This is a genomic window from Thalassospira profundimaris WP0211, from assembly GCF_000300275.1.
GTDB classification, from domain to species: Bacteria; Pseudomonadota; Alphaproteobacteria; order Rhodospirillales; family Thalassospiraceae; genus Thalassospira; species Thalassospira profundimaris.
Window position 1 is genome coordinate 230687 of record NZ_AMRN01000001.1, and the last position, 461373, is coordinate 692059.

Annotated in this window: 426 protein-coding genes, 5 tRNA genes and 2 riboswitches (1 of these 433 running past the window's edge); of the genes, 211 read left to right on the plus strand and 220 right to left on the minus strand. The window is 55.2% G+C overall.

The features are described 5' to 3' along the window. Positions 1-281: 281 nt before the first annotated feature. From TH2_RS00940 to TH2_RS00970, 7 genes are all read right to left on the minus strand, one after another. Complete coding sequence (locus TH2_RS00940) at positions 282-989, minus strand: LysE family translocator (RefSeq protein ID WP_008888510.1); 708 nt, start codon at positions 987-989, stop codon at positions 282-284. A 143-nt stretch (positions 990-1132) separates the two neighbouring features. Further along, the gene (locus TH2_RS00945; protein ID WP_157193750.1) at positions 1133-1738 is read right to left on the minus strand and encodes a hypothetical protein; all 606 of its coding nucleotides are present in this window, start codon (positions 1736-1738) and stop codon (positions 1133-1135) included. Between the two features lie 170 nt (positions 1739-1908). Beyond that, on the minus strand, positions 1909-3543 hold the full coding sequence (locus TH2_RS00950) for an ABC transporter ATP-binding protein (RefSeq protein WP_008888512.1): 1635 nt from the start codon (positions 3541-3543) through the stop codon (positions 1909-1911). Between the two features lie 11 nt (positions 3544-3554). Further along, positions 3555-4586, minus strand: a complete 1032-nt coding sequence (locus TH2_RS00955) for an ABC transporter permease (protein ID WP_008888513.1) — start codon at positions 4584-4586, stop codon at positions 3555-3557. 2 nt (positions 4587-4588) lie between these two features. After that, positions 4589-5707: a microcin C ABC transporter permease YejB gene (locus TH2_RS00960; protein ID WP_008888514.1), complete on the minus strand. Its 1119-nt coding sequence runs from the start codon at positions 5705-5707 to the stop codon at positions 4589-4591. A 3-nt stretch (positions 5708-5710) separates the two neighbouring features. Next, on the minus strand, positions 5711-7606 hold the full coding sequence (locus tag TH2_RS00965; protein ID WP_008888515.1) for an extracellular solute-binding protein: 1896 nt from the start codon (positions 7604-7606) through the stop codon (positions 5711-5713). Between the two features lie 510 nt (positions 7607-8116). After that, a complete protein-coding gene (locus TH2_RS00970; RefSeq protein ID WP_008888516.1) occupies positions 8117-9037 on the minus strand; it encodes a LysR substrate-binding domain-containing protein in 921 nt (306 codons plus the stop codon). A gap of 168 nt (positions 9038-9205) precedes the next feature. Between TH2_RS00970 and TH2_RS00975 the strand changes: the two genes are divergently transcribed. Next, positions 9206-9415, plus strand: a complete 210-nt coding sequence (locus TH2_RS00975; protein ID WP_008888517.1) for a DUF1127 domain-containing protein — start codon at positions 9206-9208, stop codon at positions 9413-9415. Positions 9416-9919: 504 nt separating this feature from the next. On the opposite strand, the gene TH2_RS00980 is transcribed toward TH2_RS00975, so the two are convergent. The 3 genes from TH2_RS00980 to TH2_RS00990 all read right to left on the minus strand — a co-directional run bounded on the left by TH2_RS00980 (position 9920) and on the right by TH2_RS00990 (position 12718). Next, entirely contained in the window at positions 9920-11197 is a 1278-nt protein-coding gene (locus TH2_RS00980) for a class I SAM-dependent methyltransferase (RefSeq protein WP_008888518.1), read from the minus strand. Between the two features lie 76 nt (positions 11198-11273). Continuing rightward, positions 11274-12275 carry an NADPH:quinone oxidoreductase family protein gene (locus tag TH2_RS00985; protein WP_008888519.1) on the minus strand — a complete coding sequence of 334 codons (1002 nt, stop codon included), beginning with the start codon at positions 12273-12275 and terminating at the stop codon, positions 11274-11276. A 137-nt stretch (positions 12276-12412) separates the two neighbouring features. Beyond that, positions 12413-12718, minus strand: a complete 306-nt coding sequence (locus tag TH2_RS00990) for a hypothetical protein (protein ID WP_008888520.1) — start codon at positions 12716-12718, stop codon at positions 12413-12415. Positions 12719-13067: 349 nt separating this feature from the next. Between TH2_RS00990 and TH2_RS00995 the strand changes: the two genes are divergently transcribed. Both TH2_RS00995 and TH2_RS01000 read left to right on the plus strand, forming a co-directional pair. Further along, positions 13068-13157, plus strand: a tRNA-Ser gene (locus TH2_RS00995). A gap of 149 nt (positions 13158-13306) precedes the next feature. Beyond that, complete coding sequence (locus TH2_RS01000; RefSeq protein ID WP_167549059.1) at positions 13307-13492, plus strand: hypothetical protein; 186 nt, start codon at positions 13307-13309, stop codon at positions 13490-13492. 1 nt (position 13493) lies between these two features. Here the strand turns inward: TH2_RS01000 and TH2_RS01005 are convergent, their stop codons facing one another. Next, on the minus strand, positions 13494-14000 hold the full coding sequence (locus tag TH2_RS01005; RefSeq protein WP_008888522.1) for a MarR family winged helix-turn-helix transcriptional regulator: 507 nt from the start codon (positions 13998-14000) through the stop codon (positions 13494-13496). 82 nt (positions 14001-14082) lie between these two features. On the opposite strand from TH2_RS01005, the gene TH2_RS01010 reads away from it, so the two are divergent. Next, a complete protein-coding gene (locus TH2_RS01010) occupies positions 14083-14994 on the plus strand; it encodes an EamA family transporter (RefSeq protein ID WP_008888523.1) in 912 nt (303 codons plus the stop codon). A gap of 36 nt (positions 14995-15030) precedes the next feature. Further along, positions 15031-15693, plus strand: coding sequence for an NAD(P)-dependent oxidoreductase (locus TH2_RS01015; RefSeq protein WP_008888524.1), 663 nt, complete (start codon positions 15031-15033; stop codon positions 15691-15693). 78 nt (positions 15694-15771) lie between these two features. Here the strand turns inward: TH2_RS01015 and TH2_RS01020 are convergent, their stop codons facing one another. From TH2_RS01020 to TH2_RS01050, 7 genes are all read right to left on the minus strand, one after another. Next, complete coding sequence (locus TH2_RS01020; protein WP_008888525.1) at positions 15772-16545, minus strand: pyrroline-5-carboxylate reductase; 774 nt, start codon at positions 16543-16545, stop codon at positions 15772-15774. Next, positions 16542-17138, minus strand: a complete 597-nt coding sequence (gene thpR, locus TH2_RS01025) for an RNA 2',3'-cyclic phosphodiesterase (protein WP_008888526.1) — start codon at positions 17136-17138, stop codon at positions 16542-16544. Before thpR ends, TH2_RS01020 begins: the two co-directional genes overlap by 4 nt. Positions 17139-17165: 27 nt before the next feature. After that, the gene (locus TH2_RS01030) at positions 17166-18032 is read right to left on the minus strand and encodes a pirin family protein (RefSeq protein WP_008888527.1); all 867 of its coding nucleotides are present in this window, start codon (positions 18030-18032) and stop codon (positions 17166-17168) included. A 103-nt stretch (positions 18033-18135) separates the two neighbouring features. Then, entirely contained in the window at positions 18136-19176 is a 1041-nt protein-coding gene (locus TH2_RS01035) for an NADP(H)-dependent aldo-keto reductase (protein WP_008888528.1), read from the minus strand. Between the two features lie 139 nt (positions 19177-19315). Continuing rightward, positions 19316-20434 (minus strand): FIST signal transduction protein, encoded by a 1119-nt coding sequence (locus TH2_RS01040; RefSeq protein ID WP_008888529.1) that lies wholly within the window; start codon positions 20432-20434, stop codon positions 19316-19318. A gap of 176 nt (positions 20435-20610) precedes the next feature. After that, on the minus strand, positions 20611-21315 hold the full coding sequence (locus TH2_RS01045) for a J domain-containing protein (protein ID WP_008888530.1): 705 nt from the start codon (positions 21313-21315) through the stop codon (positions 20611-20613). Positions 21316-22194: 879 nt separating this feature from the next. Next, positions 22195-22920 (minus strand): arylesterase, encoded by a 726-nt coding sequence (locus TH2_RS01050; RefSeq protein WP_008888531.1) that lies wholly within the window; start codon positions 22918-22920, stop codon positions 22195-22197. A 168-nt stretch (positions 22921-23088) separates the two neighbouring features. Here TH2_RS01050 and TH2_RS01055 point away from each other — a divergent pair, with 168 nt between their 5' ends. Both TH2_RS01055 and TH2_RS01060 read left to right on the plus strand, forming a co-directional pair. Beyond that, positions 23089-23835: an ABC transporter ATP-binding protein gene (locus TH2_RS01055; RefSeq protein WP_008888532.1), complete on the plus strand. Its 747-nt coding sequence runs from the start codon at positions 23089-23091 to the stop codon at positions 23833-23835. Beyond that, positions 23832-26390, plus strand: coding sequence for an ABC transporter permease (locus TH2_RS01060; RefSeq protein ID WP_008888533.1), 2559 nt, complete (start codon positions 23832-23834; stop codon positions 26388-26390). Before TH2_RS01055 ends, TH2_RS01060 begins: the two co-directional genes overlap by 4 nt. Positions 26391-26496: 106 nt before the next feature. Here the strand turns inward: TH2_RS01060 and TH2_RS01065 are convergent, their stop codons facing one another. Together TH2_RS01065 and TH2_RS01070 are read right to left on the minus strand one after the other, a co-directional pair. Beyond that, a complete protein-coding gene (locus TH2_RS01065; RefSeq protein WP_008888534.1) occupies positions 26497-28113 on the minus strand; it encodes an acyl-CoA synthetase in 1617 nt (538 codons plus the stop codon). A 119-nt stretch (positions 28114-28232) separates the two neighbouring features. Then, positions 28233-29690: a hypothetical protein gene (locus TH2_RS01070; protein WP_008888535.1), complete on the minus strand. Its 1458-nt coding sequence runs from the start codon at positions 29688-29690 to the stop codon at positions 28233-28235. Positions 29691-30012: 322 nt separating this feature from the next. Between TH2_RS01070 and TH2_RS01075 the strand changes: the two genes are divergently transcribed. After that, positions 30013-30732, plus strand: a complete 720-nt coding sequence (locus TH2_RS01075) for a Bax inhibitor-1/YccA family protein (RefSeq protein WP_008888536.1) — start codon at positions 30013-30015, stop codon at positions 30730-30732. A gap of 84 nt (positions 30733-30816) precedes the next feature. Here the strand turns inward: TH2_RS01075 and TH2_RS01080 are convergent, their stop codons facing one another. The 6 genes from TH2_RS01080 to TH2_RS01105 form a co-directional block, all read right to left on the minus strand. Next, a complete protein-coding gene (locus tag TH2_RS01080; protein ID WP_008888537.1) occupies positions 30817-32415 on the minus strand; it encodes a hypothetical protein in 1599 nt (532 codons plus the stop codon). A gap of 191 nt (positions 32416-32606) precedes the next feature. Further along, complete coding sequence (htpX, locus tag TH2_RS01085) at positions 32607-33608, minus strand: zinc metalloprotease HtpX (protein WP_008888538.1); 1002 nt, start codon at positions 33606-33608, stop codon at positions 32607-32609. A 210-nt stretch (positions 33609-33818) separates the two neighbouring features. Continuing rightward, entirely contained in the window at positions 33819-36998 is a 3180-nt protein-coding gene (locus TH2_RS01090; protein ID WP_008888539.1) for an efflux RND transporter permease subunit, read from the minus strand. 38 nt (positions 36999-37036) lie between these two features. Continuing rightward, positions 37037-38212 (minus strand): efflux RND transporter periplasmic adaptor subunit, encoded by a 1176-nt coding sequence (locus tag TH2_RS01095; protein WP_238538638.1) that lies wholly within the window; start codon positions 38210-38212, stop codon positions 37037-37039. A gap of 135 nt (positions 38213-38347) precedes the next feature. Then, the gene (locus TH2_RS01100; protein ID WP_008888541.1) at positions 38348-38986 is read right to left on the minus strand and encodes a TetR/AcrR family transcriptional regulator; all 639 of its coding nucleotides are present in this window, start codon (positions 38984-38986) and stop codon (positions 38348-38350) included. Between the two features lie 296 nt (positions 38987-39282). Then, a complete protein-coding gene (locus TH2_RS01105; RefSeq protein ID WP_040822218.1) occupies positions 39283-44118 on the minus strand; it encodes an NAD-glutamate dehydrogenase in 4836 nt (1611 codons plus the stop codon). 369 nt (positions 44119-44487) lie between these two features. Here TH2_RS01105 and fabI point away from each other — a divergent pair, with 369 nt between their 5' ends. Beyond that, the gene (fabI, locus tag TH2_RS01110) at positions 44488-45246 is read left to right on the plus strand and encodes an enoyl-ACP reductase FabI (protein WP_008888543.1); all 759 of its coding nucleotides are present in this window, start codon (positions 44488-44490) and stop codon (positions 45244-45246) included. Between the two features lie 21 nt (positions 45247-45267). Here fabI and TH2_RS01115 read toward each other — a convergent pair whose 3' ends face one another. The 3 genes from TH2_RS01115 to TH2_RS01125 all read right to left on the minus strand — a co-directional run bounded on the left by TH2_RS01115 (position 45268) and on the right by TH2_RS01125 (position 46206). Next, positions 45268-45909, minus strand: a complete 642-nt coding sequence (locus TH2_RS01115) for a DUF488 domain-containing protein (RefSeq protein WP_157193754.1) — start codon at positions 45907-45909, stop codon at positions 45268-45270. Positions 45910-46019: 110 nt separating this feature from the next. Next, positions 46020-46094 (minus strand) — tRNA-Gly (locus TH2_RS01120). Positions 46095-46131: 37 nt separating this feature from the next. Next, positions 46132-46206: transfer RNA gene (locus TH2_RS01125), tRNA-Gly, on the minus strand. A 218-nt stretch (positions 46207-46424) separates the two neighbouring features. Between TH2_RS01125 and TH2_RS01130 the strand changes: the two genes are divergently transcribed. The 5 genes from TH2_RS01130 (at position 46425) to TH2_RS01150 (ending at position 49336) form a co-directional block, all read left to right on the plus strand. Beyond that, on the plus strand, positions 46425-46943 hold the full coding sequence (locus tag TH2_RS01130; protein ID WP_008888545.1) for a prolyl-tRNA synthetase associated domain-containing protein: 519 nt from the start codon (positions 46425-46427) through the stop codon (positions 46941-46943). A gap of 134 nt (positions 46944-47077) precedes the next feature. Continuing rightward, positions 47078-48004 (plus strand): thioredoxin, encoded by a 927-nt coding sequence (trxA, locus tag TH2_RS01135; protein WP_008888546.1) that lies wholly within the window; start codon positions 47078-47080, stop codon positions 48002-48004. Next, positions 48001-48693, plus strand: a complete 693-nt coding sequence (locus TH2_RS01140; RefSeq protein ID WP_008888547.1) for an LON peptidase substrate-binding domain-containing protein — start codon at positions 48001-48003, stop codon at positions 48691-48693. The genes trxA (TH2_RS01135) and TH2_RS01140 overlap by 4 nt, the downstream gene beginning before the upstream one ends. 47 nt (positions 48694-48740) lie before the next feature. Further along, on the plus strand, positions 48741-48929 hold the full coding sequence (locus TH2_RS01145; RefSeq protein ID WP_008888548.1) for a Trm112 family protein: 189 nt from the start codon (positions 48741-48743) through the stop codon (positions 48927-48929). A gap of 20 nt (positions 48930-48949) precedes the next feature. Then, positions 48950-49336 (plus strand): gamma-butyrobetaine hydroxylase family protein, encoded by a 387-nt coding sequence (locus tag TH2_RS01150; RefSeq protein ID WP_008888549.1) that lies wholly within the window; start codon positions 48950-48952, stop codon positions 49334-49336. Between the two features lie 111 nt (positions 49337-49447). On the opposite strand, the gene TH2_RS01155 is transcribed toward TH2_RS01150, so the two are convergent. Together TH2_RS01155 and ubiH are read right to left on the minus strand one after the other, a co-directional pair. Continuing rightward, complete coding sequence (locus tag TH2_RS01155; protein WP_008888550.1) at positions 49448-50104, minus strand: OmpW/AlkL family protein; 657 nt, start codon at positions 50102-50104, stop codon at positions 49448-49450. A 198-nt stretch (positions 50105-50302) separates the two neighbouring features. Next, positions 50303-51526, minus strand: coding sequence for a 2-octaprenyl-6-methoxyphenyl hydroxylase (gene ubiH, locus TH2_RS01160; protein ID WP_008888551.1), 1224 nt, complete (start codon positions 51524-51526; stop codon positions 50303-50305). A 574-nt stretch (positions 51527-52100) separates the two neighbouring features. Between ubiH and glnK the strand changes: the two genes are divergently transcribed. The 5 genes from glnK to TH2_RS01185 all read left to right on the plus strand — a co-directional run bounded on the left by glnK (position 52101) and on the right by TH2_RS01185 (position 59250). Continuing rightward, positions 52101-52439, plus strand: a complete 339-nt coding sequence (glnK, locus tag TH2_RS01165; RefSeq protein ID WP_008888552.1) for a P-II family nitrogen regulator — start codon at positions 52101-52103, stop codon at positions 52437-52439. Between the two features lie 23 nt (positions 52440-52462). Further along, positions 52463-53791: an ammonium transporter gene (amt, locus tag TH2_RS01170; RefSeq protein ID WP_008888553.1), complete on the plus strand. Its 1329-nt coding sequence runs from the start codon at positions 52463-52465 to the stop codon at positions 53789-53791. Positions 53792-54122: 331 nt separating this feature from the next. Beyond that, positions 54123-55361 carry an ammonium transporter gene (locus TH2_RS01175; RefSeq protein WP_008888554.1) on the plus strand — a complete coding sequence of 413 codons (1239 nt, stop codon included), beginning with the start codon at positions 54123-54125 and terminating at the stop codon, positions 55359-55361. A 200-nt stretch (positions 55362-55561) separates the two neighbouring features. Then, complete coding sequence (locus TH2_RS01180; RefSeq protein WP_008888555.1) at positions 55562-56752, plus strand: aminotransferase class I/II-fold pyridoxal phosphate-dependent enzyme; 1191 nt, start codon at positions 55562-55564, stop codon at positions 56750-56752. Between the two features lie 53 nt (positions 56753-56805). Next, on the plus strand, positions 56806-59250 hold the full coding sequence (locus TH2_RS01185; protein WP_008888556.1) for a DNA translocase FtsK: 2445 nt from the start codon (positions 56806-56808) through the stop codon (positions 59248-59250). A gap of 80 nt (positions 59251-59330) precedes the next feature. Here the strand turns inward: TH2_RS01185 and trxA (TH2_RS01190) are convergent, their stop codons facing one another. From trxA (TH2_RS01190) to tsaE, 6 genes are all read right to left on the minus strand, one after another. Next, positions 59331-59651 carry a thioredoxin TrxA gene (gene trxA / locus TH2_RS01190; protein WP_008888557.1) on the minus strand — a complete coding sequence of 107 codons (321 nt, stop codon included), beginning with the start codon at positions 59649-59651 and terminating at the stop codon, positions 59331-59333. Between the two features lie 162 nt (positions 59652-59813). Beyond that, positions 59814-63278, minus strand: a complete 3465-nt coding sequence (gene addA / locus TH2_RS01195) for a double-strand break repair helicase AddA (protein WP_008888558.1) — start codon at positions 63276-63278, stop codon at positions 59814-59816. Then, the gene (gene addB, locus TH2_RS01200) at positions 63275-66436 is read right to left on the minus strand and encodes a double-strand break repair protein AddB (RefSeq protein WP_008888559.1); all 3162 of its coding nucleotides are present in this window, start codon (positions 66434-66436) and stop codon (positions 63275-63277) included. Before addB ends, addA begins: the two co-directional genes overlap by 4 nt. Continuing rightward, positions 66436-67197, minus strand: coding sequence for a nucleotidyltransferase family protein (locus TH2_RS01205; protein ID WP_008888560.1), 762 nt, complete (start codon positions 67195-67197; stop codon positions 66436-66438). Before TH2_RS01205 ends, addB begins: the two co-directional genes overlap by 1 nt. Then, positions 67194-68318 (minus strand): aminoglycoside phosphotransferase family protein, encoded by a 1125-nt coding sequence (locus TH2_RS01210; RefSeq protein ID WP_008888561.1) that lies wholly within the window; start codon positions 68316-68318, stop codon positions 67194-67196. Before TH2_RS01210 ends, TH2_RS01205 begins: the two co-directional genes overlap by 4 nt. Further along, entirely contained in the window at positions 68315-68791 is a 477-nt protein-coding gene (gene tsaE, locus TH2_RS01215; RefSeq protein WP_008888562.1) for a tRNA (adenosine(37)-N6)-threonylcarbamoyltransferase complex ATPase subunit type 1 TsaE, read from the minus strand. The genes TH2_RS01210 and tsaE overlap by 4 nt, the downstream gene beginning before the upstream one ends. Before the next feature lie 241 nt (positions 68792-69032). Between tsaE and TH2_RS01220 the strand changes: the two genes are divergently transcribed. The 3 genes from TH2_RS01220 to TH2_RS01230 all read left to right on the plus strand — a co-directional run bounded on the left by TH2_RS01220 (position 69033) and on the right by TH2_RS01230 (position 70937). Further along, positions 69033-70055: an NAD(P)/FAD-dependent oxidoreductase gene (locus tag TH2_RS01220; RefSeq protein WP_008888563.1), complete on the plus strand. Its 1023-nt coding sequence runs from the start codon at positions 69033-69035 to the stop codon at positions 70053-70055. A 36-nt stretch (positions 70056-70091) separates the two neighbouring features. Then, positions 70092-70490 (plus strand): GFA family protein, encoded by a 399-nt coding sequence (locus tag TH2_RS01225; RefSeq protein WP_008888564.1) that lies wholly within the window; start codon positions 70092-70094, stop codon positions 70488-70490. A 174-nt stretch (positions 70491-70664) separates the two neighbouring features. After that, positions 70665-70937 (plus strand): hypothetical protein, encoded by a 273-nt coding sequence (locus TH2_RS01230; protein ID WP_008888565.1) that lies wholly within the window; start codon positions 70665-70667, stop codon positions 70935-70937. A gap of 76 nt (positions 70938-71013) precedes the next feature. Here TH2_RS01230 and TH2_RS01235 read toward each other — a convergent pair whose 3' ends face one another. From TH2_RS01235 to TH2_RS01250, 4 genes are all read right to left on the minus strand, one after another. Beyond that, positions 71014-71478, minus strand: coding sequence for a heme-degrading domain-containing protein (locus tag TH2_RS01235; protein WP_008888566.1), 465 nt, complete (start codon positions 71476-71478; stop codon positions 71014-71016). Between the two features lie 22 nt (positions 71479-71500). Then, positions 71501-73372, minus strand: coding sequence for a P-loop NTPase fold protein (locus TH2_RS01240; RefSeq protein WP_008888567.1), 1872 nt, complete (start codon positions 73370-73372; stop codon positions 71501-71503). A 118-nt stretch (positions 73373-73490) separates the two neighbouring features. Further along, entirely contained in the window at positions 73491-75296 is a 1806-nt protein-coding gene (lepA, locus tag TH2_RS01245; RefSeq protein WP_008888568.1) for a translation elongation factor 4, read from the minus strand. After that, positions 75293-75508 (minus strand): hypothetical protein, encoded by a 216-nt coding sequence (locus TH2_RS01250; protein WP_008888569.1) that lies wholly within the window; start codon positions 75506-75508, stop codon positions 75293-75295. The genes lepA and TH2_RS01250 overlap by 4 nt, the downstream gene beginning before the upstream one ends. A 322-nt stretch (positions 75509-75830) precedes the next feature. Here TH2_RS01250 and TH2_RS01255 point away from each other — a divergent pair, with 322 nt between their 5' ends. After that, positions 75831-77906 (plus strand): sensor histidine kinase, encoded by a 2076-nt coding sequence (locus TH2_RS01255; RefSeq protein ID WP_008888570.1) that lies wholly within the window; start codon positions 75831-75833, stop codon positions 77904-77906. Positions 77907-78006: 100 nt separating this feature from the next. Beyond that, entirely contained in the window at positions 78007-78480 is a 474-nt protein-coding gene (locus TH2_RS01260; RefSeq protein WP_008888571.1) for a hypothetical protein, read from the plus strand. 79 nt (positions 78481-78559) lie between these two features. On the opposite strand, the gene pheT is transcribed toward TH2_RS01260, so the two are convergent. The 4 genes from pheT to rpmI all read right to left on the minus strand — a co-directional run bounded on the left by pheT (position 78560) and on the right by rpmI (position 82729). Beyond that, positions 78560-80968 (minus strand): phenylalanine--tRNA ligase subunit beta, encoded by a 2409-nt coding sequence (pheT, locus tag TH2_RS01265; RefSeq protein ID WP_008888572.1) that lies wholly within the window; start codon positions 80966-80968, stop codon positions 78560-78562. 4 nt (positions 80969-80972) lie between these two features. After that, positions 80973-82043: a phenylalanine--tRNA ligase subunit alpha gene (pheS, locus tag TH2_RS01270; RefSeq protein ID WP_008888573.1), complete on the minus strand. Its 1071-nt coding sequence runs from the start codon at positions 82041-82043 to the stop codon at positions 80973-80975. 114 nt (positions 82044-82157) lie between these two features. Then, positions 82158-82514, minus strand: coding sequence for a 50S ribosomal protein L20 (rplT, locus tag TH2_RS01275; RefSeq protein ID WP_008888574.1), 357 nt, complete (start codon positions 82512-82514; stop codon positions 82158-82160). A gap of 17 nt (positions 82515-82531) precedes the next feature. Further along, positions 82532-82729 carry a 50S ribosomal protein L35 gene (rpmI, locus tag TH2_RS01280; RefSeq protein ID WP_008888575.1) on the minus strand — a complete coding sequence of 66 codons (198 nt, stop codon included), beginning with the start codon at positions 82727-82729 and terminating at the stop codon, positions 82532-82534. Positions 82730-82982: 253 nt separating this feature from the next. Between rpmI and TH2_RS01290 the strand changes: the two genes are divergently transcribed. After that, entirely contained in the window at positions 82983-83933 is a 951-nt protein-coding gene (locus tag TH2_RS01290) for an AEC family transporter (RefSeq protein WP_008888576.1), read from the plus strand. Between the two features lie 64 nt (positions 83934-83997). Here TH2_RS01290 and TH2_RS01295 read toward each other — a convergent pair whose 3' ends face one another. The 4 genes from TH2_RS01295 to TH2_RS01310 form a co-directional block, all read right to left on the minus strand. After that, the gene (locus tag TH2_RS01295; protein ID WP_008888577.1) at positions 83998-84402 is read right to left on the minus strand and encodes a response regulator; all 405 of its coding nucleotides are present in this window, start codon (positions 84400-84402) and stop codon (positions 83998-84000) included. 51 nt (positions 84403-84453) lie between these two features. Continuing rightward, entirely contained in the window at positions 84454-84969 is a 516-nt protein-coding gene (gene infC / locus TH2_RS01300) for a translation initiation factor IF-3 (protein ID WP_008888578.1), read from the minus strand. A 222-nt stretch (positions 84970-85191) separates the two neighbouring features. Continuing rightward, positions 85192-86226, minus strand: coding sequence for a glycosyltransferase family 9 protein (locus TH2_RS01305; RefSeq protein WP_008888579.1), 1035 nt, complete (start codon positions 86224-86226; stop codon positions 85192-85194). After that, positions 86223-87455 carry a glycosyltransferase family 4 protein gene (locus tag TH2_RS01310; protein WP_157193756.1) on the minus strand — a complete coding sequence of 411 codons (1233 nt, stop codon included), beginning with the start codon at positions 87453-87455 and terminating at the stop codon, positions 86223-86225. The genes TH2_RS01305 and TH2_RS01310 overlap by 4 nt, the downstream gene beginning before the upstream one ends. A 39-nt stretch (positions 87456-87494) precedes the next feature. On the opposite strand from TH2_RS01310, the gene TH2_RS01315 reads away from it, so the two are divergent. Beyond that, positions 87495-88304: an alpha/beta hydrolase gene (locus tag TH2_RS01315; RefSeq protein ID WP_008888581.1), complete on the plus strand. Its 810-nt coding sequence runs from the start codon at positions 87495-87497 to the stop codon at positions 88302-88304. A 38-nt stretch (positions 88305-88342) separates the two neighbouring features. Here the strand turns inward: TH2_RS01315 and TH2_RS01320 are convergent, their stop codons facing one another. From TH2_RS01320 to tsaD, 5 genes are all read right to left on the minus strand, one after another. Next, positions 88343-88678, minus strand: coding sequence for a Rieske (2Fe-2S) protein (locus TH2_RS01320; protein WP_008888582.1), 336 nt, complete (start codon positions 88676-88678; stop codon positions 88343-88345). Beyond that, positions 88675-89088, minus strand: coding sequence for an EVE domain-containing protein (locus tag TH2_RS01325; RefSeq protein WP_008888583.1), 414 nt, complete (start codon positions 89086-89088; stop codon positions 88675-88677). Before TH2_RS01325 ends, TH2_RS01320 begins: the two co-directional genes overlap by 4 nt. Before the next feature lie 3 nt (positions 89089-89091). Then, positions 89092-89370 carry a YciI family protein gene (locus tag TH2_RS01330; RefSeq protein ID WP_008888584.1) on the minus strand — a complete coding sequence of 93 codons (279 nt, stop codon included), beginning with the start codon at positions 89368-89370 and terminating at the stop codon, positions 89092-89094. 102 nt (positions 89371-89472) lie between these two features. Then, complete coding sequence (locus TH2_RS01335; RefSeq protein WP_008888585.1) at positions 89473-90477, minus strand: NAD(P)H-dependent glycerol-3-phosphate dehydrogenase; 1005 nt, start codon at positions 90475-90477, stop codon at positions 89473-89475. Positions 90478-90545: 68 nt separating this feature from the next. Next, positions 90546-91604 carry a tRNA (adenosine(37)-N6)-threonylcarbamoyltransferase complex transferase subunit TsaD gene (tsaD, locus tag TH2_RS01340; RefSeq protein WP_008888586.1) on the minus strand — a complete coding sequence of 353 codons (1059 nt, stop codon included), beginning with the start codon at positions 91602-91604 and terminating at the stop codon, positions 90546-90548. Between the two features lie 289 nt (positions 91605-91893). On the opposite strand from tsaD, the gene hemC reads away from it, so the two are divergent. The 4 genes from hemC to TH2_RS01360 are packed head-to-tail and all read left to right on the plus strand — an operon-like array spanning position 91894 to position 96573. Then, a complete protein-coding gene (hemC, locus tag TH2_RS01345) occupies positions 91894-92838 on the plus strand; it encodes a hydroxymethylbilane synthase (RefSeq protein WP_008888587.1) in 945 nt (314 codons plus the stop codon). Positions 92839-92875: 37 nt separating this feature from the next. Then, a complete protein-coding gene (locus TH2_RS01350; RefSeq protein ID WP_008888588.1) occupies positions 92876-93595 on the plus strand; it encodes a uroporphyrinogen-III synthase in 720 nt (239 codons plus the stop codon). 57 nt (positions 93596-93652) lie between these two features. Then, the gene (locus TH2_RS01355; RefSeq protein ID WP_008888589.1) at positions 93653-95167 is read left to right on the plus strand and encodes a COG4223 family protein; all 1515 of its coding nucleotides are present in this window, start codon (positions 93653-93655) and stop codon (positions 95165-95167) included. After that, positions 95164-96573, plus strand: a complete 1410-nt coding sequence (locus tag TH2_RS01360; RefSeq protein ID WP_008888590.1) for a heme biosynthesis protein HemY — start codon at positions 95164-95166, stop codon at positions 96571-96573. Before TH2_RS01355 ends, TH2_RS01360 begins: the two co-directional genes overlap by 4 nt. Before the next feature lie 76 nt (positions 96574-96649). On the opposite strand, the gene purH is transcribed toward TH2_RS01360, so the two are convergent. The 4 genes from purH to TH2_RS01380 form a co-directional block, all read right to left on the minus strand. Next, positions 96650-98227 (minus strand): bifunctional phosphoribosylaminoimidazolecarboxamide formyltransferase/IMP cyclohydrolase, encoded by a 1578-nt coding sequence (gene purH / locus TH2_RS01365; RefSeq protein ID WP_008888591.1) that lies wholly within the window; start codon positions 98225-98227, stop codon positions 96650-96652. Positions 98228-98569: 342 nt separating this feature from the next. Next, a complete protein-coding gene (gene hglS, locus TH2_RS01370; protein WP_008888592.1) occupies positions 98570-99976 on the minus strand; it encodes a 2-oxoadipate dioxygenase/decarboxylase HglS in 1407 nt (468 codons plus the stop codon). A gap of 222 nt (positions 99977-100198) precedes the next feature. After that, complete coding sequence (locus TH2_RS01375) at positions 100199-102148, minus strand: polysaccharide biosynthesis protein (protein WP_008888594.1); 1950 nt, start codon at positions 102146-102148, stop codon at positions 100199-100201. A gap of 124 nt (positions 102149-102272) precedes the next feature. Then, positions 102273-103286, minus strand: a complete 1014-nt coding sequence (locus TH2_RS01380; protein WP_008888595.1) for an MraY family glycosyltransferase — start codon at positions 103284-103286, stop codon at positions 102273-102275. A gap of 222 nt (positions 103287-103508) precedes the next feature. On the opposite strand from TH2_RS01380, the gene TH2_RS01385 reads away from it, so the two are divergent. Together TH2_RS01385 and rpe are read left to right on the plus strand one after the other, a co-directional pair. Further along, positions 103509-104855 carry an RsmB/NOP family class I SAM-dependent RNA methyltransferase gene (locus tag TH2_RS01385; RefSeq protein WP_008888596.1) on the plus strand — a complete coding sequence of 449 codons (1347 nt, stop codon included), beginning with the start codon at positions 103509-103511 and terminating at the stop codon, positions 104853-104855. Positions 104856-104987: 132 nt separating this feature from the next. Further along, entirely contained in the window at positions 104988-105653 is a 666-nt protein-coding gene (rpe, locus tag TH2_RS01390) for a ribulose-phosphate 3-epimerase (protein ID WP_008888597.1), read from the plus strand. A gap of 83 nt (positions 105654-105736) precedes the next feature. On the opposite strand, the gene TH2_RS01395 is transcribed toward rpe, so the two are convergent. Beyond that, on the minus strand, positions 105737-106000 hold the full coding sequence (locus tag TH2_RS01395) for a DUF1674 domain-containing protein (protein ID WP_008888598.1): 264 nt from the start codon (positions 105998-106000) through the stop codon (positions 105737-105739). A 246-nt stretch (positions 106001-106246) separates the two neighbouring features. Here TH2_RS01395 and TH2_RS01400 point away from each other — a divergent pair, with 246 nt between their 5' ends. The 5 genes from TH2_RS01400 (at position 106247) to TH2_RS01420 (ending at position 111743) form a co-directional block, all read left to right on the plus strand. After that, the gene (locus tag TH2_RS01400; protein ID WP_008888599.1) at positions 106247-108610 is read left to right on the plus strand and encodes a Tex family protein; all 2364 of its coding nucleotides are present in this window, start codon (positions 106247-106249) and stop codon (positions 108608-108610) included. A gap of 116 nt (positions 108611-108726) precedes the next feature. Continuing rightward, positions 108727-108832, plus strand: a riboswitch (TPP riboswitch). A 70-nt stretch (positions 108833-108902) separates the two neighbouring features. After that, positions 108903-109712: a hydroxyethylthiazole kinase gene (thiM, locus tag TH2_RS01405; protein ID WP_008888600.1), complete on the plus strand. Its 810-nt coding sequence runs from the start codon at positions 108903-108905 to the stop codon at positions 109710-109712. Further along, positions 109709-110356, plus strand: coding sequence for a thiamine phosphate synthase (gene thiE / locus TH2_RS01410; RefSeq protein WP_008888601.1), 648 nt, complete (start codon positions 109709-109711; stop codon positions 110354-110356). The genes thiM and thiE overlap by 4 nt, the downstream gene beginning before the upstream one ends. Positions 110357-110535: 179 nt before the next feature. Next, on the plus strand, positions 110536-110841 hold the full coding sequence (locus TH2_RS01415; RefSeq protein WP_008888602.1) for a hypothetical protein: 306 nt from the start codon (positions 110536-110538) through the stop codon (positions 110839-110841). 296 nt (positions 110842-111137) lie between these two features. Next, positions 111138-111743 (plus strand): superoxide dismutase, encoded by a 606-nt coding sequence (locus TH2_RS01420; RefSeq protein ID WP_008888603.1) that lies wholly within the window; start codon positions 111138-111140, stop codon positions 111741-111743. Positions 111744-111876: 133 nt separating this feature from the next. Here TH2_RS01420 and amaB read toward each other — a convergent pair whose 3' ends face one another. From amaB to TH2_RS01435, 3 genes are all read right to left on the minus strand, one after another. Next, entirely contained in the window at positions 111877-113376 is a 1500-nt protein-coding gene (gene amaB / locus TH2_RS01425; protein WP_008888604.1) for an L-piperidine-6-carboxylate dehydrogenase, read from the minus strand. 318 nt (positions 113377-113694) lie between these two features. After that, the gene (locus TH2_RS01430) at positions 113695-115020 is read right to left on the minus strand and encodes an aspartate aminotransferase family protein (RefSeq protein ID WP_008888605.1); all 1326 of its coding nucleotides are present in this window, start codon (positions 115018-115020) and stop codon (positions 113695-113697) included. A 31-nt stretch (positions 115021-115051) separates the two neighbouring features. Further along, positions 115052-116239, minus strand: coding sequence for an NAD(P)/FAD-dependent oxidoreductase (locus TH2_RS01435; protein WP_008888606.1), 1188 nt, complete (start codon positions 116237-116239; stop codon positions 115052-115054). 279 nt (positions 116240-116518) lie between these two features. Between TH2_RS01435 and gcvA the strand changes: the two genes are divergently transcribed. Next, positions 116519-117451, plus strand: coding sequence for a transcriptional regulator GcvA (gene gcvA / locus TH2_RS01440; RefSeq protein WP_008888607.1), 933 nt, complete (start codon positions 116519-116521; stop codon positions 117449-117451). Positions 117452-117463: 12 nt separating this feature from the next. Here the strand turns inward: gcvA and TH2_RS01445 are convergent, their stop codons facing one another. From TH2_RS01445 to TH2_RS01475, 8 genes are all read right to left on the minus strand, one after another. Beyond that, positions 117464-118285 carry a heme ABC transporter ATP-binding protein gene (locus TH2_RS01445; protein WP_008888608.1) on the minus strand — a complete coding sequence of 274 codons (822 nt, stop codon included), beginning with the start codon at positions 118283-118285 and terminating at the stop codon, positions 117464-117466. Further along, on the minus strand, positions 118282-119331 hold the full coding sequence (locus TH2_RS01450; RefSeq protein ID WP_008888609.1) for a FecCD family ABC transporter permease: 1050 nt from the start codon (positions 119329-119331) through the stop codon (positions 118282-118284). Before TH2_RS01450 ends, TH2_RS01445 begins: the two co-directional genes overlap by 4 nt. A gap of 32 nt (positions 119332-119363) precedes the next feature. Then, positions 119364-120221, minus strand: a complete 858-nt coding sequence (locus tag TH2_RS01455; RefSeq protein WP_008888610.1) for a heme/hemin ABC transporter substrate-binding protein — start codon at positions 120219-120221, stop codon at positions 119364-119366. Positions 120222-120228: 7 nt separating this feature from the next. Then, positions 120229-121302 (minus strand): hemin-degrading factor, encoded by a 1074-nt coding sequence (locus tag TH2_RS01460; RefSeq protein ID WP_008888611.1) that lies wholly within the window; start codon positions 121300-121302, stop codon positions 120229-120231. A 60-nt stretch (positions 121303-121362) separates the two neighbouring features. Then, positions 121363-123423: a TonB-dependent hemoglobin/transferrin/lactoferrin family receptor gene (locus TH2_RS01465; RefSeq protein WP_008888612.1), complete on the minus strand. Its 2061-nt coding sequence runs from the start codon at positions 123421-123423 to the stop codon at positions 121363-121365. 118 nt (positions 123424-123541) lie between these two features. Next, positions 123542-123709 carry a hemin uptake protein HemP gene (gene hemP, locus TH2_RS21855; protein WP_008888613.1) on the minus strand — a complete coding sequence of 56 codons (168 nt, stop codon included), beginning with the start codon at positions 123707-123709 and terminating at the stop codon, positions 123542-123544. Between the two features lie 195 nt (positions 123710-123904). After that, on the minus strand, positions 123905-125161 hold the full coding sequence (locus tag TH2_RS01470; protein ID WP_008888614.1) for a CynX/NimT family MFS transporter: 1257 nt from the start codon (positions 125159-125161) through the stop codon (positions 123905-123907). A gap of 75 nt (positions 125162-125236) precedes the next feature. After that, a complete protein-coding gene (locus TH2_RS01475) occupies positions 125237-125869 on the minus strand; it encodes a LysE family translocator (RefSeq protein ID WP_008888615.1) in 633 nt (210 codons plus the stop codon). A gap of 159 nt (positions 125870-126028) precedes the next feature. Between TH2_RS01475 and iadA the strand changes: the two genes are divergently transcribed. The 14 genes from iadA to TH2_RS01545 all read left to right on the plus strand — a co-directional run bounded on the left by iadA (position 126029) and on the right by TH2_RS01545 (position 140802). Then, positions 126029-127198 carry a beta-aspartyl-peptidase gene (gene iadA, locus TH2_RS01480; protein WP_008888616.1) on the plus strand — a complete coding sequence of 390 codons (1170 nt, stop codon included), beginning with the start codon at positions 126029-126031 and terminating at the stop codon, positions 127196-127198. Between the two features lie 202 nt (positions 127199-127400). Continuing rightward, on the plus strand, positions 127401-127634 hold the full coding sequence (locus TH2_RS01485; RefSeq protein ID WP_008888617.1) for a hypothetical protein: 234 nt from the start codon (positions 127401-127403) through the stop codon (positions 127632-127634). Beyond that, positions 127631-128218 carry an RT0821/Lpp0805 family surface protein gene (locus TH2_RS01490; protein WP_008888618.1) on the plus strand — a complete coding sequence of 196 codons (588 nt, stop codon included), beginning with the start codon at positions 127631-127633 and terminating at the stop codon, positions 128216-128218. Before TH2_RS01485 ends, TH2_RS01490 begins: the two co-directional genes overlap by 4 nt. Before the next feature lie 236 nt (positions 128219-128454). After that, positions 128455-128751 (plus strand): SCP2 sterol-binding domain-containing protein, encoded by a 297-nt coding sequence (locus tag TH2_RS01495; protein WP_008888619.1) that lies wholly within the window; start codon positions 128455-128457, stop codon positions 128749-128751. Positions 128752-128784: 33 nt separating this feature from the next. After that, on the plus strand, positions 128785-129453 hold the full coding sequence (locus tag TH2_RS01500) for a DUF6134 family protein (protein ID WP_008888620.1): 669 nt from the start codon (positions 128785-128787) through the stop codon (positions 129451-129453). 24 nt (positions 129454-129477) lie between these two features. Beyond that, on the plus strand, positions 129478-130818 hold the full coding sequence (locus tag TH2_RS01505; protein ID WP_238538639.1) for an OmpP1/FadL family transporter: 1341 nt from the start codon (positions 129478-129480) through the stop codon (positions 130816-130818). Positions 130819-130914: 96 nt separating this feature from the next. Beyond that, a complete protein-coding gene (locus TH2_RS01510; RefSeq protein ID WP_008888622.1) occupies positions 130915-132606 on the plus strand; it encodes a long-chain-fatty-acid--CoA ligase in 1692 nt (563 codons plus the stop codon). A 104-nt stretch (positions 132607-132710) separates the two neighbouring features. After that, a complete protein-coding gene (locus tag TH2_RS01515; protein ID WP_008888623.1) occupies positions 132711-133115 on the plus strand; it encodes a MerR family transcriptional regulator in 405 nt (134 codons plus the stop codon). 45 nt (positions 133116-133160) lie between these two features. Continuing rightward, the gene (locus TH2_RS01520; RefSeq protein ID WP_008888624.1) at positions 133161-134297 is read left to right on the plus strand and encodes a thiolase family protein; all 1137 of its coding nucleotides are present in this window, start codon (positions 133161-133163) and stop codon (positions 134295-134297) included. Continuing rightward, a complete protein-coding gene (locus TH2_RS01525; protein WP_008888625.1) occupies positions 134297-136621 on the plus strand; it encodes a 3-hydroxyacyl-CoA dehydrogenase/enoyl-CoA hydratase family protein in 2325 nt (774 codons plus the stop codon). The genes TH2_RS01520 and TH2_RS01525 overlap by 1 nt, the downstream gene beginning before the upstream one ends. Positions 136622-136643: 22 nt before the next feature. Further along, complete coding sequence (locus TH2_RS01530) at positions 136644-138428, plus strand: acyl-CoA dehydrogenase C-terminal domain-containing protein (RefSeq protein WP_008888626.1); 1785 nt, start codon at positions 136644-136646, stop codon at positions 138426-138428. A gap of 55 nt (positions 138429-138483) precedes the next feature. Then, positions 138484-139014: an acyl-CoA thioesterase gene (locus tag TH2_RS01535; protein WP_008888627.1), complete on the plus strand. Its 531-nt coding sequence runs from the start codon at positions 138484-138486 to the stop codon at positions 139012-139014. A gap of 65 nt (positions 139015-139079) precedes the next feature. Beyond that, positions 139080-139886: an enoyl-CoA hydratase/isomerase family protein gene (locus TH2_RS01540; protein WP_008888628.1), complete on the plus strand. Its 807-nt coding sequence runs from the start codon at positions 139080-139082 to the stop codon at positions 139884-139886. A 22-nt stretch (positions 139887-139908) separates the two neighbouring features. After that, complete coding sequence (locus TH2_RS01545) at positions 139909-140802, plus strand: SDR family oxidoreductase (protein ID WP_008888629.1); 894 nt, start codon at positions 139909-139911, stop codon at positions 140800-140802. Positions 140803-141055: 253 nt separating this feature from the next. Here TH2_RS01545 and TH2_RS01550 read toward each other — a convergent pair whose 3' ends face one another. From TH2_RS01550 to TH2_RS01565, 4 genes are all read right to left on the minus strand, one after another. Further along, positions 141056-141535 carry a hypothetical protein gene (locus TH2_RS01550; protein ID WP_008888630.1) on the minus strand — a complete coding sequence of 160 codons (480 nt, stop codon included), beginning with the start codon at positions 141533-141535 and terminating at the stop codon, positions 141056-141058. Positions 141536-141672: 137 nt separating this feature from the next. Next, a complete protein-coding gene (gene mdoH / locus TH2_RS01555) occupies positions 141673-143790 on the minus strand; it encodes a glucans biosynthesis glucosyltransferase MdoH (protein ID WP_008888631.1) in 2118 nt (705 codons plus the stop codon). Positions 143791-143845: 55 nt separating this feature from the next. Continuing rightward, positions 143846-145336 carry an OpgD/OpgG family glucan biosynthesis protein gene (locus TH2_RS01560; protein WP_238538640.1) on the minus strand — a complete coding sequence of 497 codons (1491 nt, stop codon included), beginning with the start codon at positions 145334-145336 and terminating at the stop codon, positions 143846-143848. A 506-nt stretch (positions 145337-145842) separates the two neighbouring features. Continuing rightward, on the minus strand, positions 145843-146736 hold the full coding sequence (locus tag TH2_RS01565) for a cupin domain-containing protein (protein WP_008888633.1): 894 nt from the start codon (positions 146734-146736) through the stop codon (positions 145843-145845). 119 nt (positions 146737-146855) lie between these two features. On the opposite strand from TH2_RS01565, the gene TH2_RS01570 reads away from it, so the two are divergent. Then, positions 146856-147395, plus strand: coding sequence for a YHS domain-containing (seleno)protein (locus tag TH2_RS01570; RefSeq protein ID WP_008888634.1), 540 nt, complete (start codon positions 146856-146858; stop codon positions 147393-147395). Between the two features lie 120 nt (positions 147396-147515). On the opposite strand, the gene TH2_RS01575 is transcribed toward TH2_RS01570, so the two are convergent. From TH2_RS01575 to TH2_RS01590, 4 genes are read right to left on the minus strand one after another with little or no spacing between them, the layout of a single operon-like run. After that, complete coding sequence (locus TH2_RS01575) at positions 147516-149114, minus strand: gamma-glutamyltransferase family protein (protein WP_008888635.1); 1599 nt, start codon at positions 149112-149114, stop codon at positions 147516-147518. Positions 149115-149130: 16 nt separating this feature from the next. After that, complete coding sequence (locus tag TH2_RS01580; RefSeq protein WP_008888636.1) at positions 149131-150657, minus strand: tripartite tricarboxylate transporter permease; 1527 nt, start codon at positions 150655-150657, stop codon at positions 149131-149133. 13 nt (positions 150658-150670) lie between these two features. Then, positions 150671-151222, minus strand: coding sequence for a tripartite tricarboxylate transporter TctB family protein (locus tag TH2_RS01585; RefSeq protein WP_008888637.1), 552 nt, complete (start codon positions 151220-151222; stop codon positions 150671-150673). Then, a complete protein-coding gene (locus TH2_RS01590) occupies positions 151219-152163 on the minus strand; it encodes a Bug family tripartite tricarboxylate transporter substrate binding protein (protein WP_008888638.1) in 945 nt (314 codons plus the stop codon). Before TH2_RS01590 ends, TH2_RS01585 begins: the two co-directional genes overlap by 4 nt. 211 nt (positions 152164-152374) lie before the next feature. Here TH2_RS01590 and TH2_RS01595 point away from each other — a divergent pair, with 211 nt between their 5' ends. Both TH2_RS01595 and TH2_RS01600 read left to right on the plus strand, forming a co-directional pair. Continuing rightward, a complete protein-coding gene (locus TH2_RS01595; protein ID WP_008888639.1) occupies positions 152375-153208 on the plus strand; it encodes a sulfite exporter TauE/SafE family protein in 834 nt (277 codons plus the stop codon). Positions 153209-153360: 152 nt separating this feature from the next. After that, positions 153361-154032, plus strand: coding sequence for a FadR/GntR family transcriptional regulator (locus TH2_RS01600; RefSeq protein WP_008888640.1), 672 nt, complete (start codon positions 153361-153363; stop codon positions 154030-154032). A 22-nt stretch (positions 154033-154054) separates the two neighbouring features. On the opposite strand, the gene TH2_RS01605 is transcribed toward TH2_RS01600, so the two are convergent. From TH2_RS01605 to TH2_RS01625, 5 genes are all read right to left on the minus strand, one after another. Next, a complete protein-coding gene (locus tag TH2_RS01605) occupies positions 154055-154813 on the minus strand; it encodes an aspartate/glutamate racemase family protein (protein WP_008888641.1) in 759 nt (252 codons plus the stop codon). Beyond that, positions 154810-155646, minus strand: a complete 837-nt coding sequence (locus tag TH2_RS01610) for an ABC transporter permease (protein ID WP_008888642.1) — start codon at positions 155644-155646, stop codon at positions 154810-154812. The genes TH2_RS01605 and TH2_RS01610 overlap by 4 nt, the downstream gene beginning before the upstream one ends. A 2-nt stretch (positions 155647-155648) precedes the next feature. Then, positions 155649-156506 (minus strand): ABC transporter permease, encoded by an 858-nt coding sequence (locus tag TH2_RS01615; RefSeq protein ID WP_008888643.1) that lies wholly within the window; start codon positions 156504-156506, stop codon positions 155649-155651. A 147-nt stretch (positions 156507-156653) separates the two neighbouring features. Continuing rightward, positions 156654-157970: an ABC transporter substrate-binding protein gene (locus tag TH2_RS01620; RefSeq protein ID WP_008888644.1), complete on the minus strand. Its 1317-nt coding sequence runs from the start codon at positions 157968-157970 to the stop codon at positions 156654-156656. A gap of 36 nt (positions 157971-158006) precedes the next feature. Continuing rightward, on the minus strand, positions 158007-159092 hold the full coding sequence (locus TH2_RS01625) for an ABC transporter ATP-binding protein (RefSeq protein ID WP_008888645.1): 1086 nt from the start codon (positions 159090-159092) through the stop codon (positions 158007-158009). A gap of 307 nt (positions 159093-159399) precedes the next feature. Between TH2_RS01625 and TH2_RS01630 the strand changes: the two genes are divergently transcribed. Beyond that, positions 159400-160149, plus strand: coding sequence for a GntR family transcriptional regulator (locus tag TH2_RS01630; protein ID WP_008888646.1), 750 nt, complete (start codon positions 159400-159402; stop codon positions 160147-160149). Between the two features lie 54 nt (positions 160150-160203). Here the strand turns inward: TH2_RS01630 and TH2_RS01635 are convergent, their stop codons facing one another. After that, positions 160204-160653: a PaaI family thioesterase gene (locus tag TH2_RS01635; RefSeq protein ID WP_008888647.1), complete on the minus strand. Its 450-nt coding sequence runs from the start codon at positions 160651-160653 to the stop codon at positions 160204-160206. 300 nt (positions 160654-160953) lie between these two features. On the opposite strand from TH2_RS01635, the gene TH2_RS21165 reads away from it, so the two are divergent. Then, the gene (locus tag TH2_RS21165; RefSeq protein ID WP_156518938.1) at positions 160954-161130 is read left to right on the plus strand and encodes a hypothetical protein; all 177 of its coding nucleotides are present in this window, start codon (positions 160954-160956) and stop codon (positions 161128-161130) included. Positions 161131-161233: 103 nt separating this feature from the next. Then, positions 161234-162166 (plus strand): LysR family transcriptional regulator, encoded by a 933-nt coding sequence (locus tag TH2_RS01640; protein WP_008888648.1) that lies wholly within the window; start codon positions 161234-161236, stop codon positions 162164-162166. Positions 162167-162175: 9 nt separating this feature from the next. Here TH2_RS01640 and TH2_RS01645 read toward each other — a convergent pair whose 3' ends face one another. Then, positions 162176-162976 (minus strand): CbiX/SirB N-terminal domain-containing protein, encoded by an 801-nt coding sequence (locus TH2_RS01645; protein WP_008888649.1) that lies wholly within the window; start codon positions 162974-162976, stop codon positions 162176-162178. Between the two features lie 105 nt (positions 162977-163081). After that, on the minus strand, positions 163082-163993 hold the full coding sequence (locus TH2_RS01650) for a LysR family transcriptional regulator (protein WP_008888650.1): 912 nt from the start codon (positions 163991-163993) through the stop codon (positions 163082-163084). Positions 163994-164134: 141 nt separating this feature from the next. Here TH2_RS01650 and TH2_RS01655 point away from each other — a divergent pair, with 141 nt between their 5' ends. From TH2_RS01655 to TH2_RS01670, 4 genes are all read left to right on the plus strand, one after another. After that, a complete protein-coding gene (locus tag TH2_RS01655; RefSeq protein WP_008888651.1) occupies positions 164135-164836 on the plus strand; it encodes a pirin family protein in 702 nt (233 codons plus the stop codon). Between the two features lie 39 nt (positions 164837-164875). Further along, the gene (locus TH2_RS01660) at positions 164876-165343 is read left to right on the plus strand and encodes a DoxX family protein (RefSeq protein ID WP_008888652.1); all 468 of its coding nucleotides are present in this window, start codon (positions 164876-164878) and stop codon (positions 165341-165343) included. A 158-nt stretch (positions 165344-165501) separates the two neighbouring features. Beyond that, positions 165502-165975 carry a response regulator gene (locus TH2_RS01665; RefSeq protein WP_008888653.1) on the plus strand — a complete coding sequence of 158 codons (474 nt, stop codon included), beginning with the start codon at positions 165502-165504 and terminating at the stop codon, positions 165973-165975. 15 nt (positions 165976-165990) lie between these two features. After that, on the plus strand, positions 165991-167226 hold the full coding sequence (locus TH2_RS01670; RefSeq protein WP_051007561.1) for a response regulator: 1236 nt from the start codon (positions 165991-165993) through the stop codon (positions 167224-167226). A gap of 31 nt (positions 167227-167257) precedes the next feature. Here the strand turns inward: TH2_RS01670 and TH2_RS01675 are convergent, their stop codons facing one another. From TH2_RS01675 to TH2_RS01685, 3 genes are all read right to left on the minus strand, one after another. After that, positions 167258-168778 (minus strand): sensor histidine kinase, encoded by a 1521-nt coding sequence (locus TH2_RS01675; protein ID WP_157193758.1) that lies wholly within the window; start codon positions 168776-168778, stop codon positions 167258-167260. Beyond that, complete coding sequence (locus TH2_RS01680; RefSeq protein WP_157193760.1) at positions 168765-169244, minus strand: putative pterin-binding protein; 480 nt, start codon at positions 169242-169244, stop codon at positions 168765-168767. The genes TH2_RS01675 and TH2_RS01680 overlap by 14 nt, the downstream gene beginning before the upstream one ends. Positions 169245-169333: 89 nt before the next feature. Continuing rightward, positions 169334-170518, minus strand: a complete 1185-nt coding sequence (locus TH2_RS01685) for an EAL domain-containing response regulator (protein ID WP_008888657.1) — start codon at positions 170516-170518, stop codon at positions 169334-169336. Between the two features lie 152 nt (positions 170519-170670). Between TH2_RS01685 and TH2_RS01690 the strand changes: the two genes are divergently transcribed. The 5 genes from TH2_RS01690 (at position 170671) to TH2_RS01710 (ending at position 176140) form a co-directional block, all read left to right on the plus strand. Beyond that, positions 170671-171639, plus strand: coding sequence for a DNA-binding response regulator (locus TH2_RS01690; protein WP_008888658.1), 969 nt, complete (start codon positions 170671-170673; stop codon positions 171637-171639). A gap of 133 nt (positions 171640-171772) precedes the next feature. Next, the gene (locus TH2_RS01695; RefSeq protein ID WP_081579246.1) at positions 171773-172489 is read left to right on the plus strand and encodes a sugar transferase; all 717 of its coding nucleotides are present in this window, start codon (positions 171773-171775) and stop codon (positions 172487-172489) included. Then, positions 172489-173691 (plus strand): outer membrane beta-barrel protein, encoded by a 1203-nt coding sequence (locus TH2_RS01700; protein ID WP_008888660.1) that lies wholly within the window; start codon positions 172489-172491, stop codon positions 173689-173691. Before TH2_RS01695 ends, TH2_RS01700 begins: the two co-directional genes overlap by 1 nt. Then, positions 173692-174246: a polysaccharide biosynthesis/export family protein gene (locus tag TH2_RS01705; protein ID WP_008888661.1), complete on the plus strand. Its 555-nt coding sequence runs from the start codon at positions 173692-173694 to the stop codon at positions 174244-174246. Positions 174247-174472: 226 nt separating this feature from the next. Further along, entirely contained in the window at positions 174473-176140 is a 1668-nt protein-coding gene (locus tag TH2_RS01710; protein WP_008888662.1) for a thiamine pyrophosphate-binding protein, read from the plus strand. Between the two features lie 36 nt (positions 176141-176176). Here the strand turns inward: TH2_RS01710 and TH2_RS01715 are convergent, their stop codons facing one another. The 5 genes from TH2_RS01715 to TH2_RS01735 all read right to left on the minus strand — a co-directional run bounded on the left by TH2_RS01715 (position 176177) and on the right by TH2_RS01735 (position 180615). Next, positions 176177-176824, minus strand: a complete 648-nt coding sequence (locus TH2_RS01715) for a 5'-methylthioadenosine/S-adenosylhomocysteine nucleosidase (protein WP_008888663.1) — start codon at positions 176822-176824, stop codon at positions 176177-176179. A 105-nt stretch (positions 176825-176929) separates the two neighbouring features. Beyond that, positions 176930-177406 (minus strand): hypothetical protein, encoded by a 477-nt coding sequence (locus tag TH2_RS01720; protein WP_157193762.1) that lies wholly within the window; start codon positions 177404-177406, stop codon positions 176930-176932. A 114-nt stretch (positions 177407-177520) separates the two neighbouring features. Continuing rightward, a tRNA-Arg gene (locus tag TH2_RS01725) sits at positions 177521-177597 on the minus strand. 150 nt (positions 177598-177747) lie between these two features. After that, entirely contained in the window at positions 177748-179484 is a 1737-nt protein-coding gene (locus tag TH2_RS01730) for an adenylate/guanylate cyclase domain-containing protein (protein WP_008888665.1), read from the minus strand. 147 nt (positions 179485-179631) lie between these two features. Further along, positions 179632-180615 (minus strand): alpha/beta hydrolase, encoded by a 984-nt coding sequence (locus tag TH2_RS01735; protein ID WP_238538642.1) that lies wholly within the window; start codon positions 180613-180615, stop codon positions 179632-179634. Between the two features lie 270 nt (positions 180616-180885). Between TH2_RS01735 and TH2_RS01740 the strand changes: the two genes are divergently transcribed. Beyond that, positions 180886-181173, plus strand: a complete 288-nt coding sequence (locus tag TH2_RS01740; protein WP_008888667.1) for a sll1863 family stress response protein — start codon at positions 180886-180888, stop codon at positions 181171-181173. Positions 181174-181255: 82 nt separating this feature from the next. Here TH2_RS01740 and TH2_RS01745 read toward each other — a convergent pair whose 3' ends face one another. After that, positions 181256-182224, minus strand: coding sequence for an ABC transporter ATP-binding protein (locus tag TH2_RS01745; RefSeq protein WP_008888668.1), 969 nt, complete (start codon positions 182222-182224; stop codon positions 181256-181258). Between the two features lie 195 nt (positions 182225-182419). Here TH2_RS01745 and TH2_RS01750 point away from each other — a divergent pair, with 195 nt between their 5' ends. From TH2_RS01750 to TH2_RS01770, 5 genes are all read left to right on the plus strand, one after another. Then, positions 182420-182599: a zinc-finger domain-containing protein gene (locus TH2_RS01750; protein ID WP_040822460.1), complete on the plus strand. Its 180-nt coding sequence runs from the start codon at positions 182420-182422 to the stop codon at positions 182597-182599. A 137-nt stretch (positions 182600-182736) separates the two neighbouring features. Beyond that, positions 182737-183954 (plus strand): tryptophan synthase subunit beta, encoded by a 1218-nt coding sequence (trpB, locus tag TH2_RS01755; RefSeq protein ID WP_008888670.1) that lies wholly within the window; start codon positions 182737-182739, stop codon positions 183952-183954. After that, complete coding sequence (gene trpA / locus TH2_RS01760; protein WP_008888671.1) at positions 183951-184799, plus strand: tryptophan synthase subunit alpha; 849 nt, start codon at positions 183951-183953, stop codon at positions 184797-184799. The genes trpB and trpA overlap by 4 nt, the downstream gene beginning before the upstream one ends. A gap of 55 nt (positions 184800-184854) precedes the next feature. Continuing rightward, on the plus strand, positions 184855-185781 hold the full coding sequence (accD, locus tag TH2_RS01765; protein WP_008888672.1) for an acetyl-CoA carboxylase, carboxyltransferase subunit beta: 927 nt from the start codon (positions 184855-184857) through the stop codon (positions 185779-185781). A 1-nt stretch (position 185782) separates the two neighbouring features. Then, entirely contained in the window at positions 185783-187075 is a 1293-nt protein-coding gene (locus TH2_RS01770) for a bifunctional folylpolyglutamate synthase/dihydrofolate synthase (RefSeq protein WP_008888673.1), read from the plus strand. Positions 187076-187096: 21 nt separating this feature from the next. Here TH2_RS01770 and TH2_RS01775 read toward each other — a convergent pair whose 3' ends face one another. Next, positions 187097-187858, minus strand: a complete 762-nt coding sequence (locus tag TH2_RS01775) for a hypothetical protein (RefSeq protein ID WP_008888674.1) — start codon at positions 187856-187858, stop codon at positions 187097-187099. A 39-nt stretch (positions 187859-187897) separates the two neighbouring features. Continuing rightward, entirely contained in the window at positions 187898-188161 is a 264-nt protein-coding gene (locus tag TH2_RS01780; RefSeq protein ID WP_008888675.1) for a hypothetical protein, read from the minus strand. Here TH2_RS01780 and polA point away from each other — a divergent pair. Beyond that, a complete protein-coding gene (gene polA, locus TH2_RS01785) occupies positions 188160-190991 on the plus strand; it encodes a DNA polymerase I (RefSeq protein WP_008888676.1) in 2832 nt (943 codons plus the stop codon). The two genes, TH2_RS01780 and polA, sit on opposite strands and share 2 nt — an antisense overlap. 90 nt (positions 190992-191081) lie before the next feature. Here polA and dapB read toward each other — a convergent pair whose 3' ends face one another. Both dapB and TH2_RS01795 read right to left on the minus strand, forming a co-directional pair. Then, positions 191082-191882, minus strand: a complete 801-nt coding sequence (dapB, locus tag TH2_RS01790) for a 4-hydroxy-tetrahydrodipicolinate reductase (protein ID WP_008888677.1) — start codon at positions 191880-191882, stop codon at positions 191082-191084. 114 nt (positions 191883-191996) lie between these two features. Further along, a complete protein-coding gene (locus tag TH2_RS01795) occupies positions 191997-192869 on the minus strand; it encodes an aldo/keto reductase family oxidoreductase (protein ID WP_008888678.1) in 873 nt (290 codons plus the stop codon). 107 nt (positions 192870-192976) lie between these two features. On the opposite strand from TH2_RS01795, the gene TH2_RS01800 reads away from it, so the two are divergent. After that, positions 192977-193885: a LysR family transcriptional regulator gene (locus TH2_RS01800; RefSeq protein ID WP_008888679.1), complete on the plus strand. Its 909-nt coding sequence runs from the start codon at positions 192977-192979 to the stop codon at positions 193883-193885. 82 nt (positions 193886-193967) lie between these two features. On the opposite strand, the gene dnaJ is transcribed toward TH2_RS01800, so the two are convergent. From dnaJ to TH2_RS01815, 3 genes are all read right to left on the minus strand, one after another. Beyond that, a complete protein-coding gene (gene dnaJ / locus TH2_RS01805; protein ID WP_008888680.1) occupies positions 193968-195101 on the minus strand; it encodes a molecular chaperone DnaJ in 1134 nt (377 codons plus the stop codon). Between the two features lie 104 nt (positions 195102-195205). Then, positions 195206-197122 carry a molecular chaperone DnaK gene (gene dnaK, locus TH2_RS01810; protein WP_008888681.1) on the minus strand — a complete coding sequence of 639 codons (1917 nt, stop codon included), beginning with the start codon at positions 197120-197122 and terminating at the stop codon, positions 195206-195208. Between the two features lie 336 nt (positions 197123-197458). Then, on the minus strand, positions 197459-197959 hold the full coding sequence (locus TH2_RS01815; RefSeq protein WP_008888682.1) for a DUF2244 domain-containing protein: 501 nt from the start codon (positions 197957-197959) through the stop codon (positions 197459-197461). Between the two features lie 191 nt (positions 197960-198150). On the opposite strand from TH2_RS01815, the gene nth reads away from it, so the two are divergent. Next, positions 198151-198792 (plus strand): endonuclease III, encoded by a 642-nt coding sequence (nth, locus tag TH2_RS01820; protein ID WP_008888683.1) that lies wholly within the window; start codon positions 198151-198153, stop codon positions 198790-198792. Positions 198793-198833: 41 nt separating this feature from the next. On the opposite strand, the gene TH2_RS01825 is transcribed toward nth, so the two are convergent. After that, positions 198834-200141 carry a penicillin-binding protein activator gene (locus tag TH2_RS01825; RefSeq protein WP_008888684.1) on the minus strand — a complete coding sequence of 436 codons (1308 nt, stop codon included), beginning with the start codon at positions 200139-200141 and terminating at the stop codon, positions 198834-198836. Between the two features lie 68 nt (positions 200142-200209). On the opposite strand from TH2_RS01825, the gene rsmI reads away from it, so the two are divergent. Then, a complete protein-coding gene (gene rsmI, locus TH2_RS01830) occupies positions 200210-201268 on the plus strand; it encodes a 16S rRNA (cytidine(1402)-2'-O)-methyltransferase (RefSeq protein ID WP_008888685.1) in 1059 nt (352 codons plus the stop codon). Positions 201269-201270: 2 nt separating this feature from the next. Further along, the gene (locus TH2_RS01835; RefSeq protein ID WP_008888686.1) at positions 201271-201654 is read left to right on the plus strand and encodes a YraN family protein; all 384 of its coding nucleotides are present in this window, start codon (positions 201271-201273) and stop codon (positions 201652-201654) included. Between the two features lie 26 nt (positions 201655-201680). Here TH2_RS01835 and TH2_RS01840 read toward each other — a convergent pair whose 3' ends face one another. Beyond that, entirely contained in the window at positions 201681-202088 is a 408-nt protein-coding gene (locus TH2_RS01840; RefSeq protein ID WP_008888687.1) for a DUF2000 family protein, read from the minus strand. A 32-nt stretch (positions 202089-202120) separates the two neighbouring features. Here TH2_RS01840 and TH2_RS01845 point away from each other — a divergent pair, with 32 nt between their 5' ends. From TH2_RS01845 to TH2_RS01870, 6 genes are all read left to right on the plus strand, one after another. Then, on the plus strand, positions 202121-202984 hold the full coding sequence (locus tag TH2_RS01845; RefSeq protein ID WP_008888688.1) for an AraC family transcriptional regulator: 864 nt from the start codon (positions 202121-202123) through the stop codon (positions 202982-202984). Between the two features lie 148 nt (positions 202985-203132). Continuing rightward, positions 203133-203765 (plus strand): BON domain-containing protein, encoded by a 633-nt coding sequence (locus TH2_RS01850; RefSeq protein WP_143588679.1) that lies wholly within the window; start codon positions 203133-203135, stop codon positions 203763-203765. Positions 203766-203858: 93 nt separating this feature from the next. Further along, positions 203859-204824, plus strand: a complete 966-nt coding sequence (locus TH2_RS01855; RefSeq protein WP_008888690.1) for a SirB1 family protein — start codon at positions 203859-203861, stop codon at positions 204822-204824. Positions 204825-205503: 679 nt separating this feature from the next. Further along, positions 205504-206493, plus strand: coding sequence for an adenosine kinase (locus TH2_RS01860; protein WP_008888691.1), 990 nt, complete (start codon positions 205504-205506; stop codon positions 206491-206493). A 434-nt stretch (positions 206494-206927) separates the two neighbouring features. Continuing rightward, positions 206928-208739: a translational GTPase TypA gene (typA, locus tag TH2_RS01865; protein WP_008888692.1), complete on the plus strand. Its 1812-nt coding sequence runs from the start codon at positions 206928-206930 to the stop codon at positions 208737-208739. 153 nt (positions 208740-208892) lie between these two features. Continuing rightward, entirely contained in the window at positions 208893-210458 is a 1566-nt protein-coding gene (locus TH2_RS01870; protein ID WP_008888693.1) for an AmpG family muropeptide MFS transporter, read from the plus strand. A gap of 130 nt (positions 210459-210588) precedes the next feature. Here TH2_RS01870 and ptsN read toward each other — a convergent pair whose 3' ends face one another. From ptsN to TH2_RS01920, 10 genes are all read right to left on the minus strand, one after another. Then, a complete protein-coding gene (gene ptsN / locus TH2_RS01875; RefSeq protein ID WP_008888694.1) occupies positions 210589-211053 on the minus strand; it encodes a PTS IIA-like nitrogen regulatory protein PtsN in 465 nt (154 codons plus the stop codon). 38 nt (positions 211054-211091) lie between these two features. Next, entirely contained in the window at positions 211092-211688 is a 597-nt protein-coding gene (hpf, locus tag TH2_RS01880) for a ribosome hibernation-promoting factor, HPF/YfiA family (RefSeq protein WP_008888695.1), read from the minus strand. A gap of 150 nt (positions 211689-211838) precedes the next feature. After that, positions 211839-213419, minus strand: coding sequence for an RNA polymerase factor sigma-54 (rpoN, locus tag TH2_RS01885; RefSeq protein ID WP_008888696.1), 1581 nt, complete (start codon positions 213417-213419; stop codon positions 211839-211841). A 64-nt stretch (positions 213420-213483) separates the two neighbouring features. After that, entirely contained in the window at positions 213484-214317 is an 834-nt protein-coding gene (lptB, locus tag TH2_RS01890) for an LPS export ABC transporter ATP-binding protein (RefSeq protein ID WP_008888697.1), read from the minus strand. A 14-nt stretch (positions 214318-214331) separates the two neighbouring features. Beyond that, positions 214332-215225, minus strand: coding sequence for an LptA/OstA family protein (locus TH2_RS01895; RefSeq protein WP_008888698.1), 894 nt, complete (start codon positions 215223-215225; stop codon positions 214332-214334). A 10-nt stretch (positions 215226-215235) separates the two neighbouring features. Next, positions 215236-215991 carry an LPS export ABC transporter periplasmic protein LptC gene (gene lptC / locus TH2_RS01900; protein ID WP_008888699.1) on the minus strand — a complete coding sequence of 252 codons (756 nt, stop codon included), beginning with the start codon at positions 215989-215991 and terminating at the stop codon, positions 215236-215238. A 3-nt stretch (positions 215992-215994) separates the two neighbouring features. Further along, entirely contained in the window at positions 215995-217014 is a 1020-nt protein-coding gene (locus TH2_RS01905; RefSeq protein ID WP_081579248.1) for a KpsF/GutQ family sugar-phosphate isomerase, read from the minus strand. A gap of 161 nt (positions 217015-217175) precedes the next feature. Further along, positions 217176-217790 carry a ribonuclease D gene (locus tag TH2_RS01910; RefSeq protein WP_008888701.1) on the minus strand — a complete coding sequence of 205 codons (615 nt, stop codon included), beginning with the start codon at positions 217788-217790 and terminating at the stop codon, positions 217176-217178. Positions 217791-217892: 102 nt separating this feature from the next. Next, complete coding sequence (locus tag TH2_RS01915) at positions 217893-219137, minus strand: O-antigen ligase family protein (protein ID WP_008888702.1); 1245 nt, start codon at positions 219135-219137, stop codon at positions 217893-217895. A 2-nt stretch (positions 219138-219139) separates the two neighbouring features. Beyond that, positions 219140-220072, minus strand: a complete 933-nt coding sequence (locus TH2_RS01920) for a glycosyltransferase family 2 protein (RefSeq protein ID WP_008888703.1) — start codon at positions 220070-220072, stop codon at positions 219140-219142. Between the two features lie 266 nt (positions 220073-220338). Here TH2_RS01920 and TH2_RS01930 point away from each other — a divergent pair, with 266 nt between their 5' ends. Beyond that, a complete protein-coding gene (locus TH2_RS01930) occupies positions 220339-221784 on the plus strand; it encodes a tyrosine-type recombinase/integrase (RefSeq protein WP_008888704.1) in 1446 nt (481 codons plus the stop codon). A 782-nt stretch (positions 221785-222566) separates the two neighbouring features. Here TH2_RS01930 and TH2_RS01940 read toward each other — a convergent pair. The 5 genes from TH2_RS01940 to rph form a co-directional block, all read right to left on the minus strand. After that, entirely contained in the window at positions 222567-225899 is a 3333-nt protein-coding gene (locus TH2_RS01940; protein ID WP_081579249.1) for a DEAD/DEAH box helicase family protein, read from the minus strand. A gap of 317 nt (positions 225900-226216) precedes the next feature. After that, a tRNA-Leu gene (locus TH2_RS01945) sits at positions 226217-226303 on the minus strand. Positions 226304-226470: 167 nt separating this feature from the next. Next, on the minus strand, positions 226471-227664 hold the full coding sequence (hemW, locus tag TH2_RS01950) for a radical SAM family heme chaperone HemW (protein ID WP_008888707.1): 1194 nt from the start codon (positions 227662-227664) through the stop codon (positions 226471-226473). Between the two features lie 108 nt (positions 227665-227772). Then, positions 227773-228372, minus strand: coding sequence for an RdgB/HAM1 family non-canonical purine NTP pyrophosphatase (gene rdgB, locus TH2_RS01955; RefSeq protein ID WP_008888708.1), 600 nt, complete (start codon positions 228370-228372; stop codon positions 227773-227775). A 78-nt stretch (positions 228373-228450) separates the two neighbouring features. Next, the gene (gene rph / locus TH2_RS01960; protein WP_008888709.1) at positions 228451-229167 is read right to left on the minus strand and encodes a ribonuclease PH; all 717 of its coding nucleotides are present in this window, start codon (positions 229165-229167) and stop codon (positions 228451-228453) included. 305 nt (positions 229168-229472) lie between these two features. Here rph and hrcA point away from each other — a divergent pair, with 305 nt between their 5' ends. From hrcA to cobB, 3 genes are all read left to right on the plus strand, one after another. Next, positions 229473-230531: a heat-inducible transcriptional repressor HrcA gene (gene hrcA / locus TH2_RS01965; protein ID WP_008888710.1), complete on the plus strand. Its 1059-nt coding sequence runs from the start codon at positions 229473-229475 to the stop codon at positions 230529-230531. A gap of 51 nt (positions 230532-230582) precedes the next feature. Next, on the plus strand, positions 230583-231224 hold the full coding sequence (gene grpE, locus TH2_RS01970; protein WP_008888711.1) for a nucleotide exchange factor GrpE: 642 nt from the start codon (positions 230583-230585) through the stop codon (positions 231222-231224). Between the two features lie 132 nt (positions 231225-231356). Beyond that, positions 231357-232103 carry a Sir2 family NAD+-dependent deacetylase gene (gene cobB, locus TH2_RS01975; RefSeq protein WP_008888712.1) on the plus strand — a complete coding sequence of 249 codons (747 nt, stop codon included), beginning with the start codon at positions 231357-231359 and terminating at the stop codon, positions 232101-232103. A gap of 8 nt (positions 232104-232111) precedes the next feature. Here the strand turns inward: cobB and TH2_RS01980 are convergent, their stop codons facing one another. Further along, the gene (locus TH2_RS01980; protein ID WP_008888713.1) at positions 232112-232792 is read right to left on the minus strand and encodes an ArsR/SmtB family transcription factor; all 681 of its coding nucleotides are present in this window, start codon (positions 232790-232792) and stop codon (positions 232112-232114) included. A gap of 90 nt (positions 232793-232882) precedes the next feature. On the opposite strand from TH2_RS01980, the gene TH2_RS01985 reads away from it, so the two are divergent. After that, on the plus strand, positions 232883-233212 hold the full coding sequence (locus TH2_RS01985) for an NIPSNAP family protein (RefSeq protein WP_008888714.1): 330 nt from the start codon (positions 232883-232885) through the stop codon (positions 233210-233212). Continuing rightward, the gene (locus tag TH2_RS01990; RefSeq protein ID WP_008888715.1) at positions 233209-233556 is read left to right on the plus strand and encodes an antibiotic biosynthesis monooxygenase family protein; all 348 of its coding nucleotides are present in this window, start codon (positions 233209-233211) and stop codon (positions 233554-233556) included. The genes TH2_RS01985 and TH2_RS01990 overlap by 4 nt, the downstream gene beginning before the upstream one ends. A 23-nt stretch (positions 233557-233579) precedes the next feature. Here TH2_RS01990 and TH2_RS01995 read toward each other — a convergent pair whose 3' ends face one another. Then, the gene (locus TH2_RS01995) at positions 233580-234542 is read right to left on the minus strand and encodes a DMT family transporter (protein ID WP_008888716.1); all 963 of its coding nucleotides are present in this window, start codon (positions 234540-234542) and stop codon (positions 233580-233582) included. Between the two features lie 247 nt (positions 234543-234789). On the opposite strand from TH2_RS01995, the gene TH2_RS02000 reads away from it, so the two are divergent. The 8 genes from TH2_RS02000 to TH2_RS02035 all read left to right on the plus strand — a co-directional run bounded on the left by TH2_RS02000 (position 234790) and on the right by TH2_RS02035 (position 241970). Beyond that, the gene (locus TH2_RS02000; RefSeq protein WP_008888717.1) at positions 234790-235728 is read left to right on the plus strand and encodes a LysR family transcriptional regulator; all 939 of its coding nucleotides are present in this window, start codon (positions 234790-234792) and stop codon (positions 235726-235728) included. Between the two features lie 102 nt (positions 235729-235830). Further along, positions 235831-236685: a glycosyltransferase family 2 protein gene (locus TH2_RS02005; protein ID WP_238538643.1), complete on the plus strand. Its 855-nt coding sequence runs from the start codon at positions 235831-235833 to the stop codon at positions 236683-236685. Between the two features lie 174 nt (positions 236686-236859). Further along, on the plus strand, positions 236860-237384 hold the full coding sequence (gene ppa, locus TH2_RS02010; RefSeq protein WP_008888719.1) for an inorganic diphosphatase: 525 nt from the start codon (positions 236860-236862) through the stop codon (positions 237382-237384). Between the two features lie 162 nt (positions 237385-237546). After that, positions 237547-238101 (plus strand): O-acetyl-ADP-ribose deacetylase, encoded by a 555-nt coding sequence (locus TH2_RS02015; protein WP_051007562.1) that lies wholly within the window; start codon positions 237547-237549, stop codon positions 238099-238101. A gap of 27 nt (positions 238102-238128) precedes the next feature. Next, the gene (locus TH2_RS02020; protein WP_008888721.1) at positions 238129-238671 is read left to right on the plus strand and encodes a L,D-transpeptidase family protein; all 543 of its coding nucleotides are present in this window, start codon (positions 238129-238131) and stop codon (positions 238669-238671) included. A 69-nt stretch (positions 238672-238740) separates the two neighbouring features. After that, positions 238741-239715 (plus strand): DUF2333 family protein, encoded by a 975-nt coding sequence (locus TH2_RS02025; protein WP_008888722.1) that lies wholly within the window; start codon positions 238741-238743, stop codon positions 239713-239715. Positions 239716-240142: 427 nt separating this feature from the next. Beyond that, complete coding sequence (locus tag TH2_RS02030) at positions 240143-240712, plus strand: NifU family protein (protein ID WP_008888723.1); 570 nt, start codon at positions 240143-240145, stop codon at positions 240710-240712. Between the two features lie 268 nt (positions 240713-240980). Next, positions 240981-241970: a glucosaminidase domain-containing protein gene (locus TH2_RS02035; RefSeq protein ID WP_008888724.1), complete on the plus strand. Its 990-nt coding sequence runs from the start codon at positions 240981-240983 to the stop codon at positions 241968-241970. Between the two features lie 80 nt (positions 241971-242050). On the opposite strand, the gene TH2_RS02040 is transcribed toward TH2_RS02035, so the two are convergent. Next, positions 242051-242509 (minus strand): hypothetical protein, encoded by a 459-nt coding sequence (locus TH2_RS02040; RefSeq protein WP_008888725.1) that lies wholly within the window; start codon positions 242507-242509, stop codon positions 242051-242053. Positions 242510-242792: 283 nt separating this feature from the next. Between TH2_RS02040 and TH2_RS02045 the strand changes: the two genes are divergently transcribed. Continuing rightward, on the plus strand, positions 242793-243995 hold the full coding sequence (locus tag TH2_RS02045; RefSeq protein WP_008888726.1) for an APC family permease: 1203 nt from the start codon (positions 242793-242795) through the stop codon (positions 243993-243995). 97 nt (positions 243996-244092) lie between these two features. Here TH2_RS02045 and TH2_RS02050 read toward each other — a convergent pair whose 3' ends face one another. Further along, positions 244093-246360 (minus strand): NADP-dependent malic enzyme, encoded by a 2268-nt coding sequence (locus TH2_RS02050; protein ID WP_008888727.1) that lies wholly within the window; start codon positions 246358-246360, stop codon positions 244093-244095. 537 nt (positions 246361-246897) lie between these two features. Here TH2_RS02050 and TH2_RS02055 point away from each other — a divergent pair. After that, positions 246898-247359: a hypothetical protein gene (locus TH2_RS02055; protein WP_008888729.1), complete on the plus strand. Its 462-nt coding sequence runs from the start codon at positions 246898-246900 to the stop codon at positions 247357-247359. A 38-nt stretch (positions 247360-247397) separates the two neighbouring features. Here the strand turns inward: TH2_RS02055 and TH2_RS02060 are convergent, their stop codons facing one another. Next, positions 247398-247898: a hypothetical protein gene (locus TH2_RS02060; RefSeq protein WP_008888730.1), complete on the minus strand. Its 501-nt coding sequence runs from the start codon at positions 247896-247898 to the stop codon at positions 247398-247400. Between the two features lie 173 nt (positions 247899-248071). On the opposite strand from TH2_RS02060, the gene mutS reads away from it, so the two are divergent. From mutS to trpS, 4 genes are all read left to right on the plus strand, one after another. After that, positions 248072-250795: a DNA mismatch repair protein MutS gene (gene mutS, locus TH2_RS02065; protein WP_008888731.1), complete on the plus strand. Its 2724-nt coding sequence runs from the start codon at positions 248072-248074 to the stop codon at positions 250793-250795. Between the two features lie 178 nt (positions 250796-250973). Continuing rightward, complete coding sequence (locus tag TH2_RS02070; RefSeq protein WP_008888732.1) at positions 250974-253715, plus strand: [protein-PII] uridylyltransferase; 2742 nt, start codon at positions 250974-250976, stop codon at positions 253713-253715. A 540-nt stretch (positions 253716-254255) separates the two neighbouring features. Next, entirely contained in the window at positions 254256-255806 is a 1551-nt protein-coding gene (murJ, locus tag TH2_RS02075) for a murein biosynthesis integral membrane protein MurJ (protein ID WP_008888733.1), read from the plus strand. A gap of 162 nt (positions 255807-255968) precedes the next feature. Further along, positions 255969-256970 (plus strand): tryptophan--tRNA ligase, encoded by a 1002-nt coding sequence (gene trpS / locus TH2_RS02080; protein ID WP_008888734.1) that lies wholly within the window; start codon positions 255969-255971, stop codon positions 256968-256970. An 88-nt stretch (positions 256971-257058) separates the two neighbouring features. On the opposite strand, the gene TH2_RS20450 is transcribed toward trpS, so the two are convergent. Both TH2_RS20450 and ribA read right to left on the minus strand, forming a co-directional pair. Then, positions 257059-258552: a hypothetical protein gene (locus tag TH2_RS20450; protein WP_008888735.1), complete on the minus strand. Its 1494-nt coding sequence runs from the start codon at positions 258550-258552 to the stop codon at positions 257059-257061. 170 nt (positions 258553-258722) lie between these two features. After that, positions 258723-259880: a GTP cyclohydrolase II gene (gene ribA, locus TH2_RS02090; RefSeq protein ID WP_008888736.1), complete on the minus strand. Its 1158-nt coding sequence runs from the start codon at positions 259878-259880 to the stop codon at positions 258723-258725. A 670-nt stretch (positions 259881-260550) separates the two neighbouring features. Between ribA and TH2_RS02095 the strand changes: the two genes are divergently transcribed. Continuing rightward, the gene (locus tag TH2_RS02095; RefSeq protein ID WP_008888737.1) at positions 260551-261240 is read left to right on the plus strand and encodes a response regulator transcription factor; all 690 of its coding nucleotides are present in this window, start codon (positions 260551-260553) and stop codon (positions 261238-261240) included. A gap of 231 nt (positions 261241-261471) precedes the next feature. Here TH2_RS02095 and TH2_RS02100 read toward each other — a convergent pair whose 3' ends face one another. Continuing rightward, positions 261472-262167: a YggS family pyridoxal phosphate-dependent enzyme gene (locus TH2_RS02100; RefSeq protein ID WP_008888738.1), complete on the minus strand. Its 696-nt coding sequence runs from the start codon at positions 262165-262167 to the stop codon at positions 261472-261474. A 69-nt stretch (positions 262168-262236) separates the two neighbouring features. Here TH2_RS02100 and TH2_RS02105 point away from each other — a divergent pair, with 69 nt between their 5' ends. Beyond that, complete coding sequence (locus TH2_RS02105) at positions 262237-262887, plus strand: thiamine phosphate synthase (protein ID WP_008888739.1); 651 nt, start codon at positions 262237-262239, stop codon at positions 262885-262887. 18 nt (positions 262888-262905) lie between these two features. Next, a complete protein-coding gene (locus TH2_RS02110) occupies positions 262906-264135 on the plus strand; it encodes a glycosyltransferase family 9 protein (RefSeq protein WP_008888740.1) in 1230 nt (409 codons plus the stop codon). 112 nt (positions 264136-264247) lie between these two features. Here the strand turns inward: TH2_RS02110 and TH2_RS02115 are convergent, their stop codons facing one another. Further along, positions 264248-265318: a porin gene (locus TH2_RS02115; protein ID WP_040822488.1), complete on the minus strand. Its 1071-nt coding sequence runs from the start codon at positions 265316-265318 to the stop codon at positions 264248-264250. Between the two features lie 499 nt (positions 265319-265817). Next, positions 265818-266894 carry a porin gene (locus TH2_RS02120; RefSeq protein WP_008888742.1) on the minus strand — a complete coding sequence of 359 codons (1077 nt, stop codon included), beginning with the start codon at positions 266892-266894 and terminating at the stop codon, positions 265818-265820. Between the two features lie 245 nt (positions 266895-267139). On the opposite strand from TH2_RS02120, the gene TH2_RS02125 reads away from it, so the two are divergent. From TH2_RS02125 to holA, 4 genes are read left to right on the plus strand one after another with little or no spacing between them, the layout of a single operon-like run. Continuing rightward, entirely contained in the window at positions 267140-267709 is a 570-nt protein-coding gene (locus tag TH2_RS02125) for a DUF3576 domain-containing protein (protein ID WP_051007563.1), read from the plus strand. A gap of 5 nt (positions 267710-267714) precedes the next feature. Beyond that, positions 267715-268377: a hypothetical protein gene (locus tag TH2_RS21170; protein WP_157193768.1), complete on the plus strand. Its 663-nt coding sequence runs from the start codon at positions 267715-267717 to the stop codon at positions 268375-268377. After that, positions 268374-268880 carry an LPS assembly lipoprotein LptE gene (locus tag TH2_RS02135; protein WP_008888745.1) on the plus strand — a complete coding sequence of 169 codons (507 nt, stop codon included), beginning with the start codon at positions 268374-268376 and terminating at the stop codon, positions 268878-268880. Before TH2_RS21170 ends, TH2_RS02135 begins: the two co-directional genes overlap by 4 nt. Before the next feature lie 60 nt (positions 268881-268940). Then, on the plus strand, positions 268941-269972 hold the full coding sequence (holA, locus tag TH2_RS02140; protein ID WP_008888746.1) for a DNA polymerase III subunit delta: 1032 nt from the start codon (positions 268941-268943) through the stop codon (positions 269970-269972). Positions 269973-270232: 260 nt separating this feature from the next. Here holA and TH2_RS02145 read toward each other — a convergent pair whose 3' ends face one another. The 7 genes from TH2_RS02145 to TH2_RS02180 all read right to left on the minus strand — a co-directional run bounded on the left by TH2_RS02145 (position 270233) and on the right by TH2_RS02180 (position 277776). Further along, positions 270233-271459, minus strand: a complete 1227-nt coding sequence (locus TH2_RS02145; RefSeq protein WP_008888747.1) for a ParB/RepB/Spo0J family partition protein — start codon at positions 271457-271459, stop codon at positions 270233-270235. Beyond that, entirely contained in the window at positions 271456-272283 is an 828-nt protein-coding gene (locus tag TH2_RS02150) for a ParA family protein (RefSeq protein WP_008888748.1), read from the minus strand. The genes TH2_RS02145 and TH2_RS02150 overlap by 4 nt, the downstream gene beginning before the upstream one ends. Continuing rightward, a complete protein-coding gene (rsmG, locus tag TH2_RS02155) occupies positions 272280-273104 on the minus strand; it encodes a 16S rRNA (guanine(527)-N(7))-methyltransferase RsmG (RefSeq protein WP_238538657.1) in 825 nt (274 codons plus the stop codon). Before rsmG ends, TH2_RS02150 begins: the two co-directional genes overlap by 4 nt. A 241-nt stretch (positions 273105-273345) precedes the next feature. Next, complete coding sequence (mnmG, locus tag TH2_RS02160; protein WP_008888750.1) at positions 273346-275247, minus strand: tRNA uridine-5-carboxymethylaminomethyl(34) synthesis enzyme MnmG; 1902 nt, start codon at positions 275245-275247, stop codon at positions 273346-273348. Between the two features lie 144 nt (positions 275248-275391). Further along, positions 275392-276765, minus strand: coding sequence for a tRNA uridine-5-carboxymethylaminomethyl(34) synthesis GTPase MnmE (mnmE, locus tag TH2_RS02165; protein ID WP_008888751.1), 1374 nt, complete (start codon positions 276763-276765; stop codon positions 275392-275394). A 412-nt stretch (positions 276766-277177) separates the two neighbouring features. Continuing rightward, entirely contained in the window at positions 277178-277501 is a 324-nt protein-coding gene (locus TH2_RS02175; protein ID WP_008888753.1) for a (2Fe-2S) ferredoxin domain-containing protein, read from the minus strand. Positions 277502-277515: 14 nt separating this feature from the next. Next, complete coding sequence (locus TH2_RS02180; protein WP_008888754.1) at positions 277516-277776, minus strand: DUF6489 family protein; 261 nt, start codon at positions 277774-277776, stop codon at positions 277516-277518. Positions 277777-278127: 351 nt separating this feature from the next. Here TH2_RS02180 and TH2_RS02185 point away from each other — a divergent pair, with 351 nt between their 5' ends. Beyond that, positions 278128-280167: a thioredoxin domain-containing protein gene (locus TH2_RS02185; RefSeq protein ID WP_008888755.1), complete on the plus strand. Its 2040-nt coding sequence runs from the start codon at positions 278128-278130 to the stop codon at positions 280165-280167. Between the two features lie 4 nt (positions 280168-280171). Beyond that, positions 280172-280660, plus strand: coding sequence for a methylated-DNA--[protein]-cysteine S-methyltransferase (locus TH2_RS02190; RefSeq protein ID WP_008888756.1), 489 nt, complete (start codon positions 280172-280174; stop codon positions 280658-280660). Positions 280661-280689: 29 nt separating this feature from the next. On the opposite strand, the gene TH2_RS02195 is transcribed toward TH2_RS02190, so the two are convergent. Beyond that, on the minus strand, positions 280690-281076 hold the full coding sequence (locus TH2_RS02195) for a VOC family protein (protein WP_008888757.1): 387 nt from the start codon (positions 281074-281076) through the stop codon (positions 280690-280692). 220 nt (positions 281077-281296) lie between these two features. Between TH2_RS02195 and TH2_RS02200 the strand changes: the two genes are divergently transcribed. Continuing rightward, positions 281297-282271 carry a quinone oxidoreductase family protein gene (locus tag TH2_RS02200; RefSeq protein ID WP_008888758.1) on the plus strand — a complete coding sequence of 325 codons (975 nt, stop codon included), beginning with the start codon at positions 281297-281299 and terminating at the stop codon, positions 282269-282271. A gap of 52 nt (positions 282272-282323) precedes the next feature. Here TH2_RS02200 and TH2_RS02205 read toward each other — a convergent pair whose 3' ends face one another. Then, on the minus strand, positions 282324-282938 hold the full coding sequence (locus TH2_RS02205; protein WP_008888759.1) for an HD domain-containing protein: 615 nt from the start codon (positions 282936-282938) through the stop codon (positions 282324-282326). Positions 282939-283039: 101 nt separating this feature from the next. On the opposite strand from TH2_RS02205, the gene TH2_RS02210 reads away from it, so the two are divergent. Continuing rightward, on the plus strand, positions 283040-283345 hold the full coding sequence (locus TH2_RS02210; protein WP_008888760.1) for a hypothetical protein: 306 nt from the start codon (positions 283040-283042) through the stop codon (positions 283343-283345). A gap of 104 nt (positions 283346-283449) precedes the next feature. Here TH2_RS02210 and rho read toward each other — a convergent pair whose 3' ends face one another. The 10 genes from rho to TH2_RS02260 all read right to left on the minus strand — a co-directional run bounded on the left by rho (position 283450) and on the right by TH2_RS02260 (position 293248). Next, complete coding sequence (rho, locus tag TH2_RS02215; RefSeq protein WP_008888761.1) at positions 283450-284715, minus strand: transcription termination factor Rho; 1266 nt, start codon at positions 284713-284715, stop codon at positions 283450-283452. A 353-nt stretch (positions 284716-285068) separates the two neighbouring features. Further along, on the minus strand, positions 285069-287126 hold the full coding sequence (locus TH2_RS02220; protein WP_008888762.1) for a methyl-accepting chemotaxis protein: 2058 nt from the start codon (positions 287124-287126) through the stop codon (positions 285069-285071). 238 nt (positions 287127-287364) lie between these two features. Next, positions 287365-287730 carry a helix-turn-helix domain-containing protein gene (locus tag TH2_RS02225; RefSeq protein ID WP_008888763.1) on the minus strand — a complete coding sequence of 122 codons (366 nt, stop codon included), beginning with the start codon at positions 287728-287730 and terminating at the stop codon, positions 287365-287367. After that, the gene (locus TH2_RS02230) at positions 287727-288374 is read right to left on the minus strand and encodes a Smr/MutS family protein (RefSeq protein WP_008888764.1); all 648 of its coding nucleotides are present in this window, start codon (positions 288372-288374) and stop codon (positions 287727-287729) included. Before TH2_RS02230 ends, TH2_RS02225 begins: the two co-directional genes overlap by 4 nt. Before the next feature lie 228 nt (positions 288375-288602). Further along, a complete protein-coding gene (locus tag TH2_RS02235) occupies positions 288603-289469 on the minus strand; it encodes a substrate-binding periplasmic protein (RefSeq protein ID WP_157193770.1) in 867 nt (288 codons plus the stop codon). 76 nt (positions 289470-289545) lie between these two features. After that, positions 289546-290259: a DNA polymerase III subunit epsilon gene (dnaQ, locus tag TH2_RS02240; protein ID WP_008888766.1), complete on the minus strand. Its 714-nt coding sequence runs from the start codon at positions 290257-290259 to the stop codon at positions 289546-289548. A gap of 18 nt (positions 290260-290277) precedes the next feature. After that, the gene (gene coaE / locus TH2_RS02245) at positions 290278-290862 is read right to left on the minus strand and encodes a dephospho-CoA kinase (RefSeq protein WP_008888767.1); all 585 of its coding nucleotides are present in this window, start codon (positions 290860-290862) and stop codon (positions 290278-290280) included. Between the two features lie 21 nt (positions 290863-290883). After that, a complete protein-coding gene (locus TH2_RS02250; protein ID WP_008888768.1) occupies positions 290884-291750 on the minus strand; it encodes a shikimate dehydrogenase in 867 nt (288 codons plus the stop codon). 45 nt (positions 291751-291795) lie between these two features. After that, complete coding sequence (locus TH2_RS02255) at positions 291796-292401, minus strand: Maf family protein (protein ID WP_008888769.1); 606 nt, start codon at positions 292399-292401, stop codon at positions 291796-291798. Positions 292402-292423: 22 nt separating this feature from the next. Then, entirely contained in the window at positions 292424-293248 is an 825-nt protein-coding gene (locus TH2_RS02260; RefSeq protein ID WP_008888770.1) for a pyruvate, water dikinase regulatory protein, read from the minus strand. A gap of 689 nt (positions 293249-293937) precedes the next feature. Between TH2_RS02260 and hemE the strand changes: the two genes are divergently transcribed. The 3 genes from hemE (at position 293938) to hemJ (ending at position 296873) form a co-directional block, all read left to right on the plus strand. Next, complete coding sequence (gene hemE / locus TH2_RS02265) at positions 293938-294978, plus strand: uroporphyrinogen decarboxylase (protein ID WP_008888771.1); 1041 nt, start codon at positions 293938-293940, stop codon at positions 294976-294978. A gap of 199 nt (positions 294979-295177) precedes the next feature. Beyond that, positions 295178-296293 carry a ferrochelatase gene (hemH, locus tag TH2_RS02270; RefSeq protein WP_008888772.1) on the plus strand — a complete coding sequence of 372 codons (1116 nt, stop codon included), beginning with the start codon at positions 295178-295180 and terminating at the stop codon, positions 296291-296293. Between the two features lie 151 nt (positions 296294-296444). Further along, on the plus strand, positions 296445-296873 hold the full coding sequence (gene hemJ, locus TH2_RS02275; RefSeq protein WP_008888773.1) for a protoporphyrinogen oxidase HemJ: 429 nt from the start codon (positions 296445-296447) through the stop codon (positions 296871-296873). 124 nt (positions 296874-296997) lie between these two features. Here hemJ and secB read toward each other — a convergent pair whose 3' ends face one another. After that, positions 296998-297495, minus strand: coding sequence for a protein-export chaperone SecB (gene secB, locus TH2_RS02280; RefSeq protein ID WP_008888774.1), 498 nt, complete (start codon positions 297493-297495; stop codon positions 296998-297000). Between the two features lie 300 nt (positions 297496-297795). Further along, positions 297796-298416 (minus strand): FxsA family protein, encoded by a 621-nt coding sequence (locus tag TH2_RS02285; RefSeq protein ID WP_008888775.1) that lies wholly within the window; start codon positions 298414-298416, stop codon positions 297796-297798. Between the two features lie 380 nt (positions 298417-298796). On the opposite strand from TH2_RS02285, the gene TH2_RS02290 reads away from it, so the two are divergent. From TH2_RS02290 to TH2_RS02300, 3 genes are all read left to right on the plus strand, one after another. Beyond that, complete coding sequence (locus TH2_RS02290; protein ID WP_008888776.1) at positions 298797-299492, plus strand: Tim44/TimA family putative adaptor protein; 696 nt, start codon at positions 298797-298799, stop codon at positions 299490-299492. Between the two features lie 186 nt (positions 299493-299678). Next, positions 299679-300959 carry a murein transglycosylase A gene (gene mltA / locus TH2_RS02295; RefSeq protein WP_008888777.1) on the plus strand — a complete coding sequence of 427 codons (1281 nt, stop codon included), beginning with the start codon at positions 299679-299681 and terminating at the stop codon, positions 300957-300959. Beyond that, complete coding sequence (locus TH2_RS02300; protein ID WP_008888778.1) at positions 300956-301321, plus strand: Dabb family protein; 366 nt, start codon at positions 300956-300958, stop codon at positions 301319-301321. The genes mltA and TH2_RS02300 overlap by 4 nt, the downstream gene beginning before the upstream one ends. Before the next feature lie 184 nt (positions 301322-301505). Here TH2_RS02300 and rlmN read toward each other — a convergent pair whose 3' ends face one another. The 6 genes from rlmN to TH2_RS02330 form a co-directional block, all read right to left on the minus strand. Continuing rightward, the gene (gene rlmN, locus TH2_RS02305; RefSeq protein WP_008888779.1) at positions 301506-302762 is read right to left on the minus strand and encodes a dual-specificity RNA methyltransferase RlmN; all 1257 of its coding nucleotides are present in this window, start codon (positions 302760-302762) and stop codon (positions 301506-301508) included. A gap of 259 nt (positions 302763-303021) precedes the next feature. Then, the gene (locus TH2_RS02310) at positions 303022-303585 is read right to left on the minus strand and encodes an invasion associated locus B family protein (RefSeq protein WP_008888780.1); all 564 of its coding nucleotides are present in this window, start codon (positions 303583-303585) and stop codon (positions 303022-303024) included. A 279-nt stretch (positions 303586-303864) separates the two neighbouring features. After that, complete coding sequence (locus tag TH2_RS02315) at positions 303865-304383, minus strand: hypothetical protein (protein WP_008888781.1); 519 nt, start codon at positions 304381-304383, stop codon at positions 303865-303867. Positions 304384-304396: 13 nt separating this feature from the next. Further along, positions 304397-304897 (minus strand): bactofilin family protein, encoded by a 501-nt coding sequence (locus tag TH2_RS02320; RefSeq protein ID WP_231959646.1) that lies wholly within the window; start codon positions 304895-304897, stop codon positions 304397-304399. Positions 304898-305181: 284 nt separating this feature from the next. Beyond that, a complete protein-coding gene (locus TH2_RS02325) occupies positions 305182-305859 on the minus strand; it encodes an EI24 domain-containing protein (protein WP_008888783.1) in 678 nt (225 codons plus the stop codon). A 512-nt stretch (positions 305860-306371) separates the two neighbouring features. Continuing rightward, complete coding sequence (locus tag TH2_RS02330; RefSeq protein ID WP_008888784.1) at positions 306372-307070, minus strand: LolA family protein; 699 nt, start codon at positions 307068-307070, stop codon at positions 306372-306374. A gap of 242 nt (positions 307071-307312) precedes the next feature. Here TH2_RS02330 and gshB point away from each other — a divergent pair, with 242 nt between their 5' ends. Then, complete coding sequence (gshB, locus tag TH2_RS02335; protein ID WP_008888785.1) at positions 307313-308257, plus strand: glutathione synthase; 945 nt, start codon at positions 307313-307315, stop codon at positions 308255-308257. A gap of 104 nt (positions 308258-308361) precedes the next feature. On the opposite strand, the gene TH2_RS02340 is transcribed toward gshB, so the two are convergent. Next, positions 308362-308661 (minus strand): cupin domain-containing protein, encoded by a 300-nt coding sequence (locus TH2_RS02340; RefSeq protein ID WP_008888786.1) that lies wholly within the window; start codon positions 308659-308661, stop codon positions 308362-308364. 199 nt (positions 308662-308860) lie between these two features. On the opposite strand from TH2_RS02340, the gene TH2_RS02345 reads away from it, so the two are divergent. Further along, positions 308861-310318, plus strand: coding sequence for an alkaline phosphatase D family protein (locus TH2_RS02345; protein WP_008888787.1), 1458 nt, complete (start codon positions 308861-308863; stop codon positions 310316-310318). A 50-nt stretch (positions 310319-310368) separates the two neighbouring features. Then, complete coding sequence (locus TH2_RS02350; protein ID WP_157193774.1) at positions 310369-310998, plus strand: glutathione S-transferase N-terminal domain-containing protein; 630 nt, start codon at positions 310369-310371, stop codon at positions 310996-310998. Between the two features lie 161 nt (positions 310999-311159). On the opposite strand, the gene TH2_RS02355 is transcribed toward TH2_RS02350, so the two are convergent. Beyond that, the gene (locus tag TH2_RS02355; protein WP_008888789.1) at positions 311160-311726 is read right to left on the minus strand and encodes a carboxymuconolactone decarboxylase family protein; all 567 of its coding nucleotides are present in this window, start codon (positions 311724-311726) and stop codon (positions 311160-311162) included. A 117-nt stretch (positions 311727-311843) separates the two neighbouring features. On the opposite strand from TH2_RS02355, the gene TH2_RS02360 reads away from it, so the two are divergent. The 3 genes from TH2_RS02360 to TH2_RS02370 all read left to right on the plus strand — a co-directional run bounded on the left by TH2_RS02360 (position 311844) and on the right by TH2_RS02370 (position 313363). After that, positions 311844-312443, plus strand: a complete 600-nt coding sequence (locus tag TH2_RS02360; protein WP_008888790.1) for a TetR/AcrR family transcriptional regulator — start codon at positions 311844-311846, stop codon at positions 312441-312443. A 91-nt stretch (positions 312444-312534) separates the two neighbouring features. Next, on the plus strand, positions 312535-312771 hold the full coding sequence (locus TH2_RS02365) for a hypothetical protein (protein ID WP_008888791.1): 237 nt from the start codon (positions 312535-312537) through the stop codon (positions 312769-312771). A 109-nt stretch (positions 312772-312880) separates the two neighbouring features. Further along, the gene (locus TH2_RS02370) at positions 312881-313363 is read left to right on the plus strand and encodes a GNAT family N-acetyltransferase (RefSeq protein ID WP_040822505.1); all 483 of its coding nucleotides are present in this window, start codon (positions 312881-312883) and stop codon (positions 313361-313363) included. Between the two features lie 27 nt (positions 313364-313390). Here TH2_RS02370 and TH2_RS02375 read toward each other — a convergent pair whose 3' ends face one another. Further along, positions 313391-313870 (minus strand): MarR family winged helix-turn-helix transcriptional regulator, encoded by a 480-nt coding sequence (locus TH2_RS02375; protein WP_008888793.1) that lies wholly within the window; start codon positions 313868-313870, stop codon positions 313391-313393. Positions 313871-313989: 119 nt separating this feature from the next. Between TH2_RS02375 and TH2_RS02380 the strand changes: the two genes are divergently transcribed. The 3 genes from TH2_RS02380 to TH2_RS02390 are packed head-to-tail and all read left to right on the plus strand — an operon-like array spanning position 313990 to position 315406. Further along, a complete protein-coding gene (locus TH2_RS02380) occupies positions 313990-314463 on the plus strand; it encodes a VOC family protein (protein WP_008888794.1) in 474 nt (157 codons plus the stop codon). A 59-nt stretch (positions 314464-314522) separates the two neighbouring features. Next, positions 314523-314960, plus strand: a complete 438-nt coding sequence (locus TH2_RS02385) for a YybH family protein (protein ID WP_008888795.1) — start codon at positions 314523-314525, stop codon at positions 314958-314960. Between the two features lie 38 nt (positions 314961-314998). After that, complete coding sequence (locus TH2_RS02390) at positions 314999-315406, plus strand: VOC family protein (protein WP_008888796.1); 408 nt, start codon at positions 314999-315001, stop codon at positions 315404-315406. Between the two features lie 197 nt (positions 315407-315603). On the opposite strand, the gene TH2_RS02395 is transcribed toward TH2_RS02390, so the two are convergent. Then, the gene (locus TH2_RS02395) at positions 315604-316359 is read right to left on the minus strand and encodes an SDR family NAD(P)-dependent oxidoreductase (protein WP_008888797.1); all 756 of its coding nucleotides are present in this window, start codon (positions 316357-316359) and stop codon (positions 315604-315606) included. A gap of 169 nt (positions 316360-316528) precedes the next feature. Here TH2_RS02395 and TH2_RS02400 point away from each other — a divergent pair, with 169 nt between their 5' ends. Next, positions 316529-317443, plus strand: a complete 915-nt coding sequence (locus TH2_RS02400) for an AraC family transcriptional regulator (RefSeq protein ID WP_238538644.1) — start codon at positions 316529-316531, stop codon at positions 317441-317443. 218 nt (positions 317444-317661) lie between these two features. Then, positions 317662-319173: a YifB family Mg chelatase-like AAA ATPase gene (locus tag TH2_RS02405; RefSeq protein ID WP_008888799.1), complete on the plus strand. Its 1512-nt coding sequence runs from the start codon at positions 317662-317664 to the stop codon at positions 319171-319173. Positions 319174-319202: 29 nt separating this feature from the next. On the opposite strand, the gene TH2_RS02410 is transcribed toward TH2_RS02405, so the two are convergent. Further along, complete coding sequence (locus TH2_RS02410) at positions 319203-320108, minus strand: LysR family transcriptional regulator (protein WP_008888800.1); 906 nt, start codon at positions 320106-320108, stop codon at positions 319203-319205. Positions 320109-320229: 121 nt separating this feature from the next. Here TH2_RS02410 and TH2_RS02415 point away from each other — a divergent pair, with 121 nt between their 5' ends. Then, the gene (locus tag TH2_RS02415) at positions 320230-321006 is read left to right on the plus strand and encodes an SDR family NAD(P)-dependent oxidoreductase (protein ID WP_008888801.1); all 777 of its coding nucleotides are present in this window, start codon (positions 320230-320232) and stop codon (positions 321004-321006) included. Positions 321007-321018: 12 nt separating this feature from the next. Continuing rightward, positions 321019-322005 (plus strand): aldo/keto reductase, encoded by a 987-nt coding sequence (locus TH2_RS02420; RefSeq protein WP_008888802.1) that lies wholly within the window; start codon positions 321019-321021, stop codon positions 322003-322005. A 77-nt stretch (positions 322006-322082) separates the two neighbouring features. Here TH2_RS02420 and TH2_RS02425 read toward each other — a convergent pair whose 3' ends face one another. The 5 genes from TH2_RS02425 to TH2_RS02445 form a co-directional block, all read right to left on the minus strand. Next, entirely contained in the window at positions 322083-322682 is a 600-nt protein-coding gene (locus tag TH2_RS02425; RefSeq protein WP_008888803.1) for a class I SAM-dependent methyltransferase, read from the minus strand. Between the two features lie 157 nt (positions 322683-322839). Next, entirely contained in the window at positions 322840-323136 is a 297-nt protein-coding gene (locus tag TH2_RS02430; RefSeq protein WP_008888804.1) for a hypothetical protein, read from the minus strand. A 68-nt stretch (positions 323137-323204) separates the two neighbouring features. Continuing rightward, positions 323205-323498: a hypothetical protein gene (locus tag TH2_RS02435; protein ID WP_008888805.1), complete on the minus strand. Its 294-nt coding sequence runs from the start codon at positions 323496-323498 to the stop codon at positions 323205-323207. A gap of 109 nt (positions 323499-323607) precedes the next feature. Continuing rightward, positions 323608-324123: a GNAT family N-acetyltransferase gene (locus tag TH2_RS02440; RefSeq protein WP_008888806.1), complete on the minus strand. Its 516-nt coding sequence runs from the start codon at positions 324121-324123 to the stop codon at positions 323608-323610. Between the two features lie 198 nt (positions 324124-324321). Then, a complete protein-coding gene (locus TH2_RS02445; protein WP_008888807.1) occupies positions 324322-325062 on the minus strand; it encodes an SDR family oxidoreductase in 741 nt (246 codons plus the stop codon). A 126-nt stretch (positions 325063-325188) separates the two neighbouring features. Between TH2_RS02445 and TH2_RS02450 the strand changes: the two genes are divergently transcribed. Further along, complete coding sequence (locus TH2_RS02450; RefSeq protein ID WP_008888808.1) at positions 325189-326106, plus strand: LysR family transcriptional regulator; 918 nt, start codon at positions 325189-325191, stop codon at positions 326104-326106. Here the strand turns inward: TH2_RS02450 and TH2_RS02455 are convergent. The 3 genes from TH2_RS02455 to TH2_RS02465 all read right to left on the minus strand — a co-directional run bounded on the left by TH2_RS02455 (position 326092) and on the right by TH2_RS02465 (position 328282). After that, positions 326092-326595: an SRPBCC domain-containing protein gene (locus tag TH2_RS02455; RefSeq protein WP_008888809.1), complete on the minus strand. Its 504-nt coding sequence runs from the start codon at positions 326593-326595 to the stop codon at positions 326092-326094. The two genes, TH2_RS02450 and TH2_RS02455, sit on opposite strands and share 15 nt — an antisense overlap. A 150-nt stretch (positions 326596-326745) precedes the next feature. After that, positions 326746-327693 (minus strand): 2-hydroxyacid dehydrogenase, encoded by a 948-nt coding sequence (locus TH2_RS02460; protein ID WP_008888810.1) that lies wholly within the window; start codon positions 327691-327693, stop codon positions 326746-326748. 169 nt (positions 327694-327862) lie between these two features. After that, positions 327863-328282 (minus strand): VOC family protein, encoded by a 420-nt coding sequence (locus TH2_RS02465; protein WP_008888811.1) that lies wholly within the window; start codon positions 328280-328282, stop codon positions 327863-327865. A gap of 109 nt (positions 328283-328391) precedes the next feature. Here TH2_RS02465 and TH2_RS02470 point away from each other — a divergent pair, with 109 nt between their 5' ends. Continuing rightward, positions 328392-329339, plus strand: coding sequence for a LysR substrate-binding domain-containing protein (locus TH2_RS02470; RefSeq protein ID WP_008888812.1), 948 nt, complete (start codon positions 328392-328394; stop codon positions 329337-329339). A gap of 48 nt (positions 329340-329387) precedes the next feature. Here TH2_RS02470 and TH2_RS02475 read toward each other — a convergent pair whose 3' ends face one another. The 14 genes from TH2_RS02475 to ade all read right to left on the minus strand — a co-directional run bounded on the left by TH2_RS02475 (position 329388) and on the right by ade (position 339940). Further along, a complete protein-coding gene (locus TH2_RS02475) occupies positions 329388-329879 on the minus strand; it encodes a DUF6314 family protein (RefSeq protein ID WP_274517094.1) in 492 nt (163 codons plus the stop codon). A gap of 31 nt (positions 329880-329910) precedes the next feature. Continuing rightward, positions 329911-330351: a hypothetical protein gene (locus TH2_RS02480; RefSeq protein ID WP_008888814.1), complete on the minus strand. Its 441-nt coding sequence runs from the start codon at positions 330349-330351 to the stop codon at positions 329911-329913. 7 nt (positions 330352-330358) lie between these two features. Beyond that, a complete protein-coding gene (locus TH2_RS21175; RefSeq protein ID WP_008888815.1) occupies positions 330359-330940 on the minus strand; it encodes a hypothetical protein in 582 nt (193 codons plus the stop codon). 10 nt (positions 330941-330950) lie between these two features. Beyond that, positions 330951-331685: a TIGR04255 family protein gene (locus TH2_RS02490; protein WP_008888816.1), complete on the minus strand. Its 735-nt coding sequence runs from the start codon at positions 331683-331685 to the stop codon at positions 330951-330953. 127 nt (positions 331686-331812) lie between these two features. Then, the gene (locus TH2_RS02495; protein WP_008888817.1) at positions 331813-332187 is read right to left on the minus strand and encodes a histidine triad nucleotide-binding protein; all 375 of its coding nucleotides are present in this window, start codon (positions 332185-332187) and stop codon (positions 331813-331815) included. 279 nt (positions 332188-332466) lie between these two features. Next, positions 332467-332805, minus strand: coding sequence for a phosphoribosyl-ATP diphosphatase (locus tag TH2_RS02500; protein WP_008888818.1), 339 nt, complete (start codon positions 332803-332805; stop codon positions 332467-332469). A gap of 4 nt (positions 332806-332809) precedes the next feature. After that, the gene (gene hisF, locus TH2_RS02505) at positions 332810-333571 is read right to left on the minus strand and encodes an imidazole glycerol phosphate synthase subunit HisF (protein WP_008888819.1); all 762 of its coding nucleotides are present in this window, start codon (positions 333569-333571) and stop codon (positions 332810-332812) included. A 22-nt stretch (positions 333572-333593) separates the two neighbouring features. Further along, positions 333594-334322: a 1-(5-phosphoribosyl)-5-[(5-phosphoribosylamino)methylideneamino]imidazole-4-carboxamide isomerase gene (gene hisA / locus TH2_RS02510; protein WP_008888820.1), complete on the minus strand. Its 729-nt coding sequence runs from the start codon at positions 334320-334322 to the stop codon at positions 333594-333596. Then, positions 334319-334873 (minus strand): GNAT family N-acetyltransferase, encoded by a 555-nt coding sequence (locus TH2_RS02515; RefSeq protein ID WP_040822270.1) that lies wholly within the window; start codon positions 334871-334873, stop codon positions 334319-334321. Before TH2_RS02515 ends, hisA begins: the two co-directional genes overlap by 4 nt. After that, the gene (gene hisH / locus TH2_RS02520; protein ID WP_008888822.1) at positions 334870-335520 is read right to left on the minus strand and encodes an imidazole glycerol phosphate synthase subunit HisH; all 651 of its coding nucleotides are present in this window, start codon (positions 335518-335520) and stop codon (positions 334870-334872) included. Before hisH ends, TH2_RS02515 begins: the two co-directional genes overlap by 4 nt. Next, entirely contained in the window at positions 335517-335960 is a 444-nt protein-coding gene (locus TH2_RS02525; protein ID WP_008888823.1) for a DUF2628 domain-containing protein, read from the minus strand. The genes hisH and TH2_RS02525 overlap by 4 nt, the downstream gene beginning before the upstream one ends. A gap of 82 nt (positions 335961-336042) precedes the next feature. Beyond that, on the minus strand, positions 336043-336642 hold the full coding sequence (hisB, locus tag TH2_RS02530; protein WP_008888824.1) for an imidazoleglycerol-phosphate dehydratase HisB: 600 nt from the start codon (positions 336640-336642) through the stop codon (positions 336043-336045). A 190-nt stretch (positions 336643-336832) separates the two neighbouring features. Beyond that, a complete protein-coding gene (locus tag TH2_RS20455) occupies positions 336833-338110 on the minus strand; it encodes a J domain-containing protein (RefSeq protein ID WP_008888825.1) in 1278 nt (425 codons plus the stop codon). A gap of 102 nt (positions 338111-338212) precedes the next feature. Then, positions 338213-339940, minus strand: coding sequence for an adenine deaminase (ade, locus tag TH2_RS02540; protein WP_008888826.1), 1728 nt, complete (start codon positions 339938-339940; stop codon positions 338213-338215). Between the two features lie 230 nt (positions 339941-340170). Between ade and hslV the strand changes: the two genes are divergently transcribed. Together hslV and hslU are read left to right on the plus strand one after the other, a co-directional pair. Next, entirely contained in the window at positions 340171-340731 is a 561-nt protein-coding gene (gene hslV, locus TH2_RS02545) for an ATP-dependent protease subunit HslV (RefSeq protein WP_008888827.1), read from the plus strand. A gap of 59 nt (positions 340732-340790) precedes the next feature. After that, positions 340791-342101, plus strand: a complete 1311-nt coding sequence (gene hslU, locus TH2_RS02550; protein WP_008888828.1) for an ATP-dependent protease ATPase subunit HslU — start codon at positions 340791-340793, stop codon at positions 342099-342101. Positions 342102-342183: 82 nt separating this feature from the next. Here hslU and TH2_RS02555 read toward each other — a convergent pair whose 3' ends face one another. Beyond that, a complete protein-coding gene (locus TH2_RS02555) occupies positions 342184-343593 on the minus strand; it encodes an ATP-binding protein (protein ID WP_008888829.1) in 1410 nt (469 codons plus the stop codon). Positions 343594-343877: 284 nt separating this feature from the next. After that, positions 343878-344459, minus strand: coding sequence for a malonic semialdehyde reductase (locus TH2_RS02560; RefSeq protein WP_008888830.1), 582 nt, complete (start codon positions 344457-344459; stop codon positions 343878-343880). Positions 344460-344712: 253 nt separating this feature from the next. Between TH2_RS02560 and TH2_RS02565 the strand changes: the two genes are divergently transcribed. The 7 genes from TH2_RS02565 (at position 344713) to TH2_RS02595 (ending at position 351089) form a co-directional block, all read left to right on the plus strand. Next, a complete protein-coding gene (locus tag TH2_RS02565; RefSeq protein ID WP_008888831.1) occupies positions 344713-345966 on the plus strand; it encodes a polysaccharide deacetylase family protein in 1254 nt (417 codons plus the stop codon). A 203-nt stretch (positions 345967-346169) separates the two neighbouring features. Continuing rightward, positions 346170-347396: a bifunctional phosphopantothenoylcysteine decarboxylase/phosphopantothenate--cysteine ligase CoaBC gene (gene coaBC, locus TH2_RS02570; RefSeq protein ID WP_008888832.1), complete on the plus strand. Its 1227-nt coding sequence runs from the start codon at positions 346170-346172 to the stop codon at positions 347394-347396. 74 nt (positions 347397-347470) lie between these two features. After that, positions 347471-347935 carry a dUTP diphosphatase gene (gene dut, locus TH2_RS02575; RefSeq protein ID WP_008888833.1) on the plus strand — a complete coding sequence of 155 codons (465 nt, stop codon included), beginning with the start codon at positions 347471-347473 and terminating at the stop codon, positions 347933-347935. Positions 347936-348028: 93 nt separating this feature from the next. After that, positions 348029-348484 carry an RrF2 family transcriptional regulator gene (locus TH2_RS02580; RefSeq protein ID WP_008888834.1) on the plus strand — a complete coding sequence of 152 codons (456 nt, stop codon included), beginning with the start codon at positions 348029-348031 and terminating at the stop codon, positions 348482-348484. A 203-nt stretch (positions 348485-348687) separates the two neighbouring features. Continuing rightward, positions 348688-349638: a cysteine synthase A gene (gene cysK / locus TH2_RS02585; RefSeq protein ID WP_040822518.1), complete on the plus strand. Its 951-nt coding sequence runs from the start codon at positions 348688-348690 to the stop codon at positions 349636-349638. Positions 349639-349864: 226 nt separating this feature from the next. Further along, a complete protein-coding gene (locus TH2_RS02590; protein WP_008888836.1) occupies positions 349865-350668 on the plus strand; it encodes a HesA/MoeB/ThiF family protein in 804 nt (267 codons plus the stop codon). Beyond that, entirely contained in the window at positions 350658-351089 is a 432-nt protein-coding gene (locus TH2_RS02595) for a DsrE family protein (RefSeq protein ID WP_008888837.1), read from the plus strand. The genes TH2_RS02590 and TH2_RS02595 overlap by 11 nt, the downstream gene beginning before the upstream one ends. Before the next feature lie 21 nt (positions 351090-351110). On the opposite strand, the gene TH2_RS02600 is transcribed toward TH2_RS02595, so the two are convergent. After that, complete coding sequence (locus tag TH2_RS02600) at positions 351111-351800, minus strand: LysE family translocator (protein WP_008888838.1); 690 nt, start codon at positions 351798-351800, stop codon at positions 351111-351113. 100 nt (positions 351801-351900) lie between these two features. Between TH2_RS02600 and TH2_RS02605 the strand changes: the two genes are divergently transcribed. Both TH2_RS02605 and TH2_RS02610 read left to right on the plus strand, forming a co-directional pair. Continuing rightward, on the plus strand, positions 351901-352815 hold the full coding sequence (locus tag TH2_RS02605) for a LysR substrate-binding domain-containing protein (protein WP_040822523.1): 915 nt from the start codon (positions 351901-351903) through the stop codon (positions 352813-352815). A 76-nt stretch (positions 352816-352891) separates the two neighbouring features. After that, positions 352892-353437 carry an MgtC/SapB family protein gene (locus TH2_RS02610; RefSeq protein ID WP_008888840.1) on the plus strand — a complete coding sequence of 182 codons (546 nt, stop codon included), beginning with the start codon at positions 352892-352894 and terminating at the stop codon, positions 353435-353437. 47 nt (positions 353438-353484) lie between these two features. Here the strand turns inward: TH2_RS02610 and TH2_RS02615 are convergent, their stop codons facing one another. Next, positions 353485-354525, minus strand: coding sequence for a LacI family DNA-binding transcriptional regulator (locus TH2_RS02615; protein ID WP_008888841.1), 1041 nt, complete (start codon positions 354523-354525; stop codon positions 353485-353487). A gap of 50 nt (positions 354526-354575) precedes the next feature. Then, positions 354576-355907: a GH1 family beta-glucosidase gene (locus tag TH2_RS02620; protein ID WP_008888842.1), complete on the minus strand. Its 1332-nt coding sequence runs from the start codon at positions 355905-355907 to the stop codon at positions 354576-354578. A gap of 240 nt (positions 355908-356147) precedes the next feature. Between TH2_RS02620 and TH2_RS02625 the strand changes: the two genes are divergently transcribed. From TH2_RS02625 to TH2_RS02640, 4 genes are all read left to right on the plus strand, one after another. Continuing rightward, on the plus strand, positions 356148-357392 hold the full coding sequence (locus tag TH2_RS02625) for an ABC transporter substrate-binding protein (RefSeq protein ID WP_008888843.1): 1245 nt from the start codon (positions 356148-356150) through the stop codon (positions 357390-357392). 89 nt (positions 357393-357481) lie between these two features. Further along, on the plus strand, positions 357482-358432 hold the full coding sequence (locus TH2_RS02630; protein WP_008888844.1) for a carbohydrate ABC transporter permease: 951 nt from the start codon (positions 357482-357484) through the stop codon (positions 358430-358432). A 59-nt stretch (positions 358433-358491) separates the two neighbouring features. Next, positions 358492-359289 carry a carbohydrate ABC transporter permease gene (locus TH2_RS02635; RefSeq protein ID WP_238538645.1) on the plus strand — a complete coding sequence of 266 codons (798 nt, stop codon included), beginning with the start codon at positions 358492-358494 and terminating at the stop codon, positions 359287-359289. Between the two features lie 5 nt (positions 359290-359294). Beyond that, positions 359295-360374 (plus strand): ABC transporter ATP-binding protein, encoded by a 1080-nt coding sequence (locus TH2_RS02640; RefSeq protein WP_008888846.1) that lies wholly within the window; start codon positions 359295-359297, stop codon positions 360372-360374. Between the two features lie 63 nt (positions 360375-360437). Here TH2_RS02640 and ddpX read toward each other — a convergent pair whose 3' ends face one another. Further along, the gene (ddpX, locus tag TH2_RS02645) at positions 360438-360998 is read right to left on the minus strand and encodes a D-alanyl-D-alanine dipeptidase (protein ID WP_008888847.1); all 561 of its coding nucleotides are present in this window, start codon (positions 360996-360998) and stop codon (positions 360438-360440) included. Positions 360999-361044: 46 nt separating this feature from the next. Here ddpX and tsaB point away from each other — a divergent pair, with 46 nt between their 5' ends. Both tsaB and rimI read left to right on the plus strand, forming a co-directional pair. Then, complete coding sequence (gene tsaB, locus TH2_RS02650) at positions 361045-361818, plus strand: tRNA (adenosine(37)-N6)-threonylcarbamoyltransferase complex dimerization subunit type 1 TsaB (protein ID WP_238538646.1); 774 nt, start codon at positions 361045-361047, stop codon at positions 361816-361818. After that, the gene (gene rimI, locus TH2_RS02655) at positions 361815-362333 is read left to right on the plus strand and encodes a ribosomal protein S18-alanine N-acetyltransferase (protein WP_008888849.1); all 519 of its coding nucleotides are present in this window, start codon (positions 361815-361817) and stop codon (positions 362331-362333) included. Before tsaB ends, rimI begins: the two co-directional genes overlap by 4 nt. A 166-nt stretch (positions 362334-362499) precedes the next feature. On the opposite strand, the gene TH2_RS02660 is transcribed toward rimI, so the two are convergent. Beyond that, on the minus strand, positions 362500-362748 hold the full coding sequence (locus TH2_RS02660; protein ID WP_008888850.1) for a sulfurtransferase TusA family protein: 249 nt from the start codon (positions 362746-362748) through the stop codon (positions 362500-362502). A gap of 253 nt (positions 362749-363001) precedes the next feature. Here TH2_RS02660 and TH2_RS02665 point away from each other — a divergent pair, with 253 nt between their 5' ends. The 30 genes from TH2_RS02665 (at position 363002) to TH2_RS02810 (ending at position 396321) form a co-directional block, all read left to right on the plus strand. Next, the gene (locus tag TH2_RS02665) at positions 363002-363424 is read left to right on the plus strand and encodes a Fur family transcriptional regulator (protein WP_008888851.1); all 423 of its coding nucleotides are present in this window, start codon (positions 363002-363004) and stop codon (positions 363422-363424) included. Positions 363425-363586: 162 nt separating this feature from the next. Continuing rightward, a complete protein-coding gene (gene olsB, locus TH2_RS02670) occupies positions 363587-364381 on the plus strand; it encodes a l-ornithine N(alpha)-acyltransferase (protein WP_040822534.1) in 795 nt (264 codons plus the stop codon). Next, positions 364378-365283, plus strand: coding sequence for a lysophospholipid acyltransferase family protein (locus TH2_RS02675; RefSeq protein WP_008888853.1), 906 nt, complete (start codon positions 364378-364380; stop codon positions 365281-365283). The genes olsB and TH2_RS02675 overlap by 4 nt, the downstream gene beginning before the upstream one ends. A 169-nt stretch (positions 365284-365452) precedes the next feature. Further along, on the plus strand, positions 365453-366844 hold the full coding sequence (gene miaB / locus TH2_RS02680; protein ID WP_008888854.1) for a tRNA (N6-isopentenyl adenosine(37)-C2)-methylthiotransferase MiaB: 1392 nt from the start codon (positions 365453-365455) through the stop codon (positions 366842-366844). Further along, entirely contained in the window at positions 366841-367944 is a 1104-nt protein-coding gene (locus tag TH2_RS02685) for a PhoH family protein (RefSeq protein WP_008888855.1), read from the plus strand. Before miaB ends, TH2_RS02685 begins: the two co-directional genes overlap by 4 nt. Further along, positions 367928-368518, plus strand: a complete 591-nt coding sequence (gene ybeY, locus TH2_RS02690) for an rRNA maturation RNase YbeY (RefSeq protein ID WP_008888856.1) — start codon at positions 367928-367930, stop codon at positions 368516-368518. The genes TH2_RS02685 and ybeY overlap by 17 nt, the downstream gene beginning before the upstream one ends. Before the next feature lie 87 nt (positions 368519-368605). Continuing rightward, positions 368606-369547: a hemolysin family protein gene (locus TH2_RS02695; protein ID WP_008888857.1), complete on the plus strand. Its 942-nt coding sequence runs from the start codon at positions 368606-368608 to the stop codon at positions 369545-369547. After that, positions 369540-371117 (plus strand): apolipoprotein N-acyltransferase, encoded by a 1578-nt coding sequence (gene lnt, locus TH2_RS02700; RefSeq protein ID WP_008888858.1) that lies wholly within the window; start codon positions 369540-369542, stop codon positions 371115-371117. Before TH2_RS02695 ends, lnt begins: the two co-directional genes overlap by 8 nt. A 111-nt stretch (positions 371118-371228) precedes the next feature. Continuing rightward, positions 371229-371699 (plus strand): helix-turn-helix domain-containing protein, encoded by a 471-nt coding sequence (locus TH2_RS02705; protein WP_008888859.1) that lies wholly within the window; start codon positions 371229-371231, stop codon positions 371697-371699. 305 nt (positions 371700-372004) lie between these two features. After that, positions 372005-373177, plus strand: a complete 1173-nt coding sequence (gene metK / locus TH2_RS02710; RefSeq protein WP_008888860.1) for a methionine adenosyltransferase — start codon at positions 372005-372007, stop codon at positions 373175-373177. Between the two features lie 144 nt (positions 373178-373321). Next, entirely contained in the window at positions 373322-374041 is a 720-nt protein-coding gene (gene trmB / locus TH2_RS02715; RefSeq protein WP_008888861.1) for a tRNA (guanine(46)-N(7))-methyltransferase TrmB, read from the plus strand. A gap of 178 nt (positions 374042-374219) precedes the next feature. After that, the gene (locus TH2_RS02720; RefSeq protein WP_081579252.1) at positions 374220-374783 is read left to right on the plus strand and encodes an RNA polymerase sigma factor; all 564 of its coding nucleotides are present in this window, start codon (positions 374220-374222) and stop codon (positions 374781-374783) included. Positions 374784-374922: 139 nt separating this feature from the next. After that, complete coding sequence (locus tag TH2_RS02725) at positions 374923-375831, plus strand: FecR family protein (RefSeq protein ID WP_008888863.1); 909 nt, start codon at positions 374923-374925, stop codon at positions 375829-375831. A gap of 174 nt (positions 375832-376005) precedes the next feature. Further along, positions 376006-378774, plus strand: coding sequence for a TonB-dependent receptor (locus TH2_RS02730; RefSeq protein ID WP_081579253.1), 2769 nt, complete (start codon positions 376006-376008; stop codon positions 378772-378774). A 179-nt stretch (positions 378775-378953) separates the two neighbouring features. Then, positions 378954-379691: a calcium-binding protein gene (locus TH2_RS02735; protein WP_008888865.1), complete on the plus strand. Its 738-nt coding sequence runs from the start codon at positions 378954-378956 to the stop codon at positions 379689-379691. A 166-nt stretch (positions 379692-379857) separates the two neighbouring features. After that, positions 379858-381540 carry a type I secretion system permease/ATPase gene (locus TH2_RS02740; protein ID WP_008888866.1) on the plus strand — a complete coding sequence of 561 codons (1683 nt, stop codon included), beginning with the start codon at positions 379858-379860 and terminating at the stop codon, positions 381538-381540. After that, positions 381537-382886 (plus strand): HlyD family type I secretion periplasmic adaptor subunit, encoded by a 1350-nt coding sequence (locus tag TH2_RS02745; protein WP_008888867.1) that lies wholly within the window; start codon positions 381537-381539, stop codon positions 382884-382886. The genes TH2_RS02740 and TH2_RS02745 overlap by 4 nt, the downstream gene beginning before the upstream one ends. Before the next feature lie 86 nt (positions 382887-382972). Next, entirely contained in the window at positions 382973-383581 is a 609-nt protein-coding gene (locus TH2_RS02750; RefSeq protein WP_008888868.1) for a biliverdin-producing heme oxygenase, read from the plus strand. Between the two features lie 176 nt (positions 383582-383757). Next, positions 383758-384258: a ribosome maturation factor RimP gene (gene rimP / locus TH2_RS02755; protein WP_008888869.1), complete on the plus strand. Its 501-nt coding sequence runs from the start codon at positions 383758-383760 to the stop codon at positions 384256-384258. Between the two features lie 9 nt (positions 384259-384267). Then, positions 384268-385824: a transcription termination factor NusA gene (gene nusA, locus TH2_RS02760; protein WP_040822275.1), complete on the plus strand. Its 1557-nt coding sequence runs from the start codon at positions 384268-384270 to the stop codon at positions 385822-385824. Positions 385825-385842: 18 nt separating this feature from the next. After that, positions 385843-386433 carry an RNA-binding protein gene (locus tag TH2_RS02765; protein WP_008888871.1) on the plus strand — a complete coding sequence of 197 codons (591 nt, stop codon included), beginning with the start codon at positions 385843-385845 and terminating at the stop codon, positions 386431-386433. A gap of 80 nt (positions 386434-386513) precedes the next feature. Next, positions 386514-389180, plus strand: coding sequence for a translation initiation factor IF-2 (infB, locus tag TH2_RS02770; RefSeq protein ID WP_008888872.1), 2667 nt, complete (start codon positions 386514-386516; stop codon positions 389178-389180). A 17-nt stretch (positions 389181-389197) separates the two neighbouring features. Continuing rightward, a complete protein-coding gene (gene rbfA / locus TH2_RS02775; RefSeq protein WP_008888873.1) occupies positions 389198-389617 on the plus strand; it encodes a 30S ribosome-binding factor RbfA in 420 nt (139 codons plus the stop codon). Beyond that, positions 389617-390543 (plus strand): tRNA pseudouridine(55) synthase TruB, encoded by a 927-nt coding sequence (gene truB, locus TH2_RS02780; RefSeq protein WP_008888874.1) that lies wholly within the window; start codon positions 389617-389619, stop codon positions 390541-390543. Before rbfA ends, truB begins: the two co-directional genes overlap by 1 nt. A 17-nt stretch (positions 390544-390560) precedes the next feature. Further along, the gene (gene rpsO / locus TH2_RS02785; RefSeq protein WP_008888875.1) at positions 390561-390830 is read left to right on the plus strand and encodes a 30S ribosomal protein S15; all 270 of its coding nucleotides are present in this window, start codon (positions 390561-390563) and stop codon (positions 390828-390830) included. A gap of 210 nt (positions 390831-391040) precedes the next feature. After that, positions 391041-393164, plus strand: coding sequence for a polyribonucleotide nucleotidyltransferase (gene pnp / locus TH2_RS02790; protein ID WP_008888876.1), 2124 nt, complete (start codon positions 391041-391043; stop codon positions 393162-393164). Between the two features lie 99 nt (positions 393165-393263). Continuing rightward, the gene (locus TH2_RS02795) at positions 393264-394658 is read left to right on the plus strand and encodes an NAD(P)H-dependent flavin oxidoreductase (protein WP_008888877.1); all 1395 of its coding nucleotides are present in this window, start codon (positions 393264-393266) and stop codon (positions 394656-394658) included. A 189-nt stretch (positions 394659-394847) separates the two neighbouring features. After that, positions 394848-395288 (plus strand): iron response transcriptional regulator IrrA, encoded by a 441-nt coding sequence (gene irrA, locus TH2_RS02800; RefSeq protein WP_008888878.1) that lies wholly within the window; start codon positions 394848-394850, stop codon positions 395286-395288. A 218-nt stretch (positions 395289-395506) separates the two neighbouring features. After that, on the plus strand, positions 395507-395941 hold the full coding sequence (locus TH2_RS02805) for a rubrerythrin family protein (RefSeq protein ID WP_008888879.1): 435 nt from the start codon (positions 395507-395509) through the stop codon (positions 395939-395941). Between the two features lie 95 nt (positions 395942-396036). Next, positions 396037-396321 (plus strand): YciI family protein, encoded by a 285-nt coding sequence (locus tag TH2_RS02810; RefSeq protein WP_008888880.1) that lies wholly within the window; start codon positions 396037-396039, stop codon positions 396319-396321. 44 nt (positions 396322-396365) lie between these two features. On the opposite strand, the gene eutC is transcribed toward TH2_RS02810, so the two are convergent. The 5 genes from eutC to TH2_RS02835 form a co-directional block, all read right to left on the minus strand. Further along, entirely contained in the window at positions 396366-397139 is a 774-nt protein-coding gene (gene eutC / locus TH2_RS02815) for an ethanolamine ammonia-lyase subunit EutC (protein ID WP_008888881.1), read from the minus strand. Next, a complete protein-coding gene (locus TH2_RS02820; protein WP_008888882.1) occupies positions 397140-398531 on the minus strand; it encodes an ethanolamine ammonia-lyase subunit EutB in 1392 nt (463 codons plus the stop codon). A gap of 168 nt (positions 398532-398699) precedes the next feature. Further along, the gene (locus TH2_RS02825) at positions 398700-399524 is read right to left on the minus strand and encodes an ABC transporter ATP-binding protein (protein ID WP_008888883.1); all 825 of its coding nucleotides are present in this window, start codon (positions 399522-399524) and stop codon (positions 398700-398702) included. Beyond that, positions 399518-400579 carry a FecCD family ABC transporter permease gene (locus TH2_RS02830; protein ID WP_008888884.1) on the minus strand — a complete coding sequence of 354 codons (1062 nt, stop codon included), beginning with the start codon at positions 400577-400579 and terminating at the stop codon, positions 399518-399520. Before TH2_RS02830 ends, TH2_RS02825 begins: the two co-directional genes overlap by 7 nt. After that, positions 400579-401709, minus strand: a complete 1131-nt coding sequence (locus TH2_RS02835) for an ABC transporter substrate-binding protein (protein WP_008888885.1) — start codon at positions 401707-401709, stop codon at positions 400579-400581. The genes TH2_RS02830 and TH2_RS02835 overlap by 1 nt, the downstream gene beginning before the upstream one ends. 178 nt (positions 401710-401887) lie before the next feature. On the opposite strand from TH2_RS02835, the gene TH2_RS02840 reads away from it, so the two are divergent. After that, a complete protein-coding gene (locus TH2_RS02840; RefSeq protein ID WP_008888886.1) occupies positions 401888-402682 on the plus strand; it encodes a class I SAM-dependent methyltransferase in 795 nt (264 codons plus the stop codon). A gap of 5 nt (positions 402683-402687) precedes the next feature. Here TH2_RS02840 and TH2_RS02845 read toward each other — a convergent pair whose 3' ends face one another. From TH2_RS02845 to TH2_RS02855, 3 genes are all read right to left on the minus strand, one after another. Continuing rightward, a complete protein-coding gene (locus TH2_RS02845) occupies positions 402688-403164 on the minus strand; it encodes an OsmC family protein (protein ID WP_008888887.1) in 477 nt (158 codons plus the stop codon). Positions 403165-403182: 18 nt separating this feature from the next. Beyond that, positions 403183-403791, minus strand: coding sequence for a GntR family transcriptional regulator (locus TH2_RS02850; RefSeq protein ID WP_202948986.1), 609 nt, complete (start codon positions 403789-403791; stop codon positions 403183-403185). A 65-nt stretch (positions 403792-403856) separates the two neighbouring features. Beyond that, a complete protein-coding gene (locus TH2_RS02855) occupies positions 403857-406208 on the minus strand; it encodes an alpha/beta fold hydrolase (protein ID WP_008888889.1) in 2352 nt (783 codons plus the stop codon). A gap of 403 nt (positions 406209-406611) precedes the next feature. Between TH2_RS02855 and TH2_RS02860 the strand changes: the two genes are divergently transcribed. Next, positions 406612-407826: an MFS transporter gene (locus tag TH2_RS02860; RefSeq protein ID WP_238538658.1), complete on the plus strand. Its 1215-nt coding sequence runs from the start codon at positions 406612-406614 to the stop codon at positions 407824-407826. 60 nt (positions 407827-407886) lie between these two features. Further along, positions 407887-408456 carry a CHAP domain-containing protein gene (locus tag TH2_RS02865; protein ID WP_008888891.1) on the plus strand — a complete coding sequence of 190 codons (570 nt, stop codon included), beginning with the start codon at positions 407887-407889 and terminating at the stop codon, positions 408454-408456. Positions 408457-409017: 561 nt separating this feature from the next. On the opposite strand, the gene TH2_RS02870 is transcribed toward TH2_RS02865, so the two are convergent. Continuing rightward, positions 409018-409671 (minus strand): GntR family transcriptional regulator, encoded by a 654-nt coding sequence (locus tag TH2_RS02870; protein ID WP_008888892.1) that lies wholly within the window; start codon positions 409669-409671, stop codon positions 409018-409020. A gap of 128 nt (positions 409672-409799) precedes the next feature. Here TH2_RS02870 and TH2_RS02875 point away from each other — a divergent pair, with 128 nt between their 5' ends. Continuing rightward, positions 409800-412286 carry a plasma-membrane proton-efflux P-type ATPase gene (locus TH2_RS02875; protein WP_157193782.1) on the plus strand — a complete coding sequence of 829 codons (2487 nt, stop codon included), beginning with the start codon at positions 409800-409802 and terminating at the stop codon, positions 412284-412286. Between the two features lie 72 nt (positions 412287-412358). Here the strand turns inward: TH2_RS02875 and TH2_RS02880 are convergent, their stop codons facing one another. From TH2_RS02880 to TH2_RS02930, 10 genes are all read right to left on the minus strand, one after another. Further along, on the minus strand, positions 412359-413108 hold the full coding sequence (locus TH2_RS02880; RefSeq protein ID WP_008888894.1) for a proteasome-type protease: 750 nt from the start codon (positions 413106-413108) through the stop codon (positions 412359-412361). Between the two features lie 15 nt (positions 413109-413123). Then, on the minus strand, positions 413124-413942 hold the full coding sequence (locus TH2_RS02885) for a transglutaminase family protein (protein ID WP_008888895.1): 819 nt from the start codon (positions 413940-413942) through the stop codon (positions 413124-413126). Position 413943: 1 nt separating this feature from the next. Continuing rightward, positions 413944-414891, minus strand: coding sequence for an alpha-E domain-containing protein (locus tag TH2_RS02890; protein WP_008888896.1), 948 nt, complete (start codon positions 414889-414891; stop codon positions 413944-413946). 17 nt (positions 414892-414908) lie between these two features. Beyond that, positions 414909-416312: a circularly permuted type 2 ATP-grasp protein gene (locus TH2_RS02895; RefSeq protein WP_008888897.1), complete on the minus strand. Its 1404-nt coding sequence runs from the start codon at positions 416310-416312 to the stop codon at positions 414909-414911. A gap of 174 nt (positions 416313-416486) precedes the next feature. Further along, positions 416487-417248, minus strand: a complete 762-nt coding sequence (gene cobM, locus TH2_RS02905; protein WP_008888898.1) for a precorrin-4 C(11)-methyltransferase — start codon at positions 417246-417248, stop codon at positions 416487-416489. Further along, positions 417248-419197: a precorrin-3B C(17)-methyltransferase gene (gene cobJ / locus TH2_RS02910; RefSeq protein WP_238538648.1), complete on the minus strand. Its 1950-nt coding sequence runs from the start codon at positions 419195-419197 to the stop codon at positions 417248-417250. Before cobJ ends, cobM begins: the two co-directional genes overlap by 1 nt. After that, positions 419194-419931, minus strand: coding sequence for a precorrin-2 C(20)-methyltransferase (gene cobI, locus TH2_RS02915; protein ID WP_008888900.1), 738 nt, complete (start codon positions 419929-419931; stop codon positions 419194-419196). The genes cobJ and cobI overlap by 4 nt, the downstream gene beginning before the upstream one ends. Beyond that, complete coding sequence (locus TH2_RS02920) at positions 419928-421181, minus strand: bifunctional cobalt-precorrin-7 (C(5))-methyltransferase/cobalt-precorrin-6B (C(15))-methyltransferase (RefSeq protein ID WP_008888901.1); 1254 nt, start codon at positions 421179-421181, stop codon at positions 419928-419930. The genes cobI and TH2_RS02920 overlap by 4 nt, the downstream gene beginning before the upstream one ends. Beyond that, positions 421178-421861 (minus strand): precorrin-8X methylmutase, encoded by a 684-nt coding sequence (locus tag TH2_RS02925; RefSeq protein ID WP_008888902.1) that lies wholly within the window; start codon positions 421859-421861, stop codon positions 421178-421180. The genes TH2_RS02920 and TH2_RS02925 overlap by 4 nt, the downstream gene beginning before the upstream one ends. Before the next feature lie 33 nt (positions 421862-421894). After that, positions 421895-422914 carry a sirohydrochlorin chelatase gene (locus tag TH2_RS02930; protein ID WP_008888903.1) on the minus strand — a complete coding sequence of 340 codons (1020 nt, stop codon included), beginning with the start codon at positions 422912-422914 and terminating at the stop codon, positions 421895-421897. Between the two features lie 404 nt (positions 422915-423318). Between TH2_RS02930 and cbiB the strand changes: the two genes are divergently transcribed. Together cbiB and TH2_RS02940 are read left to right on the plus strand one after the other, a co-directional pair. Then, positions 423319-424362 carry an adenosylcobinamide-phosphate synthase CbiB gene (cbiB, locus tag TH2_RS02935; RefSeq protein WP_008888904.1) on the plus strand — a complete coding sequence of 348 codons (1044 nt, stop codon included), beginning with the start codon at positions 423319-423321 and terminating at the stop codon, positions 424360-424362. Beyond that, the gene (locus TH2_RS02940; RefSeq protein WP_008888905.1) at positions 424359-424985 is read left to right on the plus strand and encodes a nucleotidyltransferase family protein; all 627 of its coding nucleotides are present in this window, start codon (positions 424359-424361) and stop codon (positions 424983-424985) included. Before cbiB ends, TH2_RS02940 begins: the two co-directional genes overlap by 4 nt. Positions 424986-424994: 9 nt before the next feature. Here the strand turns inward: TH2_RS02940 and rfaE1 are convergent, their stop codons facing one another. The 3 genes from rfaE1 to TH2_RS02955 are packed head-to-tail and all read right to left on the minus strand — an operon-like array spanning position 424995 to position 428094. After that, a complete protein-coding gene (gene rfaE1 / locus TH2_RS02945) occupies positions 424995-426467 on the minus strand; it encodes a D-glycero-beta-D-manno-heptose-7-phosphate kinase (protein WP_008888906.1) in 1473 nt (490 codons plus the stop codon). Positions 426468-426521: 54 nt separating this feature from the next. Further along, positions 426522-427106, minus strand: a complete 585-nt coding sequence (locus tag TH2_RS02950) for a D-sedoheptulose 7-phosphate isomerase (protein ID WP_008888907.1) — start codon at positions 427104-427106, stop codon at positions 426522-426524. Positions 427107-427137: 31 nt separating this feature from the next. After that, positions 427138-428094 (minus strand): UDP-glucuronic acid decarboxylase family protein, encoded by a 957-nt coding sequence (locus TH2_RS02955; protein WP_008888908.1) that lies wholly within the window; start codon positions 428092-428094, stop codon positions 427138-427140. A gap of 233 nt (positions 428095-428327) precedes the next feature. On the opposite strand from TH2_RS02955, the gene TH2_RS02960 reads away from it, so the two are divergent. Next, positions 428328-429557: an EAL domain-containing protein gene (locus tag TH2_RS02960; RefSeq protein WP_008888909.1), complete on the plus strand. Its 1230-nt coding sequence runs from the start codon at positions 428328-428330 to the stop codon at positions 429555-429557. 48 nt (positions 429558-429605) lie between these two features. Here the strand turns inward: TH2_RS02960 and cobT are convergent, their stop codons facing one another. After that, positions 429606-430640: a nicotinate-nucleotide--dimethylbenzimidazole phosphoribosyltransferase gene (gene cobT / locus TH2_RS02965; protein ID WP_008888910.1), complete on the minus strand. Its 1035-nt coding sequence runs from the start codon at positions 430638-430640 to the stop codon at positions 429606-429608. A gap of 209 nt (positions 430641-430849) precedes the next feature. On the opposite strand from cobT, the gene cobS reads away from it, so the two are divergent. Beyond that, a complete protein-coding gene (gene cobS, locus TH2_RS02970; RefSeq protein ID WP_238538649.1) occupies positions 430850-431662 on the plus strand; it encodes an adenosylcobinamide-GDP ribazoletransferase in 813 nt (270 codons plus the stop codon). A gap of 31 nt (positions 431663-431693) precedes the next feature. Then, entirely contained in the window at positions 431694-432305 is a 612-nt protein-coding gene (locus tag TH2_RS02975) for a histidine phosphatase family protein (RefSeq protein ID WP_040822284.1), read from the plus strand. Positions 432306-432325: 20 nt separating this feature from the next. Here the strand turns inward: TH2_RS02975 and TH2_RS02980 are convergent, their stop codons facing one another. Then, positions 432326-432964: a hypothetical protein gene (locus TH2_RS02980; RefSeq protein ID WP_008888913.1), complete on the minus strand. Its 639-nt coding sequence runs from the start codon at positions 432962-432964 to the stop codon at positions 432326-432328. Positions 432965-433515: 551 nt separating this feature from the next. After that, positions 433516-433706: riboswitch (cobalamin riboswitch) on the plus strand. A gap of 58 nt (positions 433707-433764) precedes the next feature. On the opposite strand from TH2_RS02980, the gene cobU reads away from it, so the two are divergent. From cobU to TH2_RS03025, 9 genes are all read left to right on the plus strand, one after another. Further along, complete coding sequence (gene cobU, locus TH2_RS02985) at positions 433765-434304, plus strand: bifunctional adenosylcobinamide kinase/adenosylcobinamide-phosphate guanylyltransferase (RefSeq protein WP_008888914.1); 540 nt, start codon at positions 433765-433767, stop codon at positions 434302-434304. 34 nt (positions 434305-434338) lie between these two features. After that, positions 434339-435379: a cobalamin biosynthesis protein CobW gene (gene cobW, locus TH2_RS02990; RefSeq protein WP_008888915.1), complete on the plus strand. Its 1041-nt coding sequence runs from the start codon at positions 434339-434341 to the stop codon at positions 435377-435379. A gap of 98 nt (positions 435380-435477) precedes the next feature. Next, positions 435478-439242 carry a cobaltochelatase subunit CobN gene (cobN, locus tag TH2_RS02995; protein WP_008888916.1) on the plus strand — a complete coding sequence of 1255 codons (3765 nt, stop codon included), beginning with the start codon at positions 435478-435480 and terminating at the stop codon, positions 439240-439242. Between the two features lie 186 nt (positions 439243-439428). Then, the gene (locus TH2_RS03000) at positions 439429-440130 is read left to right on the plus strand and encodes a hypothetical protein (protein ID WP_008888917.1); all 702 of its coding nucleotides are present in this window, start codon (positions 439429-439431) and stop codon (positions 440128-440130) included. 124 nt (positions 440131-440254) lie between these two features. Continuing rightward, the gene (locus TH2_RS03005) at positions 440255-441076 is read left to right on the plus strand and encodes an endo alpha-1,4 polygalactosaminidase (RefSeq protein ID WP_238538650.1); all 822 of its coding nucleotides are present in this window, start codon (positions 440255-440257) and stop codon (positions 441074-441076) included. A 53-nt stretch (positions 441077-441129) separates the two neighbouring features. After that, positions 441130-441756 (plus strand): cob(I)yrinic acid a,c-diamide adenosyltransferase, encoded by a 627-nt coding sequence (gene cobO / locus TH2_RS03010; protein WP_008888919.1) that lies wholly within the window; start codon positions 441130-441132, stop codon positions 441754-441756. 50 nt (positions 441757-441806) lie between these two features. Beyond that, complete coding sequence (locus TH2_RS03015; RefSeq protein WP_008888920.1) at positions 441807-443327, plus strand: cobyric acid synthase; 1521 nt, start codon at positions 441807-441809, stop codon at positions 443325-443327. A 219-nt stretch (positions 443328-443546) separates the two neighbouring features. Next, positions 443547-444221: a glutathione S-transferase family protein gene (locus TH2_RS03020; protein WP_040822555.1), complete on the plus strand. Its 675-nt coding sequence runs from the start codon at positions 443547-443549 to the stop codon at positions 444219-444221. Next, positions 444218-445030 (plus strand): class I SAM-dependent methyltransferase, encoded by an 813-nt coding sequence (locus TH2_RS03025; RefSeq protein WP_008888922.1) that lies wholly within the window; start codon positions 444218-444220, stop codon positions 445028-445030. The genes TH2_RS03020 and TH2_RS03025 overlap by 4 nt, the downstream gene beginning before the upstream one ends. Before the next feature lie 46 nt (positions 445031-445076). Here TH2_RS03025 and TH2_RS03030 read toward each other — a convergent pair whose 3' ends face one another. Beyond that, positions 445077-446105 (minus strand): substrate-binding domain-containing protein, encoded by a 1029-nt coding sequence (locus tag TH2_RS03030; RefSeq protein ID WP_040822558.1) that lies wholly within the window; start codon positions 446103-446105, stop codon positions 445077-445079. 105 nt (positions 446106-446210) lie between these two features. Further along, the gene (locus TH2_RS03035; RefSeq protein WP_008888924.1) at positions 446211-447029 is read right to left on the minus strand and encodes a tetratricopeptide repeat protein; all 819 of its coding nucleotides are present in this window, start codon (positions 447027-447029) and stop codon (positions 446211-446213) included. Between the two features lie 268 nt (positions 447030-447297). On the opposite strand from TH2_RS03035, the gene TH2_RS03045 reads away from it, so the two are divergent. Then, positions 447298-448203: an SDR family oxidoreductase gene (locus tag TH2_RS03045; RefSeq protein ID WP_008888926.1), complete on the plus strand. Its 906-nt coding sequence runs from the start codon at positions 447298-447300 to the stop codon at positions 448201-448203. Positions 448204-448426: 223 nt separating this feature from the next. Beyond that, positions 448427-449434 (plus strand): complex I NDUFA9 subunit family protein, encoded by a 1008-nt coding sequence (locus TH2_RS03050; protein ID WP_008888927.1) that lies wholly within the window; start codon positions 448427-448429, stop codon positions 449432-449434. A 106-nt stretch (positions 449435-449540) separates the two neighbouring features. On the opposite strand, the gene TH2_RS03055 is transcribed toward TH2_RS03050, so the two are convergent. Next, on the minus strand, positions 449541-450326 hold the full coding sequence (locus tag TH2_RS03055; RefSeq protein ID WP_008888928.1) for a cobalt-precorrin-6A reductase: 786 nt from the start codon (positions 450324-450326) through the stop codon (positions 449541-449543). Between the two features lie 83 nt (positions 450327-450409). Continuing rightward, complete coding sequence (locus TH2_RS03060) at positions 450410-451528, minus strand: cobalt-precorrin-5B (C(1))-methyltransferase (RefSeq protein WP_008888929.1); 1119 nt, start codon at positions 451526-451528, stop codon at positions 450410-450412. Between the two features lie 226 nt (positions 451529-451754). Here TH2_RS03060 and cobA point away from each other — a divergent pair, with 226 nt between their 5' ends. The 8 genes from cobA (at position 451755) to TH2_RS03100 (ending at position 460923) form a co-directional block, all read left to right on the plus strand. After that, positions 451755-452618 (plus strand): uroporphyrinogen-III C-methyltransferase, encoded by an 864-nt coding sequence (gene cobA / locus TH2_RS03065; protein WP_008888930.1) that lies wholly within the window; start codon positions 451755-451757, stop codon positions 452616-452618. Between the two features lie 103 nt (positions 452619-452721). Next, positions 452722-453498 carry a sulfite exporter TauE/SafE family protein gene (locus tag TH2_RS03070; RefSeq protein WP_008888931.1) on the plus strand — a complete coding sequence of 259 codons (777 nt, stop codon included), beginning with the start codon at positions 452722-452724 and terminating at the stop codon, positions 453496-453498. A 143-nt stretch (positions 453499-453641) separates the two neighbouring features. After that, positions 453642-454256 (plus strand): SCO family protein, encoded by a 615-nt coding sequence (locus TH2_RS03075; RefSeq protein WP_008888932.1) that lies wholly within the window; start codon positions 453642-453644, stop codon positions 454254-454256. Positions 454257-454317: 61 nt separating this feature from the next. Next, positions 454318-455661 carry a cobyrinic acid a,c-diamide synthase CobB gene (locus TH2_RS03080; RefSeq protein ID WP_008888933.1) on the plus strand — a complete coding sequence of 448 codons (1344 nt, stop codon included), beginning with the start codon at positions 454318-454320 and terminating at the stop codon, positions 455659-455661. An 88-nt stretch (positions 455662-455749) separates the two neighbouring features. Next, positions 455750-456214, plus strand: a complete 465-nt coding sequence (locus TH2_RS03085; protein WP_008888934.1) for a YcgN family cysteine cluster protein — start codon at positions 455750-455752, stop codon at positions 456212-456214. Between the two features lie 109 nt (positions 456215-456323). Then, positions 456324-457802 carry a methyl-accepting chemotaxis protein gene (locus TH2_RS03090; RefSeq protein WP_008888935.1) on the plus strand — a complete coding sequence of 493 codons (1479 nt, stop codon included), beginning with the start codon at positions 456324-456326 and terminating at the stop codon, positions 457800-457802. 663 nt (positions 457803-458465) lie between these two features. Continuing rightward, entirely contained in the window at positions 458466-459956 is a 1491-nt protein-coding gene (locus tag TH2_RS03095; protein ID WP_008888936.1) for a methyl-accepting chemotaxis protein, read from the plus strand. A 214-nt stretch (positions 459957-460170) separates the two neighbouring features. Further along, positions 460171-460923 carry an MBL fold metallo-hydrolase gene (locus TH2_RS03100; protein ID WP_008888937.1) on the plus strand — a complete coding sequence of 251 codons (753 nt, stop codon included), beginning with the start codon at positions 460171-460173 and terminating at the stop codon, positions 460921-460923. Positions 460924-461010: 87 nt separating this feature from the next. On the opposite strand, the gene TH2_RS03105 is transcribed toward TH2_RS03100, so the two are convergent. Both TH2_RS03105 and TH2_RS03110 read right to left on the minus strand, forming a co-directional pair. After that, entirely contained in the window at positions 461011-461277 is a 267-nt protein-coding gene (locus TH2_RS03105) for a DUF1150 family protein (RefSeq protein ID WP_008888938.1), read from the minus strand. Between the two features lie 16 nt (positions 461278-461293). Next, on the minus strand, positions 461294-461373 hold the 3' end of the coding sequence (locus TH2_RS03110; protein WP_040822570.1) for an Hsp20 family protein. 418 nt of this gene lie beyond the right edge of the window; the window shows 80 of its 498 coding nt (coding positions 419-498); the start codon falls outside the window, past its right edge; it ends in the stop codon at positions 461294-461296.

A 461373-nucleotide genomic window follows, 5' to 3' on the forward strand; every position in this document is an offset into this window, starting at 1 on the left:
CGGCCCCAGAAACAACCAAGAACAAATCGACAAGCGCCTGACGCCAGTCCGTAATTGACGCCCAAAGCCGGTTTCCAAGGCCACGTTTCGCAAAATCGGCCAATTAGGGCAGCAAAACTTCCCCATTTTAAATGCAGCAAATCTGATATGGCAAAAATTCGCTATATACAGACCAGTTGGTTTGTATCTGCGCCAATTGGCATGTTATGCGATTTCGATTTTCCAAAATGATATCAATGGTTTATCTGAAATTCTAATACAAAAGACCGGGCAAAACGACGTTATGGTGCCGTTGGCTGGTTTATCGCCTGTGCCGGGAGCGGATGCGTGTCCGCCATGGTTTCGGGCACCTCAATCAGCGCCAAAAGCCCCGCAGCAACGATCAAAACGCCACCTGACAGCCGTGCAATGACGTTATTGCCCCCGCGGCGCACCAGCCACGGCATCAGTTTTGCAGCCCCCATCGCGTAAATCATTACGAAACTGTAATCAAGTGTTACGAAGGTTACGCCCAGAATCAGCAATTGCGGCGCGAGCGGTTGGGATGGGTCGATAAATTGCGGAAACAGCGCCCCGAAAAAGGCAATCGCCTTGGGATTTCCAGCCGCGACCAGAAAGCCTTCACGGAAAAGGCGTAGTCCGTTTGCCGGCTCAAACCCCACCTGATTATTCGTTTCGATACCGGTCTTGATATTGATTTCCCTGGGTTTGCGAAGGAATGACATCAGCCCGATGACGAGCAGAAAGCCAACGCCGCACCATTTGACGATGGCAAAGGCGGTTGCCGATGTCGCCAGGACAGCGCCCAAACCAAGGGCCGCAATCAGCATCTGGATCATGTTGGCGGTGACATCCCCCAAGGCCGTCATCAAGGTCGGGCGCGCGCCATAACGCAGCGCATGCGACATGCCGATCAGGATGCTGGGACCGGGCGACATCACGACGAGGAAGACAAGCAGGGTGAAACTGAGCCAGATTTCAAACGACATGGTGGGGCAACTTTAGTGGCAACTCTGGTGACGTTGGCCCCGGATATCACAGCAGCAAGGATCGACAAGTGCCCGTTTGACAATGGCCCATGCGCAGGCTGCGACGCATGAGCATCGATACGCTTATCAGGGTAGGATTTTGGTTATTTGCGCGGCTTGGCGTCACCCGGCCAGAAATCATAAAACATGCGGATCTGAACCGAGCGCAGGGTATCGGGTGGCAGGACGCCCTGACCGGTGCGCAGAAGCTTGTTTTGCAGGGCCGCGAAATAGCGGTTTGAGACCGGCTGGAACGGGCTGAAGGGTGGTTCCTTGGCAATTTCCTCGCCATTTTCTTCGGCCAGTTTGGCGGCTTCGGCCTCGGCGGCGAGTTCTTCCTCCGTCTTGGGGGGTGGTGGCGGCAGAAGGCCGGGGGCTGTATATTTAAAGCCGCGCTTGCCCGGTTCGCGGTTTTCAAAGCGTTGCTCGGTATCGCGATACATCAGGCGTTGCAGATCGACCAGAAAGGCGTTGATGACCTTGGGCAGGCGTTGTTCGATAACGTCCACAGCCTGCCTGTTGGTGGCTTCCAGCCAGATGTTGAAAACGATCTGACGAATGGTGCCGCTGTTGCGCAAGACAATCGTCAGCGACACCGGATCAGGCACAACAACCGTATCGGGTATTTCAGGAACGGCTGGTTCTTTGGGTTCTTCGGTGTTGGTTTTGTCCGCAGAGGCGGTGCTGGCAAGGGCCGCGGGGGTCGCCATTGAAAATACAGCAAAGCACAGAGCCATGATCAGCACATGGCCGCAAAGACGATGTCCGGTTCGATTTTTGATCGCACGTGACAACATATTCAACCTTAAACCTGCCTTTATAGTCCTGTTATTATTGCCTTTTCATATGTTGTACCCGATCTTGACCCGGAATGCTGCCCCTAGTTTCTGACAAATTCCTTACCGGCTGCTTTGAGATCAAGGGCCGCGGCCAGCAGCGCCTTGGTGTAGGGCTGTTGCGGGTTATCAAACACATCGGCAGCAGCCCCGCTTTCGACCAGTTTTCCGTTCTTCATGACCATGACACGGTGCGACAATGCACGTACAACGCGCAGGTCGTGACTGATGAACAAGTATGCCATCTTATGGCGTGCCTGCAAATCACGCAGCAGTTCGACGATCTGGGCCTGTACCGACATATCAAGGGCCGATGTCGGTTCATCAAGTACGATAAAGCGGGGTTTTAAGACCAATGCGCGGGCAATCGAAATGCGTTGACGCTGCCCGCCGGAAAATTCATGCGGATAACGATCCATGGCATTTTGCGGCAGGTCGACTTCGTCAAGCGCCTCGGCAATGCGGGCTTCGCGTTCGGCCTGGGTCAGGTCGGGCGCGTGGATTTCAAGGCCTTCGCCAACGATCTGGGCGATGGACATACGCGGGCTGAGCGAGCCGAACGGATCCTGAAACACCACCTGCATATCACGGCGGAGCTTGCGCAAATCAGCACCGGAAAAATCGCGAATGTCCTGACCGGCAAAGCGGATGTCGCCGGTTGATTTCAGAAGCCTGAGGATCGCCATGGCGAGCGTGGTTTTACCCGATCCGCTTTCACCGACGATGCCAAGGGTTTCGCCCTGCTTAAGGGTCAGCGAAATCTGATCAACCGCGTGCAAATAATGATCGGGCCGCCCAAGGATGCCCTTGCGGCCAATCGGGAACTGCACATGGATGTTGCTGGTTTCAAGCAGCTCGGTGGCGTTTTCCGGTAATGCGGGGGCTTCGCCACTGGGAACGGCCGACAGCAGCTTTTTGGTGTAATCGTGTTTGGGATCGTCGAACAGCGCGCGCGCCTGCCCGGCCTCGACGATTTCGCCGTCCTTCATGACGCAGACGGTCTGCGCCATTTTCTGAACGATTTGCAGATCATGGGTGATCAAGAGCAGCGCCATGCCAAGCTTGCTTTGCAGATCCTTGAGCAGCTCAAGAATTTGCGCCTGAATGGTCACATCAAGGGCCGTGGTCGGTTCGTCGGCAATCAGCAGTTCCGGTTCGTTGGCAAGCGCCATGGCGATCATCACGCGCTGGCGCTGGCCGCCGGAAAGTTCATGCGGCAGGGCTTTCAGCCGTGACGCCGGATCGGGAATACCGACAAGTTCAAGCAATTCAAGGATGCGGGCACGCGCCTTGGCACCGCGCAGGCCTTTATGGAGGAACAACACCTCACCCACCTGCTTTTCGATATTGTGCAGCGGGTTAAGGGATGTCATCGGTTCCTGAAAAATCATGGAAATCCGGTTGCCGCGGATCTTGCGAAGGGTGCGTTCCTTGGCCCCGACCATTTCCTGCCCGTCAAAGATGATCGATCCTGACGGGTGGCTGGCGCGCGGATAAGGCAGCAATTGCAAAATCGAAAGTGCCGTGACCGATTTGCCAGAGCCACTTTCCCCGACAAGTGCCATGGTTTCACCGCGATCCAAGGTAAAGGACACATCCTTTACCGCCGTGGCATCGGCGAATTTGACCGAGAGGTCGCGAATGGCAAGGAGCGGCTGATGGGCGGATTGCGCTGTCATTGTCCTACTCCTTAGAACGTTTTACGCGGATCAAAGGCATCACGCACTGCTTCGCCGATAAAGATCAGAAGGCTGAGCATGGTTGCGATGGCAAAGAAGGCGGTAAAGCCAAGCCATGGCGCCTGAAGATTGTTCTTGCCCTGTGACAGCAGCTCGCCCAGGGACGGGGAGCCCGGCGGCATGCCAAGCGACAGGAAGTCGAGGGATGTGAGTGCGACAATCGAGCCATTCAACACGAACGGCAGGAAGGTGATGGTTGCGACCATCGCATTGGGCAGAACATGGCGATACATGATCCGGGTGTCGGTCATGCCAAGTGCACGCGCAGCCCGGACATATTCGAAATTACGCGCACGCAGGAATTCGGCACGGACGAGCCCCGTCAAACTCATCCAGCTAAACAACACGAGGATAAACAGCAACGTCCAGAAACCCGGCGCAAACAGGCTGGCCAGAATGATCAGGATGAAAAGCTGTGGCAGGCCTGACCAGATTTCAATCACGCGCTGGAAGCCAAGATCGACCCAGCCGCCGAAATAGCCCTGCACCGCGCCAGCCGCAATGCCGATCACGGAACTGACGGCGGTCAGTGCCAGACCAAACAGGATGGAAATCCGGAAGCCGTAGATCAGACGTGCGAGAACATCGCGGCCCAGTTCATCCGTGCCCAGCAAATGGCGCATTGAGGGCGGGGCTGGTTGCGGTTCACGCATTTCAAAATCGATGGTGTCATAGGAAAACGGGATCAAAGGCCAGATGGCAAAGCCGTTTTCGGCGATCTTGCCCTGAATATAGGGATCATAGAAATCGGTCTCGACATCGAAATCGCCGCCATAGGCCGTTTCGGGATGGTCGGAGATGATCGGCACGTACCAGTCATCGCCATATTTGACGAAGATCGGTCTGTCATTGGCGACCAGTTCGGCCACGAGGCAAATGACAAACAGAATGGTAAAGATCACAAGCGACCAATAGCCGCGCTTGTTGGATTTGAAGTTTGACAGGCGGCGACGGTTGAGCGGTGAGAGAACAGCATTGAACATGATCAATTCCCCCGCCCTTCGAAGTCGATCCGTGGATCCACCAGATGATAGCTGAGGTCACTGATCAGGTTCATGATCAGGCCAAACAGCGTGAAGAAATAAAGGGTTGCAAACATCACCGGATAATCACGCGTCATCACCGCGTTAAAACCAAGCAGCCCCAGACCATCAAGCGAGAAGATCACCTCGATCAGGACCGAGCCGGTAAACAGCATGCCAACCAGTGCACTGGGGAACCCGGCAATGATCAGAAGCATGGCGTTGCGGAAAACGTGACCATAGAGCACGCGCTTTTCCGTCAGGCCCTTGGCACGGGCGGTCACGACATATTGCTTGTTAATCTCATCCAAAAACGAGTTCTTGGTCAGCATGGTGAGCGTGGCAAAACCCGAAATCGTGAGCGCAATGATCGGCAGGGTCAGATGCCAGAAATAATCAACGATCTTGCCCCATAGGGACAGTTGTTCCCAGTTTGACGATGTCAGCCCGCGTAACGGGAACCAGTCAAGATAGGCCCCACCGGCAAACACCACGATCAGCATGACGGCAAACAGGAAGCCCGGAATGGCAAAGCCGACAATGATCGCGGCTGATGACCAGATATCGAAGTTCGAGCCATCGCGCACCGCCTTGGTAATGCCAAGCGGGATCGAGATGATGTAAATGATCAGCGTTGACCAGATCCCCAGCGAGATCGAAACCGGCATCTTGTCGATCACAAGATCGACCACATCGCGGTCCTGAAAATAGCTTTGGCCGAAATCGAAGGTCAGATAGTTCTTCATCATCATCCAGAAGCGTTCATGGGCCGGTTTATCAAAACCGAACTGTACTTCGAGCTGTCTGATGACTTCGGGATCAAGCCCCTGCGCGCCGCGATAGTTGGACGTCGATGAGAAGTTGTTACCCGATGCAGAGGATGAAGCAGTGCTGCCGCCGCCGCTATCGCCGCCCTGATTTGTGATGCGGGCGGTTGATGAAACAGCCGTTCCCTGAAGTTGGGCAATCACCTGTTCGACCGGGCCGCCGGGGGCGAACTGAATGATCGCAAAGTTCAACAGCATGATGCCAAACAGCGTGACCGGGATCAGAAGCAAACGCCGAATGATATAGTTCAGCATGGCCTAGAATCCCCCCATCTGCAGTTTGGCGGCCTTTTCCGGGTCAATCCACCAACGCATTATCGACATTCCCTTAAGCGGCACCGTGTCCGGGCGACCAAAGATGTTCCACCAGACCATGCGGTCCCCACCCAGATACCATTGCGGAATGACGTAATTCCCCCACAGAAGTACGCGATCCAGTGCGCGGGTCGCAGCCACCAGTTCTTCCCAGCTGTCGGCAGATGCAACATTTTCGATCATCGCATCGACCACCGGATCCTTGATGCCGGCAAAGTTGCGAGAACCGGGTTGATCAGCGGCCTCGGAGCTCCAGAACACGCGCTGTTCGTTGCCCGGTGTCAGGGATTGCGTCCACCAATGGGTGGTAACTTCGAAATCGAAGGCCTGAATACGATTGACCCACTGGCCGGTATCAATCAGGCGAATATCCATCTCCACGCCAAGCTGTTTGAGGCGCGATTTGACCACCAGCGCGATCTTTTCAAGCCCCGGCTGGCGAATGATCAGCTCGAACCGGAAGGGCTGCCCGGTTTCCTTGTTGACCAGAACCTTGTCGCGTACTTCCCAGCCCGCTTCGTTCAGAAGCGTCATGGATTCACGCAGGGCCTCGCGGCGCCCGTTCGGGGCATCAAAGTTTGGCAGCTTATAGGGTTCGGTGAACAACCTTGCGGGCAATTGATCGCGATAGGGTTCAAGCAGTGCCAGTTCAGCACCGGTCGGAATACCGGTCGCCGCCAGTTCAGAGTTGGCAAAGAAACTGTCGGTGCGGTGATAGGCCCCATAGAACATTGCACGATTAAGCCACTGGAAATCGAGCCCGTATTGCAGCGCGCGGCGCACGCGCTTGTCGGCAAACAGCGGATTGCGCGCGTTCAGGACATAGGCCTGCATGCCTGTTGGCAAATGATCAGGCATGAATTCCTTTTGGATGTCACCACGCTGAACCGCAGGCGTGTCATAGGCTGTGTTCCAGTCACGCGATGAATGCTCAGACCGGAGCATATATTCACCCGCCAGAAATGCCTGACGCTGCACTTCCATATCAAGATAGGTGTCATAGCGGATGGTATTGAAATTGTTCTGCCCGCGATTGACCGGGAGGTCGGCTGCCCAGTAATCCTTGACCCGTTCATAGGTGATGCGTCGGCCAGCTTCGATGCTGGCAACCTTATAGGCCCCGCTGCCGACCGGGATTTCAAAGGTGGTTTTGGCGAAGTCCTTACCTTCCCAGAACTTTTTCGGCATGATCGAAATGCCCGCCACGGTCATCGGTGTTTCGCGATTGTTGCCCGGCTTGAAAGTGAATTTGACGGTCAGTTCGTCAATCACCTCGGCCCCTTCGATCTGGGAAAAATACTGGCGGTAGACGGGACTTCCCTTTTCGACCAGCACTTCATAGGAAAACACCACGTCTTCGGCGGTGATGTCGCTGCCGTCCTGGAAACGCGCACGCGGATCAAGATGGAAGATGGCATAGGACCGGTCGTCCGGCACCTCGATCGAATGGGCAATCAGGCCATACATGGCGTAGGGCTCGTCCGCGCTTGAAACCATCAGGCTGTCATAGATCAGACCAAGGCCCGCAGCCGGATTGCCCTTGAGCGTAAAGGGGTTAAGCGTATCAAAGGCAACGATGGAGGACTGCACCAGCGTGCCGCCCTTCGGCGCATCGGGGTTCACATAATCAAAATGGTGGAAATCCGGACCGTATTTCAGATCGCCATACAGCGAAATACCGTGTGAGCGGGTGGTCAGCGGTGCCAGATCGGTCTCGTCAACAGCCACTGTCGGTGCCGGGTTCATCACCGGCTTGTCAGCACCTTGCGCAATTGCGTTATGTAAAGGCAGTGCGACCGAAAGCAGGGTCAGTGCACTGGCAAAAAGGATGGATGTCATGGCGCCCCCGCGCCGCTTCCTGCCCGGCATTGTCATGCTGGCTGCATACGAAATCATGTGATTGTCGTCTTTCCCTGATGCAAGCTGATCACTGTTCTATTATGTGGACTTAGGGTCAGGCCCTACTAATTTGGTTTGAATGGTCGATCATATTTGTGCGGATACGCGAAGCAAAACCGCAGGAAGATAAATATCTTTCAAGGTTTTGCGACAAAGTGCCCCATGCAAATATGATCGATCCAGAGGACAGAGTTTATATTTGCAAACTCCGACGTCAAACCCCTTGTGCGGGATTCCAACCCGCCCAGCGGGCTTTTCCTTGGATTTCACAAATATAAACTCTGCCATTCCAATCAAATTAGTAGGGCCTGACCCTATTCCACGCGGCGCAATCAACGGTCACTTCGCGATGCCCCCTGCCCACGTTGTCTGTGAATGATGCCACACTAGAACCACCTGATAGTCACCGTTAAATCGTTCAATTTCAAGGCACCATCACGTGAGTTTGGTTTATCGCGCATCTTTTTGCGTCAGTTTTCGCCGCGCGGTTTCAAGCTTGATCTCTGACATCAACCAGTCACGGAACGCCTTGACCTTGCGCCGTTCCAGACGCCCGCGCGGATAACACAGCGAATAGGCATATGGACTGTCGACCGGCAGATCAAACGGCACGGTCAGGCGATTGGTCACAACATATTCCCCGATCATAGCCGGATCGGACACCACAACACCAAAGCCACTTGCCGCGGCCTCCATGGCCATATCAAGGGTGGCAAAAACCGGCCCCTTGGTGCCGTCCACCCCCTTGATACCGGTTCCTTCAAGCCAGATGCGCCAGTCTTCGCGCTGGGCAGAGCAGTGCAGAAGCGTCACACCCGCCAGGTCTTCGGGGGTTTTGAGTTGCTTGGCCAGATCGGGATGACAAACCGGCAACAGCCGTTCACCGGTCAGAAATTCGTGCACCAGCTGTTCGTTGCCATGATCGGCAAAGCGGATGGCGATATCGACCTCGTTGAAGTCAACCGATGCCAGATCATCGTTATAGGTGCCCAACTGGACCTGAAAATCGGGATATTCCATCTGAAACCGCCCGAGCCGCGGCACGATCCAGCGCATGGAAAATGTCAGCGGTGCCGAAACAGACAGGTGGGTGTCATCGGCACGGTCTTCGACCTTGGCAACCGCGTCTTCGATGGCATCAAAGGCCGGGGTGAGGGCTTCAAGAAGGTTGCGACCGGCGCGGGTCAACCGCAGGCTTCTGTGGTGGCGCTCAAACAGCTGGCGACCCAGAACTTCTTCAAGATGCTGCACTTGCCGACTGACCGCCCCTTGGGTCACGTTAAGCTCATGTGACGCTTTGGTGAAACTTTCGAGACGACCGGCCACTTCGAAGGCACGGAGCGCATTTAGCGGCAATGGGCGGCGTTTCATGACAGTGACTTTGCATGATGAAAACTCATGCAATGATGACAAAAGGTGGTTTGAGCGCAAGTATTTTTTCGGGTAACTCTGGGTTTAACGAGATTAGTACAGACGCATCGTGGATGCGCGGGCCGCTGAATCGCTGAGAGCAGGCCTGATTTAAAGAGGATTAGAATCATGGTTGCTATCACCAAAGAAGCAGGCGCATTTGTCGCCACCCGCCGTAACCACACTGCCACCAGCCTTCTGGACTTGGCGCGCACTTGGCTTAAACGCCACGACCTGCGCCAGAAGCTGGCCGACATGGACGCACACATGCTGCGCGATATCGGCTGGACCGTCTATGACGCAAAACGCGAAGCCGCCAAGCCGTTCTGGAAAGCTTAACCCGCGCAACAGCGCACCAACTGAGTATTCTGTCATGCAGAACAACGTATCGCCGCTTCACAGCGCAATTACCTTCCCGCTTCAGGTTCTGATTGAAGCCCTGATGGACGCGTGGAAAGGCATCAGCCTTAAATAAGGCTCTAGGGTCAGAACCAGTTAATTTGGTTCGAATGGTTAACCTGATTTGTGCGGATACGCGGAGCAAAGCCGCAGGAAGATTTATATCTTTCAAGACTTTGCGACAAAGTTGCCCGTGCAAATCAGGTTAATCCGCAGGACAGCCTTTATCTTTGCAAACTCCCGCGTCAAAACCCTTGGCCGGGATACCAGCCCGCCCGGCGGGATTTTCCTTGGATTTCGCAAAGATAAAGGCTGCCATTCCAATCAAATTAACTGGTTCTGACCCTACTAATCCCTGAGCGCAATTCCAGCTCCCCCCGCTGGAAAGTGCGTATTTAAATGTCGGTCGCACCCCCTGTGACCGACATTTTTTTTTGCTTTGGGCTATTTCTTTTCCGGGTGGCGCAGATACATCAGGTTTGCGGCATTGAGTACCGAATACATCACGGCAAACTGGGCATTGAATTCGAACTTTTCCGGTTTGGGATCAAACAGTTCGTAGATTTCACCGATCGAGCGTTTGCCATCAATCCGCGACAGGATCGCAGGCGATGCCGAGGGCATGGTGCGGGTCACTGAAAGGCCGGTAAAGGTGATCTTGATATTGCCGGTCTTGGCGACGGATCGGGCGAGTGCCGCGCCATCAACACGGGTGAAGGTCGGGATCAGTTCCGGCGACGGGACCGGTGGTTTGACCTTGTTCTTGGCCTTGACGACATAAAAGGTGTGCTTGGTGATGTTGCCCGCCATCAGTTCGGCCAGGGCCGCGCGTTCGCGAAATGGTACGTGCATTGCCTTATCAAGTACATCATGGCGTGAACAATAGGTGGTCGGGTCGTAGCGCATCGGTTCGATAAAGTTTTGCAGACGCAGACCAGCCGCCTCGACAAAATCAAACACCTCGTCGACGCGATAGGCACGGTCCTGTTGGTGCAACAACAGGTCATAGAACCCGGCATCACCGCCATGGATGTGATCACCGACAAACGGGTTGCGCTTGAGCCAGTTGGTCCCGGGCAATGAATTAAACAGCGCCTTGCCGAAATTCAGGCGCTTGGCCCCGCCGGCCTCGGCATTAAGGCGTTCCATCATTTCCTGCATGTGATAGACGCCCTGACGACCCAACTCGCCATAGACCATCAGGCCCATCCCGCCATTGGGTTTCAGCGCATCGGCAAGCGCCCTGAGCCCGGCATCGGGATCGGGCAGGTGATGAAGCACCCCGCAACAATCAATATAGTCAAACGGGCCATATTCAGATGCCAGATCGACAAAGGATCCGGTCACAAACGTGACGTTCTTTTCCAGACTGCGGCGCTTGATACGGGCTTCGGCAATTGCGCGCGAGCTTTCGGACAGATCGATATAGACGATCTCGGCCTTGGCCTTGCGGTCACGGGCCTGCTGGGCCAGCATGACCAGCGCATCGCCGGTGCCACCACCCGCGACAAGGATTTTGATTTTGCCACTTTTGGTCTGTGCCGATGGATCGCGCCCGCCAAAGACAAAATGCACGACCTCGTCCCAGTTGCCCGGTGATCCGGTGATCAGGCGCTTGTCCTCATCCTCGGGATTGCGGGCCGGATAGGGATAGGTTTCATACTGATCACGGGTCTTTGCAGAAGACTGGACGTGATCGGGCCTGTTTTTGTCGTCGGGCATTCGGCGATTTCCGGCAGAGAAGTGGTTGGGACGGGCTCATCCTATACCAGCAAAGTGCGTATTGAAATCCGCCTATTTACCTGTTTGGGCGGCAATCAATCACCAGCTTGCCGGTCGCCGTGCGTTCGCGAATGGCCGTCAGGGCATCCATCGCATCTTCGAGGCGATAAACCGCCGAGATCATCGGCCGGATCGCTCCGGATTTCAGGCGTTCCAGCAGCTCCGCCATGCCCGCTTGCGCGATATCGGGATTTTGTTCGAGATAGGCGCCGAAATAAAAACCGATTGCGGTGACATTCTTGACCAGCAGGATATTGGCCGGGATTTGCGGCACGGTGCCGCTGGCAAAGCCAATCAGAAGCATCCGCGCACCGGGCGCAACGCAGCGCAGGCTTTGATCAAAGACATCACCGCCAACCGGATCATAAACAACATCGACGCCTTTGGGCTGGCCAAGGCTTGCCGTGATTTCGCGCACCCGGTCGCGGATGTTTTCCGATTTATAATCAATGACATGGTCCGCACCATGGTTGCGCGCGATCTGGCATTTGTCCGCCCCACCGGCCGTGGCAATGACGGTTGCGCCCAGAAGCTTGGCACATTCGACGGCGGTCAAACCGACGCCACCAGCCGCCCCATGCACCAGAACGATCTCGCCCGGTTTGATATCGGCGCGATACTTCAATGCAAACCAGCTTGTGCCATAGGCGATCTGAAAGGCTGCTGCGCTGTTGAAATCAACACCGTTCGGAAGCGGCATCACAAGACTACCGTCGGCCACGACCTGTTCGGCGTAACCGCCCCAATCGGGCATGGCCATGACGGCATCACCGGGTTTGACATGGCTGACATCATCGCCAACCGCGCGCACCGTGCCGCTAACTTCAAAGCCGGGGGAAAAGGGACCTTCGGGACGTTTTTGATATTTGCCTTGCAGGATCAGGGTATCGGCGAAATTGACCCCGCAGGCGGCAACATCAATCAGGACCTGACCGGGTTGCAGGATCGACGACGCCTGATCAGGGACATCCACCCATTGCGGTACTTCGCCAAATGCGCTGCAAATCCACGCCTTCATCCCGGTTTTCCTGCCTATTGTTGTCCTGACTATCGGCAGTGTGCCGACTGCACCGCGTGCAGACAAGGCGACAAAGGACTAAACCGGACGAAAACCGGCAACAACCCGGTAGATACGGAAATCTGGCGAATGGAAGATCAGAAAATGCGCTGACGCTTGCGCTTGCGGGTCAGCAGAAGAAGGATGGCGGATGGCACAAACAAGACAACCAGGGCCGGTGCCAGCAGGATCGGCACAAAGATGGTGTCCCATGCCCAAACGGAAATGTAGCGCTGGATCACGGATTGCAACAGGTTCAGGCTGCCGGTATCAAGGCGATACCAGAGCTCGCCGGCGGCGACCAGACGAAAACTTCCTGTTTGAAGCGCGGTAATGGAGTCATCGACCAGCACAGCAATGCTGGCAAAAAGCAGTAACCATCCCAACGCCCGGAAAAACCACATTATCCGCTCCAAGCGACCTGTCAGGGTCGGTATATTAGAAAAACAACAACAAGCCTAATGGTTTGCAGATAAAGGGTAAAGGGATGCATTTGTATAACAAAACATTACCCATGAGTTGCAAACACCTGACACCAAACCTTACGGATCAGACATCAACAAGAAGTAAAGATGCCGACAACGCCCCGTTTACCAAGGGTTTGCGGCGATTAAATGTCAGAAACACAGGCCATTTTACAGACCAATCCGTGGGATTTACGCAAAGTGAAAAAAGAGGCTGATTGGGCCTTGTCAAGCGCGGGCGTCTCGGCTAATGTCCGCCCGCTTTCGCGATAAATCAAAGATCGCATGTGGAGAGGTGGCCGAGTGGTTTAAGGCGCACGCCTGGAAAGCGTGTTGGGGTGTAAGCCCCTCAGGGGTTCGAATCCCCTCCTCTCTGCCACTGACACAAAAAGCATTTTTCCAAGACATACAGGCAAGATCAACCGGCACATATCCATGTGTCAGGTTCTGATTTGTCGCGTGTTTTGCACGGCTCCTGACAACAGGCTGTCAGGGCGTATTGATCATAATGTGCTTTTGCAAGGAAGCATGATGATCAAATACCTTTATCCAGACGGCAGCCACTGTTATCGCGCCCTGCATACAGCACACGCAATCTTTCGCAATGCGGATGGCAAGCTGATCGCCCGCGCCGAAAAGGCGGACGGATCGGGCATGTATGAGTTTGAAATCGCAGGCTTTGAGCTTTTAAGCCCAGGGATCGTTTATGACTGACCTAGCTGTTTTCTGAATTCTCGGCAGAATTCATTGCCGCCAGCCATTTGCGTAGCAGACCATCAAGCTGTTCGAGTTCCTTTGCACTTAGTGCTTCGAGCATCTGATGCTGGTTGGCGACATGCTCGGTAACGGCAGCGTCGATCAGCTCAAACCCCTTGTCCGTCAGGGCAATGACAAAACCGCGCCCGTCTTCCGGGTTGCGCTGGCGGGTGATCAGCCCGGCCTTTTCGAGCCGGTCAAGACGGTTGGTCATGGTGCCCGATGTCACCATGGTCCAGTCAATGAGCTCTGATGGGCTGAGCGCATAGGGCGGGCCGGACCGGCGCAGTGTCGCCAGAACGTCAAAACTTGCCAGCGACAGATCGTATTTTTTGAAAACACGTTCATGTGCGGCACTCAATTGGCTGCGCAGTCGTCCTATCCGGCCAATGACGCCCATTTGGGTGACATCAAGGTCGGGTCTTTCACGGCGCCACTGCGCAAGAATGCGATCAACTTTATCCATGGTTCGGATTCTTTTCAGAATTTTATCTTGACGTCAAGATTTCTGAATATATCTTGATGTCAAGATAAATGGAGATACCACCATGAGCCGAACAACCGATTTATGCCTGACTGCTCTTGCCCCGATCATTTGGGGCAGCAGCTATATCGTCACCACGGAAATGCTGCCTGATGGCTTTCCACTGACCGTCGCCCTTCTGCGTGCTTTGCCGGCCGGCTTGATCCTTTTGCTTGTTGTGCGGCAACTGCCGACTGCTGGCTGGCGCGCCCGCGTGTTTATTCTGGGCGCGCTGAACTTTGCCGTTTTCTGGTCAATGCTGTTTGTTGCGGCCTATCGCCTGCCGGGCGGCGTGGCAGCGACACTTGGCGCGATCCAGCCGTTGCTGGTGCTGTTTTTGGCGCGCTTCGCGCTGGGATCCGAGATCACCATCCTGGGTGTTATCGCCGCCATTTCCGGCTTGATCGGGGTGGCGATGCTCGTACTTGGCCCGACCAGCAGCCTTGATCCGATTGGCATTGCCGCCGCCCTTTTCGGTGCCGCATCCATGGCGGCTGGCACCGTCATGACCCGCAAATGGCAACCACCGGTATCACCGTTGACCTTTACCGCCTGGCAATTAACCGCAGGCGGGATCCTTATGATCCCGGTAGCCCTGATCCTTGAGCCCGGCTTCCCGGTCCCGACGGCAACCAATCTTGCCGGTCTGGTGTGGCTCGGTCTGATCGGGGCGGCCCTGACCTATTACCTGTGGTTCCGGGGCATTGCGCGGCTTGGCCCGACGACGGTGACAAGCTTTGGCTTTTTGAGCCCGACCAGCGCGGTTTTGCTGGGCTGGATCATTCTGGGCGAGGCCCTGAGCCCGCTTCAGATCGCAGGCGTGATTGTTGTACTGGCCAGCATCTGGCTGGGTCAGCGGGCGGCCCGTCCTGCGCCTGCACCATTGGCGGAACCAGCACCAGCCGCGATCAACGAACCCGCCCCGCGCACCACATAAAAGCAAAACGCCCCACAGATATAAAGGAAACGTCCAATGAAGATTGTCTTGTTTGGTGCCACCGGTGATGTCGGTACTGCCACCCTGCACGAAGCCCTAAAACGCGGCCATAGCGTCACCGCGATTGCGCGCAATATCCACAAACTGGCCGATGTGCCTGATAGCGTCGCGCGCGAAAGCGTTGATGTGCTGGCCAAGCCGGACCGCGTTGCCGAGCTGATGGCAAGCCATGATGTGGCGATCAGCGCACTTCGCCCGATCAGCGGATCAGAGAGTTTGCTGGTTGAGATGACCCGGGTGTTGCTGGATGCGGCGCGTAAAACCAAAGCCCCGATTTACCTGACCGGTGGGGCTGCGACCCTGAAACTGGCTGATGAAAGTGGTCATACGGTTCTGAGCGCGCCCGATTTCCTGCCCGATGCTGTGCGCCCGATAGCCGAGGCCTGTGCACAGCAGGATGCGCTGTTTGATCAGTATGACGATGTGCAATGGACCTGCCTGCGCCCGCCGGCGATGCTGATTGAGGGGCCGTTGACCGGGCACTATGCGCGCGGCACCGATACGCTGATCCCCGATCACGACGGGGTTGCCCGGATTTCCTATGCCGATTTCGGCTATGCCATGGTTGATCTGATCGAAACCGGCAATGGCGGGCAGCAACGCCTGACGGTGGGGTATCAGAACAAGGCGGCGGCCTGAACCCGCCGTACGCATTATATAAGGAACAGCAAAACGGGCGGCCTTGTTGGTCGCCCGTTTTGCGTTGCCCAATGGGGATTACGCAGATGCCTTGATCCGGGCAAAGACTTCATCAAGGGCGGTATGAAGCGCATCTGTGCCCTTTTCGCGGATGAAGGTTTGCGCGACCTGTTCGTTCAGGCCACCGGCAGTGACGTGGCCCTCATAAAGATCAGCAAAGCTTTGATCGGGGGATTTGTTAGTGTTCCCGGCAAGGCCGGAAAACAGGGCGGCAAGGTAGCGCCTGGCATCGGCATAGTCGGAGCCCTGGTTGACCATCCACTGGGCGGCACTTTCAAGCACGGTAAAATAGGTCGCCATCAGGGCACTTCCCGTCGCGTAGCCATCAAAGGCATCGATGGTTTCAGCCGCCACCGCCCCGCCGAGTTTTTCAAACAGGGCCATGACATCGGGTGAGCCGGGATAGACCGCCGTGACACAGGCATGATGTTCGACTGGTGGTAATGGAATGGCGCGATCACATTGCGCGTTGGTGCCAAGCCATACTTTGAGATCAGAAATCGGGATGGTGGCGATCAGGCTGACAATCTGTTTGTCATCCGGCACGCGAAGGGCGGACAGCACATCACCGGCAATTTGCGGCAGAACCGCAAGAAAGATCATATCGGACTGATCAATGATCGCCTGATTGTCGTCTTCGACCCGGACCCGGTCAAAGTCGGCGGCGAGCTTTGTCGAGATATGTTCGCTTCGGCGCGAAACGATGATTTCATCTACGCGACAGTCAGATTTCAAAAGACCACGAATGACCGCATCGCTGATCGCACCGGTTCCGATAAAGCCAAGTTTCATTGAAAATCCTCTGTGACAAAGGCGTCAGTCAGGTCCGGCTCCTTGATCGGGCCGTCCTTGCCATCATAGGCGGCGATCACGCGAAATTCGGGACCGTCCGCCGTTGCGTGGCTTTCATACAAACAGAAACGATCGACGGTGAACACCCGTGATGACAGATCGCCATGATCGACAATCGCCTGTTCGATGGACGCACGCGCCGCATCGCGGTTACGCCCCAGTGTGATATGCGGGGTGAATTTGCGCATATCCATATCGGGGCATTCATCAAGCGCAAGAAGCGCGTTTTCCACCCGATTGGCGAGAGTACGCAAAGCTGGTTGATCCTTTACCCCGGCCCAGAAAATGCGGACCTTGCGGTTGGATGCAAACATATCAAGGCCCGATACCTGCAGATCAAAGGGCTCAAACGCCACTTGTGACAGGGCCTGATCGATTTCGCTGGCAAGACCGGGATCGACATTGCCGATGAATTTCAGCGTGATGTGCATGTTTTCCGGGGTTTGGGCATCAAGCCCCTTGATCGCACGCCCCAGCGGATAAAGGTCGGTCGCAATATCGTGGGGAATTTCCACACCAACAAACAAACGCATGTCTTCAATCCAATTCTGATGCGGTAATTAGCCGGTCGAACGATCAGGCAGCGGCAAAGCATCGTCTTCGCCATCAATTTGCGGGAACTTGCCCGCCGCCCAATCGGATTTGGCGGCTTCGATCCGTTCCCTGGTGCTGGCGACAAAGTTCCACCAGATATAGCGCCGGCCAACCGGCAGGCCGCCCAGCAACATCACCCGGCAACCGGTTTTGGCAACGATATCGGGGATTTCTTCGGGTGCGACATAGATAAAGCTTTCGGGCTTATAGCTTTCGCCGTCAATCAGAAGCGTGCCCGATACGACGTAAATCGCCCCTTCCTGATTTTCACCAGGCAGAAGAAGCTGCGCGCCTTCGTCCATTTCGACATCAAGGTAATAAAGCTTGGATTTGACTGGGACCGGGGCGGTTTTGCCAAAGGCCTCACCGGCGATCAGGCGCATGTGATGCCCGGCATCCTCGATCACCGGCAGGTCATTCTTGGCCACATGATAAAAGGCGGGATCTGATTCCTCTGCCTCATCAGGCAGCGCGACCCAAAGCTGCAAGCCATCAAGTTCATGAACGGAATTGCGGACCGCATCGGTTTCGCGTTCGGAATGGGTAATGCCGTGCCCGGCACTCATCCAATTGAGATCGCCCGGTGTGATTTCAAGATCACTGCCCAGACTGTCGCGATGGAGGATCGCGCCCTTGAACAGATAGGTCACGGTCGCGAGACACGTATGGGGATGCGGCGGAACGTCAATGCCCTGACCGGGTTGGAATTCGACCGGCCCCATATGATCGAAAAACACGAACGGACCAACAGAGCGCACATCGCGATGGGGTAAAACGCGACGCACGGAGATACCCCCCAGATCGGATTCCTTGCCAAAGATCAGCTTAACCATATGTCGCCTCCGTTCTGGTGGTGGGAAAAGCGGCGGGATAAACCGCCGCCTTTCAAAAGTCGCTGGTCAAATTCTGAGAGCAAAATCTGACCATCCTGTGACCTTACGGGCAGGGATAGGTGTAGATCTGATGGATGTTTTCGATTTCTTCGAGAACAGCGTCCGACAGGGTGATGTTGGCCGAGCCGATATTGGATTTCAGCTGTTCCATGCTGGTCGCGCCAATGATGTTGGACGTCAGGAACGGGCGCGAATTGACATAGGCCAGCGCCATCTGAGCCGGATCAAGACCGTTATCCTTGGCAAGCTTCACATAGGCTTCGGTTGCCTTAACGCCATTTTCGGTCAGATAGCGGCCAAAATATTGCGGCCAGACTGAGGAACGCGCACCTTCGGGACGCGCACCGCCCAAATATTTGCCCGACAGCGCCCCGCCGCCCAGCGGCGAATAAGCCAGAAGACCGGCATCTTCGCGGATCGAACATTCTGCCAGACCAACTTCATATTGCCGGGTCAGAAGGCTATAGGGGTTCTGAACCGAGACAACGCGCGGCCAGCCATTCTTTTCGGCCAGTTCAAGGAACTTCATCAGGCCCCACGGGCTTTCATTCGAAAGGCCGATATGACGGACCTTGCCGGCCTTGACCAGCTCATCGAGGGCTTCGAGGCTTTCCTCAATCGGGGTGAATTCCTCGTCCGGCTCGTGGGTATAGCCGAGCTTGGAGAAGAAGTTGGAATTCCGATCCGGCCAATGGAGCTGATAAAGATCGACATAATCGGTTTTCAGACGACCAAGTGAAGCGTCAATCGCCTCAAAGATCTGCCCGCGGGTCAGACGCGGCCCGCCACGCACATACGGGAAACGATCAGCCGGACCGACGATCTTGCTGGCGATCACCAGATCATCGCGTTTTCCGCGCTTTTCAAGCCAGTTGCCGATGATGGTTTCGGTCGCGGTAAAGGTCTCTTCCATCGCCGGGACCGGATACATTTCGGCAGTGTCGATGAAATTGACTTCGTTGGCAGTAGCGTAATCAAGCTGTTCGAAAGCTTCTTCCTGGGTGTTCTGCTGGCCCCAGGTCATGGTACCAAGGCAGATGACGCTGACATCAATGTCTGTACGCCCCAGTCGACGATATTCCATATGAAATTCCCCTGTCTTATGCCGCCCGCACTATTGGATCGGGGCGGCACATGATTTTGCAATGGTATGAATATATCCGCTTGGCCACGCGATGAAACCGTTTGCAGGCAAATTTCTTATGATTTGAAAATTTGCGGCCTTAGATAAACAGGGTCAAAACCCCGGTATAGCCATAGAACCGGTCATTGCAGATTTCGCCATTGCCGTAAAAACCGGTCAGTGGCAAATCACCCAATTCATCACGGATGATCATCATTTCGCGGCTTTCGGTGCCAAACAGATGCGGGCCACGGGCGACACAGCTGCAATAAAGCGCCCCGCGCGGTTTGCCCGGCAGACGTTTTTGCAAATCGCTTAGCATGCGACGCAAATCCTGTTCGGCGGCTGCCCCGTCACGGCGGACAAAACGGATGGCGTCCCCCGCCTGCACATCGCCACTGATCGCGATCATGTTGTTATGGGGATCAATCCCCATCAGATTGCGCACGACAAAATCACCAGTATCCGACCCCGGCACCATCAGGGCCGCGTGATAGCGCCCGGATGCCATGGATTGTTCGCCGCCATCTGCTTCGAGTTCTTGCTTAAGCACATCAAGGGCCGGGCGATCATCAAGGGTGGAGATGATGCCTTCGCGTCCCTCGGTCACGCGGTGAACCGGGCCGATTGGCGTGCAGGCCTGACTGATGCCGACCTGAACACTGGTTTTGCCATCAAACAAAACGCCCGACAGGCCACCATTAACCACCCGGTCGGCAATCTGCGGCGCGCCGCGTTCCCCCGATGCGATGCCGCCAACCAGATAGGTTGAGCCCAATCGCGCCAGTTCGGCCAGCTGACTAAGACTTTCGGGGGCAGCGGGATCGCCATGCACCAGGCCAAAGATCGGCTGCAAGCGGTCAATCGCGCTTTGCAGATCGCGCGCATCCAGATCGGCCTCGGTCTTGAGCGGCTCAAAAATATGGAATTCATCACGGGCAAAGGGGGCCACCATGACAGAGGCCGCCGGAACACCGAAATAGGCCCGGCCCGATCCGCAGACGCCAACGCCGGAGGTTCCGATCCAGTGTTCAATCGACAGGCGGGAACGCAGGAAAGTCAGGATACTGCCAAGATCATCGGCCAGCGGTTCGGAGACATACAAAAAGGCCAGAGCCTGTTTGGGCAGTGGTTCTTTTTCGAGAAGTTCTGCAAGCTCGGATGCGACCGAAGCCCAGTTTTCGCCGCTGGCATGTGCCGCCCGAAATTCCGCCGTCATGCTGTCTCCCGTTGCTGACTGGTCAGGGTGCCCGGGTCTTGTGCCCGGTCGATAACCAGAAATCTGATGCTTACATCTAAGCCCAGTTAAATCTAAGCCCAGTTACATCTAAGCATTGGCCCACCCCTTCGACAAGGGCTTGGGCGGCGGTTCGTGATCCGGATCGATACAACCGATCAGGAAACGTGCTTGCGCAGGATCTCCATCGCAGCATTGAGCTGCGTCATGCGCTGGTGGGAGCCATAATTGCTGTCGGGGTGGTGGATGGCGGCAAGAACGCGGTATTTGGCGCGGATGGCGCGTAAATCAGGCCGCGCACTTGGTGCAAAGCCCATGACATGCAGGGCCTCGTTAAAGGTGGTGACGCCGCGATCGAGCGGATCAAAGGCAAGGTTATCAACAATCTGTCGCAGACGTTCGAGTTCTTCACGCGATTGCAGAAGTTCAACAGGTGGCTCTGCCTGACGTTTTTTAAGCGCGCGGGCTTCTTCAAGGGCGGCACGTTCGGCGGCGAGAACATCGGATTTCTCAACCCGCATATTGACATCACCCGCATCGAAATCGATCGCCATCTGAAGCGCCTTGCGCACAGTGATCACCGAAAACCCGGGTGGCAGGCGCAGTTGCAGCCGGGGTTTGCGCCGCCAGGGGCGCCCCTCGGCCGGGCCGGACTTCAAGACAATGGTTTCGCGATCGCCCTTGGGCGGGTCGCCGGGGTCCTGATAATCCTCAATCGCCTTTTCGGGCACAATCAACATCACCGAGCGCGCCAGATCGGCGGCATTCACCCCGCGCCGTTCTGCCAGTTGCAGCACAGCGTCACGAAAGATCGAAGAACAGGGAATGGTGTAGGACTGTTTGACGGTGGAAGAAGACGACACTGAACAATCCCTTTAAGGCATTGAAGTATTTAACTTAAACCCGAAATCTCCGGACACCGAAAGCGCAGATCAAACGCGCCTTTCCGCCCGATGGCATGAAGTGTATCGACGGATTTAGCCCCCTGCAACTGCATTTGCAGTCAAAATTGAATCGCTTCCGATTCATTCACAGGCCTATCGGCGACTCGTTGGGAATCCATGGAGTCCCCAGAACAATTCCAACACATTGATATCACGAGATATTTGTTTGAAGGCGTGCATTTCAGGCACTTAGGACACCTGTCTGGTTTCCCAAGAGTTATCCACAGGCTATAAGTGTCACCTGATTTCGGGGAATTTGATTAAGTTATTGATATTGTGTGATTTACGACATAGCGCACTTGCGATGCCCCACTCCTTCAGGAAAGGCAAAAAAGGATCAGAAACCCGATAATTGGATAACAGCCTTGGAAGAGGTGTTTTGAAAAACAACATACGCAGTAGCAGAAACGCTGTTCGAAACAGAACCGAAAGTAAATGAGGTGTTAATTTTACACCAAACCGCGTGTTTTGGTCCTCAAATGAGGGTTTTCAGGCGAAATTCTCGGTGTTCGCAAGACACTCGAAACCAACTTAACTTATTGATATTTATGATATTTCCGTCTTATAGCCGCGTTGACTTCGCCTTCTGAAGACCCGGCAGCTTAATCATTTCGGGTTGTTGACGTTTTCTATCTACATACGTAGTTTTTTACGGTTCACAAGCGTCGAAATTGCGCCAATCTGTGTCTTTGTGAAATTTTATAACCTGTCGGGACGCGCACAAGCCCTTGGAAAACCGACGGTTTTGCGCCCCAGATCATGAAGCGTCCGGCATATGTTCAGGCAGGTGCTTCGCGCTTAGCTGGCGTCAGTGGTTTGCAGCAGGTCGACGACATCTGGCAGGATGCGCTTGACGATCACGTCCACGCCGTCGGCATTAGGATGCATCCCGTCATCCTGATTAAGCTCCGGCTCGGCAGCAACGCCTTCAAGGAAAAACGGATAAAAATCAACCTGATAGCGGCTGGCGAGATCGGGATAGATGCTGTTGAATTCATCGCCGTAGGCCGTCCCCATATTGGGCGGGGCCATCATACCGGCCAGCAGAACATCGACATCCATGCCGCGCAGCTTTTCAAGGATTTCTGCCAGGTTTTCTCGGGTCTGGGATGGCTCCATCCCGCGAAGCGCATCATTGGCACCAAGTTCGAGCAACACCGCATCGGGTTTTTCAACCAGCGCCCAGTCGAGACGCGCCAGTCCCGCCGCCGTGGTATCGCCCGAGACGGAACTATTGATCACCCGGACATCGTGGCCTGCTTCCTTAAGGGCCGCTTCAAGCTTGGGCGCGAAACCGTTTTCATGATCAAGGCCATAGCCCGCCATCAGGCTATCACCAAATAAAACAAGGGTTTTTGGCGTTTGGTCGCTATCCTGTGCCTTGGTTTCATAGGCAAACCCGGTCATCCCAAGGGTTGCAAGGGCAAGCGTGGCAAGGGCCAAACCGGCGGATTTGCGAAAGCGCGATACCAACTTATGCGTGAACTTGATTACAGTGCGACCTTGCCCAAACGCCAAATTCATTACAAATCTCACCTTTACATGCTGCGAACTTGCCGGAGCGGTTTCCGACCGTTTACCCTTAAAGAAGTTATTCAGATCAAAAGAAGTCTGAACCAGAAACGTCCTGATCCGTAAGCTTATGTAGCCTGCTTTGTTGATCTTGCAACGGACAACCCGATAGGACCCGAAATGAGTGTGACCGAAACCACCACGATACCGGAACAAAATGTCGCCGCGTCTGGTGAAGCGCCAAAACAGACAATTGATGTGCAAAACCTGAAGCTGCGGCTGCAAGGTCCGGCCGGGATTGTCGAGATCCTCAAGGGGGTTGATCTTGCGATTGGTGCGGGCGAGCGCGTCTCGCTGGTCGGTCCGTCGGGATCCGGCAAGACATCGCTTTTGATGGTGATCGCCGGGCTGGAACAAGCCCAGGAAGGTGTGGTGAAGGTCTGCGGCAAGGACCTTCGCGCCCTTGATGAAGATGGCCTGGCGCTTTATCGCCGCCATCATGTCGGCATCGTGTTTCAGGACTTCCACCTGATCCCGACCATGAGCGCGTTGGAGAACGTTGCGCTTCCGATGGAATTCGCCGGACGTGCGGATGCCTTTGAAAAGGCACGCGAAGAATTGGAACTTGTCGGGCTGGGTCATCGCACCGATCACTATCCCGGCCAGCTATCAGGCGGGGAGCAGCAGCGCGTTGCGCTTGCACGTGCACTTGCGACCGATCCGGAGCTTTTGCTGGCCGATGAGCCGACCGGCAACCTTGATGGCACGACCGGTGAAACGATTATCGAATTGCTGTTTGATCTGACCAAACGGCGTGGCTCGACCCTGCTTTTGATCACCCATGATCCAGCTCTTGCCAAGCGGTGCGACCGCACGGTGATGCTGCGCGACGGCGAAATCGTTTCGCATCTGGAATCGCAGTCATGAGCACATCTGTTTCCCCCTCTGACGGTGCGGACCGCTTGTGGTCCATTGCCTGGCGGGTCTGCCGGCGCGAGTTGCGCGGCGGGCTGTCGGGCTTTCGTATTTTTCTGGCGTGTCTGGCGCTTGGCGTCGGGTCGATTGCAGCTGTCGGAAACGTTTCGGAATCCGTTCTTTCGGCACTTGAGCGTGACGGGCGGAAGCTTTTGGGTGGCGATGTTGAACTGCGCCTGACCCATCAGGAAGCAACCGGCGATCAGATCGAATGGCTAACCGCGAACACTGAACGCGTGGCCGAATTGGCGACCATGCGCACAACGGCCTACGGCCCGGACCAGCGCCGTCTGGTGGAGCTTAAGGCGGTTGATGAGGCCTATCCGCTGTTTGGCGAGATGGAGCTTGCCGATGGGGTTCCCTTTGACGGGATCCTTGATCAGAAGGATGGCGTCTGGGGGGCTGTGACCGAGGCTGGCTTGCTTGAACGGCTTCGCATCAATGTCGGGGACACGGTTGCCCTTGGCGATATTGATGTTCAGATCCGTGGTGTGATCAAGACCGAGCCCGACAAGGCGGTTGGCTTTTTCAACTTTGGCCCGCGCCTGATGGTGTCGATGGACGGGTTGATGGACACCGGGCTGGTGCAGCCGGGCAGTCTGATCCGCTATTACTACGCATTGGATATCAATGACAATGAAACCCCGACCGCCTTTCGCGAACGACTTGAAGAGCAGTTTGAAGATGCGGGCTGGCGTATTCGGGATACGGCCAATGCCAACCCTGGCCTGAAGAGGTTTATCGAGCGCCTGACCCTGTTCCTGACGCTTGTTGGTCTTTCGGCGCTTCTGGTTGGTGGCATCGGGGTTGCCAATGCGGTGCGTAGCCATATCGAAAGCAAAACATCCGTCATCGCCACGCTTAAATCCATCGGGGCGTCGCATGGTCTGGTACTTCGGATTTACTTCCTGCAGATCCTTGTTCTGGCCCTGATCGGGATTGCCATCGGGCTTTTGATCGGTGCGGTGACACCGGCACTGATTGCACCGGTTCTCGCCGGGCGGTTGCCGATTGATGTGACGCTGGGTCCGGCATTGCCGTCCTTGATCATTGCAACAAGCTTTGGCGTTTTGACCACCCTGGTCTTTGCCCTGCCGTCCTTGTTGCGCGCACGCGAAATCCCGGCGGCACGATTGTTCCGTGCCAGTGCTGGCCTGTTTAGTGGCAGTCCGGTGCGCAAGCGTGACCTGCCCTATATCGGGGTGCCGCTGGTGCTGTTGCTGATCCTCACAGTGTTGACCGCGACCGACAAGGCAATCGCGCTTGGCTTTATTGGCGGGTCGGCGGCAGCTGTGGTGATTTTCACCTTTGCAGGACAAGGTATCGTATCCCTTTCGAAACGGTTGATTACGGGCCGCAGTGCCTTTTCCAGACTGGCGCTTGCCAACCTGCATCGTCCGGGCGCCAGCACGGTGCCGGTTGCGTTGTCGCTTGGATTGGGATTGACGTTGCTGGTGACGATTTCCGGGATCGAGGGCAACCTTGATAACGAGATCAACGAGAACCTGCCGGACTCTGCCCCGGCCTTCTTCTTCCTTGATATTCGCCCCGATCAGATCGAGCAGTTCCGAGGCCAGCTTCTGGCACAGGATAATGTTTCGGATATCGAACAAACACCGATGCTGCGGGGGCGGGTAACGGCGGTTGATGGTGTTAATTCCAACGATGTCGGACCGGGTGATGATCGCTGGTTCCTGCGTGGGGACCGTGGCCTTACCTTTGCCGCCACCCCGCCGCCCGAAACCAAACTGGTCCGCGGCGAATGGTGGCCGGCTGACTACAACGATGCGTCCAAGCCACTGGTGTCGATCAGCGCGGATATCGGCAATGCGTTTGATCTGGAGCCGGGCGATACATTGACCGTCAATGTGCTGGGCCGCGATATCACGGCCGAGATCGCCAACTGGCGCGAGATCGAATGGCAAAGCCTGCGTATGAACTTCGCGATGGTGTTTTCACCGGGCCTGATCGACAAGGCGCCCTATAGCCTGATCGCCACCGCCCATATGCCACGCGAAATGGAAGAACCGGTTGATCGCATGATCGGCATGGATTTCCCGAATGTCTCGGCCATCCGGGTGCGTGAAGCACTTGAAGCGGCCAATGCCATTCTGGCCGGGATCGGAACGGCGCTTAACGCGACCAGCATGATCGCAATTGTCGCCGGTGTACTTGTGCTTGGCGGGGCGGTTGCGGCCGGTCGGCGCAAGCGCATTTATGACGCCGTGGTGCTCAAGACCCTTGGCGCGACACGGGCCAACATCCTTTATGCCTATGCGCTGGAATACGGGATCCTTGGCCTTGCCACCGGGGTGATTGCGGCCGTGGTCGGATCGGTTGCGGCCTGGTCGGTGCTGGTGCTGATCATGGAAGCCAACTGGGTGCTTTTGCCAATGACCATTCTGGGTCCGATTGCCATTGGTCTGTTTGCCACGCTGGCGGCTGGCTTCGTCGGCACCTGGCAGGCATTGCGCAGCCCGGCAGCACCGTTGTTGCGCAACGAGTAAGCCACAACTGCCAAAACGTGAAACAGACAAGGCCGGATCCAGATGGACCCGGCCTTGTTTTTTGCGAAAACCGTTTCGAAAACGATCTGAATTGACTGATTGAGGATCAGGCGATGTCGCGCAGTGCCCGCCTGACGACCTTGCCGGTGGTTGTCATCGGCAATTGATCAAGGAAAGCAATCTCGCGCGGGTATTCGTGTGCGGCCAGACGGGTTTTCACGAAATCCTTGATTTCACTTTCAAGCGCCGGGCTTTGAGCAAAGCCATCGGCCAGCACGACAAAGGCCTTTACGATCTGGCCGCGCTGTTCATCGGGTTTGCCAATCACACCAGCCATGCTCACAGCCGGATGGCCAATCAGGCAATCCTCGATCTCGCCCGGACCGATGCGATATCCGGCCGAGCTGATCAGATCATCGTCACGCCCGACAAAGCGGATATAGCCATCAGCATCGACACAGCCCATATCGCCGGTCAAAAGCCATTCACCGACAAACTTGTCACGAGTGGCTTCGGGATTGCGCCAGTATTCCAGGAACATCACCGGATCGGGCGCACGCACAGCAATGCGGCCCATTTCACCGGGTTCAAGAACCTTGCCGCTCAGATCAATCACCGCGACATCATGGCCGGGCACCGGACGGCCCATCACACCGGGTTTGGGTTCCATGATCGACTGACAGGAACTGACCACCATGTTGCATTCGGTCTGGCCATAGAATTCGTTGATGGTGAGGCCGAACACACGACGCCCCCAATCAAGAAGTTCCGCACCCAATGTTTCGCCACCACTTGCAATAGAGCGGATCTTAAAATTGAATCTTTGCGCCATATCATCGCCAGCTGCGCGCATCATCTTGAGCGCAGTTGGCGGCAGGAAGGTATTGCGCACGCCATATTCGGCCATCAGACGAAAGGCATCCTCGGGCGTGAATTTTTCAAACCGGTGGGCGACGACAGGTACGCCGTGATGCCAAGCAGGCAATAGCACATCCAAAAGCCCGCCAATCCACGCCCAATCGGCCGGGGTCCACATGACATCACCGTCTTCGGGGAAGAAGTCATGTGACATTTCAACACCGGGCAAATGGCCAAGCAACACCCGGTGCGCATGCAGCGCCCCTTTTGGCTGACCGGTGGTGCCGGATGTGTAAATGATCAGGGCCGGTTCATCGGCACGGGTATTGACCGGTTCGAATTCATCACTTGCTTCTGATGACAGGGCCTTGAAATCAAAACATTGATCGGGCGCGCCATCGATCACATAGACATATTCAAGGGCCGGCAGAAGATCGCGGATTTCGGCAATCTTGGCAGCGCCTTCGCGGTCTGTCACCAAGGCCTTGGCCGCACAGTTGCCCAGCCGGTATTCCAGCGCATCCACCCCAAACAACGTAAAGAGCGGCACAGCAATGCCGCCCATCTTGTAGGTCGCAACGTGGGCAATCGCCGTTTCCGGGCTTTGTGGCAACAGAATTCCAACCCGGTCACCGCGCCTGATGCCATGACGGCGCATGACATTGGCAAAGCGGTTCGACAGGCGTTTGATCTGTGCAAATGTGTAGTCGCGGCGCGACCCATCACGCCTGCGATGCATCAATGCCAGACGATCCGGGTCATCCGCCCATTTGTCACAAACATCGACACCGATATTAAAGTGGGTTGGCACGTTCCAGGCAAAGCGTGAACGTACCGCCGCATAGTCTGAACGACTGCCCAGCATGTTTCCTCCCTGAATTCGCCGCTGTTCTTTGTTTTTGGGTGCGGCAAATGTTGCGGAGCATGCTAGTGGCAATCGGGCGAAATTGGAAGGTCTGTCTGCGCGGCACTGATGATCGGTATTTAGCTGCCCGGATCAAGCAGGAAGGTGAAGTTGGCGTTCTGTCCGACATCGGTCGTTGCACGGGCATGGCAGCCAAGGCAGGTAGCATCGGACTGATCCTGCATGAAGCTTTCAAGCGTGCTGTTGGTCAAAAAGCGTGGCACTTCGCCAATACCGAACGGTTCACCACCGGGATTGCCAATCCATTGCGTTCCGAGCAGCATATAATTTGCAAGGACGCTGCCATTCAACTTGGTCTGCCAGACAAAGTTGCTTTCAGCCGTACCGGAAAATAGCCGCCAGCAACGTACAATATCGGGCGGGGTCGGATGATCCCCGGACGCAAGGCGGGCATAGGGCGGGTTGTCTGACCATTTCAAAATCCCGGATATCGGTTGATTGGCCGGGCTGCCGACTGGCAGTTGTCCGCCGTAAAAGGCGAATTCGCCTTCGACCGCTTCGGGCACGAGACAGCCGTTTTCAAACGGTTGCTTGGTGATGATGCTGTTGGGGCGCCGTGCATTGGCGGCCAAGGGCACATTGTCGATATGTTCGAAACTCGACCAGATCCAGCGATCCCCATTGCCACTGGCGACCCGCTGAACAAGATGCATGCCAACCAACCCGACCGTGACATCAAGACACTTCGCCCGGCCATCAATTGTCTGATCGCCCGCAAGCGATATTCGCGCCGGGCGGGTGAAATAACGGCCCCGATTTGTCGCATCCGCAGTTGGCAGAATACGCCAGGAAAACTTCAGAAGCTGCGCCCCCATCATACCGGGGGCAGAGGCTGGAATGGCCGGGTCAGACGCGTTTGACGCATCATTGGTAACCGCATTGGTGGACGCGAGTTTTACCTTCGTTGCGACATCGACCTGCAGATGGCCGGTGGGGAAATCGATGTTTTTTCCGGAGGTGGCAAAGGCGGCACGCCCGGCTGGCGTTTGCAGGTTGTTTGCGATGATATAATCAGCAGCGACCGGATTAATGCGGGTTTCGAAAAGAACGAAATTGCCCGCCTGATCAATCAGGACATCACCGGTAGATTGCAGATAACTTGCCAGCAGCAAATGCCCGGCGGGAAGATCATCAGCACAGGCCGGATTCGGATAGGTCACCTCGGAAAACAGGTCCCGCCTGGTCGGGAAGCTTTCCCATAAGGCTGCCTGATCGGGATGATCGAGCGGCGCCATCAGCGATGTGAATGCCTGCCAGGAGAACCGGTCAAAGGGGCGCTGGGCGTGATAGGCAAGGAAACGATAGACAAAGCTGGCGTCAAATTCCGGCACATCAACCGGCGCAATAGCACACGGCCCCGTGCCACTGCCATCGGCACAGAATTCTGCATTGTCATAGGTGTCGGTAAAAACCGGAATATCGCCATCACCGGCCGCACGTTTCAGACTGGCATTTTGCGCATGGCCGACCGTCGCGGCAGTCATGATACACACAATAACCAGGACCAGTTTTGCCATGGCATGCGCCAACACCCTGAAAGGGGCCAATGTGGGCATATAGAGTACGATGGAACGTGACATGATCCAGGGCCTGTGCAGGTTTCGCGACGGTTTTGTTCGTCCCGTAAGGGCACCATCATAGACCGGTTTACAGAACCTGTCGCCAATATGCGATTTCACGATAGCGTCACATCCGGGGTGAACAAGTTCACATCTGACGGCGGCCCGGAGTTGCACAATCTGTCAAAACGTTGCTTTTCCCGGAAATCCTGCCATATTTTGATCATCGCAGAATTGTATACCTATGTTCTGCTCACAATTGGATCAAAGAGGGATTTCAATGGCTTTTGAAACGCGTCAACGCGGCTATGACGTCTCGGTTGGCCGGTCGGCGGCCGAGATCGATGAAGGTCTCCGCGCCTATATGCTGCGTGTCTATAACTACATGGCATCCGCACTTGCCCTGACCGGTATCGTGGCAATGGCTGTGTCGACCAGCCCGACCCTGATGCAGGCTATTTTCGGCACCGGACTGCACTGGATTGTCATGCTGGCCCCGATCGGGCTTGTGTTCTTCCTGAGCGCGCGCATCCACAAGATGAGCTTTGGTGCCGCACAGGCGACATTCTGGATCTACGCCGCAATGATGGGTCTGTCCCTTGCGTCGATCTTCCTGGTTTACACCGGTGAGTCGATCGCGCGCACGTTCTTCATCACCGCGGGTACCTTTGGTGCGATGAGCCTGTTTGGCTATACCACCAAGAAAGACCTTTCGGGCTGGGGCAGCTTCCTGTTCATGGGCCTGATCGGTATCATCATCGCAATGGTGGTGAACATCTTCCTTGCCAGCACGATGCTGCAGTTCGTCATTTCGGCGGCTGGTGTTCTGATCTTCACGGGCCTTACCGCCTATGACACCCAGCGCATCAAGGAAGAATATCACGAGCATGACGATGCAACGACCGCAGGCAAAAAAGCCCTGTTCGGCGCGCTGCGTCTGTACCTTGATTTCGTGAACCTGTTCATCATGCTGCTGCACTTCTTTGGCAATCGCGAATAGAAGTTGCCCGGCAGTCGCAGTCAAAACCCCCGCAGCATCCGCTGCGGGGGTTTCTTTTTGTCTTGTCTGTGCTCAGGATGGGCTTCAGGACGCGTTTGCCGTGTCTTTGCCAAGGCCACCGGTTGCGTCCATAAGCGTCTTGCGATGTCCAAGCTGCGACAGAAAGTTTTCCGAGCGGGTAAAGCCACCCGAAGCTGCACGCGCAGCCCCCTTTGCACCGGCTTCGTTAAATGCCTCGTAGGCCTGTGAATAGCTCATCCGGGCGTGGGTGAGCATTTCGATATCCTTGTGCAGATTGCCGTTGGTCAGATAGACGGTGGCAAGCGCGAACATGATCCGCCCCCAGATATAGGGATGATCGCGCCGCGTGCAGACCTTAAGGGCTGCCTGAAAAACCGGGACAACCTGCGTATCGGGAATGGTCACATCACGAATGGTGGCAGATGATACAATCGCATCCGCCAGACCATAGGCAATCAACGCATAAAGCGGTCCGTGAACACGTGGATTGATCATGCCGAGCGCCCGGCGGTAATGGGCAGCACCCTTATCGACGATCTTGGCATCTTCCTTATCCTTACCGGTCAGGACCATGGCCTCGCCAAGTTTGCAGATCGAAAGGGCACGATCCACCGGCGAGCCCATCGAAAGTTCGATCCTGCGTTCCAGCATCCGCCAGATCGCAATCGACAACTCGCCAGAGCGCGCCTTGAGGTTTGCAATCAATGACCAGTTCACAAGCGATCCATAAAGGGCGAGTGCCGCCGTGGTGCGTGGATCCACCTTGGAAAAATCCGTAACGCGATCAAGCAATTCCGAAAGCTGACTGCTCGGCGCGGCCGGATCATTTTCCGCCAGAGCTTCGCCCTTGAGCCCGGTTGGCGCGGTGGTTTTCCCGGTGGCGGCCACCGGTTTTTCGGCAATATCTGCCACCATCTGGCGGATATAGGGTTCCATGACACGAAGCGCACTTGCGCAATAGGAACGATCACCGGTTTCCGACAGGACAAACGCCCCGAACCCATAGGACAGCGCCGCACCGGCACCAGCGTGCGAAAAAACTTCTCCGCCCAGAACGCGGTCTTGAAGGTCTTCCATGATCGCCGCCAGACGCGCAATCTGAAGGGCGCGCTGTTCACCGCCCCGGGATGTCAGGACAAGCTGCGCGTTCAACAGCACCCGCAATGCCTCGGCAACGTCGGAATGGGTCGGCTGACGGAAGATATAGGTCTGGGGCAGCATCAGGTCATAAAGCGACGATGTCAGGGCATCGCTGACCAGATAGAGGTTCAGATACCCGGTGCTGGCATCCTGACGCCCCCAGAAGACCGTATCGGCATCCTTGCGGTGCGCCATATTGAGAACGCTTAGTTGCGCTTCGCGTATGGCCTGAAACGGATCGGCGGCATCGGGATTTGGTGTAAAGAACTGATCAATCCGAATCCCTTCGCTTTCGGGGACGGATGAAACAGCGGCTGTCACGATATCTGAAATATCATCAACGGAACTTGCACCGATATGGGCGTTGGTATCGGCAGGCGTGAAGCGGGCGATGGCATATCGGCACAGGACATCATCTGTCGCCAGAATATCTCTGGGAGCACCCCCCGTATCATCGACAGTATCGGCACCTGTGATCAAGGATTTGAACACAAGGCCAACCATTGACCAGAAACCAGCCATTCTTGTCCTTATCTGTTCCCTGCTTCTCGGAGCCTGAACAGCAGGGATCTCAAGACTTTAGTAGGGGCATTTTCGTCCTACAAATCAGGTTGGTCAATGGCGTGGGTTGTCATTTCACTCATACCGAAGAATAGGGTACACGATCCCAAAAAGGGTGAAATGACATCCAACAAAACAGTGTTTTACCGGGTTCAGGACTCCCAGGGCCGTTTGCGCTGTCGCGATGCGTTGGGCGTGGAAGAAGCGGGTTTTGATGAATTTCGACCCCACGGGCCACGCGGCGGGGCCGCCTTGGCAACACCTGCACCCTGCCCTGCCGGACGGCCCGATGCATTGCTTGCAGACGTGCCTGACATTTCCTTCAGGCGCGCGATGCGGTTGGCCATGTTGGGATGGGTTGAAAACAGGTTATCAACACCTTTGCCCGACAGCGGGTTGGCAATGTACATGTGGGCCATTGCCGGGTTGCGTTCGGCATCCATGTTCGGGATGGCGTGAACACCCTTATCGAGTTTGTTCAAGGCACTGGCCAGCCACATCGGATGGCCACAGATTTCAGCCCCGATCTTGTCGGCCTCATATTCACGGGTGCGCGATATTGCCATTTGCACGATCATCGCCCCCAAGGGTGCGAGAATGGCAATCAGGATCATACCGATCCCGCCCAGCGGATTGTTGTTGTCGCGGTTGCCGCCAAACATGCCGGCAAACATCGCGAAGTTGGCCAATGCGGAAATCGCCCCGGCAATGGTCGCGGTGATCGTCATGGTCAGGGTGTCGCGGTTTTTGACATGGGCCAGTTCATGGGCCATGACGCCAGCGGTTTCGTTGCGATCAAGCAGTTTCAGCAACCCTGTGGTCGCCGCCACCGCCGCGTTTTCCGGGTTACGGCCCGTGGCAAAGGCGTTTGGTTGCGGGTTTTCAATCACATAGACCTTGGGCATGGGCAGATCGGCATTGCGCGCAAGGTCACGCACCATCGCCACCAGTTCGGGTGCTGTTTTGTCATCGACCTGCCGGGCACTGCGCATACGCAGCAGCATCGCGTCCGAATTCCAATAGGCGAACACATTCATGGCGGCTGCAAACAGCAGCGCGATAATCATGCCCTGTTGGCCGCCAATCATCATGCCAACCGCGCCAAACAGCGCCGTCAATCCGGCCAGCAACAAACCTGTACGCACATAGTTCATGGTCGAAAACCCTTATCGACAAACATTCCGACCGAAAGATAAGGCGAAGTCCGGCCAAGGCAAGGGCCATCGAACCAGACTGAGATATGGCTCACATCAGAAAAACCAAAACGGGGCCGACTTGCATCGGCCCCGTTCGGGAATTTAAAACAGCCGGACCGGCGGGGTCGGGGGAAAAAGACGGTCCGGCTGTTTATGCAACGATATCGGTCACTCCGCAGGCTGGTGTGTCTCAGCCTCATCAAGTGAACGAACATCGTTACGCCGGCCAATCATGCGTACAAGAACATAAAAGACCGGGGTCAGGATCAGGCCAAATATCGTCACGCCCAGCATGCCCGAGAACACGGCAATACCAATCGCGTGGCGCATCTCGGCACCGGCACCACTGGACAGAACCAGCGGGACGACACCCATGATGAAGGCCAGAGAAGTCATCAGGATCGGGCGCAGACGAAGGCGGCTGGCCTCGATTGCGGCCTGAACGGTGCTGCGACCCTGATGTTCAAGTTCGCGGGCGAACTCGACAATCAGGATGGCGTTCTTTGATGCCAGTCCGGCCAGCACAAACAGGCTGATCTGGGTGAAGATGTTATTGTCACCCCCGAACAGATAGACACCAAAGATGGCAGACAGGATGCTCATCGGGACGATCAGGATCACCGCCAATGGCATGGTCAGGCTTTCATATTGCGCCGCCAGCACCAGGAACACGAGCAGGATACAGATCGGGAAGACAAAGATCGCAGTATTGCCGGCCAGGATCTGCTGATAGGTCAGCTCCGTCCATTCATAAGACATGCCCGGCGGCAGGGTTTCATCAAGGATCTTGGTGATCGCCGCCTGTGCATCGCCACTGGAATATCCAGGTGCCGCGTTGCCATTCAGATCGGCAGAACGGAACGCGTTATAGCGCATTGCCGTGTCCGGCCCGAATGTTTCGGAGACTGACAGCACAGAACCAAGCGGCACCATATCGCCGTCTGCGTTGCGCGTTTGCAGGCGCAGGATGTCATCGGGGCTTGAACGATATGGCTTGTCGGCCTGTGCAATCACCTGATAGGTGCGGCCAAAGGCGTTGAAGTCATTAACATACATAGACCCCAGATAGACCTGCATGGTCCGGAAGATCTCGTCAACCGGGATGCCAAGCTGCTGGACCTTGGTACGGTCAAGCGTTGCCTGAAGCTGCGGCACGTTGATGTTGTAGCTTGAAAACACACCGGTCAGTTCCGGTGCAGCCCATGCCTTGGCAAGGACCTGTTTCATCGCATCATCAAGCGCACGATAGCCCTGATCGGAACGATCCTGTACTTGCAGCTTGAAGCCACCGACTGTGCCAAGCCCCTGCACCGGCGGTGCCGGGAAGATGGCGACAAAGGCCTCGTCAATCGCGGCGAATTTCTGCTGGAGCTTGCCGGCAATGGCAAGACCCGACAGATCATCGCTTTTGCGTTCGGCAAAATCCGTCAGAGTGACAAAGACGATGCCGGCACTTGAGCTGTTCACAAACCCATTGATCGAAAGCCCCGGGAAGGCCACAGCACTTTCAACACCGGGTTCGCGAAGCGCGATGTCAGACATTTCACGAATGACGTCTTCGGTCCGGTCCAGTGTGGCGCCCTGCGGCAGTTGGGCGAAGCTGACAAGATACTGCTTGTCCTGAAGCGGTACGAAGCCTGTCGGCAGGATCTGGAAACCCTGATAGGTCGGGGCCAGAAGACCGACATAAAGCACCATCATGATGGCCTTCACGCCCAGCAGGCGTTTCACACCACCGGCGTAAAGATCGGTGCTACGGTTAAAGAACCGGTTGAAGGCACGGAAGAACCAGCCAAAGACAAAGTCCATAACGCGTGTCAGCCAATCTTTTGGCGCGTCGTGACTGCGCAGAAGCACAGCCGACAAGGCCGGGCTCAGTGTCAGTGAGTTGACGGTGGAAATGATCGTGGCAATGGCGATGGTCAGGGCAAATTGCTGATAGAACTGGCCGGTCAGGCCGGAAATAAAGGCAATCGGCACAAACACACCGGTGATGACAAGCGAGGTCGCAATGATCGGCCCGGTCACTTCGCGCATGGCAGCAACCGTTGCATCGCGCGGTGAAAGACCACGTTCGATGTTTCGTTCAACGTTTTCGACGACGACAATCGCATCATCGACCACGATTCCGATGGCCAGGATCAAGCCAAACAGCGACAGGACGTTGATCGAAAAGCCCATCAAAAGCATCAGCGCAAAGGTACCGATGATCGATACCGGCACGGCCAACAACGGAATGATCGAGGCACGCCATGTCTGCAAGAACACTGTTACCACGACAACCACGAGGGCGACCGCCTCAAGCAATGTCATAATGACCGACTTGATCGAACCACGGACAAACACCGTCGGGTCATAGACAATCGAGTAGTCCAGATCGTCGGGGAAGCTTTGTTTGAGTTCTTCCATGGTGGCGCGGACGTTGCTTGAAATATCAAGCGCGTTCGAGCCCGGCGATGCAAAGATCGGGATCGCCACCGCCGGCTTGTTATCAAGCAGGGAACGCAGCGCATATTGCTGGGCTTCCATTTCGATGCGCGCAACATCGCCCAAACGCGTAATCGTGCCATCAGTTTCACGTTTGATGATGATGTTTTCGAACTCTTCCGGGCTTTCCAGGCGGCCGCTGATATTGATCGGCAACTGGAACTGCACGCCAGTGTCATAGGGTGCACCACCGATAATGCCGGCTGCCACCTGAACGTTCTGGCTTTGGATGGCTGAAACCACCTCGCCCGCGGTCAGGTTACGTTCGGCAACCTTGTCCGGATTGAGCCAGACACGCATGGCATAGTCGCCCGAACCAAACAGCCCGACCTGCCCGACACCGGTGATACGCGCCAGACGGTCACGCACATTCAGCGTCGCGTAGTTCCGCAGATACAGCATGTCATAGCGTTCATTGGGCGAACGCAAATGCACAACCATGGTCAGATCAGGCGAACGTTTGGACACCGTCACGCCAAGCTGGCGCACGATATCAGGCAGGCGCGGCTCGGCCTGCGAAACACGGTTCTGGACCTTTTGCTGGGCCAGATCCGGGTCGGTGCCAATTTCAAACGTCACCGTCAGGGACAGATTGCCGTCGGTGGTGGCCAGTGAGTTGATATAAAGCATCCCCTCAACCCCGTTGATCTGTTCTTCAAGCGGGGAGGCAACGGTTTCGGAAATCTCGGCCGGGTTTGCACCGGGGAATTTGGCTTCGACCACAACGGTTGGCGGCACGACTTCCGGATATTCGGAAATCGGCAAACGCCACATGGCAATCAGGCCCGCCAACAAGATCAGGACGGACAGGACGCCAGCAAAGATCGGGCGATCCACAAAAAAGCGGGAAAGATTCTGCATGTTTTTCAGCCTTGCTTTAAAGCGCAGTCACACATCGATTACGATGCGGAGGCCTGCAGAATTTCCGGCGCGACAGGCATACCCGGCCGAACCTTCATGATGCCATTGACGATCACCAGATCACCTTCGTTCAAACCCGACGTCACAATGCGCATGCCATTAATTTCCGAACCCAGCGTTACCTGACGATAGGCAACCGTATTGTCGGGTTCGACAACATAGACAAACTTGCGGTCCTGATCGGTGCTGACAGCTTCTGGCGAGACCATGATGACGTTGCTTTTGGCCAATGTGCCGACCTCAAGGCTGGCAAAGGTGCCGGGCAGAAGACTGCCATCAAGGTTATCAAACAGCGCACGGGTCCGGATGGTGCCGGTCCGCGGATCAATGCGGTTGTCAAAGCTGTGCACGTGACCAGACACATGACGACCATTCGACAACGTCATATTGACCGGAATGGTTTGGGCAGCAGCATCGACTTTGCCGCTGTCGCCAAGACTTGCAAAGAAGGTCTGCTCATCCAGGTCGAAGTCGGCATAGATTTTACCGGTGGAAACAATCGTGGTCAGGATCGGGGCATTGGGACCGGCATTGACCTGGTTGCCGACCGTCAGCTCAACCCGGCTGACACGGCCATTGATCGGTGCTTTGACATAGGCGTGATCAAGCTGGATTTCCGCCAGTTCAAGCTTGGCCTTGGCGCGGCTTACGTCACTTTGGGCAACCTGATGGGCGCTGAGACGTTCGTCATAAACGCGCTTGGAAACCGTGCCGTTGGAAACGAGTTTTTCGGCGCGTTCCTTTTCCTTTTTCGCAAGCGACAGGTTCTGCTGGGCGGCGGCCAGTTCGGCGCGGGCTTCGTCGACCGCGGCCTGATAACTGCGCGGGTCAATCACGGCAAGGATATCGCCCTCGTTGACCAACTCACCGTCTTCAAAAAGGATTTCGACAATCGCACCACTGACCTGCGGGCGCAGTTGCACTTCTTCAACCGCACTCAGACGGCCGGAAAAGTTGCTCCAGAGGCGGACAGATTGCGTTTTGACACCCGATACGGTGACCGGGGTTGCCGGAGGGGCTGCTTGTTCGGTTTGAACCGCGACCTCATCAGCGGCGGATCCGGTGATATGCAGACCATATCCACCGGCGGCAGCAACCAGCGCCAAGGCGGCAGCTGGCAGCAAAATTTTGCGTTTTGATCGAGACTGCATCATTCCATCTTCCAAATAGGTTACGCCGCGCACAGGCAGCACGTTTGGAAGAAAAATGGATACCGATCGGTATGTTTGCAAGTGAATTTAGAGAAAAAAGTGAACTATTTTCTCTAGACAACGAAATTTTCAGGGGATTTAGGCGGCTGTTTCCGCGTCTACATCCCTGTATTTGCATTGTAAATTAAGGATTCGGCAGATGCCGTTGCGAATGTCAGACCGAACGGTATCAAGATCGTTGAAAACCTGGCCATAGGTCAGCAAACCGTGAACATACTGGAAAATCAATCGCGCCAAAGTTGTGGCGTCGCCATCTTCACCCAGCATGCCCTCGCCTTTAAGGCCGCGCACCATGGACGCCAGATATTTGATCTGCTCTTCGGCAAGTTCGCGTGAACAGGCCTGGATCGGCTCATCTTCCGGCCCGACCTGACCACCGGCGGTAAAAATCGGGCAGACACAGACTTCGTTTTCCCCGGGGACGGCATAGCGTTCCTGCTTGTTGCAAATGAGCTCGATATAGCTGTTAAGCTGCTCGAGCGGCGGGACGTCCGGGGAAAAGATGGCGCGAAGCTCGTCCTTGCCCTTTTCCCAATGATGGCGGGCGGCTGCGGCAAACAGCTCCGCCTTGCTGTCAAAGTGATGATAGAACGCACCCTTTGTTACCCCGGCATGCTTGCATACATCACTGACGCCAACGTCGTGGTAACTGCGTGTTGCCAATAGCTCCATCGCCGTTTCAAGCAGCTTGATCCGGGTTTCTGTGGCGTTCCTCATAACATTAACCTGTTTTGTTTATATGTCTCAGATATACATACCGGTTGGTATTTTTCAAGGAATACACCGGCAACATTTTGATCCCATCATATAATAATGGCAGCAGAATGACAGGATTTCCCATTAATTTCCGTGATCTAGCGCAAATCACGCTGCATCGCCTTTTTTGCCAATCGGCGGTATGTTTTCTCAACGACGCGCTATGAGCACAGGCCATTGATTGAGAATAAAAGAAGGGCGCCTGTAACGGGCGCCCTTCCAGTTTTTAAAAACAAAGTCTTCCGACCTCTCAGACGTCAGGCCCCGATCAGGGCGCGGATCTGACGGTTGGCCACCGTGATCATGGCAAGATCGATCTGACCGGCTGAACGCAGTTCGTTGATCAAATCATCACAACGTGCACAGCCACGCTGACGATCTTGCACCCAGATATCGACAAGGTCGGAGCCGGACGAGCCTTTTTTGCCCGCAGCCAGAACCGAACGGGTCAGTTCGCGCTGATGCCCGAACAGATCGTCGATCACGGCCGCCCGTGCCAGTTTCTGCCAATGGGTATCGGCTTCGATCGACTCGGCAGCAGAGCGCATCAGGCCCAACTGGAAACGTGCGCCGACTGCAAAGTAGGTGGCCGACACTTCGATCACATCGCGACCGGTTGCCTCGGCGATACGAACCACGTCACAGATCGCCACCAACTGGGTCGCAGACGCCACACGCCAGGCGAGGTCGTCGGGGACACCTTGGGCGACCAGCGATTTGGCCTTTTGTTCCAGCGCCTTGCGTGCAGCAGCATCCTCGGGGACGATTTCATCAAAGCTTTCAATCACCTTGGAAACCGCCGGGCGGAACATCTCGATCTTTGCGCCGACATTAAGCTCCTCGCAATTGCGCAGGAACCACTGGGTGACATCGTTCACCATGCGATTGATTTCGCGGAACATGCTGGTCTGAAGTTTCGCCAGCACGACGTTATCAAGCGCCTCGATGCCTTCCCACATTTCGCGCAGCCCAAAGACAGACCGCGTGATCAGATAACCGCGCGACACATCAACTGCCGTCATGCCGGTGGCTTCCATCATGTCGTGGACGAACGTACCGCCGACCCGATTGACCAGACTGTTGGTCGCCACGGTCGCAATGATTTCGCGTCTCAGACGATGGTTTGAAATCGCGTTTGCGTATTTCTTGCGAAGCGGTGTCGGGAAATAGCGCACCAGTTCCTCGACCAGAACCGGATCATCGGGCAAGTCGGATTCAAGGATTTCGTCATAAAGCCACAGCTTTGCATAAGGCATCAGAACCGAGACTTCCGGGCGGGTCAGACCTTCATGCGCGTTGGCGCGACGGCTGAGTTCCTCGTCATCGGGAAGGTATTCAATCTCGCGGTTCAGGCGCCCTTCGCGTTCGAGCATGCGGATCAAACGGACCTGTGCATCAAGAATATCGGCCTTTTCGGCGTCGGCATTCGAGATGGCCTGGCTTTGCAGATAGTTATCGCGCAGCACCAGTTCGCCGACTTCGTCGGTCATGTCGACAAGCAGCTTGTTGCGTTGCTTTTCGGTCATGTCGCCGGCCGCAACCACCTCGCCCACGAGGATCTTGATATTAACCTCGTGGTCCGAGCAGTTGACACCCGCCGCATTATCGATCGCATCGGTGTTAAGGCGACCACCGGCGTGGGCGTATTCGATACGGCCCCGCTGGGTCGCACCAAGGTTTGCCCCCTCGCCAATAACCTTTGCGTGGACTTCGCGACCATTGATGCGGATGGCATCGTTGGCACGATCACCAGCATCGGCATTGGTTTCAAGACTGGACTTGATATAGGTCCCGATCCCGCCAAACCACAAAAGTTCGACATCGGATTTCAGGATGGCCTTCATCATATCAGCCGGGGTGACCTTGCCACTATCTAGTCCGAGGACTTTGCGGACCTCGGGTGACGGATCAAGGGTCTTGGCCTTGCGATCAAAGATGTCGCCACCCTTGGACAGGACCTTTTTGTCATAGTCGGTCCAGCTTGAGCGCGGCATGTCAAACAGGCGTTTGCGCTCAGCAAAGCTTTTGGCCGGGTCCGGGTCAGGATCGACAAAAATGTGCATGTGGTTAAACGCCGCAACGAGCTTGATCTGCTCTGACAGCAGCATGCCATTGCCAAACACGTCACCCGACATATCGCCGACACCGGCCACGGTAAACGGCGTGGTCTGGATATTCTTGCCCATTTCGCGGAAGTGGCGTTTGACCGACTCCCACGCACCACGGGCGGTAATGCCCATTTTCTTGTGGTCATAGCCCTGTGAGCCGCCCGATGCGAATGCATCGTCAAGCCAGAAGCCATAATCACGGGCGACGCCATTGGCGATGTCCGAGAAGGTCGCCGTGCCCTTGTCAGCCGCAACAACCAGATAGGGATCATCGTCATCGAGACGCACAACGCGTTTTGGCGGCACGATTTCACCGGCAACGATATTGTCGGTAATGTCGAGCATCCCGCTCATCAGCGTTTTGTAGCAGGCAATGCCTTCCTCAAGGAACGCTTCACGCGTGCCATCGACCGGTGGACGTTTGACGACAAAACCGCCCTTGGAGCCGACCGGGACGATGACCGCATTCTTGACCATCTGGGCTTTGACCAGACCGAGGATTTCGGTACGGAAATCTTCCTGACGGTCTGACCAGCGAATGCCGCCGCGGGCCACCGGACCACCGCGCAGATGGACGGCCTCAACCCGCGGGGAATAGACAAAGATTTCGCGCCACGGACGCGGCAGTGGCAAATCTTCGATCACGGCCGAATTGAACTTGACCGACAGATAGGATTTCGGATTTCCGTCCGCATCGTGCTGGAAGAAGTTGGTCCGAAGGGTCGACTGCACCAAGTTCAGGAAGGCGCGCAAGATGCGGTCTTCATCCGGATTCATCACGTCTTCGAGGCGGCTGATGATGTCAGCCTCAATCGCTGCGACCTCGTCACCCTTGGCCGGATCGCGATCCGGATCAAAGCGCGCAATAAACAGCGACACCAGAGCGGATGCCAGCGCCGGATTGTTGGCGAGCGTCTTGGCCATATAAGCCTGCGAGAAAGCCGATCCGGTCTGGCGGGTATAGCGGGCATAGGCCCTTAGGATCACCACTTCACGCCAATTCAGATTGCCCAGCAGCACAAGGCGGTTAAACGCATCGTTTTCAACTTCACCATGCCAGATGCGGACAAACAGTTCCTGGAACTTGTTGCGCACATCATGGAGGCTGAATTCGCCGTCGACCTCGACCCCGAAATCATGAATGCGAACATCAATCCCGACGTCACGCGGACTGACCGTGAAGGGATTTTCGGTAATGACCTTAAGCCCCATGTTCTCCAACATAGGCAGGACATCCGAAAGCGGCACCGGCGCACCGGGATTATAGATCTTGAAGCGCAGTTCGTTTTCGGCAGCCTCGATCGGGCGATAAAGATTTACCCGCAGGTCATTAGCATTAATGACCTCCTCGATGCGTTCAATATCAAGCTCGGCACTTTCGACCGTGAAGCGTTCACGATATTCCGTCGAGAAGCTTTCACCATAGCGTCGATGCAGTGCCAGACCGCGTTCCTCACCCAGTTCACGCACAAGGACCTGACGCAGGGTATCGGACCAGTCACGGGCCACCTCGACCAGCTGGCGTTCGATATCGGCCACACTGTATTCGGGAAGCTCGCCCGGGTTGGTTTTGACCAAAAGGTGCAAACGCGCAAGCGGGCTATCGCCGATCAGGGTGTAGTGCGCCGTAACCTTGCCATCGAAGGCGTTTTCAATCACGGTCTGGAACTTCAGGCGCAGCTTGGTGGTAAAGCGATCGCGCGGGCAGAACAGCTGACAGGAGACAAACCGTTCAAACGCATCGCGGCGCACGAACAACGCAATGCGTTGACGTTCCTGCAAATGCAGGATGCCCATGCATGTATGATAAAGATCGTCTAGATCGACCTGGAACAGCTCGTCACGCGGATAGGTTTCCAGAATGTTGACCAGTGCCTTGCCATCGTGACTTGCTGGCGGGAAACCGGCACGTTTGACGGTTTCGGCAAGCTTCATACGCAGAAGCGGGATCAGACGCGGGGACAGGTTATAGGCGACCGAAGTAAACAGGCCGACGAACAGGTGCTGACCAACGACCTTGCCCTTGGCATCGAACTGTTTGACGACAATCGTATCAAGATGCACTGGACGGTGAACCGTCGACTGCTTGTTGGCCTTGGTCACCATCAGCAGGTTCGGCTTGGCGACGAAATCCTGTACCTCGGCTGAAAGGTTGCCAATCTGGCGCAACTCATCAAAGACGTGGGTTCCTTCGCGCGACAGAATGCCGAGCTGATTTTTGACCTCGACATCGACCGGGCCCTTTTTGCCAGCATTTTTAAAGCTGTATTCCCGATATCCTAGGAAGGTGAAGTGGTCGTTGTGCAGCCATCCAAGGAAGTCCTGCACCTCGCGCCGGTCCTCGTCTGGCGCGCCTGCCTTGACATCGCCAATCTCATCAAGAACTTCGGTGACCTTTTTAAGCATCGGCTGCCAGTCGCGCACAGCAAGTGCGACATCGGTCAGGCTGTTTTCAAGTGCGTCATGGACCTTGGCCAGAACGTCCTTGTCGGTCTGCTCGTCGATTTCGACATGCATGACCGATTCTCGCGGATCATTGGTTTCTTCAACGCTGGCAACACGTTGCAATTCACCCTTGTCATCACGGGCAATGCGCATGATCGGGTGGATGACAAGATGAACGGTCAGATCAAGCTCATGCAGGGCGGCTGTCACCGAGTCCACCAGGAACGGCATATCGGTATTGTTGATTTCGATCACTGTGTGATCCGACGTCCAGCCATGTTCTTCGAGATCGGGGTTATAGACCCGGATTTTGGCCGTATCGGCCGAGGGGCGCTTTTGCGCGAATTTGTAAAGTGTAAGTGCCGCGCCATAAAGCGAGTCGACCGAGCGACCCGCCATGTCGTCAGGCGGAACATCCTTATAAAAAAGGCGAACGAATGCTTCTGCACCCTTCGCCGTTTCACCAGACATTCGTTGATGGATCTTTTCGACAACCTTGTCGATGACTTCCCGCTTTGGGTCGCCGTTTCGGGCTTTCATGACCAATTTCCCTTTTTCCCGGCTCTGTTTACCAGAACCGAAACACCGATCTTTGCGACCGGTGTCACACACCACTGATTTGTCTCGTTATTTGGGAAGGAAAGCAGGAATTTCCACCATAGACCCACCTGGAAATCCCCTGTGTCCCTTCACGCTTACACATAACGGATCATCTGCCTAAAAACTATGCTTCTGCACAAAAAAAATTCATTTAACCAATAAGCTAGCCTTTGGTTGCCATATCGTCGGTGGACATGAACTGTCACAGAATTTTGCACTTTTTTGCGGCGCAAAACCCGCTACACTTTGAAATACGCCCCGATTTGAGAATTTCTTCGCACTCGCACATGATCCGAAAGGAACCACGGCATGCTTGAAGGCAAAAAAGGGCTAATCGTCGGAATTGCCAATGAAATGTCCATCGCCTGGGGCTGTGCGCGTGTTTTCAAGCGCGAAGGTGCCGACATCGCGGTGACCTATTTGAACGACAAGGCAAAACGCTTTGTCGAACCACTGGCCAACCAAATCAATGCCCCGATCTTCGCCCCACTTGATGTCCGCAATGAGGCACAGGCAGACGCGCTGTTTGCCGAGATCGAACAAAAGTGGGGAAAACTTGATTTCGTGCTGCATTCGATCGCCTTTGCCCCGGCAGATGACTTGCACGGTCGGGTAACCGATTGTTCACGCGACGGGTTTCTGGCGGCGATGGATATATCGTGCCATTCGTTCGCCCGGCTTGCCAAACGGGCAGAGCCATTGATGAGCGATGGCGGTGCACTTTTGACCGTGACCTATATGGGATCGGAGCGCGTGATTGATCACTACGGGGTCATGGGGCCGGTTAAGGCAGCCCTTGAAAGCACGACTCGCTATATGGCGGCCGAACTGGGCCCGAAAGGCATTCGCTGCCATGCAATTTCACCCGGGCCGCTTTTAACCCGCGCAGCATCCGGGATTGCCGAATTTCAACATCTGATGGACCAGGCTACTGATCGCGCGCCGTCCCGTCGTCTGGTAACAATTGATGAAATTGGTGAATTGGCCGCGTTTTTAGCCAGTGATCGGGCAAAATCATTGACCGGTGATGTGGTGCATATTGATGGTGGCTATAACATCATGGGCTGAGCCACGGGTTAGCATCGCTGGCTAGCGTCGCTTGATCGCATCCTCGGCCTTGGGGGCGACGCGCTTGATTTGGCGCGCCAATGCCAGTTTGGCTTCGGCATCCGGGTCGGGTGCGGCGGCGGCAAAAAGATCGGGGACATCCCCGCCGTTGATTGCGATCATGCGGGCATCGGTTTCCGCCTGACTTTCGACCCGACCATCGACCAGATGGCAAAGATCAAACCCGGCATCTTTCAGGGCTGGCGCAATCAGAAGCGTGCGATGACAGTCCAGCGGGTCCTTTTCGGCACACATCAGGCAGATGCGATATTTTTCCGCCCCTGAAACCAGCCGTTCTATCCCCGATTTGAAATCAGGCCGATCTGCCATCAGGCCATAATCAAGCTGCCCATCAGGGTAAAGTTCCGGAACTTGCGGCTTTCCGCCCATCACATCGCCCATGAACACATAGGCAATACCGTTTTCCCGCAGGAACGGCCCGAAGCTGTCAGAGTCGAATGCTGTCCAATAACTTGATCGTTTGAAGGTCCGAATATCTGCCACCGCCGTGATGCGGTGGGCCTTGAAAAGCGCAAGCAGGCTTTCACGGTCATGGCCTGCATAGCCGACTGTGTAGATCAGGCGCCCTGATGACGTGGATTTAGTATTATTCGGATCAGACATCACAGAAGCACACGACAATTCGCATTTGCTTGCAAGCGCGAAACAGTCGACAGCCTTGGCCCAAATGCAAAAAGACCGCCCCGAAGGACGGCCTTTTATGACTTTCATCATGGAGCGGGCGAAGAGATTCGAACTCTCGACCCTAACCTTGGCAAGGTTATGCTCTACCCCTGAGCTACGCCCGCATCATCATGAAAGCGATGATATATGAAACCGGTCTGATGGAGCGGGCGAAGAGATTCGAACTCTCGACCCTAACCTTGGCAAGGTTATGCTCTACCCCTGAGCTACGCCCGCGTTCATCAGATTGTTTCTGCCCCTGTGGAGCGGCGCGGATAATAGCCCAACAAAGAGCGATTGCAACCCTTTTTTCTTTGAAATCGCGACATCAGGAATTTTGGCGGTTTTCCTTGACTTTAAGCGCCCCAATTGTCGAAATCCGACCCGATTTATGCAAATTTGCGTCCGGTTTTGAACTTGGTTATCTTTTGGCGCACAGCCACAAGGGAAAGAGCATGAGTGATCCATCAACCCCGCTTTTCGATCATCTGGCCAAATTGGGTATCGAAACGAAAACACATGAACACGAACCGTTGTTTACGGTTGAGGATTCGCAGGCACTGCGTGGGGACCTGCCGGGGCTTCATTCCAAGAACCTGTTTGTCAAAGACAAGAAGGGCGCATTGTGGCTGGTGGTTGCCGAGGAAGAGACCGAAATCCGCATGAACCACCTGCACAAGCGGCTGGGATGCGCGCGCCTGTCGTTTGGCAAGCCGCAGCTTCTGATCGAAACGCTTGGCATAAAACCGGGGTCCGTCACCCCCTTTGCATTGCTCAATGATCGGGACCGCAAGGTCAACTTGGCCCTTGATGCCAAGCTTGCCAACGGGGATCTGTTGAACTTTCACCCCTTGCGAAATGACCGCACCACGACAATTTCCTCGGCAGACCTGTTAACCTTCATCGGCTCACTTGGCTATGAGGCGATGATCATTGATTTTGATGCCGAACCCGCCGCGGCTGATGATAAATGAACCACGGACATCTGAGGTAAGCCCTTAAATCTTCTTATATTCAAGTATAAGTGACACGCAATATCACATAGCTGCCTCTTGTCGTCCGGGCATGGCGGTATCATCTAGAATTCAGAATTAGCGAGTGAACAATAATGTCGATCATTCTTGATGCGAATGCGCCGGATGGCGCCACCACCCAAAATCGGGATTCTGACCTGATCAAGGACAGCAGTGTCGAAACCTTTGTCCAGGACGTTATCGAACCGTCGATGGAAGTGCCGGTGGTTGTCGATTTCTGGGCACCATGGTGCGGACCGTGCAAAAGCCTGACACCGGTGATCGAAAAAGTCACCCGTGAGGCTGGCGGGCGCGTGAAACTGGTCAAGGTCAATATCGACGAGAACCAGGAACTGGCGATGCAGCTTCGCATCCAGTCGGTGCCGACCGTGTACGCATTCAAGGGCGGCCGCCCGGTTGATGGTTTTCAGGGTGCGCAGCCCGAAAGCGAAGTGCGCGCATTCTATGAAAAACTCGCTGGTGGTCCGATTGAAAGCCCGATCGAGGGACTGCTTGAACAGGCGAGTGCCGCACTTGCCGAGGAAAACTTTGAAGCAGCCCATGGTCTTTATGTCAGCGTGCTTGAACGCGAACAAGACAACGAAACCGCAATAGGCGGCATGATCCGTTGCATGGTGGGCATGGGTGAAGTTGAAGAAGCCCGCCACTTCGTTGACAACATGGCCGATGTTGATCGCCTGAAGGCACCGATTGCAGCCGCGATCAGCGCGCTTGAACTGGCCGAGACCGGGGTTTCGGGTGAAGACCTTGAAGCCGCGCGTGCCAAGGCAGAAGCCAACCCGAACGACCCGCAGGCTCTTTATGATTACGGCATGGCCTGTTTTGCCAAGAACAAGCGTGAAGAAGCGGTCAACGCCATGATCACAATCATTCGCACCAACCGCGAATGGAACGAGGACGCAGGACGCACCCAGCTCCTGAAGTTTTTTGAAGCCTGGGGTCCGATGGACCCTGCCAGCGTCGCCGGACGCCGTGCATTATCAACGGTATTGTTCTCATGAGCATATGCGGCCCCTTTGATCCTGAACTTTCGGACCTTCCGGAAACTATGCCGGTATTCCCGCTAAGCGGTGCCCTTTTGCTGCCGCGCGGGCATTTGCCGCTCAATATCTTTGAGCCGCGCTACATGAATATGATCACGGATGCGCTTGGACAAGACCGGATGATCGGGATGATTCAACCCCGACCGGATCAGCGTAACGCTTATTTCATGGACCCGGATCGCCCGGAGATCTTTTCGACAGGATGTGCGGGCCGCATTACCGCCTTTAGCGAAACCGACGATGGACGGTTTCTGATCACGCTCACGGGTGTCTGCCGATTTAACGTGATCGAGGAATTGCCCGAAAATTCCGGCGGATATCGCCGGGTGCGTGGCGATTTCGCGCCGTGGAAAAAGGATCTGACCACACCCAAGGAAGACGATACGCCGATCAATCGTGATCGCCTGCGCATGGCGCTTGACGCCTATTTCGCGCAACATTCGCTACAATCATGCTGGGACACACTGGCTGACAGCGATGATGAAATGCTGATCACCACCATTTCCATGGGCTGTCGCCTCAGTCCACTTGAAAAACAGGCTTTGCTCGAATGCACAACGCTGTATGATCGCGGCGATATGCTAACGTCGTTGCTTGAAATGGCGGTCCATGCCGATCCCAAGCACGCACACAGCAATGCCAACTGAACATACTTGCCGCCGCACACGGCAAATCCAACCCGAAGGCTGAATTGATGACCGCGACCCATAGCCCGGTAGACCCGAAACTTCTTGAGATCCTTGTCTGTCCGGTGACCAAACAGGCGTTGGAATATGATCGTGAAAATAACGAACTGATCAGCCCAAAGGCCGGTCTTGCCTATCCGATCCGCGACGGCATTCCGATCATGCTGCCCGACGAAGCCCGTGCCATAGAAGACTAAGGCAAAGGTTGCCTTCCACCATGCCCAGCGACGGTTTTACGCCTGCTTTCACCCCGGCTGAAATCAACTATCTGCGTGATGACCGCATTCTGGAAATCATCTGGGATGACGGTGTTCAAACACGCCTTGGCGCCGAGTTGCTTCGGGTGGAAAGCCCGTCTGCCGAAGTTCAAGGCCATCATCCGTCAGAAAAGAAGATCATCGCCGGCCGCAGGCATGTCGGCATCATCGATATTGTGCCGGTCGGGAATTATGCCGTGCGTATTACCTTCGACGATTTGCACGATAGCGGCCTGTTTAGCTGGCAATATCTGCGCGAACTGCACGAAAATCAGGACAAGCTCTGGAACGACTATCTCGCCGCACTCAAAGCACGCGGCCTGTCACGCGACCCTGCCAAACGCTGACGCCCCCCCCTTTTCTTTCCAGAAATCCCAAAACAAAAACGGCCCTGCCAAAGACAGGACCGCTTTTCGTGTCTTGCTGTCCGGGGAGGTTATCCTCGGACGCACGCTTTGTTAGAAGCGATAGCCAATACCGAGACCGAAGACCCACGGGTCAAGATGGGCTTTGGAGGTGTTCGCACCGTTATTGATGCTGACATCGGTATCAAGGAAAATCTTTTTGACGTCGAGGTTGACAGACCACGGACCAGAAATCGCATAGTCAAAACCAGCTTGGAAAGCGTAGCCAAAGCCGTCGTCATATTTGACAGAGTTGAACTGGCCCGGCTTGGAGTCATAGAAGAAGGTGTAGTTGATACCTGCACCAACATACGGGCTCCAGCGGCTTTCCGGCATGAAGTGATACTGCAGGGTCAGGGTCGGCGGCAGAAGGCGCACAGAACCAGCATCAAGGCTCGGGTTCGACCAATCCAGATCATGCTGCGTGGTTGCTGCGATCAGTTCGAGCGCGATGTTGTCAGTCAGGAAGTAGGAAAAATCGACTTCCGGAACAACGTCGTTGCTAAGTTGGCCTTCGCCAGAACCAATCGTGTCATCATAGGTATCTTCGTCCGGCACCATAGCAATGGCACGTGCACGAATTACGATGTCGCCAGCCTGTTTGGTTTTGAATTCGGCGGTCTGTGCGGAAGCCGGATTGGCAGCAACAAATGAAGCGGCCATCATGCCACCCAACAATGCGGCACCAAGGAGTTTGGATTTGAATGACATTATCTGTCCCCTGTTAGTTTGATCAACTCGAGGGGGACATTGCGCTTTTCTGTTTGCTGACTTGTTGACACAAATCAACAATCACTCACAAAAAACGACATGTTTTTGAATGGTTTTAAATGACCTTTGATCACCTATAGCGATTTTTCGACCGAAATCCCTAGCGAAAGTTCCCGGTTGTGGCAAAAGGCGATCCGGTTACAGCGGCTTTCCCTGCATCAGTTTTGGCAACGTGCCGGCATAGCCCATCGCATGCGACATGAAGGTCTTTTTTAGGGGCGGGATTTTCTCGACAATCGCCAATCCGATATCACGCGCCCAACGGATCGGCGCGATATCATTGGAGAACAGGCGCGTGGTGATATCGGTTACCGCCAGCATCACCGTGTTATCGAAACGACGCCATTGTTCATATTCTGCCAGCACATCGGCACTGCCGATATCACGACCGAGACGACGGGCATTGACCAGAATTTCTGCCAGAACCGCTACATCGCGGATCCCCATATTCAGCCCCTGACCGGCAATCGGATGCATGCCGTGCGCCGCATCACCAATCAGCGCCAAGCGATCCTGGGTGTAGTGATAGGCGTGCTGTAGCCCAAGCGGATAGCAGAAGCGCGGCCCGATAACTTCAAGATCACCAAGATAGCCGTCAAACCGGCGATGCAGTTCATCAAGGAAGGTCTGATCATCAAGATTGACCAGATAATTGGCCTGATCCGTGCCCTCGGTCCAGACAATCGAGCAACGGTTATCGGTCATCGGCAGGATTGCAAATGGGCCTGCCGGCAGGAAATGCTCGACCGCCAGCCCATTGTGGGGCTGCTGGTGCTTGACGGTGCAAACCACCGCACTTTGCTTATAGCTCCAGTTATAGGTCTTGATGCCTGCCCATTCGCGCAACATTGATTTGCGCCCTTCCGCCCCGATGGCAAGTGGTGCGCGCACGACTTGCCCGCCAGCCAGCGTAATGGTCATGGCACCCTGATCACGTGCAATCGTTTCGACCTTGGCCGGTGCAATCATTTTGACCAGATCGTTTTTTTCGATGGCACGATAAAGCGCACTGCGCGTGACAAGGTTTTCGACGATATAGCCAAGCGGCTCGTTACCGACATCATGATGGTCGTAATGCAGGAAAAGCGGGCTTTGACCGTCGGCAATGCGGATATCAAGGATCGGCTCCGCACCATCGGCCATGTTTTCCCAGGCACCGATCACCTCCAAAACCGATTTGGAGGCGGCGGCAATCGCACAGGTACGGCCATCGTAATTGGCCGTCAGGATGGTTTTGGGGTCTGCATAATCAATCACCACCGACTTGATGCCGCCATGGGCCAGCGCCAAGGCCATAGAAGCACCGTTCAAGCCGCCCCCAAGAATAATGACATCGGTTTGAAGTGGCTGCTGATCATGCATATCGCAATTTCCTGTGTCGTTTGGCCTTGGCCAGTGATGCCGGTTTACAGTGCAGCTTGGCATCCTGCGTTGACCTGACGCAATAGGGCGTCGTGAAAGCGTTGTTTGCACATCTTTACCCTGCCAGATACGCAGCCACAACCCGCACCGATCATCGACGCGCAGTTATCACACCTTTGCCAGCGCAACATCGGGCCAAAACCATCTTTGACAACCGTGAATGCGCCATCGCCACCTGCCAAGGCATATCACCCCTTGGTTGCGACAAGGCCCGCGGAACAGGAATGCGATTTGCCACAGAGCCTTGAGCTGTAAGCGCTTTTCAATTACGCGACAGGTTGATTAAAAAATATGCATATTTTTTGAACAGCCACAGATTTTGTGCAGATTTTAATCCGGTCATCACAGAACGAAGTCATAATTCCATCGGATCAATTCATCATTTTATACAACAAAAACAGCAATTTAAGATTTTTATTCTGAATCTGGCACGATTCTTGGTTTGGAGACTGCGACTGCGAAATCGTGATTACCACGTTGGTACTCAACGGATATGCCGGGAGGTCGCATTATTATGAAACTTGTTACTGCTGTCATTAAGCCGTTCAAACTGGACGAAGTCCGTGAAGCGCTTAGCGCACTGGGCGTCCAGGGTTTGACGGTCACCGAAGTTAAAGGTTTTGGTCGCCAGAAAGGTCAGACCGAAATTTATCGTGGTGCTGAATACATGGTCAGCTTCCTGCCGAAGGTGAAGCTGGAAGTCGCCATCACGGATAATCTGGTTGATCAGGTTGTCGAAGCCATCACCAAAACTGCTCAAACCGGGAAAATCGGGGACGGTAAGATTTTCGTTCTTGATGTGAATCAGGCGGTTCGTATCCGTACTGGTGAAACCGGCGACGACGCCCTGTAAGTCCAGAGACAAGGGGAGACATTATGACTATTTCCATGAAGAAAACCGGCCTTGCTGCGGCTGCAGCTACCGCCCTTCTGGCAATCGCTTCTCCGGCTTTTGCTCAGGACGCAGGCGTTCCGGCTGAAACCCAGTTCATTCTCAACAGCTTTAGCTTCCTGTTCAGTGGCGCAATCGTCATGTTCATGGCGGCTGGCTTTGCTATGCTTGAGAGCGGCCTGGTTCGTACCAAAAACGTTACCACCATCCTGCTGAAGAACATTTCGCTCTTCGCAATCGCAGGCATCATGTACTACCTCATCGGTTACAACCTGATGTACATGGATGTATCTGGCTGGATCGGCTCGCTGAGCCTGTGGAGCGCAGATGACTCCGCTGCCCTTGGTGGCGACTTCTCTGGCGGTTATTCCGCAACGTCCGACTGGTTCTTCCAGATGGTCTTCGTTGCCACCGCAGCTTCGATCGTATCGGGTACTGTTGCCGAGCGTATCAAACTGTGGCCGTTCCTGATCTTCGTCGTTGTTCTGACTGGCGTTCTGTATCCGATCACCGGTGCATGGACCTGGGGCGGCGGCTGGCTGTCGGAAATGGGCTTCTCTGACTTTGCCGGTTCCACCATTGTTCACTCGGTCGGTGGCTGGGCTGCTCTGACCGGTGCGATCATCCTTGGTGCACGTAAAGGCAAGTACGGCGAAGACGGTTCCGTTCACCCGATGCCGGGTTCGAACCTTCCGCTTGCAACGCTTGGTACCTTCGTCCTGTGGCTTGGCTGGTTCGGCTTCAACGGCGGTTCCCAGCTTGCTATGGGTACCGGTGCTGACGTCATCGCCATTGCCAACATCTATGGCAACACCACCATGGCTGCTGCCGGCGGTGTGGTTGCAGCAATCATCCTGACCCAGATCCTTTACAAAAAGGTCGACCTCACCATGGCACTTAACGGTGCACTGGCTGGTCTGGTCTCGATCACGGCTGCTCCGGACACCCCGACCATTGGCTCGGCGATCATCATCGGTGCCATCGGTGGTATCCTGGTTGTTGTTGCGGTTCCGCTGCTCGACAAACTGAAAATCGACGACGTTGTCGGTGCTGTTTCGGTTCACCTTGTTGCTGGTATCTGGGGCACCCTTGCTGTTCCGTTCACCAATGACGGTGCATCCTTCGGTACGCAGATCACCGGTATCGTTGCAATGGGTGCCTTCACCATCGTTGCTTCGTCGATCGTATGGCTGGCTCTGAAGTTCACTGTTGGTATCCGCCTCTCCGAGGAAGAAGAAGCCAACGGTTCGGACGCGACCGAGCTTGGTCTGGAAGCCTATCCGGAATTCGGTAAGGGTTCCCAGCGCTTCTAAGCAAGACTTTCTGACAGGTGCCGTGTTCGCACGGCACCTGATCGATCAGATCAAAAGCCCGTCCGGGGAAACCCGGGCGGGCTTTTTTTGTTCCATGCTGCCTTTTTGGGCAGCGTTTTGATCACTTGGAAGGCAAAGACGTTTTTTGTCCCTAAAACCGAATGCCTCACCCCGACAGTCAAATACCGAGCAACAGCCTTGGCCTTTTAGGCTTTGCTGCTTGGTTTTGCGGCATTGGCACGAAAATTGATCTTGGCTGCCCCGAACCAGAGTCCGGCTGCCCCGACAAGACCGGACCGAGAGGAAACGCTATTTGAAAAGGGGACGCCTTATGGGGGCCTTCCAGACTGCCTCGGACGTATTTTTCGTCCTGATGGGCGCTATTATGGTGCTCGCAATGCATGCCGGTTTTGCCTTTCTTGAAGTCGGCACGGTTCGCAAAAAGAACCAGGTTAACGCACTGGTTAAGATCATTGTTGATTTCGCTGTTTCGACCATTGCCTATTTCTTCGTCGGCTACAGCGTCGCTTATGGTGTTGATTTCTTTGCCAATGCTGGCGTTCTGAGCGGTCAGATCAGCCCCGAAAACAGCCCAGCCTTTGCTGATAGCGGCTATGATCTGGTCAAATTCTTCTTCCTTTTGACGTTTGCAGCAGCGATCCCGGCCATTATTTCTGGCGGTATTGCAGAACGCGCGCGTTTCTATCCGCAGTTATTCGCCACCGCCATTCTGGTGGGGGTTTGCTATCCCCTGTTTGAAGGCATGGCCTGGAACAACAACTTTGGTTTCCAGGACATGATCGAAGCCACTTTTGGCGCACCGTTCCATGATTTTGCCGGTTCCATCGTCGTTCATGCCGTTGGCGGATGGATCGCCCTTGGCGCTGTGATCAATCTCGGCGTTCGTCGCGGGCGATACACCAAAACCGGCGGCCTCGTCGGTATTCCGCCGTCAAACATTCCCTTCCTGGCTTTGGGGTCCTGGGTTCTTTGTGTTGGCTGGTTTGGCTTTAACGTCATGTCCGCACAATCAATAAGCGGCATCACCGGACTGGTTGCGGTTAACTCGCTGATGGCGATGGTCGGCGGCATTCTGACGGCATTGATTGCCGGTCGAAATGATCCCGGGTTTGTCCATAACGGCGCACTTGCCGGACTTGTTGCCGTTTGCGCCGGGTCAGATGTCATGCATCCGTTGGGTGCACTTGTGACCGGCGGTCTTGCCGGTGCGCTGTTTGTCTGGGGCTTCAATCAGTGTCAGGCAAAATGGAAAATTGACGATGTTCTCGGCGTTTGGCCGCTGCACGGCATGTGCGGCCTTCTGGGCGGAATTGCCTGTGGCATCTTTGGCCTTGAGGCCCTTGGCGGCATGGGCGGTGTTTCGTTCAGCGCACAGCTGGCAGGATCGCTGATTGGTGTCGTTTTTGCGACCGTGGTCGGCTTTGTTGTCTATGGCGCCCTAAAAGCCACCATTGGCATCCGTCTGTCCGAAGAAGCCGAGTTTGATGGTGCGGATATCTCGATCCACAACATCGGCGCATATCCCGAGGATGATCTCCGCGCGAGCTAGGCTGCGCGACCCGCCACAGAGTTAATACTCTTTAAAGCCCGGAAAGCGCGTCTTTCCGGGCTTTTTGCGTTGGCTTACCCGTGCTCTTAAATGTTTCTTTGCACTTTTGGCATAGGGGTAAAGTCAGGGGATTTTACCCATCTTCCGAATAACGGGACCGCGAACGGCGGACCACAGATCATGCTGGATTGACGACGACCATGTTTAACGCGCGCCTGGATCAATTGCCTGCCTATCCGTTTCCGCGATTGGCAACCCTGCTTGACGGGATCGAACCCGGTCAGCCGCCGCTTGTAATGTCGATCGGCGAGCCACAGCATGAACCGCCCGCCATGATCACCGAGGCAATGGTCAAACATGCCAGCCTTTGGCACAAATACCCGCCAGGTGCCGGCACGCCGGAGCTGCGCGACGCCATCAAAAACTGGCTTGATCGCCGCTATAACCTGCCCAAAGGCATGATCGACCGTGATGATCACGTCCTGCCGGTCGCAGGCACGCGCGAGGCACTTTATCTGATTGCCACCACCGTCATTCCACAGGATCAACCGGGTCCCAAACCAAAGGTCTTGCTGCCCAACCCGTTCTATCAGGTCTATTGCGGGGCGGCGGTGCTGAATGATGCCGAAATGGTGCCGCTGGCGGCGGGGCCGGAAAACGGGTTCCTGCCCGACCTTGATCAGATTGATGCCAAGGATCTTGATGCCTGCGCGCTGTTCTTCCTGTGCTCGCCCGCCAATCCGCAAGGGGCGATTGCATCGCGTGCGTACCTCGAACAGATCATTTCACTGGCCCGTAAGCATGACTTCGTGCTGGCGATGGATGAATGCTATGCCGATATCTATGACAGCACCGCACCGACCGGCGCGCTTGAAATCTGTGCGGCACAGGGTGGAAACATGGACAACATCCTTGTCTTCCACAGTCTTTCGAAACGGTCCAGCGCGCCGGGCCTGCGTTCAGGCTTCGTTGCCGGTGATGCAAAGATCGTCAAACGCTTTACCGCACTGCGCAGCTATTGCTCGGCCACCATTCCGATGCCAGTCATGGCCGCATCCACCGCTCTTTGGAACGATGATGCCCATGCGGAGGCCAACCGGGATATCTATCGCGCCAAAATCGACATCGCCGAGGAAGTCTTTGGCAACCGGTTTGGATTTTATCGCCCGCCCGGCGGATTTTTCCTGTGGCTTGATGTCGGCGATGATGAAGCCGCCACCCGGAAAATCTGGAAAGAATCCGGGGTCAAGGTCATTCCAGGCAGTTACCTGTCATTGACCGATGCAAATGGCAACAATCCGGGCAAACGGTTCATCCGCATTGCCCTTGTGCATGATCTTGAAACCACGCGGGAAGGACTGACCCGCATCGCGAAGGCATTGGAAAGCTAAACCGATACTTCGCCCGACCAGAACAGCAGGACTTAACCAGAACGGATACCCAGATGAGCAGCCAGTCAAACACTCTTGGAACCGCTTTCATGCCCGGCAGTCTCGTGACACTGCTCAAGCGCAGTGGCTTGCGGTTTTGCGGCCTTGGGCTGGTATTGCTGGCCATAGCCCTGTTCATCATGCTGATTGGTTTTCATCCGGGTGACCCATCGTTTAACCACGCAACCGACCGCACGACGGTTTTTAATCCGTTGGGGATCGTCGGGGCTTATGGCGCGGATTTGATGCTGCGTACCCTTGGTCTGGCATCCGCACTGATTACCGTTTTGCTTGTCGCATGGGGCCTGCGCCTGATTGCAGTCAAACCGTTCCGCTGGATGTGGGCACGTTTCCTTGTTTTACCGCTGGCACTGCTTCTTGTCGCGGTTTCGGCAGCCGCCATTCAGCCGGGTATGCATTGGCCGCTGACGGTTGGTCTGGGTGGCTTCGCCGGTGACTTGCTGCTGGGCAAGCTTCAGGCCGGTTTTGCGATGATTGGGGTTCCCGGCGCACGGGCCCTGATCGCATTGGCATCCATGATGCTTGGTCTGGCGCTGATGATCTTTTGCATGGCCTATTCCCTGTCTGAATGGGGACGGCTGGGCACGGCCCTGTCGTTCGCCGGTGGCAAGGTGGTTGCAGGCATTCGTGCCATTATCCCGACCGGGAGTAACGATGAGCCACTTGCCAAGCGTGCCCCGGGTTCGCGTCAGGAACCGTCGATGGACAAAGGGAAGTCCAAGCTTGGCACGGCCATTTCAACCCGTAAGTCCGAACCGGATGTCGACCCGGACGATTATGACGGGTTTGACGACGATGACGATCACGAACCGCCGGTTCATATTGTCGCGGCCCCGGCGGCCAAGCTGCAACCAAGCCAGAAGGCCGCAGCGCAGCGTCAGGCATCGTTTGATCTGGGCTCGGATGAGTATCGTTTCCCGCCGCTTGATCTGCTTGGTGAACCTGATCCGGCCGATGCCAACCAGATCGATCAGGAAGCCTTGGCACAGAATGCCCGTTTGCTTGAAACCGTGCTTCAGGACTTTGGTGTTAAGGGAGAGATCGTGCAGGTTCGGCCCGGCCCGGTCGTCACCCTTTATGAGCTCGAGCCCGCCGCAGGTGTCAAATCATCGCGCGTGATCGGTCTGGCCGATGACATCGCGCGTTCCATGAGTGCGATTGCCGCCCGTGTTGCCGTGGTGCCCGGACGCAACGTCATCGGGATCGAACTGCCAAACTCGCGCCGCGAAACCGTCCATCTGCATGAAATTCTGGCATCGAGTGATTTTGAAAAGAACACCGGCAAGCTCAATATGAGCCTTGGCAAGGATATCGGCGGCACGCCGGTCATTGCCGATCTGTCGAAAATGCCGCACTTGCTGATTGCCGGTACCACCGGTTCGGGTAAATCGGTTGGTGTGAACGCGATGATCTTGTCATTGCTCTATCGCCTAAAGCCTGAAGAATGCCGCTTCATCATGATTGATCCCAAGATGCTGGAACTGTCGATCTATGACGGCATTCCGCATCTTCTGACACCGGTCGTGACCGACCCGCACAAGGCGGTGGTTGCCCTGAAATGGGCCGTGCGCGAGATGGAAGACCGTTATCGCGCCATGAGCCAGGTCGGCGTGCGTAACATTGCGGGCTATAACAAACGCATTAAGGAAGCCGCCGCCAAGGGCGAACAGCTTACCCGACGTGTTCAGACCGGCTTTGATCCGGAAACCGGCAAACCGATCTTTGAAGATCAGGAACTGCCGATGGAGCCGCTGCCATTTATCGTCATCATCGTCGACGAAATGGCCGATTTGATGCTGGTTGCTGGCAAGGATGTGGAAGCCTCGATCCAGCGACTGGCACAGATGGCCCGTGCGGCTGGTCTGCACCTGATCATGGCGACCCAGCGTCCGTCAGTCGACGTGATTACGGGTACGATCAAGGCCAACTTTCCGACGCGTATTTCCTATTCCGTGACCTCGAAAATCGACTCGCGCACCATTCTGGGTGAAATGGGCGCCGAGCAACTTCTGGGTCAGGGGGATATGCTTTACATGGGTCAGGGTGGCCGGTTGCAGCGTGTCCACGGCCCGTTTGTTTCAGACGAAGAAGTCGAAAGCATCGTCAAGCATCTGCGCGATCAGGGCGACCCGGCCTATCTCGAAACCGTTACCGAAGAACCCGAAGAAGACCCGGTTGCAGCCTATATGGCCGGTGGTAATGCCGGGGCTGGTGGCGGCGGATCAGATGATGATCTTTACAATCAGGCAGTTGGTATTGTGCTTCGCGAGAAGAAGGCATCGACCAGCTTCATCCAGCGCAAGCTTTCAATCGGCTACAACCGCGCAGCCCGCATTATCGAGCAGATGGAAGAAAACGGCGTCGTTTCCGCCGCCAACCATGTCGGCAAACGTGAAGTGCTGATGGAAAATATGGACGGTACGCCCTACGAGTACTAGGGCAGTGTGCCGTAAACCGGGCAAAGAAAAAGGCGGGCTGAAATTCAGCCCGCCTTTTTAATTCAATGATCCGATGAAGATCAGATCGACTGGTTGATCCAGTCGACAAGAGCGCTTTTCGGAAGTGCGCCGACTTTCATCGCAGCGACTTCACCACCCTTGAAGATCATCAGGGTCGGGATGCCACGAACACCGTATTTCGCCGGGGTGTTCGGGTTTTCATCGATATTCACCTTGGCGATCTTGAGCTTGCCGCCCAGTTCACCGGCGATTTCATCGAGATATGGGGCAATCTGTTTGCACGGACCGCACCACTCAGCCCAGAAATCGACCAAAACCGGGTCGTTGGAACCCAGAACGTCGGTATCGAACGAACCGTCGGAAACTTTAATCGTGGTCATACTTTCAGATCCTAGTTGTTACGAGGCAAGGCGGGCGAACCCGCAAACCTCGATCCGCTTTATGAGGCCAAGGTAGGCAGCACTGACGCAAACGTCAAGCGCATTGGGCGATCCACGCGAAAGCGATCTTCGTCAAAGCAGGCGTTCTGCAGAGTCGGTTCCCTAACCAAATGTCAGAATGTGATCGGGCAACTCTACCATCCACGGCCCATTGGTCCAGAGAATGAAACACCTGACCTTTTTGCCCGGATACATTTGCGCCAAGGCCGCGCGATAGATCGACATCTGGCGACGATAGGCACGCGGCGTGTCTTCGACATCGCGGGGCGGCGGACGATTGGTTTTGTAATCGACAATCATCACTTCATCGTCACGCACAACAAGCCGGTCAATCTGGGCCGAAACCACATCCCCGCCGACAATGCCGACAAGCGGCACCTCTGCCCGGGATCCGGGCGCAAAGACCGGGGCAAAGGCCGGATTATCGAAAATACCCAGCGTTTCGTTGGCGATTTCGGCCTGCAGGTCGGGATCAAGCGTATGAATCGGTTGGGCGAGGAAACGTTCCGCAGCTTTGCGACGGGCCTGCTCCGGCAGGTCTGGCAACAGTTCCAAAAGCTTATGGATCAGAAGACCACGCTTGAAGCTTTGCCCCTGATCGCCACCCAGCGGCGATTGAACAGCCGGTTCGTCTTCGAGCGGTCGACTGGGCGCCAGTGGCTTGGGCGGGAAGGATTCTTCTGGCGCAACGGCCCGAATTAACTGGCGTTTTACAGATTGTTTTGAATCCGAAATATCATCAGAACGGTCTGGTTTGGGCGCCTGACTTTGATCGGTTTCCCAGACCCAGCCTTCTCCCTCCCATCCCGATCCGGAATAAGTCGAAAGGTCGATTTGGGCCGGTTTAGCGTACCCTTCCATCGCTTGGCTACACAGATTGTACCAGCAATGCTCTGGCGCCTTGCGCCGCCCCTGCCAGCCACAGATGTAAAGCCGGTCTTCGGCCCGTGTCAGGGCGACATACAGCAGGCGATTATATTCCTGATCGCGTTTAAGTGCGATGTCATCGCGCAGGCGCGCAACAAGATCGGTTTCAAGCGCCACACGCGGCAACCAGAACATCAGGTTGCGGTCTTCCTGCCAGAACAGGTTGGGGGCCTGTGTCGGCACCTGCATGGTATCGGGCAGGAACACAATGGGGGCTTGAAGCCCCTTGGCACCATGCACGGTCATGATGCGGACTTCATCGCGCCCGCTTTGTTCAAGGTCACGCTTGATTTCGGCGTCACCTGCCATCAGCCAGTGCAGGAAGCCCTGAAGGGTTGGCGCATGATCAGCCTCATAGCCCATGGCGAGGTTAAGGAATTCGTCAATCGGGTCGTTGGCCTCGATCCCCAGACGACCCACCAGGCGGGCTCGGACACCACGCGCTTCCTCACCGCGACCGCCAAGCAATTCGGCATAAAGTTCAAACGGTCGTTCGTAATCAACCCGGCCCAGCCACTTGAACAGGAAGGCATAGGCGCGCGCAAACGGTGATCCGTCTTCGACCACAGCCGCCTTTTCACGCAACGCATGCCACAGGGTTCTGGAGCGGTTATGGGCAATTTCAAACAACTGATCATCATCAAGGCCGATCAGTGGGCTTTTAAGCACCTCGGCCAGTGTCAGGTCATCTTCGGGCATCAACAGGAACCGCCCGAAAGCCACCAGATCCATCACCGCAAGCTGATCGGTGATCTGCATGCGGTCGACCCCGGCGACGGGAACATTCCGTTCCTTAAGTGCCTTGACGACCTCATCGACAAAGGCGGTACGCCGCCGCACAAGGATCATGAAATCACCTGCACGCACCGGACGGCCACGCGATGTCAGGATTTCCTTTTCATCAATCGCATGGCGGATGCGCCCGGCAATGACGCGGGCAAGGCGGATTTCCGGATCTTCAAGGCGGACAATGCGGGTCGGCGGTGTCCATGGGTCTTCGGGTGCGCGCTCTTCGGGTTCAACCGCTGGCCACAGTTCAATCCGCCCGGCCTGCCCGACCCGAAACGGGCTGTGAAGCACATCAGCGCCATCATCACCGACGCCCTGCCGTGCCACCGGACCGGCAAAGACACGATCCACGGTGCCCAGAACGGCATCGGTGGATCGGAACGAGATGTTCATCGGTACTTCGCGCCAATCAGCAGCAATTTCACGCGCCCGTTCGCGGAAGTAGCGGCGCATTTCAGCAAACTTTTCCGGATCTGCGCGTTGGAAGCTATAGATCGATTGTTTGGCATCACCGACGGCAAAGATGGTGCGGGGCTTATCGGCATGGCGCCCGGCGTCGATAAAGAATTCCTCGGCCAGAATACGCACCACTTCCCACTGTTCGGGGTTGGTATCCTGCGCCTCGTCAATCAGAACGTGATCAAGGCCTTCGTCCAGTTTGAACAACACCCATCCGGCAATCCCGGCCTGGCGTTGCAAAAGCTGCAAACTGGTCAGGATCAGGTCATCATAATCAAGGCGGGCATGCAGGGCCTTTTTGGTGGCATAGCGATCAAGCATCGCATTGCCGATGGTAATCAGGGCCGAAGTCGCACCGGCCATGGCAGCGGCCTTACGTTGGCGATCGACCTCGACCAGACGCGCGCATTCCTGTTCAAGCGCATCGGCCCCCATCGGATGATTTTCAGCCGCCACCTTGGTGATCAGTTTGGCGCGCGGTTCACCCGCCGTGGTGAAGAAGACGCTGCGATACTCATTAAACACCGCAAGGCGGTCTTCGACAGTTGTCTTTTCAAGGAATTGCGCCAATGCCGGCACGCGTGCGGTATCGGTTTTGGTTCCGGCCTCAAGTGCTGCCAGCCCCCGCATCAAGCCATCGCGGTCAAAGGCATCATCGGAAAGGGCCTTGGTCAGGATGGTTTCATCATCCAACCCAACCGGCACCCCAAGCGCCTTATAAACCGCATCACGCATGCGATTGGCCCCGCCCAGATTGGCCAGCATGCGTTTCAGCCGACCACGTTCCCGGGCCAGTTCGCTCATGACCTCGCCAAAGGCTCCTTCACGGACTTGTCCGGTGACGACCGACAGGGCATGGGCCAGATCATCATCGCGACCGGTGCGAGCGAATGCCAGGACCTCTTCCTGCACATCGGCCATGGTTTCGGCGGCTGTGCGATCGTCCATGATTTCAAAATGCGGCGCCAGACCGGCTTCCAGTGGAAACCGTCTCAAAAGCGACTGACAGAAGGCATGAATGGTCTGGATCTTCATACCGCCCGGCGCATCCAGCACACGGGCAAAAAGCTGACGCGCGCGGATGGTTTCATCGGCACTCGGTGCTGCACCGGCAAGATTGGCAAGATCGGCCTGAAGGTCACGATCCTCCATGGTTGCCCAAAGACCCAATCGTTCATTCACACGGTTGGCCATCTCGGCCGCCGCGGCCTTGGTGAAGGTCAGACAAAGGATACGATGTGGCTCGGTGCCCGAAAGCATCAGGCGCAAGACGCGATCTGACAGGACCTTGGTCTTGCCCGCCCCGGCTGAGGCCGACACCCAGACCGATGCCGTCGGATCAGACGCATTGCGTTGCAGGACGTTGGGATCAGTTCCGCGCATTTCGGTCATGATTGATCCCCTTCGCCAACATCCTGTTTTTCTTCGATGTTAGCGCTATCATCCACATCCTCGCTGCCCATCCATTCACGCAAACGGGCGAGATGGACATAGTCGGAATATTTCGGCGCGTGATCGGGATGCGGAACACTGAGATAGGGCGTATCGGGATCGGCAAAGGCCGCCGCCAGGCCATTCACACCATCCACCGCCGCGTGGGCAAGCTCTGCTGGCGTGGTTTTCATGCGGCCTGTGTTGATTTCAACGATCTCGCCTGCCGGGTCCCCGCCCGAGAGTTTCCAGAACGCCATGCTGGCGGGTGGTCCCGCCGGTACATCGCCAAAACCGCCCTTTTCGGCAATCGCAGCCTCGAGCGGTAATTGCGGGGCAAACCCGTTGGCAACGTCGCCCTGACTGGGTGGTGCGCCGGTTTTATAATCAATGATCGCAATCCCGCCATCGCGCAGCTGATCAATGCGGTCAGCACGGGCATAGACCTGAAAACCGCTGCTGGTATCAAGGGTTCCGGATTGTTCGGTATAGGATTTACGCACGGCATCGCGCCGGGCGGCTTCGGTCTGGATGAACCATTTGGCGATGCGCTCGAACCGCGGCCACCAGAAGGCCCAAAGACCGGGGCGTGCCGCAAGCGGTTTGAACACTTCGCGACCAATGATCAGCAATTCATGTTCACCATCCGGTGGCAAATATTCGGGATGGCGGGCGATGAACTGATCAAGGGCGTCGTGAATCAGGTTGCCGTAATCGGCGGCACCGGGATCTTCGTCGATACCATCGAGCTTGCGCAGGCCAAGGATGTGACGGGCATAGATAGCGTAAGGATCACGCATCCACGTTTCGATCTGGGTAACCGACAGGCGATCCGGGCGGGCGGATACGGGTGGCTTGGGTGCGGGGCGACCGATTTTAACCCGCATGTCCGGCGCGGGTTCATCAATCAGATCGGCCAATGCACGCCATTCCGCAGCATCAGGCTTCTCCATCGAAACGCCCGATTTACGCAGAATGTTTTCAATCCGCAACAACCAGCGTGACGGCACGGTCGGCGTGCCTTCGATACGCAGCGCACGGGTCATCACCACATCGGGCGAACAAAACAGTTGCTGGAAATCATGGGCCGATTGCCCAACCCGGTGTTCGGGGGCGGGCAAACCGAAATTACGCCGCATCGGGCGGCTCATCCACGGATCGGCACCGGCTTCGGGCGGCCAGACGCCTTCATTAAGCCCGCCCAAGATGGTCAGGTCGGCCTGCTGCATCTGGGCTTCGACCGTGCCCCAGATAAACAGGCGCGGATGTTTGCCATAGCGCGGACGCACCGCGCGATCCGCCATCAGGGCATCAAGAAACGCGCTATACCGATTGCCCGGCATCGGCGCGAAATCCGTCAGCGCATTAAGCAATTCATGAACGAAATCCGCCAATGCCTCGCCCGCTTCGCCGCGCCACAGGCGATCAGCGCCGGTTTGGGTGTCGCTGGCCGCCAGTGCCTCAGCCGCCGTAACATGACTGCGCAGAAGATGCACTGGCGCGTGCGTTTTATCTCCGGTCAGATCATCAATCGGATCAAGGCAGGCTTTGATCCGTTCCACCAAATCACTAAGGCGCGCATGATCATCGCGGATGCGCTCAATCCGGCCAATGGCGCTGTCTGACCCGGATGTGCTGAGGCGGGTAACCGTATCCTCGCACCAGCCATCAAGAGCCGTTTGCAACCCATCCAGCCCCGGACCCGGTCGCGCACCGCGCAGGACTTCCTTTTCAAGCAAACGGGTCAGAACCCGGAAATTCTCCGGTGACAGACCCGCCGCCGACAGCGGATGTTTCAGAAGTTCCAGCAATGGAACAGGGGCAAATTCCTCCTGCACGGCACGCACCACAAGGCGCAGATAGATTGCCGGTGCCGTGTCATGCAGCGGGATACCGGCCGAGTCATCAATTTCGACCTCCCACCGGCGCAGTTCGGTGGCGACACGCCGGGCAAGGCCACGATCCGGGGTGACCAGCGCGCAGGTCTTTTCAGGATGCTCCAAAGCCTCGCGCATCATAAGGGCAATCGTGGTTGCCTCTTCACGCGCACCCGAACAATCGACGCGCAGTACCCCGTCCATTACATCCGGCGTAAATCCGGTGATGTGACGCCAGTGATGGGTGGTCTTGGCCGGTCGCAATGCCTCGCGGGCCAGACGGCGGCGCTCAATCGTGGCATCGCTTTCGGGCTCAATGGCCGGCCAAGGCAGGACACTGTCAGCATGGCGACCAATATGGCCCAATGTCTTGCCCAAAAGGTGTTGCGGATGGGCGGCATCATCGGCAATCGCCGCCCAGTCTTCGTGACCAAGTCCCGTCATCAGACCGGGCAGGACCACCCGACCCTGCGGCATTCTAAGCACCGCCGCCATCAAATCGCGAAGCGCTGGAAACGGCCCGGTTGAGCCGACAATAAGAACCGGCGTTTCGGGCGGGTTTTCTTCCCAGAGATCAATCTGTGCGGCAATCAGGGCATTGCGCCGCATGGCCCGGTCACTGACATCCTGAGAAGCCAGAATGCCCGGCCAGTGGATGGTCAGGATTTGGAGGAATTCAAGGGTGAGCTGCCAGTGTTCGGCAAATTCTTCGGGCACCAGCCCCTTAAGATCGTCAAAGGCGCAGTTTTCCGTTTGCACCTGATCGAGAAAGCGTGCGAGTTCGCCGGCAAGACGGGCGGCCTGATCGGCGGTTGGCTTTTCACCGCGATGATCGGGGCGCCCCATGATCAGCTGGGTGAGCAGCAATTTACGTTGCAGATCGGGGATGGCGGGCGGCAGATCAAGGGCCGCCTGTTCACCACCCGCACCATAAATCGCCAATTCATCCTCATCCGCCTCGCCCAGCGGACGAATGGTCGGAAGCAACGTAACCGCACCTTGCGACTGCCGCAAAAATGCATCACGCATCACCTTGGCAGATCTGCGGTTGGGCACCATCAGGACATAGTCCGGCAGACGATCTGGCTGATCGGCGGTTTCCGCCATCAGTTGTTTGGCGATCAGATCGGCAAAGGCAACGCCGGGCGGAATGAAAAACAGGTTTGAGGGCGGCGTTACCTCCCCCGCGAAGGAAGCTTCGTCATAGTCGGGCGCGTCCATGTAATCAAACAGGTCGGCCATCAAACTCCCCCGGATGCGGCTTTCTTGGCGCGCTCAATTTCAAGCGCCTTGGCGATGACAGATTCGGACTCCTTGAGCGCCTCTGGCGTGCCGATATGGAAATATCCGCCATCATGTACCAGACCATAACACCGACCAGCGGCAAGCGCCTTGTCATAAACGACATTCAGCGACCAGGCGCCATCGGGCGTGTCTTCAAACAGGTGCGGTGCCAAAATTTGCACCCCGGTAAAGAAATAGGGCGCCTCGGGCGCTTCACCGCGTCGCTTCAAACGCCCATCCACTTGCCAGAAGAAATCCCCTGCCCCATCATAACCATAGCCGTTTGAGACTGGATAAAGAGCCAGAAGCGCGTCCATATGATCGGGGTCAAAAGCATTGATCAGGCGATCAAACAGCGGCTCCGCGCCCTCGGTCCAGAAAACATCGGCATTGGCAATCAGGACCGCATCCTCATTGAGTTTCGAAAGGGCATTTTTCACCCCGCCGCCGGTTTCAAGCAAGTCTTCCTCCGGCGAGGTGATGATGGTGGGTGCAGTTCTGGTGGCGACATGATCAATGATCTGTTGCCCGAGATAATGCGAATTGACCACCGCCTGCGTGACACCGGCGTTTGCCAGTTTATCAAGCACATGATCAAGCATCGGTTGGCCCGCGACCGATATCAGCGGTTTTGGCGTGGTATCGGTGATCGGGCGCATGCGTTTGCCAAGGCCAGCCGCCAGAACCATGGCCTGTGCCTTTGCGTTTGGTGCGCTCATGATTGTGCCTCTTTGCCTGACAGGTTCTGGGTTTTGGCGATTGCCGGTGCGCTGCGCGCATCGGCCGGGATATGGGCGTCCACCCATTCCTGAAGGGCAGGCAAGTTATCAGCCGCCCCGCGCAGGATCATGTCCCAGCAGCGCGGAATAAAGTCGAAATAACGGGTCTTTCCGGCCTTGATCGCAAGCCAGCCAAACCGGCCCAAGATACGGAAATTGCGTACCATCGAGGTTGCAATATAGGCCGTTTCGAAATCAGAACAATCAATGTCAGGGAACGCAGCGAGATAGAATTCCTTCATTCGTGCTTCAAGGTCCGGGCCGATATCATGGCGCACATCGCGCAGTAGCGACGCCAGATCATAGGGCCGTGGTGCGATTGCCGCGTCCTGAAAATCAATGATGCCGCAATCATCGCCACCATCGCCATTTTCGACCAGCATCAGGTTATCGACATGATAATCGCGGTGAATGATCACCTCACCGACCTGCCAACACAGTGGCAGCACGGTTTCAAGAAGCTGATCAAAAGCGGTGCTTGCCGCATCACGCTTGGCTGCGTCCGGGATGATCAACGGTAAGTAGTCGGCCTTGAAGCTTGCCAGCATCCGGCGCAGGTTTTCCGGGCCATAGCGCACCAACCCGCAATCGTTCATCCCGCCCCCGTCGCAGAAGCGATGCAAGGTGATCAGCTGTTCGATGGCACGCAGATAAAGGGCATCCTGCGTTGTGCCATCAAGCATCGCACTGCCCATGAGCGCCTCGGTAAAGGTGATGTCACCAAAATCCTCGATCAGGACCAAGCCGCGCTTTTCATCTGCATGATAGATTTCCGGTACCCGCCAGCCGGCCTGTTGGAACAGGTTTGTGGTATGCAATACCGGTGAAACAGAGGCCGGGCGTTCTGGGGTGTCATGAATGCCGTGCGGATCGACATGGATCGCGGTCGGCGGAAAATCCATCAGAAGGGCGGTGTCATGGCGCCGTTCAAGGCGGAAATATTTCCGCGCCGAGGCATCATCAACCAACGGCATGACCTGCGCGGTCTGCCAGCCACAGGTGACCAGAAAATCCTGGCGTTCGGCGTTGCGGCGTTCCTGATCGGGGCTTGCGCGGTTCATGACGGATCCACCACCAGATCATTGATGCGTACATCCCAGTCATCACCATGCGGCTCAAGCTTGAACACACGGCCATCAGGGGTTGGTCCGGGTTCGATATGAATATCAAGACGATTTTCCGGAGTCAGATATTCCAACCGATCCGGCCATTCGATCAGGCTGACAGCATCGGAAAAGGCATCCTCGATATCAAGTTCGTGGACTTCTTCGGGATCAGACAAGCGGTACAGGTCAAAATGCCAGACTGGCACGCGATCAAGCTCATAGATTTGAACCAGCGTGAAGGTCGGACTGGGGACTTCTTCGTTCGGATTATCGGCAACCGCCCGAATGAAGGCACGGCAAAACGCACTTTTGCCCATGCCGAGTGTCCCATGCATCAAAATCACGTCCCCTGCCCTGGCAACAGCGGCAAGTTTGGCGGCAAGGGCTTCGGTCCCGTTTTGATCGCTGACAGTGACTGTCTTGCTCATGATGTCCGTCTTTTGAATGGCTCTTGCCTTCTGTTTTAGGGGGTTGATGCGGCACTTCGCAATGATTTTGCGAAGCCGATTGAGGCGTGTGGTTCAAATCACGGCGCAAACCCGGAAAAAGGCCGGTTTACATTGCGATATCGTGTTCCAGATGCTATCTCGCTGCATAAGAAATCCCGCACACCGCCGGGCTTGGGGGCAGCCCCCTACCCAAATTTGATTTTATTTGGATGGAAGAAGTATGTCAGACGCATCGCATAGCACAGATATTGCCATTATTGGCGCAGGCCCGGTCGGGCTTTTTGCGGTTTTCGAAGCCGGTATGCTGGGGCTTAAATCCCATGTGATCGACGCGCTTGATATGGTCGGCGGCCAGTGCAGCGCATTGTATCCGGAAAAGCCGATTTTCGACATTCCGGCCCACCCGCAGATTGCCGGTCAGGACCTTATTCACGAACTGGCCAAACAGGCCGATCCGTTCGAGCCGACCTATCATCTGGGTCAGCAGGTCACCAAGCTTGAAAAACGCGATGATGGCCGTTTCACGCTGGTCACCACCAAGGGCACAGTCATTGATGCCGGTGCGGTTGTGATTGCGGCGGGTTGTGGTGCCTTTGGCCCGAACAAACCACCGATGGACGGCCTAGAAGAGTATGAAGGATCGGGTGGCGTTCAGTATTACGTCAAACGTCGTGCCGACTTTGCTGGCAAGAACGTCGTGATTGCCGGTGGCGGTGACTCGGCTGTCGACTGGGCCCTCTCGCTGCATGATATTGCCGCCAAGGTGATGGTGGTTCATCGCCGCCCGAAATTCCGCGCGGCCCCGGACAGCAGTGCAAAACTGCAGGCACTGGCAGAGGCGGGCAAGATCGAGATGGTCATCCCCTATCAGCTTAAGGGGCTTAAGGGTGAAAACGGCATTCTGTCACACGTGGTTGTCGCGACGCTAAAAGGCGAGGAGCGCGAGCTTGAAGCCGATCACCTTCTGCCGTTCTTTGGCCTTGCCATGGAACTCGGTCCGATTGCCGATTGGGGCCTTAATCTTGAGAAGAACCATATCGGCGTAAAACAGGCGACGATGGAAACATCCGTCCCGGGCATCTTTGCCATTGGCGATATCGCGACCTATGAGCACAAGCTGAAACTGATCCTGTCGGGCTTTGCCGAAGGTGCGAGTGCGATCCACGCCGCACGCGCCTATATGTTCCCGGACAAGGAATTCCATTTCGAATATTCGACCACGACGGGTGTTCCGAACGAATAACCCGACATTTGGTCAAAGTTTTCAAGGAAGCGCACCATGACCACAAAACATCCCGAACATCCTGGGGGTTGTCTTTGTGGCGCGGTGCGCTTTGTTGCATCCGGGGAACCGATTGGCAGCAATCACTGCCATTGCGGCATGTGCCGCAAGGATAGCGGTTCGGGTGTTTCGACCTTTGTCGCGTTCCCGACCAATGCCGTCACATGGGATGGCAAGCCGCGCGAATATGAAAGTTCGCCCGGAAAATATCGCGGATTTTGCCCAAAATGCGGATCAAGCATCACCTGGCGCAAGGGCGATGATGACAGCTTCATCGATTTCCGATTGGGCACCTTTGATGACCCAAGCCGGTTCAAGACCAAAAAGCATCTTTGGATGCGCACGGCACTGCCGAGCTTTGCCGGAATTGACCCGGAGATCGAGCATTTCGATTAAGCGCGACGATTCCTGGGCCATTTAAAGTACTGAAGCTTGTTCCTGCCAAACTGGTGACATCATCACAGGTACCGGACAAAAGAAACTTGTCTCTGGCCCTCGGGGCTCAATCATGACAGGCTACAAAATTCTACCAAGAGTAGAATTCGCACATATCACCATTAGGGGAACGAAATGAGCGACCAGAATCAGGGCGACCAACCGAACAGCCGCCGAAAAATGAATATGCGCAAACTGATGCTGTTTGGTTCAGGTACGCTTCTGCTTGGCACCTTACTGATGATGGTGACATTCCAAACCACCTTTCAGATGATGATGCATGGACGTTCTGCAGGCAGCTTCATCATTGTCATTGGTACAGCGGTTGCGATCGGCCTTTTGGTCGCTGGTTCGACCATCATATCGAAATGGGTGTCCCGCAAGGTTGAGGCTATTCTCGAGGAGTAAGCTTGGCCTCTTGCGCGGCTTCGCCGTTCGACGTCAAGTATCTCTCAAATATAGCGTCTAGAGGCTCGGCTGTGTCTTAGAGCTTCACCGACACGCCAAGGTGCTCGGCCAAAACGCTCACGATCATGCCGTGATCTTCGTGCGATGCGAGGCCGGATACTGTAATCGCGCCAATCACGCCCACACCGGCAACACGGATCGGGAAGCTGCCGCCGTGATCGGCATAGTCGGCAAAATCGATCCCATGATCGGCAAGGGTTTTGCCCTTGGCTTTTAGTTCCGCCCCAAAGCGCATTGAGCTTTGATGTTCACGTAGCACCAGATTGCTTTTGCGACGCGCCCAAGCATCGTTGGCCGGCTTGGCACCGGCAAGGGATACGTGAAACAGGGTGCGGTCCGGAGTCCGAATATTGATGGCAACCGGGGCGTTTTTGGCCTGCGCGACGCCAACCAGTTTGGAGCCGATTGACCAGGCGGTGTCTTCATCAAAGTGGTCAAACACCAGAACGTCTTCCTGGGTGGCAAGCTGTTTTGAATTCATAATTCTTCTTTTGACCTTCAGTTCAGGTTTCGTCGTGAAGTGCAAGGAATGATAAACCGAGGCATTTAGATATAGTCGCAAAAAGGGAGATAATCTGACGCTTCAGCATATTCTGATGAGGAGGTTTTGCAGCATCTGCAATTAGCAAAAGCTCGTCCAAGAAACACAGTAGCCATTCCCTCTCGTCATGCAGGCTACAAGTGTCATGCCCTTGCGCATTCTGGTATCGCTTGGACAAACTTGCGAGGAGTCTCCTGTCAGCTTTTTCATTCTCAACAATTGAATGCGCAAAAACCTTCGGATCAATGAACTGCAAGAATGCTATGTTCCCGTATTTTTTGTTAGCGAAATCGCATTCGTGCAAAACTTCATATTTGTCTTCGTTTCTGAGAAGTTCATCAACGTAGGATTGTGCAAACTCACTCATACGTTGCCGCAGCGCATCAGAGTTAGCTGATCTAACAAGAGTATAGATGGCTTTGAACGAATCGCTTTCTGCGCGTCTGAACCCCAAACCCGCGAAACCGGTACCACCCCCGATTCCGAAGGTCTCATCGCAGTACTGAAACTCTCCATCTTCCAATAGTTTGCGCACGTGATTTTCAAAGAACTTTACTACGCTCTGATAGGGACTTGTAACATTCCCTCCCATCTCTTCGATCTCAATGATGGACCCTGCAGCTAACAACAATGGTCCTGGGAACCTGATGTCCTTATTGATGAAACTACTTAGGGTTTCTTGCACTAGTTCTTCGTACTCTTTCCTGTCTAAGTTATAGAAGCTCCATAGCCTACGCCATATAGGCACGGCCTTTTTCTCAACGACACTAGGGTGGACCAAAAGATGACTATTTAATTTCTCATAATCAAATTGCCCTCTTACAAGTATATCTGCAATTATTGCATACGGTAATATTGGATTTCTAAAATCAAAATTTTCATGTTTATCAAATAATTTTTCTATCCCAGTCTTCTCCTTACCCTCACCATTTTGCTCCATAAACCGATAGGAGTGAAAGTAAAACCCGCGATCCATTTCGAGTATATCTTCTTTAGTTATATTATTTGCCCTGTACTCCAAACCAACTGCGATCATATAGAGTAGAATTTCTCTTAATGCGTTTTTGGAGCGAAGAACCTTTTTATCAAGCAACGATGTAACTCGCTCAAAATCCATCAAGATTGAGCGTAAACTTCTAAAATTCAATATCTCCGATTTTTGCAGACAACTCGAAATACCATCGCAGTTATCTAAATAGAAATCCGTCATCTCATTCCTTGGAATAGATTCAATTATTGAGACAACCAAATTGCTAATGTCAGGTTCAAACTGGATCGTTTTACCTACAACTTTTTCTTTTATTTCAAGGTAATTAGATGATTTTTTCGACAGCTTTTTTTCTTCCGCCAGCAAAATAACCTTGAGCTTCTCGTGTTCAATGTAATGATTGATGTAGCCCATCATTTCTTCCGCCGATAACTCACACCGTTCAAGGTCATCAAATACAAGAATTTGATTTTTGGTACGCGACAACAACTCTTTGGATATTTTACTTAAACCACCTCCAAACAGAGAAACCCCGGAGTAACCCTGCAGAACACTTGAGCCTGCAGCTCCTATCAATCTGGCCGCAGTAGAACTCAATAAAGGGTTCAGTTGAGCGAAGAACTGATCGCTAATTGCGGAAACGTTTGAAACACCATTCAGACTTGCATAAAGATATGACTGTCCCTCTAGGGGATCGTTTTTACGTGCTGCGCTATCTCGTCCATCAAGATAACTCTTGATGAAATGGGTTTTGCCGGAACCCCACTCCCCCATAATCAACACAGCGGACCTCTCATCAGATGACAAATAATGATCCAAATAGCTGCTGAGATGATTATTAGACACTGTTGTCTCCTGAGAACTCGACAAACCCAAGCTCCAACCCTACTACACACACGATCAAATAAAAAAGGCTGCATCCCGATCAGGAATACAGCCTTTGTTTCGAAATCGTAATTTCGGCTTACTTGTCGTCGCCCATCTTGAGCGCGTTGATAAAGGCCGATTGCGGAATTTCGACCTTGCCGAACTGACGCATCTTTTTCTTACCGGCCTTCTGTTTTTCAAGAAGCTTACGTTTACGCGAAACGTCACCGCCGTAACATTTTGCCGTCACGTCTTTGCGCAGGGCTGATACGGTTTCACGGGCAATCACCTTGCCACCAATGGCGGCCTGAATGGCGATGCGGAACATCTGGCGCGGGATCAGGTCCTTGAGACGCTTACAAATCTCACGACCACGGTATTCAGCCGCCGAACGGTGCACCATCAGGGCCAGTGCATCGACCGGTTCTTCGTTCACAAGGATGGAGACCTTTACCAGATCGCTTTCGTCGTAACCGGCAATTTCGTAATCGAAGCTGGCATAGCCGCGCGAGATCGATTTCAGACGGTCATAGAAATCAAACACCACTTCGTTAAGCGGCAGTTTATAAACCGCCATTGCCCGGTTGCCGACATAGGTCAGATCAAGCTGAACACCACGGCGTTCGGTGCAAAGGGTCAGGATGCCGCCAAGATATTCGTCCGGCACCATGATCGATGCCTTGATCCATGGTTCTTCAATGGCCTTGATCTTGGTAACGTCCGGGAAATCAGCCGGGTTATGCAGCAAGATTTCTTCGCCCTTGCTCAGCGTGATCTTGTAGGACACCGATGGTGCGGTGGTGATCAGATCAAGCTCGAACTCGCGCTCCAGACGTTCCTGAATGATTTCCAGATGCAAAAGACCCAGGAAGCCACAACGGAAACCAAGACCAAGTGCGGTCGAGTTTTCCGGCTCGAACTGGAAGGACGCGTCATTGAGATGCAGCTTTTCAAGCGCATCGCGCAGCACTTCATATTCGCTGGTATCCACCGGGAAAATGCCACAGAACACAACCGGGATGGACGGTTTGAAACCGGCCAGCGGCTTGGCGCAGGGACGTTTTTCTTCGGTAATCGTGTCGCCGACTTCACATTCGGCCACGGTTTTCATACCGCAGTTGATAAAGCCGATTTCACCCGGCCCCATTTCATCAATCGCAAGCGGCTTTGGCGTGAACACACCAACTCGTTCGATCTGATGGGTGACCTTGGCGTTCATGAAGCGGACTTTCTGACCCTTTTTCAGGGTGCCTTCCTTCACGCGCACCAGAATCATCACACCGAGATAGGTGTCATACCAGCTATCAACCAGAAGAACTTCAAGCGGTGCGTTCGCATCGCCGGTCGGCGCCGGAAGACGGTGCACCAGTGCTTCAAGCACATCAGGCACGCCCAGGCCGGTTTTGGCCGAGATCATCACAGCGTCAGAGGCATCGATGCCGATCACTTCTTCGATCTGTTCCTTGACCTGATCGGGTTCGGCTGCCGGAAGGTCGACCTTGTTCAGGACCGGTACGATTTCGTGATTGTTTTCAATCGCCTGATAGACGTTGGCAAGGGTTTGGGCTTCCACACCCTGTGCTGCATCAACTACCAGAAGCGATCCTTCGCAGGCCGCGAGCGAGCGTGACACTTCATAGGCAAAGTCAACGTGGCCCGGCGTATCCATCAGGTTGAGCGTATATTCCTGCCCATTCTTGGCGGTGTATTTCAGTCGCACGGCCTGGGATTTGATGGTGATGCCACGTTCACGTTCGATATCCATCGAATCGAGAACCTGATCGGCCATTTCACGTTCGGTCAGGCCACCGGTCAACTGGATCAGGCGGTCGGCCAGGGTGGATTTACCGTGGTCGATATGGGCGATGATCGAAAAGTTACGAATGTTCTTAAGGTCAGTCATTTTTGGCTGCTTCTGGCACTAAAATTGGCTGGCATTTCGCCGCGTGGCACATTGTTTCGAAACGGTGTGATCACCAGATACCCGGTTGATACATAACGCGCAAATCGCATTCTTTCCAATATCCCCTGCCCCGTCAGCCAGCCAATTTCGGCAGCGACATCAGGCCTTATCGCATCACGGATGCGAAGGGGCATGATCGGAAAAACCTGCATTGCGTGATCATTGCATCGTTCGGGAAATCGGTTCTGATATATCCCGGATCAATCACCAGCGGGTTTATAGGGGTTTTTGCACGGAATTAGAAGCGTTGTGTTATGTTCACGGCGTCTGCGAATAACCTGCAGTCTGGCACGGCCATCACTTGTCGGAACGTGATTACGTTAAGGGTCCTGGTCACGAGATGTCAGGTGCATCACAAAACAAGCCTTTAACGCTTACATTCATTTGTTTGCATCCTTTTCAACCGCGCGAAAAGGTCTTAAATTTCAAGGTTGAGGAAACCATAACTCTGTCTGGCAGGGGCACGCCAATAACATGTTCATAATGTCAATCGAGCCATCCCTGTCCCGGCGCAGTCTTGTCAAGTTGCGCAAACGGCTTGCCGCCTTGACGCTGACGGGTGTATTTGTCCTGCTGTTTTCCTTCTTTTTCATTCAGAAAACGCTTTATGACAGCGCGGTCGAACACGCCAGTGCCCAACTTGAAGCAACCGCCTTTCGGTTGGGATCAATGTTGTTGCTTCATAATGACGTCGACCTGCAAAAGATCGTGGCGGACAATTCCGATATTACCGTTGGGCTGCTTGATAACCAGCTTAACCAGATCAAGGGCTTTATCCCGCCGCATCTGATCGGCGATCTGGGTGACTATATCAGCACCCAACAAACTGATCGCGATTCCCTGGTCTGTGTTCACAGCAGCGAAGTCATGGTTCTGGCTTATAGCAAACTGCCACAAATCAACCGGATCGTGGTAGCTTATACGCCGCGCAGCGCGCTTTTGAATAACTGGCGCGATGCTTTTATCCTGCACGCGCTAATGTTTGTCATGGCGATGACCATTCTTTGTGGCCTGGCGGTCTGGTTATGGCATCGCCTAAAACGGCAACACATGCGTGCTGCCCATCTTGCCGAACATTTCAGCGATACGGAAAATACCCTGGCGGAATGCGGCTGTGCTGTGATCAGTTGGCCGGTGGAGACCACCGACGGAAAACTGACAGCACAACTGAACTGGCCGGAAATCCTTGGTCCGACAGCCGAAAACATCGAACCAACCATGACGGATTTTCTTGACCGGTTGTCATCGGAATCTCGCACAAAGCTTCGCGGACCGCTGATTGACAATGTCTGGCAGGATGCCCGGATTGGCACCATGGTCGATATCCACACTGCCAAAAACCAGATGCAGCGTTTCTATCTGATGGCGCATCGCTATAGCGAAGACAATCGGGAATTTATTTCGGTTTTGCTTCTGGAAACTGCGGCCCAACAGGAACTGTGCCATCCGTTTGAAACCTATCTGCGCCATACCCCGGAACCGGCCATTGTGGTCAATCAGGATGGCATCCTTAAGGGGTTCAGCCCCGCCCTGGAAGAGCTGATGGGGTTGCCGGTGCATGACATCGTCAACAAACCTTTCTTTATGCTGTTTGTTCCCGAGGACCAGCAAACCGCGATGACGGCCATGCGCCAGAAAAACGGAACTGCGACGATCAGTGATGGCAAATCAATCCTGCGCGTACTCGACCGCAAGGGCAATGTTCGCTGGCTGGCATGGCATTGCGTGGGTCCATTTGACGAGATGATCTTTTGCAGTGCGCGTGATGTGACGGAGTTTGTCGAAAATGCTAACAAGCTGCGCGATACACTTGATCAGCTCAAACGCAGCAACGAAGACCTCGAACAATTTGCCTATGTGGCGTCCCACGATCTGCAGCAGCCGCTGCGCATGGTTGCCAGCTATACGCAACTTCTCAAGCAGCGTTACAGTGGCAGCCTTGATCAGGAAGCCGACGAATATATCGACTTTGCTGTCGATGGTGCCAAGCGCATGCATAAGCTGATCAGCCACCTGCTTGAATATGCCAAGACCGGTACGCGCGAAGATTTCGCACCGATTGACTGCAATCAGGTGCTAAACGAGGCGCAAGCGGACCTCAAGGACGTGATTGGCCGTGAACATGCCACCATAACCCATGACGATCTTCCGACCGTCAAAGGTGACCGGATTGCCCTGTCTCGGCTGTTCCAGAACCTTTTATCCAATGCCATCAAGTATCGCCGCCCCGGCGTATCACCGCACATATCCATTACGGTCGAACCCGATCCGGTGATGCGCGACTATTGGCGTTTTTCGGTGCGCGATAACGGTATTGGCATTCATCCTGAGCATGCACAACGGATTTTCCGCCTGTTTCAGCGCCTGCATAAGGACGAGTTTTCCGGAACGGGACTTGGCCTGTCTCTGTGCCGCAAGATCGTTGAACAGCATGGCGGCCGCATCTGGCTTGATACCAGCCGGCCGCTCAGCGACCCGGGCACGACCATCATCTTTACGCTTCGGGTTTACCACGCCGAGGCATCACGCATTGGGCAAAACAATCCTTGAACGGCTCAATACATGGCAGCATGGCAAGCATATTGCTTGAGACTGAGTGTTGGACGGGCAGACAGGTAAAAGCTGCCCTGTGCCTGTTATGGAGCGTTAGATGTTCAAGACCATGATCCTGTCCCGCCCTGTATTCAAATCTGTTCCGGTGATGCTGGCCCTTTTGGCGCTCAGCGCATGTGGATCGGACATGCGCACCATGAATGACAGCCACATGCAGAAACTGGCTTATTATTTTGCCGAACATGAACCGGGCGAGCCACTACCGCGGGGGTGGCGCCGGCTGGATGGCGCAGAAATCAATTACCGTTTTGCAAACGAAACATATGCCGTCTATTCAATTGACGAGGACGAGCAGCTTTTGGTTATGCATCTCTATGACGATGGCACGGGTCGACTGGAAGCCGATGATGATCGTGAACGTTGCGAATGGAACAGCATGGTCGATCAGCTGACCATCGAATGCGATGACACCGATATGGAATGGCATGTCTTTACCAATGGGCCGGATCTGATCGCGCTTGATCTGGATGAGGACGAATACGCCATCCTGCGCAAACGCCCCGGTCGGTAAATTTGACCGATACCCCAAAGACAAAACGGGCTGCACCAATGTTGGGCAGCCCGTTTTTATTCTTATCTTTGCCGAAAGATTAGGCGCGCAGAGAGCCACCTGTGGCTTTCTCAACCGCTTCGACAACCTTTTTGCAGACCGCTTCGATTTCTTCTTCGGTCAGGGTTGCCTTGGTCGGCTGCAGCGTGATCGAGAAGGCGAGTGATTTCTTGCCATCCTCAATCCCCTTGCCTGCATAAAGGTCAAAGATCGTCACATCCGTGATCAGATTGCGATCGGCACCTTTGGCGGCCTTGATGATCGCCTCTGCCTTCACAGCTTCATCAAGCAGGAAGGCAAAGTCGCGTTCGACCGACTGGAAGCTTGAAGCGTTCAAAGCCGGACGGGCCGTGCCCTTTTTCTTGGGCATCGGTACGTTTTCAACAAACAGTTCAAACGCCACAACACGACCTTTGACGCCAAGTGCCTTAAGCACCTTCGGATGCAATTCGCCGAAATAGCCCAGAACATTTTTCGGACCCAGCTGCAGGGCTGCCGAACGGCCCGGGTGATACCATTCCGGCGCCCCGTCGGTATTGACCTGAACATTGGCGGCACTGGTACCCAGTGCTTCGATCAGAGCTTCGGCATCGGCCTTAACATCAAAGACATCGACATTACGGCGTGAACCGGTCCAGCTGCGCGGGGTTGTTGCACCGGAACGGAGACCTGCGGCCACCAGGCGCTGATCGCCCGGCTGATCGCCAAAGAATTCCGGACCAACTTCAAACAGCGCCAGATCGGAAAAACCACGTGCCTGATTACGACCGGCCGCGGCAATCATGTTGATCAGGGCGTTCGGGCGCATGATATCAAGGTCGGAACTGATCGGATTGGCCAGATACAGACCGTCTTTCAGTTCACCAAACAGCTTGGCCCAACGCGAGTCGGTAAAGGACCAGGTCACGGTTTCATAAAGACCGCGCGATGCCAGAACCCGACGGGTCAGGCCAACACGTTTCTGGAACGGCGACAAAGCCGGAACTGGCAGACTGGTTTCACGCTCCAGCGGGACTGTCGGGATTTTGTCATAACCGACAATGCGCAGCACTTCCTCGACCAGATCGGCTTCACCGATGATGTCCGGGCGCCAGGTCGGTGCGACGGCGTTAATAACCGGTGCAGAACCGCTAACCTCGAAGCCCAGCGATTTCAGGATTTCAATCGCACGGTCTGCTTCAACGGCAACGCCGCCCAGCTCACGAATACGATCAATGCGCAGATCAAAGGCGTTGCGCGGATTTGGTACTTCGCCCGCCTTGACGACATGGGATACTTCACCCCCGCAGATCTCGGTGATCAGATGGGTTGCAACTTCCATGCCCCAGGCAACCGACTGCGGGTCAACGCCACGCTCAAACCGATAGCGTGCATCGGAATTGATCTGAAGCTTACGACCGGTCTTGGCAATGCTGATCGGATCGAACAGCGCGCATTCGACAAACACATTGGTCGTTTCTTCAAGGCAGCCAGTTTCTTCGCCACCGATGATACCACCAATGCCCAATGCCTTTGCCTGATCGGCAATCACCACCATGGAATCGGAAAGCTCGTATTCCTTGTTATCAAGGGCTGCGATCTTTTCGCCATTGCTCGCGTAACGCACATTGATGTCGCCCGACAGTTTGTCGGCATCAAACACATGCAGCGGACGACCAAGGTCATGGGTAACAAGGTTGGTGATATCCACCAGAGCGGAAATCGGACGCAGCCCGATGGCTTCCAGACGGGCTTTCAGCCATTCCGGGCTTTCGGCGTTTTTCACACCACGGATGTAACGGCCATAGAAAGCCGGAACGGCATTGTTGGCAGCAATATCGCCGCTAATCGTAACGCCAATCGGGCTGTCAAACGCACCATTAATCGGCTCTTGGCGCGGATCGGCCTTAAGCGTTCCGATGCCCGCAGCCGCCAGATCGCGGGCGATCCCGCGGATACCGGTACAATCCGGGCGGTTCGGCGTCAGGCCGATTTCAAGGATCGGATCATCCGCACCAAGGACAGACGCAACCGGCGCACCGATTTCGGCATCTTCAGGCAGTTCGATGATGCCGTCATGGTCTTCACCAAGGCAGAGCTCACGGGTGGAGCACATCATGCCCTGGCTTTCGACGCCACGGATCTTGCCCGGCTTCAGTTTTGAGCCATCAATCGGAATGATCGCGCCCGGCTGTGCCAATGCGACCTTAAGTCCGGTACGGGCATTCGGCGCACCACAAACGACCTGAATGATTTTTTCGCCGGTATTAACCCGGCAAAGCTTCAGGCGGTCAGCATCGGGATGCTGGCCGGCTTCTTCAATGTGGGCGACACGGATGTCGGCAAGGGCTGCCGCGCGGTCGGTCACGCCTTCGATTTCAAGACCGATATCGGTCAGTTTTTCTGCAACCACCTCAATCGACGCATCGGTATCAAGGTGCTGTTTCAGCCAATTCAGTGTGAATTTCATAATCTCAGCCCCTTACCATGTTCGGTACATCCAGCGGCACGAAACCATAATGTTTCAGCCAGCGCAGATCGGTATCGAAGAAGGTGCGAAGATCGGGAATGCCGTATTTCAGCATGGCGATACGTTCGATCCCCATACCAAAGGCAAAGCCCTGATATTCTTCGGGATCAAGGCCACAGGCGCTCAGCACGCGCGGATGAACCATGCCGCAGCCAAGAATCTCCAGCCAGTCGTCGCCTTCACCAATTTTCAGCTCCCCACCCTTGCGCGAACAACCGATATCCATTTCGGCACTCGGCTCGGTGAACGGGAAGAAGCTTGGACGATAGCGGACCGGCACATCATCAAGTTCGAAATAGGTTTTGACGAACTCAAGCAGACAGCCCTTGAGGTGACCCATATGTGTCTTCTTGTCGATCACCAGACCTTCGACCTGATGGAACATCGGCGTGTGGGTCATGTCGCTGTCAGAGCGATAGGTACGACCCGGCGCAATGATGCGGATCGGCGGGGTTTTGGACTGCATGGTCCGGATCTGCACCGGCGAGGTATGGGTGCGCAGCACGAGGCGCGAACCATCGTCCTGTTCGGGCAGATAGAAGGTGTCCTGCATTTCACGCGCGGGGTGTTCCGGCGGAATGTTCAGTGCGGTAAAGTTATGGAAGTCGTCTTCAACATCCGGGCCTTCGGCCAGGGCAAAGCCCATTTCGCCAAAGATCGAAACGATTTCATCAATCGTCTGGCTGATCGGGTGAATGCGGCCTGCGGTTTCATCCGGACGCGAGGACAGGGTGACGTCAATCCGCTCGCCCGACAGACGCGCCTCGAGGGCAGCATCCTCAAGGGCAGTTTTACGGGTTTCGATTGCGCCAGCGACCTGGTCCTTGACGGCATTAAGCGTCTGACCAAATTCACGACGCTGGTCAGGGTCCATCTTGCCAAGGTTTTTCATCAGGCCGGTAATGCGGCCTTTCTTGCCAAGGGCGCTGATGCGGACGTCTTCAAGCGCGGTCAGATCCGCTGCCTTTTCGACTTCCGCCAGAACCTCTTCGCGCAATGCTTCGATGTTTTCCATAACTTCCGACGCTTTGGCTTGGGTTTAAAAATCACAAAAAGAAAAGGGACGGCCAATATGGCCGCCCCTGATCAAATCAGGCAAGTGCCGATGAAACCTTTTTACAAAGGTTTATCAGTCCAGTGCAGCCTGCGCCTGGGTGACCAGAGCTTTGAAAGCTTCCGGCTCACGCACTGCGATGTCGGCAAGAACCTTACGGTCCAGTTCAACACCAGCCTTTTTCAGGCCATTCATGAACTGGGAATAGCTCAGACCGTTCTCACGTGCGCCAGCGTTGATACGCTGAATCCAGAGCGAGCGGAACTGGCGTTTCTTAACGCGACGATCGCGGTATGCATACTGCAGACCTTTTTCCACAGCCTGAACGGCGGTGCGGAAAGTATTGTTGCGGCGACCGCGGTAACCCTTGGCAGCCTTAATAACCTTGCGGTGACGAGCGTGTGAAGACACGCCCCCTTTTACACGAGCCATTTAACTCTCCTTCAACCTTAACCGTACGGCAGGAATTTTTTGACGATGCGGGCATCTGCGTCACAGAGGATCTCCGTGCCACGTGCCTGGCGCTTCATCTTGGTCGGTTTCGCAGTCAGAAGGTGGCGCTTGTTTGCCACGTTGTGACGGACTTTTCCGCTGGCGGTCAGGCGAAAGCGTTTTTTCGCACTCGCTTTGGTCTTCATCTTGGGCATTTTTCTATCCTTGCAAAAGCAATGAAAACGAAATCCCCTACGGCGGCTGGGCATGCCCTGAAGGATCTATATAAACCTTCCAGCCTCACCACCTGTTTTGGGGACGGGTGGTTATAGACTCCGACTTTACCTTTTTCAAGGGCCAATTCAGCCCTTTCCCCTTGCTTTTTGGGACATTGAGCCGCCATTGTGCGCAGGCACCACTTTTTCAGACCTAATCCATCATCGCGCATTTTGCCATCTGACTGATCACATGTCGCAAATCACATCAATCATTTTGCCATTCTTTGCACTGATCGGCCTTGGCTGGATTGGCGGCAAGTTCAAGATCGTATCACCCGACGGGATGCGCGGCATCAACGGGTTTGTGTTCTATTTTGCGCTGCCCGCCCTGTTGTTCAAGGCACTTGCAACCCGAAGCCCGTCAGAGATTTGGCAGCCTGACATCATCCTCGCCTATGGCGGTGGTACTCTTGTGGTTTATGGCATTTCGCGGCTCATCGCCTCGCGCGTGTTCCATCTTGATCCGGCCAGCCAGACGCTGTTTTCCTTTGCCGGAACCATGGGCAATGTCGGCTTCATGGGGCTTCCGCTTATCATCGGGCTGCTTGGCCCACTGGCGACTGTGCCGCTGATCGTCGCGCTTGCAGTTGATTTGATTGTGATGCTGCCGCTCTCCCTTTTGTTGCTGGAAGGGACAAAGCACGCAAAGGGCAGCCATCCTACAGGCAAGATCATCACAGGCACCCTGACGAACCCGGTTGTACTTGCAATTATCATCGGCGTGCTTGCAAGTTTGCTTGATCTGGATTGGCCCGACGGCGTTGATTACTTGCTGGATTTGTTGGGGCAAAGTGCAGGCCCGGCGGCATTGTTTGCCATTGGCGTTGCGCTGGTTGGGCGACCGATTGCCGAAAAGCGCGCCGAACTTGCCACCATGTCGGTTGCCAAACTGATTGTGCATCCCATTGCAGTATTTATCGGGTTTTGGATTGTTGGCTCAGCAAGCGGGCTTGAAACAAAGGCCGTCTTGTTACTGGCAGCCCTTCCGACAGCGGGAAATGTGTTCGTAATAGCAACGACCTATGACCGCTATATCGTGCGCAGTTCCTCGATCGTGCTGGTGACCACCGCACTTGGCGTTTTCAGCTTTTCCATCTTCTCGGTCTATATTGAGACGATTGTCGGGTGGCTTGGCCAGTAAAAGGTTCAGAGCAGCCTAAGATCAGACAGAATGGCCGAAAACATCATGAGGCTTCAGGCAACGGTCAGATAGCGGTCTTGATGGTATGTGCCCGACCGATCCATTTTTCGATTCGGCTCATAAGCTTTTCACGATTGATCGGTTTCAGGACGAAATCATTGCCGCCGGCGGCAACACCACCCCGCAGGTCTTCTTCACCCTGACGCGCAGTAACATAAATGATTGCACAAGCCAGATCGGGAAACTGGGTCCGAACATTGATCGCGGTCTCGAACCCGTTCATGTCAGGCATCATGATATCCATCAGGATGATGCGCGGACGTTTGGTCTTGAGAAGTTTAAGAAGATCCTTGCCAGAGGAAACACCCTGAAACGTGAACCCGCCGCTTTCGACGATTCGTTTCAGAAGAACCAGACTTTTGGGGTCATCATCGACGCCCACGATCAAAAGATCATTTCCGACTGGCATGGCATTCCCTCTTTGGCTTGAACCTTGGGGTATAAGGCAAAACGCCGCGTCTTAACGCGGCGCCAGTACCATAATCATAACACGGCCTTCCATCTTTGGCATCATCTCCGGTTTTGCGAGGTCCTCAAGGTCCCCCGAAAAACGCTGAAGCATGCCAAGACCGAGGTCCTGGTGAGCCATCTCACGTCCACGGAAACGCAACGTGACTTTCACCTTGTCTCCACCGCCAAGAAACTTCTGCGCAGCACGCAGTTTGACGTTGTAGTCATGGATATCGATGTTCGGACGGAGTTTGATCTCCTTGACCTCGATAACCTTCTGTTTCTTTTTGGCCTCGTTCTGCTTCTTGCTTTGTTCGTATTTGAACTTGCCGTAATCAATCAGCTTGCAAACTGGCGGCTCGGCATTCGGAGCGACTTCGACAAGATCAAGTCCAGCTTCCGCTGCCATTTCAATGCCTTCACGCACCGTCATCGGGTCGGACATGTTGCCTTCAGAGTCAACAACACAGATGGAACGGGCTTTGATATCCTCATTGACGCGCGGACCTTCCTTGGTCGGCTGCATCGGTTTGCGTGGTCGTGCTATGGATAATCTCCTATGGTCATCAAACAAATCGGTTAGAAACAGAAAAACACGCAAGGACGTTCAGGGATGTTTTCCTTGAAACCTGACCTAGCATATCCACGTGCGTTCAGAAAGCAATGATTTTAGGCAATTACAGCGCCCTCAAAGCGCCATTTTCCGCGCCTTTGTCCGAGATCGCCAAATCAGACAAATCCTGCGATCCTAGTCGGTGAGATCAAGACGTTCACGAATGACATCCATCACCCGGTTTACCGTCAATTCTCGCAGATCACTCTCGCGTATAACGCTGACTGCATTCGGAGCGTGCCCACGGGGTGCGCAGCGCTTTGGATCGGACTCACGTGAAAACAAAACCACTGATGGCGCTCCGGCCGCCGCTGCAATATGCATTGGACCGGTATCATTGCCGATCGCCAGAACCGAACGCGCTGCAAGCGATGCAATATCAAGAAACCCTGTACGCCCCATCAGATTGCGTGCCTTGGGGCACATCTGATCAATCCGGTTCAGAACATCTGCTTCACTATCGGTTCCGATCAGAACCGGGGTCAACCGATAGTCTGCCAGTTTCTTGGCAAGAAGACCAAACCGCTCAGCCGGCCAGCGTTTTGCAGGACGGTGTGGCGCCCCGCCAGGACAGATCAGGACAAACGGGCTTCGAATGCCAAAGCGGTCTAGGTCTATATCGGGCCCTGAAATGTATGGTGCTGGAACATCCTTGATACCGGCATCAGCGAGCTGGTCCGCATGTCGATCAATCGTATGCATATTTGAGCGCTCAGGATTGGCATGCGGATGCGAGCACCCACGCGCAATCCCTGACCATTCCGGCTTGAGTCCCGGCCAAAACAGTTTATAATAAAAGCCGGTCCGGTCGGACGTCTGCAGATCATAAACCCGGTCAAAATTACCGTTCCGAAGAAAACGTCGCAGCGCCAAGACTTCACGCACTTGAATCAGTTTTGGGCGACGGTCGATAGCGATCGAATCAAAAAACCCGCTGGCCTTCATCAGATCAACATAAGGCCGCGTGGTCAGCACCGTGATATGCGCATCTGGATGGGCGGCACGGATGGCCGCAAACGGTCCCATCGCCAAGACAACGTCGCCAAGCGCAGAGAGTTTGATAACAAGGATGCGCTCTTGTCTTGGATCCTCTGCCGTCACGATATGATCATTGCGAATATCAGGATTCTGGAAAGCTACCGGCGAACTTTCCGCTTGTTTGTGGGTCATGCGGCGTTCCTGATCACGCGTTTTAGTGCCTTGGCATAGACATTCAAGGTCCGCTCCGCCATTTGTTCCAGAGAGTATTCTGCAATAACATGGTCCCGCCCCTTGGCAGCGAGCTTGGCACGTTTTTCAGGCGTCAGACTCAAAACTTGAACGAGCGCACGCGAAAGCTGATCAACTTCCCCCGGACTTACCAGCCAACCGGTTTCACCGGGCAATACCGTTTCCATTGCACCGCCATGTGCGGTCGAAACGACCGGGCGTCCCATAGCTTGTGCCTCGGACGGCACCCTGCCAAATGCTTCTGGATCAATAGACGGACACGCGACGACATCTGCCAACATATATGCAGCAGGCATGTCGTTGCAGTGATCAACAATATGCACGATATCCACGAGCCCTAATGATCGCGTAAGCTGCATTAGCTCATCACGATATGCAGTGCGACCCTGATCAGACCCGACAATCAGACAACGCACTTTGCGGTGCCCAAGTATTTCAAGAACTGCGGGCAATGAACGGATCAAAAAGGTTTGCCCTTTCCAGCGAGTCAATCGTCCGGGCATTAGAATGACGAATTCTTCGCCATCCAGTCGCCATTGGTTGGAAAGCGCAATCAGGCGTTCCTGACTGACATTTTCCGGATTGAACAAATCCACATTCGTCCCACGCGGTACGATATTGAGGCGATCCGGATCGACCTTATAATATTTGTTGATGTGATTGGCGATGTGCTTGGAAATCGCAATCACCTGATCACCCATGGTCATGATCGCGTTGTAGCGACGCTTGAACGGGTTGTTGTATCCGGAATAGGTGCCGTGGAACGTCGTCACAAACGGAATGCCGGTCTTGCGCGCCGCAAAATACGCACTCCAGGCCGGCGCACGTGAACGGGCGTGAATGATATCGACACCCTCTTCACGGATCAACTTTACAAGCGCATCGATATTCTTGCGCATGGTCAGGATGTTCTTTGATTTAAGCGGCAGGGTGATGTGTTTGGCACCGAACCGATCCAGTTCGCGTTCGAGCCGACCGCCTTGGGATGCGACAAGCGCCTTGCCACCGCCATCGACAATAGCACGCGCGATATCAACTGTTCCACGCTCCACACCGCCGGCATCAAGTTCGGGAAGCACCTGTAAAATAACGGCAGGCCGATAGTCCCCACCTTGCACTTGGGGCTCTGATCGATAGACTGTTTCTGTCATTACTTCTGACGCGCTCATGCAACTCCAACCATCAACACCCAAGGACAAATGCCCCGGATGACCCATGACCTGCCAACGCCACAGCCTGCAAAGCCCGAATATCTCAACCGTCCAGATGGCTTAAAAATCGCATACCATCACGTGCCGGGCAAGCCATCTGACGTACAGGTGCACAATACACCCGGTGTAATGTTCCTCGGCGGGTTCATGTCAGACATGACCGGCACCAAGGCAACCCACCTTGAGGCGCACTGCATTCGGCAGGGGGTGGCTTATACCCGCTTTGATTACACTGGTCACGGACAATCGTCGGGCAAATTTGCCGACGGCACCATCGGTCAGTGGGCACGTGATGCCATTGCAGTTCTTGATGAAATCACCTCTGGCCCGCAGATTCTTGTCGGTTCTTCGATGGGCGGCTGGATCATGCTTCTCGCAGCCCTCGTCCGACCGGAACGCATTGCCGGAATGGTTGGCATTGCTGCTGCCCCCGACTTTACCGAAGACCTGATGTGGGCGCAGTTCAGCGAAGATCAGAAAAAGACCATTATGGATAAAGGCGCGCTGATCGAGCCAACCGAATATGGCGATGATCCATACACGATCACCCGCGATCTGATTGAGGATGGCCGCAATCAGCTTTTATTGCGTAAACCGATTAACCTGAAATGCCCCGTCCGACTGGTTCAGGGCATGCAGGACCCGGATGTGCCGTGGCAAACAGCGATCCGCCTGACCGAAGCGCTGGTATCTGAGGATGTCCGCGTGGATTTGATCAAGACCGGTGATCATCGCCTTTCGGAGCCAGATCAGCTTAACGTGATCACCAAGCATATCGACGAAGTGATCGCAAAGACGGCGGGATAATGCGTCGTCTCGCATAAATTACGTAAGGCGATAGACGATCAGGCCAGAACGACCTGATCGTCTTTTATTTTCACTGCAACCGGTTCAAGCGCATCGCCCGAACACGGACCGGATACGCATTCGCCGTCCTTGATGCGAAAGCGTGCGCCATGGGTCGAACAGATGATTTCATCGCCAAAGTCGCTGATGAATTCATCCGGTTCCATATCCAGCGGCACACCGATATGCGGACAACTGTTGATGTAGCCAAAGACGTCATCGCCACTACGGACAACAAAAATACCGGTACCACCAAGATTAAGGCCTTTGGCACCGGTGGCATCAAGATCGCTGAGCGCGCAAAGCACCGTGCCGGGCGCAGGCAAATCACTCATGGATCGACCCCGCCCATCTCGCAGATCGCCGCCCAGGACGCGTCATCAATCGGCATGACCGATAGACGCGATTGTTTGAGCAAGGCGAGATCGGAAAAGCGCGGATCGGCCTTGATATCGGAAAGGGTCACTGGCGTTTTCAACGGTTTGACCGTTTCGAAATCAACCTGAACAAACTTGCCCTTTTCATCTGTCGGATCCGGGTAGTATTCCCGGACCACCTCTACAATCCCGACAATGCGTTTTTCATTGACCGAGTGATAAAAGAACGCCTTGTCGCCGATTTTCATCGCGCGCAGGTTCTTGGCCGCCTGATGGTTACGCACACCATCCCAGCCTTCGACACCCTTCTTGACCTGATCGTCCCACGACCAGCTTCCCGGTTCGGTTTTGACCAGCCAATACGCCATGGATCAGAAGACCTTTTTGAACGGACGAATAACAACGGATTCGAACAGGCCAGCCTTGGCATAAGGATCATTGGCAGCAAATTCGCGGGCGTCTTCGATGGCATCAAACTCGATGATAAAGACCGAGCCATTCATGCCTTCCATATCGGGATCAAGGGTTGGACCCGCTGCGACGATGCGATCAGCAAAACCGCCTTTGATATAGGCAAGATGGTCTTCGCGATTGGCCTTGCGCACATCAAGGTGGCCGGGCTTGTCAACACAACGGATGTAGAAATGCATGAACGGTTTCCTGCTTCTTTATGGGTTCAATATTCATAAATTGACAGAAGCCCCGCGCATTCTCAAGCCGAACTGCGCGGTCAATAACCGCAAGGCCAGAATTTAATCGGCGTTTTCAAGCTCATCACGGAACGGGCGCTGCAACAGGGCATTGATCGTACTGCGCAGATCCGCATTGTGATTGGCAACCTGATCAACCGCCGCACAAATCGGCATTTCGACACCATATTTGCTGGCAACAGCGGTGATGGATGCCGCGGTATGCACGCCTTCGGTCACGGACCGACGTTCGGCCAGAATGTCCTGTGCCTTGCGACCTTCGCCCAGTGCGACACCAAAGGTGTAATTGCGTGACAACGTGCCGGTGCAGGTCAAGGTCAAGTCACCAAGACCGGCAAGCCCAAGCATGGTTTCAACCCGGCCACCCATGGCAACTGCCAAACGCGACATTTCAGCAATACCACGGGTAATCAGGGCTGCACGGGCGTTGTCACCCAATTTCAATCCGGCCACCACGCCACTGGCAATCGCCAGAACGTTCTTGATCGCGCCAGCCACCTCAACACCAACAACATCTGTACTGAAATAGGGACGGAATTCCGGCGTGCCGATCAACTCGACCAGGCGTTTGCCCAAGGCACGATCTTCACAGGCCAGCGTAATTGCGGCTGGCAGGCCGATTGCAACCTCCTTGGCAAAGGTCGGGCCGGACAAAACCGCGACCGGCACGTTTCCAAGAGTTTCAGAAACGACCTGTGCCATCAGGGCACCGGTTTCCTTTTCAATGCCCTTGCAGCAAATTACCGCCGGGAGTTGATCTGGCCAATGCGATGACAATTTGATCAGGGTTTCGCGCAAATGCTGTGCTGGCGTCACCAGCAAAACCGCATCAGAATCGCGCAGACCTTCGTAATGTGTGGTTGCGCGCAACGCCCCCGGAAGCTCGATACCCGGCAGGTAAAGATCGTTCTCACCTTTGGTGTTGATCCGATCGGCCAGTTCTTCGTTGCGCAAAATCAGTTCAACGTCTTCACCGGCCCGCACAGCCTGCACAGCCAGGGCCGTTCCCCAAGCACCGCCACCCACAACTGTAATGCGCTTTTTCATGATGTTTGTCCGGCAAAAATGAAGTTGTTTCGAGGATCGGCAAATACGTCAAACGCGGTGGATGGGCCTTACGCCTTGACCCCGGCACCCGGGCGTTTGGGGGCCTCAGGATCCAGTGGCCAGCGCGGGCGCGGCTTGAAATCAAGATCATCGCGTTCACCCAGACGGAACCGCTCCAACCCGGCCCATGCAATCATCGCGGCATTGTCAGTGCAAAGATGAAGCGGCGGTGCGACCAGTTCCATCCCGGCCTGATCGGTCAGTTCCACCAGGCGTCCACGCAGATACTTGTTGGCCGCAACTCCGCCAGCAAGCACCAGCGTTTTGCCGCCGGGGTAATCGCGCATGAATTCAAACACGGCATTGCGCGCGCGATCAATCAGGGTATCACCCACCGCGCGCTGGAAAGATGCAGCAAGGTCGGCTTTGACCTCATCTGTTTGTTGTTCGACCGGGAAGCCATCCAGGTAAGTCCGAACAGCTGTCTTGAGACCCGAGAAGGAGAAATCGCACCCCGGCCTTCCACGCAATGGGCGCGGCAAACCGAACCGGTTCGGATCACCCTTGGCGGCGATCTTTTCAAGCGCCGGACCACCGGGATAGCCTAGCCCCATCATCTTGGCGGTTTTGTCAAACGCCTCGCCGACCGCGTCATCAATGGTGGTGCCGATGCGCTTGTACTTGCCAACACCCTCGACAATCAGGACCTGACAATGCCCACCGGACACCAGCAACAGCAGATAGGGAAAAGCGACATCATCAGTAAGGCGCACGGTCAGTGCGTGACCTTCGAGGTGATTGACTGCAAGAAACGGCTTTTGGGCGGCAAAGGCAATCGCCTTGGCCGTCATGGTACCGACCATCACGCCACCGATCAGCCCCGGCCCCCCGGTGCAGGCAACGGCGTCAAGGTCGTCAAAATCCACACCGGCATCATCCATGGCCTCGGCCACCAGACGATCAAGATGTTCAAGATGGGCACGCGCGGCAATTTCCGGCACCACCCCGCCATACGGTCGATGATCGTCAAGCTGGGACAACACACGGTTTGCCAGAATTTCGCGCTTGTCGTTCACGACAGCAGCGGCCGTTTCATCACAGCTTGTTTCGATACCCAGAACGATCATGATCCTGATCCGTTTTACCAACTCTGCCGACACGGACGGCAATCGGAATCCTATTACAGGTGTGACGATGATGTAGCGGAAAGTTCATGCGCTTTCCACCCCCGTGCAGCGCAAGTGCCATATGCAGTTATCGCGCTTCACGAAGGCAGCGAAGATTTTGAACCGCGACCTAAATCAATGCAGCCCAGTTTCGAGCGATTACAATAACCGAAAATTCAGCCTTTTGCCGGTGGCAATAGGCTGCCCGCAGACCTTGTTTTTAAACAGTTTTAAGACTAAGACTTCACTCATGACAGATACAGCAAAACTTCGCATCGGTACCCGCGGTTCGCCCCTGGCTTTGGCACAGGCGCATGAGGTCCGTGACAAACTGGCAAATGCCCATCCGGAACTAGCCGAAGAAGGCGCAATTGCGGTCACCGTGATCACCACAACCGGCGACAAGATCCTTGATCGCGCCTTGTCGGAAATCGGCGGCAAGGGACTGTTTACCAAGGAAATCGATGATGCCCTTATGGGGGGTGAGATCGATCTGGCTGTTCACAGCATGAAGGATGTGCCAACTGTTCTGCCCGATGGCATGATCCTGCCAACCATCCTGCCACGCGAAGATGTCCGCGATGCATTTATTTCGCTGAAATATAAAAGCTTTGCCGAAATGCCCGCCGGGTCCGTGATCGGATCGGCCAGCCTTCGTCGTCAAGCCATGATCCTGAACAAATATCCCGACCTCAAGGTCGTGACATTCCGCGGGAATGTGCAAACTCGTTTGCGCAAACTCAGCGAAGAACAGGTTGATGCCACACTTTTGGCAATGGCAGGCCTGAACCGTCTCGGACAGCCTGACATCGCCACAGCCCCGATTTCAGAAGACGATATGTTGCCAGCGGTTGCGCAAGGCGCCATTGGCATTACCATCCGCGAAGATGATGCACAGTGCAAAAAATGGCTGGCTGCGCTTCATTGCGAAACCTCTGCCATTCGCGTGGCAGCAGAACGTGCCGCGCTTAAGGCACTTGATGGGTCATGCCGCACCCCGATCGCAGCACTGGCCGAGTTTCAGGATGATGGCAGCCTGCGCCTGCGTGTATCGATTGTGCGCCCGGACGGCAGCGAACGCCTTGATACCGAACGCATGATCGCCAAACCGGATATCGCAACGGCGATGGCGGCTGGCACGGATGCCGGTGAAGAGCTCAAACAGCGCGGCGGACCAGATTTCATTTCCGCCTGACGAGAATCAGTACCCTAGGCAACAGATAGGGACGCAGATGGGACCCTTGGTGCTAAATACCCGGCCCGATACCGACTCTGCCGACCTTTTGGCAGCACTTGATAAGCGCGGCTATCGTCACCTGTCTGCGCCAATGCTGAATATTGTCTTTCCAGTTCCGACAAGCCCGCTTGATATCAAGAAATACCAAGCGATGATTTTCACATCGGCGAACGGGGTCCGTGCATTTGCCAAACTGACCGGGGATCGGTCGCTTCCGGCCTATTGTGTTGGCGACGCGACAGCCAGAACGTGCGCCACATTTGGCTTTGATGATGTTTGTTCGGCAAATGGTGACATCAACGATCTGGCAGCCTTAATTCGCAAAAAAGTTGATCCTGCACATGGACCGCTTTTCCATCCGGCCGCGCGTAAAACGGCGGGTGATCTTGGCCAGATGCTTTTGACTGATGGATATGAAGTCGATCGGCAAACCGTTTATGAATCACAAGAAAGCAATTCGTTCCCAGAAGACGTTTTAGAGGCACTTGGCAATCATCATATTGAAGCTGTTTTATTTTTCTCTCCCCGCACTGCGGAAACCTTTGTTAAGCTGGTCCGAAGCTATAAGCTTGAGAGAGACTTGTCCGGAACAAGCGCGATTTGCCTAAGTCCGACGGTGCAATCGAAGATATCCGATCTTACATGGTATAGAACACGCGTTGCATCACAACCGACACAAGAATACCTTCTTTCCGAGCTAGGGTCCCTGTCGTAATGGCTTCCTGCGCCTGACGCCGTCTTGGGAATAACCGCAAACTGCAATGGTCTGATCGTGAAAACACCAGAAACGCCAAAAACCAATGCTTCCGCAAAATCGGCCGACACAAAAGAGTCGTCCGACACCATTTCCGTAGATAGCAAAGGCAATGCGAAATCGTCGGCCAAAGCGGCCGATACCGGCACAACTGCCAAATCCAGCGTGCCAAACTCAGGCACGGTCAAATCTGGTGACACCACTGCGAAAAAGGACGGAAGCCCTGCGGACAAAACCGCAAGCAGCACAACTACCGCAGCAACTGGCACATCAAAACCCGACACCAAAGCCGGTGACGATAAAAAGGCATCGGCAGCGAAATCGAGCGCGCCCGCAAAACAGAAAAGCGGTGGCGGCAAAGCGCTGTTTTTGTTTGTGATCATTATCGTCGGTGCCCTGGCAGCAGGCTGGCTGACACGCGCAATCTGGTGGCGCGATGCAGAACCGGTTCTGACCCAGTATGTACCAAGCGACATTCTTGCCGAAATCGCACCTGAGGGCTACGGCCCGGATGCGACCAATGGCAGCGAGATTACAGTCACCAACACCCCGTCAGACAATGGTTCATCCGATGGTGCAATGGCTCCTGCCCCCAACGAAGGTGCCGCCATGACCGAAAAGGATGACGGCGTGTTGGCGACCGAAGGAATGCTTCCGACTGCTACGGATGAAAGCGCCTCGACCGCGAACTCCAACCCCATCCCGGATGGATCTGTTGTCATTGATCCGGACCTGACCGAACGCCTGTCGCGTTTGGAGGGCACGATTGATGCGCTTCGCGAACGTCTGAACAATGAACGCGGCGATACGCTGAACAACACGGTTGCGCGCCGCATGGCAGAAATCGAAACCCGTACCGCCCCGATTGAGGAGCTGGCACGGGTCGAAAGCGAACTGGCTGGTGTCGCCAATGAAATGCGCGAACTGTCTGCCCGCCTGTCGACGATGGAGGAAGAAATCCGCGCGACCAGCGGCCTGCGGGTTGAAAGCCGCGGTCAGGCCATTGCCATGGCTGTTACCATTCTGCGTGATGCCCTTCAGCGTGGCGGGCCGTTCGTCATTGCCCTGAACCAGCTTGAACGCAGTGCAGGCGATGACGAAGTCATTGCAGAACAGATCGCAACCCTGAAACCATTGGCAGATCAGGGTGCACCGACCCTTGAAAAACTGCGTCAGTCCTTCCCGGTGATGGCACAGGAAGCAGTTGCGGCCGCCACCGATGATCATTCGGGCAGTGTCCTTGATGCGACTTGGGCCAACATCAAGAAGCTGGTCCCGATCCGGCGTGTTGATGCCGCAGGCGAAGAGTCGCTTGAAGGCCGCCTGGTTCTGGCGGAAAACGCGTTGGCGCAGGATGATCTTGATGCCGCCGTTGCGGCCCTTCAGGGGGTCGAAGGTGACCACGCCGCAGCCGCGGTAAGTGATTGGCTTGAGGCTGCCGAAAACCGTCAGACCCTTAACCAGGCAATTGCGACGCTGAGTTCACACGCGATTACCATTCTGACCAGTACCAGTTCGGAGGGCAGTCAATGATCCGCCTTCTGATCTTTATCCTGATTACAGCAGCACTGGTTTTCTGCACCGTCTGGTTTGCCGATAATCCGGGCCGCATGACGATTGTCTGGCTGGGATATCGCTTTGACGGATCGATTGGCATGGTCGCGCTGGGCCTTTTGGCGCTAACCGCCGTGCTCGTTCTACTGTGGCGCGGCTGGACAATCATTGCCAATTCGCCGGGCTGGCTTGGCCGTCTGCTCGGCAGCCGTCGTCGCAAGAAAGGCCAGCAAGCCCTGACCATGGGATTGCTGGAACTGGCGTCAGGCGATGTGCGCCAGGCGCTGAAACATACGCGTGCGGTCGACCGTTATCTTGAAGACGATACCCTGACCCGGCTTTTGACAGCACAGGCAGCAGAATTGGACGGCAATAATGACGCCGCCAAACGCCAGTTTGAAGCCATGCTGGAAAAACCCGACTCCGCATTCTTTGGCCTGCGGGGCCTTTTACAACTGGCGTTGAAGGCCAATGACCGCGAAGCCGCCCTTGATTATGCCGAACGGGCCCACCGTCTGCGTCCACGCAATCCTGCGGTCATCGCGACACTGTTTGACTTGCTGCTGACCTCAAGACGCTGGGATCGGGCGCTTAGCCTGTTGGTCGATGCAGAAAAGGCCGCCGTCTTTAGTGAAACCGAACTGACCCATCGCCGGGCGCTTTTGATCACGGCCAAGGCAGAAGACGCGATTGCCGAAGGCGAAAACGCAGAAGCCACCAAGCTTTTGCGCAAGGCGCTGAATTCTGCACCCGACTTTACCGGTGCGGCTGTGCTTCTGGCCGGGCTCTATCGTGATCTGAAACAGGATAGCAAGGCACGCGACGTCGTGATGCAAAGCTGGCGCACAGCACCGTCGGCAGCATTGGGTGCGATTTTCCGCGAAACGCTGACTGGCGATCCGTTGGCAAAAGTCAAAGCGGTCGAAAAACTCGTCGCGACCAACCCCGGTCATGTCGAAAGCCAGATTGTTCTGGCCGAAGCAGCGCTTGAAGCCGATCTTTGGGGTATTGCGCGCGGCAACCTTGAAAAGGCCATGGCAACCAAGGCCGAAGCCCGGCATTACCGGCTGTTGGCCGATCTTGAACTGCGTGAAAATCAGGATGGCGCGAAGGCCCGTGAATTGCTGATCAAAGCAAGCCACGCCAACCCGGATCCGGATTGGCGTTGCGGGGCCTGTGGGGCCGAAACTGACCGCTGGGTTGTTTCCTGCCCGTCCTGTCATTCCTTTGGCAGTGTCGACTGGCGGGCACCGCTTCGTGTTCATCATGATGAGGCCACCAAGGAAACCGCAAAACCATCTGCGATTACCCAAACTGGCGTCCTGATTGATCAGGATACAGATGCGGATGACGCCAAAGATGGCAAGGCAACCGTCCAAGCCTGACGTTTCGTTCTGATGCAATCAACACAAAACCCCGCAAGGATGCCTCGCGGGGTTTTGCTTTTAAAATCCGAAACGCCTAGTGGCGGAAATGACGCATGCCGGTAAAGACCATGGCAATGTCATTTTCATCGGCTGCAGCGATGACTTCTTCGTCACGCATCGAGCCGCCCGGCTGGATCACTGCGGTCGCACCCGCCTTTACCGCGGCCAGAAGACCATCGGCAAACGGGAAGAACGCATCCGACGACACGACTGAGCCCTGGGTGCGCAGATCGCTCTCACCGGCATTCTTGCCAGCTTCTTCGGCTTTCCACGCGGCAATGCGCGAGCTGTCGACACGGCTCATCTGACCGGCACCGATACCGACGGCCTTGCCGTCTTTGACATAGACAATGGCGTTTGATTTGACATGCTTGCCAACGCGGAAGGCAAACAGAAGGTCATCAAGCTCTGCCTCGGACGGCTTCCGCTTGGTCACGACCTTAAGCTCTTCGCGTTTCACACGACCCGCATCGCGATTCTGAAGCAGGTAACCGCCTGCCAGCGAACGCAGGGTCATGTCTTCACCTTCCGGATCGGCCATGCCACCGGTGACCAGAAGACGCAGGTTTTTCTTCGCTGCCAGAACTTCCTTGGCCGCGTCATCTGCATCCGGGCAAATCACGACTTCGGCAAACAGTTTGGCGATTTCTTCGGCCGTCTGTTTATCAAGCGTACGGTTGACAGCGATGATGCCACCAAACGCCGATACCGGATCACAGGACAGTGCCTTGTGATAGGCATCAATCAGGCTGTCACCCTCGGCAACGCCGCACGGATTGGCATGTTTGATGATCGCAACAGCCGGCTTTTCATCGAACTCGGATACCAGTTCGAACGCGGCGTCGGTGTCGTTCAGGTTATTAAACGACAGTTCCTTACCCTGAAGCTGGGTCGCGGTTGCTACACCCGGGCGGTTTTTGCCGTTGATATAGAACGCGGCCTGCTGATGCGGGTTTTCACCGTAACGCAGCGTCTGTTTCAGTTCGGCAGAAACATTGAGGCGCTGCGGGAAGGTTTCGCCAAGTTCACCGGCAAACCAGCTTGAAATCGCCGAGTCATACGCACCGGTGCGGGCAAAGGCCTTGGCCGCCAGAACACGGCGGGTTTCAGCGGTAGTGGCACCGCCATTGTCATTCATCTCGGCAACGACGCGGTCATAATCGGACGGATCAACAACCACAGTCACGGACTCGTGGTTCTTGGCCGCAGAGCGGATCATGCTTGGCCCGCCGATATCGATATTTTCGATGCAGGTGTCGAAATCGGCACCCTTGGCAACAGTTTCCTCAAACGGATAAAGGTTCACACAAACCAGATCGATTGGGGAAATGTCGTTATCTTCCATCGCCTGCATATGGCTGGAAAGAGAACGGCGGCCCAGAAGGCCGCCGTGAATCTTCGGATGAAGAGTCTTGACACGACCGTCCATGATTTCGGGAAAACCGGTGTGATCGGCAACTTCCTTGACCGGCACGCCAGCGGCTTCAATCGCCTTGGCAGAGCCACCGGTTGAGAGGATTTCAACACCCTGTGCGTGGAGGGATTTGGCAAATTCGACCAGACCGGTCTTGTCGGAAACGGAAATAAGCGCGCGCGCAATACGAGCAGTCATTGGGTTCGCTTTCATGCATCAATGTGATGAAGGTTGCGGACCCATTGATGATATATCGGCCCACAAAATCAGGAATGCGCATGGCTGCTCGTGCATGCGAAATGAAAGTGTGCGGGCAAACCTGCCTTTAAACGGGATCGGAAACAGATGCATCCGATCCGGGCCGACACATGATCAATGAGTCCGAACCATGTTTCGCGCGGAGCTTTAGCATGTGCGACGCAAAATGTGGACCCCGATTCTTGCATGGCGGGTTTCCGGGTGCGTTGACGCCAATCCACCTGTAACGCAAAGCGGCGGTGGCATTACGGCCACCCCGCCCAGATATTACCCAGCTGACAGTCAGGCTACGTTTTTGCGTATACCGAGTGCTTCAAGCGCAGCGTTTAGCGAGTCTTGCTCAAGCCCCGCATACAGGTCGAGTTCATCACTAACCGGTGCCCCAAGAGAGTCTTCGAATACCTTTTGGTTCGATTGTTCGGAGTAGTTTTTCTGCTCGTCACTGCCAAGATTGGACTGGAAAATCCCGGCCGCACTGACAGGCAGGAAATCCTCGTAGATGATTGGATCGGCACGCAGATATCCCTGATCGACCAATGCGTTGATCGACCCCGTCAGATCATCTTTCTTGGCGGCGTTCAAACCTGCCTTGGTCGGGCTGTAGCGGAAGAAAGCCAGTTTTTCGACACGCAGGGTTTCATAGTCATCCGGGAAGGCGCGAAAGCGTTCGACCAGTTCGGTTTCATAATCGCGTGCGTTGGAGCCGCCCACATTGATTTGCACAGCATGGCGAGTCGCGGCCAGCAACGTATCATAAAGCTTGCGCCCCTCGGCGGTCAGGGCAATACCGCGCTGCTCGATCTCGCCAAAGCGGGCGGTATGGGTGCCGACCGTTTCATCACGACGATCACCGATAAAGTTCACCCGTTCTTCAAGCGCCTTGAAGCTGGTCTGGCGCAGCAGGATCGGGCAAGACCGTGCGGGCGGGCCTTCGACAATTGCCTTTGGCGTGATGCCGCGTTTGGGCATGTCTTGCTGCACAGCATCGATATCAAGAGTGCGCGGGGTCAGGTGGTTTATATGCGGCCCCTTGAAGCAAACCACATCGGCAATCAGGCGATGGGCGTCATGAAGTTTCTGATAGGTTTCAAGCGTTACGGTCGAATCGCTATGCCAACGGAAGGTCTCCAGTGCCTCGGCAACGAACTGTTCTGCCTGCGTTCGGGTCAGACCGCCGTTTTTCTCTGCCAGATAAATCAGTTTAATGGCATCCGCGGTGAAGATGTCACGCTTTGCCAGAATGCCTTCGGCTTCGCTTCGCAGATCTTCGTCTTCGATCAGCTCCAGACGCAAAAGAGACGTGAAGACACGGAACGGATTGCGTTTAAGCGCTTCCTCGTCAATCGGGCGAAATGCGGTTGAATGCACCGGCACACCAGCAACAGACAAATCATAATAGCCCACCGGATGCATACCCATAACGGCAAACAAGCGGCGCATGTTAAACAGTTCTTCTGGTTTGCCGAGCCGGATCGCACCGTGGCGTTCAAGGTCGATACGCTCAAGCTCGCCGTTATGTGCAAGGCTATCGGCAAGTTCGGGTTCGGCTTCAAGTTTGCTCTGATTGATCTCGGAAACCAGTTCCATCAGCGTGCCGTATTGCGGCACTTCGCTGCGATACATGTCAGACATCGCGCTTGAAAACATCGAACGGATTTCATCAGGATGGACAAAGGCGTCTGTCGACATGGGGCCTCCAAAAGACGGGATCATAGTGAACCGATGGAATGTCCTTGCCGGGCAGGATCATTCCCATTCATCATCAGATGGCAAAATATGGCCCGTTTTCGGGCATGACAAACGACAATTTTGCACGAATTCATTCCCTCAAAGAATGAACGTGCAGATCTTTGAAACGAAGAATGAAAATGGGTCGAGCAGGGTCGATTTCCAGTGGAGCGACAAGAAACCCTAAGTGGCCGTCTCGGTTTCGCTGTCATTCCTGTCAGCAAAAATCGACTTCACACCGATCTCCGGCGGTTGGAATTCCGGCACCAACTGGCTGATCAGCTCCAGCGTTTTTGTCGTGTTACGGTTGGTTGCACTGTCTTCCAGTGCACCAAAAACCTGCTTGATCAGGCTGTAATCCACAACACGCGGGGCCGCCAAAAGCACCCCGTCGGTTTCGGTCGGAACAGGCGGTTCGGAGTCATGGAAAAGCTCTTCATAAAGTTTCTCACCCGGACGCAAGCCGGTCACCTTGATTTCCACATCCTTGTCAGGCTGCAAGCCCGACAGCAGGATCATCTGTCGCGCCAGATCGATGATCTTAACCGGCCGCCCCATATCAAGGACGAAGATCTTCCCGCCCTCGGTCACCCCGTGGCGCCCAAGTTCCGCAGACTGCAGAACAAGTTCCACGGCCTCGGCAATGGTCATGAAGTACCGGGTGATGCCTTCATGCGTGACAGTCAACGGTCCACCTGCCTCAAGCTGGCGCTTGAACAGCGGCACAACAGATCCGGTTGATCCCAAGACATTGCCAAACCTCACGGTAACAAACCGTGTCGACCCACGCTGATCAAGCGGCAAGGTTTCCAGCGCCTGACAGTAACATTCTGCCAGACGTTTTGATGCCCCCATGACATTGGCGGGGTTCACCGCCTTGTCGGTTGAAATCAGAACCATTGTGCCAACACCAGCGGCACGGCAGGCTTCAGCCACATTGCGCGTACCAAGCGTGTTGGTCAGAATGCCCTCATTGGGGTTGTGTTCGACCAGCGGCACATGCTTGTAGGCCGCGGCATGGAATACGATTTCGGGCTTGTAGAGATCAAAAACCTGACCGATGCGGGTTTGATCGCGCACATCGCCCAGGATGCTTTCACGCGGCAAATCGGGGTATTTTTCCGCCATTTCCATATCGATGGCGTAAAGCTGGAATTCCCCGGCATCCAATAAGGTCAGGCTGTCCGGGCCATAGGATGCAATCTGGCGCACCAGTTCCGAACCAATCGAACCACCTGCACCAGTCACCAGAACCCGCTTTCCGGCAATCATTTCGCGCACACGATCGCGATCCAATCTGGCCTGCGGGCGACCGAGCAAATCTTCAATCGCCACCGGGCGGATTTGCAGCGGATCGGCCAGGCCTTCGCGCAGATCGCCCAGTTTGGGCAGACGGGCCAAGGTCATGCCATAGCGATCAGCAATCTCGACCCACTTGGCATTGTCTTCATGACGCAGGGCATCGCCACTCAGCACCAACCGGCGCGGCAAGCCGTGCCTGCCCTTTTGTAGTTTCTGAATAACGTCTTCGAGCTGATCTACAGTCGCCAGAACGTCAACACCATGCATGTTGCGACCAACCCGGCCCTGAGTCAGCGAAACAATGCCAATGACCTTAAACGGAGTATTAGCAGATCGTTCAGTTTCACGGATAAAGGCTTCGGCCTCATCGCCAGCCCCAATCAACAAGACCGGAACACGTGCTGTTCCCTGACGCACCAGTGCGCGTGCGGTCGATTTGTCCTTGGCAATCCGATAGGTCAGGCGTGCCCCGCCAAGCAAGGCCATCAACAGGAACCACTGTATGACTGGCGCCGAACGTGGCATCCAGTCCAGACGTGTGGTCAGAAACAGAACAATAAAAAGAACCGCGACAGCAACCGATACGGCCTTGGCAATACGGATGACATCGTTGAGCGATGCATAGCGCCAAATGCCGCGATACAGACCGAAATACCAGAAGGACACGGCTGCGATCAGCGTGAAAACTCCAGACGAAAACAGAATATTTTGCGGCGCATAATACACCACGCCATCCCCGACCCGCAGATACAACGCTAACGGGAAGGAGATTGCCGCCATGAAAATATCATGGACAAAGGCAATATGGCTTCGCTGAAATAATCGCTGCATGCGGTCCCTTACCGGCAGATTTCTGTTTTTATAAGGATATACCCGCTTGGCGACAGACGGATAAGGGTTTCTTTTCGCGCTCTGCTCACATCAAGTCAAGCAATGCACGTAATAGCCTGATCGATCAGGTGCCGGGTGTTTCGCGAACCGGCATTCTCACCATCATACCGACAAGCCCCAATACAACGAGCAGTGCTGCAATCACCCGCATCCAGCCCGGTGTATCACTTTGGGCAAAGCAAATAGCAATCAGAATGAGGTTGCTGACAAGGATCATGAGCGACACCCGTGCATGCGAAAACCCACGCTGGGTAGCTTTCTGATAGAAATGTTCGCGATGGGCTTGCCAGATCTTCTCGCGCCGCAAGGCGCGTTTGATCAGGGTAAATGTTGCATCAAACAGGTAATAGGATGGCAAGATCAGTGCGATAGCCCATGCCCCCTCAGACGCGACCTTTAACAACAACCATCCCAGAATAAAGCCAAGCGGGATTGATCCGACATCGCCAAGAAACAGTTTTGCCGGATGCCAGTTCCAGATCAGAAACCCGATCATGATCGCAAGAATGCCAAGCCCGATATAGCCAAGCCCGATGAATTGCGGCAACGGCACAAAAAGGGCGAGCACAAAAATCCCAAGGCCGATTGAACCGGCTTCGACACCGGTAATCCCGTCAATCCCATCCATGAAATTGAACAGATTGATGAACCACACCCATGCCAAAACCACCAACACGTGATCCAGCCACATCGGCACCAGTCCGCCAAGAACCGGTTTATCAAGGGCCAGCATGCCAATAATCACCGCAACAAATTGCAAGGCAAAGCGCTTAGCCGCGGAAAGGTCATGACGATCATCAAGCCAACTGAGCAAACCAAGCCCCGCGCAAGCGGCCAGCATCAGCCATTCACCAATAGCCGAAACATCGGTAAAGGCAAAAACGACCGCAACCAGCACAATCAAAAGCGGCGTCACGGCAAGCCCGCCACCACGCGGGGTCGGTACAGCGTGACTGGAACGGTGATTTGGCATATCAAGGATCGCCTTGCGCCGCAGATAATTCAGCACCACCCACGTCAGCAACATCGAGCCGATCAGAAAGATGCTTGCAAAGGTCGCAAGTCCGGCAAAAGTCATCGTTGGATCGCCCTTATCCCTGTCCCCATCAGATTGATCCGTCTGGATTAGCCGGACCCATTCCCTATCGCAAGGCTTTTCACCCTGCCAGCCCCACCATCCTGCCCCCATTCCCGACAAGCCGCACAGAGCAGCCATGCCACGCAAAACCGTGGTTGATGCTTTACAGTTTGCCATGCTGCGCTTAACTACTGCACATAAACCGAAACCGGAGATATTCCTTTGGCAGAACGTCGTTCCCGTCCATCCCAGCGCACCGCCCCCCGCAAACAGGCGGTCGAGGCACCCGATCCGCGCATGCTTGCGCTCAAGACCCTGCAGGAACTGCGCGGCCGTGAAGTGACGTTGGACGAACTTCTGTCAAAGCATAGCTATGGTCTGCCGTCGCTTGATCGCAATTTTCTGCGTCAATTGCTGGGCACCACGCTGCGCCATCTGGGCGAAATTGATGCCGTACTTGCCCCGCGTTATCAACCACCACAGGACCGGGTCGCGGCACGCTTGACGAACATCCTGCGGCTTGGTGTGGCACAGCTGTTCTTTATGGATACGCCTGACTACGGTGCGGTTGACAGTACGGTCAATCTCGCGCGTGATGCGGGTTTGCATAAATACACCAAACTGATCAATGCCGTTCTACGTGGGCTGCAGCGTGACGGCTTTGAATGGCCGGAAGGCGTTGAAGACTGGCAGCTCAACATCCCGGCATGGCTACGCGGATCCTGGAAAAAGGCCTATGGCGCCGAGATCGCCCAGGGCATTGCCGAAGCAAGCCTTGGCCACGCGATGCTCGATCTGTCGATCAAGGATCGCAGCCAGACCGCCGAGTGGGCGGAGAAGATGGATGGCATTGTCCTGCCGACCGGGTCGGTGCGGCTTGAACCGGGTCGTCGTATCCGTGACCTTCCGGGTTACAAGGATGGCGACTGGTGGGTACAGGACGCAGCCGCCGCCATTCCGGCAACCCTGTTTTCGGCCTACAAGAACAAAACCATCTATGACCTGTGCGCGGCACCGGGCGGCAAGACCATGCAGCTTGCATCCCTTGGGGCGAGTGCAATTGCAGTCGATAAATCCGAAGGTCGCCTGAAACGTGTGTTTGAAAACCTGGGGCGTGTATCGCTTGGTGCAGCCGTTGTTACTGGCGACGCCACCGATCTTGCGCCTGATACGCCGCGCGCTGATGCCGTGCTCCTTGATGCGCCCTGTTCGGCCACCGGCACCATTCGCCGCCATCCGGACATTCTGCTGCGTCAGAATGACAAGCTGATGCAATCGCTTCTTCCCATTCAGACCAAGCTGCTTAATCAGGCGGACAAGCTTTTGAATGTCGGGGGCGAACTGATTTATTGCACCTGTTCGCTGCAACCCGAAGAAGGCGAACATCAGGTCAAATCGTTCCTGGCGGATCACCCGAACTATGAACGCAAAGCCATCACCGCCGACGAACTGGGTGGTTGGGATGAGGCGATCAATGACGCCGGTGAATTGCGCATTCTTCCAATCCATATGGCCGATTTTGGCGGCATGGATGGCTTTTTCTGTGCCCGCCTTGTCAAAAAGTCCTGATTTTCCAACACAAGATCACGGTTTGACACACACAAGGCAGCCATGAGTCCCATTCGGGTGACATAAGGGGCAATCTGGGGTATGAAGGCCGCGCATTTCCCATATCCCGCATTGCTTCAGGACCTGTGACGCATGACCACGTCAAATATTAAAATTGCACCTTCGATCCTTTCGGCGGATTTCGCCCAGCTTGGCGTTGATGTCCGCGCTGTTGACGAAGCCGGTGCTGACTATATCCATATCGATGTGATGGATGGCCACTATGTGCCAAACATCACGATTGGCCCGGATGTGGTCAAGGCGCTGCGCACGCACAGTGACAAGGTGTTTGACGTGCATCTGATGATCGCACCGGTCGATCCATATATCGAGGCATTTGCCAATGCCGGTTCTGACATCATCACCATCCACGCCGAAGCCGGCCCGCACCTGCATCGCTCGCTGCAGCTGATCAAGTCACTGGGCAAAAAGGCTGGTGTCTCGCTCAACCCGTCGACCCCAGAAAGTGTCATTGAATATGTCATGGACATGGTCGATCTGGTTCTGGTCATGACCGTCAACCCGGGCTTTGGTGGCCAGAAATTCATTCCAAGCCAGCTTGAAAAGATCAAGCGCATCCGCAAGATGATTGATGCCACCGGTCGTGATATCGACCTTGAAGTCGATGGTGGCGTAAACCCGGAAATCGCGCCCAAGGTGATCGAAGCTGGCGCCAATGTTCTGGTCGCAGGTTCCGCCACCTTCAAAGGCGGACCGTCTGAATATGCCAACAACATCCAGGCCATCCGCGGTGCATAATCTGCGACAGCGTTGATCGCCCAAACAAGAAAGGCCGGTGCATATCGCTCCGGCCTTTCTTGTATCTGTCTCAAACCCTGCGATCAGAAATCGATGCAGCGGCCCTTGTTTTCCCAATCGCCAAAGCGGGTCGGCTCAGGGCCCTTGGGACCACCAATCTCACGGGCCTTGTCGGCAGCTTCCTTGGCGGCCTTGGCTTCGGCAAGCGCATTGATCGCGTCCTGAGACAGTTGAGGTGCGGTTTCCGCCCCCGCAATCTCGTCAGATGCCGGATTGGCTTCGGCCTGCGGCTCTGCCTTTTCCTTGGGAACTTCGTGGATGACGGTTTCGCGGAACTTTCCGGCCATTCGTCTTCTCCTGCTTTGGGCACGGCCCGGTAAATCACATTTGCCAAAGAAATAACGTCCCCAACCGTGATCGGCAAGTCCGCTTGGCTTCGGGGCCAAGTGTCGACAAACCCACATGATTTCAGGCCTTTGGAATCAAACAGGGAATCCTGATGTGGATGCGGACAAAAATTTGGGAAAAACAGACTCTTTCCCGGCGCGCCCAAAGCCGCTATTCCAAGCGTACGAGCAAAACAAGGAGAAACCATGCGTCCAATTCCACAGCGTATCGCCGAAGAACTTTCGGTTCGTCCGGAACAGGTCATTGCCACCATCGAGATGCTTAATGAAGGCTCCACCGTTCCGTTCATCGCCCGTTACCGTAAAGAAAAAACCGGCGGGCTTGATGACACCCAACTTCGTACGCTGGAAGAACGCCTGCGCTATCTGACCGAGCTTGAAGAACGTCGCGCATCCGTGCTTGAAAGCATCCGCGAACAGGAAAAGCTGACGCCGGAACTTGAGGCCGCGATCAACGAGGCAGACACCAAGACTCGCCTTGAAGATCTTTACCTGCCTTACAAGAAAAAGCGCCGCACCAAGGCCCAGATTGCCCGCGAAGCCGGGTTGGAGCCGCTGGCAGATGCACTGTTTAACGACCCGACGCTTGATCCGGAAACCGAAGCCGCCAAATTCGTTGATGCCGAAAAAGGCGTTGAGGACACCAAGGCTGCCCTTGATGGTGCGCGCCAGATCCTGATGGAACGCTTTGCCGAGGATGCCGACCTTGTTGCCAAGCTGCGTAACCATCTCTGGAATGAAGGTGAAATCACCGCATCGGTGATCGAGGGCAAACAGGCCGAAGGTGCCAAGTTCTCGGACTATTTCGAGCATTCCGAAAAAATCAAAACCTGTCCGTCACACCGGGCACTGGCGCTTTTCCGGGGTCGCAACGAAGATATCCTGCAACTGAAACTGACCCTTGGCAAAGAAGACGAAGACCGTCCGCGCAGTCAGCCGGGCCGCGCCGAAGTCATGATTGCCGCCCATGTCGGTATTGCCGACAAGGGTCGGGCGGCGGATAAGTGGCTGATGGATACCGTGCGCTGGACCTGGCGCGTCAAACTGTCGCTGTCGATTGAGCTGGATCTGTTTGGCACCCTTCGTGACTCCGCCGAGGAAGGTGCGATCAAGGTCTTTGCCGACAACCTGAAAGACCTGTTGCTGGCCGCCCCAGCCGGGCAAAAGGCGACCATGGGTCTTGATCCTGGGGTTCGTACCGGGGTCAAGGTTGCAGTGGTTGATGCCACCGGCAAGCTGGTTGATACCGCAACAGTTTATCCTTTCCAGCCGCGAAATGACGTCGAAGGCGCGATCAACACCATGGCCGCACTGGCGGCCCGCCATCAGATCGAACTGATCGCGATTGGTAACGGGACGTTTTCACGTGAAACCGACGAACTTGCCGGTCAGATGCTGAAACGCTTCCCGGCGCTTAAGGCCACCAAGGTCATCGTCAACGAAGCCGGTGCTTCGGTTTATTCCGCATCGCAGTTTGCGGCCGAAGAATTCCCCGATCTTGATGTGTCGCTCCGTGGGGCGGCATCAATTGCACGTCGTCTGCAAGACCCATTGGCGGAACTGGTGAAGATTGAACCGAAATCCATCGGTGTCGGGCAGTATCAGCATGACGTATCGGAGACCAAACTGGCCCGATCGCTTGATGCCGTGGTCGAGGATTGCGTGAACGGTGTCGGGGTTGACCTTAACACCGCCTCCATCCCGCTTCTGACCCGTGTGGCTGGCCTGACCGAGACACTGGCGCGCAATATCGTTGGGTATCGCGACTCCAATGGGGCTTTCCAGTCGCGTGCTGATCTTAAAAAGGTCGAGCGTCTTGGACCAAAGGCGTTCGAGCAGTGCGCGGGCTTCTTGCGTATTCGCGGTGCCAACAATCCTCTTGATGCATCGGCTGTGCACCCGGAAGCCTATCCGCTGGTCGAAAAGATCAGCGCCAAGGCCGCCAAGCCGTTGGCAGAACTGATCGGCGATTCGGCCTTTATCAAAACACTCCGCCCCGAAGATTTCGCCGATGACACATTTGGTGTCCCGACCATCCGTGACATCATCGCCGAGCTTGATAAGCCCGGCCGTGACCCGCGCCCGGAATTCAAGACCGCCAAATTCACCGAAGGTGTGAATGAGATCAAGGATCTGCGCACCGGCATGAAGCTTGAAGGTACGGTCACCAACGTCACCAATTTTGGGGCGTTTGTTGATATCGGTGTGCATCAGGACGGCCTTGTTCATATTTCCCAACTTGCTGACAAGTTCGTCGAAGATCCCCGTCAGGTGGTCAAGGCCGGTCAGATTGTGTCGGTCACCGTCATGGAAGTCGACGCGCCACGTAAACGTATCGGGCTTTCGATGAAATCCGCACCGGATTACGAAGGCACGCGTGAAAAACGCGCCGACAATCGCGGCGATGCACCGCGCGGCAACCGTCCGCAGCATTCATCAGGCCCGCGCCATCAGGGTGGTCAAGGTCGTGGCAATGCCGGTGGCAACGCTGGCGGCGATGGCGGTGCAATGGCCGCCGCACTCAAGGCTGCGATGGAACGTCGCAAGTAACCTATCGCAAAAAGTCTTCGAAACGGCGGGATGGCATATACCACTCCGCCGTTTTTCTTTTGCCCAATCATGCCGATCGGATGAATTGACAGAAGACGGTTTAAAACCCATGTTGAGCACTCACCAAGGGGAGCCCCGACAGGGGGCTGAGAAACTGCCGCGCAGTGACCCTTTGAACCTGATCCAGTTCATACTGGCGTAGGGACGGTGCGAACGCGGATTACGGCGTTTTCCATCTTTCCGACTTCGAACTGGGTCTCCATACGCAAAGTTTCTGCATTGGAGCCTCGACATGACGACCGAAATCTCCCAGACCGCGACCGATCTTTTTGAACGCATGCGTGCGACCAATCCGTTGGTTCAGTGCATCACCAACTATGTTGCGATGAATTATGCGGCCAATGTTTTGTTGGCGGCGGGTGCATCGCCCGCGATGGTTCACACGCCTGAAGAATCCGGTGAATTTGCCGCAATTGCCGGTGCGCTGACGGTCAATATCGGCACCCTTTCGCCCAACTGGGTCGAAGGCATGATTGCCGCGGCCAAATCGGCCAATAAAGCTGGCACGCCCTGGGTACTTGATCCGGTGGCGCATTTTGCCACCGGGTATCGCCGCGATGCCGTGGCAGCGCTTTTGAAACTCAAACCCACCGTCATTCGCGGCAACGCATCGGAAATCATTGCCCTTGGCGGCGGCCAAAGTGCCGGTCAGGGTGTTGATAGCGGCGATCCGGTCGAACAGGCCGAAGAGGCCGCACTTGGCCTTGCCATCGCACAAGGTGCCATTGTTGCCGTTACGGGCGAGGTTGATTTTGTCACTGATGGCAAACGATCCGTGCGAGTTGCCGGTGGATCGGACCTGATGCCGAAAATCACCGCCACAGGTTGTTCGCTGACGGCGCTTGTTGGTGCCTATCTTGCGATTGCACCGGATCAGGCGTTTGAAGCCACCGTTGCCGCCCTTGGCAATTTTGCCGTGGCCGGTGAAATCGCCGCCAAAACGGCAAACGGCCCGGCATCCTTCATGACAGCCTTTATTGATGGACTGCATCGCCTTGATGGCGCGACTTATGCCAAGAACCTTCGGGTCAATGTTCTATGAAGTCGTTTGATCTGTCGCTTTATCTCGTACTTGATCCCGATCTCTGTCGCGACCATTCGATGGTGGAAACCACGATGGCCGCGATTGCAGGCGGTGCCACCCTTATTCAGTTGCGCGATAAAAAGGCCGGGACCGAGGGCCTCATTCGCGTTGGTCGGGAATTAATGCGCGCGATGGAAGGCACAAACGTGCCACTGATCGTGAATGACGATATTGATGCCGCCATTGCCATTGGTGCACATGGCCTGCATGTCGGTCAGGATGATCTGCCATCGCAAATTGCCCGCGACCGCCTTGGCCCGGACAAAATCATCGGCCTGTCGATTGAAAGCGAAGATGTCGCGCAAAAGGTGGACCACACGATTGTCGATTATGTCGGCATCGGCCCGATATTTGCCACCGCAACCAAGCCCGACCATAAACCGGCGATCGGCTTTGACGGGCTTGAAAAACTGGTGCGGATGGTCGGCCTGCCATCGGTTGCGATTGGCGGGCTTAAGGGTGAACACGCCCTGCCGGCTCTTGAAAGCGGTGCTGACGGCATTGCCGTTGTCTCGGCGATTTGTGGACAGCCCGATCCAAAACAGGCCACCGCATATATCGCCCAAAAACTCAAATCAGCGCGGGCTTATCTGTCGCAGTAACCTTGGGCTTTCGCGGTTCAGATCTCCAATGACCAGAGCTGTTATGGGACGCAAAACGCATGGCTGTTGCGCCCAAATAACAATGACCGGCACGGAAATGCCCCATTTGCGCCGTTAATTTTTCGGCTTCGTAGCGCAAGTTATCAGGCATCAACCAAGAACAACCGCGCGAGGAAGCCATGCTGAGATCTCTGCGTAGTAAGCCGGTTGCCATTGCCCTGATTGGGCTTATGACGATCACGACAGCCGGGCTGGCTGCAATCAAGGTCGCACCCAAACCGACCACCGACAGCGTTACCATCCATTCCGAAATGGTCCGGGGTGAAGTGACCCTGCGCCACCCCGATGGCACCATCGCCATCAGGCGTGATTGCGTCCGCTTCCCGTGCAAAATTGACATCTCGTCGCTTGAACGCGGGGACTATGACGTCACACTGACAAATGGCGACGAAAGCCAGAAGATGGTAGGACTCTACAAAGAGTAGGCATCCCGCCTGCGCCAAGACCCAAACCGTTCAAATTTTTCCGGAAAATCCGGGAACGTTTTGATGGCCTGAATGTTCATCATATATCGAACCATTCAAAGGTAATATGGCGATGCGTTGCATAAACGCTCGTCCGTGCTAGATAAAGTAGCACGGGTAACGACCCGGATGCGCCAGTCGGCCCGGCAACAAAGGTTTCCAAGATGTTGCACGGGATTTTCACTTTTATCGACGGCGCAAAAAGGGATATGTTGCGTTACCGCACAGATTAATAATGAAAGTCGAGGAACTGTATCATGGCATTTGAACTCCCAGCACTTCCGTATGCATATGACGCGCTTGCGCCGGTCATGTCCGCTGAAACCCTTGAGTTTCACCATGACAAACATCACAACGCCTATGTTGTGAACGGCAACAAGCTGCTCGAAGGTTCGGGCCTTGAAGGCAAGTCGCTTGAAGAAGTTGTTGTTGCATCTTACGGCGACGCTTCCAAAGCAGGCCTGTTCAACAACGCTGCTCAGCACTGGAACCACATTGAGTTCTGGCAGATGATGAAGGGCAATGGCGGCGGCGCCATCCCGGGTGAACTCGAAAAGAAAATCGTTGAAGATTTCGGCTCTGTCGATGCCTTCAAAGAAGCCTTCATTCAGGCTGGCGTAACCCAGTTCGGTTCTGGCTGGTGCTGGCTTGCGATGGACAAGTCCGGTAAACTGGTTGTCACCAAGACCCCGAACGCGGAAAACCCGCTTGTTCACGGTCAGACCCCGCTGCTCGGTTGTGATGTTTGGGAACACTCCTACTACATCGATTACCGCAACGCGCGTCCGGACTATGTCAAAGCCTTCCTCGACAGCCTGGTTAACTGGGAATATGTCGCAGAGCGCTTCTCCAAAGCTGGCTAATCAGCCGACGCTTTGAGACTGAATTACAAAAGCGGCTCCTTCGGGGGCCGCTTTTTTGTGCGCGCAACACAAACAATGAAAAACCCCGCCGGCGAACCGGCGGGGTTTGGATCGAAACCGATCAGACGCGTGATCAGATGTCGAATTTGATGCCCTGAGCCAGCGGCAGCTCGCGGGAATAGTTGATCGTGTTGGTTGCGCGGCGCATATAGCCTTTCCACGCATCCGAACCGGATTCACGACCGCCACCGGTTTCTTTTTCACCACCGAAGGCACCACCGATTTCAGCACCGGACGGACCGATATTGACGTTGGCGATACCGCAATCGGAACCAACCGAGGACAGGAACAGTTCGGTTTCACGCAGATCGGTCGAGAAGATGCACGATGACAGACCCTGCGGGACGTCATTCTGAAGCGCGATGGCTTCTTCAAGCGTCTCATAGGTCATGACATAGAGGATCGGTGCGAAGGTTTCGTGACGCACAGTCTCGGTCTGGCCCGGCATTTCAACCACCGACGGGGTGACATAGAACGCGTTCGGGTATTCCGATTCCAGGGTACGTTCGCCGCCATGCACGGTGCCGCCGTCTTTCTTGGCATTGGCAAGCGCAGTCTGCATATTGGTGTAGGCTTCCTCATCAATCAGCGGACCAACCAGAACACCATCGGCCAGCGGATCGCCAATTTTCACCGACTTGTAAGCCGCAATGATTTTCGGCAGCAGCTGATCCTTGACGTCCTTGTGAACAATCAAACGACGAAGCGACGTGCAACGCTGACCACAGGTGCCAACAGCCGAGAACACAACCGCACGCACGGTCATGTCCAGATCGGCCGACGGGGTGACGATCATGGCGTTGTTGCCACCAAGTTCAAGAATAGTACGGCCAAAGCGCTGCGCAACACGCGGGGCAACTTCGCGGCCCATGCGGGTCGAACCGGTGGCTGAAATCAGCGCGACGTCACGGCTGTCGGTCATGATTTCACCGATTTCACGATCACCCACAACGACCTGATGCAGGTTAGCCGGTGCATCACCGAATTTGGCAATCGCCTTTTCCAGGATCTTCTGGCAGGCAAGGGCAGTAACCGGGGTCTTTTCCGACGGTTTCCAGATCACAGCATTGCCACAAGCCAGTGCAAGCGCAGTGTTCCATGCCCAAGGCGCAACCGGGAAGTTAAAGGCGGTGATCAGGCCTACAACACCCAGCGGATGCCAGTTTTCCATCATCTTGTGGCCTGGACGTTCGGACGCGATGGTCAGACCATAAAGCTGACGCGACAGGCCGACTGCGAAGTCGCAGATGTCGATCATTTCCTGAACTTCGCCAAGACCTTCCTGATAGATCTTGCCGCATTCAAGCGATACGAGACGGCCCAGCGGTTCCTTGGCCGCGCGCAGTTCTTCACCCAGAAGACGGACCAGTTCGCCACGACGCGGACCGGGAACCTGACGCCATGCGCCAAATGCCTTTTTGGCATTGCCGATAACATCGGTCATCTCAGCCGGGGTGGTTTCGGTGACACTGGCGAATTCCGAACCGTCAACCGGGGTCTGGACACTGAGGGTGCCATCGGCAATCTCGGCTTCGGACAGACCAAGTTCGGTCAGAATGGATTTGTAGCTCACAGTAAAACTCCCTTCGTTTTAAACTTTCCGGCGCGGATCACCGGCAAATTCGATCTCTGTTCAATCCCTAGAGGGCGTCGCGTTTAATCTGCATCATTTTGCCGGGGGGCAGCCTTCTGTCCCACAAGGAAATATCCGCAGAGCGTAGCGGGGCTACGGTCAAGGATTTTGACGCAGTGGGGCGGAAGGCTGTCCCGGCCCGAAGGGTTTGATTTTGGCGATGTTTCGCGGCGTTACACCGTTTGACCGATGCGCCGCATCGCTCTGCACGCTGTGCCTTGCCAAACGGCTCGCCAAAAACAAACAAAATAATACAGATTAAACACGACTCCCTCTAGTATCCGCCACCTTGGGCAGCAGTTTGGCGATGATGGCAAAGGCCTCATCAACCTGATCAAACGGAATGGTCAAAGGTGCCAGCAGGCGCACCACATTGGCTTGCTCACCACTTGGCATTAACAATAGCCCGTTATCACGGGCCAGTTGCAACAAGCATTGCAGACGTTTAGGTGACGGTTTGCCGTCATCTGCAATCAATTCAAAGGCGCGCATCGCCCCGATGCCGCGCATGTTGCCGATCACATGCCCGCCGGGCAGATCGCACAACCATGCGATATGGGTGGCGTATTTCTCACCAAGCTGCTTGGCACGGGCCATAAGCTTGTCGGCCTCGAGCACCTCAAACACGCCGATTGCTGCCGCGCACGCCACCGGATTGCCGGAATAAGTACCACCAAGCCCGCCCGGGGCCAGCGCATTCAGGACATCCTCGGCACCGGTGATGGCTGCCAGCGGGAAGCCACCGCCAATGCCCTTGCCCATGACAAGGATATCGGGCGCAACACCGGCATGCTCAATGGCAAACATCTTACCAGTTCTGGCAAAGCCCGACTGGATTTCATCGGCAATCAAAACCATGCCGTTTTCATCACACAGGCGACGCAGGGCGACAAGAAATTCCCCATCCGCGGCACGAAAACCGCCTTCGCCCTGAACGGGTTCAATCACCACCGCCCCGACCGATGCAGGATCGGCAGAAACAGCAAACAGCTTGGCGATGGCGGCCATCGCATCATCGACAGATACACCGGTTTCGGGGCATGGATATGGCAGATGCCAAACCGGCCCCGGCAATGGACCCAGCCCGGTTTTATAGGGTTTGGTTTTGCCCGTCAGCGCAAGGGTCGCAAGCGTCCTGCCATGGAAGCCGCCTTCAAAGGCAATCACCCCGGTGCGGCCGGTAAAGGCGCGCGCAAGCTTCAGCGCGTTTTCCATCGCCTCTGCCCCGGAATTGGTCAGCATTGATTTTGCCGGACCTTCAATCGGGCAGTTTTCAGCCAGCCACTCCGTTACCGCGACATAGGGTTCATGCGGCAACGCGTTATAACAGCTGTGGGTAAAACGTGCGCACTGGTCGGCAACGCGTTCCATCACCACCGGATTGCGATGCCCGACAGTCAAAACACCGATCCCGCCAATGAAATCGAGATAGCGTTTGCCTTCGACATCCCATGCCTCGGCATTTAGCGCGCGATCCAGATAGACCGGATGCACATTGCGCACCCCGGCCGATACCGACGCGATTGCGCGGTCGCGCATCTGCGTGCTGTCCTGGGCTGGTTTGGTGTTTTCGTCACGGGGCATGTGGGGCTGCTCCGACCTTTTTGTTAATGATTTAAATGACGTTCAGTTCAAGCACCGGGGCATTGTCACGGATGCGCTCATAGCCAAACACCGACAGATCAAGGGTTTCATAGCCGTTTGTTGCAATCAGTTCGGCAATACCACGACCAACCGCCGGGCTTTGTTGCAGGCCATGGCCCGAGAACCCGTTGGCAAAGATGAAGTTTTTAACGTCCGTGTGACGGCCCAGAATCGCGTTCTGATCCAGCAGGTTATAGGAATAGTGACCCGCCCAGGCATTAACGACCTTGATCGCCTCAAACCTTTCGCAACGCTCATACAGGCCGGGCCAGATGATGTCGTCGAACAGGCTGTGATCGACATCGAAATCCCAGCATTCCGGATCGCGATCCTTGGGCGGGGCGATGCCGGTAATAAAGAACTCGCCTTCCGGACGGACATAAAGGCCGCTTGGATCAATCAACATCGGGCAGGATGCACTGATGTCTTCCGCGTCCCGGCAATTGAACACAAAGATGCAGCGTTTGCGCGGCTCGACCGGAATTTCAAGGCCGGCCATGCGGGCAACCTTTGATCCGCCGGTGCCCGCCGCATTGACAAGCTGGCCACAGCCAAAACGACGACCGTCTTTCAGGATAACACCGGTGACCTGATCACCATCCCGCATGACATCGACGACTTCGCCGTCAATGTATTCGGCACCACGGCGACGTGCCTGTTTGCGAAATGACTGCATCAGGCAATAGGCATCAAACCAACCCTCACCCGTGCGTCCCCAGCAACCAGCCGCCAGATCGGATGTATTCATCCATGGGTATTTCGCGGCCAAATCATCGGGCTCCATCCAGATGATGTCACCGCCAAACTCGGTCTGCGTTGCATGGTTTTGGCGCAGGATATCGCGGCCCTGATCGGTGGCCAGAATGAGATAGCCCTTTTCATGCAGGGCGATGTCGACTTCGGGATCAAGATCTCGGTTCAGATTACGCAGGAACTGAATGCCATAGGCCGACATTTCAATATTGATCGGGGTCGAGAATTGCTGGCGGATTGAGGCCGCCGAAAGTGCGGTCGAGCAGAACTCGTAGGTCGAGTCTTTCTCGATCACCAGAACCCGGCCCTTGAAATCATCACGGCCCGTCAGATGCCATGCGATGGAACTGCCGATAACCGCACCACCGACGATGATCACATCATAATTTTCGTCAACAGAACCCATTCTTGCCTTCTACCCGATGCAAATTGTTACTTTCCGGCCATTGATGAACCGGCATTTTGCGGTGGTGCGCTGGAAACCGTTACCCGAATGAAGGGGGAGCCATCCTTCCAAAACATTCCAAAGTAACAGTATTCCAGCGCGGTTGGCTTTCAGCCCAAACGCTTCTTGGGGTGGCGCGAGGGGGCTTTGAACCGTTTAAAACCGTACGCCTTGGCTGCAAAGCAAACAAACGATATATTCGCACCATATCATTCCATTTTGTTATGAACTGGTTTTGCCATGCGTCGCGTCCTGCCATCCCTTACTGCCCTGCAATTCTTTGAAAGTTCGGCCCGTCATCTGTCTTTCACCCGCGCGGCAGAGGAACTGAATGTCACGCAAAGCGCAATCAGCCGTCAGATCCGTGCGCTTGAGGAATATCTCGGACGGGATCTTTTTCGCCGCGTGAAGAAACGCCTGAAACTGACCGCGGCCGGTGAAGCCTATGCCGCACAGGTGCGTGACCTTCTGGATCGGGCAGAGGCCGCCACGCTTCAGGTCATGGCTTATTCCGATGCGGGCGGGATGCTTAATGTCGGGACGCTACCAACCTTTGGCGCGCGCTGGCTTGTGCCGCGCCTTGGTGATTTCAAGGCAACCTGGCCGGACATTCAGCTCAATCTCATTACCCAGACGCGCGAGTTCAATTTCGACCGCGAGGGTATTGATATCGCCATTCACTTTGGCGAAGACAACCTGCCCGGCTGTGTGACGCATCGTTTGATGGGCGAAACCCTGATTGCCGTCTGTGCGCCCAAGCTGCTTAAGGAAAATGACGATCTGCCGATTGCGCGCGAACGCGTGCGTAACTGTACGCTTTTGCAGCATTCCACCCGCCCGCGCGCCTGGCAGGACTGGCTTGCGGCCACCGGCGTTGCCGTGGTCGATGAATTGGCTGGCCCCCGGTTTGAACATTTCCACATGGTGATTCAGGCAGCTGTGGCTGGCCTTGGACTGGCACTTTTGCCGGAATTTCTGGTGCGTGAAGAACTTGAAAGCGGGCGTCTGGTCGCACCGTTTGATGTAGCGATCCCCAATCAGCACGCCTATTACGTCGTGTATCCCAAGGAAAAGGAAAACAACTTTGCGGTCCGCGCGTTTCGCGACTGGCTGATTGCAACGTGCCGAACCGAACAGGATGGTCGCACCATCCCGTCCGGCTCTGCGGCCTGACACCCCCCGATATCAGGCCGACTGACTAACCAGCACGATGCCCCCTGCCGGGTCATTGATGGCCCGGATCGGGCTTTTGAACACCGATGACAGTAAATCCGGTGTCATGACATCTGATACCGATCCCTGTTCGACGACTTCGCCCGAACTCAGGATCGCGACCTGATCGGCATAGGTCAGGACCTGATTGAAATCATGCAGGATCATCAAAACCCCGACGCCACGTTCTTTGGCCTCGCGCCTTGCAAGGGCCAGAACCGCATGTTGGTGGGATACATCCAAACCCGCTGTCGGCTCATCAAGCAACAAGAAGCGCGCGACATCGTCGCCATTGGTGACCGCGCTGCTTTGACTGGTATCCGTCATGCCCCAAAGCTGCACCAGCGCGCGTGCCAGATGCACACGCTGTTTCTCGCCGCCTGACAAGGCCGGATAGGCCCGATCTGCCAGATGGGTGATATCGGCAAGCTCAATCGCACGGCGCACCTGTTTTTGATCAAACTGGCGGGTCGATACCTTGCGGTAGGGCGCACGACCCAGTGCAACCACATCAAACACCGTGAACGGAAAGCTCATCGAGGCGGCCTGTGGCATCACCGCACGCTCCTGCGCCAGATCCAACGCAGAAATACTCGAAAGCGCCCGACCGTTCTGAAACACCGTGCCGCCACTTGGCGAAAGTTCGCCCGCCAGAACCTTTAGCAAGGTCGACTTCCCTGCCCCGTTTGGCCCCAGAATCGCCAAAACCTCGCCCGGTTCGACAGCAATCGACACATCGCGCAGCAGGTAACGCCCGCGCGCCTTGAAATCAGCCTTATGCGCCATCAGGGTCATAGACGACGCCTTTTCTTTTCAACGATCAAAAGCCCCAGGAAAAACGGCCCGCCGACAATCCCGGTAACCAGCCCGATGGGCAGTTCGGCCGGAAGGACAATAATGCGCGCCACCGTATCTGCCGCGGTCAGAATGATCGCCCCGCCCATGGCCGATGCCGGCAGCACGTAACGGTTATCAGGCCCCGTCGCCAGACGCACCAGATGCGGGGCCACCAGCCCGACAAACCCGATGATGCCGGAAACCGCCACCGCTGCGCCGACGACAAGGGCGGTAATGACCGTGGCGCGACGTTTAAGATGTTCGACCTCAACACCCAGATGGCGCGCTTCGGCCTCACCCAGCAAAAACAGATTAAGCGGCGTGCCCAGCCGGATCAGATAGGCGATCCCCAGCGCCATGACGATCAGGGCCGGCATATCGGTCGGACCATTGCCCGAAAGCGCACCCATCTGCCAGAAGGTCAGATTGCGCAGCTCGGCATCGTCGGCCATATAAGTAAAGACACCGACACCGGCAAAGGCGATGGCATTGATCGCAACACCGATCAGCAACATGATCGCTGCATCGGTGCGGCCATCCTGACGTGACAGAATGCTGATCACGACCGTGGCCAAAACCGCACCGCCAAAGGCCGCGATGGGAACGCCATAGGGTCCGAAGGCCGCGTAATAGCTACCGAGGATCAGGTGACCTGCGACAATCATGCTCACCGCACCAAAGGCGGCACTGGCTGAAACACCAATGATGCCGGGATCGGCAATCGGATTGCGAAACAGGCTTTGCATCACCGCCCCGGCAAGCCCCAACCCGCCCCCGATAATGATCGCGCGCAGAATCCTTGGCAAACGCAGGCTATCAAGAATGCGAGCGTCAAATGCGTCAATGCCAACCTCTGCCACGCCGATGCGTTGCCCAAGATGGACGAACACATCCGTGACCGAAATCTCCACCCCGCCCATGCCAAGCGACATTAGAGTGGCGGCACAGAGCCCAATCATCAAAAGCACCAGAAACAGCGACGATCGGTTGACCGGCAGCTGCATCTGCAAGGCAGCGACCCTTTGTTTCACAGCGATCACGATCCCTGATCAAAAGTGCGAAGATGGGCCGCAAGATCACGAATTTCTTCGGCTGAGGCCGGACCAAAACCAAGAATGGTCGAGGCCGAAATGGCAAGCACACGGCCATTCGCCACCGCCTTGTTCAGACCAAGGATCGGATGAGCCTGAAGCCCCTCAAGCCCGCCCAGCTGATCAAGGGTCGACTGGGTCACCAGTACATAATCGGATGCGTCCGATGCGATCACCTCGGGCGAGACGGGCTTGAAGCCATCAAAGCCCGCCATGCTGTTGGTGCCCCCAATCATGGTGATGATCTCATCTGCCGTGGTTTCCTGCCCGGCCGACAACGGCTTGCCATGGCCGACCGCCATCAGGAATACGATGCTTGGCCGATCAGCGCCATCACTGCCATTGAGTTCGGCAAGATCAGCCTCCACCCGATCAGAAAGCACCTTTGCATCATCCACCCGACCCAGGGCATCCCCCGCCAACGCAATCGCATCCGGCAGGTTTTCCATCTTTGCCAGCGACGGCAGGATCACAATCGGAATACCAAGATCTGAAAGCTCGGCAAGGACGACATCCGGCCCGGATTTCTCAACCCCGATAATCAGATCAGGCTTCAGCCCAATGATGCCTTCGGCCGCCAGATGGCGCATATAGCCAACCTTTGGCAGCGTCGGTACCGGCTCTGGTCGGGTGCTTGTGGTGTCAGTCGCAATCACGCTATCGCCAGCGCCAAGGGCAAAGACGATTTCGGTCGCAGGCGCGCCGACAGTGATGACACGCTGGGGCGTTTCATCGGCGAAGGCAGGCATACAAAGCCCGACAAAGCCGATGATCGCCAGGATAAATCCGGTGAAATGACGCATCGATTGGTTACTCCGCCACTGCTGCCATGGTCGTTTCCAGACGCGGCAGGCTTTCGGCCAGTTTCTGCCAATCGGGATTTTCCGGATCCTTGCGTTTGCGCTCCCCACAGAAGATCGCGAAATTGTTCAGATCGGCGTCATAAAGCTCGACCGTCGTCACCACACCCTCGCGGATCGGCTTGCGCACAATCCATGCTTCGAAAATCTGATCCATACGCAGATGCAGGGTAAAGGTCGGGTCCATGATGTTGATCCACTCACCCATTTCGCGAATGGTCTTGATCGGACCGGTATGGATCTGAATGGCACCGCTATTGCCAACAAATACCATGATCGAAATGCCGCTTTCCGATGCCTTTTCAAGCAGGGCTTTCAGCGCATCGGCACTCAACCGTTCGGCAAATTCCGACCCGGCCAGACGCATGCCTTGCTGACGGCCGACATTAAAGTCCTTGAGCATCCCATGATACTGATGGACGTCCGTCATGCGGCGCCAGTGCGCACGAAGGTTTTCAACATCAACTTCCTGATCAGGAAGTGTCACGGCTTTGGGTAGCGGCGGCAGCACTTCGATACCCGCCGACTGGTTGTCCGCCTTGAAATCACTGATCAGTTTGTCATAGGCGGTCTCGATGGACTGCTCAGTCAGGAAAATCTTGTGAACCGCACGTCCGTCATGATCGAAGATCTGGAAGCTGCGGCGGCGCCCGGCACGCGGGTTGTTGGTTTCAACCGCGAACGCATGTCCCCAGTGACCAAGGAACAGGCGCAAATCAACATCGTGATTAAGCACCAGGCCCATCTCGCCATTGATGCTAACCTTGCCAAAGGTGCCAATCTTTTCATGCACGACACTGGGATTGCGCGTCAGGATCTTGACCTGACCAAGTTCTTCGAGGCGGGGAATGAAATCACCCCAATCGGCATCAAGGCGCACGACATTGGTGCCAATGCCTGCTGCAACCATCTCGCCCTCGCTTAAGTCCAGCTCGGCTGCGATATCGACGGCATATCCCTTGGCCTCACCTGCGGCAAAGGCCGCCCAGGCTTCACTGGCAGTTTTGAAATTGTTCTCACTCATGGCGTTTATACCTCCTGCAAGATCAGACGAAGCAGAAGCTGCTTCGTCTGATGCTTTGGCTTAGAATTTCATGCTTGCGGAAATTTTGAAGTTGCGACCCGGCTCGTACAGCCCGTTGTCCGCAGTCTGGTAATTGCGATCCAGAAGGTTATCGATCCCAGCGTTGAGGCTCAGACCTGGCAGAGTTTCGTCCGCATCCCAACGAACAAACAGGTCGAAGGTTGCGTAACCCGGCACTTCGTCCCCCGAGGAAATATGGGTCAGACGATCGACGATATTTGCCCTGCCGCCTACTTCGACAGACTGGTCAGCAAACCGATAGCCACCGGAAAGGGCAACCTTGTCAGCCGGAATATTCGATAGGTTTGCACCAGTCCGGGTATTCTCACCGCGAATACGCGACGCAGCCAATCCAGCAAACATCAGCCCCGTGTCATATGAAATCTCGGCTTCGAAGCCTTTGATTTCAGCTTCCGGTACGTTGACGCTTCTGGTTTCCGAACTACCAAAAGTCGCACCCTGTTGTTCGATATAGTCTTCGATATCATTCTGGAAATACGCGACCTTGGCGCGAAGTGCGTCACCGGTACTGAACAGGTTGTCCGACTTGAAGTTCGTCCCGAACTCCCAGGTTTTAGCTTTTTCAGCTTCCAAATCCGGGTTTGCGACAAAGTTGTTGCCTGGGAAGTGATAGCCACTTGCGTACATTTCGGTCATTGCAGGCGCGCGGAAGGCTTCAGCGTAGCTGATGTAAGGCTGCATCCACGAAGTCAGGCGATAGCTTGCCGAGAAGCGCGGCGAAACTGCGCGGTCTTCGCGCGAACGCTGCCCGGATGCCGACAGATCATAGGAATCAAATCGCACACCTGCTGTCACATCAAGCGCGTCGGTGACAGCAAAGGCGTTGTCAACATAGACGCCATAAATGGTCATGTCTGCGTCAGGGAACAGGTTGGAAACGGCGACACCATCACGGCGCCCCTCCTGCGAGTCCTGATAGATCTCGCCACCGACCGTGACGGCAAGTTCACGACCGGAAAGATCAAAGCGCGAGGTATTGCTGCCATCAAGACCGATGGTATCGATGGTACGCTCATCGTGGCGGCCATCACTGACGCGCTTTTCATCAAGATCTGTGCGCATGCCATAGGCATTTACATTGGCATCAATCAGATCATTACCGCTGTCGTGATAGCTGTAACCAAGTACCATCGAGGTTTCTTCACTCTCGCGGTTCACGAGATAGTTGCTAGTGGAGTTCACCGCCGCGCCGCTATCAGGGGCTGCAGGTAATTGATGATCATCGCTATAACGCTGCAGGGTGAGGGTCAGTCGGCTTGCATCATTGATATCGATCCCGCCCTTAACGAGACCATTGATGTAGTCGTCATCGGTGTAAGGTTGCTTGTCGCCGTCGCCGGCTTCAAAGTTACCGGTGCTCTCACGCGTCAGACTTACAAGAAAATCTGTATTTTCGGTCGGACGGCCATAAGCCATACCATTCGTCGTCAAACCATGGTCAACAGATGCATAACCAACCTTGACCCGTGCCCCAAGATTTTCACCCGCTTCAAGCAGATCATTGGCATCCTTAGTGGTCAGTGCAATGACGCCGCCAAGCGCACCGGTACCCTGCATGGTTGAGGCTGCACCGCGATAAACCTCGACCGACTTCATCACTTCCGGGTCAAAGAAAAACCGACCTTTGTGGCCGACACTCATGTTGGCCCGCACGCCATCGACACGTACAACGACCCTGTCACCGGTCAAACCACGGATGATAGGCTCCTGCACGGTACTACGCGGGCCGCCATAGATTTCAACGCCCGGGAGTCCTCGAAGAATGTCGCTCAGATCGGATGCTTGACGACGTTCGAGTTCGTCCTCGTCAATCACCGAGATGGAAGCCGGCGCATCAATGACCTTGGTATCGCGTTTGTTGGCAGTGACAGTAACCGTATCAAGCACAACAGCTGTTTCAGCGGCCGGTGTGCTCTGGCTTTCGGTGGTCTGGATGTCGGTGGCGGGCTCCGATGCCGGTTGCTCGGCATGGGCGGCAACGCTGAGTGCAAGTGTGGAAACTGTCGCCAGAAGAAGGCGCACAGATGTGGTTCGAACCATAATGATTCCCCTGTAAGGCAGCTTTAGCTTTGTACCGATTTCGGCTGGCTGGCTGGCTTGTGCAGGGCACTGGCGCGCTGGCTGGCAAATGGTGTGGTGTGAGACGGCGGTTGAACGCCTATTTGGTCAAGATCAGTTTGTTATTTGATGTCAGGCGCAGTCTGTATTCTTCCCCCTGATGAACGATGATGATTTCACGGTCATCGCCCATCAGTTCCTGTACCTGCATCTGCTTCACTGTTTCGGACTTTCCTGCATGCCCCGGTTTTGCTGCGATGTCGGGCATCGCAAACTCCTTGCTGATGGAATGTTATTAATAATGATTTGCAGTCCTATATGTTTGCTGCGAATGCAAGTCAAGTTCATTTTGGAATATGCGTAGGTTGTGGTGATCAAGTTCACCCAGCAAGAAAGGCACCTCGGCGAATACCGGTGGTGCCTTTCTGCGTTCTGCAAGATGCTGAGATCGCGCTGCTTCTGCCTAATCCGCGCCAATCTTCTTGGCAGATCCGGCGCGCATCGATGCACAAAGCTGCACCGCGACAACGACAAAAAGGAAGTAAAGTGCGACCTGCCAGTCGCCCAGAAGATCATGCAAAGCCCCGAACAGAACCGGGCCGATGGCGGCAAACAGATACCCCACCGATTGCGCCATCCCCGACAAGCGGGCAGATGTTTGCGGATCCGCCCCGCGCATACCGACAAGGGTCAGGGCAATACTGATCATGCTGCCTTGTCCAAGCCCCATACACACTGCCCATACATAGGGCAGCTCGGTCGTGGCAAAGACAAAGCCCGGAATGGCGATGATCAACGGAATATGCAGCACCAGCATCGCCACTTTCTTGTTGGCGATTTTCGAATAGATCAGCGGCGCACCAAAGGCGGCCGGAATGCCAAATACGTTAAACAGGGTCAGAAGGGTCGCGGCTTCGGCCTCGGAAATGCCGTGGTCGATGAAAACTTTGGCGACCCAGGCGGTGCCGGTATAGAACATCAGCGACTGACAGCCAAAGAACAGCGCCAGCCACCAGGCTTCGACGTTTTTCCAAAGCGAAATACGCGTAACCGGAGCCGGTGCCGCACCGACATGGCGATAGCGCAACATCGGCAGCCAGCAGACAAAGGCAATGGCGGCAAACACCGCCCAAACGCCAAGCGACCAGCGCCAATCACCGTCCGCCGCATTTCGGATCGGGATCGAAACAAATGCCGCAATCGTCGCACCACTGGACATGGTGAAGGTGTAAAGGGCAGTCACCAATGCCACATGGGTCGGAAAACTGCGCCGTACCAAAGATGGGGTCAAAACATTCAGAACCGCAATTGCCGCCCCCAAAATGATGGTCCCGACCACCATGATGTCATAGGCCCCGCTGGCGCGAAGCCCCTGCCCGATGGCGATGAACAGCAACATGGTCAGAAGGGTCGCTTCGAGACCAAATTTTTGCCCCAGACGCGGCGCAAACATCGAAAGCACGCCAAAGCTCAGTACCGGCAGCGTTGTCAGCAAACCAAGCTGGGTGCCTGAAAGCGACAAGTCTGTGCCAATGATCTCTGCCAACGGCCCCAAACCGACAATGCTGCCCCGCATGTTCGCCGCCAAAAGCAGGATCGCCAGCAAAAATCCGATATGCGCCCCCAAATGATGGAAGCCACGCCCGGTATTCGATGCGGTATCCTTTCCAGGCGGTGTCATTTCGGAAGGATTGGCGTTTGGGGCCGTCTTGTCAGTCATCTGGATGATCCATGTTATGTCGCGATGGTGGCGCGGACAGAAATTCAGTTCAGCATAAATTCAAAAATCGGGCTTTCAGGCCGCAACAACACCACACAATACCCGGAGCGCAACCAGCACAAACAGAACGGCAATGATCCGCTCAATCCAGGCAGCGTGATCGCGCAACCAAGGCAACACCGCCCCGTGCGACAATCCGACGGCGACAAGGCAATACCACGCCCCGTCGATTACAGCGGCGGTGAACGCCAGAAGGAACTTGCCGCCCCATTCAAACTCGGGCGAAACAAACTGGCTGAAAAGGGCCAGGAAAAACAGCGCGATCTTGGGATTGAGAAACGCAATCATGAACCCGTCGCGGGCGGCCTGCAGGATCGAACCTGATACCTTGCCCGCACTATCCACATCAAACTTCGCACCCGCCTTTGCACCGCGCCACGCCTTGATCGCAAGCCAGATCAGATAAAGCGCACCCAGGATACTGACGGCATTGTGAAAGACCGGCACTGTCTGAAACAGGATGCCAAGTCCGGTCATGGTGATCACAGCATAAAAGCCGATACCCAGTGCATGCGCCAGAGCGCAGGAAAATCCGGCCTGGCGGGAATGACCAACAGAATAGCGCAATACAACGGCCAGACTTGGACCCGGTGTCATTGCGCCCAGAACACAGATGGTTGCAACCGACAACCAGGCGGCGAAGCTCATAACGTTTCCTTTGGGTGACGCAGGTTTATTCCCGCTTGGTTTTATCGAAAGCTATCTGCTTGCCAGAACCGTTTCAACGGAAATGAACTGTCGCTATGATGCGCATCCGCGCCAACCTGCCACCTGAACACAGCATTTCGTAAAATACGGTTTTAAAACATGTTTCTGTTGCTCAAGAATGCCAACGTCTTCGCCCCGACGCCGCTTGGCATCAATGATATCCTGATCTGTGACGAGAAAATTGTCGCCATTGCCCCGGATTTGGTGATTTCTGTTCCGGCCGAAATCAAGACCATCGACCTTGGCGGCAAGATGACCGTACCAGGCTTTATCGACGGGCATGTCCATCTGATCGGGGGCGGTGGCGAAGGCGGATTTGCCACGCGTACGCCCGAAGTTGCGGTTGGCAAACTGATCGAGGCTGGCATCACATCCGTTTGCGGATTGTTGGGCACAGACGCCGCCACCCGCCACATCGCGTCGCTGTATGCCAAGACCAAGGCGCTTCGAACCGAAGGTATCTCTGCCTGGTTCTTCACAGGTGGTTATCGCGTGCCGTCACCAACCCTGACCGGCAATATCGGTCATGACGTCACGTTTCTGGATGCCTGTATCGGTTTGAAAACGGCGATCTCCGACCACCGCAGCAGCCAAAGCACGGTTGAGGAGCTGGCCCGCATCGCATCACAATCGCGCGTTGGCGGTATGACATCGGGCAAGTCCGGATCGGTTGTCGTGCATCTGGGCGATGGTGGCGGGCACTTTGATCCCCTGATTGCTGTGATCGAGCAGACCGAAATCCCGATCGGCCAGTTCATCCCGACCCACGTCAACCGCAAGCGCGCTCTGCTTGATGCGGCCAAGCTCTGGGCAAAGCGTGGCGGCAATATAGATTTCACCACCGGGATTGATGTCGAAGCCGATCCCAAGGGGGCGACCAAAACATCGACCAGTATTGCCGAATGCCTGGCCGATGGCGTTCCGCTGGATCGCGTTTCAATGACATCGGATGGCAACGGGTCACTGCCGGACTTTGATATTGATGGCAATATGATCGGGCTTTCGGTGGCTGGCTTTGAAACCGTGCCGCGCGAATTTGCCGATCTGGTCGAAGTCGAAAAGCTTGATATCCCGACCGCCTTGGCCCCGATTACGATCAATCCGGCACGCATGCTGGGCCTTGCGGCACATAAAGGGCAGCTCAAGGTCGGCTATGATGCCGATATCCTGGTTTTCGATGATGCTTTAACCCCCGATAGCGTCATTGCACGCGGAAAACCGGCCATGATTGCCAAGGAACGACTGCTCCGCGGCACTTTCGAAGATTAATTTGGTCTTTAGACGGGATTACGGCAGTTAAAAACGCACCGAAAACCAATAATTTGCGAATTTGGTGCCTTTTTATCGTCATATCTGCCCCAAATAGCCCCCAATGCGGCCAAACCTCGTGCCTATTTCCCCGGCAAGCTTTGCAATCAGACACAGGTCCATGAATGACCTGTGCCCAAAAACCTTGGAAAGGACACGAGAGATGCGACAGACAGCCATGATTTTGGCCGTTGCAAGCGCATTGGGGCTTTCGGCTTGTAGCGGATTGAATGACCGAGACCAGAAAATGCTGAGTGGCGGCGCGATTGGTGCCGGTGTGGGTGCTGTTGGCACCGTGATCACCGGTGGCTGTGTTACCTGTGGCGCGGTAATTGGCGGCGCGGTGGGTACCGGTGCGGGCTATATCATGCACGAGAATGAGAAGGCCCGGAAATGATGAAACGGATCATTCTTCTGGTCGCTGCGTTCGGCCTAACCCTGCCATTCGCGGCACCTGCGCCCGTTAAGGCCGACCCGCCGTCATGGGCACCTGCCCATGGCTATCGTGCCAAGCAACACAAAGGGCACAAACGCAATTATAGCCGCCACGGTAACGAGCTTTTTGTCTCCGACGGTGGTTTCCTGCGCTGTAACCGTGATGTGGTTGGCGCCATCATTGGTGGTGGCACAGGCGCGGTTCTTGGTTCAACCATCGGCAAGGGAAGCGGCCGGGATGCGGCCATGATTGGTGGTGCCATTCTTGGCTTGCTCAGTGGCTACTCGATTGGCCAGAGCCTTGATCAGGGTGATCTGGCTTGTACCGGCTATGCCTTGCAGCGTGCCCCTGATGGGCAGGCCGTCCGGTGGCAAAATCCCGATTCGCAACACAGCTATAATGTTGTGCCGACCAACAGTTGGCGGAACACCGACGGACGCTATTGCCGCGAGTATAGCGCAACAGCCCGAATTGGTGGAGAACTGCGGAAAACATACGGTACGGCATGCCGCCAGGCTGATGGTTCCTGGCAAATCGTGTCCTGAGAACCGAACACGCGCCAAGCATATTTCAATCTGGGGCCACGCCTCGCAAGAAGCCCGGCACAGCCGGGCTTTTTTTGTATGTTATCTGATACGTAGCGCATCTTAAATTATTTCAATTCAATGTCTTATAGGTGGCTGTACTCTCGCAACCGTTATTTGTTTTACGTTAACGTCACTTTGGGTTACAGTCCTGTCATAATCAAAACAAAAATACCTGCTGACTGAGGGAGGCGTTCGTGGATGACATCCTCGAAACCGTAAAAGAAAAACTGCCGCAACTGCGCGGTCTCAATGCTGTCGTCGCCTTCGATTGTGGCGATGATGGACATATCGTGATTGATGCTACCGGCGACGAGCCGGAAATCAGTGATGATGATCCGTCCGATGCCGATTGCATTCTCAAGATCAAGAAAGCCAACCTCGAAAAGCTGATCGCCGGAAAGCTTGACCCGATGCTTGCCTTTACCATGGGCAAACTGAAGATCAAGGGCTCCATGGGTGTGGCAGCAAAGCTGTCATCGATACTCGACTAGCTTTGTCGGTATGGTCTGTTTGACGAGGGAAACATGCGCAGTCGCATCGCAAAAGGCAGCATATCGGCCCTGATTGCCGGCTTTACGATTCAATATGCCACCGCGTCGCTGGCATCCGGATCGGAAATGCTCAATTTCCGTGTCCTCAAGGACGGGGAGCCGATCGGTTATGAAACCGTCGAAATTAAACCAACAGCGACCGGTCAAACCGTCACGGTCAAAACCCTGACCGATGTGCGGGTTTTGTTTTTGAAATTCCATTACGACCATCAGCGCACCGAACAATGGCAGGACGGAAAGCTGATATCCGTCGAAACCACCACCAATGATGACGGCACACACTACACCTGGCAGGCCAGTTATGACGAAGATTGTTATGCGCTGGCGGGCAAAGGTGTCGGGAAACGCGAGGCCTGTGATGCGGCATGGCCGCTGACCCTGTGGCACGAGGATGTCACGGGCAAAACCGATCTCTTTAGCGTCATCAATGCCGAACCGTACACTGTGCACACTCAAAGGGTTGGCGAAGAAAGCGTCATGGTCGAAAGCCGGGAAACACCGGCAGTCCATTACGAAATGTCTGGCGATGTCGAACGGCACCTCTGGTACGGCACCGACGGAAAACTGCTCAAAACGAGTTTTAAAAGGAAGGGTTACGACATCGATTTTATCAGGGTCGATGCGACAAACCCTCAGCAATAAAAGCGGGCGTTTTAAATCAAAGATTTGAAACGTTTAAAGATTAGGGAGAAACAGATGTCCTACTTCAAGAAGAGCTGCCTTTGGGGTGCAGCTTCGGGTACTGCACTTCTATGCGCGCTTGCCACTGTTCGCACAGCGCACGCATCGGGTTTTCAGGTCCGCGAAACCAGTGGCACCTTGCAGGGTTCAAGCTTTGCGGGGATGACCACACTCTCAACCGACGCATCGACGATGTCCTACAACCCGGGCACGGTTGGCCAGTATAAAGAAACCAGCTATAGCGCAGGTATTACGGTCATTCGGCCTGTGGCGAAGGCAACCAATATAGCTGCAACAAGCAGCAGTTTAACCTCTATTACCCAAACTGGTGGCGACTATAAAGATATGGCGCAAGATGCCGCCGTACCAAATGCGCATGCAGTATGGAAGCTGAAAGAAAACATCAATTTTGGTGTTTCGATCACGGCACCTTGGGGCCTTGTTACAGACAACGACTCAGATTTTGCTGGTCGCTTCTTTGGTACCACGTCGAAAATCAAGACCGTCAACATCAAACCCGTCATTGCATACCGATTTGACAACGGCCTAAGCATTGGGGCAGGACCACAGGTACAACATTTCGAAGCCTCTTTGAGCAAAGCAGTGCCCGCACTTGGCGGACCTGTTGCCGAGGGCAACTCTACTGTTGAGGGCGACGACGTCGGATATGGCTGGACCGCGGGCCTGAATTGGGAAATGACCGAAGATACGCGCTTTGGGCTATCCTATAACTCCGAAGTCAAACACAAGCTTGAAGGTGACATCACGTTTGATAGCGCCGCCAAAGGACTGGCAACGCCGTATACTGATCGGAAAGCTACCGCGAAGATCACAACACCTGAAGCCATTGCATTTGGCGCGTCTCACGATTTCAATGATCAGTGGACCGTGATGGGGGATCTCCAATGGACAAACTGGAACTCCGTCAAAGATCTAGTATTTAACTACGATGGTCTGATCAACAGCAACCTTGCTACAAGTAGTAGCACAACGGAAAACTACCACTGGGGCTCATCATGGTTTGGTGCACTTGGTGCGCGCTATCAATATGATGAAAACTGGTCCTTCACCGGTGGCGTGGCCTATGACGAAACCCCGATCAAAACCCGGAACCGTAACGTTCGTCTGCCAGATTCCAACCGCTACTGGGTATCACTTGGTGCAACATATAAGGCGGCCGACTGGGCGGATGTGACATTGGGTTACACGCACATCTTTGCTGATGAGGCACGGGTAGATCACGCGTCGTCATCGCTCGGCAACTTTGCAGCCGACTACGAAGCCAAGGTCGACATCATCGCGTTGCAGGCGAAATTCAAGTTCTGATTTGCTATACTGTCCGATGCGGGGTGCTTTGGCGCACCGCATCGGGCTCCCTTTTTTTGCCCGCAAAGTGACGTTAACGTAATGGAGTTAACGCAAGTGAACAAAGTAAACGTCCAAGAATCCCCGATCCTGCGCGATGGCGTTGATATCAGCTCGCCGGTAAGAACCTGCCCGGTTCATGAGATTTTCGACAAAGCGGCGGCACGGTTTCCGTTGCGCCCCTGTCTGGATTTCCTCGGTCGGGTCTATGATTACAAGACCATTTCCGAGCAAATCGACCGTGCTGCCGAAGGCTTCAAACAGCTTGGCGTGCGCAAGGGTGACAAGGTCGGGCTGTGCCTGCCCAATACGCCCTATTACGTGGTTTGCTATTACGCGATCCTGAAATGTGGCGGTGTGGTTGTGAATTTCAATCCGCTCTATGCCAAGCGCGAGATCGCCTATCAGATCGAAGATTCAGGCTGTCGCCTGATGGTGACGCTGAACCTCAAACAGATCTATCCCAAGGTGGCAGCATGCCTTGATGAAACCTGCCTTAAGCGGATCGTGGTCTGCGAAATGAGCGGCATCTTGCCGCCGGTTAAAAGCGTTCTGTTTTCGCTGTTCAAGCGCAGCGAACTGGCCGATGTGCCAACGGATTTGCGTCACATCCCCTATTCACGGGTCATCGGGTGCAAACCGATTGATCGCGTGGTGGATATCGATGTGAACGATCTGGCGGTTCTGCAATATACCGGCGGCACAACCGGGCGCCCGAAGGGTGCGATGCTGACCCATGCCAATCTGAGTGCAAACGTTGATCAGCTAACCCGCTGGATGCCAGACGCCAAACCGGGCCACGAAGTGACCCTGTGCGTTTTGCCATTCTTCCATGTTTTTGCGATGACCGTGGCGCTCAACACATCGGTCAACCTTGGTGCGGAAATGGTGTTACAGCCCCGCTTTGAGTTGGGTTCCCTGATCAAGGCGCTGGACAAGAAAAAGGCCACCATCTTCCCGGGTGTTCCGACGATCTATACGGCGATCAACAATTCGCCGGAAACACTCAAATACGATCTGTCACACATCCGTTGCTGCATTTCGGGCGGTGCGCCGCTGCCGGTTGAAGTCAAACACCGGTTCGAGGAGATTACCGGCTCCAAGGTGGTTGAGGGATATGGCCTGTCAGAGGCCAGCCCGGTCTGTACTTGCAACCCGCTTAAGGGTGAGAACAAGGAAGGCTCGATCGGGCGACCGTTGCCCGGAACCGAGATCGAAATCAGGTCTCTGGATCGGCCGGATACGGTCGTCGCTCTTGGCGAAAAGGGTGAGGTCTGTATTCGCGGGCCGCAAGTCATGCCTTGCTACTGGCAAAACGAAACAGCCACCAACGAGACATTTGTCGATGGTTGGTTGCGGACCGGTGATGTCGGTTATCAGGATGAGGATGGCTACACCTTCCTGGTTGATCGTCTTAAGGATGTCATCCTGTGCAGCGGCTACAACGTTTATCCGCGTGCCATCGAAGAGGCACTTTATCTGCATGACAAGGTTGCCGAAGTCACCTGCATCGGGATCCCCGATCAATATCGCGGTCAGGCGCCAAAGGCGTTTGTTCGCCTGAAAGACGGTGTCACCGATGTGACCGCCGAAGATCTGCGGGCATTTCTGGATGACAAGATTTCAAGAATCGAAATGCCGCACGAAATCGAAATTCGCGAAGAACTTCCCAAAACCATGGTCGGCAAACTGTCGAAAAAGGAACTGGTCGAGGAAGAACGACAAAAGAGGGAAGGAAATACGGTTTAGTTGCAATGCGTTGGCGTCACGATACACACACTGAAAAAACTTAAGTGACGTTAACGTAAACTAATTGACGTATACTGAAAAATAGATACCATAAGGGGCGAACAATGACAAAAATTGACGAACGGTTTTATACCGTTCCCGAACTGGCCGACGATCTTGGCATCACGCCGCGCACCATCCGGTTTTACGAGCAAAAGGGGCTTTTGAACCCGCAGCGTGCCGGCACCACCCGGGTCTATACCCGACAGGATCGCGCCAAACTGCTCCTCATTTTGCGGGGCAAGCGACTGGGCTTCAGCTTAAGAGAGATCGCGGACTACCTTGATCTTTACGGCGCAGACCCAACCCAGGCAGAGCAGATCAAGATGCTTCTGGAACGCGTTCGGGAACGGATTACTGACCTGGAAGAACAGCGTCAGGCACTGGAAGTCACTTTGGATGAACTGCGTGATATCGAACAGCAATCGGTTGATGCACTTAAAGAAAAGGGACTCGATCCGGAATCGTAACAAGTTTCCCGGATCAGAGGACATCTCAGGAAGGAAGACATAGCCATGACCAACGCCGTAATTGCCGGATATGTCCGGTCGCCCTTTACCCCGGCCCGCAAAGGGGCCCTTGCAAAGGTCCGCGCGGACGATCTTGCGGCACAGGTCGTCAAAGGTCTGGTCGAAAAGACCGGCATTGATCCCAACGCGATCGAGGACCTGATCCTTGGTTGTGCCTTCCCGGAAGGCGAACAGGGATTAAACGTTGCCCGCCTGATCACTTTTATCGCCGGTCTGCCGCGTTCTGTTGGTGGCGTGACGGTCAACCGTTTCTGCGGATCGTCCATGCAGTCTATCCATCAGGCCGCCGGCGCAATTGCGATTGGGGCTGGCGATGTCTTTATCTGTGCCGGCGTCGAAAGCATGACCCGGGTACCGATGATGGGCTTTAACCCCCTGCCCAACCCGGAGCTTTATAAAGCCATGCCCGAGGCCTATATGGGCATGGGCGATACGGCCGAAAATGTTGCTGCCAAATACAGCCTGACCCGTGCCGATCAGGAAGCCTTTGCAGTTGAAAGTCACAAACGTGCCGCCGCGGCACAGGCTGCTGGCAAATTCACGGATGAAATCATCCCGATCCAGACCAAGGATGGTGTTGTTTCCGAAGATGGCTGCATCCGCGCAGAAACAACCGCCGAAGGCTTGGCTGACCTGAAACCTGCCTTTAAGGCAGACGGTGTTGTTACTGCGGGGACCTCTTCCCCGCTGACCGATGGTGCGTCGGCTGTTCTGGTGTGTTCCGAAGACTATGCCGCCAAAAACGGCCTGACACCGATTGCACGTATCAAGTCGGTTGCAGTTGATGGCTGTCTTCCGGAAATCATGGGCATTGGCCCGATTGGCGCATCGAAAAAGGCGCTTTCGCGAGCCGGCCTGACCTCGGCCGATATTGATGTCACCGAACTTAACGAGGCGTTTTCGTCCCAGGCCATGGCAAGCATTTCCGAATTGGGTCTGGATGGTTCCAAGGTCAATATTGATGGCGGTGCACTGGCAATTGGTCACCCACTGGGTGCGACCGGTGCGCGTATCGTTGGCAAGGCGGCTGCAATCCTCAAACGTAATGGCGGCAAATATGCGCTGGCGTCCCAGTGCATCGGCGGAGGTCAGGGGATCGCGACCATTCTGGAGGCGATGTAATGACCACCATTAAACAGGTCGCCGTTATTGGCGCCGGTGTTATGGGGGCGGGGATCGCTGCCCATATCGCCAACTCCGGGACACCTGTCCTGCTGCTTGATGTCGTGCCCGAAGGTGCGAAAAACCGTAATGCGGTTGCCGAGGGCGCGGTTGCCAAGATGCTGAAAACCGACCCGGCCCCGTTCATGTCCAAACGGGTCGCAAAGCTGATCACATGTGGCAATATCGAGGATGACCTTGATAAAATCGCCAAATGTGACTGGGTGATCGAGGCGGTCATTGAACGCCTTGATATCAAGCAGGACCTGTATCGCAAGATTGATGCGGTCCGCGCCAAGGAGTCGGTGGTGTCGTCAAACACATCGACCATTCCGCTCGCAACCCTGATTGACGGGATGGACGAGAGCTTCGCACAGGACTTCATCATTACCCACTTCTTCAATCCGCCGCGCTATATGCGCCTGCTGGAGCTGGTTGGATCGGGTGTCACCCGCGATGATGTGATTGATGCGGTTGCCGATTTTGCTGATCGCAAACTGGGCAAGACCTGTGTCATCTGTCATGACGAACCGGGCTTTATCGCCAACCGTCTGGGTGTCTACTGGATTCAGGCCGCCATGGTTGAGGCCATGGACCGCAAACTGACGGTCGAAGAAGCCGACAGCGTCATTGGCCGTCCGTTTGGCATCCCCAAAACCGGCGTCTTTGGCCTGATGGATCTGGTTGGTCTTGATCTGATGCCCCATGTGCAATCAAGCATGGCTGGACTCCTTGATAAATCCGATCCGTTCCATGCGATCTATCGCGAAAGCGAGTTGGTCAACAAACTGATTGCCGATGGCTATACCGGCCGCAAGGGCAAGGGTGGTTTCTATCGCCTGAACCGTGAAGGCGGTGAGAAGGTCAAGGAATCGGTTGATCTGCAAACCGGTGAGTTTGCCAAATCCGAAAAGGCCCGTTTGGGCAGTGTCCGCGCCGCTGGAAAAGACCCGCGCAAGATGATGGAAGCCTCTGACAAGGGTGGCCAATATGGCCGGGCTGTCATGGGCAAGACGCTGGCCTATGCGGCCTATATTGCCGAAGTCGCTGCAAATTCCATTGTCGATGTCGATGATGCGATGAAGCTTGGTTATGCTTGGAAAACCGGACCGTTTGAACTGATTGATGCCATTGGCGTCGATGCCCTGATTTCGATGCTCGAAGAAGACGGCGTTGAAGTTCCGGCATTGCTGAAAAAGGCCGCAGGCAAGTCGTTCTACGAGGTCGAAGACGGTGATCTTTATTACCTCGGCTTTGATGGCGAATATGCCAAGGTCACCCGCCCGGATGGCGTCATCCTGCTTGAAGATATCAAACGCAAATCCGAACGGGTTGCCGGCAACCGCGCCGCATCGCTTTGGGATATCGGTGATGGCGTTGCCTGCCTTGAATTCCATACCAAGATGAATGCGCTTGATGCCGATGTGCTTGGCGCGATCAAGACATCGATCCGAACTGTCAAAAAGCAGTTCAAGGCGATGGTTATCTATAACGAAGCAAGCAACTTCTCAGCCGGGGCAAACCTCGGTCTGGCACTGTTTGCCGCCAATATCGCCGCATGGCCGGAAATTGAAAACCTCGTTGAAACCGGTCAGGAAACCTACAAGGCGCTTAAATACTCGCCGTTCCCGGTCGTTGGCGCGCCAAGCGGCCTTGCCCTTGGTGGCGGGTGTGAAGTTCTGCTGCATTGTGATGCAGTTCAGGCGCACGGGGAAACCTATATCGGGCTTGTTGAGCCCGGTGTGGGTCTGATCCCGGCCTGGGGCGGATGTAAGGAAATGATCCGTCGCTGGGCGGAAAATCCGAAGTTTGTCAAAGGCCCGATGGCTCCGAGTGCCAAGGCGTTTGAGATCATCTCGGTCGCGACCGTTGCCAAATCGGCGATGGAGGCCAAGGAAAACCTGTTCTTCCGCGAAACTGACGGCATCACCATGAACCGCAACCGTTTGCTGGCCGATGCCAAGGAACGCGCACTGTCGATGGTTGATGGTTACGAAGCCCCAGAAGAATTCACCTATCGTCTGCCGGGCACAACCGCCCGGGTGGCCTTTGAAATGGCGGTCGATGGTTTCCATCGCCTTGGCAAGGCCACCGATTATGACCGCGTGGTCGCCGGTGAATTGGCAAAGGTTCTGGCCGGTGGCGATACAGACGTGACCGAGGAACTTTCCGAAGACGACATTCTTGAACTGGAACGCGAAGGCTTCATGCGTCTGGTCCGTAATGAAGGCACCATGGCCCGGGTTGAGCATATGCTGCTGACCGGCAAGCCGCTGCGCAACTGACCGGTCCGGGAGGAAAAGTAAAATGGCTGAATATAAAGCACCCCTGCGCGACATGCGCTTCGTCCTGACCGAGCTGTTTGATTTCAACGATATCAATCAGATGCCCGGTTGCGAGGATTTTACCCCCGATGTGGTCGATGCGGTTCTCGAAGAGGCCGCGAAAGTCTGCGAAGAAGTCCTGTTCCCGATCAACCGGTCGGGCGACGAGGAAGGCTGTAGTTGGGATGACGGCGTCGTCACAACCCCCAAGGGCTTCAAGGAAGCTTATCAGACCTTCGCCGAAGGTGGCTGGACCGGGATTGCCTGTGACCCGAAATATGGCGGTCAGGGCGCGCCGAAATCCATCAATGCCCTGGTCGAGGAAATGATTTGTTCGACCAACCTGTCCTTTGGCATGTATCCGGGTCTGTCCTTTGGCGCCTATGCCGCCCTTCACAGCCACGCAGCGGACGAACTCAAGGACAAATTTCTGCCTAAGATGGTCGATGGCACCTGGTCGGGGACCATGTGCCTGACCGAGCCGCATTGCGGTACCGATCTTGGCATCATCAAGACCAAGGCAGAGCCGCTTAACGACGGGTCCTATGCGATTTCCGGTACCAAGATCTTTATCTCGGCCGGGGAACATGACCTGACGGAAAACATCATCCACCTGGTTCTGGCCAAACTGCCTGACGCCCCAAGCGGCACCAAGGGCATTTCGCTTTTCCTTGTGCCAAAATTCATGGTCGGTGATGACGGATCACTTGGTAATCGCAACGCGGTCAAATGCGGTTCCATCGAACACAAGATGGGCATCAAGGCATCTTCGACCTGCGTCATGAACTTTGATGGCGCGGTTGGTTATCTGGTTGGTGAACCCCATCAGGGCATGCCCGCCATGTTCACCATGATGAACCAGGAACGCCTTTCGGTTGGCATTCAGGGTCTTGGCCTCGGCGAAGCCGCCTATCAGGGCGCACGTGCCTATGCCAAGGATCGCCTGCAGGGCCGTGCCCTGACCGGTGCGAAATCCCCGAACCAACCAGCGGATTCCATCATCGTTCATCCCGATGTGCGGCGCATGCTCCTGACCGCCAAGGCGACCAATGAAGGCTGCCGGGCGATGGGCATGTGGGTGGCACGCGCACTTGATACCGCCAAACACCACGAAGATCCGGTCAAACGCGAAGAGGCTGACGAGTTCGTTCAACTGATGACCCCGATCGTCAAGGCGCTGTTCACTGACTGGGGCTTTGATAACACCAACCTTGGTGTTCAGGTCTTTGGCGGGCACGGCTATATCCGTGAATGGGGTATGGAACAATATGTTCGTGATGCCCGTATCGCCCAGATTTACGAAGGCACCAACGGCATTCAGGCTCTTGACCTTGTCGGGCGAAAAATGCCGAGCAAAGCCGGTCGTTATCTGCGTCGCTTCTTCCATCCCGTGCAGGAATATATCGAAGCCAATGTTTCGAATGGCGACCTTGGCGAATATGTTCAGCCGCTGGCGAAAGCCTTCATGCGCCTGCAACAGGCCACCGGTGAACTGGCCCAGCGGGGCATGAAAAACCCCGATGAGGCCGGCGCTGCCGCCACCGAATTCCTGCGTCTGTTTGGTCTGGTTGCTGTCGGCTTCATGTGGGCCCGGATGGCGGAAATCGCACTCGCCAAACAGGGTGATGACGAAGACGGGTTCTATAAGGGCAAGCTGATCACGGCCAAGTTCTATATGGAACGTGTGCTTCCGCAATCAGGTGCCCTGTTCAGCCAGATCATGTCGGGATCTTCGACCATGATGGCGCTTGACGAGGAGCTGTTCTGATCATGGCTGTGGGCCGCATGCATAAAGACCTGTCACCCGGATACGGAGCCATGTCGTGAACCTGATTTTCCGACTGATCCGTGTGGTGATCCTGTCCTTGTTGCGGCCCCGCCTGCACCCGCTTGATCCATCATCCCTGCATTTCCGGGCATGGCCGCTGGATATTGATATCAATGTGCATATGACCAATTCACGCTATTTCGCGCTGATGGATCTGGGCCGAACCGAACTGATCATGCGCAATGGCATTGCCAAGCAGATGCTGAAACGCAATTGGCAGCCGGTGGTGTCCGGATCGACCATGCGGTTCAAACGCGCGATCAAACCGTTTCAAAAATTCGCACTCGAAACGCAGGCTTTGTATTGGGATGAAAAGGGCTTCTATCTCGAGCAACGCTTTGTGGCCAAAGGAAAGACGCTGGCCCTTGGCGTCGTAAAGGCGGTTTTCGTTGGCCCGGATGGCATTGTTGCGCCTGAGGAAGTCTGTCGGATGGTCGGCGCAGATGAGACGTCGCCATCCATGCCCGACTGGCTTTCTGGGTGGCCCGATATGGAAACCGCAATCGAAGCGCGACTGGCGATTTAACACACACACGAAAAAACCGGAAAACCGGGAGAATTGCGGAAAAACACCGCGCAGGAGGAAACATCATGGCATCCGATGACGCCGTATTGCTCAACATCACTGATGCGGTCGCAACGATTACGCTGAATCGCCCGGACCGCATGAATGCACTGGATCAGGCTATGGTCGCAGGCCTGGCCGCAGCATTGGACAAGATCGATGCAAACCTTCCCGATATCGGAGCTGTCATCATCGAAGGATCGGGCGGCACTTTCATGGCCGGCGGCGATGTGAAGTTCTTCCATCAGGTATCAAAAGGCCCGGTCGAAGACGCCCGCTCCTCAATCGAAGCATTGATTGATCGGGTTCACGAAATTGTTTTACGCATCAATGCCCTGCCCCGCCCGGTGATCGCCAAGCTTGAAGGCGCGGTTGCCGGATTTGGCATTAGTCTGATGAATGCCTGCGACCTTGCAATCGCGGCTGAGGAAACCGTTTTCACCCTTGCCTATATCCATATCGGCACCTCGCCCGATGGTGGTGCAACCCATTCGCTGACCCGGTTGGTCGGGATGAAAAAGGCGAAGGAAATCGCCCTGCTTGGTGATCGTTTCGGGGCCGATGAAGCCCATGATTGCGGCCTGATCAATAAGGTCGTCCCGGCTGATCTGCTGGCATCCGCAACCGCAAAATACGCCACTCGCCTGGCTACTGGCCCGCGTGATGCGATTGCCCGCACCAAAGCGTTGCTGAACGCTGCCCCAGAGGCCGATCTGCAAACACAGTTGAAGGCCGAGGCCAAATCATTCGCTGATTGCGCCACGAGTGCCGATTTCCGCGAAGGCGTCACTGCTTTTGTGGAAAAACGCACGCCGCGTTTTGGCAAATCATAAGAAGAATTCAGGGAAGAATTTGATGACGAGTCTTAAAGGCAAAACACTGTTCATTACCGGCGCATCGCGCGGCATCGGAAAAGAAATTGCCCTGCGTGCAGCGCGCGATGGCGCAAATGTTGCGATCATTGCCAAAACCGATGAACCGCACCCCAAGCTGCCCGGCACCATCCACAGTGCAGCCGCCGAGATCGAGGAAGTTGGCGGCAAGGCACTGGCCCTTAAGACCGATATTCGCGATGAAGACCAGATTGCCGAGGCTGTTGCAAAGACCGTCAAAACCTTTGGCGGGATCGACATCCTGATCAACAATGCCAGCGCGATCAATCTGACCCCGACCCTTCAAACACCGATGAAGCGGTTTGATCTGATGCATCAGGTCAATACGCGTGCGAGCTTTGCCTGTGCCCAGGCCGGCCTGCCGCATCTTCTGAAATCGGACAACCCACATATCCTGACCATGTCACCACCGCCCAACCTGTCCCCGCAGTGGTTTGCCAATCACACCGCCTATACGATTTCGAAATACGGCATGAGCCTGATCACGCTTGGTCTGGCCGCCGAGTTTGCCGATGAAGGGGTGGCCGTCAATTCGCTTTGGCCGGTCACGGTGATTGAGACCGCGGCACTAAACATGATCCCGGGTCTTGAGCAGGGCCGAGCACGCACACCGCAAATTCTGGCCGATGCGGCACATGCGATCCTGACCGCGCCATCGCGCGAAATTACCGGGGGCTTCTTTACCGATGAAAGCGTGCTTGAGGCCATCGGTGTCACCGATTTCGAACAATACAACCTGACACCGGGCAAGCCGCCCTATCCGGACTTCTTCCTGGAGCTTGATCGCAACGGCAAGAACGACCCGCAGGTTGCAAAACTGCTTACGAAACTGGGCCGCTTTCACAAAGCAGCCTGACCGTCATGGCGCCGGGGAAGTGTGTGCCTCGGCGTCTCGTAGGGGCCTGATTTTACCGCTGTGGATGATCTGCACTGGAAATCGGGCTCTCTCGCCCGCTGAACTAAACCCGCCCTTTGTGGCGGGTTCTTTTTTGTGGCATGCGCACATAAAGGCACCGCCACGGGGAGAATGGCGGTGCCGCCTTCGCATTAAACGCTAGACGTTGAGGGATATGATGAAAAAGCGTGAAGCGAAGGAGTGGTTATAAGCTTCAGGAAGCGCGGCGTTCCAGTGACTGACGCGGCATTTCACAAGCAACAAGACCTGGTGTCGGCAACATCATCTGTACCGAAAGTGCCATGCCAAGGTCGCGGTGATCGCGTTTGGCATCCAGGAAATGCTCCGACCAGATGCCGTCACGGTTGGCTGACAGAAACGCACAACGCAGCATCGAAAAACGGCTTGATCCATGACAGTTATGCTCGCCCGTCACCTGTGCAAGCCAGCTGGCAATTGCATCATGGGCGGCCTGATCAAGGATGTCTTGCATGCTGGCCCGATCACTGGCTGCAATGCTGTCTTCGGCGAGCGCATCGCGAAGGGCGTTGATCATCCGCTGACTGGCCTGCGGAGAGTTGACACCGAATGAACGCAACCACGCACGTGCCGTGTCTTCGATCAAACGCGTCATCGCAGCCGATTCAAACGCGGCATAGGTGAAACCCTTTGATGCAATGGTCATGTCAGTCATTCGTCTGGCCCTCCGGGCGGTGAACAATCAGCGGGACTTAACGCTTCGTTAAGAATGAATATCGCTGAAAAAATGCGGGATAATTTGCTCGAATCTGGGCGTTTTTGTGGCGTCGAGAATCTTTTGAAAACAAACCACTAGCTTGCTGGTTTCGGACCTTCGGCCGTGATGTGATCCCGCCCTGCCATGATCTGATCAAGCGGCTTGACCGGCCAGGACAGAATCAGAAGCTTTTCATCGCGTGTCAGGCTTTCAACACCAAGCCGGGCAAGCTTTTCATAGATGATCCCGATTTCGATCGCAGTACGCGCATCCGGCTTGCGCACCGGCAGCAAGGCCGAATGCAGTGCATTGGCGTAAGGATCTTCGATCAGGCGCAGCAACCCGTCTTTGACATCGTCATCACCACTTTCGGCATTGATCCGTGCCAACGCTCGAAGCTCTTCGGGGCTGTCATATTCTTCGGGGGTCACAAAAAGCTTCATCCGGCGCGCAGCCTTTCCGATGGCAAGGCTGCTGGAATAATGAGTCAGCCATGGCGACAGCACCAAACCGGCCAGAATGGGCGACAACCACCAGAAGAATGCCGTATCCACAAAGACGGCAATCGCGCCCCAGACGACACCGATCACGATAATGGTGCGATGTGTTTTAAGGGCGGCCTTGAACGGTACCCCGGCGTCGTCACGTTCCTGTGCGTCCCAGCCCACCTGATTACCAGTCAGGACCGAGAACACGAACTGGGAATGGAGCATCATCATGATCGGGGCCTGCAAGGCAGAATACAGGGTTTCAAGCAGGCCACTGGCCAATACCATTACCCCGCCATACTGTTTGCGGTCGCGGCCAAGACAGACCATCAGGATCGAGATGATCTTGGGCAGCACCAGCATGCCGATGGTAAAGATCAGCAACACCAGCATTTCAAACGACCGATCCACCGGCCATTGTGGAAACATGGTGAACTGACCGGGGAAGAAGCTATAGGTCAGCTGGGTGTTCTGAAGGGTCGCGATTGTCGAACTTAGCAACAGCAAAAGCCACAGCGGCGATGACACAAAGCTCATCACACCCATAAAGAAATGCAGACGGCTGAGCGGTTTAAAGCCCGGTGCGACCATCAGGCGCGCATGCTGCATGTTGCCCTGACACCAGCGCCGATCACGGATGGCAAAATCAATCAGGTTGGGCGGCAATTCTTCCCAACTGCCTTCAAGCTGCGGGATCAGCCAGCACCGCCAGCCTGCCTTGCGCATAAAGGCGGCTTCAACGAAATCGTGACTGAGGATATGACCACCCATCGGCGGTTTACCCGACAGCACCGGCAGGCCACAGCATTCGATAAACGCCTTTGTGCGAATGATCGCGTTGTGGCCCCAATAGTTCGAACTGCCCATGCACCAGAACGAAAGCCCTGCCGACATGGTCGGACCATGCACGCGCGAAATGAATTGCAGGATGCGGGCAAACAGGGTCTGGCGGCCGGTTGGCTGCGGCGGGCTTTGAATGATCCCGGCATCCGGGTTGTTTTCCATCAGATAGGCCATATTGACCATGGCCTCGCCCGACATGACGCTGTCGGCGTCAAAGACGATCATGTGATCGTAATTGGCGGCATAGGTCTCGCAGAATTCCTTGAGGTTACCGGACTTGCGTTCGGTGTTCTCTGCCCGGCGGCGAAAGAAAATCTTGCCGCGTGCATTCAGATCCGAGCAGGCCTTGGCCCACGCCATTTCCTCGGCAATCCAGATATCGGGATCGCGGGTATCAGACAGCACAAAGAAATGAAACGCATCAAGTTCGCCGGTCGCAGCGAGACTTTCATAGCTTGCGCGCAATCCGGCAAAGACGCGGTTGGGGTCTTCGTTATAAACCGGAATCACCACCACATTCTTGGATCGCAGGCGCCCTTTGCGCGCAATCGGCTTCAGGCGTTTGAGCGTGATGGCATCAAGTTTCAGACCACGCAAAACCAGACCGACAATCCCGGTAAAGAAGGACAACGAAATCCAGGCAAAGTTGATGGTAAAGAACGCCACAACCACCATTTCCATGATGGTCAGCTGATCCGCACCGAGAACATCGGTCATCAACCACGCCGCATAGGCAGTCGCCGCAATCGATGCCCCAAACAGGAAAATCCGCCGCGATCCCACACCGGGGCCGCGCAGTTTGACCGTTGGATCACAAAATGCATCCTCTGATCGCTCTGCGGGTATGGTCCCTTTTGCGGGTGTATTGGCGGCTTCTGTCATCTGGCTCTTCTGGGGTTATCTGTTTCTGGCAATTGAGGCTCTTGATCCCGCAGGATCAGAAGGCCCACGGCATGGTCCAGGTCTCGCTCAGGACCTTGTTCTGATACAACAAGAAGACCCTGAGATTGCTTGATGTCGCATCCCCGGCATTAACCAGGTCAAAGAACACACGTACGCCACCATTTTCCGGATCGGGCAGGATGCGGATGTTACGGACCTCGCCCTTTGATGCGCTGATATCAGCCCGCAAGTTATTGGCATCCTTGATGAAATAATCCAGATCACCACCGGCGAAGTTCAGCACAAAACGCGTACCGGACCGATCTTCATCACCCTGGCTGGCCAAGCGCTGGATACGGGTATCGGTTGCTTGCGCCATGCCATGCAAACCTGTGCCATCGCGGGTCGCGGTAACACTGTATTCGAACTGCATTTCACCGCCGGCCGCCGGCTTGGTTTCCGGCACCCAATAGGCAACGATATTGTCGTTGGTTTCCGACGGGCTCGGGATTTCGACCAGTTCGATATGGCCCTTGCCCCATTTGCCCTTCGGCGTCACCCAATAACCCGGCTGCTGGTCAAAGCGTTTTTCCAGATCCTGATAGTGATCGAAATTGCGGTCACGCTGCAAAAGGCCGAAGCCAATGGGGTTTTCATCCAGGAACGAGCTCATTTGCAAGTGCTGGGGATTATCCAGCGGACGCCACAACCATTCACCGCGGCCATTATTGATCAAAAGCCCGTCGCTTGAATGGACTTCACCGCGATAATCATCAAAGAAGCGGCGGCGCTGTTCGCCAAACAGGAACATGCCATTTAGCGGCGCAATGCCAATCTTCTCCACGCCGTCGCGGAAGAACAGGTGGGCCTTGATGTCGGCTTGGCTCCGGTTACCGGGCGTAATATCAAACTGATAGGCACCGGTTATCCGTTCACTGTCGAGCAACGCGAACACCGTGATGGTATTTGCGCCATCCTTTGGCTCGACAATCCAGAATTCACGAAAGACCGGAATTTCCTCGCCGGTCGGACCGGCAAGATCCACGGCAAGGCCGCGCGCCATCTGACCGATTGACTGGCCCTGACCCTGAAGGCGGAAATAGGACGCGCCGAGAAAACGGGTCAGCTCATCATTGCTGGCAACATCAGAAAGCGGATAACGCAGGCGGAACCCGGCATAGTTCTGCGTCGAAAAATCATTCCCCGACAGGCCGGTCTTGCCGAAATCAAACAGTCCGGCCGAGTACGGAATGACCTGAACTTCACCGTCGCGCACCAGATTGATGGTTACCGGAACGTCATACATGGTGCCCGGATGAAACAGCTCAAGACTGAAATCGGTCTCGGCCGGATTAAAGAAGGCACGCTGCGACTTGAAGCGGATCTGTGCGTAATCTTCTGCGCTCAGGGCTGAAAGTGCCTCAGGCAGTTCGCGATGCGGATTAACGAAGGGCTGTTTTGCCAGATTGCGCGCAAGGTTGGTCACCATTGCCGGATCGAACATCACCGGTTTGGAGACGTTTGGCTGTTTTTCGGCATCAGACACGGCATTCTCAACCGTATCTTCCGGAGATGCTGGCGTGTCGGCTGTCTGTTCGGCCGGTGCATTTTGCCCAGAAGCTGAAACTGGCGCTGAAACTGGCGCTGAAACTGGCGCAGACGCATTTCCCTCTGCACTCTGTGGGACAGGTGCCGGATCACTTTCCTGTGCATGGATTGCCGCAGGTCCGCCGATCAAGATCAACGCGGACGCGGCAGCACCCAAAAGAACACGTCTGAGGGGCAGCTTGCTATGCTGCTGAAAATGTTGCGTCATGCTCTTATATGCTACCAACCGTTGGATTTTTCCGAATTTATTGGTTGCTGTTGTGCACAGAAAACAGGGCAGGAATGTGTCGTCATCAGGGTAAGAATCCGCAAAGCCACAACCGATCAGTTGCCCGAAAGGATTGCTTTAATCCCGGACATGTCATTGGGAAAGCGTCATTTTTGCATGGGCAGCAACGGAAAAACGCTGCAAAGAACCGCTTGACGGAAACGCAAAACCGTTTGTCAAACCGCTGATTGAAACGCGCTGTTTTCCGCGCTGGAATCGGCGTGCAATTCACGTGGTGAAACCTTGTGGCGCTGCTGGATGGCACGTGCCAGTGCCGTTGTGCTGCGATAACCGACTTGCCCTGCCACCGCCTGCAGTCTTTTGCCGTCACGCAACAACCCAAGCGCCAGATCAAGACGAATGGTTTGCAAGAAGTCACCGGGCGATGTGCCCAGCAAATCGCGAAACCGGGCTGCAAAGCTCGCCCGCGACATACCGGCAATTTCCGCCTGTCTTTCAACCGACCAGTTTTCGCCGGGTTTCTGATGAAGTTCACCCACCACGCGCGCAATCCGCGGATCACGCATGGCGGCCAGAATGCCCGGACGGACAAGGTTCTTGGCCTGACAATGACGCAACACCATCAGCAACAGCAGATCAACCAGAAGGTTGATTGCCGTGCGTTGCCCGGGCTGCGCGCCCTGTGATTCCGAAAACAGCTGATCGGTGATGGTCCCAAGCCCGGGGAGCTCGTCAAAGGGCAGGACCAGATATTCCGGCAAGCCCAGTTTAGCTGGGCTTAGACCAATATCGGGGAAATCGAGATTGGCACAGACCATTGATGCGCCACCTTCGGGCGTCTCGATATCGTGGGGCAACGGACATCCGAAAAGGACCACGCCGGGGCGATCCAGTATCACCTTTTCGCGCCCCTCAAAAAGGACCCGCATCGTGCCATTTTGCAAAACATGCAGCATGCCTTGCTGTTGCGATGGCAGATCCGCTCGTTCCTGATGATGGCTGCTGCCGCAATGGGTTCCGGCGAAGATCACATCACCACGAGGGTGATTTCCGGCAAACAGATCGGACAGGACATCCTTCTCAGACGAATTGCGTGTTTCCTCAGACAACAAGTCACTTCTCCGACGATAGGCTGTTTTCAGATTTCAAGACGCCCTCTTGATGAACCAGTTCCGTGATCGCCTGCCAGTAAAGACCCGGTGATCACCCCGTGAAGGAGATGAAAAAGATGACCAAACGTTCCAGTTTCATGCGTTCCGCTGCCCTCGCCGCCGTCCTGGGCATTTCCGCAGTTGGCAGCATTGTTTCCATCAGCGCACCGGCATCAGCCGCACAGGAAGTCCACATTGTTGAAGGCTACGCCCTGCAGGGTTTTGACCCGGTTGCGTACTTCACCGTCGGTGCCCCGACCCCGGGCAACTCCGAGTTCAAGGCCGAGCATGGTGGTGCGACCTATCGCTTTGCCAGCGCAGAAAACCGTGACCTGTTCAATGCCAACCCGGAAAAATACGCACCGCAGTATGGCGGGTTCTGTGCCTTTGGTGCGGCAATGGGTCGTAAATTCGGTGCCGATCCGCAGGCATGGCGCATCGTTGACGACAAGCTTTATCTGAACCTGAACAAGGAAATCCAGCAGCGCTGGGTTGCCGATATCCCGGGCTTCATCCGTGGTGCTGATCACAACTGGGAAATCATCGAAACGATCGAAGACGCCAAGCTGGCTGATGAGAAAATGGCCCCCAAAGGCCTGACCATCGGCGCACAATAATCCCGGGCGCGGAATGCCCTGATCCGGGTTCCTCCCTAGCTCTCTGTTGCCCGGTATGACAATGGCCGGCCCGAATGAACGGGCCGGCCATTTGTTTTTTTTGATCTGTAACTGGTGCGATCAGTATCCGACCGCACAACCATCCTTGCGCGGGTCCGAACCCGCAACGTACCCCGCATCTGTCTTGGCAATCAGCTGCGCGCCGCCAAAACCAAAATTGGTGCTGTCAGGTGTTTCGACCTTGATCACATGGCCCTTGGCCTTAAGCGCCTCAATCACCTCAGCACCGACCGATGTTTCCACGGCAACATTCAGCCCCGAAAGTGCCTGCCAACGCGGTGCATCGGCCGCCGTTTGCGGGTCCTGCCCCCAAAGCTGGGTGCGCAGGGTCATTTGCAAATGGCCCTGTGCCTGCATCGGGCCGCCCATGACGCCAAAGCTCATGACCGGATTGCCATCAAGGCCCATCAGGAAGGCCGGAATGATCGTCTGGAACGGACGCTTGCCGCCCTTGACCAGATTGGGATGACCATCTTTGAGGCTAAAGCCGTGACCACGGTTCTGCAGACTGATCGAGGTGCCCGGCACCACAACACCAGACCCAAAGCCCATATAGTTCGACTGGATGAACGACACCATCATGCCGTTTTCATCAGCCGTACTGACATAAACTGTACCACCATGTTTGGGCGCACCGGCCTTGAAATCCTGTGCCTTGTTGGCGTCAATCAATGCCGCCCGCGATTTGAGGTAATCATCAGACAAAAGATGTTCGACGGTGACATCGGTCATGTAATCCAGATCGGCGACATAGGCCTGCATATCGGCAAAGGCCAGTTTCATGGCCTCGATCTCGAGATGAAGTGCCTCGACGGAGTCCGGCTCATAATCGGTAATGTTGGTATGGCGCAAAATGCCCAGCGAGATCAGGGCCGAAATCCCCTGCCCGTTTGGCGGGATTTCATGCAGCTTCACATTGCCAAAGCTTTGCGAAATTGTGCCGACCCAATCGGCCTTGTGATTGCCAAGGTCTTCCTCAGAAAGGGCCGCGCCATGTTCCTTGGCAAAGGCGGCAATCTTGCTGGCAAGTTTGCCACGATAGAAACTCTCGCCCTTGGTTTCGGCGATATCGATCAGGCTTTCGGCCGCGGCCTTGTTGACAAACAGCTCGCCCGCCTTGGGGGCCTTTCCACCCGGCAGGAACGCCTCGGCAAAGCCCGGCTGTTTACCCAGCAAATCACCACCCTTTTCCCAAAGGGTGGCGATGATCGGCGATACGGCAAAGCCGCGGGTCGCATATTCGATCGCTGGCTCGAAAAGTTTTTCGAACGGCAACTTGCCGAACTTCTCGGAAATTTCACGCCAAGACGATACCGCACCCGGTGTGGTGACCGATTCCCAGCCGCGCTGTGGCATGGTGTCAGAACCGGCAAAGCGTTCCGGGTTCCAAGCCGCAGGTGCACGGCCAGACGCATTAAGGCCATGCAATTCCTTGCCATCCCAGATGATGGCATAGGCGTCCGATCCAAGGCCATTGCCGGTCGGTTCAACCACGGTAAGCGCAATCGCAGATGCAAGTGCAGCATCGGCGGCATTACCACCGGCCCACAGCATCCGCAAACCAGCCTGGGCTGCAACCGGCTGGGATGTTGAAACCATATTGCGCGCCAGCACCGGGGACCGGCGTGAGGCATAAAGCGCGTCGTGACGAAGTTTCATGGAAGTCTCCTAATCCTTAATCGCCGTTTTGTTCATCGGTGGCAGGACGGTCTTTTTTGCGCATCTTCAGCACCGAACGGATACTGAAGATGACTGAAAGAAGGGCAGCCGCCAGCAAAACGGCGGAAATAGGACGGGTAAAGAACACCGTCCAGTCGGCATCACTCATCAGCGCGCGGCGCAGGTTGGTTTCGGCAATCGGCCCCAGAATGACACCCAGCACCAGCGGCGCCAGCGGGTAATCAAGCGACTTCAATCCATAGCCGACAAGTCCAATCGCGCCGAGCAGATAAAGATCCGTCACCCGGTTATTGAGCGCAAAGGCCCCGATCACGCAACAGATCATAACAGTCGGCACGATGAACTGTTTGGGAATGTCGGTCACGCGCAGGAACAGGCGCATCGACAACACACAGACCACCAGCATCATGAGCGACGCCACAACCATGGCAACGAACATGCCATAAGCCAGATCGGCATTGTCCATGATCAGACGCGGACCCACCGAAATGCCATGCACCATAAGGGCCGCCATCAGAATGGCATCCACCGCCGATCCCGGAATGCCCAGCGCAATCATCGGAATAAGGCCACCACCGGCCGTGGCAGAGTTCCCGGCCTCGGACGCAATCACGCCATCGGGGTTGCCCTTGCCAAATTCATCGGGATTTATGGAACTGCGCTTGGCCTGATCATAGGCCAGAAGGTTCGCGATCGAACCACCGGCACCCGGAAGAGCCCCAATAAACACACCAATAAGCGAGGAGCGAACCAGATTGACCGGATGCATCAGAACTTCACGCATCACAGCCCAGGTCTTGAATTCGATGACATCGGGAATAAGCGCATCACTGCTTGGGCCTTTGCCATGATCCTCGAGCTCCCCCATCAGCTGACTGATGGCAAAGATCCCGATCAAAACGACAAGGAACGGCAGACCGGGCATCAGGACCGAAGACTCAAATGTCAGACGCGGCTGGCCCATCATCGGGTCGGGGCCAATGGTCGCAAGACCCAAACCAATCACCCCGGCAATCAGACCGCGCATCAGCGAATTGCCCACAAGGCTTGCAACAATGGTCAGCGCAAAGACGATCAACGAGAAATATTCCCAAGGGCCAAGCTTGACCGCAATCATCGCAAGCGGCGGGGCTGCAATGATCAGAACGATGGTCGAAATAACAGTCCCGAAGAAGGACGACCAGACACCAAGCGAAAGGGCGCGTCCCGGTTCACCACCGCGCGCCATCGGATAGGCATCAAAGGTGGTTGCGACTGAACTTGGTGTACCCGGAATCCCCAGAAGGGCGGCACTGATCAGGCCACCGGTATACCCGCCGACATAAACCGACAGCATCACCGAAACGCCCTGCAACGGACCCATGGTAAAGGTCAGCGGCAAGGTCAGAATGATCGCCATGGTCACGGTGAAGCCTGGAATTGCGGCTGCGACGATCCCCGCAACGGAACCGATCAGCATGTAAATCAGGGTATCGAATGCGAAAACCTGATGTGCACCGGCAAGAAATGCATCCAACATCATCGTAAAACTTTATCTAGCCCGCAAACAGCACGCCGCGCGGGAGGAACACGTTAAAGACTTCTGCAAACAGCATGTTCAAGCCGACCGAGAAAATCACGGCGGCGATCAGCGACTGGAAGAGGGTCTTTTTGGAAATACCTGCGATCATCAATTGCGCGATCAGCAGAAACACAAAGGTGGTCAGCGAAAAGCCACCAAGCGGCAGCAACAGCAGATAGACCACCAGAAGCCCGAACAGTGCAAAGGAATAGCGCCGGGCGACAAGCCATTCACCCAATGACGCCCCAAGACGGTTTGCACCCCCAGCCTTGCGGATATCAATCACTGCACGCACCGCTGCGATCAGGCATAAGACCGCAAGCACCCCGAAAACCAGTTCGGGGAAGGAACCCGCCCCAAGCGGCTCCCAACGTGAGGTCGGCAACGTGCTGGCACGCAGGCTCAGAAACGCAGCACCCAAACCGATAACTATATAGGAAATCAGCCGTGCGACTTCAGTTCTTGCACGAAGAGCAGCGGACGCACCTGCGTCCGCTGCTGCTGCTTTCGCAGTCGTCTGACTCATCCCTGAAGTTTGCCGACAACTTTGTCGACTTCACCATCAAGTTTATCGAGATAGGCTTTGTATGCCTCGTGACCGAGATAGATGTCAGCCGAACCGGCATTGGTCATCTTTGCGCGGATATCAGGCAGGGACATTGCCTTTTCAAGCGCGGCATCAAGTGCTTCGACGATCTCGTCCGGGGTACCGGCCGGAAGAACAACACCTCGGGTCACCGCCATCGAAAGATCATAACCCTGCTCGGCCATGGTCGGGACGTCCGGCTCTTCGGAGGTACGTTCTTCGGTGCCGACACCGGCAAAGATCAGGTCGCCGTTTTTCACAAACTCGCTGGCCGATGCAACGTCACCGATCACGATGTCAACGTTGCCGCCAACAGCCGCACGGATACGTTCGCCAGTGTCACGGAAACCGACATAGCTGAACTGAACGCCAAGCGCTTCTTCGATCATTGCCATGTGAAGATGCGGAACACCGCCAAGGGTCACACCGGCGCGCACGGCACCCGGATTTGCTGCGGCATATGCCTTGAGCTCTTCCAGGTTGGAGAAGTTGTCATTCTTCGACAGCACCAGATACTGCGGCGACGACGTCACCAGAGCCACCGGAATGAAGTTTTTGTAGCTGAGCTCGGTGATGCCAAGCTTGTTGGCGGTGTAAAGGCCTTCGTGGATCTGCGAAATGGTATAGCCATCTGCCGGACGTTTGGTAAATTCGGCCAGACCAACGGTGCCACCGACACCCGGCATATTGACGATCGGCACGGCCTGACCGGTGACTTCCGACAGACCCATGGCGACGATGCGCATCAGTGTATCACTGCCGCCACCCGGGCCCCAAGGCACAATGAATTCGATCGGTTTTTCTGGATAGTCCTGCGCCTGCGCCGGACCTGTGATGGCTGCGGCCAACAAACCGGCAGCGACTGCAATCTTGCGGAACATGTATCTTGCCTCCTGATATCTCGCCTGAAATACGTGAACCATTACTACTTTGGTTCAATCTATTTGTCGGGATATTGTTGGCAGCAACAAACCAATTTCGCAAGCGCAAAAATAATATTTGGCTTTAAACAAGGATTATGTTGCAGATTTTTACCAAAGATGGATAGTACCACTTATTAATTGATATCATAATTGGTACGGATTGGTTCGAATGTTTGAAATGGATGGCGCCATGAGCCTCTATCTCGTCTGGGGCGCAGCCATGCTGTTTGCTGGCGTCCTTGGCGGGATCATGGCCGGGCTTCTCGGTGTTGGTGGCGGGATTGTGATTGTCCCGGTGCTTTATCATTTTCTGACCACCATGGGTGTCGATGAAAGCCTTCGCATGCAGGTCGCTGTCGCCACATCGCTGACCACAATCATTGCCACGGCAATCTCATCAACGCGCAGCCACTATAAAAAGGGCTCGGTTGATATTGCCCTGCTCAAACATTGGGGCCCGGCGATCATCGTCGGCGTGATCCTTGGCACAGCGATTGGCGGACTGGCCGATGGCCGGGTTCTGACCATCGTGTTTGCCGTTGTCGCCCTGATCGTGGCTGGCAACATGATCCTTGTGAAAGACCGCGAAACCAACGAAACCAAAAACCCGCCAAAATCCGTCTGGGCGATACTTGGTGTGATTGCCGGCAGCCTTTCCGCGATGATGGGGATTGGCGGCGGCACCATCTGCGTGCCGGTCCTGAATTTCCTGGGTTACGACATCCGCCGCGCGGTTGGCACCTCGGCCGCGATTGGCCTCATCATCGCCCTTCCCGGTACCATCGGCTATGCGATGTCGGGCATTGGCGTCGATGGTCGCCCGCCATTTTCAATCGGCTATGTCAATGTTCTGGCCGCGGCCCTGCTTATTCCGATGACGGTACTGTGTGCACCAATCGGGGCACGCATAGCCCACACCATTCCGCGCCGGGCATTGCGCATGTGCTTTGGCCTGTTTCTGGCGATCACGTCTGCGCGGATGTTCTATGACCTTCTGAGCTAGGCGTCCTTGCAAACATCTGGGAACAAACAGGAATTGTATATGCTTGTTCTTAGATAAACCAATGGCTTACAATGATAGGTGCGCATTGGTTCGCCAATAGAAACGCATCTGGAAACGTCGATAGAAACGCCATTAAAAAATGACCAAAAACCATGACTGAATTCGCGACCCAGGCGCTGGCAGAAAAGCTCAAGACCGGCTTTGCACAGGGGAACTTTGTCAAAGACGGACGGGTGATCGCCGAACGCACCCTTGCCGAACAGCTTGATGTCGGTCGCCGCGCCCTTCGCAAGGCGCTTGATCAGCTTGAATCGGAAGGCCTGATCTGGCGTCGTCAGGGTCAGGGCACCTTTGTTGGCACCCCGCCGACCCCGCGCCTGCGCAAGCTTGAAGGACTGGCCACCAAAACCAGCCCGTTTGAAATCATGGAAGTCCGTCAGGAAATCGAACCATCGATGGCCCGGTTCGCTGCCCTTCGCGCCTCACAAGGCGATATTGATGCGATGCGCAGCATGGTCGAAAAGGCCGCCCGTGCGACCACACAGGCCGAATACGAAAAATGGGATGCCGCCTTTCATCAGCGCCTGGCCGAATCGGTCAAGAACACCCTGTTTCTGGCGGTGTTTGAGGCCGTCAATGCAGTCCGCCGCGAAGCTGCATGGGCTCGCCTGCGCGAAAGCAGCCATTCAGACACATTGATCGAAGAACTCAGCGCCCAGCATCGCGATATCATCAACGCGATTGAGCAACGTGACCCCAAGCGCGCCGAAGACGCCATGCGCCGACACCTGTCCGAGGTGGAACACGCACTCAAACAAACCTGATCTGATAACAATCTTCTGGCGGTCAGCCCTGCGGGGCAAAGTCCGCAAACATCCCGTGATAGGCCTTAAGCGGCGGCTTGGCATAGGCCCCGGCTTTGCTGGTGCGAAGCCCCAGAAACGCCATGGCCTCGATCATCTTGACCGCGGCACTGACCCCGTCAATCACCGGCACGCCGAGCTCCTCGGTCAGGCGATCAGCGATATCGGTCATTCCCGCACAGCCCAGAACAATCGCCTCGGCATAGTCATTGGCAAGGCAAATCTCCGCCTGCTTTTTAAGCGCATTGTAGGCTGCCTTGGCATTGGCCCCTTCGAAATCCAGCGTCCGCACACCGGCCGCCCGAACGACACATTGCGATGACGCCCCGTATTTCGACACCAGATGTTCAAGCGGCCGGACAGAGACCGGCATGGGAGTGACAATCGCAAAGCGCGACGACACGGCGGCCGCCATACGCAATGCCGCCTCGCACAGCCCCAGCACCGGCGCATTGGTCAGGCAGCGCGCAGCATCAACCCCGGTATCATCAAAGCACGCCACCACATAGCCGCCGATTGGGTCCGATTCCTGTTCGGGTGCGGCTTCGAGTTCGCGAATGACTGAAAGCAATCCGACACTGGCAAAGGCCTCGTCGTAATAGCCCTCGATACTATCCGGTCCGAAAGTCGGGTTGAGCGCCAAAACCTGTGTTGTCGGCCCAACAATCCTTTGCGCCTGTTCGCCGACCTTTTTGGTAAAGCCGGTCGACATATTGGGATTGATAACGGCAATGCGGCTCATGCTTTTTGTCCTTTGCGGCGGCGCATGATGGCAACCGTGCCCAATGCCAGTGCAATCACCAGGAAGGAGAATCCGGTGGTCACTGTGCCCAGTGCATAAAGCACCGGTGTGGTGACGTTGGTTGTCATGCCATAAATCTCAAGCGGCAGGGTATTAAGCGCACCAGCCGTCATCAAAGTTCGGGCAAATTCATCGTAAGAAAGGGTGAACGAGAACATCGCAACCCCGATCAGGCTTGGCCCCACCATCGGCAAAACAACATATTGAATGGTTTGCCAGTTGCTTGCGCCCAAATCGCGCGCGGCTTCCTCATAGGACGGATCGAACCGGTTAAACACCGCAAACATGATCAGAAGACCAAACGGGAACGTCCATGTCAGATGCGCACCAAGGGCGGAAGTAAACCATTGCGGCTGCCATTCAACGATATTGAACAGCAAACCGATGCCCAGCGAAATCAGGATGGACGGCACGATCAGACTGGCAATCGCCAGATAGAAAATCACGCTGTCGCCCCGGAACCGCTTGCGGAACGCAAGACCAGCCATGAAGGAGACGACCACCGTCACCACCATGACAATCAAGCCAAGCTTAAGGGATCTGCTGAACGATCCACCAAAATCACCCACGGCCTGTTGTTCAAACAGATTGCCAAACCAGTGGAACGAAAAACCATTCATCGGGAAGGTCAGACCGCCATTTTCCCCCTGAAAGGACAGAATGAAAATCGTCAGCATCGGGCCATAAAGAAACAGCACGAACAGCGCAAAAAATGCCGCAAGGAAATAGAAGCTGGTCGGGCGGCGTTCACGGGTTTTGGTGAGTAATGCCATGATCACAGCTCCTTGCGGATATCAACAAGACGCAACAACGCGGTCACGATCAGCAACACCGTGATCAGCAACACCACCGCACTGGCGGCTGCCGCCGGATATTGCAGAAGTCCGATTTCATTGGAAATCTGCAAGCCGACCGAGGCACTTTGCCCGCCACTCATCAAACGGACCGTGATGAAGTCGCCCATCACCACCGTGATGACAAAGATCGACCCGATGGCAATACCGGGCTTGGACAGCGGGACGATGACGGATTTCAACGTCTCGAACCCGCTGGCACCGGCATCGCGCGCCGCTTCGATCAAGGACCGGTCAATGCGCATCATGGAATTGAAGATCGGCACCACCATGAACAGGGTATAGAGGTGGACATCTGCCAACACGACTGCGAAATCGGAAAACAGAAGGAATTCAAGCGGCTGATCGACAATCCCAAGATTGATCAAGGCAGAATTCAAAAGCCCGTTACGCCCAAGGAACGGGATCCACGAAATCATGCGAATGATGTTCGAGGTCCAGAACGGAATGGTGCACAGCATGAACAAAACGATCTGCCAGGTCAGACTGCGCACATGAAAAGCCAAGAAGTAGGCCACCGTAAACCCGATCAGCAGGGTAAAGACCCAGGTCAGAACGGCGTATTTCAGGGTATTAAGATAGATGCTCCAGGTTACCGAGGAGCCCAAAAGGTACTTGTAGTTCTCTAAAATGAAGTCCGGCAGGATGCGATACTCGTCATAGTCCCAGAAACTGACCACAACAATGGTCAGAAGCGGAATGACAAGAAACACCGCAAAGATCAGCGCCATCGGCGAGATCAGGAAATAGGACGATCTTTTTGACGTATCAGAAGCCATGCTCTGTCCTTGAAACCCTGCCAGAAAACCAAAAAGTAAAAACGAATAAATGCGCCCGACATGCTGTCGGAAAATTGAAAATGTAAAATCAGAAAGTCGAGGTGACGGGCGCGACCAAAGCCGCGCCCACCAGATATCTGTCGCAGATTATGCTGCGATGAATTCGTTCCACTTGCGGACCATGTGCTTGTTCTCGTCCATGACGGAGTTCCAGCACGCGACCGAGCCCATACGCTCTTCGTAGGAACCGCCATCGCGAACCGCACCAGCTTTTTCCATGACCTTGCCTTCCGGGCTAAGGATGTCGCCTTCGGCGGCTTTGCCTTCCATCCAGAAGCCCCACTCGTCTTCGGACATGAACTTCTTAGCGGTTTCCGGTGCTGCGCTGTAGTAACCCTGACGGTTAAGATACGCACCAACCCAGCCCGACAGGTACCAGTCGATATATTCGTAGGCTGCTTCAAGCTCGAGACCCGAAAGGTGCTTGGCAAGACCGATGCCACCACCCCATGCACGATACCCTTCCTTAAGCGGCTGGTATTTGCAGGCGATGCCCTTGGAACGCACAGCGGCAACGGCCGGCGACCACATGGACTGAATGACAACTTCGCCAGATGCCATCAGGTTGACCGACTCATCGAAGCTCTTCCAGAAGGCGCGGAACTGGCCGGCTTTCTTGGCATCAATCATGACCGCGATGGTCTTGTCGATTTCTTCCTGGGTCATGTTGCCTTTATCGCCATAGGTGACTTCGCCCATGGCTTCGCAAACCATCGCCGCATCCATGATACCAATCGACGGAATGTTCAGGATCGATGCCTTGCCCTTGAATGCCGGATCAAGCAGATCGGCCCAGCTGGTGATTTCGCGATCAATCAGGTCGGGACGAATACCAAGGGTATCTGCGTTATAGATGGTCGGGATCAGGGTCATCCATTGGGTCGGTGCAGATGCGAATTCGACACTGTCGGCACCTTCAACGAAGCCAACCGTATGCGGCGCGGTACCCTGGGCAATTTCTGAATCCGGGGTCAGTTTGCCGTCAATGAACAGCTTGGAGATGTACTGATAGTTTTTAAGCTTGGTGGTATCCATCGGCTGCATGGTGCCGGCTGGGAAGACCTTCTTACAGATCCAGTATTCGATATCGGCAATATCAAACGAGTTCGGCTGGGTCACGGCACGCTGGGCAACTGCATCCGAATCAAGGGCAGTCATCTGAAGGGTAAAGCCAAGATCTTCTTTGACCTTGTCAGCAACGGCGTTGATGTTCGAAACACCGGTACCGAACTGACGCAGGGTAACGTCCTTGATGTTCTGCGCCCAGATGGTCGGGAAACCGGTGATGGCGCCCGAACCGATGGCAGCACCGGTTACAACCGCTGCACCCTTAACGAAACCGCGGCGTGAAACGCCGGTTTCCGTCTCGATTGTTTTCTTCGAAATTTTCTTTTCGATCGTCATGTGAAGCACTCCTGATAGCTTGTTGGTTTATTTCATTCAGGCCAGAACATGGGCATGTTCCGGCTTCCAATAGGCGATGAATTTGTCCAGTCGCCTGACCGGTGCCTGCCGAAATTCGCTTTCGGTCTTCATTAGGGTTATTTCCTTGCCGTCGGCTGTCGTTGCGACAATCCGAACCCACAGGCCGAGATACTCGACCGTGGTAATTTCGACAGGGATCTGACCGTTCTTGCTGTCTTCTGGTGGCGTTTCGTCCAGACCGATCAGGTCGGTACGAATGGTGAATTCGATGTCCTCGCCCGCCTTGCCATCGGCAAATCCGGGCAGGAAGAAACTGTCCGGACCGCGCGCAAGCAACGTGCCTGCCGGGCCGGATTCCGAAACGGTGCCTTTGAAGATGTTCTGGCCGCCCATGAAATTCGCGATGAAGCGCGATTTGGGCTGGTTAAAGATTTCGTGCGGGGTGCCTTTCTGGCGAATGATCCCGTCTTCCATCACGACAACCATGTCCGAAAGCGCCAATGCCTCATCCTGGGCGTGGGTGACGTGAACAAATGTAATGCCCAATTCCTGCTGCAGGCGGCGCAATTCATCACGCATGCGCGCCCGCAGGAACGGATCAAGGGCCGAAAGCGGCTCATCAAGCAAAAGGACGGACGGCTCGGTAATCAGGGAACGCGCCAAAGCAATACGCTGCTGCTGCCCGCCAGAGAGCTGGTCGGGCTTGCGATCTGCAAATTGCTCCATATGGACCCGGGCCAGCATCTCTTTGGCCCGATCTTTACGATCCGATGGGGAGACACCTTGCATCTTGAGGCCAAAGGCAACGTTCTCCGCACAGGTCATGTGCGGGAAAAGTGCGTAATTCTGAAACATCATTGCCGTGCCGCGCTTGACTGGCGGCAGTTCGGTCACATTGCGATCCCCGATCAGAAGATCGCCCTCGCTGATCACTTCATGACCGGCGATCATGCGCAGTGTGGTTGACTTGCCGCACCCCGACGGACCAATCAAACAGCAATACGCCCCTGCCGGAATTTGCAGATCAATCGATTTCACTGCCTGTGTGCTGCCGTAAAATTTACTGACAGCAATCAATTCAATGGCCCCGTTGCCCGTCATCCGCTCACCCGTCGCTGCATGCAAAATTGTTAACAATCATGTCAGCGATCTAAGGCAAGATGCGTGCCACTTGATTTCATTGGCAATTTTTCAACGAGTCCCACCAAACTGTCAAAACTGGCGCGTTTGTTAGGTTCCTCATTCTGCCCGTTTTATGTCCACTTTATGCATATTTATTAATCATCGTGATTTATGTGCGAAAATTATAATCATCTTTGTCTCTGCACGGAAAATAAAGAACCATTTTATGTTGTGCAAATCGTCAACAATTTTGTAGAAATAAAGAACCACCCAACGAACATGAACGATGGAAAGTATCGTCACGATGGCCAAGGCCGAACAGACCGGCAGCTATAAAGGCAGCGAAAAGCTGCGCCCGGAGGAAATGATCTATCACGAGATGCTCGACGCGATCCTGGATCGCCGCCTGGAGCCGGGCATGAAGCTCATCGAGGAAGATCTTGCCAAAACCTTCGGGGTCAGCCGTGCGCGCATCCGTGCCACTTTCCTGCAGCTCGCCCATGACAAGCTGATCAATCTGGTGCCCAATCGCGGCGCCTTTGTCGCTGAACCGACCATTGACGAAGCCATCGAAGTCTTTTCCGCGCGCCGCATGATCGAGGATGGCGTTGCGCGCAAGGTCGCCACCAGCATGACCCCCGAACGCGCCGAACAGATCAAGGCGCATCTGGATCGCGAACATGATGCCCATCATCGCGGGGATCATCGCGCTGCCATCATTTTGTCGGGTGAATTCCATCTGTTACTGGCACGGCTTAGCGGCAATCTGGTGATCGAGGAATTCCTTGAACGCCTGATCCTACGCACATCGCTGATTATTGCCATGTATGAAAGCCCGCAACCGGTCGATTGCTCCCACACGGAACATGACCAGCTGCTCAATGCCCTGCTTAGTGGCGATCCCGATGTCGCGGCGGCTGAAATGTCACGCCACCTTGATGCCATCCGCGATCGCCTGCAATTGCAGCGACCAAAACCGGGCAAAACCGATTTTGCCAGCATCTTTGGCCGCATTCCGACCTCGGAAGCCAGCTAATCCTCCTGACGAGTTCCGGTAACGACCGCCATGCGCTTAGCGCGCATATTCCGTTCAAGCATCACGCGGAACCCCGCTCGGATCCTCGCTACCGCGGTGATATTTGAACGTGCCCGTTGATGTGCCGATCACATTACCATCCGCGTCATAGGCAGTTGCCTCAGTAAACACCACCTTGCGTCCGCCGCCCTGCTTGCGGGCAACAACCCGGACCAAACCATCCCTCGCCATCCCCAGGAAATTGGTGGTCAATGACAGGGTCAGGGATTTGCGCACATTGCCCGGCACAGGACAGAAACACACAGCATAGCCAGACGCCGTATCCATCAGGGTTGTCAGCACGCCGCCATGCAGGATACCAGCCCGGTTGCAGTGATGGTTTTGCACATCAAGTTCGACCACCGCGTGGTCTTCCGTCCATTCCACCAGGCGATAGCCAAGATGATCCTGCAATCCGCTCCCATGGGCCTGTTCATAGGCCAGATTATCGTGCGTGCCGGTCATGTATAAACCATCCCTGTCGTAAAACTCCCCAAGCTATAGCAGATATCGATAAGTGCCGAAAACCGCGATGAGCCGCATACCTCGACCGGCCCCAACGCCACTCTTAACAGAGTTGAAAACCGCATCTCTCAATCAATGTTAGGCGATGCAACATGAAATAACGATTTTATTTCAATGTGATAACCACACCGTTCTCCAACCAAGAACGGGATAGCGGTGAAACGAGAATAGTCGTTCGAACCGGCTGTCGATATATCTGTAGTCACCCCAGACACAAACGGTTCTACAAGGATCAAAGCCATGACGACGATTGCTTACAAAGACACCACCAGCATCGAACGCGAAGTCCGTATCGGTTGGTTCACCAGCTTTGTTCGTGCCCTTCAGGTTGCCGTGATCATGAAAGCATCCCAGGCCAAAAACCACGCAGAACTGACTGCGGACTGGAACAAGGCATGGCGTCAGGTTGAAGGTTAAGGCACCTGCCTTCCCCTATCGTTTGAGGATGGTGCGACGGTCCTTAAATCATCGCACCCTCAAACTTCTTGACGCTTCGGGTTGAACCACCGACAACGGTTCCATGCAAAAGTTTGATATCGTGACCATCCGGCTTTTTGTCGCCATCGTGCGCGCCGGAAGTATCAATGAAGCTGCCCGGCGCGAACATATCGCGACTTCGGCAGTTTCGCGCCGCATTGGCGAACTTGAAGCCATGTTGGGCGTCAAACTTTTGCGCCGCCTGCCACGCGGGGTCGAACCGACAGAAGAAGGCACGATCTTTGCCCGCTACGGCGAAAAGCTTCTGGGCGATCTGAACCATCTTTCCAACGAATTGCGCGATTTCAACGCCGGTGAAAAGGGCAAGATCTATCTTGCCGCAGTCACTTCGGCGATTTTGACCGGCCTACCATCGTTCTTGGCCGATTTTGAACGCGATTTTCCGCACATCACGGTCGATGTCCGTGAACTGACGTCACGCGAAAGTGCCGAGGCCGTCCGTGAAGGCCGCGCTGATCTGGCAATTCTTGCCGATAACAGCCCGCTTGGCGATCTGTCCCATGATGTGTTCTGTGATGATCCGATCTGGCTCGTGACCCCCAAGGGGCATCCACTGATCCCCAATTCCGATAATCCAAAACCGGTGAAATTTTCCGAAGCCGCCAAATACGACATCATCTCGTTGCATGAAGGCGGCGTGATTGATGATCTGATTTCCGAGGCCGCATCGAAAATCAAACTCGACATGCATCCGCATATCAAGGTGGTACGATTTGGCTCCTTGCGGCAAATGATTGCGGCGGGTCTTGGGATTGGTTTCCTGCGCAAAAGCTCGGTCGCGGGCTATATCGGGCATATGAACATCGCTGGCGCGCCGATTGCCGATGACTGGGCCAAACGCCAATTGTTGATCGCCCACGAAGGCAACGCCAATCTGACCAGTGCCGCACGCCTGTTTCGTGATTATCTTCTGCGCAAATCGGCGGAAACACAGTTCAAACCGGTTTTGGGCTGATCCTGCTAATCAGGCAGAACGCTGTGCGCGTTCCGCCCAAAGGTCCTGTCCACTCGGCCCCAAGGGCACTGCCATGCCACCGAAACGCGCCACATGACGTTCGGCTTCTGCCAGAACAAGACCCGGCAGTTCAGACCACTGACCGATCGGTGCCAGCACCTCGACACGTTCATCTGATTTAACATCAAGCAGTTCAGGCAGATCTTCGCGCGCATGCGTTCCGCCACCGGCAAGCATAGGCACAACAATCGCCTGCCTGTGGGAAGCGATGTCGCGCCAATCGCCAAGCGATGGCGATCCTTCGATATTGCCAATGCAGATTTCCGCACCAACGCAAATCCGCCCCAGACGATCCGCAAGCCGGACAGTTTCGGGAAGCGGATCGGTCAGGGTTTTCAAACCGTGTGGAACAAGAAAGACAGATGTTTCAGCAAGGCTCCAGCCACGATTGCGCGCTGATGCGTGCACATGCGCGGCAATCATTTCACAAAAACCCGGAAGGTTGATGGCCGGTGGCAGGATGACAGAATCGCTGAGCCCCGCCTCATGCAATTTGGCTGGCAGTTCTTCAAACACCAGATAGCCTTCACTGAAGAATAGCGGGAAAACAATCAGACGATTGGCATCAGCCGTTTGCTTAAGGATTTCGAGCTGATCACTGACAGAAGGTCGGCTTCGCATATAACCGTGGCTGACGTGACCATTCCAGTCAGGTGCAATTGTCCGCGCAAGATCCCCTGCCGGATCACCGCCATTACCGCTGTTGCCATGGGACACCATCATGAGTGTCGGCATTTCGAAATGTGGCATGCATCTCACCATAGTCTGCATTGTCTAAAGCGTAGTTTGCTATACGCATCATGCAACCATCTGGATCGCCAGGCAGGCAAAAACCCCTGTTTTGGCGCGAAAATTTCATTGCACCAGATCCCATCGCGGCTGATCGCCAAAGCGATCTTGGATGAATTCAACCAGCAACCTGATACGCGCAGCAAGCTGACGACTGGGCGGATACAAAAGATACAGGGACAGAGGACCCGGCGCATAATCGCAAAGAACGCTGACCAATCGCCCGGTCTGCAATTCCGGCCCGGCGATAAATGTCGGTAATTCGGCAATGCCCAGCCCGGCAAGGGCCGCATCACGCAAAACTTCCGCGTTGTTGCAGCAAAACACGCCATTGACCTGTACCGCCACTGGCCCGTCCGGGCCGGTCATTTTCCAGCGTGCTCCGGACGGCAGGTTGCCGTAATGCAGACAGGGCAACCGCGCCAGATCACGAATATCGGTCGGTTCCCCATGCATTCGAATAAACTCGGGCGAGGCACACAGCACGCGACGCATCGGCACGATTTCATGATCGATCAGGGCAAGGGTTTCGGTCGGGCGGCTGATACGCACCGTCATGTCAAAACCGTCTGCCACCGGATCAATAAAGTGATCATCAAGCGACAGCTCGACCCGGATATCAGGATAGGTCCGGGCAAAATCGACCAATGCCGGCCCCAGATGCAACGTGCCAAAAGACATTGGCGCATTGATCCGGATATCCCCGGAAGGATGATCGCGATGTTCGCGGATGGAGTCTTCTGCGTCCCCCAGATCGGACAGAATGGCTTTCGCCCGCTGATAAAAGGCCTGTCCGCTTGGTGTGACCGATACTTTTCGCGTTGTCCGGTTCAGCAACTGAACGCCAAGATCGTCTTCAAGTGCCGCCACCGCGCGGTTGACCTGCGAACGTGATTGTCTGATCGCACGCGCGGCAGAGGCAAAACTTCCTTCTTCCACCACGCGCACGAAACTCTTGAGGCTGGCCAGCTTGTCCATGATGCGTCTTCCCGATTATCGCCCCGGTCGGCTCATATTGTCGCATAATATGCAACACAATGGCGATAATTACACGAATTGTCCCCTCAGTTGAAAAGGGTATTCTGTCTTCAACAACAGACAACCTCATGGAGGTAGAAGATGCTTATTAAAGTTGATGCAGATACCCGCGGCCGTGCCCAGTTTGGCTGGCTTGATTCCAATCACACATTTTCGTTCGGGCATTACTATGATCCGAACCGCATGGGTTGGGGTCCGCTTCGCGTTATCAACGAAGACCGGGTCATTCCCGGTGCCGGTTTTGACACCCATGGTCACAAGGATATGGAAATCATTTCCTATGTTCTTGATGGCGCCCTTGAACACAAGGACAGCATCGGCACCGGATCTGTCATCCGTCCGGGCCGCCTGCAACGCATGACGGCCGGGACCGGTATCCGCCATTCGGAATACAACCATTCCAAAACCGATCCGGTGCATTTCCTGCAAATCTGGATCATCCCCGAAGCGGCCGGTTTGGAACCGGGTTACGAGGAAAAGGAAATCGCACGCCGCGATACCGGTTCCGGCCTGACCCTGATCGGCAGCCGCGATGGCCGCGAAGACTCGATCACCATTCATCAGAATGTCGACCTTTATGTCGCCCATCTCAGTGATGGCGAAAGTGCCCAGCACAAGATCGGCAAAGGCCGCATCGCCTGGGTACAGGTCGCACGCGGCAGCCTGACGGTAAACGGTGAAACCCTTAATGCTGGTGATGGCGCTGCGATCAAGGATGAAGACGAACTTGTCTTCTCGGACGCGGACAACGCCGAAGCCCTTGTTTTTGACATGGCGGCCTGAAGCGCGAAACCCGCGTGCCCCATGGTTAGGAGAACGACCATGACTTCGTATAACGCAAACACCCGTTCGATCATCCCTGCCCTTGGCAATGTATGGTCAACCCTGCAACCGCTTTCGCCTGTCATTGTCCGTGTGACCACCGGCCTTCTGTTGGTCCCGCACGGTGCCCAGAAACTGTTTGGTGCCTTTGGTGGTTATGGCCTCGAAGGAACCGCAGGCTGGCTGGAAAGCATCGGCTTTGTTCCGGGCTTCCTGTTTGCCCTTGCCATCGGCCTTCTAGAATTTGTCGGCGGGCTGTTGCTGACGGTTGGTCTTTTGACCCGTCCGGTGGCAGCAGCAGTTCTTGTCTTTATGGCGATTGCTGTTTCAACCCATCTTCCAGCTGGCTACTTCTGGAACGAGGGTGGTTTTGAAATGCCGCTGATGTGGGGACTTCTTGCGCTGTCCGTGCTTATTCAGGGCGGGGGAAAGTTCTCTGTCGATCACAAGATCGGCCGTGAATTCTGATCACACCGCCAAATCCGTGCGTGCTTTCAACGGGCTGCCTTTATGGCAGCCCGTTTTTCGTTTGCTCCCCAAATGGGGATATTGCGCGCACCGGAAAATGGCGAAGATGGTGATCAAGCTACAGATCCAACCATTGCAAAGTGATCCGGAACGAAGCCATGAACATCGCGTCGCCCAGAAACAGTCAGAATGATATCGAAATCGCCGACGGACTGCGCCGCTGCAAAGGGGATAATGCATACCGCAAGCCGAATGCCGAAAAGCGTTTCCTACTGGTCGATGACAGTATCGAAGTACGCTTCTCCGTTCGCCGTGTCCTGCGCAGTGCCGGTGCCACTCACATAGACGTCGCTGAAAACGGCGAAATCGCGTTGCAGATGCTGGCCCAGGCGGGCCGCAAACAAACGCCTTATGACGTGGTGATTCTTGATTATATGATGCCCGGAATGTCAGGCATCGAATTGCTTTATGAGATCGAGCGCCGTGAAATCAAGAATGCCGAAGGTACACGCAAAATCATGTTGACCGGTTTCTATGACGCCAAGGTCAATGAAGAAGCCAAATCTGTCGGCGCGACCTTCGTTCTGAGCAAACCCTGTGATGCCGCCAGCCTGTCTGCAGCAATCGCTTAGAGAGCCATACAAGCAATGCCGCATAATGCCTCGATCATATTTGTTGATGATGACCTCAACGTTCTCAGAGGTTTACGGCGGCGTATGTTATCAATGCGTCCGAACTGGAAGATGCGCTTTTACGAAGGTGCGGAACAGGCGTTGATCGGACTGGAAGAACAGCCTGCAGACGTCGTCATTTCCGACATGCGCATGCCGTCCATGGACGGGGCAGAGTTCCTTCGAATCGTTGCAACACGCTGGCCGCAAACATCGCGCATTCTGTTGTCCGGCTATGCCGATGAAATCGCCATCCAGAATGGTGCTGCCGCGACCCATCATTTTTTGGCCAAACCCTGCACCGATAGCGACATCATCCACGCAGCCGAGCGCGGCCTGATCATGAACAGATATCTACGCGACCCTTTTCTGGTTGATTTGCTCTCCATCGTTCCGGGCGATCTGATGTGGCCAATAACCTTTCGTCGCCTGCATTCCATACTTCAATTCAGCGGTCCCAGTAGCCATGCCGAACTTACTGATTTCGCAAACGATCACCCGGCGTTAACGAACCTTGTCCATGAGCTTGCCCTGCGTGAGCAACTCATACCCGCGGACAGTCATCCCGACTTCATCAAGCTTCTTAAAATCTTGGGTATCGAAACCGTCAAGGCACTGTGCGTGCTGTGGTGCGAACTGGGACAACCCAGCCAGTTTGATGGCGAGCGGATCAGTGTCGACCTTCATCGTCCCCTTGTCCTGGGTCAGATGGCGGCCGAGATTGCACGACTTCGCAACCTTGAACCGGAATCTGTCGATCAGATCCGTGCCGCTGCTCTTCTGTGTCACATCGGCGATATTTTCACTGCCCGCGTTGTACCTGAAAAACATGCAGCCAGCCGCCATCGTGCAGATGTGGATAATTGCGACATCATATCAGCTGAAATCAGTGAAATGGGCTTTGCTCATCCGGCTGTATCAGCGTGCCTGTGTGCATGCTGGGGTTTTTCCCATCAGATCATTGAAAACATCGCGTTTCATCATCGTCCGGAATCCGCACCAACCGACAGGTCGGAAAGCTTGCTGATTGTATATGCAGCACAGCATTTTGCGCGCAAGGCAGGTGTTGATGGTGTGACACGCGCACAAAAATATGACCTCGCGCGTGGATTTATCACCCGATGCGGTGCTGCGGCTGATTGGCAGGTTTGGGAACGCGCCTGCATTGGCAAGCACGTCCCGCTGGAAGCAACCAAGCCTCATAATTTCTGAAACACGGCCTTCTGATCAAAGACCTGCCTGATTACCGAAGCAAACTGTTAAGGTCACTTGGCCCTTCAAGGAGATCCACATTGGTGTCAGTGGCGGCGTTTTGATCGGGCTTCGGCAACCGGATCACAAATTCCGCCCCGTCGATATAGTCCGCGGACAAGGTCAGGTCCCCGTTGAAATCATCCTGAATAAGTTTGCGACAGATCGGCAATCCCTGACCGGTGCCAACACCCCGTTCCTTGGTGGTAAAGAAGTAATCAAAAATGCGTTCCCGAATATTTTCGGGAACGCCCGCGCCATTATCACGCAAGCGGATATAGACATTGTCTTCATCAGACGTCACCTGAAGATCAATGCGCCCGCGGCGCTGACCTGTTTCACGGATGGCTTGTGACGCATTGACGATCAGGTTGATCAGCGCTTGCGACAAGTGGTTTCTGCGCCCACTGACTTCGGTGACATCGGACTGCATGACAACGTCCAGATCGGCGATATGTTTGACCTGGTTGCGCGTCAGGGTAACGGCGGTATCGATTTCCTCGGTAATCGAAATCGGCTCCACGGCATCGGTTGTCGGATGGGCAAATTTGCGAATACCGCGGACAATCTCGGCAATCCGGTTCAGGCCCTGAATGCTCTCGTCAATCGCCATCGGGACTTCTTCGGTAATGAAGTCGATCTTGGGTTTATCAAGATTGAGCCGTGCCGGTTCATCGGGATTGTTGCGGTCAATCGCACCAACCAGATCGGCAAAGCTGTCGGACAAGAATTCAAGATTGTTCTGGATATATTGTGCTGGCGTGTTGATTTCATGCGCAACCCCACCGGCCAAGGTGCCAAGCGCATGCATCTTGGCGTAATCGGCGGCTTCCTCGATCACTTCCTGTTCCTGGCGCGCTTTTTGGGCGGCCATATCGGCGGCAAAAATCTTTTGGCGCTGGCGAATCATGAAAGTTGCAAGAACTGCCATGACAATCACACCGACGAAAAACAGATAGGACAGGATCTGAATATCGGTTTTTACGACCGAGATATTGTTGGCGTTGTAAATCGAAACAAAGTTCGTTGTACGCACCACCGCCTGTTGCAAAGAGTCGTTCATCGGCTCAAGCAAGCGATACAACGCGCTCAGCTTTTCCTCAGGATCGGTGATGGTCGCCAACGCCGCGTCGATCTTGTCGATCTGAAGTTCAAGCTGTTTGATTGTTTCGGCGACTTCCGGCACCGTGAACAACACCTCGAACCCGTCACCATCACGCAGCAGGTAGACACGGCTGACCAGAATTTCATATTCCAGCAGGACGCGATCAACCACATCATCAGACAAACCAATCCGGCCGATTGCAGCCTCGATGTCACGCTGCACGACAAGAAACTGACGCTGCACCTGAAAAACCGCCCAGACGAAATTTTCGCGGTACTTGAACCGCTCATCGTCAAGCTGGTGGACAATCGCTGCCGACAGAAATCCGTAAAGCACGACAAACAGGACCAATGCGATAAACATGGCCCTGCCTGACTGCTTGAACAGGAATGACTTAATTTGCTGCATCAACAGACTTTACCTGCCAGACGGAATAAGCCCAATAGGTATCAGTCTGAAACCGCGCGTCGGCGTCATAGGGGAAGATGACCCAGAATGGCCCCTTTTCACGCACCGACATTTCGGCATCGTTGAGGTGATAGGCCAGAATGGCACCATCGTTGCGCAGAACATCCGCAGGCACCATCACGTTATAGTCGTTGAGTGCTGAAACACGCACGGTTTCCGCTTTCAGACCATAGGTGTCAAACAACGTATCAAAGGCAACACCACGGAACTTCTGTACCCCGTCAGTCCACTGGGTCGAGGTACTTATTTCGGTGGCCTGCAGCTTCATCAGTTCCTCAAGCGAAACATGGACAGTTTCACCATCAACCCTGGTCATGGACAATGTGCCACCCGCCACAGACGGGGCGACATGAAATCCGATCAGTGCGATCACCATCGCAACCAGTTTAAAGGCGCTTTTCATCATTTTTTTCATGCTCCATCACACGATTATACACAGTGGTTGCCAGCAATTGTTTTTCAATGCCTGCACCGGGAATTTTGACGCGATATCAATCAGCCAGATGCCTGAAGGGGTATGATTGCGGTCTCTTCCCACTCTTCGAGTGATACCGGTACACCAAGGTGGAAACCTTGCAGTTCTGTAATCCCGTAAACCCGCAGCCTTTCGACGACACCGGGGTTTTCGATACCCTTGGCGGAAATCGAAAGACCCATTTTCGAGCAGACCTGTGCAATCCATTCAACAAAGGCATCATCGAGAAAATCTGTCATGGTGCCGCGCACCAGATCGCGATCAAGCTTGATGCCGGCAAAGACTTCCTGACGTAGCAGATCAAGCGAATTGTTCCCCGATCCGAAATCATCAATCAGAAGCGCAATACCGCGTTCGCGCAAACGCGTGGCGTTTGCCAGCATCTCAAGATCATTTGACAGCAATTGGCGTTCGGGAATTTCATAGGACACGGTCACCCCGCGCATCCGCATCTTTTCATAGAAGCGAATGAGCAGCTCAAAGAATTGCGGTGTCTTCAGAGAAAACAGCGACAAATTGACCGCAAGGTTGGCCTGATCACCCATAAGTGCACGATAGCGCGGTGCCTGATCAATCATGATGGCCATCAACTGACTGCCAAGGCGGTTGATCACCGGATTGTCCTGGGAGGCTTCGATGATCTCGTCGATGCCAAATTCCTTTTCAAGAGATGGCATGCGACACAGGACCTCTGCCCCGCACAGGCCAAGGTCGCTTGCACGAAAACGCGGCTGCAGGACGGTGTGGAAGTCTGCCCGGTCAATGGCGTTATTGACCATCAGGGCCGTTGGGCCCGAAGAAACCTTTTTAACCACCACGCCGGTATTGAGAATACGGTCAATCGCTTCCTTAAGGACGGCGACCGATACCGGCTTGGCCAGAACGCGTGTCACCATGGCCTGATTGATCGCCTCACGCAGCGACAGGCTGGAGACGTTACCAGACAACAACATCCGGTTGATGCCGGGTGCCATGCGCGCTGACTGTTTGAGAAAGGAAATACCGTCAATATTCGGCATCACCAGATCGGCAATGATCAGGTCGGTCCGGTCGCGGTTTTTCGCCAGCCAATCCAGTGCAGCCTGCCCGTCTGTATGGGTGACGAATTCAAAGCAGCCCGACAGGGTACGACGTACCGCAGCCAGCAACTTTTCATCATCATCGACCATCAGAATGACGGGCCGTTGTTTATCAACCTGATCCATAAATGGACATCTCCGGAACGCGATCACCGCGGTAATCTTCTCAAGACAGCCCCGCCTAAATGCGTGCTATACAAATAGCGGAGCTTTGAACGTTCGCAGATTAGTGTCAGACTACCTTTCTCCAATATCCCCATTTGTGGAGGGCGCTTTTGATGACGGCCAAAAAGACGGTCCGGATTGCCTTTGTCGATGATGACGAAAATCTTCTGTCGTCTCATCGCCGCAATTTTGCCCGCCTGCGCCCGGACTGGGAGGGGGTCTTTGTCAATGACCCGATTGCCGCGCGTGATGCCATCATCGCCGATCCGGATGTTTCGGCAGTCATCCTTGATATCCACATGCCAGGCATGACCGGCCTTGAACTTGCCGCCGAACTGCGCACGGCCCGCAAGGAATTGATCATTGTGATGCTGACGGGATATGCCGATCTGCAATCAGCACTGCTGGCGGTCAATGAAATCGGCGTCTTTCGCTTCTATCCCAAACCAACCATGCTCGAGACGATGCTCGATGACATCGAAACCGAGATCAAAAGCCGTCTCGGCCAAAGCGATGATACCCTGCCGACCGAGTTTCTCGACCTGTTTGAGCTGGGCGTGATTGCGGTTGACGAGACCCTGACCATCCTGCATCTCAATTCACAGGGTGCCGAGGTTCTCAGGCGGTCCTCACTGGTCCGATCCGGCCCGCAAGGACGCCTGATCATTGACCCAAGCCCGGAAGGACTGACGAAATTTCTTGTGCCGCCGGGCAAAACCGTTCCCCGCAGCCATCAGAGCTTCTCGCTCGAACGTGACGGTGAAAAGCTGTCGCTTCTTATTCGCCGGGTCCCCAAAAAAGCCGATAGCAAACAAAGCTTCATGATCATTCTGGTTGACCCGGCCCAGCAGCGTCCGCCTGCGGTCGACGATCTGATGGATCTGTTTGGCCTAACCCGATCCGAAGCCAAACTGACCCAAAAACTGGCCGAGGGACTGGCCCTTGATCAGGCCGCAGAACTGGTCGGAATCTCGCATTCTTCGGCACGCACTTATCTTAAGACCATCTTCTCGAAAACCGGCGTGAACCGACAGCCGCAACTGATGAAAACGGTGCTTTCAAGTATTCCGTCCTTGCGCTAACGCCCTGTAAATTAGTGCTTAAACAACGTCATCCGACCAAAGACCCACACCATAAAAACTTGAAAACGCCACCAATACATCTACCCTGAGTTAATAAGCACAGGGTCTTGAATGCTGGGGTGGGGCACAGGAGTTGACTGGACATAGCGACACATCAGAACCGTCGTCAAAACCGTCCTGGGCCTGTCATCGGTCAACGTTAGACCATAACCGATCTGTCAAACGGGCATGCGATATTCTGTTTGCCGGGATCGGGTTGCTGGTGCTTTTCCCTGTTCTGATGATCATTGCGGTCTTGCTGTTCGGATCTGGCTTTCACAATCCTCTGTTTTTGCAAAAACGGGTTGGTCTTGACGGTCGGATCTTTGTCATTTTCAAGTTCCGGACTTTACGTGATCGCACCTGCCGCCCACTTTCTGCACGCGGCTTGCGATTTGCAGAAACGCTCAGTTCCATTTTGCGTATCACCGGTCTTGATGAATTGCCGCAATTCATCAATGTGCTGCGCGGCGATATGTCGCTGGTCGGACCGCGTCCGCACAGCCTTGCCGATCATCATCGATTTGCCCAACGCATTCCCGATTATGCCGTCCGGCTTGCGATAAAGCCGGGCATGACCGGATGGGCGCAAATTCAGGGCTGGCGCGGCCCGGTCTGCAGCGATGATCACTTGCAGGCGCGCGTTGCCTGCGATCTTGAATATATCCGCCGCCAGACCCCTCTGTTTGATTGCGCCATTCTGGTCCGCACGGTTGTCCTTCCCTTCAGGACGCTGGCGCGATATCGGGCGCAACGCCAGCCCCAACACGCACTCAAACCCTGTCTTGGCCATGACCGGCGGCTGGTGTAATGCGTAAATTCGTGATGTTCGCCGCACTGCTCTGTGCAAGTGTCGTGGCCCCTGCCGTCGCAATGGAATATCCCGAAGACGCTGGTGGCATTCGTCTTGGTCGAATTCTGGCAACCCCGTCGGTTGAATTCGGCACGCGATATGACAGCAACATCTTCCAAAGCGATACCAATCCGACCGGTGACGTCATCACAACCTTGACCCCGCGTCTGGCCCTGCAAGGCGACTGGCGGGTTTTTCGCCTGCATTTGGCAGCCGGTGGCGAGCTTGGCTTTTTTGCCGACTCATCTAGTGATGACTATCAGGACATTGAGCTCAGCACTGCGGGCAGCCTTGATCTCGGTGCGACATCCGTTGAAGGCGGGATTCAGCTTAAACGCGCCCATGACCCGCGCGGCAGCAACGATGTGCCGACCAGTGCCACAGAGCCCGTTATTTATCGTGATATCAGCGCCCAGATTGGCGGCCGCCATATCACCAACGGCCTGCATTACGAATCACAGTTTGCACTTCGCCGTCTTGATTTTGACGACAGCACCGCGCGCAACGGATCGATCATCCGCAATGATGATCGTGATCGCCTTGAACTGCGCGAGACGCTCCGTATTCTGTGGCCGCTTGATCTTGGGCGTGAGGCTTACGGCGAAATCACGTTTAACCAGCGGCAATATGATCGGACCCCTGATGATGGTGGACGCATCCGCGATTCTGCGGGGTATCAAGTGCTGGGCGGCATTCGCCTTGATCTGACCGATCTGATCACGGCCGATCTGGCGGCAGGCTGGATGAACCAGACCTATGCCGACCCGGCCTTTGGCGATATCGGGGATTATACCTTGCGCGGCGATTTCGACTGGTCGGTCACCCGCCTGACCAATATCACGTTCAATGCTGCCCGAACTGTGCGCGAAACGACCCAGACCGGCGCCAGTGGCATTCTGGCCTTTGAGGCAGGAGCAGGTATTTCCCATGAACTGCGCCGGCGATTGACCGTTTCACTCCGCGCCGACTACAGCGCAGAAACCTTCCAACAGACCACGCGGCGTGACAACACCAGTCGGTTCGGGGTTGGCATTGGCTATGAGCTTAATCGCCTTGCCCGGATCGAGGGTGGCCTCGCCTACGATCAGCGAAATTCAAACAGCGCGGGTGAGGATTATGAACGCCTGCAAAGCCACATCCGCCTCAAGCTGGAGATGTAAATGACCATACCAAAGCCACGCTTGTTTAATGGCTTGCGCACGGCCCTGATCACGCTGATCGCCTTGATCGCAATGACGATGACGGCAAAGGCCCAAACCATCTATGTCATGGACAGCGGCGATACGGTGCGGGTCACGGTGTTTGGCGAACCGGATCTGTCAGGCGAATTCGAGGTCGATGCCACGGGCAGGCTAAACCTTGCGCTGATCGGGCCGGTAAGCGTGCGCAACCTCACCACAGATCAGGCGCGCCAGAAAATCCATGACGCCTATCTGGATGGTTATTTGCGTCATCCCGATATTGCTGTCGAAATCATCGCCTTTCGCCCGTTCTTCATCATGGGGGAAGTCAATCAGCCGGGATCCTATGATTATGTGCCGGGGATGAATGTGCTTAATGCCATCGCGGTCGGCGGCGGGCTCACCTATCGCGGGGATGAGGATGACATCGAAATACTGCGTGGTCATGATGCATCGCGCGTCGTTATCCCGGCAACGCTCGCCACCATCGTCATGCCAGGCGACATCGTACGCGTGGCCGAGAGGTACTTCTAAATCACTGCAAAAAGACGGCTTTCCAGCACAATCAACTGTGGATTTTAGATCAGAACGCAGGGGTTTTAGAACTGCTCCATATATCGTCGGATTTTCCGCTGTTTTCTGGATCAACCATCTTTACCTGCGCCCGTTTTCCATGATGAAATCGCGCTCACGCCATCAAGAGATGGCAAACAGATAAAAACTAAAACGATTTTGCCCCACGCAACGGAGTTCACGAAACATGTCCGGGAAAACAGAAACGCGCCATGGCGGACGCATTCTGGTCGATCAACTGGCCCTGCACGGGGCTGAACGCGTCTTTCTTGTCCCGGGCGAAAGCTATCTCGCCGTGCTTGATGGGCTTGTCGATCATCCGGGCATCGATCCGATCATTTGCCGTCAGGAAGGCGGGGCCGCCATCATGGCAGAGGCCTACGGCAAGCTCACCAATAAACCCGGCATCTGCATGGTCACCCGTGGTCCCGGTGCCACCAACGCATCGGCCGGCGTTCATGTCGCCCATCAGGACAGCACACCAATGATCCTGCTGGTCGGGCAGATCGGGCGTGACATGGTTGATCGCGAAGCGTTTCAGGAAGTCGATTACCGCAAAATGTTCGACCCATTGGCAAAGTGGGTCGGGCAGATTGATGACATCAACCGCATTCCGGAATATATCAGCCACGCCTATCACATCGCGACATCCGGTCGCCCCGGCCCTGTGGTTCTGGCGCTTCCCGAAGACATGCTGTCTTCAAGCACAGATGTTGCCGATGCCAAACCCTACGTCCCGGTTGAGGCCAAAACAGCGCCTGAAGATGTCTCTCGCTTCCGTGACGCTCTTGCGAAATCCGCAAAGCCGGTCATGATCGTTGGTGGGGGTGGCTGGACCCGCGAAGCGACTGAAAACCTTAAATCGTTTGCAGTTCGTAACAATGTGCCGATTGCGACAAGCTTCCGCTGTCAGGACTATATCCCCAACACGCACAGCCACTTCATTGGTGATGTCGGGATCGGCATCAACCCGAAGCTGGCCGAGCTCATCAAGGACAGTGATATTGTGATCCTTGTCGGATCGCGCATGGGGGAAATGACCAGCAGCGGCTATAGCCTGCTTGATATCCCCTGCCCGAAACAGAAACTGGTCCATGTTTACAGCGGCCCGGATGAGTTGGGCCGGGTTTATCGCCCCGATGTTGCAATCAATGCGTCCCAGCGATCTTTCCTGCGCGCCATCGCCATGATGGAGCCGGTGGATGGATCGGCCCGCGATGACATGATCGAAACCGCACACGCCAACTACATCGCCTTTTCCACCCCGGTTGAAACCCCGGGCGATGTCAAAATGGCCCATGTGGTGGCGGAACTGCGTGAAAAACTGCCCGACAATGCGATTGTCACCAATGGGGCGGGCAACTACGCCGCCTTTTTGCATCGCTTCTTCCGCTATCGCGAATACCGCACCGAACTGGCCCCGACATCGGGCTCGATGGGTTATGGGCTTCCGGCCTCGGTCTCGGCCAAGCTCGCCCATCCGGACCGTCCGGTGGTGTGTCTTGCCGGTGATGGGTGTTTCTTGATGCACGGGCAGGAATTTGCCACCGCCGTGCAGTATGGCGCGAATATCATCACGCTGGTCGTCAATAACGGCATGTTCGGCACCATTCGCATGCATCAGGAACGCAACTATCCCGGCCGTGTGTCTGGCACCGAACTGCACAACCCGGATTTCGCCGCCTACGCCAAGGCCTTTGGCGGATACGGTGAAACCGTCACCAAAACCTCGGATTTCGGCCCTGCCTTCGACCGCGCAGTCGCCTCAGGCAAACCAGCGATCTTGGAAATCCAGGTGGACCCGCAGGCGCTTACCCCGATCAAAACCCTTGATCAGATCCGCGCGGGCACCTAAGTCGATTTAATTGTTTCGAAAATGCAATAAGCGAGATCAGCTTTTGGGAATGCTGATCTCGCCGCTTTCAAGCCCAGCTTTCAGCGCATCGACCGCAACGGCAAGTTTTTCATCAACCACATGCAGATAGGCCGTCCAGTCGGAAAGCTTGGAAAGCTCTTCCTTGCCATCGGAAATGCCCCGCAGCCCAATCAGCGGCACGCCAAACTTATGGCACGCACGCAGGATGGCAAAACTTTCCATATCAACCATGTCGGCATCAATGACGTCATAGGCCGCGCCTGACACCACATTGGCCCCGGTCGATAAACGGGCTTCGGGGATACCGGGAATGCGCAACGCCATCTCGATTTCGGCGGGCAGATCGACAAACGGCGTGCAGCCCTTCTCAAAGCCCAGAACCGATGCATCCATATCGCGATAGGATACCGAAACGGCCTGATACACCTCGGCCTGCTCAAGCGTGCGTGACCCGGCCGATCCCAAAGTCACGACAAGATCAGGCAAGTCATCCGACAGCTTCAATTCGGTCAATGCCGCGGTCAGATTGATCGCAGCCTCCACCGGCCCAACCCCGATCATCAAGGGCGTAAACCGCTCCTTGAGGTGGTCGCCATATTCCGCCGGTGCCGCCATTGCGAACAACACGTTATGGCCTGCGACATCATGAAGGTATCCGCGCATCTTTGACTTTCCGCATTCTTGAAATCAGAACCCGCAGCATAAAGGCCGGGCAACATTTCCGCAGCCCCAAAATCACGGCATCACTGTCAGTGTAACGTGATCGCATCAGGCGGCGACAGAACGGGTCGGAACGAACAGTTTGGCGAGATAACCGAAGCCCACAACAAGCGCGATCACGTCAAACAAAGCCATGGTCGATACGCCAATCGCGGCAAACCCGGTATTTTCAAGCAGTGGCTCGAAGCACTGGTCATTGATTTCCATAAACAGCCCGATGATGAGCAGGTAGGCGCCATAACGCTCTGAAAGTTCGTTGAGATCATGCTGTTTCTCGGCAATCTCTTCGCCATAAGCTCGTTTCGCCAACATTTCGCGCATCTCAAGGAACACGCCAAAGGCAACCAGAATGACGGCGACATCTTCTTCAAGCGTCACATCAGCATCGAATATGCCAGCCTCAAACGCAAAGGTCAGCGTGGCAAGGTGTGCCCAGCCGGTCATCACCACCATTGCCATCACAACAAAGGTCCAGATCGCCAACGAAACCGGATGAATGGTGAAAAGGAAAAACAGCTTTGTCATTGGTTCGCCCCAACAAATGCAAAAACGCACCCCTGCCGGTTTCGGCATGGTAAAAATCATCCTTACGCGCACTATCCGCGGATGCCAACTGACAAAGCAATTTTGGGAGGAAATTGGCGCACCCGACAGGATTCGAACCTGTGGCCTTTGCCTTCGGAGGGCAACGCTCTATCCAGCTGAGCTACGGGTGCGCAATATGTGGGGCCATGACTGGAATGTGTGGCCCGAGCGGTTTGGGTGATACAGGTTTTGGCCTGAACGGGCAAGGGTTTTCGAACCCCGATACCCGCTCAATCATCCCCGCTCCCGGTTAAGGTAACCTTGGCAGGTTGTGGCTGCAATCAGCTTTCGACATCACGGCGTTCATAGGGGTCACGCACCACCCAGGTGCCATCCCATTCACGGTCCTGTTCGCGCCGCTCAAGGCGCTCCATGCGGTTCATCATCAGCTGTGCGGCAAAGTCGCTGTCATCAAACGCGATGACTTCTTCATAGAGCGGCCGGGCCGCATCGAAATTGCCATCGCGGTAATGCGCCATGGCGGTTTCGTACTTGCTGCGCCATTCACGCCGTTCTTCAGAAAGCTGTCCGCCTTGCGCCAGAACTTCGTAAAGGAAGACGACCTTTTCAGTACCCAGCAGCACCACATGATCAAGGTCGCGCATTTCGACCTCGCCCGACGCCATGCTGGCCGTTTCGTGGGATGCCAGAATTTGCGTGCCATAGACCCGGTTGGCCTTTTCCAGACGGTTGGCATAGTTCACGCAATCGCCAACCACGGTATAGGCGCGTGATTTGTCCGTACCGATGGAACCGACCACGACCTCGCCGGTCGCAATGCCGACACGGATTTCAAGCCCATGATCACCGATCAGTTCGGCATATTTGGTCTTAAGCGCGTTAAAGCGTGCGACCTGTTCAAGGGCCGCCTGACAGGCATGCTTGGCATGGGCCCCTTCGCCGCAGAAGGGCGGGCCCCAGAAGCCGATCACGCGGTCACCAACAAAGTTGTCGATAATGCCGCTTTGATTGGCAATCGGTTCGGTCATCGCGGTGAGATAATCATTCAGGAAATCAACAAGCTTTTCCGGCGGCGTATGTTCCGCCAGCCAGTCAAACCCGGTCAGGTTGACGACACTGACGGTCATCACGCGCTTTTCGGAGTTCTCAAGCGCGGTTTCCTGATTGATCAGATTATTGATGACTTTCGGATCGACATATTTGCCAAACCGTTCGCGCATCCGGAACCGTACGCGGAGTTCACGGGTCATGCGGTTGAAGGCATCGGCCAACCGGCCAAAGTCACCCTTGGAGCTGAATTCAAGCTTGGTATCAAGCTTGCCCGACTGAATGGAATTCAGCGCACTCGTGGTTTTGCGCACGGCAACCACCACCGCATGCGCCATGTAATAGGCAAGAGAAATACCGATAATGACGGCGGCCAGCATCATGATGAATTCGGCCTGAATCAGGAAGTCTTCGCGCTTTGAAACGTTTTCAACTGTCTGTGCGGCGTAATCTTCAAGCAGCCGGATTTCATTGCGCAGGTTCAGCACAATAATCCGATGCAGACCGCGCACGGTGTTTTCCTGTGACCGGGCATCGGCAAGGTTTCCTGCCCGCACCTGATCAAGCAGGCGTTCAACGCCCAAGGAAAACTGTGCCGATACATCGGCAAATTCCCGCATGCGCACATCAAGATCAAACAGCACACCCTCGTCAAAGTGACCGGATGCCTGCGCCCGACCAAGGGCAGCAAAGGTAAAGGATTTGCGGAAGGCCTGTTCGATCTGGGTTTGTTTGGCTTCGATTTCGATCTCGATGCCATTCAAAAGCGATGTCTGCGGTCCGTCACTTTCGACCACCCGCATGTAACGATCAATCAGCGAAATCTGTTCAAGCTGGCGCGCACGCACGTCCGAAAGCGAGTCCTTAACCGGCGTGACGTAGCGCGACACCGCCTCAAGATCACCATTGATGCCAAGGGACTGGATCACGGAGAAACCGGTGGCCACAACGAGCCACACGACAAAAAAGGCCGCGACACCCAGGAACTTCGCCCGAATGGTCCTTAGCATGCCGGTCCTGATCCTCCGGTTAAGTGATGTTGCATCATCAATTGCTGCTTGGCATATCGGAACGAAACAGCGGTTCGACAACCTGCATAATGCCTTGCAACTATTTAAAAAAGGCTACCTGATCATTGATTGAGGGTCAAAAAGCAATCAGTTGCTGGTGCAGGAATAATTTTTCCGATCCTCGCTGTCGACAACCCAGCGGCGAATATCCTCGATCACCACCGGCCCGTTCAGATCCCGCAACAACATGTGATAGCCCGCCCGATAAAGGCAACGGTGATAGTCGGGTAAACCGAGACTGGACAGCTGATCATCAAGTGCCGCAACGGCCTTGGGCGGGATCACCTGATCCTGCATGCCCGACAGCAAAAGCGTTGGCACAGATATATCCCCGGCCCGAACGCGCGCCAAATCCATGATATCGGCAACACCGGCAAGCAAATCGACCCGGACTGAAGACATCATGTGCGGGTCACGCGACAAGCGACGCAACATTTCGATATTGTCCGACGGCCAGATATCAAGTCCCCGCCCGGTCAGCGGCAACCATGGCAGGCTGTGCGACAGGATCGAAAGCGGTGCGGTCTGATACCACGGCATCATGTTCCGGTTCCAAACTGCCGGTGCCACCAAAACCAGACCATCCATCAGATGCCCGCGTGTGGCGGCGGTGATGATCGCCACCGCCCCGCCCATCGAATTCCCCAGAAGGTAAATCGGTGTGTCAGGATAGCGGGCGCGCAACAGCGTCAATGCATCGCTGGCATCATTAACAAGGCTCGCCGTGCCCGACCAGAACGGACGGGCAGACGTACGGCCAAAGCCCCGCTGATCATAAGCATAGATCGCGATGCCCTTTGGGCCGACCTGTTCACCCAACTCCATGAAGGCATTGGCATAATCACCCATCCCGTGCAGACCAAGGATCACCGCATCGGGATGTTCAAGATCGCCCCAGCTTTGTAATGGCAACTCCGTACCATCGGCCGCAACAAAAACGTCTGGCCCAAGCACGGTCTGGGCAATCGGTGGTCCCGCCGGGCGAACGGTTGGCGCACAGGCACTTACCAACCCGGCAAAGAACAACATCGCACAAAGGCGGACAACAGGGCGCAATAAACACGGTGACAAGACGGCGACCAACCCTACGCAGGAAACAGAGACACTTAATGAAGGTTATAATGCGTTCGCCCGCAAGGTATTGTCACACATTACATATTCCAATCAGGCAGTCGGGTTATTGAGGAAATTCTGGTTTAAGGTTTAACCAATCGGCCCGATCTAGTAGAACTACACTAGGTTCAGCGGGTTTTTAAATCCAATGACAGACGCAGACATTGGGTAATATGCCTTGTTGCCATATCGATCGTTCCACACGTTTTCCAACGAAAGGATACGACCATGAGCATGAAAGAAGCTTACGAGAAAAAACTGGAAGCCCAACTCAATGAGTGGAGTGCCCAGATTGACAAGCTTAAGGCGCAGGCTGAGTTGGCAGAAGCCGATGCACAAATACAGTATCAGAAACAAGTCAAAGAGCTCCGCGCCATGCAAGACGAGGCCGAGCAGAAGCTTAGAGAATTGCAAAAATCAAGCGATACCGCCTGGCAGGATATGAAAGCTGGCATGGATAACGCTTGGGACTCGATTGAAGCTGCGATGAAGGTGGCTTATAGCAGGTTCAAGTGATCAAGCAGATCAAGACGCAATCACACAAAACCCCGCAAGTCTTCTTGCGGGGTTTTGTGCATGATTACGAAAACGCAACGAACTAGGCAGCCTTGCCGGCACCTGCGCGTTGCTTGTTATTATCGCGGGTCAGCATCAAGAAGATGTCTTCAAGATCGCCTTCCTCGGTCGACAGATCCTTGATCGCAAGGCCACAGCCATGGATCGCCTCAAGGATTTCCGCCATCTGCGTGTTGCTTGGGCGGTAATGAAGCGCGATCTGGTTTTCCGATTTAAGCTCTGCCCCCCAGGGCGACAGGGCGTCGGGTACTGCGTTCAGTTCGTTGTTCACGGTCAGAACCAGCGTCTTGTGATCAATCCGGCGCAGCAGGCTGCGCTTGTCTTCATGGGCAATGACATTGCCCTGATTGATGATCGCGATCTCGTCACAGAGTTCTTCGGCTTCTTCAAGGTAATGCGTGGTCAGAACAATCGTGACGCCCGCTTTGTTCAACTCCTTGACGTAAGCCCAAAGCTGCTGACGCAGTTCGATATCCACACCCGCCGTCGGTTCATCAAGAACCAGAACGGGCGGCGTGTGCACCATCGCCTTTCCGACCAGAAGACGGCGACGCATCCCGCCCGAAAGCGATCTTGCGTACGAGTCTGCCTTGTCGGCGAGTCCGATGGCGGCAAGAATCTCGTCCGTGCGGCGTTCGGATTTCGGCACGCCATAGAGGCCCGCCTGCAATTCCATCACCTGACGCGGGGTGAAAAATGCATCCAGATTGAGTTCCTGGGGCACAATCCCGATGGAGCAACGTGCAGCGCGCATCTGGGCTTCGATATCATTGCCCCAGATTTTTGCCGTACCGCTGGTCTTGGTGACAAGACCGGCCAAGATGTTGATAAACGTAGACTTTCCGGCACCGTTCGGGCCCAGCAGGGCAAAAAACGAGCCGCGCGGAATCTTGAGCGAAACGTTATCAAGGGCGAGTTTTTCGCCGTTTGATCCCTTATAGACCTTTGTCAGCCCCTCGACTTCGATGGCATAGTCGGGCATTGCAGTCATATGTCCGTGATCTCCACTCTTTTCCGCGTCGCTTGTTTGCGCTAAGACCATGAGGCGCCATGAGCACGCGGAAGTATTGATTGAATATGCCCAATCGGTATCATTCCCGGGAAACCGGGGTCAATGCTGTCCACAGTGCGCGGCCAATCCCGATGGTCATACAAGCCTGAAAAAGGCAAACTTGGAACTGGATATATGAAGATCACCGAAGAAATCAAAGTCGGCACGCTAAATGTTGCCTGCGACGGCGGAAAAGGTCACCTTGGGCACCCGACCGTTTACCTTAATCTTGAGGAAAAAGGCGAGGTGGTCTGCCCGTATTGCTCGAAAAAATATATCTTCGACAAATCCTTGGCCGAGCACGCAGCCCACTAATCCAATACGCACCTTTTTAGGTACAGTATGGGGCCAGACCTTACCAGTGCTTGCGCACAGATGGTCTGGCAGACCATATATTGTCACCTGCCTATGCTGTCGTGAACGCCATCACGGCCAATCCACGGGGAACTTCCATGACGTCTTCTGCACCTAACAGCTTCCGCGCTCTGCCCGATCCGGACGGGCATTTCGGCAATTTCGGCGGACGCTTTGTCGCCGAAACCCTGATGCCGCTGATCCTTGAGCTGGAACAGGCCTACAAGGACGCCAAGGCAGACCCCGCGTTTAAAAAAGAGATGGATTACTATCTCCGTCACTATGTTGGCCGTGAAAACCCGCTTTATTTCGCCGAACGCCTGACCGAGGAACTCGGCGGTGCAAAGATCTATTTCAAGCGCGAGGACCTCAACCATACCGGCGCGCACAAGATCAATAACTGCATCGGCCAAATCCTGCTGGCCAAGCGCATGGGCAAAACCCGTATCATCGCCGAAACCGGCGCCGGTCAGCATGGCGTTGCGACCGCGACTGTATGCGCACGCTTTGGCCTGCCTTGCACGGTCTATATGGGCTCGAAGGATATCGAACGTCAGTCGCCCAACGTGTTCCGCATGCGCCTTCTCGGTGCAGAGGTCAAACCGGTCGTTTCCGGTTCGAACTCGCTGAAAGATGCGATGAACGAAGCGCTGCGTGACTGGGTCACCAACGTCGAAGATACCTTCTACATCATCGGTACCGCGGCTGGCCCGCACCCCTATCCGGAAATGGTCCGTGATTTCCAGTCGGTCATCGGCAATGAAGCCCGCCGACAGATCATGGAAGCTGAAAATCGCCTGCCCGATCAGGTGATCGCATCGGTTGGCGGCGGGTCGAACGCGATTGGCCTGTTCCACCCGTTCCTTGATGACAAGGGTGTCGAAGTTGTCGGTGTCGAGGCCGCCGGTCACGGCGTTCATACCGGAAAACATGCCGCAAGCCTTTCGGCGGGCAAGCCGGGCGTTCTGCACGGCAACCGTACCTACTTGCTGATGGATGACGACGGCCAGATCAAGGAAGCCGATTCGATTTCGGCCGGTCTGGACTATCCGGGCATCGGGCCGGAGCACAGCTGGCTTAAGGATATCGGTCGCGCGCGTTATGAACCAATCACCGACAAGGAAGCCCTTGCCGCCTTCAAACTCTGCTCGGAACTCGAAGGCATCATTCCCGCACTGGAATGCAGCCACGCGATCGCGCAGATCATGAAAGAAGCCCCGAAAATGGGCAAGGACAAGATCATCCTCATGTGTCTGAGTGGCCGGGGTGACAAGGACATCTTTACCGTGGCCGAAGCACTGGGAGTAGAATTGTGAGCGACGCTATCATCGGCGGCCAGGACCGCATCGCCAAACGTTTTGCCAAGCTCAAGGAAGAAGGCCGTGCCGGTCTGGTAACCTTTATCACCGCAGGCGATCCCGACCCGGAAACCTCGTTTGAAATCCTCAAACAGCTGCCAGAAGCCGGTGCCGACATCATCGAACTGGGCATGCCGTTTACCGATCCGATGGCCGATGGCCCCGCCATTCAGGAAGCATCGCTGCGCGCGCTTGCCGCTGGCATGCATATGCGCAAGACGCTGTCGATTGTGCGCGGTTTCCGCGATCAGGATCATGATACGCCGATCATCCTGATGGGCTATTACAATCCGATCTATATCTATGGCGTTGCCGAATTTCTTGAAGATGCCCGCAATGCCGGGGTTGATGGCCTGATCGTTGTTGATCTGCCGCCCGAAGAAGATGCAGAGCTTTGCATTCCGACCGTAGAAAAGGGCCTGTCCTTCATTCGCCTGACCACGCCGACCTCTGATGACAAGCGTCTTCCGAAACTTGTTCAGAATACCTCGGGCTTTGTTTACTATGTCTCGGTTGCCGGTGTGACCGGTGCCGGATCTGCCAGCAATGACCAGATTGTCGAAGCAATGGGACGCCTGCGTCGCCATACCGATCTGCCGATTGCGGTCGGGTTTGGCATCAAGACCGCAGCCCAGGCAGCCGACGTGGCAAAACAGGCCGATGCAGCTGTTGTCGGATCGGCAATCGTATCAAAAATTGCCGAAAGTCTTGACGAAAACGGCAAGGCCACCGATAAGACCGCCTCTATGGTTACCGGCCTTGTGCGTGAACTTGCAAACGGGGTCCGAAACGCGCGCAAATAGATGGCGCTGCGTTTGAAAGAACCGATATAGACAGAACCAAGGATCAGTATCCGATATGTCGTGGCTGACTGAATTCGTCCGTCCAAAGATTCAGAAACTTGTTCGCCGCACAGATGTGCCCGAAAACCTCTGGCACAAATGCAAATCCTGCGAACAGATGATCTTCCATCGCGATCTGGCAAAGAACAATCATGTTTGCCAGCATTGCGGTCATCACATGCGCATTTCCGCCAAGGAACGTCTCGAAACCCTGTTTGATGGTGGCAAGTACCAAACCATCGAACTGCCGAATGTTCCGGTCGATCCGCTGAAATTCCGCGATCAGAAGAAATATACCGACCGCCTCAAGGCGGCCCAGGCCAAGGCAACCTTCAAGGATGCGCTGGCTGTGGCCCATGGCGAAGTCGGTGGTCACCCGACCGTGATTGCCGTTTTCGATTTCTCCTTCATGGGTGGATCGATGGGCATCGCCGTTGGCGAAGGCATCGTTGCAGCGGCTGAACTAGCCTGTGTGCAGGATGCGGCCCTGATCGTCGTTCCGGCATCGGGTGGCGCGCGTATGCAGGAAGGCATTCTCAGCCTGATGCAGATGGCACGCACCACGGCCGCGATTGAAAAGGTCAAGGAAAAGGGCCTGCCCTATTTCGTGCTCCTGACCGATCCGACCACTGGCGGTGTTTCGGCATCCTTTGCCATGCTGGGTGATATCCAGATCGCAGAGCCGGGCGCACAGATCGGCTTTGCCGGGCGCCGCGTGATCGAAAGCACGATCCGCGAAAAACTGCCAGATGACTTCCAGACGGCCGAATACCTTCTGGAACATGGCATGGTGGATATGGTCGTGCCGCGTTCGGAACTGAACGCGACATTTGGCCGCCTGATCGACATGATCCGTCGCACCAAACCGGGTGCGGCTGTGGTGCCGATCAAGGACGCCAAGGCCAAATCGACCAAATCCAAAACTCCGAGTGCGGATAAATAACTTGGCGGGCAGCGACGCAATCCTTGCTCGCCTTGGCAAGCTGCACCCGAAAGTCATCGATCTTTCGTTAGGGCGGATTACCCGGCTGCTTGAAAAGCTGGGCAATCCGCACCTTTCACTCCCTCTCGTCATTCATATCGCCGGCACCAATGGCAAGGGATCGACCCTTGCCTATCTGCGCGCGATCTATGAGGCAGCGGGACTTCGGGTGCATTGCTCCACATCCCCGCATCTGGTGCGTTTTCATGAACGCATCACCCTTGCCGGCCAGATGATCTCCGAAGAAGCCCTGTGTGATCTTCTGGAAGAGGTTGAGGCGGTCAATGCCGGGGACTCCATTACCTTCTTTGAAATCACTCAGGCTGCGGCATTCCTTGCCTTTTCGCGGGTTCCGGCCGATGTCCTGTTGCTTGAAACCGGGCTGGGTGGCCGTGTTGATGCGTCGAACGTCATCGATAAACCTGCCGCGACCGTGATCACACCGATCTCGCTTGATCACCAGGGCTTTCTTGGTGACACGATTGCCAAAATCGCGTTCGAGAAGGCCGGGATCATGAAAACCGGCGTTCCGTGCATCACAGCCCCACAAAGCCTTGAAGCGTTTAATACGCTGGCCTGTCACGCCAACCGCATTTCGGCCCCGATCTTCAATGATTTCGAGGTGACTGAGGAACGCGAAGACGGCTTCACGATCCGCATCGGGACCGAGCAGATCAATCTACCGCACCCGGCCCTGCCCGGACGCCATCAATATACCAATGCCGCCACCGCGATTGCCACGGTACGCAAGGCCGGCATTCCCGGCTGTGACGGCAAGGATACCGATATCCTTGCCCGTGGTCTTGAAACCGCAAGCTGGCCCGCACGGCTACAGAAACTTACCAAAGGCCCGCTGTGTGACGCCTTGCCCGATGGCTGCGATCTGATTTTGGATGGTGGCCACAACATTGCCGCGGCCGAGGCAATTGCCGACTGGCTGTCGCGCCAACCCGCTGGCGATACCGTTGTCATCATGGGCATGCTTGATAACCGCGATGCGGAAGCGTTTCTGAAACCGTTGGCTACGCATATCACCGCCTTGGCTGGCGTTCCGATCCCCGGCGAACATCAGGCACATCTGCCAGAAACCCTGCGCGATGCGGCAATTGCCTGTGGTATTTCGCCGGCATTTTCCTGTGACGGGTTCGAAGCGGCCATTACCCCGCTTCTTGATGCCTGCCGCACCCCGAAACGGGTGCTTATTCTGGGCTCGCTCTATCTTGCGGGTCTGGTTCTGGAAAAACACAGCTCCTGAACGCAGCCTTAGTACCGAAAATCAGACGTCAGGCAGTTCGATCTTGCGCCGTGCTGAGCCCCTTGCCGGACCATTACCGCCATCTGTACGGCGCAGACGCAGATTGCCCGCCGTATTCTGGCGACGACGATCGCCTTGAACCAGAGGTGGCAGACCTCTGTCACCCGTAGCGTCACCTTTATCCGCAACTTGGGCCGGATCACCGTGTTTGGCAGCCTCGCGTTTGACCTTGCGCCCGGTAATCCAGGTATAGCCCAGAATATACAGCAAAAATCCACCCACCCCGACGGTCAGGGTCAGGAACTGCAACACCGGCAGGAAACTGCCAAAAATCATCCCGCCGCCATAGATCATGAAGATGCAAAGGGCGGCCACCGGTGCCAGGGCCAGAAAGAAGATACCGCGCACCTTGTGGCGGATCGGGCCGTAATGCATCAGCATCGCGTAGAACAGGTACATCAGCGCGACAAACACCACGAGTTTGATCAACAAGACGAAGTGATCAAAGTTGGCAAGGCGTTGATTGCGTTCATAAATGCCAAAAACAACAAACAGGCCATGGACGATCAGGCCAAAAGTACCAAAGGTCAGGATAAAGCGCAGCCATGCAGTGACGCTAAAAAAGCTGCGCCATCCTCCACCGTTCGCGTTGCGACGGTCTTTCTGCTTTTTGCCTTTCCGGGTGGCGAGCTTCATGTCATCTGAAAGCTCACGCGCCGGACCTGCAGTTTCTACGCCGATGCCTTTTGGCAAGAATTCCGGCTTGCTCGTTTTCCGGGCCACGAACCCGCTCTCCCATGTCCCTTGGGATGAAGTAATCCGCTACCATAGCAATCCCGGGGCAAGCTGATAAGCACAAAGAAGAATGATGCCAAAAAACCCGGAAAATGAGGGTTTTAGCAATATTGTTATGATTTCGAAATGATATCTGGGCCGCGCCAGCTTATCCTTGGCATTCGCATGCGCAAAACTGTCAGCAGCCTTGGGTGTTTTTGCCTGTTTAAGGCAGGCGGCACTCGACTTACAGGCCGGGATCGGGCATTCTTCCGGCCAATCTTTTAACGAGTATAAGAGCACGAGACGCATGACAGATTCCGCCCCGTCCAGCACCGGTTCGTCCGCCGCCAAATCCCCGCGTCGCGTCGTTCTGGTTGACGGTTCCGGCTTTATTTTCCGCGCCTTTCACGCCCTGCCACCGATGACGAGCCCCGATGGCACGCCGGTGAATGCGGTCTATGGCTTCTGCACCATGTTGATGAAGCTGCGCGAAGATACCAAGCCAGACCATATGGCGGTGATCTTTGACACCAAGGGCAAGTCGTTCCGCAACGACTTCTATCCCGACTACAAGGCCCATCGTCCGCCGCCCCCCGAAGAACTGGTACCGCAGTTTGGCCTGATCCGTGATGCGACCCGTGCGTTTAATCTGCCATCGATCGAACTTGAAGGTTTTGAGGCCGACGATCTGATCGCGACCTATGCCCGCCAGGCCGAGGCAGAAGGTTCTGACGTGGTTATCGTTTCTTCGGACAAGGACCTCATGCAGCTTGTCACCGATCGGGTGCAAATGTTTGATGCGATGAAGAATCGCACCATCGGTGCTGCCGAAGTTCTGGAGAAATTCGGCGTTTCCCCGGACAAGGTCATTGATATTCAGGCACTTGCAGGCGATTCTGTCGATAACGTCCCGGGTGTGCCCGGCATTGGCATTAAAACCGCCGCCCAACTTATTGATGAATATGGTGATCTTGATTCTCTACTGGAGCGCGCCGGTGAAATCAAACAGCCCAAGCGCCGCGAGAAACTCATCGAAAATGCCGAGCTTGCCCGTATTTCGCGCGATCTGGTGACGCTGAAAACCGATGTGCCGGTGGTCGAACCACTCGGTGACTTCGAATTGCGTGAACCCGATCCGGAAGTTCTTTTAAGCTTCATCGCAAGTCACGGCTTTAAATCATTGCTTTCTAAAGTAAAGTCGAAATTCGGCGGCGATGTTGAGTTTGATAGCCCGACGGCGGCCGGTGTTGGCGTCAATGATATCAAGGTCGAAAAGGCCGAATATGAACTGGTGCAGGATGAAGACCGCCTAAAGCACTGGATTTCCGAGGCCGAATATCTTGGCACCGTCGCGGTTGATACCGAAACCACATCGCTTGATGCCCATACGGCCAAGCTGGTCGGCGTTTCGCTTTCGACCGAGCCTGGCAATGGCTGCTACATCCCGCTCGGTCATGTCAGTGGCGCGGCACAAGGCGGCTTTGATTTTGGCGACAATCCCGCCGACAGCCCAAGCAACAGCAAGGACGCGCCGAAGCAAATCAAGCTCGAACGCGCGATTGAGCTCCTCAAACCGCTGCTTGAGGACCCCGGTGTTCTTAAGGTCGGTCAGAACCTGAAATACGATATGATCGTTCTGGCCCGCCATGGCATCAAGGTCGCCCCGATGGATGACACCATGGTGCTGTCCTATGTGCTCGATGGCACCAGCCACGGGCACGGCATGGATGAACTGGCTGAGCTGCATCTGGATTACAAACCGATTTCCTTCAAGGATGTCTGTGGCAGTGGCAAGACCCAGATCACCTTCGATCAAGTCCCGCTCGACAAGGCGCTTGATTACGCGGCCGAGGACGCCGATATCACGCTGCGCCTGCATCGGTTGCTCAAACCCCGCATCGCGCAAGAACATATGGCCAGCGTCTATGAGACGCTTGATCGTCCGCTGGTGCCGGTTCTTGCCGAAATGGAAGGCCTTGGGGTCAAGGTCGATGCCGAGATCCTTAAAAACCTGTCCGAAGACTTCGCCAAACGCATGGCCGCCCTTGAAGAAACCATTCACGAAATGGCGGGCGAGCCATTTAACCTTGGCAGCCCCAAGCAGCTTGGCGAGATCCTGTTTGATAAGATGAGCCTGCCCGGCGGCAAAAAGACCAAAACCGGCGCCTGGCAGACCGGAGCCGATGTGCTTGAGGCGTTGGCCGCCCAAGGCCATGACCTTCCGGCCAAGCTCCTGGAGTGGCGTCAGCTTTCCAAGCTTAAAAGCACCTATACCGACGCGCTGGCGCACCATATCAACCCCAATACGGGCCGCGTGCACACCAGTTACGGGCAAACCAACGTCAATACTGGGCGTTTGTCATCGAATGACCCGAACCTGCAAAACATCCCGATCCGAAGCGAGGAAGGCCGAAAAATCCGTACAGCCTTTATCGCCGAACCGGGTCACAAGCTGATTTCTGCCGACTATTCGCAGATTGAATTGCGCCTTTTGGCCCACGTGGCCGAGATCGACGCCCTGCGCGAGGCGTTTAAAAACGGCGAGGACATCCACGCCGCAACCGCATCGAAGGTGTTCGGCGTCCCGATCGAGGGCATGGACCCGATGGTCCGTCGCAAGGCCAAGGCGATCAACTTCGGCATCATTTACGGCATCTCGGCCTTCGGGCTCGCCAACCAGCTTGGCATTGCCCAGAAGGAAGCCAAGGAATTCATCGAAGCCTATTTCGAGATTTATCCAGGCATCCGCGATTACATGGATGAGGCCAAGGAATTCGCCAAAAAGCACGGCTTTGTCCGCACCCTGTTTGGCCGCCATATCCATATCAACGGCATCAATGACAAAAACGGCATGCGCCGAAGCTTTGGCGAACGTGCCGCGATCAACGCGCCGATTCAGGGCGGGGCGGCTGACATCATCAAACGCGCGATGATTGCAGTCCCGAACGCGTTGCTGGATGCCGGGCTTAAGACCCGCATGCTGCTTCAGGTCCACGATGAATTGATCTTTGAGGCCCCGGAAGACGAAGCCGAAAAGGCGATCAAGACCATCCGCGAAGTCATGGAAAACGCCGCACATCTGTCGGTGCCGCTGATTGCCGATGCCGGCATCGGGGATAGCTGGGCCGACGCGCACTAGTACTTAGGCGTATATCAAAGCAAAAAGCCCCCGCTGCAACACTCTGCAGCGGGGGCTTTTTTTAAAGATCAGCTTTGACGTTCTGGGCCCTTAAAGTCCCAAAACTTCCCGCATCGAATAAAGCCCCGGTGCCTTGCCTTCGGCCCATTTGGCGGCGCGCACCGCGCCCTTGGCAAAGACTTCGCGTGACGATGCCTTATGGGTGATCTCGATACGCTCGCCCTCGCAGGCAAAGACGACTGTGTGGTCGCCAACCACGTCACCACCGCGCAGTGTTGCAAAGCCGATGGTGCCGTCTTCACGCGCACCTGTGTGGCCATCGCGGGAACGGACCGCAACATCATCCAGATTAACCCCACGGCCTTTTGCAGCGGCCTCACCAAGGCCAAGCGCGGTACCTGACGGGGCATCGACCTTGTGTTTGTGGTGCATTTCAACGATTTCGATGTCGGCCACGTCCTTATCAAGGATGCTTGCCACCTTCTCGACCAATGCGAAGGCAAGGTTCACACCGACACTCATATTCGGCGCAAAGATGATCGGGGCCTTCTTGCCAGCAACTTTCAACTCGTCCTTCTGATCGTTGGAAAGCCCGGTGGTGCCGATCACAAGGATGGTGCCGGTTTCTGCCGCCAGTTTCGCGTGTTTCATGGTCGCTGCCGGGGCGGTGAAATCGATCACCGCATCAACCGCTTCAAACAGTGCCTTGGGATCATCGCCGACGACAACGCCGCTTTCTTCAAGACCGGCGATCAGGGTAACGTCCTTGCCGATGAACGGGCTTCCGGGCAGGTCGGTGCCGCCACCAACCTCACAGCCCTTGGTCTTGGCCGTTTCATTGACCAACATCCGCCCCATACGGCCAGCACATCCAACAATCCCGATCTTCATTTCCGGTCTCCTCCGGGCAAGCAAATTCAAACGTGCGTTTGCTTTAACACATGCTGGCCCGTGATGGCATCACCGGAAATGCACAAAATCCGGTGATGCTGCGCGAAACCCGCATCACGTCCGGGTTGCGATACCATCAAGCTCGGCAATTGCATCAGTCGGAAGGACCAAGTCCACCGCCGCCAAATTCTGGGCAAGATGTTCGAGCGACGAGGTCCCCGGGATCAGCAGGATGTTGGATGATCGCTGCAATAACCAGGCAAGGGCGACCTGCATGGGTGTTGCATCCAGTCGTTCCGCAACCCCGGAAAGCGTGTCAGATTGAAGCGGTGAAAAGCCTCCAAGCGGGAAGAACGGCACATAGGGAATACCATCCTCGGCCAAATGATCAATCAATGCGTCATCTTCACGGTGCGCCAGATTGTATTGGTTCTGAACACAAACGATGTCGCAGATCTTGCGACCTTCTGCGATCTGGTTGGCGGTGACATTTGACAAACCGATATGCCGGATCAGGCCTTTTTGTTGCAGTTCTGCCAAAACGGTAAGCTGTTCTTCGATCGATCCCTCTGCCGGACCATGAAGGCCGTGCATCGAACGGAAATTGACCACATCAAGAACATCCAATCCAAGATTTCGCAGATTGTCATGCACAGCACGGATCAATTCTTCCGGGCTCAAGGCCGGTAGCCACGATCCATCTTCACCGCGCTTTGCACTGATCTTGGTGACAATTGTCAGATCATCCGGATAGGGATGAAGAGCTTCCCGAATCAGCTGGTTGGTGATGTGCGGGCCGTAAAAATCACTGGTATCAATATGGTCAACGCCCGCCTCGATCGCCGCACGTAAAACAGCAATTGCCGCACTCTTGTCCTTGGGCGGACCGTATACGCCCGGCCCCGCCAGTTGCATGGCACCATAGCCCATACGCGTTACCTGATGATCACCGATATTAAACGTACCTGCCTGTTTCAAATCACTCATGAAAGCCTCCTTGGCCGAATGGAAATTGGACATGCACGGAGGTTATCGATTGTCCAAGTGATCAACAATCCGCTACAATATGAACAAGCTGTACGGATAATCGAACAATGAAACCTGATCTTGCAACAATCACGGCCTTTGTCACGGTGGCGCGTGCGCGCGGCTTTCGCGAAGGTGCACGGCTCAGCGGCGGCAGTGCATCGCGCCTGTCCGAACAAATCCGGCGTCTTGAGGCCCAATTGGGTGTCCGGCTGTTTAACCGCAGCACACGCAGCGTCACCCTGACCGAAGCGGGCGAAGGATTGCTCAAACGCCTGTCACCTGCGATTGACGAGATGGAATTGGCCCTTGATGTGGTCAACAGTTTCCGCGACCGGCCTGTCGGCAACCTGAAACTTAATGTGCCAACTGTGGTCGCGCGATTGATACTGCCTAAAATTCTGCCCGGTTTTATTGCTGCATATCCCGATATCCGGGTTGAAATATTAACCGAGGAAAGCTTTGTCGATGTTCTCGCCGAAGGGTGCGACGCAGGTATTCGCTATGACGAGGCGCTTGAGCTTGACATGATCGCGGTTCCGATTGGCCCGGCTACGCAACGCTATGCTTTGGCTGCGTCGCCTGCCTATCTTGAAATGCATGGGATGCCCGAACATCCCGGTGACCTGCTTGAACATGCTTGCATCCGTGGTCGGTTTTCCAGTGGGGCCATCATGGAATGGGAATTCGAACGCGGCGATGAACTTATCGAAGTCAACCCGGGTGGACCGCTTCTGGTGCGGCCAGGCGGCGGAACTGATCTTGCGATTGATGCGGCCTCTGACGGAACCGGGATCATTTACCTGTTTGAAGACTGGCTGAAACCCTGGCTTGATGACGGACGTCTTGTGCCCATCCTGCAAGACTGGTGGCTGCAATTTCCCGGTCCAAAGCTTTATTACCCGGATCGCCGATTGGTTCCCAGTCCCTTGCGTGCCTTCATCGACTATATCAAGGCTCATCCGTGGACTGTGTGACAGGCAAAAGAAAACCCCGCCTAAATGACAAGGCGGGGTTTGATATCCTCAAGCCGATTGGCAGGCTCGTATCGACCAAGACTTAGTCGGTCAGGTCTTTCCAGATTTCCTTCATCTTGGAAAAGAACCCTTCGCTTTCCGGGCTGGACCCCTGTTCGCGCGAAATCTCGTCGAATTCCTCAAGCAGCTCTTTCTGACGGTCTGTCAGATTAACCGGGGTTTCGACGCTGACTTCGACAAACATGTCCCCGCGCGCCTGCGAGCGCAGGATGCTCATGCCCTTGCCGCGCAGACGAAGCTGCTGACCGGACTGGGTACCTGCCGGGATATTGATCCGGGTGCGGGTGCCTTCAATGGTCGGCACTTCGATGGTGCCACCAAGAGCGGCTTTGCCCATCGGGATCGGAATCCGGCAATACAGGTTGGCCCCTTCGCGCTGGAAGAAGCGGTGATGCCCGATATCGAGGAAGATATACAAATCACCCGGAGGCGCACCATTGGTGCCTGCCTCGCCCTCGCCCGCCAGGCGAATGCGCGTGCCATCTTCGACACCGGCCGGAATGGTGACCTGAAGGGTCTTTTCCTTTTCGACGCGACCAACACCGTGGCAGGATTTGCACGGGTTCTTGATGATCTTGCCTTTGCCATGGCAGCTCGGGCAGGTGCGTTCAATGGTAAAGAATCCCTGCTGTGCGCGGACCTTGCCGTGCCCGTTACAGGTCGGGCAATTGACCGGCTGCGAACCGGCTTCGGCACCGGTCCCATCACAGCTGTCGCACGATACGGACCCCGGAATGGTGATCTCGGCCTTTTTGCCTTCGAACGCTTCTTCAAGCGTGATCGCCATGTTGTAGCGCAGATCCGCCCCACGGGACGATCCACCGCCACCGCGGCGTCCGCCGCCCATGGCGCCAAAGATCTCGTCAAAGACGTCGGCAAAACCGCCGCCGCCAAATCCACCGCCGAAGCCGCCACCACCGGGGCCGCCCTGTTCAAAAGCCGCATGGCCAAAACGGTCATAGGCCGCGCGCTTTTCCTGATCCTTCAAGACCTCGTAAGCTTCGCTGACCTGTTTGAATTTGACTTCAGCTTCGGTATCGCCCGGATTTTTGTCCGGGTGGTATTTCATCGCTTGCTTGCGATAGGCGCTTTTCAGCTCGGCTGCACTGGCATCCTTACTGACACCCAACAGCTCGTAATAATCTTCTTTCGCCATCTGTAACTCCGAAATACGGTCGGGCCGTTCCAGCAAATTCTTGCGTCCGGAACGGCCCGATTTTTCTTTACAGGGCGTCGTTCAAGACGACCTCTGCGGTCGCCTTACTTGTCTTTTTTGTTGTCATCGACTTCTTCGAAGTCGGCGTCAACAACACCGTCGTCGGCCTGTGCAGAGGCATCAGCGTCCGCCGCGTCACCTGCGCCAGCTTCTTCCTGCTGGGCCTGATACATGGCTTCGCCAAGTTTCATCGAGGCCTGCTGCAGTTCGTTCAGCTTGGTGGTGATGGCTTCGGCATCTTCACCGTCCTTGGCTTCTTTCAAAGCCGACAGGGCGTTTTCGATTTCCGACTTGGTCGCGTCGTCAACCTTGTCACCATGTTCCGAAAGGTTCTTTTCGGTGGCATGGATGATGGCTTCTGCCTGGTTGCGGGCTTCGACAAGGGCCTTACGCTTTTTATCAGCTTCGGCGTTGCTTTCCGCATCCTTGACCATGTTTTCGATCTCGTCATCGGAAAGACCACCAGATGCCTGAATACGGATCTGCTGTTCCTTGTTGGTCGCCTTGTCTTTGGCAGACACGTTGACGATACCGTTGGCGTCAATGTCAAAGGTCACTTCAATCTGCGGAACACCGCGCGGTGCCGGCGGGATACCAACCAGATCGAACTGGCCAAGCATCTTGTTGTCCGCCGCCATTTCACGTTCACCCTGGAAGACGCGGATGGTCACGGCCGTCTGATTGTCTTCAGCGGTCGAGAAGGTCTGCGACTTGCGGGTCGGGATCGTGGTGTTACGGTCGATCAGGCGGGTGAAGACACCACCAAGCGTCTCGATACCAAGCGACAGCGGGGTCACGTCAAGCAGAAGAACGTCTTTGACGTCACCCTGCAGAACACCACCCTGAATCGCGGCACCAAGGGCAACAACCTCATCCGGGTTCACACCTTTGTGCGGATCACGGCCAAAGAACTCTTTAACGCGTTCCTGAACCTTCGGCATACGAGTCATGCCGCCGACCAGAATAACGTCATCAATTTCACCAGCGGTGATGCCGGCATCTTTCAGCGCTGCCTTGCACGGGGTCATGGTGCGTTCGATCAGATCGCCAACCAGACCTTCAAGCTTCGCACGCGACAGCTTGATATTCAGGTGTTTCGGACCAGATGCGTCTGCGGTGATGAACGGCAGGTTGACATCGGTCTGCATCGACGAGGAAAGCTCGATCTTGGCTTTCTCGGCAGCTTCTTTCAGACGCTGCAGGGCCAGACGGTCTTTGCGCAGATCGATCTGCTGTTCTTTTTTGAACTCGTCAGCAAGGTAATCGATGATCTGTTTGTCGAAGTCTTCACCACCAAGGAAGGTATCACCGTTGGTTGATTTAACTTCGAAAACGCCATCGCCGATTTCCAGAACCGACACGTCAAAGGTACCACCACCAAGGTCATAAACGACCACGGTGCCACCGTCTTTCTTGTCCAGACCATAGGCCAGTGCTGCTGCGGTCGGCTCGTTGATGATACGTTTGACTTCAAGACCCGCAATCTTGCCGGCGTCTTTAGTTGCCTGGCGCTGGGAGTCGTTGAAGTATGCCGGAACGGTAATCACGGCTTCGGTTACCGGCTCACCCAGATGGGCTTCTGCGGTTTCCTTCATTTTCTGAAGCACCATGGCTGCGATCTGGCTCGGGGCCATTTTCTCGCCATTGACTTCAACCCATGCATCGCCGTTTTCGCCCGATACGATTTTGTACGGAACGAGATCCTTGTCCTTTTCGACTTCCGGATCGCCGTAACGACGACCGATCAGACGTTTAATGGCAAACAGGGTGTTTTCCGGGTTGGTGACTGCCTGGCGTTTCGCCGGCTGACCGACAAGGCGTTCACCATCATCGGTGAAAGCGACCATTGACGGAGTGGTACGAGCACCTTCGCTGTTTTCAATCACACGGCCTTCTTTGCCGTCCATGACTGCTACGCACGAGTTGGTGGTGCCAAGGTCGATACCAATAATCTTACCCATAGTAAGTTCCTCTTTTAGCGGCCGGTCCGTCCCGCAGCCTCCGAAATGAAGCGCCGCGCAGGACCTCCTGGGACCAATGGTTGTAATACACGTAATTTTTCTGGGGGTTCTTCGTTACCCCGCGAACCTATATATGAAAGTCGCCACAAAGTCGCAAGCGGTCAAAGTGGGGAATCTTGGCTGTTTTTTGCCTTCAAACCGCATTTTTGATCCGATCAACCGCATTTCAGGCCCGATAAACCGGCGCAATGGGCAAGAAAAGCCGGTTTTTAAGGCACAAAACCCGGCTTTCGAATTGCTTCATAACCGGGTTGCAAAACACTCAGATCACGGGCTTCAGATCGGAATATCGGCAGGATTACAGCGGGTTTGGCGCAAGACGGCCTCAAGCTTGTTTGCCAGATTTTCCTTTTCATCTGCGCCCAGAAAACGCGCAATTTCCAGACTTTTGCCATGCGTGCGCAAAAACAGCGCGGCTTGTTCATCCTCGCCGCGTTCCAACACCACGCGCAGCCAATAAGGCTGAAAATCAAATTCCTCGCGTTCGCCACGTACCGAAATCCGTGTCACCCGAAGGTTGCCGTGCGCAAGCTCGATCCGTTCTTCCTGCCGGGCGGAACGAAAACTGAAATAGAACGCCAGCGACAGCAAGATAACATCAAGGCCCAAAAACCCGATCACCGGCCATGCGCCCACCGACCAGAAGATAAACCCGATGGTCGTGGTGAGTGCGGCAATGAACAGCACAATATTGCGGGCAGCCCGGCGCGACAGCGATCGCGGCGGAAACAGATCCACCCGAAAGATCGGTTTTGCTGAACGCGGCACGTTTGGCATGTAAGTTACCTGTTGCTGGATATCCGATTGTGCGCCGGGGCACAGGACAGCTGCAATCAAAATTCGATTTTTCACCCCTCACAGTTTATATAGTTTGCAACACGTAAATCGGATCAGGGGATGCGCATCGACGCCACCCCCAGCCCCAAATATCGATACATAAAAAGAGATCGCAGCCCATGGCCCGCCCGATGAACAAAGCCGCCATCGAAGAGTTTTTCCAGCGTCTGTCCGATGCAGACCCGGAACCGAAAGGGGAACTTGATTACACCAACCCCTATACCCTTCTGGTCGCGGTTGCACTCTCGGCACAGGCGACAGATGTCGGGGTGAACAAGGCGACCAAAAAACTGTTTCAGATCGTCTCAACCCCGCAAGACATGCTTGATCTTGGCGAAGAAGCATTGATCGAGCACATCAAAACCATCGGGCTTTATCGTGGCAAGGCCAAGAACGTCATGGCGGCGGCCAAAATCCTTGTCGAAAAGCATGACGGCATTGTCCCCAACGATCAGGAAGCGCTTGAAGAACTGCCCGGTGTTGGTCGCAAGACCGCCAATGTGGTGCGCAATATTGCCTGGGGCGAGCATACCATGGCGGTTGATACCCATATCTTCCGGCTCGGCAATCGTACCGGCATGGCCAATGGCAAAACGGTTCTGGCGGTTGAAAAGGCGCTGCTGAAAAAGGTTCCGGCCCGCTTCATGACCCATGCCCATCACTGGCTGATCCTGCATGGACGCTATATCTGCAAGGCGCGCAAGCCGCGCTGTGGCGACTGCATCGTCAATGATCTGTGCAATTACAAAGACAAAACGCCTGCCGGGGCTTGATCCGACAGGCGTTTAAAAGGTCTGGGCTTATCAAGTTGTGATCAGAAAACCTGATCGAAGCTTGCCGGGGCGGGCGCAATGACCTTTGCACCATCGGGCTGGACTTGCATGATGGCATAGCCACGTTCCGACTGACCATCCGGGGTCAGACGGAAGATACCGTCCACACCGACAAATCCACTTGGGTTGGTCAGCGTCTGCTGACTCATATTGTTTTCATCACGCGCCATAAGGGCCGCCAAAGCCGTGCTGTCATAGGCAAGGCTTGAAATACGCGGCGGCTGGCTGCCAAAGGTGCGCTCAAAACGGGCGGCAAACAGTTCCCAGTTTTCCGGGTTGGGGGCGGCAAAGATCCCGCCCTTAAGCGCCGGTTCGGAAAACAGGCCCGGATCGTTCCAGCCAAACGTTCCGATAAACTGCACCACCGATGGATCAACATCGAAATAGGCCAGAAGCGAGGAAACCTGACGCAACTCGCCACCGGTGGCCGGCAGGATCAGGGCATCAAAATCAAGCTCGCCAAAGGTATCGACCCCTTCAAGACGACGCAGCGCGCGTTTGGAACCGGCACTGCCATCGGCTTCAAGCTGTGCCTTGTGTGCACGCAGGTTCGCACGCCGCGCGTCATAATTGGCAAAGTCCCGAATGGTTTGCTGCAAATCTTCCGAACCGGGCTGATAGAACGCCACCCGGCCAAGGGTCCCGCCAACGCGCGAGACAACGGTATTAAGTCCGCTTGCGATCTGGCGGCCATAATCGTTTTGCGGCAGAAGGGCTGCGAAACGGTAACGCCCTTGCGTCGTGGCATAGCCCGCCGCACGGGCAATCTGGTCTTCCGGGATCAGGCCATTGACCCAAACGCCGCTTTCCGCCACCCGGCGATTGTTGGAAAAGGCCACTACCGGCACATTCGCCGATTTGGCAACTTCGCTCGCCCCACTTACCGATTCGGCAAATAGCGGGCCAAGGATCATCTTGGCACCGGCATCGACGGCCTCGCGCGCGGCATTCTGCCCGCCCTGATAGGTGCCAGCAGTATCGATCGGCATCAGGATGAAGTCATCACCGGCAATGTCAAACATGGCAAGTTCTGCGGCATGGCGCATCGCCCGGCCCAGTTCGCCGTGCTGACCTGACAGCGGCAACAACAACGCAACCCGCTTTTCAAAAACAGCCGCATCGTCATTATAAAGCAACGGCAGCTCAGCGCCCTCACCCTCGGGCAAGGCAGCATCACTTGGCCACGGGCTGGCATCGGGGATCAGGCCTTGATTGGGGGCACTGTTGGGATCAACGGTATTGCCGCCTGGCTGATTGGCACTTTCAACCGGCGCCCCATCACGTTGCATGCCGAAAAGGTCCGTGATACTCGTGGTCGCATTACAAGCGGTCAGCCCGAAAGAGAGGACAACCACAGATGCCGTCCGGCGCGCAATCCGGCCCCAAGCCGGAAATAGATCCGAAAACCGATCCCGATCTGACAACGCCTGACACGGCAGCGCCTCTTTCTGCATCCGATTCTGTGACGGATGACGTTTCGGACAACCCACTCTCACCTCCAGATAAGTCGTTTCGTCCGCAGGGTAATGCGGGCGAGGGTGCAAGTAAACATGATGAAAGCCATTTGCCGCTTTCAGCTGGTCTTTATCTTGTCGCTACTCCAATCGGAAATTTGGGCGATATTACGTTCAGGGCGCTTGAAATCCTCAAACGTGCCGATGTTATCCTGTGTGAAGACACCAGAACGTCGGGGAAATTGCTGTCGCGATATGGCGTGAAAACCAAGCGAATCGCCTATCACGAACATAACGCGGCCAAAATGCGCCCCGAAATCATGGACCGTCTGGGCAAGGGGCAGGGCCTTGCCCTTATTTCCGATGCCGGAACACCCTTGATCAATGATCCCGGCTACAAACTTGTACGCGACTGCAAGGCAGAAGGGTTCACCGTCACCGCCGCCCCGGGTGCGGCGTCACCGATTGTTGCCCTGATCCTGTCCGGCCTGCCGAGCGATCATTTCTTTTATGCCGGCTTCCTGCCGCCCAAATCGATGGCGCGCAAAAAGGAACTGGCGCGCTTTGCACCGATCCCGGGCAGCCTGATCTTTCTTGAAAGTCCCAAGCGACTGGCCGCAAGCCTGAACGATATGGCCGAGATGCTGGGCGGCACACGCGAAGCCGCCGTGACCCGCGAACTAACCAAAATGTTTGAAGAAGTCCGCAATGGCACACTTGCCGATCTGGCGGCGCATTATAATGAGGCCGGCGCCCCCAAAGGCGAGATCGTGGTGATTGTTGGCCCGGCCGATGCCAGCGAAAACGAACCAAGAGCCGAAGACATCGACGCGCGCCTAAGCGAGCTGATCAAAACCCACCGCACCAAGGATGCCGCCGATATTCTGGCCCGCGAAACCGGTCTTAAGAAGCGCGACCTTTATAATCGTGCCCTTGAACTCGCCAAGTCGGACCCGGATTGACCATGGCCCGATCCCGTCCTGTGCATGATGACACATCAAGCCGCAAGCGGGCGGAAAAGGCCGGACGCCGGGCGGAAAAACTTTGTGAATTCTGGTTGCGCCTGAAGGGCTATCGCATTCTGGCCATCCGCCACAAAAGCCCGGTCGGTGAAATCGATATCATTGCCAAGCGTGGAAATGTCATGGTCGCGATTGAGGTCAAAAACCGTGCCGACCGCACAACCGCCCTGCATGCTATTACCCCAAGGCAACAAAGCCGCATCGCCCGTGCCCTTGAAGCCTACGCGGGCAAGATCGGCCACACGGGTGACCTTCGCCTTGATCTGATGATTGTTCGAAATTGGGGCAGGATCGAGCATCTCAGGAACGCCTGGCAGGTTTCGTAAGCAGGCATTCCCGCAGTTTGTTGGCCTCAGGGATGCATTTTCGCACCCTTGGTGATCTTATCCACACTGCGTTTATCAGCATGAATGCCAATGCCAACAAATTTTACCGTTTCAGGATCCGCGTTGGCAAAAACATCCCGATTGGCCGCATCGTGGCCAGTGGCAAACATTTCCTCGATATAGGCCGATACCCGGACACCGCGGTTTAAGGCGCGCTGATGGATTTTCGCAATGGTATCGCCATCGGCGGCCAGAACGATGGCGGGCTGACGCGACAGCGGGTTATAGATATTCTGGTTGGCGTCGATGTAGGGCTCGCCGATGATATCGGGGGTTTGGGCAACAATGCCGCTCATCAGGAAGGCCGTCACATTCAGGGATTGCCAAGTTTCGAGGTCATTGCGCAAAATCAGGGCGACTTTGGTATCAAACATTCACTTCCTCCAATCGGTCGGATGATCCGGTAATGAAAGAAGCAATAGAACAGGCAGATGATCGCGGTATTGAACGTTTGTGCAAAAAGCGCGAACGCTTCGTTGCGGCCCCGACTGCACCCGGGATCGAGCGGATCGAAGCCCTGTTCTATGGCAATATGTTCACCCCGCATCGCCACGATACCTATGCGCTGGGCATCACCTTAAAAGGTGTCCAGACCTTTAATTATCGCGGGGAATTTCGCGCCAGCAATCCGGGTAATATCATCATCCTGCATCCTGACGAGCTGCATGACGGTGGGGCTGGGACCGAGGACGGATTGCAATATCGCATGCTGTATCTTGAACCCGCCCTGTTGCGATCGGGCCTTGATCACGAAGCCGATCCGCTGCCCTTTGTCGGTGAACCGGTTATTCAGGACCCGGTTTTGTGGTCGATCATGGCATCGGCTTTGGGGGAACTTGAAAGCGACATGGATCCGCTTTTGCGCGATCAGTTTGTCAGCGACATCGCCCGGCGCCTGTCATTGCATGCTAAGGCGCCGCTGAAACGCCCGCGCTTTACGGCCAGCCAAAGCATGGATCAGGTGCGCGCCTTTCTGGAAGATAACTTTGACCGTCCGGTTCAATCTGACGAGCTTGAACAAGTTGCCGGTATGGACCGTTTTCGCCTGATCCGGCATTTCCGTGCGCGGTTCGGAACCACACCTTATCGCTATTTGATGATGCGTCGCCTGCAAAAGGCGCGGGCATTGATGATGGTTGGGCAACCCCTGGCCGGAATTGCTGCCGAGACCGGATTTGCCGATCAAAGCCATTTCAACCGGCATTTCCGCCAGACTTATGGTGTGTCACCCGGGCGTTGGGCGGAATTGTTCGCCAGCAACAACCTGTGATCGTCGCCCTGCGACATCGATTTCAGGCACGAATTCGCAGAAAAATGCATTTTTACTGATAAACCGCCCAGTATTTTAAGTCTCTTTAACCCCCGCGGGCCATGATGGGTGTTGTAAGACTTGGGGGAACTGGACGAGACATCCGTTAATGTCACCAATAAGAATGGTCAATCGACCACTTGGCTTTGCCAGGGCACTTCTGCTGACGGGTATGTGCATTTTGCCGCTTTCGGGATGCACGCCTACATCCGTTGTGCTCGGAGCTGGCGCAACCGCCGGTGTTGCCGCCTTTCAGGAACGCGGCTTTAACGGTGCTGTCAGTGATACGGCAATCACCGCCCAGATCTGGCAGAAGTTTCTGGCACAGGACGAAAAACTGTTTCTCGATATCGAGATTGAAGTGGTTGAAGGTGAAGTTCTTTTGGCCGGTCAGGTGCCCACCGTGGCTGATCAACTTGAAGCTGTACGCCTAAGCTGGCAGGTTAGCGGAGTAAAAAGTGTTCATAACGAGATTGAGATCGGTGACGGCCTGACGCTTGTTGATAGTGCAAGTGATCTGTTGATCACCACCAAGATCAAGACTGCACTGATGTTTGACGGTGATGTTTTCGCCATCAATTACAGCGTCGAGACCGTCAATGGCACCGTCCATCTGATGGGAATTGCCCAGGACGACCATGAACGCAGTCGCGTGATTTCACATGCCCGGGACACCAGCTATGTCAAACGGGTTGTCAGTCATATCCGTCTGAAAGACGATGCCATCCGACAAGGAACCTGAGCCATCAGTACCGTAAGCCACATAACAGCACCGACCGATCCGGATCGCCAATGGCTTGTCGATTATGGCAAGGGCCTGAAACCTGACGCCAGCGTGGCCGAGGCAGCCCTGCATTTTGCCCGTCTGAATCAATCAAACGGCATTCATAAACGCGATGTCGCACCGTTCATTGCGATTTTGGATGATCTCGCCGATCAGGTCCGTGCCGAATTGGCGGGTCTGACCTTGCAGCCCGATCTTGCCACCGATGGCACGGCTCAGCAGGCCCTGCCGGTTGATGACAAGGAAGCCGAACCGACCATTGATCAGGTTGTGCGCGCCTTGCAGACCGTGATTGCCGAACGCAATGGCTTTCAAGGGGATGCGGAAAACTATGATGACATTGCCAATGCCGATCTGATGCAGGTGATCGAGCGCAAGCGTGGCCTGCCGGTTGCCCTTGGCATGCTCTATATCCACGCGGCCATGCGGTGCGGCATTGCCGTCACCGGCATTGATTTTCCCGGTCATTTCCTGCTGCGTGTGCAGGCCAATGGCAAACGCAAGATGATCGACCCGTTCCATGGCGCGATCAGTCTCGGCCCGGCAGAATTACGTGAATTGCTGAAGTCATTCAGCGGCCTTGATGCCGAACTGGCACCCCATCATTACCGGCCGTCATCCGACATCGATATTTTGTTACGGCTTCAAAACAATATAAAGGTACGGGCGCTTCGCGCCGGTGAGCTGGAGCTTGCAACCCGTGTTGTCGAACACAGTTTGCTGATCGCGCCGGACCATGAAGGGCTCTGGCATCAGCTTGGCGCGCTCTATGCCCGCCTTGACCAGGACCATATGGCGCTTGGTGCGTTTGAACAGTTCGTCAAACGTTGCGATGACCCGCTTCATCGCGCCCGGATCGAGGCGGTGATCGAAGAATTGTATGAAAGGGTCCGTCATGAAGCGGGCCCCGGAACCGCACATACGGAAAAGAACAAGGTCGTTGCGGACTACACCGACAAGGACGACACCGGATCGGCAGACGACAATGCCCCGATCCCGCTTTTCCCCGATAAATAACCCCGAAATAGCGCCCAAAAATCCTGTGCTGCGTGCCGGAAATGTCGCATTTTGCGAGATGTCCCTGACCAAGGTGCCACCATCCCGTTTGGTTGCGAAATAGCAGTTTGTCGTCCTTAGGATTAAATAAAGTTATTTAGATATCACATTATAGCATTTGTTATTTGCGTCTATCTAAAGACAAACCGGTTTGTCTTGAAACCTCTCCGTCGCAAAACCGCGCTAATTGGCGTTTCAAAATCATATAAATCTTCTTGTTTCGGTATTTTTGCGGGGTTTTCGCGCCATTTACGCGCTGTTACCTGCGAAAAACCTAAACAAAGCCCGAACCGTTGATTTCCGGGGCTTTGCGCCTAGCCGTTCTTGGCAGTGCGCATTCAAAATCAATTTTTGCAGTCGTGACCCGTAAATTCAAACCGGATCCAGATCGAATTTCACCGATCAACACCCAAAAAAACATCTTTTGCAGTTTTTTGGCGAAGTTAAGGACAGGTTAAACGACCGGGCACGAAACAGTTGCAAAGCTTGCACCGAAAATCGCATTCCCTATACTCCGCAACAGTCAGTATCAGGCGCACTGAAAATGACGAGGCCAACGCACGCGCGGCGTGGCTTGCCGGTATTTCATTGTGCCGTATAAATCAGGGTCTGAGCCCACATAACCGCAGGAATTTACTATATGAACGACACCAAATTCGACGTCGTCGGGATCGGCAACGCCATTGTCGACGTCCTTGCCCACTGCAAGGAAGAAGACCTTGCGCGTCTTGAGCTTGTCAAAAACGCCATGACCCTGATTGATGCCGACCGGGCCGATGCGCTTTATGACCAGATGGGCCCGGGCCTTGAAATGTCGGGCGGATCGGCTGGCAATACGATGGCCGGCATCGCAGCCCTTGGCGGCAAGGGTGCCTATATCGGCAAGGTGCGTGATGATCAGCTGGGCCAGGTTTTCCGCCATGACATCCGCGCGATTGGTGTCGCGTTTGATTCTGCGGCCGCGACCGAGGGTTCCCCGACGGCGCGTTGCCTGATCTTTGTCACCCCGGATGGTCACCGTACCATGAACACCTTCCTGGGTGCCTGCACAGAGCTTGGCCCGGATGATATTGACGAAGATCTGATCAAATCGGCCAAGGTCACCTACATGGAAGGCTATCTGTGGGATCGCCCCGAAGCCAAGGATGCTTTTGTTAAGGCCGCCAAGGTTGCCCATGATGCCGGTCGTCAGGTTTCGATCAGCCTGTCTGATTCCTTCTGCGTTGATCGCCACCGCGAATCCTTCCGCGAACTGGTCGATGACCATATCGACGTCCTGTTTGCCAACGAGGAAGAGATCAAGTCGCTTTACGAGGTCGAGACCTTTGAAGAGGCACTGGCCGAAGTCCGCAAGCATTGCCGCGTTGCTGCCCTGACCCGCAGTGAAAAGGGTGCCGTTATCGTAAGCCAGGACGAACTTTATGAAATCAGTGCCGAACCGGTCGCCAAAGTAGTCGACACCACGGGTGCTGGCGATCTGTTCGCGTCGGGCTTCCTGTATGGCTACACCCAGGGTCACACCCTTGAGATTTGTGGTCAGCTGGGTGCGATCTGCGCGGCTGAGGTGATTTCGCATATGGGTGCGCGCCCGGATGCGGATCTCAAGGAACTGATCGCAAAGGCACTCTGATCGCTCTTTTATATAAAGAGTGCGGATGTTTGAAAGATTTCACGGGACGGCAACAATTTGTTGCCGTCCCGTTTTTTCTGTCGCAAAGGCCGGGTTTGCATGGCGCTGCAGCGCAACACAATCATTGACTTTGTCCAGAGTTTGGCGCAAACAGCCCGCATTGCAGAATAATCAACCCGACATGGCGCTTACAACGCTGGCCTTTCGCCTTAACATTGGCTATGACAGGGCGGCCTTCGGGTATATCTGCACGATTACGATCCGGGCCAGTAAACATTCAGCACATACGTTGATGTGGGTTTCCCACCGGTGATACCGGCGGCAACCATCGCGCTTGTTGCTGAATATCTACTGGCCTTGAAACACTTACTTACTGACCGATGCGCATGGGCATGACCCGGCGCGCGGCATTTTTATTTCTGGAGTCCGCGCCCATGAGCTTGCGCAATATCGCCATCATCGCCCACGTTGACCACGGCAAAACCACGCTGGTCGATTCCATGTTCCGCCAGTCCGGTGTCTATCGTGACAACCAGCGTGTTGACGAACGCGCCATGGACAGCAACGACCTGGAACGTGAACGTGGCATCACCATCGTCGCGAAACCGACAGCCGTTCAGTGGGGCGACACCCGCGTAAACATCGTCGATACCCCAGGCCACGCCGATTTCGGTGGTGAAGTCGAACGTATCCTGTCCATGGTTGAAGGTGTTGTTCTGCTGGTTGACTCGGCCGAAGGCCCGATGCCGCAGACCAAATTCGTTCTGGGCAAGGCGCTTAAACTCGGTCTGAAGCCGATTGTGATCATCAACAAGATCGACCGTCCGGACCAGCGCGCCGAGGAAGTCCTCGACGAGATTTTCGATCTGTTCGTGTCGCTCGAAGCATCCGAAGAACAGCTCGACTTCCCGGTTCTGTACGCATCCGGCCGTGACGGCTGGGCAGCTGAAAACCCGGAAGGCCCGAAAGAAAACCTGACCCCGCTGATGGAACTGGTTCTGAGCCACGTTCCGGCACCGGACGTTGATGAAAAAGCACCGTTTGCCATGCTGGCAACCATGCTGCATGCCGATAACTTCCTTGGTCGTATTCTGACCGGTCGTGTTTATCAGGGTCGTGCGAAACTCAACATGCCGGTGAAGGTTATTCGTGGCGATGGCACGGTTGAAACCGGCCGTCTGTCGAAACTGATGGGCTTCCGTGGTCTGGAACGTGTCCCGCAGGAAGAAGCCGTTGCCGGTGACATCATCGCGATTGCCGGTCTTACCGAAGCAACCGTGGCTGACACCATCTGCTCCACCGAAGTTACCACCGCAATCGAAAGCCAGCCGATCGATCCGCCGACCCTGGCGATGACCTTCTCGGTCAACAACTCGCCGCTGGCCGGTCAGGAAGGCGACAAGGTTACCTCGCGCATGATCCGTGCCCGTCTGGAACGCGAAGCCGAAGGTAACATCGCGATCAAGATCGGTGAAACCGAAGACAAGGACGCGTTTGAAGTTGCCGGTCGTGGCGAACTTCAGCTGGGCGTTCTGGTGGAAACCATGCGTCGCGAAGGGTTCGAACTGTCGATCTCGCGTCCGCGCGTTCTGTTCAAGGAAATCGACGGTGTTCTGTCCGAACCGTTCGAAGAAGTCCAGGTTGACGTTGACGAGGAATATTCCGGCGTCGTGGTCGAGAAAATGAGCCTGCGTAAGGCTGAAATGACCGACATGCGTTCTTCTGGTGGCGGCAAGACCCGTATCATCTTTATTGCGCCTTCACGTGGCCTGATCGGGTATCACGGTGAATTCCTGACCGATACCCGCGGCACCGGCGTTATGAACCGCGTGTTCCATTCCTATGGCCCGGTCAAGGGCTCTATCGCGGGCCGTCGTAACGGTGCGCTGATCTCCAACGATCAGGGCGAAGCAGTGGCCTATGCCCTGTTTAACCTTGAAGATCGTGGCATCATGTTCATCGAACATGGCGAACGCGTCTATCAGGGCATGATCATTGGTGAACACAACCGTGACAACGACCTTGAAGTCAACGTGCTCAAGGGCAAGAAGCTGACCAACGTTCGTGCGTCGGGCAAGGACGAAGCTGTTACGCTGACCCCGCCGCGTCGTATGTCGCTTGAAGAAGCGCTGTCTTACATTCAGGACGATGAACTGGTCGAAGTGACCCCGAAAAGCGTTCGTATCCGTAAGCTGCACCTTGATCCGAACGTGCGTAAGCGCGAAAGCCGCAAGAAAGAAGGCTAAGCCTTTCCCTTGCCAAGCCGAATTCAAAAAGGCCGGTCCATATGGATCGGCCTTTTTGCTGTTCGCGTTTTCGCCACACAGCCCGATGTTTCGGCTTTCCTTAACCTGTTTGCCCTAGCTTCATGACAGCATGCTTCAAGTTGGGGGAAATCGATGCGCAGCGCAGAAAAACGAAGCTGGGGCGAGGCCTTTGGGGCCTTTATTCATCCGCGCGTGATCACGATGCTGTTTCTGGGACTGTCGGCCGGCATTCCCATCCTTCTGATTTTCTCCACCCTGTCGATCTGGCTGCGCGAAGCGGGTGTGGATCGTTCCACCGTCACCTATTTCAGTTGGGCGGCACTTGGCTATTCCTTCAAGTTTGTCTGGGCACCGCTGATTGACCGGCTGCCCTTGCCGGTTTTGCACGGCATTCTGGGCCGTCGGCGTAGCTGGCTGATCATTGCCCAGGGCGGCATCATCGCCGCCATCCTGTGGATGGGACTGACCGACCCGGCAGAAAACCTGACCATGATGGCCTTCGCCGCGGTTGCGCTTGGTTTTGCCTCGGCCACCCAGGACATTGTTATTGACGCCTATCGCATCGAGGCCGCCGATACTGACCTTCAGGCGATGATGAGTTCGGCCTATATCGGTGGCTATCGCATCGGCATGATCGTCGCTGGTGCCGGGGCCCTGACCATTGCCGGATTGTTTGAGGCCGAAGGTACCTATCAACACCATGCCTGGACGGTGGCCTATGCCTGCATGGCGCTTGCGATGTGTGTGGGCGTGATCACCACCCTTCTTGTCAGCGAGCCCAAGGTCGTAAAGCTCGACAGCAAATATTTCCACGAAACATCGGACTATGTCCGGTTTCTGGCGATGTTCGCGCTTACCGTGATCGCCTTCATCCTTGCCAATGTCTATGCCGGGGAAATCACCAATCCGCTGAAAACCGCCCTGACTGATGGCGGCATGATCAGCGAGCAGTCAGGCTTCATTGCCGGTACCGTCAAACTGGCCATTTCGGTCGGATTTGCCATCCTTGTTGCCTGGCTCACCACCCGGGTTGGCCTGACACCGACCGGCATGGTTCAGGAAACCTACATCTCGCCGGTCAAGGACTTCATCGACCGCTATGGCAAGGCGGCCATCGTCATCCTGGCCCTGATCGGGGTGTATCGCATCGCCGATATCGTCATGGGCGTGATGGCCAACGTGTTTTACACCGACCTTGGTTATTCCAAGGAAGAAATCGCCGCCGTTTCCAAGACATTCGGCCTGTTCATGACCATTGGCGGCAGTTTCCTGGGCGGGGTTCTGTCGGTCCGCTATGGCGTGGTGCGGATCCTGTTTCTTGGCGCGTTGTTATCGGCAATCACCAATGTCCTGTTTGCCTTCATGGCACAGCTTGGCCCCGACACCACGATGTTTGTCGTTGTCATCATGGCCGATAACCTTTCGGGTGGTCTCGCAACGGCAGCCTTCATCGCCTATCTGTCCGGCCTGACCAATATCTCGTTCACGGCCATGCAGTACGCAATCTTCAGTTCGATCATGACCCTGTTCCCGAAAATCCTTGCCGGCTTCTCGGGCACGGTGGTTGATGCGGTCGGATATAGCTGGTTCTTTGTCGGCACTGCCGTGATCGGCATTCCGGTGCTTTATCTTGTTGTTCTGGCGGCCCGCCTGACCGATGTAAAGGACCCTGAAGAACCCAAGACTGCCGAAGCCTGATCAGATCAGAAACCAAATCCGGCCCACCGACGGGTCCACTATCCCAAAACAAAACCGGACGCCCAATCAGGCGTCCGGTTTTTAAAATCTTGTTTCTGTTACGGGGGTTACCCGCCACTCACTGACCTTTTCAGGCTGCCTGTTCGGCCTCGTCCTGGGTCAGCAATGCGTAAATCGCATCTGCAGATCCGGCACCGCGGAGCTTGTCACACATGCCCTGGTTGCGCAGCAGACGGGAAATCCGTGCCAGTGCTTTCAGGTGATCGGCACCGGCTTCTTCAGGCGCAATCAGCATGCAGAAAAGGTCGACCGGGTGTTCATCAACCGCATCAAACTCGATCGGATTGCCTGCACGGGCAAAAACCATATACAGGCGGTCCAGATCATTGAGCTTGCCATGCGGAATCGCGACACCGCCACCGACACCGGTACTGCCAAGCTTTTCACGGTCAAGCAGGACAGAGAAAATCTCGCTTGCAGGGCGGCCGGTAACTTCGGCGGCCTTTTCGGCAAGTTCCTCAAGCACAGCCTTCTTCGCACCGGCACGCAGTGCCGGAATAACTCCGGACGGAGTAAGAATAGATGATATGTCCATTTTTCGCGTTGCGTTGTTTGGCTCGGAATCTGTGTCTGTCACGCGCCACTCGCTTCATTATCGTTTGGGTCCAACCAGCCGATATTTCCGTCCGAGCGACGGTAGACAACGTTCAGTCCGCCATGTTTGCCATTCCGGAACATAAGCGCCGGAATGTCCCCCAAGTCGAGCCGCATGACAGCTTCCCCAACGGAAAGCGTATCGATGCGATCGGGTGTCTCGGCAACAATCACTGGCTCGAAGCCATTTGTGTGATTATCGTCCGTTTGATCTTCATCTTCCTGTGCGATCACATAGTGGATCGCCTCCAGGCGAGCCTCCTCATAGTGGTCACGGGTTGCGTGATGGTCACGCAGGCGTCGTTTATAACGCCGCAACTGTTTGGCCACTCTGTCACAGGCGGCATCAAACGCGGGATAAACCTCGTTCGCTGATGCCTTGGCCTGAACCATCATGCCCTTGCCGACATGGACCGAAATCTGCGCGTGATAGAGATGTGCCTGTTTGGTGACAGTCACCGTGGCTTCAATCGCGTGATCGAAATACTTCTCTACTGCAGGGTCCAAGGTCTCGACGACGTGCTGGCGAAAAGCATCGCCAACGTCAAGTTGCTTACCGATAACCGTAATTTGCATGGATCGCCTATCCCCGGTTGAGTGACATACCAGTTTGGTGCCCCTCTCGTAGGTGGGCGCACCATATTCCCTCGTCATTACCAAGTCAAGATATGGGTATGTTCCCTTGAATTACAGCACCTTAAGGTGCGTTTTTTCGATAAATTCGTGCTAGGAAGCACGTGATTTTTTCTCGCGCCGACGCTGCACTGACGATGGGATGCGCATCGCTTCGCGGTATTTTGCCACTGTTCGACGCGCGATGTCGATCCCTTCCTTGCCCAGAAGCTCAACCAGTTTATCATCCGACAAAATCTTCTTGGGTTCTTCGTTGTCGATCAAGGACTTGATCCGGTGACGCACCGCTTCGGACGAATAGGCATCGCCACCATCTGAAGATGAAATTGCCGTGGTGAAGAAATATTTCAGCTCGAACATGCCGCGCGGCGTCGACATGAACTTGCCGTTGGTCACACGTGAAACCGTACTTTCATGCATGCCGATTGCTTCGGCGATGTCACGCAGGATCAGAGGCCGCAGATGCGCAACCCCGTGGGTAAAGAACCCGTCCTGCTGGCGCACGATCTCGCTGGCCACTTTCATGATCGTGGTCGCACGCTGATGCAGCGCCTTGACCAGCCAGTTCGCACTTTGCAGCTTCTCGCTCATGAAGCCGCGCTCTTCGCGATCGCGCAGGCCCGAGCCGATTTGGGCGACATAGTCTTCATTGACCAGAACCCGCGGCAGGGCTTCGGAATTCAGTTCCAGATGCCAGTTGCCATTGCCCGCCGCACGCATCAAAACGTCCGGGATCACCGGGGTTGCGATTTCGCCATCAGCGGTCTTGCCCGGGCGCGGATCAAGGGTTTTGATCTCGGCGATCATGTCATGGAGATCATCCGAATCGACGCCGCACACCCGACGCAGGCGATCAAAGTCCCGCTTGGCCAGCAAATCAAGATTGGCCAGAAGGGCCGCCATCGCCGGATCAAACCGGTTGAGTTCACGCAGTTGCAATTCCAGGCATTCCGCCAGATCGCGGGCAAAAATGCCAACCGGGTCAAAGCCCTGCATGACCTTCAGAACGCGTTCGACATCCGCGATATCGCATTCAAGGGATTCGGAAACTTCATCAAGATCGCCGCTGATATAGCCGTTTTCATCAAGCATATCGATCAGGTAACTGCCGATCATACGCGACGTGGCATCGGCAAAGGCGATATTGAGCTGATCATCAAGGGTCTGGCGCAATGTTGCTTCATCGGCCAGCGTCTGTTCAAGCCCCGGAAGGTCATCCCCACCCGCGGCCGAACCGCCAGCACCGCCACCGGCCCCACCACTATAGGGCGCGGAATAATCGTGACTGCCTGAAACCGGTTCACCGTTGCGGGTGATTTCACCCTCACCGCCATAAAGCGCATCACTTGAAACATCCAGCGGGCCGTCATCACTGCCCATGGTTTCGCTGGATGTCAGGCGATCGGTGCCGAACCGGTCATCGCGGTCCGTGAAATTATCGTTTGATCGGCTATCAAGGCCTTCATCGCCATTGCCAACCGCACCATCACCGGCCTCGGCATAGGTCTGGCCGGGATCGGCCCGCTCCAACAGCGGGTTTTCCATCAGTTCACTGTCGATGAAATTGGAAAGCTCAATATTATTGAATTGCAGCAGTTTGATTGCCTGCTGCAGCTGGGGAGTCATGACAAGTGACTGGGACTGGCGTAGATCCAGACGCGCCTTCAGGGCCATTTATGCACTACCCCGTGTCAATCCGAACTCCCCCTAGACTTGGTTGACGGTCTGGTGGGTGTTATCAAAGGCTGAAACGATCGCCCAGATAAACCCTTCGTACATCGTCGTTTCTGACGATTTCCTCAGGACCACCTTCCATCAGAACCCGACCATCATGCAAGATATATGCCCGGTCGATAATGTCTAGAGTCTCGCGCACATTGTGGTCAGTAATCAAGACCCCAATGCCACGATCTTTCAGATGACGTACAAGATCGCGAATATCACCCACTGCAATCGGGTCAATCCCGGCAAGTGGTTCATCAAGCAGAACAAAGTTCGGATGGGCTGCCAAGGCACGCGCGATCTCGCAACGCCTGCGTTCCCCACCCGAAAGCGCCAGAGCCGGTGTGCGACGCAAATGTTCGATGGCAAATTCTGCCAGAAGGTCTTCAAGCGACTGTTCGCGCTTGATGCGGTCATCCTCGACCACTTCAAGCACGGCCATGATGTTCTGTTCGACCGTCATGCCGCGAAAGATCGAGGCTTCCTGCGGCAAATAGCCGATTCCCATGCGCGCACGCTGATACATCGGCATCATGGTGATATCGCGACCATCAAGGGAAATCGTGCCGCGATCTGCGGCAATAAGCCCGGTAATGATATAAAAACTGGTGGTCTTGCCAGCCCCGTTCGGACCCAGAAGGCCAACCGCCTCGCCGCGCTGCACCGAAACCGAGACATCTTTAAGCACCGGGCGCTTCTTAAAGCTTTTGCCCAGATTATGCGCCACAAGACCCTTGTTGGTGGTGATCAGGCGCGGGCCGCTTGCCCCGCCGTCAGTTGGCTGTGCGCTGCCAGATACAGCTGTCGCCTTTGCGTTGTCGGATTTTACGCTTTTGCGCGACCAGAACAAATGACCGACCTTTCTCAGTTACCGGTCCCGGCATCGGCCGGGCTGTTGTTTTCGTCTTTTTGCGGAACCAGAAGGCCCCGAACGCGGGTTTTGCCATCGCCATTACCGTCAGCCGTCAGACGACTGATCCCGGTATTCAGATCGACCACGGCACGATCCCCGTTCAGCTGATTCTCCCCGCGGGTGATCTTAACCGATCCGATAAGGGTGGCGATACCTGTTTTCGCATCATAAACGCCCTGATCGCCAACAACAAACTCTGTTGCTGTGCGAATATTCACATTGCCCTGCCCGTCGATGCGGCGCAATTCATTTGCGCCATCCGAACCGGCCTCAAAGCGCGCGGTCAGAACATCCCCGCGCAGCGTGCGATCCTCGGATACCGCGACCGCATCCCCGCGTGCAACCGCAACCCGCGCTGTCTCCCAGTATTCAAGGCTGTCGCGCGCGGTCAGGGTTTCATTGGGCGTGCTGTATTTAAGGTTATCACCGGTCAGAACAACCACGGCCTCGTCAATGTCATAGACCGCGCGATCACCGACCGCGACATCGGTATCGGACGACAATTTGACATTGCCAACCGCGATGATGCGGTAAATCTCGCTATTGCCGTCGCGATCACGATAGAGCGCCTGCAACTCGTCGGCATCGACCCGCGAAGAACCCCGCTTGGCCACCGAATTGCCACGGGCAATCAGGATCTGTTCATTGCGGCGCCATTCGATGCCGTTATCAGACTCGACTTCAAGCCCGCCACTGCCATTCTGGGCCAAACCCAACGGATTGGCCGCAGCATCCTTTGCCATGGCCAACAGGCCAAGCGCGGCCGCACCCAGCATAAGGCCCCCTAGCATAAGGGGTGTCAGCAGCGTTCCAGTCTTGCGGGCGAGATGCGGCATCGCAATCATGACTTCCCTCTCATTGCTCCGTCGAATTCAATGCACTGTCGAAAATCACCAGCCGGGATTTCCCCAAAAAGCGGATCACCGCCCCCTTGTCTTCAAGCTCAAACCCGGAATCCGATGCAATGGTGCCAAACGGCCCCTGCCCGTCAACCGGTACATCGCCGCTGGCACTGCCGGAATTCATGGCGATTTCTGCTTCCTCGGTGTGAATTTCAAAACCGTTATCGTGGTACATATTGACCGTACCCACCAGATCAAGCATCCCGTCGGTTTCGGTATAGAATCCTTCATTGGCGGTCATCGCAATCCACGATCCGTCATTCAGCGTGATGTCGGCCTGCGGACCGGACAGATAGACATGATCGGGCCGTGTTCCGGTTGCGTCGGTTTCCACCGCTTCGCTGGCGGTGACCGTGAAGGGCTGGCGATTGCCATCGACGCCAAAGAAGCGCGGATTGCTCATCGCGACATTTTCCATCAGATCCTCGGGCGAGGTCGAAAAGCCAAGCCGAAAACCGCTATCCTGAACCTGTTCGATCTGCAGCCATAGGACGACCAGCGCCATGATCGTCATCGCGATCAGCGGCAGCACGAATTTCAGCATATTGACGATGACGCGACGAAACGGATTGATCCGCACATTGCGCCGGGCCGAGGGCATGCGATCACGCGAAAAGCCACGCTCATGGCGCACCTGACGTTCGTCATGCGCTGCTGCCTTCTGGCTTTTTTCGCGGTTTTCGACCTGTGGCGTGCCCTCTGTGCTCATGCGTTATGCCACCCCGACGCGCAACAGATCATGGATATGCACAAGGCCCACAGGCACACCACCGTCATCCAAGACAAACAGGGATGTGATCGAACGGTCATTCATGATGGCAAGTGCCTCAACCGCCAGGGCGTCGGCACTGGTTACTTTCGGCCCAGTGGTCATGACATCACCCACTTTCATCGCTACCAGATTATCGGCCATGTGACGGCGCAAATCGCCGTCGGTCACGATCCCGGCCAGAACACCGGCATCATCAACCACACCGACACAGCCAAACGAATGGCTGGTCATAGTGACAAGTGCCTCGGCCATCAGGGCATCGGGCGAAATCAGCGGCAGGGTATCAACCCCGTGCATGACATCATGAACATGCAGCAACCGCTGACCCAGCTTGCCGCCGGGGTGGAAGGTGCGGAAATCTTCGGATGTAAAGCCGCGCCGCTCCATCAATGTCACCGCCAGCGCATCGGCAAGGGCCAGCATGGCGGTGGTTGATGTCGTCGGTGCCTGCTTGTTCGGGCAGGCTTCCGGGCTTGCTGGCAGGACCAGCGGACAATCGGACTGCTTGGCAAGCGAGCTTTCCGGTTTGCGGGTCATGCCAATCAACGGCACGTTAAAGCGCCGGGTAAAGGCAATGATATCGGACAGTTCCGGGGTTTCGCCCGAATTGGACAGGGCCAGAACCGCATCATCCTTGCCGATCATGCCAAGATCGCCATGGCTGGCCTCGGCCGGATGCACGAAAAAGGACGGGGTACCGGTCGAGGCAAAGGTCGCGGCAATTTTCTTGGCAATATGGCCGCTTTTGCCCATGCCGGTGACAACCAGACGGCCTTTCAGGCCCTCGATCAGGTTGATGACGTTGCAGAACTCGCCATCAAGCGATTCTGCAAGCTCGCGCAGCGCATTGGCCTCAATATCAAGAACACGGCGCGCAATGGCAAGATCGGCGTCACTCGCCGGTGCTGGCACTTTGGGGGACTCGTTTGAGACGTCTTTTGAGACTGGGGTCACTGTCATCTGTTTCTTGTTAGCGTTTCCCGCCCGGAGATAGGCTATTTGACCCATCTTGCAAGATCATTGGGCCAAAACTATGAACCCGGTTGGCGTGGGGGTCAATTCTATTGCATTCCCCATACACCGCCAATCTTCACAGATGGTTAACCGGCCTTATGCCGACCTTATGAATGGGCAAAGATATCGGTTTCTTCCCAGCCCGCCAGATCAAGCGTCGCACGGGTCGGCAGGAAGTCAAAACAGGCCTGCGCGATCTCGGTGCGCCCTTCGCGCGCCAGACGACGATCAAGCTCTTCTTTGGCCTTGTGCAGATACAGCACATCCGAGGCCGCGTAATCGATCTGTTCCTTGGAAAGCTCGGCAGCGCCCCAGTCGGAACTCTGCTGCTGCTTGGAAATCTCGACACCGACGGTCTCGCGCAAAACATCCTTCAGACCATGACGGTCGGTATAGGTGCGCACCAGCTTGGAGGCGATCTTGGTGCAATAGACCGGCGCACAACGCACGCCGAGATATTTGTCCATCACCGCGATGTCAAAACGCCCGAAATGAAACAGCTTCAACACCGACGGATCAGCCAGAAGTTTTTTCAGGTTCGGCGCGCTGTAATCTTCCCCATCAAACTTGACCAGATGGGCATTGCCATCCCCGCTTGAAAGCTGCACGACACACAAACGGTCGCGGTGCGGGTTAAGGCCCATGGTCTCACTGTCAATGGCCACAACCTTTCCAAGGTCAAGGTCACCCGGCAGATCTCCGAGATGGAGGAAATTGGTCATCGCGGTTCTCCAAATGTCAAAATTTGCCTGTTCTTAACACAGCAAACCGCGCATCGCATCGCAAAAGTCGCCCCTGTTTAGCTCGAAAGAAGAACGCTTTGCTCAGTTTGACTTTTGTGTTGAGAACCTGAGTGCTGCGACAGCACTTGCGATCGACAACCACGCCAGCATGGCAGGCCAGTTTGAAAACAGGCTTTGCGTTACTGAAAGGGGAAATAGCGACATCACCATGACCCCCAAATAAAGCCCGCCAAGTAGCCTGGTATCACGCGGGCCAAAAAGGGCTTTCACACCGTTCCAGTACAGAATCACCATAAAAATGGTAAATGGAATGGTGCCAATCAAACCGGTATCCGACAACCATTCGATATAAAAATTGTGTGGGTGCGGGTGACAAAGCGCGCTGTCCAATCCTTGCTGCACATAATCTTTGCAGACCAAGGGAAAGTTCCCCATTCCGGTCCCGGTTATCGGGTTCTCACCAAAGAAGCGTAATCCCAGTAATGCAAGCTGGCCATAAATTGAGTCGGTATAGTCCGAAAGCACGTTGGCCAGTTGCTCAACGCGCCCCCAGATGCGCTCGTTGGTCATAAGCAAAAATGTTAATGCCGCCCCTCCACACAGGGACAAGCCAATCGCTATCCTACGAGCAAGCTTTCCAGAAAGAAGCAGACTGAAAGTTACCAGCACAAGAGCCAACAATGTCAGCACACTCGCTGCTCGCTCACCACTCAAAAATACAACCGTTAGCAAAAGCGGTGACAAACAACACGCTGCCAAGAAAAGCTTGCTGGATTGCCGACGAGCGTAAAGAACGAAACCCAACGCACTGGTCGCAAGACCCAATTTAGCCAGATACATACCGATATTTGGCCGGTCAAGAGGCCCGGTTAGACGGCTACCTATAGCATCCATAGTTTGCCCGGACAGCAGCGAAACACCGACGAAAAACTGGTACAGTGCATCAAGTGCCGCCACTGCCATCGTACATAGCACAACAACAATAAATCGACGGATCGTGCGCTCATCCGTCAAGACCCAGCGGGTTACTGCCGCATAAAAGATAATAAACCTGAGCCAACTTAACGAACGCCCGAAACTTTTGCCGACATACTCAGCAAAAGGAGAGACAAAGACATTCATCAAGACAAAGATAACCAGAAGAACCAGAATATCTTTTTCGCGCGCCCAAGACCAATCCTTAGCCGACCAAGATCGCACCAGAAAAATCACGCCAATCAGGACAACCGAAATATCGGCAACTGCACGGGAAAATATCAAGAATGCCGGAAGGCAAAGCAGCATAAAACTGGCCGCCAGGTGCAACTTTCGATCAAGCGAGGTCATCTTCAGCAATTCACTTCTTTAATATGGCGGATGTTTGATAAGTTTTGAAAAATATTCCGGTAGGATTGCAGCGCTGAGGGGTCGGGGTCAACAAACCCGAGTTTCCCTGCAACGTAGCGAACAAACAAAGGTATCATCGGAATAGGCGCCCCATCGCGGCGCGCCTTTTTTATGGCCGAAACACACTTGCGATAAAGCTTCACGCGCGTTTCGTGCGACAACTCCGGGTGGGATTCCAGAAAGTTCAGATAGACCAAAAATCGATCATGATTGAGCTGCAAGGTATTTTGCGAAATGTGACTTCCGACGTCCGGCACCATCGTAAGAACCATGTCAGTATCAAGAAGGCACTTTGCATGAGCTGAAAGTCGCAACGGCAACGACTCATCCTGAACAAAGACCGTCTCATCGCACCCACCTGCGGCGATAAAAACATCCCGTTCAACAAGCCAAGTCATCCGCACCATACCGCGACCAAGGACCCTCTCAAGCGGATCCTTGTGGATACTAAGCTTGAAATCTTCTGCAATCCGAGGGCCCAACACCTTATCGATTGGTTCGTTCGTCTTGCGGCAACGACCGTGCACCATGTCTGCATCATGCTGTTTTGCAAGTGAAAGCAGCATCTCAAGCGCATTTGGCGCAAGAATTTCATCACAGTCAAACAGTGCCAGATATCTGCCATTTGCGGCCTCGGCTCCTTGGTTGAGCCGAATTGATGGACCCGCATTGACTGTATTGCTGATTACCCGAACAAAGTCGTGCTTTGCCGAAAATTCTTCAAGGATCGCCAGAGAATTATCTGTCGACACGTCATCTACGAAAACAACCTCAAAAGGTATTTCGCCGGTCTGGGCCAACAAAGACGCAAAGAAATAACGAAGAGCATTTTCTTTGTTATAGACCGGCAGAACAAAACTGACTTCGGGTTGCATAGTTTTCGCAGCTCATTTTTAAGTCGATTTCTGCTTGTAACCAGTCAAGCTTATCTCGAAAAGACTAAAACGTAAAACCGGCCCAAAACGACAATACCCCAGCACATCAAAAACGTGCTGGGGTATGGTGCCCAGGAGAAGACCGCCTGCAACACCCACCCCACAAGCCTTGATTTGCAAGGATTCCAGAGTTTCCAAGGGCTTGACAGGTCGAATCAGGTAGTACATCTGGGTAGCACAAAGCATCAATACCTGAGTATCGACGAATGGGCAAACCCGTTAAGCGACCCGGCAAAAACAACTACGAAATTCAATATCCGCTTCCTCAGAAGCTCCGCCAAGTCATGCGCACATCTGCGATATATCGCAGCTTGGGCACAGCGGACCTGTCCACTGCCAAAAAGCTCTATCCAGTGCGCCTGGCAGAAGTTCAAGCCGAGGTAACTCGCCTTCTCGCAAAACACTTCCCGGATGATCAGAACGTTCTGCAAGAGCTTCAAGACCTTGTTACCGCCTACAAGGGCGCGGATGACGATGCAGAACCCGGCAGCCTTTCCGAGAAGGACATTTTGCTGGACTTGGTTTCGGAATGGGGCACCAAACAGCGCCTCAAGCGTATTGAAGCCTTCAAAGCATCACCTCAGCACAAGGCTGGGGAACCCATCCCCGTCGCGATTCGGCAAGCCGCCAACGAAATACAGGTTCAGGCAGAGCGCTTCGCCAACGATGCATTAAACCCACGCACCAAAATTGACACGATCACAGAAAGCTGGCGCAAAGCAAATGGTCCCAAGCTCTCCGTGAGCACCAGAGAGGAATACGAGCGCGCCATAAAGCGTTTCTCCGATTGGTGTGCTCGGCAGCAGATCGAGTATTACGATCAAATCACCCGCAGAAAAGTCCGCGAGTTTGTTGAAGAAACCTATCATGGCAAGATGGGGAAGACCGCCAATCTGGCTCTTAGTGGGCTCCGTGGCGTGTGGAAGCACGCTATGACGGGTGGCTTTGTCGAGGAAAAGAGCACTGTTTGGGACGATCACGAGTACCCAGACCACATCCGTATCGGAACAGGTGAAATAAAGGCGGAAGCAGATGAAGAAGCACCGTTCTCGTTCGAAGACATTGAAACGCTCCTTACCAAGCTCGACCCACCGCTCTTTGCTGACGTTCTTCGCCTCTCACTTGTAACTGGGGGCCGGAGCGCCGAAATCACGGCTCTCGAATGGAAGCACATTACCAAAGAAGAGGATGGCTATTGGGTCAGCTTACCTGGCACAAAAACCAAAAGCGCTCGGCGTCGTGTTCCTATCCCCGTTACATTTACCCCACTGATGGAGCGCCTAACAAGCAAACCAAGTGGCCGTTGGGTCTTCCCGTTTTATCCAAAACTAGTTTTTGAGACCGATAAGAAGCGCCACAGCTACATCAACAAAGAATTCAACAGGAAACGTCGCAACCTGAATATGCCAAATGGCAAGCGACAAGGGTTACATTCGGCACGCCGAACCTATATCGAACTACTTGAAGGCGCAGATGTTGCCGTTGGAACGATTAAATTGCTTGTCGGCCACAAGCGTCATGACATCACAATCGGCCGCTATACAAAAGGTCAGTATGTAGACTTAAGAGCGGCATCCAATAAATTAACTTACCCAAGCAATATTGTGACAATCATCAACGCTACGAACTCAAAAAAAATAGGACCTCTATAAACTACAATCAATTTTTAGTGAAATCCGGTTAACCAACCTCATCTGTTTATATTCTCATGCATCCATTTGTCGAGATCATCGGCACCATCATAAATATCAGTAAAGTCAAAGAAGGGAATACCTGCACCACACTGATTCTTAAGATCGATGGAGGTTCGAATCTCCTTTTCTATCCAACTCAAAGCGAAATCATCACCTTTGTTTCGCAGCCAATGCTCGTTATCTAGCTTGATTTGTTCAAAACGTTCTTTTGCATCTGCGTCCGGGTACCCACAAAAAGCACAAAGTAGCGTACCCGGATGTTTTTGCTGAAGTGCACGCGCATTTCCAACTGAAATCCAACCTCCTTCAATGACGGTAATACCGCCACCGCCTTCATCCTGACGCCGCGAAGAAGGGCCTTGGATACCGTCTTATGGGCCCCAAAGGCCCGTTTGACGTCCTCTCCCCAACGGCCATCGAGTGGATTGGGGACGAACTCCAAGACCTTCTTAAATCCACCAGCATCAGCCCAGAAACAAGGAACGCACTCACCAAGCTCACACTATTTGATGCCCAATACCGTGAGAGGATGAACTTGGAAGGTAGGGTTCGTTGGCTGTTCTATCATTTTCCAGACCTCAATCGGACTGAGGTCGCCAAAGCCCTATGCGTTAGCAGGGCAATTGTTCAGCGTTACATCAAGACACAACAGGACCAATTACGGAGAGCCTACCAAGCAAAGGCACAAGCACTGTCGTAAGGAAAAATCATAAGCAGGGTACGCAACGCGCCGGTCAGCATTATGTTTTGGCCTCATTGGTGGTTTTCTCGAAGCGATCAGTATTGAAGCTTCGAATGATCGTCAACAGGTCATCCTGCAGGTCGGAATCAGGGAACACACCGTAAATCCCGTCCTGATCAATCTTGGTGAAGGGGGCATCAACCAGACGCTCAAGCTCGATACCACCAGTCTGGGCGATAAGGCTTTGAAGCAGACGCAAGAAATGCGTTTGTTTGGCTGTCAGTGATGGGTGGCGTGTGACGAAGTCCTGGAAACGGCCCCGAACTGCTTCTTCGTCCATCCCCACGATATTCCGCAAGATATCATCTAGATGGTCGGCGAGGTCTGGATAGAATTCCCGCAGCAGGTTCAGGTCAACATCGGGGTTCTCTGTCAGCACCAAGGAGGTGAGTGCATCCAAATCATCCTGACTAACCGGTTCACCGCGCCTGATTTTGGCCAGTATTGGGTTCTTGTCAAACAAGTCACGCAAGGCTGCTTCCACACGTTTTCGATATGCTGCCAAGTCGATGGAAACGATGCCTGACTTTCGATACCCGTATTCAATCTCTGCGGCGTCTTCTTCGATATCGACCACTGGAATGGTGATTTCCGGACCACCACCGCCGCCTTCAACATATTGCATGATGCTGCGGAGCTCGTGACGCACCCTTTCAAGGGACGCAAAATCGACATTCGCCCAAAAGGCAGCAGAGCGTACTTCTTTGATCGTCTCTGCCTTCGCCTTTACCTGATTGAGGTTGGGACGAAGCCTATTGATCGCATTGAGAAGATCACCTTTAAGGTCCTCGAACTGGCCAGACTTTTTGAACAGCGCAAGCTGCAACTGAGTTATCAGCAAATCAAATGCATAGGCATCGCTGTGCCCGCGAATATTAATCCATTGGGTAAGCGGACTAATTTCGTTCTTAAGCAGTGTGACCGTCGCGGGTGTGAATTCTTCAAGCACCCCAACAGCGCGGACAGTTTGGATTTCAAGCCACTTTTCTTTGACCGAAATACTGTCATCCGGCAATGAAGCCACATCCAGGGAAATCAGGTTGGTAACGGCCTTGAAGGTCTCTAGATCAAGTGCTTGCAAGGCCGTTGCAGCCAGATCAAGACGGGCATTAAAGACGCGCTGCATAAGTGAAGTCGGCGGGCTTGGCTCGGCCTCGGGCTTATTTTGTTCAAAGAACTCAAAGTTCGACCAGTGATCGAAAATCCGAAAGACCGCTTTGTCACGACCAGGGCCAAACAAACCAGGGCAGAGGCGTGTGCCACGTCCAATCATTTGCCAGAACTTGACCTTGGATTTCACCGGCTTTGCAAAGACAAGATTGACGATCTCAGGCACGTCAATACCAGTATCAAGCATGTCGACTGATATTGCGATGGTAAGATCATCGTTAGTCCCCTGCCCCTTAAAATCATCAATCAACTGTTCCGCACGCGGGTCGTGGTTATCGATGATCTGACAGAACTTGCCGCCATATTGCGGATACAACTCATCAAACAGCTTTTGCAGCACAACTGCATGTTTATGGCTACGCGCAAAGATGATGGATTTACCTGGAAGCTGTCCACTCGCCTCCTTGATGCCGTTCTCCATCAAATTGCGGATGATGCGCCGATTGGTATCCTTGTTGAAAATCTGCTTATCAATCTGTTCAGCTTCGTGATTGAGCTGCTCGGGGTCTTTCCCGTCTTCTTCAAGCTGCCGCTTCTGTTCCTCGCTAAGGTTCTCGTATTTAATCCCCTCGCGCAGGAACTTGGTGGTGTGGCTATAGACCTCATAAGGCACCAGGAAGCCATCCTTGACCCCGTCCTCAATCGAATAGAACGCTGTAGGGTCCTGGTTACTGCATTCAAACAAGCCATATGTGTTGCGTGAAATGAACTCAACCGGTGTGGCTGTGAGCCCAACCTGCAGACTGTCAAAGTATCGGAACAGATCGCGATAGCGGTTATAGATACTGCGGTGGCTTTCATCGGCAATGATCAGGTCAAAGAACCCGGTATCAAAAGCCTGGAAAACAGACATCATCGACGGATAGGTAGAAACGAAAATACGGCTTCTGTTGTCATTCACCGTGTGTCGCGAAACAACCGTAAGCGGTTCACTCATGTGGTCGTTAAAGGCGTTTTTGGCCTGCTTAACCAACTCGCGCCGATCACACAGGAACAGCACACGTTTCGCCCAATTCGCCCGAACAAGAAGCTCTGTCAGCGAAATGGCGACGCGGGTTTTCCCGGTCCCTGTGGCCTGAACAATAAGGGCCTTTCGTCGATTGTTAGAGAACGCCTCACATACGCGCTTGATCGTCTCAACCTGATAAATGCGACCCGCAATTTCAGATTTCGGCGCAACGCTGTTAAGGGCCTTTTTATTGACCCTCTGGAACGTCACCAAGTTTTGCAGGCTGCGCTTTGAATAGAACCCGAACAGCCTCCGTGGCGGGTAATTCTGGGCGTCATCCCATATCCATGTGTTGTACCCGTTCGTGTAGAATATGACCGGGCGCTGCCCATATTTCTTTTCGAGGCCATCGGCATACAACTGTGCTTGCTTACGTCCACGCTCTTCGGACTGCGCTGTGCGCTTGGCCTCAATCACCGCCAATGGCTTACCGTTATCGTCCCACAAGACATAGTCGGCATATCCGATGCCTGAGTCTGTCGGCTGAAAACCAACCTCTTCCTCAAGTGTTACGTCGTCAGGCTTGTTGACATCCCAACCAACCTCGGCAAGCGCAACGTCAATCAGTCTTTTTCGAGTTGTGGCTTCGTTAAACGATAGCGCGTCGGCAACCTGCTGCCCCTTTGCCTGTGTCTCCGGCGTTACGGTTTCAGCGGCATAGGTGGCTTTGACCTTGGCAAGCTGATCAAGCGCCGTATCAAGCTGCTTCTTGAGTTTGTCTTTGGCGGCTTCAAGCTCTGCTTCCTTGCCTTCATTTGGTGAAGGCTTCTGAAAGCCTGCAATGTCGGAGGGGGTAGCGGTCAAGCAGCGAACAGCAAACCAAGCCGACACTGCATGTGACTCTTCAAGTATCCAAAGAGCCGTCTTGCTCTCAACACTTCCGCCATGTGCAGCACGGTTGCCCTCTTTGCGGATTGCATGAAATTTGGTGCGGATGACCTCGGGGACGGCTGCGGCGAATGCTGGACCATTCAACAACTGGAAAAAGTCGGCATCTTGCGGCTTTTCGAGGCGCAGCACTAAATAAACCGACTTGGTTAGCTCCTCCGCCAAATTGCGGAGTTTCACCAGTGCACTAGAAGGGTCAGAATAGGCGTACTGCTCTGCAAACCCGCCATGGTCTGCCAGAATAGGCCGCTCTTTTCGGAGCATTTCGAAGTTCACCGATTCCAGCGATCAATCCCCCGCACTATCTGACGTTTTACATCAGTCTTTTTTCACAACTTTCCAACGTTAGCAGCGCGTTGAAGTCAAAGAAAGACGAAATAGCCGCGTTTTCACATTTGCGAGAATCGAATCAGCACAGCACCAACAGCCCGCAATCTGAGGGACCGGGCTCAGGGCGATTTTGAAACCGTCGTTGATTTTTTTGAGGGAGTTTTGAGGGGCTGCTGAGGTAGTACAACCCGGTAGTACAAAGACAATAGCCCTGCAAGCTAAGTCTTTGAAAACATTAACTTGCAGGGCTATGGTGCCCAGGAGAAGACTCGAACTTCCACGGCCTAATGGCCACTGGCACCTGAAGCCAGCGCGTCTACCAATTCCGCCACCTGGGCATAGGGACTTAGGTAATGTCCGGGGTTTCCCGCCGGAACGGGGCGGAATATACGCGGTCAGGCTTAAGTGTCAACCAACTTTTTGATGGTTTGGTGAAACTTCCTGCGTCCGGTTGCGGGTATGCGCCAATCGCCCGGTTTTTGTTGGCGTTTTGCCGGTTTCGGGCTTACACCGCGTGGTCGAACAAATAGGCCAGAACACCGTTCAACCGGTTCCTGCCCTGCTCGGTGGCACGCAGCCCCGAAGAATCACAGATCAGATCACCGGACTCGATCAGGGTTTCGAGCCGATCCGACGCCAGAACATCACCCAGCCCCTTGCCGATAATGCGTTCAAACCTTGCAGCCGGGATGGTTTCATTGAGCCGAAGGCCCATCATCACCATCTCAAGCAGACGTTCATCGGCCTCAAGCGCAGTTTCTTCCTGTGTGCCATGACCATGCTTTTCCACCCGGTCGAGCCAGATATCCGGCGCCCGGTGCCGACGCACTGCCATCGGCGTGATATTGCCATCGGCACCAACCACTGCTTCACGGCCATGCGCGCCCGGTCCGATGCCAAGATAATCGCCATAGCGCCAATACACCAGGTTATGGCGGCTTTCCTGCCCCGGTTTCGCGTGGTTGGAAACCTCATAGCAGCGATACCCGGCACGTTCGGTTTCTTCCTGGGTGATCTCGTAAAGCTCGGTCGCAAGGTCTTCGTCCGGCACCACAAGATCGCCGCGCTGATGCAGGGTATAGAACTGTGTGCCTGGCTCAATGGTCAGCTGATAAAGCGAGATATGCCCATTAGCGATGCCAAGCCCCTCGCGCAATTCCATCCGCCAGGCCTTGGGAACGTGTTCCGGGCGTGCATAGATCAGATCAAACGAAAAACGATCAAAGACCGATGTTGCAACATCTAGGGCCCGCATGGCTTCCTCGGCACTGTGCAGGCGACCAAGGAACTTCAGGTCACGGTCATTCAGCGCCTGAATACCAATCGACACCCGGTTAATCCCGTTGGCGGCAAAGGCCGAAAACCGGTCAATTTCGACCGTGCCGGGATTGGCTTCGAGCGTAATTTCAAGATCATCCGTTACAGGCCAGAAAGATTTGATGTCCTCGATCAAGGCCCCGGCGGTTTCCGGATCCATCAGGGATGGTGTACCACCGCCAAAGAACACAGATCCCACTGTCCGCCCGGGATGACGGGCCGCACCATGGGCAAGCTCCGCCCGGAGCGCCTTGCGCCAGCGCACATGATCAACACTGTTCGCAACATGACTGTTGAAATCGCAATACGGGCATTTCGACAGGCAGAACGGCCAGTGGATATAAATGCCAAACGGCACGGTTTCACTTGAGGCTGCGGACACGCGGGACTCTTTTCAAACGCGGGATGTTGGCCGATAAACTAACATGCACCGCCGATGATGACATCCGCGATGCGTGCATAAGTTCAATGCAGGTGGTTAAACCTGAAATCAGTCTTCGAAGCAGGCCTTGACCAACTGGCGGAAGGCATCGGCCCGGTGGCTCATTTCATGCTTTTTCGCCGGGTCCATTTCACCAAAGGTTTCCCCGTAGCCTTTGGGCTGGAAAATCGGGTCATAGCCAAAGCCGTGCGCACCGCGTTTCGGCCAGACGATCTCGCCTTCAACCCGGCCTTCGAAATTCTCGACATGCCCGTCCGGCCAGGCCAGCGACAGGGCACAGATGAACGATGCCCGGCGATCCGGGTGATCGCCAATGCCGTTCTTGACCTTTTCCATCGCCATGTCGAAATCCTTGTCCGGGCCAGCCCAGCGCGCGGAATAGATCCCCGGTGCGCCATCAAGGGCCGAAACCGCCAAACCACTGTCATCGGCGAGGGCCGGAAGATTAGCCCCATTGGCCGCCGCCGTTGATTTCAGCTGCGCATTGCCAATGAAGGTTTTTTCGGTTTCTTCGGGTTCGGGCAGGTCAAGCTCACCGGCCGAGAAGACCTCGATGCCAAACGGTTCAAGAAGTTCGGCGATTTCCTTGATCTTGCCTTTGTTGTGGCTGGCGATGACGAGTTTTTTTTCCGTGAAACGACGGGCCATGGTCTTGCCTGAAACTGCGATATCCAACTGATGCGAAAAAACGGCAGGCCCGATGCCCGCCGTTAATATTACGGTGCCTTAAAGCCCAAGCGCTTCGCGCTGCTTGGCGAACAATTCCTTGCAGCCTTTTTCGGCCAGCTCGAACATCTGATCATAGGATGCGCGATCAAACGGTACGTCTTCGGCGGTTGCCTGTACCTCGACAATGCCGCCATTGCCCGCCAGCACGAAGTTGGCATCGGCCCCTGCATTGCTGTCTTCGGCGTAATCAAGATCAAGCACTGCTTCACCTTCATAGATACCGCACGAAATGGCTGCCACCGGCTGGGTCAGCGGAATTTCCTTGATCAGGCCAAGGCGGCGCACGCCCTGAAACGCCAGATGGGCGGCCACATAGGCACCGGTGATCGATGCGGTGCGCGTACCGCCATCGGCCTGAATGACATCGCAATCAAGGCGCATCTGCATTTCACCCATCGCCTTCATATCGGCAACCGCACGGATCGAACGGCCAATCAGGCGCTGGATTTCCTGGGTGCGGCCGGACTGACCACCGCGCGCGGCTTCGCGCTGCATGCGGCTATCGGTTGCGCGCGGCAGCATGCCGTATTCGGCGGTGATCCAGCCCTTGCCGGAATTGCGCATCCAGCCCGGCACCTTGTCTTCGACCGTGGCGGTACAGATCACATGCGTGTCGCCGAACTTGATCAGGCATGAGCCTTCGGCATATTTGGAAACGCCGGTTTCAATCGTTACATCGCGAAGCTGATCGGGGGTACGGCCGGAAGGGCGCATGAGAAGGAACCTCTTGGTTGTCTGGGCTTGCGTTCATGGCGACTTGAATGCCCGCGCACGAAGCGAAACTGTCCTGAAAAATTTGGCCCAAAGTAAGATGTGCCCCACCAAACGTCCAGCAGTTTCCCCGGATGTTTTTATCTGTTCTGGTGCAATCCTGGCGCAAAGCAGTTAAACCAACAACTTCGACCAAACTTACAAGCATGGCTTAGCAATAGGCCGTGCAATTGACGCAATGCGTTTGCCTGACTAAATTCTCCTCACGTTTTACGCTTCACCCATCTGGATCAATTGGCACGCAACACATGGCGCATTTTGACGATACATTGCTGGGCGACATGAATGCGCGGTCACGTGAAGTGTTCCGCCAGATTGTCGATGCCTATGTCGAAACCGGTGAACCGATCGGATCGCGGTCCATCGCGCGTCGCATGTCGGAAAACCTTTCGGCTGCGACCATTCGCAATGTCATGTCCGATCTTGAGGAAATGGGTCTTCTGGTCGCGCCGCACATTTCGGCCGGGCGCCTGCCCAGTGAAAAGGGCCTGCGACTGTTTGTGAATGCCCTGATGGAAGTCGGTGACCTCCCCAATGCCGAGCGCGACCAGCTGACCAAAAACTGTGAACAGGCGGGTTATTCGCTTGATCAGATGCTGGGCGAAGCAACCACGATGTTATCGGGCCTGTCGCGCTGTGCCGGACTTGTGGTTGCACCCAAGACAGATGGCATTCGCCTAAAACAGATCGAATTCGTGGCCCTGTCGCCGGGCAAGGTTCTGGCCGTTCTGGTGGCCCATAATGGCAGTGTCGAGAACCGAATCCTTGATGTTCCGCCTGATTTGCCCGCCTCGGCATTGACAGAAGCGGCAAACTATCTAAATACCCGGTTGGCTGGAAAGACGCTTGATGATGCGCGCCTTTTGATGACGAAGGAGCGTGATCGTCTCAAGCAGGAGCTTGATGAACTTTCCGCCAATCTGATTGATGCGGGTCTGGCAACATGGGCCGGCGGGGTCAAGGGATCGTCCCTGATTGTGAAGGGGCAATCCCAGCTGCTGGAAAATATCGATACGATTGAACAGCTTGAGACCGTTCGCCGCCTGTTTAACGTGCTCGAAGCCCGCGATCAGATGATTGAACTACTCGATGTGACGACGGATGCCCAAGGCGTTCAGATTTTCATCGGGTCGGAGAATAAACTGTTCGGCGGATCAGGTCTTTCGATGGTGATTTCGCCCTATCAGAATGCTGAAGGCAGCATTGTGGGTGCAATCGGGGTTGTCGGACCGACCCGGATCAATTATGCCCGGATCATTCCGCTGGTCGATTACACCGCCAAGCTGGTCGGTCGACTGATTGGATAAATCGCGGCGCTGCGTGTCAGGCCGCATAACGTGAAAGTAGCAAGGTTAGCCATGTCGGAAACCGCAAAGAACACTCCGGAAGATCTGCAGGACGTCAATGCAGAGGAAACCGCTTCGGAAGAGGTCGCAGCAGAGGCGACTGAGGAAGTTGTTGAGGACGCCGCACCCCAGGACCCGATCGCCGCACTTGAAGCCGAAGTCGCGGAACTGAAAGACCGTCTGCTGCGCCAGGCCGCCGAGGTGGAAAACACCCGCCGCCGCGCCAAAAAAGACGTCGAGGATGCCGGCAACTACGCCATCACCAAATTTGCCCGCGACCTTTTGGATGTCAGTGACAACCTGCGCCGCGCGCTTGATGCCGCGGGCGATACATCCAACGCCGATCCGGCGATGAAAACCCTGTTTGATGGGGTCGAGATGACCGAACAGGCCCTGCAAAAGGCGCTTGAAAAGAACGGCATCGAAAAGCTCGAACCGCTTGGTGAAAAGCTTGATCCGAACAAACATCAGGCCGTGTTTGAACTGCCGCATCCGGAATATCCGGACGGCCACGTCGCACAGGTTATGCAGGCCGGTTACGTGCTTAAGGGCCGCTTGCTGCGCCCGGCCATGGTCGGTGTGACCAAAAATCCGGGCGGTGAAAAACCAAGCCAGACCGACACCCCGGGTGGGAATGTCGATACCTCTGCCTGATCGCCAGAAAAATTTCAGATAAACCGGTTTTAGCGGATCGGTTTCGCATGCACCCCTGCCAGACAGACTTGGCGGGGGTGTTTTGTTTGCATTAGGCTACCGGCACTGATCACCAGCACAGGACCGCACACCATGCCGCTTCGCCCCGACCTGATCGATATCCTGCGCGATGAAAACGCCCCGATTGTCATCCTGACCGGGGCTGGCATTTCCAAGGAAAGCGGACTGCATACTTTCCGCGACGCGGACGGTATCTGGGCGAAATACGATATTTCCGAGGTCGCAACCCCTGAGGCATTCATTGCCAATCCCGATCTGGTGCATCATTTCTATAACGACCGCCGTTCCGGGTTACATGACCCCGATGTCGTGCCCAATGCCGCCCATCTGGCCCTGGCACGGCTGGAGGCCGAATGGCCCGGTGATGTGTTGCTGGTAACCCAGAACATTGATGACCTGCATGGCCGGGCCGGGTCAACAAACCTGATCCACATGCATGGCGAGCTTTTGAAAATCCGCTGCAATCACTGTGATCTTCTGACCGATTGGCCGGGCGACCTTGCCAAGGAAACCCCCTGCCCAAGTTGCGGCAAGGCCGGTGGATTGCGCCCGCATGTGGTGTGGTTTGGCGAAATGCCGCTCGAGATGGAACGCATCTACGCAGCCATTGGCGAATGCGGGCTTTTCATTTCCATTGGCACATCAGGCAATGTCTATCCTGCGGCCGGGTTTGTTCAGGTCGCCCACGAAGAAGCCGGGGCTGAAACGGTCGAGCTCAATCTCGAACCAAGTTCGGGTGCCACACTGTTTGATCACAGCCGCTATGGCCCTGCCACCGAACTGGTTCCGGCCTTTGTTTCTGCCCTGCTCGGTGATTGATAGCTGGCCTAGGGATTGATCAAATCACGGAATGATTTTTCGCCGGCATCGCTGAACCGTACAACGCGCGACTCCGGAATCCGTCGGGCCCAACCCAGATCATAAAACCGCTCGAGCAATGCCGCCCCAAATGAGCCCGCCAGATGCGACTGTCGGGCACTCCAATCAAGGCATTCCCGACACAGCGGTCGGCGCTTGGCCCGCAAGCCATCCAGATCAATGCCAAACGTGTTGGCAAATTCGATCCCGGCCGGTGTCAGGGCAACACCATTGATGTTGCTTTCAATCAGTTTGCGTTTGGCAAGGCCGTCAAACAACGCAACCCCCATATCCCCGGCCAGATGGTCATAACAAACCCGTGCCTTGCGCAGTTCCGGATCCTTGGGGCCGGTGCGCACACGGTTATGCCCGACCCGATTGGCAATCCCCATCAGGACTTCCAGTGCCTCGACAATATCAGGGCCGCTGAGCGTGAAATAACGATGCCGCCCCTGTTTGCGCGGCACTACGATCTGACCGGCTTCAAGCTTCGCCAGATGCGAGCTTGCAGTTTGCGGTGTCACACCGGCTTCTTGGGCCAGCTCGGCCGCGGTTAATGCACGACCACTCATAAGTGCAGTCAGCATATTTGCGCGCGCCGGGTCGCCAAGCAATGCGGCCACGCGGGCGATATCGGGTCCTTCTTTCATAGTTCGATGCTAATCGAAGCATTAATGCGCAGCAATCAGGATAATGGGCCACGTCACCCAACAAGATGTTTCTCCTGAAAGGACGCTGTCATGATTACCTGCTTCATTCGCTATGAAATCGACCCGTACAAGAAAGACGCCTTCATGGAATATGCCCGCAACTGGGGGCAGGCCATCCCGCGTTGCGGGGCTGACCTTGTCGGCTATTTCGCCCCGCATGAAGGATCAGTCTCGACCGCCTATGGTATCTATCATTTGCCCGATCTGGCATCCTATGAAGCCTATCGCGCGCGGCTAAAGGACGATCCGCTGGGCCGCGAGAACTACGAATTCTCCCAGCGCGAAAAATTCATCCTGCGCGAAGAACGCCAGTTTCTGAAAATTGCCTCCACGCCGCATACGGAGCTGATCAAACCATGATTGCCGTCATTTTCGAGGTCACACCGCACGATGGACGCTATGACGATTACCTTGCGATTGCCGGTGATCTCAAACCCGTTCTTGAAACCATGGATGGCTTTATTTCAATCGAACGGTTTCAAAGCCTGACCAATCCCGGCAAGGTTCTATCGCTGTCCTTCTGGCGCGATGAGGACGCAATTGCCGCCTGGCGCAACCTGGGCGACCACCGCACTGCCCAGATCAAGGGGCGACACAAGATTTTTGAGGATTACCGTTTGCGGGTGGCTGGCGTGATCCGTGATTACGGCCTTCATGACCGTGATCAGGCCCCGGATGACTCCCGCGCACAACATGATCGCTGATCTGTAACGTCGGTCATCGGGGCTCAGGCCTTTGCCGGTTTCGGGGATGCTTCTTCATCCCCGATTTCGCTACTCTCGGCAAATTCGGCGAATTCTTCTTCCACGGCATCCTCGACCGCTTTGGCACCGCCCTTGTAATCAAGCAGCATCACGGCCAGCACCACGATGCCGGCACCGATAAAGATGACCGGCACGGGCAGCATGTCAAAGAAGATCAAATCCATCGCCACCGAAAATGGCAGGGCCGTATAGGCCGCAGGCGACACCACACTGGCATCCGCAACCCGCACTGCACGTAGCACCATGTAGTTGGTCAGCATGGCAAAGAAACCGGCACCCGACGCATAAAGCCAATCAGCCATTGAGGCCGGATACCAGGTGATCATCGCAATCGGCACCCAGATCGCAACCGCGATGATCTGAGGCCAGAAGAGCATGGAAAAATTGGTTTCGGTCCGGGTCAGCACCTTGGCAAACAGGGTCTGGGCGGAAAAACAGAACGCCCCGATCAGGGCCGCAGCCACACCCAGCGGCACGCCAAAGCCATCCATGCGCGGCACGCACATCACCCAAACGCCAACAAGGCCCAAAAGGGTTGCGATGATTTTGCGCGTAGTCAGTTTCTCGCCCAAAATCACCACCGCCAACATCACGGTCAGCAAGGCTTCGATAAACAGATAGGCGTTGACCTCGGCGATGCTCATCTGGCGGAGCGCGAAGAACACAAAGAACAGCGACCCGTACCACAAAACGCCACGCGCAATATGCGCCACCGGGCGGCGCGTTCGGATCTGGCGCGTGCCCATAAACATGATGATGACCAGGAACACCGCAACGGTGGTCAGGGCACGCATCGCAAGGATCTGCGAGGTTGGCACATCATGCGAAACAAGCTTGGCACAAACATCGACAAAAACGCCCGATGCCATGGCAGCCGTCATCCACAGGACACCGCGGAAATTTCCGCTCAGTCGCGTTGCGGTCATGGTCAATCCCGGTTTCGAAAGGAATGTTGGGGTTTCCGGCAGTTGGGGGGAGGCTGCTTACGTGGTGGCGCAAGGAGGCATAAGTCATTACGGCCGGAAACCCTGTATGACAATGATATTGCCTGCTTGTTTGGAAAAATACGAATGAAGCTTTTTCAGCCATTGTTGAGATTTTTTTGGCCCACTTTTCGATCAGGCCTGATAGACAGAATAAAAGACAGTAATGCTCTCCGGATGGAAACCCACGATGCGCAGAAAGCTCCCACCGTTGCGCGCCCTTGTCGCCTTTGAAGCCACTGCACGCCATCAAAGCGTGAAGGGGGCCGCAGAAGAATTGCATGTCACCCAAAGTGCGATCAGTCATCAGCTCCGCCAGCTTGAAGAAAACCTTGGCGTGGTGCTGTTTACCCGCAAGGGCCGTGGATTGACCCTGACCAAGTCGGCAGAGCTTCTTTTGCCGCGCCTGACCGAGGCGCTTGATGGCATTGCCGACATCACTGGTGAAGTCGGCCCGGACAAGGGCAAGGCGATCCGCATCGGTGCGCTGGCGACCCCGGCACTCACTGTGCTGTTGTATGAGCTTGATAACCTGCGCGACCGGCTGCCGGCCGACATTCCCGTACAATTTCGCAAGATTGAATTTGATGACGGTCTTGATCCGCTTGAAATTGATCTCGCCCTTCAGATCGCGCCAAAGGACCTGCCCGGTCCCGAAGACTGGATTACCGAGCTTCTGACCCCTGAAGTCTATACCGCCTTTGCCGCCCCGGAATGGCTCGCAAAGCGCGGCTATGATGCCAGCAATGTTGACGTCGCGACACTCGGCCCGCGCGATATCCTGTTGATCGACAGTGACAGCGAACAGTTCTCCCAGATCGAACAATGGTTCAAGGATGCCAGCTTCTCGCTCGCGGATTGCTGGACCTTCAGCCACCATATCTGGGCGCTTGAAGCCGCACGTGCCGGTCAGGGCATCGTTGCCAGCACCGATGTTGTTGCGCGCAATTACGTTGAGCGCGGTGAACTGGTGCCACTTAATTTCCCGGATTTCATTTCACACTGGTGGTATCGCCTGCTGATCCGTCCCGCCCGCGAAAAAGACCCGATCGTGATCGAAGCCGCCAACTGGATCCGCGAACTCATCAACCCGAAAACCGCATCCCTTGCCCGCAAAAAGGTGATGTAACACCATTGTCGTTGTCCTTGGACGCGTGAAAGGTTAGGGTTTGGGCACAAAAAAAAAGCCGTAAGCCAAAAATGGGGTTATGTGGGGAAGATGACATCCTTGGTGTCAGTCGTGGTCACGACTTATAACTGGCCCGAAGCACTATCCTTGGTGCTGAAATCGCTTGCCGATCAAAAGGATCGCAATTTCGAAATCGTTATTGCCGACGACGGGTCGGGTGATGAAACCGCACAGGTCATCAAGGACTTCGCTGCCAAAAATCCGATTCCGGTCAAACATTATTGGCACGAAGACATGGGCTTTCGCGTAGCCAAAGCGCGCAATGGTGCGATCGGATTATGTGAAGGCGATCTGGTTATCTTTATTGATGGTGATTGCTGTGTGATGCCCGATTTCATCACGCGTCACCGCAAGGCCGCAACCAAGGGCTGCCTTGTATCGGGTAAACGGGTCTTCCTTAAAAAACGGCTGACCAACACCCTACTCACGCGCAAATGGGCCTTTCACAAATGGCCGCGTCCACTCCTGTTTCTGACCGCCCTGTTTGGTTTTGCCAACCGGCCGTTTCAGTTCGTTCGACTGCCGCATAACGGCCCGTGGCTTTGGGAACATGAAAAGTGCTGGCAAAAGGCGCAAACCTGCAATCTTGCCGTTTTCAAAAGCGACATCGACAGAGTTCATGGCTTCGATGAAAGTTACGAAGGCCATGGATTGGAGGATTCAGACTTTGTTCTGCGTCTTCTGCGTTCCGGGCTGAAACGCAAGAATGTCGAATATTGCTCGCCGGTCCTGCATCTATTCCATGAGCGCAAGGTGCCCAAACCGGACAAAACCGGTAATGACAACGCTAAGCTTTTTAAAGAGATGCTTATGGGTGATCCGGAACGTTTCCTGCCCCTGAACGCAAGCAACGATATGATATCCGTTCGTCAAAACTCCCAGAAAGCTGGTGAATAACCCCTTTTTGGATTTTCGACCAAGGAAGCACGTCGACCCCCTTGGAAGCGACGGCGTTTCGCGATAAAAGGTCGGCATCATTTTCCTTCGGATGCGTCTTTGCATCTTAGAAGCTCATATCAGCCGCCCTGGTGATCGGGGCATGCGTTCAAAAAGCGAAAGGGATTTTCCCAGATGGATCTCAGCAAGATTGCCGTTGGCAAGGATGTTCCGTGGGACGTAAACGTCGTCATCGAAATTCCGCAGGGCGGACCGGTCAAGTATGAAGTCGATAAAGACTCCGGTGCTGTCTTTGTGGACCGTTTTCTGCACACCTCGATGTATTACCCGGTCAACTATGGCTTCATCCCCAACACGCTTGGCGAAGATGGCGATCCGGTCGATGCAATGGTCATGTTCCGCGAGCCGGTCGTTGCCGGTTCGGTGATCCGTGCGCGTCCGATCGGTGTTCTGATCATGGAAGACGAAGCCGGTCAGGACGAAAAACTGATCTGCGTTCCGCATGACAAGATCGACCCGTACTACACCGACATCAAATCCCACGAAGATCTGCCGCAGATCCTGCGCGATCAGATCCAACACTTCTTCGAGCGTTACAAAGACCTCGAAAAAGGCAAATGGGTTAAGGTCACCGGTTGGGAAGGCGCTGAAAAGGCTGCCAAACTGATCGAAGAAGGCGTTACCCGCCTCGGCAAATAAGCCGCATTCAACCCGTCGTCGGACAGGTACCGGATTTAAAATGCAACGCTCCGTCAGATTTGGCGGAGCGTTGTTTTTTGACTTATCGGTTGCGCAACACTACTTTGGTGCAGGGGCACCACCCTTACAGGTTGGTATTGAGGGAAGAATTCACGTTTCAGGATGCTATTCGTGACCCGCAAAAACGCGCCCGACAAAACCCATGCCATCAGAATTACCGTCGGTGACATCACCACACTTGATGTCGATGCCATCGTCAATGCCGCGAACGAGGCCCTGTTGCCTGGCGGCGGTGTGTGCGGTGCGATCCATCATGCGGCGGGTCCTGAACTGGCAAACGCCTGCCGGCCGCTTGCCCCCTGCCCGACGGGTGATGCCAGAATCACACCCGGATTTAACCTGAAGGCAAAATACGTCATCCACGCCGTCGGCCCGGTCTGGCATGGCGGGGACCATGGTGAAGCCGATCTGCTGGCAAGCTGTTATCGCAATTCAATCTTGCTGGCGGTCGAGAACAATCTGGCCTCTGTGGCGTTTCCTGCCATATCAACCGGGATATTTGGCTATCCAGAAGACCAGGCGGCCAAAATCGCCGTATCAACCATTTGTGAGCTGACTGGCGAATTGGCGCAAATGCCACAAATTTACCTTTGTTGTTTCTCACCATTAGCGCGTCAGCATATTGAAGCTGCGTGCCAGCACTATGCCAGCACATGATCGAATACGATAAGGTCCATCAATAGAATGCAAAGCGACGCTGCTGCACCTTCGCCGTCCCGACCGCTTGAACTGTTTGCTTCGCCAGACGGTGTGCTGAGCGTGGGTGAACACACTTTTCGCTGTGCGCTTGGGATCAATGGCGTGATTGATGCCGACCAGAAAACCGAAGGCGATGGCAAAACGCCGGCCGGTCGCTGGCAGCTGCGCTATGTGATGTATCGTGCCGATCGCAGACCCAGCCCGCGCACCAAGCTTCCGGTCACCACCATTTCATTTTCCGACGGCTGGTGTGATGACCCGGGTCATCCCGACTATAACTGCCCGGTCCGCCTGCCGTTTGATGCCAGCCATGAAAAGCTGTTTCGCAAGGATGATCTCTATAACATCATCGTCGTTCTGGGCCATAATGATGACCCTCCCGTGCCCGGAAAGGGATCGGCGATCTTCATGCATATCGCCAAACCCGATTATGCCGGCACCGAAGGCTGTGTTGCCTTGGCCGAGAAGGATCTTGAAACACTGCTTGGACTGGCGACTTTTGAAACGTTCATCACCATCACTGCGTAAAATCATGGACTTGCCGTTTGGGTGCACAGCGCCTAGGTTCAATTGCCGGATCAATTCACAGGACAAGTCATGATTGAAGACGATTATCTCTATAAAAAAGGCGGCGTTGCAGGATTTGGTTCCCGACTGAAAGCTATTTTCGGATCGGGCAAGTTCTGGGTGCGCAGCCTTGGTGTGATCGTTCTGATTGCCGTGATCTATTATCCGGCAGGCATGGCGATTGTGCATCGTATCGATGACAACCCCGACTTTATCGGCAATTACAAGGGCGGCAGTCATGCAGTCAACACCGCCGCAGCCCTGATTGATCGCGAGGTCAACCAGAACCGCTGGACCGCGAACGACCCGTTCTTCCTGCCAAGTGCAGCCCTTGATAACATGCCGAACTTCCAGACCGGGATTGTCTATGCCCTGTCGCGCTTTGCGATCGAGCTTTCCGATCAGATCGGGCGCGCCCGTGGGTCAAGTCAGGTTGACCCGGATCTGGATGACGCCGCCGGCCTTTTGAAATTCCGTGGCGACAAATGGGTGTTTGATCCCAGTGTTTCGCTGCTGCCCGGTGTCACGTCCGAACAGCAATACCGTCAGGCAATCCGGTCCCTGCAAAACTACAATACCCGTCTGACCAACGGAAATGCGGTTTTTGAACGCCGTGCCGACAACCTTCAGGAAACACTGAACCGCATTGCCAATGACCTTGGCTCGGCCTCTGCCCTGATTGATGATAAGGTGGAAAATCCGTCGATCTTTGATCGCACGGCCGATGACGTTTTCTATGCCACCAAGGGTCGCCTTTATGCCTATAGCCTGATCTTGCGCGATCTTGGCACCGACTTCGAACAGATCATCAATGAACGCCAGATCGCATCGGTCTGGGCAGAAATGATCGGATCCCTGCAGGCGGCGGCCGCACTTGACCCGATGGTGGTTGTGAACGGATCGGCCGATGGCATCGTCTTCCCTAACCATCTGGCGGGACTTGGTTTTTATCTGCTGCGGGCCCGTACCCAGATGCGCGAAATCAGCAGCATTCTGCAACGTTGACGTCAATGTGATCACGAAACACGCCATCCGGAATACCTGAGTTGCGCGCTGCGACTTGATCTTTTGTGGTTTTTGCCCCATTTAGGGCCTAACCAAATGAAATAGAGATTGTTGAGTGGGCTCTAGGGTCTGGACCCGCTGATATATATGCAATGGTTGCTCAGAGTTGTGTGGATACGCGAAGCAAGGCAGCAGGAAGATATGCATCTTGCAATGCCTTGCGACAAAGTAGACCGCGCAACTCCGATCAACCCGAAGGACAGCTACAAGGCTTGCGAACTCCTGCGTCAAACCCCTTGACCGGGATTTCCCGCCCGCTCTACGGGCCTTTCCTTGTATTTCGCAAGCCTTGTAGCTGCCATTACATGTATATCAGCGGGTCCAGATCCTGAAGTCCCGACAATCAGAGTGAGAGGACAAGCCGAAAATGTTCATTCAGACCGAACCAACCCCGAATCCGGCGACACTCAAATTCCTTCCGGGCGAAGAAGTCATGGGCCGTCTTGGCACCGCCAACTTCGTTAAGGGTGACGAAGCCATCAAATCGCCGCTTGCGCGCAAGCTGTTTGAAATTGATGGCATTGCCGGTGTTTTCCTCGGCGGTGATTTCATCACCATCACCAAGGATGACTCCAAGGACTGGCAAACCCTGAAACCGCAGATTCTTGGCGGGATCATGGAACATTACACCTCGGGTCAGCCGGTTCTCGATCAGGATTCCAACGCCGCCACCGGTACCAGCTCTGCTGCCGAAGGCGATGATGAACTGGTCAGCCAGATCAAGGAACTGCTTGATACCCGCGTGCGCCCGGCCGTGGCACAGGATGGTGGTGACATCGTCTTCCACCGTTTCGAAGATGGCGTGGTCTTCCTTGAAATGCACGGTGCATGCGCCGGCTGCCCAAGCAGCACCGCGACGCTCAAGATGGGCATCGAAAACATGCTGCGTTATTACGTGCCCGAAGTTCAGGCCGTTGAACCGGTCATGGCTGACTGAACCTGACCGGGTTTCGGGCACCTCACCGACGAGATGGCGTCCGACCATCCGGTGAACTGACCGCGCACGGATTTACGAGTCGTTAACAAATTCAGACGCCCGGCGTGAACTTTAACCCGCGCCGGGCGTAAAAATTATGCGCTGAACGAAAAGGTTTTCTTGGCGTTTTCAACTCTCGGAGATATTGCCCGTTGCGATCATCGCGCGCGGCAGGCATAGATAACCTCCACTTGGGATGGACAGTTCGACTGATCCTGGAGATTCAACAATGACTAGCGCAAAAACAAACAGTTACAGGAATGTTGCGCTCGCTTCGATTTTCGGGGCGGTTGTTTTCCTGTATATTGGGCTTTTCGCCGGAATTGATCTTTCTCCAACTCCGGAAGGTTTCGAGACAGAAACCGTCGAAGTCACGGCAGATGAAGCCGTTATCAAAAAGAAGAAAACGGTTTATCGCCGCGGCCCGGAAGTCATCGCACTCAGCCAGTATTTCAAAAGCATCGGCTATCACCTCAATGAGGTGGGCGAGGTCCCGCGCGTCTATATCAAGCGTGTGCCCGAAGGCCTTGGCGAACTGGCATCGGTTGAAGAGCGCAAACAGCTTTTCCTGAAAATCATGTTGCCGCTGGCCATGCGCGTGAACGAAGAAATCACCGCGCGCCGTGAACGCCTGATGGCCATTCAGGCCAAGGGCATATCCGGCACCCCGGTCAGCCAAGCTGACCAGCAATGGGTCAATCAGCTGATGAAGCGCTATCGCGTGACCGATGGCGGCATCAACGCCCTGCTTGAACGCATTGATGTGATCCCGACCTCCCTGATCCTTGCCCAGTCGGCAGAGGAAAGTGGTTGGGGCACGTCGCGCTTTGTGCGCAAAGGCAATGCCCTGTTCGGTCAATGGGCCTGGGGCGACGATGAAGGCATCGTGCCGAAGGATCGCGAAGATGGCAAAACCCACGTCATCAAGGCCTTTGGTAGCCTGATGGACAGTGTGCGGGCCTACGCACGCAACATCAACTCGCACCCGGCCTATCAGGAATTGCGCGAACGTCGCGCAACCCTTCGCGCCGACGGCAAGTTTATCAGTGGCTGGGAACTGGCCGAGACCCTGACCAAATATTCCGAGCGCGGCGAAGAATATGTCGACAGCCTGCATGCCATCATGAGTGTGAACGGGCTGAACGAGCTTGATGGTCTTGATTTTGCGGCAGGCGATGTCCCGCCGCCGCCAAAGGTGCTCGCCGCCCTTGAGGAATAATCCCAAGGGACAAAGCCAGAAAACCAAATAAAAAGGGACCCGAACGGGTCCCTTTTTTTGGTTCGGATATCAGCAGACCCTTATGGCCGTCCGCGATAAATCCAGCCTTTTTCCGATTTCAGCAACCGGATTTCATCCTCGACCACCCGACGGTCGCCCACCTTGTATTCGCCTTCCTTGAGCGTCAGCATCTTGGTTTTCACCAGATCAAGCGCATCACGCACCGTGCTGCCGACATCGTCCATCGTTCCAGCCGCCTTGCCCTTTTCGGTCACGTCATCGGCAAAGTCGGCAACCGTGCGATCAAACACCAGCTCATAACGCACCATGACAAGCACTTCGTCATCGTCTTCGGAAATGCTGTTGGTTTTGGTCACGTTTTCAACATGGCCGACCTTGGCATAGGGATCATCGCGAAACCGTTCGATCACTGCCGTGGTGATTTCATCGGCTGTCGGTCCGCTGACCTGTTCATCTTCGCAGGCGGCAAGCAGCGGTAAAAACATGATAACGGCGAAAAACCGGGTCAACTGGCCCATGAGCGATTCCTGTTTTCTGGTCGTTTTGCGATTTGCCTGACTTCTGCCGCCATGATGTGGCAAAAATCAGGTCATCTGTCACATCCTGCCAACAATAACGTCGACAACGGGATATCTATGCCAAACAGGTTACCATTCATCCCGGTGAAGACTGCAGGCTGATTTTATTTGCGTGTTTCCTGATGGCAGAGATACAGACATCACCTGATATGTTAATCGATACCGACCCGTTTCCAGTCCTTGGAAATCAGCGCGCCGCATTCCGAAAGTCCGAGCAAAAAACGTGATATTCGATCTGATCATTGCCATCGCAACTGTCAGCATTGCAATTGTGCTGTCCATGCCCCGCGTTTCGCGGTCGACCACGTGGCGTGCTGTTGTAACGCCGCTGGCCTCGATCATCGGCAGTGGCTTTTTGCTGCTCGGACCGGTGCTGAATGTCGGATACGGCGGTTATGCACCGCTGGTCATGCTTGCCCTTTGTCTGGTGGCCTATCTCTATGGCGCGGTGATCCGCGCCAATATTGCGGCTGGCGAAGACGCCATCATTGACGGTTCATATGGCAAACTGGCCCAACGGGTCGAAACCCTGTCTTCCTGGGCGCTGGCCTTTGCCTATATCATTTCGGTGACCTATTACCTCAATCTGCTGGGCGCCTTTTCGCTTAGCCTGACACCATTTGATTCCGCCCTTGATGCCAAGCTGATGACCAGCGGTGTTTTTGCCATCATCATTGTGGTTGGCTGGTCACACGGGTTCAAAAGCCTTGAGCAGATGGAATATGTTTCGGTCGGCTTGAAACTGGCAATCATTACCGGTCTGTTGGTCGGGTTGATGGCGCATTTCGGCGAACAGGCCATCGACGAGAAGCTGGTTTTCAATCCCCAAAACGTCACGGGCTGGCCTGCCATCACCATGGCCTTTGGTCTTCTGATCACGGTTCAGGGGTTCGAAACATCGCGCTATCTGGGATCAAGCTATGATGCCAAAACCCGCATCCGTTCAATGCGCCTTGCCCAATGGCTGTCGACCCTGATCTATCTGATTTACATCCTTCTGATTTCCTATGTCTTCGCGCCAGATCAAATCACATCGTCGGAAACCGGCATTATCGACATGATGGGGATCGTCGCCCCGATACTGCCGTTCATGCTGGTGGCGGCCGCCATGGCATCGCAATTCAGTGCCGCAATTGCCGATACCAGTGGATCAGGCGGACTGTTTGCCCAACTATCGCAAAACCGCATTACCGAAGCCCAGGCCTATCTGGCGCTGGGGATTATCGGTATTGCACTGACATGGTCGGCGGACATCTTTGCGATTGTCAGTTACGCATCGCGCGCCTTTGCCATCTATTACGGTCTGCAAGCGGCCTTGGCGGCCATCATTGCCATGCGCCGTGGCAATCCGGGCAAGGCCGCGTTTTTTGCCCTGCTGGCCGCCTTGGGGGCTGCTATCGCCATTCTGGGACAGCCGGTCGAATAAGCCCCCTGCCCCTCTAAGGTTCGCCCTGCCTCGAACAAAAAAAAGGCGGAGCCTGAAAAATCAGCTCCGCCTTTTTGATCTTTGATTTCAGAACGGCCTAGCCGTGCTCTGCCTCGTGGGCGGCAAGGGCTGCCAGGTTCACCAAATCGTTCACGGTTGCCCCCATCTGGGCGATCTGGGCCGGCTTTTCCAGACCGATCATCACCGGACCAACCACCGTGCCACCACCAAGCTTATCAAGCAGTTTGGAGGCCGTGGTTGCCGCGTGGAGCGCCGGCATGACCAGAACGTTGGCCGGACCCGACAGACGGCAGAACGGATAAAGCTTCAGAAGCTCGGTATCGAGTGCCACATCAACCGCCATGTCGCCATCGAACTCGAAATCGACATTGCTGCTTTCAAGGATGCCAACGGCTTCGCGGATACGGTCAGTATCCTCGCTATAGGGGTTGCCGAAGGTCGAGTGCGAAACCATCGCCACACGCGGCTCATGCCCCATCTGACGGGCCTTGGCGGCCGCCTGAATGGCGATCTCGGCCAGTTCTTCCGCATTGGGCAGGTTGTGCACACGGGTATCGGCGATGAACACCGTCCGGCCCTTGGCAATCGCAATCGAAAGCCCCATCGGGATTTCGCCCGGCTTGGCATCGATCACACCGGCAACATCGGCGAAGCTTCGATTGAAGTTCCGGGTAAGACCGGTGATCAAACCATCGGCATGACCCTGTGCCACCATGACAGATGCAAAGACGTTACGCTTCTGGTTGACCATGCGCTGGCAATCACGCCACAGGAAGCCCTTGCGCTGCAGGCGCTGATAGAGGAACTCGGCATATTCCGCATTATGCTTGGAAAGGGCCGCGTTGCTGATTTCAACACCATCAAGGCTTTCAATACCGAGCTTCTTGGCACTTTCATGGATGCGGTCTTCGCGCCCGATCAGGATCGGCGTGCCGTAGCCGGAGTTGCGATACGCTACCGCTGCGCGGATCACCGTTTCTTCCTCACCCTCGGCAAAGGCGATGCGTTTCGGGTGCGCACGGACATAATCGGAAATCAGCTGCAAATGGGCTGCCGTCGGATCAAGACGACCGCGCAGCTGATTTTCATATTCTTCCATATCAATGATCGGACGACGCGCCACACCGCTATCCATCGCGGCCTGGGCAACCGCCTTGGGCACGGCCGTAATCAGGCGCGGGTCAAACGGGGCCGGGATGATATATTCCGGGCCATATTGCAAACGACGCCCGGAATAGGCCGCCGCCACTTCATCGGGCACGTCTTCACGGGCAAGCGATGCCACTGCGTGGGCTGCGGCAATCTTCATGTCCTCGTTGATCGTGGATGCCTGAACATCAAGCGCACCGCGGAAGATATACGGGAAGCCCAGAACGTTGTTGATCTGGTTCGGATAATCCGAACGCCCGGTGGCGCAAATCGCATCATCACGAATAGCAGCAACTTCTTCCGGGGAAATTTCCGGATCCGGGTTGGCCATGGCAAAGATGATCGGCTGTTTGGCCATGCTTTTGACCATGGCTGATGTCACCGCCCCCTTGACCGACAGGCCAAAGAACGCATCAGCACCCTTCATCGCATCGTCAAGCGACCGTGCATCGGTATCCGCCGCATGGGCCGATTTCCACTGGTTCATGCCGTCTTCACGGCCCTTGTAGATCACCCCGCGCGAGTCACACATGATCACGTTGTCATGGGCAACACCCATGCTTTTGACCAGTTCGCAACACGCAATCGCGGCCGCACCGGCCCCGTTGATGACAAGCTTGATGTCTTCAAGTTTGCGACCCGTCAGGTCGCAGGCATTGATCAGCCCCGATGCCGCAATGATCGCCGTGCCATGCTGGTCATCATGGAACACCGGAATGTCCATGACTTCGCGCAGGCGCTGTTCGATGATGAAGCATTCCGGCGCCTTGATGTCTTCAAGGTTGATCCCGCCAAACGATGCGCCGAGGAAGCGTACGCAATTGACGAACTCGTCAACATCCTCGGTCGACACTTCAAGATCGAACCCGTCCACATCGGCAAAGCGCTTGAAGAGAACCGCCTTGCCTTCCATCACCGGCTTGGAGGCCAGCGCACCAAGGTTGCCAAGGCCAAGCACGGCGGTGCCGTTGGAAATGACCGCAACGATGTTGCCCTTGGAGGTGTAATCATAGGCCGTCGCCGGGTTCTTGGCGATTTCAAGACACGGCACCGCAACACCCGGCGAATAGGCGAGCGAGAGGTCGCGCTGAGTGGTCAGCGGTTTGGATGCGGTGATTTCGATTTTGCCGGGGCGGCCGCTGGAATGAAACAGCAGCGCTTCACGGTCACGAACCTTGATTTCTGTATCTGACATTGTGTTTTTCACTGACGCTTGCTTGGGTGGGATGGAAAGCAACCTGTACGGTCTGTTTTGTTCTTGAGTTCTGATTTTCCTGATCGACAAGTTTGCGGCGTGGGACCGTCTTGTCGGACCGCCCAATAAATCAGGCTTCGCGCCCCGGGTCAAAGGCGACGTTAACGGCAACCGCAAAATTACGTAGCGTTTTCCGTATGTTGCGGCGCAACATGCCCATCGGATCCGACCTGTTTCACGGGCCAAAATTCAACCTTGAGCATCCCGGCGCCAAAAGCCATGCCATCCGGGCTGGCAAGAAGCCGTGATTTTTCAGGGATATAATCGCACGCGCGCAAATTGCCCGGCAGATCGGCGTTTCTATTGCGCCGCGCAAATAAGGCCGGGCTTGAGCCCCGGTTATGAACTTTCCATGATACGAAAAACCGGAAGAGCGAATGAAGACATACCAATAATCGTGACCTCTAGACAGGAATCGCACACAATTATTATGAAGTGCTAAAATGCTACGATTTCATATCTTTATGAGGTGATGCTTTGTCAGACACACAGAATGAGAAAAATCTGATTCACTATCAAAAGTCTTGGGAACACGCTCTTCATTCCGACCAGTTAACAGCTCAAATAGGATTGTTTGCCCTCAAGATGGTTCTGTCGGTTAATGGCGCAGCTTTAATTGCGATTATGGCAGCATATCCGTCTCTGGCAAAAGACAGCCCAATATTGGCCAGTACTTTACCCGATGTCGGCTTCTACATGGTATGCGGCCTTGTAGCGGCACTTTGTTGCGGTATGCTTGCGTATTTTTATCAAGGGCAGCTAACTGATAAGCGCTGGTCAGAGCACAACGCCAATCACGGCACTGGTGGGACCTCAGAAGCAGGACAAAGACGGCGAGATAGAGCGATATCCATCCTAGAAATGCTCTACATCGGCACTTGGTTCTTCTCCGCCATCTTTTTCGTCATCGGATGCGTTCAATTGCTGGCCGTACTTTAACAAATACGGCTCAGCATTATACAGCAGCATTCAGCGGCTTATTTCGGCATATGCATGTGGATGTTGGTCGCACCATGCTTTTCAAGGATGGCACGTGCCTTGGCCTCGGCACCTTCGTGGTCCGGGTCGATCCGCACCCACAGAATGACCGATCCGGCGTCCACCGCGCGGGCGAAATCCTCGGTATGCGGGGTGGAGGTCACTTCTTCGATAAATTCGCGAAGTGCGACTGCGCCGACACCAGCCCCGACCGCAATCGCAGCCGCCGCCGTCGCAGCGCCCCCGAACAGGGCAATCGCGCCGGACGCTACCAGCGGCACTTCATATTTGGTTTCACCCACCAGTGCGGTCAGCACATCGGACCAGGACCGACCATCCTTGCCTGCCACATCGATGGATTCGTGAGAGCTTAAAACCGACAGATCGGTGCGTTCAAACCCGGCATCGCGGAGCGCACGCAGAGCCGCATCGAAACCGTCCTTGGTATCAAACAGTCCGACCAGTTCCGGGGCCTGCGGGATGGTCTGTTCTTCTGCCATTTTGTACGCTCCTTGCTCACTGTTATTCTGTCGCGAAAAACGACAGTTGGTTGTTGGTCACGATCTTTATATATTCGCAGAAATTCAGGCGTTGCAATGGCATAGATCAAGTTTTATCACCCCGCCAGTTTCCTGCTCTCGTCTTTGCCTTCAGGGTTTGCTATCAAGTCATCATGAACCAGATCGCCGATAAATCCGATACCACACCGACCGCACCTTCTTTTTCCAGAGACGGTGCGACGCCAATGATGATGCAGTTCCTTGAAATCAAGGAACAGTATCAGGACTGCCTGCTGTTCTATCGGATGGGCGATTTCTACGAGCTGTTCTTTGACGATGCGGTCAAAGCCGCCGAAGCCCTTGATATTGCCCTGACAAAACGCGGCAAGCATCAAGGTAACGAAATTCCCATGGCCGGTGTTCCCGTCCATAGTCACGAAACCTATCTGCAACGTCTGATCCGCAAGGGTTTCCGGGTGGCCGTCTGTGAACAGATGGAAGACCCGGCAGAGGCCAAAAAACGCGGTGCCAAATCCGTGGTCAAACGCGGTGTTGTCCGCCTGATCACGCCGGGCACCCTTACCGAAGACAGCCTGCTGGATGCCCGGCGCCACAATTATCTGGCCGCCGTATCCGAAGTCCGCGGCAAAATCGGGCTGGCCTGGCTTGATATGTCGACCGGTGATTTCTTTGTACAGCCGTGCGAGATGGCCGGTCTTGGTGCCGCCCTTGCCCGGCTTGATCCGGGTGAAATCCTGTTTTCGGAAAAGATGCTGAACCGTTCAGAAGTGTTCGACATCTATGCCGAATATAAAAACATCATCACCCCGCAGCCGACCGCACGCTTTGATGCGGAAAACGCCCAACTCCGCCTTAAAAAGCTTTATGAGGTCGAGGCCCTTGATGCCTTTGGCGGTTTTGAGATCGCCGAGCTTTCGGCTGCCGGTGCGTTGATTGATTATGTCGAACTGACCCAAAAGGGCCAGATGCCCCGCCTCGCCCCGCCAACCCGCGTGGCAGAGGGGGCGGCAATGGAAATCGATGCCGCCACCCGTCGGTCGCTTGAGCTGATCCAGACCCAGTCGGGCGAGCGCAAGGGATCGTTGCTGTCGGTCATTGACCGTACCCGTACCGGGGCTGGCGCACGTTTGCTGGCGGCGCGCCTGTCCGCCCCGCTGACCAACGCGGACGAGGTCAACAAGCGCCTTGATCTGGTGGAATATTTTCATGATCGCGATGGGTTGCGATCAGATCTGCGCGCCGCCCTTGGCGAATGCCCCGATATCGAACGTGCGTTGTCGCGCCTGTCGGTCGGGCGCGGTGGTCCGCGTGATCTGGCCGCAATGCGCGATGGGCTGTCCTGTGCCTTTGCGATTGGCAATCTTCTGAACAAGCCCGATGGCGGCAATGATGGCCTGACTGCACAGCCAGAAGCCCTTTCTGATCATTTGACCATGATGGGCCATCACGGCGATCTGATTGATCTGTTGCGCCGGGCGATCGCCGAAAGCCTGCCGCTTCTGGCACGCGATGGCGGCTTCATTGCAGGCGGCTATCACCCGCCGCTTGATGAATTGCGCATGCTTTCGAGTGAAAGCAAAAAGCTGATCGCCAATCTGCAGGCCCGCTATACCGAGCAAACCGGCATTTCCAATCTTAAGGTCAAGCACAACAACGTACTTGGCTATTTCATCGAAGTATCGGCCAAGACCGCCGACAAGATGATGGAGATGGATGAATTTATCCACCGCCAAACCATGGCCAATGCGGTGCGCTTTACCACCGTCGAGCTGTCCGAACTTGAAAGCAAGGTCTCCAAGGCCGGTGATCAGGCGCTTGCGCTTGAACTTGAACTGTTTGACGAACTGGTTTCGGCCGTTCTGGCCAAGGCCGATGACATCGCCAAATGTGCAAGTGCCCTGGCGGGACTTGATGTGTCTGCCGCACTGGCCGAACTCGCCCGCGATCAGGGGTGCATTCGCCCGAACATCGATAACAGCCTTGCCTTTGACATCACCGCTGGTCGCCATCCTGTGGTCGAGGCCGCCTTGCGTGAAAATGGCGACGCGCCGTTTGTTGCCAATGATTGCCGCCTTGAAGATGAACAAAGCCTGTGGCTGATCACCGGTCCGAACATGGCCGGTAAATCGACCTTCCTGCGCCAGAATGCATTGATTGCGGTGCTTGCCCAGATCGGGGCGTTCGTCCCGGCGGCCAAGGCGCATATCGGGGTGATTGACCGACTGTTTTCACGTGTTGGCGCGGCCGATGATCTGGCGCGCGGGCGATCGACCTTCATGGTCGAAATGGTGGAAACCGCATCGATCCTTAATCAGGCAACCGACCGGTCGCTGGTGATTTTGGATGAAATCGGCCGTGGCACCGCGACCTTTGATGGTCTGTCGATTGCCTGGGCGGTGGTTGAGAACCTTCATGAAATCAATCAGTGCCGTGGTCTTTTCGCCACCCACTATCACGAACTGACGGCGTTGGCGGCCAAGCTCAAACACCTGTCGTGCCACACCATGCTGATCAAGGAATGGCAGGGCGAGGTCGTCTTCCTCCATGAAGTCGGTGCAGGCAGTGCGGATCGGTCATATGGCATTCACGTCGCCCAGTTGGCCGGCCTGCCAAAGCCCGTGATCAAGCGCGCCGAACAGGTGCTCAAGACCTTGGAAAAGGGCGAACAGGGTGGTGCTGTTTCCAAGCTTGCCGATGACCTGCCGCTGTTTGCGGTTGCCATCGAACAGGCCGCCAAGGAGGAACGCACAAGCGCCCCTGCCCTTTCGGACGCGCAAAAGGCGCTGCTTGATGCGGTTGCCGATCTTGATCCCGACAACATGACCCCGCGCGAAGCCCTTGATGCGCTGTATCGTCTTCAGTCGCTGAAGGGCTGATCACCTGCAAAACAGGCGGCCTATCCCCATATCAGGTGCGTGTCTGCCGATCGGACTTGCGCACGCATTTGATGCGGATAGATGAAATTGGCGCTATGGTGCGGCAACTGTTAAGAAAATTGATATATAAACCCTGTCGCCAACAGACCGCACGCCAGGGCCGAGGAAACCGACCAACGTGACCTACAAGATCAAGAAGCAGCGCGAAATCATCGACCGCAAAAAAGTCTTTGCCGAGCTTGAGGCCATCGCCAACGATCCGGCACTCAAAAGCTTCAAACAGCGCACCGCCGTTCTCAACAAGCTGAAATCAGTACTTGAGGCCGGTCGATCTGTTATCCGCGCACGCTTTGAAGAAAGCAATTCCGGGCAGGACACGGTCTTTTCCAACAGTTTCCTGATGGATCAGATTGTCCGCCTGATCCATGATTTTGCCACCACGTTCGTCTATCCGCTGCACAATCCGACCAATGAGCAACGCATGTCAGTCGTCGCCGTCGGCGGCTATGGCCGCGGTGACATGGCGCCGCATTCCGATGTCGATATCCTGTTTCTGTTTCCCTACAAACAGACCGCACATGGCGAACAGGTCGTTGAATTCATTCTTTATATGCTTTGGGATCTGGGGCTTAAGGTCGGTCATGCGACGCGCTCGGTCGATGATTGCCTGCGCATGGGCAAACAGGACATCACCATTCGCACCAACCTGCTTGAAAGCCGCTTTGTCTGGGGTGATGAGGAAACCTATAAACTGTTTCGCACCCGCTTCATGGAAGAGCTGGTCAAGGGCAGCGGCATCGAGTTCATCGAAAAGAAGCTTGGCGAACGTGATGAACGCCATACCCGCATGGGCGATTCACGCTATGTGGTCGAACCCAACGTCAAGGACGGCAAGGGCGGGCTTCGCGATCTCCATACCCTGTTCTGGATTGGCAAATATCTTTATCGCGTCAATTCCCCGATGGAGCTGGTCGATCTCAAGGTCCTGACGCGCAAGGAAGCACGCGGCTTTCTTAAGGCACAAAACTTCCTGTGGGCGGTGCGTTGCTGGTTGCATTATCTGTCTGATCGCGAAGAAGACCGCCTGACGTTCGATATGCAGCGCGATATTGCCGAACGGCTTGGCTATACCGATCATGCCGGGGCATCGGGCGTCGAACGCTTCATGAAGCACTATTATCTGATGGTGAAACATGTCGGGAACCTGACCCGCATCTTCTGTGCCGCCCTTGAAGAAAGCCATCAGCGCCGCCCGCTGATCCGTTTTCCCGGCAAGCTGTTTGGCACCAAGGAAATTGACGGGTTTGAGCTGCGCAATGAACGCCTGACGGTTGAAAGCCTTGATGTCTTCAAGAACGACCCGATCAAGATTTTGCGCCTGTTTCTGGTTGCCCACCAAAACCGCGTCGGCATTCATCCCGAAACGCTGCGCTGGATCACGCAAAGCCTGAAATACGTTGATCACAAGCTGCAAAACGATCCCGACGCCAACGAGGTTTTCCTTGAAATCCTCACCCAGCGTGACAGCCCTGATGTGACGCTCCGCAAGATGAACGAGGCCGGTGTTCTGGGGCGTTTCATCCCCGATTTCGGCCGTGTCGTTGCCCAGATGCAGTACGACATGTACCACACCTACACCGTGGACGAGCACACCATCCGCGCGATTGGCGTGCTTAATCAGATCGAGTCCGGCGAACTTGCCGAAGACGCCCCGGTTGCCACCCGCATCATGGGTCAGGTGATTTCGCGCCGTGTGCTGTATGTTGCGGTATTGCTCCATGATATTGCCAAGGGCCGTGGCGGCGATCATTCCGAGCTCGGGGCCGAAGTCGCCGAAAAGCTCTGCCCGCGGCTGGGCCTGTCGCCGGCCGATACCGAGGCGGTCGCCTGGCTGGTCAAGGCGCATCTGTGGATGAGCCTGACCGCGTTCAAGCGTGATCTCAATGATCCCAGCACCATTCGCGCCTTTGCCGATCTGGTGCAATCGCAGGAACGCCTGCGTCTGTTGCTGTGCCTGACGGTGGCTGATATCCGCGCGGTCGGCCCCAATGTCTGGAACGGATGGAAGGCCACCCTGCTGCGTGAACTTTACTATGCCACCGATGATATGCTGTCAGGCGGCCTTAATGCCGATAGCCGCGATTCGCGCGTCGAAAATGCCCAAAACGCGCTGCGCGATGCGCTGAAAGACTGGCCGGAACAGGATATCGAGGACTTTATCGAACGCGGCTATCCGTCCTATTGGCTGAGCTTTGATACCGACATCCACGTCCATCACGCTCATCTGACCCGTGATGCCCGAAATTCCGGGGCCGAGATCACAGTCGATGTCCGCATCGATACCGAAATTGATGCCACTGAAATCACCGTCCACACCACCGACCATCCCGGCCTGTTTTCCCAGATTGCAGGCGCCATGGCGCTGTGCGGGGCCAACGTCGTCGATGCAAAGATCCTGACCCTTGCCGATGGCATGGCGCTCGATACCTTTTTCGTGCAGGACACCAATGGCGAGGCGTTTAACGACTCCACCAAACTTGATCGCCTGCGCGACACGCTGGAAAAGGTCATTTCCGGGCAGATTCGCCCCAGTCAGGAAATCGAACGCCGCCAGACCAAGGACAACAAGCACCGCACCGCGGTGTTCAAGGTCGAACCGAATGTCATTATCGATAACAAGGCCAGCCGCACCCATACGGTGATTGAAATCACCGCCCGTGACCGGCTTGGATTGCTTTATGACATCACGCGTGCGCTTCGGGATCTTTCGATGCAGATTGCCTCTGCGCGCATTTCCACCTTTGGCGAACGCGCGGTTGACGTCTTTTATGTCAAGGATGTGTTCGGGCTCAAGATCGACAGCCGCACCAAGTTTGTCCAGGTCAAGGAAACCCTGACCCAGGCGATTCGCAACGACTAGCGCGTTTCACAATCGCCGCAAAAAAACAAACCGGATCGATCCAATACCCATGCGCTACCCTAGGTAACGCCACGGTATGGATCAGATCCGGATGTACCGGCCGATAGGGCCAGTAAACTGCTCGAATTATATTTCTTTGGAAATTGTGACGGACGAGGAAGGGTAAAACCAAACCCGACAGCGTGACCTGTTATTCACGGTGTCGAAATCCTCGGAGTGCAGCAGGTTGAGGTGGATACCGTATTTCCCCGCCCGTCCAATATGAGGCTCGCGTCCCAACGAACCCTCAGCGAATGTGAATATGCGGGTGTTGCAACTGTTTTTCTGTGACGGCTGTCACAGGAACCCCAAAAAAATCACCTAATTCAATCACTTTCACAAAAATGCGATATACGCCGCGGTTTTCGGCCTCAAAAATTACGACTATTTTCACCTTCGACTGTCAGATTTCTGTGCATCAAACGTGAAAATACCGCAATCGCACGTCATCACCGGCAGAATCGCGCCCTTTGGTGACGCTTAAATACGGAACGCTCTCGAATGTCGCTTGTCCGCTCTATCGCCACGGTGAGTGGCTTTACGCTGTTATCCCGCCTTCTGGGATTTTGCCGCGATATTCTGATTGCCGGGATGCTCGGTGCGGGCGGCATGGCCGATGCGTTCTTTGTCGCGTTCAAGTTTCCTAACCTGTTTCGTCGCCTGTTTGGCGAGGGCGCGTTTTCCGCGGCCTTCATCCCGCTTTTGGCTGGTGACATCGAAAAGCGCGGTATGGACGCAGCCCGCGAATTTGCCGCCCGTGCGATGTCGATGCTGATCCTGATCACCGGTTTTCTGGTGGCGATCATTGAAATTCTGATGCCCTGGGCGATGTATGTGTTCGCGCCGGGTTTTGCCGAAAATCCCGAAAAGTTCGAACTTGCTGTCGAACTGTCGCGCATCACGTTTCCCTATCTGGCCTTCATATCCGCCGTCGCACTGATGTCAGGCGTGATGAATACGCTTCATCGCTATGCCGCCGCCGCCGCCGCCCCGATCATTCTCAATATTTGCCTGATTGCGGCCTTGCTCGGCTTGGCACCGGTGACAGAAACCCCGGCCCATGCACTTGCATGGGGGGTGGCGATTGCCGGTGTGGCGCAGTTCATGATGCTGGTGATTGCGTGTAAACGGGTCGGCTTTGCCATCAAATGGCAGATGCCGCGTGTTGATGACCGTATCAAGCTTCTTGGCAAACGCATGATCCCCGGCATGATTGGCGCCGGCGTCTATCAGATCAATCTTCTGATCGACACCATGCTGGCTTCTCTCGTCTCGGATGGCGCGGTCTCCTGGCTTTATTATGCCGATCGCGTGCAACAATTGCCACTGGGTGTGATTGGCATTGCGATTGGCACCGCGCTTTTGCCGACATTGTCGCGCCAATTGCAGGGTGATGATGCCAAAACCGCGATGTATAGCCAAAATCGCGGCATCGAAATCGCCCTTCTTCTGACCCTTCCGGCCGCCATTGCCCTTGGTGTCATGGGCCTGCCGGTGATCAATGTTCTGTTTGAACGCGGGGCATTTGGCGCGGAAGAAACCCTCATGACCGGCATGGCACTGACCGTGTTTGCCTTTGGCCTGCCGGCCTCGGTTCTGGTCAAGGTCCTAGCCCCGGGCTTCTTTGCGCGCGAAGACACCAAAACACCGATCCGGATTGGCATTTCCTGCATGGTACTGAATATCATTCTGATCGTGGTGCTGATGCCATGGTTCGGGCATCTTGGCATTGCGGCGGCAACATCTGTTTCGGTCTGGGTCAATGCGACCTCGCTTGGATTTATTTTGCATCGGCGGGGCGATCTGACCTTTGATGCCCGCCTTGCCCGGCGCATCCCGCGCATCCTTGTCGCATCAGCACTGATGGGATCGGCACTGTGGTTTGCGATTGATGCCTTCTGGCAAAATGATGCGCTTTCGATCACACGCATCATCACCATGGCGGCGATTGTAACCGGTGGCATGGCCGTCTATGCGGTAAGCGCCCAACTGCTTGGTGCCACCAGCTTTTCCGAGCTCAAGGCAACATTGAAACGCGGAAAACCCGCCTGATCGCAATTAATCGACACGTTTCCAGACAAGCAGCTTGACCAAATCGGGCCAGACCCTAAACTCGCGCGCTGTTTGCTTGCATGCTCGTCCGCCGGCGGGTGTCCAAAACCTGGCGGAGTATGCAGGCCCTGTTAAACATAAATTGAAATGGACGACGACGTTATGGAACGTGTGTTTTCGGGCGCTCAGCCCACCGGTAACCTTCACCTTGGCAACTATCTTGGCGCGATCCGCAACTGGGTCGAATTGCAGAAGAAATATGAATGCATCTTCTGCGTGGTCGATATGCATGCCATCACGGTCTGGCAAGACCCCAAGGAACTGCGTTCCAACATTCGCGAACTGGCGGCCAGCATGATCGCTTCGGGCATTGATCCGGAAAATCAGGTGCTGTTTAACCAAAGCCAGGTTTCCGCCCATGCCGAACTGGCCTGGATCTTTAACTGTGTCGCGCGCATCGGCTGGATGAACCGCATGACCCAGTTCAAGGAAAAGGCGGGCAAACACCGCGAAAACGCGTCGCTCGGCCTTTACGCCTATCCGAGCCTGATGGCCGCTGACATTCTGGCCTATAAGGCAACCCATGTGCCGGTCGGCGAAGACCAGAAACAGCATCTGGAACTGGCACGTGACATCGCGTTGAAATTCAACACCGATTACGAGGTCGAAGGCTTCTTCCCGCAGCCCGAACCGCTGATCCTCGGTCCGGCAACGCGTGTGATGTCGCTGCGTGACGGTTCGAAAAAGATGTCGAAGTCCGATGCGTCCGATATGTCGCGCATCAACATGACCGACGATGCCGAGACGCTCGCCAAAAAAATCCGCAAGGCAAAAACCGATCCGGAACCGCTACCATCCGAGGTCGCGGGTCTTGAAGGCCGCCCGGAAGCCAAGAACCTAATCACCATCTATGCAGCGCTGACCGACAGCACGGTCGATGCGGTTCTGGCAGAACATGGCGGCACCCAGTTCTCTGGCTTCAAACAGGCACTTACCGACGTGGTTGTCGAAAATCTGGCACCGATCACCGAGGAAATGGCGCGCCTCAAAGCCGATCCGGCCTATATCGACTCTGTGCTGGCCAAAGGTGCGGAACGTGCCAACGCCATCGCCCAGCCGATCCTCAAAGAGGTCAAGGAAATCGTCGGTTTCCTCAACAGCTGATCGCGTCAGAGCATCTGAACATCAATAAGCCCGCCGGTATAAACCAGGCGGGCTTTTTTGTTTTGATTTCGAAACATGCCTTATCAGATCAGATCGCATTTCCAGACGGTGAAGGCTTCTGCTGCATCGCCTGATATTTCTTCAGACCATCCATCATCGTCTGGCTGAACCATGCACCCACCGGCGCATCGCCATTCAGGTTTTCAGATGCCTGCTGCAAAAGCGGATGGTCCGCTGGCGCATCATCAGCCGGTGCACTGGCGGGAATGGCCGATCCACCCTGATCTATGTTGGCGACATCATATCCGTCATGGGCATTTTCCGGGCGGTCATCAGCCACCGCGTTGCTGCTGGCAACGGCATCTGCCGCCATGGTTTGTGCCTTGTCACGGCCAAGGGCAGCGTTAAAGCGGGCTGCCATTTCGGCCGCCGACAGTGGCGTGCCATCTGGCGACGTCGTCTGTATTTCGCTGGCCTTGCGTTCTGCGGTCTCGGCCTTCACGGCATTCAGTTTGGCGTATTTGGCTTCATGGGCGGCCATCTCAGCGGAAATCGCGAAACCAGTGGTCTGGCGGCTGACCCGACCGCTGCTGGCGGCACGCGCCCATACGGTATTGGCATCACCGGTGCTGGTGACCGGCCGACGCGCGGTTTCGGGTGCCGTCGAATTGGATGCGACGGTCCGGTTGAAGGCAGATACCGGGTTCGCCGTTCCTGCCGATGCCATGGCAACGGTCAGTTCTGCCGGATCGGTTGAATGCGGGGCAGATGCCGAAGCAAGTTCTGCCTCAGGCTGTTTTGATGCTGCACTTTGCGCAGCTTGTGCAACTGGCGAGGCATTCTGTGTGTTCTGCGCAACTTGCGCGCCTTGTGCACCTTGCGCACCTTGTGCCCACGGCACATTCAAATCAGAGGCCCGAACGCCCGTGCTGCCGGTCGCAGTATTGGATGCCAGCATGGCCTGATCAACCGGGGCCGTTGGTGCGGACTGGACAATGGTGGCCTGTTCGGCCGGGCTAACAGATTGTGATTGCGGGCCGGTCATCCAGGGCAGAACCAGATCGCCCTGATAGCCGCCATTTTGTGCGATCGTGGTTGCCTGATTGGTGGCCGCGTTCGCATTCCCTGCATCGGCCACCGCCGTGCCATCATCAATGCCGCTGCCCCCAAACCCGTCCTCGACCATCGCCATGAAGTGGGTGCCGGTATCGTCGCCTGTGACCGCATCGACCACTGCATCAATCGCCGCCCCGGCAAGACCAAACACCCCGCCAAACAGGCCACCGCCCGCAACGCGCGCGCCATTGCCGATCTCATCACCGGTGAGCGAGCGATAAATCATCCCGACACCGGGAATATGTTGCAAAGGATTGATCACATCGAGGAAATCGGTGAATTCAAAGCCATCCTCGCCAAACATATATTGCGAGAATGTCCGGCCTTCGGCCGTGTCAGAAAGCTGGTCGGCCGCATTGGACTGGGCAAACTTGCCGTTTGCCGCCCCATTTGTGCCACCTGCACCGCCCGCGCTACCGGATAGGCTACCGGGCGAAATTTGCCGCCAATTTTCACCAATCGACATGTCTGTCCTCCTCTTGCCATCTGTTTTGCAAAAGGAGTGCCAGTTTTAACGCAGGCTAACGCTTTGAATTATCGATATTTTCTTGGGAAAGAATTTCGCCGGACTTGCCTGTCGGAATCTTCTGCCGGGTAGCATCGGCTTCTTCACGGCCCGCAGCTTATAAGAGCGGCTTAGAACAGATGGCCCGCCCGGTCCTTTTTGGTCTGCAGATAAAACTCGTTATGACCATTGGACGGGAATTTATGCGGGACACGCTCGGAAACCGTGACACCCCAGCTTTCAAGACCGGTCAGCTTTTCAGGGTTATTGGTGAGCAAACGCACGCTTTCAAAGCCCATCTGACGCAGCATTTCGGCCGCCGGGCGATAAACGCGTTCATCGGCGTCAAAGCCAAGTTCCTCGTTGGCATCAAGGGTATCAAACCCGCGATCCTGAAGCGCATAGGCACGCAGCTTATTCACAAGCCCAATGCCGCGCCCTTCCTGACGCAGATAAAGCACAATGCCGCCCTGCCCGCTTTTGGCGATTTCCGAAATGGCCCCGCGCAGCTGCGGGCCGCAATCACAGCGCAGCGACCCGATCAGATCGCCGGTAAAGCATTCCGAATGCAGGCGGATCAGCACCGGTTTGTCCTTGGCCGGTTCATCAATGACGATGGCCAGATGTTCCTGCCCGCCATCTTCCGGGCGAAACGCAATCACAGTCACGTTTTCGGCATCTTCAAGCGGCACACGCGCTTCGCTGACCTGGCGCAGGGATGCGGCCGAGGCATTCTCATAGCCATTGATGCTTTCAGACTGCAACACCAGCAGGTTCTGGGCGCGGGCAAGGGTTTCAAGCTGATCGGCACTGACCGGCACCGTCACAACAGCAGGCAATAACCGCGCAAGCTTTGCCAAACGGATGGCCGCATTTTCCGCCATGCTGACCGGTCGCCAATCGCCCGCAGGCAACGCATCAAGATCAAGCAACGGATTGGCTATTTCACCAAGGCGATTGGCATCAACAGCCGATTGGTCGGCTGAAACAAAGGCGACAAACGGATCATCCTTGGCCGTCTGACCAAGCGATTTGGCCCGCACACGCGGCAGAACAATCGCCGGTGCGGTGTCGCTTCCGGCGATGTCACACAAACGTTGCAGACCATGTTGTGACAGCGGTTCGGCCGCAATCACCGCAACACTGTGGGCTTCGCCATTGTCATGCCCCTGAACCAGAACGATCTCGCCACGGCGCAAATCTGCCACGGCGCGGGAAACCGTTACCAGATCGGTTGCCGGGATCAGATTGCTGTCATTTTGGGCCGTCACGGCGGAGCTTTGGGTCATCGGCATCTTGTCTTTGTGATCACAACATCGCGATCCGGTGGCTATGGGGCTGGATAAAGACCCGGTTTAATTCATATAAGCGCATCAGGCGATGCGAACCTGCTTGGTCGGTGATGCGCAAAATCGCAGGAAGAAGCACATCTTTCAAGATTTTACGACACGACTTCGCAGACAAATCGCCCCTACTACCTAATCCGGTTGGGCCGGGAGTTAAAGGACCAAACAGAAAACAGTTTGTTCTTGAAAATACAACTTAGGGTCAGGACCTGTTAATTTGATTTGAATGGCAGAGTTTATATTTGTGAAATCCTAGGAAAATCCCGCAGGGCGGGTCGGCATCCCGCGCAAGGGGTTTGACACGGGAGTTCGCAAATATAAACTCTGTCCTATGGATCGCTCAGCTTTGCACGGCCTACTTTGTCGCAAAACCTTGAAAGATAAATATCTTCCTGCGGTTTTGCTCCGCGTATCCGCACAAAGCTGAGCGACCATTCGAACCAAATTAACAGGTCCTGACCCTAAGATGCTGATCCTATGGTTCGGCGCGGGATACTTAATGCATATATGGCGGGCCGGACCCGAAAGCGCCACAAAAACAAGCCGGTAAAATCAACATCAGGCGCAGACCCCGGATATGACGGCGGATCTGACAAGCAGCAAGGGATGGTGAATGTCGACAGGTAAACAGGTTCTGGTGGTTGAGGATGATGCAGCGCTCAGCCAGTCTTTGACGGAACAGCTCAGACTTCATGAAGATTTCGAATGCGTGGTTGCCAACAGTGGCAAGGAAGCACTCGATCTTGCCAAGGATTCCTATTTTGATGTGATCCTGCTTGATGTTGGCCTGCCCGATATGGATGGTCGCGATGTCTGCAAACTGATGCGTCGCGCCAATGTCAAATCACCGATCATCATGCTCACCGGCGCCAATAGTGACTCTGACACCATTCTGGGTCTGGAATCGGGTGCCAATGATTATGTCACCAAGCCGTTTCGCCTTAACGTGCTTTTGGCCCGCATCCGCGCCCATATCCGCCAGCATGAACAAAGCGAAGATGCCGTCTTTGTCATCGGCCCCTATAGCTTCCAGCCCAGCGCCAAGATCCTGATCGAAACCGCGACAGAGAAAAAAGTCCGCCTGACGGAAAAGGAAACCTCGATCCTGAAATTCCTGTTCCGGGCTGGCGACAAACCGGTCAGCCGTGAAACATTGCTGGACGAAGTCTGGGGCTATAACGCCGGCGTCACCACCCATACGCTTGAAACCCACGTTTATCGCCTGCGCCAGAAAATCGAAAAAGACCCGTCAAACGCGGCGATCCTGATCACCGAACCGGGCGGCTACAAGCTAATCCCCTGATCGGAAAACGGTTTTAGAACCCACCAAAAGAAAATCCCGCTGATGCGGGATTTTTTTTGTCACAGATGTCGGGTTGCGGCGTCTATGTTATTGCCCTGATTATCCACAGAACAGCCCAGGTCATGCAATCGGGCGTTAAATACACAAAATCGACCTAAAACGCGGCCTTTTTTACAGGTTTACGCCCCGAAACTCGATTTATATACCGCAATTCGGGCCATTTAAGGCCAATCAATAGCCCCGGGAGCCAAAAATAGCCGTTCCAACCCGCACATGGGTGGCGCCAAACCGGATCGCGGCCTCGTAATCGCCGCTCATGCCCATGCTTTTGATTTCAAGACCATGACGATCGGCAATCTTGCCAAGCAGGGTGAAATGCGGGGCGGGTTCCTCATCGACCGGGGGAATGCACATCAGGCCTATGATCGGCAGTTTAAGCTCCTCGCGACACATCTTGATGAAGTCATCGGCATCCTTTGGCGCGATGCCAGCCTTTTGCTCTTCCTCGCCGGTATTGATCTGAATGAACAGATCCGGGCAGGCACCAGTATTATCGCGGTGTTTGGCCAATGCATTGGCCAGTTTCGGGCGATCCACCGTCTCGATCACATTAAACATGGCAACCGCATCCTTGACCTTGTTGGTCTGAAGCGGCCCGATCAGATGCAGCTCGATATCGGGGAATTCGGCACGCAATTCCGGCCATTTCCCGGCGGCTTCCTGCACACGGTTTTCACCAAATACACGCCGACCGTCCACAAGCGCCTTACGCACATGATCGGCATCGTGGTTCTTGCTGACACAGACCAGCGTCACATCACCCGGATCACGATCGGCGGCGTCACATGCCGCATTGATATTGCTCTGGATTTCGGCAAGGTTGTCGGCAACATCGGTTTTGCCAGATGACTGATCATGACTGCTCATGGAGGGTGGTCCTTCATCGGTAACGCATTCAGGAACGGCAGGTATAGCTGCCAAGTCGGGAGTGTATCAATGGATAAGGCCCTGTTAAAGCAGGCACGCAGGCTCAATCTGCGCAATGGCGGCCCGAATTGCCCGATTCCGCCAGTTGTCCTGATGATCGATGATCAAAGGATGCCCGATCCCGAACCCGCCATCCGCGCCCTCCCCCGCGACAGCATGGTCATTTTTCGCCATTACGATCATCCGATGCGTACACAGATCGGGGCAAAGCTCCGCACCATCTGTCGCGCAAAAGGCATTCCCTTTCTGGTGGCAAATGACGTTGGGCTTGCACTCAGGCTCGATGCCGACGGCCTGCATTTCCCTGAATACCGTGCCCTGACCGACCCTAGTATTTATCAGCGAATTCCGGAACACTTTATGCGCACGTCAGCTTGCCACACCCCGAAAACGGTCCAACGGCTTGGACTTCTTCCGGAAGCAACGCGTCCCGATGGAGTGCTGATTTCCCCGATCTTCCCCACCCGAAGTCATCCGGGCGCAAATCCGATGTCACTTTCAGATATCCGCCAAATTTCAAGGATGTGCCACATGCTCGGCATCACACCGATCGGGCTGGGCGGCATTACCGCACAAACAATCGGAAACCTGCGGACTTCCGCACTTGCCTCCATCGCCGGGATCGGGTTTTCTGGTGCCAACACCCCGTCCACCCGTTGACCGGAGTTCTCCCGCAAAATGCCCCGGGCCCCGCACCCATCGCGCAAGACATTCACCCGTTTTGCTTCCAAACAGCCGTTTCAGTTTGGCCTGCCCAATGTCAGTGCCGAACTTAGCCAGAGCTCAGACAACAGCCCGATCTATTTCACGCGCGCGACGTCCTTGCTGCGGCGGCAGGTTCTGGCAACGGCCCCCGGGGTCAAGATCAAGTCTGACAATTACCGGCTTCAGGTTCTGCCGCGTGATGGCTGGGGCGAACGGGATTTTTCCGGAAAATCAGTGCTGTTTCTGATCCCCGATGACGCGCTTGGCGACTGTGTCGGCATGGCACTGTTTTTTCGGGCGCTCAAACAACGGTTCGCAGATATCCGGATCGGCATTCTCAACGCTGGCAGCGCATCGGACATATTTGCCCGCGTGCCGGATATCGAGATTTTTCAGCTGTTTATCTCGAGCATACAGCTCAAACGTTTCGATCACGTCATTGATCTCAGTGAAATGGAAGGTTGGCGTGATATCGCCACCATGCCGGTCAATCCGGAAGAAGCGCTCTGCGAAGCTTTTGGCATTTCCCCCATCCCGCTTGAAAAGCGGAATTTACCAAAGGGAACGCGACTTAAAGTCGGGATTGTCCCAATGGCATCCTCACCGCTGCGCACCTTGCCGCCCAAACTGGTCAGCGAAGTCATAAAGATGCTGACCAACCGAGATTGCGACATCACCCTCGTGCTCAATGCCTATCAGGGCGTGATGAAGGCCTATAAGGCCGCGTTGAGTGATCTTGGGACCCAAAACGGCGGCAACACCCGGATTATTGATGGCTTCAAAACCATCGGCGATCTGGTCAAATTTGTCGGGCAACAGGATTACCTCATCGTTGCCGACAGCGGACCGGCCCACATTTCCAAGCTTTTCCAGACTCCGGGAACTGGCATTTACAGTTCCGCAGACGCCAAAACGCTCCAGGGCCGACATACGAATTTACGCGCCTGGCAAAGTGATTTTACGGGGCCGCATTGCAGCGCCCCCTGCGGACTGGCAAAACTGCGCGCCACATCGGATGGCAAGATTGGCTGCATGGGTAGTCTTGGTCTGCCATTCACGGCACTGCCCAATATGCCGGAAAGAAGCGATCCAGAACTGGCCCGTGCCTTGGTCACAAACAAACCGGTGCCCTGCGTTGCCAAGCTGGACGAGGACATTCCTGCAATCTGCGACTTGATATCTCAGGACCTGGCCAAAGCGTGAACCCGCCGAAGGCGGAATCCGGTCGCACTGGTCACATCGACAAAAATCCAAACAAGCAAAAAGAAAGGGCGGCCGAAGCCACCCTTTCAAAGCCTTGCATAATTCCGAAGAATTAGAAGGAAAGCGCGATACCGGTAACGGCACCGTAGCCGTCATTGTCTTCTGCACCTTCGACTTCGTTGTCGAACCAGAAGACAGACGATCTCCATGCAATGCCTGCACCAAGGGTGTAAGACAGGCCAAGATCAACCTGGTTCAGTTCACCTGCACCGGTACGGCCGCCTGAGGTGCTGCCATCGCCATAGTCAGCATAACCATAGGTCAGGGACACAGCTGCTGCATCCATTGCGTAGGATACACCAAGATCGAACTGGTCGGTGTCGCTTACACGTGCGGACTGACGTTCGTTACGACCATAGTCGTCTTCGGTGTGCGAGTAGGAACCACCGATGGTGAAGTTGGCAATACCAACATTCACACCACCGCCATAAAGGTTACCTTCGGCCCAGTTTTCACCCATTGCAGAAACGCCGAGCGATACACCGTTGAAGTCGCCGGAATATTCAAGACCGACAGAAGCGATGTTGTCGCCATCACCAGCGGTGTCGTCATGGTACCCGCCGATCGAACTGCCCGATAATACATCGGTGTCGAACGAACCATTGCGACCACTGTCATCCGCAAAGGATACACCAGCACGGAAACCACCGATGCTCGGGGTATAGTAAGTTGCACGGTTCTGGTCACCTGCACGCGAACTGGTATCGATCAGGTAAGAATCGACCCAGATTGACAAGTCGCCATCGTTGACGCCGACCGGGCCAACAGCCGGAGCAGCAAGCTGCATGGAGTCAGCTGCAGAGTCGTTTTTACCGAGTTCAAGACGACCGAAGCCACCGTTAATGTACAGGTACTGTTCGTCGATCTGGTCGCTTGAGGTTTCACCTTCAAGTTCAACAACCGCACCAACCTGGATACCGTTATCAAGGGTGGTTTCACCGCTAAAGTGAATTTCGGTGTTGGACTGGAAAGCATTTTTACGCTCACCAACGTCCTGGTCAGCAACACCAACCCACTGGTTCATAAAACCGCCAACCGAAAGCTGGATCGGTTCGGAGGCCTGTGCGGAACCCGCCGCAGCAACAGCGACAAGCGCGCTGGTCGCAAAAAGAATCTTTTTCATCATTACCCTCGAAGAAAAACGTTTCGGGATGACAGGATCAACACATGATCCCGCCGATCTCACGGAAATGATAAAGCCATCGTAGTGACCGTTGGTCAATAATGATAAATGACCAATGGTTATTTATTTCACGCAGCGTTGCACAATTGCCACATCTTTAATTTCTGGGAGTCTCGGACAGAACGCCTTAAACCGCACCATGCAGGGAAGGCATACCTGCCATTCATATACGACTACCGGTCATTTTCAGGGAGTATTGTGATGCACGATTTCGGGTGATGGCTTTGTCCGTCGACCCCGGAATGCCCTTGCCGGTTATTCCTCGAACGCAAAGTGATTTAAGTCGGCACAGAAACACAAGATATTTTACGATAGAGTCGATCAACAGACAGACAACGGTGCACCGAAATGGGCGTGTCGAAACCCAAAGTTCCACCGCAAACAAATAAAAAAGGGGTGGCCAAAGCCACCCCTTTCGTCTGTTTCCAATTCCAAAGAATTAGAAGTCGAGACGCAGACCGGTAACAGCACCGTAAGCATCGGTTTTGTCGCCGCCTTCAACATCGTCTTCGCCCCAGAAGATGGACGAACGCCAGGAAACACCAGCACCGAGGGTGTAGGACAGACCAAGGTCAATCGCCTGGGTTTCGGTCGGGTCGAGAGTCGCGGTGTCGCGCTCGTCATCCTGGTAAGCATAGGTCAGGGAGATAGCAGCTGCATCCATGGAGTAGGATACGCCGAAGTCAAACGCATCAATGTCGCCACCACGGTCGGTAGCTGAGTCTTCGGATACACCGTAGTCATCTTCGATGTGACCCCAGGAAGAACCGACGGTGAACGCACCGAAGCCAACATTGGCACCAACGCCGTACCAGTTGCCTTCACCCTGGTTTTCACCTTCAGCCGACAGGCTGATGCTTACACCGTCGAACTCGCCGCTATATGCAACAGCAAGAGAAACGATGTTGTCACCGGAACCATCGGAGTCGTCACTGAAACCACCGATCGAGTCAGGGGTAGTGGTGGTGTCTACATCCGTGTCGAACGAACCGTTACGGCCGCTGTCAGAAGCAAAGGAAACACCAGCCTGGAAGCCGCTGAAGGACGGGGTGAAGTAGGTTACACGGTTCTGGTCGCCCGAAGACGGAACGGTGTCGATCAGCGAAACGCTGTCGGTCCAGATGGTCATGTCGCCGTCGTTAACGCCAACCGGGCCAACTGCCGGAGCGGTGATCGACATGGAGTCAGCAACAGAGTCGTTTTTACCAATTTCGAAACGACCGAAGCCACCGCTGATGTACAGGAACTGTTCGTCGATCTGGTCCGAAGAAGTTTCAGCTTCGAGTTCGATGTGTGCGCCAACCTGGATACCGTTATCAAGGATGGTTTCGCCATCGAAGTAAACTTCGGAGTCAGACTGGAAAGCATTTTTTGCTTCACCGGTGTCGGAATCAGCAAAACCAGCCCACTGCTCCATGTAACCACCGAGCGACAGAGTGATCGGCTCGGAAGCCTGTGCGGCACCTGCGAAACCGAAAGCGGCCATCGCGCTACCAGCAAGAAGAATCTTTTTCATCTTTTCCCTCAACGTCTTTGCATGCGTTTTACGCAACAAATATATTTGGACAGCTTTTGCCGTCCGGTTCGCTAAGGATGGAGCCATCGTTGGCGGACGAAGTCAACAACGGCTGTGGCAGAAAAAGCACATTACCGGTTAACTGTTGTAAAAAAAACACACTCGTTTCCTTTGCCCCGAAACGAATTGCCGCATATATTGCTGCTTAACTTGAATTATCAATTGCTAACCGGGGTCGAACAGACGTGCGTAATTCTGTATTGAAACTCTCAGCACTTTGCTCACTCGTCGCTTTGCTCGCTGGCTGTGGCGCAGGCAGCCAAACTGATTATGACAGCTATCCCGGCTCTGCCCCGGGCGATCAAAGGGTCGGAACCGAAGGAAGAGCTGCGACAAAAGCAGATGTAAAAGAGCGCGGTGGTCTGTTTGGCGGAGATGGCCTGAATATCTTTGGTGGAGAAGAGAAGAAAGAAGGCCCCAGCTCCGGCATCGGGGTTAATAGCTTCCTATGGCGCGCAACGCTCGATACGCTCTCCTTTATGCCGCTCAATTCTGCGGATCCGTTTGGCGGGGTTATTATTACTGATTGGTACACGCCGCCGGAATCTTCTGATGAACGCTTCAAACTGACAGCCTATATCCTCGGTACGGCCCTGCGCTCCGATGCCATCAAGGTTTCCGTCTTCCGTCAGGTCAATGTCGGGCCAAATCAGTGGCAGGATGCGGTTGTTGAACCCGGCACGGTGACTTCGATGGAAGACGCCATCCTGACCCGCGCCCGTCAGCTGCGCATTGACAGTGCAAATTCCGAATAAGGCTGATGTCGCAAGGCACGCTTTATATATCGCCTGAATACAACCCCCACTCGCTGCAACGCGACTGGGGGTTTGTTGTATCGGCAGACCGACGTAATGTTTTTGAGGTGATACCAGAGAGCCTCACGACAGTTCGTGCTTCACTCTACTGCTCAGTTCTTAAGGCATCACCACTGGATTTATCGCCACCCCCCTCACAGCCCTATCGTCCGGCCAAGGTCACAACCGATGAATCAGTGGGCAATGGCGAACAGCTCTATCATGAAGTTGGGTTTGATATCATGTCACTCGCTTTGATGGCTGATGTACCAGCCCACCGACCGTTACACCTGACACAAAACAGCATGATTGGTCATTGGCGTTGGTTACGTGACGTCTGGCGTGTAGGATCCTCGCGCCCACAGTGTACGGCAACCATGAATACCCGGAACGCGGTGACAGAGGCATTACGAAACGGCAAAAACAATCTTGCCATCGCCGAGCTGCGTAATCTGTTCAAAAAGGTACAGCACGAGCCCGACAATGCCGGGCTGTACATTTCTTTTCTGAACAGCCTATCTCTGTTTTGCCCTTTTATCGCAACCGAACTATTGTGGCGCCAGGGCCGGATTGAACAGGACCCAATCAGCCGGTCCCGGACCAAAGATAAAGAAGGTATAGCTGAATGACATTGCGCGCGGTTTTTCCGATTCTCGCACTCCTGGCCCTGACAACGCTCAGCGCCTGCGGATTTCGCCCGCTCTATGCTACAGCGGGTGATGATTACAACACCGCAGTCAATATGGCCCAGGTAAAGGTCGCCGTGATCAATGACCGTGTCGGCCAACTGACCCGCAATGCCCTGCTTGAGACGCTGACCCCGCGCGGTCAAAGTGCCAACCCGCTCTATGATTTGAAGGTGACCTTGTCCGAATCGACGAGTGAGCAAGGCTTTACCAAGGAAAATGAAGCGACGATTGCCGATTACCTGATTAACGCCAAGTACGAACTTGTCCGCCGGTCCGATACCAAGGTCCTGCGCAAAGGGTCGGTCCGCGCCCGCACCAGCTACAACATCGTCGATTCGGAATTTGCCACCATCGAGGCCGAAGATGCCGCCCGTGGCGACGCTGCGCGAAACCTCGCTCAGCAGCTGGCCAACCAGGTCGCGATTGGCCTGCGGTCACAATAACGCCGTTCTCCGAACCTCTCACACGTCACGCCCACTCCCCAACGAACCACAAGGCGCATCATGAAGCTCAAGGCAGCACAGGTTGAAAACTTCTTGCGCGCCCCGGATGCAAAGGCGCAGCTGGTCCTGATTTACGGTGAGGACGAAGGTCTTGTGCGTGAACGTGCGACCAAACTGGCCAAAACCGTGGTCGAGGACCTCAAGGATCCCTTCCGCGTGATCGAGCTTGGCACCGCCCAACTCAAGGAAGATCCCAGCCGCCTGCGCGACGAAGCTGCTGCCATGAGCTTTGGCGGCGGACGCCGCGTGATCCGACTCCGCGATATCGGTGATGCGCAGGCTCCTGTCATTGCCGATTTCCTCGGTGATCCGGCCGGCGATGCCCTGATTGTCATTGAGGCCGGAAGCCTTCCGACTCGCTCTAAACTGCGTCAGGCAGTCGAAAAGGCTGGCAATGGCATGGCCCTGCCCTGCTATGCTGATGGCGCCCGCGACATCGAAAGCTTGATCCAGTCGATCATGGAAGAACACAAACTGCGCATTGACCGCGATGCGACAAGCTATCTGGTCGCCAATCTCGGATCTGACCGCATGATTTCACGAAGCGAGCTTGAAAAGCTCGCCCTTTATGCGCTCAAGGACGGTCAGGTCACGCTGGCAGATGCCATGGCCTGCGTTGGCGACAGTTCCGCGCGCCACTATGACGATGTCATTCAGGCCGTCTCACAGGGCAATGTCGTAAATCTCGATGCCGCCCTGACCCGCCTGGTCGAAGAGGGCCTCAACCCGGTTGGCGCATTACGGATGATGATCAGCTATTTTCAGAAACTGCATCTGGTCAAGGGACAGGTTTCCCAGGGTACCAGTGCCGATCAGGCGATGAAGTCGCTCCGCCCGCCGCTGTTTTTCAAGGCCGCTGATCAGTTTCGCGCCAATCTGAATTACTGGGCGGTCAATAACCTGCAGCGTGCCTTGCAAATCCTGCTGGAAGCCGAAAAGGATTGCAAAAGTGGCTTGGCCATCCCCGAAACCATCGCCCATCGCGCCATGATCAAGGTGGCGGTTGCCCGTCAGAAACAGGTCAGACGCTAAACGCTAACCCGATTCGCCAGTCTTCAGCGCCATCGCGGTAATTAAGGTCAATGCAATGTGGCCGCGCCCTTACTGGAATGCGTCCAAAACGCACCAAAAACGCCAAAAACGCGGTCCGGGATATGATCCCCGTACCGCGTTAAATATCTAAAGGATCCGCTTCACCTCAACCGATCCTCGGCGGGATTTTGCTTCTTCTTCTTTAAGCTTCTTAAGCTGATCGATCTTGTCGCGATCAAGATCCTTCATGCTGGTTTTGGTTACGGCTTTTTTCCCGTGCCATCTGCAACCTCCTCCAGCACATCCTCGTCGACTTCTTCCTGCGCGATCGGCATGTCGCCTTCGGGCTCATCGTCGATCATCAGGCTGTCGTCATCGATCCCGTCAAGATCACGGCCACCATCAACCGCATCGGCAATCGATTCGAGCTCGCTGGTCAGCGCATCCTCGTCTTCGTTTTCCGCGTCATCGACCGATTCGGCTTCAAACTCGTCATCTTCGATAAACATCGAATCGAACTCGTTCTCGTCCGGGCCGGGCGCGGCATCAGCATCATCCGAAATATCGGCGGCCTTGCCATGCGTCAGGCGCTGCAGGATGTCATCAAGCTGCTCGAGCGTTTCATAGCGGATCGAGATTTTACCCGCCGATCCGTCAAAGTCGATATTGACCGCCAACCCCAACATGTTGCTAAGGTCACGCTCGAGAGACACCGTATCTGGGTCTTTTTCGATCGAAGACCGGCCCGATGATTTCTTCGGACGCGCAGCCTTGCCGCCATCGGTTTTGACCAGTTTTTCCGCCTGACGAACGTTCAGGCCCTTCTTGACGATCTGGGCCGCAAGCTCGACGGCATTATCCGCCCCCAGCAACGCGCGCGCATGGCCGGAGCTCAGAACCTTGTCTGAGAGCATCTGCTTGATCGGGGCTGGCAGGCCCAGCAAACGCAGGCTGTTGGCAATGTGACTGCGGCTTTTACCCAATGCCTGGCCAAGTGCTTCCTGCGTGTGGGAAAACTCGCTCATCAGGCGGTTATAGCCCTCCGCCTCTTCAAGCGGCGACAGATCCTGACGCTGCAGGTTTTCAATCAGGGCAATTTCGGCGGTTTCGCGATCATCAAATTCGCGTACCAGAACCGGCACTTCATGAAGCTGTGCCCGCTGGGCCGCGCGCCAGCGACGTTCACCGGCGATGATTTCATATTTGGTTTCGCCCGTCGAAGAGGCACGCACCAGAATCGGCTGAATGATGCCCTTTTGGCGGATCGAGGCCGCCAGATCATCAATCGCGTCATCATCAAAATTGCTGCGCGGCTGAAACGGCGACGGTTTCAGATCGGTGATCGCAATATGTTGCGTCGTCCCGCCCGGTCCCGGATGGACCGCCTCGGCGCTATCGCCACTGGCGGCAACCGCAACTTCTTCGTCCTCTTCGCCCAGAAGTGCAGACAGTCCCCTGCCCAACCCGCGTTTTTTTGCTTCGCTCATGCTTTCACCCCTTCGCGTTTCAGGACTTCGCTCGCAAGATTCAGATAGGCCCGTGAACCCGGGCACTTCATATCATAGACCAGCACCGGTGTTCCGTGGCTGGGGGCTTCGGAAACGCGGACATTGCGCGGAATCACCGTGCGATACACCACATCTCCGAAATAATCGCGCACATCGTTGGCCACCTGGGCCGACAGGTTGTTGCGCTTGTCATACATGGTCAGCACAATGCCCTGAATTTCAAGGTTCGGATTGAACGCCTTCTTGACCCGTTTGATGGTCCGCACCAGATGGCTGACCCCCTCAAGGGCAAAGAATTCACATTGCAACGGCACCAGAACCGCGTCGGATGCCACCAGCGCATTCAGGGTCAAAAGACCCAGCGACGGCGGGCAATCGATCAGAACGTAATCAACATCGTGCGGCAATTTGCCAAGCGATTCCTTAAGCTGCATCTCGCGACGGTCGAAATCGACCAGCTCGATCTCCGCCCCCGAAAGATCCATGCCCGATGGCACGATGCTGAGCCGCGGGATCGAGGTTTCCTTACGTGCCTCTTCCAACGTATTGCCGTTGATCAGCACGTCATAAGAACTGATTTCGCGGTCGGACGGACGCAGGCCCAAGCCGGTACTGGCATTGCCCTGCGGGTCAAGATCGACAATCAGAACCCGCTGGTTCACAGCCGCCAGTGCGGTTGCCAGATTGATCGTCGTGGTGGTCTTGCCCACACCGCCCTTCTGGTTGGCCACGGCGATAATCCGCGGACGATGCGCGGCACCATCAGATTTCGTCGAAAGCGGCAAATCAATAACATCCGTCACCGGCCCACTCCTTTTAAGATCATCACGACACCGTCCGGATCGACCAGGCTGGCATGCGTGGTTACATCAAATGTCCAACCGGCGTCACGTGCGTCCGCCAGCTCATCCTCAAAGGCACGTCCCTTCAGCAGCACATAATGGCCACCGTCTTTCAAATGGCGCTGCCCCAACTCCAACAGCTTCGGCAAAGGGGCAAAGGCGCGCGCCGTAATCACATCGGCGTCCCGCGGGGCAGCCGCCTCAATCCGTTCACGGGCAATTTCGGTCTTATCCAGCACACCGCAAACCCGGGCGGCTTCCATCAGGAAGACCGTCTTTTTGGTGTTGGATTCCATCAAGGTGACATTATTGGCGCCAAGGATCGCCAGAACGATGCCCGGGAACCCTGCACCCGATCCAAAATCAACGATTTTGCCGGTTGTCGCGATGTCCTGAACATAGGGCCAAAGCTGCGCAGAATCCTGTAAATGACGTCCCCAAACGTCTTCGGCCGTGCTGGCGCCAACGATATTAATCCGCGGCTGCCACTTCACGACAAGGTCTGCATACTGGCTGAGGCGATCCAATGTTTCACGTGAAACATTCAAATCCTGCTCAAACCATGTTTTTACGGGTGTGGAAATTGTCTGCATATTTGAGTTATAGGCCGAGCCCAAAAAACACACCAGTCTTGATTTTAGTGCTTTTACGTTTTTGGCCGCGTGGGATGCGATAAAATCAGAATAAAACACATCGAATGTTTCACGTGAAACATTCCCACATCCAAAATGCGTCATTCCAGGCCCAAAACACCGCATATTCGATGAAGTTTGACTGCCCATCGACACTGCATGGGCGACTCCACCACCCCACCCAACCAAAATCCCTTGCGACTCGGCAGAAGCCGCCGGTTACGATCAACCAAACTTCCACATTACCCGGCCGTCTTATACACCTAGGGCCCTACCCGACGCCCCGGCCAAAACAAAAACGCCCGGCCAGTGAATTTGGCCGGGCGTTGTAACTGGATAAGAAGCGTCCAGATCGGACACTATATATCTGGTCTGTGTGGACGAAGACCGATCAGGCGGTTTTGCTGACGGCGGCCGTCTGGTGCTTGTGGCTTTTGATATGGCCCAGAAGCGCTGTCACCGCCGCCGGGGTAACCCCCGGAATGCGCGACGCGGCACCGATGGTTTCCGGCTGGATTTCTTTCAGCTTCAACCGGATCTCTGCCGAAAGTCCGCCGACCTTATCAAAATCAAGCCCACGCGGCAGACGCAATTCCTCGTCCCGGCGGAAGGCCGCGATGTCGGCGGCCTGGCGGTCGAGATACCCTTTATACTGGGCATCAATCGACACCTGTTCCTTGATCGCCGGATCAAGTGCGCCCAGCTGCGGCCAGACCTTGGTCAGGGTATCGAAATCAATATCGGGATAGGCCAGCAGGTCATAGGCCGACCGGCGCACACCATCCTGATTGATCTTGATATCAAACTTGGCCAAACCATTCGGGGTTTCGGTCAGCTCGGATACTTCGGTCTTGGCGGCGTTCAGTGCTGATTTCTTGGCACCCCATGCCTGTTCACGGGTCGAAGCGATGCAGCCAATATCAAGACCGCGATCGGTCAGACGCTGATCGGCGTTATCAGCGCGGAGCATCAGGCGATATTCAGCGCGCGAGGTGAACATGCGATACGGCTCGCGCGTGCCAAGGGTCACGAGATCATCGATCATCACACCGATATAGGCGTCCGCACGATCGAGAACGAATTCGCGCTCAGCACCTCCGGCAATCAGGGCCGCATTGACACCGGCGATCAGTCCCTGCCCGGCGGCTTCTTCGTAGCCGGTGGTGCCATTGATTTGACCGGCAAAGAATAGCGCCGCAACCTTTTTGGTTTCCAGCGTATGGCGCAACTCGCGCGGATCAACAAAGTCATATTCCACCGCATAACCCGGACGGAAGATCTCGACCTTTTCCAGCCCCGGAATGGTCGCCAGCATGGCAAGCTGGACATCTTCGGGAAGCGAGGTGGAAATGCCGTTCGGATAGATGGTCGGGTCATCGAGCCCTTCGGGTTCGAGGAAAATCTGATGCTGATTTTTCTCGGCGAAGCGAACAACCTTGTCTTCGATGGACGGGCAATAGCGCGGACCGCTGCTTTTGATTTTGCCGCTATACATCGGCGCACGGTCGAGGTTGGCGCGAATGATTTCGTGGGTCGCCTCGGTCGTCCAGGTCATATGACACGGAATCTGCGGCACGGTAATTTCGCGGGTCAGGAACGAAAACGGCTCTGGCGGCGTGTCGCCAGGCTGTTCCTGAAGGCTCGCCCAATCGATGGTGCGGCCATCAAGGCGCGCCGGCGTCCCGGTTTTCAGACGGCCTAATCGGAAATCATATTTTGCCAGCGTCTCGGAAAGTCCGGTTGCCGGGGCATCGCCCATGCGACCGGCCGGTTCGGATTTCTCGCCAATATGGATCAGACCATTGAGGAACGTGCCAGTGGTCAGCACCACCGCGCCGGCAAGGTATTCAGTCCCATCGCCAGTGATGACACCTTTAACGCGGTTATTGTCATCAATGATCAGGTCCTCGACACCGCCTTCCAGGATGGTGAGGTTTTCCTGTTCGGCAAGGATATCCTGCACCGCCTGACGATACAGCTTGCGATCGGCTTGCGCCCGCGGCCCACGTACGGCCGGGCCCTTGGAACGATTGAGCATGCGGAACTGAATGCCCGCGCGGTCAATCGCGCGACCCATCACACCGTCAAGCGCATCGACTTCGCGCACCATATGCCCCTTGCCCAGACCACCGATGGCCGGGTTGCACGACATTTCCCCGATGCGATCCGCACGGTGGGTGACCAGTGCCGTGGATGCGCCCATGCGCGCGGCGGCAGCAGCGGCTTCGCATCCGGCATGGCCACCGCCGACCACGATGACGTCAAAGCGGTTATTTGGCACGTTCTGTGACATCGACTTCCTCACTCAATCCCCACTGCTTGTCACGCGGCGGGTGTGAACCCTGTTTGGTTCGAATAGGTGTATATGGTCAACCTTGTGACGAATGTTTCACGTGAAACATTCTCGGGAGACAAGTCTAACGACTCTTCCCTAACTCTATTTGCCGATACAGAAATCCCCGAAGATAATATCGAGCAAATCTTCCACATCGACACGTCCGGTAATCTTGCCGATTTCGCGGACAGCGAGGCGTACATCCTCGGCCGCCAGTTCTGCGATTTCGGTCTGCAATCCGCGATCCAGATGATCGCTGGCACTTTCAAGTGCCCGCCGATGGCGCAGCCGTGTCAGCGGCACGGGCCCGGCGAAATCGAGCCCCTCTTTTACGCGAGTCTCCAGCAGTTGCAAGAGGCTTTCCATCCCCTGCCCGGTCATGGCCGATATGGGTAAAACGGGAAGCTCCAACGCACGGCCATCAACCGACGTTCCCCGCCAGCTTGCCGGAATAGCACTGCTATCGGTCGCATCGACCTTGTTGATCAGGATCAGCGTCTTGTCATCAATCAGGCGGGCAGCCTCCGGATCGATATTGGGCCAGTCATTGCGATCAATCACCACCAAACGCAGATCGGCATTTTCCGCCCGCTCCGTCGCACGACGCACACCCTCGGACTCAATCACATCCCCGCTTTCGCGCAGACCCGCCGTATCGACCATGGTGACCGGGAAGCCCCCCAGATCAAGATGGACTTCGATCATGTCGCGCGTGGTGCCGGCGATCTCGGAAACGATGGCGGCATCACGCTGTGCAAGCCTGTTGAGCAGGCTTGATTTGCCGGCATTGGGCGCACCAAGGATAACGATCTGGAAACCTTCGCGCAGGCGCTCACCCCGGCGGTTATCGGCCAGATGGCGTTTGACCTCGTCATTCACGGCGCGCAAATCGCCATGCACCACCGGCACGATGCCGTCAGGCAAATCTTCGTCGGGGAAATCAATATCGGCCTCGATATGGGCCAATGCCTTCATCAAACGCGCACGCCAGCCTTCATAAAGCGTGCCCAACTCGCCAGCCATCTGGCGCACCGCCTGCCGGCGCTGGGCGGCGGTTTCGGCATCAATCAGATCGGCGATCCCCTCGGCCGAGGTCAGGTCCATCTTGCCGTTTTCAAACGCCCGCCTTGTGTATTCGCCCGGGTCGGCCACCCGCAGACCATCCTGACGCGACAGGCAATCGAGCACGCCTTCGATCACGGCACGCCCACCATGGACATGCAGCTCGACCACATCTTCGCCAGTAAAGCTTGCCGGGCCCTGGAAATAGATCGCCACCGCATCATCAAGCCGTTCGTGCGACTTGGGATCGCGGATCGGGGCATAGATCGCATGGCGCGGTTTAGGCATGGTATCGCGGCCCAATAACGCACACAGCACCGCAACCGAACGTGGCCCTGATAACCGGATCACGGCAACACCGGCACGCCCCGCGCCGGAGGACAGGGCAAAAATGGTTTCTCGGCTGGCAATCATGGCAGATCCGTCAGTTCTCAATGTGTGCGGTTGCTTGGCAGAGGAGGATATCGTCCAGACAGCGGCAAAGGTCAACATATGGCAGAAAATAACCAACAGGGGTTTAATGAGCTTTGTGTTGGTTGCGCGGATCATTGGGTGCGCGTTGGCAACCGCCCTCGCCCGGTTATGGACCCCCGCCTGCGCGGGGGTGACGGTCTGTGAGAGGCACCGGGATACCGTCTTTGCTGTCACTCAGGAATGAGCGCAGGCCGCGTCGGAGCAGCATCCTGAGCGCTGCATGCGGTCCGAGGATATCACCCAACTTCGTCATGCCCGCGCAAGCGGGCATCCACCGCCACGACCACTACCGCGCATAAAAAAACCGGCCACGCATATGTCACGGGCCGGTTTTTCGAAATCTGTCATCGGTTTATTGATCCGGCGTGAGCCGCAACCGTTCAACCACCTGCCCGCCGATCAAATGGTCATTGAGGATCGCCTCGATGTCTTCCATCGTCTCGTAGCGATACCAGGTGCCTTCGGGATAGACCACCATCACCGGGCCCAGTTCGCAGCGATCGAGGCATCCGGCGGTATTGATCCGGGTCTGTGGCAGGCCAAGTTCCTTGGCGCGTACCTTCATGTAATTGCGAAGTTTGGTCGCACCCTTGGAATTGCAGCAACCGCGTTCATGGCCGGCCGGGCGTTCGTTCTGGCACACGAAAACATGTGCCTGATAGTAGTGTTCACGCATGATATCGGGTCTGCCTAGCCTTTGTCCTTGTCACCGGTACCGCCGGTACCCGCATTGAACTGGCCCCAGAAGGCTTTCTGAAGCTGTTCCCAGTTCTGAATGCCCTGCGGCAGCCAGGTATTGAGCATGGTTTCCGGATCCATCGCCGCCAGGTTGGCTTTCATGCGGTCTTCGATATCTTGCATCATCGCCTTTTGCATCGGCTGAACATCAGGAAGACCAAAGAAGGTCCGTGCCTCTTCCGGCGTGCAATCAATGTTCACGGTTACTTTCATCGCCCTGGTCTCCTGATCTGTTTTGTTTTTTGGTCTCTGTCACTTTACGTGATTTGCGTGACTGGCTGTTTGCATGGCTGGCCCATTATCCCCACCAGAACCGCCTTCGCAATCACAATAACGCCAACCTGCCCCTACCATATGGGAAGCAAGCTGATGCGGCGACCGCAACTTTCACAATATTGCGATAAAAGATTTCGGCCATTTGCCTTTATGAATGAGGCCATAACCCTTAGAATCACGCCAACAGCCTTATAAAGCATTGCCAGCACTGATGACTGGCGCGTGATTGCAGATCGCGCTACCGCAAACGATAAAGCCATCGGCTGAATAGATGGCACAGGACACAAAATGGAACTCGCACGCAATAACCTTGGTTCGGAAACAAGCCCCTATCTTGTTCAGCATCGCGACAACCCGGTGCATTGGCAGCCCTGGAGTACCGATATCCTCGCCAAAGCCAAGGAATTGAACAAACCGATCCTGCTGTCGGTCGGGTATGCGGCGTGCCATTGGTGCCATGTCATGGCGCATGAAAGCTTTGAGGATGAGGGTATTGCGGCCCTGATGAACGAGCTTTTTATCAATATCAAGCTCGACCGCGAAGAACGCCCCGACCTTGATGCGCTTTATCAGAATGCGCTGGCCCTTCTCGGCCAACAGGGTGGCTGGCCACTGACGATGTTTTTGACCCCGGATGGCGAGCCGTTCTGGGGCGGGACCTATTTCCCCAAGGAAGCGCGCTATGGCCGGCCGGGATTTGGTGATGTGCTTAAAACCGTCGCCAAGATTTACGCCGAAAAACCCGATGATGTCCGCCACAATGTCAGCCAGATTTCCAACGCGCTGATCAAAATGAACAGTGCGGCGGTTGGCGCGGTTCCGAGCCTTGAGATGATTGATCGCTGCGGCCATGGCTGCTTGCAGATCATGGACGGGGAAAATGGCGGTACATCAGGTGCGCCGAAATTCCCGCAGCCGAGCCTTTTATCCTATATCTGGCGGACCGGTGTGCGCACCGATGATGACGGGCTGAAACGCATCGTCAAACACAGCCTGGATCGCATGTGCCAGGGCGGCATTTATGATCATCTCGGTGGCGGACTTGCCAGATACGCGGTCGATGACCAGTGGCTGGTGCCGCATTTCGAAAAGATGCTGTATGACAATGCCCAGCTGATTGATCTTCTGTGTGATGTCTGGCGGGTTGATCCCAATCCGCTTTATGCCAAGCGGGTTGAGGAAACCATTGGCTGGATCTTGCGCGAAATGCGCATTCCCGGGGGTGCCTTTACCGCAAGCCTGGATGCCGACAGCGAAGGGGTTGAAGGCAAATTCTATGTCTGGTCCGAGGATGAAATTGATCAGATCCTTGGCGCGAATGCCGATTTGTTCAAGAAATTCTATGACGTTTCCAAAGACGGCAACTGGGAAGGCCACACCATCCTGAACCGCACCGCATCGGGGCTCGAGCTTGCCGATGACGCGACCGAGGAAAAGCTGGCGGAACTACGTGCAAAACTTCTGGCAGAACGGGCAAAACGCATTCGCCCGGGCTGGGATGACAAGGCGCTGACCGACTGGAACGCCATGACAATTGCCGCCTTTGCCGAGGCCGCGATGACCTTCCACCGCGCCGACTGGCTGGATTACGCCAAGCTTGCCTATGGCTTTGTGATCAATACCCTGATGAAGGGTGACCGCTTCCTGCACAGCTATCGCGATGGCCGCGTGCAGCATGCCGGGATGCTCGAAGATTATGCGCATATGATCCGCGCGGCCTTGAGGCTTTATGAATGCTTTGGCGAGGATGCCTATCTTAATGAAGCCATCCGGTGGTCGGCCGCGGTCGAAACCCTGTTTGCCGATGCCAAGGGCGGCTATTTCCAGTCGGCATCGGATGCCAGCGACCTTGTCGTGCGTCAGAAACCCTTCATGGATAATGCCGTGCCATCGGGCAATGCGATCATGGCGCAGAACCTGGCCAAACTTTATGCCCTGACCGGCGATACGCAATACCGCGATCAGGCGGAAATAACCCTTGCGGCCTTTGGCGGTAGGATTGGCGAGCAATTCCCGAACATGCCCGGCCTTATGATGGCCGCCGAAATGCTACAAAATCCGGTGCAGATCGTGCTGATCGCCAAGGATCGCAGCCAGACCTATCTTGATATGCGCCGCGCTATTTTTGGCGCATATCTGCCAAACCGCGCCATCACGATCCTGTCTGATGGTGATCCCCTGCCCGACGGCCATCCGGCCCAGGGCAAAACCGCGATTGACGGCAAGGAAACCGCCTATATCTGTCAGGGGCCGGTGTGTTCGGCGCCCGTCACAGGCGTCGAAGAACTGACCGAAATGCTGGCAGATTTGCCCGCCAAGGCGGCCTAGCCCCATGCCGCAAATCTCGATCAACAGCCCTGTGGGCGCAATCACTGTTTTCGCGTTTGAAGATCAAATCGTTGCGCTTGACTGGGGATTTGTTGAAGAGATTGAAAGCACACCGGTGCTTGAAGAAGCCCAAAAGCAGCTGAACGCCTATTTCGCAGGGCGCTTGCACAGCTTTGATTTGCCACTGGCCCCGGACGGGACGGATTTCCAGAAAACCGTCTGGCAAGCAATGTGCGAGATCCCGATGGGCAAGACCGCGACCTATAAGGAACTGGCGGCCATGGCCGGATCGCCCAAGGCATTTCAATCGGTTGGCACGGCATGCGGCCTTAACCCGATCCCGATCCTCATTCCCTGCCACCGCGTTCTGGCAACAGGCGACAAGCCGGGCGGCTATTCCGGCCATGGCGGGCTTGAAACCAAGCGCGCGCTTTTAAAGATCGAAGGTGTGGATTTACCGCTGCCGAGTGATCAGGGCGATCTTCATTTTTAGTCCTGTTTTTCAAAGACTTAATATTATTCTTAGGCGTAGCACACGGCTTGCAGCTTGTTGCCATCCGGATCACGGACATAGGCGGCATAATAGTTTGGGCCGTAATGCGCGCGCAGGCCCGGCTGGCCTTCATCCATGCCACCATATTTGAGCGCCGCTGCGTGAAAGGCGTCCACCATGTCACGTTGGTCTGCCTGAAACGCGATATGAGTACCATTGCCCCACGTTGCCGGGCGGCCGTCTGCCGGGGTGTAGATGTAAATGGTCGGCATCTGTCCATCCCGCTCATAAGCCAGCGGCTTTTCCGGCGGTTTTGGCAAGCGATCAAAGCCCAGCGCACCCAGAACGGCATCATAAAAACGTGCGGAACGGGCTTTGTCATTGGTCCCGAGGGTGATGTGGCTGATAACCGTCAATACCGTTGTCCTTCCTTATGAACGGGTCAAGCTTGTTGCGACCAAACAAGTCTAGCAGATTGCCATGACAGGATATGTCAGGAGCAGGATGGCTGCGATCAAACGTGGCCTGTCGCAAGGATATTTTCGGTATTTCCCCTGCTGCAAATCACAGGCTTCTGCCCTACACTGCCGTCATTGATGAAACGTGCGTTCCAAAACGCAGAAAGGGAGGTCTTCCATGACCAAAGCATTCCGATTTTACGAGACCGGCGGCAGTGATGTCCTGAAATTTGAAGATGTCGACGTCGGCAGCCCGGGTGAAGGCGAAGTCCGCCTGGCGCAAAAGGCCGTTGGCCTGAACTATATCGATATTTATTTCCGCTCCGGCGTTTATCCGGCACCGAGCATGCCATCGGGCCTTGGCCTTGAAGGTGCTGGCATCATCGAGGAAGTCGGTCCGGGTGTGACGGATCTGGCCGTGGGCGATCGCGTGGCCTATGCCGCACAGCCACTTGGTGCCTATGCCGAAGCACGCGTGATGCCGGCCAAGGGTCTGGTCAAGATCCCTGATGATGTCAGTTTTGAACTGGCCGCAGCCGCCATGCTTCAGGGCATGACCGCGCAATATCTTCTGCGCCGGACCTATAACGTCAAAAAGGGCGACACCATCCTGATCCATGCGGCGGCAGGTGGCGTTGGCCAGATTGTCTGCCAGTGGGCCAAGCATCTGGGGGCGACCGTGATCGGAACGGTGGGTTCCAAGGAAAAGGCCGAAATCGCCAAGGCCAAGGGCTGTGATTATCCGATCCTCTATCGCGACGAGGTCGTCTCAGAGCGGGTTAAGGAAATCACCAATGGCCAAGGCGTTGAAGTTGTTTACGATTCGGTCGGTAAAGACACGTTCGAGGATTCGCTTAAATGCCTCAAACGGCTTGGCATGATGGTGAGTTTTGGTCAGTCATCCGGCGCGGTGCCGCCGGTATCGCTGGCCCAGCTTGCCCCGGGGGCCTATTTCCTGACCCGACCCAGCATCTTCCAGTACAACGCCACCCGCGAAGAGCTTCTGGTCAGCGCGAATGAGCTGTTTGACGTTTTGAAATCGGGCATCGTCACGATTGATATCACCGCGACCTACCCGCTGGCCGATGCCGCAAAGGCCCATGACGACCTTGAAAGCCGCAAAACCAATGGTTCGATCGTCTTTACCGTCTGATCACGGCATTCAACGCCTTGATACATCGATAGATTTCCGGATTGAGGCAGGGTTATTTCCCTGCTTCTTTCAGTTCGTTCTGATGGAAAATCCGCACATCACGCGCGATGGCGTCAAAGCGCTCTGAAAGCCCCTCGCTGACTTCACGGCACGGGGCGATGACGGCTTCGGCCCAGTCGACATAGGCAAGGATCTGCCTTTCATCCCAGCCAACCGGTGTGTCGGTCAGCATCGCACCGACATTGGCGACCTTGTCGGCCAGTCGGACCAGCTTGGCACCGTTGGTAAGGCTTGGGGCGGTTTCGATCTGTTTTGCCTTGCGCTCGTCCCTTGGCAGGGCCTTGTCATCACTGACTTCGAGCACGATGTCGGCAATGATGTCGTTAAAACAGGCGGCGATTTCATCGCGGGTCGCGCCACAATCCTCGATCACGTCATGCAGAACGGCGGCACAGAGAATATCCTCGTCCGTCCCCGGTTCGCATTCGACAATCAGGCGGGAAACCTCGATCGGATGATTGATATAGGGTTCCTGTGCAGCACCTTTGCGACGCTGGTCGCGATGGGCACGGGCGGCGAAATCAACGGATTTGAGTAGAAGCTGCATAAAGCGCGATATGATCGTGAACGGGTTGCCCAGAGTCCCACGGCTTTTGCGTGGTTTCAAGCCTTGATCCGTCCCGCCCGATGAAAATCATGCAGAGCCGTGAAAAACAGCGGCAAACAGGATAGACTGATTTCTCTACCATCAAGCGGGAGACGCCAAAAATGTCACAGGAAATGCGCCTGAAACTGACCTTGTGGAATGAAAACGCTGAGACCCCGCTGCATCTGAGTGCCCTTGCCCCCAAGGATGGCTGGCAAAGCGCCCCGCCCAACCGGATTGAAGCCGGTGAAACAGTGGTGTGCGAGATCACGGCTGCCAACACATTGGCGATTACACTCAAATACGGCACGCATCATATCGGCATTCATCTGAGCGACGACAATTTTTCCATCGAGCCAGGTGATGCCCGTGTGGATCGGCAGAAACTGGGGAGTGGTCTGGCAGAGGTGACACTGGCCCTTGGATAGAGGTTGTTTAACGGTTATTTCGATATTGAAATAAAAACGGGACCACAAAGGGTCCCGTTTGTTTTTACGATCCAGTAGACCGGGCCCATCAGGCCCGCGCGGCTTTAGCCGTTCATGGAATCGAAGAAGTCGTCGTTGTTCTTCGTACCCTTGAGCTTGCCAAGCAGGAATTCCATCGCGTCCTGAGGACCCATCGGGTTGAGGATACGGCGCAGCACCCACATCTTGGACAGAACGCTCTTGTCGACCAGAAGCTCTTCCTTACGGGTACCCGATTTGAGGATATCAATCGCCGGGAAGATACGTTTGTCAGACAGTTTGCGATCCAGGATAAGCTCGGAGTTACCGGTACCCTTGAATTCTTCAAAGATGACCTCGTCCATACGCGAACCGGTATCGATCAGGGCGGTCGCGATGATGGTCAAAGAGCCGCCCTCTTCGATGTTACGGGCCGCACCGAAGAAGCGTTTCGGACGTTGCAACGCGTTGGCATCAACACCACCGGTCAGGACCTTGCCCGAACTTGGCACCACGGTGTTGTAAGCACGTGCCAGACGGGTGATCGAGTCCAGCAGGATGACAACATCATGCTTGTGTTCGACCAGACGTTTGGCCTTTTCCAGAACCATTTCGGTGACCTGAACGTGACGCTGAGCCGGTTCATCGAAGGTCGAGGAAATGACTTCGCCCTTCACCGAACGGTCCATGTCGGTCACTTCTTCCGGGCGTTCATCAATCAGAAGAACGATCAAATAGGCTTCCGGGTGGTTTTCCTCGATCGCGTGCGCAATGTTTTGCAGCATCACGGTTTTACCGGTGCGCGGCGGTGCGACGATCAGGGCACGCTGACCTTTACCAAGCGGCGAAACCAGTTCGATCACGCGGTTGGTGGTGTCCTTGTTGGCACCTTCCTGATCGGATTGACGCTCCATCTTGAGCGGCTCATCAGGATAGAGCGGGGTCAGGTTATCGAAATTAACGCGCTGACGGACTTTTTCCGGCGCATCGAAATTGACCTTATCAACCTTGAGCAGGGCGAAATACCGTTCGCCTTCTTTCGGGGAGCGGATCTGGCCTTCGACGGTGTCGCCAGTTCGCAAGCTAAAACGCCGCACCTGGCTCGGACTGACATAAATGTCGTCAGGGCCGGCAAGGTAGTTTGCCTCGGGGCTACGCAGGAAGCCGAAACCATCGGGCAGAACTTCAAGAACGCCTTCGCCAAAGATGGCGTGGTCGTTCTCGGCCAACTGCTTGAGGATCGCGAACATCAGCTCCTGCTTGCGGAGCGTGCTGGCGTTTTCGATTTCGAGTTCATCAGACAGAGCAAGCAGCTCGGTCGGAGATTTCTTTTTAAGGTCCTGAAGATGCATATGTGCGTTTAATGATCTGTGGTTGCCGAAAGGGCGAAGATTTTATGGAGATAGAAAAGAGAATGTGCGGTTGACCGTCAGGCAAGGCGCTCAGGCTTTTGCTGGGGCGTGCGGACGGTTCGAAACCTTGGAGTTGCAAGAAAGGCAGGTCTTTTCATGTTTCTGGATCGAAACACCCCCGATTGATACCCTTGAAAATCGCAATAGTCAAACCGTGATTCGAAAGAACCGGGCAATTTTGCAGCCATTGATACGAAAATATCACATCTCGCCCCCGGCAACCGACCGCATTCCACTGGTCGAAGCCGGGTTTGAGCCGGAATCCTGTGTCCTTTGTCATCGATCCTTTTGCATCAAACTGTCTGGGCCTCGCGCACGGAGGCAAGGAAATCGGCCACTTCCTTGCGCAGGCTGGTCGCAACATTGGCAACCTGATCACAGGCGACGATAACGTGATCGGCGGCCTCGCCAGCATTGTCGGTTGCCTCGCGGATACCGGCAACATTGCCCGAAACCTCTGTCGTGCCTTGCGACGCACGATCAATATTATTGGCAATTTCCGAGGTTGCGGCTTCCTGTTCATTGACCGCGGCTGCCAACGAGGAAGAGGTCGCGTCAATCTGGCCGATTTTTTCGCCAATCCGCGAAAAGGCATCAACCGCGCATTCAGTCGCGTCCTGCAGATTTCCCATCTGTTGGGAAATTTCGTCGGTTGCGCGCGATGTCTGGGTCGCAAGGTTTTTGACCTCGTTGGCGACGACGGCAAATCCCTTGCCGGCCTCGCCGGCACGGGCGGCTTCGATTGTCGCATTAAGGGCCAAAAGATTGGTCTGTTCGGCAATATCGCGGATCAGGCCGATCACCTCGCCGATCTTTTCAGCACCTTCTTTCAGGGCCGTTGCAATGACTTCGGCCTCGCGGGCCTCGTCGGCGGCGGCGGTCGCATTATCCGACGACGCAGAAATCTGCCGGGAAATCTCAAGGATCGAATTGGCCAGCTGTTCGGTGGCCGAGGACACCGCGGCCACATTTTCGGACGCTGATTTCGCGTCATCTGCCACCAGGCGGGCCTTGTCGCGGGTTTTGTCGATGGCCGATGTCATGTCTGAAGACGTGGTGCGCAGACCATCAGTCGACTGGCCGATATCGCCCAGCAAGGCGTTGATCCTGGCTTCAAACCGTTCGGCCAGCCGGCTGACTTTTTCGGCACGAGCAAACCGGGCGGCCTGTTCCTTTTCACTTTGGGCGGCCATTTCCCTGTTCTCGACAAGGCTGTCGCGGAAAAACTGCACCGAACGGGCCATGGCGCCTACCTCATCCCCGCGCGCGGCCCCGGATACCTTGACCGACAGGTCGCCTGCGGTCAGATCGCTCATGGTTTTGGTCATGGCGCGGATCGGTGCAGAAATATCGCGACCGACGATGACAACCAATGTGCATGCAAGTGCGATAATGATCAGCAAACCGGCCAATGTGCCATAAAAATAAAGCTGCGCTTCAGAGAGCTTTTGCGCCGAGAGGGTGACCAGGCTTTGGGCAATATGGTCTTCTATCATCTTGTAAATATTAATCTTTACCGTGATGGTCGCAAACCAGTCTGTCCCCGCAATGCCATTGGTGGTTCCGGTTACCGGGTAACTGAGCGCCACATCACGCAGCTTGTTGACCGCCGCAACCGCCGGGTCCTGCATCGCGCGGTCGTAAAATTCCCTGATCTCTGGTGCGGCCATTTCCTCGAACACAGAGAGATAAGCGTTTTGAAGGGTGATCAGCTCGACAAATCGACGATAAAGGTTGGGTTCGAACTTGCCCATGCCAAACCCGGCCGCACCTGTGGCGCGCTCAAGCCCGCCACGTTCCTTGGCCTGCATGAAATCATTAAAGGCCGCGATCGAGCGGACCAGTTCGGGATCGTTGCTGATTGTGCTCATGACATTGACGGTCGAGAGCATGCCGGAAATGATCGAGGTATAGAAGCGAACCGCCTCGCCAAGCTCGATATCCAGCGCATAAACCTTGGCGCGTGTCTGGGGCACGGTATCAAGCAGCCCGACAAAGACGCCAACCTGCTCTGCCAGACCCGGGTGATAGGCGGAAAGATCAAAGTCGTTTAACGCATTGCGCAAAGACTGAATGCGGGCGTCCGACAAGTTGCGCTGATCGGCAAGTTGCGATCCGAATTGTTCGCCTTTGGAGCCGATAAAGCCCGCCGATGCGCCGCGTTCCTTTTGCAATTCGTGTACGGTCGCACCGAACTGAACCGCAAGTTCGGTCAAGCCACCAATTTTGCCAAGTTCATCCATTTCCCGATAACGGTCGGAAATAATGACGCCGGACAGAACAACAAGTCCCAACAAAGGTGGGATCAGAGAAATCGCAAGTTTCTTGCCAATCTGAATATTCGCAAACATGTAAAGCCCCGTGCATTGTGGAATGCGAGGCCGCCAAATATGCGTTCTTCCAACTCCCGGGGCGCGCAGGTTCTGTATTGATACGATATCGTATCAATTGCCTTTTATTGTTGGTGTGGTGACGCGCCTGGACTTTGTGCGGCGCAAAATAATCAGCGCAGCACATTTGGATATTGTAACCCTTGGATTAAATTCAATGGTTACGTTTCAACTTAAAAGGCGTTCAGGAAATCCTGTTTCACGATGAGCGATGCTGTTCGCGCACAATTTCAAGCATCCGGTTGAGCTGATCCTCGCTCAGGCCGGCGATGCGTTCCGACAGAAGATTGGCCAGTTCGGTGGCCTGCGGTTCCAGACCGGCGGTATCGACGGTAATTTTCGGATGCGAGAGCTGGGCCAGACGTTTGACGTCATCAACCTCGTCCCAGACCAGATTGAAATAACCGCAGATTTGCTGAACCAGACCGGGGCTGGGCCGCCCGCGATGACCGTGTTCAAGCGCGGACAGATAGGCCGGTGACAGCTGAAGTGCGGTTGCCATATCGGTCAGCGTCACGTTGTTGCGCGCACGGAGTTCCCGGATGCGATTGCCAAAAGGTGTCACGGGCGTCTCCGTTTCAACAAGACATAAAAGGCCCCGGCGCCACCGTGCTGGATCTGGGCCTGATGAATGGCAAGGATGCGATTGCGCAGGTTTGGCGCACTCAGCCATTGCGGGGTGCGTTCGCGCAAAAGACCGGTACGGCCATATTCATCAGCGCGCGATCCCTTGCCGGTGATTACGAGAACGCAACGTTTTCCGGCCCGCCAGCTATCTTCGATAAAGGCATTGAGCGCATTATGGGCGACTTCCTGGGTCATGCCATGCAGGTCAATGCGCCCGTCGATCGACATCTTGCCCTTCTGGAATTTATTGGCGGTTGATCGATCAATCCCGTCGGTGACACCGGGTTTCAGTTCGGAAAGGTTCTGTTTTTTGATCTTTGGGCCCCGGTCGGCATGGCGGGCCGAGGGCAGATTGCGCGCAGCCCGGCTTTGTTCGGACTGTTCAAGTTTTTCGCCAAGATTGTCAGGCAGGGTAATCGCGGTATCGCTGGTGTGGATGTCATCATCAGACGCGACCACGTCATCGCCAGCCTTGTGCCTTTTCTTGCGCAAAGGTTTGACGTCACGGGTAAAGACCTCCCACAGGGTCTTTTCGTCATCCGTGACGGTGCGGCGTCGCTTATTTGGTTTCTTCTGACTCATCGACCAAGACAATATGCAAGCGGCGCGGTCCATATACGCAAGGCTTTATCGTCCATTCGATATCACCTGTTTGCAACAGCCCGGTCACCCAAAGGAATGTTCGCGGCATATTGCCGTGTCATTGCTGTTCGCGCAACCGCGCCCGTCGCGCATTTCACCGTCACGGCAACAATATGTTTGCAGGAAAAGCAGGCCAGACCGGGAAAGGTGACCCGACAGGGCTGTGTTTCAGGTGTCGATGTCGGTCAAATCGACACAGGTGACACCGTTATTATCAAGATCAAGCATCGCCTTGAGAAACGCACTGTCGAGATTGGTCGAAAGCCCGTGCATCCGGCGGTTTTCAACAAAAAAGCCGTCGGTCTTGAAGCGATCAAGCTGGGTTTGCAGCCTTTTGATATCGCTTTGCGGCACATCACCACTGATCGCGATATAGAGATAACAGGTGCGATAGGGCTTGAAACCAGTCACATCAGGAATGCTGACTTCGGGATATTCGGCACGGACCTTATCAAGATAATGGCGCAGGATATTGCCACCGATGGCAATCAGATCAACGCGATCAGCCATCATCATCGGCAAAAGAAGTTCTTCCCGCGGCACCATAACCAGTTGTTTGGCCCCACGATCACGAAGATATCCTTCACGCGCCGATCCCATCAGAACCCCGATGCGGGCATCGCGCAGAAGCGTGTCAAACGCCATGTCAGACCAACCGGTATCGACAAAGCCAAACAGGTTCCAGAAGGTCCGGCTGACCGGCCCCACCCATTGGAAGACATCTTCGCGATAATCAATTCGGGTGGTGGGGTAAATTACGTGGCCGACTTCGCGTCCGGCCAGCTCCATCTGCCGTTTCCAGGGCATCTGCGGCACGATTTCAACAGCCAGACCGGCCTTGGTAAACAGTTCGATGGCAAGCGTATCGAAATAGCCTGGCTCCGGCCGGCCCGATGACTGAACCCGGCTGCTTTCAGACAAATGGATGATGTAGGTGCCATCAAACGTGGAGTTTTCTGGAGCTTTTTCGTCAGTGAGTGTCTGGGCGCGAAGATTACCTAAAGCCGTGATCAGCGCACAGACCAAAACCAGCATCGCAAGGAGGCGATTGGCGTATTGAGAAACTATAAGTTCGGAAAACCGCAATGATGGACACCGCTGTTTTCCCATCTTATGCCTCTTGCTTTATAAGCCAGAGCGCATCTTTGACTTTGGCCTCGATATAGGCGCGGTGAGCAGCAAGTTCTTCGTCGCTGATCATATGCGGCCTTGGTTCCAGCCGGTTGCCCCGCGGGCCCAGAACCCGACGCCCGCCGTTATCTTCATCCTGATCACCGTTTAGCGCATTAGGATCAAGCGACAGGCCATGCTGACGGCCGCCCAGAAGTTCCAGATAGACCTGGGCAAGAAGGTCGGAGTCAAGCAGGGCTCCGTGAAGAGTACGGTTGGAGTTATCGATCTTGAACCGGCGACACAGCGCATCGAGGCTGACCGGGGATCCGGGGAATTTCTTGCGCGCCATCTGAACGGTATCAAGGGCGCGTTCCATGGCAATGCGCGGCTTGTTAAGCCATTCGAGCTCGGCATTGAGGAACTTCATATCAAAGCTGGCATTGTGAATGACCAGAACCGAATCCTCGCCAATGAATTCGATGAACTCATCGGCGACCTCGGCAAAGACCGGCTGGTCTTTGAGGAACTCATCGCCCAGACCGTGAACGTCGAATGCTTCCTTGGGCATCGGGCGCTGGGGATTGATATACTGGTGATACTGCCGCCCGGTGGGCATGTGATTGATCAGTTCGATACAGCCGATTTCAACCAGTCTGTGGTCAGCATAGGGATCAAGGCCGGTGGTCTCGGTATCAAGAACAATCTCACGCATGTAGTCGTTATCCAGTCATCAACTGAGTTGGTCGATAATACCCTGAATATATTGAAAAGTGACGGCACGCCCCAACCCGGTCGGGATGATGAAATCAGCGCGCTTTCGCTTTTCGATATCTGGCATCTGTTTCGACAGAATGGCGGAAAATTTTGTCTCCGTCATCCCTTCTCGCGAAAGAACACGCTGGCGTTGTATGAACCCCGGGGCCGATACAACCGCAACATGATCACAGCGCTTTTCACCGGATGTTTCATATAAAAGCGGAATGTCGAGAACAACCAGCTTGCGCCCCAAACGACGCTGAGCGGCAAGAAACCGGTTTTCAGCCGCACGCACCAGCGGATGCAGGATGGTCTCAAGCGTTTTTAGAACATCCGGATTGGCAAAAGCGATCTTGCCCAATGCCTGCCGATCAATCCGGCCATTAACGATCACATCGGGAAAGGCCCTGGCAATCGGGCCAAAGGCAAGGCCATCTGGTGCCATCAATTCATGGGTCGTGGCATCGGCATCATGGACCGGCACACCAAGGTGACGAAACATCGCCGCCGCGGTTGATTTGCCCATGCCGATGGAGCCGGTTAACCCAAGAATTTTCATAATAAGATTACCCTTCGGATCTTAATCAGGCGAAAGAACGAAATCGCGCAGTTCCTGGGTGACTTCGGGATCGATCCCGAACCAGCGATGGAAACCCGGTCGTGCCTGATGGAGCAACATGCCAAGCCCATCAACAATCGGATTGCCGCGGGCCTTGGCCTGCACCAGCAAATCGGTCATCAGCGGCGCATAGACAATATCGGTGACAAGGGCGGTTTGCGGCAGACCGGACAGATCGATCTCAAGCTTGGGCTGGCCGACCATGCCAAGGCTTGTGGTATTGACGACAAGCGACGCGCCATCAAGCGCATCAGGTGCAACCGGCCAGTCAATCACCTTGATCCGCGGGTCCTTGATTTCGGCTGCGACGTCTTCGGCGCGTTTGCGGGTCCGGTTGGCCAGACGAATTTCCGGGCAGCCTTCATCCAGCAAGGCGACCAGAACCGCACGACACGCCCCGCCTGCCCCAAGCACCACCGCCGGACCGCTGGCAAAGGCGATATCGGGGGCTTCCTGGCGCAGGTTTTCAAGGAAGCCAAACCCGTCAGTATTATCGCCCAAAAGACGACCGTCCTTGGCAAACGTCACGGTATTAACCGCGCCGATGCGGCGCGCACGATCGGACAGTTCATCACATTCGGGCATCGCCATTTCCTTTTGCGGAATGGTGACATTGACCCCGGAAAATCCCAGATTGCGCAAGGAAATCAAGGCTGCCTGGAAGTTTTCCGGCTCCACGGGAAGTGGCATATAACAGCCATCAATGCCGTATTTTGCCAGCCAATAGCCATGCAGGCGCGGCGATTTCGAATGCGATACCGGCCAGCCCATCACGCCGGCAAGGCGCGATGTGCCCGATAGGGTGCGATAAGGATTTCGCGAGGTCATTGCGTGCTGTTTCCTGCCAGATGGGTTTTTGATGCGTTTTTGTGATTATGCCTTGAGAACACCGTGATCGCGCAAGAAGCCAATCAGCGGCAGAAGCGGCATGCCCAGCACGGTGAAGTAATCGCCGCGCACCTCGGTAAACAGTTGCGCACCAAGACCTTCAAGCTGATAGCCGCCCACACAGTGATAAATCTCTTCGCCGGCGGCATCGAGATATTCTTCGAGCCATTCATCGGTGAAGTTGCGCACGGTCAGATGGGCGGTATCAATCGTGCCCCAGATGCGCGAGCCTTCCTTATATATAACAGCGGCCGAGACCAGCTTGTGACTTTTGCCCCGCAGGGCCAGGAGTTGCGCACGGGTATTGTCACGGTCCATCGGCTTGTCAAACCAGATGCCATTGCATTCCAGCATCTGATCAGCGGCAATCACAATCGCATCGGGTTGCTGGCGATACATGCGCAGCGCCTTCATTTCGGCCAAGGTTTCCGCGGCCTCGGCCGCCGTCGCACCCTCGGCCTTCATCGCTTGTTTATAGCCATCCTCGTCAATCATCGAGGCGACGGCTTCGCAATTGACACCAGCATTGCTCAACATGGCATGGCGGGCCTTGCTGCTGGATGCGAGAATAAGACGATGGGTGCTGGGCATATGTTTATCCTGTTGGTGCAGCTTAATGACCGCGGCGGTCATACATGGTCGATAAAATGATGGCGGCGGTTTCTTCGATGGACCGGCGGGTCACATTAATGATCTTCCAGCCGCGTTCGGTAAAGTATCGCCGTGCCTGATGAACTTCATCGCGGACTGCGACCGGATCAACATAATCGCCGCCCTCGCCGCGTTCGATCTGGCGCAGGCGGTTTTTGCGGATCGAGACCAGCTGATCAACATCCTTGATTAGGCCAACCACCAGCGGTTTTTTGAGCTGATCAAGTTCCGGCGGCAACGGGCAGCCCGGCACAAACGGAATATTGGCGGTTTTGATGCCGCGATTGGCCAGATAAACCGATGTCGGGGTTTTAGACGTGCGCGAGACACCGACAATCACCACATCAGCGTCTTCCAGATCCCAGCCCGATTGACCGTCATCATGGGTCAGGGTGTAATCAATCGCCTCGATCCGGTTGAAATATTCCTCGTCCATTTTATGGAGCGCACCGGTGCGGCCGTGCGATTGCTGGCCGAGATACCCCGCCATCATGGTGACCGTGTTATCAAGCACGTGGCTGTGCGGGACCTGCAGGCGGCGACAGCCTTCTTCGAGCTTGCGGCGGATGTCGCTGTCAAAAACGGTGTAAAGAACGATGCCGGGATTGCGTTCGATATCGGCCAAGACCCGCGCCAGCTGGGCATCGGTCCGGATCAGTGACCAGACATGTTCATGAGCACGCACATCGGGAAATTGCGCGACACAGGCACGCGCAATGCCATCGACTGTCTCGCCGGTTGAGTCCGAGACCAGATGAAGATGGAAAATTTTGTCCGTCCCGACCATGCCTGTCCGTTTCTTTGGTCAATTTTTGGCGAGCCAAGCGAAATCTTATCCACTTTTTGCCGACCAAACGATTTTTCTAACTTTATTCAAACAACGTTACGGCTGTTCAAAATACCGATCACTAACCGAATGGATAAGAGTTTTATTGCAACCCGAAGTTAGCGGATCGGAGTCGGCCCTGTGGATAAATGTGGATAACGGGTGCGACTCCGGCCCGATTTTTTCCACAGAAATTATCCTCCCACCCATACAAAGTTTCTCAAGTGCTCTGTCCCGAGCGGGATAAGTGCCAAATTTTTCCCGTAATAACAGGGATAAGACTGCAAAAACCAGACTTATTCACCTTATCCCCATTATTCAAAAACGTCTTTTCCCGAGGCAGAGTCTGGGAGTCGTTCGGAGTCGTACACAGTTTTCCCCAAGGCCGGTTGAGATGAATCATTTTTCCCGAGTCGGAATGTGAATAAACTGTGCGTGAAATTTAATCCCTGTTATCCACAGGGAACCACTCACAAACAACATCCTTTTTTATTAAATAAGGTTTTGTTAGGCAGAACGTGGAAAACGTCTTGGCAAAGGCCCCAGGGCACATTTCACGAAATAACAAAGCCGGTTCTGACAGGTGGCCGAACGCAACGTGTCAGGCCAAAGATCAAAAAAGCGATCGGGACAGAGAAACAGGAAACCAGATGCCTAACACCCAAAAGACCTTCTTGCGTGCCCTTGCCGGTGAAACCTTGCCGGTACCGCCGATCTGGCTGATGCGCCAAGCTGGTCGCTATTTGCCAGAATACCGCGCAACCCGCGCAGAAGCAGGCTCTTTCCTTGATCTTTGCTATAATCCTGATCTTGCTTGCGAAGTTACGTTGCAGCCGCTGCGGCGCTTTGACTTCGATGCGGCGATATTGTTCTCCGATATCCTCGTTATACCGCAGGCACTTGGACAGCATTTGGCCTTCAAGCAGGGAGAAGGCCCACAGCTTGAGGCTATCAGAGATGCTTCAGGCCTTGGCAAGCTTTCAGTTGAAGGCATTCACGACACGCTTGGTCCGATCTATGAGACGGTTTCAAAGCTTTCACACGCCATTCCATCAAGCACAGCACTGATCGGCTTTGCCGGTGCGCCCTGGACCGTTGCGACCTACATGGTCGAGGGCAAGGGTTCCAAGGACTTCCCGAATATCCGCCGCTTTGCCTATGGCGATCCGGATGGTTTTGCCAAACTGATCGATATTCTGGTCGAGGCGACCACGCAATATTTGCTGAAACAGGTTGAGGCAGGCGCAGAATGCATTCAGCTGTTTGAAACCTGGGGCGGAGTGTTGTCCGAGACTGGCTTTAATCGCTGGGTGATCGAGCCGACCAAACAGATCGTTGCCAATTTGCGCGCCGTGCACCCGGATCTGCCGATTATCGGCTTCCCGCGTGGCTGTGGTTTGCATCTGTTTGATTTCAAAAAGAAAACCGGTGTGACCGCGGTTGGCCTTGATAGCGGGGTGAAACTGGACTGGGTGGCGGAAAACCTTCAGAAACTGGGGCCAGTACAGGGCAATCTTGACCCGATGTTTCTGATCACGGGCGGTGATCCGATGTTTGATGAAACCAAACGCATCCTTGATACGCTGGGCAAGGGGCCGTTCATCTTCAACCTTGGCCATGGCATCACGCCGGAAACGCCGCCGGAACATGTTGGCCAGCTGGTCGACTTCATCCGCGATTACAAAGGATAAATGCCGGCAATTGCTGCATTTTATTTTGTGATTTTTGAAATCAATCAAATCGATTGAAAAATTCAATGCGTATAGTGGGCTAAGTTTGTTGCGCTGTGGACCTGTTTGACCAAAATAGGCCCCGGAGCGCGACGGATTTACATATATTCCGGTTTGTCGGGAACCGGTTGAAACACGCTGTGCCATGAAGGATAGCCAAATGTCCGAAACGACGCGCAAGAAACGCGCCATTGTTCTTTTCAATCTGGGTGGTCCGGACAGTCCGGCAGCCGTTGAGCCGTTTCTGTTCAACCTGTTTAACGATCCGGCGATCATCAGCCTGCCCAATCCGTTCCGGTTCTTGCTGGCCAAGCTGATTTCGCGTCGCCGTGCACCGATTGCGCGCGAGATTTATGATCATATCGGTGGCAAGTCGCCGCTTCTGGAACTGACCCAGGAGCAGGCTGATGCCTTGCAAACGGCGCTCAATGGCGAAGATGACGGTTATGAAAACCGTTGTTTTATCGCCATGCGCTATTGGAAGCCGTTTGCCGATGATACCGCAGCCGCGGTCAAGGCATGGGGCGCGGACGAACAGATTTTGCTGCCGCTTTATCCGCAATTTTCCACTACCACCAGCGGATCGTCGGTCAAGGACTGGAAACGGGCCTGTGCCAAGGTTGGACTGACATCCCCGATCAAGACCGCGTGCTGCTATCCGACCAATCCGGGCTTTATTGAGGCCTCGGCCGAGATGATCAAGGCGGGCTATGAACGCGCATTGGTCAAGGCCACCGAACTTGGCATTGATAAGCCGCGCATCCTGTTTTCCGCCCATGGCGTGCCCAAAGCGGTGATTACCAAGCGCGGTGACCCTTATCAGTCGCAGATCGAAAAAACCTCGGCCACCGTGGTCGAGAAAATGGCGATCGAAGGATTGGACTGGAACGTTTGTTATCAAAGCCGGGTCGGGCCGATGGAATGGATTGGCCCATCGACCGAGGACGAGATCGAGCGTGCTGGCAAGGAAAACAAGGGTATCGTTGTGGTGCCGATCGCCTTTGTCACCGAGCATTCGGAAACCCTGGTCGAGCTTGATATCGAATATGGCGAACTGGCGCATGAAAAACACGTGCCGATCTATGAGCGCGTGCGCACCGTCTGTTCCCATCCGAAGTTTATTGCCGGACTTGTTTCGGTTGTAAAACAAACACAAGACGAGCTCGATGAAAAAGGACCGGATGACTACACGGTCGAAACGCGCGGCTGGTGGTGCCCGGATGAACATTCCTGCGCGGTCGCCAAGCAGCCATCGTTGAAACCTGCCGGGGCCTGAATTGGCCTAGATCACAGTTATAACGCCAATCGGGCCGGTTCTGTTTTTGGATCGGCCTGATTGCTGTTATGGTCGGGAAAATTCAAAAAATTCGCCGCTTGCGCGGGCTTTAACCTGCCGACCCTGATCGTCACATCCAGAGAAGAGAGAGATGGATAGCTACAGCATTATCAAATCCCTGCATGTCATCAGCGTGATCGCCTGGATGGCGGGTCTTCTTTATCTGCCAAGGCTTTATGTCTATCACTGCGAAGTCGCGCCGGGCTCGGAAGCCAGCGAGAAGTTCAAGGTGATGGAACGCCGCCTTTTGCGGGCCATCATGAACCCGGCAATGATCGCGACCTGGATTTTTGGCGGCTATCTGATCCATGCGGCCGGTGTGATGACCGAAGGCTGGTTCCACGTCAAACTTCTGTGTGTGGTTCTGATGACCATCGCGCACATGATGATGGCGCGTTACCGCCGGGCGTTTGAGGCGGATGCCAATACGAAATCGCAGAAATTCTATCGCATTTTCAACGAAGTACCGACGATCCTGATGATCATTGTCGTCTTCATGGTGATCGCTCGTCCCTTCTGATCGGGCCTGTTTGACGACCCATCAGCAAAAACGTTTCGATTTTAAAATAAAAAGGCCGCCAAACTGGCGGCCTTTGTTATGTCATCGTTTTGGTATCGAACCAAAAGCCGATGGATGAGGTCAATCAGGCGTTACCAGCCGGCTGACCTTCCATCTTGGATGCGAATTTCTTGCGGAAAAGATCAGCAAAATCAATCTGCTGCATCATCAGCGGCGGGAAGCCACCGTCTGCGGTCAGGTCTGCGACGATCTTGCGGACATACGGGAACAGCAGGCGCGGAACTTCGATCATCAGAACCGGCAGGCGGTGTTCGTCAGAAACATTCAGCGTCACAACGCAGCCATACTGCAGTTCGGCAATGAAGGCCACCTTGTCGCCAACGTCGGCTTTGACGTTGATCTTGATGGTAACTTCGTGAAGTTTCTGGTCCTGGGTGGTGCGGGCCTCAACATCAACGTCGATATTGATTTTCGGCTGCTGCTGCAGGGCAACGCTTTCCGGTGCGTTCGGGTTTTCGAACGACAGATCCTTAATGTACTGGGTGTGGATCGTGATCGGATTTGCGGCCGGCTGCTGCTTCTGTTCTGCTGCGCCTTCTGCACCGGTGGTATTCTCGGCCATTAAAGTCTAGCTCCCTTAGAGGTCATTTCGTCTTGATCAGAAAAAAGCTTTCGGCCTGCAGGCTTTGCCTTGGCTGAAATGCTTATTACTGACGCCGCCCCGTTGCGGCAGATAAATTGGACTTGTTGGCCTAGCACGTCTGGCGTGCACGGGCAAGCCAATCAGAGCGGGTCAAAGCCCTTATCAAAGCCCGTGTTTCCGGGGGTTTGGTTGTCCTGATTATTGCCAAAGGCCTTTGAATCAAAGAAGGCTGACCGGGGGTGTCGGTCAACCTTCTGATTTTGTGATTTTCGTATGGATTCAGCGCGTCTCGTCACGCGGGGGCAAATTGCGCGGTGTTTCGGGATTGTCGCCCGGATCGTTGCTGCTATCGGTGTCGTTTGACGGATCGTTCGGGCTGACATCTTCGAAATCGCCATCAATGATCGGCCCGGCACCGCGTGGCCGTGCTCCGCTAGGTCCACCGGCGCCATGTCCGCCGGGCCCATTCGGTCCGCGCCCGTTTGGCCCGCCTTGGGTACCGCTGGAATAAGTCGCACCGCGGAAGTTTGTCCGGATATTGCCCGACTGGACCAGCTTCATGATGACCTTGGCCCCGATCAGCTGGCGCAGCGGCGGGACAAGCAACAGGAAGCCAAAGGTGTCGGTGACAAAGCCCGGGGTCAGAAGCAACACACCGGCAATCAGAATGCAGATGCCGTCAAACAGGGCCCCAATGGGCATTTCGCCCTGATCCATCTGGCTTTGCGCCTTGGCCAGGGTTTGTAACCCCTGGGCGCGCATCAGGGACGTGCCGATGATGGCTGTGAGAACAACCACGCCAATGGTCGGCCATAGCCCGATCAGTTCGCCGGCCTGAATGAAGACCGCGATTTCGATGATTGGCATGGCGACGAATATCGCGAGAAAGTAAAAGCCCATTGTTTCTCCGTTTACTGGCGATCGATTGCCTGTATGCGCCGAAAATGTCGTATTATCACATGCATTTTACGGCCAAAGCTGACGTCTTGCTGAAACTATTGCAGAAAACAACTTGGTTTTCAGCGATTTCTCATTAATCTGCACACTTAAGTTCGTTGGTTAGTTGGTGGGAACGCTAATGTGACAACGCGACAAAAATGCGGCAGATCGTCATCTTGGCCTTGCCCCGGCGCATATCGCACCGGTGAAGGGTGAAGATGATCACATCTTGCCGGGTAATCGGCAGTTGCCCTTGCATTTGGTTAAGTTCATACCATCTCTCCACCACGGTTGTGATATACAGACAACCAGTTTGAAACCATTAGGATCACGAGACCGTCTTGCAGTATTTCGATATATTCTTATTCGCTCTGATTGCGGTTTTCCTTGTGCTGCGTTTGCGTGGCGTGCTTGGCCGTCGCACCGGCAATGAAAAGCAGGGGCCGTCCGATATCTTTGGCCGTCAGACTCATGACAATGAAGGCCAGAAAGACGCCGCAGCTCAGACCGATAATGTTTATCGCCTGCCGGACTCCGGTAACGATCAGGATGCGGCAGATGTTCCTTCGGGCACGTTTGCAACCCTGCAGGAGATCCAGAAGCACGATCCGAACTTTACCCAGCAGGACTTCCTGAATGGCGCGCGCATGGCGTTCGAAATGATTGTCGAATACTTTGCCAAGGGCGACAAGGATGGCCTGAACCCGTTGCTTTCGGCCGAGGTTTACAAAAACTTTGCCGCCGCCATCGATGCCCGCGCTGAAAAGGGCGAGCACGAGGAAACCACCCTGGTCGGTATCAAGAGCGCGTCGATCCATGACGCCAGCCTTGAAGGCCGCACCGCTTATGTCACGGTCAAGTTCGTGTCCGAGGAAGTCTCGGTCATTCGCAATGCCGAGGGCGATGTTGTCGATGGCGACCCCAACAAGGTGGTCGAGGCCGAAGACCTTTGGACATTTGCGCGCAATATCGAAAGCCGCGATCCGAACTGGCAGCTGGTTGCGACCGAAACCCCGGAAGAAGAAACCGCCGATTAACGCGGGTTTCGCAAAGACCAAACATATCAAAGGCGATCCGATAAACCGGGTCGCCTTTTTTCATGTCCGCATGGTAACGAGCACGCGCAATTATCGGCTTGTTAAGCATGTCAGGGGCAAAATCGGGTTTTCGTAGAACCGTTGCAAAACGGTGACGTTCGATTTGGCTAATTACGGGTTTCCATCTTGAAAAGACGACTGGTTTTATCGCGCAGCCTGTCCCTTGTTTCTGTGCTGGTCGGTGCGGCTGCCGCCCTGATCTGGATGTTTTGGCCACAAATCACCGGACAGATCGAACCCCCGGCCGAGATGGAAGACAAACTGACCCTGCGCCCGGCGACTTTCGCCGATCTTGATGGCTGGCAGACCGATGATATGCGCGGTTCGGTGCGCGCCTTTGCCCGGTCGTGCCAGGCGATGCTAAGACGCAGTGATGACAAACCCGTCGGGCCTGATCCGCGCATGGGGACCATTGGCCAGTGGCGGGATCGTTGCGAAACCGCGGTTTCCCTTGATGTTGAGAGCCTTCGCAAGGAAGACGCGCGTGCGTTCTTTGAAAGTGGTTTCAGACCCTATCTCAGTGGCAATCGTGATACGGCCGAGGGCCTTTTTACCGGCTATTACGAGCCGGAATTGCAAGGCCAGCTGACCCGTGGCGGGGCGTATCAGACGCCGCTTTATCTTAAGCCCAATGACATGGTCTCGATCGATCTTGGCGATTTTCGCGAGGATTTGAAAGGCACCAAGCTGGTCGGGCGGATCGCGGGTGATGCAATCAAACCCTATTACGACCGCGAAGCGATCGAGGAAGGGGCGTTATCAGACCGCGATCTTGAACTGGTATGGGTCGATGATGCGGTGGATGCCTTTTTCCTGCAAATTCAGGGCTCTGGTCGGGTGGTTCTGCCTGATGAAAGCGTGCTTCGGGTGGGCTATGCCGCGACCAACGGCCATCCCTACTTTGCCATTGGGCGTGAATTGATTGCGCGTGGGGTGCTGACGCGTGAAACCGTATCGCTGCAATCAATCCGTAAATGGCTGCATGACAATCCGGGCGAAGCCGATGCGGTGATGAATACCAACGCATCTTACGTGTTTTTCCAGCCGCTTAAGGTTGATCCGAATGACCCCGAAGCAGGCCCGCTGGGATCACAGGGCGTGCCGTTGGAGCCCGGCCGGTCATTGGCGGTGGATCGCAGGTTCCATGCCATGGGGGTGCCGGTCTGGCTTGAAACCAGCGATCCTATGAATGCGGACCGTACATTCCGCCGCCTGATGGTGGCCCAGGATACCGGCGGGGCCATTCGCGGGCCGGTGCGCGGTGACATCTTCTTTGGCCCGGGTGAGGACGCGGCCCTTTATGCTGGCCACATGAACCGGCAGGGCCGCAAATATGTCCTGTTGCCCAACAGCATCGATCCGGCAAGCTGGCAGGAAGCGGATACTCAGACAGGGGGCACTTCATGATCCGTCATATTGTGTTGCTGCAGATCCCAAGCCACATCGCGCAGAGCGACATCGACACCATGATCGGCGAACTTGAAAAAGTTGCCTTTTCAGTGCCGGGCGCATTGGCCTTTTGCGGCGGGGCAAAGATGACGGGAAGCGGCCTTAGCCAGGGATTTACCCATGCCATCACCATTGATTTTACTGATCTGGCCGCACGCGACACCTATGTGCGCGGCCTTGATCAGGACTGGATTGGCATTCGATTGTCGGAAATGACCGAGGGCGGCCTTGGCGGCATTCTTGCCATAAGCGTTAATGTCGATGACATTCATACGCCTGACAAGGGATCGGACAAGAAGCCGGAATTGCGCTGGATCTGAACTAGATTACGTCAAATGATCTTATAATTAAGATCAAAATACCGACCAAGATCAAAGAGACGATCTAAATTTCGTTTTTGGACATTTCGGCGCAGGGACCTGAAACAGGGACAGCGCAAAGAAAAACACCGGACGGCAAGGCCATCCGGTGTTGATCAATATCGGGACGTCGTTGGTGCCTGACTTACTGGGCCGCAACGATGCCTTCGTTGCCGGCATCCGATTTGCCGCAACCACCTGCGTCACCGGTGCTGCCAACGCGTGATTTGCGCTGACGCTGGCTTTCGGATTTGAGCTGACCACAGGCGGCCAGAATATCGCGGCCGCGCGGCCAGCGGATCGGCGCTTCGTAGCCGTTATCAAGCAGGATTTGCGCGAACTTCTTGATATCGTTGGTCGGCGTGCATTCGTAATCCGAACCCGGCCATTTGTTGAACGGGATCAGGTTGAACTTGCAGTGAACGCCTTTGACCAGCTTGGCCAGCGCACGCGCATGTTCGGGTTTATCGTTCACGCCCTTGAGCATGACATATTCCATGGTGATCGGACGGGCATTGGACATGCCTGGATAGTTCCGGCACGCATCCATCAGTTCTTTGAGCGGATACTTCTTGTTGATCGGCATGATTTCGTTGCGCAGATCATCATCAGGCGCATGCAGCGAGATCGCCAGACCAACGCCAAGGTCTTCGCCACAGCGCACGATTTCCGGCACCACGCCCGAGGTCGACAGCGTGATCCGGCGGCGCGAGATCGAAATGCCTTCGCCGTCCATGGCAATGCGCAGGGCATCGCGAACGTTTTCATAGTTAAACAGCGGCTCGCCCATGCCCATCATGACGATGTTTGACAGACGGCGGATGCCATTGGCCGGGGTCGGCCATTCGCCGTAGCTGTCGCGTGCGACCATGAACTGGCTGACGATTTCACCCGGGGTCAGGTTACGCACCAGAAGCTGGGTGCCGGTATGGCAGAACTTGCAGGTCAGCGTGCAGCCAACTTGCGATGAAATGCAGACAGCACCGCGATCTTCGTTGCGATCGGGGATATAGACCGTCTCGGCCTCGTTGCCGTCATGGAATTTCATCAGCCATTTGTGGGTATCATCCGTGCTTTTCTGATCGGCTGTCAGAACCGGACGCCCGACATAGAAATCCTGAGCCAGGCGATCGCGCAGCTTTTTGGAAATGTTGGTCATGTCCTCGATGTCGGTGACACCGCGGTTATAGATCCAGTTCCAAAGCTGTTTGACGCGGAACTTGCTTTCGCCCATGCCAGCCATGAGTTCGGTCAGTTCTTCGCGGGTGATGCCGACCAGATCACGACGCCCGTCGGCAGCCTGCCCATTGGCGGCGCGCGAAACGAAGTCGGACAGCGACGGCCCATCCTGCTTGGCAGGGGCATCGGTCTGGGGTGCGTTTTCGGTCAGGACGTCGGTCATCCCGGGCTCTCTCTTTGTCTGGTGGTCTGGTTATTGCGTCGTCAGGCCGTTTATGTTCGGCATTTCGGGTTATCCGATGCGGCGGACTATACCAGAAAAAATGCCAGATGGCTTGGGCGCATAAATACTTGGCCCCGCATATAGCGGGGCCGGGTCGATTTAGAAACGATAAATTTCACATTGCAGCTATCACAGCACTGCAATCGCGGTTGCAAAGCAGTCTGTGACGGCCCCACCAACCGGTTTGACCAAGTATTGATCAGTTGACCGGCTTGGTGTTGCAGGCCTTTGAAATCGCGTTATAGGCGTTGGTAAAGCCCGACAGCGAATAGGTATCGGTGGTCTTGGTATCGCGTGACGAATAACCAACGACAACCATGGTCGATCCGGCTTTCATCGCGCTGACCAGTTTGCGGTCTTCTTCGCTGTTTACCGCCCAGGCGGAATCATCATGGGTGAACAGCTTGAAACTTTTGGAATCGATTCGAAGATCGACCTCGCTGCCCGACTTGTAGGTATAGCCGGTGATGAAGCTGACTTCATTGAGCAGCTTGAGTGCCGGGCGGTGGGTGACCATGACATAGATTTTGCCACGCTGGGTATAGTCGCCTTTGGCCGAGGTCGGCTGGCTGCCCATATAGCAGACTTTCTGGCCATCCTCGGAATAGGTATAGGCTTCCCACTTGCCGTAAACATCAATCAGCTGCGGGGAGTTCTGGGCCTGTGCCACGTTGGTCGCAAAACCAAGCGCAAGCAGACAGGCAACCGCGCCAAAAGCGGCGGCAAACGAATTTCTGACGAGACGATGGGCGTGTTTTTTCATGAGGTCGCGTATCGTGTCTGAAGTTTCGGGATCGGTCCGACCGGACCACGTTAGGACGCATAAAATCCAAAGGATATGGCAAATTTATGAGGTTCGTTTTCCGAGATTGCCGCCAAAAGGTAAAGATTAAACCAAGGAATGCGTCCAACCGGGCGCATACAGGCAAATTTTACAAATTATTTTGTGGATGGCGCCGGACGCCCGCCATGGCTGGTGATGCCCTTCTTGACGGGATTACCGGTAAACCGTTGTCACAACACTAAAATTGATCGGCAGGTGTCAGCCGCGTGCGAGATTCTTTTTGACCACCTGATCCAGGCAATCCTGAACCGTGATCGGCTGATTTCCGCGCCGCATGCGCGCCAGCATGTGACGGAGTTCACGAGGCGCGCCTTCAGTTGCCGGGGCAAAGAAGGCATCAAACGAACATTGATCGGATCTGTATTGCCAGACGCGGATGTCACCTTCGCCGCGGATCATTTCCGGTTCGCCGATTTTGGCTTCGACTTCCGGTTCTGACAGACCCTTGAGCGATGCGTTGGGTACTGGCTTGAACGGTATGGCGGCCGTTGTGGTGCGTGATTTAGAATTTTCCGGCCGCCTGCGGGCTTCGGGCTGGGTCGTGGTGACGTTGCCCTTGGTATTAAGCTCGCCGTAATTGGTGTTTGTCGAACCCGGTGGCACTGAAGACCCGCCGCCACAGGCCGAAAGACCCATGGCAATGAGCGCCAGAAGCAAAATCACCCCGAATGGACGGGTGACGTCTGTTCGGGGTGATGTTTGGGTCAGGGCAATCATGCGCGCTAAAAAATCAGGAATCGTCAGATTTGCGCGGGATGGTGATTGCGCCGGTGCTGCCGCCGCGGCTTATACCGGTGTCAGCACCTTCGACATATTCCAGCTCGCCCTTGATGCGGGCACCATTTTCGATCTGAAGCGCGCCATAGGTGATCTTGCCACTGATTTCAGCCGAGTGGACGACAACCACACGGCCAGCCGTCAGTTCACCTTCGAACTTGCCGCTGATTTCGGCCTCATCCACCTGGGCAGAACCGATGAAGCTGCCGCCTTCGGAAACTTCGAGGCGCGAGCATTCCTTGATCTGGGCTTCGACAACGCCTTCGACGACCAGAACGTCACAGGAACCGATTTCACCTTTAAGCGTGATGTCGCGACCAACTGTCAGTTTCTTGCCCTCGGAGGAGTGGCTACCCGATCCTCCCGGGCGACCGGAACTGCCGCGGGTCGGGATTTCAAGGGGGCGCTTCGGGATTTCCGGGCGGAAGTTGGTGGAGTGCGGTTTGCTGGACATTTGCGGTTCATCCTTTGTGCGCGGTTGGGTGAAGAGCCGCGGCTCTGTTCGTTTTTCTGTTTTTTCGAACGTGCGGGTTTCGCTGGTTTTGTCAGATGCAGCATCAGAGGCCGAGGTCATCGTCCCGGAAAGCTTGTCTGATCCATCCAGGCGAGATGTATCTGACGAAGTCGCACTTCTGTCGACTGTTTTGTTGGCTTTTTTCTTTCCAAACATGGGATGACCAGATCCTTAGAGTTGCAGTTTCGATGTTGGTCTAGGTGTATCGGCCTTGCGGTTACCGGTCAGGCGGTCTCGGGCACATAGGTGCCAAGACGCACAGAATAGTGGACCATAAAGGCGGTGGCGATGATCGGTGCGACCAGATTGACCAAGGGAATGGTCATCAGGAAGGTCAAACCGACCCCGGCAATCCAAAGCTTTTTCTGGCGGCTTTTGCGAATGGCCTCAACCGTTCGCGCATCATAGCGGCGTGCGGCAACCAGTTCAAAATATTCACGCGACAAAAGATAGCCATTCATCCCGTAAAACGCGATGACATAGAGCGGCCCGGCCAGAAGAAGCGGCAAAATCAAAATGTTAAGCGCCAAAGCCGTCAGGGCAAATTTAAGACCGCTGATCAGCGCATCAATGATCGGCTGCGGACGAGTATCGGGCAGGGTCGGATAGTGCTTGTCTTCGACCGCGTCGGCAATCTGATCGAGCAGAAGGCTCGAGATCAGGACCGTGGCCGCGGGAAACAGCAACAGGACAAGAAGGGTCAGACCAATGCCCAGAAGCCAGTCCACGGCGGTTTCAAGCCAGCCACCATCAGTGAAGAAGGTGATGGAATTCAGGCCGAACCAGATCAGGACCCACAACCCGACAATAGTTGCCAGCGCACCGGCAACACCGATCAGCACAACTTTGCGAAAACGCGGGTCGGAAAACTGCGCAACGGATTTCAGAAAGTCATTGATCATGGAAGATGTCGGTCCTGTCCTGTCATGTGTCGAGTGTGCGGAATATATCCGCAAGGGAATCATGCATTAGTTTAGTAGGCAATTAAAATTAACAGCCTGTGAAATCAGGGGGTGGCTTTGCAGATTTCCCAAGAATGCGACATCTATCGCAGGCATCAGGCAAAAAAAAGGCGTCCGGCCAGGGGGGAGAACCGGACGCCAGCGCTCCGATAATCTGGAGCGTGAGGAAAGGTAGGGGAGACCTTTTCCTCACACCGGGTTCCCGTCGTTTAGGGGAACCTTGTGACAGACTCACATATAGGAAGCACAGGGCGCCCATGCCATGGGTTTGGGCCCGAAAAAGCCGACAAATTTTGAAACTTTTCGCTGATTCCAATCCGCGGTGATTTCGTTACGAAATCACAATTACATTCACCACTTGGCCAAGCATTTGAATCAGAAAATATTCTTGATCCGGCACCAGTTTACGGGCGGTTCAAAGACGTCAAAGGCGGACGGGAAATTTTTTTGGTCTAGTTGCGCTGATTTGGCCAGATGCGTTCAAATTTGAACAGTTCCGGGTCAAGCTGCATGCCCTCTTCGGTATTGAACAGGGTGACCGTGGTTTCGACCCCGGTCGGGTCCTTGACGCTCCACTGACGCAGCTGCATCGGCTTTTCGGTAAACACCAGGGTTACACTCCCGGCACCCGGATCGGATTTGCGCACCAGTTCAACGCGGACAGTTTCGGCCGTGCGACGATAATCGACAATCTTGACCTTGTCGGTCAGCGAGATGTTTTCCGCCAGGATGATCCCGGCCGGGGTTTCATCAATGTCGAAATAGGTCGGTGCGTTGATTTCCTTGTCATAATAGATGAAATCATGACCGGTCGAGACCAGCAGGATCTGGGCCGGCGGGTTATATTCAAACCGCATCTTGCCAGGGCGTTCCATATAAAGATCGCCTTCGGCCGCACCGCCATCCGAAGAAATCTGAACGAACTCGGCCTTGAGCGTCGTGATCCCGGCCAGATAGTTTTCGATTTTTTCGATCATCTCAGGCGTGATCTGATCGCTTGCTTGCGCGTGGGCTGTGCTTGGCAACAGGGTCAGACTGGTGACGGCACCAAGACCGATGGCGGTGGCAATCACGCTGGCCGCCAAAAAAGTGCGGCCCTTCATGCCAAGGGTTTTCCAACGGGTCTTCGGGTTTTGGGTCAAACGGGTCATGTGCCTTGTTGCCTTGCCGTGCGTCGTAACAATTCGTTGATCGCAATCATGGCGATTGCAGAAGGTGAATGGCGGATGATAAAAATCGTGCCAAATAGTAACCACTCACTGCGAGTAACATATCGCATCATTTGGCCGGGAAGGCCAGCCGGGTCAAGCCATGCCCGCAAATGACCTTAATTGGCCGTTTTGAGCCTTAATTGCAGGTCATTTGACCACCGGCAAGCAGGAGAACACGTTTAATGAGCCGTATCGTCGCCATCCAGATGGACCCGATCGAGAGCATCGACATCAAGGGGGATTCGACCTTTGTCATGGGCCTTGAAGCCCAGGCGCGGGGATATGACCTTTTGCATTATCATCCCGATGACATGTTCTATGACCGGGGCCGGATCAAGGCGGAAGTCCGCCCGATGACGTTGCGCTACGAACATGGCAATCACCATGATCTGGGCGAAGCACGGGTGATTGATCTGGCGCGTGAAACCGATGTGATCCTGATGCGTCAGGACCCGCCGTTTGACATGAACTATATCACCGCAAGCCATTTGCTTGAGGCGATCCACCCGGAAACCTTTGTGGTCAACCATCCGGGCCATGTCCGCAATGCGCCGGAAAAGATCTTTGTCACCGAATTTCCTGATCTGATGCCGCCGACCCTGATCACGCGGTCGGCAGCCCGCATCAAAGAATTCCGTGAAGAATTCAAGGACATCATCGTCAAGCCGCTGTTTGGCAATGGCGGGGCGGGCGTGTTCCATCTCAAACCCGGTGACGAGAACCTCAATTCGCTGCTGGAACTGTTTGCCGCCCAGTCGCGTGAACCGCTGATGGTGCAGGCCTATTTGCCCGATGTGCGCAAGGGCGACAAACGCATCATTCTGGTTGATGGCGAACCGGTGGGCGCGATCAACCGCGTGCCGGCCGAGGGTGAAGCACGTTCGAACATGCATGTCGGTGGTGTGGCCGAGAAATCGATGCTGACCCCGCGCGAACGCGAGATTTGTGATCGCATCGGGCCGGAGCTTAAGAAGCGCGATCTGATCTTTGTCGGGATCGACGTCATCGGCGATTACATGACGGAAATCAACGTCACCTCGCCGACGGGCTTGCAGGAGATCAACCGGTTTGACGGCTCCAAGCTGGAAAGCCTGATCTGGGATGCGATTGAAACGCGGCTTGGCTAGGCCATCTCCATATCGCTAAAACGAAATCGGGCAGGTGATCATCACCTGCCCTTTTTGTTGGGTGATTTTGTGGGGCTTGAGGCGGGCTTTGATCAGCGCTTTGATCAGCGCGCCTTGACCTCGACCTCGACAAAGGTGATGGCAAAGTCATTGTTGTTGATCACGTTATGGGACACGCCGGTCTTGCGGGCATAGGATTTCCCGGCGGTCATGTCGGACGGAAACGTTGTGCCGTCATCGTTCACAATGGTCAGGGTGCCGGTCGTCATCGGGACGACGACATAATCCATGCCGTGAACATGATCACCGGTTTCGGAGCCGGGCGGGAAGTGCCATTCGGTCACCTTGACGGCATCGTCATCGACCTGGACGGTGGGAATGGCTTTGGGGCGCTGTGCAGTCACTGGGTTTCTCCAATTTTTGCGGTTAACCCGGCGATGATAGCGACAAGTCCCTCATGCTGCTTGCCTTTTTTATGTCGGCCTGTTGTGTGACTTTGACGATGCCGTCGCCGTCCGGTTCCGCTAAGCTGGAACTAACGCGGCGATCAAACGTATGTTTCAAGGGTCAAGTTCACATCATTTTGGCAGGTAGTAACAGCGCATGACCAGCTCCGAGGCGACAAAAATCACCGATCAGGATCTTTTTGGGCCATTCCTGTTTGCCCGGGGTGCTGATGCCAAGACGGCAAAACTCGCCGCCCTTGTGGTTGCCAATGATGGTGCAGAAATCCCGGAATTGAAGGCAAATGGCCGTGATGTCATTGCGCCCTCAAAGCTTGCCAGCCTGTTTGGCCGAAGCTATTGGCGGTTTGATTTTGAACTGCCGTCAAACCGGGTGGCATCATATAGTTTCGAAAACGAAACATACGAGGTTTGTACCGATCTTGGGGATGATCTTCGCATCGGATTTGTATCGTGCAACGGTCAGGAAGACGGCGATCTGGACCGGCCGCTTGAAGATCGCAATGCGCTTTGGACGGATTTGGGCAAAGAGCACGCAAAACAGCCCTTCTCGCTTTTGCTGCATGGTGGCGATCAGATTTACGCCGACGGGGTCTGGGAATGCCACGAGGGTATCATTGCCTGGGACAAGGCCGGGCGCAGTGAACGGTTGGCAACCGCCTTTTCCGATGTCATGCGCGATGCCGTTTTGAAATTCTACCTTGATCATTATCTGGCGATTTATGGCCAACCGCAGATCCAATACATGCTCGCACGCGTGCCGTCGCTGATGATGTGGGATGACCATGACATTTTTGATGGCTGGGGCAGTCACAAGAAGTGGTTTCAGGGCAGTGCCGTTGCCAAGGGCATGTTTGACTGCGCACGACAGGCCTTTTGCCTGATGCAGCTTGGCTGCACACCCGATGATTTGCCCGATATGGTCAAGGATCGTGAGGGCATAAGCCTTGGCTGGCGCACCGATTTTCCGGGCGTCAGTATTGTTGCGCCCGATTTGCGATCCGAACGGACACCAAATGACGTGATGGGGGCCCATGGCTGGCGCGATTTGCCCGAGATGCTCAAAACCGTGCCGGATGGCAATCGTATTCTTCTGATGTCGAGCGTGCCGGTGATCGGGCCGCGATTATCGTTGATCGAGATGGTGTTGCATCTTTCCCCCCGTGCCCAGAAATACGAGGATGATCTGCGCGATCAGTGGCAAAGCCGCTGGCACCGGCGCGAATGGTGCCGTTTCCTTGAGCTGATCGAAGAAATCGCCAACGAGCATGACCATGAGATCACCCTGCTTTCGGGCGAAATCCATGTCGCAACCCGGGGCACCTTTGAAACCAAGGGCAAAACCATCCATCAACTGGTGGCATCGGGCATTTCACACACCGCACCACCCCCGACCTTTGCCAGGGTTTTGGGCCTTTTGGCATGGATCGGGGAGAACCCGCTTCCGGGTCGGCCGACAGAGTTAAAACCGCTGCCGGATCGCAAAGGTACCTATTGTGCGGCGCGAAATTACCTTACACTGTTACGTAAAGACACCAACTGGCATGCCAAATGGCATCTCGAAGGAATTGGCTGGACGCCGGATTTGCGCGTTTGACCGCGAAGCGTAACCGACGGAAATGTGCCAATGGCAAGGGGCTTTGGATCATGATGCAGCTTTATTACGCGCCAACTTCACCCTTTTCGCGCAAGGTGCGCGTTGTCTTGCGTGAGTTGGGTCTGGAAAAACAGATCAGCGAGATCCTGATTGATCCTTGGACGGATGAGGCGCTGCGTGCCCATAACCCGCTTGCGAAGGTGCCGACCCTGATCCTTGAGGATGGCATGGCGGTTTTTGAATCGGCCGTGATCTGTGATTATCTTGATCAGCTTGCCAAATCCCAGGGCCTTTCAAAGGGTGTGATTCCCGAAAGCGGCCCAGCCCGCCTCAGTGCATTGAAATGGCAGGGTTTGGCCGATGGCATGATGGCGGCAACCGCCCGGCTTTATGCCGACTCCCAACGCGAAGATGGTGATCGTTCCGAAGGCGTAATGGAAAGACAGGCGCAGGCGATTACATCCGGTATTGAGGCGATCCTCGATGGCCTGCCGGCGCTTCGCACCGAGGAGCCACATCTTGGCACCTGGTCGGTGCTGATTGCGCTTTATTACATTGATTTCCGCTGGCCGGACCGGCGGTTTGATATCCCGGTGCGGGTGCGCGACTGGATGGCGATTATGTCGGAACGTGAATCCTTCACCGAGACCACCTTCCACCTGCCCCATGATGACGACTGATCATATCTGGGACGCGAGCTTCAGATAAAAAAGCACCGCCCGGGGACAACGGGCGGTGCAAGACAACGCATGGATATGACGCAGGGGGATGGGGAAAATCTGTCCACGCCAATATACCAATATAATCGTGTGCGTTGATAACGGGTTGAGGCGGGCTGTAATCAGGCGGCTTTTTTGTCAGCTTTTTCCCAGGCAAAACGCTGGAACGGTTCATCGACCGGCGTTTCGGCAACGTGGTTGATGTAATTCGACATCACTTTCTGAGCCAGACCGAGAATGATCTCAAGCACCTGCTGCTGGCCGTAACCGGCCGCGTAGAAGGCATCGAGCTGATCGCTGGTGACGTTCCCGCGACTGCGGGTCATGGCGAGGGTAAAGGTGCGAAGCGCTTCGAGTTTTGCGTCGGCAAGCGGCGTTTCATCGCGCAGCGCGTTGATGGTGTCGGCATCGACTTTCATCATGTGGGCGATGGCTGTGTGGGCCGGAACGCAGTAATGGCAGCCATGCTCAACATTGATCGTCATCCAGACAACGGTCAGTTCGTTGGCATCAAAGCTGGTCTTCTGAAACAGGTCATGCAGCACCTGATAGCCTTCAAGCACAGCCGGGGCTTCGGCCATGACACCATGCAGGCCCGGGATCATGCCAAAGGCATCAAGGGAGTTCTGCAAAAGCGGTTTGGAATCGGCAGGCGCAGAGTTTTTATCGTAAATTTTGAAGTCGGACATGGACAGTATTTCCAGAATTGTTGAGTGATTGCTCAATAACGATGGGCCGACGCTACCTTGACGATTTGACATTGGCAAGCTATTTTTGAGTGACTGCTCAATAAAAAAGGAAATATCGTGGCGAGACCAAGCTCATTTGATCGTGAAGATGCCCTGGCCAATGCGCGTAACCTGTTCTGGCGCAAGGGGTTTCATGCGACCTCGCTCAAGGATATCGAAGCAGCCCTGTCGCTTAAGCCCGGCAGTATCTATGCCGCCTTTGGCAGCAAGAAGGAGCTGTTTTCCGAAGCGCTGAACTATTATGCGCGCAGTGTCGAAGGCGAATTTCAAAGCTTTATGGCGCAATCGGGCTCCCCGCTTTCGGGGCTGATCGACTATGTGCGCAGCATCACGCAGGGCGGCATGAACAAGATGCCGTCAAATGCCTGCATGGTGTTCAAGACGGCCCTTGAACTGGCCAATGACGATTCCGATTTGAAAGATCTGGCCGCAGAGAAACTGGCTGGTATGGCCAAACTGTTTGCCGGCGCCTTTGAGCAAGCCCGGATTGCTGGCGAAATCGCACCGGATGTCGATCCGCATCGCGCAGCGCTCAAGCTTCAAACCAGCATTACCGGCCTGCGCGGCATGATCGAAAGCGGCCTTCCATCGGGTGATGTGCAAAACCTGATCGATGATATCATTGCGGAGATGGAACGTTTGCGCGTAGCGCATTGAGTATCCATCTGCATTGATTGGGTGCGACAAACGCTGCCAGACGTGCTATCGCCCCATCCTAACGCCTGAACCGCGAACGGAACTGCAAAAAATGACCGAACCGACCATTACCAAAGCCATGCGTGAACGCGCCTGGGTCCGTGCTGAACGGATTGAGGGCGAAGACCCCAAGGAAGTGCGCAAGCACAAGGAAAGCGGCATCACCATGAAAAAGGCCAGTTTCGGCAAGTTCCGCAATTTCGGCTGGACCGTGGTTGATGAGGTTGCCGTGCCGTGCCGCAAGGAATTCCTTCCGCCGCGCGAAACGGATGACGAAACCTCGGACTAGGCCGCTATCGCAAATGTGATGGCCGATGCCGCTGGGCCTGATTGACAAAGTGGCTGATGAAGGGCGCTATGAACCGATGGTTCTTGCGCCTTTTTCTTGGTCTTGCCCTATGACAACCCGATCCGATGCGATTTCGTTTGGTTCGCTTGACGATATCGCGCCCGCAACCCTGATTGCCCATATGTCCGATCCGCGAATGGCGGAGCATATGCCGTTGCTAAATGGTCCGTGGGATCAGGATGACGTCGCCCGATTCATGGCGGCCAAGAAGGCCTGTTGGCAACGCGATGGCCTGGGGCATTGGGCGATCTTTTATGATGGCACCTATGTCGGCTGGGGCGGGTTTCAGAAAGAAGGCGATGACTGGGATTATGGGCTTGTGCTGCGCCCTGAATGCTTCGGGCTTGGCATGGCAATCACGCACAAGGCGCTTGAATTTGCCCGATCCGATCCGCGTATTTCGTCGGTGACCTTTCTTTTGCCACCGACTCGTACCAAGCATGGGGTGCTAAGGCGCATTGGTGCCGTGTTCGAAGGAACGGTTTCCCATGACGGGGCCTGCTTTCAAAAGTTCCGGCTTGAGATCGGCTAATTCCGCCTGGCTTTGGCAAAGCCGGGCTTAGTTGCCGGGTTCCTGAGACAGGTTGATCAAGGCTGCCAGAAGCTGCTTTGGGTCCGTGTCGGCGACCTGATTTTCCAGCTGTTGTTGGGTTTCCTGCCAGATCGGGAAGGCGCGACTGAGAAGTTGCAGGCCGTCCTTGGTCAACGCCAGCAGGCGGCCGCGCTTGTCTTTGGGGTCGGGTGTAATTTCAATCAGTCCACGTCGTTCAAGCGGTTTGAGATTGGCCGTCAGGGTGGTGCGATCCATGGCCAGAAGGTCGGCGACATCTTTCATGTGCGGCGGGTATGGCCGGTTTAGCGACATCAAAAGTGAATATTGCCCGCTGGTCAGATCGAGGGGGCGAAAGGCGTCATCAAACCGCCTTGCGACGGTGCGTGCCGCACGCCGGACATGCAGGCAAAGGCACGAGTCCCTTACCATTATGGTATCGGCATAGGGGACGATCTGATCGTTATGGTTGAAATCTTTTTTTGACATGGATAAATTATGTTGATATCAACGTATTTGTCAAATGGGAAAACAAGAAAATGCTGATAAATCGCCCGTTTTCACCGTCACCGCGTTAAATCCGTTCTGCCCGGCAAGGAGAATGCCCCATGCAGAAGATCAGTCCTTTTTTGTGGTTTGATCAGACCGCCGAAGAAGCCGTCAATTTCTATGTTTCGGTATTTGCCGATGCCAAAATCGGCAACATCATGCGTGCAAGTGCGGCCGGTCCCGGCCCGGAGGGACGTGTTCTGACCATTGGCTTTGAACTGTTCGGGCAAAGCTTTACCGCGTTCAACTTCCCCACAGATTTCAAGTTTACCGAAGCTGTTTCGTTTGTCGTCGACTGCAAGGATCAGGCAGAGGTCGATTATTACTGGGATTGCCTGTCGGACGGCGGGCAACCGCGCGATTGCGGCTGGGTCAAAGACCGGTTTGGCGTGTTTTGGCAAATCACCCCGACCCGTCTGATTGAATTGATGAGCGATCCGAACCCGGCCATCGCCGCACGCGCGGCATCCGCGATGATGACCATGCAAAAGATCGATATCGCGGCACTTGAGCGTGCGGTCGCCGACGGCTGATCGGGCCTGAGCATTCATGAAGCCAAACCCCTCGCTCCACCAACGCAAGGATATGTCTGATGTCAGAAAAACAAGCCAAGGATCGCCAGGCGATTGCAGATCTGTTTGATCGTTGGGCGAATGCCAATCGCAGCAAGGATATCGATGCGATCATGGCGCTTTATCACCCCGATATCTGTTCCTATGACGCGGTTGGACCGCTGCAATTCACCGGTGCCGCCGATTACCGCGCCCATTGGGAAAAATGCCTGCCCAAAGACGCCGACATGATTGTCGAGATGCAGACACCAAACATTCGCGTCTCAGGCCATCTTGGTGTTGCGCATTTCCTGATCCGCTGTGGCATGCGCGATCCGGACGGTACCGAACATTCAAGCTGGATGCGCTCAAGCACTCAGCTTGAAAAGCGCGACGGGCAATGGCGCATCGCGCACGAGCATTTTTCCGTGCCGTTTGATTTCGAAAATGGCCAAGCCCAGTTCGGGCTTGAGCCATAAGCCGTGCCCATCAACACAATCTTACAAAGGAAGCCCCGATGAAAGTGATCAGCTATTTGAATTTTGATGGTAATTGCCGCCCGGCAATGGAGTTTTATCAGTCTGTTCTGGGAGGTGAGCTTATTACCATGTCCTATGGTGAAACCCCGATGGCCGAAGAAATGTCCGCCATGGCCGACAAAATGGCCCATGCCTGCCTTGTCGGTGATGGCTGGAACATCATGGCGTCTGACAGCCCATCCGAACATTTCGAGGCGATGAAAGGCATGAACATTTCCATTCATGCCCCGACTGCCGAAAAGGCGCGCGCTTACTTTGACGGGCTTGCCGACGGTGGCACAGTCATCATGCCGTTCGAAGAAACGTTTTGGTCAAAGGGCTTTGGTCTGGTGACTGACAAGTTCGGCACACCCTGGATGGTCAATACCGACATGGAACCGGCATAGGTGCCCACCCGCACCAAACTTGGCGGTCTGGTGGATCGGGGAGATCTCTGAGAAATCAGTTAGTTGTTAAAGCGAAATGTTTTTATGCTTGCGCTTATCAGATCACGTAAACAACCCGGCACGCAGACTTATGTGCCGGGTTGTTTGTTTTAATCGCCCCGGTTCAGGGGAATTAAGAGCTGGATACGTGAGTGGGATCAGATCGTTTGACCGCCTGAAACCTCGATCCGCTGGGCTGTGACCCAGCGATTGTCATCGCGCAGCAGGCTTGCAACCATCGGACCGATATCATCGGGCAAACCGACCCGGCCAAGGGCAGTCATGCTGGCAAAGGCCTCGTTATAGGCGGGGGTATCGCGGACTGCACCGCCAAGGAAGTCGGTCTCGATCGCGCCCGGGGCAACGCAATTGGCCGTGATGCCACGTTCGCCGAGTTCCTTGGCCAGATAGACCGTCAGAATTTCAATCGCACCCTTTGCCGCGGAATAGGCGGAAAAGCCCGGGAAGGACACGCGTGTCAGCCCCGATGAATAGGTAATGATGCGTCCGTTATCGGCAAGTATCGGCAAAACTGCCTGGACCAGGAAGAACACGCCTTTGACATGGACATCAAACAGGGAGTCGAACTGTTGTTCAGTGGTTTCGGCGAACGGTGTCATTTCGCCGTGGCCGGCATTGTTGATCAGATGATCAAAACTGTCGCGTCCGAAGGTTTCGGACAGGGCCTTTTTCAGGGTGGAAACAAAGGCCGGGAAGGTCGAGATTTTGGTGACATCAAGTTGCAGCGCAACGGCCTTTTGGCCAAGGGCGCGGATTTCTTCGACGACTTCCTGGGCCTGCGCTTCGTTGCCACGGTAGGTGACGATGACATCATTACCCGCCTTGGCAATGCTGATGGCGGCGTTGCGGCCAAGTCCGCGGTTGGCACCGGTGATCATGGAAATTTTCGACATGATGTTTCCTTTCAGGTTTATCGATGTCGGAAACCTACCCCTGTCTTGACGGCAGTTGTTGCCTGTCTGTCTATGAATTTTGCCTGTTTATCCAAATGATGGAAAACGAATTGCAATATTGGGTCATATGCTTACCTATTAATCCAATCGACTTGTCCAAAAGACCTGTGTGAGCAGTGAAAGGCTTATGGTGCAAACCCTGTTTGATCTTGTTCGGCGCTATGCCGATGCGCATGCAGACCAGTCCGGTGTGGCCCAAACACCGGTGCCCGGCCTTTCGATGGTGCGGGTTCTCTATCCCGGTGCGCTTCAGGTGGCGATCAACCGGCCACTTGTCGCGACGGTGCTTCAGGGGCGCAAACTGGTGACAATGGGGGCGGAGACATTTGATCTTGGTCCGGGTGATGCGCTTTTGATTTCTGCAGATGTGCCGACCGTCAGCCAGATTTCCAAGGCAAGCGTTGCGGCGCCCTATTACGCGCTGATTCTTGAACTTGATCTGGCGATGATTGCCGATATTGCGGCGGCAATCGGCCTTCCGCACGGGCAAGGCGGGCCGATCTCTGTCGAGCGGTTTGATCCCCATGTCGAAGATGTGGCAACCCGATTGATGCAGTTTCTGAACCGGTCCGGGGCGATTTCGGTCCTTGGTGACGGCCTGCTTCGTGAAATGCATTACTGGATGCTGTCAGGGTCACATGGCACTGCGATCCGCAGGCTGGGAACCGCAGACAGCCATGCCCAGCGTATCAGTCGCGCGGTGGCGCTGATTCGTGCGCAATTTGCCGAGACCCTTCGGGTGAATGAACTTGCCGAGGCCGCAGGCATGAGTATTTCGTCATTTCACCAGCATTTCCGTGCGGCAACGACGCTTTCGCCCCTGCAATTCCAAAAGCAGCTTCGCCTGATCGAGGCACGGCGAAGAATGATGGCCGAAGGCGCGGCAATCGCCGATGCAGCTTATGCAGTCGGTTATGAAAGCGTGCCGCAGTTTACCCGTGAATATAGCCGCCTTTTCAATGTGTCACCGGGGCGCGACCTGCGTCAGACCCGGGTGGGAACATCCGGCCTACAACCGGCATAAGCCAATTTGAGCCATGCGACCAATCTGCCGACCTGACAGGGGTTGGCGTTGCCAGCGTTTGATACCATTGTGTTCTCTTAATGAACGGACCCTGACATAGCAGCATGGTATTTACGGGCTTAAACGGAACGACAAGTGATTGCCCGTAAACGATATGTTGCCTTGCCCCCGGTTTCCCGTCAAAGTAATGCAACTTGGGGTTATGGGGGTCAGGCAAATTGACAGCGCGGGTTACCACAGTTGCCTTTGCCGGGATTGAAACGATCCCTGTTGACGTGCAGGTGCAAATGGCAAGTGGCCTTCCGGCCTTTACGGTGGTTGGCCTGCCCGACAAGGCGGTGTCCGAGGCCCGTGAACGGGTGCGATCCGCGCTTTCGGCGATGGGATTGGCGCTGCCCCCCAAACGCATCACGATTAATCTTGCCCCGGCCGACTTGCTGAAGGAAGGATCGCATTTCGATCTGCCGATTGCGCTTGGGATTCTGGTCGAGATGGATGTCATCGGCCATGACGATATCGAGCGGTTTCTCGTACTGGGTGAATTGGGGCTGGATGGCAGCATCACCAAGGTTGGCGGCGTGTTGCCCGCCGCCATGGAAGCCGGGATGCAGGAATGCGGCATCATTTGTCCGAACGCCAACGGGGCCGAGGCCCTTTGGGCCGGTGATCTTGAGATCCTGGCACCCATAAGCCTTGTGGCCCTGATCAATCATTTCAAAGGCACGCAAATTCTACCCCGCCCGATCCGGCGCGACACCGACGAGTTCAATGATTTCCATGGCGACCTGCGCGATATCAAGGGACAGGAAAGTGCCAAACGCGCGCTTGAGATCGCAGCGGCTGGCGGCCATAACCTTTTGATGTCCGGTCCGCCCGGATCGGGAAAATCGATGCTGGCGGCCCGCTTGCCGGGCATTTTGCCCGATCTTGATGCCAGACAGGCACTGGAAACCACCGTTATCCATTCCGTATCCGGAATGTTGCCCGAAGGTGGCCTGATCCGCACCCGCCCGTTCCGCCAGCCCCATCACTCTGCCTCTATGCCGGCCCTTGTCGGTGGTGGCCATCGGGTCAAGCCGGGCGAGATTTCGCTGGCCCATAATGGCGTTTTATTCTTGGATGAATTGCCGGAATTCCAGCGTAATGTATTGGATGCCCTGCGCCAGCCGCTTGAAACCGGGCAGGTATCGGTTGCGCGCGCCAATGCGCATGTGACCTATCCGGCGCGCGTGCAATTGGTGGCGGCGATGAACCCGTGCCGGTGTGGCTATTTGGGGGATAACGAGCTGGCCTGCACCCGCGCCCCACGCTGTGGCGAGGAATATCAGGCACGGCTTTCAGGGCCGCTTCTGGACCGGTTTGATATCCAGATCGAAGTACCGGCTGTGAAGCCCGAAGACCTTGATTTACCGGCCAAAGGCGAAACCAGTCAGGCGGTACGCGAACGGGTATTTCTGGCCCGTGAATTGCAAATGTTGCGATATAAAAACGAAAACATATCGACCAATGCGCTGGCCGATGGTGAAGTCCTGCAGGAGGCCGCCGCCCTTGATACCGAAGGCCGCGGATTGTTGCAGGATGCAGCGCGTCAGATGAAGTTATCGGCCCGCGGTTATCACCGGATATTGCGGGTGGCGCGCACCATTGCCGATCTTTCGGGCAGTGCGGCCGTCAAGCGCGGCCATATTGCCGAGGCGCTGAATTACCGACAGATGGTCTATCGGCGCTAATCCCCCGTCATTGGGCGACCCGGGTGTGATCATATGCGGGACAGGCCGTTCTGTTTGCGGATGATATTGATCAGACCGCGCAAGCCCGGATGATTGTTGTGGCGGCTGCTGTAATACATATGGAAGGGATCATCAGATGATGCATGGTCTTCCAGCACGATTTCCAGCTGCCCGCTGGCAAGGTCATCGGCAATGCGCGATTCCAGCAAATAGGCCAGTCCAAGCCCGGCCTTGGCAGCCGAAATCGTGGTTGCCGTGTCCTGAATGGTGATATGGCCCGGCACGCGGTAGCTTTTCTGATCGGGGCCAATGCCAAGTTCCCAGGGAAACGGTGAATTGTCGCCGAGAAGAAGCTGCAGGCATGTGTGATTGCGCAGATCGTCGGGGCTATCGGGTTTTCCGCGGCTTGCAAGATAATCCGGTGCGCCGACTACGACCCAGCGCTGCGGTCCGCTGAGTGCGACGGCAACCATGTCTTCGGGGACCAGATGGCCGAACCGGATGCCGGCATCATATCCTTCGGCGACGATATCAATCGGCCGGTTTTCAACGATTATGCTGAGGCTGACATCTGGGAAGGTTTTGGCAAATTCCGGCAATGCCGGGGCGATCAGAAGGTGTGCGGCATCGGAAAAGGCGTTGATGCGGACCTCGCCAAAGCTGGCGGCACCGGGGGCATCAAGCGTCTGGAGTGCTTCATCAAGTTTATCAAAGCCCTCGGCGAGCTTGGTTGCAAGGTCCTGACCCAGTTCGGTCGCCACGATCGACCGGGTGGTTCGATTGATCAGCTTTACGCCAAGGCGGCTTTCGAGACGGCGGATCGCGTGACTGGCCGCCGACGGCGAAAGTCCAAATTCAATCGCTGCAGCCTTGAAGCTCTGGCGGCGGACAATTGCCAGAAACAAGCGTAGATCGGCAAACTCTGCGCGGTCCATTCCAGCCAAGTTGAACTCTATTCACTTTGTGGATGATTTCAGTTCATGAAAAACCACACCACACGGGTCGGTGCAACAAGTAATCTGGCCAAAAGTCAGACAATTCAGCCGGAGGAATGCAATGAGTGATATTCAGGCAGTCAGGATTCCAGACCTGATGTCGCGACGTGTTCTGGTAACCGGGGGCTCAACCGGGATCGGGGCCGAGATTGTCAGGGGGTTTGCCGCGCAGGGTGCCAAGGTTGCGCTTCATTATAATGAAAGCAGTGATGCAGCACGCGCCCTTCAGGCAGAGTTTCCCGAGCATGTCGTAGCTGTTCAGGGCGATATGAGTGAAACGGGTACCCCGACGAAAGTCGTCAGGGAAGCCGCCCGGATGCTTGGCGGGCTGGATGGTCTGATCAACAATGCCGGTGGCATGCTGGGCCGTGTGCCGACGACCGAGGTGGAGCCCGAGCATCTTGACCGTGTCTTTGCGCTCAATGGCAAATCAGTCTGGGAAGCCACCGTGGCGGCGTACCCCTACCTCAAAGCGTCGGAAAACGGCTTTGTGGTCAACACGACATCGATTGCTGCGCGCAATGGCGGCGGGGGTGGTGCTGTGCTGTATGCGGCGGCAAAATCCTTTGTCAGCAGCCTGACGCGCGGACAGGCAAAGGAATTTGTGGCGGACGGCATTCGCGTGAACGCCGTTTCGCCGGGTCTTATCCAGACGCCGTTTCATGACCGCTATACACCGGCCGATGTTCTTGCCGCGCAAAGCGCAACAGTACCGATGGGCCGCGTGGGCCGCCCGGATGAATGTGTCGGGGCGTTCCTGTTTCTCGCCTCGAACGCGATGGCCGGCTACATCACAGGCCAGATCATCGAGGTTAATGGCGGCCAGTTAATGCCTTAGGAGCAACAATAGATGAACTACAGAAAATTTGGGAAGACAGGCCGCACGGTTTCGGAAGTCGGTTTCGGTGCATGGGCCATTGGTGGCGCCTGGGGCGATGTATCAGAGGCTGACGCGCGGGCGGCCCTGCATGCCGCCCTTGATAATGGCACGACATTCATTGATACCGCCGACGTTTACGGTGATGGCCGGTCGGAAAAAATCATCGCCGATGTCATGAAAGAACGCGGTGGCGAACGTCCGTTCATCGCAACCAAGGCCGGACGTCGTCTCGATCCGCATGTGTCCGAGGGATACAACAAACAGAACCTGACAGCGTTTGTTGAACGCAGCCTTAAGAACCTTGCGACGGATTGTCTTGATCTGGTGCAGCTTCATTGCCCACCGACAGAGGTTTTCTATCGCCCGGATGTGTTCGAGGTGATGGAGGAAATGGTCACGGCCGGGAAAATCCGCAATTACGGTGTTTCGGTCGAGAAGGTCGAAGAAGGCCTCAAAGCCATCGAATATCCCGGTGTGGCCTCGGTTCAGATCATTTACAACATCTTCCGCCAACGCCCGTCGGGACTTTTCTTCCGCGAGGCAAAAGCAAAGAATGTCGGGGTGATCGTCCGTGTGCCGCTGGCGTCGGGCCTTTTGACCGGCAAGATGACCAAGGACACCGCCTTTGCCGCAGACGACCACCGTGCGTTTAACCGCAACGGCGAGGCGTTTGACAAGGGCGAAACATTTGCCGGTGTGCCGTTTGATGTTGCGCTTGAAGCTGTTGAGGAAATCCGCCGGCTGGTTCCGGACAATATTACGATGGCGCAGTTCGCCCTGCGCTGGATTTTGATGGAAGAAGCCGTTGGTGTTGTAATCCCGGGGGCAAAGAATGCAGACCAGGCCGCGGCAAATGCGGCGGCAAGTGATGTGGCACCGCTGCCCTCAGAGGTGATCGGTGAATTGCGCGACATCTATGAGCAACGCATCGCCCCGCACGTTCATCATTTGTGGTGATCAAACGCATCCATCGGCCTTAACGGGCAATGACGCAGATAAAGGGGCACCATGCGGTTGGTGCCCCTTTTTGCGTTTCAGGCGGATTTGCGGACTTCGCTGAGCATTTCCGGGCGGCTTTTGCGTTCGATCTTATAGACCGACGAGGGCGGGACATTGCGTACCGTGGTGCCGATGCGCGTTGCCTGCAAATCAAGCCGGGCCAGGATGGCCTCTGGCACCGGGCAGCGCGGGCCATAGGTGAACTGGTAAAATGCGCCGTCGTCACGCAGATATTCAAAACTCCCCGACAAGATGCCCATGATCTGGCGCGGTGACATCGACAGAAGCGGCAGGCCGCTAATCGCGCTTGCCAGTTCGCCGGCGCCAAACAGGCCCTTTTTGCCCAAACGGCAGGCATCCATTTGCAGGATGCGGGCCCTGGGATAGCGTTCGGAAAGCAGGCGGGAGAAATCCGGTCCGGCTTCGATCAATGTCAGGTCATCTTCGCGCAAGCCGCGATCAAGAAGTGCACGGGTAAACACACCTGTCCCCGGTCCGAGTTCCAGAACCGGGGTGCTTTGGGTGTTGATTTCGGATGTGATCAGCCGCGCCAGCGCCGGGCTTGAGGGCGAAATGGCGGATATTTTTCTGGGATCAGTGACCCAGGCGCGAATGAAAGGCAAAAAGTCCGACATCGAATGAAATGCCCCACTTGGTAAAGGGATGGCGCTTAAACTGCCTACCCTTTATGTCGCTTCGGGCGCTTATTTGTGTTCATTTTGCGGAATGCCACCCGGCAACGTGTCCATCTTGGAATGTGGGAACGTGCGAGGTGGCGTTCAACGCAATTGATTACGCAGCCCGATTACGGCGCAGAACATCAATGATTTCGGCTTTGTGCGGATCGGCATGAAATGCATCGGCCATGATCATCACACCCTTGGTGCCGTCATTGGCCTCGATCATGAACAGGGTTGCCTCGTCACCCGGATCGGTGCCTTGGTCGGTGCTGTTGGAATGGACAAGGCGCAGCTCGTCCGGGGTATAAAGCTTGCCGGTGCCGTCACTGCGTACACCGCCTTCCTCGGCCATGAAATGATGTTCAAAACCGTGTTCTTTGGCGTTTGCCTGAAGATCAGCCAAGGTCATTGCGGGCCTCCTCGATCAAAAATTGTCTGATAAAGGCAAAACGCAAATTCTGGCTGCTTGTTCCGAAATCAGCTGTGCTTGCGGCGAAGACTGTCGATCAGATCGGCCTTGTTGCGGTCGGTATCAAAGCTGTTGGGCACAATCAGCATGCCGCGCGTGCCGTCGCTGGCCTCGATCATGTAAAGGGTGGCGTCATCGCCCGGGTCAGTTCCGGCATCGACAGAACGTGAATCGATGATGGTCAAATCATCGGCGCTATATTTCGCCTGTTTGCCATCGCATGTGACATGGTTTTCCGATGCGCTGAAAACATGCGAAAAGCCGCGTTCACGGGCCAGATCTTGTAATTCGCTCAAGTTCATGATGGTCCTCCGTTCGATGGATGCAGCCGTAAGGCCAACAATCATCAGACCCTATCACGAAATGCGCCCGGCGTATTTGCGTGTGCGCAATCTGGCAGAAATCTAAGGCCTATTTGGGGTCAAGAGCCATCTTCATGCCCTCGTGGCTGGCGACAAATCCAAGCCGTTCATAAAACCGATGGGCATCCTTGCGGGTTTTATCCGTGGTAAACTGTATCAGAGCCGCGCCAAGTGATTTCGAAATCGAAATGGATTGCTTGATCAGTTTTTCGCCGATCTTCTGACCGCGGGTGCGGCTTGCCACCCGCACCCCTTCGATCTGGGCGCGCAGCTGGCCGCGCCGCGACAATCCGGCGATCAGGGTCAGCTGCAAACAGCCGACAATGTCCGTGCCCTTGATGGCCAGAAGATATTTGTTGGGCAGGGCATCGGTTGACTGGGACGCCATGGCATCAAACGCGGCGTAATAGGCATCGGGAAGCGGATCGCCAGGTTCCTCGCGGGTTTTGCCTTTTTCATCATCGGCCAGAAGGGCAACGATGGCAGGCAAATCATCGCGGGTGGCATAGCGAAACGTGATGTCATCGGATTTAGTGGTGGCGCTGTTGGCGGCGGCGTTCGACATTGCGGGATCCCTTTGCTGATGGCGGGCCATCATGGGCAAAGCCGGGGATCAAGGCAATATGGCAATGACGCCGCCGTTTGTGCACCAGGCGGCGTCATTGCCAGCGTTGTGGGCCCCAAGGCCAAAGACCGGCACGGGGATGGGGGAAAATCATGCCGATATCAAACCAGGGACCCCGGCAAGCAGGGTTTCTGGAGGTCAGGCAAGACCACCATTGGCACGGATGGTCTGACCATCCACCCAGCCGGAATCCGGTCCGGCGAGGAAGGACACCACACCGGCGATGTCATCAGGTTCACCAAGCCGTTCGAGCGGTGGCATCTTTGCGAAATTGGCGATCTGTTCCTCGGTCTTGCCATTGAGGAACAGTTCGGTTGCAACCGGGCCCGGCGCAACGGCATTGACCGTGATCTGGCGACCGCGCAGTTCCTTGGCGAACACACCCGTCATGGCCTCGACCGCGGCCTTGGTGGCGTTATAGACGGCATAACCCGGCAGTTTTAGGTGCAGGGCGGTGGTTGAGAAATTGATCACCCGACCATGGTCACGCAGGTGTTTTGCCCCTTCGCGCAGCATGTTGAAGGTGCCGCGTACATTAATGTCCATCATCGCGTCATAGGTGGCATCATCCATGTCGGCAATCGGGGTGGTCGTCATGACACCGGCGTTATTGACGATGACATCAACACCGCCAAATTCGGCGATGGTTTTGTCAAACAGGGCCTTAACCGCATCCTGCCGGGCAATATCAGCCTTGATTGCGATGGCCTTGTGGCCCTGAGATTTCAGGCTTTCGGCCAGTTCTTCTGCCGGGCCAGCAGAGCTGGCATAGTTGATGACAACGTTAAAGCCATCCGCTGCCAGACGTTTGGCAAGCGCCACGCCAATGCCGCGCGATGCGCCGGTGATGATGGCGGCTTTGTTTTGATTGGCAGACATCAAAAGTCTCCTTGGTGGTTACGGGGGCCTCAAGGGCATGGGCCCACTATGCCCAAGATGACTTTTTGGATAATTAGGTTATATTCGACATCATTATTCGAAATTGAATAACAATCAGGATGGCGGATGGACCGGTTTGAGGAAATGCGCAATTTCGTGCGCGTGGTAGAGCGCAAAAGCTTTACCAAGGCAGCGAGCGATCTTTTGATCCCGCGTGCGACCATGACCAATTCTATTCAGCGGTTGGAAGAACGGCTGGGCACCCGGTTGCTGGAACGCACGACGCGCACCGTCAACCCGACCCGCGACGGGGATGCCTATTACCAACGCTGTGTAAGGATTCTGGCTGACCTCGAAGAGGCCGATGGCAGCTTTACCAATGCCGATCCCAAAGGGTTGCTCAGGGTTAATTTGCAAGGCACGCTGGCGCGGACCTTTATCATCCCGGCGCTTGGTGATTTTCGGGGTCTCTATCCGGGGATCGATCTGGTGCTGGCCGATGGGGATCGTTTTGTTGATCTGGTGCATGAAGGCTTTGATTGCGTGTTGCGCAGTGGCGATCTGGCCAGTTCATCGATGATCGGGCGGCGCTTGGCGCTTTTGCACGAGGCGACCGTTGCCAGCCCCGATTACATTGCCCGCATTGGCATGCCCGATACACTTGCAGACCTGAAAAGTCAGGGGCATCAGATGGTTTGTTTTTTATCGGGAGCCGATGACAAGCCGATCCCGCTTGATTTCAGGGTCGATGGCAAGCTGTGCGAGATCATGCTGCCGGCCAGTATTTCAGTGACCGGCGCCGATAGCTACGCCGCCTGTGCCGCGGCGGGATTGGGGATTGTCCAGGTGCCGCGCTATCGCGTTGCCGATGACCTTAAATCGGGGAAACTGATTGAAATCCTGCCCGATTGCCCGCCCGATCCGATGCCGGTTTCGGTGCTGTATCCGCAAAACCGGCAGCTTTCGGCGCGTGTAAGGGTGTTTGTCGACTGGCTGACAGAATTGCTGGCCGGGCTTGATTTTGCCGGGTCAGGCCGGGTTTGAGTCGCGCGAAAGCATATTGATCCGGTTTCGCAATGAAACCAGATGCGCCTGCCAGTAATGGGTCATCATCGGTTTGAAACGGTTGTCATTCAGGCCATTGCGCCCGGGATGGGCCATCGGCTTTTCAAGACCAAGATGTTCCAGCGTGATGCGGGTGTAGTCGCCCTGCCCGCTAAATCGGATATCGACCAATGTCGCCGGTTCCTTGGGGTCGGCCATCGGCCAGTTCCACTCAAAACTCAGGTGCTTGGCGGGCTCCCACTTGGTGACCTTACCGGCGCGGACGATGAAATCGGGGCGGCGTTTATCGACTTCCTGCAAATAGCGCACGCCATTTTCCGTTCCAAATTCCATGATGCCCGGACGATTGCCAAGCAGGCGGTTGCGCGGCCCCTGTTTCCACCAGTGATCAATCCCGCCCGTGAACTGGTCAAAGGCGGTGGCGGCGTCACAGTCAACGCGAAGCGCAACAAAGGTTTTGGCTGACATCGAAAATCCCGTTTAACAGCAATGACACCGACCTCGCGGGCGGCTGTTCCTGTTTTGCAGAAAGCCCGTGGGCGGACAAGCAAAACCCGATCCGGCAGGCATAATGCGCCGGATCGGGTTTGAAGGGTGTGTGGTTTGAGCTTTGGCGGCTTAGTAGCCGACCTCGCGATTGACCAGACCACGCGGTGTTTCGCCGCGGGCCAGACGATCGAGGTTTTCGGCAATCTGATCGACCGATTCTTCAAACCGGGTCGCGGCCGCAATGTGCGGGGTGATGCGGATTTTCCCGTGATCCCAGAACGGATGGCTTTCGGGCAGCGGTTCGGTCGCTGCGACATCCAAAAACGCGCCGCGCAGATGGCCAGTATCAATCGCGCGCAGCAAGTCCGCTTCGTTGATCATCGCACCCCGGGCGGCATTAATGATCGCAGCCCCCTTGGGCAGGAAGGAGAGCGTGCTGCTGTTAAGCACGTTTTCGGTTTCCGACGTGCGTGGCAGAAGGCAGATCAGGATATCGGACTGACCAAGAAATTCTGCCAGCGTTTCCTTACCGGCATAGGTTGAAATGCCTTCAATCGCCTTCATCGAGCGGCTCCAGCCCGAAACGGTAAAGCCGAGACTGGAAAGTGACACGGCAACGGCAGAGCCCAGTGCGCCAAGCCCCATGACACCGACCCGGCATTGCGAAATGCGTGCGACGTCATGCTGGGTCCAGTCGGCCTTGGCCTGCTGGGCGCTATAGACATCAAAGTCGCGCATGAAGTGAAGCGCGGCGTAAAGATGATATTGCACCATCTGATCGGCCATCCCGGCATCTTCCAGACGAATGACCGGCAGTTCCTTGGGCAGGCTGGGCGAGGAAACAACATGATCCACGCCAGCACCGAGCGAGAAGATCGCCTTGAGCGTCGGCAGCGTCTTGATCAGGCCCTGCGGCTGTTTCCAGAACAGGGCATAGTCAATCGTTTCAGGATCGTAATCGTCTTCCTCGGTCACGATATTGGCATCCGGCAGGCGGTCAACCATCACGCTTTTCCACTTTTGATCGTCGCCGGCAGCGGAAATCAGAATATTGAGCGGGGCGTTGGTGGTTGCCATCGGGGTCTCCTGGTCAAAACGTCGAAAGTTGGGGCGATGAAAAAGGTTTGTACATATCAAACGCGCCAGAGCGCAAAGCGTTCCGGCGCGTCAGTTGGCGCGTCAATTACAGTCTGTCACGGACCGGCCTGCTTTCACAAGGCCGGGTCGGCACAGGGTTTGTGCAGACTTAATGGGCAAAGATCATCGCCGGATCGCGGAAGGTTTTGAATTCAAGACCATTTCCCGCCGGGTCTTCGACAAAGAAGGTGCCCTGTTCGCCCGGCTCACCCTTAAACCGGATCTTGGGTTCGAGCAGGAATTTGACATTGGCCGCCTTAAGCTTGTCGGCCAGTGCGTGCCATTTTTCCCATTCCAGAACCGCCCCGAAATGCGGGATCGGCACTGCATCGCCATCGACATCACCGGCGCCCTTGTTCTGGCCGGCTTCGGGGCGGACATGGGCAGAAAGCTGATGCCCAAAGAAATCAAAATCAATCCAAGCCTCGGTCGAGCGGCCCTCATCACAGCCGAGGATATCGATATAGAACGCGCGGGTGTCAGATATCGATTTGATCGGGAAGGCCAGATGGAACGGGGGCAGTGACATGGGTGTCTCCTAGATAATCTAATGCTGTGTTGTTAGAGACAGTCTAAATCAGCATAATACCGGGCGTAAAATCAGAAGTTCTGAATTTAAGATCAGGAAAACTATCGATATGGCGCTGCGCCCGACCACTCCGCCGCTGAACGCCTTGCGCGCCTTTGAAGCCGCCGCCCGGCTTGGCAGCTTTGCCCGCGCGGCTGCGGAACTCTCCGTCACCTCGGGTGCCATCAGCCAGCAGGTCGCCAATCTTGAAGCCAGCCTTGGCATGACTTTGTTCGAGCGTAATGGCCCAAAACTGACCTTGCGCGAAGCCGGTCGGGCCTATTTGCCTAGTCTGCGCCGGGCCTTGGACGAGATCGAGGCCGCCACCCTTGATCTGGTCACCCATGGTGCGGGGGAGCGGAAACTGGTTATCGGCGCACTGCATACCTTGGCCAGCAGCTGGTTGATTCCAAGATTAAATCGATTTCAAAACGAACATCCCGATATCCGCCCGGTGATCGAAACCCTGGCGCTTAATTTCGCCACCCCGGAACGCAGCCCGGACCTTGGCGCGCGCCAGATGGATGTCGGGCTTTATTTCGGCGATGGTCGCTGGCCCGGCATGATATGCGACAAGCTTTTTGATGAAATTCAAGTGGTTGTCGCCAGACCCGGATATGTTTCTTCAGGTGATGCAACGGGCAAAAACAGCCCTGTTGATCCGTCCGAATTGATCGGACGTTACCCGCGACTGGTCCACACCACCCGGCCCAAGGCATGGCATGACTGGGCGCAGGCCAACGGGATTGCCATCACCGGTGCGCCCGGACCGGCGTTTGAACACTTCTTCATGCTGATCGAAGCCGCCAAGGCCGGCATGGGAATCGCCCTGTTACCAAGGGTTTTGATCGAAGGACCTCTGGCTGAGGGCAGTCTTGAAATCGTCAGCGAAGCCCGCCTCAAATCCAGCGGCGAATACTATCTGATCACACCGGAAAGCCGTCAGGACGTGCCGGAAGTGCGCGCCTTTCGTGATTGGGTGCTCGGTTTGGCAAGTCAATCCGGTTTGTCAGAATAAAGCGGCAAGTACTTGAAATTATGGACGGATGTTCCGTATTCCGGGATGCTAGGCGCGGCGATAGATGCTGTGCAGCAGGTGATCCTTCTTCGGACCGGTGATTTTTATTTTTGTTTCGAAATGATCGGGCCCGTTCCAGATCATGCAATGGTGATAAAAGTCCTCACCACAGGGGTGAATGTCACGCGCACAGAGACCTGATTCGCCCGCGTCACCCTGCTCGCCAAATTGCAGCAACACATAGCGATTGCCGAAACTCAATGGGTCGCGAAACAGAAGCTCGATCGCGGCGGGGTCGTCGTGCAGGACAAAATCATATTCCCGATAGCCATCAAACCGCTTGCCGTCCGGGCGGGTCAGAAACCCTTCCTCACGATAGCGCAGCACATTGGGTTGGTCCGGGTTGGCAGCATGAAACGTGACATCGCCGGTAAACTGCCCGACTTCGCCCAAATCGCGCACAAGCGTCCAGTTGCCGTGAAGTGACCCGAATATATGCAGAGTGTTTTGTTGGATTTCTTTTCTCTTTATGAGCAACACTGTTGAGTCTGATGGAAAGAATTGTTTTTTGCTACTCAGGCTCTAACAAATTCGAAAAGAGATCGGCTAATTTCTTACGAATACCCCGAGTATTTTTTGGAAGCCGTAAATCAGCATGGCTTGGGTTGTTGTTCTCGTAATCCGGGGTAGCTAAAACCTCGCAATACATAGATTTTTCTTCATCCATGTGTTTGTTGTGGATTTCACCAACATTTCCCCTCACGCACCCTCGGAAAATCTTTGCTTTTACTGGATTTCCATCTGGGGATGGCCGTTCTTCTTGTTTTCCAATCTCACAATTAGCGGCAAAATCCGCAATAGCTTCACGATTGACCGAGATGTCCAGTGAATTGCTGCTCGGTGAAAACGCACTGCTTTTCAAGGACCCGTCTTCATTTATGTGGTACGGCGAGAAAATACGCCGTAGCACGTTTTCGTTATCGGGGACACGTTCCGGCTTTTCGTCCGACATTCCGTCCTTACACTGTCAGCTTGTCCAAATATTTACTCAGGGATCTGTTGTTAAGAACCGAACCGATTGTTGGCTCAAGCTCAAATTCGCCTAAGTCTTTATCTTCGCCATAGAAGCTGTAGCGACCAAGCGGATCGAAGCCGACGTCCAAGTATGTTTCAGCGCCATCCCAAATAATGCTTACAGATCCATCTGCATCTGGTGCTAGGCTAGGTTCCGGAATTGTTGTTTTGAGTGAGCGGAGAAACTCTCTGGTTTGGTCAATCGCAAAATGACTGACTGGCTGAGCATCATATCCATCCCAGTTTTCTTCTAGTGCGGAAAACTCCAGCAGGAGAGTATCTAATTTTTCGCTCATTATGCCTGTTCGATCAATGTCCTGCAGTGTGAGCGGTAATGCGCTACGTCCATCAATAATTGAGTAGATGGAAGAGGTTGAGCCTGAAACTACCTGAGCGAATATTCCTGAAAAGCGAAATAGAGCATCGCCAACGTGATCCCAGTTAATTTGGCTTTCTCCAGTGCCAGGACGTGCGTCATCAATATGCCAAGACGGGTTGGCCGTCGAAGTACCAGCAAAAGCATTCATAGGCCGCCTCCTAATCGTATACAGCTAATTTTTCTATGGCTGCTGCAGGGAGTAATTTGAAAAACTCCTTCTTTTCAAAATCGTGTGCAGTCTCTAGCCATTTCACGACCGTTTCTGAATTTTCAGTATGGCCGTTATCAGTTGTTGAAACGTCAATGTCGATAAACGCTGTGGAACCTTCCGGCAAACGAGGAGTAACGAACTCCGGAGAACACGCGCGAACTACAACGGCAGTCCCATCACTACGCAGCATGTAATTGACGTTTAATGGTGGGTTTTGAGTGTTGCCATTAATCACTACGGAAACGTTTAGATCGGAAAAGTTTTCAATATAGTGTTGTTGTGGATTTACAATATTTACGTACCGTAATCCACATCTTTCAATCTTAGATTGAATCTTTGTGCAAACTAATTTTGCTGCATCAGCGAAAACTTTGGAAATGTTCTCCCAACCAGCATACTCGCCAACATTATGAACGGATAGAACAGAAGGCCCCACTTTGAACTGAACTTTGTTGTTTTCGCTTATAAAAACGACAGTCGGCTGATGTTTGAGATTTGGATCTTGCTGTCGGATTGTCCAAGGAACATCAGCAATTGGAAGCTGTTGACGCGAAAAATTCTCTACACCCAAGCCATCTACAATTTTTGCCATGATAACTTCTGGAAGTTCGTTTGACTGGAAGCGCAGTTCTAGTAGCGCTTCAACAATGCAGTCTTCCTTCAGCTTAGATGGGAGAGGCATTAGCTTTCCAACCTTAACGATTCAGATTCACTCACAATATAGATACAGTGTTTAAATCAGGAGTGCAAGAACACCTATTTCTAACGAGTCGGTCGCTTTGAATGCAACTGCGGTATTAGTCACTTTTCTATCGACTATCCGGCAGCATCCGCGGCAGTTTCTCACCGCCAAGAATATGCACATGCAGGTGCGGGACGTCCTGGCGGCCATGTTCGCGGGTATTGGCGATCAGGCGATAGCCGTCTTCAACGACGCCAGCTTCCTTGGAGATTTTGCCGATTGCGCGGGTATAGGCGACGATTTCGGCGTCCGAGGCGTTCTGCGCAAAGTCGTCATAGCTGGTGTAGGCACCCTTGGGGATAACCAGCACATGGGTCGGGGCCTGTGGCGCGATATCGTTAAACGCCAGCACGTGGTCATCTTCATAGACCTTGGTGCACGGGATTTCGCCGCGCAGGATTTTGGCAAAGATGTTTTCCGGATCGTAGGGCTGAACGGCCATCTTGGGGCTCCTGATCAATCTATTCTGACTATGGGTGCCATATTGGACAGGCTTGGCGTCCGGTGCAATTTCGATTTTGCGAAAGTGCGACCAATTTCCAATTTCGGTCATTCCGGGCGGAGCCATGCTGCGGCCCGGAAACCATGGTAGCGGTAGTGCCGATATGGATGCCCGCCTGCGCGGGCATGACGGATAAAGAGGGTTGCCTCTACACATCGTCACCCCCGCGCAGGCGGGGGTCCATGACGTGGATGAGGGCGGTCGTGGTGGTCGCCCTTGTTAGTCGCTTTTGCGCGATGCCTTCTCGGCAATACCTGAAATGCCCTGGCGTTCGGCCAGAATCTTCCAGACATCTTCGGGTTTCACACCCTGATCGGCCCAAAGGACGGTCAGGTGATACAGCAGGTCGGCACTTTCCGATGCGACCTTTTGTGGGCTTTCGGCAAGGGCGGCGATCACTGTTTCAACGCCCTCTTCGCCGACTTTCTGGGCGATTTTGGGCGTGCCCTTGGCAAGCAGCTTTGCGGTATAGCTGGTTTCCGGGTCTGCACCCTTGCGCGCAGAAACGGTTGCGTAAAGCGCATCAAGGATATGTTGGCTTTTATCCGTATCGGGCATGATTTCAGTCCTCGCGCACCGGAATACCGGCAGCTTTCATGTGGTCCTTGACCTCGCGAATGCGATAGGTGCCGAAATGGAAGATCGAGGCGGCCAGAACCGCCGATGCATGGGCATCACGCACGCCTTCGACCATATGGTCGAGCGTGCCAACACCGCCAGAAGCAATGACGGGCACATGGACGGCATCGGCAATGGTGCGGGTCAGCGGAATGTTAAAGCCCGACTGGGTGCCATCGCGATCCATTGAGGTGACAAGAAGTTCCCCCGCGCCATATTCGACCATTTGTTTTGCAAACGAAACGGCATCAATTCCGGTGGGCTCACGCCCGCCATGGGTGAAGATTTCGAACTTGTCCGGGCCGGTCGATTTGGCGTCAATCGAGACCACAATGCATTGCGATCCGAACTTGCGCGCGGCTTCGCGCACGAAATCGGGGTTTTTGACGGCGGCGGTGTTGATCGAAACCTTGTCCGCACCGGCCAAAAGCAGCTTTCGGATGTCTTCAAGGGTGCGTACGCCACCGCCAACGGTGACCGGCATAAAGCAGGCCTCGGCCGTGCGGGCAACCACATCAAAGATGGTATCGCGGTTATCACTTGATGCCGTGATATCAAGGAAGCAGAGTTCATCCGCACCCTCTGCATCGTAGATGCGCGCCTGTTCGACCGGGTCGCCGGCATCGATCAGATCAACGAAATTGACCCCTTTGACGACGCGGCCGTCCTTGACGTCAAGACAGGGAATGACACGGGTTTTCAGCATGGTCTGTTTCCTGTTGGGTCGGTTACGAAAGGGCCGCGATGGCCTCTGCCAGATCGATGCGGCCATCATAAAGCGCACGACCGGAAATCGCGCCATCAATGCCAGCATCTGTGTGTTTCTTGACCGCGATCAGATCATCAAGCGATGAAACCCCGCCCGATACGATCACCGGGGTCGAGATTTCCGATGCCAGGGCCACGGTGGACTCGATATTCGGGCCACCCATCGCGCCATCACGGTCGATATCGGTAAAGATGATTGCCGCCACACCGCAATCCTCAAATTTCCTGGCCAGTTCGAGTGCGGTGACCTCGGACGTTTCCGCCCAGCCTTCGACCGCGACATAGCCATCACGCGCATCAATGCCGACCGCGACGCGGCCCGGCCATTTGGCACAGGCTTCCTTGACGAAGTCCGGATTGCGAAGCGCCACGGTGCCAAGGATCACACGCGTAATGCCCTTGTTCAGCCAATAATCAACCGTTTCCATGGTGCGGATGCCGCCACCAAGCTGCGTCTGGGCTTTGCCCGATACAGCGGCAAGGATGGAGTCCACTGCTGCGCCATTGACCGGTTCACCGGCAAAGGCGCCGTTCAGGTCCACGATATGAACCCAATGGCAGCCGGCTTGCACAAATTCACCGGCCTGTGCGCCCGGATCGTCGTTAAACACGGTTGCCTTGTCCATGTCGCCGCGAAGCAAGCGCACACATGCACCATCTTTCAGGTCAATTGCGGGATAAAGGTTCACTGATCGGTGTCCTGTATTTTCTTGGTGTAGTAATAGCCTTCGACCATCTTGCCATCGACCATCGCGTAATAGGGATTGATGCCCCAACGGACATATCCAAGCCCGTTATACAGTGCGATGGCGGCTTCCTGGGTTTCGCGAAGGTCGAGTTTCAAAACGCTATAGCCCGCTTCACGGGCGAAATATTCAATCGAACGCACGATCGCCTTGCCGTTGCCGCGCCCGCGCGCCCAAGGGGCGACGAAATGGCCGGAAATCTGGGCAGAATGACGCTGTGCTTCAAGGTTGGCCGGTGTTTCAATCAACTGGGCGGCACCGGAAATGATGCCATCAACGCGCGACACAAACAGATGGCGACCAGGCATCAGCAACACACCGCGCCAGTATTTTTCCATGTCCGGACGGTCCGGCGGTGTCAGCCAGCCAAAGCCGCCACCTTCGACAATCGCCTGCGTACAGGCATCGACGATATCGGAAATGTCGCCTGCAGTCAGTTCGGTCACGCGTTCGGCAATGACGCCCGGCTGAATGGTATCAGATGGTGCGATCATGGCTTCCACCCCAGGAAGTTCCCGATGATGGTCAGCCCGGTTTTCTGGCTTTTTTCCGGGTGGAACTGGGTGCCGATCATGTTGTCACGCCCGATCATGGCCGTGATATTCCCGCCATAGGAAACAGACGCCAGTCGCTGATCCGGGTTGGTGACATGCATGTGATAGCTGTGCACGAAATAGGCGTGATCGCCATCGGAAATGCCTTTAAGAACCGGGTGCGCCTTGCCCGCCGGATCAAGAACCAGCTCGTTCCAGCCCATATGCGGGATTTTAAGGCTCGGGTCGCTGGGCTCGATCGCAACGACTTCGCCAGCAATCCAGTCAAGGCCATCCGTGACGACAAATTCGCGACCGACGGTCGACATCAACTGCATGCCAACACAGATGCCAAAGAACGGTTTACCGCCCTTAATCACCTGTTCGGTAAGGACATCAACCATGCCGGTGACGGCATCAAGACCGGCACGGCAATCGGCATAGGCACCAACGCCCGGAAGCACGATATGGCCGGCGTTGCGGACCTTTTCCGGGTCATCGGTGACAATGATCTCGTCAGAAAAGCCGGTTTCACGTGCAGCACGTTCGAACGCCTTGGCGCACGAACGCAAATTGCCGGAACCGTAATCAATAATCGCAACACTCATGGGTAGGGTGGGCTCCCGGTTGAGGGGGTGGAGGTAAGGGCAGCTGCGGAGTGTGGGACGCGCAGCCGGGAATTTTTTGAACGCTCAAAGCAGCGATGTTCGGCGTCAGTCTCATCATGGCCCGCGACGATATCGACCATCTTCCAGCCAGATGCTGCCAGTTTGCGCCGACGCAAATCATTGGCGATCAGGCCAAAGCCGATCCCGGTGACAAGGGCGAGCGCAAAGTCCATTTCAGGCCCGCCGTCAAACAGCTCGACGGCAAAGGTGCAAAGAAATGAAACCGCGACAAGGCCGAAAAAGCCCAGCCACAGGCGATGGTACAACGCCCAAAGGCCTGAAAGCAGAAAGGCCCAGAAATTGAAGCCTTCGCGGATCAGGATGGCGTTTTCCATCGGGTCGGCATCGCCGGGATGGGTATGGACTGTGTAAACCTTCATCGAAAACCGGTTCTCTGGACCGGTGGCAGAGTTTTGTCTACTGTGCCACCGGTGTATTTTCGATCAGATCGAACTGACCTGCTTACAAGGAGCCGCCAAGCGTGCCCTTGGTGGACGGAATGGCATCGGACTTGCGCGGATCAATTTCGATTGCCACGCGTAGGGACCGTGCTAGCGCCTTAAAGGCACTTTCGATGATATGGTGATTGTTCTCACCATACAGGTTCTCGACATGCAGCGTGATGCCAGCCGCCTGGGCAAAGCCCTGGAACCATTCCCGGAACAGCTCGGTATCCATATCGCCCAGCTTGTCGCGGGTGAATTCGACATTCCAGATCAGATAGGGACGGCTTGAAATATCAAGTGCGACACGGGTCAGCGCCTCGTCCATCGGAAGCAGGCAGCTGCCATAGCGCGTGATGCCCTTCTTATCGCCAAGCGCCTTGGCAAAGGCCTCGCCGATTGCAATGCCGCTATCTTCGGTGGTGTGGTGGAAATCAATATGCAGGTCGCCCTTGGCCCGGACTTTAAGGTCCATCAGGCTGTGACGCGAAAGCTGTTCGAGCATGTGATCAAGGAACCCGACCCCGGTCTCGACGTCATAAACGCCGGTCCCGTCAAGGTTCAGTTCAACCATGATCTGGGTTTCGTTTGTGTTACGCTCAACGCGGGCCTTGCGCATGCAAAGCTCCTTTCCTGCAGATATTGATGCATATGACGGGTCGTATGTAGCAATAAAGCTGCCCAAAAGCCAGTTTTAGCTGGCTACGTATTGGCCGCAGTATTTCATAGGGTTTCTAAACTTTGCCTTGGCAAAATTGTCAGACCTTGGTGAGCGCGATGCTGTGATGGGAGATTTACATTTCGTGGCTTTAAAAGTCTGCAGCTTTAATCGTATCGATATCAATGTTGCCATTCAGTGCAGGAAAGAGAGTGAAGACCAGCTCTTGAGTGTAGATACTGGTACTATCGTACTGAGTTGACAACTTTTGGTGCCCTTCAAACTGGCTGTACGTACCATCTAGAAAGCCGTCGCAAGTCGAGTTTAGTTTTGTACCATTCGCAAATTGCACGACGTAGCTGCCGTCAGGAATATTATCGAACGATGCTTTCGATTTTTCTGCGACGTAAAAAGCAGCAACGGTATTTCTGCTAAGGCTATCTTTGATCTTAACTATAGCGTCGCCTTTTGAGCCGTTTTCAACAGTAATTTTGTGAGATGCCTCCAACTTACTCCCCATCTCGGAGAGGACTTCCCCATTTGTCGGCATATCCACGCATTGATTCACGATCACAGGTTCATTGTCTGAACCTGCTGAATTACCACTACTAAATGTCGAAATTTGATTGTTTTGCGCTGAGTCGAGGTAAATTGAGGCAGCAACGACTCCTGGTAGAAAGCTAACCATAGCAATTTGACTGGCAAAATTAGGAAAACTAAATCTCCAGTTTTGCTTGATGCTGCGTGGCTCTACGCCTTGGGCTCGGAGTAGATCAAGTAGTTCACTCGCAGCCGACGATATTCCTTTATCCGTTGAATTTATTAGTTTCGTGGCGATAGAAGCGGAGAGCAAGTAGTCACCCCGCTCAAGAAATGCGACAGCATTTTGCCACATTAGCTTTTCGTCAATTTCTGGACTTCTCTCTCCACCGAGTGAGTTTCTAATTACTTCTTTAATTGTATTGATTGGTCCCCAAGGAACCCCCCACCATCCGAATAAAGCGGAGATTGCTGAAGCTCTCAGTGCTTTCTTTTTTGCACATTGACTACAAAAAATTCCAGAGGTCGGGTTAGTTTGCGTTGCAAAGATATAACTAACGACTGATCGAAAAACTAAGAAGCGGGGTTGAGCTGTTGGCTTCGCACATGACGAACAATGTACTGGATTTACTTTGGCTTTTGGTTCTGGGGGTGCTGCATCTTGCTCACTGACGGTGTTGGTTTCGTCGTACTTTTTCCGAAGTTCCGGATCAATCAGAGTATCGTATGCTTCTGAGATAACGCGAAACCGCTCAGCGGCTTTAGGATCATCATTGATGTCAGGGTGATAGATTTTCGCAAGTGCTCTGTAAGTCTTTTTAATCTGTTCTATGGACGCTTCATGGCTGACGCCAAGGGAATGATAATAACCTCTCGGATCGTTACCCATTCTTCCCTCTCTTGCTGCACGAAATGTAGTTGATTTGTTTTCTGAAAAAGCGTGTCCCTGCAAACATAATGCAATTTAAAATAAATATTCAATTTGTATTAGCTAAACAAAGTCGAATTTATCGACATCAAACAGGCCGCGATCGGTCATTTTCAGGTGCGGGATCACCGGCAGGGCCAGGAAGGCGACCTGCAGGAATGGTTCGGGTAAAACACAGCCCAGATCCTTGGCTGCCTTGCGCAGATCAATCAGGTGCTCCTCGACGGTTTCAAAAGGCTCAAGGCTCATGAGGCCCGCAACCGGCAGGGCCAGTTCGGCCGTGACTTTGCCGCCATCGGCCACCGCAAAGCCGCCGCCCATTTCAATCAGGCGATTGACCGCTGCTGCCATGTCGGCGTCGCTTGCGCCGACAACGGTGATGTTGTGGCTATCATGCCCGACGGAGGAGGCAATCGCCCCGCGTTTCAGGCCAAAACCGCGCACGAAGCTGCGTCCGATATTGCCATTGACGCCGTGGCGTTCGACGACGGCGACCTTGATCACATCATTATCCAGATCGGGTTTCAGGCCATTATCGCCAATTTCAAGCGTCGCTTCATCGCGGAAGGTCAGGATAAGGCCCGGCTTGACCTTGATCACCGGGGTCTGGTTCTGACCCGGTTTGGGATCGCAGGCAAAGGCCTCTGCCGTGACCGGGGTTGCCTTCATCGACGTCAAACCGACAGGCTCAATGGTTTTGCGTTTGGCAAACAGATCCTTGGTGACAAGGCGGCCACCTGCAATGACATCGGTGACGTGGCAGGCTTCAAGATCATCAAGGATGGCGATATCGGCCCGCCAGCCCGGTCCGATCAAACCGCGATCACGCAGGCCGAAAATGCGGGCCGCGGAATGGGACGCGGCGCGATAGGCATGATGGATCGGGCAATTACGTGCCTTCAAATGACCAATTAATCGCGAAACAAGACTATCAAGATGACCTTCTTCGCCGATATCAAGCGGGTTGCGGTCATCGGTGCACAAGGCCACGAAGCTTGAGCTGTTTTCATCGAGAATTTCGGCCAAAGCCTCAAGGTCCTTGGAAACCGATCCTTCGCGGATCAGGATCGCCATGCCCTTGGCGAGCTTTTCGCGGGCTTCCTCGGCCGAGGTGGCCTCGTGATCGGTACGAATGCCGGCCGCCATATAGCCATTAAGGTCCGATCCGCGCACCAGCGGCGCATGACCATCGATATGGCCATCCTGAAAGGCTTCAAGCTTGGCCATGATGCCCGGATCAAGGTTGAGTACGCCGGGATAGTTCATCATTTCCGCCAGACCGACGACCTTTTCATGCGACCGGAACGGCAAAAGGTCTTCGATTTCAAGCCGCGCACCTGCGGTTTCAAACGCGGTGGCCGGTACGCAGGAGGACAGATTAACCCGCACATCCATCACGGTCTGTTCGGCGCAATCCAGGAAGTATTTGATGCCCTCAGACCCCAGCACATTGGCGATTTCGTGCGGGTCGCACAGGACTGTGGTGACGCCATGGGGCAGCACACAGCGATCAAACTCGAGCGGGGTGACCAGCGAGCTTTCAATATGCAGGTGGGTATCGATAAAGCCCGGCACGGCTAACTTGCCGGTGCAATCAATCTCGGTCTCGCCAGTATAGCTGTCATGGGTGCCGACAATCCGGTCGCCGACAATGGCGATATCGGTTTCGGTGACCTTGCCGGTGATCACGTCAAGCAAGCCGATATTGCGCAGAACCAGATCGGCCTTGATTTTGCCCTGACCGGCAAGAATGCATTTGCCAAGATGGGTTTGGGTAAGATCGCTGCTCATGGGCTCTGGTCCTGTCTTCTTGAAATTCTTTTACCATCCCCAAGGGTAAAGCATGTGGCGTGGGTATGCCTTGAATTTTTTGGGTATCTCAGCGTTGAAACTGTGTTTTGGTCGACATGAAGGTCGCGCGGTCAGCGGAAGCGGCAGTTGCGGGTGGCTTCTGCCCTTGACCGGGGCGTCTGCCGTGCTAACTCTTGGGCGAAGCAATCGATGAGATTCAAGGATAATTCATGAGCGAACAACAAAGCTGGCATGGCACGACAATTCTGTCCGTGCGCAAGGGCAATGAAGTCGTGGTGGCCGGTGATGGTCAGGTCTCGCTTGGTCCGACTGTGATCAAGGGCAATGCCCGCAAAGTGCGCCGGATCGGCCAGAAGGGCGAGATCATGGTGGGCTTTGCCGGGGCAACGGCGGATGCCTTTACCCTGCTGGAACGGCTTGAAGCCAAGCTTGATCGTCATCCGGGTCAGACGATGCGCGCCTGTGTCGAACTGGCCAAGGACTGGCGGACGGATCGTTACCTTCGCAAGCTTGAAGCCATGATGGCGGTGGCGGACAAGGACGTGTCACTGGTTCTGACTGGCCAAGGCGATGTTCTTGAACCCGAAGATGGCATCATCGCCATTGGTTCGGGTGGCAACTATGCGCTTGCTGCGGCACGGGCCCTGCTTGATCAGGACCTTAGTGCCGAGGAAATTGCCCGCAAGGCCATGGCGATTGCCGGTGAGATTTGCGTCTACACCAATGGCAATGTCTTGCTTGAAAAAATTGATCTTGAGGATGCGAAATAATCAAGGCGCCAAACCGGGCCTTGTTACGGCATTCGTCGCAAAAAGATACGGAATAAATCATGACCCAACATTACAGCCCGCGCGAAATTGTTTCCGAACTGGACCGTCACATCATCGGTCAGAAGGATGCCAAGCGCGCGGTCGCCATTGCGCTGCGTAACCGCTGGCGCCGTCAGCAGCTTGACGAAACCATGCGCAATGAGGTGCTTCCGAAAAACATCCTGATGATCGGGCCGACCGGTGTCGGTAAAACCGAAATCGCGCGTCGCCTTGCCAAACTGGCCGAGGCCCCGTTCATCAAGATCGAAGCGACCAAATTCACCGAGGTTGGTTATGTCGGGCGCGATGTTGAACAGATCGTGCGTGATCTGGTGGAAGTTTCGATCGACCTGACCCGCGAAAGCATGCGCAAGAAAGTCCGCGCCAAGGCCGAAATGCAGGCCGAGGAGCGCATTCTCGATGGTCTGGTCGGTGAAACTGCCTCCTCCGAGACCCGCCAGAAGTTCCGCAAGATGCTGCGCGAAGGTGAACTTCAGCACAAAGAAATCGAGATTAACGTGCAGGAAAGCAGTGCTGCTTCGATGCCGACCATCGATATTCCGGGCATGCCCGGGGCACAGATGGGGATGCTGAATCTGAACGATATGTTCGGCAAGGCGTTTGGTGGCAATACCAAGCCCAAGCGCATGACGGTCGAAGAAGCCTTTGAACGCCTGATCGATGAAGAAGGTGACAAGCTTCTCGATAATGACAAGGTCACTGCCGAGGCGATTGAAAATGTCGAACAGAACGGCATCGTGTTCCTGGACGAGATCGACAAGATAACTGCACGGTCCGAACGTGGTGGCGATGTATCGCGCGAGGGTGTTCAGCGCGATCTGTTGCCGCTGATCGAAGGAACCAACGTTTCAACCAAGCATGGCACGGTCAAAACCGACCATATCCTGTTCATCTGTTCTGGTGCGTTCCACCTTGCAAAGCCGTCCGACCTTCTGCCGGAATTGCAGGGTCGACTGCCGATCCGCGTTGAGCTTAAGGCACTGACCGAGGGTGACTTCCGCCGCATCCTGATGGAGCCGGAAGCATCCCTGATCAAACAGTATATCGCGCTGATGAAGACCGAGGACGTAACACTCGACTTCACCGAAGATGCGGTCGATGAAATTGCCCGTATTTCGGCCAATGTGAATGAATCGGTCGAAAATATCGGGGCACGTCGGCTGCATACGGTGCTCGAAAAGCTGCTGGATGACATCAGCTTTACCGCCACCGACCGTGGCGGTGAGACGTTCAAGGTCGATGCCAATTATGTCCGCGAACAGGTCGAAGACCTGGCCAAGGATACCGATCTTTCGAAGTTTATTCTGTAATCGAAACGTTCGATCGGACGAGATATGCAAAAGGCCAGCACATTGTTGCTGGCCTTTTTGTTTTTGAAGGTTTTCCGGTCGCTTAGGCGGAATGCAATTTCCGGACATTGTCGCCGGTTTTGGCCGGGAGATAGACCGTAAAGACCGAGCCAACACCCTGTTCACTTTCGATCTGCATGGTGCCGCGGTGGCGTTGTACCAGGTGTTTGACGATGGCCAGCCCAAGGCCGGTGCCGCCAACCGCGCGGGAGCGTGCGGTATCAACGCGGTAGAAACGCTCCGTCAGGCGCGGCAGGTGTTCGCGTGCGATGCCATCGGAATGATCGCGGATGGCAACGGCCATGATGCGGTCATGGCGGAAACGCGCCAGTGCACCCGGCGGGTTTTTGGCCAGACTGATCGAAACTTCGACATCGGTATTGGCGTGGCCGTATTTGATGGCGTTTTCGACCAGATTGACAAAGACCTGGGTCAGTTCCTTTTCCTCGCCAACCATTTCGGTGTCATCAAGCGTGCTGGTGACACGGATGTTCATGCCCTTGGCTTCGGCCTTCAGGGCAAGGCTTTTGGCGACCTTGCCGATGATCTTGCCGACATCGCAGTCCTCGGACGGCGGGGTATGTTCATTAAGCTCGATCCGGGCAAGCGACAGCAGATCTTCGATCAGATGCTGCATACGCTGGGCCTGATCGCGCATCACCGGCAGGAACTGGTTGAGCGCGTCGGGATCATCCTTGGCCGGGCCTTCAAGCGTTTCGATAAAGCCCAGCAGCACTGAAAGCGGGGTACGCAGTTCGTGCCCGGCATCGGTCGCGAAGTCGGCGCGCATCTGTTCGAGTTTGCGAAGCTCGGTCAGATCGGAGAATGTCAGAACGAAATTCCGGTCGCCGGCAGCAGCAGGCAGGCGTGCGGTCAGCACGTCGAAGTGACGGTGTGCATCAGCCGCCAGCACGAATTCCGCGTGCTTCATGGTTTCGCGCGCGCTTGCGACATCATCAAAGGCATCCAGAAGGATCGGGTCTCGGATAAAGCGGGTCAGATCACGGCCGGTTTCAAGGTTGTGAAACAGGCCCTTGGCCGCCCGGTTAAAGCCGGTCACCACGCGATGGCGATTGACCATCACCACCGGGTTGGGCAGGTGATCAAGGATTTCGGCATCGGTGCTGGTTTGTGCCTCAAGCAGGGCGATGCGATCACGAAATGCCGCGGCAATCTGGGTATAGAGAGATGATAGCTCGGAGGCGGCGGCAAAGCTGATATGTTGCGGCGGGGTGCCTTTATAGCGGTCGCGCAAATCGGTCGCATAGCGTGCCACCCGGCGCAGATCACCAAAATAGATGCGCAAGATCGCCGCAGCCCCGAGCCAGGCGGCGGTCGCAGACAGGATCGCTGTGCCCCAGCCAAGCTGCTCCATCGCCGCAAGGACGACAAAGACAACACCTGCCGGAAAGGCAACGGCCAAAGCCGTAAGTATCAATTGGCGGAAACCCAATTAACGCTCCTGTTTAAACGGGGTGACGGCGGTTTATCACGCGTGTGATCAAAAGTGGACCTAAAATGGTTATGGGCCAGTAAAGATCAAATAAAACTTTAATGACAGTTTTCTAAGCACTGAAGTGATTGAAAATATCTGTCGGGTGCGTGGTGATGCCGTCCTCTGCCCAACGCCTTTGGGCAAAATGCTCATGTGGGGAGTGTATCGGTTTGCGCCAACCGGCGGGCGGATGTTTTAACGCCCGCCGGTCAGGTTCTTGCTTGGTGTGATCAGAAGCCTGATCAGATGATTTCAGCACCCTGGTCGAAGCTCAGGCGCGGCTGGCGTTCAAACAGCTTGCTGCCATCGCCATAGCCGATATTAAGCAGGAAGTTGCTTTTATACGCGGTGCCAGCAAAGAACTCGGCATCGACTTTGGCGTTATCAAAGCCCGACATCCCGCCACAATCAAGGCCAACGGCCCGAAGGGCGAGGATGAAATAGCCTGCCTGCAGCGTGCCATTGCGAAATGCGGTGGTTTTGATGGCCTCTTCCTTGCCGGCAAACCACGACCGGGCATCGGTATGCGGGAACAGGTCGGGCAGCTTTTCGTAAAATTCCATGTCATGGGCGATGATGGCTGTCACCGGTGCCGTCATGGTTTTTTCGATATTGCCCTCTGCCAGGCAGGGTTTAAGGCGTGCACGGGCCTCGTCGGTGGTGACGAATGTAATGCGCATCGGTTCGCAATTGGCACTTGTTGGTCCCAGTACCGTCAGGTCCCAGGCCTTTTTGAGAAGTGCCGGGTCAACCGGTTTGTTGTGCCAGACATTGTGGGTGCGGCCATTGTGAAAAAGAAGGTCAAGTCCATCAGAATTAAGCATGCATCCTCGTCAATCAGAAGTGGTTGCCAAAAGTTCGATATGGTTACCATTAGATTTGTAATGTGGCGGACAATTGGCAAGAGCTGATATGAACTGTGGAAAAACAATCGGTTCACTGGTATTTTCGAAGTCAAAATGACCCTGCAAAACGCATTGCGTGGGGCAGGAGCCGGGTTTTCTACTGGGGGGAGATCCGAGGGCGCGAATGAGTTGCGCCCCGGCGTGGGTGGATCGCAAGATACTGGAAACAGATATGGCAGTTGAGACCAAAGGGCACAGCGCAATTTCGGCAGTGATGCGGGTGAAACCGCCGCGCAGGATGCACGGCCTTATTGTCGGTGTCTCCTTCGCGGTTGGGCTTACTTTTGGTGCTACGGCGGGCTTTGCCCAGATCGCGTCGGATAGTGCACCTGCAACCGATGAAACGGTTGAGGCGACAACTGCGGAGCCTGCGGTAACGGGGGCAGATGGTGCCGAAACCCCGGAAGTCCCGACGACCGAGGCAACAGCACAGGACGCGACCCAGTCCGATGCGCCGCAAAGTGCGGATCAGGAAATGGTTGCGCCAAGCGGAGACGCGACCTCGGCCGTGGTGTTTATGTATCATCGCTTTGGCGAGGGTGAATATCCTTCGACCAACATCACGATGGAACAGTTCGACCAGCACGTCAAAGAACTGACCAGCGGTCCCTATACCGTGATGGGCGTTCCGCAGATCGTGAGCGCGCTTGCCGATGGCAAGGGGCTTCCGGATCGCACCATCGGCATTACGGTCGATGATGCCTATCGTTCAGTTTACGAAAAGGCCTGGCCGGTATTTCGCGAACACAACCTGCCCTTCACCGTGTTTGTTTCCACCGAACAACTTGATTCGGGCTATGCCAACTACATGACCTGGGACATGGTGCGCGAATTGTCCAAGGCGGGTGTGACGATTGGTGGTCACAGCCAGAACCACGCCCATTTGCCGGATTTCGACATTGATCGCGTCAAGGCAGAGCTTGCCAATTCTGCCGCCCGGTTTGAGGAAGAACTCGGCTATGTGCCGGAAATCTTTGCTTATCCCTATGGGGAGGCCAATGGCGAGGTGATCGCCGCGGTCAAGGAAGCTGGCTATCGCGCGGCCTTTGGCCAGCAAAGCGGTGCGATGCATACCGAATCCGATTTCATGTATCTGCCGCGTTATGCCCTGAACGAGCATTACGGCGCGATGGATCGGTTTAATCTGGCGGCGAATTCGCTGCCACTTGTGGTAAGCGACGTCACACCGGCTGATTACACCCTGACCCGCAATCCGCCGGCCTTTGGCTTTACGCTGGCAGAACCGGCCCCGTCGATGAACTGTTACCCGTCCGAAGGGGAGCCGACCATGTCGCGCCTTGGCGAAGAACGGGTTGAAATCCGCCTCGATGGTCCGGTTTCAAGCGGGCGCTGGCGGATCAACTGCACCGCCATGGGGCCAGATTCACGCTGGCGCTGGTTCGGGATGCTTTATACCGTTCCATAAGCAACCGCTTGATGGCGTAAAACCCGATAATTAACGTCGGGATCTGAAATCCAAATAAAATCAACGCCATGTCCAGATGCCGGGCATGGCGTTTTTCAAACAATCCTGCGGCTTTCATCCTGTTCTTGATTGGGTTCTTGCGCCCGATTGGGGGACAATGTAGGTTAACCACACTTCTTAACCGTAATTAATTGGTAATCACAGTGCCAAGTGACTTAAATCGAAAGAGTGTCCTTCTGATCATCTCGGGCGGCATTGCCGCCTATAAGGTGCTTGAGGTGATCCGTCGGTTGCGTGATCGCGGGATCCATATCCGCGCTATCCTGACCAAGGGTGGGGCCGAGTTCGTGACACCGCTTTCGGTGGCGGCACTGACTGAAAACAAGGTCTATCAGGATCTGTTTTCCCTGACCGACGAAGCGGAAATGGGCCATATCCGACTCTCGCGTGAGGCGGACCTTGTTCTGGTCGCCCCGGCAAGTGCCGATATTCTGGCCAAGATGGCGACCGGACAGGCCGGTGATCTGGCGACAACTGCGTTACTTGCGACCAACAAGCCGGTGATGATTGCCCCCGCAATGAATGTCGAGATGTGGAACCATCCGGCGACGCAAGCCAATATCGCCACCCTTGAAAGCCGTGGCGTGCTCCGCGTCGGCCCAGCGTCTGGCGACCTTGCCTGCGGCGAATTCGGATCGGGCCGTTTGGCCGAACCGGCCGAGATTATCGCAAGTGTTGTTGATTTTCTGGAACAGCAAGGCGCGCCCAAACCCCTTGCGGGTAAAAAGGCGGTGGTCACCAGCGGCCCGACCCATGAGCCGATTGATCCGGTGCGTTACATCGCCAACCGATCCTCGGGCAAGCAGGGCCATGCCATTGCCGAGGCGCTGGCACAGGCCGGTGCAGATGTGACGCTGGTGACGGGTCCGGTAACCCTGCCCGATCCCGCAGGGGTGAAGGTCGTGCGCATCGAAACCGCACGCGAGATGCTGGGGGCCGTGCAGGCCGCACTCCCCGCTGATATTGCCGTTTGTGCCGCGGCGGTGGCCGATTGGCGCACGGCTGATGAAGCCGGTCAGAAGCTTAAGAAAGATGGATCGGGGGTGATCCCGGACCTGAAGCTTTCGGAAAATCCGGACATTCTGGCAACCATCAGCAAGTCCGGGCCAATGCGCCCGGGGCTCGTCATCGGTTTTGCCGCCGAAACCGAAAATGTTACCGACCATGCGCGGGCCAAACGGGCACGCAAGGGGTGTGACTGGATCCTGGCCAATGATGTGGCGCCCGCAACCGGAACCTTTGGCGGTGATGATAACGAGATTTGCCTGATTTCAGGTGACGACGAAACCACAGATGAACGGTGGGAACGCCAAAGTAAGACCGGGGTTGCCCGTGCGTTAAGAGCGCGCATCATCAAACATTTTTCCTGACGGGCGTATCCCGGAAGGCAGACAGAACGATTAGATCGGCAGATGATCCTGCCGGGACAAGACAAGGATAGACGATGTCGCTTTTAAGCGTTGATTTAAAGCAGCTTCCGCACGGGGCGGATTTGCCGTTACCGGAATACGCAACCGCGCAGTCAGCCGCAGTTGATTTGCAGGCTGCGATTGACGGGACGCTGGTTCTGGCACCGGGCAAACGTGCCATGGTCGAAACCGGTATCGCCATCGCCCTGCCCGCCGGGTTTGAGGCACAGGTGCGTCCGCGATCGGGTCTGGCTGCGAAAAACGGGGTTACGGTCCTTAATAGCCCCGGCACGATTGATGCCGATTATCGCGGCGAGATCAAAGTCATCCTGATTAATCATGGTGACGAAGCCTTTGAAATCGAGCGCGGCATGCGCATTGCCCAGCTGGTGGTCGCACCGGTGGCGCAAGTGACATGGAACGCCGTAGAAGACTTGAATGAAACCGCGCGCGGTGCGGGTGGTTTCGGTTCGACCGGAACAGCCAGCCCGGCCCGATAGGCCAGGGAAAGCATGCTGGTCGATCCGGTTTGATGCTATCTGGTTATGCCGTCTGGGGGGATGGCTGAACCGCAAGGGGAGTTGAGTGAAAAGATGCTGAAGCTTTCTAAGAAGATGCTGTTTGCGATCGAGGCGGTCGTGGACATTGCCTATAACGCGGCGGGTGAGCCGGTCCAGAGCCGGGATATCACCGCGCGTCAGGGCATTCCGAAACGCTATCTTGAACAGACGTTGCAACAGTTGGTGCGTGCCGACATTCTGGTCGGCGTGCGCGGCCCGCGCGGGGGATATCGGCTGGCGCGTGAACGTCGTCGCATCACGCTTGCCGATATCGTGTCGGTGATCCGGTCGATGGAAACATCCGATGACCCGATCGAGGATCCGGCAGGATCGCCACTGGGCAAGGAAGTCGTCCGTCCGCTGTGGCGGGAACTGCAGGACGAAATGATGAAGCAGCTTGAAAAAATCACGGTCGAAGACCTGTGCAACCGGGCACGTGATGCGGGCCTGCGCAGCGGGATTGAAGAGTCCCCGGATTTCATCATTTGATCTTATCGGGGTGCAGCGGTTTGGTGTATCGTCATTGCACAAGAAACTGCTGCTATTGAAGGTAAAACTACAAGTTTATGGAACGTTGCCCGGCACAGGATCTGTAAAAAATCTTTCAATCCGTTTGACCCGGATAAATAGCGAGATAAATACAGATCAAAGATGTGCTTGATGGCAAAAATACAGAAACGTGCGAGGAAAACATGACTGAGTTTCGCGGCAAGATTTACGACAGCATCATCGACACCATTGGCGCAACGCCGCTGGTGCGCCTTTCGCGACTGGCAGAGGCCGAAGGTGTCAAAGCCGATCTGATCGGCAAGCTTGAATTCTTTAACCCGCTGGCCTCGGTCAAGGACCGTATTGGTCTGGCGATGATCGAAAATGCCGAGAAATCCGGCAAGATCAAGCCGGGCGCAACCTTGGTGGAGCCGACATCGGGCAATACCGGTATTGCGCTGGCCTTTGTGGCGGCAGCCAAGGGTTACAAGCTGATCCTGACCATGCCCGAAAGCATGTCGCTGGAACGTCGCAAGATGCTGATGCTTTTGGGCGCGCAGATTGATCTGACCCCGGCGGCCAAGGGCATGAAGGGTGCGGTTGCCCGTGCCGAGGAACTGGTTTCGGAAATTGACGGTGCCGTCATGCTTCAGCAGTTTGACAACCCGGCCAACCCGGAAATCCACCGCAACACCACGGCCGAGGAAATCATCAAGGATACCGCCGGCAAGGTGGATATCTTTGTTGCCGGTGTTGGTACCGGCGGAACCCTGACCGGGGTTGGCGAAGTGCTTAAAAAGCATAACCCGAACATCCAGATCGTTGCTGTTGAGCCCGAAGACAGCCCGGTCATTTCCGGTGGCGCACCCGGCCCGCATAAAATTCAGGGCATTGGTGCCGGTTTCATTCCGGGCAACCTCAATATCGATGTCATCGACAAGGTCATGACCATCGGCAACGAGACTGCCTTTGCCACCGCCCGCAAGCTTGCCAGCATCGAAGGCCTTCCGACCGGCATTTCGTCCGGTGCAGCGGTCGCTGCCGGGATCGAGCTTGGCCAGCTGCCGGAAAACGAAGGCAAGCGCATTGTTGTGATCATACCGAGCTTTGCCGAACGGTATCTTTCGACCCCGTTGTTCGAAGGCCTGCAATAAGCAGCCTGAAAGACCAAAGATTTCAAAGGGTCCGGCACGATGTGCCGGGCCTTTTTCGTTGGCGGAATGCGGGGCTCTGGCTTGGTTGATTGAGCAAGCGAAGCATTTCGTTTCGATATAAATATGAAATCTTTGCTTGAGGCCACTGTTCCATGGGCTATATGCAAAAGCCTAGTGGATTACCATCTGATCTGATGACCGACGTTCTGACAGGAAGCCCACCCGCGTGAGTGATTTCGATTTCAGCGAAAATGAAGTGCAACGCTATGCCCGCCATATCGTCCTTAAGGAGGTTGGCGGCACGGGGCAGATGAAGCTCAAACGCGGTCGGGTTCTGATCGTTGGTGCGGGGGGGCTTGGATCGCCGCTTGCGATGTATCTGGCGGCTGCCGGGGTCGGCACGATTGGCATTGTCGATGCCGACACGGTCGAACTCTCGAACCTGCAACGTCAGATCGCGCATGGCATGAAGGATATCGGAACGCCCAAGGTCGACAGTGCCAAGGCGACCATGGCGGATATGAACCCCGAAGTTACCGTGCAGGCCCATAACACCCGGCTTGATGCCAGCAACGTCTTGGATCTGATTGCCGATTATGATGTGATTGCCGACGGGTCGGATAATTTCGATACGCGCTTTTTACTCAATGATGCCTGCTACCACGCGGGCAAGACGCTGGTTTCCGGTGCTGCCCTTCGTTTTGACGGGCAGGTATCGACCTTCAAGGCCCATCTGGGTGTGCCGCATCCCTGTTATCGCTGCATTTATCACGCCCCGCCGCCCGAAGACGCCATTCCGTCCTGTGCGCAGGGCGGCGTTTTGGGATCGGTTGTCGGCATGGTTGGCGGCATTCAGGCGACAGAGGTGCTTAAGGAACTGATGGGCATTGGTGATGGCCTTTCCGGGCAGCTTCTGATTATTGATGCGCTGTCCTCCTCGTTCCGCAAGATCAGGGTGCCCCGCGATCCGGGCTGCCCGACCTGTTCAGAAAACGCCACAATCAAGGACCTGTCTATTCATGAGCACTGAGTCTGATACGCCAAAAAAGCTTTCCCTGGTGGTGTTTTCCGGGACCTATGAAAAGGTTCATTACGCCCTCGTAATGGCATCGGCTGCCTTGGCGTCGGGCCGTGAAGTGACACTGTTCTTCACCATGGATGCCAGCCGGGCGCTGTTTGCGCCGTCGGGTTGGCGTCATCTGCGCACCGAGGTTGACGGGGCGACGGCGACATCGATTGATCTCAGTTATTCGACGCGCGGCATCGGCACTTTCGAAGAATTGTTGTCGGCCTGTGCCAGCCTCAATGCCAAGTTCATGATCTGCGAGATGGGCCTGCGCGCCCTTGGCCTTGAAAATCAGGCAAAGCGTGAAGAATTGGCAATCGAGACCGGCGGTGTTGTCACGTTCCTGAACGATGCCAAGCAGAATGGCGAGATGCTGTTCATCTGATCTTTGAGGTTCACGTTCGCCCTAGCTTGCCAGAAGCTTGACGCCCAGGCCGGCAAGGCAGATGCCAACACCACGTTCGATCCATGATTTGATCGCAGCAATGCGCGCCTGCACCGATGGCAGGGTCAGGGCTGTTGCGACAAGCGCAAACCAGATCATGTGGCAGGCCGCGATATAAACCCCATACGCGACTTCCTGCGCCACCGCGGTGTCTGGTGAAATCACCTGACTGAACAGCGATACGATAAACAACATGGTTTTGGGGTTGAGCGCATTGCAGGCAAAACCGATCCAAAACGCCGATCCGCTGTTCTGTGTCCGACGGGTTTGGTTTTGATCCGGCTGATCAGAAGGTTTGACGTTCGAAGCACTTTTGCTGTGATCTGGCCTGCCCAGCAGGCGTCGAATATCCGGCCAAAGCGCCGATACGCCAAGCCAGATCAGATAAGCCGCCCCAAGGTAGCGCAGAGCTGACAAAACCCAGACATTGCTGGCAAAAACAACACCAAGCCCGATCAGCGTGTAGCCGAGATGTACTGAAACGCCGGTGCCGATCCCGATGGCGCAGAGCACACCTGCCCGCCGTCCGCGTGCAAGGGCGATCCGGGTTACCATCGCAAAGTCCGGACCGGGGCTGATCACGGCGAGAATGGTGATGATGCCAACGGCAATGATTTCCATCGATAAGATATCGCCTGTCCATTCGGGCATGATGTGATCCTTTGTGAATGATGAATTCATTTGATGTGTGAGTGAATTCAGTATCAAACTGTTCAGATCGCCGGAAAATCGAAAAATACTGGTATTTGTTGTGAGTAATATTCACAGAAAACGCAGTTTGCCACCCTTGGCGGCCCTGCCCGCCTTTGAGGCCGCAGCCCGCCATCAGAGCTTTTCGCGTGCGGCGGATGAGCTTAATCTGACGCATGGTGCGATCAGTCGCGCGGTTGCACAAATCGAGGAACGTCTGGGTGTTAAACTGTTTGTTCGGCGCAATCGGCGTGTCTGGCTGACGGCCGCAGGTGAGCGGTTGTTGAAGGCAACAACGGTTGCGCTTGATGGGCTTGATCAGGCGATTGAGGATATCCATCGCCATGACAAGTCATCCCCGATATTGACCGTATCGTGCGAGCCCAGCCTTGCGATGCGTTGGTTGATGCCGCGTCTTGGCGATTTTCGCGAGGCCAACCCGGATCTGAATATTGATCTGAGACTGGCGGGCGGGCCGGTGGATTTGTTGGCGGATGGCTGCGATGTTGCCATCCGGCGTGCGGATTACGGGATTTCCGAGCATTACATCACCACCCGACTTTGGCCGGAATATGCGGGGCCGGTTTGCGATCCGGAATGCTGGGAAACCATCCTTTCAAGGGATTTGTCCAACGCCCGCTGGCTTCATACGCGAACGCGCCCCGATGCATGGGATGACTGGAAACGCAGCAGCGGCAGCACGGCAACCCCAGCAAGCGAGCAGTATTTCGATCATTTCTTCTTCGCCCTGCAGGCAGCCGTGAACCGGCTTGGTACGGCGATTGGTCCCTTGCCGCTTGTGGCTGATGATCTGGCGTCCGGGCGGCTGATAGCGCCGCATGGCATGGCCCCGACGGGCTTTGATTATGTCCTGATCACGCTTGATCCGCCCAAGCGTGATCCGCGAATTGCGCTGTTTTTTGACTGGTTGATGGCCAAGGCAACTGACATGGAGCATGCGATTTCACCAGCCTGACTGTGATCAAGGAACTGGTTGGCCGTGCATCACCTCGGAACATTGATTGCGTGCGAAGCGTTTGGGGAATGTTTGAATGGCAAGGGTTTATCGCATGCTGACCGACCTTCCCTATTTCGCCACGGCGGAAAAATACTTCGATATTGGCGTGATCGATATGATTGCGCGTCTGGTGGCGGCAACAGTCATTGGCATGCTGATCGGGTTGAACCGAGATGTGAATGGCAAGCCAACCGGCATGCGCACCCTTGCCCTTGTGTCGCTTGGTGCGGCGGTGGTGTCGGTCGTGGCGGTCCATTTTCAGGATCTGATTGATCATCCCGACGCGCTGTCACGTGTGGTTCAGGGGATTTTGCAGGGTGTTTTGACCGGGATCGGTTTCATTGGTGCCGGTGTTATTTTGCGCGAGCCAAAGAACATGTCGGTCACGGGGCTTACCACCGCTGCGACCGTCTGGATGACGGCAGCGCTTGGCATCGCCTGTGCGCTTGCGGCCTGGCATATCGTGATTATTGCAACCGTCTTGACCTTTATTATCCTGGTCGCGCTGAAACCGGTCGAACTCATGCTGGTGCGCTGGGTTGGCAATTCAGAGGCCGCCAAGGACGCCAAGGAGAGCTAGGGGCAATTTAGGGTAATCCGCGCCTCCGCGCCCTGGCTGGGTTGCACTTAGAAATCCTCGCCCTCGCGGAAGGCGGCAAGGTCGTCAATGCGGTGATAGGGCAGAAGCGTCTGAAGGTTTTCGGGCGGTGTGCCGTTCATCAGGTCATGCAGGTGGCGGGCAAGTACTTCGCCGACATGGCGCTGCGGCTGGTAGTAATAGGCAAGTTTTTGTTTCGAAAGCATGCGAAACGGCATGCCGCCAAAGCCGACAACACCAATTCCGTCGCGGATGGTGTCCATGCCAAGTTCCATCAATGCCTCAAGCGCGCCGATCATGGTCATCTGACTTGCGCAGACAACAGCCGTGACATCGCGCTGATTGGCAAAAAGTCGTGTTGTTGATTCGCGCGCAGCCCGCACGGAAATTTCCGACGGCATCCAGATCAGGCTATCGGGATCAAGCCCCGCATCGACCATGGCCCGGCGGGCCCCCTGTTTGCGATATCCGAAAAAGGTCAAGGCTTCGGGCGGGTCGATAATGCCGATATTGCGGTGGCCATCATCAAGCAACCGTTTTACTGCATCATAGGCCGCCTGTTCGTCATCATGATCGACAAAGGCATGCGGGGTCAGAAGTTCTGTCCGGCCAAAGCTGACAAACGGAAAGTCATGTTGCAGACAGTATTTCGCGCGACTGTCTTGCAAGGTGGTGCGTGAAAATACCACGGCATCGGCAAGGCGTTGGGTATGGACCTTGCGCACCGGATCAAGCGGATCTTCGCCGCGGGTCTGGGCCAGCACCAAGAGGGAATAGTTATCGGCTTCAAGACCCTGGGTTAGGCTTTCGACCTGTGCCAGAAAGCCCGGGTCGCCGTAATCACCGACTTCGGGGGAATACAGAATGGAACAAACCTGCATGGTTTTGCCGGTTCGAAGCATGACGCCACGGGCATCTGGCTGATAACCGATTTCTGCTGCGGCTGCCTTTACGCGGGCGACGGTGTCGGGTTTGACTTCCGGCCCGTCTTTAAGCGCACGCGATACCGTCGTGATCGATAGACCAAGGCGATCGGCAATCGTACGCAAATTGGGGCGAGCAGCAGGCATATACAGGTCCGTTCCATTCAAATTTCGGACAATCTAAGCGCCCGGTTGGCCTAAGGCAATGCGTTCTGTGAAATCACCTTGCGCATGAAATCATAGGATGCCTTGGGGGTGCGTTTCTGGGTGGTGTAGTCAACATGCACAAGACCGAAACGCTTTTCATAGCCATATGCCCACTCGAAATTATCCAGAAGTGACCAGGGCATGTAGCCCCGAATGTCGGCACCCACGGACTTCGCGCGAAGCAGGGCTTCAAGATATTCGGTGTAATAGGCAATGCGGTCCTGATCGTCGATCTGGCCGTTTGCCTTTGGGATATCGGTAAAGGCACCACCGTTTTCGGTAATGAAAACAGGCGGGTTACCGTAATCATCCTGCAGAATCTTCATGGTCTGATAGAAGCAATCCCCGTCAATCGCCCAGCCCATTTCCGTGCGGCGGAAATAGTTTGGCGGCTGGGCATGTTTGAACGGCCAAGCAGCGCCTTCGGCGGCCTGAATGTAACTTGGGAAATACTGGTTTAGCCCCTGGAAATCGACCTTGGTCTTGATGGCTTCAAGGTCGCCATCCTGAATATGGGGCTCCATCCGGTCGATAATCAGTTCCGGATAGCGGCCATAATATACCGGGTCCAAAAAGATGCCGTTCCATTTGGCTTCGAACAGATCAATCAGGTGTGCATCCTGTTCACGACGGTGCGGAAGCGCATAGCCCTTGTGCATCGGCAACACGAAACCGACCGGCACATCGGGATAATGGTTCTTGATCACCCGGGTTGCACGCGCATGACACAGGTTAAGGTGGTGGGCAACACGCATTGCCGCACGCGGATCGGTAATCCCCGGCGCATGGCGGCCTTCTTCGTGGCCGACCCAGGCAACGACATTCGGCTCGTTGAAGGTGACCCATGATTTCACCCGGTCACCAAGCCGGGTGACCAGAAGTTCGGTATAGTCGCCAAACCAGTCAACAATGTCACGGTTGGTCCAGCCGCCGCGATCCTGAAGCGCCTGTGGCAGATCCCAGTGATAGAGGCACAGCCAAGGATCCAGGCCACGTTCAAGCATGCCGTCAATCAGGCGGCTGTAAAAATCAATGCCGGTTTCGTTCACCTTGCCGGTGCCCTCGGGCATTACGCGTGGCCACATCACCGAAAACCGGTAATGGGTTGCGCCCAATCCTTTGATCAGATCAAGGTCTTCGGCCCAGCGATGGTAATGGTCGCACGCGACACTGCCATCATCGCCATTGGCAACGCGGCCCGGTGTTGCGCAATATGTGTCCCAGATGCTGGCACCGCGTCCGTCATCTTTTGCGCCGCCTTCGATCTGATAACTTGATGTCGAGACTCCCCAGCGGAAACCGTCAGGAAATGATTTGGTCATGTTCGCTTCCTTGCCCTAGCTTTGGATGTCTTTTATGGATCGCATCCAAAATCGTAACGTTTCGAAAAGCACAGCAAAAAAGCTTCCGTACTTTCATCTTGGCCTATTATGGTAAGGTTTTCGTGATTGACAAGGGTGAATAAAGCGCCTATCAAAAAAATCGTAACGTTACGATTTTCCGGTCATATCACTTAATAAGAAGCCGGGCGTGATCGTGTCCATTAGGGAGGAACATCCGTTATGATGAAATTTTCAAAGATTGCCGCAAGCGTGGCATTTCTGAGCGTCGGTGTATCTGCCGGTGCACTTCATGCCCAGACTGCCGAAGTCCTGCACTGGTGGACTTCGGGAAGTGAACAGGCGGCCCTTGGCGAAATCCGCAAGGCGTTCGAGGCCAAAGGCGGCACCTGGGTCGATACCCCGATTGCCGGTGGCGGCAACGCACGTGCCGCGGCCGTGAACCGTATGCTGGGTGGTGACCCGGCCGCCGTATTTCAGTTTTCCATTGGTCAGCAACTTCGCGAATTGGCTGATCAGGGGCTTCTGGCCAATGTCGGCGACGTTGCCACGGCAGAAAACTGGGATGAAAAGCTTCCACCGCTGATCGTCAAAGCTGCGAAATATGATGGCAACTACATTGCCGCACCGATCAACATCCATGGTGAAAACTGGATGTTCTATAACACGGCGGTTCTTGAAGAGGCCGGGATCGAGGTTCCGAAAACCTGGGATGATCTCATTGCTGCGGCAGAAAAGCTCAAGGCCGCCGGCATTACGCCGATTGGCCTGGGTGGTCAGCCCTGGCAGGAACGCATCATGTTCAACAGCGTCCTTTTGGGTGTTGCCGGTCGTGAGTTTTATGCCGAGCTTTACAGCACGCTTGATGATGACCTTCTGAAATCCGATACCATGCGCAAGGTGTTTGAAACCTTTGCAGCGCTCAAGCCGTTTGTCGACGAAGCAAGCCCGGGACGTAACTGGAACGAAGCGACCAACATGGTCGCCAAGGGCGAGGCCGCCTTCCAGTTCATGGGTGACTGGGCCAAGGGTGAAATCATCGCAGCCGGGATTGAACCCGGCACGACCGTCGGATGTGCCTTCGCCCCGGCGATTGACACGGCCTATATCATGACCGTCGATGCCTTTGCCTTCTCGGCAATGGATGGCGAAGACGCAACGCCTGCACAGACCTTGATGGCGCAGGTGATGCTTGAGCCGGACGTGCAGATTGCCTTTAACAAGAAAAAGGGATCAATCCCTGCCCGTCTTGATGTGCCTGCTGACAGCTTTGATGTCTGTGCCCAAACCGCCATCAAAACCCTTCAGGACAAGAAAACCCACCTTGTCAGCACCGGTTTGTTTGGTGTGCCAAGTGCGGTTTCGGGTGCGATTGATGACACCATCTCCAATTTCTGGAACAGTGCAGATATGAGCCCCGAAGAGGGTCAGGCACAGTTCCAGCAAGCGATTTCCTACGCAAAATAACGATTTGCGAGTTCCGGATATTGCGGAAAAGCGCCGCTGAAACCATGGATGTGGGTGCAGCGGCGCCTCCATAAATAGGCGAGAATGTCATGGCCGAACCGGCACCGGACGTGTTGCAGCGTTCCGAAGATCGAAAATTCACACTCAAGTCTGGAAAAAAGCGTTGGCGGCCGCAATGGAGTGCGGGGATGGCGCTTATCCCGGCGATGACAATCACGATTGTCTGCTTTTACGGGTTCATCATCTGGACTTTCGTCATTTCACTGACCCGTTCACGGCTTTTGCCCGTCTATAAATTCACCGGCTTTGAACAGTATGTCCGGCTGTTTGCCAATGAACGCTGGTGGACGGCGATGCAGAACCTGGCGATTCACGGATTCCTGTTTATCGGCGGCTGCGTTGTTTTTGGCTATTTTCTGGCGATTCTGATTGATCGCGGTGTCAAGGCAGAGGGGATGTTTCGAACGCTCTTCATGTTGCCGCTTTCGATGTCGTTCATTGTTACCGGTGTGATCTGGCAATGGGTAATGAATCCGGGGCTTGGCCTGCAAGAGGCCGTGCGCGCCCTTGGCTGGACCGGGTTTGAATTCAACTGGATCGTACGACCCGACAGATCGATTTATACGCTGGCCATTGCCGGAATCTGGCAGCAGGTCGGGCTGTGCATGGCGCTGTTTCTGGCCGGTCTTCGCAATATTGATCCCAATATCTGGAAAGCATCGCGCGTCGATGGCATCCCGGTATGGCGGGTTTATCTGCACATCATCACCCCGATGATGCGCACGGTTTTCTTCACGGTTTTTATTCTGATGAGTGCGATTGTGATGAAGGCGTTTGATCTGGTCGTCGCCCTTACCGGCGGCGGGCCGGGCTTCTCATCGGATCTGCCGGCACGGTTTGTTGTCGATCATATCCTCAACCGTCAGGAACTTGGTCTGGGGGCTGCCGGTGCGTTTGTCTTGCTGTGCACCGTGATTGCCGTGATTTCCCCTTATATCTATTTCGAGCTCAAAAAAGAGCGCGGCGGGCGGGGGCATTGATCATGCGATATAATCGATGGGCCCTTTACGGATTGCTTTGCCTGGCGGCCATTATGATTATGGCCCCTGTTTTTATCATGATTTCGACATCACTGAAATCAATGGATGAAATCAGGAATGGCAGCATCTTTACCCTGCCAGCCGATCCAAGCTTTGCCGCCTGGAGAAAAGCCTGGTTTGGTGACTGCACGCAGACACTTGGCGAAAAATGCGGTGGGTTGTCATCTTCGTTCATGACCTCGGTACAGATCGTCATCCCGGCCTTGTTCCTGTCGGTCGGGCTGGGCGCGGTGACGGGCTATTCGCTGGCGGTGTGGAAGATGAAGGGGGCGAATGTGATGTTTGCAGCCCTTCTGGTGGGCATGTTCATTCCCCCGCAAGTAACGCTTTATCCCCTGATCATCATGATCCGGGAACTGGGGATCTTCGGGTCCATTCCGGGTCTTATTCTGGTGCATGTCATCTGGGGTGTTGCGTTTACCACGATGATGTTCAGAAACTTTTTCAAAACCGTTCCGCAGGATCTTTTGAAGGCGGCCCGCATTGACGGGGCAGGATTCTGGCGATTGTTCTGGCATGTGATGTTGCCATTGTCGCTGCCGATCCTGGGTGTCGCGATGATTTTGCAGTTCACCTACATCTGGAACGACTTCCTGTTGGGGCTGACATTTGGCGGGCGATCTGGCCAGCCGATGACGGTGGCACTGAACAACCTTGTCGGATCCCAGTTCGGCGAGAAGGAATACAATGTTGATATGGCTGCAACCATGCTGACGGCCTTGCCCACACTGGCGGTTTATCTGCTGTCCGGGCGGCTGTTTGTGCGCGGCATTGCCGCAGGTGCAGTGAAAGGATAACGGGAATGAATGGCGTCGAACTGCGCAATGTGACCAAGGCCTATGCCGGGATCACGGTGATGGAAAACATCAATCTGGAAATCGCCGACGGGGATTTTCTGGTGCTACTGGGGCCATCGGGGTGCGGCAAATCAACATTGCTGAACATGATTGCCGGTCTGGAACCGGTGACGGGGGGCGCGATTGATATTAACGGGCGCGATGTAACAGCACTTGAGCCGGATGAGCGCGATATAGCGATGGTGTTTCAATCCTACGCCCTCTATCCAACGATGTCGGTGCGCAAGAATATCGGCTTTGGCCTTAAGATGGCGGGCATGCCCAAGCCCGAGATCGAAGAGCGGGTGAACGAAGTTGCCGAACTTTTGCAGATCACACCGCTTCTGGATCGCAAGCCATCGCAGCTTTCGGGCGGCCAACAGCAACGTGTTGCGATTGGTCGGGCGCTGGTGCGCGAGCCCGCGGTCTTCCTGTTTGACGAGCCGCTATCGAACCTTGATGCCAAGCTGCGCGCCGATATGCGGATCGAGCTTAAGCGTCTGCATGAACGTCTTGGCCGCACGATTGTCTATGTCACCCACGATCAGATCGAGGCAATGACACTGGCAACCAAGGTTGTCGTGCTTGATCGCGGCAGCATCCAGCAGGCCGACACCCCGGAAAACGTATATCGCCGCCCGGCAAACCGGTTTGTCGCAAGCTTCGTCGGGGCGCCGACGATGAATTTCGTCGATGGCACCCTTGCTCGCGATGGTGATCAGGTCTTTTTCGATACCGGTAACGGGAAATTGCCACTGGTTGATGTCCCCGCCGAGGCCAATGATCTGGTCGGACGTCCGATGACGCTGGGCGCACGTCCGGAACATTTGATGTTTGATGATGCCGGAATTTCTGCACGTGTCGTGCTGGCGGAGCCGACCGGCCCCGATCAATATGTGCGCCTGGCGGTGGCCGGTGCGGAAATGACCGCCCGAAGCGGGCCGGAACAGGCATTCAAGTCAGGATCAGATATCGGGGTCGTGATTGATGGCGCGCGGATGTCGCTGTTTGATGTGGAAAACGGCAAGGCGCTTTTGCACGGCTGAGTTTGATCGTTTGCGGGCCTTGGAATTGAAAAATGGCGGTGCATTGCGGCACCGCCATTTTGTTTATTTGACCATCATGGGTTCGGGCAGCGAACTGTCGGAAAACAGTGGATAGCGCGCGCGGGCATTGGGCAACTGATAGTGCCACCATTCATGATCGTAATATTCGAACCCGGCGCTGACCATGATGCCCAGCAGCAGGAAGCGGTTGGCTTCGGCGTCTTTGGAGATCAAATCAGACCCGTGATAGGACCGGATATGCATTTCATCAAACCCTGCCCCCATATCCAGTTCCTTGCCGTTTTGATCAATCAGGGTTAGATCAATGGCCACACCACGACCATGTGGCGATCCGAAATCCGGATTGGCGACGAAATCGGGGTTGGGCGAATGGTTCCAAAGGGCTCGTTGGGCTTCCTGGGGACGAAACGCATCAAGAATGCGCAATTTCACCCCCTGACGACGCGCCATGGCGGCGGCCTTTTTCAGACAGGCAGCGGCATCCGCGTGAAGATAGCAGGCAGGTCGTGTATAAATCGGTGCCCCGGTGAAATTGCGATCCGTGGCATAGACGATATCAATTTCGACATCATATTCGTAAGGCGTAATTTCGACCAGCGCCATCGCCGGAGGCTCCCTGTTCTTGTCGTTCACCGATTACATAAAAAAGATGCTGACTGGACAGTCGCGCATATCAGATCGCGCCGACCATAGCGCATCAGACGCCGCAAAGACAAAGGCGGAAAAGTCCGGTCCGACAATTTTGGCGATTGATACGGCATCAACGTCGCTGTCGACGGCCGTCTTGATAAATGGCGAGGTCAAAGGCGAACTTTATGAAGATATGGAACGCGGTCAGGCCGAGCACCTGATGGGGTTCATTGCCAAGACGCTTGAGATCGCGAAAGTCGAACTTGCCGATCTTGACGGTATTGCGGTGACGGTTGGTCCGGGAGCGTTCACCGGCATGCGGATCGGTCTTTCGACGGCGCGTGCGCTTGGTCTGGCGCGCAAGATCCCGGTGGTTGGCGTTAGTTCGCTTGAAGCCGTCGCCTATGGCGTGACGGAGCGCGATCATCAGGGTCGCAATATCCTGGTCGCCCTTGATAGCAAACGAAACGAAATCTTTGCCCAGGCCTTTGATGGCAAAAAACGCCCGCTTAGCAATGCCGAATGTGTCGCCCCGCGTCAGGCCCTGATGATGGCACCACCCGGTGATACCTTGCTTGCCGGGGATGCCACCCCGCGCCTTCTGACGGCTGCTGCCCATGCGCCGGACGCCTTTTATGATTGCACGGCACCCGGCCTTCCGCGGGCGGGCAATGTCGCACGGATCGCGGCCGCGCGTTGGGAAACCGGTGAAAACCTGGCGCCGGTGCCGCTTTACCTGCGCGCCCCCGATGCAAGACGCATCGAAGATCAGGGACCGCAGAAAAAGAAATGAGCCCGGCCAAATCCAACGATGGCAGTTCTGGTTCTGACGCCTCGCAGATTGTACTGGTGCCTTTGACGGCGGCCTTTGCGACGGTGGCAAGTGCGCTGCATGCTGAGGGCTTTGATGATGCCTGGGGTGAGGATGCAATTATCCGGTTGCTTGATGTGCCCGGTGCGTTTGGCATTCTGGCTTATCGACCCGGTGATCAGGCCAAAAATGCAAAGGATCAGCCACTTGGCTTTGTTCTGATGCAGACTGTGCTTGATGAGGCGGAAATTAATACCATCACGGTTGCCCCGGATGCCCGGCGCATGGGTGTGGGACGGGCATTGCTTGATGCGGTCAAGGATCGTCTCGTGGCGGCGGGTGTTACCCGTATCTTGCTGGAAGTCGCAGTCGATAATGATGGCGCGATTGCGCTTTATCGTCAGAACGGCTTTGCCGAAATTGGGCGTCGCAAGGGCTACTATGCTCGGCCCGATGGCCGAAAAGTTGATGCCTTGGTCCTCGAACGACTGATCTAGATAATTTTTTCGACGCCGGTCACCTTTTCGATCCATGGCAGGAATTTTTGTTTGCCAATAGGGTGTTAGGTAATCTGGAACAATTTTAATCGATTATACCCACATAATGAGTGTGGTTTTGAGCGCCAACCTGTTGTAGTGTAAGCCTGCATCGGAACTGGCGGTTTTATGATCCCTTGCGGATTATGAGCCGGTAGGTTCCCGGTGTATCAGTGATTTCGGCCAGTTCGACGACTTCGTCGCCCATCTCGGTTACCGAGCGCGGAACGTTTTTCAACGGTTCACCGGCGCCAAGGGTAACCTCCAGAACCTGACCAGATGTCATGGTTTCGAGTTTGAGGCGGGTGCGCACAAATGTCATCGGGCAGACGTCGTTTGTGATGTCTATTTTATGGTCGGGGGTTGCGGTGGCCATGTTGGTCTCCTGCCTTGATGCGTAACTTTGAAGTAGTGCCCTTCATCGCAGGTAGCAAGTGGCCGGAAGAATGCCGATATGATTGTGATTGCAGGGTGTTAGTACCGGCGATCTACAGGAAGCGGAATTTATCGCGAATTCAACCTTGCGATATGTGGCGGATTTTTCAATATTGAGCCACAAGAGATCGACGCCAGAGACACGTCTCGGCTGGGGACAGGTGGAACCGGAAACGGAAACGAGAAACAAGACAATGCTTGCAGAATCAACTATCGAGCAGAAATGCATCGACGCGGGCCTGAAAATGACGGGCCAACGCCGGGTGATTGCCCGTGTGCTCTCTGAGTCCGAAGACCACCCGGATGTTGAACTGGTTTATCGTCGGGCGACCGACATTGATCCGAAGATTTCGATTGCGACCGTATATCGCACCGTGCGCCTGTTTGAAGAGGCGGACATCCTTGAAAAACACGATTTCGGCGATGGCCGTGCGCGTTACGAGGAACTGACCGAAGAACATCACGATCACCTGATCGACATGCGCTCGGGCGAGGTGATCGAGTTTTCGAACGACAAAATCGAAAAGCTTCAGGAAGAGATCGCCAAGGAACTGGGCTTCCGTCTGGTGGGGCATCGTCTTGAGCTTTACGGTGTTCCTTTGAAAGACGGCAAGTAATTCCAGCGTTCAATCGCGCACTGAACTTACAGTTTTCAAGGCCACTTGCTGAAACAGGCAAGTGGCCTTCATAATTTTGTTACCTGTTCTTCACAAAGCCTTCACTCGCTCTTCACGCCGTTCTTGCGCAAAATCCGTGCAGTTGAACGAAAGGGTGTTGTCATGCGTGACGAAAAACAGCTTCAGCGGCTTGAGGTTCGCCTTGCCGAGAATGAAAACGAAATTCTCGCCAGCCAGAAGCTTCGCTACAAAGTGTTCTATGAAGAACGCGGCGCCAAACCGACCGAGGAAATGGCAGCCGAAAAGCGCGACTTCGATCACTATGATCCGCTCTGCGATCATCTGCTTGTTCTCGATCACAATCGCGGTGCCGGTGCCGATGCGGTTGTTGGTACCTATCGCCTACTGCGCCAGTCAGTAGCCAACGAACATGGCGGCTTTTACAGTGCTGATGAATACCATATCGAAAGCATGCTCAATGCGGTGAAAGATACCGGCGAGATCATGGAACTGGGTCGTTCCTGTGTCGAAGCCGAATACCGCACCATGCCGACCTTGCAGCTTCTGTGGCAGGGGATCGCGGCATATGTTTTCAAATACGACATTAAGCTGATGTTTGGCTGCGCGTCCTTCCACGGCACCGATCCGGATGCCTTCAAGGATGTCCTGACTTATCTGCATCACAATCACCTTGCCCCCGAAGACATGCGTCCGCGTGCGATTGCTGATCGTTACGAGCCGATGATGCGTGCCGAGATCGATGGCATTGATCAGCGCCAAGCACTTCGTGATTTGCCGCCGCTGATCAAGGGTTATCTGCGTCTGGGTGGTTTTGTCGGTGACGGGGCAGTGGTCGACCATCAGTTCAACACCACCGACATCTGCATCGTGTTGCCGACCGAAAAGGTAACTGATCGCTATTACAAGCATTACGAACGCACCGCGAGGGTATCGTGAACTGCTATGTGTGTGCTGCCATCCGCCTGATGGCCTATGTGCTTCTGACACTGGTTTTGTTGCCGGTGCAAATGGTGGCAATTGCCGCACGATTGAAGCTGGCTGAAGAATTGCCGCGGTTCTATCACGCCCTTTGCCTGCGCATCCTGCATATCGAAGTTCGGGTTTCGGGCGTTGATATGATGGACGGGCCGGGTGTGATCGTTGCCAATCACGCATCCTATCTTGATATCCCGGTGCTGGGCGCCTTGACCCGTGGTAGCTTTATCGCCAAGACCGAAGTTGCCAGCTGGCCCGTGATCGGTTTGCTTGCCAAGCTGTCACGTTCGACCTTTATCGAACGCCGTGCAGTGCGATCACGCGAACAGAACGATCAACTAAGTCAGCGTTTGCGCGATGGTGACAAACTGATCCTGTTCCCGGAAGGAACAAGCAACGACGGCAACCGTGTGTTGCCATTCAAGTCGACCCTGTTTGCCGCAGCAGAGCGTGTGATGCCGGATGGATCGCCGGTCAAATTCCAGCCGATTTCGATTGCCGCCACCCGTCTTGACGGAGCGCCGATCGGTCGCGACTTGCGGGCATTTTATTCCTGGTACGGGGATATGGACTTGGCCCCGCATTTGTGGCAGTTTCTCGCGCTCGGCAAGGTGACGGTTGAGATTGTTGTCCATCCGCCTGTGACGCTGGCAGATGCAGCCGGATCACGCAAGGAACTTGCCCGGATGTGTGAAGCCCGTGTTGCCCAGGGACATCAGGCAGCGTTGCGTGGCCTGCATCAGGGTGTGCCGGTTCAGTTGATTGACAGCGATCTGTCGGGCGAGCTGATTGGTTTTTCGCCGCTTGCGATCATTTCGGAAGATTTTCGACTGTTTGGTCAGGATCGACAGTTCGGCTCCTGACCGTTTTGCCGTATAATGCCCCGGTTGATGTGAAATTCGGTTTCACCTGACCGGGATTTCAGATAACGAGATGTCCGAGGAGTTCCGATCACCGATTGTTCGGAACTCAGGCGCGGTGTGAGTGATCACACCGCTTTTCGGCGTTTTGAGAGAGCGAAACGGATCTGGCGTGACTGAACCGAAGAAACTTTTTGTAAAAACATATGGCTGTCAGATGAATGTCTATGACAGCCAGCGCATGCAGGATGTACTGGCGCCGCTGGGTTACCAGCCGGTCGACAGTGCCGAGGGGGCCGATATGGTCATCCTCAATACCTGCCATATCCGCGAAAAGGCCGCCGAAAAGGTATTTTCTGATCTGGGCCGCGTGCGCAAGCACAAGGAAGCCAAGGAAGCCAATGGCGGCGACAAGATGATTGTCGCCGTTGCCGGATGCGTCGCGCAGGCCGAAGGGGCCGAATTGATGAAGCGCGAACCGATGGTCGATATGGTGTTTGGCCCGCAGACCTATCATCGCCTGCCGGAAATGGTTGCGCGCGCCAATCGCGCAGTTGGCCGCAACCGCATCGTCGATACCGATTTCCCGGCCGAAGAAAAGTTTGATCATCTGCCAGAGCAGGTTTCAAAACAGGGCTATTCAGCGTTTCTGGCCATTCAGGAAGGCTGTGACAAGTTCTGCACGTTCTGTGTTGTGCCCTATACTCGCGGGGCAGAATACTCGCGCCCCGGTGCCGATGTCATCCGCGAAGCCAAGCAACTTGTCGCCCATGGCACGCGCGAACTGACCCTTTTGGGGCAGAACGTGAATGCCTATCACGGCGAGGCACCAAATGGCGGCGAATGGACGCTGGGCCGGTTGTTGCGTGAACTGGCCGAAATCGACGGGCTTGATCGTATTCGTTACACCACGTCGCATCCACGTGATGTGGATGAGGATCTGATTTCGGCGCATCGCGATCTTAAAAAGCTGATGCCATTCCTGCATTTGCCGGTTCAGGCCGGTGGTGACCGCGTTTTGCAGGCCATGAACCGCAAACATACCAATGCGGATTACCGTGATATCGCAGCACGGCTTAAGGATGCTTGCCCTGATCTTGCGCTGTCTTCGGACTTTATCGTCGGCTTCCCCGGTGAATCCGACAAGGATTTCGAAGACACGATGGAGATCGTGCGCGACATCACCTTCATTCAGGCGTTTAGTTTCAAATACAGCCCGCGCCCGGGAACCCCGGCATCGGGGATGGAACTGCAGGTGCCTGAAAAAATCAAAACCGAACGCATCATGCGCCTGCAGGCGCTGCTGGCTGAACAGCAGTTGGTGTTCAACCAGAACAGTGTCGGCAAGGAGATGGATGTCCTTCTGGAACGCCGGGGCAAGTATGAAGGCCAGTTGGTGGGCAAAAGCCCATATATGCAGCCGGTTCATGTCAGCGGTTTGCCGGAATCAGCCCTTGGACAGATCGTTCGCTTGAAAATCACCGAAGCGCTGCCTAATTCCCTTGGCGGCGAACTGGTCGACGCCACCCGAAACGACCAGAAATCTGAAAGGAACGTTGCGTGAGCGGCACCCCCACGAAAAGCAAGACCAACACCAAAACCAAACACGCCCCCAAGGATTCCGATCAGATCGAGTTTCAGGACAATGCGCTTGCCCAGGTTTTATACGGCCCGCAGGCCGAAAACCTGACGCGTTTGTCTGAACGGACTGGTGTTCAGGTTTCAAGCCGCGGGCTTGTGGTGATGCTGGCCGGTGATCCGGCCAAGGTCGCACAGGCCAAAAAGGTTCTTGCGCAGCTTTATGCGCGCCTGCGTGACAAGGAAATAGATCATATCGATGTCGAAACGGTTGAAGGTGCGGTGCGCCTGTCCGAACCGGACGACACCGATCCCTGGAGCGGCCAGACCAAGGATATGTTTGGTGGATCACGTCTGACGATCCAGACCAAGAAACGCCGGATTTCGCCGCGCTCCAAGCGCCAGAAAGATTATGTCGAGGCGATCCTTGATAACGAGCTGATCTTTGGTATTGGCCCGGCCGGTACCGGTAAGACCTATCTTGCGGTCGCGATGGCGGTGCAGGCGTTTATTCTGGGTCAGGTGGATCGTATTATTCTGTCGCGTCCGGCAGTCGAAGCCGGTGAACGCCTTGGCTTCTTGCCGGGTGATCTGAAAGACAAGGTCGATCCGTATCTTCGTCCGCTTTATGACGCGCTGCATGACACGCTTCCGGGGGATGTGGTGATCAAGCGCATGGAAAGTGGCGAGATCGAAGTCGCCCCGCTGGCCTTCATGCGTGGTCGTACCCTTTCGCACGCCTTTGTCATTCTGGACGAGGCGCAAAACACCACCCCGATGCAGATGAAGATGTTCCTTACCCGTCTGGGCGAAGGATCGCGCATGGTGGTGACCGGCGACATGACCCAGATCGATTTGCCCGATGGCACGAAATCAGGTTTGCGCGATGCACTTGAAACCATTGGTGATGTCAAAGGCGTTGCCACAATCAAGTTCGATCAGCGTGACGTGGTGCGCCATCACCTTGTGACCAAGATTGTCCAGGCCTATGACGCGGCGGATGCCCTGCGTGATCGCCTGAAAAAGGGCTATCGCGGTGAAAAGGACAGCGCTGCCAAGGATGCGAGTGATGACGGCACCGCTTGAACTGGACCTTGAGGTCGAAGCGGGCGACTGGCATCAGGACGAGATCGCGGCCATCGAAGCGGCCGTGATCGCGGCCCTTGATGGTGCGCTTAGCGATGGTGCCCTTTGGGATGACAACGCGGTGCCGACCGACGGGACCGAAGATGAAGGCGATGGTGCATCGCTTTTGTCGGTTGCCACGGTGATCGAGATCGGGGTGCGTTTGTCAGATGATGCATCGGTTCAGATCCTCAATCGCGATTATCGCGACAAGGACAAACCAACCAATGTGTTGTCCTTTGCCGCTCTTGAAAGTGCCGAGGATGCCGATGCATTTATGATGGCGCCAGATATGCCCTTGATGCTGGGTGATATCGTGATTGCGCGCGAAACATGTGCCCGCGAGGCCATCGAACAGCAAAAGCCATTGAAAAATCATCTTGTTCATCTTGCCGTTCATGGCACGCTACATCTTGTCGGCTACGATCATATGGTTGATGATGAAGCCGAAGAGATGGAAGAGCTTGAACGTCAAATTCTTGCCGGACTTGGGATTGATGATCCCTACGAACCGATTGAAGATGAACCGGTTTAGTAGGCCTGCACACGGTTTGTTTGAATTATAGGATGTCGAAACCGACCCATGAACGACTCTAGTCAACGCGACGACGACCACGAGAGTATGCGCCCTCGCACAGGCGAGGATACAATTCAGGACGCTGAAAACGGCTCCTTATGGGATAACGTGGCCTCGGCCTTGGGGTTCAAGCGAGGCAAGTCCCGCAACGGCGAAGCTTCGCTCAGCGATACGCTTGAAGAACTCGCCGAGCGGACCGAACAGGATGAAGAGCCGGTCTCGCTGCACGAACGTTCCCTGTTTGAAAACATCATTGCACTTCGCGACATGACGGCAGAAGACGTCATGATTCCGCGCGCCGATATTGTGGCGGTTCCCAAGACCATCCCACTTGAAGAACTGGTCGAGGTGATGGTCAAGAAGGCCCATTCGCGGCTTCCGGTGTATGGCGATACCCTTGATGACATTGCCGGCATGGTGCACATCAAGGATGTGCTGGGCTGTGTTGCGGCTGGTCGTGAATTCAGCCTGCAATCATTGCTGCGCCGCGTGCTGTTCGTGTCGCCCGCCATTCGCGTTCTTGATCTTCTGTCTGAAATGCGGCTGTCGCGCACGCATATGGCACTTGTTGTTGACGAATTTGGCGGGATTGATGGTTTGATCACCATCGAGGATCTGGTGGAAGAAATCGTCGGCGAGATTGATGACGAGCACGATATCGACCAGACACCGAAACTTATCCGCCTTTCGGATGGTTGCTATATCGCCGATGCCCGGTTCGAGGTTGAAGACCTTGAAGAAAAGCTGTCCTTCGGATTGCTTGACGAGGACGAAGACGAAGACATTGATACCCTTGGCGGGCTTGTCTTCTCGTTGGCCGGGCGTGTTCCGGCGCGCGGAGAGCTGATTGAACATCCAAGCGGTATTCAGTTCGAAGTTCTTGATGCCGATCCAAGGCGCATCCGTCGCCTGCGTATTCATATGATACGCCGGGAGGATGAGGATCCCGCCGCAGCCATCGAAAAGCAGGAAAAAGCGGATGATTGAGGCCATGGCGCGCCGACTTGCCGGTCTTTCAGGCTGGCGCAGGCGTTTTGTGTGGTTATTGTCCGGTGCGGTGGCGGTTCTGGCGCTGCCGCCTTTCTTTATCATCCCTGTCTTACCAATCTGCTTTGCGGTTTTGCTCTGGAGCCTTGAAGGTGTCCGCTGCAACAAGGGGGCGCTTTCGGCGGGCTGGTGGTTTGGCACCGGCCATTTTGCCGCCGGTTTTTACTGGGTCAGTCATGCCTTTCTGGTGCAGCCCGAAATCTATGGCTGGATGATCCCGTTTGCCCTTTTGGGGCTTGGCGGCGGATTGGCGATTTTTTCGATGCTTGCCGTTTGGGCGAGCTGGCATTTGGGCAATGGCCTGATCCGGCGTGCAGTATTGCTGGCCGTTTTCTGGGTGCTTGTGGAATATCTGCGCGGTCATATCCTGACCGGTTTTCCATGGAACTTATTGGGCCATGTTTGGGCCATTGATGCGGCACCCATGCAGTTTGCCTCGGTTGTCGGGGTTTATGGTCTTTCCTTTGTCACGGCCCTTTTTGCAACCTTGCCTGCGGCCTTTGTTGTTGGAAAATCCGGCAAGATAGCAGCCCTTGCTGGGGTCATGATTGCAGTCGCCCTTTGGGGTGGCGGGGCAGTGCGTCTGATGATGGTCGGGCCCGCAGAGACCGAGGGTGCCCTTTCAGAGCTGCCAGCCGACGTGCCGATTGTGCAAATTGTTCAGCCCAATATCCCCCAACGGGAAAAATGGCTGCCCGAACTGCAAAGCCAGCATTTCTCGCTGCTGCTTGATATGTCGCACAGACCGGAAACCCTGCGTCCGGATCAAAAGCGCATCGTGATCTGGCCCGAAACGGCAGCGACATTTTTTGTTGAGACCCAGACAGAGGCCCGCATGCAAATGGCCAGTGTGTTGGGGCCTGATGACATCCTGATTACCGGGGCACCTCGGACCTATCCGCGTGACACGGATGAATACAAGGTTTGGAATGCCATTCAGGTGATTGATGCCACCGGTCATATTGTCGCCAGCTTTGACAAGTTTCATCTGGTGCCGTTTGGTGAATATGTACCGTTCCGATCCATCTTGCCATTCCCGAAACTGACAGCGGGGCGGACGGATTTCTCGGCCGGACCGGGGCCGCAGACCTTGTCTGTGAACGGTATGCCGAGTTTCTCGCCGCTTATTTGCTATGAGGTTATCTTCCCGGGAGCGGTGATTGACGACGATCATCAACCCGACTGGCTCTTAAATGTCACCAATGACGGGTGGTTTGGACACAGCGCAGGCCCATATCAACATATGGCCGCAGCCCGTTTTCGCACCATCGAGGAGGGTCGCCCCCTCGTAAGGGCAGCCTATACCGGGGTATCGGTTGTCTTTGACGCCTACGGGCGCAAGCTTACTGACTTGGGTTTAGGAGAGAGGGGAATCTTGGTGCACCCCCTTTCGAGTAACAAAAACCATACAACAGTATATTATTTGTGGCGTGACTTGCTATTTTACGGTATTGTTACCTTCTTTGCCGTTCTCGCTATGGGATATAAACGCAACGCAAAATCCCTCTAGGCGGCTGAAAATTTTGCCAAACCGTCCAGAAATTGTCCCTCAAAACAAGGACGGATAGGCCGGAGTGAGAGAAGGAACTGCCATAAAATGTCGCCTAAGGATGAAACTAAGATGGTAAAGAACACACGCGGTCGGGGCCGTGGCCGGACCGCAAGTGGTGCTCCAAATCCTGTCGATATTCACGTTGGTGCGCGTGTTCGCTTGCGCAGGACTCTTCTTGGCATGAGCCAGGAGAAGCTTGGTGAAGCGATCGGCCTGACATTCCAGCAAGTACAGAAGTATGAGCGTGGTGCCAACCGCGTTGGTGCATCGCGTCTGTACGACCTGTCGCGGGTTCTTGAAGTGCCTGTATCATTCTTCTTTGACGACATGCCCGACGAGATTTCGTCGAAATCGGTGCATGAACGTCGGGAAATGTCGGAAAGTCCGGACCCGTTTGACAACGATCCGATGAACCGTCGCGAGACGCTTGAACTGGTGCGTGCCTACTACCGGATTACCGATCCGAACCAGCGCAAGAAAATCTTTGAACTCGTCAAATCGATGGGTGCATTGCAGGGCACTGATTCCGATCAGAAATAGTCGGTTCGACCGATGGTTTTGGGCAAAAGACGTATTTCACAGACCGTGAATTACGTCTTTGTCTTTTGAGCACGACCACCCCCGATGCACTGCCATCGGGATTACGGTTTTGCATCAATGATGCTTGACCTTCAAATAGCGATCGGGCACAACCGACAAGACAGTTCGACCCGGACTGACATTGTGGACGGATTTGGACCGCTTGCCACCACACAAAAAAAGGCTAAGTGGGCGCTATCGATACGGCCTCGTATCGGGAGCCCTCCGGTCCAGTTTTGGAAACCCATTACCGGAGAAGGTCTTATATGTCTCTTTCCGATTATCTATTTACCAGTGAATCCGTCTCGGAAGGTCATCCGGACAAAGTCTGTGACCGCATTTCCGATTCCATCGTTGATGCTTTTCTAGCTGCGGATGAAGATTCGCGCGTTGCCGTCGAAACCCTTGCCACCACCAACCGTGTGGTTCTGGCAGGCGAAGTTCGAGGTCCTGAAAGCGTAACCAAAGAGGTCATGATCGAAAAGGCCCGTCAGGCAATCCGTGATATCGGTTACGAGCAGGACGGCTTCCACTGGAAGACGGCCGAGATCGAATGCCATGTGCATGAACAGTCTTCTGATATCGCGCAGGGCGTTGACTCTGCTGGTGAAAAAGACCTTGGCGCTGGTGACCAGGGCATCATGTTTGGTTACGCTTGTAACGAAACCGATGAACTGATGCCGGCCCCGATCCAGTTTTCGCATCGTATCCTGCGCGCCATGGCCGCTGACCGCCACTCCGGCAAGGTGCCGCAGTTCGGTCCGGATGCCAAAAGCCAGGTAACCCTGCGCTATGCTGCCGGCAAGCCGGTTGCGGCAACTTCTGTTGTTGTATCAACCCAGCATGCCGACGGCCTTTCGCAGCGCGATGTTCATGAGCTGGTTATGCCCTATATCGAAGCAGCCCTTCCGCAAGGTTGGATGCCGCCGGCTGATGAAATCTACATCAATCCGACAGGCCGTTTCGTGATTGGTGGTCCTGATGGTGATGCCGGCCTTACCGGTCGTAAGATCATTGTCGATACCTATGGTGGTGCGGCCCCGCATGGTGGCGGCGCGTTTTCGGGTAAGGATCCGACCAAGGTTGACCGTTCGGCTGCTTATGCTGCGCGTTATCTTGCGAAAAACGTTGTTGCGGCTGGTCTTGCCGAAAAATGCACCATTCAGCTCGCCTATGCGATTGGCGTTTCCAAGCCGCTGGCGCTGTACGTTAACAACCATGATACCGGCAATGTTGACGAACTGAAGCTTGGTGACGTTCTGCGTCAGCTGATGGATCTCAGCCCGCGTGGCATTCGTGAGCATCTGTCGCTGTGCCGTCCGATCTACACGCCGTCTTCTGCGTATGGCCACTTTGGCCGTCAGCCGACCGAAGATGGTGGCTTCTCCTGGGAGCGCACCGATCTGGTCAGCGACCTGAAATCGGCATTTGGTGCCTGATTGGCAGAAAGTGCGTTAAAAAGTGCGATTTGCCAAAATCGCATGACGTGATAAGAGGCGGGCGGCCCGGACATTTCGGGCCGCCCGTTTTGATTTTCAGTCCGCCTGACCCGCAAATTCCGACCCTGATCGACAGAAACGACCATGCGCAACAAAGACCGTCCGCTTCCGACCCCTGATCGCCCGAATTTCTATGGCCGTCGCGGCAGCCGTCCGCTTAAGGACTCTCGCAAGGCCCTTGTGGATGCCATGCTGCCAAAGATCGGGATTAGCTATCCCGACGCAGCCGGGGTCGATCCCAACAGCTATTTCGATGGCACGCCCGAACAGCTGTGGCTTGAAATCGGCTTTGGCGGCGGGGAGCATCTGGCCGGTCAGGCCGACGCAAATCCGACGGTTGGGATCATCGGCGCTGAGCCGTTTATGGATGGGGTGGGCAGCCTGCTGCGCCATCTAGATGAGCGGAGTCTGACCAATGTGCGCGTGGTGGCCGATGATTCGCGCCCGCTGCTTTATAAGCTGATTGATGCCTGTTTTGATCGGGCGTTTTTGCTGTTTCCCGATCCCTGGCCGAAGAAGCGCCATGCCGAGCGCCGCTTTATCGGGCCCAAGAATCTGGCGCTGCTTGCCCGTCTTCTGAAAGACGGGGCCGAGTTCCGGGTCGCCAGTGACGATATGCAGTATATTTCCTGGACGTTGCAGCACATGCATAACCATCCGGATTTCGAATGGCTGGCCGAAGGACCGGATGATTGGCGCACGCCGCCAAGTGATTGGGTCAAAACCCGCTATGAGCAAAAGGCGCTGCGTCAGGGTAAAAAATGCAACTATTTGCGCTTCCGCCGTAAAAATCGCGCGACCTGAAGCCAGGCCGTCTGACAATTCAGTGTGAGAAAACCCGCCTGTTTAAGGCGGGTTTCTTTTTGGGGTTTCCGCTAGTGATCAGGTGCCTGTACGTTAGCATAAAGATGTTTTTATTGAGAATGATTGTCATGTGCGATATTGTGTGCACTCATCTTCTTGATGTTGATGTCAAACTCGCATGCTCAGGCCCCACCTTTATGCCGGTTTGCAGATCAGTCCAAAGGTCCGACCCGTGCCACATTGGGATGTAAACAAGCTCTTTCGCACCTATCATTCGAGGCTTCTGCAATTTGTGCGGCGGCGCAAGCTTTCGTGGCATATGGCTGATGATATCGTACAAGACACCTTCCTGCGCATCATTGCAACGCCATCACTGCCTGAGCAGGATTTTGCCAAGTCCTATCTGTATCGCACCGCGAATAATCTGGTGATTGATCATTTCAGGCGTGAACGGATTCTGAGCTTTGTCCCCGATCCGGAGAAAGCATTCGAAATGCTGGCAGACGATACCCCGTCGCCCGAGCAAATCGCCTGGTCACGTCAGGAACTGAAACGGCTGCAAAAAATTCTGCAAAAACTTCCCAAGCATCACCGTGAGGTTTTCATTCTGGCCCGTATTGAGGGTCTGACATATGTGCAGATTGGAGAACAACTCGGGATACCCAGCCAGACAGCCTTTAGCAGAATGGTCCGCGCACTTGGCCTGATTAAAGAAGCGATGGATCAGGCCGAAAAAAAGTGATCGGGACTTCGGATATTTCGCGCGTTCGTTCGTTTAAACCAATAGAGCGGAATCATCCCCTGTGTTCGGGTGACGCGGTTAGAGCAGCACCGCACAGTTGAAACCAGAAAATAACCAGACAATGGCACGAGCAAGCAGCATGAACTCTTTGCGAGATCCGGTATCAGAGCAAGCAGCCTATTGGTTCGCCTTGCTGCTTGATGGCAGTGAAAGCGAAGAAGATCGCCAGAAATTTGCGGAATGGGTGGCGCAAGACCCCGCACATCCAAAGGCATTTGCCGATATCGAGCGTCTGTGGAGTGGTAGTTCAAGCCTTGATTTCACGTCTTCGACCCATATTGGACGCCGCGCTATGCTGGGTGGTTCGCTGGCGGCCATCCTGCTTGCAGGGTGCTGGGGAGCATATCGTTACCACCCGCTGGCCGATATCAGAACGCAAACCGGGCAGCGACGTGAAATCAGCATTCCCGGACAACGCGGACGTAGCATTGTTGCCAGCAACAGCATTCTGTCTTTCGTGTCCGATGGCCGGATGACCGGGGTCGAATTACATCAGGGCGAAGCATGGTTCGAACATGAAGGCGATGATGGTGCCTTTTTCGTCCAGGCCCAAAACGGCAGAACCCTTTCGACTGGCGGAACGTTTGATGTTGCTGCCTATGATGGCAAGGTAACAGCGATCGCCGAAACAAATCCGCTTATAGTCGATATTGCCGGTGGGCGTCACACCCTCACCGAGGGCAATGCCATGACATACGATGCCACAGGTGTCTCAAGGTCTGCGCATCCGGTTGATGTTCAATCGGCTCTGGCCTGGCGTCAGGGACAATTGATCTTCATGGGCGAACCGCTTGCAAATGTTGCCACGGTGCTTGAGCGTTGGCAGTCGGGCAAGATCGTTATTATGGGTGAGACATTGAAAAGGCGGCCGGTGACACTGGTCGTCGATCTGGACCGGTCGCGTGACGTCGTGCCGGTTCTTGCAGATGTCTTGCATGTCGATGTTACCCGTTTCACTGATTATCTGACTGTTATCCGGGACGTTTGAGCTAATTTTATGGGTGCAGAACCCATGGGCAGACCATCACAATAACTGCAAGTAACAATTATTTTCAAAAAATATCATTTTGTTTCAGATAAGTGCAAAACCCCATCGTCTGAGAAAGTAGCGAAACAATAATGCGACTGAGTTGCATTCGTGAAATCAGGAGACCATAAAAAAATGCCTTCAGATGGGGTGGGTCGCCTTGGCGATACCAGAAAGACAACTCTCAAAACGGGGACATCCTTGGGGGATATGAGGGCCTTGGCGTTTGGTGCGCTGGGCTGTGGATTGATTGCAATGGCGCCTGTTGGGGTGGTAGCACAATCAATCGAAAAATATTCCACTGACATGCCGTCAGTATTTGAGATCGCACAAGCCAATTCATCTTCTGCGGCTCTGTCCAGCCAAACCCATGCGTTCGAAATCTCGCCACAGCCGCTTGCGATGGCGTTGGTGGCTTTTTCGAGAATTTCCGGGATTGATGTTGCAATTGACGGAACATTGCCCGACGGGCTTCAAAGTACTGCAATATCGGGCGAGATGAGCGCGACAGAAGCATTGGACAGAATGCTGTCGCAAAGTGGGCTGGCCTGGCAGGTCCTGAACGCAACGACGATCTCTGTTATCGATCCAAGCCGCGTAAGCAATGATGACAATGACTTCGTGACAGAACCTGTCGTTGTGACAGCAAGCCGCCGCGCCATGGGGCCAAATGGTGTTCCGGACGAGGTTTATTCCACCCCGGGGTCGGTGGTGGTGATCACTCAGGAAAGTATGCGCAAGGCACCGGTGCGTGAGGCGCGGGAGATTTTTAATAATGTTGCCGGTGTGGATATAGCCAACGATGCACAAGACCCTGGTCTGACAGTCAATGTGCGTGGTCAGCAGGAAATGGGCCGGGTAAATGTCAATATTGATGGTGCGCGTCAGAACTACAATCAGCTGACCCATGGCACGGCATCGCGTGTTTATGTCGATCCGGCTCTTTTGGCCCAGGTTGAGGTCGAGAAGTCTGATTTGGCGAAGAATGGCGGCGCGGGTACATCTGCCGGTATCGTTACAATGCGAACGCTCAATACGCAGGATATTCTTGATCCGGACGAAGACTGGGGCGGGAAGGCCAATCTTAGCCGCGGCACAAACCAGTATGACTTTGCCGGTGACGTTGCCGTGGGTGCGCGTGTTTCGCCAAAGTTTGATCTATCTGCGGCAGTTAGCCGAAAAGTTGTCGGAGACTATCGCCCCGGGACGCATAATCCGGGCCTTTATCAGGAAATCGATTCGACGCCAAAGTATGTCGATGTTTACAGTTCGCGCCCGGAATACAGTTATGTCCGGCAAACGTCGGGGCTGGTGAAGGCGAACCTTTTTCTGACTGAAGATCAGGAGTTAAATCTTGGGTACGTCGGGAGCAGCACGTCATACACAAAGTCGAGTGATTCGACGAACAACTATCAGGACCATAATAAAACGGACGTTCACACTGTAACCGCGAAGCATGTTTGGAACCCCGAATCAAACCTGATTGCCATGAATAGTGGCGTTTACTGGACGCGGACAGAGAATCACCAGTTCCGGCCGGCGCGATACAATGCCAGCGGTGCCGTTACGACGGACTCCTTTGATAACCAATACACGCTCGATACGTTGGGCGGTGAGGTGTCAAACAGTAGCAGCTTTGACTTTGACCTAAGCGGCGACGTCGCCAGTCATCTCGGTCTGGATTACGGTGTCGAATATTTTCAGGACAAGGCCAAGACAAGTGCAGAGCTTGGCGGGCTTGGCGGTGCGGGTGCCGCGTATGAAATTGAAGGTGGCACCCCGGCTGGCGAGCGTGACGTTTCTGGTGGCTTTGTTGCCGCCACTTATGACCTTAACAACATGTTCGAGCTCCGGGGTGGCCTTCGCTATGACCGGTACTCACTGAATGGGGATTCCTATTGGTGTGAGGAACAGAACTCTGCCAACCTGTGTGAGGACGGTGGCACACCACTGAATATCGATCTTAGCGAAGATGGGTTTTCGCCATCGGTTGGCGCCAGTGTCAATGTGACCCCGGGAATTCAGCTATTTGCAAATTATCGCCGGAACATGCGTGCTCCGACCATCATGGAGTCAATGATCAAGGGCGATCATATTGGCGACAATGCCGGGCTGCCGTTTTACTCCAACGCGAACCTGAAGCCGGAAGAAAGCGAGACGAAAGAAGTTGGTGTCAACTTCAGCTTTGACAATGTGCTTCGCCAAGGCGACGGGCTCAGGGCAAAGGTTGCTTACTATCGGACCTCAATCGATAACTATATCACCTTGGCTAACGTCCCGCAGCCAACCCCAAAAAGAACGAACCTTGGGGTTATTACGAATACTTCGGTTGAGGCTGAGGCCATCGTCAATTTGACTGACCCGGTATACATCAATGGTACCGAAGCCGAGCTGTCTTACGATGCTGGCGAGTTCTATCTTGGTGGTACGATTTCGATCTCGGATACCGATCTGTCAGGTAACCACAATCCATATGTTCTCGACACAGCATATGATCCCTTTGCCGCGGTAAACTATACCCAATTGGGTGCAACCTATCTTTCCTACAGCGATGTAAATTATGGGACCGCTGATAGGCTTTTCGGGATTTATGCAATTCCAAAGCGAAAATACACGGTCGATGGCGGATTCAGACTGTTTGATCAGGACCTCGTTCTTGGAATGCGGGCGTCATTTGTTTATCCGCAGGATAACTTCGGCAGCAGCAATTCCTCCTCAATCGTCTCTAAGTATTTCAAGTATCGGGTGTTTGATTTCTACAGCTCTTATGAAATCAACGAGAACCTCACACTGAGATTTGCGGTGAACAACATGCTTGATGAGGCCTATGTGCAGGGGACGGGCGGTACATTCGCCCCGGCACCAGGACGAACCGCCATACTGACTTTTAGCGGCAATTTCTAACGTAACGCCGCATCGGCAAGATGTTGAACCCAACCAGGCATGTGCCTGGTTGGGCTTTCGCGCTTCACAGATTAACACACTGATAATAAACAATTTTTCCATTGACTCTTAAAGATAATAAGAGTCATTCTCATAATGCTATTCGCTGAATGGGTAGCTTAATGACAGGAGAAACTGACATGACTATTACGATTGATCTCAACGCGGCATCTTCGGGTGCTGGTGTGGACCTGCATGGTGTTATTGAAGACTTCAACAACAACTTCTCGCTTGGTTCGGGCAACCACGGTACTTTCTATGATGGCTTCGCACCGTCGAGCTATTACGGTGGTTCACAGTTCCTGGCGACTGATCAGGATAGCAGCAGCAGCTACACCGGTTCTGTGCTTGCGACTGCGGGAAGCTCTGACTTCGCTTACGACCTCAACACGCACACGATCGCGGGCAATCTCGACAAGCTGTCCTTTGGTACGACCCTTGGTGTTGCGGACAACGGAACCGAATTTGATTTCACCGATTCGCCGGTTGATATCTCGGGCCTGAACCTGTCCAACAGTGACACCAATGGTGTCCTTGTCGACATCTATTCCGGCAGCACCGACACGCTGGAATCTGTCCTTGATTCGGGTGTTGAAATCAACGGCAGCACCGGTGATGACGTGATCGGCGGTTGGGCAGGTGATGACGTTCTGACCGGCAATGGCGGGGCGGATACCTTTGAGTTCGATACCTCGTCAAGCTTTGGCGACGACACCATCACCGACTTCACCGATGGCACCGACCTTCTTGATATCGACTACAACTCGGTCACCATTGGCGATGATGGCGCAGGCAATGCCGTGATCACCCATGCCAACGGCACCGTCACCCTGACCGGTGTTGATTTCAACGACCTTGATGCAACCGACTTCGTTTAACAAAACGGCCCGTCCCGCAAGCTGCGGAACGGGCACAAGGTCTTGATTGCAGGGTGCCGCATAACAGCGGCACCCACCCCAACCTACCCTAGATAACTGGTGTATCAAAAGCGTGTTTGTCAAAGCATCCCAAAGCCCCACCCAGCCTGCGACGCATTCCGGCCCGATGAGTCGTGCCCTTGGTCCATTGCGCGGTGCCTTTCTGGCCGTCGGCGCGATGAGTGGTGTGTCCAATCTTTTGATGCTGACCGGCCCGCTTTTCATGCTTCAGGTCTATGACCGCGTTCTGGCCAGCCAGAGCATCCCGACCTTGATTGCCCTGATCGGGCTTGTGGTTGGCCTTTATCTGTTTCTAGGTGCGGTGGATGCCCTGCGCGCGCGCATGTTGGTCCGGATTGGCTGGCGGGTCGATGAACAGATCGGGCCGATGGCGCTTGCCAGTACCTTGGACCTGCGTCTGAAAAATGGTCGTGAAAACACTCAGCCGCTTGGTGATCTTGATCAGATCCGGCAGTTCCTTGGCGGTTCCGGGCCGGTCGCGATATCTGATTTGCCGTGGATGCCGCTTTTCCTTGGGATTGTATTTGCCTTTCATCCCTGGCTTGGCGTACTGGCGCTTGTCGGCGGGTTGGTTCTGATTGTTCTGACCCTGATCAGTGAATTTGTAACGCGCAAGAAAGTCGCGCGGATGAACAGTCAGATTGTCAGGCGCAATGCGCTGATTGAAGCCGGACGGCAAAATGCCGAAGCCATTCGTGCCATGGGCATGGAAGATGCCTTTCGCGGGGCATGGGCCAAGCAAAACAATCTGTATTTAAACGACAACACCGCAGTGGGTGACGTCAACTCGACCTTCTCGGCCTATATCAAGGTCATTCGTCTGGCATTGCAATCCGGTGTACTCGCACTCGGTGCTTATCTTGCGATCAAACAGGAAGTCACGCCCGGTGCGATGGTCGCAGCATCGATTTTAACCGCGCGTGCCTTGTCGCCGGTCGAACAGGCCATCGCCAATTGGCGCGGCTTTGTGGCGGCCCGGCAAGCTTGGGGGCGTCTTGATGCGCTTCTGCCCGATATCTCCGATAAAGCGGACACCACAACTCTGCCCGCGCCGACTGAGAGCCTTTCAGTTTCCGGTCTTGTAATCGGCACGCCCGGCAATCAGAAGGCCAGCAGAGACAAGGTTCTTCTGCGGGTTGGCGAGCTTTCCCTGAACGCCGGCGATGGACTTGGCGTGATCGGGCCAAGTGGTTCGGGAAAGTCGACGCTTGGGCGTGCACTTGTTGGCATGGGGGCATTTCGCGGTGGTAGTATCCGTCTTGACGGTGCGGAGCTTTCGCACTGGAACCCGGTCGATCTTGGCCGCCATATCGGGTATTTGCCGCAGGATGTGGCGCTTTTTGACGATACGATTGCACGCAATATCGCCCGGCTGCAGGCTAATGCAACCGACAAGTCCATTGTTTCGGCGGCAAAGGCAGCTGGCGCACATGAGATGATCCTGTCCCTGCCCAATGGCTATGACACCCGGATTGGCAGTGGTGGGGTTGTCTTATCCGGTGGGCAGCGCCAACGCATTGGCCTTGCCCGGGCCTTATTTGGTGATCCGTTCCTTATTGTTCTCGATGAACCCAATGCAAGTCTCGACAGCATCGGTGAACAGGCCTTGCTCCAAGCGGTCAGGGATGCCCGTGCGCGCGGGGCGATTGTTGTTCTGATCGCCCATCGGCCCAGTGCACTTGCAACAGTGAACCTTGCGACCGTTATCCAGGACGGGCGTCAGGTTGCCTTTGGAAAACGGGACGACATCATGCGCAAAACAGTCAGACAGGTGGGAGAAACCGCATGACCAGATTACAGCTTGCGGTCGGACCAAGTGGATCGGCAGATCCCACGGTGATGTCGCCAGTGAGTGCCACATTGCGCAGGCATATTGTTTGGGGTGGTGGGATTGTTGCGGTACTGTTTGCCATCTGTGTGTTGTGGCTTGTTTTTGCGCAGCTTTCTGGCGCGGTGGTTGCCACCGGCAAGCTCGTTGTCGAAAGCAATGTCAAGGATGTGCAGCATTCAGAAGGCGGCATTGTCGGCCAGATCAATGTGAAAAACGGCGACCGGGTTTCGGCGGGCGATCTTCTGATCCGGCTGGACGACACAATGGCACGCGCAAGTCTCGGGATTGTCGAAACACAGTTGTCGGCCTTGATTGCCAGACGCATGCGCCTGAGCGGCGAACGTGATAACCTGCCCACACTTGAAGTACCTGCGGCCTTTATTGATCGCCAGTCGGAGCCGAAGATATCTGAATTGATCACGGCCGAGGTCAGTCTGTTTGCCGCACGCAAGAGCAGTCTGGAAGGCGAAAAGGAGCAATTGCGCCAAAAGCTCTTACAGCTTTCAGAAACGGTTTCCGGCCTGACCGCGCAGAAAAACGCCAATGAGGAAGAGCGTCACCATATCGTTGATGAACTGACCGGGCTTGAAACCTTGTTTGCCAAACAGCTTGTTCCGATCACGCGGGTAGCAGCCCTGCGCCGCGAACGGGCCAGCCTTGATGGCCGGCATGGCGAATTAACTGCCCAGATCGCATCAACACGCATGCAGATATCTGAAACAGAGATGCAAATCCTGCAGCTTGACCGCGATCGGCAGACAGAAGTACTGGGCGAATTGACCGATATCGATCAACAGATTGCCCAATTGATGCAGCGTGAAATCGCCCTGCGTGATCAGCTACGCAGAATTGATATTCGCGCACCCTATGACGGGACAGTTTATCAGATGGCGGTTCATACCGTGGGCGGGGTCATTGGGCCCGGTGATCGGTTAATGGGCATTGTCCCCGATCAGGATGAACTTGTGATCGAGGCACATGTTAATCCGCGTGACATTGAACAAGTCATGCTCGGGCAGGATGCTATGCTGCGTTTTACCGCCTTTAATCAAAGCACAACCCCGGAGCTGAGCGGGCAGGTATCCTTTGTCTCGGCCGACCTGGATCGGGACGAGCTGACCGGGGAGACATTTTATATTGTGCGTGTGAGTATCACCGCAGGTGAAGTCGCCAAGCTTGACGGGCGTGAATTGGTGCCTGGTATGCCTGTCGAGACATTCCTTGCCACCGGGCAGCGCACGGCGCTCAGTTACCTGTTGAAACCGTTGTCTGATCAATTTGCACGTGCTTTTCGCGAGGACTGATCAGATATCGGCAAGGCTTACTCGTTCCATCAATAAGGGAGTCGGGCAAAGAAACCGCCCGGACAGGATGGAAGGATCAGACAATTATGACTGCACAAATCGGGCAACCGACCCGTCTGGAAGAAATTAAGCAATCGACGCGCAGCGACCACCAATCGGTCGATGACATGGTGATGGCTATGGCGCCGTTTGATAGCCGCACCAACTATCTTCGTTTCTTGCGTTTGCAACATATATTTCATGGCAGGATGAAACCGCTTTACGAGGCGCCTGATCTAAATGAAGTCATTCCGGGTCTGGCAAGCCGCAGCCGCTATGTTGCGGTATGTGCCGATATGTCAGATCTTGAATGTGAAGCAAGCGAAGACCGGAGTCGTGAGCCAATCAAGGCCGATGGCGCAGAACGGATTGGATGGCTTTATGTGTGTGAGGGCTCGTCGCTTGGTGCGGCCTTCCTGCTTAAGGCGGCAGACAAGATTGGGTTGCACGAGGAATTCGGTGCCCGCCATCTGGCAGGACATGCGCAGGGTCGCGGTAAGCATTGGCGTGAATTTGTCGAGCAGGTCAATGGCTTGGCACTTGACGCACAGGAGGAGCAAGCTGTCCGTGACGGGGCTGTGAATGCCTTTGCGTTCTTCCGTGGCTTGGTTGTGCCACAGCCTTCGGTTTCAATGCGCCCGGAATCCTTGGGTTGAATGGCGTTAAGAGGTGGTATCCTGACTTGATTTTTGCGTAAACCGGCTGTATAACGCCGCCAAGCTTTTTGTGAATTCTGACAAAGAGTGGGCCCTGCGCCCGCTCTTTTGTGCTTTTTGGGGTATGGCATCGCTTTATGGCTGAGCTGATTGGACAACAGTTAAAAGACCCGTTGATGGCGAAAATCGTTGAGATTATCGAGCCGTCAATCAACGCGCTGGGCTTTGAGCTGGTTCGGGTTTCGATGACAGGTCAGGACCATAACATCCTGCAGATCATGGCAGATCGCCCGGGTGCGAAGGGCAGCATCAATGTTGAAGATTGCGCCCAAATCAGCCGTACGGTTTCTGCCCTGATGGATGTCGAGGACCCGATTTCAGGTGCCTATCACCTTGAAGTCAGTTCCCCGGGTATCGACCGCCCGCTGACCCGTGCCGCGCATTTTGACGTGTGGAAGGGATTTGAGGCAAAGGTCGAACTGGTGATGGCCAAGGATGGTCGTCGCCGTTTCAGCGGTGTGCTGGATGGGATTGAAGATAATGCGGTCGCCCTGATTGTAGATGGCGAACGTGTCTTGTTGCCGTTGGCCGATATCGCAAAAGCGAAATTGGTCCTGACAGATGAATTGATCGCGCACGTCACCGGCGACCGCCGGAATGACGATAACGCAGAATAGAGGTTGGATATGGAAGCAACTTCGGGAATGCCGCGGCCGGAACTTTTGCAGGTCGCAGATGCCGTTGCCCGTGAAAAGGGCATTGATCGTGACGAGGTTCTCGGTGCTATGGAGCAGGCCATTCAGAAGGCAGGCCGTTCCAGATATGGTCACGAGCATGACATTCGTGCCCATATCGACCGCAAAACCGGCGAAATCAAACTCGCTCGTTACATCGAAGTCACCGATGAAATCGAAAACGATTTCACCCAGATGTCGCTCGAACAGGCACGTATTCGTGACGAGAACATCAATCTTGGTGAATTCCTGATTGATCCGCTGCCGCCGATTGATTTTGGTCGTATTGCTGCCCAGACCGCGAAACAGGTCATCGTGCAGAAAGTGCGCGACGCAGAACGCGAACGCCAGTACGAGGAATACAAGGACCGTGCCGACGAAGTTATCAACGGCGTCGTCAAGCGTGTCGAGTTTGGCAACGTTCTTGTCGATATCGGTCGTGCCGAAGCTATCCTGCGCCGTGAAGAACTGATCCCGCGTGAGACGGTTCGTCAGGGTGACCGGGTACGTGCCCTGATCCTTGATGTTCGTCGTGAACAGCGTGGTCCGCAGATCTTCCTGTCGCGTACCCACCCGACCTTCATGGCAAAACTGTTCGCCCAGGAAGTACCGGAAATCTACGACGGCATCATCGAAATCAAATCGGTTGCCCGTGACCCGGGTTCGCGCGCGAAAATTTCGGTTCTGTCCTCGGACAGCTCGATCGACCCGGTCGGCGCCTGCGTTGGTATGCGCGGTTCGCGCGTCCAGGCCGTTGTTGCCGAACTTCAGGGCGAAAAAATCGACATCATCCAGTGGTCGGAAGACCCGGCGACCTTTGTTGTGAATGCTTTGGCCCCGGCCGAAGTCACCAAGGTTGTGATTGATGAAGAAACCAACCGTATCGAAGTCGTCGTTCCGGACGATCAGCTGAGCCTTGCCATTGGCCGTCGTGGTCAGAATGTGCGTCTGGCGTCCCAGCTGACCGGTTGGGATATCGATATTCTGACCGAGGAAGACGAAAGCGAACGTCGTCAGGAAGAAGCACGCAAGCGTGCGGAAATGTTCATCAAGGCGCTTGATGTTGACGAAGTTATCGCCCATCTCCTGGTCGCCGAAGGCTTCACCTCGATCGAGGAAGTCGGTTACGTGCCGCTGGCAGAATTGGCCGAGATCGAAGGTTTCGAAGAAGAAATCGCCGAAGAGCTGCGCAACCGCGCACGCACCTTCCTTGCCGAAGAGGCCGAGCGTCTTCAGAAACGTCGCGAAGAGCTTAAGGTTGCCGATGATCTGGTTGAATTCCCGGGTCTGTCGCTGGCTGTTGTTGTTCGCCTTGGTGAAAACGACGTCAAAAACCTTGAAGATTTTGCTGATCTCGCCAGTGACGAGCTGATCGAATATGTCGGGGATGCCGATTCCATTACCATGGATCAGGCCAACGACATGATCATGGAAGCCCGTCGCAAGCTTGGCTGGTTCGAAGGTCTTGAAGAAGAGACCGAAGAAACCGCGGAAAGCGAAGAGGCCTAAGGCCGATCGGAGGATGCCATGTCGCATCGTAAAGGCGGCAAGGTAGCCGAGGTTCCGGAACGCCGGTGCATTGTCACCGGCGAAGTCCGGCACAAGGAAGATCTTCTCAGGGTTGTGATCGGGCCGGATGGTTCGGTTGTTCCCGACCTTGAGGAACGGCTGCCGGGACGGGGATTATGGTTGTGCCCGTCGCGGGATGTGGTAAATACCGCCTGTGCAAAGAACGCCTTTGCCCGGGCGGCCCGGCAAAAAGTCGTGGTCGACACCGCACTTGCAGACCGGATCGAAGAGCTGCTGACGCGCAAATGCATCGATCTGTTGTCGCTGGCGCGGCGTGCAGGACAGGCTGTTGCAGGATTTGAAAAGGCCCGTGCCCAGATTGCCGAGGGCGCAGCCTTAGTATTGGCGGCACGCGATGGTGCCGCAGACGGAAAATCAAAGATCGAGGCCAAGGCCCGGGATCTGCCGATTTATTCCGTTCTGGATGCTGCTGAAATCGGCGCGGCCTTTGGTCGCGAAAAAGCAGTACATGTGGCCGTTGCGCCAGGAGGCCTTGCCAATCGGTTGGGGCGTTCGTGCAAACGGCTTGAAGGATTTCGCGCTGTCTGAGATCAGACGAGCGCCAGACGGACAGGACAGGATCGGCGTATGTGCCCGATCCCGCAGGAAATGAGGAAGTTGAACGGATTATGAGTGATCGCGATCAGGAGAAGAAACCGCTGAGCCTCAACAGATCGAAGCTTGAATTGAGCAAGACGGTCGAGGCAGGGCAGGTTCGTCAAAACTTCTCGCATGGACGGTCAAAATCTGTGATCGTCGAAGTGCGCAAGAAGCGTACATTCGAAAAGAACGAATCCGGTCGCTTCCGTGAGGTGAAGAAGGATCTCGTTGAAGAACAGTCCCCGGCAGCAGAAAAGCCGGCACCGGAAGCAAAAAAAGAGCCGGTCGAAGAGCCGAAACCGCGTCCGGCGGTTGATGATCATGGCAATCTGACCGACAGCGAACGCGCTGCCCGTATGGCTGCTTTGAAGGCTGCTGAAGAGCGCCGCAAGCAGGACGAGGCGGATGCGGAAATCCGTGCCCGCGAAGAAGCTGCGCGCAAGGCCGAGGAAGAAGCACGCAAGGCAGAAGAAGCGAAGGCTGCTGCCGAAGCCAAACAGGAAGAAGCACCTGCTGCGTCTGAAAACGACTCTCCTTCTGTGGAAGAAGTCGAACAGCGCCTTGCCGCTTCGACGGCAAAAGGCAAGACCTCCAAGCCGAAGCCGGCTGCCAAACCGAAGGCCGAGGAAACCGTTATTCAGGGCGAACCGGCAGAGCCGCTGGTCCCCGAAGAGCGACGTCGTTCCGCGCCGGCAGATGGAAAATCCAAAAGCCGCAAGGAAATTGACGAGGAAAATGCCCGCGTGGCAGCCCGCAAACGTGCCGAAGAAGAAGCCGGCCGTGCGGCGCGCACCAAGGGTGACGAAGGCCGTCGTCGTGGCAAACTTTCGATCAATAATGCAATGAGCGGTGACGAAGGTGGTCGCCGTCGTTCCATGGCATCGATCAAACGCCAGCAGGCCAAAGCCAAAGCGCGTGCCCAGGGCCCGCAAAAACCGAAGGAAAAAGTCGTGCGTGATGTGGTAATCCCGGACGTTATTACTGTCCAGGAACTGGCCAACCGTATGGCTGAACGTGCCGCAGACGTGATCAAGACCCTGATGAGTCTTGGCGTTATGGCAACGATTAACCAGTCGCTTGATCCGGATACCGCACAGCTCGTGGTCGAAGAATTCGGTCACAACGTCAAACGTGTATCGGATGCCGACGTTGAAGAGTCACTGGTCAGCGTAGATGACAATGACGCGAAGCTGGTTGGTCGTCCGCCGGTCGTGACCGTCATGGGCCACGTTGACCATGGTAAAACCTCGTTGCTTGATGCCCTGCGCTCCACCGATGTTGCCGGTGGCGAGGCTGGCGGTATTACCCAGCATATCGGTGCTTATCAGGTCACCATGGCAACCGGCTCCAAGATCACGTTCATCGATACTCCGGGCCACGCCGCATTTACCGAAATGCGTTCGCGTGGTGCGAAAGTTACCGATATCGTGGTTCTGGTTGTTGCAGCCGATGACTCGGTCATGCCGCAGACTATCGAGGCAATCAGCCACGCGAAAGCGGCTGGCGTTCCGATGATTGTTGCCATCAACAAAATCGACAAGCCGGGTGCAAATCCGAGCAAGGTGAAAACCGAACTTCTTCAGCACGAAGTTGTGGTCGAGGAAATGGGTGGTGACGTGCAGGCCGTTGAAGTATCGGCCAAACAGCGCACCGGTCTGACCGAACTTGAAGAAGCCATTCTGCTGCAGTCCGAGGTCCTTGACCTTAAAGCCAACCCGGAACGCGTTGCCGATGGTGTTGTTGTTGAAGCCCGTATGGAAAAAGGCCGCGGTCCGGTTGCGACCGTTCTGGTCCAGCGCGGTACGCTTCGTACCGGTGACATCTTTGTCACGGGTCCGGAATGGGGTCGTGTCCGTGCCCTGATCGATGATCACGGCAACCGTGTCGCAGAAGCCATTCCGGGTATGCCGGTCGAGGTGAACGGCCTGAACGGTGTACCGTCTGCCGGTGATGACTTTGTGGTTGTTGAAAACGAAGCCAAGGCACGTGAAGTTTCTGACTTCCGTCAGCGCCGTATTCGTGAAACCCAGGCTGCTGCAATGAAGAAATCCGCACTTGAGAACATGTTCTCGCAGAGCGGTGACCTCAAAGAACTGCCGATCGTCATCAAGGGTGACGTGCAGGGTTCTGTCGAAGCACTCATCGGCACCTTGCAGAAACTTGGTAACGAGGAAGTCTCGGTCCGCGTTCTGCATAGTGGTGTCGGTGGCATCAACGAATCCGACGTCACACTGGCGCGTGCATCCAATGCACTGATCATCGGCTTTAACGTGCGTGCAAACCAGCAGGCCCGTGAACAGTCGCGCCGTGACAACGTTGATATTCGTTACTATTCGATCATCTACGATGTTGCAGATGACATCAAAAAGATGCTGTCGGGCATGCTGTCTCCGGAAGTTCGCGAGAAGTTCCTAGGCTATGCGGAAATCCGCGACGTCTTTACGATTTCCGGCAACAAGATCGCCGGTTGCATGGTCACCGAGGGTATCGTCAAACGTGGCGCAGGCGTCCGCCTGCTGCGCGACAACGTTGTCATTCACTCTGGCGAACTTTCGACGCTCCGTCGCTTCAAGGACGAAGTCAAGGAAGTCCGCGAGGGCTATGAATGCGGCATGTCGTTCGCCAAATATAACGATATCCAGTCGGGTGATGTGATCGAGTGCTTCGAGAACGAGGAAATTGCCGTCGAACTGTAAGACGGTGAGGAACTGAAATGGCGAAGCAACCAGCCAAAGCACCAAGTCAGCGACAGCTCCGCGTGGCGGAAGAAATCCGCCAGGCGCTGTCGCAGGCATTGGAGCGTGGAGACATTTACGATCCGGATCTGACACGGCGCCCGGTAACCATTACGGGTGTCAATCTTTCACCGGATATGCGCAATGCCATGGTATCTTTCACCCCGCTTGGCGGCGGAGAGGCAGAAACGTCGATGAAGGCGTTGATGCGTCAGAAAGGTCACCTGCGCAACCATGTGGCCCATACGGTTCACATGAAATATGTGCCTGCATTGCGATTTGTCGAAGACAAGAGTTTTGATGTCGCTGACCATATTGGTGCCCTGCTGCGCGACCCGCATGTTGCGCAGGATCTTGTGGATGACCGGTCGGGCGACCCGGAAGATGAGGACGACTGATGGCGCGTCGCCGTCGCGGTAAAAGCATTAATGGCTGGCTGGCGGTGGACAAGCCCCTGGAGATCACGTCATCAACCGTGGTCAATCAGGTGCGTCGTCTGCTTGATGCCAACAAGGCCGGACATGGCGGGACACTTGACCCGCTGGCGTCTGGTGTTCTGCCAATTGCCTTTGGCGAAGCAACCAAAACGGTTGCTTATGTCATGGATGGCAGCAAAAGTTATCGCGTAACGTTGAAATTCGGCGAAGCGCGCAGTACGGACGATGCCGAAGGCGAGGTTATTGAAACCTCCGACCATCGTCCGACGGAAGACGAAATCAAGGCTGTGCTGGGTGAATTTATCGGTGAAATCCAGCAGGTGCCGCCAAAGTTTTCGGCGATCAAGGTCAATGGCAAGCGTGCCTATGACCTTGCGCGCCGCGATGAAGATGTGGTGTTGCAGCCACGTCCGATTCTGATCAAGGATCTTCGACTGGTCGACATGCCAGATCGCGATCACGCCGTGTTTGACGTTGTGTCAGGCAAAGGTGCGTATATGCGATCTTTGGCGCGCGATATCGCGCTGCGCCTTGGTACCGTCGGCTACATCGCCGCGCTTCGCCGGACTTCGGCGGGGCCGTTTTCGGAAGGGAACGCCATTCCCCTGCAGGAACTGCTGGATATGGACCCGGACGAGGTGATGAAGAAACTGCTTCCGGTTGAGACCGCGCTGGACGACATCCCGGCGCTGGCCCTGACCGAAGTCGAGGCGCAACGCCTTTCCTCTGGCCAGCCCGTCGGGCTGTTGCCGGTAGCAAAGCGCAATGCCCTTGAAAACCCCGTCGTGCAGGACGAAATCGTCTGTACCATGCTCCATGACCGCGCTGTTGCGTTGGCTGAGATCACTGGTGGCGAAATTCGACCTGTGCGTGTTTTTAATCTCTAAAGGCGAAAGGATGCCTGATGTCGATTACTGCTGAACGCAAAGCTGAGCTGATCAAAGAATACGGTCAGAAAGACGGTGACACCGGTTCCCCCGAAGTCCAGGTTGCTATCCTGACTGAACGGATCAAGAACCTCACCGAGCACATGAAAGAACATAACCACGACTTCCACAGCCGTCGTGGTCTTCTCATGATGGTTGGTCAGCGTCGTCGTCTGCTGAAGTACCTGCAGCGCAAAGACCAGTCGCGTTACGAGAGCGTCATTGAACGCCTCGGTATTCGCCGCTGATATCGAACTGCGGCGGAGGGTGACCTCCGCCGTCGTTTTTTTTATTGTTCCGGTGGATCGGAACACGAGAAGCAGGGTCGGATGGGCCGACCCGATGCTTACGCCGGACCCATTACTCATGGCGCTGTCATGTAAGCCTCATGAGTAATGTGTTCGGAACTCGTGTACACTTTCGGGTCCGCCAGAGGTTTGTAAGAGGAAGAGAAAATAATGTTTAATGTCGTCCGTAAGGAAATGCAGTGGGGCAATGCCAAACTGGTTCTCGAAACCGGTAAAATCGCCCGTCAGGCAGATGGTGCCGTTAAGGTTACCTACGGTGAAACCGTTGTCCTGTGTACTGCTGTTGGCGCCAAACAGCCGCGCCCGGATGTCGACTTTTTCCCGCTGACGGTTAACTACCAGGAAAAAGCATTTGCCGCTGGCAAAATCCCGGGTGGCTTCTTCAAACGTGAAGGCCGCCCGTCTGAAAAAGAAACCCTTGTTTCGCGTCTGATCGACCGTCCGATCCGTCCGTTGTTCCACCCGCAGTACCGCAACGACACCCAGATCGTCTGTACCGTTCTTTCGCACGACATGGAAAACGATCCGGACGTGGTTGCCATGATCGGTACCTCGGCGGCCCTGACCATTTCCGGTCTGCCGTTCCTCGGCCCGATCGGTGCTGCCCGCGTTGGTTACAAGGATGGTGAATACCTGCTCAATCCGTCGACCGAAGCGGTCAAGGAAAGCGATCTGGATCTGGTTGTTGCCGGTACCCGTGATGGCGTGATGATGGTTGAATCCGAAGCATCCGAGCTGTCAGAAGACATCATGCTTGGCGCCGTGAAGTTCGGTCACGAACAGTTCCAGGGCGTTCTCGACCTGATCATTGATCTGGCCGAAGAAGCAGCCAAAGAGCCGCGTGAAGTTGCAGAACTCCCGGAAGGCTACGACGCACTGGTCGAAAAGATCGCTGCGCTTGGCACCGAAAGCCTGACCGCTGCTTATGCAAATGTTGTCAAACAGGAGCGTTCGGCCGCTGTTTCTGCTGCCAAGGCAGACATCGTCGAGAAACTTGGCGATGAAGTTCCGGATGCGCTGAAAGGCAAAGTTTCCTCGATCATCAAAGATCTGGAAAAAGACATCGTTCGCGGTGCGATCCTGAAAACCGGCAAGCGTATCGATGGTCGTACCGGTGCTGACGTTCGTCCGATCATGGGCGAAGTTTCGGTTCTGCCGCGCTCGCATGGCTCCTCGATCTTCACCCGTGGTGAAACCCAGGCACTGGCTGTTGTTACCCTTGGTACCGGTCAGGACGAGCAGATCGTTGACGCGCTGGACGGCGAATACCGTGAAAGCTTCATGCTGCATTACAACTTCCCGCCCTACTCGGTTGGTGAAGCTGGCCGCATGGGTTCGCCGGGTCGTCGTGAGATTGGTCACGGTAAACTGGCATGGCGTGCCCTGCACCCGCTGATGCCGGGCAAGGATGCCTTCCCGTACACCACCCGTATCGTTTCTGAAGTCACCGAATCAAACGGTTCTTCTTCGATGGCAACCGTTTGCGCAAGCTCGCTTGCGATGATGGATGCCGGTGTTCCGCTGGCACGCCCGGTTGCGGGTATCGCCATGGGCCTGATCAAGGAAGCCGAAGATTTCGCAGTTCTGTCCGACATCATGGGTGACGAAGATCACCTTGGTGACATGGACTTCAAGGTTGCTGGTACCGAAAACGGTATTACCTCGCTGCAGATGGACATCAAGATCACCTCGGTAACCCCGGACATCATGCAGATCGCCCTGAAGCAAGCCCGTGATGGTCGTCTGCACATTCTTGGTGAAATGGCCAAAGCCCTTCCGGAAGCACGCGGTGAAGTTTCGGGTAACGCCCCGACCATCACCCAGTTCTCGATCCCGAAAGACAAAATTCGTGATGTCATCGGTTCGGGCGGCAAGGTCATTCGTGAAATCTGCGAAGAGACCGGTGCAAAGGTTGATATTGAAGATGATGGTTCGATCACTGTCGCACATACCGACGGTGCAAAAGGCAAGCAGGCCGTGGATTGGATCAAATCCATCGTTGCGGAACCTGAATTGAATCATATCTATGATGGTAAGGTCGTTAAAGCTGTCGATTTCGGCGCATTCGTGAACTTCTTTGGTGCGCGTGACGGTCTGGTTCACATTTCCGAACTGGCACCTGAGCGTGTCAAACAGGTTTCGGACATCGTGAAAGAAGGCGACCAGGTTAAGGTCAAAGTCATCGGTTTCGATGATCGCGGCAAAATCAAACTGTCGATGAAACGTGTTGACCAGGAAACCGGTGCCGACCTCGACGCAGGCGACGCCGAATAAAGCAAACGGGATGCCGGACGACGATAAAAACGCGACGTCGTCCGGCACTCTGCGCGATGCCATAGCATCGCGGGCAAAGGCCGAATGGGAGAGACGAATTTGAAAGCCCTTAAACCGCTCGTCATGTCGGGTAAAGAAGTCTTGCCAGTTATCGAAGGTGGCAAAGGCGTTGCTGTATCGACGGGTAAAAGTTCCGGCGCATGGGCTGCTGCCGGTGGTATCGGGACTTTTTCCGCTGTGAATGCCGATTCTTATGATGAGAACGGCAATCTGGTCCCGATCGAATATGCAGGAAAAACCCGCAGTGACCGCCATCAGGAACTGATTGCCTACGGCATTCGTGGTGGTATTGCACAAGCACAGATCGCACATGAAATGCGGAACGGCGAAGGCCGTTTGCACATGAACGTATTGTGGGAAATGGGCGGTGCCGAACCGATCCTTCACGGCGTTCTTGAAGGTGCCAAAGGCCTGATCCACGGGGTAACCTGTGGTGCCGGCATGCCCTACAAGATTGCTCAGATTTCTGCGCAGTACGGCGTTCACTATTATCCGATTGTCTCGTCAGCCCGTGCTTTCCGCGCATTGTGGCTGCGGGCCTATAAAAAGACCCCGGAATGGCTGGGTGGCGTGGTTTACGAAGATCCGTGGCGCGCTGGCGGCCATAATGGTCTGTCGAATTCCGAAGATCCGCTGGTGCCCGAGGATCCGTTCCCGCGTGTTGCGGCCCTTCGTGAATTCATGAACTCCGTTGGTCTGAATGATGTTCCGATCATCATGGCTGGTGGTGTGTGGTTCCTGCGTGATTTCGAAGACTGGATCGACAATCCCGAAGTGGCCCCGGTGGCCTTCCAGTTTGGCACGCGTCCGCTTCTGACACAGGAAAGCGAGATTTCCGACGAATGGAAACAGCGCCTGACCAGTCTTAAGAATGGCGACGTATCGCTGCATAAATTCAGCCCGACTGGCTTCTATAGTTCGGCCGTGCGCAATGCGTTCCTTGAAGACCTGCATCAGCGTTCTGATCGTCAGGTACGCTATTCGCGTACCGCCGAGGCGGATCTGCATGTCGGTATTCCGCTCGGCCGTCGTGGTCGTCCGATCTATGTGCGTGAAGACGACGCCGACAAGGTCAAGGCTTGGCTTGAAGCTGGCTATACCGAAGGCATGCCGACCCCGGATGACACCATGGTGTTTGTCACCCCGGAAAGCGCACTGACGATCAAGAAAGACCAGATCGATTGCATGGGTTGCCTGTCACAGTGCCAGTTCTCCAACTGGGAACAGCATGAAGGCACCACTGGCAAGCGTGCTGACCCGCGTTCCTTCTGCATCCAGAAGACGCTCCAGAGCATTGCCCATGGCGCCAAAGTCGAAAATGAACTGATGTTTGCCGGTCACAATGCCTATAAGTTTGGCGAAGACCCGTTCTACGCCAACGGCAATATTCCGACTGTGAAGGAACTGGTCGACCGCATCATGACGGGCGACTGATCCTGACATCAGACCAAATAAAAAAGGGCCGGTTTTTACCGGCCCTTTTTGTTTGTTTTTCGCAGTATTTCATCCCGCGATTATAGTTGATCAAAATCAAAGAACAACGCGTCCGGGTTCTTTAGTCTGTCCCCAGCATTCATTAGGGCCATTATGATTTTGGCCCGACCACGACAAAGGGGCATAGCTATGGGACATACATCGCGTCCATATACCAACGCGCTTAACCGGCTCAAGGATGCCAATCTGCGTCCGACGCGTCAGCGTCTGGCACTGGCACGTTTGCTGTTTGATGACGGCCATCGTCATGTCACAGCAGAACAGCTGCATTCCGAAGCCATGAGCAACAATATCAAGGTATCGCTGGCAACGGTTTACAACACCCTGCACCAGTTCACCGATGCGCGCCTTCTCAATGAAATTGTGATTGATTCTGGTCGGTCCTATTTCGATACCAACACCGAACCGCATTACCATTTCTATTGTGAAGAAGACGGCATGCTGTCTGACATCCCGGCAGGTGACGTCAAGATCGACAACATTCCGAACATGCCCAACGGCACGGAACTGGCATCGGTTGATCTGGTATTCCGTCTGCGTCGCAACCAGGCGGCGAAGGACGCAGCCTAAGACATCGCGCAGCCGTTATTTGCGCAAGCCTCGCGCAGGTAACAGGCAGATGAAATCTGACACCTGATCAGTGCAATTGCCCCTGCTCTGCTTGACGGTGGCGGATTTCACGACACATAAAGGGCGGCAAGACCACTTGGTTTTGCCGCCTTATTTTTTGCGACTTTGGCTCATACAACAACGCTGTATTGGGCGAACAATAACAAGGAACAGCGCACATGGCGCTTAAGGGAACACGTACCGAGGCAAACCTGCGCGCGGCCTTTGCCGCCGAGGCACAAACCAATCGTCGTTATCTTTACTTTGCCCAGCAGGCCGACATCGAAGGCTATACCGAGGCAGCCGAGCTGTTTCGCACCGCGGCCGAGGCCGAAACCGGCCATGCGTTCGGCCATCTGGAATTTCTTGAAACGGCGGGCGATCCGTTGACTGACAAAGAACTGGGCACCACCCGCCTGAACCTTGAAGCGGCCATCGCACAGGAAAAGGACGAGGCCGAAACGGCTTATCCCGAAATGGCCCGCATCGCGCGTGAAGAGGGCTTAGAAGATATCGCTGCATGGTTTGAAAGCCTGGCCCGCGTGGAAGCAGCCCATGCAGATCGCATCGAACGTCTTCTTACCCGGATGGGGAGCAAAACGGACGGTGCATAAAGCTGCTTGATCGCCAAAATGTGATTTGTGATCAGCGTCGAAACGCCAGATTGTGCGTAACCTCAACCCTTCGAGTCTAAAAGGGAAAATCAGCAATGTTTGTTGTCTCGCTGAACTACAAGGTTCCGCTTGAACAGGTCGATGCGCATATCGAAGACCATATCGCGTGGCTAAAGCAGGCTTATGCCAAGGGTATGTTTCTGGCATCCGGCCGCAAGATCCCGCGCGATGGCGGGGTTATCCTTGCTAAGGGTGATCGTGCTGCACTTGAAGATGAACTGACCCGCGACCCGTTCCATCAACATGATCTGGCCGATTACCACATCACCGAATTTGACCCAGTGATGGTGGCAGACGGACTTGAGGCGCTTAAGGGCTGATGGCAAACAAGTTGCCTGTCTTAGCGCCCCGCCGCCCCGCGTGCCTAGCCTTCAATCAGTTCCGGGTTGGATGAGTTGTCCTTGAGCGCCACACCCGACAGACCCATCTTGCGCGATTCGACCATCAGATAAGCGATCTTTTTCGCGGCCTTTTCCGGGTTTAATCCCGCCGGGCGAATGTTGGAAACGCAGTTGCGATCTGCGTTCGACCGCCCGCGCCTTGGCCCCCAGGTCAGATAGCAGCCAAGCGAATCCGCGCTCGAAAGCCCCGGGCGTTCGCCGATCAGCATCACGGTCAGCTTGGCGCCCAATGCTGCACCAATTTCATCGCCCAATCCGACACGTGACTGGGTGGCCAGTGTGACCGGGGCGACCGACCAGCTTTCCCCCAAGTGATCAAGGATCAGCTTTAAGGTATTGGCTGCATGGTCATGGGTGGCGCGGGCTGAAAGGCCATCGGCCAGAATGAACGCAACGTCATAGTCCCCGGCATGCTTGCCAAGTGCTGCAACAGAGTCTTCGTCGAGCAACCGGCCAAGATCTGGTCGCTGCAAATATGTCGGGCGATCCGGTGCGGCGGAATGGACATCAAGGATTGCGTGGTCAAGCCCATCAAGCTGATTGCGCACGGAGTTGGGTTCAAAGGCCATATGCACCGAATCCCGGGCGCGTGCATGTGCCATCTGGAATTCAAGCAACCTTTCGGTCGGCAACCCGTCGCCGACCCGGCCAAGGCCGATACGGGCATCTGTGTGGGCACGAAGCGTGTTCCAGGGATCAAGGCCGCTCGGAATTTTCTTGTTGGTCAGATTGCTCATTTAAGCGGCCCCCGACCATGCCAGAAGGTTTTGCGCTGCCTGCCCGTCAAGTTGTGGACGGGTACGGCCATGCTGATCAAGGATTTCCATCTTGCGCAGCCAAGCGGCAAATTCAGGGGCCGGTTGCAGACCCAGTACAGAGCGCAGATACATCGCATCATGGAAGCTTGTGCTTTGGTAATTGAGCATGATGTCATCCGCACCGGGCACCCCGATGACGAAGTTGCAGCCAGCAACTCCCAGCAGGGTCAGCAGATTGTCCATGTCATCCTGATCGGCCTCAGCATGGTTGGTATAGCAAACATCACAGCCCATCGGCACGCCAAGCAACTTGCCACAAAAATGGTCCTCAAGCCCGGCGCGGGTGATCTGTTTGCCATCAAACAGATATTCCGGACCGATGAAGCCGACCACCGTATTGACCAGAAGCGGCGAATATTTGCGCGCGACCGCATAGGCGCGTGCTTCAACCGTTTGCTGATCAATGCCTTCGTGGGCGTCGGCTGAAAGCGCAGCACCCTGCCCGGTTTCAAAATACATCACATTATTGCCGACCGTGCCGCGCTTAAGGCCTTTGGCGGCGTCTTCGGCCTCGGCCAGCATGGCCTGGGTGATGCCAAAGCTTTCATTGGCCTTTTGCGTGCCGGCGATGGATTGAAACACCAGATCGACCGGGGCATTACGTGCCATCACATCAATTGCCGTGGTGACATGGGCCAAAACGCACGACTGGGTCGGGATGTCGATCCTTTCACGGACCTCGTCGATTAGCTTGAGAAGCTCGATCATGGCTTCCGGGCTGTCGGTGGCCGGGTTGATGCCAATCACCGCATCGCCGCTACCATGCATCAAACCATCGAGGATCGAGGCCGCAACACCCGCAGGATCATCAGTCGGATGATTGGGCTGCAGGCGCACCGAAAGATGACCGGGCAGGCCGATCGTATTGCGAAAGGCGGTGACGACATGGCATTTCTTGGCAACCGCGATCAGGTCTTGATTGCGCATCAGTTTTGACACCGCCGCGACCATTTCAGGCGTCAGGCCGGGCGCCAGATGTTTAAGTGCTTCGGGGGTGGCGTCATCACCCAGAAGCCAGTTGCGAAAATCACCAACGGTCATCGAGGAAACCGGGGCAAAGGCATCTGCATCGTGATCATCAATAATCATGCGCGTGACGTCGTCGTCCTCGTAGGGGACCAGTGCCTCGCTCAGAAACCGTTTAAGCGGCACATCGGCCAGCGCAAAGCGCGCCGCGACCCGTTCTTCATCCGAGCTTGCCGCAAGCCCGGCCAGCAAATCGCCGGACCGAAGCGGGCTTGCCTTTGCCAACAGGGTTTTCAGATCGGGAAAGGTAAAGCGTTCAAAACTGAATGGCGCGCCGGTCTGCAAGTTCTGCCTCCTGAAGCATGAAAGACATCGCCAGGGATTTTTGCCCCTGTTCGCAAAGGAAAACAGCGCCAAACATGACGCTGTTGCGATGCATGATCATCATTTGTCCATGGAACCAGAAAATGCCTCAAATGCAAAGTTTTTAATCACAGGGAAAGGCGCGCCTTTCTATTGTGCAGCCTGTGCGACCTCCGTCAGGGTCTTGCGCGCCGTGGCCGTATTGTGCCGACTGTTGGTTTCATCACTCGGGCCGCGCAGGACGATATGCGGATGGCCAAGCGAATTGAGTTCGACATGCCCATCAACCTGATAGACATCGCGCAGAAGGTCGCTATCGATGACATCAGAACACGGACCGAATGCGACCATCTTGCCATTGCGGATGGCCATGGCCTGATCGCAATATTGCAGGGCGTGGTTGAGGTCGTGAATGGCGATCAGGACAATGATGTTCTGCCCTTTGGCGACATCGCGCATAAAGGACAGGACTTCCATCTGGCGATGCAGATCAAGTGCCGATGTCGGTTCATCCATCAAAAGGATTTTCGGATCACGCACCAATGTCTGGGCGATGGCCACCAACTGGCGTTGCCCGCCGCTAAGCTCGCCCAAGTTACGCGCGGCGAGATCGCCAATACGAAGGGCGGCCAGAATATCATCAATACGTGCCAGTTCATCTGCCCGCACGCGCAGGCTTGATCCCTGCTTGGCGGCCAGAATGATCGATTCATAGACCGAAAGCACCGCGGTTGAGCCGGTATCCTGTGGCATATAGCAAATCGTATTGCGTTCCTTGCGGTGTGATCCGAGGTCAACAATACCATCGCCCTTTGCAAGGCCGGCCACGCGGCGAAACAGGCTGGATTTGCCGGCCGCATTCGGGCCGATGACGGCAGTTACGGTGCCTGGCTGGATGGTCGGCGTGGTAACATCAGATACCACCTGCACCTTGCCATAACGAGTTCCGATATTTTCGAGACGCAGCGTTACCATGATTTCCTCCGACTTGCGAAAATCAGCGAGAAGAAGAAGGGTACACCGACAAGGGCGGTAATCACCCCGATGGGCAGGATGGCGCCTGGGATCAGCAGCTTTGACAACACGGACGTTGCCGACAGGATCAGGGCTCCGCACAGGATCGATGCCGGCAGGAAGAAGCGTTGATCTTCACCCACCAGCATGCGGGCAATATGTGGCCCGACAAGCCCGATGAAGCCGATGGTGCCGACAAAGGAAACCGGAATGGCAGCCAGAAGGCTGACAATCAGCATGGTGCGCAGGCGAAGCCCCTGCACATTCACCCCAAAGCTTTCCGCCTTGGCATCGCCCAGACGAAGGGCGGTCAGTGCCCATGCCTGACGGGCAAACAGCGGAATGGCGATAACGACCGCGATGGCGGTCACCGCCACCTTGGTCCAGGTCGCCTTGACCAGTGACCCCATCGTCCAGAATACAACGGCCGCAAGGGCCTGTTCACTTGCCAGATACTGCAAAAGGGCCAGAAGTGCATTGAAGGTGAAGACCAGCGCAATGCCAAGTAGCACGATGGTTTCAACCGTCACGCCACGCATGCGGCTGAAGAAATGAATGATCAGGGCCGTGCCCATCGCCATGATGAAGGCATTGAGCGGAATGATGAATTCCACAAAGGCCGGCAGAAGGGCGACCCCCAGTACAAGTGCCAGTGCCGCGCCAAACCCGGCGGCGGCCGAAATGCCCAACGTAAACGGGCTGGCCAGCGGATTGGCAAGGATGGTCTGCATCTGTGCGCCAGCGGTCGACAGCGCCGCGCCCACGGTCAACGCCATGAGGGCGACCGGCATGCGGATATCCCAGATCACCACGCGTAACTGATCAGTCGCGGAGGATGGATCAAGCAGGGTGGCGATCACGTCGGATAATGGATAGTTCGCCGGACCCGTTGCCAGATCGATGGCAAATGAAAGAAACAATGCGCCCGCCATTGCAAGCAGGAGCATGAAACGACGCAGGGAGCGTGCCTTGTAATGCACGCTCCCGGCTTCGATACTGAGTTGGTTGGTCGTCATTAGTTTGTGGCTGTATCGCTGATCGAGATGAAATAGCCCGGCTGGTAATCCAGCGGCAGGAAGCGTTCGTGCAGTTCCTTGAAGGTTGCTTCCGGATCGATATCGGCAAACAGGTCCGGGTGGAACCATTTTGCCATCTGTTCGATCACTACGAACTGGTACGGGCTGTTATAGAACTGGTGCCAGACAGCGTGAATTTCGCCGTTCTCGACGGCCTTGATGCCGGTGAAGGCCGGGCGTTCCATCAAGCCAACCAGTTTGCGGCGTGCTTCAACCATATCGGCATCCGGGCCAAGACCGACCCATGCACCACCCGGGGAATAGGCTTCCCAGCTGGCACCGGTGCCAACGAACTGATCGGGGTTGGAGGCCACAACCTGTTCCGGGTTGATCGTGCCAAAGGTGCCCGGAATGATGGATGCTGCGATGTTCACGCCGCCAGCCATTTCGACCATCGTGCCGAAGTTCTCGTTGCCAAACGACATGCAGCATTCATCGGAATAACCCGCAGCACGTTCAATGAAGACCTGTGGTTTTTCCGGATTTGCCTTGGCAATGCGATCGGTCACGTTCTTGATGCTGTCAGAACGGAATTTGATGAATTCGGCCGCGCGATCTTCCTTGCCGGTCAGTTGGCCAAGGATCTTCATGCTGGTGTCGGTGTTTTTCATCGGCGCTTCGCGGAAGTCGATATAGACCAGCGGAATGCCAACAGCAGCCAGTTTTTCGTCAAAACCGCCGTCTTCGGTGGCAGCCTTGGCTTCAAGGTTCATGATCACGACATCCGGATTGACCGAAATGGCCTGTTCGATGTCGAACGTGCCGTCTTTAATACCGCCAAAGGTCGGAATGTCGTCAATGCGCGGGTATTTCGCAGCATAGATGTCGTAGGTCTGCGGATCAGCCTTTTTAAGGTCGTCGCGCCAGCCGACAACGCGCTGGAACGGGTCTTCACTGTCGAGTGTCGCCAGACCATAGATCAGGCGGCCTTCGCCCAGAATGACCTTCTGAACTGGTACTTCGACTGTAACTTCACGTCCGGTAACGTCGGTCACCGTGACCGATTCTGCTGCCTGTGCGGTACCTGTGACCAGCATGGTCAGAGCAGCAAATACACCCAAAAATTTCATTCCCGTTCCCTCAGATTAGGATTGCCTGTCGAGCGATTTATCAGTTATTGAGAATGAAAATCAATCTTTTTCGCAATGATAATGCAAATCATTTGTTTTTAGTGATTGCGCAATTATCGCTGTGAGATTTAACTAGCCCGCAGAAATCCGGGTATTCCGCCAAGAGAGCATCAAGACCATGAATCAGGCCAGCAACTTCAACCTGCGCGAAGAGATCAAGGAATATTGGTCAATGCGTGCAGCCACATTTGACGAGCAACCCGGCCACGAGATTTTCTCGGAAGCCGAACGCAGCGCGTGGCATACCTTGTTTGAACGTCATTTCGGCAAGGGCGATGGGCGCAAGGCGCTTGATCTGGCAAGTGGCACCGGGGTTATCAGCCATCTGATGCATGATCTTGGATTTAACGTGACCGGCATGGACTGGTCCGAAGCGATGCTTGAAAAGGCGCGCGCCAAATCAAGGCAACGCGGATCAAAAATCACATTTCTGCTGGGCGATGCGGAAAATACCCTTGAGGCAGACGACAGTTATGACGTGATCGTCGCCCGTCATCTGGTCTGGACGCTGGTTGATCCGGCGGCGGCCTTTGCCGAATGGTTCCGTGTACTGAAACCCGGTGGAAAGCTTCTGGTGGTTGATGGTGATTTTGTCTCCCCGACCTGGGCGACGAAATTCAACAAGGCGATGGCGGGTTTCCTTGAAACCCTTGGTTTGCGAAAACCGGTTGAGGCGATTGCACAGATGCAGACCCATCAAGATATTCTGGCCCGCGTGCACTTCTCAAACGGGGCACGTGCCGAAGATGTTGCATTCATGCTGCGCCAAACCGGGTTCGATCCGATTGCGGTGGATTTCGATCTGAAACGCATTCACAGCGCGCAGAAAAAACACATCAGCTTCGCCAAGGGCTTGGAGCGCGGTGCACAGCATCGCTATGCCATCTGCGCGCAGAAACCGTTGGAAGCTTAGGCTGTTTACAAAACTTGGGTTTGGCGGACCGGTTCGGTCACGACTTCGGTCTTGACCGAATTGGCCAGAAAACAAGCTTCGTGGGCGCGGTGATGCAGCTGATCCTCAAGCACAACATCAGGGGCTGTGCCACCATAGGTGACCTTTGGCTTCAAGGTGACCTTGGTGATCATGGTCTTGCCATCAAGCGTTTCCATGATGCCAGTGGCGTCATCGTTATAGGCATCAATCAAAAGCCCGGCATCGGATGCGAAATGCAGGAAAAACAGCATGTGGCAGCTTGAAAGGGCTGCGACAAAGGCTTCTTCCGGGTCGACATTTTCTGCTAACGAATATGGCACGGGCACCACATGCGGGGATGAGGATGCCGGGACTTCGACCCCGCCATCAAAGCGCCAGACATGACCGCGCGAATAGCGGCGATCGGTGAAAACCTCGCTTTCCTTGCGCTTCCAGATCACTTCTGCGCCAAAACTGCTCATGGTGGGGCTCCTCGGTCTTCAGGACTTATCAATCGGGATCAGGCTTCCGGCGGTGACGCCGATATGGGTGGTCAAAACCTTACGCGCGGTCGCAATGTCCCCGGCCTCAAGGGCGGCGAGGATTTGCTTATGTTCTTCATAGAATGCGCTTCGCGGTCGTGACCCCTTGGGTTGCAGGGCGTAGGCACGTTTGGCCTCTCCGCGAAATCCATCGATCATCGACAGCAGCCTTTGATTGCCGCATGCGCCATACAGGGTCGCGTGGAATTCCTGATCAAGCGCTGCCAGCATGTCGGGATCTTCTTCTTCAAACAGATCTTCGTTAAGGCGACGCGCCTTACGCAGTGCTGATGGGCTCAGGTTAGGTGCAGACAGCTCAAGCGCGCTGACTTCGAGCGAAATGCGAATCTGACAAAGCTCGTGGACGTCTTTGCTGCGCAATCCAGTAACGGCAAGACTTCTATCCGGGCGTTTTTCGAGCAAACCGGATTCGTGAAGCCGTTCAAGGGCGTGGCGAATCGGCTGGCGACTTACGCCAAAGCGCGCGGCGAGATTTTCCTGCTTAAGCACCGTACCGGGGGGCAAGCTACCAGCTTCGATCTCTTCGCGAAGTGCTGTTGTGATCAAGTTTGTATCCATGGATTCAAACTATGATGAGTCAGATTTTTCGTCAAGAAAAACAGAGCGCAGTATCACTCTGCGGGGATGGCTTCTGTATGAGCGTCCTGCAGGTCGCAGTGGCTTTGCACAAAGGCGATAATCCGGTCATGTGCGCCGTCGATGTCTTCGTTAACAATGCCGTGACGATCGGATTCCAGCATCTGGACATCAATGTCGTTTGCGTTGGTTGCCAGACGCCGGATCATGGTTGCGCTGGCCGGATCGACAACCTTGTCGCCATCACCCTGCAGGATCAGGGTTTGGCAATCGAGATCGGGCAAGCGCCGCTGCATCTCGGCCACGGTTTGGCGCAACTGATGCAATCCGCCGATTGGAATGTTGCTATAATTGATCTCGGGATGCTCGGACTCGTTGGGCCGGAAACTGAGCAGTTCCTGCGCGGATGGCATCCATCCCATCAGTTTGTTCGCACCATAAAGCAGTGGCACAAACATCAGATTGCGGTTACGGAATTTAAGTGGCGTTCCGGCAAGGACAAGTGCCCGCAGTTTTTCAGGGTGATCAGCGGCATGAATGGCCGACAGGGCCCCACCGGTTGAAAACCCGACAATGATCACCTGATCGCAAAACGGGGCCAGGATTTCATAACCACGCCGGACCGATGCCAGCCAATCGGTCCATTTGCGTTTTTGCAACTCATGGGGAGATGTGCCGTGCCCGGCAAGTCGAACCCCCATCACTGCATGACCCATGGCAGCAAATCTTTCGCCCAGTTCGCGGAGCTCCGCCGGGGATGCCAAAAAGCCATGCACAAGCAACACGCCACAGGTAAACTGCTTTTGTCCGTTGGGCAGCAGCAAATAGGGGCGGCTGTCAGCCGTTGCGGTTTCCTGGGCGTTGATTGCGTCATATTTCGGTTTCTGGAACTTGGTGTGGTTCCACTGCCAAGCCAGAACTTCATCATCAAAACGGCGATGGGCAATATCGGTCGGGCTCAGGTGGTCGACCTCGATCCGCGCGCGTTCAAGGGCCTGCCAAGCGGCATGGATCGGGGCCATTTCGTTGGCATAGACCATGATGGGGTTGTCCATGCGGATCTGATCAAAGGTGGCCTCAGCCTGCAATTTTGGCAGGAAGCAATATTTCTGATCGCGACGTTCAATCAGGCCAAGCTGAACCGCACTGTCGATGAAGAACCGGATTTGCGGACAATTGAGCTCAAAAATACCGACATAGTCCGCCGGATTGCGCATGCCGCGATGCAAATGGACGTTCTCGGCCTGCTGGATGTTCTTGATCGCGAGATAAAGTGTTCTGTCAAAGTGGCTTATATCAACTTCGGTTACACCATCCTCAAGCCACATCATGATCAGGCGCGATGCCAGGTGGCTGACATTGATCGTCAGATTGGAATACATCACCGACATGCAATGATCGCGCAGCGGCTTGATATGCCGGGTGATGGCAAATTGCGGGACGCGTTCGGTGATCTTTTCAAGGGTCTTGGCCGGTTTGAACAGATCATCAATGCAGGTGGCCTGCTCAACCCGCTTGGCAAGCAGCCTGCGGTCCAGCCAATTAAACTGATCGCGCGGATTGACCGGATCGCCCAACCGGATGTCCATATCGGTCTTCTTGAACATCAGATTGCCTTCGATGATCATTTCCTCGGCCATTTTGGGGCTCAGCCCGCCGGTAAACATGTCAGCTGCGCGTGCCAAAAGGTTCTGATCAACGCGCAGCGGATGGAAGGTAATGTTGGCCGGAAACATCAATGTTGGCTTGGCAAGGCTTGTGCGAAGGTCATCTTCACTGCGTTCCAGAAGGTCGGCCCAACGGTTGAGTTCGTCGGCTTTACCCCGATCAATCAGGGTGGATAGGCCGATCTTGAAGCCATCAATGCAAAGCCCAAGCAAGGCCGCACCGGTATGGTGGGCGCGCCTGGTATCTGCCGATCTGGAATAGACGCTGTAATCAGGACGTTTGGGGTGTGGCCGTATATCGGTCAAAACCCGGCGATCCTTGACCATGCCGCCTTCGGGAAAGACCACGACCTTGCCGCCACGCAGGACTTCCTCGGCCAGAAACGGCAACAGGCGTTCATAGTTATTGGGAACCCCGCCAAGCGCCCGGAGATAGCGCGAAAAGGTATTGTCCTGGACAAAAAACTCGCCCGATGCGATCGACCGGCAATAGACCCCGGTTTCAAGCGCGATCAGGTATTGCGGGATAAAGGTTTCAAACCGGGCGAAGTGATTGAACATGAAAATGTCGCCCTGCGACAAATGGTCGCGCGGCCCGTGCATCTTGATGTTGATATCGATATTGGCCCGCAAAGCCGTCATCGCGCGAAGGGTCCATTCGCAGGTCTTCGGATTGATGGCGAACTTTTCACGTTCGATATCGCGGAATGTCTGAACCATGCGTGGAAATATCCCGGCCGGAGGTCTAACCCAGTATAAGGCGTTGGTTTCTTGGACGATTTTATCAGTTTTTTATAAGGTGTCGGTTAAGATAGATATGTGTTGCAATCCCCGGTTTTGGAAGGCTTGCAATCTTCGATTTGTCACGAATTGGTGTCAGAACGGCACGTCTTTCGTATAATGAAAGATCGGCGTGCTAGTCTGCCCGCTGGTTTCCATCAAATCCGGGCCGGTCATATCCTCTGCCACCCATATGATGACCGCAACCCCGGTTTGTGATCGCCCACCCATGATTGGAGGCCTTGTGCCCGTTCCCGACCCTGCCCCAGATCCATCCAAAGGCTCGGACCAAAACAATCCTGATTCTGCACCCGCCTCTGATCAGGATGGCGGACAAAGATCGATTTTTTCCGATCGGAATTTCGTGCTGTTTCTTGTCGGGCAATGCATCACGACACAAGGATTGTGGATCCAGAAAATCGCCATGTCCTGGCTGGCATGGTCGTTGACCGGATCGGCCTTCTGGACCGGGGTCATTGCCGCGCTTAATTTTGCCCCGGCCTTCTTCCTTGGGCCGATTTTCGGCGTGATGGCCGATCGGGTCGATTTGCGACGCACGGCCATGCTGCTTAATCTTGGGCAGGCTGCGGTTTCCTTCCTTTTGATGGGACTGTCCTATGCCGACATGATGACGTTGCCTTGGATGGTCGCACTTGCCGGATCGATGGGAATTCTTGGCAGTGCGATGACGCCGATCCGGTTGTCGCTGGTGCCGGTGATTGTACCGCGTGCCTTCATGAATCGCGCGGTCGCCTATGCGGCGATGAATTTCAATATTTCACGTCTGGTCGGGCCTGCGGTCGGTGGGGTGGTGATTGCCACCTGGGGCACCGGCGCTGCCTTTATGATCAACGCGATCAGTTATCTTCCGATGGTGTTTGTCATTTCGGTGGTCACCATTCACATGGAACGCGCGCCCGATGCCAAAAGCCGCCGTATCTGGACATCGCTTGTCGACGGGGCAAATTATGCACTCAATCATCCGATGATCCGATCGGTTCTGGCGCTGTCCTGCTTTGTCTCGCTGGTCGGGACCGGCATGGTTGAACTGATGCCGGTTTTTGCCGAGGCTGTTTACGATCGCGGGGTCACGGGTCTTGGCATGCTGGCATCAAGTGCGGGGATCGGGGCGGTGACATCGACCTTTATCCTGTCGCGGATTTCATCAGATGCCATTGCCTATCAAAGGGTTACGATTATCGGTGCGTTTGCCGCCGCCGTCGGCATGACCGGCCTTGGTTTTGCGCCGTGGTACGAGCTTGCCGTGCCGTTGGTTGCCCTGACAGGCGGCGGTCTGACCCTTGTCGGGGTGGGATCGCAAACAGCCTTGCAGCTGACGGTTGATAATCGCCTGCGGGGTCGGGTGATGAGTTTCTGGAGTGCGACCAGCTTTGGTGGCATGGCGCTGGGCGGGACGCTTCTTGGCGCGATTTCAGAGGCCGGTGACATTCAATATACGGCGCGTGGTTCTGGCGTTTTGATCCTGTGTGCGGCGTGTGTCGGGCTTTGGCGGCTTTATCGCATCGGGGCGCTGGCGCGTTCGGGTGCATTGCGGTAAAGGATTGTTAAGGCCTGCCGACCTATGGTGGCTCATTGTGAGAGGATCGGGGATTTCCAGATGCGTTTGCTTGGTATTGTCGGACTGTGTTTGTTGCTTTCGGCGTGTTTTAGCACTGGTAACTCGGCACCACGTGCGTCCGGCCCGATGCCAAGTGACACGGTTCAGACTCTTGCTAGCGTCAATCTGCCGTCCTCACGCCTGAACAGTTTCGCCCCGACCAACAAGTTCCTGCAATGCGTGCCCTATGCCCGCGAAGTATCCGGTATCGAGATTTACGGCGATGCCTGGACATGGTGGGCGCAGGCCGGGCAGAAGAACTTCCAGCGTGGTAACCGCCCGCAAATCGGTGCCGTTCTTGCGCTTCGCAAGACATCCCGTCTTAAACTGGGCCACGTTGCAGTGGTTTCAGCCATCCTTGATAGCCGCAAGATCCTTGTCAATCATGCCAATTGGGGCAGCGATTCGCGCACCCGCGGCAAGGTGCATTACCGCCAGCCGGTTGTTGATGTGTCCCCCAGCAATGACTGGTCCGAAGTGCGGATGATGAACACGCTTGGTACATTCGGCAGCATGTATCCAGCCCACGGCTTCATCTATCAGCCGCGCGAGACTGCAGAGGCGAACTAAGCCATTGGGCTGCAGGCGCCCCGCTGGCGCCAAAAAATCTCCCGACATCACGAAAGAAAAGTGGCGAAGCCCCCACGGATAGAGAGCTTCGCCAATTAAACCCGTGCGGGCGGCACGGGTTCGGGGGTTGAACCCGACAAGGCTTGCCGAAAGCGCCTTTCTGGCAGAGCAGGACCACTGCGCGATGCGATTTCGAGCATCTGTTTCGATACTGATTACCAGCACGGCGAGGGATCGCTGATCCCTCTGGCACGCCTTGAATACAAATTATCTATAAAATGACGTTTTCTATGATAATTACGCCGGGATCGAGTGCTGAAATCAACTGCAAAATCGGCAGAAAGGTGTGATTCTTCACTGAATCAACATCCAATTAACCTAAATATCTGATTTTAAATAATAAATATTATCTATAAAAATGAGGCGTGAGTGCGATAGAGGCGGCTCAGACGCGAATTTTCTATGCGTGTCGTCCTGAATCGGCGCTTTCGCGCGTCGTTCCGCCCCTTTGGGGACGTAAACCGGGAAGGCATGGAGAAAATTGATCTTTGGGAAGTGTCGTCAGGCAGGGGTTTGCGGGCGTGCTGTTTTGCCGGATTTATTGCCAATCCATTTCACATGCCGCGCAAGGGTGGCGGCAGCGACATCAATCTGATTGCTTCTGAGCGCGGCAAGGATCGCGCGGTGGTCCTGATCGGTCGGGGCTTCCCATTCCATGCGAAAACCCGAAAATAAAAATCGCGCACTGGCGGCATGCAGATCATCAATCGTCGCAAGCAACCGAGGCATCCCGCAAGGTTCCAGGATGACACGGTGAAACGCTCTGTTGGCCTGTTCCCATCCATGGACATCAGTGGCATTTTCGCCTGCGCGGTTATGGGCCTCTGCCACATCAAGAATTTCAGGGGTCAAATGCGGGGCAGCTTGGCGCAGTGCCAGAACTTCGAGGGACGCCCGCATTTCAGCAACTTCGCGTACCTCTGCAACATCGAAGCTGGCAACCCGGACGCCGCGCCGTGGTTCACTGACCGCTAGGCCTTGTGCCTCCAGCCGACGAAACGCCTCACGCACCGGAACGTGGCTGGCGCCAAATTCCTCGGCGAAGTGGTCCTGGCGCAGTTTCATGCCCGGTGCGAATTCGCCCGAAATGATCCGTTCCGCCAGTGCCCGGGTAATGCGCCCTGCGACCGTGGTGTCTATGGTGCTCTTTGTCATGTTTTATAGATAATTTGTGACAACTGATTTGTCGACCTGATTGATGTGCGACAATGTTGTGCGCTGCAATATATTCTAGAAACATTGCAGTTCCCCACATTGCCAACAGCGGCTCAGAGGGTGTCATCATGATGGAACAGACTGCCAAACGCGATAATCCCCAGATTGACCCGTCCCTGCTTGAGACAGACCCGAAAACCGGGCTTGCGCAAGACGAGGTAGACCGGCGGACTGAGAAGTTCGGCGAAAATCGCCTGAAGGATGATCAAACCAGCGCGCTTAAAAAGCTTTTGTCGTTCTTCTGGGGGCCAATCCCGTGGATGATCGAAGTTGCCGCCATCCTTTCGGCTGTGGTGCAGCATTGGTCGGACTTTGCGATTATCATCGTGATGCTGTTGCTCAATGCCGGAGTCGGCTTCTGGCAGGAATTCAAGGCGGACAACGCCATTGCTGCGCTCAAACAGCGCCTTGCGCCGGATGCACGCGTCTTGCGCGATGGTGCTTGGTCGGATCTTCCGGCCCGTGAACTGGTGCCAGGCGACATTATCCGCATCAAGCTTGGCGATATCATTCCCGCCGATGCCAAGCTGCTTTCAGGGGACTATTTGCGGGTTGATCAATCCGCCCTGACCGGTGAGTCGCTGGCGATTGATAAGAAAATCGGCGATGAGGTCTATTCCGGTGCCATTGCCCGACAGGGGCAGATGACCGCAATGGTTACCGCGACCGGCATGGCGACATATCTTGGCCGGACGGCAAGTCTGGTCAAAGGTGCCGGCAAACAATCGCATTTTCAGCGCGCGGTTCTGCGCATTGGCAATTTCCTGATCCTGATGACGCTGGGTCTGATTGCGTTGATCATGACCGTGGCCCTGCATCGTGGTGATCCGTTGATGGAAACCTTGCTGTTTGCCTTGATCCTGGCGGTGGCGGCGATTCCGGTGGCCTTGCCAGCGGTTCTTTCGGTGACACTGGCGGTCGGGGCGGAAAAGCTGGCGCAGATGAAGGCGATTGTATCAAGGCTCGTCTCGATCGAGGAACTTGCCGGGATGGATATCCTGTGTTCTGACAAGACCGGGACATTGACGCAAAACCATTTAACCGTCGGAACCCCGGTGCTGATTGATGCCAAGGATGAAAGCGATCTGATCCTTACCGCCGCACTGGCATCAGAGGCCGACAGCCACGATCCGATTGATAGCGCGGTCTTTGCGATCCTTGGCAATCGCGCAAAGCTTGATGGCTATGACATCACCAGTTTCCGGCAGTTTGATCCGGTACGCAAACGGGCCGAGGCGGAGGTTGCGTATGATGGCCAGACCATCATGGTCGCCAAGGGGGCCCCGCAGGCGGTTCTGGCTTTACTGTGTGAGGATGAGATATCGGATATCGAAAGTGTCGCGGCTTACCGCGCGGTGATGGATGCGATCAAAACCATGGCAGAGCACGGATACCGCGCGCTTGGTGTCGCCCGAACCGATAAAGACGGCAATTGGCAGTTTATGGGACTGCTGCCGCTGTTTGATCCGCCGCGTGAGGACGCGGCATCAACCATTGCCGAACTGCGCAACAAGGGTGTCGATATCCGCATGATCACCGGCGATCACGAGGCAATTGGCCGTGAAGTCGCAGGTCAGCTTGGATTGGGGCAAAACATCCTGCCCGCCGATGCGGTGTTTGATCGCAACAATCAGGCGCTTGATCCGGTAATGATCGAGCAGGCAGACGGCTTTGCCCGGGTCTTTCCTGAACATAAATACGCGATTGTTCGTCAGTTTCAGGATCGCGGCCATATTGTCGGCATGACCGGCGACGGGGTGAACGACGCCCCTGCCTTAAAACAGGCCGATATTGGCATTGCGGTTTCAAATGCCACCGATGCGGCGCGGGCGGCGGCCGATCTTGTTCTGACCGCGCCGGGCATTTCGGTGATTACCAGCGCGATTGAAGAATCGCGACGTATTTTCGAGCGCATGGGCAGCTACGCCACCTTCCGGATTTCTGAAACGATCCGGGTTTTGTTGTTCATGACGATTTCAATTCTGGTGTTTGATTTCTATCCGGTTACGGCGGTGATGATCGTGTTGCTGGCGTTGCTCAATGACTTCCCGATCATGATGATTGCCTACGATAATGCCGAGGTTGCCGAACACCCGGTGCGATGGAATATGGGCAATACGCTCACCATGGCATCCCTGTTGGGTGCTATCGGCGTGACATCATCCTTTGCCTTGCTTTGGGTGTCGGAAACCTGGCTGCATTTGCCGCCGGAAGAAGTCCAGACACTGGTGTTCCTCAAACTTCTGGTGGCGGGGCATCTGACGATTTACCTGACCCGGCACAAAGGCTTCTTCTGGCAGAAACCCTATCCCAGCATGAAGCTGTTTCTGGCAACCGAGATCACCCAGATCATCGGCACGCTGGCGGCTGTCTATGGCTGGTTTGTGCCAGCGATTGGCTGGTACCACGCGTTTGTGGTTTGGGGATATGCGCTGTGCTGGTTTGTGGTGGCGGGCTGTATCAAGGTTTGGGTCTATCGGCTTCTGACCCATCGCCATCACAGTCATCACAGCCATCTGGCCCGGGTTGAAGGATCGCTTCATCGCCACCGATAGGATCGGAACATCCACAAACAAAAAGCCGGACCATTTGTTTGGCCCGGCTTTGGGTGTTCGTATTCAAGGTGCTTATTCTGCGGCGATATCGCAATGTTCGTCGGGCATGTCGGCAAAGGCATCGCGAAGCGCATTCGACCAAGCGTCAGATAGTGCGCGGAAGCCCCTGTCCTCGGCCTCGATCCGGCGGATCTCAGAAAATTTGCAAGCGTCATCTGGCAAAACAGCCAGATCAAGCGGCATACCAACTGACAGGTTGGAGCGCAGCGTTGAATCCATCGACAACAATACCGCTTTCACTCCGTCCTGAATTGGTGTGTCGGGCGTGATCACACGATCAAGTATCGGCTTGCCGTATTTGTGTTCGCCAATCTGGAGGTAAGGTGTATCGGATGTGGCTTCGATGAAATTACCCGCGGCATAAACCAGAAACAGGCGTTGGTCGCCGCCCTTGCGCTGACCGCCAATCATGATCGAGGCAGCACTGCTTTCATGATGCTGTTCAAGAGTGTCGTGGTATTTCAGCTGTACCTTCTGCATGGCTTCGCCAACCAGTTCGGCGACGCGGAACATGCTTGGTGCGCTCAGGATGCAGTTGCCCGGCTCGGTTTCGGGATCGTCGATGGCCTCGTGCAAGGTGCTCATCACCGCTTGGGTAATGGCAAGGTTGCCGGCTGAAAGTGCGACAATCGCGCGTTCCCCGGGGACTTCCCAGGTGAACATTTTGCGATAACGTGAAATGTTATCAAGGCCCGCATTGGTCCGCGTGTCCGAAAGGAAAACCAACCCTTCGTTCAGCATCAACCCGACACAGTAGGTCATCTTTTTGTAGTCCGACTATTGTTGTGACTGCGCAATGACGACTGTTACATCCAAATCTTCGTTTCCGCCACCAGTATGTACGCCCCGGATCGGGGTGGCGACCTGACCATCAAGTCCTGATCCAAGCCGGATATAACTATCCGTCGGGCAGCACTTGTTGGCCGGATCAAACCCGACCCAGCCGAACTCTGGCAGATGCAACTCCGCCCATGCATGGGATGCCTCATGCGGTTTGCCTTCGTGATCGGCAAACAGATATCCCGATACATAGCGGGCCGGAATGCCAAGATGGCGTGCCGCCGAGATCAGCACATGGGCATGATCCTGGCAAACACCCTTGCCATCAGCAATCGCATCGGCAGCCGTTGTGTGCACATGGGTTGTGCCTGGCGCATATTCAATGGCATCGGCGACCGCCGCAGCAAGACCGTGTGCAAGTTCCAACACTGTGCCGTCCTTGGTTTTCTTCACGACCTTGTCGGCAAGCTTGCGAATGGCGGCACTGGATTTGGTCATGGGCGTCGTGCGCAGGAATACGGCCGGAAAGGCGCGTTCCTTGTGGCCGCGCAAAACGCCTGCCGTATCAGTGGTTTCGACCTCGCCGGTAACGACGATTTCAATCGCCTCGACCGGGCCGTTTGACGTCAGGGTGCTGATGATATCACCGTTGCCATCGGTAAATTCCGCACCGATGTTGCAGCCCTCGGCTGTGATCGACCATCTCAGAATCTTTTGGCCTTCGAATTCGGCGGGCGTCAGTTTAAGGCTCTGAACCGCGTGATAGGCCGGATACTCATAGCGGTAGTGGGTCTTGTGTTCGACGGTCAAGCGCATCTTACTGCCCCCCGAAATGATATGCGTCAGCGATCGCAAGCGACAGGATACGATTGCGTCCCTGGAAATCGGTCAGGAATTCGTGCAAACCGCCTGAGAATATCTCGTCCATGTCACTTTGAGTCAGCAAGGAATACATCTCGACCGCCTGGCGATGAACGCTGTGGCGTTGACCATAGTGGCGGGCAAGCCTTTCAAGATGCTGGGTAATCTGTTCGGAACAGTGGGCAAGCGATCGCGGACTGAACGGATTAAGGATCAGGAAGTGCGCGATGCGATGTGGTGAATAATCATCACGATAGACCCAGTGGAACGCGCGGAGTGACGATGCCGCACGCAAAACCGTTGTCCATTGATAGTTGTCGACACCATCGCCGACCATGCTGGTTTCCGGCAGAAGGACGTAATATTTGACGTCCAGAAGCCGTGCGGTGTTGTCCGCGCGTTCGATGAAGGTGCCAAGACGGATGAAGTCATAACCGTCATTGCGCAAAATCGTGGAATCGGTGGCCCCGCGGAACAGCGCGCCCTGCTTTTTGACCCAGTCGATGAATTCCGGCAGTTCGTTCTTCGCCAGATTGTGCATCGACGGGCGCCGCAGTTCCATAAGCGCATTATTGAGCGCCTCCCACATTTCTGCGGTGATGGCTGTACGCATGGCGCGTGCATTGGCGCGCGCATACTCAAAGCAATTGATGATCGATGAGTGGTTGTCGCGGTTAAAGATCAGGAAATTGGCGACTTCCTCCTGGCGCAACGGCGCATCGGGGTCATATCCCGCGGCACATCCGGATGCAGACAGGACCGATTCCCATTCTGACCGGTTGCCGCTTGCCGCAGCCGGCATCAGTGCCATGCGATAGCCCATTTCCATCAGGCGGGCCATGTTTTCGGCCCGTTCGACATATCTCGACAACCAGAAAAGGTTTTCGGCGGTACGACTAAGCATCTCTCAACCCTTTCCTTTTAATCGCTCATGATCCAGGTGTCCTTGACCCCGCCACCCTGTGACGAGTTCACGACAAGTGAGCCTTCCCGCAGCGCTACACGGGTCAAACCGCCCGGTGTCAGGCGCACATCATCGCCAACAAGGCAGAAGGGCCGGAAATCGACATGACGCGGCGCAACGCCGCTTTCAACGAATGTCGGGCAGGCTGAAAGCGACAGGGTCGGTTGGGCGATGAAATCACCGGGGTCGGCTTCGATCCGTTTGGCGTAGGCGGCCTGTTCTTCCTTGGTCGATGCCGGACCGACCAGCATGCCATAGCCACCTGACCCGTGGACTTCCTTGACGACAAGCTCGCCCAGATGTTCGAGAACGTATTTCAGATCATCCGGCTTGCCGCATTTCCATGTCGGCACGTTATTCAGGATCGGCTCCTGCCCCAGATAGAAGCGGATCATATCCGGCACATAGGTATAAACCGCCTTGTCATCAGCAACACCGGCACCCGGTGCCGAACAGATTGCCACCCCGCCAGACCGATAGACATTCATAAGCCCCGGAATGCCCAGAACCGAGTCCGGTCTGAAGCACAGCGGATCGATATAGGCGTCATCAATGCGGCGATAAATCACATCAACCTGGGCCGGTCCGCGTGTGGTGCGCATAAAGACCCGGTCTTCATGAACAAACAAATCCTGACCTTCGACCAGCTCAACCCCCATCTGATCGGCAAGGAAGGAATGTTCATAATAGGCACTGTTCATCGCACCCGGCGTCAGGACAACGATATTGGGGTCGCGGTCGCATTTGCGCGGTGCGATGCTTTTAAGCGTTTTCAACAACATGTCCGGATAGCTTTCGACCGGCTCAATCCGAAGGCTTTTGAACAGATCGGGGAACATGCGCATCATGATTTCGCGGTTCTCGAGCATATAGGACACGCCAGATGGCGTGCGGCAGTTGTCTTCGAGAACATAAAAATCGTCAGGACCGGTGCGCACGATATCGACACCAACAATGTGGCTATAGACATTGCGCGGCGGATCAATGCCGATTACGGCCGGTTCGAACGCATCGTTGCGAAACACCAGATCGGCCGGGACGATACCGGCCTTGATGATTTCGGCATTATGGTAAACGTCATAGAGAAACGCATTCAGTGCCCGGGCACGCTGTTTGACGCCACGATCAAGCTTGCGCCATTCCTGCGATGTGAAGATACGGGGGATCAGATCAAAGGGAATAAGCCGCTCGGGATCTCCGCCCTCGCCGTAAACAGCAAATGTAATGCCGATCTTGCGGAACAGCGTTTCAGCTTCAAGGCGCTTTTGTTCGAGAACCTCGGGGCCGCTTGCTTCCATCCAGTCAACCAAGGCGCGATAAGGTTCGCGAATTTGGTCGTCAACACTCATCTCGTTGAACATGCATTCTCCCCTTTATTTCCCTTTGATTAAAGGGTGCCGGGCAGGGGGCGGTCAAGGATGTTCACAGTTGAAATGACATATTTTTCAGCAAATTGCTGTTCTGCCGAAAAAATAAACTTGCTGATCAGAGGGTTTGTACAAAAAACGGGCGGACATGAAGTCCGCCCGATCAGATCATGCTTTTGCCGGGCGCAGAACGTGCGTGTGATCGGCGGCATAAAGTCTAGAGTCGGTAAAATCTTTCCGACCGAAAACCTCACCGACCATGATCAGTGCCGTGCGCGTGATACCACTGCCTTTGACCTTGGCCCGGATATCGCCAAGGGTGCCAAAAATGAATTGCTGGTCTGGCCAGGTCACGCGATAGGCAATCACAACCGGGCAGTCTTCGCCGTAATGCGGGGTCAGATCGCGCACCACATTGGCCAGATTGTTGATCGACAGATGCACCGCCAGCGTCGCACGCGATTTGCCAAGTTCCGCAAGGCTCTCGCCGTCTGGCATGCTGGACGACCGCATGGCGGTTCGGGTCAGGATCACGGTCTGGGAAATATCGGGCAGGGTCAGTTCCGCGCCGATTTCAGCAGCCGTCGCTGCATAGGCCGAAACGCCCGGCGTGATGTCATAGGGAATGCCAAGATCATCAAGTCGGCGGATCTGTTCGGCGATTGCACCATAGATTGACGGATCACCGGAATGAACGCGTGCGACATCCTGTCCCTTGGCGTGGGCGGCTTCGATCTCAGCCATGATTTCATCAAGGTTCATGGGCGCTGTATCGACCACGTGGGCGCCATCCGGGGCGCTTGTGACGATTTCTTCGGGCACCAGCGATCCGGCATAAAGGCAGACCGGGCATTTTTCGATCAGGCGCAGGCCGCGCACGGTGATCAGGTCCGGGGCGCCGGGGCCGGCGCCAATAAAATGAACAGTCATTATTCTGCCCCGCCTTTCTTGGAAGTGTCGTTTTTGAAAGTGTCAGTGCTGCTGTGAACCGGCGCTTTAGCCGCATCCGGGCCCTTTTTGGCATAGCCGCGCGGGGTATAGACCCATTCGTTCTCGCCGCGGGTGATGTGGCGGCTATTGCTTGATCCGACCAAAACTGTGGTCAGCATATCGACCATGTCGACTTCTAGTTTCGAAAGTGGAACGACTGTGATTTCCTCGTCCGGGCGGCCAAGTTGACGGCCCAGAACCACCGGGGTGTCCTCATTGCGGTGTTCAAGCAGGATATCACGCGCCTTGGCCAAAAGATCGCGGCGGCGTTTGGAAACCGGGTTATAGAACGCAATTACGAAGTCGCCTTCGGCCGCTGATTTCAGGCGGCGCAGGATGTCTTCGCGCGGTGTCAGAAGGTCAGAAAGCGAAATCGCACAGAAATCATGACCCAGCGGCGCGCCAATGCGTGATGCCGCCGCCTGAAGCGCGGAAATACCGGGTGACACCTGAACCGCGACCCGGTTCCAGTCAGCGCGGTCTTCGCGATCAAGCAGCTCAAACACCAGCGTTGCCAGCGCGTAGATGCCGGCATCCCCCGACCCGATCAGTGCAACGTCCTTACCGGTCGCGGCCAGTTCAAGCGCGTGGCGCGCGCGGGCTTCTTCGGCACCAAGATCGGAATGATGGCAATCCTTGCCGTCAATCAGCGGGCCAAGCAGATCAAGATACATCTGATAGCCAACGATATCGGTTGCGCGACCGATCAGGGCGGTGGCCTCGGGGCTGCGCCAGCCGATCTGGCCCGGGCCGATGCCAACAATCGAAAGCCTGCCCTGCGCGGTTCCGACTTTATTTGGGATGATGTCATCCTGTGACAGGGCGACGGCGCAGGTGGACTTTTTGGTCTTGTGTTTGGGGACAATCAGCTTGCCGTTCGGACCGACCGTGGCCAGTGCCGCACCTTCGGCAACACCATGGCAGCCGGTCTCGGCAAACACGACGTCTGATGGTGTTACCAGACGGTCTGCCTCGGCCTCAAGGGTTTGGGCATCAAAGAACCGGGCTGGAACGCCCAGACGTTGCGCCAGCTCATGGACTGCGGCCTCATCAGCCTTCAGATCGATCGAGGTCACGCAGGCAATGGCCTTCGGGCTCAGGCACTGACCAGCCAGTGTTTCCATCACTAGATCATACAGATCATCGGCCGGGCAGCCGCGCTCACAGCCGACACCAAGTGCCAGGACCGGCGGGTGATAGGTGATTGCGGTTTCAGCACCATCGCTGATCGCATCTTCATTGGCACCTTCGCGGGCGGTCGCGGTGATCAGGATGCTGCCATCCTCGGACTGGGCAATAGCACTGTTGGTCAACCACGCGGCCGAGCCTGCCTCAACCTCAATTCGGGCAGAGGCACCGGCCAAAAGGGCCGCTGTGGCCGGTTTGACGGTTTCGGGCGTGCCAAGTGTCCAGCCAACAGGCGGCTCATCAAGCGCAAGACCCAGCATCGCATCGCCCGGCGTGGTGATGGCGGCATTGCCACCAAGACGATCAGCCAGATCGCGCGCCAGTCGGTTCCCGCCATGATGCCCGCCCAAAAGCGGGATGAAGTTATCACCGGCTTCATCAACGGCAAGCACGGCGGCGTCCTGCCATTTGCCTGCCAAAAGCGGTGCAAGTGCGCGGATCAGAATGCCTGACGCGCAGACACCAATAATGACATGATCGGATGAAAAGGTTTGTTGCAGATGCGCAATAGTGTCATCAAACGCGACATCAACATCCTTGACCGACACGCGTGTGCGCAGGCCATGCACCGATGCACCCTGCAGGCTGGATGCAATTTTACGTGCGGTCGGAAGGGCGCGCTGTGTCAGGCAGATGACCGCAATCGGGGCGATTGGTGCGGTCGGCAACGCGGATTTATTCGGGGTGTTCTGGGCGGTCATCGCCATGCGTCTCCGCGACGGTGGATCAGGATCATGGAAAAATACGGTGCCTTGGCGTCGGCGGGCAGTTCGCCCAGCGGGACCATTTTTTGGGTTTCAAGCGTCGCACGTTCGATATAGCGCGCCCGATCCGTCAGGCCGAGTTCGTTGATCACACCGCGAACCTTGGCGAAATGACGACCAAGCTTGATGATGGCGGCCGCATCGGTTTTGGCCAGCTGTTCACGCAGGCGGTCGGCATCAAGCGGTCCCGGGATGACTTGCAGCACATCGTTCTTGGCGGCCAATGGCGCGCCAAGTTGTGCAGCACAGGCCATCATTGAACTGACACCGGGAACGGTTTTGACCGGGTGGCCTGCCTCGGCCAAACGGCCAAACAGATACATGAAGCTGCCATAAAAGAACGGGTCACCCTCGCACAGCACAGCAACGGTTTTGCCATCTGCCAGATGCTTACCGATTTCGATGGCAGCCGCGTCATAGATCGGATCGGCTGGTTTGCCCATTTCGATGCGAATAGCGATTTCAATCCGGCCTTCGGGAATATGCGGATCAACGATCTGACGTGCTAGGCTGACGCCATCTTCAAGGGCTGGATAGGCGATCACATCGGCCTTTTGCAGGATGTTATAGGCCTTAAGCGTGATCAGATCAGGCTCGCCCGGTCCAATGCCAAGGCCATAGGCCGTTCCGGCAACCGGAAGGCTATCGCTTGCGGGAAATTCCGCACTCATGCTTTTACTCCGAGGTAATGGGTGACCGGGGCAAGGTTGCTCCAGCCCTTGAAGCTGCCGCGCGGCACCAGTCGTGAAAACGACAGGCGCGACAAGCTGCCACCGTTTTTATTATAAAACCGTAATAATTTTTCTTCGCCTTCAAGCGTCACCGTGTTGGCGACCAGCCGCCCGTGCGGCGACAACAGATCCCAGCAGCTTTCAAGCAACCCATCAATCGTAATGCCCCCGCCGATGAAAATCGCATCGGGCTTGGGCAGGCGATCGGCAAAACTCAGTGCTTCTTCAATGGATTTCTGCTCAATCGCAAGGGTCGGAACGCCAAGACGAATGGCATTCTTCTTGATCATCGCGCAGCGTTCGCCGTCGCGTTCAATCGCAACAGCCCGACCGCCCATGCGTTTCCATTCAATCGAAATCGACCCGCAACCGGCACCCAGATCCCACAAAACACCGCCATCAAACGGCGCCAGTGACGCCAGTGTCTGGGCGCGGATTTCCGATTTTGTGATCATGCCATCATGGATAAAGGCATCATCGGGCAGTCCCGGTCCCTTGGGCAACGGTTTGGCGTTTGGCCCGGCTTCAAGATCGATCATGATCAGATTAAGCGGGTCAACCGATTTGATATCGGGCATCGATGTGGCAGTTGATTGCCAGGTGCGCGCTGTTTGCGTGGTAATGCGCTCTTCGGGGCCGCCAAGCCGCTCGCAAACCGACATGCGGCTTTGATCAAAACCGGCTTCACACAGCATGACGGCGACAAGGGCCGGGGTCGAGCCATCAGCACTGAGTGCGATCAGTTTGCCATGCGGGCGCAGATGGGCACGCAATGTTTCCGGATCGCGGCCATGCAGCGTAATCACATCACACTCGGCCAGTGGCCAGCCGAGCCTGGAGGCGGCCAGAGAAATGCTTGATGGCGCCGGGATCGCGTATATTGGTTCGTGTCCGAAATATTTAATCAGCGTGTTGCCAACCCCAAAATACATCGGATCGCCGCTGGCCAGCACGACCGGGTTCTGATCAAGGCAATCTTCGATCAGCGGCAGATTGGCTTCAAACGGCGTGATCCATTTGTTCTGGGTTGCCCTGTTGGAACCGGGTAACATGGCGATATGGCGTGTGCCGCCAAAAATGATGCTGGCATTTTCAAGGATGTTGCGCGCCATTGGTGAAAGGCCGTCATAGCCATCTTCACCGATGCCAATAACCGTGATCCGTCCCTTGATCGGTGCCTGTTCGTTCATGATGCACCCCCGGATTTGCGGTCAAAGGTTCCATCAGGTGTCGTTTCGTCATCGCGCGCCAGACGCGCCAAGGCATTGATCGTGGCGGCTGTGACCGCACTGCCGCCAAATCGACCACGCAGCGTGACAAAGGGAATACCATTGGCATGTTCGATCAGCGCATCCTTGCTTTCAGCTGCCCCGACAAAGCCGACCGGCATGCCGACAATGGCTGCTGGCTTATTCAATCGTCCGTCATGGATCGCTTCAAGCAAGTGATAAAGGGCAGTCGGCGCGTTGCCGATGGCAATTATTGCGCCTTCGATATGATTGGCCCAGGCTTCAACCGCGGCGGCAGATCGTGTGGTTTCCATTCGTGCGGCAAGATCGTGCGTATTGCCATCATTGAGCGTGCAAAGAACCGGGTTCTGATTGGGCAGAAGCCGGGAAATAATGCCATGACGCACCATTTCTGCGTCACACAGGATCGGCTTTCCGCGACTTAATGCTGCTGTGGCAGCATTCACCACATCACCACCAAAGGCGATCTGATCGGCCATGTCGACCATGCCGCAGGCATGAATGATACGAATGGCAACCGGCCGCTCAGCGTCTGAAAAGCGCGCAAGGTTTGCCTCGGCCTCGATGGTGGCAAAGCTTTTGGCATAGATTTCCTGCGGGTCACGCAGATAGTCAAACATTGCCGCGCCTTTCAGAGGATGGGGATCGACCGGTCAGGAACCGGTCGATTTCTTCGCGTCGTCGTGATCATGGGAATGGCTGTGCCCGTGATCATGGCCATGGCTATGACCGTGATCGTGGTGATGCCCGTGGCCGTGATGGTGGTGATGGCCATGATCATGGCTGTGTCCATCGGTGCCAATGCCCATCACATGGTGATGGTGACCGACCTGCGGGGTGCCGACATCGCCTTCATAACCAATGATCTGCTCACGATACTTGCAAAGCTGGCAGTTCATATTGTTGTCGCCGGTATCAATCTCGGTCAGACGTTCGGCAAAGCTTTCAAGAACCATCGGGTGGTCCTTGAGGTAGCCTGCCTTGATGAACTCGACATCACCAAATTCCGCCGCGACTTCGTCGGTATGGCTATAGATGCGGTCAATCAGAATGCCGGCAAACAGGAAATACGGGAAGACGACAACGCGCTTGTATCCCAGTTTCATCGCTTCGCGCAGGCCCGCATTGACGCGCGGATGGGCAACACCGGAATAGCTGATTTCGGTACGGCCAAAGCCCATGCCTTCCTGAAGCATACGGGCAACCTTGTAGACATTGGAATTGGCGTCCGGGTCATTGGTGCCGCGCCCGACCACCATCAACAGGGTGTCTTTGCGATCTACGCTGTCATCGACACCTTCAAGGGCTTCTTCGATGCGTTCCTTTGCTGCCATCAGAAGCTTGGGGTCAATGGCAAGATCGCGGCCAAAAAGCACTTCGATATCGGGATTTTCGTGGGCGAAATTGTTTACTTCGCTCGGCAGGTCGTTTTTGACGTGACCGGCGGCAAACAGCATACCGGGAAGGGCATAGATTTTCTTGTGGCCCATGGCTTTGAGTTTTTCAAAACCATCACGCAGGATCGGGTGGGCAAATTCGAGAAAGCCGCTTTCGACATCGTAGTCGGCCAGGTGGGTCTGTTTCATAGCTTCAACCATGGCGTTGAACTGTGAAACCGCGCGTTCGTCGCGCGAACCATGACCGCAAATCATTACTGCGCCTTTGGGGGACATAAAAGGCTGCTCCTTTGTCTCTCTTTGATGGTGTTCTTCACATGACATTGTTGCCATGCGGTACCCGATGCCACCCCCGTTTTCACCGATTGGCTTGCGGAATGCAAGCGGCAGCTACGCCAAGAGGGTGCACAAGGGGCTTGGGTGATGAAAATACTACTTATTGTGGGCCGGTTATGGTCTGGTATCGAATATGTTGTGGGCGGGCTCAGTCCTTCGGTTTTGGCGGGTGATCTGGTTGAGGTGTTCTGCGTTACGCACTGCCGGGCAAACAGGATTGACCAATATAAGGTATGATAAATTAAAAATTCGTATGAAATTTCTTTATCAAAGCAAAAATCAGATGGCAAATTTCGCAGCATCAATTTGGTTCGCGCATTCACCATGTCATTCTGATTGACGGGTTGGCGATCACCGCGCACATTGCCGCCATGGAACCGACATTCACCGATTTTCTGATCCCGGAACCTGCGTTTTTCGGGCCGCTTTTTTCAATGCTGGTGCTGGCACTGCTGCTGGATGCGGTGTTTGGGGACTTCCCGTGGCTGTTTAGCCGGATCGGGCACCCGGTGGTCTGGATTGGCAATCTGATTGCGTGGTTCGAAAGGCGCCTGAACCGCACAGACCGCAGTAACCCGGACCGACTTTTGCGCGGTGCTGTGACCAGTCTGATGGTGATTGTGGTCGCCGCGGCTTTCGGTGGTGTGGTGCAGTTTGTCTCATCACTTGGCGATGTTTTCAGAGCGCCCGAAGTCCTTTTGGTGGCGGTCCTGATTGCCCAAAAAGGCCTTTATCAACACGTAAAGGCCGTCTCGAACGCTCTCAAGAAAGATGGCATCGCTGGTGGACGCAAAGCGGTTTCGATGATTGTCGGACGCAATCCCGATACGCTTGATGAGGCCGGGGTCAGCCGGGCAGCCATTGAAAGCTGTGCTGAAAACTTTTCTGACGGGGTGGTCGCCCCACTGTTCTGGTATGTAGTTGGCGGGTCGATTGGTATTTGCGCCTATAAGGCGATCAACACGCTTGATTCGATGATTGGTCATCGCAATGAGCGCTATCTCTATTTCGGCAGAGTTGCCGCGCGCCTTGATGACGTCGCGAACTTTATCCCCGCACGGATTGCCGGTGGTGTAATTTGCCTTGCTGCCGCGATCGGTAAGAGAACAAGTGGTAAAGCTGCCTGGCAGACCATGCTGTCGGATGCAAAAAAGCATAAATCGCCGAATGCCGGGTGGCAGGAAGCAGCCTTCGCTGGCGCGCTTGAAATCGCCCTTGCCGGGCCGCGCCAGTATGGCAGTGAAATGGTCGATGATCCGTATATTGGCAACGGTCGTTCCGATCTGACCGCTGTTGATATCGACCGCGCGCTGAGACTTTTTACAACCTCATGTCTGATCAATGCGGCATGGCCGATTGTTCTTAAGGTTCTCTGGGTCGGGCTATGAGTGCTGGGTGGCGCGCCAATGATATCCCGTTGGGCCGCGAATTTCTTGAACTTGTCCTGCAAAACCGCACCAACCAGATCATTCTCGACCGGTTTTCAGCCTGCGGGATCAAAGACTGGTGGCTGACCGCCGGATGTCTTGCGCAGACGATCTGGAACATCAAGGCCAATCGTAACCCGGGTTCCGATATTGTCGATTATGATCTTTTTTATTTCGATCCCGATACGTCGTGGCAGGCCGAAGATCATGTAATTGTCCAAGGCGCTGAATTGTTTGCTGATATCCCGGTTTCAATCGAAATCCGTAATCAGGCGCGTGTGCCGATCTGGTATCCGGAAAAATTCGGTGTGCCTTATGGTGCGGTGCGTGCTGCCAGTGATGGCATTGACCGTTTTGCCTATCAGACAACTGCCATTGGCGTGCGCAAGGAGGCGGGCAATAGCGGAATAGACGCCTATCGCATTTATGCGCCGTTTGGTCTTGCTTCGGTCATGGAAGGTCGGGTGATCCCAAACACGGTTTTACCCGTCAAAGAGGTCTATGACGCCAAGGTTGGGCGTTGGCAAAAGATATGGCCGAATCTGCTCGTAACGCCATGGCCGGACGAAGAAGGTCAGCCTTAATTCAGACGCTTAGTGGTTGCCCTGGTTCATCCGTGCGATGGTCGAAGTGGTGGAAAAACCATCTTCAAGGTTGGCCAGAACCACCTTGCCGCCATAGCCATGGACGATTTCGGCCCCGACAACCTTGTCGATGGTGTAATCCGCACCCTTGACCAGAATGTCTGGTTTGATCGCCTTGATCAGTTCAATCGGGGTGTCTTCGCCAAAAATCACCACACCACTGACGGTTTCAAGTGATCCTAACACGGCTGCACGTGCGGCCTCCGACTGAACCGGGCGGGCTTCGCCCTTAAGGCGTTTGACAGACGCATCGGAATTCAGCCCGACAATCAGGCGGTCGCAATTTGCCCGTGCCTGTTTCAGTAGGCTGAGGTGGCCCGGATGCAACAGATCAAAACAGCCATTGGTAAAACCGACAGTGTATCCCTTGCGCCGCCAGCGTTCTGCACGATCGATCATGCGGTCAAGCGGCATCAGTTTGGCTTCACCGATCATCAGATCATGATGATGAAGGGTGGAAATCAGCTCGTCCGGGTAAACAACCGCAGTGCCGATCTTGCCAACCACGATCCCGGCCGCGACATTGGCAATACGGGCTGCATCGGCAAGGCTTGAACCCGCCGCAACCGCCGATGCAAGGCAGGCGACAACCGTGTCACCGGCACCTGATACATCAAAGACTTCGCGGGCTTCGGTCGGCAGGTGCAAAGCCTTGCCATCTTTGGTGACCAGGGTCATGCCGTCTTGGCTGCGGGTAAGCAGGACATTCTCGATACCGCATTCGGTGATGATCTTGGTCGCAGCCGCGATGGCATCTTCGTCGCTGTTTATGGCAATGCCAGTGGCTGCTTCGGCCTCTGCGCGGTTCGGCGTCACCACTGTGGCACCACGATAGATGCTGTAATCATTGCCCTTTGGATCGACGATGACGGGTTTTCCGGCTGCGCGCGCAGCCTTGATTGCGGCTGCAACGACATCGGCATGCAAGACACCCTTGCCATAGTCCGACAGAATGATCGCTGCAACATCCCCTGCCAGCTGACCTGCGAGTGTCGAAAGATTGCTAATTGATGCTGGTGCAATGGCGTTGGTGGTTTCATTGTCAGATCGCAACAATTGCTGCCCGCCCGCGATATAGCGGGTTTTGATCGTCGTCGGGCGGTTGCGCTCGGTCTGGATATAGGGCTCAACACCCTTGTCAGCGGCGACATATTCCATGACTTCGCGGCCGGGCAGATCATCGCCAACAAGCGACAGGAACTGAACCGATGCGCCCAGGGCTGTTGCGTTGCGCGTGACGTTACCAGCGCCCCCCAGCATGGCACTTTCGCGCTCAACCCGGATGACAGGAATGGGCGCCTCGGGCGAGATGCGGATGACCGAACCATAGACAAACCGGTCAAGCATGACATCGCCAATGCACAGGACTTTGGCATCGGTCAGTTGTTCAACCTGTCGGGCCAGATGGCTAAGATCGGTCATGGTCTCAGTTCTTTATGCTGTCAGAGTATTCAGGCGGATTTTCTGGGCCGCCGGTTATTGTTTCGTCAGGCCAAGCGTATGTTCAAGCGCACCGACCAGCATCTGGCCAATCTGGATATGCATTTCCTGAATGCGCGCGGTGGTGTTGCTCGGCACGATCATCAGTGGATCGCACAGATCAACCATGTCACCACCGGTCTTGCCAGTCCAGCCGGTCGCAATCAGGCCCATTTCCTTGGCCTTGGCCAGACCGAGATTTACGTTCTTGCTGTTGCCGGATGTTGAGATGCCAATCGCAACGTCATCCGGATTGCCAAGTGCTTCGATCTGGCGCGAAAACAGGTGATCAAACCCGAAGTCATTGCCGATCGCGGTCAAGGCCGAGCTGTCGGTGGTCAGCGCAATCGCCGGAAGCGCGCGACGATCATTGATATAGCGAACCGTGAATTCGGTTGCGATATGCTGCGCGTCCGCGGCCGACCCGCCATTGCCGAAAAACAGCAGCTTGTTGCCGTCATTTAGGGCGTCGGTGCAAATCTCGACCAGTTCGATAAAGGCATCGCGGGTGGCTTCACGGGTCTTGTTGACCAGATCAAGATGCTCGTCAAACTCGGCATCGAAAAAGGCTTTGATATCCATCACGCGTCCAAATCCAAAAGAAGTCGTCGTATTAGCCGTGTTTCGCAATCAGATTGCGGAAATACTCAATTGTCGAGCCGAGGCCATCTTCAAGGCTTACAGTCGGTTCCCAGCCATCAAGTGTGTTTCGCGCAAAGGTAATGTCGGGCTTGCGCTGCAGCGGGTCATCGGCCGGAAGGTCTTTGAAGATCAGCTTTGATTTGGCGCCGGTCATCTCAATGACGCGCTCTGCCAACTCACGAATGGTGATCTCATATGGGTTGCCAAGGTTCATCGGCCCGGTAACCGTTTTGTCGGTTGCCATCAGACGGACAAAGCCCTCGATCAGGTCAGTATAGAAGCAGAAGGATCGGGTTTGCTGGCCGTCGCCATAAATGGTGATGTCTTCGCCATGCAGCGCCTGGATGATGAAGTTCGATACCACACGGCCGTCCTGCGGATGCATGCGCGGGCCATAGGTGTTGAAGATACGGGCGACTTTGATATCCAGACCATGCTGGCGGTGGTAATCAAAGAACAATGTTTCAGCACAGCGCTTGCCTTCGTCATAACAGGCGCGCGGGCCGATCGGATTGACATTGCCGCGGTAATCTTCGGTCTGCGGATGGACTTCAGGATCGCCATAAACTTCGCTGGTCGAGGCCTGGAAAATCTTGGCGCCAACGCGTTTGGCGAGACCCAGCATGTTGATCGCACCATGCACACTGGTTTTGGTCGTCTGGACCGGATCGTGCTGGTAATGGATCGGCGAAGCCGGGCACGCAAGGTTGTAAATCTCGTCGACTTCGAGATAGAGCGGGAAGGTAACATCGTGGCGCATCAGCTCGAAATGCGGTTTATCGAGAAGATGGACAATGTTGTCCTTGGTGCCGGTGAAAAAATTGTCGACGCACAGAACGTCATTGCCTTCTTCAAGCAGGCGTTCGCACAAATGAGAACCAAGAAAACCTGCGCCACCGGTTACCAAAACGCGCTTGCGTCGCCACATATCGTCTCTGACCTTATTACTCTGATATCAAAACGGGCTGAAACTAGCAGCTTGGTTGGCGGAAAGCTACGACTTATCTTTTCTTGGACGTGTCTGAAATTCCCCAATATTCGGGTTTGGTTTCAACATGCATGAATGCTAAATACATAACCTGTTAATGCACCGGCGTTATCGTGGTTCGGGCAGATTAGCGGCTGTGATTCCGTCGAAACAATTCTCTGGTCATTGCATTTATGTCTGATAGTTCACTTCCATCGCCCGAAGCCTTCCTCGTTGACTATGTGCGACGCCTTGAGCGGCGCAAGGACGGCGTTGGTGCGATTCATGTGCATTTTTCCAAGTTGCTGCCATTTAACCGGCGTGACCATCACATCCGTACGGCGATTACGGCGTTTGAAGAAATCGTACCGGAAGTCACCGGGCGTATTTTCACCCTGTCCAACCAGGATCTGATTTTCATCTTTGACGCCGCAGAGATGGACGAGGTGAATGCCGTCATTTTCAGGCTGAAATTCCTGTTCAACGACGATCCTTTGATCAGTGATGGCAAGGATGAAAGCGGCGCGCCCGCGACCTTTACCGACTATTTCGATGTCGGGCAGCAATATAAAGAATTCCTGCATCTGACTCAGTTGTTGGTGCGCGCCAACGCCAATCGACCCAAAATCGTCAGCAAGGCAGCCGAACGACACAATGACCATCCGGAACTCAGCGATGATCGCGCGCCGCTGACCCCGAAGATCTTGGGGCGCATTGATGAGTCGCTGCGGCGTGCGGATCTGTCCAACCTGATGCGTCGACAGGCCATTTGTGCCGTGGTTGGTGATGCAAACCCGACGCCGGTTTTCCACGAGTTGTTCATCTCGATCAAGGATTTGCAGGATACGCTGCTGCCAGATGTCAATGTTCTCTCGAACCGTTGGCTGTTTCAGCATCTGACCGAAATTCTGGATCGGCGCATGTTGTCGCTTCTGACCCGATCGAACGATGCATCCGTGACCGGGTCTGTCAGCATCAATTTGAACGTCTCGACACTGTTGTCACCGGACTTCCTGACGTTCGATAGTAACGTTAAGGCCGGGCAGCGCGGGACAATCGTGCTTGAGCTCCAGAAAATCGATATCTTTGCCGACCTTGGGGCATTCTTCTTTGCGCGCGACTTCTGTCGTGATCGTGGCTATCGCATCTGTATCGATGGCATCAGCTATCTGTCGCTGCCCTATATCAACCGCAACAAGCTTGGCGTTGATATGATCAAGATGCTTTGGGACCCGGAAATGGAAAACATGGATGAAGAGCATCGCGAAGCCATGCGCGCCGCGGTGGCAGAGTCCGGAGATACCCGCGTTATTTTGTGCCGTTGCGATGACGAACGCGCTATCAAGTTTGGTCATTCCATCAATATCACCATGTTCCAGGGCCGCCATGTCGAGCACCTGATGAACGAACGGACGAAAAAATAGCGCCAGATTGCTGACGCTATTGGGTGGGCTCACTTGTAAGGCTGGGAATCAGGCCTCTTCCTTGCCATCAATACCGGCTTTTTCAAAGGTTGCCATGCCGGTGTGGCATTCTGCGGCCGCGCGTAAAAGCGGGATGGCAAGTGCAGCACCTGATCCTTCGCCAAGGCGCATGCCGAAATTGATCAGTGCTTCCTTGCCAAGTTTCTCAATCAGCCGCGCATGTCCCGGTTCTGCCGATACATGCCCGACCAGACAATGATCAAGTGCATCGGCACGCATCGCAGCCAACACAGCGGCCGCCGCACAGGATACATACCCATCAAGCAATATCGGAACCCGCGCAAAGCGCGCTGCAATGATGGCACCGGCCATAGCAGCAATTTCGCGTCCGCCAACACAGCGCAGAACATCCAATCCGTCATGCATCTGGTTTTTATGCAGGATGATGGCATCACCTACGACGCGCGTCTTGCGATCAAGGGTCGTGTCATCAATCCCGGTTCCCCGACCGGTCCAGTCCGCAGCATTCCCGCCATAAAGTGCATGGGAAATTGCCGCCGCCGATGTGGTATTGCCAATGCCCATTTCGCCGGGAACAAAAAGATCCAGACCCTTTTCAATCGCACTCATGCCAAAGGCCATCGCTTCGGCACAGCCTTCGTCATCCATCGCCGGTTCGTGGGAAAAGTCGTTGGTCGGGATTTCAAGCGCGACTTCCATGACGCGGAGTTCGGCATCGACAGACTTGCAAATCTGGTTGATTGCAGCCCCGCCATTGATGAAGTTTTCCACCATCTGCTGGTTCACGCTGGCCGGAAAGGCCGAAACGCCCTGCGCAACGACACCGTGACTGCCGGCAAAGACGGTAACGCGCGGGCGCGACATGCGTGGGCGCGATGTTGCCTGCCATCCTGCCAGCCAAAGGCTGAAACCCTCAAGCCGTCCAAGCGATCCGGCAGGCTTGGTCAATGTCGGTTCGCGCTGGGCCACGGCGGCCTGCGCTTCCTGATCGACTTCGGGAAGTTCGGCGAGAAGTGCGCGAATTTCCTCAAGATTTTGGGGCGGATGTTTCGGGTTGAACATTTTGGTCTCCGGCTGGCGACAAAGGTGCCTAACTAGTGTTCCGCTTGGCTTCCGGGATGGTAAGGATTAGGCTCGGAAACCAATTGTGTAAGGCGGTTCAGGAAGTCGGGCCAAACTAGGCCCTGACACTATGCCCGGGCGCAACAGATTGCCAGTTTGAAAATCGGAAATTTATGCTATCCAAAGATCATAACCAAAACGAAACAAATATGCAAAGCTCGGATTCATCTGACAAACCCGGCCCAGACACGGCGACAGATGCGTCCGTCGAGGTTTCGCCTATTTCCGATTTCTGGCGCGCCCTGGCATTGCTGAGCCGTGTTCCGGTCAAGGGTATCGAGGATTTCCGCGCTGAGGTGATTGCAAGATCGGTCTGGTCTTGGCCGCTGGTTGGTTTGCTGCTGGCTGGTTTTGCCATGCTGCCGGCGATGCTGGTCTATTCCCTGACAGCCAACATCCTGATTTTTGCGATTGTCGCCTTGGCATGCATGGTTTTGTTGACCGGATCAATGCATGAAGATGGCATCGCGGATTGTGCTGACGGGTTTGGCGGCGGGTTTGAGCGGGCGCGCAAACTTGAAATCATGCGCGACAGCCATATCGGTACATATGGGGTTGTTGCCCTGATCCTTTGTTTCGGCCTGCGTCTGATTTTGCTTTCTGCGGCGGGCGATGCCGGGCAGGCAGCGATCCTGTTTCTGGTGATGGCAATAACATCACGGGCGGCAATGCCAGTGGTCATGCATATCCTGCCTCCGGCGCGCGCTGATGGTTTGGGCAAGGGGGCCGGAACGCCAAATGTGATGATGGTCGCTTTGGCTGTTGGCCTTGCTTTGATTCTGTCGCTTGTTTTATCGGGTCTATTTGCGACGATGGCCATTCTTGTGGGCGGACTTTTGGCGGTTGGCCTTGTTGCGGCGGTCGCAAAATGGCAGATCGGTGGCCAGACCGGCGATGTCCTAGGCGCAACCCAGATCGTGACCGAACTGTTTGTTGGTATCGCCTTTATTGCCGCCCTTTAGATTAACCAGGACAGCAACAAGAAGGAATGCCGTGAGCAGTTTGAAAATAACCCGCTGGTGGCTAGTGCGTCACGCCCCCGTCCAAAATCCGAAACGACTGGTCTATGGCCAAAGTGACATGCCTGCCGACCTTTCCGATGAAAAGGCACTGGCTGCCCTTGCCGGGCAACTGCCGGGTGATGCCGTCTGGGTGACCAGCCATCTGTCACGTACGCATGATACGGCGCGCAGTCTGCAGGCCTTCATGGACAAAGACGTAACGCCGCAGGCTGAAAGCGGCTTTGCCGAACAGCATTTTGGTGATTGGGAATTGCAGAACTGGAATGATTTGCCCAAGGGGGAAACAACACGTTTCTGGACCGACTTTGCCCGCCAACACCCCCCAAAGGGTGAAAGCTTTGCCGATGTGGTTGCCCGTGTCGGCCCGGTCTTTGGACGATTGAGTGCGGATTGGGCCGGGCGCGACATTGTCGCTGTCGTTCATGGCGGAACGGTGCGCGCCATGCTTGCCAATGCACTGGGTTTATCCCTTGAAACCGCATTGGCATTTCATATCGACACGTTGGGTCTGACCACGCTTGAATATATCGACGGGGTCGACGAACCGGGCTGGCGCGTGACCGCTGTCAATCAGCGCTTCTAAGGAGCTTACGGGGTGTTCCGTCAGGCAGAGGCCAGCTCGATATCCGATGCCATGTCATCAAGGGCATGTTCTGCCAGATAGCGGTCAACCATATCCGGGTTCAGATCATGCTTTTCGCAGATGTCGAAAACGTCGCGAAGATAGGCCTGATAATAGGGCACCGGACGGCTGCGTGATTTGCTTCGCAATTTGGCAACATTCGGGAAATCACTGGCAAAGGATGCGTTTTCGATTACCTGTATGATGGTGTCATCAATAATGGCAGCCGGCATCCCGCAATAAGTCTTGCCGCAAGCAGACAACATCTTGCTGGCAGTCGGAACAGAAATGCCCGGCTGGGAAAGCAGCTCGTTCAACTCGTCCTGTCCGAAATCCGAGATCGACATCAGGGTAACCAAGGTCGGCATATCGCGCACAAGCAACGACAGGGCATTGACGCGAATGCCGCGTTCATGGGACCAGATGATGGTTGCGATTACACCCTTTGAGGCATCCTCGGCAAAGATGTCACGCACATCGCGCCGTGCCAGAGTGATCTCGCCATCGGTTGCGTGCTGTTCAAGAAAATCCTGAAATGACCGATCAGGACTGTTCAGACGGTCCAGCAATCCCAGCCACATGTCCTTGCGAGACGATGTGGTCCAGGTTGGCGCGTTCATCTGTCGGATTTTGGATAGGTGAGAACGTATTGCCATTGGTCTTGAAAAATCCAGATTACCCCAAGAGTTTCGGTGCAGTATTTCCTGCAGCCAGCCGGGTGATGTGTCTATATCCCGGGTTTTCGCCAGATTGCGGATTGTTCCGTCTTTAGGGTCAGGACCTATTAATTTGGTTTGAATGGTTAAACAGATTTGTGCGGATACGCGGAGTAAAGCCGACGGAAGATATTTATCTTTCAAGGTTTTACGACAAAGTAGCCCGTGCAAATCCGATTAATCCGAAGGACAGACGTTATATTTGCAAACTCCAGCGTCAAATCCCTTGTGCGGGATACCACCCCGCCCCGCGGGCTTTTCCTTGGAATTCGCAAATATAACGTCTGCCATTCAAATCAAATTAATAGGTCCTGACCCTAGTTCCAGCGCAACGGTTTGATGTTGGCTGAAATGGTATGACCTCTCAAGCAGACAATTCTTACAAATACTGACCTTCCGATTAGGGTGGGGTGGTAGCGAAGGGTTAAGCGCCGAGAATGACCTTTGGCATTTTTGGCAAACCTGCTAGGTTCGGCGCATCGTTCGGTGATGGGAAATCGGTGCAAGGCCGATGCTGCCCCCGCAACTGTATCGGGTTGGGAGATCCGGGTCGGTGCCAACGCGCCAGACCAGCCACCGGGAAACCGGGAAGGCGGATCGCTTTCATGCCCGCAGCCAGGAAACCTGCCGAAGGTGTCACTATTCGAAGGAAGGTGACGACGCAATCGGGCCTCGGTGGGAGGCCATGGCGAGGAACAAACGGGATGACCCAGACTTTACCCCCTGAAAGCCCCTCTGGCGGGACGCATCTGATCCTTGGCGGGGCGCGATCCGGCAAAAGCCGGTTTGCCGAAAACATCATCAATCAGGCGGGCGGTGGCACATATATCGCAACCGGGCGTGCCTGGGATGACGAAATGGCCAACCGCATAGATCGTCACAAACAATCACGCGGCGATCTTTGGCAGACAGTGGAAGAACCGCTCGAGCTTTGTTTGGCGCTGCAGACCTATAATGTCACAGGCGGCAAGCCGGTTCTGGTTGATTGTCTGACCTTGTGGCTGACCAACCTGATGCTTGAAGACCGCGACATTGATGCCGAGATCGCAGCTCTTTGTGACCTGCTGCCGACCCTTGATGTGCCGGTGCTTTTTGTCTCAAACGAGGTTGGCTTTGGCATCGTGCCGGAAAATGCGATGGCGCGGGCCTTTCGCGATCACGCCGGACGCCTGCATCAACGCATTGCCGAGATTGCAGACAAGGTCACCCTTGTGGTGGCCGGCATTCCGATGCCGGTCAAATAGTAACATAAAGAATTGAATTTTAAGGATTTCAGAAATGGCACAATTGGGCAAAATCCCGGCAACCGTCATTACCGGTTTTCTGGGCGCCGGCAAAACAACCATGATCCGCAACATGCTGGAAAATGCCAATGGCAAACGCATTGCGCTGATCATCAATGAATTCGGCGATCTGGGTGTTGATCGCGGCATTATCAATGGCTGTGGCATCGAAGGCTGCGAAGAGGATGATGTTGTTGAGCTGGCCAATGGTTGTATCTGCTGCACCGTGGCTGATGACTTCCTGCCTACCATCCAGGGGCTGATTGATCGCGATACACCGCCTGATCATATCGTGATCGAAACATCTGGTCTTGCCCTGCCAAAGCCGCTGGTAAAGGCGTTTAACTGGCCAGAAGTCCGGTCGCGTGTGACCGTTGATGGTGTTGTGGCGGTTCTTGATGGCGCTGCCCTGCGTGATGGGCTGTTTGCCCATGACCATCACGCGGTACAGGCGCAGCGCGAAGCAGACGAAAATCTTGATCATGAAAGCCCGCTTGAAGAACTGTTCGAAGAACAGCTCCACTGTGCGGATATGGTGGTTCTGAACAAGACGGACCTTTTGACCGATGCCGAACGCAGCAAGGTCGAAGCTGACATCCGTGCAGAGCTGAAAAAGCCGTCGGTCAAGATTATCGCGACCGAACATTCCCGGGTTGAAAATGCCATCCTGCTTGGTCTGGGGGCTGCCGCCGAGGATGACCTTGATAGTCGCCCAAGCCATCATGACGATGGCCACGAACATGATCACGACGATTTCGACAGTTTTGTTGTCTCGCTTGATGCGATCAGTGATCCGGCCAACCTTGAAAAGCGCCTGATTGATGTCGTGCGTCAGTTTGACGTGCTGCGCATCAAGGGATTCCTTGATGTGCCGGGCAAACCGATGCGCCATGTGGTTCAGGGTGTTGGTGAACGTTTTCAGCGCTATTTCGACCGTCCGTGGGCCGATGGCGAAACGCGCCGGTCGGAACTGGTGGTGATTGGCCTGCATGGTCTGGATCGCGCTGTGATCGAGGCTGCCATCAAGGCCGCCTGATCCAATTTAATCTGATCAAGCCACCTGAAACCGGATGCTAAAAATCATCCGGTTTCAGCCTGTTTGAAGACCAAACGCACAAGGATACGGATCGCGCGATGCATCTATTGGCAGCCCAGCCCGGAATGGTCACTGACGGCAGTGAGGCCGTCGACCTTGGACAGCAACCCGGCGATGTGGTGATCCTGTCTGCGGCCGAGTCTGAACTGGCTTGTCTTGCCGGGGCACAAGGGCGGCTGGTCGATGCATTTGGCGACGAAACCCCGTCACTGCGTCTGGCAAGTTTGCTGCAGTTTGGCCACAACATGTCGGTCGATCTTTATATCGACGATGTTCTATCCGACGCCAAATTCATCATCGTGCGCATTCTGGGCGGGCGCGGTTATTGGGATTATGGTATCGAACAATTGGTTGCCCTTGCACGTGCCAAGGACATTCCATTGGTCCTGTTGCCCGGTGATGATCAACCCGATGCGGAGCTTCTGACGCTTTCGACCGTCAAGGGGCGCGAATATCAGAACATCTGGCGCTATCTGATCGAAGGCGGACCGCAAAATTCCGAGAATTTACTTCGTCTTATATATGAAAAGTTAAATTCAAGCGTGAACTGGAACTGGTCACCGGCGGCCCCGCTGGTCAAGGCCGGGGGCTATTGGCCGGGAAAATCACAGGCAAGCCTTGATGAAATCCGGGTTAACTGGATTGAAAATCAACCAGTTACGCCGATCATCTTCTATCGTTCACTGGTACAGGCCGCCAATCTGGATGTTATTGACGCGCTGGTTGAGGAACTGGTTTCCAATGGTCTGAATCCATTGCCAATTTTTGTCGCCAGTCTCAAGGATCCGTTGGCTGCGGCATTGGTCGAGGACTGGCTGGCGGAAACCAGTGCGGATTTGATCCTTAATACCACTGGATTTGCGATATCTGTTCCGGGGTCAGAACGAAAAAATGGTCCGTTTGACGCGGTCGATGCCCCGGTCTTTCAGGTGGTGTTCTCAGGCGGTGGCGAAGAGGCCTGGCGTGAAGGTGTGAATGGTCTGGCCGCGCGAGACATTGCGATGAATGTGGCGCTTCCCGAGGTGGATGGCCGTATCCTTTCACGTGCGGTGTCGTTCAAGGGATCGGCGGGAAAAGACGAGCTGACCCAGATTGATTTGGTGAAATACATCCCGGTGCGTGATCGCGTGGCCTTTACCGCCAAACTTGCGGCCAATTGGGTGCGGTTGCGCAGAACTGACACCAGCGCGCGCAAGGTGGCGATGGTCATGGCGAACTATCCCAACAAGGATGCGCGTCTTGGCAACGGGGTCGGGCTGGATACCCCGGCAGGGATGATCGAAACACTGCGTGCCATGCAGGGCGAAGGATATGGCGTAAAGGGTCTGCCACAGGATGGCGATGCGCTGATTGCCGCGATCAAGGCCGGGCCGACCAACGATTTCAAATCACTAGCCGGTCGCGAAATTCGCGTGACCCTGCCGCGAAACGAGTATCAAAAGGCGTTTGATGGCCTGCCGCAAACCATCCGCGATCAGGTGTTCGAGGCCTGGGGTGATCCGACAAAGGATCCGTTCTATCTGGCAGATCGGGATGCCTTTGCGCTTTCGATCCTGCCACTTGGCAATGTGGTGGTCGGGTTGCAGCCCGCGCGCGGCTATAACATTGATCCGCTTGAAAGCTATCACTCGCCCGATCTGGTGCCGCCGCACAACTATTTTGCCTTTTATATCTGGCTGCGTCATGTGTTTGGCGTCGATGCCATCATTCATTTTGGCAAGCACGGCAATATGGAATGGCTGCCGGGCAAGTCACTGGCCCTGTCCGAGGATTGCTTCCCGGAGGCCGTTTTTGGTCCGACCCCGCATTTCTATCCGTTCATTGTCAATGACCCGGGCGAAGGTACCCAGGCCAAGCGCCGGGCACAGGCAGTGATCCTGGATCATTTGACCCCGCCTTTGACCCGGGCGGAAAGCTATGGCCCGCTCAAGGATCTCGAGGCGCTGGTCGATGAATATTACGATGCGGCTGCGGTTGATCCGCGCCGTCTTGTGATCCTCAAACGCGACATCCTAGAACTGGCGATCCGCATCGGCCTGGACCGTGATTGCGGTATCGAGCCCGACGAGGACGAAGAAAGCGCGCTTGCCAAGCTTGATAACTATCTGTGCGAGCTCAAGGAACTTCAGATCCGTGATGGTCTGCATATTTATGGCAAGGCGCCTGAGGGTGACCTTCTGACCGATCTTCTGGTCGCACTGGCACGCTTGCCGCGCGGGTCAGACAGTGGACCAAAGGCATCCCTGCATCGCGCGATTGCCAAGGATATCCTTGATGATCCGGCCTTCGATCCGCTTGATTGTGCCTTTGCCGAATTCTGGCCGGGGGCCAAGCCCGAAATTCTCGCGCATTATGACGGCGAAGATATCGGACCATGGCGCACCACCGGCGATACCGTGGAACGGATCGAGCTTTTGGCACGTGACTTGGTCAAGGGAACGGTGAAGGCTGATCCGGCGTGGTCGGCCGTCTGTGACGTAATTTCTGATATCGAAACGACTATTCGCCCGGCAGTTGTTGGTTGCGGCCCGGCTGAGATCGAGGGTCTTTTGCGTGGCCTTGCCGGCAAGTTCGTCGAACCTGGCCCGTCCGGTGCCCCGACCCGTGGCCGCCCGGATGTGCTGCCGACCGGCCGGAATTTCTATTCGGTTGATACCCGTACCGTCCCGACCCCGGCTGCTTGGCAATTGGGGTGGAAGTCGGCCGAGTTGCTTCTGGAACGTCACGTGCAGGATCACGGCGAATGGCCAAGCGCGCTTGGCTTGTCTGTCTGGGGAACCAGCAACATGCGCACCGGTGGTGATGATATTGCACAGGCGTTGGCCCTGATGGGTGTGCGCCCGACCTGGGATAGTGCATCACGCCGGGTGACCGGTTTTGAAATCATGCCAGCATCTGTGCTGGGCCGACCGCGTGTTGATGTCACCTTGCGCATTTCCGGCTTCTTCCGCGATGCTTTTCCGGGCCTGATTGATCTGTTTGACAGTGCGGTACGCTCGGTGGCCGGGCAAACCGATGAGCCAGATGACCTCAATCCGATTGCCGTCCGGATAAGGGCCGAAACCGAGAAACTTCGCGCTAAGGGAATGGACGCGGATCAGGCGGCCAGACAGGCTGGATTCCGGGTGTTTGGCTCCAAACCGGGGGCCTATGGGGCCGGTTTGCAGGCGATGATTGACGAAAAACTCTGGGATGACGAAGACGATCTTGCTGATGCCTACCTTGCCTGGGGCAGTTATGCTTATGGCAATGGCGCCGAGGGCACGGCGGCACGTGATCTGTTCGAAACCCGGCTTTCGAAGGTTGATGCGATTGTCCACAATCAGGATAATCGCGAACATGATTTGCTGGATTCCGATGACTATTATCAGTTCGAAGGCGGAATGACATCTGCTGTGCGCAGTCTGTCAGGCAAACAGCCCACAGTTTATCACAGTGATCATTCCCGCCCGGAAAGCCCGAAAATCCGCACCCTGGAAGAGGAAATCGCCCGTGTCGTTCGGGCGCGTGTCGTGAACCCCAAATGGATCAAGGGTGTGATGCGCCATGGCTACAAGGGCGCGTTCGAGATGGCGGCAACAGTCGATTATCTGTTTGCCTTTGCCGCCACCGCGCGCTGCGTTGCCGATCATCACTTTGATCTGGTCTATGATGCCTATCTGGGCGATGCCGAGGTGCGCGATTTTATCGCCGATCATAATCCCGATGCGTTGCAAGATATCAAGGACCGCCTGAGTGAAGCGATCGACCGTGGGCTGTGGCAGCCGCGTCGCAACAGTGTTTCCGTCGATCTGGGACTGTAATGCGTCAACTGTTGCTTGTTATTGGAATCACGGGAATTTTACCGTCGGAACAAACCGGGCAGTTGAAACGTTACGTTTTCGCACCATATCTCAATTAACCAACTGTCAATAAGTTGTGAGGGACGGGGCACCCCTATCGGATCGCCTGCATGGGAAGCAGGTTGATTGAACAGATCGGAGGCCGCGATGGATATCAAGACCAACGTTCGTTTGCCAGATTATCTGCAAACTCCAATGCCTGCCCATGACAGGCATGCAGATATCGTCAACTCCCTGCTTTCTGATTTCGACATGCCAGACTGGTTGCGAGCAGATTTGCACGGCAACGGGCGCTATCGCCCGGCACGCGGTGCCATTCGCGCAGTTCTGGATGTCCGTGAACGTTTCAACGGCGTGCATCGGCCGGTAACGTTTGATGAATTCCATGCCGGCATGACAGAGCTTGCCCATCACCTTCCGGGTCCGGACCAAACCAAGTTTGAAATCAATGCCAAGGTGAAGATTTACTGGCGCTACCTGCAAGGGGTCGAACGTCAGGTCTGGCGGACCGCCGTTGCGGTTGCCCATCTTCGTCTGGATCATTTCCCGGTGGTGCGTGAATTCAAAACGCTGATTGAACAGGTCGCGATCAGCCGCGACTGGCTGGAAAAACGCCTTGAGGTGGTCGAGAAAAGCTTCCAAAGCCCGGCCGGCGCGCGCAACGAAGCCGTGCGCAAGGCCTTGGACCGCCTGCGCCGCATGTCGCCCGGGGATCGCCTGCAATTGTTTAACAAGGCCCGGATGCGCCGCCCGGAACTGCGCAATATCGACATGCGCGAACCCGATAAATGGGCGGATCTGGTGACCAGTGACCTTGGCCTGACAACAGGCCAAAGCGCCAATTGGTAAAGCTGGGCCAACTTGGATCGGATAAAAGCGCGGTCATTGGGATCGCGCTTTTTGTTTGCGGGATTGTCTTGGCGGGTGCCCACGGGCAAACTCACTGCCCAACACTTCAGGGCAGATGCATCGTGTGAAGAACTCAATTCCCAAATCCTTTTGTCTGTGGGCAGGCATTCTCCTCGGCTTGCTATTGCATGGGCAAACCGCACAGGCGGATACCACAAATGAATGGGCATCCGTTCCAAGGGGCCCGTTCCATTGGCAGCTTCAAGGCACACTTGATGTCGATGACGCCATCCGCATTGTCGGCGCCGATCTTTTTGATGTGTCCGCCGATCAGGTCGCGGCTTGGCGCGCTGCCGGGCAGTATCCGATTTGTTATATCAATGTCGGGGCTGTCGAAAATTGGCGGAATGACGCGAAGGATTTCCCGGAAGATGTGATCGGCGCGCCCTATTGGGGCTGGGATGGCGAAAACTGGCTTGATGTCCGCCGGTTTGAGCTTTTTGCCAATGTGATCAGGGCCCGTCTTGATCTTTGCCGTGACAAGGGGTTTCTGGCGGTTGAGCCTGATAACATTGATGCCTTTGAAGCCGATCAAAGCAGTAAGCCAACCGGTTTTGACATCACGCGCGCCGATCAGCTGCGCTATGTGAACTGGCTGATCACTGAGGCCCATACGCGCGGTCTTGCCATCGGGCAGAAAAATGTTACCGATCTTGTGGCTGATCTTGTCAATCAGATGGATTTTGCCCTGCTTGAGTCATCCTATCGACTTGGTTTCATGGCGGAATTTGACCCTTATATCGGGCAAGGAAAGCCTGTTTTTGCCGTCGAGTATGTTGATGAAGGTGTTGAGCCGAAGGCCTTTTGCCGGGTCGCGCTTGCGCACGGATTTCAAGGCGTGATCGCCAATCTGGATCTTGATCAAACGCCGCAAAACTGCCCTTGATCCCGGGGGTGCTTTCGCCGCATTCTGGGGCGGCATTTCAAAGGGAAGAAACAATGACCGACAAAAGCCAGCCAGACGTCGATATCAATGCGCGCCATGATGAAAAAATGAAGAAAATCAAGGCCGCGCGCGACAAGATGATGGCCCAGAAAATCGATAAAAAGGGCCTGATCATTGTCCATACCGGCAAAGGCAAGGGCAAGTCTTCCTCGGCCTTTGGCATGGCGATGCGCTGTGTCGGCCATGATATGAAAGTCGGCGTCGTCCAGTTCATCAAAGGTGGCTGGGAAACCGGTGAGGCAAAGCTTCTTAAAAAATTCCCCGATCTCTGTGAATTCCACGCCATGGGGGCGGGCTTTACCTGGGAAACCCAGAACCGCGCACAGGATGTCGCACTGGCCCGTGAAGCCTGGAACAAGGCCTTGGAAATGTTGCGCGATCCAAGCTATTCCATGGTGATCCTCGATGAGATCAATATCGTCCTGCGTTATGATTTCCTGCCACTTGAGGACGTGCTTGAAGCACTCGCCAACAAACTGCCGGATCAGCATATCGTACTGACCGGGCGCAATGCCCCGGATACCTTGATCGAGGCGGCCGATCTGGTGACGGAAATGACCATGGTCAAACACCCGTTCCGCGAACAGGGCATCAAGGCCCAGATCGGTGTCGAGTTCTGATCCGGCCTTGATCATTAGCGGATCACTTGCAAGAAAGTTTTGAAACCGGAATGAGTGCGCAATCCGTCCCTGCCCTGATGTTGCAAGGTACCGGTTCCGATGTCGGAAAATCCTTGCTGGTGGCCGGATTGTGCCGTGCCTATGCGCGTCGTGGCCTCCGGGTGCGTCCGTTCAAACCGCAAAACATGTCGAACAATGCTGCCGTGACCGATGATGGCGGCGAAATCGGCCGCGCGCAGGCGCTTCAGGCACGTGCAGCGGGTGTTGCGACATCAGTTCATATGAACCCGGTCTTGCTCAAACCGCAAAGCGACATTGGGGCGCAGGTCGTGGTGCAGGGCAAGGTCATGACCAGTGCCAAGGCACGCGATTATTATCGCCTCAAACGCGATCTGCTGCCCAAGGTGGTCGAAAGCTTCGAGGTCATGGCACGTGATGCCGACCTTGTCCTGATCGAAGGGGCAGGGTCCCCGGCCGAGGTCAATCTGCGGGCCTCTGACATTGCCAATATGGGTTTTGCCGAGGCCGTGGGCGTTCCGGTCATTCTGGTTGGCGATATTGACCGCGGCGGGGTGATTGCCTCGATCGTGGGGACGCATGAGCTGCTGTCCGAGGATGACCGCCGCTGGCTTAAGGGTTATGTGATCAACAAGTTTCGTGGCGATGTGTCGCTGTTTGAACCGGCGACTGGCATCATTCATGAGCGCTGCGGACTTAAAAGTTACGGTATCGCAACGTATTGGCCGGGTGCCTATAAGTTGCCTGCCGAAGACGGCGTGGCGTTGGAAAAGGCCGGGAAATATCACCGCAAGGCCGGGAATGAGGGGGACGCAGTTCTGCGCATTGCCGTGCCGCATCTGCCGCGTATTGCGAATTTTGATGATCTTGATCCGCTTGCCGCCGAGGATGATGTTGAATTGCTGGTAATCAAACCGGGGCAAGTGATCCCGGGGGATTGTGATCTGGTGCTTCTGCCGGGGTCAAAATCGACCATGGCCGACCTTCGGTTCCTCAAGGAGCAAGGCTGGGATATCGATATTCTGGCCCATCATCGGCGGGGTGGTCATGTGATCGGTATTTGTGGCGGATATCAGATGCTGGGCCACATGGTTCATGACCCGGACGGGGTTGAAGGCGCGCCGGGAAGCGAGCCTGGTCTTGGTTTGCTCGATGTTGAAACCGTCATGGCGGGCGACAAGACGCTGCGCAAAACAACAGGACTGACGGTTGGCGATCATGCTGTTCTTGCTGCCGGAACACCGGTCGATGGCTATGAAATTCATATGGGTCGGACCGATGGCCCGGATCGGGCGCGAAGCTGGCTCGATCTGAATGGTGTGGTGGATGGCGCGATCAGTAGCGATGGACGGGTTTTGGGGTGCTATCTGCACGGGCTGTTTGGCAGTGATGATTTTCGTCATGCCTTTTTGGCGGCATTGCGATCGGACGAGGCACACAAAATGACGCATTTTGAGGCCAGTATTGACGCGGCCCTTGATGAACTGGCTGATCATCTTGAAGCCTGCCTTGATCTGGATGGCATGCTGGAACTGGCAAAAAGCCGGCCCTGACAGGGCGTGTTTAAGCTTTCTGTCAGGCATGAGCGTTACGTATAGCAAAATTGCACTTTCGCCCACTTGAAGGTCTTTACTTCGCGCGCGTTGCATGGTTTGAGATATCTTGCAGTTCCGGGTTGGAAACGAACCGGCTTCGTTGCGGTTTATGGAATGTTTGCGCCCCCACGCCGGGTCTTTGCGAAACGTTCATCTTGGTCGGGTATCTTCACGCTCATGCGTCAGTTATATCATTTTTGGCTTTCACCTTTTTCGCGCAAGGTCCGTCTGGTCCTGGCCGAGAAAAAGCTCGATTTCGAACTCACGGCTGAACCGGTATGGGAACGGCGTGACGATTTCCTGCTGCTTAATCCGGCCGGTGAAGTGCCTGTGCTTAAGGAAGAAGACGGCACGGTGCTGTGTGACTCCAGCGTCATCTGCGAGTATCTCGATGAGGTGTACCAGGACGAGCCGAAACTGTTTGGATCCGACCCCAAGGAACGTGCTGAAATTCGCCGCCTTGTCGCGTGGTTTGATGGCAAATTCAATCGCGAGGTCACTGACCATCTGCTCGGTGAGAAACTTCTGAAACGCTTCTTCTCGACCGGCACCCCTGATACCAAGGTCCTGCGCGCCGGGCGCACCAATGGCGCCTATCACATGGATTATATCGGCTGGTTGTTTGAACGCCGGAACTGGCTGGCTGGCGATCATCTGACCATGGCCGATCTGGCGGCTGCCGCACAGGTATCCGTGATCGACTATATGGGCGATATCAACTGGTCGAAACATCCACGCGCCAAGGACTGGTACATGCGGATCAAAAGCCGCCCTGCCATGCGCGATATTCTGGCAGATCGGCAGGCAAGTTTCCCGCCATCAAGTCATTATGCGGAACTGGATTTTGAATGAAGGATTCATCCATATCTGATGAATTCTACCCTGAAGGCGGGTTAAATACCGCCAGTTACGATCTTCGCGCTGATCTTGATCGTAAGATTTTTGAAGACCCCATTCCCTTTTACACGCGTTTGGCGACCAGCCTTGCGCATGAAAATGGCGTGCTTGAACTGGGTTGCGGCACCGGCCGGATCAGTGCTGCGATTGCCAAGTTAGGTATCAAGGTCGAGGGGCTTGATCTGTCACCCGCCATGCTGGGTCAGGCACGCGCCAATTACCCTGATCTGACATGGCATCTTGGCAATATGTGCGACTTTGATCTGGGGCGGCAATTTGATCTGGTGATCATCCCGTTTCGCGGGCTTCAGGAAGTCACCGAAGCCACTGATCAGCGTCGCGCCCTTGAACGGGCCTTTGCCCATCTGAAACCCGGCGGGGCGATCGCACTGGATCTGATGGATCCGGATTTGCGCTATTGCCTGCCAGAAGGTGACCCGGAGCACGTCGAGCTGCCGATCTTTCCGATGCCAGACGGCGTCGGGCAACCGGGCAGTCGGCTTCGCATCACGGCGATGGAACGCACCAATGATCCCCTGACCCAAAAGTTCAGCGAACATTGGCGGTTTGAAGAAATCAGCGATCAGGGCGATGTGATTACGCGCGAGGATTGCTGGCATCATCTGCGCTGGGTGCATCGCAGTGAAATGCGGCTGATGTTGGAGCTGTCCGGTTTCGTTTCGATATCGGAATTTTCGGATTTCGAGGGCAATCCCCCGAAATATGCCAGCAACCAGGTCTGGATGGCAAAACGGCCGGACTGATGCCCGGCCGCTCTATTGCGTCTATTGGTGCTTATCCGTTAGCTTCTCAGTTACCGGCGAATTTCGCGGCACTGGTCATTGTTTCGGCGCGTTCCTCATTGGTCAGCGGCACAAGGCCGTTATCAGCCAGAAGACCTTCTTCGCCAATCACCGCTTCCGAAACATAGGTCGAGATAAAGTCACCCAGGCTCTGGACCAGTTGTTGATGGTCATCCTTGACGTACAGATAAAGCGCACGCGATGCCGGATAGCTGCCATCAAGGATGGTTTCATAATCCGGCTCGATCCCGTTGATCGGAACCCCCTGAAGGCGTTCACGGTTACGTTCCAGATTGTTAAAGCCCATCACGCCATAGGATGTCGGATCTTTTTCAAGCTTGCTGATCACCAGACGGTCATTCTCGCCGGCTTCGATATAGGCGCCGTCTTCGCGAAGGGTCCGGCACAGCAGGCGGAAGCTGTCAGGATCGGTTGCCTCAAGGCTTGCAATGTCAGAAAATGTTGCACAACCCTGATCAAGCAACAGCTGCCCCATCAGATCGCGCGTACCCGAAGTCGGCGGTGGTCCATAAACGCGGATTTTAAGGTCCGGCAGGCTGGGATCGATATCAGACCATTTTTCATGCGGGTTTGGCACACTTGCGCCCTTGACCGGAACGGTCCGCGCCAGGGCAAGGTATAGCTGACGGGCGGTAAGTTCCATACCCGGTGCTTCGCGCGAGCCCAGCATGACAATACCATCATAGCCGATCTTGATTTCGCTGATGTCACGGACAGAGTTTGCCGCGCAAATTGCGGTTTCCGACCCGGTGATAGGGCGCGATGCGTCAACAATATCGGGGAACTCTGCGCCAATGCCGCCACAAAACAGCTTGAAGCCGCCGCCTGAACCGGTGCTTTCAACCACCGGGGCCGGTGCACCGGTGGTCTTGGCGAAATGTTCGGCGACCTTGGTGGTCAGCGGAAATATCGTCGAAGAACCGACAATCCTGATCTGATCGCGGGCCATTGCGGCATGTGATGTCAGAAGTGCCATCGATGCGGCAAGGGTAGCCAAGGCAAGCGTGCGACGCATTTCGTCCCCCAAAACGTATCCGGTGATGATCCGGCAAATGGTTCTGCCGGTCATATACAAGGAAATCGGTCACCGTGAACCTGTTTTCTGAACTGACGGTCCCCGTCAGTCCGATCCGGTGCGAACATCCATCTTCTCTATATTCGCTTTTGCCGCGTCAGCAACAGGGGTTCCATTTGAAAGTTCTATGACAGTTAACCAGTCCTGCCGTGCAAGATCGTTATCACCGGCAATCTGATGGAGCTTGCCGCGTTCGAAAAGCGCCTGAACATTCTGGGGTTCCCGGTTCAGAACTTGTTCGATATCAGTCATTGCCAAATCGTAACTTTCAAGCAGTCGCCAGGCCGATGCCCGGTAAATCAGCGCCTCGGTATGATCGGGTTGAAGATCAAGTGCTGCATTGAGGTCATCAATCGCCTCCCAATACTGCCCGGCAAGGCCAAGTGCCATGGCACGATCGACCCAAAGCTGCGGGTTGTTGGGCACCAGTTCAAGCGCGCGGCTTTGATCACGCCAGGCGAATTCAAGGTTATCGGCCATCATCCAGGCCTGACCGGCCTGGGCCAGCATTCCGGCAACCACACCCGGTCCGGCCGTGCTGTCCTTGGCAAGCGCGTCAAGGCGGGTGGCGGCTTCTTCATATTTGCCAAGCGATATCAGTGCCACGGCAACACAATGGCGGGCCGGTTCCCCGCCACCCAGATCGCGCCAGGCAATCGCGCTTTCAAATCCGTCTTCGGGTTTGAGTTGCGCCAGCTTGATGCAGTCACGATATTGCTGGCTTTCTTCCTGTGTCATGCCACCGTTGCTTTCGGTCTGGGCCTTGGCGGAAGGCACGCCTGCGCCATAGATGCCGACAAACCCCGCCAGATACAGCAAGCCTGTGGCGCGCGCTAGGAACGAGGTCGCGAAAAGTCGTGACATGAAAAAGCTCCGTCTTTGGCAAAGTTTCTGGCAGTCACCATAGAAGATCACATGATCGATCCACCATGGCTGAATGCGCATATCTGAAAACGCATATTCGTGAAGTCTCACACCATGAAAACGGCAACAACATGATTGTTGTTCCCGAAAGCCGCAGGTTGCGGGAACAAATCATGGTCCAAAAGGTTTTGCCAAAAGACTTTGTTTGTCTGTGGCAAGGCCGTTACTGTGCCCTTCACACGAATTTGCCGTCACAAAAGGTGCCTTGATGACCAATAAGCTGTTCTGTTTCGGATTGGGATTTTCCGCCCGCCTTGTTGCCCGCGCGCTTAAGGCAGAGGGTTGGAAAATTGCCGGAACCACACGAAGCGCGGACAAGGCCGAACAGCTGAAGTCTGAAGGCATCGAGCCCTTTATCTTTTCCGATGATCAACCGATTGCCGATATCGCCAGCGCGCTTGAAGGCGTGACGCATGTCCTTTCATCGGCCCCGCCCGGCGGGATGGGCGATCCGGTGATCCATCATCATGGCAATGATCTTGCGGCACTGCCCGCGGGCACGTGGATTGGCTATTTGTCGACCACCGGGGTTTACGGTGATCGGGATGGTGCCGAAGTCACCGAGGATGATGATCTTCTGCCAAGCGGCAAACGCGGTCGCAGGCGCGTGGCGGCTGAAAAGGCATGGTTTGACCTTGGCCGTCGTCATGATCTGTGTGTGCAAAGCTTCCGCCTGGCGGGCATCTATGGTCCCGGCCGCAATGCGCTTGAAACCGTCCGGTCAGGTCGTGCACGCCGGATCGTCAAACCCGGTCAGGTCTTTTCGCGCATCCATGTTGATGACATCGCCCAGACGGTTCTGGCATCCATCAAACAGCCCAATTGCGGCGCGGCCTATAATGTCTGTGATGATGATGCGGCCCCGCCGCAGGATGTGATTGCCCATGCTTGCGGCTTGCTGGGTATCGATCCGCCACCCGAACAGGATTTTGCCACCGCCAAGCTAAGCCCGATGGCCGCCAGTTTCTATGAGGACAACAAACGGGTTTCAAATGCGCGGATCAAACAGGAACTCGGTGTTAAGCTGCGCTATCCGGATTATCGGGCCGGTTTGCTGGCGCTGCATGATGAAATACTGGCCAAATTGCAGGGCAGAGACGAAAACGTTTCATAAAACCGCATTGTTGACCACAATTGCGGGTCGTATATAACCCAAGAGCCTGCGGAAAATCATATTGTCGTCTGTTTGGACACCGCATGTTCAGGCACCATATGATTTTCCACAGGATCAGTTTCGGACCGGATCGTTTTGGCGTTCCGGACCCCAAGGCCACCGAGCACGGGCATCTGATGCGGGCATCTTCCGCATCGTCCCGACCGGCAAGGAGAGAGCAAGCATGGATCGTCGTATCGTAACCGTTTTTGGCGGCACCGGATTTGTCGGACGTCATATCGTCAAGCGTCTGCTGGAGCGTGATTTTATCGTTCGCGTCCCGACCAGAAGCTTTGAACGCGTCAAAAAACTCAAACCGATGGGCAATCTAGGGCAGGTCGTTCCGGTCCATTGCGATGTGCGCGACGAAGACAGCATCAAGGGCGCGCTCGAGGGGTCCGAAGCGGTGATCAACCTGCTGGGCATTCTCTATGAACGCGGCAGCAAGAATTTTCTCAATATCCACGTCAAGGCGGCCAAACGCATTGCCGAGGAAGCCAAGGCAGCCGGTGTAAAGACGCTTTTGCACATGTCGGCACTGGGTGTGGATAAAAACACATCTGCCAACTATGCGACGTCCAAACTGGCCGGTGAAAAGGCTGTGCGCGAAGCGTTCCCGGATGCGGTGATCTTCCGCCCGTCGGTGATCTTTGGCCCGAACGACAATTTCCTGAACAAGTTTGCCACCATGGCGCGTTTCTCGCCGATGCTGCCGGTTGTTGGCGCACCGGGCCTTCCGAAAGTTGATCTTGGTGAAGGCAAGGTTGATCTGCACGGCGAAGGCGGCCCGAAATTCCAGCCGGTCTATGTTGGCGATGTTGCCGATGCCTTTGTCACCGCACTCATGGAAGGCAAATCTGCCGGCAAGACCTATGAGCTTGGTGGACCGGAAACCTATTCCTTCATGGCGCTTTTGCAGGACATGCTGCGCATCACCCGTCAGCGCGCCATTCTGATGCCGGTTCCGTTCTGGCTGGCCTCGATCAAGGCATTCTTCCTGCAGTTCCTGCCGGTCCCGCCGCTGACCCCGGATCAGGTTCGGTTGCTCAAGACCGATAACGTCGTTTCCGAAGGTGCGGACGGTTTTGCCGAACTTGGCATTACGCCCAACAGCCTCGAGGCAATTGCGCCGTCTTACCTCAAACGGTTCTGCCCGCCGCGTAAATCCGGTGAGTTCCGCCGTTTCGTCTAAGGCGCACGGCTGATCAGGCGATCAAAAAGAAAACCCCGCCAAACTTTTGGCGGGGTTTTTTCTTGTCTCGAAGGCGCCAAGGATATTGGCCGCGTGCAAAGGACCGTCAGACCTTCTTGAGGGTCTCACGAATGGTGTCGATGATTTCAGAACGTGACGGGGCCTGAATGACCGGTTCCCCGCCCGGGCGTTCAATCATGATCACCGGAATGCCAAGGTTCCGTGCGGCTTCGATCTTTGCAAAGGTCGCATCACCGCCGCTGTTTTTGCTGACGATCACATCGATTTCGTTGCGTTCAAGAAGCTCGGTCTCGCTTTCAACACTGAACGGGCCGCGCGCAAACAGCCATTCGCCAAATTCCAGATCAAACGGATCACGCGGGGAATCAACAGTGCGGACAAGCAACCATGTTTTTTCAAGCCCTTCAAAGGCATGCAGGTTCTTGGCACCGCTTGCGATCAGCGCGCGATTGCCAACTTCGGGCAGGATTCTGGCCGCTTCTTCAATCGATTTTACCATGATCCAGTTGTCATCTTCGGTCTGTTCCCAGGCTGGGCGGTGATACTGAATGCAAGGCATTGCCACGGCATGGCAGGCCTTGGCGATATTGTGTGAAATCTCGGTGGCATAGGGATGGGTCGCGTCAATCACCAGATCAATCTGTTCGTTTTTAAGGTGGGTGATGATGCCCTCTGGTCCGCCAAAACCGCCGATGCGAACGGGAACGCCATCGGGAAGGCTCGGTGCGCTGGTGCGCCCGGCGAGCGAGAGTTGCAAACGAACATCCCGGCCAAATTCATGCATCAGGTCCTCTGCAATGCGATTTGCGTCTCCGGTCCCGCCAAAAATAAGGATGCGTTTTGGACGTTTGGCAGGGCGGGAGAGGGACATGGGCAAAGAACCTTGTTGTTGCTTTATGACCTTGGATGGCCTGTTTGTTGCGCAGACACGGGAACAGATTAACGAACTGCTGCTTACGATGCCACCGGTCGGAATTGATCAAATTCGCCAATCCCGTGGCGGGCAATGATGGTGCCGTTGCGGTCGGTAATGACGACTTCAACGGCCGATGCGCCGTCCAATGTGGCGCGCGCGGATTCGCAGGCCTGACGGGCAATCGCATCTTCAATCTTAACGTCCGCCGCCTGACAAAGTTCCAGAACCTGTTTGGCGGTATTGGCCGTGCGGCACTGGTCTTGCAGCGTTTCATCGCCGCCACACGCTGCAATCGTTCCTGCCAGCCGATCAAAATCGACCTGTGATCGGCTTGAATGCAAATCGAGATGCCCCTGAGCAAATTTGACCAGTTTGGCAAACCCACCGGCGATGCTGACAAAGGCAATCGGGTTTTTGCGCAAATATTTCAGCATCCCGCCAACAAAGTCGCCCATATCAAGAATGGCTTCCTCGGGCAGGCCATAGAATGCGCGAATGGCCGCCTCGGACGTTTTGCCGGTTGCGCTGGCAACATGTTCGCGCCCGGTCGCCCGCGCGACGTCAATCCCGCGATGGATCGAATGGATCCACGCCGAACAGCTAAACGGGATGACAATCCCCGTGGTGCCCAGTACCGACAACCCGCCGACAATACCCAATCGCCCATTCCATGTTTTGGTGGCAATTTCAGCACCCCCGGGAATGGAAATCTCGATCTCGACATCGGGGCTTGCGCCATACTGGTCACAAAGTGCTTCGATCTGTCCGACCATCATTTCGCGCGGCTTGGGATTGATTGCGGGTTCACCCGGTGGCAATGGCAGGCCCGGCTTTGTAATCGTGCCAACTCCGTCACCGGCATGGAATGTGATGCCGCTTCCGGGTTTGCCAAAACGCACCGTCGATATGATTTCCGCCCCATGGGTGACATCGGGATCATCGCCGGCGTCCTTGATCACGCTGGCGCGCGCCCAGCCATCGCCCTTTTCAGCCTTGATCAATTTGAAGGACGGCGTTTCTCCGCCAGGCAGGGTAATGGTGACCGGATCGGGAAAATCGCCGGACAACAATGCCTGCCACGCGGCACGGGTTGCGGCGGTGGCACAGGCCCCCGTCGTCCATCCCTTGCGCAGTGGTCCTTCCGGTTTTCTTGCCATCAGTCGGTTTTTTTCCTGTTAATCCTGTCGGTGTTTTCGCTATTGAGGGCGGGGATGAGATGCGATTGGGAAATTCAATTAAACATCAATATTTATGTGATTTAAAAAGTTATACGAAAAAATATCGGAAATATGTTGTGCGTATCGTTTGATTGCTGTTTAACATATCCTCTTGATGCGGTCCTGCACAGATGGCTGCATTTCATTTAAGTAGAAGTATCGCGCGATGACGAACCTTGGTGTTGATTTTCCGGTTTTTGAACCGGGTTGGGTATGGCTTGTTGGGGCGGGGCCCGGTGATCCCGGTCTTCTGACGCTGCATGCCGTCAACGCCATGCAACAGGCCGATGTTGTTGTCTTTGATGCACTGGTCGATGAACGGATTTTGAACCTTTTGCGTCCTGATGCCAAACGCATCTATGCGGGCAAGCGCGGTGGTCGCCCATCTTCGAAACAAACCGATATTTCCCTGCAGCTGGTTGAACTGGCCAAACAGGGCCTGCGTGTTCTGCGCCTTAAAGGCGGTGATCCGTTCGTGTTTGGACGCGGCGGCGAAGAAGGCATGACCCTTGTCGATCACAATGTGCCGTTCCGGGTGGTGCCGGGCATTACCGCCGGGATCGCCGGTGCGGCCTATGCCGGCATTCCGACCACGCACCGCGACTGCAATTCGTCGGTCACCTTTGTCACCGGCCACGGATCCAGTGGCGAAGTGCCAGACAACATCAACTGGGCGGCCCTCGCCAAGGGTGCGCCGGTTCTTGTCATGTATATGGCCATGAAACATCTGCGCCGGATTTCGTCAGAACTGATGGCAAATGGCCGGGCTGCGGATGAACCGCTTGCCGTGATCAGTCAGGCGACCACACCAGGACAGGGTATTCTGATCACCACCCTTGAAAAGGCGGCTGATGACGTCGAACGCGAAGGTGTTGAACCGCCTGCGGTGTGCATTCTTGGTAAGGTTGTCGGTCTGCGTGATCGTCTGAACTGGCTGTCGCCGCAGGACGATGTGACCGCGGTGCGCCATGTGCCATTCGAACAGGTGCTTGATCTGATCACCGCACCGGCAGATCCCCTCAAGAACTGAACGTCGATCCCGTCCGAAAAGGCGGCAACAGATTGATATATATCGTTGCCGGTGGGACGCGCGACTGTACAATCGCGCGCATGTGTTTTGACCCGGATGGATCATGGACGAACAGCAGGTATTGATACGCATCCTTGAAAGCGGTTGGGCGCAATGTGCTGATATCGTGCGTACGGATGGCGGGGTACTTCTGACTGCGTTGGTGGCGGGACTGGTGGGCAGTGCGACCCACTGTGTCGGCATGTGCGGCCCGTTCGTGATCAGTCAGGTCACCAGCCGGATGGAACAGCTCCCGGTCGAGAAAATGAGCGAGTTTCGCCGTCTCACCGGTGCGGCACTTCTGCCCTATCAGTTCGGACGTTTGTCGACCTATTGCCTGCTGGGCGTGCTGGCCGGCTACTTTACCGACAGCATCAGTGCCCTCACCCGTGTCTGGTGGATCGGGCCGGTCTTGCTGATTGCAGCCGGTGTGTTTTTCCTTCTGTTCGGCATTCTGGGCCTGATGCCCCATCTTGGCGGTTTGTTGCCATCGACCGGCGAATCACGCTGGTGGAACAAGCTGGTTGGCAATCATGCGCGTGGGCTTTTCCAGGCCCCATATGGCTGGCGGGGATATCTGCTGGGCGTGATGCTGGGCTTTATTCCCTGTGGTCTGGTTTATGGCGCGCTTGTGATGGCAGCCGCCACGGGTGCGGCGCTTAATGGTGGGGCGGTGATGCTGGTCTTTGGCCTTGGCACGGTGCCGATGCTGTTTGTCACAGGCTTTGTTGGCCAATATGCTGCACAGCGTTTTCGGGCCCTGATGGTGCCAGTGGGCCGTGGGCTCATGATTATTAATGGCCTGATCCTGTTTGCCTTGGCAGCAACGACATTGGGCTGATGGGGTCGGGCAGCGTGATCAAGTGTGAGCTTTCCCACAGGTGCTGACCTTGCAAGAATGTGTAGGGTATTTATAGTGCCCCGTCAGTTTGTGGCACACAAAGATCGGTTGTCCGTAACCGGCAAAGAGATGAGGGTGGACGCGTGAGCAAAAAGACGCTTCTGGCAATTCTGGGTATTGCCCTGGTTCTTGGTATCGGCCTGACCTATCGTCTGATGATGATGGGCACGGAAACCAATTCGTCCGGTACGGCGTCGATTGGCGGTCCGTTCACACTTGTCAATCAGGATGGCGAAACTGTCACTCAGGATGACTTCAAGGGCAAATACATGCTGACCTATTTCGGCTATACCTTCTGCCCGGATGTCTGCCCGACCGAATTGCAGGTCATGGGAACAGCACTTGATATGATGCCCCAAGACATCGCAGATGAAATCACACCCGTCTTTTTCACCGTCGACCCGGAACGCGACACAGTCGAAGCGGTTGCCGAATATGTACCCTATTTCCATGATCGGATGGTTGGGTTGACTGGCACCGTCGAACAGACAACGGCGGCTGCCAAGGCGTTTCGTGTTTACTACGCGAAGGCGATCCCGGAAGGTGAGCCTGAAGATACCGATACCTATCTGATGGACCATTCGTCCTTCGTGTATCTGATGGATCGCGAAGGCAAATTCGTCCGCCACTTCAATTACGGCACCAGCCCGGAAGACATGGCAAAGGGCGTGACCGAGGCGGTCAAAAACAACGGCTGATTATTCCGTCGCGTAATGCCATGATCATGGCAAATAAATTCGGCTCGGAGAACAGCCCAAAATGCCTGACACCATTCCGGGGATCGTTATTGCGGCCCCCGCGTCAAACAGTGGCAAGACCGTCATTACCTTGGCTCTTCTGCGCGCGCTGACCCGCAAGGGCCATAAAATTGCCGCGGCCAAAACCGGGCCGGATTATATCGACCCCGCCTTTCAGGCAGCTGCCTGTCGCGATACCTGCATCAATCTTGATCCATGGGCAATGACGCCAGACCAGATCAACGGTCTGGCCCGCGATCACACGCACGGCAAAGCCTTTTTGATGTGCGAAGGCGTCATGGGTTTGTTTGATGGTGCCGCCAACGGCGATGGATCGACCGCCGATCTTGCCGCCCTTGCCGGGTGGCCGATTGTTCTTGTGGTCGATGTGAAAGGCCAGTCGGCCTCTGCGGCGGCGGTGATTTCCGGCTTTGCCAAATTTCGCGATGACATCGATGTTGCGGGTGTGATCCTTAATCGGGTGGGCAGTGAACGCCACAAGCAAATGATTGTTGATTCCTGCGCCAAACATCTGCCGGATCTTCCAGTGCTTGGCGCAGTCCGGCGCAGCGAAGACCTGATCCTGCCGGAACGCCATCTTGGTCTGGTGCAGGCGGGCGAACATGCCGAGCTTGATAGCTTTCTCGATCGTGCCGCCGATATCATCAGTGAAGATGTCGATCTGGATGGCTTGATCGCACTGCTGGGTGAGAACGCCGGGAAGGCCAAGAAAGCCAAAAAATCTGTAAAACCCACGCCGACCGCACCCGTAATTGCCCCTCTTGGCCGTCATGTTGCGGTGGCGCGTGATGCGGCCTTTGCGTTTAGCTACCCCCATCTTCTGGATGGTTGGCGTGCAGCGGGGACGAAAATTTCCTTTTTCTCGCCACTGGCGAACGAGGCCCCGAACCCGGATTGTGATGCCATCTATCTGCCCGGCGGCTATCCGGAACTTCATGCCAAAACCCTTGCCGAAGCCAAGGTTTTCCGGGCCGGCATGCACGATGCGGCTCAACGGCATGTCTTGATTTACGGCGAATGCGGCGGGTACATGACCCTTGGCAACAGCCTTGTTGATGCCAGTGGCACGCGCCACGAAATGCTTGGTCTGTTGCCTCTTGAAACCAGCTTTGCCAACCGCAGGTTGCATCTTGGCTACCGTGAGGCACAGCTGGGCATTCCGACCCCGTTTGGTCCGGCAGGCATGAAGCTGCGTGGTCATGAATTTCACTATGCGACCACGTTGTCCGAAGACGGCATGCCGTTATGCCGGATGAAAACGGCGACGGGTCTTGATCTGGGCCCTGCCGGTCTGGTGGATGGAAGTGTTTTTGGGTCCTTCTTCCACATGATCGCAGAGAGTTGATCAACCCGTTGTCAGACTTGAATGCGACGGGGATTACGCGCGGGTTAGACTATGTTATGTCTCAATGACGGCCCGACTGAGAGAGATCATGGACAAAAAAGACCGCGTCGCATTACCACCTGAACCATTCTGGGAAACCAAGACTCTTGCTGAAATGACGCAAGCGGAATGGGAATCCCTTTGTGACGGCTGTGGCAAATGTTGCCTGCACAAGCTGCAGGACGAGGAAGACGATTTTGTCTATTACACCTCGGTCGCGTGTCGTTTGCTCGATTGTCATACGTGCCGCTGCAAGGATTATCCCAACCGGACCCAGCATGTTCCCGATTGTGTGCAGCTTTCCAAGGAAAATGTCGAAACCCTGTCCTGGATGCCATCGACCTGTGCCTATCGCCTGATGGCAGAGGGAAAGCCACTACCCGACTGGCATCCGCTTAAGACAGGTGTAGCAGACTCGGCCATAATGGCAGGCATGTCCGTGCGCGGCATGGCCATCCCCGAAGACGAAGCCCATCCTGATCTGACACGCTATATAGTGAAGTGGCCTGCCTGATTCTGAACTGTGGATAATTACGCCACATAGATCAGCATCCTTCCTTGTAATAAACATCCTGCTTTACCACCTGAATAAAATCTTAGGTTGAACGGCTCAGGGGACAGCGATGTTTGGCGGCAATGGTGGTGATAAAGAAAAAGCCCAGATTTACGAAGCATTGAATCGGTCCATGGCTGTTATTGAGTTCAACATGGACGGGACCATCGTCAGGGCCAATGAGAACTTTCTAGAGACGATGGGATATGAGCTTGATGAGATTATAGGCCAGCATCACCGTATGTTCATGCCGCCTGATATCTTTGACAAGGCGGAATATGAAGCGTTCTGGGAAGAGCTTCGTTCTGGCAAGTTCGTGTCTGGCGCAATGGCCAGAAAGAAAAAGAATGGCCAGATGATTTGGCTGGAAGCAAGCTACAACCCAATTCTCGATCGCAATGGCAAACCCAAGAAAGTCGTCAAACTCGCTTCTGACATCACAGAGCGTCGTGTCGAACGCGCAATGTGGCAAAGTGTTTTTCGCGCCATCGAGAAATCACAGGCGACGATCGAGTTTGAGCTTGATGGCACCATTATTTCCGCAAACCAGATGTTTTTGGATGTGATGGGCTACACGCTTGACGAAATCAAAGGTAAGCATCACAGCATTTTTGTCGAACCTTCTTACCGGGACTCCAAGGAATACAAGGATTTTTGGAAAACCCTCAATGCCGGTGAGTTCAACTCCGGCGAGTTTAAACGTGTGGGCAAAGGCGGCAAGGAAGTGTGGATCTCCGCTTCCTACAATCCGGTTCTTGATCCGGTGGGGCGTCCGTTCAAGGTCGTGAAGTTTGCAACCGACATTACCGCACAAACCAAGCTTTTGCTGGATCTGAAAAAGATCATCGATACGAACTTCAGCGAAATCGACGGCAACCTGGGTGAGCTCAACAGTTCTGCAGACCAGAGTGTGTCCATGTCTGAGGAAACATCAAACACGGTGCAGACAGTCTCTGCCAGTGCCGAACAGATGGCGTCTTCCATCGCAGAGATTTCACAAAGCATGAGCCAGTCGCGCTCGGAGACAGAACGGGCTTTTGCCGAAACGGTTACGGCCAATGACTCAACACAGCGCATGGCGCAGGTTGTTGATGCCATGGGCAATATTGTTGAAGTCATCCGCAATATCGCCGGGCAGATCAATCTGCTGGCACTGAATGCAACAATTGAAAGTGCGCGCGCAGGTGATGCGGGCAAAGGTTTTGCCGTTGTCGCCAACGAGGTCAAAAACCTCGCCAATCAAGCAGCCAAGGCGACAGAGGATATATCTGAGGAGATTTCAGGTATTCAGGCCATTTCGGGCGAGGTTGTCGGTGCGCTTGAAACCATTCAAAGGGCGGTTCAAACGGTACGCGACGGCGTAACCAGCATTTCGTCCGCCGTCGAAGAGCAAAGTGCCGTCACCAACGGTGTGACCAATAATATGCGCATCATGGCGTCGTCTGTGGAAGGATTGACCAGTAATCTGGAAACCATTCGGATTTCAACGTCCCGCGTGGCTGACTCAGTCAAAAAGACTCGCGAAGCAGCATCTGTTCTTGCCAAATAACGAGATTAAAATCGGTTAAGAGCTTCCTCACCTGCGGTCGTGCACGCGAAATGGGAAAATATGACCCTTCGTTGTAGCTATACCAAAGGGTTGGAATCCTGAGAGAGCAAAAATATTTTGGTGAAAGGGATGTGACGTTCCGATGGTGCTCACGAAAATCGGTAAGCTCTAAAAATTGCAACAGTGCATTGTATTGCAAGTGTAATTTTAAAATCGTTCCCGCAATTCTACTAAAATTTATGATCCAAAGTTGTTTTACTCAGGACAAATAAACAATTTGTCTTGTCCCAGCCAAAAGTATATGGTTGGGTGTGAATGATCAGTTGTTCAAAGTGGGATCAATTATTCAACGGCAGAAATATTTTCAAGCGTCGCTCGGTATGGCTGAGAGCCTAGCGTACCCGATGCAAAGTTTGAAAAACTGCAAGAAATTCCGAACATCTGACTCATCAAACGCAAGCCGTTTGAAAACCGGGAATGATCTGTGTTGAAGATCTCACCGTATCCTCTCGCATGAGAAGTGAACGCTCTTAGGACTAGGTTCGATCATGCATGCGTATGAGAGACTGGTTCACGCGTTCATAATTACGACCAAACGGTCAATAACCCCGCGAGGCTGACGGGAATTAACGGGATAAACCCGTTTACGCAAAGGGTATAAAAGTGGGTATTGGATTTTTTAAGGGTGAGTCCGAGGCGCGTAATGAACAACAAGTCACCGCTGCGCTCGGTCGCTCAATGGCACGCATCGAATTCAACGCGGAAGGCAAGATCCTCTCGCTGAATGAAAACTTCGAAAAGACGATGGGCTACAAGGCCAGCGATCTTATCGGCAAACATCACTCATTGTTTGTCCCCGAAGAGCTTATCAGTTCGGCAGATTACAAAAATTTCTGGAAGAGACTGGCGTCAGGCGAGTTTCTGACCGGGGCCTTCCCGCGCAAATGTCGTGACGGATCGTTGATTTGGCTTGAAGCCACTTACAACCCGATCCTCGACACGAAGGGCAATGTAACCAAAGTCGTGAAGTTTGCGACCGACATCACCGAACGTCGCAACGAACGTGCGTTGCTGCAAAGCGTATTTGATGCGATCAGCACCTCGCAGGCGGTGATCGAGTTCAATCTGGATGGCACGATTTTGACCGCCAATGAGAACTTCCTGTCTGTGCTGGGCTACAGCCTTGATGAAATCAAGGGCAAGCATCACAGCATGTTCGTGCCGGAAGATCAGAAAAATTCGTCAGAGTACCGGGCTTTCTGGCAAAGCCTGAACCAGGGAAAATTCCAGGCCGGTCAGTTCGCCCGTGTGGGCAAGAATGGCAAGCAAGTCTGGATCGAAGCGACCTATAACCCGGTTCTTGATGCTGTTGGCAAACCGATCAAGGTGATCAAATTTGCCACCGATATCACCGAAAAGACCAAGCTTCTGATCGACCTTAAGAAAATGATCGACGGTAACTTTACCGAGATCGACAACAACATCACCGAGCTTAACACGCGCACGGTTCAAAGCGTTGATGCGTCAACCAACACGATGGAACTGACCCGCAACGTTGCGGCCAGCACCGAGCAGATGGCCGCCTCGATTGCCGAGATTTCCCAGAGCATGGCCCAGTCACAGGGCGCAACCGAGCGCGCCTACGAGCAGACCAACACCGCCAACGAAATGACCCAGCGCATGACAGGCGTGGTCGATGAGATGGGCAATATCGTTGAAGTCATTCGCAATATTGCCGGGCAGATCAACCTGTTGGCGCTGAACGCGACGATTGAAAGTGCCCGTGCCGGTGAAGCTGGCAAAGGGTTTGCCGTTGTTGCCAACGAGGTCAAGAACCTTGCCAATCAGGCGGCACGTGCCACCGAAGACATCACCCAGGAAATTACCGGTATTCAGGAAATTTCCGCCGAGGTCGCCGGTGCTTTGGAGACCATCCGTGGTTCGGTTGAAACTGTCCGTAACGATGTCACCAACATCTCTTCGGCGGTGACAGAGCAAACAGCGGTTACCGAAAATGTCAGTACCAGCGTCCGCGACATGGCCCGGTCTGTCGAAAACATGTCAGATAACCTTGCTGCTATTCGCACGACGACCGATACGGTCGCATCCTCTGTACAGCGCACGCGCGAAGCGGCCGAAGTGCTGACACGTTAATTCAGGCCGATTTCACCGATCGAAAGCTGCCATTAAAAGGGCGGAGCCAAACGGCTCCGCCCTTTTGTCATGGAATATGACAGTTTGAAGATGATCAAGCTATCCTGCGGGGAACCACTTGCCTTAAGCAGGGGGAAGTCACAAGAATGTCGGCTTGAGACACTTGGAGCTGATATACTCCGGGCTTGCAGGGGAAATACGGGGCGATAAGGAAATGAACAGCGATCATCTGCGCATTGATGTTCTTGGTGTGGGCGAGGCCTTCGATCCGAACTTTGAAAATTCGTCTGTCGTGGTGTCTGCGGGCGACTTTCGCCTCTTGATCGATTGCGGGGCAACGGTGGCCGGGCGGCTGATGGCCAAGTTTCCCGATCCGGATGCGATTGATGCAATCTATTTCACCCACATGCATCCCGATCATGTGTTCGGTCTTGTGCCGGTCATGCTGAACTGGCGCGATGATGGCCGTTCAAAGCCGTTGCGTATTTTGTGCAGCCCGCAATTACGCACTCATCTTGAAAAACTGATGGAGCTCGGCTTTACCGGCCTTGGGTCAGCCTGGCCGTTTACCATCATCTGGCATTCGATTGCCGAGACAAATTCAATTGGTCCGTTTGAATGCCGTTTCGCAAGGTCCGATCACAGTGTGCAGAATCACGCGATCCTGTTGCGCTATGCGGACAAGGGATTTGCCTATTCCGGCGATGGCAACGTAACAGCAGAAACCGCCGCCCTGTTTACGGGCGCGGATCTGGTGTTTCAGGAAACCTATCTGATCAAGCACGATCCGCAACATGCAGCCCACTGTGATCTGGAAACGGTCTTGAAACTGGCCTCTGACATGCCCGGCGCGCGTTTCTGGCTTTATCACGTCAAACGCAATGTCCGTGCGGAAATGGCCCAGATGATCAGGGGAAATGAACAGGTCCGTATCGCGGCACCCGGCGAAGTGATTGAAATCCGCTGAGCGGGCCAGTGTTCCCGCAATTGAAGGCAAAACAAAAATGCCCGGCACAAGGCCGGGCATTCGGGCATACAGGAATGCATTTCCTGATTAGTGAACCGCGCGTGGCTCCATGTCGTGCTGGCGGATGGCGGCATCCGCGACGGCATGGTTTTCGAACGACGCGATATGGGTACCGTCGGCGGTGAAGACGCCATAGACCAGTTCGTCACTGTCATTCTCTGTATTGGGAACCGGACGCACATAGGCAAAATCATGAATACCCAACAGGGCGAAGTCACCGTTTGACAGAAGACCGGTATCCTGGCCGATCCGCTGATCGCTTTCGGTATCGTGGTTATTTGTTCGATTTGTCATTTGAACCACTCCTTGGTTAGGCTTTGCCGTCTATTTGATCAGCATTGCTATCCTCGTCCTCGACATTCATGTCGATGGTTTTTGACGGCACAGCTT

Excerpts from the sequence above, each read along its gene's own strand:
- TH2_RS00940 (WP_008888510.1), bottom strand. The coding sequence starts at position 989 with ATGTCGTTTGAAATCTGGCTCAGTTTCACCCTGCTTGTCTTCCTCGTC.
- TH2_RS00945 (WP_157193750.1), bottom strand. The coding sequence starts at position 1,738 with ATGGCGACCCCCGCGGCCCTTGCCAGCACCGCCTCTGCGGACAAAACC.
- TH2_RS00950 (WP_008888512.1), bottom strand. The coding sequence starts at position 3,543 with ATGACAGCGCAATCCGCCCATCAGCCGCTCCTTGCCATTCGCGACCTC.
- TH2_RS00955 (WP_008888513.1), bottom strand. The coding sequence starts at position 4,586 with ATGTTCAATGCTGTTCTCTCACCGCTCAACCGTCGCCGCCTGTCAAAC.
- TH2_RS00960 (WP_008888514.1), bottom strand. The coding sequence starts at position 5,707 with ATGCTGAACTATATCATTCGGCGTTTGCTTCTGATCCCGGTCACGCTG.
- TH2_RS00965 (WP_008888515.1), bottom strand. The coding sequence starts at position 7,606 with ATGACATCCATCCTTTTTGCCAGTGCACTGACCCTGCTTTCGGTCGCA.
- TH2_RS00970 (WP_008888516.1), bottom strand. The coding sequence starts at position 9,037 with ATGAAACGCCGCCCATTGCCGCTAAATGCGCTCCGTGCCTTCGAAGTG.
- TH2_RS00975 (WP_008888517.1), top strand. The coding sequence starts at position 9,206 with ATGGTTGCTATCACCAAAGAAGCAGGCGCATTTGTCGCCACCCGCCGT.
- TH2_RS00980 (WP_008888518.1), bottom strand. The coding sequence starts at position 11,197 with ATGCCCGACGACAAAAACAGGCCCGATCACGTCCAGTCTTCTGCAAAG.
- TH2_RS00985 (WP_008888519.1), bottom strand. The coding sequence starts at position 12,275 with ATGAAGGCGTGGATTTGCAGCGCATTTGGCGAAGTACCGCAATGGGTG.
- TH2_RS00990 (WP_008888520.1), bottom strand. The coding sequence starts at position 12,718 with ATGTGGTTTTTCCGGGCGTTGGGATGGTTACTGCTTTTTGCCAGCATT.
- TH2_RS01000 (WP_167549059.1), top strand. The coding sequence starts at position 13,307 with ATGATGATCAAATACCTTTATCCAGACGGCAGCCACTGTTATCGCGCC.
- TH2_RS01005 (WP_008888522.1), bottom strand. The coding sequence starts at position 14,000 with ATGGATAAAGTTGATCGCATTCTTGCGCAGTGGCGCCGTGAAAGACCC.
- TH2_RS01010 (WP_008888523.1), top strand. The coding sequence starts at position 14,083 with ATGAGCCGAACAACCGATTTATGCCTGACTGCTCTTGCCCCGATCATT.
- TH2_RS01015 (WP_008888524.1), top strand. The coding sequence starts at position 15,031 with ATGAAGATTGTCTTGTTTGGTGCCACCGGTGATGTCGGTACTGCCACC.
- TH2_RS01020 (WP_008888525.1), bottom strand. The coding sequence starts at position 16,545 with ATGAAACTTGGCTTTATCGGAACCGGTGCGATCAGCGATGCGGTCATT.
- thpR (WP_008888526.1), bottom strand. The coding sequence starts at position 17,138 with ATGCGTTTGTTTGTTGGTGTGGAAATTCCCCACGATATTGCGACCGAC.
- TH2_RS01030 (WP_008888527.1), bottom strand. The coding sequence starts at position 18,032 with ATGGTTAAGCTGATCTTTGGCAAGGAATCCGATCTGGGGGGTATCTCC.
- TH2_RS01035 (WP_008888528.1), bottom strand. The coding sequence starts at position 19,176 with ATGGAATATCGTCGACTGGGGCGTACAGACATTGATGTCAGCGTCATC.
- TH2_RS01040 (WP_008888529.1), bottom strand. The coding sequence starts at position 20,434 with ATGACGGCGGAATTTCGGGCGGCACATGCCAGCGGCGAAAACTGGGCT.
- TH2_RS01050 (WP_008888531.1), bottom strand. The coding sequence starts at position 22,920 with ATGAATTTGGCGTTTGGGCAAGGTCGCACTGTAATCAAGTTCACGCAT.
- TH2_RS01055 (WP_008888532.1), top strand. The coding sequence starts at position 23,089 with ATGAGTGTGACCGAAACCACCACGATACCGGAACAAAATGTCGCCGCG.
- TH2_RS01060 (WP_008888533.1), top strand. The coding sequence starts at position 23,832 with ATGAGCACATCTGTTTCCCCCTCTGACGGTGCGGACCGCTTGTGGTCC.
- TH2_RS01065 (WP_008888534.1), bottom strand. The coding sequence starts at position 28,113 with ATGCTGGGCAGTCGTTCAGACTATGCGGCGGTACGTTCACGCTTTGCC.
- TH2_RS01070 (WP_008888535.1), bottom strand. The coding sequence starts at position 29,690 with ATGGCAAAACTGGTCCTGGTTATTGTGTGTATCATGACTGCCGCGACG.
- TH2_RS01075 (WP_008888536.1), top strand. The coding sequence starts at position 30,013 with ATGGCTTTTGAAACGCGTCAACGCGGCTATGACGTCTCGGTTGGCCGG.
- TH2_RS01080 (WP_008888537.1), bottom strand. The coding sequence starts at position 32,415 with ATGGCTGGTTTCTGGTCAATGGTTGGCCTTGTGTTCAAATCCTTGATC.
- htpX (WP_008888538.1), bottom strand. The coding sequence starts at position 33,608 with ATGAACTATGTGCGTACAGGTTTGTTGCTGGCCGGATTGACGGCGCTG.
- TH2_RS01090 (WP_008888539.1), bottom strand. The coding sequence starts at position 36,998 with ATGCAGAATCTTTCCCGCTTTTTTGTGGATCGCCCGATCTTTGCTGGC.
- TH2_RS01095 (WP_238538638.1), bottom strand. The coding sequence starts at position 38,212 with ATGATGCAGTCTCGATCAAAACGCAAAATTTTGCTGCCAGCTGCCGCC.
- TH2_RS01100 (WP_008888541.1), bottom strand. The coding sequence starts at position 38,986 with ATGAGGAACGCCACAGAAACCCGGATCAAGCTGCTTGAAACGGCGATG.
- TH2_RS01105 (WP_040822218.1), bottom strand. The coding sequence starts at position 44,118 with ATGAAAGCCCGAAACGGCGACCCAAAGCGGGAAGTCATCGACAAGGTT.
- fabI (WP_008888543.1), top strand. The coding sequence starts at position 44,488 with ATGCTTGAAGGCAAAAAAGGGCTAATCGTCGGAATTGCCAATGAAATG.
- TH2_RS01115 (WP_157193754.1), bottom strand. The coding sequence starts at position 45,909 with ATGTCTGATCCGAATAATACTAAATCCACGTCATCAGGGCGCCTGATC.
- TH2_RS01130 (WP_008888545.1), top strand. The coding sequence starts at position 46,425 with ATGAGTGATCCATCAACCCCGCTTTTCGATCATCTGGCCAAATTGGGT.
- trxA (WP_008888546.1), top strand. The coding sequence starts at position 47,078 with ATGTCGATCATTCTTGATGCGAATGCGCCGGATGGCGCCACCACCCAA.
- TH2_RS01140 (WP_008888547.1), top strand. The coding sequence starts at position 48,001 with ATGAGCATATGCGGCCCCTTTGATCCTGAACTTTCGGACCTTCCGGAA.
- TH2_RS01145 (WP_008888548.1), top strand. The coding sequence starts at position 48,741 with ATGACCGCGACCCATAGCCCGGTAGACCCGAAACTTCTTGAGATCCTT.
- TH2_RS01150 (WP_008888549.1), top strand. The coding sequence starts at position 48,950 with ATGCCCAGCGACGGTTTTACGCCTGCTTTCACCCCGGCTGAAATCAAC.
- TH2_RS01155 (WP_008888550.1), bottom strand. The coding sequence starts at position 50,104 with ATGTCATTCAAATCCAAACTCCTTGGTGCCGCATTGTTGGGTGGCATG.
- ubiH (WP_008888551.1), bottom strand. The coding sequence starts at position 51,526 with ATGCATGATCAGCAGCCACTTCAAACCGATGTCATTATTCTTGGGGGC.
- glnK (WP_008888552.1), top strand. The coding sequence starts at position 52,101 with ATGAAACTTGTTACTGCTGTCATTAAGCCGTTCAAACTGGACGAAGTC.
- amt (WP_008888553.1), top strand. The coding sequence starts at position 52,463 with ATGACTATTTCCATGAAGAAAACCGGCCTTGCTGCGGCTGCAGCTACC.
- TH2_RS01175 (WP_008888554.1), top strand. The coding sequence starts at position 54,123 with ATGGGGGCCTTCCAGACTGCCTCGGACGTATTTTTCGTCCTGATGGGC.
- TH2_RS01180 (WP_008888555.1), top strand. The coding sequence starts at position 55,562 with ATGTTTAACGCGCGCCTGGATCAATTGCCTGCCTATCCGTTTCCGCGA.
- TH2_RS01185 (WP_008888556.1), top strand. The coding sequence starts at position 56,806 with ATGAGCAGCCAGTCAAACACTCTTGGAACCGCTTTCATGCCCGGCAGT.
- trxA (WP_008888557.1), bottom strand. The coding sequence starts at position 59,651 with ATGACCACGATTAAAGTTTCCGACGGTTCGTTCGATACCGACGTTCTG.
- addA (WP_008888558.1), bottom strand. The coding sequence starts at position 63,278 with ATGACCGAAATGCGCGGAACTGATCCCAACGTCCTGCAACGCAATGCG.
- addB (WP_008888559.1), bottom strand. The coding sequence starts at position 66,436 with ATGGCCGACCTGTTTGATTACATGGACGCGCCCGACTATGACGAAGCT.
- TH2_RS01205 (WP_008888560.1), bottom strand. The coding sequence starts at position 67,197 with ATGAGCGCACCAAACGCAAAGGCACAGGCCATGGTTCTGGCGGCTGGC.
- TH2_RS01210 (WP_008888561.1), bottom strand. The coding sequence starts at position 68,318 with ATGAACCGCGCAAGCCCCGATCAGGAACGCCGCAACGCCGAACGCCAG.
- tsaE (WP_008888562.1), bottom strand. The coding sequence starts at position 68,791 with ATGAGCAAGACAGTCACTGTCAGCGATCAAAACGGGACCGAAGCCCTT.
- TH2_RS01220 (WP_008888563.1), top strand. The coding sequence starts at position 69,033 with ATGTCAGACGCATCGCATAGCACAGATATTGCCATTATTGGCGCAGGC.
- TH2_RS01225 (WP_008888564.1), top strand. The coding sequence starts at position 70,092 with ATGACCACAAAACATCCCGAACATCCTGGGGGTTGTCTTTGTGGCGCG.
- TH2_RS01230 (WP_008888565.1), top strand. The coding sequence starts at position 70,665 with ATGAGCGACCAGAATCAGGGCGACCAACCGAACAGCCGCCGAAAAATG.
- TH2_RS01235 (WP_008888566.1), bottom strand. The coding sequence starts at position 71,478 with ATGAATTCAAAACAGCTTGCCACCCAGGAAGACGTTCTGGTGTTTGAC.
- lepA (WP_008888568.1), bottom strand. The coding sequence starts at position 75,296 with ATGACTGACCTTAAGAACATTCGTAACTTTTCGATCATCGCCCATATC.
- TH2_RS01250 (WP_008888569.1), bottom strand. The coding sequence starts at position 75,508 with ATGCAGGTTTTTCCGATCATGCCCCTTCGCATCCGTGATGCGATAAGG.
- TH2_RS01255 (WP_008888570.1), top strand. The coding sequence starts at position 75,831 with ATGTTCATAATGTCAATCGAGCCATCCCTGTCCCGGCGCAGTCTTGTC.
- TH2_RS01260 (WP_008888571.1), top strand. The coding sequence starts at position 78,007 with ATGTTCAAGACCATGATCCTGTCCCGCCCTGTATTCAAATCTGTTCCG.
- pheT (WP_008888572.1), bottom strand. The coding sequence starts at position 80,968 with ATGAAATTCACACTGAATTGGCTGAAACAGCACCTTGATACCGATGCG.
- pheS (WP_008888573.1), bottom strand. The coding sequence starts at position 82,043 with ATGGAAAACATCGAAGCATTGCGCGAAGAGGTTCTGGCGGAAGTCGAA.
- rplT (WP_008888574.1), bottom strand. The coding sequence starts at position 82,514 with ATGGCTCGTGTAAAAGGGGGCGTGTCTTCACACGCTCGTCACCGCAAG.
- rpmI (WP_008888575.1), bottom strand. The coding sequence starts at position 82,729 with ATGCCCAAGATGAAGACCAAAGCGAGTGCGAAAAAACGCTTTCGCCTG.
- TH2_RS01290 (WP_008888576.1), top strand. The coding sequence starts at position 82,983 with ATGTCGCAAATCACATCAATCATTTTGCCATTCTTTGCACTGATCGGC.
- TH2_RS01295 (WP_008888577.1), bottom strand. The coding sequence starts at position 84,402 with ATGCCAGTCGGAAATGATCTTTTGATCGTGGGCGTCGATGATGACCCC.
- infC (WP_008888578.1), bottom strand. The coding sequence starts at position 84,969 with ATGCAGCCGACCAAGGAAGGTCCGCGCGTCAATGAGGATATCAAAGCC.
- TH2_RS01305 (WP_008888579.1), bottom strand. The coding sequence starts at position 86,226 with ATGACCCACAAACAAGCGGAAAGTTCGCCGGTAGCTTTCCAGAATCCT.
- TH2_RS01310 (WP_157193756.1), bottom strand. The coding sequence starts at position 87,455 with ATGAGCGCGTCAGAAGTAATGACAGAAACAGTCTATCGATCAGAGCCC.
- TH2_RS01315 (WP_008888581.1), top strand. The coding sequence starts at position 87,495 with ATGACCCATGACCTGCCAACGCCACAGCCTGCAAAGCCCGAATATCTC.
- TH2_RS01320 (WP_008888582.1), bottom strand. The coding sequence starts at position 88,678 with ATGAGTGATTTGCCTGCGCCCGGCACGGTGCTTTGCGCGCTCAGCGAT.
- TH2_RS01325 (WP_008888583.1), bottom strand. The coding sequence starts at position 89,088 with ATGGCGTATTGGCTGGTCAAAACCGAACCGGGAAGCTGGTCGTGGGAC.
- TH2_RS01330 (WP_008888584.1), bottom strand. The coding sequence starts at position 89,370 with ATGCATTTCTACATCCGTTGTGTTGACAAGCCCGGCCACCTTGATGTG.
- TH2_RS01335 (WP_008888585.1), bottom strand. The coding sequence starts at position 90,477 with ATGAAAAAGCGCATTACAGTTGTGGGTGGCGGTGCTTGGGGAACGGCC.
- tsaD (WP_008888586.1), bottom strand. The coding sequence starts at position 91,604 with ATGATCGTTCTGGGTATCGAAACAAGCTGTGATGAAACGGCCGCTGCT.
- hemC (WP_008888587.1), top strand. The coding sequence starts at position 91,894 with ATGACAGATACAGCAAAACTTCGCATCGGTACCCGCGGTTCGCCCCTG.
- TH2_RS01350 (WP_008888588.1), top strand. The coding sequence starts at position 92,876 with ATGGGACCCTTGGTGCTAAATACCCGGCCCGATACCGACTCTGCCGAC.
- TH2_RS01360 (WP_008888590.1), top strand. The coding sequence starts at position 95,164 with ATGATCCGCCTTCTGATCTTTATCCTGATTACAGCAGCACTGGTTTTC.
- purH (WP_008888591.1), bottom strand. The coding sequence starts at position 98,227 with ATGACTGCTCGTATTGCGCGCGCGCTTATTTCCGTTTCCGACAAGACC.
- hglS (WP_008888592.1), bottom strand. The coding sequence starts at position 99,976 with ATGTCGACAGACGCCTTTGTCCATCCTGATGAAATCCGTTCGATGTTT.
- TH2_RS01375 (WP_008888594.1), bottom strand. The coding sequence starts at position 102,148 with ATGCAGCGATTATTTCAGCGAAGCCATATTGCCTTTGTCCATGATATT.
- TH2_RS01380 (WP_008888595.1), bottom strand. The coding sequence starts at position 103,286 with ATGACTTTTGCCGGACTTGCGACCTTTGCAAGCATCTTTCTGATCGGC.
- rpe (WP_008888597.1), top strand. The coding sequence starts at position 104,988 with ATGACCACGTCAAATATTAAAATTGCACCTTCGATCCTTTCGGCGGAT.
- TH2_RS01395 (WP_008888598.1), bottom strand. The coding sequence starts at position 106,000 with ATGGCCGGAAAGTTCCGCGAAACCGTCATCCACGAAGTTCCCAAGGAA.
- TH2_RS01400 (WP_008888599.1), top strand. The coding sequence starts at position 106,247 with ATGCGTCCAATTCCACAGCGTATCGCCGAAGAACTTTCGGTTCGTCCG.
- thiM (WP_008888600.1), top strand. The coding sequence starts at position 108,903 with ATGACGACCGAAATCTCCCAGACCGCGACCGATCTTTTTGAACGCATG.
- thiE (WP_008888601.1), top strand. The coding sequence starts at position 109,709 with ATGAAGTCGTTTGATCTGTCGCTTTATCTCGTACTTGATCCCGATCTC.
- TH2_RS01415 (WP_008888602.1), top strand. The coding sequence starts at position 110,536 with ATGCTGAGATCTCTGCGTAGTAAGCCGGTTGCCATTGCCCTGATTGGG.
- TH2_RS01420 (WP_008888603.1), top strand. The coding sequence starts at position 111,138 with ATGGCATTTGAACTCCCAGCACTTCCGTATGCATATGACGCGCTTGCG.
- TH2_RS01430 (WP_008888605.1), bottom strand. The coding sequence starts at position 115,020 with ATGCCCCGTGACGAAAACACCAAACCAGCCCAGGACAGCACGCAGATG.
- TH2_RS01435 (WP_008888606.1), bottom strand. The coding sequence starts at position 116,239 with ATGGGTTCTGTTGACGAAAATTATGATGTGATCATCGTCGGTGGTGCG.
- gcvA (WP_008888607.1), top strand. The coding sequence starts at position 116,519 with ATGCGTCGCGTCCTGCCATCCCTTACTGCCCTGCAATTCTTTGAAAGT.
- TH2_RS01445 (WP_008888608.1), bottom strand. The coding sequence starts at position 118,285 with ATGACCCTGATGGCGCATAAGGCTGATTTCAAGGCGCGCGGGCGTTAC.
- TH2_RS01450 (WP_008888609.1), bottom strand. The coding sequence starts at position 119,331 with ATGCAGCTGCCGGTCAACCGATCGTCGCTGTTTCTGGTGCTTTTGATG.
- TH2_RS01455 (WP_008888610.1), bottom strand. The coding sequence starts at position 120,221 with ATGCGTCATTTCACCGGATTTATCCTGGCGATCATCGGCTTTGTCGGG.
- TH2_RS01460 (WP_008888611.1), bottom strand. The coding sequence starts at position 121,302 with ATGAGTGAGAACAATTTCAAAACTGCCAGTGAAGCCTGGGCGGCCTTT.
- TH2_RS01465 (WP_008888612.1), bottom strand. The coding sequence starts at position 123,423 with ATGGTTCGAACCACATCTGTGCGCCTTCTTCTGGCGACAGTTTCCACA.
- hemP (WP_008888613.1), bottom strand. The coding sequence starts at position 123,709 with ATGCCCGACATCGCAGCAAAACCGGGGCATGCAGGAAAGTCCGAAACA.
- TH2_RS01470 (WP_008888614.1), bottom strand. The coding sequence starts at position 125,161 with ATGACTGACAAGACGGCCCCAAACGCCAATCCTTCCGAAATGACACCG.
- TH2_RS01475 (WP_008888615.1), bottom strand. The coding sequence starts at position 125,869 with ATGAGCTTCGCCGCCTGGTTGTCGGTTGCAACCATCTGTGTTCTGGGC.
- iadA (WP_008888616.1), top strand. The coding sequence starts at position 126,029 with ATGTTTCTGTTGCTCAAGAATGCCAACGTCTTCGCCCCGACGCCGCTT.
- TH2_RS01485 (WP_008888617.1), top strand. The coding sequence starts at position 127,401 with ATGCGACAGACAGCCATGATTTTGGCCGTTGCAAGCGCATTGGGGCTT.
- TH2_RS01490 (WP_008888618.1), top strand. The coding sequence starts at position 127,631 with ATGATGAAACGGATCATTCTTCTGGTCGCTGCGTTCGGCCTAACCCTG.
- TH2_RS01500 (WP_008888620.1), top strand. The coding sequence starts at position 128,785 with ATGCGCAGTCGCATCGCAAAAGGCAGCATATCGGCCCTGATTGCCGGC.
- TH2_RS01515 (WP_008888623.1), top strand. The coding sequence starts at position 132,711 with ATGACAAAAATTGACGAACGGTTTTATACCGTTCCCGAACTGGCCGAC.
- TH2_RS01520 (WP_008888624.1), top strand. The coding sequence starts at position 133,161 with ATGACCAACGCCGTAATTGCCGGATATGTCCGGTCGCCCTTTACCCCG.
- TH2_RS01525 (WP_008888625.1), top strand. The coding sequence starts at position 134,297 with ATGACCACCATTAAACAGGTCGCCGTTATTGGCGCCGGTGTTATGGGG.
- TH2_RS01530 (WP_008888626.1), top strand. The coding sequence starts at position 136,644 with ATGGCTGAATATAAAGCACCCCTGCGCGACATGCGCTTCGTCCTGACC.
- TH2_RS01540 (WP_008888628.1), top strand. The coding sequence starts at position 139,080 with ATGGCATCCGATGACGCCGTATTGCTCAACATCACTGATGCGGTCGCA.
- TH2_RS01545 (WP_008888629.1), top strand. The coding sequence starts at position 139,909 with ATGACGAGTCTTAAAGGCAAAACACTGTTCATTACCGGCGCATCGCGC.
- TH2_RS01550 (WP_008888630.1), bottom strand. The coding sequence starts at position 141,535 with ATGACTGACATGACCATTGCATCAAAGGGTTTCACCTATGCCGCGTTT.
- mdoH (WP_008888631.1), bottom strand. The coding sequence starts at position 143,790 with ATGACAGAAGCCGCCAATACACCCGCAAAAGGGACCATACCCGCAGAG.
- TH2_RS01570 (WP_008888634.1), top strand. The coding sequence starts at position 146,856 with ATGACCAAACGTTCCAGTTTCATGCGTTCCGCTGCCCTCGCCGCCGTC.
- TH2_RS01575 (WP_008888635.1), bottom strand. The coding sequence starts at position 149,114 with ATGAAACTTCGTCACGACGCGCTTTATGCCTCACGCCGGTCCCCGGTG.
- TH2_RS01580 (WP_008888636.1), bottom strand. The coding sequence starts at position 150,657 with ATGATGTTGGATGCATTTCTTGCCGGTGCACATCAGGTTTTCGCATTC.
- TH2_RS01585 (WP_008888637.1), bottom strand. The coding sequence starts at position 151,222 with ATGAGTCAGACGACTGCGAAAGCAGCAGCAGCGGACGCAGGTGCGTCC.
- TH2_RS01590 (WP_008888638.1), bottom strand. The coding sequence starts at position 152,163 with ATGTTCCGCAAGATTGCAGTCGCTGCCGGTTTGTTGGCCGCAGCCATC.
- TH2_RS01595 (WP_008888639.1), top strand. The coding sequence starts at position 152,375 with ATGTTTGAAATGGATGGCGCCATGAGCCTCTATCTCGTCTGGGGCGCA.
- TH2_RS01600 (WP_008888640.1), top strand. The coding sequence starts at position 153,361 with ATGACTGAATTCGCGACCCAGGCGCTGGCAGAAAAGCTCAAGACCGGC.
- TH2_RS01605 (WP_008888641.1), bottom strand. The coding sequence starts at position 154,813 with ATGAGCCGCATTGCCGTTATCAATCCCAATATGTCGACCGGCTTTACC.
- TH2_RS01610 (WP_008888642.1), bottom strand. The coding sequence starts at position 155,646 with ATGGCATTACTCACCAAAACCCGTGAACGCCGCCCGACCAGCTTCTAT.
- TH2_RS01615 (WP_008888643.1), bottom strand. The coding sequence starts at position 156,506 with ATGGCTTCTGATACGTCAAAAAGATCGTCCTATTTCCTGATCTCGCCG.
- TH2_RS01620 (WP_008888644.1), bottom strand. The coding sequence starts at position 157,970 with ATGACGATCGAAAAGAAAATTTCGAAGAAAACAATCGAGACGGAAACC.
- TH2_RS01625 (WP_008888645.1), bottom strand. The coding sequence starts at position 159,092 with ATGACGGGCAACGGGGCCATTGAATTGATTGCTGTCAGTAAATTTTAC.
- TH2_RS01630 (WP_008888646.1), top strand. The coding sequence starts at position 159,400 with ATGGAAAGTATCGTCACGATGGCCAAGGCCGAACAGACCGGCAGCTAT.
- TH2_RS01635 (WP_008888647.1), bottom strand. The coding sequence starts at position 160,653 with ATGACCGGCACGCACGATAATCTGGCCTATGAACAGGCCCATGGGAGC.
- TH2_RS21165 (WP_156518938.1), top strand. The coding sequence starts at position 160,954 with ATGACGACGATTGCTTACAAAGACACCACCAGCATCGAACGCGAAGTC.
- TH2_RS01640 (WP_008888648.1), top strand. The coding sequence starts at position 161,234 with ATGCAAAAGTTTGATATCGTGACCATCCGGCTTTTTGTCGCCATCGTG.
- TH2_RS01645 (WP_008888649.1), bottom strand. The coding sequence starts at position 162,976 with ATGCCACATTTCGAAATGCCGACACTCATGATGGTGTCCCATGGCAAC.
- TH2_RS01650 (WP_008888650.1), bottom strand. The coding sequence starts at position 163,993 with ATGGACAAGCTGGCCAGCCTCAAGAGTTTCGTGCGCGTGGTGGAAGAA.
- TH2_RS01655 (WP_008888651.1), top strand. The coding sequence starts at position 164,135 with ATGCTTATTAAAGTTGATGCAGATACCCGCGGCCGTGCCCAGTTTGGC.
- TH2_RS01660 (WP_008888652.1), top strand. The coding sequence starts at position 164,876 with ATGACTTCGTATAACGCAAACACCCGTTCGATCATCCCTGCCCTTGGC.
- TH2_RS01665 (WP_008888653.1), top strand. The coding sequence starts at position 165,502 with ATGAACATCGCGTCGCCCAGAAACAGTCAGAATGATATCGAAATCGCC.
- TH2_RS01670 (WP_051007561.1), top strand. The coding sequence starts at position 165,991 with ATGCCGCATAATGCCTCGATCATATTTGTTGATGATGACCTCAACGTT.
- TH2_RS01675 (WP_157193758.1), bottom strand. The coding sequence starts at position 168,778 with ATGCAGCAAATTAAGTCATTCCTGTTCAAGCAGTCAGGCAGGGCCATG.
- TH2_RS01680 (WP_157193760.1), bottom strand. The coding sequence starts at position 169,244 with ATGATGAAAAGCGCCTTTAAACTGGTTGCGATGGTGATCGCACTGATC.
- TH2_RS01685 (WP_008888657.1), bottom strand. The coding sequence starts at position 170,518 with ATGGATCAGGTTGATAAACAACGGCCCGTCATTCTGATGGTCGATGAT.
- TH2_RS01690 (WP_008888658.1), top strand. The coding sequence starts at position 170,671 with ATGACGGCCAAAAAGACGGTCCGGATTGCCTTTGTCGATGATGACGAA.
- TH2_RS01700 (WP_008888660.1), top strand. The coding sequence starts at position 172,489 with ATGCGTAAATTCGTGATGTTCGCCGCACTGCTCTGTGCAAGTGTCGTG.
- TH2_RS01705 (WP_008888661.1), top strand. The coding sequence starts at position 173,692 with ATGACCATACCAAAGCCACGCTTGTTTAATGGCTTGCGCACGGCCCTG.
- TH2_RS01710 (WP_008888662.1), top strand. The coding sequence starts at position 174,473 with ATGTCCGGGAAAACAGAAACGCGCCATGGCGGACGCATTCTGGTCGAT.
- TH2_RS01715 (WP_008888663.1), bottom strand. The coding sequence starts at position 176,824 with ATGCGCGGATACCTTCATGATGTCGCAGGCCATAACGTGTTGTTCGCA.
- TH2_RS01720 (WP_157193762.1), bottom strand. The coding sequence starts at position 177,406 with ATGACAAAGCTGTTTTTCCTTTTCACCATTCATCCGGTTTCGTTGGCG.
- TH2_RS01730 (WP_008888665.1), bottom strand. The coding sequence starts at position 179,484 with ATGCTAAGGACCATTCGGGCGAAGTTCCTGGGTGTCGCGGCCTTTTTT.
- TH2_RS01740 (WP_008888667.1), top strand. The coding sequence starts at position 180,886 with ATGAGCATGAAAGAAGCTTACGAGAAAAAACTGGAAGCCCAACTCAAT.
- TH2_RS01745 (WP_008888668.1), bottom strand. The coding sequence starts at position 182,224 with ATGACTGCAATGCCCGACTATGCCATCGAAGTCGAGGGGCTGACAAAG.
- TH2_RS01750 (WP_040822460.1), top strand. The coding sequence starts at position 182,420 with ATGAAGATCACCGAAGAAATCAAAGTCGGCACGCTAAATGTTGCCTGC.
- trpB (WP_008888670.1), top strand. The coding sequence starts at position 182,737 with ATGACGTCTTCTGCACCTAACAGCTTCCGCGCTCTGCCCGATCCGGAC.
- accD (WP_008888672.1), top strand. The coding sequence starts at position 184,855 with ATGTCGTGGCTGACTGAATTCGTCCGTCCAAAGATTCAGAAACTTGTT.
- polA (WP_008888676.1), top strand. The coding sequence starts at position 188,160 with ATGACAGATTCCGCCCCGTCCAGCACCGGTTCGTCCGCCGCCAAATCC.
- TH2_RS01780 (WP_008888675.1), bottom strand. The coding sequence starts at position 188,161 with ATGCGTCTCGTGCTCTTATACTCGTTAAAAGATTGGCCGGAAGAATGC.
- dapB (WP_008888677.1), bottom strand. The coding sequence starts at position 191,882 with ATGAAGATCGGGATTGTTGGATGTGCTGGCCGTATGGGGCGGATGTTG.
- TH2_RS01795 (WP_008888678.1), bottom strand. The coding sequence starts at position 192,869 with ATGAGTGATTTGAAACAGGCAGGTACGTTTAATATCGGTGATCATCAG.
- TH2_RS01800 (WP_008888679.1), top strand. The coding sequence starts at position 192,977 with ATGAAACCTGATCTTGCAACAATCACGGCCTTTGTCACGGTGGCGCGT.
- dnaJ (WP_008888680.1), bottom strand. The coding sequence starts at position 195,101 with ATGGCGAAAGAAGATTATTACGAGCTGTTGGGTGTCAGTAAGGATGCC.
- dnaK (WP_008888681.1), bottom strand. The coding sequence starts at position 197,122 with ATGGGTAAGATTATTGGTATCGACCTTGGCACCACCAACTCGTGCGTA.
- TH2_RS01815 (WP_008888682.1), bottom strand. The coding sequence starts at position 197,959 with ATGCCAAACGTGCCGCGTTCAGCAAAACCGATCTTTCGGGTGGATCTG.
- nth (WP_008888683.1), top strand. The coding sequence starts at position 198,151 with ATGAACAAAGCCGCCATCGAAGAGTTTTTCCAGCGTCTGTCCGATGCA.
- TH2_RS01825 (WP_008888684.1), bottom strand. The coding sequence starts at position 200,141 with ATGCAACGTGATGGGGCGCCGGTTGAAAGTGCCAATCAGCCAGGCGGC.
- rsmI (WP_008888685.1), top strand. The coding sequence starts at position 200,210 with ATGCCGTCCGGCGCGCAATCCGGCCCCAAGCCGGAAATAGATCCGAAA.
- TH2_RS01835 (WP_008888686.1), top strand. The coding sequence starts at position 201,271 with ATGGCCCGATCCCGTCCTGTGCATGATGACACATCAAGCCGCAAGCGG.
- TH2_RS01840 (WP_008888687.1), bottom strand. The coding sequence starts at position 202,088 with ATGTTTGATACCAAAGTCGCCCTGATTTTGCGCAATGACCTCGAAACT.
- TH2_RS01845 (WP_008888688.1), top strand. The coding sequence starts at position 202,121 with ATGAAAGAAGCAATAGAACAGGCAGATGATCGCGGTATTGAACGTTTG.
- TH2_RS01850 (WP_143588679.1), top strand. The coding sequence starts at position 203,133 with ATGTCACCAATAAGAATGGTCAATCGACCACTTGGCTTTGCCAGGGCA.
- TH2_RS01860 (WP_008888691.1), top strand. The coding sequence starts at position 205,504 with ATGAACGACACCAAATTCGACGTCGTCGGGATCGGCAACGCCATTGTC.
- typA (WP_008888692.1), top strand. The coding sequence starts at position 206,928 with ATGAGCTTGCGCAATATCGCCATCATCGCCCACGTTGACCACGGCAAA.
- TH2_RS01870 (WP_008888693.1), top strand. The coding sequence starts at position 208,893 with ATGCGCAGCGCAGAAAAACGAAGCTGGGGCGAGGCCTTTGGGGCCTTT.
- ptsN (WP_008888694.1), bottom strand. The coding sequence starts at position 211,053 with ATGGACATATCATCTATTCTTACTCCGTCCGGAGTTATTCCGGCACTG.
- hpf (WP_008888695.1), bottom strand. The coding sequence starts at position 211,688 with ATGCAAATTACGGTTATCGGTAAGCAACTTGACGTTGGCGATGCTTTT.
- rpoN (WP_008888696.1), bottom strand. The coding sequence starts at position 213,419 with ATGGCCCTGAAGGCGCGTCTGGATCTACGCCAGTCCCAGTCACTTGTC.
- TH2_RS01895 (WP_008888698.1), bottom strand. The coding sequence starts at position 215,225 with ATGATTGCGATGCCGCATCTCGCCCGCAAGACTGGAACGCTGCTGACA.
- lptC (WP_008888699.1), bottom strand. The coding sequence starts at position 215,991 with ATGAGCACAGAGGGCACGCCACAGGTCGAAAACCGCGAAAAAAGCCAG.
- TH2_RS01905 (WP_081579248.1), bottom strand. The coding sequence starts at position 217,014 with ATGACAGTGACCCCAGTCTCAAAAGACGTCTCAAACGAGTCCCCCAAA.
- TH2_RS01910 (WP_008888701.1), bottom strand. The coding sequence starts at position 217,790 with ATGACCAATTTCCTCCATCTCGGAGATCTGCCGGGTGACCTTGACCTT.
- TH2_RS01915 (WP_008888702.1), bottom strand. The coding sequence starts at position 219,137 with ATGACCTCGCTTGATCGAAAGTTGCACCTGGCGGCCAGTTTTATGCTG.
- TH2_RS01920 (WP_008888703.1), bottom strand. The coding sequence starts at position 220,072 with ATGCAACCCGAAGTCAGTTTTGTTCTGCCGGTCTATAACAAAGAAAAT.
- TH2_RS01930 (WP_008888704.1), top strand. The coding sequence starts at position 220,339 with ATGGGCAAACCCGTTAAGCGACCCGGCAAAAACAACTACGAAATTCAA.
- TH2_RS01940 (WP_081579249.1), bottom strand. The coding sequence starts at position 225,899 with ATGCTCCGAAAAGAGCGGCCTATTCTGGCAGACCATGGCGGGTTTGCA.
- rdgB (WP_008888708.1), bottom strand. The coding sequence starts at position 228,372 with ATGGCCCGTCGTTTCACGGAAAAAAAACTCGTCATCGCCAGCCACAAC.
- rph (WP_008888709.1), bottom strand. The coding sequence starts at position 229,167 with ATGCGCCCTTCCGGCCGTACCCCCGATCAGCTTCGCGATGTAACGATT.
- hrcA (WP_008888710.1), top strand. The coding sequence starts at position 229,473 with ATGGCGCATTTTGACGATACATTGCTGGGCGACATGAATGCGCGGTCA.
- grpE (WP_008888711.1), top strand. The coding sequence starts at position 230,583 with ATGTCGGAAACCGCAAAGAACACTCCGGAAGATCTGCAGGACGTCAAT.
- cobB (WP_008888712.1), top strand. The coding sequence starts at position 231,357 with ATGCCGCTTCGCCCCGACCTGATCGATATCCTGCGCGATGAAAACGCC.
- TH2_RS01980 (WP_008888713.1), bottom strand. The coding sequence starts at position 232,792 with ATGAAAGAAGGACCCGATATCGCCCGCGTGGCCGCATTGCTTGGCGAC.
- TH2_RS01985 (WP_008888714.1), top strand. The coding sequence starts at position 232,883 with ATGATTACCTGCTTCATTCGCTATGAAATCGACCCGTACAAGAAAGAC.
- TH2_RS01990 (WP_008888715.1), top strand. The coding sequence starts at position 233,209 with ATGATTGCCGTCATTTTCGAGGTCACACCGCACGATGGACGCTATGAC.
- TH2_RS01995 (WP_008888716.1), bottom strand. The coding sequence starts at position 234,542 with ATGACCGCAACGCGACTGAGCGGAAATTTCCGCGGTGTCCTGTGGATG.
- TH2_RS02000 (WP_008888717.1), top strand. The coding sequence starts at position 234,790 with ATGCGCAGAAAGCTCCCACCGTTGCGCGCCCTTGTCGCCTTTGAAGCC.
- ppa (WP_008888719.1), top strand. The coding sequence starts at position 236,860 with ATGGATCTCAGCAAGATTGCCGTTGGCAAGGATGTTCCGTGGGACGTA.
- TH2_RS02015 (WP_051007562.1), top strand. The coding sequence starts at position 237,547 with ATGCTATTCGTGACCCGCAAAAACGCGCCCGACAAAACCCATGCCATC.
- TH2_RS02020 (WP_008888721.1), top strand. The coding sequence starts at position 238,129 with ATGCAAAGCGACGCTGCTGCACCTTCGCCGTCCCGACCGCTTGAACTG.
- TH2_RS02025 (WP_008888722.1), top strand. The coding sequence starts at position 238,741 with ATGATTGAAGACGATTATCTCTATAAAAAAGGCGGCGTTGCAGGATTT.
- TH2_RS02030 (WP_008888723.1), top strand. The coding sequence starts at position 240,143 with ATGTTCATTCAGACCGAACCAACCCCGAATCCGGCGACACTCAAATTC.
- TH2_RS02035 (WP_008888724.1), top strand. The coding sequence starts at position 240,981 with ATGACTAGCGCAAAAACAAACAGTTACAGGAATGTTGCGCTCGCTTCG.
- TH2_RS02040 (WP_008888725.1), bottom strand. The coding sequence starts at position 242,509 with ATGGGCCAGTTGACCCGGTTTTTCGCCGTTATCATGTTTTTACCGCTG.
- TH2_RS02050 (WP_008888727.1), bottom strand. The coding sequence starts at position 246,360 with ATGTCAGATACAGAAATCAAGGTTCGTGACCGTGAAGCGCTGCTGTTT.
- TH2_RS02060 (WP_008888730.1), bottom strand. The coding sequence starts at position 247,898 with ATGGCAGAAGAACAGACCATCCCGCAGGCCCCGGAACTGGTCGGACTG.
- mutS (WP_008888731.1), top strand. The coding sequence starts at position 248,072 with ATGAACCAGATCGCCGATAAATCCGATACCACACCGACCGCACCTTCT.
- murJ (WP_008888733.1), top strand. The coding sequence starts at position 254,256 with ATGTCGCTTGTCCGCTCTATCGCCACGGTGAGTGGCTTTACGCTGTTA.
- trpS (WP_008888734.1), top strand. The coding sequence starts at position 255,969 with ATGGAACGTGTGTTTTCGGGCGCTCAGCCCACCGGTAACCTTCACCTT.
- TH2_RS20450 (WP_008888735.1), bottom strand. The coding sequence starts at position 258,552 with ATGTCGATTGGTGAAAATTGGCGGCAAATTTCGCCCGGTAGCCTATCC.
- ribA (WP_008888736.1), bottom strand. The coding sequence starts at position 259,880 with ATGACCCAAAGCTCCGCCGTGACGGCCCAAAATGACAGCAATCTGATC.
- TH2_RS02095 (WP_008888737.1), top strand. The coding sequence starts at position 260,551 with ATGTCGACAGGTAAACAGGTTCTGGTGGTTGAGGATGATGCAGCGCTC.
- TH2_RS02100 (WP_008888738.1), bottom strand. The coding sequence starts at position 262,167 with ATGAGCAGTCATGATCAGTCATCTGGCAAAACCGATGTTGCCGACAAC.
- TH2_RS02105 (WP_008888739.1), top strand. The coding sequence starts at position 262,237 with ATGGATAAGGCCCTGTTAAAGCAGGCACGCAGGCTCAATCTGCGCAAT.
- TH2_RS02110 (WP_008888740.1), top strand. The coding sequence starts at position 262,906 with ATGCCCCGGGCCCCGCACCCATCGCGCAAGACATTCACCCGTTTTGCT.
- TH2_RS02115 (WP_040822488.1), bottom strand. The coding sequence starts at position 265,318 with ATGAAAAAGATTCTTTTTGCGACCAGCGCGCTTGTCGCTGTTGCTGCG.
- TH2_RS02120 (WP_008888742.1), bottom strand. The coding sequence starts at position 266,894 with ATGAAAAAGATTCTTCTTGCTGGTAGCGCGATGGCCGCTTTCGGTTTC.
- TH2_RS21170 (WP_157193768.1), top strand. The coding sequence starts at position 267,715 with ATGTCGCAAGGCACGCTTTATATATCGCCTGAATACAACCCCCACTCG.
- TH2_RS02135 (WP_008888745.1), top strand. The coding sequence starts at position 268,374 with ATGACATTGCGCGCGGTTTTTCCGATTCTCGCACTCCTGGCCCTGACA.
- holA (WP_008888746.1), top strand. The coding sequence starts at position 268,941 with ATGAAGCTCAAGGCAGCACAGGTTGAAAACTTCTTGCGCGCCCCGGAT.
- TH2_RS02145 (WP_008888747.1), bottom strand. The coding sequence starts at position 271,459 with ATGAGCGAAGCAAAAAAACGCGGGTTGGGCAGGGGACTGTCTGCACTT.
- rsmG (WP_238538657.1), bottom strand. The coding sequence starts at position 273,104 with ATGGGCAGTCAAACTTCATCGAATATGCGGTGTTTTGGGCCTGGAATG.
- mnmG (WP_008888750.1), bottom strand. The coding sequence starts at position 275,247 with ATGTCACAGAACGTGCCAAATAACCGCTTTGACGTCATCGTGGTCGGC.
- mnmE (WP_008888751.1), bottom strand. The coding sequence starts at position 276,765 with ATGATTGCCAGCCGAGAAACCATTTTTGCCCTGTCCTCCGGCGCGGGG.
- TH2_RS02175 (WP_008888753.1), bottom strand. The coding sequence starts at position 277,501 with ATGCGTGAACACTACTATCAGGCACATGTTTTCGTGTGCCAGAACGAA.
- TH2_RS02180 (WP_008888754.1), bottom strand. The coding sequence starts at position 277,776 with ATGAAAGTAACCGTGAACATTGATTGCACGCCGGAAGAGGCACGGACC.
- TH2_RS02185 (WP_008888755.1), top strand. The coding sequence starts at position 278,128 with ATGGAACTCGCACGCAATAACCTTGGTTCGGAAACAAGCCCCTATCTT.
- TH2_RS02190 (WP_008888756.1), top strand. The coding sequence starts at position 280,172 with ATGCCGCAAATCTCGATCAACAGCCCTGTGGGCGCAATCACTGTTTTC.
- TH2_RS02200 (WP_008888758.1), top strand. The coding sequence starts at position 281,297 with ATGACCAAAGCATTCCGATTTTACGAGACCGGCGGCAGTGATGTCCTG.
- TH2_RS02210 (WP_008888760.1), top strand. The coding sequence starts at position 283,040 with ATGTCACAGGAAATGCGCCTGAAACTGACCTTGTGGAATGAAAACGCT.
- rho (WP_008888761.1), bottom strand. The coding sequence starts at position 284,715 with ATGCATCTTCAGGACCTTAAAAAGAAATCTCCGACCGAGCTGCTTGCT.
- TH2_RS02220 (WP_008888762.1), bottom strand. The coding sequence starts at position 287,126 with ATGTTTGCGAATATTCAGATTGGCAAGAAACTTGCGATTTCTCTGATC.
- TH2_RS02230 (WP_008888764.1), bottom strand. The coding sequence starts at position 288,374 with ATGAGTCAGAAGAAACCAAATAAGCGACGCCGCACCGTCACGGATGAC.
- TH2_RS02235 (WP_157193770.1), bottom strand. The coding sequence starts at position 289,469 with ATGCTGGTTTTGGTCTGTGCGCTGATCACGGCTTTAGGTAATCTTCGC.
- dnaQ (WP_008888766.1), bottom strand. The coding sequence starts at position 290,259 with ATGCGTGAGATTGTTCTTGATACCGAGACCACCGGCCTTGATCCCTAT.
- coaE (WP_008888767.1), bottom strand. The coding sequence starts at position 290,862 with ATGAAAATTCTTGGGTTAACCGGCTCCATCGGCATGGGCAAATCAACC.
- TH2_RS02250 (WP_008888768.1), bottom strand. The coding sequence starts at position 291,750 with ATGACCTCGCGAAATCCTTATCGCACCCTATCGGGCACATCGCGCCTT.
- TH2_RS02255 (WP_008888769.1), bottom strand. The coding sequence starts at position 292,401 with ATGCCCAGCACCCATCGTCTTATTCTCGCATCCAGCAGCAAGGCCCGC.
- TH2_RS02260 (WP_008888770.1), bottom strand. The coding sequence starts at position 293,248 with ATGGTCGGGACGGACAAAATTTTCCATCTTCATCTGGTCTCGGACTCA.
- hemE (WP_008888771.1), top strand. The coding sequence starts at position 293,938 with ATGCCTAACACCCAAAAGACCTTCTTGCGTGCCCTTGCCGGTGAAACC.
- hemH (WP_008888772.1), top strand. The coding sequence starts at position 295,178 with ATGTCCGAAACGACGCGCAAGAAACGCGCCATTGTTCTTTTCAATCTG.
- hemJ (WP_008888773.1), top strand. The coding sequence starts at position 296,445 with ATGGATAGCTACAGCATTATCAAATCCCTGCATGTCATCAGCGTGATC.
- secB (WP_008888774.1), bottom strand. The coding sequence starts at position 297,495 with ATGGCCGAGAATACCACCGGTGCAGAAGGCGCAGCAGAACAGAAGCAG.
- TH2_RS02285 (WP_008888775.1), bottom strand. The coding sequence starts at position 298,416 with ATGGGCTTTTACTTTCTCGCGATATTCGTCGCCATGCCAATCATCGAA.
- TH2_RS02300 (WP_008888778.1), top strand. The coding sequence starts at position 300,956 with ATGATCCGTCATATTGTGTTGCTGCAGATCCCAAGCCACATCGCGCAG.
- rlmN (WP_008888779.1), bottom strand. The coding sequence starts at position 302,762 with ATGACCGACGTCCTGACCGAAAACGCACCCCAGACCGATGCCCCTGCC.
- TH2_RS02310 (WP_008888780.1), bottom strand. The coding sequence starts at position 303,585 with ATGAAAAAACACGCCCATCGTCTCGTCAGAAATTCGTTTGCCGCCGCT.
- TH2_RS02315 (WP_008888781.1), bottom strand. The coding sequence starts at position 304,383 with ATGATTGCCCTGACCCAAACATCACCCCGAACAGACGTCACCCGTCCA.
- TH2_RS02320 (WP_231959646.1), bottom strand. The coding sequence starts at position 304,897 with ATGTCCAGCAAACCGCACTCCACCAACTTCCGCCCGGAAATCCCGAAG.
- TH2_RS02325 (WP_008888783.1), bottom strand. The coding sequence starts at position 305,859 with ATGATCAATGACTTTCTGAAATCCGTTGCGCAGTTTTCCGACCCGCGT.
- TH2_RS02330 (WP_008888784.1), bottom strand. The coding sequence starts at position 307,070 with ATGACCCGTTTGACCCAAAACCCGAAGACCCGTTGGAAAACCCTTGGC.
- gshB (WP_008888785.1), top strand. The coding sequence starts at position 307,313 with ATGAGCCGTATCGTCGCCATCCAGATGGACCCGATCGAGAGCATCGAC.
- TH2_RS02345 (WP_008888787.1), top strand. The coding sequence starts at position 308,861 with ATGACCAGCTCCGAGGCGACAAAAATCACCGATCAGGATCTTTTTGGG.
- TH2_RS02350 (WP_157193774.1), top strand. The coding sequence starts at position 310,369 with ATGATGCAGCTTTATTACGCGCCAACTTCACCCTTTTCGCGCAAGGTG.
- TH2_RS02355 (WP_008888789.1), bottom strand. The coding sequence starts at position 311,726 with ATGTCCGACTTCAAAATTTACGATAAAAACTCTGCGCCTGCCGATTCC.
- TH2_RS02365 (WP_008888791.1), top strand. The coding sequence starts at position 312,535 with ATGACCGAACCGACCATTACCAAAGCCATGCGTGAACGCGCCTGGGTC.
- TH2_RS02370 (WP_040822505.1), top strand. The coding sequence starts at position 312,881 with ATGACAACCCGATCCGATGCGATTTCGTTTGGTTCGCTTGACGATATC.
- TH2_RS02375 (WP_008888793.1), bottom strand. The coding sequence starts at position 313,870 with ATGTCAAAAAAAGATTTCAACCATAACGATCAGATCGTCCCCTATGCC.
- TH2_RS02380 (WP_008888794.1), top strand. The coding sequence starts at position 313,990 with ATGCAGAAGATCAGTCCTTTTTTGTGGTTTGATCAGACCGCCGAAGAA.
- TH2_RS02385 (WP_008888795.1), top strand. The coding sequence starts at position 314,523 with ATGTCAGAAAAACAAGCCAAGGATCGCCAGGCGATTGCAGATCTGTTT.
- TH2_RS02390 (WP_008888796.1), top strand. The coding sequence starts at position 314,999 with ATGAAAGTGATCAGCTATTTGAATTTTGATGGTAATTGCCGCCCGGCA.
- TH2_RS02395 (WP_008888797.1), bottom strand. The coding sequence starts at position 316,359 with ATGTCGAAAATTTCCATGATCACCGGTGCCAACCGCGGACTTGGCCGC.
- TH2_RS02410 (WP_008888800.1), bottom strand. The coding sequence starts at position 320,108 with ATGGACCGCGCAGAGTTTGCCGATCTACGCTTGTTTCTGGCAATTGTC.
- TH2_RS02415 (WP_008888801.1), top strand. The coding sequence starts at position 320,230 with ATGAGTGATATTCAGGCAGTCAGGATTCCAGACCTGATGTCGCGACGT.
- TH2_RS02420 (WP_008888802.1), top strand. The coding sequence starts at position 321,019 with ATGAACTACAGAAAATTTGGGAAGACAGGCCGCACGGTTTCGGAAGTC.
- TH2_RS02425 (WP_008888803.1), bottom strand. The coding sequence starts at position 322,682 with ATGTCGGACTTTTTGCCTTTCATTCGCGCCTGGGTCACTGATCCCAGA.
- TH2_RS02430 (WP_008888804.1), bottom strand. The coding sequence starts at position 323,136 with ATGACCTTGGCTGATCTTCAGGCAAACGCCAAAGAACACGGTTTTGAA.
- TH2_RS02435 (WP_008888805.1), bottom strand. The coding sequence starts at position 323,498 with ATGAACTTGAGCGAATTACAAGATCTGGCCCGTGAACGCGGCTTTTCG.
- TH2_RS02440 (WP_008888806.1), bottom strand. The coding sequence starts at position 324,123 with ATGTCGAACGCCGCCGCCAACAGCGCCACCACTAAATCCGATGACATC.
- TH2_RS02445 (WP_008888807.1), bottom strand. The coding sequence starts at position 325,062 with ATGTCTGCCAATCAAAACAAAGCCGCCATCATCACCGGCGCATCGCGC.
- TH2_RS02450 (WP_008888808.1), top strand. The coding sequence starts at position 325,189 with ATGGACCGGTTTGAGGAAATGCGCAATTTCGTGCGCGTGGTAGAGCGC.
- TH2_RS02455 (WP_008888809.1), bottom strand. The coding sequence starts at position 326,595 with ATGTCAGCCAAAACCTTTGTTGCGCTTCGCGTTGACTGTGACGCCGCC.
- TH2_RS02460 (WP_008888810.1), bottom strand. The coding sequence starts at position 327,693 with ATGGCAACCACCAACGCCCCGCTCAATATTCTGATTTCCGCTGCCGGC.
- TH2_RS02465 (WP_008888811.1), bottom strand. The coding sequence starts at position 328,282 with ATGTCACTGCCCCCGTTCCATCTGGCCTTCCCGATCAAATCGATATCT.
- TH2_RS02470 (WP_008888812.1), top strand. The coding sequence starts at position 328,392 with ATGGCGCTGCGCCCGACCACTCCGCCGCTGAACGCCTTGCGCGCCTTT.
- TH2_RS02480 (WP_008888814.1), bottom strand. The coding sequence starts at position 330,351 with ATGTCGGACGAAAAGCCGGAACGTGTCCCCGATAACGAAAACGTGCTA.
- TH2_RS21175 (WP_008888815.1), bottom strand. The coding sequence starts at position 330,940 with ATGAATGCTTTTGCTGGTACTTCGACGGCCAACCCGTCTTGGCATATT.
- TH2_RS02490 (WP_008888816.1), bottom strand. The coding sequence starts at position 331,685 with ATGCCTCTCCCATCTAAGCTGAAGGAAGACTGCATTGTTGAAGCGCTA.
- TH2_RS02495 (WP_008888817.1), bottom strand. The coding sequence starts at position 332,187 with ATGGCCGTTCAGCCCTACGATCCGGAAAACATCTTTGCCAAAATCCTG.
- TH2_RS02500 (WP_008888818.1), bottom strand. The coding sequence starts at position 332,805 with ATGCCCGATACGGATAAAAGCCAACATATCCTTGATGCGCTTTACGCA.
- hisF (WP_008888819.1), bottom strand. The coding sequence starts at position 333,571 with ATGCTGAAAACCCGTGTCATTCCCTGTCTTGACGTCAAGGACGGCCGC.
- TH2_RS02515 (WP_040822270.1), bottom strand. The coding sequence starts at position 334,873 with ATGATCGCACCATCTGATACCATTCAGCCGGGCGTCATTGCCGAACGC.
- hisH (WP_008888822.1), bottom strand. The coding sequence starts at position 335,520 with ATGAGTGTTGCGATTATTGATTACGGTTCCGGCAATTTGCGTTCGTGC.
- TH2_RS02525 (WP_008888823.1), bottom strand. The coding sequence starts at position 335,960 with ATGAAGGTTTACACAGTCCATACCCATCCCGGCGATGCCGACCCGATG.
- hisB (WP_008888824.1), bottom strand. The coding sequence starts at position 336,642 with ATGCGCAAGGCCCGCGTTGAGCGTAACACAAACGAAACCCAGATCATG.
- TH2_RS20455 (WP_008888825.1), bottom strand. The coding sequence starts at position 338,110 with ATGGGTAACGATCCGAGAGGTTATTATCATTCCCTTGGCGTCAGCCAT.
- ade (WP_008888826.1), bottom strand. The coding sequence starts at position 339,940 with ATGAGCAGCGATCTTACCCAAACCCATCTTGGCAAATGCATTCTTGCC.
- hslV (WP_008888827.1), top strand. The coding sequence starts at position 340,171 with ATGAGCGAACAACAAAGCTGGCATGGCACGACAATTCTGTCCGTGCGC.
- hslU (WP_008888828.1), top strand. The coding sequence starts at position 340,791 with ATGACCCAACATTACAGCCCGCGCGAAATTGTTTCCGAACTGGACCGT.
- TH2_RS02560 (WP_008888830.1), bottom strand. The coding sequence starts at position 344,459 with ATGCTTAATTCTGATGGACTTGACCTTCTTTTTCACAATGGCCGCACC.
- TH2_RS02565 (WP_008888831.1), top strand. The coding sequence starts at position 344,713 with ATGGCAGTTGAGACCAAAGGGCACAGCGCAATTTCGGCAGTGATGCGG.
- dut (WP_008888833.1), top strand. The coding sequence starts at position 347,471 with ATGTCGCTTTTAAGCGTTGATTTAAAGCAGCTTCCGCACGGGGCGGAT.
- TH2_RS02580 (WP_008888834.1), top strand. The coding sequence starts at position 348,029 with ATGCTGAAGCTTTCTAAGAAGATGCTGTTTGCGATCGAGGCGGTCGTG.
- cysK (WP_040822518.1), top strand. The coding sequence starts at position 348,688 with ATGACTGAGTTTCGCGGCAAGATTTACGACAGCATCATCGACACCATT.
- TH2_RS02595 (WP_008888837.1), top strand. The coding sequence starts at position 350,658 with ATGAGCACTGAGTCTGATACGCCAAAAAAGCTTTCCCTGGTGGTGTTT.
- TH2_RS02600 (WP_008888838.1), bottom strand. The coding sequence starts at position 351,800 with ATGCCCGAATGGACAGGCGATATCTTATCGATGGAAATCATTGCCGTT.
- TH2_RS02610 (WP_008888840.1), top strand. The coding sequence starts at position 352,892 with ATGGCAAGGGTTTATCGCATGCTGACCGACCTTCCCTATTTCGCCACG.
- TH2_RS02615 (WP_008888841.1), bottom strand. The coding sequence starts at position 354,525 with ATGCCTGCTGCTCGCCCCAATTTGCGTACGATTGCCGATCGCCTTGGT.
- TH2_RS02620 (WP_008888842.1), bottom strand. The coding sequence starts at position 355,907 with ATGACCAAATCATTTCCTGACGGTTTCCGCTGGGGAGTCTCGACATCA.
- TH2_RS02625 (WP_008888843.1), top strand. The coding sequence starts at position 356,148 with ATGATGAAATTTTCAAAGATTGCCGCAAGCGTGGCATTTCTGAGCGTC.
- TH2_RS02630 (WP_008888844.1), top strand. The coding sequence starts at position 357,482 with ATGGCCGAACCGGCACCGGACGTGTTGCAGCGTTCCGAAGATCGAAAA.
- TH2_RS02635 (WP_238538645.1), top strand. The coding sequence starts at position 358,492 with ATGGCCCCTGTTTTTATCATGATTTCGACATCACTGAAATCAATGGAT.
- TH2_RS02640 (WP_008888846.1), top strand. The coding sequence starts at position 359,295 with ATGAATGGCGTCGAACTGCGCAATGTGACCAAGGCCTATGCCGGGATC.
- ddpX (WP_008888847.1), bottom strand. The coding sequence starts at position 360,998 with ATGGCGCTGGTCGAAATTACGCCTTACGAATATGATGTCGAAATTGAT.
- tsaB (WP_238538646.1), top strand. The coding sequence starts at position 361,045 with ATGCTGACTGGACAGTCGCGCATATCAGATCGCGCCGACCATAGCGCA.
- rimI (WP_008888849.1), top strand. The coding sequence starts at position 361,815 with ATGAGCCCGGCCAAATCCAACGATGGCAGTTCTGGTTCTGACGCCTCG.
- TH2_RS02660 (WP_008888850.1), bottom strand. The coding sequence starts at position 362,748 with ATGGCCACCGCAACCCCCGACCATAAAATAGACATCACAAACGACGTC.
- TH2_RS02665 (WP_008888851.1), top strand. The coding sequence starts at position 363,002 with ATGCTTGCAGAATCAACTATCGAGCAGAAATGCATCGACGCGGGCCTG.
- olsB (WP_040822534.1), top strand. The coding sequence starts at position 363,587 with ATGCGTGACGAAAAACAGCTTCAGCGGCTTGAGGTTCGCCTTGCCGAG.
- ybeY (WP_008888856.1), top strand. The coding sequence starts at position 367,928 with ATGACGGCACCGCTTGAACTGGACCTTGAGGTCGAAGCGGGCGACTGG.
- TH2_RS02695 (WP_008888857.1), top strand. The coding sequence starts at position 368,606 with ATGCGCCCTCGCACAGGCGAGGATACAATTCAGGACGCTGAAAACGGC.
- lnt (WP_008888858.1), top strand. The coding sequence starts at position 369,540 with ATGATTGAGGCCATGGCGCGCCGACTTGCCGGTCTTTCAGGCTGGCGC.
- TH2_RS02705 (WP_008888859.1), top strand. The coding sequence starts at position 371,229 with ATGGTAAAGAACACACGCGGTCGGGGCCGTGGCCGGACCGCAAGTGGT.
- metK (WP_008888860.1), top strand. The coding sequence starts at position 372,005 with ATGTCTCTTTCCGATTATCTATTTACCAGTGAATCCGTCTCGGAAGGT.
- trmB (WP_008888861.1), top strand. The coding sequence starts at position 373,322 with ATGCGCAACAAAGACCGTCCGCTTCCGACCCCTGATCGCCCGAATTTC.
- TH2_RS02720 (WP_081579252.1), top strand. The coding sequence starts at position 374,220 with ATGCTCAGGCCCCACCTTTATGCCGGTTTGCAGATCAGTCCAAAGGTC.
- TH2_RS02725 (WP_008888863.1), top strand. The coding sequence starts at position 374,923 with ATGAACTCTTTGCGAGATCCGGTATCAGAGCAAGCAGCCTATTGGTTC.
- TH2_RS02730 (WP_081579253.1), top strand. The coding sequence starts at position 376,006 with ATGCCTTCAGATGGGGTGGGTCGCCTTGGCGATACCAGAAAGACAACT.
- TH2_RS02735 (WP_008888865.1), top strand. The coding sequence starts at position 378,954 with ATGACTATTACGATTGATCTCAACGCGGCATCTTCGGGTGCTGGTGTG.
- TH2_RS02740 (WP_008888866.1), top strand. The coding sequence starts at position 379,858 with ATGAGTCGTGCCCTTGGTCCATTGCGCGGTGCCTTTCTGGCCGTCGGC.
- TH2_RS02745 (WP_008888867.1), top strand. The coding sequence starts at position 381,537 with ATGACCAGATTACAGCTTGCGGTCGGACCAAGTGGATCGGCAGATCCC.
- TH2_RS02750 (WP_008888868.1), top strand. The coding sequence starts at position 382,973 with ATGACTGCACAAATCGGGCAACCGACCCGTCTGGAAGAAATTAAGCAA.
- rimP (WP_008888869.1), top strand. The coding sequence starts at position 383,758 with ATGGCGAAAATCGTTGAGATTATCGAGCCGTCAATCAACGCGCTGGGC.
- nusA (WP_040822275.1), top strand. The coding sequence starts at position 384,268 with ATGGAAGCAACTTCGGGAATGCCGCGGCCGGAACTTTTGCAGGTCGCA.
- TH2_RS02765 (WP_008888871.1), top strand. The coding sequence starts at position 385,843 with ATGTCGCATCGTAAAGGCGGCAAGGTAGCCGAGGTTCCGGAACGCCGG.
- infB (WP_008888872.1), top strand. The coding sequence starts at position 386,514 with ATGAGTGATCGCGATCAGGAGAAGAAACCGCTGAGCCTCAACAGATCG.
- rbfA (WP_008888873.1), top strand. The coding sequence starts at position 389,198 with ATGGCGAAGCAACCAGCCAAAGCACCAAGTCAGCGACAGCTCCGCGTG.
- truB (WP_008888874.1), top strand. The coding sequence starts at position 389,617 with ATGGCGCGTCGCCGTCGCGGTAAAAGCATTAATGGCTGGCTGGCGGTG.
- rpsO (WP_008888875.1), top strand. The coding sequence starts at position 390,561 with ATGTCGATTACTGCTGAACGCAAAGCTGAGCTGATCAAAGAATACGGT.
- pnp (WP_008888876.1), top strand. The coding sequence starts at position 391,041 with ATGTTTAATGTCGTCCGTAAGGAAATGCAGTGGGGCAATGCCAAACTG.
- irrA (WP_008888878.1), top strand. The coding sequence starts at position 394,848 with ATGGGACATACATCGCGTCCATATACCAACGCGCTTAACCGGCTCAAG.
- TH2_RS02805 (WP_008888879.1), top strand. The coding sequence starts at position 395,507 with ATGGCGCTTAAGGGAACACGTACCGAGGCAAACCTGCGCGCGGCCTTT.
- TH2_RS02810 (WP_008888880.1), top strand. The coding sequence starts at position 396,037 with ATGTTTGTTGTCTCGCTGAACTACAAGGTTCCGCTTGAACAGGTCGAT.
- eutC (WP_008888881.1), bottom strand. The coding sequence starts at position 397,139 with ATGAGCAATCTGACCAACAAGAAAATTCCGAGCGGCCTTGATCCCTGG.
- TH2_RS02825 (WP_008888883.1), bottom strand. The coding sequence starts at position 399,524 with ATGGTAACGCTGCGTCTCGAAAATATCGGAACTCGTTATGGCAAGGTG.
- TH2_RS02830 (WP_008888884.1), bottom strand. The coding sequence starts at position 400,579 with ATGACGACCAACCAACTCAGTATCGAAGCCGGGAGCGTGCATTACAAG.
- TH2_RS02835 (WP_008888885.1), bottom strand. The coding sequence starts at position 401,709 with ATGAAATTTTTGGGTGTATTTGCTGCTCTGACCATGCTGGTCACAGGT.
- TH2_RS02840 (WP_008888886.1), top strand. The coding sequence starts at position 401,888 with ATGAATCAGGCCAGCAACTTCAACCTGCGCGAAGAGATCAAGGAATAT.
- TH2_RS02845 (WP_008888887.1), bottom strand. The coding sequence starts at position 403,164 with ATGAGCAGTTTTGGCGCAGAAGTGATCTGGAAGCGCAAGGAAAGCGAG.
- TH2_RS02855 (WP_008888889.1), bottom strand. The coding sequence starts at position 406,208 with ATGGTTCAGACATTCCGCGATATCGAACGTGAAAAGTTCGCCATCAAT.
- TH2_RS02865 (WP_008888891.1), top strand. The coding sequence starts at position 407,887 with ATGCGTTTGCTTGGTATTGTCGGACTGTGTTTGTTGCTTTCGGCGTGT.
- TH2_RS02870 (WP_008888892.1), bottom strand. The coding sequence starts at position 409,671 with ATGACAAAGAGCACCATAGACACCACGGTCGCAGGGCGCATTACCCGG.
- TH2_RS02875 (WP_157193782.1), top strand. The coding sequence starts at position 409,800 with ATGATGGAACAGACTGCCAAACGCGATAATCCCCAGATTGACCCGTCC.
- TH2_RS02880 (WP_008888894.1), bottom strand. The coding sequence starts at position 413,108 with ATGACCTACTGTGTCGGGTTGATGCTGAACGAAGGGTTGGTTTTCCTT.
- TH2_RS02885 (WP_008888895.1), bottom strand. The coding sequence starts at position 413,942 with ATGCGCTTGACCGTCGAACACAAGACCCACTACCGCTATGAGTATCCG.
- TH2_RS02890 (WP_008888896.1), bottom strand. The coding sequence starts at position 414,891 with ATGCTTAGTCGTACCGCCGAAAACCTTTTCTGGTTGTCGAGATATGTC.
- TH2_RS02895 (WP_008888897.1), bottom strand. The coding sequence starts at position 416,312 with ATGTTCAACGAGATGAGTGTTGACGACCAAATTCGCGAACCTTATCGC.
- cobM (WP_008888898.1), bottom strand. The coding sequence starts at position 417,248 with ATGACTGTTCATTTTATTGGCGCCGGCCCCGGCGCCCCGGACCTGATC.
- cobJ (WP_238538648.1), bottom strand. The coding sequence starts at position 419,197 with ATGACCGCCCAGAACACCCCGAATAAATCCGCGTTGCCGACCGCACCA.
- cobI (WP_008888900.1), bottom strand. The coding sequence starts at position 419,931 with ATGAGTGCGGAATTTCCCGCAAGCGATAGCCTTCCGGTTGCCGGAACG.
- TH2_RS02920 (WP_008888901.1), bottom strand. The coding sequence starts at position 421,181 with ATGAACGAACAGGCACCGATCAAGGGACGGATCACGGTTATTGGCATC.
- TH2_RS02925 (WP_008888902.1), bottom strand. The coding sequence starts at position 421,861 with ATGTTTGACTATCTGCGTGACCCGCAGGAAATCTATGCCAAAAGCTTT.
- TH2_RS02930 (WP_008888903.1), bottom strand. The coding sequence starts at position 422,914 with ATGTCCCCCAAAGGCGCAGTAATGATTTGCGGTCATGGTTCGCGCGAC.
- TH2_RS02940 (WP_008888905.1), top strand. The coding sequence starts at position 424,359 with ATGAGTGCTGGGTGGCGCGCCAATGATATCCCGTTGGGCCGCGAATTT.
- rfaE1 (WP_008888906.1), bottom strand. The coding sequence starts at position 426,467 with ATGACCGATCTTAGCCATCTGGCCCGACAGGTTGAACAACTGACCGAT.
- TH2_RS02950 (WP_008888907.1), bottom strand. The coding sequence starts at position 427,106 with ATGGATATCAAAGCCTTTTTCGATGCCGAGTTTGACGAGCATCTTGAT.
- TH2_RS02955 (WP_008888908.1), bottom strand. The coding sequence starts at position 428,094 with ATGTGGCGACGCAAGCGCGTTTTGGTAACCGGTGGCGCAGGTTTTCTT.
- TH2_RS02960 (WP_008888909.1), top strand. The coding sequence starts at position 428,328 with ATGTCTGATAGTTCACTTCCATCGCCCGAAGCCTTCCTCGTTGACTAT.
- cobT (WP_008888910.1), bottom strand. The coding sequence starts at position 430,640 with ATGTTCAACCCGAAACATCCGCCCCAAAATCTTGAGGAAATTCGCGCA.
- cobS (WP_238538649.1), top strand. The coding sequence starts at position 430,850 with ATGCAAAGCTCGGATTCATCTGACAAACCCGGCCCAGACACGGCGACA.
- TH2_RS02980 (WP_008888913.1), bottom strand. The coding sequence starts at position 432,964 with ATGAACGCGCCAACCTGGACCACATCGTCTCGCAAGGACATGTGGCTG.
- cobU (WP_008888914.1), top strand. The coding sequence starts at position 433,765 with ATGACCCAGACTTTACCCCCTGAAAGCCCCTCTGGCGGGACGCATCTG.
- cobW (WP_008888915.1), top strand. The coding sequence starts at position 434,339 with ATGGCACAATTGGGCAAAATCCCGGCAACCGTCATTACCGGTTTTCTG.
- cobN (WP_008888916.1), top strand. The coding sequence starts at position 435,478 with ATGCATCTATTGGCAGCCCAGCCCGGAATGGTCACTGACGGCAGTGAG.
- TH2_RS03000 (WP_008888917.1), top strand. The coding sequence starts at position 439,429 with ATGGATATCAAGACCAACGTTCGTTTGCCAGATTATCTGCAAACTCCA.
- cobO (WP_008888919.1), top strand. The coding sequence starts at position 441,130 with ATGACCGACAAAAGCCAGCCAGACGTCGATATCAATGCGCGCCATGAT.
- TH2_RS03015 (WP_008888920.1), top strand. The coding sequence starts at position 441,807 with ATGAGTGCGCAATCCGTCCCTGCCCTGATGTTGCAAGGTACCGGTTCC.
- TH2_RS03020 (WP_040822555.1), top strand. The coding sequence starts at position 443,547 with ATGCGTCAGTTATATCATTTTTGGCTTTCACCTTTTTCGCGCAAGGTC.
- TH2_RS03025 (WP_008888922.1), top strand. The coding sequence starts at position 444,218 with ATGAAGGATTCATCCATATCTGATGAATTCTACCCTGAAGGCGGGTTA.
- TH2_RS03030 (WP_040822558.1), bottom strand. The coding sequence starts at position 446,105 with ATGCGTCGCACGCTTGCCTTGGCTACCCTTGCCGCATCGATGGCACTT.
- TH2_RS03035 (WP_008888924.1), bottom strand. The coding sequence starts at position 447,029 with ATGTCACGACTTTTCGCGACCTCGTTCCTAGCGCGCGCCACAGGCTTG.
- TH2_RS03045 (WP_008888926.1), top strand. The coding sequence starts at position 447,298 with ATGACCAATAAGCTGTTCTGTTTCGGATTGGGATTTTCCGCCCGCCTT.
- TH2_RS03050 (WP_008888927.1), top strand. The coding sequence starts at position 448,427 with ATGGATCGTCGTATCGTAACCGTTTTTGGCGGCACCGGATTTGTCGGA.
- TH2_RS03055 (WP_008888928.1), bottom strand. The coding sequence starts at position 450,326 with ATGTCCCTCTCCCGCCCTGCCAAACGTCCAAAACGCATCCTTATTTTT.
- TH2_RS03060 (WP_008888929.1), bottom strand. The coding sequence starts at position 451,528 with ATGGCAAGAAAACCGGAAGGACCACTGCGCAAGGGATGGACGACGGGG.
- cobA (WP_008888930.1), top strand. The coding sequence starts at position 451,755 with ATGACGAACCTTGGTGTTGATTTTCCGGTTTTTGAACCGGGTTGGGTA.
- TH2_RS03070 (WP_008888931.1), top strand. The coding sequence starts at position 452,722 with ATGGACGAACAGCAGGTATTGATACGCATCCTTGAAAGCGGTTGGGCG.
- TH2_RS03080 (WP_008888933.1), top strand. The coding sequence starts at position 454,318 with ATGCCTGACACCATTCCGGGGATCGTTATTGCGGCCCCCGCGTCAAAC.
- TH2_RS03085 (WP_008888934.1), top strand. The coding sequence starts at position 455,750 with ATGGACAAAAAAGACCGCGTCGCATTACCACCTGAACCATTCTGGGAA.
- TH2_RS03090 (WP_008888935.1), top strand. The coding sequence starts at position 456,324 with ATGTTTGGCGGCAATGGTGGTGATAAAGAAAAAGCCCAGATTTACGAA.
- TH2_RS03100 (WP_008888937.1), top strand. The coding sequence starts at position 460,171 with ATGAACAGCGATCATCTGCGCATTGATGTTCTTGGTGTGGGCGAGGCC.
- TH2_RS03105 (WP_008888938.1), bottom strand. The coding sequence starts at position 461,277 with ATGACAAATCGAACAAATAACCACGATACCGAAAGCGATCAGCGGATC.